General features: G+C 62.5%; 444 protein-coding genes, 4 tRNA genes, 1 other RNA gene, 1 pseudogene and 1 riboswitch (2 of these 451 only partly in view). Of the genes and pseudogenes, 197 read left to right on the top strand and 253 right to left on the bottom strand.

The features are described 5' to 3' along the window. Positions 1-521, top strand: the 3' end of a protein-coding gene (locus tag ACSQ2A_RS02500) for a DUF2865 domain-containing protein (RefSeq protein ID WP_295411017.1). It extends 637 nt beyond the left edge of the window; the window shows 521 of its 1,158 coding nt (coding positions 638-1,158); the start codon falls outside the window, past its left edge; its stop codon occupies positions 519-521. Here ACSQ2A_RS02500 and gltX read toward each other — a convergent pair. From gltX to ACSQ2A_RS02485, 3 genes are all read right to left on the bottom strand, one after another. Continuing rightward, on the bottom strand, positions 466-1,791 hold the full coding sequence (gene gltX, locus ACSQ2A_RS02495; protein WP_436070941.1) for a glutamate--tRNA ligase: 1,326 nt from the start codon (positions 1,789-1,791) through the stop codon (positions 466-468). The genes ACSQ2A_RS02500 and gltX overlap by 56 nt on opposite strands. Beyond that, on the bottom strand, positions 1,788-3,455 hold the full coding sequence (locus ACSQ2A_RS02490) for an NAD+ synthase (RefSeq protein ID WP_436070940.1): 1,668 nt from the start codon (positions 3,453-3,455) through the stop codon (positions 1,788-1,790). The genes gltX and ACSQ2A_RS02490 overlap by 4 nt, the downstream gene beginning before the upstream one ends. Positions 3,456-3,560: 105 nt before the next feature. After that, positions 3,561-4,541, bottom strand: a complete 981-nt coding sequence (locus ACSQ2A_RS02485; protein ID WP_436070939.1) for a hypothetical protein — start codon at positions 4,539-4,541, stop codon at positions 3,561-3,563. Between the two features lie 222 nt (positions 4,542-4,763). Between ACSQ2A_RS02485 and ACSQ2A_RS02480 the strand changes: the two genes are divergently transcribed. Next, positions 4,764-5,189, top strand: coding sequence for a response regulator (locus ACSQ2A_RS02480; protein ID WP_295411008.1), 426 nt, complete (start codon positions 4,764-4,766; stop codon positions 5,187-5,189). A gap of 108 nt (positions 5,190-5,297) precedes the next feature. Here ACSQ2A_RS02480 and ACSQ2A_RS02475 read toward each other — a convergent pair whose 3' ends face one another. The 5 genes from ACSQ2A_RS02475 to rpiA form a co-directional block, all read right to left on the bottom strand. Further along, on the bottom strand, positions 5,298-7,151 hold the full coding sequence (locus ACSQ2A_RS02475; protein WP_436070938.1) for a PAS domain-containing protein: 1,854 nt from the start codon (positions 7,149-7,151) through the stop codon (positions 5,298-5,300). A gap of 183 nt (positions 7,152-7,334) precedes the next feature. Continuing rightward, positions 7,335-8,711, bottom strand: a complete 1,377-nt coding sequence (locus tag ACSQ2A_RS02470; RefSeq protein WP_436070937.1) for a class II 3-deoxy-7-phosphoheptulonate synthase — start codon at positions 8,709-8,711, stop codon at positions 7,335-7,337. An 81-nt stretch (positions 8,712-8,792) separates the two neighbouring features. Further along, complete coding sequence (gor, locus tag ACSQ2A_RS02465; RefSeq protein WP_436070936.1) at positions 8,793-10,169, bottom strand: glutathione-disulfide reductase; 1,377 nt, start codon at positions 10,167-10,169, stop codon at positions 8,793-8,795. Between the two features lie 109 nt (positions 10,170-10,278). After that, a complete protein-coding gene (locus ACSQ2A_RS02460) occupies positions 10,279-10,794 on the bottom strand; it encodes a DUF2059 domain-containing protein (RefSeq protein ID WP_295410999.1) in 516 nt (171 codons plus the stop codon). 32 nt (positions 10,795-10,826) lie between these two features. After that, on the bottom strand, positions 10,827-11,525 hold the full coding sequence (rpiA, locus tag ACSQ2A_RS02455; RefSeq protein ID WP_436070935.1) for a ribose-5-phosphate isomerase RpiA: 699 nt from the start codon (positions 11,523-11,525) through the stop codon (positions 10,827-10,829). Positions 11,526-11,775: 250 nt separating this feature from the next. Here rpiA and ACSQ2A_RS02450 point away from each other — a divergent pair, with 250 nt between their 5' ends. The 3 genes from ACSQ2A_RS02450 (at position 11,776) to ACSQ2A_RS02440 (ending at position 14,407) form a co-directional block, all read left to right on the top strand. Then, a complete protein-coding gene (locus tag ACSQ2A_RS02450; protein WP_436070934.1) occupies positions 11,776-12,369 on the top strand; it encodes a L,D-transpeptidase in 594 nt (197 codons plus the stop codon). A gap of 113 nt (positions 12,370-12,482) precedes the next feature. Then, positions 12,483-13,508 (top strand): GTP 3',8-cyclase MoaA, encoded by a 1,026-nt coding sequence (moaA, locus tag ACSQ2A_RS02445; RefSeq protein WP_436070933.1) that lies wholly within the window; start codon positions 12,483-12,485, stop codon positions 13,506-13,508. 47 nt (positions 13,509-13,555) lie between these two features. Further along, a complete protein-coding gene (locus ACSQ2A_RS02440; RefSeq protein ID WP_436070932.1) occupies positions 13,556-14,407 on the top strand; it encodes a phosphotransferase family protein in 852 nt (283 codons plus the stop codon). Here ACSQ2A_RS02440 and ACSQ2A_RS02435 read toward each other — a convergent pair. Together ACSQ2A_RS02435 and ACSQ2A_RS02430 are read right to left on the bottom strand one after the other, a co-directional pair. After that, positions 14,404-14,814: a VOC family protein gene (locus ACSQ2A_RS02435; protein WP_295410992.1), complete on the bottom strand. Its 411-nt coding sequence runs from the start codon at positions 14,812-14,814 to the stop codon at positions 14,404-14,406. The two genes, ACSQ2A_RS02440 and ACSQ2A_RS02435, sit on opposite strands and share 4 nt — an antisense overlap. A gap of 4 nt (positions 14,815-14,818) precedes the next feature. Beyond that, positions 14,819-15,298, bottom strand: coding sequence for an Lrp/AsnC family transcriptional regulator (locus ACSQ2A_RS02430; RefSeq protein ID WP_035086672.1), 480 nt, complete (start codon positions 15,296-15,298; stop codon positions 14,819-14,821). A gap of 285 nt (positions 15,299-15,583) precedes the next feature. Here ACSQ2A_RS02430 and ACSQ2A_RS02425 point away from each other — a divergent pair, with 285 nt between their 5' ends. Beyond that, positions 15,584-17,110, top strand: a complete 1,527-nt coding sequence (locus ACSQ2A_RS02425) for a sensor histidine kinase (protein ID WP_295410989.1) — start codon at positions 15,584-15,586, stop codon at positions 17,108-17,110. A gap of 70 nt (positions 17,111-17,180) precedes the next feature. Beyond that, positions 17,181-17,819 carry a DUF6683 family protein gene (locus tag ACSQ2A_RS02420; protein WP_436070931.1) on the top strand — a complete coding sequence of 213 codons (639 nt, stop codon included), beginning with the start codon at positions 17,181-17,183 and terminating at the stop codon, positions 17,817-17,819. On the opposite strand, the gene cobT is transcribed toward ACSQ2A_RS02420, so the two are convergent. Then, positions 17,800-18,822 (bottom strand): nicotinate-nucleotide--dimethylbenzimidazole phosphoribosyltransferase, encoded by a 1,023-nt coding sequence (gene cobT, locus ACSQ2A_RS02415; protein WP_436070930.1) that lies wholly within the window; start codon positions 18,820-18,822, stop codon positions 17,800-17,802. The genes ACSQ2A_RS02420 and cobT overlap by 20 nt on opposite strands. Positions 18,823-19,006: 184 nt before the next feature. Between cobT and ACSQ2A_RS02410 the strand changes: the two genes are divergently transcribed. From ACSQ2A_RS02410 to ACSQ2A_RS02400, 3 genes are all read left to right on the top strand, one after another. Next, positions 19,007-19,693 (top strand): retropepsin-like aspartic protease family protein, encoded by a 687-nt coding sequence (locus tag ACSQ2A_RS02410; protein WP_295410981.1) that lies wholly within the window; start codon positions 19,007-19,009, stop codon positions 19,691-19,693. Positions 19,694-19,779: 86 nt separating this feature from the next. After that, positions 19,780-20,061 (top strand): type II toxin-antitoxin system RelE/ParE family toxin, encoded by a 282-nt coding sequence (locus ACSQ2A_RS02405; RefSeq protein WP_436070929.1) that lies wholly within the window; start codon positions 19,780-19,782, stop codon positions 20,059-20,061. Between the two features lie 31 nt (positions 20,062-20,092). Further along, positions 20,093-20,389, top strand: a complete 297-nt coding sequence (locus tag ACSQ2A_RS02400) for a HigA family addiction module antitoxin (RefSeq protein ID WP_436070928.1) — start codon at positions 20,093-20,095, stop codon at positions 20,387-20,389. 3 nt (positions 20,390-20,392) lie between these two features. Here ACSQ2A_RS02400 and dusA read toward each other — a convergent pair whose 3' ends face one another. Next, complete coding sequence (dusA, locus tag ACSQ2A_RS02395) at positions 20,393-21,415, bottom strand: tRNA dihydrouridine(20/20a) synthase DusA (protein ID WP_436071621.1); 1,023 nt, start codon at positions 21,413-21,415, stop codon at positions 20,393-20,395. A gap of 165 nt (positions 21,416-21,580) precedes the next feature. Between dusA and ACSQ2A_RS02390 the strand changes: the two genes are divergently transcribed. The 3 genes from ACSQ2A_RS02390 to ACSQ2A_RS02380 all read left to right on the top strand — a co-directional run bounded on the left by ACSQ2A_RS02390 (position 21,581) and on the right by ACSQ2A_RS02380 (position 24,895). Continuing rightward, the gene (locus ACSQ2A_RS02390) at positions 21,581-22,030 is read left to right on the top strand and encodes a universal stress protein (RefSeq protein WP_436070927.1); all 450 of its coding nucleotides are present in this window, start codon (positions 21,581-21,583) and stop codon (positions 22,028-22,030) included. Positions 22,031-22,160: 130 nt separating this feature from the next. Continuing rightward, on the top strand, positions 22,161-23,534 hold the full coding sequence (locus tag ACSQ2A_RS02385) for an FGGY-family carbohydrate kinase (RefSeq protein WP_436070926.1): 1,374 nt from the start codon (positions 22,161-22,163) through the stop codon (positions 23,532-23,534). Between the two features lie 71 nt (positions 23,535-23,605). Then, the gene (locus ACSQ2A_RS02380; RefSeq protein ID WP_436070925.1) at positions 23,606-24,895 is read left to right on the top strand and encodes an NAD(P)/FAD-dependent oxidoreductase; all 1,290 of its coding nucleotides are present in this window, start codon (positions 23,606-23,608) and stop codon (positions 24,893-24,895) included. Here ACSQ2A_RS02380 and ACSQ2A_RS02375 read toward each other — a convergent pair. Together ACSQ2A_RS02375 and ACSQ2A_RS02370 are read right to left on the bottom strand one after the other, a co-directional pair. Continuing rightward, positions 24,892-25,809 (bottom strand): DMT family transporter, encoded by a 918-nt coding sequence (locus ACSQ2A_RS02375; RefSeq protein WP_295410967.1) that lies wholly within the window; start codon positions 25,807-25,809, stop codon positions 24,892-24,894. The two genes, ACSQ2A_RS02380 and ACSQ2A_RS02375, sit on opposite strands and share 4 nt — an antisense overlap. A 149-nt stretch (positions 25,810-25,958) precedes the next feature. Further along, complete coding sequence (locus ACSQ2A_RS02370; protein WP_436070924.1) at positions 25,959-28,433, bottom strand: beta-mannosidase; 2,475 nt, start codon at positions 28,431-28,433, stop codon at positions 25,959-25,961. Between the two features lie 237 nt (positions 28,434-28,670). Between ACSQ2A_RS02370 and ACSQ2A_RS02365 the strand changes: the two genes are divergently transcribed. After that, positions 28,671-30,653, top strand: a complete 1,983-nt coding sequence (locus tag ACSQ2A_RS02365) for a putative bifunctional diguanylate cyclase/phosphodiesterase (RefSeq protein WP_436070923.1) — start codon at positions 28,671-28,673, stop codon at positions 30,651-30,653. Positions 30,654-30,746: 93 nt separating this feature from the next. Beyond that, a complete protein-coding gene (locus tag ACSQ2A_RS02360) occupies positions 30,747-31,118 on the top strand; it encodes a DoxX family protein (RefSeq protein WP_436070922.1) in 372 nt (123 codons plus the stop codon). A 138-nt stretch (positions 31,119-31,256) separates the two neighbouring features. Here ACSQ2A_RS02360 and ACSQ2A_RS02355 read toward each other — a convergent pair whose 3' ends face one another. Continuing rightward, positions 31,257-33,113, bottom strand: a complete 1,857-nt coding sequence (locus ACSQ2A_RS02355) for an ABC transporter ATP-binding protein (protein ID WP_436070921.1) — start codon at positions 33,111-33,113, stop codon at positions 31,257-31,259. Positions 33,114-33,319: 206 nt separating this feature from the next. Next, positions 33,320-35,182 (bottom strand): ABC transporter ATP-binding protein, encoded by a 1,863-nt coding sequence (locus ACSQ2A_RS02350; RefSeq protein WP_436070920.1) that lies wholly within the window; start codon positions 35,180-35,182, stop codon positions 33,320-33,322. A gap of 302 nt (positions 35,183-35,484) precedes the next feature. Between ACSQ2A_RS02350 and pepN the strand changes: the two genes are divergently transcribed. The 3 genes from pepN to ACSQ2A_RS02335 all read left to right on the top strand — a co-directional run bounded on the left by pepN (position 35,485) and on the right by ACSQ2A_RS02335 (position 40,223). Then, positions 35,485-38,121, top strand: coding sequence for an aminopeptidase N (pepN, locus tag ACSQ2A_RS02345; protein ID WP_436070919.1), 2,637 nt, complete (start codon positions 35,485-35,487; stop codon positions 38,119-38,121). A 269-nt stretch (positions 38,122-38,390) separates the two neighbouring features. Beyond that, positions 38,391-40,046: a sensor histidine kinase gene (locus ACSQ2A_RS02340; RefSeq protein ID WP_436070918.1), complete on the top strand. Its 1,656-nt coding sequence runs from the start codon at positions 38,391-38,393 to the stop codon at positions 40,044-40,046. Positions 40,047-40,049: 3 nt separating this feature from the next. Beyond that, entirely contained in the window at positions 40,050-40,223 is a 174-nt protein-coding gene (locus ACSQ2A_RS02335; RefSeq protein ID WP_436070917.1) for a hypothetical protein, read from the top strand. Here ACSQ2A_RS02335 and ACSQ2A_RS02330 read toward each other — a convergent pair. The 5 genes from ACSQ2A_RS02330 to ccmI are packed head-to-tail and all read right to left on the bottom strand — an operon-like array spanning position 40,220 to position 47,140. Next, a complete protein-coding gene (locus ACSQ2A_RS02330; protein ID WP_436070916.1) occupies positions 40,220-43,099 on the bottom strand; it encodes a bifunctional [glutamine synthetase] adenylyltransferase/[glutamine synthetase]-adenylyl-L-tyrosine phosphorylase in 2,880 nt (959 codons plus the stop codon). The genes ACSQ2A_RS02335 and ACSQ2A_RS02330 overlap by 4 nt on opposite strands. Positions 43,100-43,141: 42 nt before the next feature. Then, positions 43,142-43,621 carry a cytochrome c-type biogenesis protein gene (locus ACSQ2A_RS02325; protein ID WP_436070915.1) on the bottom strand — a complete coding sequence of 160 codons (480 nt, stop codon included), beginning with the start codon at positions 43,619-43,621 and terminating at the stop codon, positions 43,142-43,144. Next, positions 43,618-45,591: a heme lyase CcmF/NrfE family subunit gene (locus ACSQ2A_RS02320; protein WP_436070914.1), complete on the bottom strand. Its 1,974-nt coding sequence runs from the start codon at positions 45,589-45,591 to the stop codon at positions 43,618-43,620. The genes ACSQ2A_RS02325 and ACSQ2A_RS02320 overlap by 4 nt, the downstream gene beginning before the upstream one ends. Beyond that, positions 45,588-46,064 carry a cytochrome c maturation protein CcmE gene (gene ccmE, locus ACSQ2A_RS02315; RefSeq protein ID WP_436070913.1) on the bottom strand — a complete coding sequence of 159 codons (477 nt, stop codon included), beginning with the start codon at positions 46,062-46,064 and terminating at the stop codon, positions 45,588-45,590. The genes ACSQ2A_RS02320 and ccmE overlap by 4 nt, the downstream gene beginning before the upstream one ends. Continuing rightward, the gene (gene ccmI / locus ACSQ2A_RS02310; RefSeq protein WP_436071620.1) at positions 46,061-47,140 is read right to left on the bottom strand and encodes a c-type cytochrome biogenesis protein CcmI; all 1,080 of its coding nucleotides are present in this window, start codon (positions 47,138-47,140) and stop codon (positions 46,061-46,063) included. Before ccmI ends, ccmE begins: the two co-directional genes overlap by 4 nt. 137 nt (positions 47,141-47,277) lie before the next feature. Between ccmI and ACSQ2A_RS02305 the strand changes: the two genes are divergently transcribed. Both ACSQ2A_RS02305 and ACSQ2A_RS02300 read left to right on the top strand, forming a co-directional pair. After that, positions 47,278-48,354: a hypothetical protein gene (locus ACSQ2A_RS02305; protein ID WP_436070912.1), complete on the top strand. Its 1,077-nt coding sequence runs from the start codon at positions 47,278-47,280 to the stop codon at positions 48,352-48,354. Continuing rightward, on the top strand, positions 48,351-50,297 hold the full coding sequence (locus ACSQ2A_RS02300; RefSeq protein ID WP_436070911.1) for an FAD-dependent oxidoreductase: 1,947 nt from the start codon (positions 48,351-48,353) through the stop codon (positions 50,295-50,297). The genes ACSQ2A_RS02305 and ACSQ2A_RS02300 overlap by 4 nt, the downstream gene beginning before the upstream one ends. On the opposite strand, the gene ACSQ2A_RS02295 is transcribed toward ACSQ2A_RS02300, so the two are convergent. From ACSQ2A_RS02295 to ACSQ2A_RS02165, 27 genes are all read right to left on the bottom strand, one after another. Then, on the bottom strand, positions 50,294-51,505 hold the full coding sequence (locus ACSQ2A_RS02295) for a hypothetical protein (protein ID WP_436070910.1): 1,212 nt from the start codon (positions 51,503-51,505) through the stop codon (positions 50,294-50,296). The genes ACSQ2A_RS02300 and ACSQ2A_RS02295 overlap by 4 nt on opposite strands. An 83-nt stretch (positions 51,506-51,588) precedes the next feature. Continuing rightward, complete coding sequence (locus tag ACSQ2A_RS02290) at positions 51,589-52,062, bottom strand: hypothetical protein (protein WP_436070909.1); 474 nt, start codon at positions 52,060-52,062, stop codon at positions 51,589-51,591. 59 nt (positions 52,063-52,121) lie between these two features. Continuing rightward, positions 52,122-53,552: an ATP-binding protein gene (locus ACSQ2A_RS02285; RefSeq protein WP_436070908.1), complete on the bottom strand. Its 1,431-nt coding sequence runs from the start codon at positions 53,550-53,552 to the stop codon at positions 52,122-52,124. An 8-nt stretch (positions 53,553-53,560) separates the two neighbouring features. After that, complete coding sequence (locus tag ACSQ2A_RS02280) at positions 53,561-54,217, bottom strand: response regulator transcription factor (RefSeq protein WP_035086590.1); 657 nt, start codon at positions 54,215-54,217, stop codon at positions 53,561-53,563. Between the two features lie 22 nt (positions 54,218-54,239). Continuing rightward, positions 54,240-54,539: a PepSY domain-containing protein gene (locus tag ACSQ2A_RS02275; protein ID WP_436070907.1), complete on the bottom strand. Its 300-nt coding sequence runs from the start codon at positions 54,537-54,539 to the stop codon at positions 54,240-54,242. Between the two features lie 98 nt (positions 54,540-54,637). Next, positions 54,638-55,336 (bottom strand): glycoside hydrolase family 108 protein, encoded by a 699-nt coding sequence (locus tag ACSQ2A_RS02270; RefSeq protein WP_436071619.1) that lies wholly within the window; start codon positions 55,334-55,336, stop codon positions 54,638-54,640. 28 nt (positions 55,337-55,364) lie between these two features. After that, entirely contained in the window at positions 55,365-59,114 is a 3,750-nt protein-coding gene (locus ACSQ2A_RS02265; RefSeq protein WP_436070906.1) for a baseplate multidomain protein megatron, read from the bottom strand. Positions 59,115-59,139: 25 nt separating this feature from the next. Then, on the bottom strand, positions 59,140-59,562 hold the full coding sequence (locus tag ACSQ2A_RS02260) for an NlpC/P60 family protein (protein WP_436070905.1): 423 nt from the start codon (positions 59,560-59,562) through the stop codon (positions 59,140-59,142). Continuing rightward, the gene (locus tag ACSQ2A_RS02255) at positions 59,559-60,449 is read right to left on the bottom strand and encodes a DUF2163 domain-containing protein (protein WP_436070904.1); all 891 of its coding nucleotides are present in this window, start codon (positions 60,447-60,449) and stop codon (positions 59,559-59,561) included. The genes ACSQ2A_RS02260 and ACSQ2A_RS02255 overlap by 4 nt, the downstream gene beginning before the upstream one ends. Next, positions 60,446-61,066 carry a phage distal tail protein, Rcc01695 family gene (locus ACSQ2A_RS02250; RefSeq protein ID WP_436070903.1) on the bottom strand — a complete coding sequence of 207 codons (621 nt, stop codon included), beginning with the start codon at positions 61,064-61,066 and terminating at the stop codon, positions 60,446-60,448. The genes ACSQ2A_RS02255 and ACSQ2A_RS02250 overlap by 4 nt, the downstream gene beginning before the upstream one ends. 1 nt (position 61,067) lies before the next feature. Then, complete coding sequence (locus ACSQ2A_RS02245; protein ID WP_436070902.1) at positions 61,068-61,607, bottom strand: phage tail tape measure protein; 540 nt, start codon at positions 61,605-61,607, stop codon at positions 61,068-61,070. Next, the gene (locus ACSQ2A_RS02240) at positions 61,597-61,788 is read right to left on the bottom strand and encodes a rcc01693 family protein (RefSeq protein WP_436070901.1); all 192 of its coding nucleotides are present in this window, start codon (positions 61,786-61,788) and stop codon (positions 61,597-61,599) included. The genes ACSQ2A_RS02245 and ACSQ2A_RS02240 overlap by 11 nt, the downstream gene beginning before the upstream one ends. Next, positions 61,785-62,099: a gene transfer agent family protein gene (locus ACSQ2A_RS02235; protein WP_436070900.1), complete on the bottom strand. Its 315-nt coding sequence runs from the start codon at positions 62,097-62,099 to the stop codon at positions 61,785-61,787. The genes ACSQ2A_RS02240 and ACSQ2A_RS02235 overlap by 4 nt, the downstream gene beginning before the upstream one ends. A 10-nt stretch (positions 62,100-62,109) precedes the next feature. Continuing rightward, the gene (locus ACSQ2A_RS02230; protein WP_295410909.1) at positions 62,110-62,523 is read right to left on the bottom strand and encodes a phage major tail protein, TP901-1 family; all 414 of its coding nucleotides are present in this window, start codon (positions 62,521-62,523) and stop codon (positions 62,110-62,112) included. A gap of 11 nt (positions 62,524-62,534) precedes the next feature. Continuing rightward, on the bottom strand, positions 62,535-62,930 hold the full coding sequence (locus ACSQ2A_RS02225; protein ID WP_436070899.1) for a DUF3168 domain-containing protein: 396 nt from the start codon (positions 62,928-62,930) through the stop codon (positions 62,535-62,537). Next, positions 62,927-63,268, bottom strand: coding sequence for a phage head closure protein (locus ACSQ2A_RS02220; RefSeq protein WP_436070898.1), 342 nt, complete (start codon positions 63,266-63,268; stop codon positions 62,927-62,929). Before ACSQ2A_RS02220 ends, ACSQ2A_RS02225 begins: the two co-directional genes overlap by 4 nt. Beyond that, entirely contained in the window at positions 63,265-63,831 is a 567-nt protein-coding gene (locus ACSQ2A_RS02215) for a head-tail connector protein (protein ID WP_436070897.1), read from the bottom strand. The genes ACSQ2A_RS02220 and ACSQ2A_RS02215 overlap by 4 nt, the downstream gene beginning before the upstream one ends. A gap of 264 nt (positions 63,832-64,095) precedes the next feature. Further along, entirely contained in the window at positions 64,096-65,316 is a 1,221-nt protein-coding gene (locus ACSQ2A_RS02210; protein WP_436070896.1) for a phage major capsid protein, read from the bottom strand. A gap of 12 nt (positions 65,317-65,328) precedes the next feature. After that, the gene (locus ACSQ2A_RS02205) at positions 65,329-65,805 is read right to left on the bottom strand and encodes an HK97 family phage prohead protease (RefSeq protein WP_436070895.1); all 477 of its coding nucleotides are present in this window, start codon (positions 65,803-65,805) and stop codon (positions 65,329-65,331) included. Further along, the gene (locus ACSQ2A_RS02200) at positions 65,805-65,936 is read right to left on the bottom strand and encodes a hypothetical protein (RefSeq protein WP_436070894.1); all 132 of its coding nucleotides are present in this window, start codon (positions 65,934-65,936) and stop codon (positions 65,805-65,807) included. The genes ACSQ2A_RS02205 and ACSQ2A_RS02200 overlap by 1 nt, the downstream gene beginning before the upstream one ends. Then, a complete protein-coding gene (locus ACSQ2A_RS02195; RefSeq protein WP_436070893.1) occupies positions 65,937-66,128 on the bottom strand; it encodes a hypothetical protein in 192 nt (63 codons plus the stop codon). Between the two features lie 784 nt (positions 66,129-66,912). Then, on the bottom strand, positions 66,913-68,076 hold the full coding sequence (locus tag ACSQ2A_RS02190; protein ID WP_436070892.1) for a phage portal protein: 1,164 nt from the start codon (positions 68,074-68,076) through the stop codon (positions 66,913-66,915). A gap of 26 nt (positions 68,077-68,102) precedes the next feature. Next, entirely contained in the window at positions 68,103-69,344 is a 1,242-nt protein-coding gene (locus ACSQ2A_RS02185; RefSeq protein ID WP_436070891.1) for a DNA-packaging protein, read from the bottom strand. 105 nt (positions 69,345-69,449) lie between these two features. Beyond that, the gene (locus tag ACSQ2A_RS02180; RefSeq protein WP_436070890.1) at positions 69,450-69,854 is read right to left on the bottom strand and encodes a hypothetical protein; all 405 of its coding nucleotides are present in this window, start codon (positions 69,852-69,854) and stop codon (positions 69,450-69,452) included. Positions 69,855-69,961: 107 nt separating this feature from the next. Beyond that, complete coding sequence (locus ACSQ2A_RS02175) at positions 69,962-71,221, bottom strand: Hsp70 family protein (protein ID WP_295410889.1); 1,260 nt, start codon at positions 71,219-71,221, stop codon at positions 69,962-69,964. A 311-nt stretch (positions 71,222-71,532) separates the two neighbouring features. Beyond that, positions 71,533-72,066: a diguanylate cyclase domain-containing protein gene (locus tag ACSQ2A_RS02170; protein WP_436070889.1), complete on the bottom strand. Its 534-nt coding sequence runs from the start codon at positions 72,064-72,066 to the stop codon at positions 71,533-71,535. A gap of 259 nt (positions 72,067-72,325) precedes the next feature. Further along, positions 72,326-72,781 carry a YcgN family cysteine cluster protein gene (locus ACSQ2A_RS02165; RefSeq protein WP_291418428.1) on the bottom strand — a complete coding sequence of 152 codons (456 nt, stop codon included), beginning with the start codon at positions 72,779-72,781 and terminating at the stop codon, positions 72,326-72,328. Positions 72,782-72,915: 134 nt separating this feature from the next. Between ACSQ2A_RS02165 and ACSQ2A_RS02160 the strand changes: the two genes are divergently transcribed. After that, positions 72,916-75,075, top strand: coding sequence for a transglycosylase domain-containing protein (locus ACSQ2A_RS02160; protein WP_436070888.1), 2,160 nt, complete (start codon positions 72,916-72,918; stop codon positions 75,073-75,075). Between the two features lie 155 nt (positions 75,076-75,230). Here ACSQ2A_RS02160 and ACSQ2A_RS02155 read toward each other — a convergent pair whose 3' ends face one another. Then, positions 75,231-76,094, bottom strand: coding sequence for an aminoglycoside phosphotransferase family protein (locus ACSQ2A_RS02155; RefSeq protein ID WP_436070887.1), 864 nt, complete (start codon positions 76,092-76,094; stop codon positions 75,231-75,233). A 174-nt stretch (positions 76,095-76,268) separates the two neighbouring features. Between ACSQ2A_RS02155 and ACSQ2A_RS02150 the strand changes: the two genes are divergently transcribed. From ACSQ2A_RS02150 to ACSQ2A_RS02130, 5 genes are read left to right on the top strand one after another with little or no spacing between them, the layout of a single operon-like run. Continuing rightward, positions 76,269-76,844 carry a DUF1214 domain-containing protein gene (locus ACSQ2A_RS02150; RefSeq protein ID WP_295410880.1) on the top strand — a complete coding sequence of 192 codons (576 nt, stop codon included), beginning with the start codon at positions 76,269-76,271 and terminating at the stop codon, positions 76,842-76,844. Further along, the gene (locus ACSQ2A_RS02145) at positions 76,841-77,386 is read left to right on the top strand and encodes a DUF1254 domain-containing protein (protein WP_436070886.1); all 546 of its coding nucleotides are present in this window, start codon (positions 76,841-76,843) and stop codon (positions 77,384-77,386) included. The genes ACSQ2A_RS02150 and ACSQ2A_RS02145 overlap by 4 nt, the downstream gene beginning before the upstream one ends. 5 nt (positions 77,387-77,391) lie before the next feature. Continuing rightward, positions 77,392-77,721, top strand: coding sequence for a YnfA family protein (locus ACSQ2A_RS02140; RefSeq protein ID WP_295411369.1), 330 nt, complete (start codon positions 77,392-77,394; stop codon positions 77,719-77,721). Position 77,722: 1 nt separating this feature from the next. After that, the gene (locus ACSQ2A_RS02135) at positions 77,723-78,079 is read left to right on the top strand and encodes a VOC family protein (RefSeq protein WP_436070885.1); all 357 of its coding nucleotides are present in this window, start codon (positions 77,723-77,725) and stop codon (positions 78,077-78,079) included. A 3-nt stretch (positions 78,080-78,082) separates the two neighbouring features. Continuing rightward, entirely contained in the window at positions 78,083-78,655 is a 573-nt protein-coding gene (locus tag ACSQ2A_RS02130; RefSeq protein WP_436070884.1) for an NUDIX hydrolase, read from the top strand. Between the two features lie 167 nt (positions 78,656-78,822). On the opposite strand, the gene chrA is transcribed toward ACSQ2A_RS02130, so the two are convergent. Both chrA and ACSQ2A_RS02120 read right to left on the bottom strand, forming a co-directional pair. Next, entirely contained in the window at positions 78,823-80,010 is a 1,188-nt protein-coding gene (chrA, locus tag ACSQ2A_RS02125; RefSeq protein WP_436070883.1) for a chromate efflux transporter, read from the bottom strand. 15 nt (positions 80,011-80,025) lie between these two features. Further along, the gene (locus tag ACSQ2A_RS02120) at positions 80,026-80,835 is read right to left on the bottom strand and encodes a hypothetical protein (RefSeq protein ID WP_436070882.1); all 810 of its coding nucleotides are present in this window, start codon (positions 80,833-80,835) and stop codon (positions 80,026-80,028) included. 355 nt (positions 80,836-81,190) lie between these two features. Between ACSQ2A_RS02120 and ACSQ2A_RS02115 the strand changes: the two genes are divergently transcribed. Continuing rightward, complete coding sequence (locus tag ACSQ2A_RS02115; protein WP_436070881.1) at positions 81,191-82,354, top strand: DUF2336 domain-containing protein; 1,164 nt, start codon at positions 81,191-81,193, stop codon at positions 82,352-82,354. A gap of 117 nt (positions 82,355-82,471) precedes the next feature. Here the strand turns inward: ACSQ2A_RS02115 and ACSQ2A_RS02110 are convergent, their stop codons facing one another. From ACSQ2A_RS02110 to ACSQ2A_RS02100, 3 genes are read right to left on the bottom strand one after another with little or no spacing between them, the layout of a single operon-like run. After that, entirely contained in the window at positions 82,472-82,825 is a 354-nt protein-coding gene (locus ACSQ2A_RS02110) for a DUF1491 family protein (protein WP_436070880.1), read from the bottom strand. Beyond that, on the bottom strand, positions 82,825-84,057 hold the full coding sequence (locus tag ACSQ2A_RS02105; RefSeq protein ID WP_436070879.1) for a peptidoglycan-binding protein: 1,233 nt from the start codon (positions 84,055-84,057) through the stop codon (positions 82,825-82,827). Before ACSQ2A_RS02105 ends, ACSQ2A_RS02110 begins: the two co-directional genes overlap by 1 nt. Then, positions 84,054-85,862: a PAS domain-containing sensor histidine kinase gene (locus tag ACSQ2A_RS02100; RefSeq protein WP_436070878.1), complete on the bottom strand. Its 1,809-nt coding sequence runs from the start codon at positions 85,860-85,862 to the stop codon at positions 84,054-84,056. The genes ACSQ2A_RS02105 and ACSQ2A_RS02100 overlap by 4 nt, the downstream gene beginning before the upstream one ends. A gap of 313 nt (positions 85,863-86,175) precedes the next feature. Here ACSQ2A_RS02100 and ACSQ2A_RS02095 point away from each other — a divergent pair, with 313 nt between their 5' ends. Both ACSQ2A_RS02095 and ACSQ2A_RS02090 read left to right on the top strand, forming a co-directional pair. Continuing rightward, a complete protein-coding gene (locus tag ACSQ2A_RS02095) occupies positions 86,176-86,472 on the top strand; it encodes a hypothetical protein (RefSeq protein WP_295410857.1) in 297 nt (98 codons plus the stop codon). 145 nt (positions 86,473-86,617) lie between these two features. Next, entirely contained in the window at positions 86,618-87,046 is a 429-nt protein-coding gene (locus ACSQ2A_RS02090) for a SufE family protein (RefSeq protein WP_295410856.1), read from the top strand. Here the strand turns inward: ACSQ2A_RS02090 and ACSQ2A_RS02085 are convergent. The 11 genes from ACSQ2A_RS02085 to mbhE form a co-directional block, all read right to left on the bottom strand. Further along, positions 87,043-88,077 carry an acyltransferase family protein gene (locus tag ACSQ2A_RS02085; protein ID WP_436070877.1) on the bottom strand — a complete coding sequence of 345 codons (1,035 nt, stop codon included), beginning with the start codon at positions 88,075-88,077 and terminating at the stop codon, positions 87,043-87,045. The genes ACSQ2A_RS02090 and ACSQ2A_RS02085 overlap by 4 nt on opposite strands. A 74-nt stretch (positions 88,078-88,151) precedes the next feature. Beyond that, on the bottom strand, positions 88,152-88,649 hold the full coding sequence (locus ACSQ2A_RS02080; RefSeq protein WP_436070876.1) for a DUF6456 domain-containing protein: 498 nt from the start codon (positions 88,647-88,649) through the stop codon (positions 88,152-88,154). Continuing rightward, positions 88,642-89,001, bottom strand: a complete 360-nt coding sequence (locus ACSQ2A_RS02075) for a helix-turn-helix domain-containing protein (RefSeq protein ID WP_436070875.1) — start codon at positions 88,999-89,001, stop codon at positions 88,642-88,644. The genes ACSQ2A_RS02080 and ACSQ2A_RS02075 overlap by 8 nt, the downstream gene beginning before the upstream one ends. 268 nt (positions 89,002-89,269) lie before the next feature. Then, positions 89,270-89,692 (bottom strand): MucR family transcriptional regulator, encoded by a 423-nt coding sequence (locus ACSQ2A_RS02070; protein ID WP_035086627.1) that lies wholly within the window; start codon positions 89,690-89,692, stop codon positions 89,270-89,272. 128 nt (positions 89,693-89,820) lie between these two features. Next, positions 89,821-90,174: a monovalent cation/H(+) antiporter subunit G gene (gene mnhG, locus ACSQ2A_RS02065; protein WP_295410847.1), complete on the bottom strand. Its 354-nt coding sequence runs from the start codon at positions 90,172-90,174 to the stop codon at positions 89,821-89,823. Continuing rightward, the gene (locus tag ACSQ2A_RS02060; protein WP_436070874.1) at positions 90,171-90,482 is read right to left on the bottom strand and encodes a cation:proton antiporter; all 312 of its coding nucleotides are present in this window, start codon (positions 90,480-90,482) and stop codon (positions 90,171-90,173) included. The genes mnhG and ACSQ2A_RS02060 overlap by 4 nt, the downstream gene beginning before the upstream one ends. Beyond that, positions 90,479-90,958, bottom strand: coding sequence for a Na+/H+ antiporter subunit E (locus tag ACSQ2A_RS02055; protein ID WP_436070873.1), 480 nt, complete (start codon positions 90,956-90,958; stop codon positions 90,479-90,481). The genes ACSQ2A_RS02060 and ACSQ2A_RS02055 overlap by 4 nt, the downstream gene beginning before the upstream one ends. Further along, positions 90,955-92,532, bottom strand: coding sequence for a proton-conducting transporter transmembrane domain-containing protein (locus tag ACSQ2A_RS02050; RefSeq protein ID WP_436070872.1), 1,578 nt, complete (start codon positions 92,530-92,532; stop codon positions 90,955-90,957). Before ACSQ2A_RS02050 ends, ACSQ2A_RS02055 begins: the two co-directional genes overlap by 4 nt. A 2-nt stretch (positions 92,533-92,534) precedes the next feature. Further along, complete coding sequence (locus ACSQ2A_RS02045; protein WP_436070871.1) at positions 92,535-92,912, bottom strand: Na+/H+ antiporter subunit C; 378 nt, start codon at positions 92,910-92,912, stop codon at positions 92,535-92,537. Then, positions 92,912-93,337, bottom strand: coding sequence for an MnhB domain-containing protein (locus ACSQ2A_RS02040; protein WP_436070870.1), 426 nt, complete (start codon positions 93,335-93,337; stop codon positions 92,912-92,914). The genes ACSQ2A_RS02045 and ACSQ2A_RS02040 overlap by 1 nt, the downstream gene beginning before the upstream one ends. Further along, the gene (mbhE, locus tag ACSQ2A_RS02035) at positions 93,334-95,694 is read right to left on the bottom strand and encodes a hydrogen gas-evolving membrane-bound hydrogenase subunit E (protein ID WP_436070869.1); all 2,361 of its coding nucleotides are present in this window, start codon (positions 95,692-95,694) and stop codon (positions 93,334-93,336) included. The genes ACSQ2A_RS02040 and mbhE overlap by 4 nt, the downstream gene beginning before the upstream one ends. A 229-nt stretch (positions 95,695-95,923) precedes the next feature. Between mbhE and ACSQ2A_RS02030 the strand changes: the two genes are divergently transcribed. From ACSQ2A_RS02030 to ACSQ2A_RS02020, 3 genes are all read left to right on the top strand, one after another. Then, positions 95,924-98,005 carry a S9 family peptidase gene (locus ACSQ2A_RS02030; protein ID WP_436070868.1) on the top strand — a complete coding sequence of 694 codons (2,082 nt, stop codon included), beginning with the start codon at positions 95,924-95,926 and terminating at the stop codon, positions 98,003-98,005. A 100-nt stretch (positions 98,006-98,105) separates the two neighbouring features. Further along, positions 98,106-98,714, top strand: coding sequence for a superoxide dismutase (locus ACSQ2A_RS02025; RefSeq protein ID WP_436070867.1), 609 nt, complete (start codon positions 98,106-98,108; stop codon positions 98,712-98,714). A gap of 173 nt (positions 98,715-98,887) precedes the next feature. Then, a complete protein-coding gene (locus ACSQ2A_RS02020) occupies positions 98,888-99,442 on the top strand; it encodes a response regulator (protein ID WP_295410831.1) in 555 nt (184 codons plus the stop codon). A 144-nt stretch (positions 99,443-99,586) separates the two neighbouring features. Here ACSQ2A_RS02020 and ACSQ2A_RS02015 read toward each other — a convergent pair whose 3' ends face one another. Together ACSQ2A_RS02015 and ACSQ2A_RS02010 are read right to left on the bottom strand one after the other, a co-directional pair. Continuing rightward, positions 99,587-100,129, bottom strand: coding sequence for a hypothetical protein (locus ACSQ2A_RS02015; RefSeq protein WP_436070866.1), 543 nt, complete (start codon positions 100,127-100,129; stop codon positions 99,587-99,589). After that, positions 100,126-101,622: a helicase HerA-like domain-containing protein gene (locus tag ACSQ2A_RS02010; RefSeq protein WP_436070865.1), complete on the bottom strand. Its 1,497-nt coding sequence runs from the start codon at positions 101,620-101,622 to the stop codon at positions 100,126-100,128. Before ACSQ2A_RS02010 ends, ACSQ2A_RS02015 begins: the two co-directional genes overlap by 4 nt. A 107-nt stretch (positions 101,623-101,729) precedes the next feature. Here ACSQ2A_RS02010 and ACSQ2A_RS02005 point away from each other — a divergent pair, with 107 nt between their 5' ends. Further along, entirely contained in the window at positions 101,730-103,013 is a 1,284-nt protein-coding gene (locus ACSQ2A_RS02005; RefSeq protein WP_436070864.1) for a TIGR03808 family TAT-translocated repetitive protein, read from the top strand. Between the two features lie 140 nt (positions 103,014-103,153). On the opposite strand, the gene ACSQ2A_RS02000 is transcribed toward ACSQ2A_RS02005, so the two are convergent. The 4 genes from ACSQ2A_RS02000 to ACSQ2A_RS01985 form a co-directional block, all read right to left on the bottom strand. After that, the gene (locus ACSQ2A_RS02000) at positions 103,154-104,152 is read right to left on the bottom strand and encodes an asparaginase (protein WP_436070863.1); all 999 of its coding nucleotides are present in this window, start codon (positions 104,150-104,152) and stop codon (positions 103,154-103,156) included. 119 nt (positions 104,153-104,271) lie between these two features. Continuing rightward, positions 104,272-104,610 carry an SH3 domain-containing protein gene (locus tag ACSQ2A_RS01995; protein ID WP_295410821.1) on the bottom strand — a complete coding sequence of 113 codons (339 nt, stop codon included), beginning with the start codon at positions 104,608-104,610 and terminating at the stop codon, positions 104,272-104,274. A gap of 105 nt (positions 104,611-104,715) precedes the next feature. Further along, on the bottom strand, positions 104,716-105,141 hold the full coding sequence (locus ACSQ2A_RS01990) for a hypothetical protein (RefSeq protein ID WP_436070862.1): 426 nt from the start codon (positions 105,139-105,141) through the stop codon (positions 104,716-104,718). Positions 105,142-105,271: 130 nt separating this feature from the next. Then, on the bottom strand, positions 105,272-105,706 hold the full coding sequence (locus ACSQ2A_RS01985; RefSeq protein WP_295410817.1) for a hypothetical protein: 435 nt from the start codon (positions 105,704-105,706) through the stop codon (positions 105,272-105,274). Between the two features lie 235 nt (positions 105,707-105,941). Here ACSQ2A_RS01985 and ACSQ2A_RS01980 point away from each other — a divergent pair, with 235 nt between their 5' ends. Next, a complete protein-coding gene (locus ACSQ2A_RS01980) occupies positions 105,942-106,805 on the top strand; it encodes an NAD-dependent epimerase/dehydratase family protein (protein ID WP_295410815.1) in 864 nt (287 codons plus the stop codon). Positions 106,806-106,898: 93 nt separating this feature from the next. Then, positions 106,899-108,170, top strand: a complete 1,272-nt coding sequence (locus ACSQ2A_RS01975) for a DUF3422 family protein (RefSeq protein WP_436070861.1) — start codon at positions 106,899-106,901, stop codon at positions 108,168-108,170. 32 nt (positions 108,171-108,202) lie between these two features. Here ACSQ2A_RS01975 and rhaM read toward each other — a convergent pair whose 3' ends face one another. From rhaM to ACSQ2A_RS01945, 6 genes are all read right to left on the bottom strand, one after another. Further along, the gene (rhaM, locus tag ACSQ2A_RS01970) at positions 108,203-108,535 is read right to left on the bottom strand and encodes an L-rhamnose mutarotase (RefSeq protein WP_295410811.1); all 333 of its coding nucleotides are present in this window, start codon (positions 108,533-108,535) and stop codon (positions 108,203-108,205) included. Further along, a complete protein-coding gene (locus tag ACSQ2A_RS01965) occupies positions 108,532-109,533 on the bottom strand; it encodes an ABC transporter permease (protein ID WP_436070860.1) in 1,002 nt (333 codons plus the stop codon). The genes rhaM and ACSQ2A_RS01965 overlap by 4 nt, the downstream gene beginning before the upstream one ends. Further along, on the bottom strand, positions 109,530-110,507 hold the full coding sequence (locus tag ACSQ2A_RS01960) for an ABC transporter permease (protein ID WP_436070859.1): 978 nt from the start codon (positions 110,505-110,507) through the stop codon (positions 109,530-109,532). Before ACSQ2A_RS01960 ends, ACSQ2A_RS01965 begins: the two co-directional genes overlap by 4 nt. Continuing rightward, positions 110,504-112,009 (bottom strand): sugar ABC transporter ATP-binding protein, encoded by a 1,506-nt coding sequence (locus tag ACSQ2A_RS01955; RefSeq protein WP_436070858.1) that lies wholly within the window; start codon positions 112,007-112,009, stop codon positions 110,504-110,506. Before ACSQ2A_RS01955 ends, ACSQ2A_RS01960 begins: the two co-directional genes overlap by 4 nt. A 166-nt stretch (positions 112,010-112,175) precedes the next feature. Further along, on the bottom strand, positions 112,176-113,162 hold the full coding sequence (rhaS, locus tag ACSQ2A_RS01950) for a rhamnose ABC transporter substrate-binding protein (protein WP_295409630.1): 987 nt from the start codon (positions 113,160-113,162) through the stop codon (positions 112,176-112,178). Positions 113,163-113,198: 36 nt separating this feature from the next. After that, positions 113,199-114,005, bottom strand: a complete 807-nt coding sequence (locus ACSQ2A_RS01945) for a DeoR/GlpR family DNA-binding transcription regulator (protein ID WP_436070857.1) — start codon at positions 114,003-114,005, stop codon at positions 113,199-113,201. A 185-nt stretch (positions 114,006-114,190) separates the two neighbouring features. Between ACSQ2A_RS01945 and ACSQ2A_RS01940 the strand changes: the two genes are divergently transcribed. Beyond that, positions 114,191-116,287 carry a bifunctional rhamnulose-1-phosphate aldolase/short-chain dehydrogenase gene (locus ACSQ2A_RS01940; protein WP_436070856.1) on the top strand — a complete coding sequence of 699 codons (2,097 nt, stop codon included), beginning with the start codon at positions 114,191-114,193 and terminating at the stop codon, positions 116,285-116,287. A 65-nt stretch (positions 116,288-116,352) separates the two neighbouring features. Beyond that, a complete protein-coding gene (rhaI, locus tag ACSQ2A_RS01935) occupies positions 116,353-117,642 on the top strand; it encodes an L-rhamnose catabolism isomerase (RefSeq protein WP_436070855.1) in 1,290 nt (429 codons plus the stop codon). Positions 117,643-117,927: 285 nt separating this feature from the next. Here rhaI and ACSQ2A_RS01930 read toward each other — a convergent pair whose 3' ends face one another. Both ACSQ2A_RS01930 and ACSQ2A_RS01925 read right to left on the bottom strand, forming a co-directional pair. Then, the gene (locus ACSQ2A_RS01930) at positions 117,928-118,389 is read right to left on the bottom strand and encodes a DUF5680 domain-containing protein (RefSeq protein WP_436070854.1); all 462 of its coding nucleotides are present in this window, start codon (positions 118,387-118,389) and stop codon (positions 117,928-117,930) included. Between the two features lie 53 nt (positions 118,390-118,442). After that, on the bottom strand, positions 118,443-119,339 hold the full coding sequence (locus tag ACSQ2A_RS01925; protein ID WP_436070853.1) for a LysR substrate-binding domain-containing protein: 897 nt from the start codon (positions 119,337-119,339) through the stop codon (positions 118,443-118,445). A 122-nt stretch (positions 119,340-119,461) separates the two neighbouring features. Here ACSQ2A_RS01925 and ACSQ2A_RS01920 point away from each other — a divergent pair, with 122 nt between their 5' ends. Both ACSQ2A_RS01920 and ybaK read left to right on the top strand, forming a co-directional pair. Next, a complete protein-coding gene (locus ACSQ2A_RS01920) occupies positions 119,462-119,668 on the top strand; it encodes a hypothetical protein (protein ID WP_436070852.1) in 207 nt (68 codons plus the stop codon). Positions 119,669-119,705: 37 nt separating this feature from the next. Beyond that, complete coding sequence (ybaK, locus tag ACSQ2A_RS01915) at positions 119,706-120,179, top strand: Cys-tRNA(Pro) deacylase (protein WP_436070851.1); 474 nt, start codon at positions 119,706-119,708, stop codon at positions 120,177-120,179. A gap of 241 nt (positions 120,180-120,420) precedes the next feature. Here the strand turns inward: ybaK and ACSQ2A_RS01910 are convergent, their stop codons facing one another. The 4 genes from ACSQ2A_RS01910 to ACSQ2A_RS01895 all read right to left on the bottom strand — a co-directional run bounded on the left by ACSQ2A_RS01910 (position 120,421) and on the right by ACSQ2A_RS01895 (position 123,714). Beyond that, the gene (locus ACSQ2A_RS01910; protein WP_295409653.1) at positions 120,421-120,567 is read right to left on the bottom strand and encodes a DUF1127 domain-containing protein; all 147 of its coding nucleotides are present in this window, start codon (positions 120,565-120,567) and stop codon (positions 120,421-120,423) included. Between the two features lie 261 nt (positions 120,568-120,828). Further along, positions 120,829-120,960: a cytochrome bd-I oxidase subunit CydX gene (gene cydX / locus ACSQ2A_RS01905; RefSeq protein ID WP_295409657.1), complete on the bottom strand. Its 132-nt coding sequence runs from the start codon at positions 120,958-120,960 to the stop codon at positions 120,829-120,831. Between the two features lie 10 nt (positions 120,961-120,970). Then, positions 120,971-122,119: a cytochrome d ubiquinol oxidase subunit II gene (gene cydB / locus ACSQ2A_RS01900; protein ID WP_295409660.1), complete on the bottom strand. Its 1,149-nt coding sequence runs from the start codon at positions 122,117-122,119 to the stop codon at positions 120,971-120,973. Then, on the bottom strand, positions 122,116-123,714 hold the full coding sequence (locus tag ACSQ2A_RS01895) for a cytochrome ubiquinol oxidase subunit I (protein WP_436071618.1): 1,599 nt from the start codon (positions 123,712-123,714) through the stop codon (positions 122,116-122,118). Before ACSQ2A_RS01895 ends, cydB begins: the two co-directional genes overlap by 4 nt. A 178-nt stretch (positions 123,715-123,892) precedes the next feature. Here ACSQ2A_RS01895 and cydD point away from each other — a divergent pair, with 178 nt between their 5' ends. Next, the gene (gene cydD / locus ACSQ2A_RS01890; protein WP_436070850.1) at positions 123,893-125,614 is read left to right on the top strand and encodes a thiol reductant ABC exporter subunit CydD; all 1,722 of its coding nucleotides are present in this window, start codon (positions 123,893-123,895) and stop codon (positions 125,612-125,614) included. After that, a complete protein-coding gene (cydC, locus tag ACSQ2A_RS01885; protein WP_436070849.1) occupies positions 125,611-127,266 on the top strand; it encodes a thiol reductant ABC exporter subunit CydC in 1,656 nt (551 codons plus the stop codon). Before cydD ends, cydC begins: the two co-directional genes overlap by 4 nt. Positions 127,267-127,388: 122 nt before the next feature. On the opposite strand, the gene ACSQ2A_RS01880 is transcribed toward cydC, so the two are convergent. After that, positions 127,389-128,111, bottom strand: coding sequence for a Crp/Fnr family transcriptional regulator (locus ACSQ2A_RS01880; protein ID WP_295409669.1), 723 nt, complete (start codon positions 128,109-128,111; stop codon positions 127,389-127,391). A gap of 237 nt (positions 128,112-128,348) precedes the next feature. Between ACSQ2A_RS01880 and ACSQ2A_RS01875 the strand changes: the two genes are divergently transcribed. From ACSQ2A_RS01875 to ACSQ2A_RS01865, 3 genes are read left to right on the top strand one after another with little or no spacing between them, the layout of a single operon-like run. Next, positions 128,349-130,613 (top strand): heavy metal translocating P-type ATPase, encoded by a 2,265-nt coding sequence (locus ACSQ2A_RS01875; RefSeq protein ID WP_436070848.1) that lies wholly within the window; start codon positions 128,349-128,351, stop codon positions 130,611-130,613. Then, entirely contained in the window at positions 130,610-131,020 is a 411-nt protein-coding gene (gene cueR / locus ACSQ2A_RS01870) for a Cu(I)-responsive transcriptional regulator (RefSeq protein ID WP_295409674.1), read from the top strand. Before ACSQ2A_RS01875 ends, cueR begins: the two co-directional genes overlap by 4 nt. Position 131,021: 1 nt before the next feature. Further along, positions 131,022-131,222, top strand: coding sequence for a heavy-metal-associated domain-containing protein (locus ACSQ2A_RS01865; RefSeq protein WP_436070847.1), 201 nt, complete (start codon positions 131,022-131,024; stop codon positions 131,220-131,222). A gap of 110 nt (positions 131,223-131,332) precedes the next feature. Here ACSQ2A_RS01865 and ACSQ2A_RS01860 read toward each other — a convergent pair whose 3' ends face one another. Next, positions 131,333-131,809: an SRPBCC family protein gene (locus tag ACSQ2A_RS01860; protein ID WP_436070846.1), complete on the bottom strand. Its 477-nt coding sequence runs from the start codon at positions 131,807-131,809 to the stop codon at positions 131,333-131,335. Further along, the gene (locus tag ACSQ2A_RS01855) at positions 131,806-132,150 is read right to left on the bottom strand and encodes an ArsR/SmtB family transcription factor (RefSeq protein WP_291420091.1); all 345 of its coding nucleotides are present in this window, start codon (positions 132,148-132,150) and stop codon (positions 131,806-131,808) included. The genes ACSQ2A_RS01860 and ACSQ2A_RS01855 overlap by 4 nt, the downstream gene beginning before the upstream one ends. A 100-nt stretch (positions 132,151-132,250) precedes the next feature. On the opposite strand from ACSQ2A_RS01855, the gene copM reads away from it, so the two are divergent. Next, a complete protein-coding gene (copM, locus tag ACSQ2A_RS01850; protein ID WP_436070845.1) occupies positions 132,251-132,601 on the top strand; it encodes a CopM family metallochaperone in 351 nt (116 codons plus the stop codon). A 166-nt stretch (positions 132,602-132,767) separates the two neighbouring features. On the opposite strand, the gene ACSQ2A_RS01845 is transcribed toward copM, so the two are convergent. After that, positions 132,768-133,787, bottom strand: a complete 1,020-nt coding sequence (locus tag ACSQ2A_RS01845; protein WP_436070844.1) for a LacI family DNA-binding transcriptional regulator — start codon at positions 133,785-133,787, stop codon at positions 132,768-132,770. A gap of 197 nt (positions 133,788-133,984) precedes the next feature. Here ACSQ2A_RS01845 and ACSQ2A_RS01840 point away from each other — a divergent pair, with 197 nt between their 5' ends. The 3 genes from ACSQ2A_RS01840 to ACSQ2A_RS01830 all read left to right on the top strand — a co-directional run bounded on the left by ACSQ2A_RS01840 (position 133,985) and on the right by ACSQ2A_RS01830 (position 137,556). After that, positions 133,985-135,523, top strand: coding sequence for a sugar ABC transporter ATP-binding protein (locus tag ACSQ2A_RS01840; RefSeq protein ID WP_436070843.1), 1,539 nt, complete (start codon positions 133,985-133,987; stop codon positions 135,521-135,523). Then, positions 135,504-136,505: an ABC transporter permease gene (locus ACSQ2A_RS01835; protein ID WP_295409694.1), complete on the top strand. Its 1,002-nt coding sequence runs from the start codon at positions 135,504-135,506 to the stop codon at positions 136,503-136,505. Before ACSQ2A_RS01840 ends, ACSQ2A_RS01835 begins: the two co-directional genes overlap by 20 nt. A gap of 100 nt (positions 136,506-136,605) precedes the next feature. Next, the gene (locus tag ACSQ2A_RS01830) at positions 136,606-137,556 is read left to right on the top strand and encodes a substrate-binding domain-containing protein (protein ID WP_295409696.1); all 951 of its coding nucleotides are present in this window, start codon (positions 136,606-136,608) and stop codon (positions 137,554-137,556) included. 140 nt (positions 137,557-137,696) lie between these two features. On the opposite strand, the gene ACSQ2A_RS01825 is transcribed toward ACSQ2A_RS01830, so the two are convergent. The 7 genes from ACSQ2A_RS01825 to ACSQ2A_RS01795 form a co-directional block, all read right to left on the bottom strand. After that, positions 137,697-140,141, bottom strand: coding sequence for a bifunctional diguanylate cyclase/phosphodiesterase (locus ACSQ2A_RS01825; protein WP_436070842.1), 2,445 nt, complete (start codon positions 140,139-140,141; stop codon positions 137,697-137,699). Positions 140,142-140,249: 108 nt separating this feature from the next. Continuing rightward, a complete protein-coding gene (locus ACSQ2A_RS01820) occupies positions 140,250-141,026 on the bottom strand; it encodes an ABC transporter ATP-binding protein (protein WP_436070841.1) in 777 nt (258 codons plus the stop codon). Beyond that, on the bottom strand, positions 141,026-142,027 hold the full coding sequence (locus ACSQ2A_RS01815; RefSeq protein ID WP_436070840.1) for a putative F420-0 ABC transporter permease subunit: 1,002 nt from the start codon (positions 142,025-142,027) through the stop codon (positions 141,026-141,028). Before ACSQ2A_RS01815 ends, ACSQ2A_RS01820 begins: the two co-directional genes overlap by 1 nt. Before the next feature lie 166 nt (positions 142,028-142,193). Beyond that, positions 142,194-143,132: a putative F420-0 ABC transporter substrate-binding protein gene (locus ACSQ2A_RS01810; RefSeq protein WP_436070839.1), complete on the bottom strand. Its 939-nt coding sequence runs from the start codon at positions 143,130-143,132 to the stop codon at positions 142,194-142,196. Between the two features lie 3 nt (positions 143,133-143,135). Further along, positions 143,136-143,963, bottom strand: a complete 828-nt coding sequence (gene cofE / locus ACSQ2A_RS01805; protein WP_436070838.1) for a coenzyme F420-0:L-glutamate ligase — start codon at positions 143,961-143,963, stop codon at positions 143,136-143,138. A 12-nt stretch (positions 143,964-143,975) separates the two neighbouring features. Further along, positions 143,976-144,974, bottom strand: coding sequence for a glucose-6-phosphate dehydrogenase (coenzyme-F420) (gene fgd / locus ACSQ2A_RS01800; protein ID WP_436070837.1), 999 nt, complete (start codon positions 144,972-144,974; stop codon positions 143,976-143,978). A gap of 142 nt (positions 144,975-145,116) precedes the next feature. Beyond that, the gene (locus tag ACSQ2A_RS01795; protein ID WP_436070836.1) at positions 145,117-146,118 is read right to left on the bottom strand and encodes a TIGR03842 family LLM class F420-dependent oxidoreductase; all 1,002 of its coding nucleotides are present in this window, start codon (positions 146,116-146,118) and stop codon (positions 145,117-145,119) included. Between the two features lie 189 nt (positions 146,119-146,307). Here ACSQ2A_RS01795 and ACSQ2A_RS01790 point away from each other — a divergent pair, with 189 nt between their 5' ends. Beyond that, complete coding sequence (locus ACSQ2A_RS01790; RefSeq protein ID WP_436070835.1) at positions 146,308-146,907, top strand: NADPH-dependent F420 reductase; 600 nt, start codon at positions 146,308-146,310, stop codon at positions 146,905-146,907. Between the two features lie 100 nt (positions 146,908-147,007). Continuing rightward, a complete protein-coding gene (locus ACSQ2A_RS01785; protein ID WP_436070834.1) occupies positions 147,008-148,318 on the top strand; it encodes an MFS transporter in 1,311 nt (436 codons plus the stop codon). 10 nt (positions 148,319-148,328) lie between these two features. On the opposite strand, the gene ACSQ2A_RS01780 is transcribed toward ACSQ2A_RS01785, so the two are convergent. Continuing rightward, positions 148,329-149,774: a hypothetical protein gene (locus tag ACSQ2A_RS01780; protein ID WP_436070833.1), complete on the bottom strand. Its 1,446-nt coding sequence runs from the start codon at positions 149,772-149,774 to the stop codon at positions 148,329-148,331. 246 nt (positions 149,775-150,020) lie between these two features. Here ACSQ2A_RS01780 and ACSQ2A_RS01775 point away from each other — a divergent pair. Beyond that, positions 150,021-150,097: transfer RNA gene (locus ACSQ2A_RS01775), tRNA-Pro, on the top strand. 118 nt (positions 150,098-150,215) lie between these two features. Here the strand turns inward: ACSQ2A_RS01775 and ACSQ2A_RS01770 are convergent. Next, positions 150,216-150,830: a biotin transporter BioY gene (locus tag ACSQ2A_RS01770; protein WP_295409722.1), complete on the bottom strand. Its 615-nt coding sequence runs from the start codon at positions 150,828-150,830 to the stop codon at positions 150,216-150,218. Positions 150,831-150,919: 89 nt separating this feature from the next. Here ACSQ2A_RS01770 and ACSQ2A_RS01765 point away from each other — a divergent pair, with 89 nt between their 5' ends. Beyond that, a complete protein-coding gene (locus ACSQ2A_RS01765) occupies positions 150,920-151,834 on the top strand; it encodes an MBL fold metallo-hydrolase (RefSeq protein ID WP_436070832.1) in 915 nt (304 codons plus the stop codon). A 30-nt stretch (positions 151,835-151,864) separates the two neighbouring features. Here ACSQ2A_RS01765 and aroC read toward each other — a convergent pair whose 3' ends face one another. Both aroC and ACSQ2A_RS01755 read right to left on the bottom strand, forming a co-directional pair. After that, positions 151,865-152,980 (bottom strand): chorismate synthase, encoded by a 1,116-nt coding sequence (gene aroC, locus ACSQ2A_RS01760; protein WP_436070831.1) that lies wholly within the window; start codon positions 152,978-152,980, stop codon positions 151,865-151,867. Between the two features lie 48 nt (positions 152,981-153,028). Beyond that, positions 153,029-153,676, bottom strand: a complete 648-nt coding sequence (locus ACSQ2A_RS01755) for a histidine phosphatase family protein (RefSeq protein ID WP_436070830.1) — start codon at positions 153,674-153,676, stop codon at positions 153,029-153,031. Positions 153,677-153,851: 175 nt separating this feature from the next. Here ACSQ2A_RS01755 and ACSQ2A_RS01750 point away from each other — a divergent pair, with 175 nt between their 5' ends. Further along, complete coding sequence (locus tag ACSQ2A_RS01750) at positions 153,852-155,267, top strand: FAD-binding oxidoreductase (protein WP_436070829.1); 1,416 nt, start codon at positions 153,852-153,854, stop codon at positions 155,265-155,267. Between the two features lie 120 nt (positions 155,268-155,387). Then, on the top strand, positions 155,388-155,990 hold the full coding sequence (locus tag ACSQ2A_RS01745) for a hemerythrin domain-containing protein (RefSeq protein ID WP_436070828.1): 603 nt from the start codon (positions 155,388-155,390) through the stop codon (positions 155,988-155,990). A 123-nt stretch (positions 155,991-156,113) separates the two neighbouring features. On the opposite strand, the gene ACSQ2A_RS01740 is transcribed toward ACSQ2A_RS01745, so the two are convergent. Then, positions 156,114-156,860 (bottom strand): SOS response-associated peptidase, encoded by a 747-nt coding sequence (locus ACSQ2A_RS01740; protein ID WP_436070827.1) that lies wholly within the window; start codon positions 156,858-156,860, stop codon positions 156,114-156,116. A 116-nt stretch (positions 156,861-156,976) separates the two neighbouring features. Between ACSQ2A_RS01740 and ACSQ2A_RS01735 the strand changes: the two genes are divergently transcribed. The 4 genes from ACSQ2A_RS01735 (at position 156,977) to ACSQ2A_RS01720 (ending at position 158,731) form a co-directional block, all read left to right on the top strand. Then, on the top strand, positions 156,977-157,378 hold the full coding sequence (locus ACSQ2A_RS01735; protein ID WP_436070826.1) for an NUDIX hydrolase: 402 nt from the start codon (positions 156,977-156,979) through the stop codon (positions 157,376-157,378). A gap of 8 nt (positions 157,379-157,386) precedes the next feature. Next, a complete protein-coding gene (locus ACSQ2A_RS01730; protein WP_436070825.1) occupies positions 157,387-157,758 on the top strand; it encodes a TIGR02301 family protein in 372 nt (123 codons plus the stop codon). A gap of 95 nt (positions 157,759-157,853) precedes the next feature. Next, entirely contained in the window at positions 157,854-158,132 is a 279-nt protein-coding gene (locus ACSQ2A_RS01725; protein WP_295409742.1) for a hypothetical protein, read from the top strand. A gap of 56 nt (positions 158,133-158,188) precedes the next feature. Then, positions 158,189-158,731, top strand: coding sequence for a hypothetical protein (locus ACSQ2A_RS01720; protein ID WP_436070824.1), 543 nt, complete (start codon positions 158,189-158,191; stop codon positions 158,729-158,731). A gap of 356 nt (positions 158,732-159,087) precedes the next feature. Here the strand turns inward: ACSQ2A_RS01720 and ACSQ2A_RS01715 are convergent, their stop codons facing one another. Next, the gene (locus tag ACSQ2A_RS01715; protein ID WP_436070823.1) at positions 159,088-160,419 is read right to left on the bottom strand and encodes a dihydroorotase; all 1,332 of its coding nucleotides are present in this window, start codon (positions 160,417-160,419) and stop codon (positions 159,088-159,090) included. A 69-nt stretch (positions 160,420-160,488) separates the two neighbouring features. On the opposite strand from ACSQ2A_RS01715, the gene ygfZ reads away from it, so the two are divergent. The 3 genes from ygfZ (at position 160,489) to ACSQ2A_RS01700 (ending at position 162,713) form a co-directional block, all read left to right on the top strand. Next, entirely contained in the window at positions 160,489-161,319 is an 831-nt protein-coding gene (gene ygfZ / locus ACSQ2A_RS01710; RefSeq protein WP_436070822.1) for a CAF17-like 4Fe-4S cluster assembly/insertion protein YgfZ, read from the top strand. A gap of 202 nt (positions 161,320-161,521) precedes the next feature. Continuing rightward, positions 161,522-162,139, top strand: a complete 618-nt coding sequence (locus tag ACSQ2A_RS01705) for an HD family hydrolase (protein WP_295409750.1) — start codon at positions 161,522-161,524, stop codon at positions 162,137-162,139. A 112-nt stretch (positions 162,140-162,251) separates the two neighbouring features. Continuing rightward, complete coding sequence (locus tag ACSQ2A_RS01700; RefSeq protein ID WP_436070821.1) at positions 162,252-162,713, top strand: hypothetical protein; 462 nt, start codon at positions 162,252-162,254, stop codon at positions 162,711-162,713. Here the strand turns inward: ACSQ2A_RS01700 and ACSQ2A_RS01695 are convergent. From ACSQ2A_RS01695 to ACSQ2A_RS01685, 3 genes are all read right to left on the bottom strand, one after another. Then, complete coding sequence (locus tag ACSQ2A_RS01695; protein WP_295409755.1) at positions 162,710-163,678, bottom strand: cell wall hydrolase; 969 nt, start codon at positions 163,676-163,678, stop codon at positions 162,710-162,712. The genes ACSQ2A_RS01700 and ACSQ2A_RS01695 overlap by 4 nt on opposite strands. A 262-nt stretch (positions 163,679-163,940) precedes the next feature. After that, the gene (locus tag ACSQ2A_RS01690; protein ID WP_295409757.1) at positions 163,941-164,501 is read right to left on the bottom strand and encodes a hypothetical protein; all 561 of its coding nucleotides are present in this window, start codon (positions 164,499-164,501) and stop codon (positions 163,941-163,943) included. A 93-nt stretch (positions 164,502-164,594) separates the two neighbouring features. Beyond that, a complete protein-coding gene (locus ACSQ2A_RS01685; RefSeq protein ID WP_436070820.1) occupies positions 164,595-166,865 on the bottom strand; it encodes a putative PEP-binding protein in 2,271 nt (756 codons plus the stop codon). A 122-nt stretch (positions 166,866-166,987) separates the two neighbouring features. On the opposite strand from ACSQ2A_RS01685, the gene ispH reads away from it, so the two are divergent. From ispH to rnhA (ACSQ2A_RS01670), 3 genes are read left to right on the top strand one after another with little or no spacing between them, the layout of a single operon-like run. Continuing rightward, complete coding sequence (gene ispH, locus ACSQ2A_RS01680; RefSeq protein WP_436070819.1) at positions 166,988-167,959, top strand: 4-hydroxy-3-methylbut-2-enyl diphosphate reductase; 972 nt, start codon at positions 166,988-166,990, stop codon at positions 167,957-167,959. Then, positions 167,956-168,474: a GNAT family N-acetyltransferase gene (locus ACSQ2A_RS01675; RefSeq protein ID WP_436070818.1), complete on the top strand. Its 519-nt coding sequence runs from the start codon at positions 167,956-167,958 to the stop codon at positions 168,472-168,474. The genes ispH and ACSQ2A_RS01675 overlap by 4 nt, the downstream gene beginning before the upstream one ends. Then, a complete protein-coding gene (gene rnhA / locus ACSQ2A_RS01670) occupies positions 168,471-168,944 on the top strand; it encodes a ribonuclease HI (RefSeq protein ID WP_295409764.1) in 474 nt (157 codons plus the stop codon). Before ACSQ2A_RS01675 ends, rnhA (ACSQ2A_RS01670) begins: the two co-directional genes overlap by 4 nt. Before the next feature lie 165 nt (positions 168,945-169,109). Here rnhA (ACSQ2A_RS01670) and ACSQ2A_RS01665 read toward each other — a convergent pair whose 3' ends face one another. The 4 genes from ACSQ2A_RS01665 to ACSQ2A_RS01650 form a co-directional block, all read right to left on the bottom strand. Continuing rightward, positions 169,110-170,090: a DUF808 domain-containing protein gene (locus ACSQ2A_RS01665; protein ID WP_295409766.1), complete on the bottom strand. Its 981-nt coding sequence runs from the start codon at positions 170,088-170,090 to the stop codon at positions 169,110-169,112. A gap of 11 nt (positions 170,091-170,101) precedes the next feature. Then, on the bottom strand, positions 170,102-172,126 hold the full coding sequence (glyS, locus tag ACSQ2A_RS01660; RefSeq protein WP_436070817.1) for a glycine--tRNA ligase subunit beta: 2,025 nt from the start codon (positions 172,124-172,126) through the stop codon (positions 170,102-170,104). A 93-nt stretch (positions 172,127-172,219) separates the two neighbouring features. Next, on the bottom strand, positions 172,220-174,112 hold the full coding sequence (locus ACSQ2A_RS01655) for a DUF2207 domain-containing protein (protein WP_436070816.1): 1,893 nt from the start codon (positions 174,110-174,112) through the stop codon (positions 172,220-172,222). A 5-nt stretch (positions 174,113-174,117) separates the two neighbouring features. After that, positions 174,118-174,672, bottom strand: a complete 555-nt coding sequence (locus ACSQ2A_RS01650) for a LemA family protein (RefSeq protein WP_295409772.1) — start codon at positions 174,670-174,672, stop codon at positions 174,118-174,120. 298 nt (positions 174,673-174,970) lie between these two features. Here ACSQ2A_RS01650 and rnk point away from each other — a divergent pair, with 298 nt between their 5' ends. Then, positions 174,971-175,378, top strand: a complete 408-nt coding sequence (gene rnk, locus ACSQ2A_RS01645; RefSeq protein WP_436070815.1) for a nucleoside diphosphate kinase regulator — start codon at positions 174,971-174,973, stop codon at positions 175,376-175,378. Between the two features lie 136 nt (positions 175,379-175,514). On the opposite strand, the gene ACSQ2A_RS01640 is transcribed toward rnk, so the two are convergent. From ACSQ2A_RS01640 to ACSQ2A_RS01615, 6 genes are all read right to left on the bottom strand, one after another. Further along, positions 175,515-176,438 (bottom strand): glycine--tRNA ligase subunit alpha, encoded by a 924-nt coding sequence (locus ACSQ2A_RS01640; protein ID WP_436070814.1) that lies wholly within the window; start codon positions 176,436-176,438, stop codon positions 175,515-175,517. A 72-nt stretch (positions 176,439-176,510) separates the two neighbouring features. Further along, on the bottom strand, positions 176,511-176,735 hold the full coding sequence (locus ACSQ2A_RS01635) for a hypothetical protein (RefSeq protein WP_436070813.1): 225 nt from the start codon (positions 176,733-176,735) through the stop codon (positions 176,511-176,513). 100 nt (positions 176,736-176,835) lie between these two features. After that, positions 176,836-177,807: a helix-turn-helix transcriptional regulator gene (locus tag ACSQ2A_RS01630; protein ID WP_436070812.1), complete on the bottom strand. Its 972-nt coding sequence runs from the start codon at positions 177,805-177,807 to the stop codon at positions 176,836-176,838. A gap of 63 nt (positions 177,808-177,870) precedes the next feature. After that, on the bottom strand, positions 177,871-178,101 hold the full coding sequence (locus tag ACSQ2A_RS01625; protein ID WP_295409781.1) for a hypothetical protein: 231 nt from the start codon (positions 178,099-178,101) through the stop codon (positions 177,871-177,873). A 7-nt stretch (positions 178,102-178,108) separates the two neighbouring features. Beyond that, positions 178,109-178,951 (bottom strand): S49 family peptidase, encoded by an 843-nt coding sequence (locus tag ACSQ2A_RS01620; protein WP_295409783.1) that lies wholly within the window; start codon positions 178,949-178,951, stop codon positions 178,109-178,111. A 45-nt stretch (positions 178,952-178,996) separates the two neighbouring features. Continuing rightward, entirely contained in the window at positions 178,997-179,722 is a 726-nt protein-coding gene (locus tag ACSQ2A_RS01615) for a tRNA1(Val) (adenine(37)-N6)-methyltransferase (RefSeq protein ID WP_436070811.1), read from the bottom strand. A 149-nt stretch (positions 179,723-179,871) separates the two neighbouring features. On the opposite strand from ACSQ2A_RS01615, the gene ACSQ2A_RS01610 reads away from it, so the two are divergent. Beyond that, on the top strand, positions 179,872-180,891 hold the full coding sequence (locus tag ACSQ2A_RS01610) for a polyprenyl synthetase family protein (RefSeq protein ID WP_295409787.1): 1,020 nt from the start codon (positions 179,872-179,874) through the stop codon (positions 180,889-180,891). Here ACSQ2A_RS01610 and ACSQ2A_RS01605 read toward each other — a convergent pair whose 3' ends face one another. The 3 genes from ACSQ2A_RS01605 to ACSQ2A_RS01595 form a co-directional block, all read right to left on the bottom strand. Continuing rightward, on the bottom strand, positions 180,892-181,767 hold the full coding sequence (locus tag ACSQ2A_RS01605; protein WP_295409789.1) for a 4-(cytidine 5'-diphospho)-2-C-methyl-D-erythritol kinase: 876 nt from the start codon (positions 181,765-181,767) through the stop codon (positions 180,892-180,894). Positions 181,768-181,776: 9 nt separating this feature from the next. Further along, positions 181,777-183,495: a tetratricopeptide repeat protein gene (locus ACSQ2A_RS01600; RefSeq protein ID WP_436070810.1), complete on the bottom strand. Its 1,719-nt coding sequence runs from the start codon at positions 183,493-183,495 to the stop codon at positions 181,777-181,779. Between the two features lie 95 nt (positions 183,496-183,590). Beyond that, positions 183,591-185,291, bottom strand: coding sequence for an electron transfer flavoprotein-ubiquinone oxidoreductase (locus tag ACSQ2A_RS01595; RefSeq protein ID WP_436070809.1), 1,701 nt, complete (start codon positions 185,289-185,291; stop codon positions 183,591-183,593). A gap of 10 nt (positions 185,292-185,301) precedes the next feature. Here ACSQ2A_RS01595 and ACSQ2A_RS01590 point away from each other — a divergent pair, with 10 nt between their 5' ends. The 6 genes from ACSQ2A_RS01590 to ACSQ2A_RS01565 all read left to right on the top strand — a co-directional run bounded on the left by ACSQ2A_RS01590 (position 185,302) and on the right by ACSQ2A_RS01565 (position 190,741). After that, the gene (locus ACSQ2A_RS01590; RefSeq protein WP_436070808.1) at positions 185,302-186,114 is read left to right on the top strand and encodes a uracil-DNA glycosylase; all 813 of its coding nucleotides are present in this window, start codon (positions 185,302-185,304) and stop codon (positions 186,112-186,114) included. A 305-nt stretch (positions 186,115-186,419) separates the two neighbouring features. After that, the gene (locus ACSQ2A_RS01585; protein ID WP_436070807.1) at positions 186,420-187,745 is read left to right on the top strand and encodes an MFS transporter; all 1,326 of its coding nucleotides are present in this window, start codon (positions 186,420-186,422) and stop codon (positions 187,743-187,745) included. Next, positions 187,723-188,259: a molybdenum cofactor biosynthesis protein B gene (moaB, locus tag ACSQ2A_RS01580; RefSeq protein ID WP_436070806.1), complete on the top strand. Its 537-nt coding sequence runs from the start codon at positions 187,723-187,725 to the stop codon at positions 188,257-188,259. Before ACSQ2A_RS01585 ends, moaB begins: the two co-directional genes overlap by 23 nt. Positions 188,260-188,373: 114 nt before the next feature. Continuing rightward, positions 188,374-189,195, top strand: coding sequence for a VOC family protein (locus ACSQ2A_RS01575; RefSeq protein ID WP_436070805.1), 822 nt, complete (start codon positions 188,374-188,376; stop codon positions 189,193-189,195). A 2-nt stretch (positions 189,196-189,197) separates the two neighbouring features. Then, on the top strand, positions 189,198-190,148 hold the full coding sequence (locus tag ACSQ2A_RS01570) for a glutathione S-transferase family protein (RefSeq protein ID WP_436070804.1): 951 nt from the start codon (positions 189,198-189,200) through the stop codon (positions 190,146-190,148). Then, entirely contained in the window at positions 190,145-190,741 is a 597-nt protein-coding gene (locus tag ACSQ2A_RS01565; RefSeq protein ID WP_436070803.1) for an alpha/beta hydrolase, read from the top strand. The genes ACSQ2A_RS01570 and ACSQ2A_RS01565 overlap by 4 nt, the downstream gene beginning before the upstream one ends. A gap of 51 nt (positions 190,742-190,792) precedes the next feature. Here ACSQ2A_RS01565 and ACSQ2A_RS01560 read toward each other — a convergent pair whose 3' ends face one another. Further along, positions 190,793-192,274 carry an MDR family MFS transporter gene (locus tag ACSQ2A_RS01560; RefSeq protein WP_436070802.1) on the bottom strand — a complete coding sequence of 494 codons (1,482 nt, stop codon included), beginning with the start codon at positions 192,272-192,274 and terminating at the stop codon, positions 190,793-190,795. 375 nt (positions 192,275-192,649) lie between these two features. Here ACSQ2A_RS01560 and ACSQ2A_RS01555 point away from each other — a divergent pair, with 375 nt between their 5' ends. Continuing rightward, a complete protein-coding gene (locus ACSQ2A_RS01555) occupies positions 192,650-193,798 on the top strand; it encodes a PA0069 family radical SAM protein (RefSeq protein WP_436070801.1) in 1,149 nt (382 codons plus the stop codon). Positions 193,799-194,050: 252 nt separating this feature from the next. Here ACSQ2A_RS01555 and ACSQ2A_RS01550 read toward each other — a convergent pair whose 3' ends face one another. Then, complete coding sequence (locus tag ACSQ2A_RS01550) at positions 194,051-194,743, bottom strand: HAD family hydrolase (protein WP_436070800.1); 693 nt, start codon at positions 194,741-194,743, stop codon at positions 194,051-194,053. A gap of 88 nt (positions 194,744-194,831) precedes the next feature. On the opposite strand from ACSQ2A_RS01550, the gene ACSQ2A_RS01545 reads away from it, so the two are divergent. Further along, the gene (locus ACSQ2A_RS01545; protein WP_436070799.1) at positions 194,832-195,695 is read left to right on the top strand and encodes a phosphotransferase family protein; all 864 of its coding nucleotides are present in this window, start codon (positions 194,832-194,834) and stop codon (positions 195,693-195,695) included. Here the strand turns inward: ACSQ2A_RS01545 and ACSQ2A_RS01540 are convergent. Continuing rightward, the gene (locus ACSQ2A_RS01540; protein ID WP_436070798.1) at positions 195,692-196,273 is read right to left on the bottom strand and encodes a hypothetical protein; all 582 of its coding nucleotides are present in this window, start codon (positions 196,271-196,273) and stop codon (positions 195,692-195,694) included. The two genes, ACSQ2A_RS01545 and ACSQ2A_RS01540, sit on opposite strands and share 4 nt — an antisense overlap. 77 nt (positions 196,274-196,350) lie before the next feature. On the opposite strand from ACSQ2A_RS01540, the gene ACSQ2A_RS01535 reads away from it, so the two are divergent. The 4 genes from ACSQ2A_RS01535 to ACSQ2A_RS01520 all read left to right on the top strand — a co-directional run bounded on the left by ACSQ2A_RS01535 (position 196,351) and on the right by ACSQ2A_RS01520 (position 199,481). Then, positions 196,351-196,716 carry a DUF4180 domain-containing protein gene (locus ACSQ2A_RS01535; protein WP_436070797.1) on the top strand — a complete coding sequence of 122 codons (366 nt, stop codon included), beginning with the start codon at positions 196,351-196,353 and terminating at the stop codon, positions 196,714-196,716. Then, positions 196,716-197,411: a ribonuclease HII gene (locus ACSQ2A_RS01530; protein ID WP_436070796.1), complete on the top strand. Its 696-nt coding sequence runs from the start codon at positions 196,716-196,718 to the stop codon at positions 197,409-197,411. The genes ACSQ2A_RS01535 and ACSQ2A_RS01530 overlap by 1 nt, the downstream gene beginning before the upstream one ends. Positions 197,412-197,493: 82 nt before the next feature. Next, a complete protein-coding gene (locus tag ACSQ2A_RS01525; protein WP_436070795.1) occupies positions 197,494-198,627 on the top strand; it encodes a site-specific DNA-methyltransferase in 1,134 nt (377 codons plus the stop codon). A 512-nt stretch (positions 198,628-199,139) separates the two neighbouring features. Next, on the top strand, positions 199,140-199,481 hold the full coding sequence (locus tag ACSQ2A_RS01520; protein ID WP_436070794.1) for a DUF6968 family protein: 342 nt from the start codon (positions 199,140-199,142) through the stop codon (positions 199,479-199,481). A 52-nt stretch (positions 199,482-199,533) separates the two neighbouring features. Here the strand turns inward: ACSQ2A_RS01520 and ACSQ2A_RS01515 are convergent, their stop codons facing one another. The 3 genes from ACSQ2A_RS01515 to mutY all read right to left on the bottom strand — a co-directional run bounded on the left by ACSQ2A_RS01515 (position 199,534) and on the right by mutY (position 201,282). After that, positions 199,534-199,932 (bottom strand): type II toxin-antitoxin system VapC family toxin, encoded by a 399-nt coding sequence (locus tag ACSQ2A_RS01515; RefSeq protein WP_436070793.1) that lies wholly within the window; start codon positions 199,930-199,932, stop codon positions 199,534-199,536. Beyond that, positions 199,929-200,159: an AbrB/MazE/SpoVT family DNA-binding domain-containing protein gene (locus ACSQ2A_RS01510; RefSeq protein WP_436070792.1), complete on the bottom strand. Its 231-nt coding sequence runs from the start codon at positions 200,157-200,159 to the stop codon at positions 199,929-199,931. The genes ACSQ2A_RS01515 and ACSQ2A_RS01510 overlap by 4 nt, the downstream gene beginning before the upstream one ends. Before the next feature lie 70 nt (positions 200,160-200,229). Further along, complete coding sequence (gene mutY, locus ACSQ2A_RS01505; RefSeq protein WP_436070791.1) at positions 200,230-201,282, bottom strand: A/G-specific adenine glycosylase; 1,053 nt, start codon at positions 201,280-201,282, stop codon at positions 200,230-200,232. 162 nt (positions 201,283-201,444) lie between these two features. On the opposite strand from mutY, the gene ACSQ2A_RS01500 reads away from it, so the two are divergent. From ACSQ2A_RS01500 to gcvPB, 12 genes are all read left to right on the top strand, one after another. After that, positions 201,445-202,032, top strand: a complete 588-nt coding sequence (locus ACSQ2A_RS01500) for a DUF721 domain-containing protein (protein ID WP_436070790.1) — start codon at positions 201,445-201,447, stop codon at positions 202,030-202,032. A gap of 90 nt (positions 202,033-202,122) precedes the next feature. After that, entirely contained in the window at positions 202,123-202,890 is a 768-nt protein-coding gene (locus ACSQ2A_RS01495; RefSeq protein ID WP_436070789.1) for a DsbA family protein, read from the top strand. A gap of 99 nt (positions 202,891-202,989) precedes the next feature. Beyond that, positions 202,990-206,445 (top strand): chromosome segregation SMC family protein, encoded by a 3,456-nt coding sequence (locus ACSQ2A_RS01490; RefSeq protein WP_436070788.1) that lies wholly within the window; start codon positions 202,990-202,992, stop codon positions 206,443-206,445. 229 nt (positions 206,446-206,674) lie between these two features. After that, the gene (locus tag ACSQ2A_RS01485; protein WP_295409835.1) at positions 206,675-207,052 is read left to right on the top strand and encodes an AtpZ/AtpI family protein; all 378 of its coding nucleotides are present in this window, start codon (positions 206,675-206,677) and stop codon (positions 207,050-207,052) included. Positions 207,053-207,073: 21 nt separating this feature from the next. Then, a complete protein-coding gene (locus ACSQ2A_RS01480) occupies positions 207,074-207,847 on the top strand; it encodes a F0F1 ATP synthase subunit A (RefSeq protein WP_295409838.1) in 774 nt (257 codons plus the stop codon). A gap of 64 nt (positions 207,848-207,911) precedes the next feature. Further along, positions 207,912-208,139: a F0F1 ATP synthase subunit C gene (locus tag ACSQ2A_RS01475; RefSeq protein WP_035087599.1), complete on the top strand. Its 228-nt coding sequence runs from the start codon at positions 207,912-207,914 to the stop codon at positions 208,137-208,139. Between the two features lie 95 nt (positions 208,140-208,234). Then, the gene (locus ACSQ2A_RS01470; protein WP_436071617.1) at positions 208,235-208,873 is read left to right on the top strand and encodes a F0F1 ATP synthase subunit B; all 639 of its coding nucleotides are present in this window, start codon (positions 208,235-208,237) and stop codon (positions 208,871-208,873) included. 7 nt (positions 208,874-208,880) lie between these two features. Further along, positions 208,881-209,363, top strand: coding sequence for a F0F1 ATP synthase subunit B family protein (locus ACSQ2A_RS01465; RefSeq protein WP_291420166.1), 483 nt, complete (start codon positions 208,881-208,883; stop codon positions 209,361-209,363). A gap of 491 nt (positions 209,364-209,854) precedes the next feature. Next, positions 209,855-209,945, top strand: a riboswitch (glycine riboswitch). Positions 209,946-210,094: 149 nt separating this feature from the next. Further along, positions 210,095-211,252, top strand: coding sequence for a glycine cleavage system aminomethyltransferase GcvT (gene gcvT, locus ACSQ2A_RS01460; RefSeq protein WP_436070787.1), 1,158 nt, complete (start codon positions 210,095-210,097; stop codon positions 211,250-211,252). A 10-nt stretch (positions 211,253-211,262) separates the two neighbouring features. After that, entirely contained in the window at positions 211,263-211,628 is a 366-nt protein-coding gene (gene gcvH / locus ACSQ2A_RS01455; protein ID WP_436070786.1) for a glycine cleavage system protein GcvH, read from the top strand. Between the two features lie 2 nt (positions 211,629-211,630). Beyond that, positions 211,631-212,974 carry an aminomethyl-transferring glycine dehydrogenase subunit GcvPA gene (gene gcvPA, locus ACSQ2A_RS01450; RefSeq protein ID WP_436070785.1) on the top strand — a complete coding sequence of 448 codons (1,344 nt, stop codon included), beginning with the start codon at positions 211,631-211,633 and terminating at the stop codon, positions 212,972-212,974. Then, on the top strand, positions 212,971-214,515 hold the full coding sequence (gcvPB, locus tag ACSQ2A_RS01445) for an aminomethyl-transferring glycine dehydrogenase subunit GcvPB (protein WP_436070784.1): 1,545 nt from the start codon (positions 212,971-212,973) through the stop codon (positions 214,513-214,515). The genes gcvPA and gcvPB overlap by 4 nt, the downstream gene beginning before the upstream one ends. Before the next feature lie 50 nt (positions 214,516-214,565). Here gcvPB and ACSQ2A_RS01440 read toward each other — a convergent pair whose 3' ends face one another. The 3 genes from ACSQ2A_RS01440 to ACSQ2A_RS01430 form a co-directional block, all read right to left on the bottom strand. Beyond that, on the bottom strand, positions 214,566-215,144 hold the full coding sequence (locus ACSQ2A_RS01440; RefSeq protein ID WP_295410780.1) for a hypothetical protein: 579 nt from the start codon (positions 215,142-215,144) through the stop codon (positions 214,566-214,568). A gap of 17 nt (positions 215,145-215,161) precedes the next feature. Further along, positions 215,162-215,656 carry a peroxiredoxin gene (locus tag ACSQ2A_RS01435; protein ID WP_436070783.1) on the bottom strand — a complete coding sequence of 165 codons (495 nt, stop codon included), beginning with the start codon at positions 215,654-215,656 and terminating at the stop codon, positions 215,162-215,164. Between the two features lie 110 nt (positions 215,657-215,766). Then, positions 215,767-216,585, bottom strand: coding sequence for a protein-disulfide reductase DsbD domain-containing protein (locus ACSQ2A_RS01430; RefSeq protein WP_436070782.1), 819 nt, complete (start codon positions 216,583-216,585; stop codon positions 215,767-215,769). 130 nt (positions 216,586-216,715) lie between these two features. Between ACSQ2A_RS01430 and ACSQ2A_RS01425 the strand changes: the two genes are divergently transcribed. Continuing rightward, on the top strand, positions 216,716-217,291 hold the full coding sequence (locus ACSQ2A_RS01425; RefSeq protein ID WP_295410772.1) for a YqgE/AlgH family protein: 576 nt from the start codon (positions 216,716-216,718) through the stop codon (positions 217,289-217,291). Between the two features lie 41 nt (positions 217,292-217,332). On the opposite strand, the gene ACSQ2A_RS01420 is transcribed toward ACSQ2A_RS01425, so the two are convergent. The 12 genes from ACSQ2A_RS01420 to coxB all read right to left on the bottom strand — a co-directional run bounded on the left by ACSQ2A_RS01420 (position 217,333) and on the right by coxB (position 230,210). Continuing rightward, positions 217,333-220,206, bottom strand: coding sequence for an EAL domain-containing protein (locus tag ACSQ2A_RS01420; RefSeq protein WP_436071616.1), 2,874 nt, complete (start codon positions 220,204-220,206; stop codon positions 217,333-217,335). Positions 220,207-220,390: 184 nt separating this feature from the next. Then, positions 220,391-221,005, bottom strand: a complete 615-nt coding sequence (locus tag ACSQ2A_RS01415) for a GNAT family N-acetyltransferase (RefSeq protein ID WP_436070781.1) — start codon at positions 221,003-221,005, stop codon at positions 220,391-220,393. Between the two features lie 3 nt (positions 221,006-221,008). Beyond that, positions 221,009-222,271, bottom strand: a complete 1,263-nt coding sequence (locus ACSQ2A_RS01410) for a M16 family metallopeptidase (RefSeq protein WP_295410766.1) — start codon at positions 222,269-222,271, stop codon at positions 221,009-221,011. 62 nt (positions 222,272-222,333) lie between these two features. Next, entirely contained in the window at positions 222,334-223,728 is a 1,395-nt protein-coding gene (gene thrC, locus ACSQ2A_RS01405) for a threonine synthase (RefSeq protein ID WP_436070780.1), read from the bottom strand. Between the two features lie 79 nt (positions 223,729-223,807). Further along, positions 223,808-224,575: an SURF1 family protein gene (locus tag ACSQ2A_RS01400; protein ID WP_436070779.1), complete on the bottom strand. Its 768-nt coding sequence runs from the start codon at positions 224,573-224,575 to the stop codon at positions 223,808-223,810. After that, positions 224,572-224,925 carry a DUF983 domain-containing protein gene (locus tag ACSQ2A_RS01395; protein WP_295410761.1) on the bottom strand — a complete coding sequence of 118 codons (354 nt, stop codon included), beginning with the start codon at positions 224,923-224,925 and terminating at the stop codon, positions 224,572-224,574. Before ACSQ2A_RS01395 ends, ACSQ2A_RS01400 begins: the two co-directional genes overlap by 4 nt. A gap of 62 nt (positions 224,926-224,987) precedes the next feature. Beyond that, on the bottom strand, positions 224,988-225,824 hold the full coding sequence (locus tag ACSQ2A_RS01390; RefSeq protein WP_295410760.1) for a cytochrome c oxidase subunit 3: 837 nt from the start codon (positions 225,822-225,824) through the stop codon (positions 224,988-224,990). 2 nt (positions 225,825-225,826) lie between these two features. Beyond that, entirely contained in the window at positions 225,827-226,387 is a 561-nt protein-coding gene (locus ACSQ2A_RS01385; protein WP_436070778.1) for a cytochrome c oxidase assembly protein, read from the bottom strand. Then, a complete protein-coding gene (locus tag ACSQ2A_RS01380) occupies positions 226,387-226,569 on the bottom strand; it encodes a hypothetical protein (protein WP_295410758.1) in 183 nt (60 codons plus the stop codon). The genes ACSQ2A_RS01385 and ACSQ2A_RS01380 overlap by 1 nt, the downstream gene beginning before the upstream one ends. Continuing rightward, a complete protein-coding gene (locus ACSQ2A_RS01375; RefSeq protein WP_436071615.1) occupies positions 226,566-227,474 on the bottom strand; it encodes a heme o synthase in 909 nt (302 codons plus the stop codon). Before ACSQ2A_RS01375 ends, ACSQ2A_RS01380 begins: the two co-directional genes overlap by 4 nt. An 88-nt stretch (positions 227,475-227,562) precedes the next feature. Then, a complete protein-coding gene (ctaD, locus tag ACSQ2A_RS01370; protein WP_295410757.1) occupies positions 227,563-229,260 on the bottom strand; it encodes a cytochrome c oxidase subunit I in 1,698 nt (565 codons plus the stop codon). Positions 229,261-229,280: 20 nt separating this feature from the next. Beyond that, positions 229,281-230,210: a cytochrome c oxidase subunit II gene (gene coxB / locus ACSQ2A_RS01365; protein ID WP_436070777.1), complete on the bottom strand. Its 930-nt coding sequence runs from the start codon at positions 230,208-230,210 to the stop codon at positions 229,281-229,283. A 323-nt stretch (positions 230,211-230,533) separates the two neighbouring features. Here coxB and ACSQ2A_RS01360 point away from each other — a divergent pair, with 323 nt between their 5' ends. Continuing rightward, positions 230,534-231,037, top strand: a complete 504-nt coding sequence (locus ACSQ2A_RS01360; RefSeq protein WP_436070776.1) for an invasion associated locus B family protein — start codon at positions 230,534-230,536, stop codon at positions 231,035-231,037. A gap of 13 nt (positions 231,038-231,050) precedes the next feature. Further along, positions 231,051-231,296 (top strand): PilZ domain-containing protein, encoded by a 246-nt coding sequence (locus ACSQ2A_RS01355; RefSeq protein WP_436070775.1) that lies wholly within the window; start codon positions 231,051-231,053, stop codon positions 231,294-231,296. 160 nt (positions 231,297-231,456) lie between these two features. On the opposite strand, the gene ACSQ2A_RS01350 is transcribed toward ACSQ2A_RS01355, so the two are convergent. Then, positions 231,457-231,720: a DUF1127 domain-containing protein gene (locus ACSQ2A_RS01350; protein ID WP_436070774.1), complete on the bottom strand. Its 264-nt coding sequence runs from the start codon at positions 231,718-231,720 to the stop codon at positions 231,457-231,459. 150 nt (positions 231,721-231,870) lie between these two features. On the opposite strand from ACSQ2A_RS01350, the gene ACSQ2A_RS01345 reads away from it, so the two are divergent. From ACSQ2A_RS01345 to ACSQ2A_RS01325, 5 genes are read left to right on the top strand one after another with little or no spacing between them, the layout of a single operon-like run. Next, positions 231,871-232,758 (top strand): LysR family transcriptional regulator, encoded by an 888-nt coding sequence (locus tag ACSQ2A_RS01345; RefSeq protein ID WP_295410753.1) that lies wholly within the window; start codon positions 231,871-231,873, stop codon positions 232,756-232,758. Positions 232,759-232,760: 2 nt separating this feature from the next. Next, the gene (locus ACSQ2A_RS01340; RefSeq protein ID WP_436070773.1) at positions 232,761-233,192 is read left to right on the top strand and encodes a GNAT family N-acetyltransferase; all 432 of its coding nucleotides are present in this window, start codon (positions 232,761-232,763) and stop codon (positions 233,190-233,192) included. A 31-nt stretch (positions 233,193-233,223) separates the two neighbouring features. After that, positions 233,224-234,840, top strand: a complete 1,617-nt coding sequence (gene xseA / locus ACSQ2A_RS01335) for an exodeoxyribonuclease VII large subunit (protein WP_436070772.1) — start codon at positions 233,224-233,226, stop codon at positions 234,838-234,840. Between the two features lie 48 nt (positions 234,841-234,888). After that, entirely contained in the window at positions 234,889-235,110 is a 222-nt protein-coding gene (locus ACSQ2A_RS01330; protein ID WP_295410747.1) for a DUF2093 domain-containing protein, read from the top strand. A 2-nt stretch (positions 235,111-235,112) separates the two neighbouring features. Further along, positions 235,113-236,276, top strand: coding sequence for a hypothetical protein (locus tag ACSQ2A_RS01325; RefSeq protein WP_436070771.1), 1,164 nt, complete (start codon positions 235,113-235,115; stop codon positions 236,274-236,276). Here the strand turns inward: ACSQ2A_RS01325 and ACSQ2A_RS01320 are convergent. After that, entirely contained in the window at positions 236,273-236,518 is a 246-nt protein-coding gene (locus tag ACSQ2A_RS01320; protein WP_295410743.1) for a DUF4170 domain-containing protein, read from the bottom strand. The genes ACSQ2A_RS01325 and ACSQ2A_RS01320 overlap by 4 nt on opposite strands. Next, positions 236,511-237,380: a 3'(2'),5'-bisphosphate nucleotidase CysQ gene (locus tag ACSQ2A_RS01315; protein WP_436070770.1), complete on the bottom strand. Its 870-nt coding sequence runs from the start codon at positions 237,378-237,380 to the stop codon at positions 236,511-236,513. The genes ACSQ2A_RS01320 and ACSQ2A_RS01315 overlap by 8 nt, the downstream gene beginning before the upstream one ends. Positions 237,381-237,653: 273 nt before the next feature. On the opposite strand from ACSQ2A_RS01315, the gene ACSQ2A_RS01310 reads away from it, so the two are divergent. Then, on the top strand, positions 237,654-238,169 hold the full coding sequence (locus ACSQ2A_RS01310) for a DUF6101 family protein (protein WP_295410740.1): 516 nt from the start codon (positions 237,654-237,656) through the stop codon (positions 238,167-238,169). 191 nt (positions 238,170-238,360) lie between these two features. On the opposite strand, the gene ubiA is transcribed toward ACSQ2A_RS01310, so the two are convergent. Next, positions 238,361-239,290: a 4-hydroxybenzoate octaprenyltransferase gene (gene ubiA / locus ACSQ2A_RS01305; RefSeq protein ID WP_436070769.1), complete on the bottom strand. Its 930-nt coding sequence runs from the start codon at positions 239,288-239,290 to the stop codon at positions 238,361-238,363. Between the two features lie 121 nt (positions 239,291-239,411). Here ubiA and ACSQ2A_RS01300 point away from each other — a divergent pair, with 121 nt between their 5' ends. The 4 genes from ACSQ2A_RS01300 (at position 239,412) to ACSQ2A_RS01285 (ending at position 243,980) form a co-directional block, all read left to right on the top strand. Then, the gene (locus ACSQ2A_RS01300; protein ID WP_436070768.1) at positions 239,412-240,161 is read left to right on the top strand and encodes a 16S rRNA (uracil(1498)-N(3))-methyltransferase; all 750 of its coding nucleotides are present in this window, start codon (positions 239,412-239,414) and stop codon (positions 240,159-240,161) included. Between the two features lie 75 nt (positions 240,162-240,236). Beyond that, complete coding sequence (locus tag ACSQ2A_RS01295; RefSeq protein ID WP_436070767.1) at positions 240,237-241,607, top strand: glutamate--cysteine ligase; 1,371 nt, start codon at positions 240,237-240,239, stop codon at positions 241,605-241,607. Between the two features lie 77 nt (positions 241,608-241,684). Next, positions 241,685-242,959 carry a phosphoribosylamine--glycine ligase gene (gene purD / locus ACSQ2A_RS01290; protein ID WP_436070766.1) on the top strand — a complete coding sequence of 425 codons (1,275 nt, stop codon included), beginning with the start codon at positions 241,685-241,687 and terminating at the stop codon, positions 242,957-242,959. Positions 242,960-243,101: 142 nt separating this feature from the next. After that, positions 243,102-243,980: a patatin-like phospholipase family protein gene (locus ACSQ2A_RS01285; RefSeq protein WP_295410729.1), complete on the top strand. Its 879-nt coding sequence runs from the start codon at positions 243,102-243,104 to the stop codon at positions 243,978-243,980. A 1-nt stretch (position 243,981) separates the two neighbouring features. On the opposite strand, the gene ACSQ2A_RS01280 is transcribed toward ACSQ2A_RS01285, so the two are convergent. The 3 genes from ACSQ2A_RS01280 to ACSQ2A_RS01270 are packed head-to-tail and all read right to left on the bottom strand — an operon-like array spanning position 243,982 to position 246,044. Continuing rightward, positions 243,982-244,434 carry a nucleoside deaminase gene (locus tag ACSQ2A_RS01280; RefSeq protein WP_295410727.1) on the bottom strand — a complete coding sequence of 151 codons (453 nt, stop codon included), beginning with the start codon at positions 244,432-244,434 and terminating at the stop codon, positions 243,982-243,984. Positions 244,435-244,473: 39 nt separating this feature from the next. After that, complete coding sequence (locus ACSQ2A_RS01275; RefSeq protein WP_436070765.1) at positions 244,474-245,328, bottom strand: DMT family transporter; 855 nt, start codon at positions 245,326-245,328, stop codon at positions 244,474-244,476. Positions 245,329-245,369: 41 nt separating this feature from the next. Further along, complete coding sequence (locus ACSQ2A_RS01270; protein ID WP_436070764.1) at positions 245,370-246,044, bottom strand: TetR/AcrR family transcriptional regulator; 675 nt, start codon at positions 246,042-246,044, stop codon at positions 245,370-245,372. Positions 246,045-246,233: 189 nt separating this feature from the next. Here ACSQ2A_RS01270 and ACSQ2A_RS01265 point away from each other — a divergent pair, with 189 nt between their 5' ends. The 3 genes from ACSQ2A_RS01265 (at position 246,234) to ACSQ2A_RS01255 (ending at position 250,168) form a co-directional block, all read left to right on the top strand. Beyond that, the gene (locus ACSQ2A_RS01265; protein WP_436070763.1) at positions 246,234-246,716 is read left to right on the top strand and encodes a RidA family protein; all 483 of its coding nucleotides are present in this window, start codon (positions 246,234-246,236) and stop codon (positions 246,714-246,716) included. A gap of 81 nt (positions 246,717-246,797) precedes the next feature. Next, the gene (gene mutL / locus ACSQ2A_RS01260) at positions 246,798-248,612 is read left to right on the top strand and encodes a DNA mismatch repair endonuclease MutL (protein WP_436070762.1); all 1,815 of its coding nucleotides are present in this window, start codon (positions 246,798-246,800) and stop codon (positions 248,610-248,612) included. Continuing rightward, complete coding sequence (locus ACSQ2A_RS01255) at positions 248,609-250,168, top strand: VOC family protein (RefSeq protein WP_436070761.1); 1,560 nt, start codon at positions 248,609-248,611, stop codon at positions 250,166-250,168. Before mutL ends, ACSQ2A_RS01255 begins: the two co-directional genes overlap by 4 nt. On the opposite strand, the gene ACSQ2A_RS01250 is transcribed toward ACSQ2A_RS01255, so the two are convergent. After that, positions 250,144-251,214 carry a citrate synthase/methylcitrate synthase gene (locus ACSQ2A_RS01250; RefSeq protein ID WP_436070760.1) on the bottom strand — a complete coding sequence of 357 codons (1,071 nt, stop codon included), beginning with the start codon at positions 251,212-251,214 and terminating at the stop codon, positions 250,144-250,146. The genes ACSQ2A_RS01255 and ACSQ2A_RS01250 overlap by 25 nt on opposite strands. 84 nt (positions 251,215-251,298) lie before the next feature. Here ACSQ2A_RS01250 and ACSQ2A_RS01245 point away from each other — a divergent pair, with 84 nt between their 5' ends. Then, positions 251,299-252,429 (top strand): citrate synthase, encoded by a 1,131-nt coding sequence (locus ACSQ2A_RS01245; RefSeq protein ID WP_436070759.1) that lies wholly within the window; start codon positions 251,299-251,301, stop codon positions 252,427-252,429. On the opposite strand, the gene edd is transcribed toward ACSQ2A_RS01245, so the two are convergent. From edd to ACSQ2A_RS01225, 4 genes are all read right to left on the bottom strand, one after another. Then, positions 252,422-254,236 (bottom strand): phosphogluconate dehydratase, encoded by a 1,815-nt coding sequence (gene edd, locus ACSQ2A_RS01240; RefSeq protein WP_295410712.1) that lies wholly within the window; start codon positions 254,234-254,236, stop codon positions 252,422-252,424. The genes ACSQ2A_RS01245 and edd overlap by 8 nt on opposite strands. Positions 254,237-254,357: 121 nt before the next feature. Further along, positions 254,358-255,053 carry a 6-phosphogluconolactonase gene (gene pgl / locus ACSQ2A_RS01235; RefSeq protein ID WP_436070758.1) on the bottom strand — a complete coding sequence of 232 codons (696 nt, stop codon included), beginning with the start codon at positions 255,051-255,053 and terminating at the stop codon, positions 254,358-254,360. Continuing rightward, a complete protein-coding gene (gene zwf, locus ACSQ2A_RS01230; protein ID WP_436070757.1) occupies positions 255,050-256,534 on the bottom strand; it encodes a glucose-6-phosphate dehydrogenase in 1,485 nt (494 codons plus the stop codon). The genes pgl and zwf overlap by 4 nt, the downstream gene beginning before the upstream one ends. A 12-nt stretch (positions 256,535-256,546) precedes the next feature. Next, positions 256,547-257,488, bottom strand: a complete 942-nt coding sequence (locus ACSQ2A_RS01225) for a BadF/BadG/BcrA/BcrD ATPase family protein (protein WP_436070756.1) — start codon at positions 257,486-257,488, stop codon at positions 256,547-256,549. A 265-nt stretch (positions 257,489-257,753) separates the two neighbouring features. Here ACSQ2A_RS01225 and cobU point away from each other — a divergent pair, with 265 nt between their 5' ends. From cobU to ACSQ2A_RS01210, 3 genes are all read left to right on the top strand, one after another. Beyond that, on the top strand, positions 257,754-258,278 hold the full coding sequence (gene cobU / locus ACSQ2A_RS01220; RefSeq protein ID WP_436070755.1) for a bifunctional adenosylcobinamide kinase/adenosylcobinamide-phosphate guanylyltransferase: 525 nt from the start codon (positions 257,754-257,756) through the stop codon (positions 258,276-258,278). A gap of 148 nt (positions 258,279-258,426) precedes the next feature. After that, a complete protein-coding gene (locus ACSQ2A_RS01215) occupies positions 258,427-259,323 on the top strand; it encodes a cation diffusion facilitator family transporter (RefSeq protein ID WP_436070754.1) in 897 nt (298 codons plus the stop codon). A gap of 118 nt (positions 259,324-259,441) precedes the next feature. Continuing rightward, complete coding sequence (locus ACSQ2A_RS01210) at positions 259,442-259,921, top strand: hypothetical protein (RefSeq protein ID WP_436070753.1); 480 nt, start codon at positions 259,442-259,444, stop codon at positions 259,919-259,921. On the opposite strand, the gene ACSQ2A_RS01205 is transcribed toward ACSQ2A_RS01210, so the two are convergent. Beyond that, entirely contained in the window at positions 259,888-260,484 is a 597-nt protein-coding gene (locus ACSQ2A_RS01205) for a hypothetical protein (protein ID WP_436070752.1), read from the bottom strand. The genes ACSQ2A_RS01210 and ACSQ2A_RS01205 overlap by 34 nt on opposite strands. 12 nt (positions 260,485-260,496) lie before the next feature. Next, positions 260,497-261,150, bottom strand: a complete 654-nt coding sequence (locus ACSQ2A_RS01200) for a hypothetical protein (RefSeq protein ID WP_436070751.1) — start codon at positions 261,148-261,150, stop codon at positions 260,497-260,499. Between the two features lie 95 nt (positions 261,151-261,245). Between ACSQ2A_RS01200 and ACSQ2A_RS01195 the strand changes: the two genes are divergently transcribed. The 3 genes from ACSQ2A_RS01195 (at position 261,246) to ACSQ2A_RS01185 (ending at position 262,444) form a co-directional block, all read left to right on the top strand. After that, positions 261,246-261,500 (top strand): DUF2164 domain-containing protein, encoded by a 255-nt coding sequence (locus ACSQ2A_RS01195; RefSeq protein ID WP_295410692.1) that lies wholly within the window; start codon positions 261,246-261,248, stop codon positions 261,498-261,500. Between the two features lie 64 nt (positions 261,501-261,564). After that, entirely contained in the window at positions 261,565-262,005 is a 441-nt protein-coding gene (locus ACSQ2A_RS01190) for a CopD family copper resistance protein (protein ID WP_436070750.1), read from the top strand. A gap of 82 nt (positions 262,006-262,087) precedes the next feature. Beyond that, the gene (locus ACSQ2A_RS01185) at positions 262,088-262,444 is read left to right on the top strand and encodes a DMT family protein (protein ID WP_295410689.1); all 357 of its coding nucleotides are present in this window, start codon (positions 262,088-262,090) and stop codon (positions 262,442-262,444) included. Between the two features lie 19 nt (positions 262,445-262,463). On the opposite strand, the gene aztD is transcribed toward ACSQ2A_RS01185, so the two are convergent. Together aztD and ACSQ2A_RS01175 are read right to left on the bottom strand one after the other, a co-directional pair. Next, positions 262,464-263,648, bottom strand: a complete 1,185-nt coding sequence (aztD, locus tag ACSQ2A_RS01180; protein WP_436070749.1) for a zinc metallochaperone AztD — start codon at positions 263,646-263,648, stop codon at positions 262,464-262,466. A 185-nt stretch (positions 263,649-263,833) separates the two neighbouring features. Continuing rightward, positions 263,834-264,790, bottom strand: a complete 957-nt coding sequence (locus ACSQ2A_RS01175; RefSeq protein ID WP_436070748.1) for a zinc ABC transporter substrate-binding protein — start codon at positions 264,788-264,790, stop codon at positions 263,834-263,836. A 114-nt stretch (positions 264,791-264,904) separates the two neighbouring features. Between ACSQ2A_RS01175 and ACSQ2A_RS01170 the strand changes: the two genes are divergently transcribed. From ACSQ2A_RS01170 to ACSQ2A_RS01160, 3 genes are read left to right on the top strand one after another with little or no spacing between them, the layout of a single operon-like run. Further along, positions 264,905-265,726, top strand: a complete 822-nt coding sequence (locus ACSQ2A_RS01170; protein WP_436070747.1) for an ATP-binding cassette domain-containing protein — start codon at positions 264,905-264,907, stop codon at positions 265,724-265,726. Further along, positions 265,716-266,534 carry a metal ABC transporter permease gene (locus ACSQ2A_RS01165; protein WP_436070746.1) on the top strand — a complete coding sequence of 273 codons (819 nt, stop codon included), beginning with the start codon at positions 265,716-265,718 and terminating at the stop codon, positions 266,532-266,534. Before ACSQ2A_RS01170 ends, ACSQ2A_RS01165 begins: the two co-directional genes overlap by 11 nt. Further along, positions 266,524-266,940, top strand: coding sequence for a Fur family transcriptional regulator (locus ACSQ2A_RS01160; protein WP_436070745.1), 417 nt, complete (start codon positions 266,524-266,526; stop codon positions 266,938-266,940). Before ACSQ2A_RS01165 ends, ACSQ2A_RS01160 begins: the two co-directional genes overlap by 11 nt. Before the next feature lies 1 nt (position 266,941). Here ACSQ2A_RS01160 and rsmD read toward each other — a convergent pair whose 3' ends face one another. The 6 genes from rsmD to ACSQ2A_RS01130 form a co-directional block, all read right to left on the bottom strand. Continuing rightward, on the bottom strand, positions 266,942-267,505 hold the full coding sequence (gene rsmD, locus ACSQ2A_RS01155; protein ID WP_295410680.1) for a 16S rRNA (guanine(966)-N(2))-methyltransferase RsmD: 564 nt from the start codon (positions 267,503-267,505) through the stop codon (positions 266,942-266,944). Between the two features lie 3 nt (positions 267,506-267,508). Continuing rightward, positions 267,509-269,425 carry a pseudouridine synthase gene (locus ACSQ2A_RS01150; protein WP_436070744.1) on the bottom strand — a complete coding sequence of 639 codons (1,917 nt, stop codon included), beginning with the start codon at positions 269,423-269,425 and terminating at the stop codon, positions 267,509-267,511. Between the two features lie 110 nt (positions 269,426-269,535). Then, positions 269,536-270,237, bottom strand: coding sequence for a hypothetical protein (locus ACSQ2A_RS01145; protein WP_295410676.1), 702 nt, complete (start codon positions 270,235-270,237; stop codon positions 269,536-269,538). A gap of 85 nt (positions 270,238-270,322) precedes the next feature. Then, positions 270,323-270,889: a signal peptidase II gene (gene lspA / locus ACSQ2A_RS01140; RefSeq protein ID WP_436070743.1), complete on the bottom strand. Its 567-nt coding sequence runs from the start codon at positions 270,887-270,889 to the stop codon at positions 270,323-270,325. A 4-nt stretch (positions 270,890-270,893) separates the two neighbouring features. Next, complete coding sequence (gene ileS, locus ACSQ2A_RS01135) at positions 270,894-273,818, bottom strand: isoleucine--tRNA ligase (RefSeq protein WP_436070742.1); 2,925 nt, start codon at positions 273,816-273,818, stop codon at positions 270,894-270,896. Between the two features lie 126 nt (positions 273,819-273,944). Beyond that, the gene (locus tag ACSQ2A_RS01130) at positions 273,945-275,063 is read right to left on the bottom strand and encodes a hypothetical protein (protein WP_436070741.1); all 1,119 of its coding nucleotides are present in this window, start codon (positions 275,061-275,063) and stop codon (positions 273,945-273,947) included. Positions 275,064-275,320: 257 nt separating this feature from the next. Between ACSQ2A_RS01130 and ACSQ2A_RS01125 the strand changes: the two genes are divergently transcribed. After that, positions 275,321-276,442, top strand: a complete 1,122-nt coding sequence (locus ACSQ2A_RS01125) for a hypothetical protein (protein ID WP_436070740.1) — start codon at positions 275,321-275,323, stop codon at positions 276,440-276,442. A 107-nt stretch (positions 276,443-276,549) separates the two neighbouring features. Here the strand turns inward: ACSQ2A_RS01125 and ACSQ2A_RS01120 are convergent, their stop codons facing one another. From ACSQ2A_RS01120 to ACSQ2A_RS01110, 3 genes are all read right to left on the bottom strand, one after another. Continuing rightward, a complete protein-coding gene (locus ACSQ2A_RS01120; RefSeq protein WP_436070739.1) occupies positions 276,550-277,524 on the bottom strand; it encodes a bifunctional riboflavin kinase/FAD synthetase in 975 nt (324 codons plus the stop codon). Position 277,525: 1 nt separating this feature from the next. Further along, positions 277,526-278,404, bottom strand: a complete 879-nt coding sequence (locus ACSQ2A_RS01115; RefSeq protein WP_436070738.1) for a TIGR01459 family HAD-type hydrolase — start codon at positions 278,402-278,404, stop codon at positions 277,526-277,528. 88 nt (positions 278,405-278,492) lie between these two features. After that, positions 278,493-279,767 (bottom strand): EAL domain-containing protein, encoded by a 1,275-nt coding sequence (locus tag ACSQ2A_RS01110; protein ID WP_436070737.1) that lies wholly within the window; start codon positions 279,765-279,767, stop codon positions 278,493-278,495. 193 nt (positions 279,768-279,960) lie between these two features. Here ACSQ2A_RS01110 and ACSQ2A_RS01105 point away from each other — a divergent pair, with 193 nt between their 5' ends. Beyond that, positions 279,961-281,391 (top strand): sigma-54-dependent transcriptional regulator, encoded by a 1,431-nt coding sequence (locus ACSQ2A_RS01105; protein WP_295410659.1) that lies wholly within the window; start codon positions 279,961-279,963, stop codon positions 281,389-281,391. An 84-nt stretch (positions 281,392-281,475) separates the two neighbouring features. On the opposite strand, the gene ACSQ2A_RS01100 is transcribed toward ACSQ2A_RS01105, so the two are convergent. Beyond that, a complete protein-coding gene (locus tag ACSQ2A_RS01100; protein ID WP_436070736.1) occupies positions 281,476-282,771 on the bottom strand; it encodes a glycoside hydrolase family 125 protein in 1,296 nt (431 codons plus the stop codon). A 159-nt stretch (positions 282,772-282,930) separates the two neighbouring features. On the opposite strand from ACSQ2A_RS01100, the gene ACSQ2A_RS01095 reads away from it, so the two are divergent. Beyond that, entirely contained in the window at positions 282,931-283,467 is a 537-nt protein-coding gene (locus ACSQ2A_RS01095) for a dihydrofolate reductase family protein (RefSeq protein WP_436070735.1), read from the top strand. Positions 283,468-283,595: 128 nt separating this feature from the next. Here ACSQ2A_RS01095 and ACSQ2A_RS01090 read toward each other — a convergent pair whose 3' ends face one another. From ACSQ2A_RS01090 to ACSQ2A_RS01075, 4 genes are all read right to left on the bottom strand, one after another. Next, positions 283,596-283,970, bottom strand: a complete 375-nt coding sequence (locus tag ACSQ2A_RS01090; protein WP_436070734.1) for a hypothetical protein — start codon at positions 283,968-283,970, stop codon at positions 283,596-283,598. A 50-nt stretch (positions 283,971-284,020) separates the two neighbouring features. Further along, positions 284,021-284,986, bottom strand: coding sequence for a DMT family transporter (locus ACSQ2A_RS01085; protein WP_436070733.1), 966 nt, complete (start codon positions 284,984-284,986; stop codon positions 284,021-284,023). A 28-nt stretch (positions 284,987-285,014) separates the two neighbouring features. Next, positions 285,015-285,209: a hypothetical protein gene (locus ACSQ2A_RS01080; RefSeq protein ID WP_295410649.1), complete on the bottom strand. Its 195-nt coding sequence runs from the start codon at positions 285,207-285,209 to the stop codon at positions 285,015-285,017. Positions 285,210-285,325: 116 nt separating this feature from the next. Beyond that, entirely contained in the window at positions 285,326-285,682 is a 357-nt protein-coding gene (locus ACSQ2A_RS01075; protein WP_295410648.1) for a DUF427 domain-containing protein, read from the bottom strand. A 182-nt stretch (positions 285,683-285,864) separates the two neighbouring features. Between ACSQ2A_RS01075 and ACSQ2A_RS01070 the strand changes: the two genes are divergently transcribed. The 3 genes from ACSQ2A_RS01070 (at position 285,865) to ACSQ2A_RS01060 (ending at position 288,888) form a co-directional block, all read left to right on the top strand. After that, positions 285,865-286,155: a co-chaperone GroES gene (locus ACSQ2A_RS01070; protein WP_035083617.1), complete on the top strand. Its 291-nt coding sequence runs from the start codon at positions 285,865-285,867 to the stop codon at positions 286,153-286,155. Between the two features lie 47 nt (positions 286,156-286,202). After that, positions 286,203-287,843, top strand: coding sequence for a chaperonin GroEL (groL, locus tag ACSQ2A_RS01065; RefSeq protein ID WP_436070732.1), 1,641 nt, complete (start codon positions 286,203-286,205; stop codon positions 287,841-287,843). 187 nt (positions 287,844-288,030) lie between these two features. Continuing rightward, positions 288,031-288,888 (top strand): SEL1-like repeat protein, encoded by an 858-nt coding sequence (locus ACSQ2A_RS01060; protein ID WP_295410643.1) that lies wholly within the window; start codon positions 288,031-288,033, stop codon positions 288,886-288,888. Positions 288,889-288,898: 10 nt separating this feature from the next. On the opposite strand, the gene ACSQ2A_RS01055 is transcribed toward ACSQ2A_RS01060, so the two are convergent. The 5 genes from ACSQ2A_RS01055 to ACSQ2A_RS01035 all read right to left on the bottom strand — a co-directional run bounded on the left by ACSQ2A_RS01055 (position 288,899) and on the right by ACSQ2A_RS01035 (position 293,303). Continuing rightward, a complete protein-coding gene (locus tag ACSQ2A_RS01055) occupies positions 288,899-289,636 on the bottom strand; it encodes a TSUP family transporter (protein WP_436070731.1) in 738 nt (245 codons plus the stop codon). Positions 289,637-289,661: 25 nt separating this feature from the next. Then, entirely contained in the window at positions 289,662-290,366 is a 705-nt protein-coding gene (hisG, locus tag ACSQ2A_RS01050; protein ID WP_436070730.1) for an ATP phosphoribosyltransferase, read from the bottom strand. After that, a complete protein-coding gene (locus ACSQ2A_RS01045) occupies positions 290,363-291,427 on the bottom strand; it encodes an ATP phosphoribosyltransferase regulatory subunit (protein ID WP_436070729.1) in 1,065 nt (354 codons plus the stop codon). Before ACSQ2A_RS01045 ends, hisG begins: the two co-directional genes overlap by 4 nt. 25 nt (positions 291,428-291,452) lie before the next feature. Next, positions 291,453-292,871 (bottom strand): histidine--tRNA ligase, encoded by a 1,419-nt coding sequence (gene hisS, locus ACSQ2A_RS01040; RefSeq protein ID WP_436070728.1) that lies wholly within the window; start codon positions 292,869-292,871, stop codon positions 291,453-291,455. A 171-nt stretch (positions 292,872-293,042) separates the two neighbouring features. After that, the gene (locus ACSQ2A_RS01035; RefSeq protein WP_295410633.1) at positions 293,043-293,303 is read right to left on the bottom strand and encodes a hypothetical protein; all 261 of its coding nucleotides are present in this window, start codon (positions 293,301-293,303) and stop codon (positions 293,043-293,045) included. Positions 293,304-293,777: 474 nt separating this feature from the next. Between ACSQ2A_RS01035 and ACSQ2A_RS01030 the strand changes: the two genes are divergently transcribed. Both ACSQ2A_RS01030 and ACSQ2A_RS01025 read left to right on the top strand, forming a co-directional pair. Next, on the top strand, positions 293,778-294,407 hold the full coding sequence (locus ACSQ2A_RS01030) for a L,D-transpeptidase (RefSeq protein ID WP_436071614.1): 630 nt from the start codon (positions 293,778-293,780) through the stop codon (positions 294,405-294,407). 49 nt (positions 294,408-294,456) lie between these two features. Next, positions 294,457-296,283 carry a ubiquitin-activating E1 FCCH domain-containing protein gene (locus tag ACSQ2A_RS01025; protein WP_436070727.1) on the top strand — a complete coding sequence of 609 codons (1,827 nt, stop codon included), beginning with the start codon at positions 294,457-294,459 and terminating at the stop codon, positions 296,281-296,283. A 236-nt stretch (positions 296,284-296,519) separates the two neighbouring features. Here ACSQ2A_RS01025 and ACSQ2A_RS01020 read toward each other — a convergent pair. Further along, positions 296,520-296,596: transfer RNA gene (locus tag ACSQ2A_RS01020), tRNA-His, on the bottom strand. Positions 296,597-296,900: 304 nt separating this feature from the next. Here ACSQ2A_RS01020 and ACSQ2A_RS01015 point away from each other — a divergent pair. From ACSQ2A_RS01015 to ACSQ2A_RS00995, 5 genes are all read left to right on the top strand, one after another. Beyond that, entirely contained in the window at positions 296,901-299,480 is a 2,580-nt protein-coding gene (locus tag ACSQ2A_RS01015; protein WP_436070726.1) for a histidine kinase dimerization/phospho-acceptor domain-containing protein, read from the top strand. Positions 299,481-299,611: 131 nt separating this feature from the next. Then, entirely contained in the window at positions 299,612-301,090 is a 1,479-nt protein-coding gene (locus ACSQ2A_RS01010) for an ABC transporter substrate-binding protein (protein WP_436070725.1), read from the top strand. A 192-nt stretch (positions 301,091-301,282) separates the two neighbouring features. Then, positions 301,283-302,233, top strand: coding sequence for an ABC transporter permease (locus tag ACSQ2A_RS01005; protein ID WP_436071613.1), 951 nt, complete (start codon positions 301,283-301,285; stop codon positions 302,231-302,233). Beyond that, on the top strand, positions 302,230-303,078 hold the full coding sequence (locus ACSQ2A_RS01000; protein ID WP_436070724.1) for an ABC transporter permease: 849 nt from the start codon (positions 302,230-302,232) through the stop codon (positions 303,076-303,078). The genes ACSQ2A_RS01005 and ACSQ2A_RS01000 overlap by 4 nt, the downstream gene beginning before the upstream one ends. After that, positions 303,065-304,621 carry a dipeptide ABC transporter ATP-binding protein gene (locus ACSQ2A_RS00995; protein ID WP_436070723.1) on the top strand — a complete coding sequence of 519 codons (1,557 nt, stop codon included), beginning with the start codon at positions 303,065-303,067 and terminating at the stop codon, positions 304,619-304,621. The genes ACSQ2A_RS01000 and ACSQ2A_RS00995 overlap by 14 nt, the downstream gene beginning before the upstream one ends. On the opposite strand, the gene ACSQ2A_RS00990 is transcribed toward ACSQ2A_RS00995, so the two are convergent. From ACSQ2A_RS00990 to ACSQ2A_RS00960, 7 genes are all read right to left on the bottom strand, one after another. Next, positions 304,618-305,199 carry a UPF0149 family protein gene (locus tag ACSQ2A_RS00990; RefSeq protein ID WP_436070722.1) on the bottom strand — a complete coding sequence of 194 codons (582 nt, stop codon included), beginning with the start codon at positions 305,197-305,199 and terminating at the stop codon, positions 304,618-304,620. The genes ACSQ2A_RS00995 and ACSQ2A_RS00990 overlap by 4 nt on opposite strands. 49 nt (positions 305,200-305,248) lie before the next feature. Continuing rightward, positions 305,249-306,562 carry a GH1 family beta-glucosidase gene (locus ACSQ2A_RS00985; protein ID WP_436070721.1) on the bottom strand — a complete coding sequence of 438 codons (1,314 nt, stop codon included), beginning with the start codon at positions 306,560-306,562 and terminating at the stop codon, positions 305,249-305,251. Between the two features lie 103 nt (positions 306,563-306,665). After that, positions 306,666-307,742 carry a P-loop NTPase gene (locus tag ACSQ2A_RS00980; protein WP_436070720.1) on the bottom strand — a complete coding sequence of 359 codons (1,077 nt, stop codon included), beginning with the start codon at positions 307,740-307,742 and terminating at the stop codon, positions 306,666-306,668. A gap of 111 nt (positions 307,743-307,853) precedes the next feature. Next, positions 307,854-308,507, bottom strand: coding sequence for a fructose-6-phosphate aldolase (gene fsa, locus ACSQ2A_RS00975; RefSeq protein ID WP_295416892.1), 654 nt, complete (start codon positions 308,505-308,507; stop codon positions 307,854-307,856). A 124-nt stretch (positions 308,508-308,631) separates the two neighbouring features. Continuing rightward, the gene (locus ACSQ2A_RS00970) at positions 308,632-309,816 is read right to left on the bottom strand and encodes an aromatic amino acid transaminase (protein WP_436070719.1); all 1,185 of its coding nucleotides are present in this window, start codon (positions 309,814-309,816) and stop codon (positions 308,632-308,634) included. 120 nt (positions 309,817-309,936) lie between these two features. Beyond that, complete coding sequence (locus tag ACSQ2A_RS00965; protein ID WP_436070718.1) at positions 309,937-310,872, bottom strand: electron transfer flavoprotein subunit alpha/FixB family protein; 936 nt, start codon at positions 310,870-310,872, stop codon at positions 309,937-309,939. After that, on the bottom strand, positions 310,872-311,630 hold the full coding sequence (locus ACSQ2A_RS00960) for an electron transfer flavoprotein subunit beta/FixA family protein (RefSeq protein ID WP_436070717.1): 759 nt from the start codon (positions 311,628-311,630) through the stop codon (positions 310,872-310,874). The genes ACSQ2A_RS00965 and ACSQ2A_RS00960 overlap by 1 nt, the downstream gene beginning before the upstream one ends. 315 nt (positions 311,631-311,945) lie before the next feature. Here ACSQ2A_RS00960 and ACSQ2A_RS00955 point away from each other — a divergent pair, with 315 nt between their 5' ends. Continuing rightward, entirely contained in the window at positions 311,946-313,115 is a 1,170-nt protein-coding gene (locus ACSQ2A_RS00955) for a M20 aminoacylase family protein (protein WP_436070716.1), read from the top strand. Between the two features lie 203 nt (positions 313,116-313,318). Here ACSQ2A_RS00955 and ACSQ2A_RS00950 read toward each other — a convergent pair whose 3' ends face one another. Next, a complete protein-coding gene (locus tag ACSQ2A_RS00950; RefSeq protein WP_295416881.1) occupies positions 313,319-314,254 on the bottom strand; it encodes an AEC family transporter in 936 nt (311 codons plus the stop codon). A gap of 289 nt (positions 314,255-314,543) precedes the next feature. On the opposite strand from ACSQ2A_RS00950, the gene glpD reads away from it, so the two are divergent. Both glpD and glpK read left to right on the top strand, forming a co-directional pair. Beyond that, complete coding sequence (gene glpD / locus ACSQ2A_RS00945; protein ID WP_436070715.1) at positions 314,544-316,031, top strand: glycerol-3-phosphate dehydrogenase; 1,488 nt, start codon at positions 314,544-314,546, stop codon at positions 316,029-316,031. A gap of 83 nt (positions 316,032-316,114) precedes the next feature. Next, entirely contained in the window at positions 316,115-317,596 is a 1,482-nt protein-coding gene (gene glpK, locus ACSQ2A_RS00940) for a glycerol kinase GlpK (RefSeq protein ID WP_436070714.1), read from the top strand. Positions 317,597-317,799: 203 nt separating this feature from the next. Here glpK and ACSQ2A_RS00935 read toward each other — a convergent pair whose 3' ends face one another. Together ACSQ2A_RS00935 and pdxH are read right to left on the bottom strand one after the other, a co-directional pair. Further along, positions 317,800-318,627 carry a DUF1499 domain-containing protein gene (locus tag ACSQ2A_RS00935; protein ID WP_436070713.1) on the bottom strand — a complete coding sequence of 276 codons (828 nt, stop codon included), beginning with the start codon at positions 318,625-318,627 and terminating at the stop codon, positions 317,800-317,802. A 91-nt stretch (positions 318,628-318,718) separates the two neighbouring features. Continuing rightward, on the bottom strand, positions 318,719-319,354 hold the full coding sequence (gene pdxH, locus ACSQ2A_RS00930; protein WP_436070712.1) for a pyridoxamine 5'-phosphate oxidase: 636 nt from the start codon (positions 319,352-319,354) through the stop codon (positions 318,719-318,721). A 107-nt stretch (positions 319,355-319,461) separates the two neighbouring features. Here pdxH and ACSQ2A_RS00925 point away from each other — a divergent pair, with 107 nt between their 5' ends. Together ACSQ2A_RS00925 and ACSQ2A_RS00920 are read left to right on the top strand one after the other, a co-directional pair. Then, a complete protein-coding gene (locus ACSQ2A_RS00925; RefSeq protein ID WP_436070711.1) occupies positions 319,462-320,436 on the top strand; it encodes a DnaJ C-terminal domain-containing protein in 975 nt (324 codons plus the stop codon). Between the two features lie 3 nt (positions 320,437-320,439). Next, complete coding sequence (locus tag ACSQ2A_RS00920) at positions 320,440-320,772, top strand: hypothetical protein (RefSeq protein WP_436070710.1); 333 nt, start codon at positions 320,440-320,442, stop codon at positions 320,770-320,772. 199 nt (positions 320,773-320,971) lie between these two features. Here ACSQ2A_RS00920 and ACSQ2A_RS00915 read toward each other — a convergent pair whose 3' ends face one another. After that, positions 320,972-321,913, bottom strand: coding sequence for an L-threonylcarbamoyladenylate synthase (locus ACSQ2A_RS00915; protein WP_436070709.1), 942 nt, complete (start codon positions 321,911-321,913; stop codon positions 320,972-320,974). A 121-nt stretch (positions 321,914-322,034) separates the two neighbouring features. On the opposite strand from ACSQ2A_RS00915, the gene ACSQ2A_RS00910 reads away from it, so the two are divergent. From ACSQ2A_RS00910 to ACSQ2A_RS00895, 4 genes are all read left to right on the top strand, one after another. After that, positions 322,035-322,982, top strand: a complete 948-nt coding sequence (locus ACSQ2A_RS00910; RefSeq protein ID WP_436070708.1) for a histone deacetylase family protein — start codon at positions 322,035-322,037, stop codon at positions 322,980-322,982. A gap of 9 nt (positions 322,983-322,991) precedes the next feature. Continuing rightward, positions 322,992-323,240 carry an exodeoxyribonuclease VII small subunit gene (locus ACSQ2A_RS00905; protein WP_035083659.1) on the top strand — a complete coding sequence of 83 codons (249 nt, stop codon included), beginning with the start codon at positions 322,992-322,994 and terminating at the stop codon, positions 323,238-323,240. Positions 323,241-323,386: 146 nt separating this feature from the next. Then, positions 323,387-323,986: an SCO family protein gene (locus ACSQ2A_RS00900; RefSeq protein WP_436070707.1), complete on the top strand. Its 600-nt coding sequence runs from the start codon at positions 323,387-323,389 to the stop codon at positions 323,984-323,986. After that, a complete protein-coding gene (locus tag ACSQ2A_RS00895; protein ID WP_436070706.1) occupies positions 323,983-324,726 on the top strand; it encodes a TlyA family RNA methyltransferase in 744 nt (247 codons plus the stop codon). The genes ACSQ2A_RS00900 and ACSQ2A_RS00895 overlap by 4 nt, the downstream gene beginning before the upstream one ends. On the opposite strand, the gene ACSQ2A_RS00890 is transcribed toward ACSQ2A_RS00895, so the two are convergent. From ACSQ2A_RS00890 to uxaC, 3 genes are all read right to left on the bottom strand, one after another. Next, positions 324,717-325,226, bottom strand: a complete 510-nt coding sequence (locus ACSQ2A_RS00890) for a CAP domain-containing protein (RefSeq protein WP_436070705.1) — start codon at positions 325,224-325,226, stop codon at positions 324,717-324,719. The genes ACSQ2A_RS00895 and ACSQ2A_RS00890 overlap by 10 nt on opposite strands. A gap of 18 nt (positions 325,227-325,244) precedes the next feature. Beyond that, the gene (locus ACSQ2A_RS00885; protein ID WP_436070704.1) at positions 325,245-326,096 is read right to left on the bottom strand and encodes an aminoglycoside phosphotransferase family protein; all 852 of its coding nucleotides are present in this window, start codon (positions 326,094-326,096) and stop codon (positions 325,245-325,247) included. A gap of 201 nt (positions 326,097-326,297) precedes the next feature. Then, positions 326,298-327,716: a glucuronate isomerase gene (uxaC, locus tag ACSQ2A_RS00880; protein WP_436070703.1), complete on the bottom strand. Its 1,419-nt coding sequence runs from the start codon at positions 327,714-327,716 to the stop codon at positions 326,298-326,300. 219 nt (positions 327,717-327,935) lie between these two features. Here uxaC and ACSQ2A_RS00875 point away from each other — a divergent pair, with 219 nt between their 5' ends. From ACSQ2A_RS00875 to ACSQ2A_RS00840, 8 genes are all read left to right on the top strand, one after another. Next, complete coding sequence (locus ACSQ2A_RS00875; RefSeq protein ID WP_436070702.1) at positions 327,936-328,097, top strand: hypothetical protein; 162 nt, start codon at positions 327,936-327,938, stop codon at positions 328,095-328,097. A gap of 58 nt (positions 328,098-328,155) precedes the next feature. Beyond that, complete coding sequence (locus ACSQ2A_RS00870; RefSeq protein ID WP_353920458.1) at positions 328,156-328,827, top strand: response regulator transcription factor; 672 nt, start codon at positions 328,156-328,158, stop codon at positions 328,825-328,827. A gap of 155 nt (positions 328,828-328,982) precedes the next feature. Continuing rightward, a complete protein-coding gene (locus ACSQ2A_RS00865) occupies positions 328,983-331,433 on the top strand; it encodes an extracellular solute-binding protein (RefSeq protein WP_436070701.1) in 2,451 nt (816 codons plus the stop codon). Between the two features lie 181 nt (positions 331,434-331,614). Then, positions 331,615-332,457 carry a 2,3,4,5-tetrahydropyridine-2,6-dicarboxylate N-succinyltransferase gene (gene dapD, locus ACSQ2A_RS00860; protein ID WP_295416838.1) on the top strand — a complete coding sequence of 281 codons (843 nt, stop codon included), beginning with the start codon at positions 331,615-331,617 and terminating at the stop codon, positions 332,455-332,457. A 195-nt stretch (positions 332,458-332,652) separates the two neighbouring features. Then, positions 332,653-333,132, top strand: coding sequence for a DUF805 domain-containing protein (locus tag ACSQ2A_RS00855; protein ID WP_295416835.1), 480 nt, complete (start codon positions 332,653-332,655; stop codon positions 333,130-333,132). Between the two features lie 18 nt (positions 333,133-333,150). Continuing rightward, the gene (gene dapE, locus ACSQ2A_RS00850) at positions 333,151-334,305 is read left to right on the top strand and encodes a succinyl-diaminopimelate desuccinylase (RefSeq protein WP_436070700.1); all 1,155 of its coding nucleotides are present in this window, start codon (positions 333,151-333,153) and stop codon (positions 334,303-334,305) included. Further along, on the top strand, positions 334,302-334,847 hold the full coding sequence (locus tag ACSQ2A_RS00845; RefSeq protein WP_436070699.1) for a hypothetical protein: 546 nt from the start codon (positions 334,302-334,304) through the stop codon (positions 334,845-334,847). The genes dapE and ACSQ2A_RS00845 overlap by 4 nt, the downstream gene beginning before the upstream one ends. A 16-nt stretch (positions 334,848-334,863) precedes the next feature. Beyond that, positions 334,864-335,427, top strand: a complete 564-nt coding sequence (locus ACSQ2A_RS00840; protein WP_295416829.1) for a hypothetical protein — start codon at positions 334,864-334,866, stop codon at positions 335,425-335,427. Here ACSQ2A_RS00840 and truA read toward each other — a convergent pair. Genes truA through def form a run of 3 tightly spaced genes read right to left on the bottom strand, consistent with a single transcriptional unit; the run spans position 335,424 to position 337,652 of the window. Further along, positions 335,424-336,161, bottom strand: a complete 738-nt coding sequence (truA, locus tag ACSQ2A_RS00835) for a tRNA pseudouridine(38-40) synthase TruA (RefSeq protein WP_436070698.1) — start codon at positions 336,159-336,161, stop codon at positions 335,424-335,426. The genes ACSQ2A_RS00840 and truA overlap by 4 nt on opposite strands. Then, positions 336,161-337,087: a methionyl-tRNA formyltransferase gene (gene fmt, locus ACSQ2A_RS00830; RefSeq protein WP_436070697.1), complete on the bottom strand. Its 927-nt coding sequence runs from the start codon at positions 337,085-337,087 to the stop codon at positions 336,161-336,163. The genes truA and fmt overlap by 1 nt, the downstream gene beginning before the upstream one ends. Before the next feature lie 49 nt (positions 337,088-337,136). Beyond that, a complete protein-coding gene (gene def / locus ACSQ2A_RS00825; protein ID WP_295416822.1) occupies positions 337,137-337,652 on the bottom strand; it encodes a peptide deformylase in 516 nt (171 codons plus the stop codon). 133 nt (positions 337,653-337,785) lie between these two features. Between def and ACSQ2A_RS00820 the strand changes: the two genes are divergently transcribed. From ACSQ2A_RS00820 to ACSQ2A_RS00805, 4 genes are all read left to right on the top strand, one after another. Beyond that, on the top strand, positions 337,786-339,210 hold the full coding sequence (locus ACSQ2A_RS00820; protein ID WP_436070696.1) for a DNA recombination protein RmuC: 1,425 nt from the start codon (positions 337,786-337,788) through the stop codon (positions 339,208-339,210). Between the two features lie 451 nt (positions 339,211-339,661). Then, complete coding sequence (locus ACSQ2A_RS00815; protein ID WP_436070695.1) at positions 339,662-341,188, top strand: Do family serine endopeptidase; 1,527 nt, start codon at positions 339,662-339,664, stop codon at positions 341,186-341,188. Between the two features lie 148 nt (positions 341,189-341,336). Then, positions 341,337-342,008 (top strand): response regulator transcription factor, encoded by a 672-nt coding sequence (locus tag ACSQ2A_RS00810; protein ID WP_295416815.1) that lies wholly within the window; start codon positions 341,337-341,339, stop codon positions 342,006-342,008. A gap of 1 nt (position 342,009) precedes the next feature. Next, entirely contained in the window at positions 342,010-343,422 is a 1,413-nt protein-coding gene (locus ACSQ2A_RS00805; protein WP_436070694.1) for an ATP-binding protein, read from the top strand. A gap of 158 nt (positions 343,423-343,580) precedes the next feature. Here ACSQ2A_RS00805 and ACSQ2A_RS00800 read toward each other — a convergent pair whose 3' ends face one another. Further along, positions 343,581-344,444, bottom strand: coding sequence for an LOG family protein (locus ACSQ2A_RS00800; protein WP_295416809.1), 864 nt, complete (start codon positions 344,442-344,444; stop codon positions 343,581-343,583). 120 nt (positions 344,445-344,564) lie between these two features. On the opposite strand from ACSQ2A_RS00800, the gene ACSQ2A_RS00795 reads away from it, so the two are divergent. The 7 genes from ACSQ2A_RS00795 to recR all read left to right on the top strand — a co-directional run bounded on the left by ACSQ2A_RS00795 (position 344,565) and on the right by recR (position 349,070). Continuing rightward, positions 344,565-345,404 carry a DUF817 domain-containing protein gene (locus tag ACSQ2A_RS00795; RefSeq protein ID WP_436070693.1) on the top strand — a complete coding sequence of 280 codons (840 nt, stop codon included), beginning with the start codon at positions 344,565-344,567 and terminating at the stop codon, positions 345,402-345,404. Positions 345,405-345,445: 41 nt separating this feature from the next. Next, positions 345,446-345,703, top strand: coding sequence for an AbrB/MazE/SpoVT family DNA-binding domain-containing protein (locus ACSQ2A_RS00790; protein ID WP_436070692.1), 258 nt, complete (start codon positions 345,446-345,448; stop codon positions 345,701-345,703). Next, positions 345,691-346,017 (top strand): type II toxin-antitoxin system PemK/MazF family toxin, encoded by a 327-nt coding sequence (locus ACSQ2A_RS00785; protein WP_436070691.1) that lies wholly within the window; start codon positions 345,691-345,693, stop codon positions 346,015-346,017. The genes ACSQ2A_RS00790 and ACSQ2A_RS00785 overlap by 13 nt, the downstream gene beginning before the upstream one ends. A gap of 40 nt (positions 346,018-346,057) precedes the next feature. Next, positions 346,058-346,153, top strand: an RNA gene (ffs, locus tag ACSQ2A_RS00780) — signal recognition particle sRNA small type. Between the two features lie 82 nt (positions 346,154-346,235). After that, positions 346,236-348,053: a DNA polymerase III subunit gamma/tau gene (locus ACSQ2A_RS00775; RefSeq protein WP_436070690.1), complete on the top strand. Its 1,818-nt coding sequence runs from the start codon at positions 346,236-346,238 to the stop codon at positions 348,051-348,053. Next, positions 348,050-348,373: a YbaB/EbfC family nucleoid-associated protein gene (locus ACSQ2A_RS00770; RefSeq protein WP_295416804.1), complete on the top strand. Its 324-nt coding sequence runs from the start codon at positions 348,050-348,052 to the stop codon at positions 348,371-348,373. Before ACSQ2A_RS00775 ends, ACSQ2A_RS00770 begins: the two co-directional genes overlap by 4 nt. Before the next feature lie 103 nt (positions 348,374-348,476). After that, positions 348,477-349,070 carry a recombination mediator RecR gene (gene recR, locus ACSQ2A_RS00765; protein WP_436070689.1) on the top strand — a complete coding sequence of 198 codons (594 nt, stop codon included), beginning with the start codon at positions 348,477-348,479 and terminating at the stop codon, positions 349,068-349,070. Between the two features lie 169 nt (positions 349,071-349,239). Here recR and ACSQ2A_RS00760 read toward each other — a convergent pair whose 3' ends face one another. Continuing rightward, entirely contained in the window at positions 349,240-349,875 is a 636-nt protein-coding gene (locus tag ACSQ2A_RS00760; protein ID WP_436070688.1) for a response regulator transcription factor, read from the bottom strand. A gap of 259 nt (positions 349,876-350,134) precedes the next feature. Then, the gene (mscL, locus tag ACSQ2A_RS00755) at positions 350,135-350,527 is read right to left on the bottom strand and encodes a large-conductance mechanosensitive channel protein MscL (protein WP_295416795.1); all 393 of its coding nucleotides are present in this window, start codon (positions 350,525-350,527) and stop codon (positions 350,135-350,137) included. Between the two features lie 169 nt (positions 350,528-350,696). Between mscL and ACSQ2A_RS00750 the strand changes: the two genes are divergently transcribed. Then, a complete protein-coding gene (locus ACSQ2A_RS00750; RefSeq protein ID WP_295416793.1) occupies positions 350,697-352,316 on the top strand; it encodes an ATP-binding response regulator in 1,620 nt (539 codons plus the stop codon). 248 nt (positions 352,317-352,564) lie between these two features. On the opposite strand, the gene ACSQ2A_RS00745 is transcribed toward ACSQ2A_RS00750, so the two are convergent. Together ACSQ2A_RS00745 and ACSQ2A_RS00740 are read right to left on the bottom strand one after the other, a co-directional pair. Next, on the bottom strand, positions 352,565-352,954 hold the full coding sequence (locus ACSQ2A_RS00745) for a PRC-barrel domain-containing protein (protein ID WP_295416791.1): 390 nt from the start codon (positions 352,952-352,954) through the stop codon (positions 352,565-352,567). 78 nt (positions 352,955-353,032) lie between these two features. Then, a complete protein-coding gene (locus ACSQ2A_RS00740) occupies positions 353,033-354,643 on the bottom strand; it encodes an EAL domain-containing protein (protein ID WP_436070687.1) in 1,611 nt (536 codons plus the stop codon). A 149-nt stretch (positions 354,644-354,792) separates the two neighbouring features. On the opposite strand from ACSQ2A_RS00740, the gene ACSQ2A_RS00735 reads away from it, so the two are divergent. Continuing rightward, positions 354,793-355,050, top strand: a complete 258-nt coding sequence (locus ACSQ2A_RS00735) for a hypothetical protein (protein ID WP_436070686.1) — start codon at positions 354,793-354,795, stop codon at positions 355,048-355,050. Next, positions 355,050-355,343 (top strand): hypothetical protein, encoded by a 294-nt coding sequence (locus ACSQ2A_RS00730; protein ID WP_295416785.1) that lies wholly within the window; start codon positions 355,050-355,052, stop codon positions 355,341-355,343. The genes ACSQ2A_RS00735 and ACSQ2A_RS00730 overlap by 1 nt, the downstream gene beginning before the upstream one ends. Before the next feature lie 45 nt (positions 355,344-355,388). Here ACSQ2A_RS00730 and ACSQ2A_RS00725 read toward each other — a convergent pair whose 3' ends face one another. The 4 genes from ACSQ2A_RS00725 to ACSQ2A_RS00710 all read right to left on the bottom strand — a co-directional run bounded on the left by ACSQ2A_RS00725 (position 355,389) and on the right by ACSQ2A_RS00710 (position 359,668). Continuing rightward, on the bottom strand, positions 355,389-356,054 hold the full coding sequence (locus ACSQ2A_RS00725; protein WP_295416782.1) for an OmpA family protein: 666 nt from the start codon (positions 356,052-356,054) through the stop codon (positions 355,389-355,391). Positions 356,055-356,184: 130 nt separating this feature from the next. Continuing rightward, positions 356,185-357,255, bottom strand: a complete 1,071-nt coding sequence (locus ACSQ2A_RS00720) for a DUF4037 domain-containing protein (protein ID WP_436070685.1) — start codon at positions 357,253-357,255, stop codon at positions 356,185-356,187. A gap of 9 nt (positions 357,256-357,264) precedes the next feature. After that, entirely contained in the window at positions 357,265-358,590 is a 1,326-nt protein-coding gene (locus ACSQ2A_RS00715) for a hypothetical protein (RefSeq protein ID WP_436070684.1), read from the bottom strand. A 115-nt stretch (positions 358,591-358,705) separates the two neighbouring features. Beyond that, positions 358,706-359,668 carry an alpha/beta hydrolase gene (locus ACSQ2A_RS00710; protein WP_436070683.1) on the bottom strand — a complete coding sequence of 321 codons (963 nt, stop codon included), beginning with the start codon at positions 359,666-359,668 and terminating at the stop codon, positions 358,706-358,708. A 301-nt stretch (positions 359,669-359,969) separates the two neighbouring features. Here ACSQ2A_RS00710 and hemA point away from each other — a divergent pair, with 301 nt between their 5' ends. From hemA to ACSQ2A_RS00695, 3 genes are all read left to right on the top strand, one after another. Then, positions 359,970-361,250: a 5-aminolevulinate synthase gene (gene hemA / locus ACSQ2A_RS00705; protein ID WP_295416772.1), complete on the top strand. Its 1,281-nt coding sequence runs from the start codon at positions 359,970-359,972 to the stop codon at positions 361,248-361,250. A 537-nt stretch (positions 361,251-361,787) separates the two neighbouring features. Further along, positions 361,788-362,306: a GNAT family N-acetyltransferase gene (locus ACSQ2A_RS00700; protein WP_436070682.1), complete on the top strand. Its 519-nt coding sequence runs from the start codon at positions 361,788-361,790 to the stop codon at positions 362,304-362,306. A 71-nt stretch (positions 362,307-362,377) separates the two neighbouring features. Then, complete coding sequence (locus ACSQ2A_RS00695; RefSeq protein ID WP_169745526.1) at positions 362,378-362,548, top strand: hypothetical protein; 171 nt, start codon at positions 362,378-362,380, stop codon at positions 362,546-362,548. Positions 362,549-362,827: 279 nt separating this feature from the next. On the opposite strand, the gene ACSQ2A_RS00690 is transcribed toward ACSQ2A_RS00695, so the two are convergent. From ACSQ2A_RS00690 to ACSQ2A_RS00675, 4 genes are all read right to left on the bottom strand, one after another. After that, positions 362,828-364,375 carry a tripartite tricarboxylate transporter permease gene (locus ACSQ2A_RS00690; protein ID WP_295416763.1) on the bottom strand — a complete coding sequence of 516 codons (1,548 nt, stop codon included), beginning with the start codon at positions 364,373-364,375 and terminating at the stop codon, positions 362,828-362,830. A gap of 1 nt (position 364,376) precedes the next feature. Further along, a complete protein-coding gene (locus ACSQ2A_RS00685) occupies positions 364,377-364,874 on the bottom strand; it encodes a tripartite tricarboxylate transporter TctB family protein (RefSeq protein ID WP_295416760.1) in 498 nt (165 codons plus the stop codon). After that, positions 364,871-365,770: a Bug family tripartite tricarboxylate transporter substrate binding protein gene (locus tag ACSQ2A_RS00680; protein WP_295416916.1), complete on the bottom strand. Its 900-nt coding sequence runs from the start codon at positions 365,768-365,770 to the stop codon at positions 364,871-364,873. Before ACSQ2A_RS00680 ends, ACSQ2A_RS00685 begins: the two co-directional genes overlap by 4 nt. A 156-nt stretch (positions 365,771-365,926) precedes the next feature. Further along, positions 365,927-367,774, bottom strand: coding sequence for a putative bifunctional diguanylate cyclase/phosphodiesterase (locus ACSQ2A_RS00675; RefSeq protein WP_436070681.1), 1,848 nt, complete (start codon positions 367,772-367,774; stop codon positions 365,927-365,929). 184 nt (positions 367,775-367,958) lie between these two features. Here ACSQ2A_RS00675 and ACSQ2A_RS00670 point away from each other — a divergent pair, with 184 nt between their 5' ends. From ACSQ2A_RS00670 to ACSQ2A_RS00650, 5 genes are read left to right on the top strand one after another with little or no spacing between them, the layout of a single operon-like run. Next, positions 367,959-368,282 (top strand): ArsR/SmtB family transcription factor, encoded by a 324-nt coding sequence (locus ACSQ2A_RS00670; RefSeq protein WP_436070680.1) that lies wholly within the window; start codon positions 367,959-367,961, stop codon positions 368,280-368,282. Beyond that, on the top strand, positions 368,279-368,530 hold the full coding sequence (locus ACSQ2A_RS00665) for a hypothetical protein (protein WP_436070679.1): 252 nt from the start codon (positions 368,279-368,281) through the stop codon (positions 368,528-368,530). Before ACSQ2A_RS00670 ends, ACSQ2A_RS00665 begins: the two co-directional genes overlap by 4 nt. Further along, positions 368,530-368,967 carry a DUF1801 domain-containing protein gene (locus ACSQ2A_RS00660; protein ID WP_436070678.1) on the top strand — a complete coding sequence of 146 codons (438 nt, stop codon included), beginning with the start codon at positions 368,530-368,532 and terminating at the stop codon, positions 368,965-368,967. The genes ACSQ2A_RS00665 and ACSQ2A_RS00660 overlap by 1 nt, the downstream gene beginning before the upstream one ends. A 7-nt stretch (positions 368,968-368,974) precedes the next feature. Beyond that, positions 368,975-369,343, top strand: coding sequence for a DUF1801 domain-containing protein (locus tag ACSQ2A_RS00655; protein WP_436070677.1), 369 nt, complete (start codon positions 368,975-368,977; stop codon positions 369,341-369,343). Between the two features lie 8 nt (positions 369,344-369,351). Beyond that, a complete protein-coding gene (locus ACSQ2A_RS00650; RefSeq protein WP_295416746.1) occupies positions 369,352-369,762 on the top strand; it encodes an SRPBCC family protein in 411 nt (136 codons plus the stop codon). Positions 369,763-369,953: 191 nt separating this feature from the next. On the opposite strand, the gene ACSQ2A_RS00645 is transcribed toward ACSQ2A_RS00650, so the two are convergent. From ACSQ2A_RS00645 to ACSQ2A_RS00620, 6 genes are all read right to left on the bottom strand, one after another. Beyond that, on the bottom strand, positions 369,954-372,362 hold the full coding sequence (locus ACSQ2A_RS00645; protein WP_436070676.1) for a membrane-bound PQQ-dependent dehydrogenase, glucose/quinate/shikimate family: 2,409 nt from the start codon (positions 372,360-372,362) through the stop codon (positions 369,954-369,956). A gap of 37 nt (positions 372,363-372,399) precedes the next feature. Continuing rightward, a complete protein-coding gene (locus ACSQ2A_RS00640; protein WP_436070675.1) occupies positions 372,400-372,885 on the bottom strand; it encodes a MarR family winged helix-turn-helix transcriptional regulator in 486 nt (161 codons plus the stop codon). Between the two features lie 133 nt (positions 372,886-373,018). Then, on the bottom strand, positions 373,019-374,125 hold the full coding sequence (locus ACSQ2A_RS00635) for a hypothetical protein (protein WP_436070674.1): 1,107 nt from the start codon (positions 374,123-374,125) through the stop codon (positions 373,019-373,021). A gap of 96 nt (positions 374,126-374,221) precedes the next feature. After that, positions 374,222-375,169 carry a helix-turn-helix transcriptional regulator gene (locus ACSQ2A_RS00630; RefSeq protein ID WP_436070673.1) on the bottom strand — a complete coding sequence of 316 codons (948 nt, stop codon included), beginning with the start codon at positions 375,167-375,169 and terminating at the stop codon, positions 374,222-374,224. A gap of 83 nt (positions 375,170-375,252) precedes the next feature. After that, positions 375,253-375,645, bottom strand: a complete 393-nt coding sequence (locus ACSQ2A_RS00625) for a GFA family protein (protein ID WP_436070672.1) — start codon at positions 375,643-375,645, stop codon at positions 375,253-375,255. A 3-nt stretch (positions 375,646-375,648) separates the two neighbouring features. Further along, a complete protein-coding gene (locus tag ACSQ2A_RS00620; RefSeq protein WP_436070671.1) occupies positions 375,649-376,515 on the bottom strand; it encodes a LysR family transcriptional regulator in 867 nt (288 codons plus the stop codon). A 98-nt stretch (positions 376,516-376,613) separates the two neighbouring features. On the opposite strand from ACSQ2A_RS00620, the gene ACSQ2A_RS00615 reads away from it, so the two are divergent. Continuing rightward, entirely contained in the window at positions 376,614-377,618 is a 1,005-nt protein-coding gene (locus tag ACSQ2A_RS00615) for a YeiH family protein (RefSeq protein WP_436070670.1), read from the top strand. Between the two features lie 231 nt (positions 377,619-377,849). Here ACSQ2A_RS00615 and ACSQ2A_RS00610 read toward each other — a convergent pair whose 3' ends face one another. The 6 genes from ACSQ2A_RS00610 to ACSQ2A_RS00585 form a co-directional block, all read right to left on the bottom strand. Then, positions 377,850-380,975, bottom strand: coding sequence for a type I restriction endonuclease subunit R (locus ACSQ2A_RS00610; protein ID WP_436070669.1), 3,126 nt, complete (start codon positions 380,973-380,975; stop codon positions 377,850-377,852). Then, entirely contained in the window at positions 380,972-382,021 is a 1,050-nt protein-coding gene (locus ACSQ2A_RS00605) for a restriction endonuclease (protein WP_436070668.1), read from the bottom strand. Before ACSQ2A_RS00605 ends, ACSQ2A_RS00610 begins: the two co-directional genes overlap by 4 nt. Then, the gene (locus ACSQ2A_RS00600) at positions 382,018-383,343 is read right to left on the bottom strand and encodes a restriction endonuclease subunit S (RefSeq protein WP_436070667.1); all 1,326 of its coding nucleotides are present in this window, start codon (positions 383,341-383,343) and stop codon (positions 382,018-382,020) included. Before ACSQ2A_RS00600 ends, ACSQ2A_RS00605 begins: the two co-directional genes overlap by 4 nt. Further along, positions 383,340-385,175 (bottom strand): type I restriction-modification system subunit M, encoded by a 1,836-nt coding sequence (locus ACSQ2A_RS00595; RefSeq protein ID WP_436070666.1) that lies wholly within the window; start codon positions 385,173-385,175, stop codon positions 383,340-383,342. Before ACSQ2A_RS00595 ends, ACSQ2A_RS00600 begins: the two co-directional genes overlap by 4 nt. A 50-nt stretch (positions 385,176-385,225) precedes the next feature. Next, positions 385,226-385,777: a hypothetical protein gene (locus ACSQ2A_RS00590; RefSeq protein WP_436070665.1), complete on the bottom strand. Its 552-nt coding sequence runs from the start codon at positions 385,775-385,777 to the stop codon at positions 385,226-385,228. Positions 385,778-385,861: 84 nt separating this feature from the next. After that, positions 385,862-386,464 (bottom strand): recombinase family protein, encoded by a 603-nt coding sequence (locus ACSQ2A_RS00585; protein ID WP_436070664.1) that lies wholly within the window; start codon positions 386,462-386,464, stop codon positions 385,862-385,864. Between the two features lie 153 nt (positions 386,465-386,617). Between ACSQ2A_RS00585 and ACSQ2A_RS00580 the strand changes: the two genes are divergently transcribed. After that, the gene (locus tag ACSQ2A_RS00580; RefSeq protein ID WP_436070663.1) at positions 386,618-387,133 is read left to right on the top strand and encodes a hypothetical protein; all 516 of its coding nucleotides are present in this window, start codon (positions 386,618-386,620) and stop codon (positions 387,131-387,133) included. A gap of 130 nt (positions 387,134-387,263) precedes the next feature. On the opposite strand, the gene ACSQ2A_RS00575 is transcribed toward ACSQ2A_RS00580, so the two are convergent. From ACSQ2A_RS00575 to ACSQ2A_RS00560, 4 genes are all read right to left on the bottom strand, one after another. Further along, a complete protein-coding gene (locus ACSQ2A_RS00575) occupies positions 387,264-388,133 on the bottom strand; it encodes a ParB/RepB/Spo0J family partition protein (RefSeq protein WP_436070662.1) in 870 nt (289 codons plus the stop codon). An 80-nt stretch (positions 388,134-388,213) separates the two neighbouring features. Further along, positions 388,214-388,729: a ribonuclease HI gene (rnhA, locus tag ACSQ2A_RS00570; protein WP_436070661.1), complete on the bottom strand. Its 516-nt coding sequence runs from the start codon at positions 388,727-388,729 to the stop codon at positions 388,214-388,216. Positions 388,730-389,113: 384 nt separating this feature from the next. Next, complete coding sequence (locus tag ACSQ2A_RS00565; RefSeq protein WP_436070660.1) at positions 389,114-390,832, bottom strand: DUF6538 domain-containing protein; 1,719 nt, start codon at positions 390,830-390,832, stop codon at positions 389,114-389,116. Positions 390,833-390,912: 80 nt separating this feature from the next. Continuing rightward, positions 390,913-390,987: transfer RNA gene (locus ACSQ2A_RS00560), tRNA-Thr, on the bottom strand. A gap of 409 nt (positions 390,988-391,396) precedes the next feature. Here ACSQ2A_RS00560 and murA point away from each other — a divergent pair. Beyond that, positions 391,397-392,689 (top strand): UDP-N-acetylglucosamine 1-carboxyvinyltransferase, encoded by a 1,293-nt coding sequence (gene murA, locus ACSQ2A_RS00555; protein WP_436070659.1) that lies wholly within the window; start codon positions 391,397-391,399, stop codon positions 392,687-392,689. 50 nt (positions 392,690-392,739) lie between these two features. On the opposite strand, the gene ACSQ2A_RS00550 is transcribed toward murA, so the two are convergent. From ACSQ2A_RS00550 to ACSQ2A_RS00535, 4 genes are read right to left on the bottom strand one after another with little or no spacing between them, the layout of a single operon-like run. Continuing rightward, a complete protein-coding gene (locus ACSQ2A_RS00550) occupies positions 392,740-393,876 on the bottom strand; it encodes an ABC transporter permease (RefSeq protein WP_436070658.1) in 1,137 nt (378 codons plus the stop codon). After that, complete coding sequence (locus ACSQ2A_RS00545; protein ID WP_436070657.1) at positions 393,873-394,811, bottom strand: ABC transporter ATP-binding protein; 939 nt, start codon at positions 394,809-394,811, stop codon at positions 393,873-393,875. Before ACSQ2A_RS00545 ends, ACSQ2A_RS00550 begins: the two co-directional genes overlap by 4 nt. Beyond that, positions 394,808-395,743, bottom strand: coding sequence for an HlyD family secretion protein (locus ACSQ2A_RS00540; protein WP_436070656.1), 936 nt, complete (start codon positions 395,741-395,743; stop codon positions 394,808-394,810). The genes ACSQ2A_RS00545 and ACSQ2A_RS00540 overlap by 4 nt, the downstream gene beginning before the upstream one ends. Then, complete coding sequence (locus ACSQ2A_RS00535) at positions 395,740-396,384, bottom strand: TetR/AcrR family transcriptional regulator (RefSeq protein WP_436070655.1); 645 nt, start codon at positions 396,382-396,384, stop codon at positions 395,740-395,742. The genes ACSQ2A_RS00540 and ACSQ2A_RS00535 overlap by 4 nt, the downstream gene beginning before the upstream one ends. Before the next feature lie 322 nt (positions 396,385-396,706). On the opposite strand from ACSQ2A_RS00535, the gene ACSQ2A_RS00530 reads away from it, so the two are divergent. The 12 genes and pseudogenes from ACSQ2A_RS00530 to ACSQ2A_RS00475 all read left to right on the top strand — a co-directional run bounded on the left by ACSQ2A_RS00530 (position 396,707) and on the right by ACSQ2A_RS00475 (position 405,987). Next, entirely contained in the window at positions 396,707-397,141 is a 435-nt protein-coding gene (locus ACSQ2A_RS00530; protein WP_436070654.1) for a DUF2948 family protein, read from the top strand. A 243-nt stretch (positions 397,142-397,384) separates the two neighbouring features. Beyond that, the gene (hisD, locus tag ACSQ2A_RS00525) at positions 397,385-398,677 is read left to right on the top strand and encodes a histidinol dehydrogenase (RefSeq protein ID WP_436070653.1); all 1,293 of its coding nucleotides are present in this window, start codon (positions 397,385-397,387) and stop codon (positions 398,675-398,677) included. A gap of 8 nt (positions 398,678-398,685) precedes the next feature. Continuing rightward, positions 398,686-399,159: pseudogene (locus tag ACSQ2A_RS00520) on the top strand (UPF0262 family protein); the annotation flags it as partial. A 6-nt stretch (positions 399,160-399,165) separates the two neighbouring features. Then, positions 399,166-399,645 carry a hypothetical protein gene (locus ACSQ2A_RS00515; RefSeq protein ID WP_295416913.1) on the top strand — a complete coding sequence of 160 codons (480 nt, stop codon included), beginning with the start codon at positions 399,166-399,168 and terminating at the stop codon, positions 399,643-399,645. A gap of 75 nt (positions 399,646-399,720) precedes the next feature. Beyond that, on the top strand, positions 399,721-399,939 hold the full coding sequence (gene infA / locus ACSQ2A_RS00510) for a translation initiation factor IF-1 (RefSeq protein WP_035082742.1): 219 nt from the start codon (positions 399,721-399,723) through the stop codon (positions 399,937-399,939). A gap of 114 nt (positions 399,940-400,053) precedes the next feature. Next, entirely contained in the window at positions 400,054-400,692 is a 639-nt protein-coding gene (locus ACSQ2A_RS00505; protein WP_056314141.1) for a Maf-like protein, read from the top strand. Beyond that, positions 400,692-400,859, top strand: coding sequence for a DNA gyrase inhibitor YacG (gene yacG / locus ACSQ2A_RS00500; protein WP_436070652.1), 168 nt, complete (start codon positions 400,692-400,694; stop codon positions 400,857-400,859). Before ACSQ2A_RS00505 ends, yacG begins: the two co-directional genes overlap by 1 nt. A gap of 137 nt (positions 400,860-400,996) precedes the next feature. Then, a tRNA-Phe gene (locus ACSQ2A_RS00495) sits at positions 400,997-401,072 on the top strand. 101 nt (positions 401,073-401,173) lie between these two features. After that, positions 401,174-401,455, top strand: coding sequence for a YtcA family lipoprotein (locus tag ACSQ2A_RS00490; protein WP_295416698.1), 282 nt, complete (start codon positions 401,174-401,176; stop codon positions 401,453-401,455). After that, on the top strand, positions 401,455-402,498 hold the full coding sequence (gene mdtN, locus ACSQ2A_RS00485; protein ID WP_436070651.1) for a multidrug transporter subunit MdtN: 1,044 nt from the start codon (positions 401,455-401,457) through the stop codon (positions 402,496-402,498). The genes ACSQ2A_RS00490 and mdtN overlap by 1 nt, the downstream gene beginning before the upstream one ends. Continuing rightward, a complete protein-coding gene (locus ACSQ2A_RS00480; RefSeq protein WP_436070650.1) occupies positions 402,479-404,467 on the top strand; it encodes an FUSC family protein in 1,989 nt (662 codons plus the stop codon). Before mdtN ends, ACSQ2A_RS00480 begins: the two co-directional genes overlap by 20 nt. Continuing rightward, complete coding sequence (locus ACSQ2A_RS00475) at positions 404,467-405,987, top strand: TolC family protein (protein WP_436070649.1); 1,521 nt, start codon at positions 404,467-404,469, stop codon at positions 405,985-405,987. Before ACSQ2A_RS00480 ends, ACSQ2A_RS00475 begins: the two co-directional genes overlap by 1 nt. Before the next feature lie 33 nt (positions 405,988-406,020). On the opposite strand, the gene sthA is transcribed toward ACSQ2A_RS00475, so the two are convergent. After that, positions 406,021-407,490 (bottom strand): Si-specific NAD(P)(+) transhydrogenase, encoded by a 1,470-nt coding sequence (sthA, locus tag ACSQ2A_RS00470; protein WP_436070648.1) that lies wholly within the window; start codon positions 407,488-407,490, stop codon positions 406,021-406,023. Between the two features lie 152 nt (positions 407,491-407,642). After that, positions 407,643-408,470, bottom strand: a complete 828-nt coding sequence (locus ACSQ2A_RS00465) for a prephenate dehydratase (RefSeq protein ID WP_436070647.1) — start codon at positions 408,468-408,470, stop codon at positions 407,643-407,645. 257 nt (positions 408,471-408,727) lie between these two features. On the opposite strand from ACSQ2A_RS00465, the gene ACSQ2A_RS00460 reads away from it, so the two are divergent. The 3 genes from ACSQ2A_RS00460 (at position 408,728) to ACSQ2A_RS00450 (ending at position 411,227) form a co-directional block, all read left to right on the top strand. After that, positions 408,728-409,468 (top strand): c-type cytochrome, encoded by a 741-nt coding sequence (locus ACSQ2A_RS00460; protein ID WP_436070646.1) that lies wholly within the window; start codon positions 408,728-408,730, stop codon positions 409,466-409,468. Between the two features lie 75 nt (positions 409,469-409,543). Beyond that, the gene (locus ACSQ2A_RS00455) at positions 409,544-410,482 is read left to right on the top strand and encodes a 2-hydroxyacid dehydrogenase (RefSeq protein WP_436070645.1); all 939 of its coding nucleotides are present in this window, start codon (positions 409,544-409,546) and stop codon (positions 410,480-410,482) included. 73 nt (positions 410,483-410,555) lie between these two features. Continuing rightward, positions 410,556-411,227, top strand: coding sequence for a YqaA family protein (locus ACSQ2A_RS00450; RefSeq protein WP_295416678.1), 672 nt, complete (start codon positions 410,556-410,558; stop codon positions 411,225-411,227). Here the strand turns inward: ACSQ2A_RS00450 and ACSQ2A_RS00445 are convergent. Further along, on the bottom strand, positions 411,224-412,150 hold the full coding sequence (locus tag ACSQ2A_RS00445) for a bifunctional helix-turn-helix transcriptional regulator/GNAT family N-acetyltransferase (RefSeq protein ID WP_436070644.1): 927 nt from the start codon (positions 412,148-412,150) through the stop codon (positions 411,224-411,226). The genes ACSQ2A_RS00450 and ACSQ2A_RS00445 overlap by 4 nt on opposite strands. A 62-nt stretch (positions 412,151-412,212) precedes the next feature. Then, entirely contained in the window at positions 412,213-413,562 is a 1,350-nt protein-coding gene (locus ACSQ2A_RS00440) for a leucyl aminopeptidase family protein (protein WP_436070643.1), read from the bottom strand. 150 nt (positions 413,563-413,712) lie between these two features. On the opposite strand from ACSQ2A_RS00440, the gene ACSQ2A_RS00435 reads away from it, so the two are divergent. Beyond that, the gene (locus ACSQ2A_RS00435) at positions 413,713-414,483 is read left to right on the top strand and encodes a tetratricopeptide repeat protein (RefSeq protein WP_436070642.1); all 771 of its coding nucleotides are present in this window, start codon (positions 413,713-413,715) and stop codon (positions 414,481-414,483) included. Position 414,484: 1 nt separating this feature from the next. Here the strand turns inward: ACSQ2A_RS00435 and ACSQ2A_RS00430 are convergent, their stop codons facing one another. The 10 genes from ACSQ2A_RS00430 to ACSQ2A_RS00385 all read right to left on the bottom strand — a co-directional run bounded on the left by ACSQ2A_RS00430 (position 414,485) and on the right by ACSQ2A_RS00385 (position 423,182). After that, positions 414,485-414,661, bottom strand: a complete 177-nt coding sequence (locus ACSQ2A_RS00430; RefSeq protein WP_436070641.1) for a hypothetical protein — start codon at positions 414,659-414,661, stop codon at positions 414,485-414,487. A gap of 66 nt (positions 414,662-414,727) precedes the next feature. Next, positions 414,728-415,723: a type II secretion system F family protein gene (locus ACSQ2A_RS00425; RefSeq protein WP_436070640.1), complete on the bottom strand. Its 996-nt coding sequence runs from the start codon at positions 415,721-415,723 to the stop codon at positions 414,728-414,730. An 18-nt stretch (positions 415,724-415,741) separates the two neighbouring features. After that, positions 415,742-416,719 carry a type II secretion system F family protein gene (locus ACSQ2A_RS00420; RefSeq protein WP_436070639.1) on the bottom strand — a complete coding sequence of 326 codons (978 nt, stop codon included), beginning with the start codon at positions 416,717-416,719 and terminating at the stop codon, positions 415,742-415,744. Positions 416,720-416,721: 2 nt separating this feature from the next. Continuing rightward, positions 416,722-418,221 (bottom strand): CpaF family protein, encoded by a 1,500-nt coding sequence (locus tag ACSQ2A_RS00415; RefSeq protein WP_436070638.1) that lies wholly within the window; start codon positions 418,219-418,221, stop codon positions 416,722-416,724. A 41-nt stretch (positions 418,222-418,262) separates the two neighbouring features. Continuing rightward, entirely contained in the window at positions 418,263-419,540 is a 1,278-nt protein-coding gene (locus ACSQ2A_RS00410) for an AAA family ATPase (protein ID WP_436070637.1), read from the bottom strand. Between the two features lie 27 nt (positions 419,541-419,567). Beyond that, complete coding sequence (locus ACSQ2A_RS00405) at positions 419,568-420,980, bottom strand: type II and III secretion system protein family protein (RefSeq protein WP_436070636.1); 1,413 nt, start codon at positions 420,978-420,980, stop codon at positions 419,568-419,570. 13 nt (positions 420,981-420,993) lie between these two features. Then, positions 420,994-421,932, bottom strand: a complete 939-nt coding sequence (cpaB, locus tag ACSQ2A_RS00400; protein WP_436070635.1) for a Flp pilus assembly protein CpaB — start codon at positions 421,930-421,932, stop codon at positions 420,994-420,996. A gap of 196 nt (positions 421,933-422,128) precedes the next feature. Next, a complete protein-coding gene (locus ACSQ2A_RS00395; RefSeq protein ID WP_436070634.1) occupies positions 422,129-422,629 on the bottom strand; it encodes an A24 family peptidase in 501 nt (166 codons plus the stop codon). Positions 422,630-422,636: 7 nt separating this feature from the next. Further along, on the bottom strand, positions 422,637-422,849 hold the full coding sequence (locus ACSQ2A_RS00390) for a Flp family type IVb pilin (RefSeq protein WP_436071612.1): 213 nt from the start codon (positions 422,847-422,849) through the stop codon (positions 422,637-422,639). Positions 422,850-422,969: 120 nt separating this feature from the next. Beyond that, on the bottom strand, positions 422,970-423,182 hold the full coding sequence (locus ACSQ2A_RS00385) for a Flp family type IVb pilin (RefSeq protein WP_436070633.1): 213 nt from the start codon (positions 423,180-423,182) through the stop codon (positions 422,970-422,972). A gap of 343 nt (positions 423,183-423,525) precedes the next feature. On the opposite strand from ACSQ2A_RS00385, the gene ACSQ2A_RS00380 reads away from it, so the two are divergent. The 4 genes from ACSQ2A_RS00380 (at position 423,526) to ACSQ2A_RS00365 (ending at position 425,894) form a co-directional block, all read left to right on the top strand. Next, entirely contained in the window at positions 423,526-423,969 is a 444-nt protein-coding gene (locus tag ACSQ2A_RS00380; RefSeq protein ID WP_436070632.1) for a pilus assembly protein N-terminal domain-containing protein, read from the top strand. Positions 423,970-424,091: 122 nt separating this feature from the next. Further along, positions 424,092-424,619 (top strand): TadE/TadG family type IV pilus assembly protein, encoded by a 528-nt coding sequence (locus tag ACSQ2A_RS00375; protein WP_436070631.1) that lies wholly within the window; start codon positions 424,092-424,094, stop codon positions 424,617-424,619. Positions 424,620-424,663: 44 nt separating this feature from the next. Beyond that, complete coding sequence (locus ACSQ2A_RS00370; protein WP_436070630.1) at positions 424,664-425,197, top strand: TadE/TadG family type IV pilus assembly protein; 534 nt, start codon at positions 424,664-424,666, stop codon at positions 425,195-425,197. 76 nt (positions 425,198-425,273) lie between these two features. Further along, positions 425,274-425,894, top strand: coding sequence for an HAD family hydrolase (locus tag ACSQ2A_RS00365; protein ID WP_295416638.1), 621 nt, complete (start codon positions 425,274-425,276; stop codon positions 425,892-425,894). A gap of 51 nt (positions 425,895-425,945) precedes the next feature. Here ACSQ2A_RS00365 and ACSQ2A_RS00360 read toward each other — a convergent pair whose 3' ends face one another. The 15 genes from ACSQ2A_RS00360 to ACSQ2A_RS00290 all read right to left on the bottom strand — a co-directional run bounded on the left by ACSQ2A_RS00360 (position 425,946) and on the right by ACSQ2A_RS00290 (position 440,712). Beyond that, on the bottom strand, positions 425,946-426,341 hold the full coding sequence (locus ACSQ2A_RS00360; protein WP_436070629.1) for a VOC family protein: 396 nt from the start codon (positions 426,339-426,341) through the stop codon (positions 425,946-425,948). A 68-nt stretch (positions 426,342-426,409) separates the two neighbouring features. Further along, positions 426,410-427,042, bottom strand: a complete 633-nt coding sequence (upp, locus tag ACSQ2A_RS00355; protein ID WP_295416907.1) for a uracil phosphoribosyltransferase — start codon at positions 427,040-427,042, stop codon at positions 426,410-426,412. A gap of 83 nt (positions 427,043-427,125) precedes the next feature. Next, positions 427,126-428,343, bottom strand: a complete 1,218-nt coding sequence (locus ACSQ2A_RS00350) for a phosphopentomutase (protein ID WP_436070628.1) — start codon at positions 428,341-428,343, stop codon at positions 427,126-427,128. A 4-nt stretch (positions 428,344-428,347) separates the two neighbouring features. Then, a complete protein-coding gene (deoA, locus tag ACSQ2A_RS00345) occupies positions 428,348-429,670 on the bottom strand; it encodes a thymidine phosphorylase (RefSeq protein WP_436070627.1) in 1,323 nt (440 codons plus the stop codon). Positions 429,671-429,822: 152 nt separating this feature from the next. Beyond that, positions 429,823-432,189 (bottom strand): aldehyde dehydrogenase family protein, encoded by a 2,367-nt coding sequence (locus ACSQ2A_RS00340; protein WP_436071611.1) that lies wholly within the window; start codon positions 432,187-432,189, stop codon positions 429,823-429,825. Beyond that, positions 432,189-432,674 carry a hypothetical protein gene (locus ACSQ2A_RS00335; protein WP_436070626.1) on the bottom strand — a complete coding sequence of 162 codons (486 nt, stop codon included), beginning with the start codon at positions 432,672-432,674 and terminating at the stop codon, positions 432,189-432,191. The genes ACSQ2A_RS00340 and ACSQ2A_RS00335 overlap by 1 nt, the downstream gene beginning before the upstream one ends. A 14-nt stretch (positions 432,675-432,688) precedes the next feature. Next, a complete protein-coding gene (gene deoC, locus ACSQ2A_RS00330; RefSeq protein WP_436070625.1) occupies positions 432,689-433,681 on the bottom strand; it encodes a deoxyribose-phosphate aldolase in 993 nt (330 codons plus the stop codon). Next, positions 433,678-434,472, bottom strand: a complete 795-nt coding sequence (locus tag ACSQ2A_RS00325; protein ID WP_436070624.1) for a purine-nucleoside phosphorylase — start codon at positions 434,470-434,472, stop codon at positions 433,678-433,680. The genes deoC and ACSQ2A_RS00325 overlap by 4 nt, the downstream gene beginning before the upstream one ends. Positions 434,473-434,626: 154 nt before the next feature. Beyond that, complete coding sequence (locus tag ACSQ2A_RS00320) at positions 434,627-435,031, bottom strand: cytidine deaminase (protein WP_436071610.1); 405 nt, start codon at positions 435,029-435,031, stop codon at positions 434,627-434,629. 161 nt (positions 435,032-435,192) lie between these two features. After that, positions 435,193-436,167: an ABC transporter permease gene (locus tag ACSQ2A_RS00315; protein WP_295416619.1), complete on the bottom strand. Its 975-nt coding sequence runs from the start codon at positions 436,165-436,167 to the stop codon at positions 435,193-435,195. Next, positions 436,167-437,255 (bottom strand): ABC transporter permease, encoded by a 1,089-nt coding sequence (locus ACSQ2A_RS00310; RefSeq protein WP_295416617.1) that lies wholly within the window; start codon positions 437,253-437,255, stop codon positions 436,167-436,169. Before ACSQ2A_RS00310 ends, ACSQ2A_RS00315 begins: the two co-directional genes overlap by 1 nt. After that, entirely contained in the window at positions 437,255-438,838 is a 1,584-nt protein-coding gene (locus ACSQ2A_RS00305) for an ABC transporter ATP-binding protein (protein ID WP_436070623.1), read from the bottom strand. Before ACSQ2A_RS00305 ends, ACSQ2A_RS00310 begins: the two co-directional genes overlap by 1 nt. Before the next feature lie 28 nt (positions 438,839-438,866). Continuing rightward, positions 438,867-439,868 carry a BMP family lipoprotein gene (locus tag ACSQ2A_RS00300; RefSeq protein WP_436070622.1) on the bottom strand — a complete coding sequence of 334 codons (1,002 nt, stop codon included), beginning with the start codon at positions 439,866-439,868 and terminating at the stop codon, positions 438,867-438,869. A 162-nt stretch (positions 439,869-440,030) separates the two neighbouring features. Continuing rightward, positions 440,031-440,153 (bottom strand): hypothetical protein, encoded by a 123-nt coding sequence (locus ACSQ2A_RS00295; protein WP_436070621.1) that lies wholly within the window; start codon positions 440,151-440,153, stop codon positions 440,031-440,033. A 103-nt stretch (positions 440,154-440,256) separates the two neighbouring features. Continuing rightward, positions 440,257-440,712 (bottom strand): CoxG family protein, encoded by a 456-nt coding sequence (locus tag ACSQ2A_RS00290; protein ID WP_436070620.1) that lies wholly within the window; start codon positions 440,710-440,712, stop codon positions 440,257-440,259. A 268-nt stretch (positions 440,713-440,980) separates the two neighbouring features. Here ACSQ2A_RS00290 and ACSQ2A_RS00285 point away from each other — a divergent pair, with 268 nt between their 5' ends. From ACSQ2A_RS00285 to ACSQ2A_RS00275, 3 genes are all read left to right on the top strand, one after another. Then, positions 440,981-442,198 carry a cell surface protein gene (locus ACSQ2A_RS00285; RefSeq protein ID WP_436070619.1) on the top strand — a complete coding sequence of 406 codons (1,218 nt, stop codon included), beginning with the start codon at positions 440,981-440,983 and terminating at the stop codon, positions 442,196-442,198. 187 nt (positions 442,199-442,385) lie between these two features. After that, complete coding sequence (locus ACSQ2A_RS00280; protein WP_436070618.1) at positions 442,386-443,324, top strand: DUF6384 family protein; 939 nt, start codon at positions 442,386-442,388, stop codon at positions 443,322-443,324. 4 nt (positions 443,325-443,328) lie between these two features. Next, positions 443,329-444,876, top strand: coding sequence for a hypothetical protein (locus tag ACSQ2A_RS00275; RefSeq protein WP_436070617.1), 1,548 nt, complete (start codon positions 443,329-443,331; stop codon positions 444,874-444,876). 182 nt (positions 444,877-445,058) lie between these two features. Here the strand turns inward: ACSQ2A_RS00275 and ACSQ2A_RS00270 are convergent, their stop codons facing one another. Then, a complete protein-coding gene (locus ACSQ2A_RS00270; protein WP_436070616.1) occupies positions 445,059-448,577 on the bottom strand; it encodes a peptidoglycan-binding protein in 3,519 nt (1,172 codons plus the stop codon). A 175-nt stretch (positions 448,578-448,752) separates the two neighbouring features. Here ACSQ2A_RS00270 and ACSQ2A_RS00265 point away from each other — a divergent pair, with 175 nt between their 5' ends. From ACSQ2A_RS00265 to ACSQ2A_RS00255, 3 genes are all read left to right on the top strand, one after another. Next, positions 448,753-449,424, top strand: coding sequence for a response regulator (locus ACSQ2A_RS00265; RefSeq protein WP_295416599.1), 672 nt, complete (start codon positions 448,753-448,755; stop codon positions 449,422-449,424). 31 nt (positions 449,425-449,455) lie between these two features. Then, the gene (locus ACSQ2A_RS00260; protein ID WP_295416596.1) at positions 449,456-449,854 is read left to right on the top strand and encodes a VOC family protein; all 399 of its coding nucleotides are present in this window, start codon (positions 449,456-449,458) and stop codon (positions 449,852-449,854) included. A gap of 231 nt (positions 449,855-450,085) precedes the next feature. Next, on the top strand, positions 450,086-450,302 hold the 5' end (the start) of the coding sequence (locus ACSQ2A_RS00255) for a sulfite exporter TauE/SafE family protein (protein WP_295416594.1). Its footprint extends 710 nt past the window's final position; the window shows 217 of its 927 coding nt (coding positions 1-217); its start codon is at positions 450,086-450,088; the stop codon falls past the right edge of the window.

Below are 450,302 nucleotides of genomic sequence, written 5' to 3'. Positions count from 1 at the left end.
TGCAGCAGTGTCAGGCCATGTGTCCTAACACGCAGGTCGACCTCTATTACTATGACAATCCCGGCCAGGAGCCGGAGCAGATGCAGAACGTCTATGGCTCGCCCTATACGTCGCTGCCCACCGCCTTTGCCTATCGCAACCAGTTCGACAAGAATGCCAGCTGCAAGGTGGCGCCGAAGACCGACGGCACGGTGACGCTCACCGCATCAGGTGGCGGCGATGCGAAGGCCATGCTCGATATTGCCGGCCTGTCCTTCCCCCTGCCCCGGCGCGATCCGCGCGGCGCGGTGCCGGTGACACCGGTTCAGGCGGCGCCGGTCGAGGCCGTTGCGGCTGTGGCCATGATCGATGTGCCCCTGCCCCGCCCGCGTCCGGCGGGTCCAGGCGAAGTCGCTGTCCGCCCCAGCGCCAGCCAGACGCCGGCCGAGGCGGACCTGCGGATCGTTCACTTCGGTGAAAAGACCGTCAGGGTAGTCGGTCCAGACACGCCTTACGCCCAAGCAGGACGAGCAGGGACTTAAGCTCCGGACCATCATGGCGGCCCGTGAGGGCCATGCGGAGCGGCATGAACAAGGGCTTGCCCTTGCGTCCGGTCGCGCCCTTGAGGGCATTGGTCCAGGTGGACCAGGTGGTTTCGTCCCAGGGTTCGGGCGGCAGCATGGCCTTGGCGAGGTCGAGGAACTCGCGGTCTTCGTCGGCGACAACGGGCTCAATGGGGCCGGTGACGAGCTTCGACCATTCGGCAATATCGGGGAAGCGCACGAGGTTTTCGCGCAGGAGAAGCCAGATGGCTTCGCCTTCGAGGCCCATGGAGGAGAGGCGCGGGAGCGCTTCCTCATAAGACATGGTGTGGAGGAGGCGCGCGTTGAGGCTGTCGAGTTCGGCGGGATCGAACCGGGCGGCGCCGTGTGAAATCATCGAGAGTTCGAGTTTTTCGGCAATGGCGTCGAGGTTTTCGTAGGGCTCGATGGGAAGGCTGGTGCCGGTGAGGGTCGCCATGATGGCAACCGCGAGCGGTTCATAGCCTTCATTGCGGAAATCGGAAATCGACTGAGAACCCAGGCGCTTGGAAAAGCCCTGGCCAGCGGCGTCGGTGAGGAGATTGTGGTGGGCGAAGGTCGGGACCGTGCCGCCGAGGGCCTCGATGATCTCGATCTGGGTGCCGGTATTGGAGACGTGGTCTTCGCCGCGAATGACGTGAGTGATGCCGAGGTCGATGTCATCGACCACGGATGGCAGCGTATAGAGATAGGAGCCGTCGGCGCGGATGAGGACCGGGTCGGACATGGAGGCGGTGTTGACCGTCTGCTGGCCCTTGATAAGGTCCTGGAACTGCACCGGGCGGCCATCGAGCTTGAAGCGCCAATGGGGCTTGCGGCCTTCGGCTTCGTATTTGGCCTTTTCTTCTTCGGTCAGGCTGAGCGCGGCGCGGTCATAGATTGGCGGCTTGCCGAGAAGGCGGGCGCGGGCGCGCTTGCGGTCGAGTTCGTCTTCGGTTTCGTAGGCCGGATAGAGGCGGCCGGCGGCGATCAGCTTGTCGCGGGCGGCGTCATAGAGCGCGGTGCGTTCGGATTGGCGGACGAGAAGATCTGGCGTTACGCCCAGCCAGGCGAGATCGACTTCGATGCCATCGGCGAATTCGCGGGTGGAGCGCGCCAGATCGGTGTCGTCCATGCGCAGGACATAGCGGCCGCCGGTGCGGCGGGCGAAAAACCAGTTGAGCAGCGCCGGGCGGGCATTGCCGAGATGGATGCGGCCCGTGGGAGACGGGGCCCAGCGAACGACGGTCATCCGACGGTCACGTCCTTATAGCCATTGGTGATGGGGTATTTGCGGCCAAGGCCGAAAGCGCGCGGGGTCAGCTTTGGACCCGGAGCGGACTGGCGGCGCTTGTATTCGGCGATGTTGATGAGGCGTTCGATGCGCTTGACCAAAGCGGGATCGTGTCCGCGGGCGACGACATCGCCGAGGCTCATCTCGTCCTCGACAATGGAGCGCAGGATATCGTCCAAGACCGGATAGGGCGGCAGGCTGTCCTGATCGGTCTGGTTGGGGCGCAATTCGGCTGAGGGGGCCTTGTCGATGATCGACTGGGGGATGACTTCGCCCGAGGGCCCAAAACTGTCGCCGGGCATATGCTTGTTGCGCCAATCGGCCAGCGCATAGACTTCCATCTTGAACATGTCTTTCAGCGGGTTGTAGCCGCCGTTCATGTCGCCATAGATGGTGGCGTAGCCGACGCCCATTTCGGACTTGTTGCCGGTGGTGAGGAGCATGGAGCCGAGCTTGTTGGAGACGGCCATGAGCACGACGCCGCGCATGCGCGACTGGATGTTTTCTTCGGCGAGATCGGCGGGGCGATTGTCGAAGATGGGCGCGAGTTCGACGAGCGCATCGTCGACCGGATTGCCGATGGAGACGATGTCGTAGCGCACGCCGAGGCGCTCTGCGCAGTCCCTGGCGTCCTTGAGGCTTTCGTCCGAAGTGTAGCGATAGGGCAGCATGATGCAGTGGACTTTTTCGGGTCCAAAGGCATCGACGGCCATGGCGGCGACGACCGCGCTGTCGATGCCGCCGGAGAGGCCGAGCACGACGTGGCTGAAGCCGTTCTTGAAAACATAATCGCGGAGGCCAAGGACGGCGGCGCGCCAGGGGGCTTCCTCGACCGAGGTCAGCTCTTCGATGCGGCCATTGTCAGAAGTCCAGGTATCGCCTTCGCGGTGCCAGTCGGAAACCAGGAAGTCGGTTTCAAAAGACTTGCCCTGGAGGACCAGCTTGTCGCCGGGGGCGATGGCGAAGGAGGCGCCGTCGAAGACGAGTTCGTCCTGGCCACCGACCTGGTTGAGATAGATCAGGGGGACGTCGTGTTCCACGGCGTGCTTGCGCACCAGTTCCTTGCGGATGTGCTGCTTGTTGGTCCAGTAGGGCGAACCATTGGGACAGAGCAGGATTTCGGCGCCTTCGCGCATGAGGTGTTCGCAGACCCAGGGGTGCCAGATGTCTTCGCAGATCGGGATGCCGACCGAGACGCCCTTGATGGTCACCGGCAGCGGCAGCGGGCCGGCGGCGAAGTAGCGCTTTTCGTAGAAGACGTCGTCATTGGGCAGCTCTCGCTTGAAGCGCAGGGCGAAGATATGGCCTTTTTCGGCGACGAGGACGGCATTGTGGAGGCCGGTCTGGTCCTTCCAGATGGTGGGCAGGACAAGGACCACATCGGTGCCGGCGGTTTCAGCGGCCAGGGTCTGGGCCGCGGCCATGGCGTCGGTGACGAACTGGTGCTTGAAGAGCAGATCGTCCGGGAAATAGCCGGTGAGGAACAGCTCGGACAGCATGAGGATGTCGGCCTTGGCGGCAACCGCGTCGGCAAGGGCCTTCTTGGCCAAAGCGAGATTGCCGGGAAGGTCGCCAACCTTGGGATTGAGCTGGGCAAGCGCAATTCTGAGCTGGTCGGTCACGGAGGAAACCTAAGCAAATGGACGGACCGCCCGGCCTGCGGCCGAACGCGGGCAAGACTTAGCCTCTGGACCGTGGGAGAGCAAGCGCCGGGGAGGCGCCCTGCCCTAGAAGCGGCCGGTGACTTCGAGGAGTGCACCGTAACGCAGCATGGAGAAGGGGTTGTTGTTGGAGATGTAGCGCTGGCGTTGCGCGCCAGATCCCACGACGGCCACTTCTTCCCACGTGGCGTCGTATTGACCCGTCAGGTACGAGGCGCGGCCACCCACGCGAATGGAGAGATTTTCGGTGGGGCGGAAGCCGACCATCAGCTTGCCACTCGCGCCATAGGCGTGGCCATTGATGGCGACAGCAGAACCCTGCGCCAGCGTCGTGCCAATGGGTGGTGGATCTTCAACTTGCAATGCACCGTAAGTGCCAGTGACCCAGGAATAGGGAATTGCCGCAGCCTCACCGAAGATGTCGAAGTTCCCGAAGTCCATCTTGCCGGCAAGACCGAGCTTGGCGCTGTGAATCTCGAAATTGTTGATCTTGCTGTCGCCGCCGCCGGAGAGATTATACACCCCACCGCCCACATTGACGGCGCTGGTCCCCGTCAGGAAGTTGGCGCGACCGGTGTCCGGCGAGTCGTTCATGTACTGATAGCCAGTGACCATACCGAAATTGAAATGATCGCTACCAAGGGGAAGCCAACCGAAATCAAGGCCGGCGTAGCCCAGGCGCGCGGCCGGCAGGCTCACCGACGGGCCGCCATTGGTGGAATAGGTGCCTTCGTGAGCGACGCCATAGCCGCCGAAGGCTTCGAGGAATGAGTTCGTGGAATCATCGTTGATACGGGCATAGGCTTCGCCCGTGTGACTGCGGGTTTCCATGGTTTGGGTAAAGGTGCCGACCGAATGCTCCTGCTTGCCGATCGAATACCAGTAACGCACGCCGACATCGAAGCTCAGCGGATCATCCGCTTCCGGCTGCCACTGATCGGGATAGGAGGGACGCAGGCCGGGGAGCGCGCCATAGTCTGCAGCAAGCACTTGCTGGGTCGCGGCGCTCGAAAGAAGCACAAGGGCGCTCAATGCAAATTGCTTCATCACACACTCCCGATCGGCTTTACCGTCAAACATCGTGGAATGTTTGTGAATGATTAGGGTTAATGTTCCACTAAGCTAGCGGTTGGGGCGATTGGTGCTTTGGTAACTTCCTTGGCCGAAAATACCGTTTGCAGGCCTCCATTGTCTGTGCTGCATGCAACCGAGGCGACGAGTCGGGAGTTTGTCGGGTCAAATGAACGTTTCTCAGAAGCCAGTCTTGTAATGTCGTGCCGTATTCTCATCGTTGAAGACGAAATCTTCGTCGCTTCCGAAATCGAACAGATCGTTGCCGAGATGGGGCACGATCCCGTTGGCATAGCCGCCGACAAGAAGAGCGCCCTGCGCTTTGCAGGCGACACCGAGGTCGCTCTCGTCGACCTCAACCTGCGCGATGGCGCGACGGGTATCGAGATCGGCAAGATCCTGGCGCAGACCCATGGGGCGAGCGTCATCTTCATCACCGCCAACCCGGCCCAGCTTGGTACCGGGGTGCCCGGCACCATTGGCGTCGTCTCCAAGCCCGTGGCCGAGAGAGACCTGCGCGACGTTGTCGACTATGCAGTGGCGCGCCGTGCCGCCGCCGAGGCCAAGCCCCCGCGGCGCCTGCGGCTGTTTGATTGGCCAGATGGAAGCCCGATCGCGACTTAAGCTAAAGCGCGTCGCGATCCCGAGGGATCGCTCTGTGCGCATCAGCTCTTTCACGCATGTCTTTGTCCCGAAACCGGTGACCACTTTCGGGAGACATGCTTTCGCGCTTCAAGCGTCTTCGGCCTTTTCGGCCGGGCGCAAGCGGCTCGAACGGGTCAGTGCAGCAAGCGGCAGGGACACTTCCACCCGCAGCCCGTCCTTTTCCCAGAAACGCTCGATCGAACCACGCAATTGACCGCTCACGGATAGGTCAATGAGCTTTGAGCCGAAGCCTGACAGGTTGCTGGGCTCCTTGATCTCGGGACCACCGTGTTCTTTCCACGTCAGGTGGAATTGCTCCCCTTCGGTGCGGCCGGAAATGCCCGTCCAGCCTTCGGGCCGGCTCAGGGCGCCATATTTGGCGGCGTTGGTCGCCAATTCGTGGAAGAGCAGAGCGAGGGGCGTCGCGGCCGCATCGTCGATGACGGTGTCCTCGCCCGAAAAGCGGACGCGGTTTTCGCCATCTTCGCCTTCATAGGGGCGCATGAGCCGGGTGACGAGCGCCGAGAGCGTGCCCTGCCCTGCCTGGCTGGTTGAGAGATAGTTTTGCGGGCGGACGAAGTCATGGGCTTCACCAAGCGCAAAGATGCGTTGCCGCAACTGCTCGGCGAATGGCTTGACCTCGGGTTGGCCGCGGGCCGAAAGCGAGACGATGCCGGTCAGGACGGCAAAAATGTTCTTGATGCGATGGCTCAGTTCCTGGGCCACCAATTCACGCTCCTCGGCAACGAGGCGCGAGTCGTGGATATCGGTGCAGGTGCCGATCCAGCGCAGGATGTGCCCGTGCTTGTCGCGAACGGGCAGAGCCCGCCCCAGCGTCCAGCGATATTCGCCGCTGTGATGGCGCAGGCGATATTCGATCTGATAGGGCTCGCCGGTTTCCAGCGAATGACGCCACAATCCCCAGGCGCGCTCCTGATCTTCGGGATGGAACATGTTGTTCCAGCCTTCGCCGTCGGTCGAGCCGACGGGCACGCCGGTGAAATCGTACCAGCGCGCATTGTAGTAGTCGTGGAAGCCGTCGGGCCGCGTCGCCCAGACCATTTGCGGCATGGTATCGGCCAAGGTGCGGAATTCGAGTTCGCTCTTGGCCAGGGCCTCTGCGGCACAGTGCTGATCGGTAATGTCGATGGCGACGCCCGGAAAACGGTAGACCTTGCCATTGGCATCCATGCGCGGGCGACCGGACACCATGAGCCAGCGGCGGACACCATCCTCGCTGACCACGCGATATTCGCTGCGGAACTCGGTACCGTCCTTGATGGCCTGCTGCAATTCGGCATTCACGCGCGGCAGATCTTCGTGCTCGATGGCGAGCAGATATTGCTCGAGCGGCGCGCCGAGGCCGGCGATCTGGGAATCGATATTGTAGAGGCGCGCGAACTGATCGTCGGCGGTGACGATATTGTTGACGACGTCCCAATCCCAGGTGCCGACCAGAGCAGAACTGGACAGCGCCAGCGTCAGGCGCTCCTCGCTGCGGGCCAGCGCCTTCTCGGTGAGAATCCGGTCGGTGGTTTCGTGGACAATGCAGAGCGTGCCCATGGAGAGGCCGTTGTCGCCAGTGATGGGGCTGTAGTGAAGGTCCATCCAGCTCGTTTCGAGCTGTCCATGGCGATTGAGCTCCAGTTCCTGGTCGCGCAGCAACCAGGATTCCCCGCTGAGGCCGCGCTCTATATTGAGGCTGTTGAACTCGGCGATCTCGGGCCAGGCCTCTTCGGCGGGCATGCCGAAAATCGCCGGGTGTCGCTGGCCCGCAAAGCGGGCATAGGCATCGTTGTAGATGAGGATGCCTTCTTCGCCCACCATCATGACCATGGGCGTGGAGGCAACGATGACCAGGCGCACGGCGCCCTTGAGACTGTCCGGCCAGTCGGGAATCGGGCCCAGAGGATTCTGGGTCCAATCATAGTCGTTGAGCAACTTGACTGTCGGGTCTCGTTCAAGCGCGGCTCGAGTTTCGGGCGCAGCGTGGGGAAACAGAGATCTCGGCATTACCTACTCACCTTGACGAAGCACCATCCTGTGCCCGGATGCGGGCAAAGAAAAGGCCACGCGCCCAAAATGAACGCGCGGCCCCTATTTGGGTTCACCTTGAAACAGAGACTATTCGCCGGCGACGCGACGCTGGACCGGCGGCTTCTGGGAATGCACTTCCTCGGCGACGAGGAAGGCCAGTTCCAGGGCCTGGCTGGCATTGAGGCGCGGGTCGCAATAGGTGTTGTAGCGATCGGCCAGGGTGGTTTCGGTGACCGCCGAGAGGCCACCGACGCATTCGGTGACGTCGTCGCCGGTCATTTCGATATGCACGCCGCCGGCATAGGTGCCCATTTCGCGGTGCACGTCGAAGAAGTTGCGCACTTCGGTGAGGACACGATCGAAGGGGCGGGTCTTGTAACCGGTGGATGCCTTGATGGTGTTGCCATGCATGGGGTCGCAGCACCAGACAACGGTGCGGCCGGCCTTCTGCACGGTCTCGATAAGGCGCGGCAGGTGCTCGTGCACCTTTTCGGCGCCGAAGCGCGAGATCAGGGTGATGCGGCCGGCTTCGTCGGTCGGGTTGAGCCGATCGAGCAGGCGCAGGAGATCGTCATTGGCAAGGCTTGGGCCGCACTTGATGCCGATCGGGTTGTGGATGCCGGCGAAGTATTCGACGTGAGCGGAATCGGGCTGGCGGGTACGATCGCCGATCCAGAGCATGTGGCCCGAGGTCGCGTACCAGTTGTTGGTGATGGAATCGCGGCGGGTCAGGGCTTCTTCATAGCCGAGAAGCAGGGCTTCGTGGCTGGTGTAGAAGCTGGTCTGCTTCAGGGCCGGGGTGTTTTCCGGGTTGAGGCCGAGGGCCGCCATGAAGGTGATGGCGTCATCGATCTTCTTGGCAACTTCCTCGAAGCGGACGTTCCAGTTGGACCCCTTCATGAAGCCCATGGTCCATTCGTGGATGCGCGTCAGCTCGGCATAGCCGCCCATGGAGAAGGCGCGCAGCAGGTTGAGCGTTGCAGCCGACTGGCGATAGGCCTGCAGCATGCGGTCCGGATCGGGCACGCGGGCGGCTTCGTTGAACTCGATGGCATTGATGATGTCGCCGCGATAGCTCGGCAGCTCGACGCCGTCGATGATTTCCGTATCGGCCGAGCGGGGTTTGGCAAACTGGCCGGCGACGCGGCCGACCTTGACGACGGGCTTCGAGGCGCCGTGGGTCAGGACAACAGCCATCTGCAGGAAGACGCGGAAGAAGTCGCGGATATGGTCCGCGCCATGTTCGGCAAAGCTTTCGGCGCAGTCTCCGCCCTGGAGGAGGAAGGCCTCGCCACGGGCAACGGCGGCAAGGCGAGCCTTGAGTTCGCGCGCTTCGCCGGCAAAGACCAGCGGGGGAAAGGTCGAGAGCTGGCGTTCGGCCTCGGCGAGAGCTGCCGGATCGGGATAGGCAGGAACCTGCTTGATCGGCTTTTCGCGCCAGCTATTGGGGGTCCACGTGGTCATGGTCATCTCGCTCACCCGGGGGCATCCTTGGGTGCGGGCGGTCTACCAAGCCACGCGGGCCCTGCCAAGGCCTAAGCGCGGTCAAGCGGCCTTCTTGCCATCCCGATAAATGTAACTAGGGGCCTTGAAGGTCACGAGTTCCTCCGCGGCGCTCGGGTGGAGCGCGATGGTGCGGTCGAAATCGGCCTTGGTGGCGCCCATGCCGACGGCTATGCCGACAAGCTGGATCATTTCGGCGGCGCTGGGCCCGAGGATATGGACGCCCAGCACTTTGCCTTCGTTCTTCTCGGTGATGAGCTTTAGGACCATGCGCTCGGTCCTGGTGGACAGCGTGTTCTGCATGGGGCGGAAGCGGGCGACGTAGACGTCGATATCGCCATGGGTGGCGGCCTCCTCTTCGTTGAGGCCGACCACGCCGATTTCGGGCTCGCTGAAAACGGCGGTCGGGATGATCGAGTGGTCAACGGCCTGCGGCTTGTTGTTGTAGACCGTCTCGGCAAAGTACCAGCCTTCGCGGATGGCGACCGGGGTGAGTTGGGCGCGACCGGTAACGTCGCCTACGGCGTAGATCGAGGGGGCGGAACTCTGCGAATAGGCGTCGACGGCAACGCTGCCATCGGCGTTGAGTTCTACGCCGGCGGTTTCGAGACCGAGGCCGGTCGTATTGGCGCGGCGGCCGGTGGCGAACATCACCGCATCATAGGGAGCGGTGACGCCATCGCTGAAGGTGGCGTGGACAGCCTCGCCCATCTTGGAGAGCGAGGCGATGGTGGTCTGATAGATCAGCCTGACGCCGCGGGTGGTGAGGCCTGCTTCAAGGCCGATCCGCATGTCTTCGTCGAAGCCGCGCAAGACGCGGTCGCCGCGATAGATCAGGGTCGTATCGACGCCGAGGCCGGCAAAAATGGTGGCGAACTCCACCGCAATATAGCCGCCGCCCTCGATGAGGATGGTTTTGGGCAGGGTCGGCAGGTCGAAGGCTTCGTTGGAGGTAATGCCGAATTCAGCGCCGGGAATATTGGGAATGAAGGGGTGTGAGCCGGTTGCGATCAGCAAGCGCTCGGCGGTCAGCTCGCGACCAGAACCGAGGAGCTTGATGCTGTTGGGGCCGGTGACAACAGCGCGCTCCTTGATGATTTCCACACCGGGCTTTTCGAGATTGGCCGTATAGGCCGATTCAAGCCGGGTGATTTCCTTTTCCTTGGCGGCGACGAGCGTCGGCCAATCGAAACTGGCATCGACCTGCCAGCCGAAGCTGGGGGCGAGGTCGAACTGATCGGCAAAGCGGGAGGCATAGACATAGAGCTTCTTGGGGACGCAGCCGCGGATGACGCAGGTGCCGCCGACGCGGAACTCCTCGATGATGGCCACCTTGGCGCCATAGGTCGCCGACATGCGCGCAGCGCGCACGCCGCCCGAACCGGCACCGATCACCAGAAGATCGTAGTCGTAAGCCATGGAAGTCCCCAAGTCGTTCATCGTCACTTGACGATATATCTAGGCGTCTGTCGCGCACAAAAAAAGACCCCGCACATTGGCGGGGTCAATGGTTGGCAGAACCGATCGATCAGATTTCGATGTTCTGGGCCTTCAGCTCGGCACGAACCTTGGCGAAGAATTCGCGCTTGAGGTTGTTCGAGAAGACCTGCATCACGCGCTGGAGATCGGTGTTGATCTCGGAATTGGCCTGGGCCAGCTTCTGGCCGGTCGGTGTTTCGTAGAACGTCACGATCGCCTGCAGTTCCTCGGCGGTGAAGCGCAGGGCGTAGACGCGGGCGAACTGGTCGAGAAGCTCGCCCTTGCGGCCGCGATATTCCTCGATGACCTTGGTGATCGCCGCATTGGTCTCGTCGATGATCTCGGGATTCTGCGTGACGATCTGCTGCATCGCCTCGACGCCGGTCTCGACGATGGTGACTTCATAGACACCGCCGCGGTCAGTCAGGTCGATATACTTGCGCGCCAGTGCCAGCTGCTCGGGCGGCACTTCCTGCGCAAAGGCGGGGGCTGCGAGGCCAATCATGCTGGCAGTCACCACGGCCGCGAAGATCGCCTTGGCGCCGCGCATAAAATCCCTGTTCATCCGGTTCCCCATCTGTCTGTTGCGGGCTGACGTCATTTGCCCTTGAGAAGTGTTTTTACGCCATCGGGCGCTGCCACATAAGCCTTGCTGCACATATTGAGAAAAAGTCCGTGCTGGACCACTCCCGGAATGTCGAGCAGATCGCGTGAAAGCGCTTCTGGCTGCGAAATGCGGCCAAAAAAAGCATCAAGGATCAGGTGTCCCCCGTCGGTGACGAAGACTTCCTGCTTGTCTTCGCCGCGCAGCTTCAGCCCGCCCTCAGCCCCATGCGCCTTGATCACCGCGTCAACGGCGTGGCGTGTGGCGCCGAGGCCGAAGCGGTTGACTTCGATGGGTAGCGGGAAGCGGCCGAGGGTTTCGACCACCTTGGTGCTGTCGGCAATGACGATCATGGTGTCGGAGGCCGCTGCCACGATCTTTTCGCGCAGGAGAGCGCCACCGCCGCCCTTGATCAGATTGAGATTGGCATCGAGTTCGTCGGCCCCGTCGACCGTAAGGTCGAGCCGGCCGAGACGATCGAGGTCCGAGAGCGGAATGCCGAGGCTTTCGGCCTGGCGGGCAGTAACCTCGGAGGTCGGGACGCAGATCACGTCGAGGCCCTGGGCAACCTTGCTGCCGAGCAGGTCCACGAAATGACGGGCGGTCGAGCCGGTTCCAAGGCCAAGGCGCATGCCGGGGCGAACATCTTCAACGGCTCTCGCCGCTGCTTCGCGCTTGAGATCTTCAGACATGTTCACCTCGCTAATATGCAAGCGTGATGCAGGCTCGCAGACCATGCTGTCAAGCCTTGCTGGCCGGGCTGTTCACGCATTGGTGAATGGCCACTGTAGCGGCGCAGCAACACAATAAGGCAAGGGTGCCACGGATGTGGCTAAAAGGTGACTATTAACCCTTCTCGACTAAAATGCGGAAATGTAAATAGCGGCATTACTTGCGGTGACCGAATCATTGAGCCGCATTCATTCAGAGGCCTGGAAGAGCATGAAGTTTATGAAAGCGGCTATGGCCGTGGTGCTGTCGATCCTGTTGGCGGTAGGCATGGCCGTGCCAAGCCAGGCCGCCCGCGTCTACAATCCCGATACCAATACCTGGGAAGAACCTTCCGTTGTGGCTACGCGTAGCCGCGGCGGCAGCCCGGTCAAAAAGCAGATCGTCGACTACGACAGCAATTATGCAGTCGGCACGATCGTCGTTGAGACCGGCGAACGCCGTCTCTATTTGGTGCTCGAAGGCGGCAAGGCCATGCGCTACGGCATCGGTGTGGGCCGTGATGGCTTCACCTGGTCCGGTAGCCACCGCATCACCCGCAAGGCCGAGTGGCCCGGCTGGACCCCTCCCCCGGCCATGCGCAAGCGCGTTCCCGATCTTCCGGCCTATATGCCGGGCGGCCCGGACAATCCGCTTGGCGCCCGCGCCCTTTATATCGGCTCGACCCTTTATCGCGTGCACGGCACTTCGGAGCCCTGGTCTATCGGCCAGGCGGTGTCTTCGGGCTGCATCCGTCTCACCAATGACGACGTGACCGACCTTTATGAGCGCGTAAAGGTTGGCGCCCGGATCGTCGTCAATCACTAAGATCTGACGACAGGAATTTTGAAGGGGTCGCTTCGGCGGCCCCTTTTGCTTGGGGCAGGTGCGTACCAGCAGCGCAGAGATCGCAATTCCAATTGCGCCGCTAAAGCCTTAGAATGGCATTCATGAACGCGCCTTTCCTCCCGTCCCGTCCCCTGATCGACCGCTATGGCCGGACCATCAGCTATTTGCGGATTTCGGTGACGGATCGCTGCGATTTCCGCTGCGTCTATTGCATGGCGGAAGACATGGTCTTTCTGCCCAAGAAGGACGTGCTGAGCTTTGAGGAAGTCGAGACTATTGCCTCGGCCTTCATCGCACGCGGCACGACCAAGATTCGGCTGACCGGCGGCGAGCCGCTGGTGCGGCGCGATATCATGGATCTGGTGAGGAGCCTTGGCAGCCGCATCGGCTCGGGTCTCGAAGAGCTGACCATTACCACCAATGGCAGCCAGCTCGCCAAGCACGCCGAGGGCCTCTTCGCCGCCGGCGTGCGGCGGATCAACGTTTCGGTCGATACGCTCGACAAAGGCCGCTTTACCGCCATTACCCGCCGTGGACGCCTGCCCGACGTTCTGGCCGGGATCGAGGCGGCGCAGGCGGCGGGTCTCGCGATCAAGATCAACATGGTGGCGATGCGCGGCGTCAATGACGACGAGATCGAGCCGATGATGGCCTGGGCTCACGGCAAGGGCATGGGGCTGACGCTGATCGAAGGCATGCCGCTGGGCGAAGTCGGGATCGATCGCGTCGACAGCTATCTGCCGCTGCGCGAACTGCACGACCGGTTGGCGCGGCGCTATACGCTGACGCGGCTCGACAAGCGTACGGGCGGGCCGGCACGCTATGTGCATGTCGCCGAGACCGGGGGCGTGCTGGGCTTCATCACCCCGATGAGCCACAATTTCTGCGAAAGCTGCAATCGCGTACGCCTGACGGCGACCGGGCAACTTTTCCTGTGTCTTGGCCAGGAAGACCAGGTGAACCTGCGGGACGCGCTGCGGGAGGGCGGGCCGGAAGCGCTCGACGCGGCGCTGGATCAGGCCATGCTGATCAAGCCCAAGGGGCATGATTTCGTGTTGGATCGCGGCAGCACCGGCGCTCCGGCTGTGGCGCGGCATATGAGCGTCACTGGGGGCTAATGGCCGGGAACAAGCCGCCGATTGCAACAGAGGATGCAGTTGCATTCTTGCGCAGTACTGTTGGCGAAATTGAGCATCTGCATTCTCTAAGCGAAGGCGAGGAGTCACGGGCCTTTGGATTTCGCTGGAACGGAGAAGATCTCGTTCTGCGCATAAATGCCTCCCGTCGTGATTTCGACATGGACAGGATGGCTGGAGAACGCTTTAGCGCGGCGGACCTGCCCATTCCGGCAATCAGGCTGATTGCCCCGATGGGCCGCTACTACGCCTGCGTCTCGGAACGCGCGCTCGGGACAACCTTGCAGGATTTGGCCGCGGGCGGCGCCTATGACTATGGCCGTGCCATATGCAGTCTCCTGGACCGGCTAGAGCGGTGCGACATGGCCCGGGGCCAGGGTTATGGGCCAATTTCACCGGACGGGCTGGGTCGCCACAGAAGCTGGTCCGAGTTTCTCCTGTCGATGACGGCGCGGGATTGGACATTCCTTTCCCCTGTCGAGGCTGCGCGCCTGCCTCAATTGTTGGGGCGTATCGAGAGCGAAGCGGAATACAAGACCGAAGTCCGGCGGCTCATCCATGGGGATTTCGGATCGAACAATGTGCTGGTGGCAGATGGCCGAGTAACCGGTCTGATCGACTGGTCCGAGGCGATGGTCGGTGACTCGCTCTACGACCTCGCCAACATCTTCTTCTGGCGGCCCTGGCTCGACTGCATGGAACAGCAATGCCGCTATGTCATCGAAAACGAGCCGCACCGGCTCGACCAGCGGGACCGGCTCGTGACCTACGCCATCCATATTGGCCTTGGTACCGCCTATGAAGCGGCGAAGGCGGGCGACGAGGCACTAGCCGACTGGGCGTTGGACCGGTGCCATGCCCTACTTGAGGACGGACTTTAGCTCGTCCGTCCTGGGGCTCGTTCTATGAGCTCGACAAGGATGCCGTCATAGTCCCTTACGAAGGCGACGCGCTGGATCATTTCCTTGTGGAAGGCGGCGCGCGGCCGTTCCACCACCTCGATGCCCGCGGCCTCCAGCTCGGCGAATTTCTCGTCGACACTGGAAAAGGCGAAGGTGATGTGACGCAGGCCCGCTTCGTGATTGGGCACGTCGCGGAACCGGTCGACAGTCTTGGTGGCGGGGGCAAAGACCTCGAGCATGCCAGTGCCAGTATCAAAGAAGCCCATCTCGCCGCGGTCGACCGGCTTGCGTAGGGCCAGCTTGAGGCCGAGCAGGTCGCAATAGAAGGCGACCGCCCGGTCCATGTCCGAGACGGTCATGCCGACATGTTCGAAGCCAAGCAGCATGGCTTTACTTGTCGTCGTCGACGACGATGGCAAAGTCGAGCGGCAGGGCCGTGGTATATTTGATCTGGCCCATGGCGAAGGCGGAGCTGACATCGGTCAGGTTGATCTTGCTGATCAGGCGCTTGTAGAAAGCGTCATAGGCCTGGATATCGGGCACGACCACGCGCATCAGATAATCGACGTCGCCGCTCATGCGATAGAATTCCACGACTTCGGGGAATTCATCGATGACGCCGGAGAACTTGCGCATCCAGGCTTCGTTGTGCTCGTTGGTCTTGACCGAGACGAAAACCGTCACGCCAACATTGACCTTGTTGGGGTCGAGAACGGCCACGCGCCGCTGGATAACGCCGTCTTCTTCCATCTTCTGGATACGCCGCCAGCAGGGCGTGGTGGACAGCCCAACCTTGCGGCCGATCTCGGCCACCGGCATGGTTGCGTCTTTTTGCAGGAGCGTCAGTATCTTGCGGTCGATCTTGTCCAGTGCCATCAGGCCCTCTCTTTGAAATCAGTTTTTTCTTATTGACGATTTTTGGGGCACGTACGCAGCGGAAACTGCCATATCGGCATGCGGGGCGCAATAAAATTGCGTGAGGCACTCGTATTATGATTGGTAAGGGAGGATTAACCAGGCACTGGCCCGTTTCGCATCATTCGCGCCGCGATTGGAGCCCGAGTTTCACGGGGTGTTAACCACGCCTCGCCTAACTTCGGCACCGAGCGTTGCGATGGCCGTTGCCATTGCGTGAGTTAGTAATGAGTACCGTTCATGCCGTCTCAGCCGGCCAATAACGCGGACGTCCGCGCCCTCATGGGCCATGACGGCAAGCGCGCAGCCCAAAAGACCGTGCTCGAAGCACGCCAGAAGCTGACCTCCAGCTCCGGCACGCGTGCCGAATTCGACTTCCAACTCATGCACGACTATGCCGAGTCGCGGCGCGCTGCGGCGCTGCCCATGGCGGCTATCGTCGTCATTCTGGCCATCGTTTCGAGCTTCTGGGTGCCGGTTATCTTCTCGGCCTTCTGGGCCGGCCTCGTTATTTCGAGCCTTCTCGTCGTGGTGCTGGTGGCAAGCCGGTTCATCGCTCAGGACCCGTCCAAGTTCAACGCCTCGCGCTGGACGACGAGCTTTGTGGCTGCCGAGACGCTTTATGGTCTGGCCCTGTCGCTGCTGGCCCTTTCCACCATCGTTGCCAATCCGCATGACGTCGCGCCGGTGATGTTTGCCATGGTGCTGGTGAGCATCGCGGCCAATGCCATTGCTACCCATACCCTGCCCCCGGCCACGCTGATGAGCACACTGCCGGTGACGATTACCGTCACGATCAGCCTCCTGGCGCTGGGTGGCACGCTGAACTACACGCTGGCAGCAGTGACCGTTTGCGGCGAGATCTTTTTCGTTTTTCTGGCGCGTCAGCTTTATGCCTCCGACCTTGAGACCCTTTCGCACCAGTCGGAAAAGGACTCCCTGATTGCCGAGCTCGAAGAAGCCCGGCACATGTCGGACGAGGCCCGCCGGCATGCCGAGCAGGCCAATATCGCCAAGAGCCAGTTTCTCGCCACGATGAGCCACGAGCTGCGCACGCCGCTCAACGCCATTATCGGCTTTTCCGAAGTGCTGAAGTCCGAATTGCTGGGCGGCCACCAGGTGCCGCAATACAAGGAATATGCAGGCGACATTCATGCCAGCGGCCAGCACCTGCTCAACCTTATCAACGAATTGCTCGATCTCAGCCGTATCGAAGCGGGCAAGTATGAGCTGCACGAAGAAGCGGTCTCGATTGTCGATATTGCCGACGATTGCCAACGCATGATGCAGTTGCGCGCCAAATCCAAGGGCATCGAGCTGCAGTTTAGCTATGGCGACAATCTGCCAAAAATCTGGGGCGATGAGCGTGCCATCCGCCAGGTCGTGCTCAACCTGCTCAGCAATGCCATCAAGTTCACGCCCCAGCAGGGCAAGGTGTCGCTGGTGGTGACGCGCAGCGCCGATGGCGGCCAGCTCATTTCCGTCAAGGACAATGGTCCGGGCATTCCGGAAAACGAAATCGAGACCGTGCTGTCGTCATTCGGTCAGGGCTCGCTTGCCCACAAGACAGCCGAACAGGGCGCGGGCCTTGGCCTGCCGATCGTGCAGCGGATCATGGACCTGCATCAGGGACGGTTCGACCTCTTCTCGAAACTGCGTTTCGGCACGGAAGTGATCGCCACTTTCCCGCGTGCCCGCGTCATGGATGCGCTGGCTCCGGTGACCGAGCGCCGCAACAAGCTCGAAATCTATTCGCAGGCTGGTTGATCGGGCTGGGAGCAGGTCCCAAATTTGCCCTCATCGCCGTCTCTCCTGCTGGCGATCTGGGGTGCACGCTTTGAACCGAATACTTCGACTGATCGCTGCTTTGCTCCTGTTGCCGGGTCTCGCCCTGGCTCAGGACAATACTGCACCTGCCGCCCCTTTCGACACGAGCTATCCAGCCTCGGCTGTGATTTCGGCGCGTATCCAACGCCAGTTTCTCGACAGTGTCCGCTGGAGCGTCAGCGCCGAGGCCAGAAACAACCTTGCGGCGGCTTTTGCCGAGCGTCCGGCGCTCGAAATCTGGCAGGAACTCGTGGCCGCGGACGGGCTCAAGACGGGCAATGTGGCCGATGCCATCACCGCCTATTGGGTGCTGAACTGGGTGACGGCCAATGCCCGCTACAATTTCAAGGTGGACAATCGCCCCATCCAGGCGCAGCTGCAGGCGTCCATGGCGGCGGACGCCAATTTCCGCACGCTGAATGCGCTGCAGAAGCAGGAAATGGCCGAAAGCTATATCCTGCGCTTCCTTGTCGAGCATGCCGCGCTCAACGACGCCGTGGTGCGCAAGGATATCACGGCGCTGGGCAAGTTGGCGCTGGCCTCGGTGACGCGTTTCCGTCAGGAAATGGGGGTGGACCTGCTTGCCCTCGAGCCGGGGCCCGAGGGCTTTGCACCAAAGGCGCGGCCGGTCAATCCAGCCGGCGACTGACCGAAGCGCTGTCGAAGGTCGCCATATTGGTGTGGAGATGCAGGGCCGTCTTGGCCAGGACGACGCCAAGCGCCGCGCCCGTACCCTCGCCGAGATGCATGCCGAGATCGAGCAGCGGTGCCTTGCCCATATGCTCCAGCACGCGAGCGTGAGCGCCTTCGGACGTGACATGGGCAAAGAGGCAGTGGTCGATGGCTTCGGGATTGACCGCATGGGCGATGGCGGCAGCGGCAGTTGCGACATAGCCGTCGATGACCACCGGCACCTTCTGGTGGCGCGCGGCGATCAGCGCGCCGAGCATGGCGGCGACTTCGCGGCCGCCGAGGCGGGCGAGGATCGAGAGCGGATGGCCGAGTGCGTCCTGGTGCAGCGCCAGGGCTTGGTCGATGGCGTTGACCTTGCGGGCATAGCCGGCGTCGTCGACGCCGGTGCCGCGACCAGCCCAATCAGCGCCGGTGCCGCCATAGAGGGCGGCGAAGATGGCGGCGGCGATGGTGGTATTGCCGATGCCCATTTCGCCGAGCCCGATGATGTCGGGCTTTCCGGCCACCGCTTCCATGCCATAGGCGATGGTAGCGGCGCACATCTGGTCGTCGAGCGCGGCTTCCTGGGTGATGTCGCCGGTGGGCAATTCGAGCGCGAGTTCGAAGACGCGCAGGTTGATTTCATGCAGGCCGCAAATCTGCGAAATGGCGGCGCCGCCATTGGTGAAGTTGGCGACCATCTGCGCCGTCACGTCCTGCGGGAAGGCCGAAACGCCCTGATCGGCCACGCCGTGATTGCCGGCAAAAATGGTGACCATTGGATTTTCGAGGCGCGGGGTCTGGCGGTGCTGCCAGCGGGCGAGAAATTCTACGAGCTCTTCGAGGCGTCCGAGCGAGCCGGCCGGCTTGGTCAATTCGGCATCGCGGCGGCGAACTGCGGCGACGGCGGCCTCATCGCCATCGGGTACGGCGGTCAGCAGTTCCACGATATCGGCGAAGGCAGGATTGAGCGCAGGCATTTTGGGAGTCCGAGATGGCCAAGAGGTGCGGACTTGTTGCCCAGAATGGCCCCAATTGCAATTGAGGCGCGGCGCGGCGAAGCTGCGGCACTGTGACTGCGCCATATGGTCGGCGCAAAGTCTTGAAATCGTGACGGTCTGTCCCTTAATCGAAGGGGATTAGAGGTTGAGGGAAAGCAGAGACATGATCTTCATCGGCATTGCCCTGCTTGTAGCGGCCGGAATCGCCCTGATGATCTCGGCCGATGCCGGGAGCATGATCGGTCTCACCCAGACGCAGACAGCGCAACTGGTGCCGCTCGTCGTCATCCTCATCGTCTTTGCCGGTGGTGCCTTTGCGCGCCGCCGCCAGGCCGCGGAGCTGATTGGCGCGCTGGTCCTGTGGGTTGGCATCTTTGCTGTGGTCGGGGTTGGCTATGCCTATCGTGACGAGTTGATGGGCGTGGTCGGCCGGGTCACCGGCGAATTGCGGCCCGGCGTTGCCGTGGTGGACAGTGAGCGTGGCACGGCGGTGTTCCGGCGCGGCTTTGGCGGGCATTTCGAGATTGCGGCCACGGTCAATGGCCATACGACGCCGATGATTTTCGACACCGGAGCCAGCGCCGTGGTGTTGACGCGCGCGGACGCGGAGGCAGCGGGCATCGACCTATCCGAACTGCGCTATGCAATCCCGGTATCGACGGCTAACGGCACCGGCATGGCAGCGCGGACACGACTCAAGACCATCGAGGTCGGCGGCATTTCGCGGCGGAATATTCCGGCCTTCGTGGCGGAGGACGGGGCGCTGGAAACGAGCCTTTTGGGCATGACGTTTCTGGAGACGCTGGGGCGCTACAGCGTGACGCAGAACTCGCTGGAGCTGCAGGATTAGCGGATCAGTCTCGTATCACACTATGATACAAACTCTTGCTATTTGTATCTTCACATGATACATACTCCCAAATATGGGGTTGGGGCGTGATCGTATCTGTCAAAGGACGATTTGCGGAGGACGTGGCGAAAGGCAAGGCTCCGCGGGGCTTTCCGAACGATCTTGTTCGCTCGGCCCAGCGCAAGCTCATCATGATCGACAGCGCTCTCGAACTGCGGGATTTGCTGTCGCCTCCCGGCAATCGACTTGAACAGCTCAAGGGCAATCGCAAGGGGCAGCATTCGATCCGGATCAACGACCAGTGGCGTATTTGCTTTGTCTGGAAAAATGACGGCGCCCACGACGTCGAGATCACCGACTACCACTAGGCCGATTGTGGCCCGAAACGGAGTTCGTCAAATGCCAATTCAGATTGTGCCAGCGATCCATCCGGGTGAAATCCTTCGTGAGGAATATCTTCTGCCGCTCAACATGTCGGCGGGCGCTCTTGCCAAGAAGCTGCGTGTTCCCCGTACGCGCATTGAGCGCCTGATCAAAGAAACCCACCCGATCACTTCGGATACGGCTCTTCGCCTCGCAAAATTCTTCGACACGACACCCCAGTACTGGCTGCAGATGCAAATGACCTACGACCTGGCGCAGGATGGGCCGGCGCTGGCGAGCGAGATCGAACAGATCGAGGTGCTTGCGGCCTGAGCTTCAGCTCGCGACGGCTTCGGCGCGTTCCTCGACCACCGAGAGCGCGTGCAGGAACACTTCCGGGCCGGCCTTGGGCTTGCAGGCGTCGACGCTCAAAATCTGGCGGAACTGGCGGGCGCCGGGGCGGCCGTTGGCGAGGCCGAGCATGTGGCGGGCGATGTTGTTGAGGCGCGTGCCGGTCCGCAATTGGGCTTCGGCGTAGTCGGCCATGGCCTGCATGATTTCGGCAAGGGTAAGCGTTGACGGCGCGTCGCCGAAGAGGCGGTGATCGACTTCGGCCAGCATCATCGGATTGTGATAGGCGGCGCGGCCGAGCATGACGCCGTCCATGTGCTGGAGGTGCTCGTTGATCTCTTCGAATGTTTCGATGCCGCCGTTGATCATCGTCGGCAGGGGCGCGAGGCGCTGGCGCAGGCGACAGACGCGCGGGTAGTTGAGCGGCGGGATGGTGCGGTTTTCCTTGGGACTTAGTCCCTGGAGCCAGGCTTTGCGGGCGTGGACATAGAGCGCGGCGACGCCGGCTTCGGCCATCTTGTCAGCGAAGCGATCTAGGCTCTCCTCGATGTCCTGCTCGTCGATGCCGATGCGGCATTTGACGGTCACGGGCTTATCGGTGGCGGAGCGCATGGCGCGGACGCAGTCGGCCACGAGGTCGGGCTCGGCCATGAGGCAGGCGCCAAATTTGCCAGACTGCACGCGGTCCGAAGGGCAGCCGACATTGAGATTGATCTCGTCGTAGCCGTAGAGGTCGCCCTGGCGAGTGGCGGCGGCGAGGTCAGCCGGGTCGGAGCCGCCCAATTGCAGGGCGACGGGCTGCTCTGCGGGATCGAAGCGCAGGTGGCGGTCGGTATCGCCATGGATGATGGCGCCGGTGGTGATCATTTCCGTGAACAGCAGCCCGCGCTTGGTCAGCAGGCGATGCAGATATCTGCAATGCCTGTCGGTCCAATCAATCATCGGTGCAACGGAAAAGCGGCGGGCGGTCTCTAGCGAGACTTCCTGGCCGCGCCCCACTTTGGTCATCGGCGCTATTTCATCTGATATTCGGAGTGGCGTCCAATACCCTCTTCCGACCTTGCGGGCAATGCCGGGCGTGATCTGGACCATGGCGAGCATGATCTGGATCAATGTGTTGATACCAGCGTTGTTCTATAGTCTTGTCATCGCAGCCAACGGGGGATTATCGCCATGTACTCGAACATCGTTTGCGCCATCGACGGGTCGGACCTTAGCACCAAGGCCTTTACCCATGCCATTGCGCTGGCGGGTAAGCTCGGCGCCAGGCTGACCGCCGTCACCGTTACCGATCCTTCCATCATCATCGCGCCGGGCGCGGAAATGATGATGGTAGACACATCAAGCATCCTGGCCGAACTCGACAAGGCCAAGGAAGAGTCCGCCAAGGGTGTGCTGGAGGATGCAACCAGGCTGGCGAGCGCCGCCGGTATCAGTCTAGCGACCCACCACGTGCCCGATCTGCCGGCGGCTGAAGGCATTATCAGGCAAGCGAAAACTGCGGGCGCCGACCTCATCGTCATGGGCTCTCATGGTCGTCGTGGGCTCGGCCGGCTGCTGCTCGGCTCGCAGGCGGCGGAAGTTCTGGCCCATGCCGAAATTCCGGTTCTGATCATCAAATAGAGTGTCCTTGGCGCTTCGATCTTCGCGGAAACCGGTACCGACTTTTCCGCACGAAGCACTAACATGTCAGCTATGGCGCGGCGCCGGATTTTCCGCTATGGGGCCGGTACCCTAGAGAAAGCGTCGCGCCATGACTCAGTCCCTGCCCCGCCATATCGCCGTGATCGATATCGGCAAGACCAATGCCAAGGTCGTGCTGATCGATGCGGCAAGCGAAGCGCTGCTCGGCTCGCTCAGCCGGCCCAATAGCGTACGCCGCGAAGCGCCCTATCCGCATGCCGACGTCGAGGGGCTGTGGGACTTTATCCTCTCGAGCCTGGGCGAACTTCACCGCGAACACGGGATCGACGGTATTTCAATCACCACCCACGGCGCCACTGCCGCGCTGATGGCAGGCGATCGACTGGCGCTGCCGGTGCTCGACTATGAATATGATGGCACACAGGCCTCGGACGAAGCCTATGATCGCGCCCGGCCGGGGTTTGCCGAGACGTTGTCGCCGCGCCTGCCCAATGGGCTCAATCTTGGGGCGCAGATTTTCTGGCAGTCGCGGGCTTTTCCGGAAGACTTCGCCAAGGTCACCGCGATCCTGACCTATCCGCAATATTGGGCGTGGCGCCTGACCGGCATTCACGCCAGCGAAGTGACCTCGCTCGGCTGCCACACCGATCTCTGGTCGCCGGACAAGGGCGACTTTTCCTCGATGGTCGATGCGCAGGGTTGGCGGGCTTTCTTCCCGCCGATCAAGCCAGCAGCTTCGGTGCTCGGGCCGCTGCTGAACAATCTTGCCGACTATACGGGACTGCCGGCGGATACGCCGGTGACCTGCGGCATCCATGATTCCAATGCCTCGCTGGTGCCGCATCTTGGTCGCCACGAAACGCCCTTCACTATTCTCTCGACCGGCACATGGGCCATTGCGATGACCGTGGGCGGGGATACAGCAAAACTCGACCAGGCGCGGGACAGCCTTGCCAATGTCGATGCTTTTGGCCGGCCCGTGCCGACGGCGCGCTTCATGGGCGGGCGCGAGTTCGACACCATCGTGGGCAAGATGGTTGCGCCGAGCGAAGTCGATATCGCCGCGGTGATCGAGCGCGACGTGCAGGCGCTGCCGACCTTTGCGCCCGGCGTAGGTCCCTTTGCAGATGGGCGGGGGCGCTGGACCGTGGCGCCCGAGGGGTTGACGGACGGCGAGCGTACGGCTGCGGCCTCACTGTATCTGGCGCTAGTGGCGCGCGAATGCCTTGATCTGTGCGGACTGGGCAAGAGCATCACCATCGAAGGGCCGCTGGCGCGCAATGCCGTGTTCGGCGCGGCGCTGGCGACACTGGCTGAGCGGCCGGTGCATGCTTCGGGCGACGGCACGGGCACGAGCCTTGGGGCTAGCCTGCTGTTCGGTGGCAAGCCGGCCCACGAGCAGCATGACAGCCCCATTTCGCCCCTGGTTCATCCCGGATTTGCGGACTATGCGCGGCGCTGGCGGGAACGCGCCAAGGCCTAGGCCTTGGGCCGAGATGCATTGACGGCGGGCCATCGGTACCCCATGTCTGGATCACAGACATGGAGGCCGACATGGCAGAGCCGAAGCACCGCATCGTAATCATTGGCGGCGGCTTTGGCGGTATAGCGGCGGCGCAAGCGCTGGCGCGCGCCGATGTCGAGGTGTTGCTGATCGACCGGCGCAACCACCATCTCTTCCAGCCCCTGCTCTATCAGGTCGCGACCGCGTCGCTGAGCCCATCGGAAATCGCCTGGCCGATCCGCCATATCCTGCGGAGGCAACGCAATACGCGGGTGATCATGGCAACGGTGACCGGGATCGATGTGGCGAACCGGCAGGTGCTGATCGAGGATGGCGCGCCGGAGCGCTATGATAGCCTGATCATCGCGACGGGTGCGCAGCACGCCTATTTCGGCAATGACCAATGGGAAGAGTTTGCGCCCGGGCTCAAGACGCTCGAGGACGCCACCGCGATCCGCCGAAAACTGCTGCTGGCTTTTGAGGCAGCGGAGCGGGAGTTTGATCCGCGCAAGCGCCGGGCGCTGTTGACCTTCGCCATTATCGGGGCCGGGCCGACGGGCGTCGAAATGGCCGGCGCGATCAGTGAGCTCGGACGGGCAAGCCTGGCCGGGCAGTTCCAGACCATCGCACCGGAAGACCTGCGCGTGGTGCTGATCGAAGGCGCGGATCGCGTCCTCCTCAACTTCAAGCCGGAGCTATCGGCCTATGCGCTGAAGTCGCTCGAAGATCTCGGTGTCGAGGTTGAACTCGGCCAGATGGTCAAGGCGATCGATGAAGACGGCGTTTCGTTTGGTGAGAAGCGCCTCGCGACCAAGACGGTGATCTGGGCGGCAGGGGTGGCCGCTTCGCCGGCCGCGAAATGGCTGGGGGTGGAAGCGGATCGATCCGGGCGGGTGAAAGTCGAGCCAGACCTTTCCGTGCCCGGGCACCCCGAAATCTTTGTGGTCGGCGACACGGCCAGCATTGCGCGGCCGGATGGAAAACCGGTGCCAGGCGTCGCTCCTGCGGCAAAGCAGGCGGGCGCGCATGCTGCCCGCGCTGTGTTGAGGCGCGTGGCCGGCGACAAGGCCCAACAACCCTTTGTCTATCGTCATGACGGCGATCTGGCGACCATCGGCAAGCAGGCGGCGGTGATCGATTTCGGCTGGCTGACGCTCAAGGGCTGGTTTGCCTGGTGGGTGTGGGGCATTGCCCACATCTACTTCCTGGTGGACGTGAAGAACCGCATCTTCGTGGCCATGAGCTGGCTGTGGATTTATCTCACCGGCCAGCGCAGCGCCCGGCTGATCACGCATTCGACTGCACCTGTTGCGGAGACGCTGGCAGATGTGGACAGCTAGGCTGGCTCGTTGACCGGGGTAACCTCAGCCTTGGAAAGCTGGCGTTCGCGCAGCCAGATATAGAGGCCGCTCAAGATGATGATGGCGGCGCCCAGGATGAACCACTGGTCGGGTGGCTGGTTGAAAATCAGCCAGCTGGCGATCGAGAGGTAGAGCAGGCTGAGATAGCTGAACGGGGCAAGGATGGCCGGCGCGGCGAAGCGATGGGCCACCGAATTGAGGAAGTGCCCACCAAGGCCCGCTGCGCCCATGATGAAGAAGGCGACCCAGGAGATCGGCTGGGTCGGCCATGCCCAATCCGTAAAGGCGACCGGCGCCAGGAGAATGACGGGCGTTGCGCCGGCAAAGAACTGCTGGGTTGAAGCGCTGTCGACGCCCGCGAGCTTGCGCGTGAGGATAGAAAAGAGCGCCAGGAAGAAGGCGCAGCCGAGGCTCAATAGGGCGGCCGGCTGAAAGGCCTCTGAGCCGGGGCGCACGATGATCAGAATGCCGATGAAACCAACGCCGATGGCAAGCCAGCGGCGCCAGCCGACTGTGTCACCCAGAAGCGGGCCGGACATGGCGCAGATCAGCAGCGGCGAGGTGAACTGGATGGCGCTGGTGACCGTGAGCGGCAGATAACGCATGGCGAGGAAATTGAGGCCGGTGGTCGCCAGCAAGCAGACGCCGCGCAGGATTTCGAGCTTCCAATTGTTGCTCTTCATCACGTTGAAGCCGCTGACCGGCAGGAAGAGCAGCAGCAGGAGCGCCAGGTGCATGCCGTAACGCATGAAGACGATCTGCGTTGTCGCCATGCCTTCGACCGACAGCCATTTGGCCGAAATATCAAGCACGAGAAGAACGAGCTGGGACATCAGCACCAGGCCAATGCCCAGGTTCGCGCGGCTCTCGATGGGCGAAACCGTGGATGCCATCAGACGAGTCCATATCCGGCAGGGAACAAGAACGTGCCGAGAATACGGGGGCGAGACATGGCTGGTCCGGGCAGGAAGAAAAAGGCGGTCCCGCACCGATGCGCGATGGGGACCGCCAAGTCAATGCTCTAGTATGGAAGAGGCGTCGCTCAGAACGTCTCCGCGAGATTGCGCAGCGTCAGCGAGGCGGCGAGATCAGAGGACGTCACCCTGGCGCCGTGGCGCGGAATGAAGGTGAGATCGACCTTCTGGCCCGGCAGGAGCGTGATGGCATTGTCCGAGAAATAGCCTGGGATATCGACTGTCGCGGTGGCGAAGAAGGCGGGCTTGTCGCTTGAGAGCGTCAGCACGGCCTGACCATCCCGATCCGACCACGCGGCAGAGATGGATGGCTGCACCAGCTCGTAGGCCTTGTAGGGCTTCGGGAAATAGTCGTTTTCGCCGAGGATCGTGCCGGTCGCATCCTTCCAGGTGAAGTAGAGGAATTCGTCGGTGGCGAGGTTCGCGGCGGAAATGGTCGTGACGCCAATGGCTGCGTCGGCGCTGATGGCGCTGTTGCCCGAGAAGACAATGCGGCTTTCGCCGGTGACTTTCGCCGCGATGACTTCGAGAGCGATCGAGACCGGGCGGCCGGTGTCGTTGATGCCCTTGAGCGTGATCTCGGAGCCATCGGCATTGGGCACAGCCACCACGTTGACGAGGCGGAAGAAGCGCTTTGCCATGTGGTGCATCAGCTTCCACTGCCCGCCATAGTCGAGGCTCGACCAGCTCGCCACCGGCCAGATGTCGTTGATCTGCCAATAGAGCGTGCCCATGCAGCGCGGCTTGGTGGAGCGCCAGTATTCGATGGCGGTCTTGATGGCGAGGCCCTGCTGAATCTGGGAGAGGAACACCATCTGGTCGAAATCGCGCGGGAAGCGGAAATAGCGCGTCATCGTTTCGATGATGCGGGCATTACCGCCATTGTTGCGCTGGTGGTTTTCCATGACCGGCGAGGACGGATTACGGTCCCTTTCTTCCGAGAAGGTCTCGATGACATTCATCGAGGTGAAGGACTGGAAACCGAACTCGGAGGCAAAGCGCGGATTGACGGTACGATAGGCGTCAAAGCTCTTGGCCGAGTGCCAGACGTCCCAATAGTGGAGGTCGCCGCGGGTATCGGAATGCCAGCCGTCGGAAAAGTCCATGTAGCCGAGCGAGGGCGAGGACGGCCAGAAGCGGCGGGCCGGGTCTTCGTCTTCGACGATCCGGTGCAGCATGGAATTGAGCCGGTCGTAATTGGCGATGTAGCGCTCTTTTTCGGCGCGGGTTTCCGGGTACCAGTTGAGCGAGCCGATGACTTCGTTGTCGCCGCACCAGAGGGCAATGGAGGCGTGGTGGCTAAGGCGGCGCACTTGCTGGGTGATTTCGGTTTCGACCGAGGCGAGGAATTCGCGGTCGGACGGGTAGCTCATGCAGGAGAACATGAAATCGTGCCAGAGCAGGATGCCGAGTTCGTCGCAGAGCTCGTAGAAATAGTCCGGCTCATACTGACCGCCGCCCCAGATGCGGAGCATGTTCATGTTCGCGGCCTTGGCGCTTTCGAGGAGATCGCGGATGACCGTGGGCGTGACGCGCGAGGGAATGGCGTCGGCCGGGATCCAGTTGGCGCCCATCATGGTGATATCGCGGCCATTGATGCGGCACTTGAACGAGTGGTCGATCTCGTCCTTCTCGATGATCCATTCGAGCTTTCGGAGACCAATCTTGCGGGTGGTGACTTCGCCTTCGAGGTTCGTCGTCAGCTCATAAAGCGGCTGGGCGCCCTGCCCCGCCGGCCACCAGATTTTTGGATTGGAAATCGTCACATTGTGGGTGAAGACGTTTTCGCCCTTCTGGACCGCGACCTTGTCGGTGATGGTCTGGCCGTCGATCTTGTGTTCGAGTTCGACTTCGCCATGGGCGAAGGCGAAGACGCGGGTTCTTACTGAGAGTTCGACAGAATTGGCGCCGTGGGTCTGTTCGACCTCGACACTGTCCTGGCGGGCGAGGCGCGATTTGCGCAGGCTCATCGTGCCGTAGACGCCGACGGGCATGGTGCAGATGCCCCAGTCCCAACCCGCATGGCAGGCTGCCTTGCGGATGAAGTTCATGTGGATGCCCTTCAACCCATTGGTCTGGTAATTGTAGGTGAAGGGGATCGGGAAGGGGTGCGCGTCCGAGCGCGCCTTGGCGACATCGGGGGCAACGCCGAACTCGATGCGCAGGATATTTTCGCCCAGATGCACCTTGCCGGTGACGTCGATGTCGTTGCGGACAAAGCTATTGTCGGTGCGGGCGACGACTTCGCCGTTGAGCAGGATGGTGGCGATGCAATCGACTTCGGAGAGGGTCAGCGTCAAGTAGCCGTCGATATCGGCCGCCGAGGCGTCGAAGCGGCGCTCGACATGCCATTCCGTCTCGCCCACCCACATCACGACCTTTTCGTTCTCGCCGAAATAGGGATCGGGGATGAGATCGGCAGCGAGGAGCGCGCCGTGCACGTCGCCCGGCAGAGTGATTGCCGTCGTGATGTTGCGCGCCGGCGCGGTCAGGCCATAGGCGCCGCTGAGATCAAGTGCGGTGTTGAAGCTGGATATCGTCAAGTCGTCCTCCTGCCAGCCGCGGCCGGCACCTCTGGCAGTCGCAAATCAACTACCGAAATCGATTTCGGAGGCGTTTGTAGCGGGAAGCGCGGCGCCTTCCAATGGGCAGAAAAGGGTTTTTTGCTGCCTGTTGCATCGTTGCGAATGCGAAATTTGCTGCCCGAGGAGACCACCGCCGTAGATTTACTGATCTGTTAGGAAATCCAAGCCTAGGCTTGTCATACAAAGGGCAGTGCCATGTCAGTATTCCGGCGCCTGGGCCGCGTCATTTTTGAGTCTCCGGGGTCGGCAGAACTGTCGCTGGCCCAATGGCACGCACTTAAGCGCCAAGTGCCGCTGATGTACGCCATGCTGCTGGCCAATATGATCATCCTGGCCGCAACGCATTTCTCCGGCGCCCCCAGGTTTCTGACGATGCTCATCCCCGCAGTGCTCACCGTGCTCTGCGGCTCGCGCATCCTGCGTTGGGTGCGCAGCGATAGCGCGACAATCACACCGGACCAAGCGCGCCGCGATATCAGGGCCATGGTGGTCCTCGGCCCGCTCATTGCCGTGGGCATCTCGTGCTGGGCGCTCAGTCTTTACCCCTATGGCGGCCCACTGCAGCAGGCGCACATCGCCTTTTTCATGGCCATCACCACCATTGGCTGCATGTTCTGCCTGCTCAATGTCCGCCTGGCGGCCGTGGCGATAACCGCCTGCGTTCTCATCCCCTTTACCGCCTTCTTCGCCCTGACCGGGCAACCCGTATTCATCGCCATTGCCCTGAACATGGTTCTGGTGACAGCAATCCTTGCGACAATCCTGATCGACAATTATCGCGGCTTTACCGGGCTGGTTGCGTCCCGCCAGGAAATGGCGCGTCGGCAGGAGCAGACGCAGCAATTGCTCGATGAAAACCACCGCCTTGCCTGGCTCGACAGCCTGACCGGGGTGCCCAATCGCCGGTCCTTTCAGAAGGAGCTGGCAAGAGCCCTGGAGGACGCCAAGGCAAACGGAAAAACCATCGCAGTGGCGCGGCTCAATCTCGATCGCTTCAAGGCGGTGAACGAGGTTTTCGGTCAAATCATGGGTGACCGGGTTCTGATCGAGGTGGCGCAGCGGATCGACATCACCCGGCCGTTCTCGTCCTTTCTCGCACGCCTCGACAGCGACAATTTTGCTGTGATCCTGACCGAGAATTCGTCGGGGGCCAATCTGGAGCGGCTCGGCCAGCGCCTTTGCGAGGCCATTGCACGGCCGGTCAAACTGCCGCTGGGTACTGCTCATGTCACCGCCTCCATCGGCTTTGCCGCATCGGGGCCGGAGGACACGCCGGAAACGCTGTTCGACCACGCCGACTATGCCGGATGGCTTGCCAAGCGCGACGCGCGGGGCGGCACCATGGTGTTTTCGGCCATCGATGCACATGACCTCAGGCAGATCCGGCGCATGGAGCATCTGCTGCACACGGCCGATCTCGACGAAGAAATCTATGTCCTGCTGCAGCCGCAATTCGACATTGCCATTGGCGAGACGACGGGCTTTGAAGTGCTGGCGCGCTGGCGCAGCCCGATCCTGGGCGAAGTGTCGCCGGCCGAGTTCATTCCCATGGCCGAGCGCATGGGCCAGATCGGAAAAATCACCCAGATCGTGCTGCGCAAGGCGCTGGCGATCAGCGAGCAGTTGCCACGACGCATGCGTCTCTCGGTCAATCTTTCGGCCAATGACATTGGCTCGCCGGCGGCCATTGATGCCGTCATCGCGCAGGTGGAGGCCGCGCCGCGCCCGAGCCGCGTCGATTTCGAGATCACCGAGACGGCCATCATGCGCGATCTCGACCAGGCCAAGGAGGCGCTTTCGCGCCTTCTCAGCCTTGGCGCGCGCATTGCCCTCGACGATTTCGGCACGGGGCATTCCAGCCTCACCCATGTGCAGCGCCTGCCGCTGCATCGCATCAAGATCGATCGCAGTTTCGTCGCCGAAGTGACAAGCGATCCGACCAGCCGCGCCATCGTCAAGACCATGGTCGATCTCTGCCGGAACCTGGGCATGTCCTGCGTTTTCGAAGGGATCGAGACCGAGGCACAACTCGAGGCCCTTGCCGGCCTCGGTGGCACGGTGATGCAGGGCTACCTTTTCGGGCGACCGATGCTGCCGGAGCAGGCTCTCGCTCATGCCGAAAAGAGCGAAGCGGGTTGGCGCCCGGAGCACAACCAGCGCTTTGGCGCGGCGAGCTGATCTGGATAAATCTCTGTCAGCGCCTGTCGAAATCCGCCCTGTCGCTTCGTCGCGGAAACGAGCGGACGATGACGGAACCGCAGGAGGCAAAGAATGATCAGGACTGGTTGGGTATTGAGCGCGCTGGTGACGCTCTTTCTTCTGGGGGCTTCGGCGGCACCCAAACTCATCAATTCACCGCTGGCGCTTGAGCCACTGGAAGTGGTGGGCTGGCCGGCAAAATACCTGCTGCTGATCGGCATTATCGAGGTGGTCTGCGCCGTGCTCTACATCATCCCGCGCACGGCACTGCTCGGTGCGGTGCTGATGACGGCACTGCTTGGCGCTGCGCTGGCGGCAAACCTGCGGGTGGACAATCCGCTCTTCAGCCATACGCTGTTCAGCATCTACCTGGGCACCTTGGCATGGGTGGCGCTGTGGATGCGGGAACCCAGGCTGAAAAACCTCTTTCCAATTGTGCGGTAGCGTCATGTTCGTCGTCACCACCGGGCTTGTCCCGGTGGCCCATGCGGAGGCGCGATGGATTGCCGGGACAGGCCCGGCAATGACGATGGCGGGGGTATCGTAGGCAAAAAAGGCCCGGTCGATTGACCGGGCCTCTTCTTATTGTGCTGCTTCGAGGTCCAGGAAACCGCCGGACTGGCGTTCCCAGAGCATGGCGTAGTGGCCGCCCGAGGCGAGGAGTTGGGCGTGGGAGCCCTCCTCCACGATCTTGCCCTTTTCGAGCACCACGAGCCGGTCCATGGCCGCAATGGTCGACAGGCGATGCGCGATGGCGATCACCGTCTTGCCCTGCATGAGCTGGGTGAGCTGCTCCTGGATCGCCGCTTCAACCTCGGAATCGAGGGCGGAGGTGGCTTCGTCGAGCACGAGGATCGGCGCGTTCTTGAGGAGAACGCGGGCGATGGCGACGCGCTGGCGCTGGCCGCCGGAGAGCTTTACGCCGCGTTCGCCCACATGGGCATCATAGGCCTTGCGGCCCTGGGGGTCGGACAGACCCATGATGACATCGTGGACATTGGCCTGTTCGGCCGCCCGCATCATTTCCTCGTCGGTCGCGTTCTGGCGGCCATATTTGAGGTTTTCGCGGACGGAGCGATGCAGCAGGGACGTATCCTGACTGACAAGGCCGATGGCGGCGCGGAGGCTTTCCTGGGTCACCGAGCGGACATCGCTGCCGTCGATCTTGATCGAACCGTCCTGCACATCGAACATGCGCAGGGCAAGGTTCACCAGCGTCGACTTGCCCGAGCCGGAGCGGCCGACAAGGCCGATCTTTTCGCCCGGCTTCACCGTCAGGCTGAACTCGTCGATGACCGACCCTTCCTTGCCGCGCCAATAGTTGAAGCTGACATTGTCGTAATGCAGCTCGCCCTTGGTGACGGCGAGAGGCTTGGCCTCCGGCGCGTCGAGCATGGTCAGAGGCTGGGCGATGGTGTCCATCGAGTCCCTGGTCGTGCCGATCTGACGGAAGATGTTGGAGCCAATTTCGAGGATCCAACCGCTCATGTTCATGATCTGCAGGGCGAAGGGGATCGCCGTTGCCACCGCTGCGGCAGTGAGCACACCATTGTTCCAGCCGGCGAGGGCCAGCCAGGTGACCGAGACCACGAGGCCCGCATTGAGCAGGAACAGGATCGACCACATGTAGGTGAACACCCGCATGAGTTTGCGGAAGCTCACGGCGTGGTCGAGGACACTGTCGGCGACATATTTGTCTTCATGCTCGCCGGAGGCGAAGGTCTTGAGCGTCTGGATATTGGTGTAGCTGTCGACGATGCGGCCGGTCATCACCGATTTGCTTTCCGAAAGCTCCTCGGAATAGCGGGCGATGAGCGGCATGGTGATGGAAAACAGCACCGCATAGAGCAGCAGCCATACCCCGATCGGCACCAGAAGAACCGGATCGAGCTGGGCCAGGACGACAATGGCGACAACGACGAAAACCAGGGCATACCAGGCCGCGTCAATGGTGAGGTTGACGCCGATTTCGATGGCTTCACCGGCCTGGATGACCTTGTTGGCGATGCGGCCGGCAAAGTCGTTCTGGAAGAAGGTCCAGCTTTGCCGGATGACATGCCAGTGGCTTTGCCATCGGACGATATCGACGAGGTTGGGGACGATGCCGTGGTTGCGCACGAGCGTGTCGAGCACGAAGGTCAGCGGGCGGACGATGACGACGACGAAGACCATCCAGAGGAAGGTCTGGGTGTGCTGGTCGAAAATTTCGCCGGGGTTTGTGGTCGCCAGCATGCCCACCACCATGCCGACAAAGACCGGCATAAGCGCATCGGCGACCGAACCAATGGCCACGAGGCCAATGCGGATCGCGAAGGCGCCTTTGAACTGGGCGACGAAGTAGCGAACGAAGGGAGTGAGGCCCATAGGCGGCTGGCGATTTTTTGCCAGGGCGACGGGCGAATAGAGATTGTCGAAGAAGTCGATGACGCGGTTGAACATTTTCTGCTCATTTTATTGAGCCGCGCCTGACAGAACGTGCTGTTCGTATCAGGTTCGGTGCCGGGAAAGGGGTTTGCATTGGCTCGGGGCGATGGCGTTCGGATTGCCCAGGTGTCGCGTCATGATGAAATCTCCCATTTGGGATCTCCTTTGGTTGGCGCCCTCCACCATGGAGGGCGTGTGAAATCTGTTTGGGACGGCGGCGCCTACTGCGCCGCGTCCTCGACTTGGTCCATCTCCAGGAACCCGCCCGATTGGCGCGCCCAGAGCTGGCTATAGATACCGCCCGAATCCACGAGCTCGGCATGGGTGCCCTGCTCGACGATCTGGCCCTTATCGAGCACCACCAGACGATCCATCATGGCGATGGTCGAAAGGCGGTGGGCGATGGCGATCACGGTCTTGCCGCGCATCAAGAGCTCGAACTGACTCTGGATGGCGGCTTCCACTTCCGAGTCCAGCGCGGATGTTGCCTCATCGAGCACCAGAATCGGGGCATTTTTCAAGAGCACGCGTGCGATAGCGATGCGCTGGCGTTGACCGCCGGAGAGTTTCACACCGCGTTCGCCCACATGGGCATCGTAACCCCTACGGCCCTTGTAGTCCGAAAGGTCGGCGATGAAGTCGTGGGCCTCGGCGAGCTTCGCCGCTTCGATCATCTCCTCTTCGGTCGCGTCAGGGCGGCCGTAGACGATGTTGTCGCGCACGGAGCGATGCAACAAGGACGTGTCTTGAGTAACGACGCCGATATTGGCGCGCAGGCTATCCTGCTGGATCGTCGCGATATCATTGCCATCCACCAGAATGCGCCCGCCCTGCCGGTCGTAGAAACGCAGCAGCAGGTTGACGATGGTCGACTTGCCCGCGCCGGAACGGCCGACAAGGCCGATCTTTTCGCCTGGGCGGATATTGAGGTTGAGCCCCTCGATGACACCAGACGATTTTCCATAGTGGAATGAGACATTGTCGAACTTGATGTCGCCCTCGACCCGGCCGATCGGCTTGGCATTGGGCTGGTCCGACACGACGCGCGGCAGCGAGATGGAATTGATGCCATCCTTGACCGTGCCGATGTTTTCGAACAGCGACGACATTTCCCACATCACCCACTGGCTCATGCCCTGGAAGCGCATGACAAGGCCAAGCGAAACGGCGAGCGCGCCGGGGCTCATGACGCCCTGCATCCAGAGCCAGATGCCGGTAGCGCCGACCGCAAAGAGCAGCAGGGCATTGGACCAGAGGACCAGCATGTTGAGCCAGGTGAAGAGCCGCATCTGGCGATAGACGGTACCCAGAAACTCATCCATGGCCTCGCGGGCATAGGACTCTTCGCGGTTGGAATGGCTGAAGAGTTTTACGGTCGCGATATTGGTGTAGCTGTCGACGATACGGCCCGTCATCATCGAGCGCGCGTCGGCCTGAGCCTGCGAAATCTTGCCCATGCGCGGGATGAAATAGACCATCAGCGCTATATAGGCGGCGAGCCAGACGAGGAAGGGAATGGCCAGGCGCCAATCCGCCGATGCCGCCAGGATGACTGCGCCGGTGAAATAGACGACGACATAGACCAGCATGTCGAGCAGCTTCATGACCACTTCGCGCACGGCGAGCGAGGTCTGCATCAGCTTGGCGCCGATGCGGCCAGCAAACTCGTCCTGGAAGTAGCTCATCGACTGGCGGATCAGGTAGCGATGCGCCATCCAGCGGATACGCTGCGGGAAATTCCCGAGCAGCGTCTGATGCATGGTCAGGGTCGAGAGCAGCGCAAAACCGGGAACGATGAAGACGATCATCGCGCCCATGAGCGCCAGCTTCCAGCCGTCCGTCTGCAGGAACGTCTTGGGATCGGCGGCGGCGAGCCAGTTCACCACATCGCCGATGAAGCTGAAGACGAGGATTTCGCCCATGGCGACCGCGGCCGCAGCAAAAGCCATGACGGCCAGCCATTTCTTGGCGCCGTGGCTATAGTGCAGGCAGAAGGCCAGAAGACCCTTCGGCGGCTCGGTCGGCTCTCCCAGGGGATAAGCGTCCAGCTGTTTTTCGAACCATTTCAGCACTTGCGTCACCATGTATATCGTCCGGAATGGACACCATGGCCGAACGCTAAGTGACGGCTATGACATTGGCCGTCAGCAGGTTCTGGCGATGGGCGATCCATCCAGGGAAATTTCAAAGACCGCGCTCGATACGTTCCGTTGAACGCAGAGGAGCCGCGTGGCGTTTAGCCCAGGCCTCCTCCCTAATGCCCGGAAGCATCAAAGAATTGGGCTATGCAGCCAAGAGCGGCGTAGCATACACAAAAGGCTAGAGTCGGCTGTTGCCACTTGGCCACATTCGAGCGTCAGAAAATAACGTTGCACTGGACCATTTCATGCGCACCGAAACCGAGCACACGATCTTCCTCAAGGACTACGCGCCGACGCCGTATCGGATCGTTGCCGTAGACATGGATTTCAAGATCACCGAGGCGGGAACGCGGGTCCGGACGCAGATGACGATCGAGCCGCGGCCGGAAACGGCGCCCGGCACATCGCTCGTGCTCGACGGTGACGGTTTGACGCTGCAATCAATCGCCATCGATGGACTGCCGCTGATGCTGTCGGGCTATGCGACTGATGACAATGGGCTGACCGTCGTGGAGCCACCCTTCCGTCGCTTCGTGCTCGAAACCGAAGTCAATCTGACCCCCGAGACCAATACTAAGCTGATGGGGCTTTATCGCTCGAGCGGCACCTGGTGCACGCAGTGCGAGCCCGAGGGATTCAGACGCATCACCTATTATCTCGACCGCCCCGATATTCTGGCACCCTTCAAGGTGCGGATCACGGCGCCGCGCGATATCGCGCCGGTCCTGCTCTCCAACGGCAATCTCATCGACAAGGGCGACGCGGGCGACGGCACGCATTTTGCGCTTTGGGAAGATCCGTTCCCCAAGCCCGCTTATCTCTTTGCCCTCGTTGCCGGCGATCTCGGCTCGATCACCGACACCTTTACGACGGGCAGTGGTCGCAAGGTCGACCTTGCCATCTATTGCACCCACGGCAAGGAGGCCGAATGCTTCTACGCCATGGACAGCCTCAAGCGCTCCATGGCCTGGGACGAAAAGCGCTTTGGCCTCGAATATGATCTCGATGTGTTCAACATAGTTGCCGTTAGCGATTTCAACTTCGGCGCGATGGAGAACAAGGGCCTCAACATTTTTAACGACAAGCTGGTCTTCGCCCTGCCCGAGACGGCGAGCGATGCCAACTATGCCAATATCGAACGCGTCATTGCGCACGAATATTTCCACAATTGGACCGGCAATCGCATCACCTGCCGCGACTGGTTCCAGCTTTGCCTCAAGGAAGGCCTGACGGTCTATCGAGACCAGGAATTCTCCTCGGATGAGCGCAGCCGCCCGGTGCAGCGCATCCATGACGTCGAGAACTTGCGCATCACGCAGTTCCCCGAGGATGGCGGCCCTTTGGCACATCCGCCGCGGCCAGATCGCTATCGCGAGATCAACAATTTTTACACGACGACGGTCTATCAGAAGGGCTCGGAAGTCGTGCGCATGCTGGCAACGCTCCTGGGCGAAGCCGGCTTCCGCAAGGGAATGGACCTCTATTTCGAGCGCCACGATGGCGAGGCGACGACCATCGAGGCTTTCCTGAAGGTCTTCGAGGACGCTACCGGCACCGATCTGAGCCAGTTCTCACGCTGGTATCTCAATGCCGGTACGCCGGCGGTAACGGCCAGCGACAGCTATGATGCGGCAAGCCAGACCTATACGCTGACGCTCTCGCAAAAGACCGCGCCGACGCCGAACCAGCCGGACAAGCCGCCCTTCGTCATCCCGGTGAAATTCGGCCTGATTGGCCCCAATGGCAGCCCGATGGGCTGGACTGGGGTGACCGGCGGCACGGTCAAGGACGACCTCATCGTGCTCGATGGCGATAGCGTCACGCTGACCTTTACCGGGGTTGCCAATCGCCCGGTGCCGTCGCTGCTGCGCGGCTTCTCGGCGCCGATAAAACTCTCGACCAATCTGACCCAGCAGGACCTGCTGTTCCTTGCCCGGCACGATAGCGATCCATTCAATCGCTGGGATGCACTGCAGACGGTCGCGACGCAATTGCTGGCGGCCGCCGCTACCGGCAAGGCGCCGGCGTCTGGCGATGTCGACGCGCTGCGCCAGGCCATTATCGACACGCTCAGCGATCCCTCTCTCGACCATGCGTTCAAGGCGCAGGTCATCGCCATGCCCGACGAAACGGTCATTGCCCGCCAGATCGGCAGGGATGTCGATCCGAACGCCGTTGCCGAGGCGCGCCGGGCGTTGATCCGCGCTATCGTCGGGCCCGTGGCCGAGCGCCTCGAAGCGCTTCACGCCGAATTGCAGGTCATTGAGCCCTATAGCCCCGATGCCGCCCAGGCCGGCCGCCGCTCGCTGCGAAATGGCCTCTTGTCGCTGCTGACGGCCGGGTCGGACCGCGGCGCGGCTCTCGCTGAAGTCCAGTATCATGCGGCCAGCAACATGACCGACCGCTATGCGGCCCTCGCCATTTCGGCCCACAACTGGACCAATGCGGCTCCGGCCCTTCTCGGCGATTTCCGCACGCGTTTCTCCGGCGATCCGCTGGTGTTCGACAAATGGCTGGTTGCCTCCTCGCAGGCGCCGGACGATGCAGCGATCGAGCGCCTGCGGGCCATTCTGGCGGCTCCGGATTTCCCGCGCACCAATCCGAACCGTCTGCGCGCCCTGCTCGGCAGTTTCGTGATGAGCAATCCGGCGCAATTCGCGCGGGCCGATGGCCTGGGTTTCCGCTTCATCACGGAAGCTGCGGCGGAGATCGACAAGGTCAACCCACAGGTGGCCGCCCGCATCCTCACCGGCTTCCGCATCCTGCCGCTACTGGAAAGCGGCCGTCGGGAGGCCGGCCGCACCGCTCTCGAAGCGCTTAAGAACCATCACACGCTGAGCCGCAATACCGGCGACATTGTCGACCGAATCCTCGCGGGCTAAACGCCTGATATCGAGCAAAAATGCGATGCCTCCCCACCTCAAAAGGGGGAGGCATCGCTGTTTCTGGTATCCGACCTCACCGCAGCGTTATTCTCAAAGGGCTGTGGAAGGATTTTTCTTTTCGCCTAAGTGATTCAAGAGACTCACGTTTTGGCGCCGCGCCCGTCGGGACGCAAACACCCCTATGGACAAGTCCCCTACGGGTGATTCATTACTTGTTAACGAGCAAATCGCTTCGGGGCTAACCCTTTAAATTTATGGAGAATTTCATGCGGTCGTCGGAGGTATCCGGCGCCGATGCTGATGGATTCGGCATGGGCAATGGGCATAATTTTCGGCGCCTCCGCCGCCAGGGCACGGCTGCACCCCGCGGGTTCAGACACCGTGTCCTGACGCCGATGACGCTGGCAGTCGCCGCCACCGCCTTTGCCGCAGCGACCCTTTTCATCGTCTACGACGTCGTCACCACGCTGGGCGAGATCAAGCGCGAACTCTCGCTCATCGGGGTTGCCGTCGCCGCCCGCGTTGCCAATGAGCCCACGACCGTCGCCGAAACAACCCTTGCGAGCACACCGAGCGATTTTCCAGGCATTACCCGTGCGCGCTTTGTCGAGGCAGAGGCCGATTTCGGCGATTTCTTCTCTCACGCCGTGCCGGCCGGGTCGCATGGCCTACTCAGCGTGCAGGCGGAGCAATCGGGGGCCGTTGGCGGCCTTGCCGGCCGCGGTGCAGCGGCCCTGGCACTTGCCGGCCTTGTTACCGCCTTGACGGTGCGCCGTCGTCGCGACGAGGCCATGCCCGACCCGATGGAGCGCCACACCTATCGCTCCCTCACCTCGGCGATCCCCATGGGCATTGCTTGCTGGACCACCGATGGTCGCATGATCGTCTGTAATGGCGACTATCGCGAGCGCCTGCAGCTTGATAGCGATGCCATCACCTATCCCGAAGCTCTGGGGCGCCTGCTGTCCGGCGGCTATATGAAACTGCTGCGCGAAGAGAGCGGCAACCGCCTGCTGGAGCTGCACCAACAAGACGGCTCCTGCCTGTTGATCGACGAACGCCCCCTGCCCGATGGCGGCTTCATGACCATCCTTTCGGACGAGACCGAACGCCGACGCACCGACGTTTTGCTCTCGACCATTCGCGAAGAACAGCGCCTCTTGGCGCGCCGCTACCACGAAGAAAAGATCAAGGCCGAGGCCGCCAGCCGCGCCAAGACCAATTTCCTCGCCCATCTCAGCCACGACATCCGCACCCCGCTCAACCACATCATCGGCTTTGCCGAGCTGATGGAATGCGAGACCTACGGCAAGATGGGCGATCCGCGTTACGCGGAATATGTGCAGTCGATCAAAACCTCGGGCGAGCACCTGCTCAATTCCTTCGCCGCCATTCTCGATCTCGCCGAACTCGAAAATGGACAAAAGGTGCTGCGCGCCGACGCCGTCCCGCTCGACGAAGTCATCACTGCGACCTGCCGCCGCTTCCGCGGTCAGATCGCGCGGGCCGGTCTTGCCCTCTCGGTCAATTCCGAAACCGGCGCGATGCTCTGCGGCGATCGCCTGGCCTTTGTGCGCATGGTCGGCAATATCGTCGAGAATGCCATTCGCTTTACCCCGGCCGGTGGCAAACTGACCCTCGCGACCTTTGCCGCGGACGATGGCGTCGTCATCGAAGTCACCGATACCGGCATTGGCATGAGCGAGGAACGGCTTTCGAGCCTTAGCCAACCCTTTGCCTTGGGCGATGCCACTTTCACCCGCGAGGGTGTTGGTCCGGGCCTCGGCATTTCCATTTCGCGCGCCATTGCGGAGCTAAGCGGAGGGCGGATGGTCATCGACTCCGCCCCATCCATAGGCACGACGGTCGCCATTTCGCTGCCGCTTGATGTGCGGCACAGCAAAGTGACCGTGGCGGCCTAGATCATGATCAACCGCGAGTGGCACGAAGCGCATCGTCTGGGCCCGAAAGCCAAGCTGGTCGAACGCATTGCGTGGCACATCGAGCACGCCGAGCTTTGCGGCTGCCGGGACATGCCCGAAAGCATCAAGGCCGAGCTCGCCAAGCGCGGCATTCCACAGCCGGAACGGCGGCGCTAGAGCTTTCGCGCCGCCTCGTACCAGGTCGCGGCGGCTGCAGCGACTTCTCCCTGCATCTCCGACACATCAAGCGCCAAACGTCCGAAATCGGGATAGTGGCAAAGCTGGGCCAGCAGGTCCTGGAATGCCGGAGACCAGGCTTCGTCCTTAAACGGGCTGACCAAGGCAGAACTCATCACCTGCAAGACCGTCGCATAGACCGCGTGGATTTCAGCAAGCCGCCGGCCCGTGGGCACCAGTCCAATTTCGCCGAGACGCGTCAGAACCTGAACCGGTGGCGCCTGCGGCAGGTCGATCTGCGCACCAGCAACGAGCTGGGCCGATTGGGCGATGAATTCGAGATCGACGAGGCCGCCGTCGGCGAGTTTCAGGTCGAAGGCGTGACGCGGCTTGCGCTCCTTGGCCATCAGCGCACGCATGCTCAGCACATCGTCGATGATCTTGTTCTTGTCGCGAGGCATAGCCATGACATCGGCGATTTCACGCTCGACCACGGTGGGAAGATCACCCGTACCGGCGACGACGCGGGCGCGGCTAAGCGCCAGGTGTTCCCAGGTCCACGCCTCCCCACGCTGGTAGGAGCGGAACGAGGCAAGGCTCGTCGCCAGCGGCCCGGCATTGCCGGAGGGCCGCAGCCGCATGTCTGTTTCATAGAGCACGCCCTCGCTGGTCGGCGCCGCGAGCGCAGCAACGAGGCGCTGGGTCAGGCGCGCAAAGTAATGCGATGGGGCCAGTGGCCGTTCGCCATCGGATTCCGCATCGGGCGCGTCATAGAGCAGGATGAAATCGAGGTCGGAGGTGAAGGTCATCTCCCGGCTCGCCATCTTGCCGAAAGCGAGAAGCGCCGTGGAAGCACCCTCGATCCGGCCATGGCGGCGTGCAAACTCTTCCTGCACGCTGGCAAAGAGGCGATTGAGCAGGGTTTCCGCGAGAGCCGTGAACTGTTCCCCGGCCACTGCGGCGCTGACGGTGCCCGAAAGCAGGCCGGCGGCGACGAGGAATTTTTGCTCCTGCCCGATGATGCGGGCGCGGTCGATCAGCTCCTCATAGGTGCGGGCGTCGGCGAGGAAGGAATCCACCTTGGCGACCAGCACGTCGCGATGGGTGACGTCATTGGCGAAGGCCGGATCGATGAGGCCATCCACCACATGGGCGCGATGGATGACCGCCTCGGCCATGCGCGGCGCCGAGGCCATGAATTGCACCAGCAGCGAGAGCAATTGCGCATGGTTGCGCAGCAGCGCAAAGAGCTGCACGCCGCCCGGAAGGCGGGAAAGGAAATCGTCCATGCGCGCCAGCCCGAGATCGGCGCTGCCGGCATTGGCGAGGGTCGTCAGCAGGGAGGGCAGCAGTTCCGTCAGGTGCGCCCGCGCGGCGGCGCTGCGCGTGGCGGCATAGCTGCCATAGTGCCATTTTCGAACTGTCTCGATGGCCTTGTGGGCATCGGCAAAACCCATATTGGTCAGGGTTTCGAGCGTGTTGGGATCGTCATCGCTGCCGGTAAAGACGAGATTGCCTTCCACCGTGCCGAGGGACTCTCCTTCGGTGAAAAGCTCGGCGTAGTAGCGCGCGACACGCTCCAGCGCAGCGCGATAGTCGGTCTCGAAGGTTTGCAGGTCGGGCTGGTTCATCAGCCGACCGATGACCGCTACAGCCTCAGGCGTGCCGGGCATGATGTGGGTCTGCTCGTCGCGGAGCATCTGCAGGCGGTTTTCGACAGCGCGGAGATACCAATAGGTTTCGGTCAGCTCGCTCGCCGTGGTCGGACTGATCCAGTTGGCCGCCGCCAAAGCCGCCAGGGCCTGTGAGGTCGGGCGCACGCGCAGGGCTTTGTCGCGACCACCCGCAATTAGCTGCTGGGTCTGGGCAAAAAACTCGATCTCGCGGATACCGCCGCGGCCGAGTTTGACATTGTGACCCTCGACGCGAATGTCGCCGACATTCTTGGACACATTGATCTGGCGCTTCATCGCCTGGATATCGGCAATGGTCGCGAAATCGAGATGCTTGCGCCAGACATAAGGCGCGAGCTCTTTCACGAAGGCCTCGCCTACCTGCTTGTCGCCGGCGCAGGGCCGCGCCTTGATCCAGGCGGCGCGCTCCCAGTTCTGGCCGCGCACTTCATAATAGGCCAGCGCTGCATCGACCGAGAGCGCTACGGGCGTTGAACCGGGATCAGGGCGCAGGCGCAGATCGGTGCGGAAGACATAGCCATGGGCCTGATGGTCCTCCATCAGGCCGACCAGCTTTTGCACCATGCGCGAATAGATCTTCGTGCCTTCGCTCGGGTCGACCAGCGCCGGCTTTTGCGGATCGAAGAAGGCGACGATGTCGATGTCGGAGGAATAATTGAGCTCGCGTCCGCCATGCTTTCCCAAGGCAAAGAGCGCAAGCCCGGAATTTTTCGCGCGCGCCTCTTCGCGGGGCAGCAGCAGTTGTCCCTTGTCGAAGGCCTGAACCATCAGGAAATCGAGCGCGGCCTCAAGAGCGGCATCGGCCAGGTCGGACAGTGCTTCGGTCGCTCGCGCCGTGGTCCAGACGCCACCGGTTTCGGCCACAGCCGCCAGAAGCGCGGTGCGTCCCTTGGCGATGCGCAGCGTCTGACCAAGGCCGGCTTCGTCCGCCGTAATGCCCGCTTCGGCGACCGACACCAAAAGCTCGGCAAAAACTGTATCCGGCCCGCGCTCGAGCGCATCCGCCAGCCAATCGGCATGGGTCCGGGCCAATTCGAGCAGGTAGGGCGCCGATTGCAGCAAGGTGCCGAGGGTGGGTGTCGCCGCCTTGAGGGCGGAAACCGCCGTGGCGGGCAATTCAGCCAGCAGAGCGTCAAAAGCGGGATGCGAAATGGCGGGCAAGGGCGAGAGATGGATGCTCATGAAAGAGGCATATCCCGCCGCCAAGGCGCCAGCAAGCCGCCCTCAACCCTTTGTCGTGTCACTTTCCTCAGCGTTGGAAAGTTCGGCAAGAACGCGCTTTTCGTCGTCGGAAAGAGGTTCAGCCTTGGACGTGGATGACGCTCGCCGCATGGCCCAGAAGAGGCCGAACAGTCCCAGCGCCAACAATACAGGTGCAGCGATCCAGAGGATCAGCGTGTGGTTGTTGAGCCGGGGATTGAGCAGCACATATTCGCCGTAGCGATCGACGAGATACTGTTCCACTTGGGCATTGCTGTCGCCGGCCACCAGCCGCTCGCGCACCAGAATGCGAAGATCGCGCGCAAGGTCCGCATCGCTGTCGTCGATGGACTGGTTCTGGCACACGAGACAACGCAGGCCCGCCGAAATATCGCGGGCGCGTTGCTCCAGTGCCGGATCATCCAGCATCTCGTCGGGCGACACGGCGAGAACGGGCATGACGAGGCAAAGAACCAGCGCGAGCAGAGTTAGCAGGCGCTTCATTCCGCCGGCTCCATGACCTGCTTGGCCGCCCGCTGCGGGGCGCCGACGCGGAGGCGCCGGTCGGTCAGCGAAAGCACACCGGCTCCGGCCATGACCAGGGCGCCGATCCAGATCAGCAGGATATAGGGTTTGTACCAGATACGAACGACATGGGTGTTGTCGAGCGGCTCGCCCAGTTGCAGATAGAATTGCGACAGGCCGTAGGTTTCGATGGCCGCTTCCGTGGTCGGCATACCGCTGGCCACATAGGTGCGGCGCTCGGCCTCCAGCGTCTTGGTGCCGCCGCCCGGAGCGGTGACAGTGAAATGGCCAGTATCAGCCATATAGTTCGGCCCTGGGATTTGCTCAAAACTATCGAAGGCAAGGGTGTAGCCGCTGAGTTCTGCCGTCTCGCCCGGATTGAGCGTCGTCACTAGTTCGGTTTCCCAGGCGGTGACCGAGACGATGCCGAGAACCGTCAGGCCCAGCCCCATATGGCCGAGCGCCGTCGACCAGATGGTGCGCGGCAGACCGAGAAGACGGCGAACGCTCTCGCCGACCGGAATGCGACCGATGCGCCCACGCTCGATCAATTCGGCGAAGGCGCCAAAGGTCACCCAGAAGCCGAGCAGAAGCCCGAGCGGAGCCAGCGAAATCGAAATGCCGCCGAGAGCCGAAACCAGAATGGTGAGGAAAATGGCAAGGCCCGCCGCGCCCACCAATCGCTGCCCGGCAGCGACGAGATCAGCCCGCTTCCAGGGCAACAATGGCCCAAAGGGCAGAACCAGCAGGAGCGGCGCCATCAGCGCGCCGAAAGTGAGATTGAAGAAAGGTGCGCCGACGGAAATCGTCGTGCCCGCCAGCGCATCGAGCAGCAGCGGATAGAGTGTGCCCACAAGCACCGCGCCCACCGCCGTGGCAAGGAACAGGTTGTTGAGAATAAGCGCGCCTTCGCGAGAGATCGGCGCAAAAAGCCCGCCCTGCCGCAGGCTGCTTGCCCGCAGGGCAAAGAGCAGGAACGCGCCGCCAATAAGAACGGCCAGAATGGTCAGGATGACGAGGCCACGCGTCGGGTCGCTGGCAAAGGTATGAACCGATGTCAGAATGCCCGAGCGCACGAGGAAGGTGCCGAGGAGGGACAGCGAGAAGGTGATGATGGAGAGAAAAATCGTCCAGATTTTCAGCGCATTGCGCTTTTCCATCACCAGCGCCGAATGCAGCAGTGCCGTGCCGGCGAGCCATGGCATGAAGCTGGCATTTTCCACCGGGTCCCAGAACCACCAGCCGCCCCAGCCGAGTTCGTAATAGGCCCAGTAGGAACCCATGGCGATGCCAAGGGTGAGAAAAATCCAGCTCAGCATGGTCCAGGGGCGCACCCAGCGCGCCCAGGCCTGATCGATGCGGCCCGAAATCAACGCGGCCATCGCGAAGGAGAAGCAGATCGAAAAGCCGACATAGCCTGCATAGAGAAGCGGGGGATGAATGGCGAGGCCGATATCCTGCAGGATCGGGTTGAGGTCCGAGCCTTCCAGGGGCGGCGGCGACATCCGCGCGAAGGGATTTGAGGTAAAGAGCGTGAAGCCACCGAAAGCCGCCACGAGCAGGCTTTGCGCGCCGAGCACCAGATTGAGCAGATCAGCAGGCAGGCGCCGGCCAAAGGCCGCCACCAGTGCGCCGAAGAGCACGAGGATCAGAATCCAGAGCAGTAGCGATCCCTCGTGATTGCCCCAGACGCCGGAGATCTTGAAGATCAGCGGTTTTAGCGAATGCGAATTGTCGACCGCCAGCTTGAGCGAAAAATCCGACACCACAAAGGCCTGCACCACCGCCAGGAAGGCAACGGCCACCAGCACGAACTGCAGTATGGAGGCCTGCGCCAGCACCTGCGCCAGACGCTGGCCGCTGCGCCACAATAACAGGCCGGCCAGCGCCGACACGGTGGCGATGGCACAGGCCAGGATCAGGGCAAAATGACCAAGCTCGATGCTCACGGCGTTGCAGTCTCCGGCCGCCATTCGCCCTGAGCTTTCAGCGCATCGACGACTTCTCGTGGCAGGTAGTTCTCGTCGTGCTTGGCCAGCACATTGGTGGCGGTAAAGCTGCCATCGGGCCCAATCGCGCCCTCGGCGACAACGCCCTGCCCTTCACGGAAAAGGTCGGGCAGGATGCCGACATAGCGCGCCGCAATCTCAGTCGCGCCATCGGTCACAACGAAGGTATTCGACTGCCCCTCGCGCACCCAGCTGCCGTCCTTGACGAGACCGCCCAGGCGAATGGGATGACCGGGTTCGACGCCGCGCGTCTGAACATCGGTCGGAGAATAAAAGAACACGATCTGGTCGCGTAGCGCCGTCAGCACGAGCGCGGCAGCAATCACCAGAACCACGCCCAGCCCGGCAATGACAGCCAGGCGCTTTTGCTTGCGCGACCATCCTTTGCGGCGAACGGCAGACGGCATGGTCATTGCTCAGCTCCATTGAGTTTCAGGCCGGCGGCCAGCGCCATGCTGTCGAGCTCGCCTCGATCAAAGGCCGCGGGATAGGCAGCTACCGCCCCGTCATAGGCAATCTGCGCATTGGGCAGATCGCCAAGGACGATGTAGGAGCGCACCAGTTGCGACCACTCTTCGACAGTTCCGCCATCAGCATAGAGGCGCGTGGACAAGCCCTCTACCATGCCTCGGATCATCTCTGCTTGATCCAGCGCAGTCGTATCGACACCGTCGTTCTCAGCCACGGCGAGCCCCTGCTGGGCAGCCGGCAGCCAGGGCTCATCGCCCTGCGCCAGATCGATGGCCGCCTGCCAGAAGCGAACGGCGTCGTCATATTGGCCGGTACGCGTCAGTTCGGCGCCAAGGTAAAGGCGCGACTGCACATGGCTCGCGTCCATCTCGGCGGCGGTACGCAAAAGCCCCATGGCCTCTTCAGACCCGGCGCCATCGGCGGCCAGCAACAGCGCCTCCGCCCGATCGGTCAGCAATTGAGCAGTTGGTTCGGAGAGATCAATGATGCGCCCGTAGGCATTTGCGGCCTCGGCGAAGCGGCCAACTTCCAGCAATGCCGGCGCCAGCACGGTCCAGCCGCGCAGATCATCGGGATCGGCCGTCAGCCGTTCCTCAATGCGCGCGATAGCAGCGCCCAGGTCCATGTTCTGGGCGGCCACGTCGGCGCGCCCGGCAAGCGGTTGGCCGGGCAGGTTCGGATTGCCAAGAAAGGCATAGAGACCAAGCGCCAATGCGGCGACGAGACCGAGGCCCGAAAGCAGCGTACCCCGACCGATTTCGTGCGTGGCCTGTGGCCCAGCCTCGGCCTTGGCGCGCAGCATTTCGCGGGCCAGTTCGCCCCTGGCGCCAACGGCTTCCTCGGCGCCGATCTTGCCGGCAGCGAGATCGGCGTCGATCCCAGCCAGCACAAGGCGGAAATGGCTGTTGGCATCAGCGCTTTCGGCGGCGCTCACGTTGACCATGCGACCACGCCCCGCGTACAACAACGCGGCGCAGGCAATGGCGGTGACTGCAATGGCGATCAACCAGAAAATCATGGGCCCCAAACGCTTGCTTTCCTCAACGAGCAAGGTTGGGTTCTCTATAAGCCCATTGCGGCGAAAAACCATCAAAACCCGCGTGTTCGCTGTGGACGCATTGCCACAGCGGCGGCTCGTCGCAGGGGTTTGAGGGCATGACCGAGGCGCAGGTGGACTTTGGTGTTTTCGGATCGAGCCCCTTGGCTGGACTGGTTGCCGGTCTGCTGGCGAGCCGCCACAAGCGTAGGGTTGTCATGGTGGGTGATGCGCAGGCGCGATATCGCCTGCCGCGCACGCTCGATATTTCGGTCGCGCCGGTCACCCGGCCCGAAACCTGGGCGCTGCTGACAGCCGCCTTGCCCGATATTTCCAAGCTCATCACCAGGATCGGCGGGCGACAGGCGCTGCGCCGCGTCGATCCGATCTTCTTTGCCGATGGTCTGGCTGCCCGCGAGGCCCTCGGCCATTTTTCCCATATGGCACGCGCCCACGGCATGATCCTCGAAACTGTGCCGCCGGCAAAGATCGGAGCCGATCGTGCCGCCCTGCGCATCAACGATGCTGTGACCATTCATCGTCCCGGCTTCGAGCCTGCTCTTGAAACCTGGCTCGGTGAACTTGGCGTTCGTCGCTTTGGCCCCGAAGCGGCCACGATGGCGCCCGGCGGCGCTACCGCGATCAAGGCCAACGACGAGGTGCTGGTCGCCCGCCGCGCCATTCTGGTCGATGACTCATCCATTCTCCATTTCCTGCCAGGCTGGCAATGGCCCGCCCAATTGCTGCGCCGTCCCCACGCCACCGTGCTGACCGCATCAAGCCGCCACCTCGCCGGCCCGATCATGGTCCAGCTCGATAGCGGCACCATTCTGGTCCAGCACGAGGAAGGCGGCATGGCGGCCATGGGTCCGGGCAATCTCGGCACATTCTCCGGTCAGCTTGCCGCGCTGCTGGCCGAAGCCGGCCAATTGCAGCAGGTCGGCCAGGTCGGATACGAAGTCCTGTCTCCAAGCGATGGTGCGCCGCTCCTCGGCCCCGTCTCCGCCGATGGGCCGCTCATCCTCACGGGCCTTGGGCCGATCGGGGTCTTCATGGTGCCGGTTCTGGCGCGGTGGCTCTCGGGAGAAGCCAGCAGTGACGAAACCGAATGGTGCGAAGCGCGCCGCGCCGACAAGCGCGGCCTCGGCAGCTCCGTTGCTGAATTCAATTTCCGGATCGAAGAGCAGGCGGCATGAGGCCACAGACCAATCGCCTGCCCGCCGCCACCGGCAAGGGCCTTTCCGGCGCGCATATCGACCGGAACCGCCCGATCAGGTTCATCATCAATGGGCGGGTCACGCCCGGCTTTCAGGGTGACACGGTCCTCAGCGCTTTGCTGGCCGCGGGCGTCGACACGATCGGCACCCATGCGGGTCAGCCGCTCGGCCTTCGTGCCAGCGCGGCCCCCGCCATTGCCTATGCTGCCAAGGCCAACGCGCCCGAACATGCTCTCCCCATGGAGCGCACCCCAGCGCGGGACGGCGCCGAATATCGCATCATCGCCGAAGGTTCTGCGCCCGGCCTTTTCGCGCGCCTCTTTCAACCCGGACGAACGCTGGGGCTTTCGCTCGACACGCCCAACAGTCTCACACGCCCGTGGCGATCCATTCGCGGCCAGGAGGCCGCACCGACCGATCTCATCGTAGTCGGTGGCGGCGTTGCCGGCATGGCCGCAGCGCTTGGCGGCGCCCATGCCGGCCTCAAAGTCACGCTTATCGAAGCAAGCCCGCATCTGGGCGGGCATTCCGGCCTATTCGGCACGCAGGACGGCGAAAGCACGCCCGAGGAAAATGTCGCCGCGCTCGCGACCGAAGTCGCCGCCAATCACACGATCAGGGTTCTCACCCATGCCGAGGTCTTTGCCATAGGCGAGGGCATCGTGCGCGTACACCAACTCGATATCAGCGGCGAGCGCGTCGAAGGCCAGGTCGTCGACTTGCCGGCGCGTCACATTATCCTCGCCACCGGCGCCTTCGAGCGCCTGCCCGTGCTGCCCGGCAATAGGCTGCCGGGGATAGTGGGGGCGCAGGACGCATTCGAACTCGCCTATCGCTACGGCATCTGGCCGGGCCAGTCCTGGCTCCTCGCCACTTCGGGCAATCCCGCCTATCGCCTCGCCACCCTGCTCGCTGAAAGCGGCACGACCCTCGATCGCATCCTTGATGGTCGCGACCATGCCAGCTCGCGCTATATCGAGTTTTGCAAGGCCTACGGCTTCAGGCAGTTTCCGGGCACTGTTCCGCTCGCCGTCACGCCCGGCCCGGCGGGCCGCCTCTCGGTGGAACTCCCGCATGGCGAACCCACCTCCGTCGACCGGCTGGTGCTCTGCGGCGGCTGGCAGCCAGATCTGACGCTTTGGCACCTAGCCGGCGGCCAGAGCCGCTGGAATATTCGGAGGGAGCGCCTCGAACCCATCGGCGAAGTACCGGGCCTGGTGCTTGCCGGCTCCGCCGCTGGGCATTTTACCCGACGCGGCTGCGTCACCAGCGGCATCCATGCCGTCGATCGCCTCCTTGGCCGCGCGGGCCTTGGCGTCGACGATCCCGTCATCGACGCTTTTTATGAAACGCCCGACCGGCAGATGCATGTGGGCGACAGCGAAAACGCGCCCGCTCCGACCTATCTCGATGCCGACAACACATTGATGCTGCGGCCGGCTCCGCCACCGCGCCGCCACTGGACGAGTATTTTCCGTGGCCCCCGTAGCGGGCCCGTCCGCGTTCTCTCCGAAGCCCCGCAACCGCTCTCCATCGGCGCCATCTGTGCCGGCGTGGGCATTGGCCTCATCCCGCCAGAGTCAGCCGGCGTGGTCGCCCAGGAGCGCGTGGCCCTCGTGCCTTTGACACGGGCCGAACCTCCGCGCCCTCCCCTCGCAGAAAACTTGGCTGCAGTCCCAACCTATATCGCCGACCGCTTTGGTCCCGACGCCGCCGTAAAGACGCTGCGCCACGACCCATCGCGCCAACTGGGCAGCGGCGCACTGATTTTCGAAGGGGAAGATGTCACCGATCCGCGTCGCGCCGTCGGTGTCGTGTTGCGCACCCGCGACGGAAAAACCGAAGCGCTCGTTGCCGCTTCGGTCCGCAATGTGGTGGTACGAGATCTTGGCCAAGCAATCCCGGCCGAGGTGATAGCCTAGTTCCGGCGCTCGGCCGCCTGCCGCGCGCGCTTCAGCGTTTCGGCATATTCGGGCGAGAAGCGCACCTGCGCCATCTGGATCACCGCATCGAGGCGCGCAATGGTATTGGCGTCGTCCGGATTTTCCTTGAAGAGTTCCATATTGCGCTGGATATGAATTTCGAGCGCCTGTCCGGACTGGTGCCAGGCCTGTTCATAGACCGTGTTGAGCGCCAGAGAATCGCGGCAATCGCGGACCGTGGCCAGCAGATAGATGCCGCCCACTGCCGCCAGCAGCTTGTCGGTATCGAGCCGATCGGAGTTTTCGCGCCGACGCATGGCCTGGTTGAGGTCGGTCACGACCTCCTTGAGCCGCGGTTCGATGCGATCCGAGACATGCTTGGTGATGGCGGAGAGCACCGCCGTCGCCTGGCTGCCGCGGGAGAATTCGAGATAGCCGGTCAGGGCGCGCACCAGTTTGTGGAAGCGCTCGAGCGCCCGGCAGATCAGGTCGACATCTGCAAAGGGGCCGATGGCCTGGAAGAACCGCAACTGGTTTTGCGCATGCGACACGCAGGCATCGATCAAGGGACCAAGACCCGCACGGCGCACCGATACTTCGGTCGCGGCGCCTGAAACCTTGATCGCGGCGAGAATGAGTTTGGTCGGCTGCGCCACCTGCCCCAGGGCCGCCTGGAAAACCAACGCTGCCAATGCCGGATCCTGCAGCGGCATGGCCTGCATGGCCGTGCCCAGTGCCGTTTCATCGGAAATCGTATTGGTCGCCTTGCCGAAGGCCTGGGCTTTGCCCAGCAGCGCCCTGTTTCGCAAGGCCAGCATCACGGTCGGCAGATGGTGCCGCGCATCCTCGCGACCGAGCTGCGCAGACAGGCGCCGCGCGCCCTCGGCATCGGCCTGCCCCTGAGCCAGCCCGGCCTTCATGCGGCCGAGGATTTCGGGCATGGCCGCTTCCACATCGGCGGCCGTCAGCGTGCCATTGCTCAGCTTTTCCGGCGCAAAGATATCGCTGCAGAGGTCGCGCGTCACCCAGACCCATATGGCCTGGGCCTCGTCGGCATTCACCGATCCGGGGAAATTCTCGATAACCGGTTCCTGCACGAGAACGGCATCGATGAGGCCGCAGAACGGCCCCGAAGCTCTGGTGGCGGCGGCCCCCGAGTTTGTCGGGGCCGACGCACTCACGTCCGCGCGGTTGGCAAGCTGTGTCATCAATACTATCGGTCAGAGGGGTGTTACCGCGAGCCTACCGCCCGCAGGTAAACAATCCTTAACTGCCGAACACGGACTTGTCGTTAAGCGGCGCCCTGGACGACGTTCCAGTTACCGGTCTGCTCGCGGCAGGCGGTGCCCTTCTTCACATAGTCCTGGCCATTGACCTTGACCGTGTGCGTGAAGTCGCGGCAGTCGAGATTGTTGACGCGGACATAGGGGCCCACGGAAACCGAACCGGTCGTGCCCTTGTCACCGGCCCACTGGCGGGGAGCGCCGGGGCGGCCGAACTGCAGGGCATAGAACTGGGCGCTGTTGGCCTCGTTCGAATCCTTGGCGGTCATCACCGCAAGAGCTGCCGGATCAACGAAACCGTTCGAGATATTGGTCGTCAGGCGCGCCTGCTGCACGTTCTGGGCAGAGCTCGCCACCAGCGGCTGGGCGATGACGGGAGCGGTGACAACCGGCGCCTGGGCCACCTGGCTCGTCCCGGTGCTGGAGCAACCGGCAAGAACCAGAGCAAGAACTGGCATGGCAAACAGGGCGAAGCGATTCATCGATATGGACCTTTTCAGCATATGGTCGGTACTTGTTGAGCCAATGCGGCGAAAGTGCGTCAGGCCGCAGGGGATCGAACTAAACCGCCAAGCCGTGCCGTGGGCAGGCGGAGTTCGACCAGAAGCCCGCCAAGCGCGGAACGCTTGAGCTCCAGGCTTCCGCCGTAGACATCAACCAGTTCCTTGACGATATCCAGCCCAAGTCCTGATCCCGGCGTTTTCTCGTCCAGCCTGACACCGCGGCGCAACACTTTGCGCGCATCATCCTCGGAAAGTCCGGGCCCGTTGTCGTCGATGCGAATCAGCAATTGCGTGCCCTTGGCATTGCGCTCGCTCGAAAGCCGCACACCAACCTGTCCCCTGGACCACTTGCAGGCATTGTCGAGGAGGTTCCCCGCCATTTCCTCAAGGTCGGCCTCGTCGCCCCTGAACCAGGGCAGCGATGCATCCGGCCGCTGGAAGGCAATGGTCACATCGGGATGGATTTTTCGCATCACGCGCGTCAGGCGCAGCATGATCATGGTCGAGTCGGCCTTCTTGCCGACGATAGACGTTCGCGCCGCCAGCCGCGCTCGTTCCAGATAGGTCGAGACCATATTGCTCATTTTTTCGGTCTCGGCCTGCACCACATCGGCCAGTGCACCCTTCTTGGCGGCAGCCTCGTTGCGCAGCACGGCAATCGGTGTCTTCAGCCCATGGGCAAGATTGCCCACCTGATTGCGCGCCCGCTCGATGATCTGCGCGTTGGACCGCAGGAGCTCGTTGACCTCTTCGGCCAGCGGCGCGATTTCGGTCGGATATTGCCCGGTAATCTCCGTGCTCTCGCCCTCGCGCACGCTTTCGATGGCCGCGCTGAGCTTGTCGATCGGCCGCAGCGCAAACCGCGCCACGATCACGCTCATGATGGCGAGCATGGCTCCCACCGCGCCGAGCACGACAAAAGTCTGCCCGCGAAAATCTTCCACCAGCCCAAGGATTTCGGTGAGATTGCCCGCCACCTCGATACGATAGGTTTCCCCATCGAGGGTCACGCTGCGCTCGACGACCCGCAGCTGAGTGCCAAAGGCATCCGCCACCACGCCTGTCCGCCGCCCCAGTTCATCGAGCGAGCCCGAAAGCTGCGGCAGATCGATACCCACCACAGACGTCGAGAGATTGACGAGAACGCCGTCGCCGTCACGGATAATCCAGTACCAACCCGACCGCGGCCGGTCGAAGCGCGGATCGGCCAGAGCAATATCGGGATCGCGCGGATCGCCCACTTCGAGCAGAATGCCTGCAAGGCTTTCGACGTGAAAATCGAGAGTCTGGGACAGCGTTGTATCGAGCGCCCGCGAATAGAGGTCGGTGAGCAAAAAACCGGTCGCGAGCAGCGCCACGACCAGCCAGCCCACCGTCAGCCAGAAAAGCGACGCCGCAATAGAACCCTTGCGCAGCCAGTTCTTGGCCGCATTGGGTTGCGGCGCCGGTTTCTCGGCCTCGCTGGACAAGGCCGCTCCTATTCGATGATCTGGTAGCCGAGGCCACGCACGGTCTGGATGCAGTCTTCCGGCAGCTTCTTGCGCAGGCGGCCCACGAACACTTCGATCGTATTGCTGTCGCGATCAAAATCCTGATCGTACAGGTGCTCGGTCAGTTCGGTGCGCGAGACGACCTTGCCCTTATGGTGCATGAGATAGCTCAGAAGCCGCAATTCGTGGCTCGTCAGCTTAATCGCCTGCCCGTCCACAGTGACACGGCCCGAACGCGCATCGAGCCGTACCGGCCCGGCGGTGATTTCATTGCTGGCATGGCCCGCGGCACGGCGCACCAGCGCGCGGAGGCGCGCCAGCACTTCTTCCATATGAAATGGTTTTGCCACGTAGTCATCGGCGCCGGCATCGATGCCCTGCACCTTGTCGCTCCAGCGATCGCGCGCGGTCAGCAGCAGCACCGGCAAGGTCTTGCCCGCCCGCCGCCATTCTTCGAGCACGGAAAGGCCATCCATTTGCGGCAGGCCGATATCGAGCACCACCGCATCATAGGGTTCGGTATCGCCCAGGAAATGTCCCTCTTCCCCGTCGAAGGCTACGTCGACGACATAGCCCGCTTCGGTCAGAGCTTCCTTGAGCTGCCTGTTGAGATTGGTATCGTCTTCGACAACTAGAATACGCATGACTGCCCCCGCCGCTCAGCTGCTATTGCGCGTTCAGAACCAAATTCTGCGCCTGACCGTCGGCCGTCAAGACACCAATGATATAAACAAGTTGTCCGCCCTGGTCGCAAACCTGAACATTCAGGATTTCAGCGCTGGGATCGACCCCGGCCGAAGCCAGAACCGCATCGAGCGACATGATCTGGCCGGAGGTCACCGCCTCCTGAATTTCCTGACGGCCAAGGCAGGACTGCGCCTGGGTCGTGCCGGTGCCCGCAAGGGCAAGCGCGAGAGCCAGCGCAATGGCAGCAGCGGCGGAAGGTTTTGGGGCTTTGGTTTTCATGAAGCTAAACTAGCGGGGCCTTACTGAATGGGACATGAATAAGGCAATTCATGTTTGCGTCCACAGTTCCCATTATGCGCAAGGGCCCCGCGAGCACATTAAGCAGCGTCGCCTTTCAGCCCCTTGCGGAGGAAAATGATGGCCAGCGCCTCCAGAATCAAGCTGCCCGCCGAGCCACCATCAAGCGTCGGCAGCTCAACCCCCAGCACCTGCGCCAGCCCCGCCACAATCATAAAGGCCGCGACGATATAGGTGCGATAACCCGACAACATGGTCATGATCACTCTCCGTTGTGTGGATGAAGAAGTCTTGAGATCCGCAAGGGCGGCAGCCCGGATGTCGGCAACGCGACGAGTCCAGCCCCGGCCAAAAACAGCAAAAGTCGAAAGCCCCTTCAGGAAGGCCAATCGCCGGTCGCAGAAATCATTGACCAGCCGAGCAAGGCCAGCTCCACGCAACGCCGCCAGCGTCACCGGCCCCACCTCGCCATCCGCTGCCACGCCAAGCGCCGTCTGCAGCGTGCGCACGGCACGGTCCGGCCCCGAATTGACCGCAAAATCGAAGAGCGCGAGATCAACCCCGACCGGCATGTCGCCCGCCCTGCTCGGGTTCCAGTAGTTGGCCCGATAGATCAGCGCCGCCTCGTCGCGCTTCAGTGAAGCAACCGAGGATTTCGGCAAGTCGGTCCATGGCGAGATCTTTCGCCACCGCGCCAGCGTCTTGCGGGTGATCCCCATATTCGTCGCCCCACCGGGATCACTGGGATGGTCGACATAACCGCCCTCGTGCCGCAGCACTTCGGTCAAACAACGCTGAAATCTCCCGTCATTCGCCATAGCTCCCCTCCGCCGCATGACCTGCGCCCAGCGCCGCACTCGCCTGCGCCACCGAAAACTCGAAACTTGTGGCAAGGCCGCCGAAATCCGCCGCCTGTTCGGTTGCGCCATAGCTGGCCGTAGACATCGAAACCTCGATGCTCCGCTTGAGCGTCACCCCATCGAAAATGGAAACCCGATAAAGCTCCGGCGCGACCTCCAAAGCCGGCTCCGCCGCGCCCCAGGCATCATCCTCGGCCCGGCTGCGCCGCATCCAGGAAAAGACGATGGCATCCGTAGCGTCCCTTTTTGCCCGTAGATGCATCGGTGCCAGCGGCAGTCCCAGTTCTGTCGTCGTCGAAGCGATCAGCGCTTGTCCATCGAGGTCCGCCGTCCCGGCATAGGCCCGAATGTCCCGCGCCTCCCCCAGCCGCCCAGCCTCGACCGGCACCACGCCTACTTTGCCATCGAGCACGATCACCCGCCGCCCCGGCGACACCGCCCCAATCGCCCAATCGCTCCCCTCAAGTCCGCGCAGCAAGCGCGTCAGCCGGTAAAGCCCCGGCTCGACGAGTTCCGCCTGCGCAAACCCGATCACTTCCCAGGACCCGGCATCAGTCTCCACCGCCAGCCGATTGCTGCCGGCCAGAACAGCCGCTTCCGCCCCGTCGGCGATGTGTCCGCCATAGAGCCGGACGCTAAGGTCGGAACCCCGATCCCAGACCGCCACCGGCCCCGTTCCGATACCTTCAACAACTTCGCCCAGCGCGGCCGCCCGGTTCAGATCGAGCAGCGCCGCGCCCGTCGCCTCATCGACCAATCGCACCGTTCCCGGCCAAGGCTTGGCATAGGCGCCAAACACCAACCGGCTCCGGCTTGGATCACTCGACAAAGGCGGCAAATGCGCTGCAAAAACCACCGGCGCAACCGCCAGACCAACCACCGGCGCCGTCGCCGGCGCGCGGTCACTGCCCGTGGCCGTAGCGGTGCCCGCCGATACCGTCCGCGCCGTCACCTTGCGTACTGCGCCGTCGCGTATTTCGGTAATCTCGTACGGCCCCTCCCCGTCCACAGCGACCCGATCGCCCGGCTCAAGTGCAACGACATTGGGCGGCAGCGAAAACTCCACGGTATCCGCCGAAACCGCCCGATCATCGAGCAGCCGTTCCGCCGCCAGACGCGCCGAAGCCCCGTCGAGCACCATGCTGACGCTTTCGCTGACCAACTGCCCCGCCCCTGGGCGTACCGCCGTTGCGGAAGCCGCGAGATAGTCCCGCCCCTTGTCGAAGTGACCAAGCGCCAGCCGCCCCGGCCGCTCTACGGCTGCCGCCCGACGCTGCGACAGTACCGCGCCCTCGCCCTGCGCCAATTCTTCGCGATCGAATACAGTGACCGAACCGCCCCGCGCCGAAATCGCCGTGAGAACGCCCCCACGCGCCACCAGACGTTGCCCTGTGATCTCGAGCAGTGGTTCCAGCGCATCGCGCGCCGTGCTCGGCCCCGAAAGGATGACACCCTCAACCATGGGATCGGACGCTCCGGCATGGACCACGGCCCCGTGCTCGGCGGCCATGGCAGACGCCATTTCGTCATTGCTCATGGCCCCGAGGCGCCCCGTCAGCCAGTGGCCCGTGGCGTGATTGACGCCGTCGGACCAAACATCGGTCCGCGCCGGAAAGGCCGGAAACGGTCGCGCATCCCACGTCCAGCAATAGATCCGCTCGGGATCAACCATACCCGCCGGATTCTTGGCGGGGCTCCCCCAATGCCGATAATGCGCCCGCAAAAACTGCCGCTGGATCAGCGGGTCCGATTGCCCGTTGGAAAAGTAGGGTCGCCCACCCTCGGAACTTTTCGCGTCGCCGAAAATATTGGGCTGGTTCGCCCCCTTGTCGACCGCGGCACACCCGAGTTCCGTTAGCCAAATTGGCTTCGAGCCCGGCACCCAAGCGGTCGGCGATCCCGCCCGGACGCCGCCCGGCCGGTCATAGTGATGCTGGCTCCAAAAGGCCGAAATGTCCTTGTAGCGCCAGATCCAATGCTCGCCATGTGCCCCGTCGGCAATCGGCGTCCGCACCTGCGCAGCCCGATCCGCATCGCTGGAATAATACCAGTCGAACCCCTCGCCCCCGGCAATATTGCTGCCGAGATAGTCAAGGTCATGCGTACTCCCCGCCGGCGCATCGAGATGCCCCTGGCCATCCCGCCAATCGGCCGCCGGCATATAACAGTCGATCCCGATGGCATCGATGTCAGACGAGGCCCAGAGCGGATCAAGATGAAAGAACTTTTGGCCGCCCCCCGGCTGATAGCCCGAATATTCGCTCCAATCCGCCGCGTAGCTGAGTTTTGTACCGGACCCGACGATCGCCCGCACATCCGCGGCTAGCGTCACCAGCGCCGAAACGAAAGGAAACGAATTCCCCGCCCCGCGCACAGACGTCAGCCCACGCATTTCCGAGCCAATGAGCAGCGTGTCGACGCCCGTCTCCACCGCCATCTGCGCATAATGGAGGATCATGGCCCGATAGCCGGGCAGAAATGCCGCCACCTGGCTTGCCGCCGCCGCCGTCCCATCCGGCGATCCTGCGACACCCGCCGCTGGATGACAGGTAATCCGCCCCCGCCATGGATAGCTCGCCTGCTGGCTACCCCCATAGGGATCTGCCAGACCGTTCCCCACCGGCACATCCATCATGAGCAACGGATAAAGCGTCACCGAAAGCCCACGCGCCCGCAGATCCGCAATCGCCGCCCGCACCGCGCCATCTGATGGCGTACCGCCATAGGCCGGCCCACCGCCATGGCTCGACACCACCGGAACGGCCCCGCGCGAATATCCAGCCACGCTCCAGGAAACGCCCTGCACATCCCGGCTCGCCGCCTCGACCCGCGGCCCGATCTGGCAAGACCCGCAGCGCAGATCATTGCCGAACCAGCTCACCACCAGCGACACATGTTTCAGGTTCGGGCAAAGCTCCTGCAGTTCATTGATGGACACGGTCCAATCGCTGACCCCGGGCTGCACATGCGCATTCTCCGCCGCGCCGGTCCCCATGCCCAGCACACGCAGCCGCGGCACCGGGTCATAGCCAAACTCGGTCGCCCCCGGGATCACCGTCACCGCGCGAATGGAGGTTTCCAGATCCCCCACCGGCCGGCAAAGCTCCGCCGAAATCTGCGGAATGCGATTGCCGAAGCGCGAAATCGGCAGGTTCTCGAACACGATGTAGCAAAGCCCGCGATAGGCCGGCGCATTGCCCGCCCCTTGCGTTGCCTCGATCAGCCCATCCGGCATCTGCCCATTGCTGCCGGCATAAAAGCGATAGTTGATCCCCCTGAGATCGAGCAGCTGCCCATCCGCCCAGACCCGGCCCAGTCGCGTCACCCGCCCCTCGCAAAAACCGATGGCAAAGCTCGCGCCGATCTCGTCTTCCTTTTCCTGCTGCAGCGGTTGCTGGCCCCAACCCTTGGCACCAGCCGTTTCGCCACCCAGCACTTCCAGCTCACGCGCCCAGATGATATTCCCCGAAAGCCGCCCCCAGCCATAAAGCCGCGGAATAGCCGCCCCCTCGACCGACCCGCCTATCCTGACATCAAAGGTCGCCTGCTCGCGCTGCTTGGGTGCCTCGCCAAAGAGCCAGCTATCAATAGCGCTCCCCGCCAACGCCCCAAGCGCCCGCCCCACCGTCGCGCCAATCGGCCCGCCAACAAGCCCCCCGGCGAACTGCCCCGCCAGGGATAAAGCCAAAGTCGCCATTGTTTTGGTCCCTCAGAAAGGAAGTTCAGCGATCCGGAAACCAGAACCGCCCGCTCACCCGCTTCGCCCAGCCATCGGTCAAATACGCTTCCACGACGCCGAGCTTTTCCTGCGCATGAATGAAGCGGTCTTCGGACACCATGATCCCGCAATGCTTCGGCTCTTCGAGCCCCGCCAGCCGAAACAGCACCACCTGCCCCGCCTCGACTGGCCCCTCCGCCAGCAGCAAAAACCGCTCCGACGCCGCGCGTAGCGCCCCGGCATTTTCGGGGTCGCGAATACTCGCGCGATAAGGCGGCGGCGCCATGGGTTCATCCCCGTAAAGTGCCCGCCACACCCCGCGCAGCAGCCCCAGGCAATCGCACCCCGCCCCCAGCGTCGAAGCCCGGTGCCGATAGGGCGTGCCCAGCCATTCCCGCGCCGCCGCAACCACGAGTTCCGCCTTCATGGCACCACCGCCCGGCCATCGAGCGCATCACCCTCGCGCGGATAGCGCAGCACATAGTCGCTGCCCGGCACATGTGGAAAACCGCGAAAATTGACCCCGTTGCCGAACTTGGCCTTGCAGGTCGTAAACCGCCGATCGCACCCCGCCGTCACGGCAAACACATCACCCGCAACGACCCAGTCGCCAACCCGCTGCCCAAAACCCAGGAGATCGCCCGCCGAACCTTTGCGATGCGTCAGCACCGCATCCTTCAAGCCCACCCGCTTGCCGCCCGACCACTGCGCAACACCAAAGGCAAACCAGTCCTCGGCAAAACCCGAAAGCCCGCTAACCAGCACCCGAAACGGATCGACCACCGACACAACCGTCGCGATCCCCGACCGCCCCGGCGCCGCAAGGTTCACGCCGCAACGCGCATCCCCCACCACGGCATCGCATAGCCCCTGATAAAGCCGCCCGCGCACCGAGTTCAGCGCTTCCTGCGCCGAGCGCAGTTCCGCCCGAAACGTGCCGTCCTCGCGCACGATCTCGCCGATCGTGTCCACCCGCAGCAGCAGGTTCTGGCTCGGCTCCGCCCAGTTCACCAGCCAGGTTTCCACGCGCGCGCCATCATAGCGCCCGAGCGCAATATCCTCGTCGTCAATGGCATCGTGGTGCAAAATCCCGAGCACTTCCCCGGTCTCCACCTGCGCCCCCAGCCGCGCCGGCACCTCACCGCCCTCAAGCCCATGCATGGGCCGGCAAGCCGTCCCCGAAACGACCAGCTCGACATCATGGTCGGTAAACCCAAGCACCACGCCATCGCCACGCAACACCCGCCAGCAATGCGCCAGCGTCGTCTCTTTCCCCGCCAGATGCGCCGCCAATCCCGCCCCAACCGTCTTCATGGCAAGATCTCCACCAGCGGAATACTTGGCGCCTCGGCCCCATCGAAACTCGACCACTCGATATCGAGCCGATCCGTATCGAACCGCACCGGCACATCGAACAGAAACCCCGCACTCACCGCCGCTCCGGCAGCCGGCGCAGTAGCAAAGCTCACCACCCCCGTCGTGACGTCCACCGTCCACCCACTCGTCCGCTCGATCCCGCCCACGGCCACGCGCACCGAGCCCGCAACAGGCTTCCTGATCAGCCGAAAATAGGGATCGAACGCCGCCCCATAGCGCTTCAGCAGCTGAAAGCCGGTCTTGACCCCATCACCGGTCCCAATCGCCTGATCCCCCGGCAACGGCGCCGCACCATCCGAAGAATGATCGATCCCATCGCGCCACAAAAACCCATGCAGCCGCCCGCGCCTTTCCTCGAAAAACGCCAGCACCGCCTGCATATCGGCCCGCGATTTCACCCCATAGCCGGCATTGTAGCGTCTCCGCGAATGCGCCCAGCGCCCATTGCGCTGCTCACCCCCGCCCGCCAGCGTGACCACATCGGTCTTGCGCTCCGGCCCACCCCGCGCCCCGAGCGCGATATCGAGCGGAAACCGCACATGATGAAACGCCATCTCAGCTCCCCCGGGTTCCGCGTCTGACAGCTCTGAGCAACATCGCGCTCATCTCCGCCTCGCTCGCCGCAAAGCTGCGCGCATCCGTCGCCGTCACATTGAACGTTACGTGCACTCCGCCCCCGCCACCGGCGACGCCGAGCCGCCCATCAGGCCCGCGCGCCAGCGGCATGATCGCCTCCGGCCCCGCCTCGCCCGCCAACCCCAGATTGTTGCCCAGCGGAAAATAGGTCGGCGTCGCAATCACCCCGCCCTTGGCATGCGGAATGATCGATGGATTGAGACCAGCAAAAAGACCCTCCAGCGCATTGCCGGCCAGCGTCTCCAGCGGCTTGAACGCCGCCTTCAGCGCCATATCGGCAAATGCCCTACCGACACCAACGATCACCGACTCCAGCGATTTGCCGTCCGTCAGCGCGCTGCGAAAGCCCGACGAAATCGATCGCGCCACCCCATCCGCCAGCGAATGGATGCGCTTGATCTCGACTGACACGTCGCTCAGCTCGTCCTTGAAATCTTCGTCAAAGAGATCACCGGCCATCTGGAAACCTCTCCATCAAAGCCTCGAGCCCCTGCCGATCCAGCGGCCCGGCCTTGTCGCCCACCACCGCACCCCAGGCCGCCGCCAGTTCACGCGGGCTCATCCTCCAGAAAGCCTCGGGCGGCAGTTTCAGCACGCCAAGCCCGAATTGCATGGCATCGCGCCAGGGGAAGGGTTTCATGCCGCCTCCCCAAACGTCGCCTGCAACAACCGCACGGCAATATCGGCCACCCCGCGCAATCCACCCTCGACGCTCATCTGTGCCAGCTGATCATCGGAAATGGCATTGCCACCCCCGCGCAGCCCCGCGCCAATGATCGCCGTCAGATCCCGCGCCGAAACCTTGCCGCCCGCAAAGCGCTCGGCCAACCCCGCCAAATCCCCCGCGCCAAGCTGCGCCTCCAACTCCGCCAGCGCGCCCAGCGTCAGGCAAAGCACCCTCGTCTCACCCCCGATTTCGGCGGCGATTTCTCCACGATGAATGTTGGGCATTTTTGTCTCGCTAGATCGCCACAAACGTCACTTCCCCGGCGCTTTCCAGCGCCAGGTCAAACGTCACTTCCCCGGCATGATCAGCCGAAAACTCCAGCGCCACGATCTGGAACGGCCCCTCCACAGTGCCGAAATGCGGCAGGATGAGCTGCCAATTCCGAATGGTCCCGGCAAAGAAAAGGCTCCGGATGAGCCCATCCGAAGCCTGATCCTTGAACACCCCCGAGCCTGAAACCGAAGCCCGCTTAACCCCGCCGCCCGCCAGCAGTTCCCGCCAGCGCCCGGCGCTTTCCTGGTCGGTCGTATCAACGCTCGCCGCATTGAACGCCAGGCTGCGCGTGCGCAGACCCGCGACCGTCAGAAAACTCCCCGACCCCGTCTGATCGAGTTTTAAGAGCATATCCTTGCCACTCTGGGCTGCCATTTTGTCCCTCGCTATTCGGTAAGAAACCGCAGCAAAACCGCCGCCCGCGCCTGGCCCGTGGCAGGGTCGATAACCGTCTCAGTCCGCACGTGCTCGGCCAGCGACACCACGAGCCCCGCCGGCACCAAGCCCGTCCGCGCCGCCGTGACCCGCTCGGCAATTGCCAGCGCCGCCTTGCGGCTGGGCCGATCGGCCCAGCAATGCACCAGCACCCGATGCTCTTGCCCTGGCGTGCCATCGCCATCGACCTGCCTGATGTCGTGCCGGTCGATCACTACATAGGGCGCCGGCCTGTTCTGCGGCGGCGCATGGAAAACCCCTGATGCCCCCACCAGCGCCGTCAGCGCCGCATCCGCCTCCAGCGCCGAAACAAGCGCCGCCTGCAAAGTCACAATCGGATGGGTCATCCCGTCACCTGCGTTTCGCTGCAGGTGCAGGAGAGGTACGCCCGCCGCCCATTCAAATCCGCCGCACTCACCACATCGAGATTGCGCCCGCGATAGACCACCCGATCTCCCGGCCCGAAATCAGGCCGAAACCGCAGCACCACTGCATGCGAAATGGCGACCGCCCGCCCATCGGCATTGGTCCCCTGCCGCCCGGTCAGGCTACGCACCCGCGCCCAGGCATTGCCCAGCGGCACGTAGATCCGCCCATGCCCGCCCTCCGCCTCAGCCACGCTTTCGCGCCGCCTCAACTGCACCCGATCGGTTAGCGTCCCGATGGGCGGTATCTTCTCGCTCACAGCCGCACCCGCTTGTGTGCCGCCACCAGCCGGTCGAACCCCGAAGGCACGACCGAACCGGCGCCCGCCACGATCACCGCATCACGATGCTCATGCCAATGCGCCACCAGTCCCAAGAGCGCCTGCCGCAAATCCGCGGGCACTTCCTGGGGCTCGGTACCAAACCCGGCGACATAATCGATCTCGATCCCCTGCCGCTCCTGCAGGGCCGGCATGCCAACCACCACGCGCGGCACGATCAGCCGATCCGGCTCCGAGCCAAACTGATCTAGTGGAACCTCATGGCTCGCCCCATTGCCATCCGTCGCCGAAATTTCCGTCACCGCAATCAGCGGCGACACCGGCAGTTTCACCACCCGGTTTTCCGGCCAATCGTCGAGCACCACCCGCCAGCTCTGCGCCAACAGCGCCTTGCCCGTAATACCCTCAATATGCAGCCGCGCCGCCGAGATCAGCGTCGTGATCAGCCCGTCTTCCGCCGCATCGTCGACCTTGAGGAAAGCCTTCGCCTCGACAAGCGAAACCGGCTCCTCGGCGGGTCCCGCCAGGAGATAGGAGGTCATGTTTTTGGTCCTTGGATTGATGTTGGAGAGCCCGCACCTCAACACCCACCGGCTGTCACGCCGGCGAAGGCCGGGGCCCATCCCGAGATGTGTGGAGGTGGCGCTATCTCAAGATGGATCCCGGCCTTCGCCGGGATGACATCGAGCGTGTGTTGCAGTCAGCTTTCCCCACAACCACGGCGTCATCCCCGCGAAAGCGGGGATCTCTGTTTCAGCCGCAAAGGGAGATTCCCGCTTGCGCGGGAATGACGTGGTGATTGGCCCTCACGAGGTGCCAAACTTCAGCAACTTGATCGCGTCGTAGTCCGCGACCCCGCCGCCCACGCGCTTGGTCGTATAGAACAGCACATACGGCTTGCTCGAATAAGGATCGCGCAACACGTTCACCCCCTGACGATCGACAATCAGATAGCCCCGGCGGAAATCGCCAAAGGCCACCGACAACGAATTCGCCCCGATATTCGGCATGTCCTCCGCCTCGACCAGCGGAAAGCCCATAAAGCTGGCGCGACCATCGGCCGTCGCCGAAGGCTGCCACAGATAATTGCCGTCGGAGTCCTTCAGCTTTCGCAGGGCCCCCTGCGTTTTGCGGTTCATCACCCAGTTCGCATTCTGTCGATAGCCGGCCTTGAGCGCATAGACGAGATCAATCAGAACATCGCTACCATTGCTCGCCGGCAGCGCGCCGGACGTGCCGGTCGCCACATAGCCCAGGTTCCCCCAGCTCCAGCTACTTTCCGCCACCGTCGTCGAAGCCAAAAAGCCCTTGGGCTTGTTGGTGCCATCGCCATTGACGAAAGCCGTCGTCTCCTGCGCCGCAAAGGCCGCATTGACCTCGTCGGCAATCCACTGGCCGACATCGACAGCCGCATCGTCGAGAAAGGCCGTCGTCGCCGCCGGCATGGCATAGAGTTCGGTCGTCGGATAGCTCAGCTCCGCCAGCGTCTGGCTCGTGGTCGTCGGACGGCTCGCCGCCTCGCCCACCCAGCCGGTCTGCGGCCCCGTCAGCGTGATTGGGCGCTTGTAGACCGAAGCCGAAACCTGGCGCACACCGGCAATGGCGCGAATGGGCGAAATCCCCGTCATCAGGCGGGTGATTTCCGTCTCGACTTCGCTCGGCACCACATAGCCGCCATCAGCACCAACACCGACCTGCAGCGCCTTCTCCTCGCCGCGCTTCACATAGGCCGAAAAGGCCTCCTTATATTCGCCATTGGGCACAAAGCCTTTGCCCTCGAGCGCCGGACGCGCCCGCTCGGCACTGACGCGATCAAGCGCCGCCTTGTGCCCGTCGAGCACGGCATTGAGCCGCTCAAGCTTGCCTTCGATCAGGCCATCGGCCGTACCGCGCTTTTCGATATCCTTCAGACGCTGGTCATTGGTGCGCTTGAATTCCTCGAACGCGGAGGAAAATTCACTGAACAGCGCGGCAACGTCAGTCCCCGCGCCGGCCTTGGTTTCAAGGCCGTCGTCAATCCGATCCATGTCGGCATCCTTCTATCGGTTACGGATAGTCCTAGTAGCAGCCGCAATGGCGGCGCCGGCCGAAACGGGGGCAGCAATCCGCGCCGCCTCCATCATCGGAAAGGTCACGATCGAAATTTCATAGAGATCGATCTCGTGCAGCAGCCGGTTACCGGCCTGCCGGCTGGCTTTCACCGTGCGAAAGCCGATGGAAAGCCCATCAAGCGCTTCAGCCTCGATCAGGCGTTTGAGCGCGTCCGCCCGCGGCACGCCCGGCACCAGTTTCCCACGCGCAAAAAGCCCATGAGAATCCTCGCGCAGCTCCTCCCAAAAGCCCACTGGCTCCTTGGGGTCGTGCTGAAACAAAAGCCGAATGCGCCCCGCGCGACTCCTGAGACTTTTGGCAAACGCCCCCGGCAAAACAATATCGCCGCCGCTATCGAGCCGATTGAACACACTGGCATAGCCGGCAAAGCGCCCATCGGCATCGACGGGAAATGGCCCCGCCATCAGCGCTTGCTCCCCGCCCTGCCCTGCGGCTTGGCCACCGGCCTCCCCTTGTCGGCCAGCGTCCCCGCCAGGTTCCAGGCAAATTGCCGAAACGTCGCTACTGCCGTTTCCCGGCTTTGCTTGTCCGCCATTCAGTCGTCCCCCTTGCGAAACAGCCTGTTCAAAGAGGCAATTTCGGTCACGAAATCATTGAAGCGCTTATTGGCCGAAGCCATTTCCCTAAGGCTCCAGACCAAGAGCGCACTCGCCCCGCTCGCCCACAAAAACAGCGCCAGATGTGCGAGATCCCCGCGCTCAATAATGGTCTTGGTGAGGTCGTCCATCCGGGTCCTCCTGGGCAATAAAAAAGGCCCCCGAAGGAGCCCGAGATAGGCAGCGACATGAAGCTAGGGCGTGCCAGCTCGTCGCGGCCCTGCAATTGAAGGCGTTATGGAGAACAAGGGACCGTGCTTATCGATCAGGTAGTGCTCATCAGCACTCCATTGGAACCGTGGCATGAAGTAAAAACGAGAGCCGTCGGGAAGTTGAGCCAATGCCCAAGAGGCAGTCAGGCCCTCTGAGTAAAGCGGGCCGCACATGTATCCGGGTACAAAACCGGGCACGGTTTTTCCGCTTTCATCTTCGTATTTTGACACCCAGACAAGAGCGAAGACCTCTCCACTACCTGCTACGAAGGTCGATCGCGCACGGCTAAAGTCGGCTGCGGCACGCTCAGTCAAAGAGATGTTCTCAATTATAAGCATGGCGGTACCGCTAGAGTGGGGCGGCCGGATAAGTCGGCCGACAAGAAACCATGGCATTCAATTCTATAGTGCGTTGCCGGCCAAGCATGTCCACATAAATACAATGCCTCACCAAACCTGCATCGCCAGGACCAACGCGTTCCGCGACGAGATTTGCCCGCCAAGGCGGTCCTGATCCGTGTCGTGCCTGGCGCTACCACTGCGTCAATCCACCTTCCACCGTCCGGCGTTCCTTTCGGGGCGCGTGGCTGGTCCGCGCGATATCGTCGCTCCAGCGCGGCAATAAGAACATCGAGCTTTAGCGACAGCGTGGCGAGCCAGATTTCACCTTCGATAGCCTTTAGGGTTCCACCCGCAAGTTCTCTCATCGCTGTCCAACCCCAACCATCTCCCGCTTCTCGGCATCACTGAGAAACTCCGCCCCGCCTACGCGCGCCCACAGCGCCGTGCGATCCTCGGCTAGCGCTTCAACCTCGTCGAAATCCGGCACCACTTCCGCGCCTTCAAACGCCGGTCCCAGCCATTGAGACAATTCCTGGCTCACCCGCACCACCAGCGGCACCAGGGTCTGCCGCCATAGCGCCCGATTGGCCTCTGCCATGTTGGAATAGGTATTGTCGCCGGGAATGCCGAGCAGCATCGGCGGCACGCCGAAGGCCAGCGCAATATCGCGCGCCGCCGCGTGGCGGGCTTCGATGAAATCCATCTCGCGCGGGCTCATGGCGATGGCCTTCCAGTCGATGCCGCCATCGAGCACCATGGGCCGCCCGGCATTGGCGGCGCCGGAGAAATTCTCCTCAAGCTCCTCCTTGAGCCGCCGGAACTGCTCTTCCGTCAGCGTGCCGCCGCCGGCCGAATAGACCAGCGCCCCGCTCGGCCGCGCCGCATTGTCGAGCAGCGCCTTGTTCCACTGCGCCGAGGCATTGTGAATATCGAGGCTCGTCTGCGCCGCCTCGAGCGGCCCCATGCCATAGTGGTCGTCCATGGGGTGAAACAGCGCCATGTGCAGAATGCCCGGCAGCGGCGCAGTCTCCTGCGAAATCCGCACGGTCTTCCCGCCCGCCGTATAGTCATAGGCCACCGGCCAGCCATCGCCCCCGGCCACCACCCGCATACGATCGGGTCGCAACACGAACAGCGCCTTCATGCCCCCGTCGACAATCCCAGCCTGCAAATAGGCGTTCCCCGCAGTCTGGAGATAGGCATAAACCGCCTCCAGCATTTCCGCGCCCGATTGCCGCCCATTGGGCCTTTGCAACAGGGTTTTCAGCGGATGCTCGCTGACCACCTTGCCATCGACCCGCACCGTGAGCGGCACGCGGTTCGCCGTCTCCGCGATCAATCGCACACAGCGATAGACCACCGGATTGCGCATAAACCCCTGGCTAACGAGGCTCGCATAACCCCGCCCGCTCCACTGCGCCGGCCCCAGCGCGTTCAGCGTCATCAGCGTGTGCCCGGCAAAATTCTTGGTTTCGCTGGGCGTGTTCGTCCGTCCGCCGAAAAGGCGGTTCATCCAGTTCGGCATTCTTTTGGTCCTTGTCTATTCGCGGCCTAGATCCAGCGCGCGCGCGGTCCCAGACCCTTCAGCAGCAATTCCGTCAGCGCCCAGACCAGCGCATCCACCCGGTCCGGCGAATGCCCATCGGCCTTACCATCAGGCCCAAAGGCGCAGAGTTCATCCTCCAGTGCCGTCAGCCCCGGCACATGCCCAACAAGCCCACGCCCATAGAGCGCGGCCACCGGCTCCGCCCTGAGCCATTTGCCGCGGTTCGCCCGAACCGGCACCACCGGCACAGACGCATCGACCTGCTCAATCAGGTTCCGCACCAAGTCCCCGCCCTGGTTGACCTCAACCACAATCGCGTCGGCCGCATGCGCCTCAAACGCCGCCACCGCCCGTCGCGCCCAGGTCAGGGGCGCCACGCCCTTGAGCGTCGCGTCCTCCAGCACGACCGCGCCTTCGCCACTCCGCCCGGCCACGACAATCCCGCAGGCATCCGACCGCGCCGTCCCCGTCACCGGCGGGTCAACCGCCACCAGAATCCGCCCTGTCACCGGCCCACCCTCGCGAAACATGCCACGCTGCCAGAGCGCATCGGGCCGGTCCTCGATCAGCTCGCCATCCAGCTCCTGCCGCCCCAACACCGTGCCGCGATAACGCGCCACCACGGCATCGAGAAACTGCGGCGCCAATTGCGCCTTGTTCTCCGCCGTCGTCATCCGCACCGTCACCGTATGCGGATCGGCCAGCAATCGCTTGATCAGCCGTGTCGGCCGCGGCGTCGTCGTCACCAGTTGCCGGGGCCGATCCCCCAGCCGCAGCCCGAACTGCAACTGGTCGAACGCCTCGTCCGCGTGAGGCCATTTGCCGGCCTCGTCACACCACGCTGCCGCAAATTGCGGCCCACGAAACCGCTCAGGGTCCGATGCCGTCATGATCCAGGCCTCGACCCCATTGGGCCAAACCAACCTGTTACCACCGCGCAGGATGGGCCTGTCATCATCGGGATGCACGCCAATGATGCCACTCTCGCCCCGCACCATGATGCTCAGCGCCTCGGTCATGGTTTCCCCCACCAAAGCGATTGGGGTCACCCTGTCACGCGCCAGTTCGCGCACCCATTCCGCCCCGGCCCGCGTCTTGCCCGAGCCGCGCCCGCCCATCAGCAGCCAGGTCGTCCAGTCCCCTTCAGGCGGCAATTGCTTGGGCAGGGCCCATTTGTGCCAGTCGAAAAAGCTCTTTTCGGCCTCTTCATCGGAGAGCGCCGCGACCTCTTCCACCAAGGTTGCCATTCCGATCGAGCCTCCCCAGCCACCACGTCATTCCCGCGAAAGCGGGAATCTCCTCTTGTGTGCCGGGATTCCCGCTTTCGCGGGAATGACGCCCGGGCGCGGCGCTCACCGCGCCTTGAACTGCTCCATGCGCTTGACGAGCTTCGCCCGCAGGTCCGTCATATCCTTGCGGCTCGCCGGCTCGACATTGGGCTTGGCCGCCCCAAGCTCGATCAGCTTGTCGAGCGTCTTCACTTGCGTGGCCAAGACATTGGCCTGTTTGTCGATCGGCTCGTTCACCGCCGCCTCCAGTTTCCTGATCTGCTTGTCGAGCACCTTGAGCATCCGTGCCACGAGGTCGGCCTGTTTCGGCACCCGCGCCCGCGCACTCAGCCAGCCTTCCATTTCGCGGCGATAGCGCAATTGCGCCACGCTGATCCCATGCCGCCGACAGATCACTGTCGGCAGAAACTGGCGGCCCTCATATTCGTCGCGAATGGAGGCCCAATCGGGCACCGCTATCTCGCTCATGCCCGCCTCCTGCTCTGTCGAAACCCAATTGTTCGACTATGCCTGAAGACTAGCAGATCAGCGTGACGCGGGGATTAGTTGGATAAGCTGGATAGTTTTGGGCCCCTTCAGGCGCCGAAAACGCGCCTCGATTCCATGGCCAGGCCCAGCCCAACCGAGCCCAGCACATCGGTGCGCACCACTTCCGCCTCGGGAAACAGCGCCTGCAGCCGCCCGGCCACGGCCGGCACCAGTGTCGAGCCACCGGTCAGGATCAAACTGTCAACCGCCTCTGCGCCAACGCCCGCCCGCCGCAGCGTTTCAACAATGGTCGCCTCAAGCCGCCGGATCGAATCCGCCAGCGCCTGTCCCAGTTCCGCTGCCGTAATCGGGGTCGAAATCTCGCGGTCGCGCACCGGAAACACAAATTGCGTCTCATCCGCATCGGAGAGCGCAATCTTGGCCTCTTCCACCCGCCCGATCAGCCTGTGCCCCAGTCGTTCCTCGACCAGCATCACCATGGTTTCCACCAGATCCGGCTCAGAGGCTTCCCGCACCGTCGAGCGCAAATCGCGCATCGCCTTGGCGTCATAAAGCCGGTTGATCCGGTGCCAGGTCGAGAGATCGACATAAGGCGCGACCGGCAAGTACCGCTTCTTGTCGCGCGTTTCCGTGCCCAGCCCCAATTCCGGCATCACCTTGGCCATGGCCAGCAGCCGATCAAAATCGGTGCCGCCAATATGCACACCGGCCGTCGACAGAATATCGCCGCTGCGATCCGCCAGCCCGCTACGTTCGGGCGAAACCCGCACCACCGAAAAGTCCGAGGTACCGCCGCCAAGGTCGACGATCAACGCCAGCTTTTCGCCCGTCACCTGCCGCTCATAGTCGAGCGCCGCGGCAATCGGTTCGAACTGAAAGGCGATGTCCTTAAAGCCTTGGGCGCGCACGGCCGCCTCAAGCTGCCCCTGCGCCTCGGCATCGGCCACCGGGTCGTCATCGACGAAATGCACCGGCCGGCCCATCACCACCTGGGTCAGTTCACCACCCAGCTCCGCCTCGGCCCGCCGCTTCAATTCGCCGACAAAGCTGCCGATAATCTCGCCAAAGCCCAGCCGCCGCGCTTTCACGCGCGTGGTGTCGCCAAAAAGCGCGGTGCCCAACACGCTCTTGAGCGAACGCATCAACCGCCCATCGGCACCCGAGACATATTCGGCCACCGCGGCACGCCCAAAATAGAGCTGGTCGTCCTCAAAATTGAAAAAGAGCACGCTCGGAATAGTCCGGCTGCCGCCCTCCAGCGCCAGAAGGTCCGGATGCCCATCGGCGCCGACGCGTCCGAGGGTCGAATTCGAAGTGCCGAAATCGAGGCCACAGCCAAGCGCCATTTTGAGCCGTCCATATCTGGGAAAGGCGCGGCAACCGCGCGAGGGACGGCCCCTATAAGGGGTTGGGTAGGACTTGGCAACTTCGAACCGTCCCGCAGGGCAAATCGCTCCAGTGGAGCGATTTGAGGAGAGAAGGCCATGAGAGCTATGTTCGAATGGCGGCGAACCACCACCCCACCCGTTCCGTCGTCATTGCCGGGCTTGTCCCGGCAATCCATCTCGCCTCCGCTGGGGACCACCGGGACACGCCCGGTGGTGACGACCACGGATAAATCTTGGATGAGCTCGACCGCGAGAGGCGTGCCGGCTCCCTAAGCCGCCACTTCCCGCTTCTCGCTGATGCGCATGTCGGCGATCTCAAGCCGCGCCAATCCACGGCGCTGTGCCTTGCGCAGGGCGCTCTTGGCGGTATCGAGCACATCCTTGTCAAAAGGCGGCACAGGATTGACCACGGCCAGGCCCGCACCCAGCGTCACCGCCCCGGCATGGCTTTCCTTGTTGACCAGACCCTCGCGACGCACCGCCTGGTTGATCTTGTTGGCAAGGTCGCGCCCCATCAGCATGGGCATATCGGGCAGAACCAGCAGGAAACCGCTCTGCCCCAGGCGCAGGCAGCAGTCTCCGTCGCGCTTCAGGAGCGAAGCGATCACGCGTTCCAGCGTTTCAAGGCAGTCTTCCGCCGCATCGCGGCCGTAGGCGGCGAGATATTCGCCAAAGCAGTCGATTTCGAGAGCCACGACACAGAGCGAAACATTGCGCTCCGCTGCCAGCATCCAGGCTCTTTGCAGCTCTTCCTCGATCGGACGAGCCGCCGAATGCCGTTTGGGAGAGCCTGCCGACGACATTGGCCGCCGCGCATCCCGCCTCTCCGCGTGACGCCCGAGCAGAGATCTAACCTTCTGCCACAGCCCGTCTTTTTGGAAAGCTTCGGTCATGCTCATTATGCCCGCCCCCGGCGCAGTCTTTTTGCTGCCCGATCTGGTCACACTATAGTTAATGAGAAGTTACCATCATTAATGATTTGGCAAGATGTCGTTTTGCTTGGCGGCAAATCAATTGTCACACGACATCTCTTGTGTGACAAATTCGACTCAACAAGGAGCGCTACAGGTGCTCCGGCGGCTCCCATTCGGGCCATTCCACCGCGTGCTCTTCCCACTCTTCGGGGTCGACTTCGGTCTCAAGGAACGTCCGGCCCGAGACCGAAACCCCGACATCGATCACCGTCTGCGGATCGCCTGAAACGAGCGGATGCCACCAGGCGAGCCCCTTGCCCTCGGCCAGCCGACGATAGGCGCAGGTCGTGGGGATCCATTTGATCTCGGTCACATTCTGCGGCGTCAGCTTGATGCAGTCCGGAACGATCTTCTGGCGGTTGGGATAGTCGGTGCAGCCACACGTCTCCCCGTCGAGCAACTGGCAGCGCACATCCGAAGTGATCAGTGTGCCGGTGTCCTCGTCCTCGAGCTTGATCAGGCAGCAGCGCCCGCAGCCGTCGCAGAGTGCTTCCCACTCCGTCGCGGTCATTTGATCAAGCGTTTTTTCTTCCCAGAAGGACATTGGCAAGGTCGTCTCGTTTATCCTGTTGCCGGTTTGCGCTTGTCTTGGCCCCGGCGCAATCATATTCCAGCGATGCAATTGCATTGCCCGGGGGCGCAAGACACATTCAGGCGCCTAGGGCCCAGGGGTTTCGCGTGCAGGATCCGTTCTATAGCAAGCAAAAGCGGCAAAAGCGCGCCGGCGGCATGCTGGCGGCCGACGCTTGGCTCGACTCCTCGCTCTACGAATTCTGGCAGACGCTCGGCCGTTGGTACACGCGCTACCAGGATTTCATGAGCCGGTTCCACGTCACCGGCATAAAACGCTTCTTCGTCGAAATCCTCTCCGACGCCTTCACCTTCGGCGCCATTGGCGCGGTGATCGTCACCGCCTTTGCCCTTCCCGCCTTCAACATCATCGACCGCGGCGCCTTCAACAAGGCCGAGGACTATTCCGTCGTCTTCCTTGATCGCTTCGGCAATGAAATCGGCCGCCGCGGCATTCGCTCCGACGACAGCGTCGCGCTCGACCAGATGCCCGATTTCCTGATCAAGGCAACGCTCGCCACCGAAGACCGGCGTTTTTACGAACACTTTGGTATCGACATTGTCGGCACCCTGCGCGCCCTCGCATCCAATGCCCAGGGCGACAATTCCACCCAGGGCGGCTCCTCGCTTACCCAGCAGCTGGCGAAAAACCTCTTCCTCTCCTCCGAGCGCACGCTCGAGCGCAAGATCATCGAGGCCTTCCTCGCCGTCTGGCTCGAATGGCACTATTCCAAGGACGAGATCCTCAAACTCTATTTTGACCGCGCCTATATGGGCGGCGGCAATTTTGGCGTTACTGCCGCCGCCGAGTTCTATTTCGGCAAGCGCGTGCAGGACATTAACCTCGCGGAAGCCGCCATGCTCGCCGGCATGTTCAAGGCCCCCACCCGCTACGCGCCACACGTCGACCTCGCCGCCGCCCGCGGCCGCGCCAATCTCGTCCTCACCAACCTCGTCGCCTCGGGCTTTCTCACCGAAGGCCAGGTGACCGCCGCCCGCCGCCACCCCGCAGCGCCCATCGACCGCACTGCCGATATCAATTCGCCGAACTACTTCCTCGATTGGGCCTTCGAAGAGGCAAAACTCAAGATCGAGGAAACCAATGCGCCGGGGAACAATTTCCTCGTACGCACCACCATCGATACGACGCTGCAAAAATACGCCGAAGAGGCCGTCACCTCGGTCGTGCGCGAACAGGGCGAGCAGTACAAGGTCACCCAGGCCGCCATGGTCGTCACCGACACGCAAGGCGCCATCCGCGCCATGGTCGGGGGCATGGACTATGGCAAGAGCCAGTTCAACCGCGCCATCGTCTCCACCCGCCAGCCCGGCTCCGCCTACAAGGTCTTTGTCTATTCCGAAGCCTTCGAACAGCTCGGCCTCACCCCCTCCGACCCGATCACCGATCGTCCGGTCTGCATCGGCGACTGGTGCCCGCAGAACTATGGCCGCAGCTACAAGGGCACGGTGAGCCTCCAAAGCGCCTTCGCCCAGTCGCTCAACACGGTCCCTGTAACCCTCTCGATCAAGACCGGCCGCGAGCCGATCGCCCAGCTCAGCCATCGCATGGGCCTCCGCGCCGAATATCCGGTCACCCGTTCCCTCGCGCTCGGCGTTGCTTCGGTCTCGGTCATCGACATGACCTCGTCTTATGCCGTCTTTGCCAATGACGGCTACAAGACCCCGGCCTTCGGCATTACCCGCATGACGACGCTGGGCGGCGACCTCGTCTGGGAAGCCGATCCCGATGCCCCGCGCGAGCGCGTGCTCTCCGAGCAGACCGTCGCCTATATGAACCAGATGATGTATGCGGTGACCCAGGCCGGCACCGGCACCCGCGCCAAGATCGAAGGCGTGCCGACGCTCGGCAAGACCGGCACCACCACGTCCTATCGCGACGCCTGGTTTGCCGGCTTTACCGGCAACTATGTCGCCGCCGTCTGGTTCGGCAATGACGACTACCGCCCGACCAACAACCTCACCGGCGGCACCCTGCCCACCATCGCGTGGCAAAAATTCATGGCCTATGCCCATACCAATATCGAGATCAAACCGGTCTTCGGCATCGACTTCGTGCCCACCCAGACCGTGGTCGCCGATGCGGGAACCGAAGAACCGGTGGAGGAAGTGGTCCAGCGCCCGCCCAACCTGACGCCGGCCGCCGCCCGCAAGCTTCTCGATCTGGCAGACCGCCTCGATGCCGCAATCGACGTCCTGCAGCCGGTCTCGGACCAGGCAAGCGCCCTCAAGGTCACGACCGGCCTCTAAAGCGCTTCACGCTTTCGTTGAGCCACCATGACTTCACTACCACCGGCTGTCATCCCGGCGAAGGCCGGGACCCATCCTGAGATCTGGGGATGGGCCCCGGCCTTCGCCGGGGTGACATCGGAGAATGGGATGACTTCGATGAAAGGTGAACCGAACTAAAAGCCCGGCAGGCCCAGCGCCCGCTGCACCCAAGGCAGCGCCGTCGACAATTGTTCGCGCTGCACCCGCCGCACCAGCGGCGCGTCGGGAATGATGGGCAGGCCGGCCCGCGAAGCAAAATACCCCGAAACCAGCGCCGCCACCTCCGGCGCCCTGGGCATGACCACATCCGGGGTTGGCCCGCCCTCATAGGTCAGGCTCGGCAGCATAAAGCCAAGATCGACCTCGGCGCTGCCGATCCCACCCTCGGCCCAGTCGATGAATTTCACCGTGCCCTCGTGGATGCAGATATTGTCGCTGCGCAGGTCCAGATGCGTCACCGCCTCGCCGCCCAGTTCACACCGCGCCTCCGCATCGACCAGTACCGGCAAGGCAATTCGCAGCCACTCCTGCGTCACCAGTCCCAGCGACAGGAATGGAGCGGGATCGCGCGCCACGCTCGCCCAGCCCGGCTCCCGCCCACCATCGAGAAAGCCCCACCGCTCGATATTGCCGCTCGTCCCATGCATCCTGTGGATCTGGTCGATCACCAGTGCGGCGGTCTCCGCCGTCCAGGGTGGCGGCCAATAGGCTGTGCTCAGGTCTTCAATGGCCAGCATCGGCGCCACCTCATCCTCATGCCAACCAAGGACCTTGGGCATGAACGGCCCCGAGAGATTCCGATAGTTCGCAATTTCGCGCGTCAGCATGCGCGCCGTCTGCGGCGTCGTCGCCAGCTTGACGAAGGCCGACCTGCTGCCGTTTCGAACCACATAGCGCTTCGCCGGCGTATAGCCGCCATGAACCTCTCGCCACTCGTCCGGCGCAAAGCCGACCATGGCCTCCACCCGCTGCCGAAGCTCCTCCCCCGGAATGGTCATTGTTCCCCCCAAATCACAAGGGCAATCCTGCCTTCCGTTCCTTTTGTCCGCAACATCGGTTGAGCGCTATGGGAACGGGCTTCCGCCCTGCGCGCTGGATTGCTATAGCCTAAACCGTTCGCAGCGCTGCCGGTCCAGCACCCCATGCCTAACCATAGAGGTTGCTGAACCAATATGCGGTTTGTTCTTCTGCTCCTCGTTTCCATCGCCATTGCCCTCGCGACGGGTTTCGGCCTCAGCTACTATGCGCTGACCGATGGGCGCCTGTTTGGCGCCGCGCAAATCGGTCCGTGGGTTTCCTGGCCCGACCTTGGTTCATCCGCCCCCAATCCCTATTCGCGCGGCCATCTCACCCGCGAGGCCGCGCTGCAGCTCGGCCGCGCCGAGGGTCTGAAATTCGTTGCCACCACCGATAGCGAAGGCGAGGCGCTCGATCTTTCCTGCGCCTATACGCTCGAAGGCCATGTGCCCGTCTCGAGCTTCTGGACGCTCGTGGCGGTGAACAACGAGGGCATCAATCTCGCCGCCCCCGGAACCGATCTGGCCCTGCGCTCCAGCGAAATCGCCCGCATCAGCACAGGCAGCATGGTCATCCATGTCGGCCAAACCCTCTCGCCGGGCAATTGGCTCGAACTCACCGGCAGCGGTCCCTTCTCGCTCGAATTGACGCTCTACGACACCACCGCCTTTTCCGGCTTCGGCTCGGACAATGACACCATGCCCAAGATCACGCGGGGGGCCTGCGCATGACCCGCGTCATTCTCTGGCTGCTCGGCGGCGTGCTCCTTGGCGGCATCATCCACATTCTCGTCATCCTCACCCTGCCCATGCTGGCCGACGAGACCACCTGGTCCCGCGTCTCCGCCTTCGAGGCGAAAAACCGCATGCTGATCCTGCCCGCTGTCGAGGCGGGCCAGCCAAATCCCCTGGGGCTCGATCCCGAACTCGTCTACGGCCTCTGCCAGGTCGATCTCGATGAAGGCCCCGCCTATCTCCGCGGCATGCTGCCCGACGCCTTCTGGTCCCTGGCTCTCTTCAACGAAGCAGGCGCCGTGATCTATTCGACCACCAATCGCGATGGCATCGGCCAGACGGTCGATCTCGGCATTTTCAACGCCGCCCAGACCCGCCTCCTCGCCCAGCAGCAGCTCGACATCGACGAAGGCCTGCTGGTCGTCGAAGCTCCCGCCGACAACCTCTTCGTCCTCGTCCGTCTCTCCCCGCCCCACGAAGTCATGCGCGCGCGCTTTGCCGAGCGCCTTGCCGCCATCCAATGCGGACCGCGCCGCTGATGGCCATGCCATTCTCCGCCATCGCCATCTATGCGCTGGCCGCCCTGGCGGAGATCGCCGGTTGCTTTGCCTTCTGGGCCTGGTGGCGCCTCGACAAGTCGCCGCTCTGGCTGGCGCCGGGCCTCCTAGCTCTCATTGCCTTTGCCTGGCTGCTGGCGCTTGCTCCAGCCGACCATGCCGGTCGCGCCTATGCCGCCTATGGTGGCGTCTATATCGTCGCGTCGCTCATCTGGCTTTTCGCCGTCGAGGGCCGTCAGCCCGATCAATGGGATCTGGCCGGGGGTCTCCTCGCCCTTGCCGGTGCGGCGCTCATCCTTTTCGGACCAAGAGGCTGACATGATCCTGCACGTCGAAATTGCCGCGACCGACCTCGACCGCGCCATGGCCTTCTATCGGGAGGTCCTGGACGTCGGCTTTGCCGATCCAATCGACCTGCATGAAAGCCGGATGGCCTATGCCGAAACCCCGCCCGAGGGCGCAAGCTGGGCGCTTTGCGAGGGCGAGGTCTATGTCCCCACCCGCAATGGCGCGATACTCTACTTTGTTGTCGACGACATCGACGCAGTCCTGAGCCGCGCCGAGAACCTTGGCAGCGAAGTGCTCTTTCCCAAGACCGCGCTCGCCGATGGCAGCCACGTCGCCGAAATCGGCGACAGCGAAGGCAATCGGATCGCCCTGCAAACCCGCAGCTGACCCATGACCCCGGAAGCCTTTCCCACCGCCCTCGCCACGGCAGTTTCCCGCTACCGCGCCGAAGTCGCCGCGCCGGCCGAACATCTTTCGCTGCTGCTCTGGCAGATGAGTGAAGGCCACCGCCTCGACCAGCGCGAAACCATGCCGGGGCACCTGACCACCAGCGCCATCGTGCTCTCGCCCGATCACGCCAAAATTCTCGTCATCGATCACGTCACCATCGGCCGCTGGCTGCAACCCGGCGGTCACTACGAGCCCAGCGCCTTCTTCCACCTCTCCGCCCAGCGCGAAGCGGAAGAAGAAACCAGCGTCGTGGGCCTAAGACTCCATCCCTGGCATAAGGGCCAAGACCTGCCCTTCGTCATCGACAGCCACGACGTTCCCGGCAAGCGCTCCCGCAACGAGCCGCCGCATGTGCATCACGACCTGCAGTTTCTGTTTGTTGCCGATCCGAGCCTGCCACTCGTGGCGCAGTTGGATGAGGTTCATGCAGCGCAATGGCGCGAGGTCGAAATGCTGATTGAGTTTGCGCCCAAGGCGGCAGAGCGGCTGAAATCGGTGACCGCGCCCGGCTAGCGTGCTTCCCTTGCCGATGTCACCAATCGTCACTGAAGAGTGGTCCCACCCACCGGCCGTCACCCCGGCGAAGGCCGGGGCCCATCTTGAGATCCCGGGATGGGCCCCGGCCTTCGCCGGGGTGACAATCGGGGATGTGAAAGTGTCAGCTCAAACGAAAAACGCCCTCAGAGCACCCCAATCACCCCACCAATCCCCGCTAGCGCCGCAACCACCCACAGCGGCGGCAATTTCCAGCTCACCAGCGCCACAAGCCCCGCCAGCGCCAGCGCAAAGTCCAGCGGCGACAGAACCGCACTCGTAAACACCGGATCATAAAGCGCCAGCGCCAAAACCCCGACCACCGCCGCATTGGCGCCACGCATCGCCGCCTGCGCGAAGAGATTTCCCCGCAGCCCGTGCCAGAACGGCAGCGCCGCCAAAAGAATAAGAATCCCCGGCAAGAAGATCGCCACCAGCGCAATCGTCGCGCCCAAAAGCCCATTGGGCGGCACCGAGCTTGCGGCCCCGAGATAGGCGGCAAAGGTGAAAAGCGGACCGGGCATCGCCTGCGCCGCGCCATACCCAGCAAGAAAGGTGCTCTCGCTCAACCACCCTTGTCCAACCGTTCCCGCCTCGAGCAGCGGCAACACCACATGGCCGCCGCCAAACACCAGCGCTCCAGCCCGATAGAAGGCGTCGAACAGTGCCAGAGCCGGGTTCACCCCTGCAAGAAGGGGCAGCACCACCAGCAGGCCGACAAACAGCAGCAGCGCGAAAATACCGAAACCACGCGACACCGGCGCTTGGGCTTCTGCCACAGCGCCATTGCCCTTTTCCTGGCACAGCGCCAGCCCGAGTGCCGCGCCCACCACAATTGCGGCGACCTGCCCCAGCACCCCGCCAAAGGCCACCATGGCAAACACAGCCAGCACGGCAATGCCTGCCCGCGCCCTGTCCGGCGTCAGGCTTTTCGCCATACCCAGCACCGCCTGCGCCACAACGGCCACGGCCACCAGCTTCAAGCCATGCAGAATCCCTTGCGCCAGATCGCCATCGAGCGCCGCCGCGCCCAGCGCGACCGCGACCATCAAAATCGCCGATGGCAGGGTGAAGCCGACCCAGGCCGCCGCCGCGCCCAGCGGCCCCGCCCGCATCAGCCCGATGGCAAAGCCGACCTGGCTCGAGGCCGGCCCCGGCAAAAACTGGCAGAGTGCCACGAGGTCGCCATAGGCCTTGTCGTCGAACCAGCCTCGCCTTGTGACGAACTCGTCGCGAAAATATCCCAGATGCGCGATAGGCCCGCCGAAGCTTGTGAGACCAAGTTTGAGAAAGGCTCCAAAAACCTCTCCGGCCGACCCGGTCTTCAAACTCACGCTTTGCTCCGGCAACTACTTGATCTCTATCACTTCCGTGTCCGGGACCATCGTCTGGAAGCGTGACGGTATGGTGACACCGCCATGCCCCGGCCGCGAACCACTGCCCGAGCAGAAATCATGCCGGCTCGCCCGGTCAGCCCAGGCGCGCAATTGGCTCAGTGAATTGTCCACCGCAATCGACTGCTCGTGCGGGGTTTCAACGAGCAGATTGTCGAGCGCATAGGAATAGCTCTCGTAGCGGTAGTTCACCGCCCGCACGAACCACTCGATGTAGTGGGTATTCTCATAGCGCCGCGCCGCGACATCACTGGCCGCCGTCGGCGCCACATTGGTCAGCGAGGCCAACGCAATCTCGCGATTGCGATCAACCTCGATCACCGCGCAGACCGCCTCAAAGGTCGAAGGCAAGGTGTCGAGATCGGCCAGGATATGCCGACCCAGCGTCGCATAGCGTACCCGCGAAGACTGGTAATGCTCGCGCTTGAGCCAGTTGTAATAGCGGTCGGTGGTAAACTTCCAGTCCTTGGCCCGCGTGATCCGCGTGCGCTGCATTTCCGCTTCCGTGTCGAACATCCAGTCCCGCGAATGCGCGGCAACGAGGAAGCGCCAGGTGCGATCGTGCATTTCGCGTTCCTGGTCGGTCTGGTTGAAGTTCGACACAGGTTCGCGCTGCTTGGCCATGAAGGTGCCGACAGCGGGCAGCACATTGTCGTGCAGCACGCTCGGCTTGGCCCGGCCGAAATCACCAACGGGCCGCGACGCGCAAGCGACCAGCAGCCCGGCCAAAAGTGCCGTCCCGAGAAAACCAAAAAAACGCGGCATAAATTCAGCCGCGTTTACGACGACGCCGTGAGGGGTCGAGACGGTCAGTGGGTGGCGGCGTCGGACCGCGTTCATAACGTACCCCGGTGAACATAAAAATCTGTGCGTCGCCGGACAGTGGTTGTCCGGACTTTACGGGGCGATCCCGCTTTTCGAATACCAGCAGCTTTCCCAAGCTGACCTCCATTTGCGCAGCTCCCCCGTCCCTAATGGAGGCAGCCAGTTCAGTGTGATTCTCCCGGCGCGGCGACGCATCCCGCGCTGTCCCCATTAAGAGATCGTCAAGGTTAACAGTCTGCTAACGAATTGCAGGCAAATTGATCGACAGAACGCGCCGGGGGCGCGCAATTAGTCGATGGTCCTGCCCAACATGCTCGGTTTTCAGCCTTACGAAACCTTCCAGCTTCTCATTGAAACCGGCGGTGTGGACCGCACCAACACCCTGCTCATCGCAGCATGCGATGCCTATGCCCGCCGCGGCCGCCCGACCCTTCCCGAAATGGAACAGTTCGAAACTTTGGCGACCCGCCTCTTCCAATCGGCCAGCCCCCAGGCCCGCGCCAAGGCCGCCGCAATTCTCGGCCGCAGCGAATTGCTCTCGCAGACGCTTGAGCAGCTCGTCGTTGAAAACATTGGCGAAGATCTCGTTTCCTTCCTCGCCAGCGCCGAAGAGCTTTCCGATCGCACACTGCTCGACGTGCTCGGCCGCTACGACGTCGCCGCCGCCGCAACCATTGCCGGGCGCAAGAACCTGACCAATGTGGTTCTCGCCAAACTCTTCCAGATGAACTCGCGCAAGGTCTATCGCGCGCTGGCCACGAACATGGACATCACCCCGCGCGGCGCCTATCTCAGCGCCCTCGCCCGCTCGGCGCAGATGGACCACCTCGTCGCCGAAGCCCTTGGCGAACGTCGCGATTTCGACGCGGCGCTCCTCGCCCCGGCCTTCTTCGATCTCTCCGATGCGCAGCGAATCAAGGTCATCCAGGCCTTTGCCAATCGCGAAACCCCCGCCGCGCCGATCTCGCGCACCATCGAGCAGCTTTCGGTCGCGACGCCTGAACTGACCAAAGCGCTGATGAAGCTCTTTTCGGAAAATCGTCGTCCGGAAATCACCAAGCTACTCGCCCAGATCACCGGGCTCGACGAAGTCCGCTGCGGCCAGATCGCCCACGACGTCACCGGCGCCTCGACCTTCGTGGTCCTGCGCGGTTTCGGCGTCTCGGCCTATGACGGGCTGAAAGTTCTGATCCACGCCACCAGCCACGACAGTGAGCGCTCCCGCGCCCTCGCCGATTTCGCTTCGCTCTTTGCCACCGTCTCGGCCGAATCCATGGCTTACCTGATGAGCGCATGGCGCGGCGAAGTGAACCTGCTGGATCTTTCCAAGCCCCAATACCGTCCGGTCAACATGCCAAGCCGCCGCACGCCGCAACAGCCGGCCGCAAGCTCCGGCAATGCCGTGGTGGAGCAGGCCATGGTCGCCCTCTCCCGCATCGGCGCCCGCCGCGCCGGCTAAGCGCCCACGCTTCAGCAACAAGAACCGTGTCATCCCCGCGAAAGCGGGGATCTCCGTTTTGGGCAAAGGTTTCCTGCTTTCGCGGGAATGCCGCCGTGGTTTTGGCGGGTATCGGGCCTACTGCTTGCCCGGATCCTTGATCACATCGATCCCCAGATCGTCGTCCCGCAGGTCGATGCTCAACACCCACAGATCGGGATCGAAATCAGCCTCCCGCGCAATGCGTTGGCGCACCGTCTCGGGCTCGACATGCGAAAATCGCGACTGGAATACCAGCCCCGCCCCTTCGCCCCGGCTGACCACCGGCGCCGGCGTATAGAGCGAACGCGTCCCATCAAGATGGTCGACTTCGATGAAGACCTGTCCGGCAATCGGGTCGCCCTTGCGAGCGACCACACACATGTGGCCGAGATCATTGTGGCGCCGCACAAAGGCCATGCACCACAGATCGCTGCGAATGGAGCCGGCCACTAGATCGTCGCGCCAGCCTTGCGCAGCAGCTCAATGAGGTCGGGCTGCACCTGGCCGGTGATCTTGTAACGATGGAAGTTTTCAAATTCGCGGATGGCGCGGGCCGTCTCCGGCCCCGGATTGCCATCAATCTGGCCGCGGAAGAAGCCGAGGCTGGCGAGGCCGCGCTGAATATCGGCAACGAGTTCGCCATCCGTCGCCGGGCGCGCTGCCCGTGGCTGGGAGGGCGGCGTCGTGGTGGCAACCGTCTGAACAACCGGCTGCACTGCCACCTGAGGCTGCGGCGCAGCGGCCTGAACCGGGGCGGGCATGGCCTGGCTTGGCAGGCTGGCGGTCGGCGTGGGCGGATTGGCAACCGGCGTGCCCGTGCCGCGCGTGCCATCGACGGCCGCGACAATCGAATCAATGGTGCTGGCTGCAGCGACACCCACCGTATCGACGGCCTGCTCGACGGGCGAAAGCGCGGGAAGACGCGCAACAACGCGGTCCTGCTCAACAGGCGCCGCTTGCTGGATCGGCGCCGGAGCTGGCGCAGCGGCCACGACGACCGGCTGGCTCACGACGGGAGCGGGCGCAGGCGCAACGGCAGCCTGGGGCTGCGGAGCCGCCTGAACGACAGGCTGTGGTGCTGGAGCGGGCGTTGCCACGATGCCTGATGCATTGGAGCCAAGGATGGCGTTGACCACATCGGCCGACAGCGCGCCAAGCGGGGCAAAACCGTTGCGCTCTTCAAAAGCACGAATGGCGCGAGCGGTCATCGGGCCGTAGTAGCCGTCGACCTTGCCGTCGAAGAGCTGCAGTTCAGCGAGCTTTTTCTGTACAGCAAAGACTTCCGAATTGCCGACAGGCTGGTCCGGAATGGTCTGGGGCACGGCAGCAACGCTGCCTGTGGTCTGAGGCGAGACAACCGGCGCGGCAACAACAGCCTGCTGCGCATCTTCAGCGGCCTGTTCCCGCATCGCCGCGGGCGCCGGAATAGGCGCAGCTTCTGGGGTCACGGCATAGGGTACGCTGCGGTCGGCGGCAAAGAACGGGGCGGGATGCACGCCGGTCTGGAAATAAAGCGCATTGCTGCCCGCGAGGGCGCTCATGGTCACCAGGGCAAAAATGCCCGTCGAGGCCAGCGGGGCCTGCATATAGCGATTAAATGCCCAATGCGCCCCACGACCGAGTTGGTTCATGAGGACGCTACCGGCCATAAGCGGCAGCTGGGACAGGGTCGATGCTGTCATTGCGCTTTTCTTTTTTCGTTTTGCCATGAATCGATAGGCGCCGCCGCAGGCTCCCGGTGCAAGGGTAGAACTGCGACAGTCTCTTCCAACTTCGTTGCTGGACCGTTTATCGGCAGAAGAACGGTCATGGTTGTCCCCGCTCCGATTTCAGACATGGCGCGGAGCGCACCACCATGCAGCTCGGCCAGACCCTTGACGATCGAAAGGCCGAGGCCCGTGCCTTCATATTGCCGGTTGAGCCCATCCTGCGCCTGGAAGAAGGGCTCACCGATGCGTTCGAGTGCCATGGGCGCCATGCCAATACCCTGGTCGCGCACGGCAAAGCTCAGCGACTGGCCCTGGCGCTTGACCACGAGGGTCACTGTATCACCCACATGGCTGAACTTGATGGCATTGGAGAGCAGGTTGATAAGAATCTGACGGCAGGCGCGCTCATCGGCCAGAATCGTCGGCAGACCCGATTCGATCTGGGCTTCGAGCGTGATCGAGCGAGCCTTTGCCATGGTATCTACCATGGCAAAGCAGGCCGGCACGATTTCGTCGGGCTGGAAGCGCGCCGTGCTGATTTCAAACTTTCCGGCCTCAATGCGCGACATATCGAGCAGCATGCCCACGACGTCGAGCAGATGCTTGCCGCTCTGGTGGATGAGGCCCGCATATTCGCGATGGGTCGGCGACAGCTCGCCGCCAATGCCAGAGGTCATCATTTCCGAGAAACCGACCACGGCATTGAGCGGCGTGCGCAGTTCGTGCCCGATAGTGGCGAGGAAGCGCGACTTGGCCTGCGAAGTCTCCTCGGCCGCACGCCGGGCTTCGGTCATTGCCGCTTCAGAATCCTTGCGCTCGGTAACATCGCGCAGCAGCGCCGTCACTTCATAGCGCGCGCCGACCATCTGGTCCCGAATGGGCGAGAAATGGGCTTCCACCCAGATAAATTGCGGCACGCCGCCAACGGCATGCGGATCGTCGCGGCGCATGCGCACCTCGATCGACCGGCTCTTGCCGCCCTGATTGGCGTCGGCAAAGGCGGTCAGGTAAGCGGGGCGATCCATGACATGGAGCCGCTCGCCAAGCGAACCGGTGGTCAACTGATAGCGCGGGCAGCCGAACAGCGTTTCGGCCGAGCGCGAGGCCGACAGCAATTGCCCATCGGTGGAAAAGCACAGCACCGTGTCCTGCACATGTTCGACCAGATGCCGATAGGCGTTGAGCTGGGCCTTGTCGTGCACGACATAGCCGGCATTGATGTGGTGGGTCGTGTGCGCAACGAGCAGCGCGGCAAGGCAGAAAGCCACCGTGCCGGCCACCATGGCTTCGTTGGCCAGCGCAGCATCGGACGGCAGGCCGACCAGCGACCCCAGCGAGCCCAGGACCAGTGCCGTAACGACGGCCAGCCAGCTCCAGAGCCGAACGGTCGGCCCCATCAGCAGCGCCGCCAGAACCGGGCCCAGTACGGTGACGATAAGGCCCATATCGGCCAGCCGTGGATCGAGCAGGGTGAGAACCAGACCAGAACCCATGACCGCGACGATCTGGGCGAGCGCGGCGTCATCATGGCGCGCACGGTGATAGAGCGAGAGGCTCAGCATGCCGCCGCCGAGGCCGACGCAGGCAATGGCAAAGCCGAGTGCTGCCTGGCTTGCCAGCGCCCACATGGCAAAGGGCATGAAGACGACGGAAATGGCAATCATCAGGCGGGCATTGTTGGCGATGGTCTTGCGGCGCAGCACATCGGGACGCTGGGCGGACGCCGCAGGCGTGCCATCATCCCTTCCGCCGATGCCGAAAATACCAAGGCTACGCATCACTTTACTCATACTCGAGACGCCACTCTTGCCGGCCCCCAAAGCCGTTGGGCATGGCCCGCTTGCGAACCCGCCCGTCTGATTGTGCATCAGATCTTGTATGGGCACACTCGCGCGGCAGGCCCTAAGACAGGTTTAAGTGCTGGTCCTCAAGGGGGGCTTTCGGCGGTTAGCGTAAACAAGGCGTTGCCCAATTCCGAAACTGCGACAACCATTTGTTTCAAATTTTAAGAACTGGACCCAGCTCGCCTTAAGAAGCGACACATAGTGTTTAATGCGAAGAGCGGGAGAGGCCCGTTCGGAAGCTCCGGTTATGATGTTTCTTCTGCGTTCGGCATTCTGGCTCACCGTCGCCTTCGTGGTCATCCGGCCCGAAGTCGATGTGCGCGCATCTGCCGGGTCGGTCGCCAACGAAGCGATGGCCCGCGGCAGTCAGTTCGTTGCCGACCAGATCCAGGCGATCGAGTGCGATAGCCTGCAATGTATTGGGGGCAAGGCAATTGTCGCCGCTGCCCTCCCGCCTATCCCGCCCTCCGGCACACCCATGCATGTCGCGCCGCAGGACAATCCGGTTCCTTACCCCCGACCTCGACCGGATTGGGCGGGCTGAGGGGCGCCTGCCCCGGCGCCCGATGAGAATATCCAGTGGCACGCGTCTCTTGCCCAAGCGACGCAGCTCCAGCGTCCACTGGCTCCTGCCGCAAGCACCTTGCCCCGTGCTTGCGGCTTTTTCTTTCTTTACCTAGATAGAGGGCATGACCCAGCCCCAGCCGTTTCAGGACATTGCCGACAATCTTTCCTTCCTCGACGATTGGGAAGACCGGTATCGCTATCTCATCGAACTCGGCCAGGCCCTGCCGCGCCTCGAGGCGGACGAGCGTGTCGACACCAACAAGGTGAATGGCTGCGTGTCGCAGGTCTGGCTTGTCTCCGAACCCGTGGAAACGGACGGTGCCGTGTCGCTGCACATCCGGGGCGAGAGCGATGCCATGATCGTGCAGGGGCTCGTTGCCATTCTTCTGGCGCTTTACTCAGACCGCCCTGCCCGCGAAATCGCCGAGACCGATGCCGTTGCGATCTTTGATGAACTGGGCCTGCGCGAGCATCTGACGGCCCAGCGCTCCAATGGCCTCGTCGCCATGGTCAACCGCATCCGCAACGAAGCGCGGGCGAAGGTTCACTAGTCGGCTTCTATGCGCTGCAGCTTTCTGAGGAGTGGCTGCTCGACAAAGCGATAGAGCAGCAGCCCCATCCACACCCCGGTTGCGATCGCCAGCACGGTCACGACCGGGACAATGCCGGGCAGGTTGGGGCCGATCAGTTTCAGGCCTACGCCAGCCATCAATGCCACAGCAAAGATGTGCACGAGGTAGATCGAATAGGATGCATTGCCCATCCGTTCGAGCCAGGCAAAGTGCGGCAAGCGCCCCTCGCTGCGCAGCGCCAGGACGACAGCAACACCGGAGAATGTCAGGAAACCGGCAAAGGCCGTGACATCCTCGACAAAGCCGTGATTCCACAGAAAGCCCTCAGCAAGGCCAGCCATGCCGATCACGGCCAAGGCAACCACCACCGACTTCGGGAGCCTTTTGATCCAGCCTTCCATCTGGCCCAGGCCAATCCAGCAGCCGACGACAAACGCCAGCGGCAAAAAACTCGTATAGAATTGCGGAATGGCCGATTGCGGGGCGAGCAGAAAGCCCAGCATCGCGAGAACAGCGTAGGCCAAGGTCAGCCCCACCACCCTGCTCCGCGCCGTAAACATGGCAAGCAGGGCAAAGCAGGCATAGAAGAACATCTCGTAGTTGAGCGTCCAGCCAAGCTTGTAGAGTGGATGCAACCCATGGCTTGCGCCATTGTAGAACGGGATGAAAGCCAGCGAGAGCGCCAGCTGGTTGCCGTCAAAACTCGTGGTCTTGAATAGTTGCGGTGCCAGCAGCGCTAGCGCTGCCGCCAGCAACGTAAAACCCCAATAGAGCGGCACCACGCGCAGGATGCGCCGGCGCATGAATTGCCGCCCGTCGAAGCGACCGGCATCGGTCACGCTGACCATGATGAAGCCGGAAATCACGAAAAACAGAATGACGCCGAGCCAGCCCAACCGTCCGTAGGCGATGTTCTCTCCCACGAGCGGGTAGAGCAAGGCGTGCGACGCCAGCACCAGCAGGGCGGCGATGGCGCGCAGATATTGAACGGAGACGATTTTCCCGGACATGGCACGATGATGATTGCGGCACGCCTCCAATATCACGCGTGCCGCCTCGGAAAACATTACAGAACCTTACATCGTTAAGAAGCCTCTGCCGGCGGAAACATCGGCGCCCGCTCGGGCAGCCAGTGCCGCTGCCTTTGCGCATCGCGCCCCCGCGCTTCCGCTTGGAGTCCATAGTGGTCAGCGAGATGAGAGAGGGCGATGCGCAGCACCAGCTTGCCGCCGCGTCGCGGCCAGTCGCGCTCGAGTTCGACGTCCTGCAAGCCCCGATCGAGCCCGCAGATGTCGAATAGAACGGCCCAGCAATCGGCCGGCATCATCGCCGCAATATCCGCCAATCGTTTTCGTGCATCGGCGGCACTGGCTGAAAGCTCACCCTGAACCGGGCTGCCGCTGCTCCGTCCGCCGGTGCGCGTCGGGTCATAAGACATGGTCACACGCTGGCGCAGGCGGGCGCGCTCGAAGGTATGAGCCAGGCGGCGCGCGGCCTCGACGTGATGGGGCAGCAGAAAAGGGGCACTATCCCGCCGCCCTGCCGCCAGGCGGCCAACGGCCTCCGGCAAGCCCTCACTCATGTTCGCCTCCCGCCACAAGCAGTGTTTCGAGCCGGTCCAGTTCGGCATCGAACTTGGCGTCATCGCGCAGGTCTTCAATCAGGCTGCAGGCATAGGAGACTGTTGTCCTATCTCGCCCGAAGGCCGCGCCAATGGCCGTCAGGCTGATGCCCTTGGAGACATGGGCGAGATACATGGCCAGCTGCCGCGCCCGTGCCGTATCCGCCTGGCAGCGAGAAACGTGCACCAGCAACCGGATAGGGGTGTTTTTCTCTCGCGAGATCAGGGCAAGAACTTGGGCAAGCCCCGCATCCTCGCGCATGCGCAACGGACGTTCGGGGCGCCCATTGCCATGAAGGGTTTCGATTCGCACGGTCGTCCTCCACCAGATATAGGATAATATTCCTACAACCTGACAGAGGTTGTCCACCCCGGGGATAAGTTTGCGAATATTTTGACGAAGGCCCCAGAGGAAGCCCTGAAAACACTGCGGCCGCCCGAAGGCGGCCGCAAAGCAGGGGGACCAGCTTTTTGATGCATCGCAAGGCCCGGCACCAAAGTGCGCTGGTCAATTGCGAGGCAGTATGAGGAAGTTAGAGCGTTCGATCCGGTCCCTCCGAATCGGCCGCCGCTATGCGAGATCAGCCAGCCTTGCGGCCGAGACCGTTGTCCTTGGCGAGCTTGGAGCGCGTCGCCGAGTAGTTCGGGGCAACCATGGGATAGTCTGCAGGCAGACCCCACTTCTCACGATATTCCTCGGGCGAGAGGTTGTAGTGCGTGCGCAGGTGGCGCTTGAGCGACTTGAACTTCTTCCCGTCTTCCAGGCAGATGATGTAGTCGGCAGCAACGGACTTGCGGACCGGCACGGCCGGCTTCAGATCCTCGACCACTGCGGGTACTTCATTGCTTCGCAGCGCGCGCAGGGCACCATGTACATCGGCGATCAGCCGCGTCAGGTCCGAGGGGCTCACGGCGTTGTGGCTTACATATGCTGAGACGATATCGGCACTGAGTTCGACGAGATCAAACTCACCCACATCCGCCGGAGCGGTATTGTCGTTCATGATCTAACCTTCCGTAATTTTTTATTGGGCAGCAACAGGGGCAGTCACGGCCTTGCTGCATTCCTAAGTCTGTTTACTGCCGCAGGCAACTGCCGCTAATCCAATTAATTGGATGCATTACCGATTATTCATGATCCAGAACTTTGTTCCAATCGTGTCTTCAGATCGTCACGCAGCGTACTTTCCCCAGCATGATAACCCGCAATATAACTAGCGCGGGCAAGGAGATGCGCAGACACGGGCGTAGTCAAAAGCACGAAAATCACACCGATAACTGCGCGCAAAACCACTGCAGCATCCATGCTGACCATGGCGACGGCGAGCAGAACCAATCCACCGCCAACAGCGCCTGCCTTGGAGGCGGCATGCATCCGCGTGTAGAGATCAGGCAAGCGGACGACACCGACGGCGGCGAGAAGCGTGAAAATCGCCCCCAGAATCAGCAGCACGCCTCCAAGGCAGAGTGCGATATCGCCGATCATGATTGCGCCTCCATTGCGGTGGCATCGGTCTTGAGGCCCCGCCGCAAAATATAGCGAGCGAGGGCCACGGTCGCGAGAAAGCCCAGCAGCGCCAGGGCAATGGCAATGTCGAGATAGAGCATCAGCCCGGTGCGCACCGCGATGGCGCCGATAAAACCCATGGCGACCACGGTCATCAGGTCCAGCGCCAGCACGCGGTCGGGCAAAGTCGGGCCGATGACGATGCGGATGATGGAAACAAGCAGGGCGCCCCCCAAGAGAATCAGGGCGATCAGGCTCGACAGATCGACAAAGGCAGCTGCACTCACTGGAACACCTCCTTGATCTTTGCTTCAAAGCCATTGGCGATACCGGCGATCAGGGCCGTGTCGCTCTCCATGGCGAGGACGTGGACATAGAGCACCGAACGATCCTCGGCCACGTCCACGGTCAGCGTGCCGGGCGTCAGCGTGATCATATTGGCAAGGAGCGTGATTTCGGCGTCAGACTTGACCGTCAGTGGCACCGCCACAATGGCCGGCTTCAGGGCCGATTTGAGATTGGGGTGCAGCACGATCAGCGCCACATTGATGGCGCTGATCATCAGTTCATAGAGAAAGAGCCCGATCAGCGACAGAACCCTGCCCGCCCTGCCTAACGCACCTTGCTGGCGGATCGAATAGCGCAGGATCAGCAGAGCCCCGCCCCCGACAAGGCCGCCGAAGAGCAGGTTCAGGCCGGAAAAATTGCCGGTTATGCCGGCCCAGCCAAGGGCCAGAATGACCACAAGAAAAGCACCGCTCATGGTTCAACTCCTGCCAGACCAACCGCCTCGACATAGCGACTGGGGTCGACAATATCGGCCGCGGCCCGTTGCCCCACCTCGATCAGCGGATTGGGCCAGAGCCCTATCAGCACCACGCCCAGCACCAGCACGCTGACCGCGCCGAAGGCCAACCGCATGCGTGGCGTCGGCGCGACCAGCGCCATCGGCTCACCCGAAGCCGGTAGGCCCTCGGGCCCATTGCGCCAGAATATATGGGACCAGAGCCGCGTCCCGGCGATCAGGGTCAGGACGGCATTGATCACCAATGCGACGACCATTGCACTACCCACCCAGCCCAATTCGGCATCGACCACGCCCGCTTCGAGCAACAGCAATTTGGGCCAGAAACCGAGGAAGGGCGGCACGCCCGCAACGGCCAGAATAAGCACGAAGAACAGGATCGAAAGCGGCGCACTGGCGGCATAGAGCCCGCCCATCTGCCGCGTGTCGCTGGCTCCAGTCCGTGCCTCAACCAGCCCCACGACCATGTAAAGCGCCGTCATGGCGAGGATGGCGTGGAAAATGTAAATGCCCGCCCCGGCAATGCCGATGACATTGGGCAGCGACAGGCCGGCCAGGATCGCCCCGATGCCACCAATGACGAAAAAGCCCACTGCCCGGCGCAGATGCGTTTCGGCGATAGCGCCAAGCGGCGCGATAACCAGCGTCGCAATCGCCAGCACGGCAAGAACCGGTTCCAGCACATCGCGGCTGTCAGGCAGGATAGCCACGAGCGAGCGCAAGAGAGCGTAGGCGCCAACCTTGGTAAGGAGGCCCGCAAACAGCGCCGAAACCGCCGGCGTCGGCGTGTGATAGGAGGCCGGCAGCCAGGCATTGACCGGAAAAGCCGCCGCCTTCATGCCAAAGGCAAGCAGCAGCAGCGCCGCGATCCCTGTCATGGCGGCCCGATTGGCTTCGGGCGCCACGCGCATGATATCGGCCATGTTGAGCGTGCCAAGCAGGCCATAGGTCAGGCCAAGCGCCAAGAGGAACAGCGTCGTTGCGAGGAAATTGAGGAAACCATATTTCACCGCGCCATCGAGCTGCAGCGGGCTGCCACCCGACACGATCAGCCCAAACGAGGCGATCAGCATGACCTCGAACCAGACGTAGAGATTGAAGAGATCGCCGGTCAGGAACGATCCGGTGACGCCCGCCAAAAGCAGCAGGACCATGGAATGAAAGCCATCCCGGCCGTCATTCCCCTCCCGGTCGATTTCGGCATAGAGCACGACCACCAGCGTCACAACCGACGCCGCCAGTGCAAAGGCCGCGCCGAAGAGATCGGCCGTCAGGCTGATACCGAAAGGCGGCAGCCACTTGCCCATAGTCATGCTGAGCGGCCCTTCGCTCACCACGCGCAGCAGCAGGCTGATCTCGCAGGCAATGATGGCGACAATGACAAGCACAGCGCCCAGCACCGGCAGATTATTGCTGCGCCGCACGACCAGTAGCGCCGCCGCGCCCAAGAGTGCCAGCACGATGGGCAGCACCAGCACCCAGTCGGCAGCGAGAGTTGCAGTTTCGATCATGGCCTGAGGCAATTCGGTCATGGTCAGTAGCTCAACGGCGGCTGGGGCGCATTTTCCGGCTCGGCCAGGCGCATGGTGTCGGTGTTATCAGCATCGAGGCTTTTGTAGGCGCGGAAGGCCAGCACCAACAAGAAGCTGAACATGGAAAAGCCGATGACGATGGCCGTGAGGATCAGTGCCTGCGGCAGCGGATTGGCGATTGGGCCCGCCGGCGTATCGAGCCCCGCCGGCACGATAGGCGCGACTTCGCGCGTCACCCGCCCCGCCGTGAAGATCAGCAGGTTGACGCCATTGCCCAGCACCGTCATGCCGATCAGCATCCGGATCACCGAGCGCGATAGCAGCAGATAGATGCCGAGCGAAACGAAGACCCCCACCAGGGCGGCAAGGACATAATCCATCACAGGTCCTCCTCGTGATCGCTCTCAAGCGCCAGAGCAATGGCCGAGAGCGTGCCGAAGACGACGAAATAGACCCCGATATCAAAGAACATCGGCGTCGAGAGCGGCACCGTGGTGTCGCCCAGCTCCAGGTATAGCCAGATCGAGGTCATGAAGGGCGCGTGGATGAAAAGGCTCAGCAGCCCCGAAAAACCGGCCAGCAACACACCAAAACCAGCAATGGCCAGTGGATCCACCTTCAGCGCCCGCCGCACTGCCGGCACGCCAGAAGCCATGCCGAAAACGGCAATGGAGGCCGCGGCGATCAGCCCGCCAATGAAGCCGCCGCCCGGCTCATTATGGCCGCGCAGGCAAACATAGACGGAAAAGACCAGCATGGTCGCAACGATCAGCGGCGCCGCCGTGCGGAAAATGACGGTGTTCATGGCCCTGCACCCTCCGCTCTCTTCCGGCGCCGCAGCAGCGCCAGAATGGCAATGCCCGCACCCATGACCACCGAGATTTCGCCCAGCGTATCAAAGCCGCGATAGTCGACGAGAATGACGTTGACGATATTGGCGCCATGGGCGATCGGCACGCTGGTCGCGGTAAAGAAATCCGAGAGCCGCGTATCGAGCGTTCCCGTCAGCACCAGCATGAGCAGCAGGCTCACCCCGGCGCCGCAGACCACGGCCAGCGTGCCGTCGCGCGCCCAATCCTCAAACGGCCGGTGATCCCTGGCGTCGAGCCGAAGATTGGTCATGACGATAGTCAGGATCACCACCGAGAGCACTTCCACCATGAGCTGGGTGAAGGCCAGGTCCGGCGCACCGAAGAGCAGGAAGATCAGCGCCAAAGCCGTGCCCTGAATGCCGAGCGAGAGAATGGCGATGAGCCGGCTCTGCGCAATCAGCACCGCCAAAAGCCCCAGCACCGCCAACAGCACCACGCCCCATTCGTAGGGACGGAGTTCGGGCAGAACCAGGCGCTTGGACCAGTCGCCCAGTTCGGCCGTCGGCACGATCCAGTCAAAGCCCCCCAGCGCCAGCATGGGCCAGAACAGCGCCACAGCCAGCGCGACGAAGACCACTACGAGGTAGAATTCCAGCTTGCCGTGATGCAGCGCCCGCGTCACCGTCGCGGCAAAGCGGATAAGGCCGAACATGACGGCATCGAAAACCGTATCCGCGCTCCAGCCCAGACCAGCACTCAGGCGCCGCAAGACGGTGCGGATCGCATGAGCCTGCCGGAACACCACAATGCCGAGCAACCAGGTCAGTGCCGACAGCCAGATCAGGGGACTCGCCAGATCAAGTGCGAGCTTGAGATGCGGCTCGACCGCATGCCCCAGAATGGCCGTCGCGCCCGGCGCCAGCACGTCATGGCCCAGCCAATCGGGCAAAAGACCAGCCACCACCCCCGCGCCGCCCAGGAGGATGGGCCCTGCCAGCATGGCAACCGGGGCTTCATGCGCTGACTTCGGCGTCGGCAGCGCGTCGCCGAGAAACGGCCGTATCATCACGATCAGCGCCACGCCCGCCAGGAGGGCATTGCCGATGACCAGCACAGCCAGCACGACAAGCATCAACCAGTCGCCACCGACCAGCGCCAGGTACATTTCTTCCTTGGCGAAATAGCCCACGGTCAGCGGCAGGCCCACCATGGACAGCGCCGCCAGCGCCGCCCCGATGAAGGTTACCGGCATCTTGTCGGCCAGCCCGCCAAGCGCCGTGATGTCGCGCGTCCCCGCCTCGTGGTCGACCGCGCCGGCCACCATGAAAAGCCCCGCCTTGTAGCAGGCATGCGCCACGAAATAGACCAGCATGGCCGCAATCGCCGCCTCGCTGCCAAGCCCGATCAGCAGCACGAGCAAGCCCAGCGAGGCAATCGTCGTCTGCGCCAGGATCTGCTTGAGATCGGTCTCCTTGAGCGCGCCCAGCGCGCCCCAGATCAGCGTCACGCCGCCAAACGCGACCAGCAGACCAGTCCAGACTGTTGTCCCGCCCAAAACCGGCGTCATGCGCGCCAGAAGATACACACCGGCCTGCACCATGGTCGCCGAGTGCAAGAAGGCCGAAACCGGCGTTGGTGCCTCCATGGCATTGGGCAGCCAGAAATGCAGCGGAAACTGCGCCGACTTGCTGAAGGCTGCACCGATGAACAGCGCCAGCACCAGCCCGTAAAGCACCGAGTCTTTCAGCACGCCCTCAAGCCCGCGCAATTCGCTGAGCAGCCAGGTCCCGGACAGATTCTGGGCAGTGATGGCGCCAACCAGCAGGCACATGCCGCCAATATTGGTGATCACCAGCGCCTGGATCGCGCCACGTCGCGCCGCCTGCCGATTGTGGTCAAAGCCGATCAGCAGGAAGGAGGTGATCGACGTCGCCTCCCAGAACATGAAAAGCGCCAGCATATTGTCGGCCAGCACCAGGCCCAGCATCGAGCCCATGAAGGCCAGGAGATAGGCCAGAAACCGCCCCTGGTGCGGATGCCCCTTCAGATAGGCTCCGGAATAGAGCACGATCAGCGCGCCGATGCTGGCAATGGTCAGCGCAAAGACCAGGCTCAGCCCATCAAGGAAAAACGCCAGCGTCAGCCCATAGGACGGCACCCAGTCGATGGCGGCGGCAATCGTCCCGCCCGCAATGACCGGCTCGGCCAGCCTGATCAGCAGCATGACAATGCCGGCAGGCACGATGGCCAAAATCCACGCGGAATAGCTGCCGGCAAGACGATGAATAAACGGCGCCAGAATTGCCGCAAGGAACGGCGCCAAGGCCACGAGGGCAATACTTGCGTCCAAGGACAGCCCCACTCAGCCCCTCCCCAGTGTGCCAGTCGATCTTCGGTTTCGTGACAGAACCTTAACCATGGCGCCCCCGAGGACAAGCCAAATCGGACCGAGGCTGTCGATAGTTGCGGATATCTGCAAAGGCTTCGGGGGTCTGGCAATCGCGCGCCGCGCGGCCTATGTCCTTGTGACCCATTTTGCGGCCGTAAAACTCCGCACCTTCAGAAACTGCGGAAAGACGATGAGCCAAGCAACTCCTCCCAAAGCCAAGCGCGTGCCCCATAGCCACACCCATCACGGCGTGACCCGTGAAGACCCCTGGGCGTGGCTGCGCGCGGAAAACTGGCAGGAGGTGATGCAGAGCCCGGAAACGCTCGACAACGAAATCCGGGCCTATCTCGACGCGGAAAACACCTATTACGAAGACCAGTTCGGCAAGCCGACTGCCGAGTTGCAGGACAAGATCTACAAGGAAATACGCGGCCGCATCAAAGAGGACGACTCTGGCGTCCCCTCGCCCGATGGTCCCTGGGCCTATAATTCGCGCATGCTCGAGGGCAAGCAGTACCCGCAGGTCGTCCGCACTCCGCGCAAGGGTGGCACCGAAGCCGTACTGCTCGACTGCAATGTGGAAGCGGGCGAGGACTATTTCGGCTTTGCCGGCGCCGATCACGACATGAGCCACCGCTATCTCGCCTGGGCCGCCGACCGCGCCGGCTCGGAATATTACGACATCGTCGTGCGCGATCTCGAAACCGGCGTCGATAGCCCCGAAATCATCAAGGACACGGCCGGTTCCTATGTCTGGTCCAATGACTCCAGCGCCATCTACTACACCGAGTATGACGACAACCACCGCCCCTATCGCGTGCGCCGCCACGATATCGGCACCGAGCAATCCGCCGATCCGATCATCTATGAAGAGAGCGACCCCGGCTTTTTCGTCGGCGTGGGCAAGACGCAGAACGACAAGTTCATCATCATCGACGCGCACGATCACCAGACCTCGGAAGTCTATTTGATCGACGCCGAAAAGGGCGGCGAACCCCGCGTGGTCTCCCCCCGCCTCACCGACCGCGAATACGACGTCGAGGAGCGCGACGGCCTTCTCTATATCCGCACCAATGCCGATGGCGCCGAGGACTACAAGGTCGTCACCGCCCCGCTCGACAATCCCGGTGCCGAAAACTGGACCGACCTCATCCCCCACCGCCCCGGCGTGCTGGTGCTCGATACCATTGTCATCAAGAACCATCTCCTGCGCCTCGAACGCCAGGATGGATTGCCGCGCATCGTCGTTCGCGACCTGAGCACCGGCAAGGAAGACACGGTGCGTTTCGAGGAAGAGGCTTACGCGCTGGGGATGTCGGTCGGCTACGAATTCGACACCACCGTCTTCCGTCTCTCCTATTCCTCGCCGACAACGCCAAACCAGGTTTTCGACGTCGATCTCGCAACCGGCGCTCGCACCCTTCTAAAAACGCAGGAGGTCCCCTCCGGCCACGATCCCGCGCAATACGAAACCCACCGCATCTTCGCCAAGGCCGCCGATGGCGCCGAAGTGCCCGTCACGCTGCTCTACAAGAAGGGCACCAAGCTCGACGGCTCCAACCCGGCCTTGCTCTACGGCTATGGCGCCTATGGCATGTCCATGCCGGCCAGCTTCTCGGTTTCGGTCCTGTCCCTCGTCGATCGCGGCTTCGTCTATGCCATCGCCCATATCCGCGGCGGCATGGACAAGGGCTATGCCTGGTACAAGAACGGCCGTCGCGAATTCAAGACCAACACTTTTTCTGACTTCATCGCCGCCGGTGAGGCGCTGATATCGGGTGGTTACACGCAAAAAGGCAAAATCGTCGCCCAGGGCGGTTCGGCCGGCGGCATGCTGATGGGCGCCATCGCCAATCTTCGCCCCGATCTCTGGGCCGGCGTCATCGCCCAGGTACCCTTCGTCGACGTGCTCAACACCATGCTCGACGACACATTGCCGCTCACCCCGCCCGAGTGGCCCGAATGGGGCAATCCCATCACCTCGGCCGAGGACTATGCCCGCATCGCAGCCTATGCGCCGTATGAAGCGGTGTCGGCGCAAAACTATCCGCCGATCTTCGCCCTTGCCGGTCTCACCGATCCGCGCGTCACCTATTGGGAGCCGGCCAAGTGGGTCGCAAAACTCCGGGCAACCGCGACAGGGGATGCGCCATTGTATCTCAAGACCAATATGGGGGCCGGCCACGGCGGGGCCTCGGGTCGCTTCGATCGCCTCAAGGAAACAGCCCAGTGCTACGCCTTTGCAATAAAGTCAGCAGGATTAGACGGTTAGTTTCTCCTGCGTCATTGTTGCGCCAAGCCAATCTGCCTATACCTTCTCACCAGTTCCGGTTTTGACCGAGCGTCATCCCTTTCCAGAAACGGAGGCTACCATGTCCACCAAGTTTACCCTGCCGCCCCTGCCCTATGCTTACGACGCACTGGGCCCCTACATGTCGAAAGAGACGCTTGAGTTCCACCACGACAAGCACCACCAGGCTTACGTCACCAATGGCGAAAAGCTGCTGGAAGGTTCGGGCCTCGAAATCCTGCCGCTCGAAGACATCGTCAAGGAAAGCTTCGGCAAGAATGCTGGCCTGTTCAACAATGCCGGCCAGCACTACAACCACGTCCACTTCTGGAACTGGATGAAGCCCAATGGCGGCGGCAACAAGCTCCCCGCCAAGCTGCAGGCTGCCGTTGATTCCGACCTCGGTGGTTTTGACAAGCTGCGCGCCGATTTCATCGCTGCCGGCACCACCCAGTTCGGTTCGGGCTGGGCCTGGGTCTCGGTCAAGAACGGCAAGCTCGAAATCTCCAAGACCGCCAATGGCGAATCGCCGCTGGTCTATGGCGGCAAGCCGATCCTCGGCGTCGACGTGTGGGAGCACTCCTATTACATCGACTACCGCAATGCCCGCCCGAAGTACCTCGAAGCCTGGTTCGATAACCTGGTGAACTGGGAACACGTCGAGCTGCTGTTCGAAGAAGCCACCGCGTAATTTTTCGCTGACGCGAAACGCTAGACCAAGCCCGCCGGTGCAAAGCGCCGGCGGGTTTCGTTTTGCCCGGTGGGATTAACTTTTCCCAAGATTATCCGCGACTTGGTGGAATCCCCAGCTTCAAACATCCGCGAACCCATGTTAACGCTCTATTTACCACAAGGGGGGATGCGTTGACGTCACGGCCGAAAACGGTCGCCATTCTGGCGGCCAATCCTGCGCTTACGTCTGTGCTGACCATGGTTTTGGCCGGTGATACGCGCCTGCGCGTGCGCCCCTTTGAGAGCGAAGCCGAGCTCTTCGCCTATATGCGAATCGCTCCTCTCGACATGCTGGTCGTCGATTTCGATCGTGAGGGCCGCCCGGCCTATGAAATGGTCGAAGCCATCCGCCTCGACCCGCGCTTCGTCAGCCGCGAACTGCCCGTCATCGCCCTCACCCGCAGCATCACTCCGCCGATGCGCCATCAGGCGATCAGCGCTGGCATTGATGAAGTGCTGGTAAAACCCATGTCGCCGCGCCACCTGCTGCAGCGCGTGCAAGCCCGCCTGATCAATCGCAGCGTCGTCGGCCTTCTGGGCTCGGGCTATCGCGGCCCCGAACGCCGCGATCGCGTGCCTCTCTCCAAGCCACAACCGCACCCGACGCGCCGCGCCACCGACAATGTCGTGCCGCTCTTCCCCGACCGCCGCAAGCCCATGCACCCGGGGCTGGAACCGCTGGCTTAGGCCACGCCACAGCCTAACATGGTCCTTCTGACTCCATCGTCATTGCCGGGCTTGTCCCGGCAATCCATCTCGCCTCGGCTGGGGACCACCGGGACAAGCCCAGTGGTGACGACCGCGGATGGATTTCGCCTCCGCTGCAGAAACCTACCGCTTCTGCTCCAGCACCCAGCTAACCTTGTTCCAAAGGTCCTCGACCGAATCCGCAAACTGCACATTCCGGTCATAGCCCGCCACCGAATGCGACAGCACGTCACCGGCAAAACCCTTCACCACCTCGAAGGCCCGGTGGCGATTGAGCATGACGACGGGCTTGGCCTGCCCCTGCCTGGACGCCCAGCTCCCGAACAAGGCCGACGTCGAAGCCAACGAACCCGGCAGCGCCACCAGCACCTGCGCCTCCTCGGCAAACAGGGCATGGCGCGCGCCACGATCCTCTACGACACGCACCGGAACACCCGAAAGCGTCGGCGGCAAAGCCGCATCGGCATCGGCCAGAACTGACACGGTTCCGCCCGCCGTCTTTGCCGCGGTCATCAGCGGCAGCGGTCCCGTACCATTTTCCCATAGGCAAAGAAGCTGCGCGCCGCGGCGGGCAAAAAGCGTCCCCGTCTGGCTCATCAGGCTCGCCCGTTCCGGATCACCCGGCCCCTTGTCCGAGGCGAAAATGCCGATAACCGCCATGCTCATCGACCCTTCATGCTGCCCAGGATGCCGCGCACGATGGCATTGCCCAGCTTGTTGGCCACGGTCCGCGCAAAGGAATTCATCGCCGCCTCGGCAGGCGTCTGCCGGGTCGATGTGCGGCGTGGCTGGCTCGCGCGTTCTTCGCGGGCCTGCCGCTCGGCGGCGACGCGGTCTGCCTCGTCATACTTGGCCCGCTCCTCGGCCAATTGCCGATCGCGCGTCCGGCGCTCCAGAATTTCAAAGGCCGATTCACGATCGCTAACGCTGTCATAGAGCCCGCCCACCGGCGAGTTGGCCATGGTCGCATCGCGCTCGGCCGGATTGAGCGGCCCCACTTGTGCGGAAGGCGGCCGGATCAGCGTGCGGCCGACCATGGACGGAATGCCCTTGTCCTCCAGCACCGAAACCAGCGCTTCACCGATCCCCAATTGGGTGATGACCTCTTCGGTCGAAAAATCCGGATTGGGGCGGAAGGTTTCCGCCGCCACTTTGACCGCCTTCTGCTCGCGCGGCGTATAGGCGCGCAAAGCGTGCTGCACGCGGTTGGAAAGCTGCGCCAGCACGGCTTCGGGAATATCGATCGGGTTCTGCGTCACGAAGTAGACGCCGACACCCTTCGAGCGGATCAGCTTTACAACCTGCTCCACCTTGTCGATCAGCGCCTTGGGCGCGTCATCAAACAACAGATGCGCTTCATCGAAGAAGAACACCATTTTCGGTTTGTCGGGATCGCCGACTTCCGGCAGCTGCTCGAAGAGTTCCGAAAGCAGCCAGAGGAGGAAGGTCGAATAGAGCCGCGGCGACTTCATCAGCTGGTCTGCCGCCAGAATCGAGATGAACCCACGACCATCCGTATCGACGCGCATCAGGTCGGCAATTTCCAGCGCCCGTTCGCCAAAGAAGTTGTCTGCGCCCTGCTGTTCCAGCACCAGAAGCGCGCGCTGAATAGCACCAACCGAGGCCGTCGTCACATTGCCATAGCGCGCGGAGACTTCCTTGGAGCGCTCCTGGATGCTGACCAGCATCGAGCGCAGGTCCTTGAGGTCGAGGAGCAGCAGCCCTTCCTCGTCGGCCAGGCGGAAGGCGATGTTGAGCACACCTTCCTGCGTGTCGTTGAGATCGAGGATGCGGCTCAGCAGCACCGGCCCCATTTCGGAAATCGTGGCGCGAACCGGATGGCCCTGCTTGCCGAAAAGATCCCAGAAAACCACCGGGAAGGCGTCATTGATGTAATCGGCAAAGCCGATATCCTCGGCGCGCTTGGTCTGCCATTCCTGGATCGGCTGGCCCTTGGCAACGCCCGAGAGATCGCCCTTGATATCGGCCGCAAAGACCGGCACGCCCGCTGCCGCAAAGCCTTCGGCCAGCGCCTGCAGGGTTACCGTCTTGCCCGTACCCGTGGCGCCAGTCACGAGCCCATGGCGATTGCCATATTTGAGGCTGAGATATTCCGGCCGCGTGCTCGTGCCGAGATAGATCTTGCCGTCCACGAGCATGTAGTCACCTCTTTGGTCTTCTAAAGTCTTGCCCGTTATAGCCAAAGCCGTTCACCACGTCTTTGGGTTTTGCTCGCCCCACGCGCCAAAGCTGGCAGAATGAGACCATGCGCCAGAAAATCCAGATCACCCGTCGTCATGCCCTCGCCGGTCTCGCCGGCCTCGCCGTCGGCCTGCCCGTGGCGGCAAAGGCGCAGACCGCCGACCTCACGCCAGACAGCGATGCCGACCAGAGCGCGGCGCTGCAGGCTGCGCTCGATGGCGCTAGCGGGCGCCTGACCCTGCCCGCCGGCCGCTTTCGCGTCAGCAACATCAATTTCCCGGCCAATCTCGTGGTCGAAGGGGTGCCGGGTGCCACCTGGCTCGTCGCCTCGGGCACCGCCATTGGCGGCTTCCTGCATCAATCCGGCCTCGTCCTCCGCGATATTGGTTTTACCGGCGATAGCGGCAGCGATCCGCTCTTTGGCGTCCAGGCCGCCGAAAATGTCACAATCGAACGCTGCCGTTTTTCCGAAAGCCCCGGCATCGCCCTGTCGCTCTTTGAAAGCAGCGCGACCATTCGCGATTGCGATTTCGAGAACCACGGCGACGCCGCCATCCATTCCCTCGACAGCACCGGTCTCCTCGCCAGCGGCAACACGATCTCCGGCTGCGGCAATGCCGGCATCCGCATCTGGCGCAACGAGGCGGGGCCGGATGGCTCTATCCTCGTCAACAACCGCATCAGCAAGATCGACTGGCGCCAGGGCGGCAATGGCCAGAACGGCAATGGGATCAATGTCTATCTCGCCGACGAAGTCGTCGTCGCCGACAACCACATTTCCGATTGCGCCTTCACCGCCGTGCGCCTCAACACCACGAAAAACTGCCAGGTGACCGGCAACATCTGCCGCACCTGCGGCGAGGTCGCGATCTTCTCCGAGTTCGGCTTTTCCGGCTCGATCATCGCCGACAACGTGGTCGATGGCGCCGCCACCGGCATTTCCATCACCAATCTCGACAGCAACGGGCACCTCGCCGTCTGCTCGGGCAATATCGTGCGGAACATTTCGTCGAAATCTGAAGTGAACCCAGACACAGTCCCCGTCGGCATCTATGTCGAGGCCGAGGTCGCCGTCACCGGCAATGTGGTCGAAAATGTCCCGGGCGTCGCCATCGCCGCCGGTTTCGGCAGTTTTATGCGCTCCGTGGTCATCACCAGCAATGTCGTCTATGCCAGCAATATCGGCATCGGCGTTTCAGTCGCCGAAGGCGCCGGCAAGGTGCTCATCGCCGACAACATGGTGCATGAGCCCAGCGTCGGCGAAATCGTCGGCCTCAAATGGACCGAAGTCGCCGAAACCGACCTCCGCGCCGTCGCCGATCGCTATCCGCACGTCACCATTCGCTAGGGGCAAAGGGTCCCTAGACCCTTCAAAAACACGGTGTCATTCCCGCGAAAGCGGGAATCTCTGTTTCTGTTCAAGGAGATTCCCGCTTTCGCGGGAATGACGCGGTGGAAAGAGAGGCGCAAAGCCGTCCCCTCTCCTACCTACAGCACCGCCCTGACTTCCCCCACCACAGTCTTGCGCACATTCAGCGTCGGCTGCCGCGAGAACTGTTCCAACACCGCGCGCTGCGTCTCATCCGGATCGGCAAATTTCAGCAGCAGCGCCGCGACCATGGCCTGGCTCGCTGCCATATTGCCGTCGTCGCATTTGAGCGCATAGCCCCAGCCCTTGTTGCGAATGGCGCCGCATTGCACGCCTTCCGCCCCACCTTTCTGCATGATGCGGCCGCCAAAGGCCTCCATCACCAGCGTATCAAGATGCCCCGTCCCGGCGACGAGATGCGGATGCTTGGTTGCCGCATCGAACAGCGCCCGCGCGCCGGCCGCATGTCCAGCATCGAGCCCCTGCCCTGTCGCCATGCGCGCAAAACCCTGCGCCCAGGCCCGAATCGGCGCCGCCCAGGTGGGAATGGAACAGCCATCGGTGCCGCAACGATCTTCCGTCAGCCCCTCGCCGATCACCAGCTCCACCGCCGCCCGCACGGCGCGCTGCACGTCGTGCTCGCGTTTCACATAGTCTGTTGTCGGCACGCCCATGGCGAGCGCCACGCTCAACATGCCCGCATGTTTTCCGGAGCAATTGTTATGAAGCGCACTCGGCTCCTCATGCCGCTCCCGCAGCGCCTCGCGCGCCGCCCCATTGGTCGGCTGATGGGCACCACATTCGAGATTGGCCACCGACAGCCCCATGCGGCCAAGAAAGTTGGCAACATTGGTCACGTGGTCGTCCTCACCATGATGGGAGGCACAAGCCAGTGCCAGTTCTTCGCTCGAATGATGAAAGCGCTCGGCCGCATGCCGGTCGAAGATCGCCAGGGCCTGCATGGACTTGACCGCCGAACGCGGAAAAACCGGACGCTCGATGTCGCCCGCTGAAGCGATCACCTGCCCAGTCGCGTCGATCACCACAAAGGCGCCGCGATGGCGGTTTTCCACCCAGTTGCCGCGGACGGCCTCGGCGAGAACGGGATTGGCATCCATGTAAGAAAACTCCGGCCCTGACTGTCCCTGAGGAACAGTGCAGAGCCGGAAAAGTCAACATGCATGGGTAGGAGGTACGCGGTTACTAAAGAGGCGCGCCGGGCAAACGGCGCGAAAGCTCAGATGTCCCAGCCATCGACCAGGGTCAGGTAGCGCGAGTTGACCCAGCCGCGGGTGTTCTGGCGGTCGACAAGGCACCAATCGGCGCTTTTCGGGACGGTGATGCAGCGTTCTACCCAAACCGGAGTGTCGGGTTGGAGAGCGCCGATTTTCTGCGAGTAGCTGGCCGGCCACTTGCGCACGTTCAGTTGGTCCCAATGAGCGACATTGCTGACCCGCGCCAGTTGTTCGACCTGGTAGCCGGCAGCCATGGCAGGCTGCACGGCAAAGCCGGCGGCGGCGGTAACGACAAGGCCACAGAGCGCTGCGACCAGAACCTTTTCCTGTGACTTGTTCATTTCAGTGTCCCTCAGGGCGTTTCATCTTGAAAGCACCTTGCCTGAACCGGCTTGAACTCACCCTGATGGGTGCGTTCAGGCTCGGTTCATCAGCAAGAAATCGGCTCAGCGCGTGTCACGCTGGTAGACATAGAGAATGATGCTGTCATTCCCGCCCTGGCGGAGCGAGACAACGTCGTTCTGGTCGTAGCCCTTGGCCGTCAGGGCGGCCATCAGCGTCGCCGAGTGGGCGATGGGCTGACGCAGGTGATTGACATTGCCTTCGACAAACAACGAGCCGTAGCCATTGCGACCATAGATGGCGAGTTCCTCGCAGACCGGCAGCAGCACGACATCCTGGCCGTGGATAGCGGCGATGTCGGCCTGCTTGACGCTGCGCATATGACCCATCGCAGCAGAGCACTCGGGCGTACTCCCCGAGCTCGTCTCGACGGCCGGGGGGCGCGGCCGCATCACGGCAGCAGTGCTGGGCAGAACGGTGGTTGCAGTGAGGACACCGGCGAGCAGGGTGAGGGTAGCAAATTTCAGCATTTTTGATGATCTCAGGTTTGGGCGGCGGATGCTTGGCATCGGCCGTGACGCTTGGGTTTTGGGTTGGTTTGGATTTGAAAGAGCCGCACCCTCGGGTGCGGCTCGGATACAGTCGGGCAGTCAGGCCCGATCAGTTCATGTCGCGCTGGTGCACGTAAAGGATGATGCTGTCATTGGCGCCGTGACGGAGCGAGACGACATCGTTCTGGTCGTAGCCCTTGGCCGTCAGGGCGGCCATGAGCGTGGCATTGCGGGCAATCGGCACGCGCAGGTGGTTGACGTTGCCGTTGACGAAGAGCGGGCCATAGACGTTCTTGCCGCGCACTGTCAGGTCTTCGCAGACAGGAAGCAGGGCGACACGGTTGCCGTTGATGGCAAGAATGTCGGCCTGCTTGACGCTGCGCATATGACCCATGGCAGCAGAACAATCATATTCCTGGCCGGAACCGGGCTGCGGATAGCGCTGGTTGCTGCCGGGAACGAAAGCAACCTGGGCGAAGCTGGGCAGGACCGAAGCAGCGGTGACGAGGCCGGCGAGAACGGCAAGCGTGGTGATCTTGAGCATTTTGTTTCTCCAGTTTGGTTCGGCATCCGCCCCTCGCGGACCGCCTGATATTTCGATGTCCTTGCATCGAGCGTGGCGGTGTTATGAGCCCTGCCCTTTGAACCCGTGCTGAGAGCCGCATTCATCTCCCGTTAACCGCCGGAAATCGGCCTTCCGCGGTTGGCAGAAGCGTTGTTCGGGCTTAGGCTAGAAGCCGGACAACCACGAAATCAGCGTGGAAAATGAGGAGGTTCGGATGAAAAAGGTGCTGGTGACCGGTGGCAGCGGCAAGCTTGGCCGTGCCGTGCTGCGCGATCTCGTGACCCATGGCTACGATGTGCTCAACATCGACCAGCAGGCGCTTTCCGAACCGATCTGCCGCTCGGTCAGGATCGATCTCACCAATTTCGGCGAGGTCGCATCAGCCATTCTCGGTGGCGTGGATGAGCGCGGCGGCCCCTTCGATGCCGTGGTGCACCTCGCCGCCATTCCCGCGCCGGGCCTTGCCGCCAATGCCAAGACTTTTGCCAACAATGTGACGACGACCTACAACGTCTTCGAGGCTACGCGGCTCGCCAAGATCAAGAACGTCGTCTTCGCCTCGAGCGAAACCGTGCTCGGCCTGCCCTTCGACACGCCCCCGCCCTATGCGCCGGTCGACGAGGAATATTTCCCGCGCCCGGAAAGCGCCTATTCGCTGGGAAAGCTGCTCGACGAAACCATGGCCGCCCAATTCTGCCGCTGGGATCCGGAGCTGCGCATGGTGGCCCTGCGCTTCTCCAACGTCATGTACCCCGAGGACTACGCCGCCTTCCCTAAATTCGACAGCGATCCGCGCAGCCGCAAATGGAATCTTTGGGCCTATATCGACGCCCGCGACGGCGCCCAGGCCGTGCGCCGGTCCATCCAGGCCGATTTCAAGGGTTTTGAAGCCTTCATCATCGCCAATGCCGACTCGGTCATGACCCGGTCCAACATTTCGCTCCTCGCCGAAGTGTTCCCCGACGTGCCGCAGAAGGGCAATATCCCCACCAATGGCACGCTGCTGTCGATCGAGAAGGCAAAGCGCCTCCTCGGCTATTCGCCCCAATACAGCTGGCGCAGCGAGGTGGCCAAGTAGAGCCCTTCGACCAAAGTAGCGTGCGCTAACGTCTCATTGTCAAATCGGGGTGGCGCGCCACCAATGGAGCCAGAAAAGCTCCCAGAGGTACCCATGGCCGCGCCGCTCCCCGTCGACCACCCCTATCGGCAAGCCATCATGGCCGAGGTGCATGCCCGCCCCGTCGAGATCGTGCCCGAAGCCTGCCGCCTGCGCCGCCTTGTCTTCGTCATGCCCGCCATCTCCGGCGCCATGATGCGCGTCTTCCATGCCTTCGAAACGTTCTGCATCGAAGCGGGCCATCCCGTTCCGACGCTTGCCAGCCGCCAATACAGTTTTGAGACGCCGCGCCACCACGTCACCTGGGAATTCCATACCGAATTCGTCACCCTCACCTGGCGCAGCGGCCTCGACGATTGGGAGAACTGGCCCGACGACATCGGCTTTGCCGCGCTCGCCGAGGCTCAACTCATCGGCGCCATGCGGATCGACGTTACGGCCGATGGCACCGTGCCCGACAAGCTGGTGCCCGGCTTCAACCTCCCGAGCCTCTGCCTTGCCGATATCGAGAACGGCAATGGCCAGGTGGCGACCGATTTCGTGCCCGATGCCGACCGCTTCACCCGCTTCGAACTCGCCGCCGGTCGCCTCACCACGCTCCGCCGCTCGATCGTCGTCCGGCGCCTGCTCGAAGTCGAAACCTATCGCACCATGGCCCTTCTCGGCCTGCCGCTGGCGCGCGAAGTCGCGGGCGATCTGCGCAGCATCGAACTCGATCTGACGGCGCTCGTCGAAAGCCTCTCGGCCGCCACGACGCCCGCTGCCGTACAGCAGTCGCTCGGCGCGCTCCACACCATGTCGGTGCGCTCGGGCCAGCTGTCGGAACGCCTCGGCTATCGTTTCGCCGCCGGCCAGGCCTACGGCGAAATCCTGCGCATGCGCCTCGCCAACCTGCGCGAAAACTCGACTGCCCGCGGCTCGACGCTGACGCACTATATCGGCAATCGCGTCGATCCAGGCCTTGCCACCTGCGCCGCGATGGAAAAGCGCCTCGCCGTCGTATCGGACAAGATCGAACGCGCCATTGGCCTCCTCGATGTGCGGATCGGGGTCGACATGCAGGTGCAGAACGCCGCCGTGCTCGACAGCATCGCGCAGACGGCGCGCAGCCAGTTCCTGCTGCAGCGGACGGTGGAGGGTCTCTCAACCATCGCCATCAGCTACTATCTCCTCGGCATCCTGAGCTATCTGCTCGCCGGGCCTTTGGAAGAACTGCATTGGGAAAAGACGATGACGCTGTCGATCGCAGCGCCCTTCGTGGTCCTCGCGGTCTGGCTCATGGCCCGCGCCGTACGCCGGGCGCATACGCCAGCAGGGATGCACTAAAGCGGAAAAGGCCCCTATCGGGGGCCTTTCCTTCACTTCATCCAGAACACCGGCAGCAGGTCCACCGAGATCGGCTCGTTCTTCTCATTGGTCGCCATGATGTCGGCCATATGGGCCCACCAGCGCTTCATGACGTCCGTGTTCGGCAGATCACCCATCGTGTGATCCTTGCGGCGCCAGAGCACGCCGAACAGCGTGTTGGTCTCTTCGTCGAGGTGAATGGAATAGTCCTTCACCCCGGCGTCGTGCAGCAGATCGACTAGCTCGGGAAAAATCTCGTCATGACGCTTCTTGTATTCGGCCGTCATGCCGGGATTGAGATGCATCTTGAAGGCGTGCTTTTCGTAGCCGTCGTCGGTGATCATGCTTTTCTTTGCCTCCACATGCGGAACAGGATCGGCAGCGCGATCACGACGATCAGCAGCGAACCGATGAAGATCGACATCACGATCCCAGGCACGTTGAGCAGGCCCAGCCCGAAGGTCACAAGACCCATTATCAGTGCGGCCAGCACGACGCCTATGATAGTGCCGGAGCCGCCAAGGATCGACACGCCGCCCAGAACCACCATGGTCACCGCTTCAAGCTCAAAGCCCTCGGCGATCGACGGGCGGGTCGAACCCAGACGCGCCGTCAACAGCACCGCGGCGATGCCGCTCATCAACCCGGTCAGGCAGAACAGCACGAACTTGATGCGATCGACGCGCACACCCGAGAAGCGCGCAGCGGTCGCATTATTGCCGATGGCAAAGACGCGGCGACCGAAATTGGTGTGGTGCAGCACGACATAGAAGATCAGCGCGCAGACGAGGAACAGCACCAGTTCGAACGAGATCACCCAGAACACGTAGCCCTGGCCGAACCACGAAAAGCTCGCGGGATAGCCCTTAAAGCTCTGGTCGCCGAGGACGATATAGGCAATGCCGCGGAAGAGGCTCATCGTACCGATGGTGACGACGATCGAGGGCAGTTTTAGCCCTGTGATGAGGAAGCCGTTGAAGGCACCGCAGAGCACACCGACACCGATCCCCACCGCCACAAGCACAGGCGTATCCGCCCCGGCCTGCAATGCCAGACCCATCATCGTCGAAGCCAGTGCAATAATTGACGCCACCGACAGATCGATTTCACCAGTGATGATGACCAGCGCCATTGCCAGTGCGATCAGCGCCTTTTCTGTGAAGTTGAACGTCATATCGCTCAGGCTCCACTCATTGAGGAAGTAGGGCGAGGCGAAGGAATTGGCGATGAAGATGGCCAGGGCCACGAGAACCAGCAGGCTCTCCCAGCTCAGGACGGCGGATTTGACGGGATTGTCGAGCCGATCGGGAAGATGGCGGCCGGTTGCGGTCGTATCGGTCATGCGGCTTCTGCCTTCTTCAAGATAATGCGGCCCTTGGTCCGTTCGCTGCGGCCATTGAGCACCACGGCGATCAGGATGGCGGCGCCGGAGATGGCCATCTGCCAGAAGGGCGAAACGCCGATCACCGGCAGGGCATTGTTGACGACGCCGAGGAACAGCGCGCCGAGCAACGCCCCCGCCACGGTACCGATGCCACCGGCAATCGACACGCCGCCAATGACGCAAGCAGCAACGATGGTCAGTTCATAGCCCCCGGCGACTTCCACCGATGCAATCACATAGCGCGAAATCCAGAGATAGCCGCAGAGCCCGGCAATGGCGCCCGCCAGAACGAAGGCCAGGAACTTTGTGCGGCCCACATTGATGCCGGTATAGACGGCGGCAGTCGGATTGACGCCGATGGCGTAGAACGCGCGGCCAGCTGCGGTGCGCGTCATCAGGAGATAGACGAGCGTTGCAACAACAATGGCGAACCAGCTCAGGATCGGCAGGCCAATGAAGGTGCCGCGCTGAAGCTGGATGAACTCCTGGCTCATCTGCGCCGCATTGACCCATGCGCCGCCCGAAATGACAAAGACCAGCCCACGGAAAATGGTCAGCGTGCCGAGCGTCACGACGATCGGCGGAATATCGAGCTTCCAGACGAGAATGCCATTGAAGGCACCCAGTGCCGAGCCGATCACCACCGAGCCGGCAATCAGCAGCGGGATCGGCACGCCAGGCGCCGCCGCATTGATCATGGCGACGATCATGCCGGTCAGCGCCAGGTTAGACGCCATCGAAAGGTCGATGGAGCGCGTCAGGATGACGGCCATCTGGCCCAGCGCCAGCATCATCAAAATGGACGTGTCGTTGAAAATCGTCAGCAGGTTGACCGGCTGCGAGAAGCGCGGGAAGCGCAGCGTCACCAGCACGATGACGGCCAGAATGCCCAGCGCCAGCCAGAGTTCGCGGGTTTTCAGAAGCCGGTTCATGCCGCCTTCTCCTTGGCAATACCAGCCGCCAGACGCACCAGCGTCTCGGGCTGCAGATTCTTGTTTTCGAGGGTCTCGATGATGTGCCCTTCGCGCATGACGACCACGCGGTCACTCATGCCGAGGATTTCCGGCAGTTCCGACGAGACCATGATGACGCTCAGGCCCTGGGACACGAGCTCGCCCATGAATTCATGCACCGCCGCTTTCGAGCCGATGTCGATGCCCTTGGTCGGCTCATCGAGGATGATGACCTTGGGCAGCGTCGCCAGCCACTTGGCGATGACAACCTTCTGCTGGTTGCCACCCGACAGGGTCGACACGTTCTGGCTGAGCGAAGAAGCGCGCAGATCCAAACGCTCGGTATAGGTCCGCGCCAGCTTGAACTCTTCCGCCATGCGGATAAAGCCCTTGGCGCTGGTCTTGTCGATGCTCGGCAGCGACACGTTCTTGAAGATCGGCTCGCCGGTAATGACACCCTGCTTGCCGCGCTCTTCCGGCACATAGACAATGCCCGCCTCGACGGCATCCGCTGCAGATTTCGGCGTGATCGTCTTGCCATCGAGCACCATCGTGCCCGAAGCAATCTGCGTCATGCCGAACACCGCCTGCATGACCTCGGAGCGCCCGGCGCCAACAAGACCGTAAAAGCCCAGGATCTCGCCCTTGCGGACCTCGAAGGAAATATCCTCGAATTCGGTCGGGTGGCTCAGCCCCGTCACCTTAAGCACGGTCTCGCCAATCGTGGCGGTGCGTGCGGGGAAGATGTGGTCAACGGAACGACCGACCATGAGCTTGACGATCTCGTTCTCCGGGGTCTCCTTGATGAAACCCTTGCCCACCATTTCGCCATCGCGGAACACGGTGAAGCGGTCGCAGATGCGGTAGATTTCGTCGAACTTGTGCGAGATGAAGAGGATAGCCTTGCCCTCTGCCTTGAGGAGCTCGACGAGCACATAAAGCTCCTCGATTTCCTTCTGGCTCAACGCGGCGGTCGGCTCGTCCATGATCACGACCTGCGCATCGACACTCAGCGCCCGGGCCACAGCCACGAGGTGCTTCTTGGCGATGCCCAGTTCCTTGAGCGGCGTGCTGGCGTCGATCCCGGCAGCCATGGAATCGAGCGTCTTCTGCGCCTCGTTCTTCATGGTCTTCCAGTCGATCATGCCGAAGCGATTGCGCGGCGCATGTCCGAGATAGATATTCTCGGCCACCGAAAGCTCGTCGAACAGAACCGTTTCCTGGTGGATGGCGGTGATGCCGGCATGGGTCGCCGAAATCGCCGTCGGCAGGGTCACGACCTGCCCTTTGACGCGAATTTCGCCTTCGTCGGGCTGGTAGATGCCGGTCATGGTTTTGACCAGCGTCGACTTGCCCGCGCCGTTCTCGCCGATCAGCGCCGTAACCTGTCCGGGAAAGAGTTCGAGCGACACATTGTGCAGCGCTCTTACGCCGGGAAAGCTCTTGGATATGCCCGTCAGGGTCAGGATGGGTTCTGTCATTTTTTGGTCCTTCACCGCGGGGACATTCGCGGTCCTTCACCACGTCATTCCCGCGAAAGCGGGAATCTCCCTGGCTCAAGAGAGATTCCCGCTTTCGCGGGAATGACGCCGTGGTTTGGCAATCAGTCCGGCGCTTGTGGCGCCGGACTTTTGAGCTCTCAAGACCTCAGTAGATCTTGGAGAATTCTTCGATGTTGCTCTTGTCGAACTGGAACGGGGCAGCCATGGCAGCCGCGTTGTTGTCGTCGAGGGTCACTTCGCCGACCTTGCCGATCGAGAAGGTCGCGCCCGGGGCAGCTTCCTGGCCGTCAACGAGAGCCTTGGCGAGGTAGACGGCCGAGTAGCCGAGGTCGATCGGGTTCCACAGAGCCACGGCCTGCGAAGCACCATTGTCGATGAACTGCTTGAACTCGGACGGCAGAGCCAGACCCGTGACATTGACCTTGCCGATCAGGTTCTGGTCGGTCACGACCTGGGCCGCAGCAACGACGCCGACGGTGGTCGGAGCGATGATGGCCTTAAGGTTCGGATAGGCAGCGATCAGGCCGCGGGCTTCTTCGGTCGACTTCACCGAGTCGTCGTCACCGTAAACGGTGGCGACAAGGTTGATATTCGGGAACTTTTCCGGAATGACAGCCTTGGCGGCTTCGATCCAGGCGTTCTGGTTGGTCGCGGTGGAAGCGGCCGAGAGAATGGCAACGTCGCCGCCTTCGGGCAGGTAGTCGGCAGCCAGCTTGATGATGGTTTCACCGATCAGGCCGATGTCAGACGGGTTGAGGTGGATCTGGCGGCCTTCGGGAGCAACGCCCGAGTCCCACGAGATCACCTTGATGCCGCGCTGCTGGGCGCGCTGCAGAACCGGCACGAGAGCGTCCGGGTCATTGGCCGAGATGGCGATGGCGTCGACCTGCTGAGCGATCAGCGAGTTGACGACTTCGATCTGGGCTTCGGCGGTTGCCGCGGTCGGGCCGGTATAGATCAGCTCGATGTCGCCGATTTCCTTGGCAGCTTCTTCAGCACCCTTGGCAGCGGCGTCGAAGAAGCCGTTGCCGAGCGATTTCACGACCAGCGCGATGCGGGTCTGAGCATAGGCCGGCACGGCGAGGAGAATGGCGGCAGCAGCCGTCGCGGCCATCAGTTTGAACAGTTTCATAAGAGTCCCTCCCTGGGATGATCTGTCGTTCATGTCTCAAGCCACCGCACTTTGACGGTCGGCCTGAGCAGTCGTGTCCGCCACGATGAGCCGCACACCTGCTGTTTCCAGCATTTGACGATCTTCGTCGCGGATGCCGCTATCGGTAATGACAGCGGCAATTCTATCGAGCCCGCAGAGGATGAGACTGCTGCGGCCCATGAATTTGGAGGAGTCGGCGAGGACGATCAGTTCGTCCGCCTGCCCGATCAGGCCAAGCTCGGACTGCACGACCATGGGGTCGGCCTCCATCAGCCCATGGGCGCCGATGCCCTGGCAGCCGATGAACATGCGCTTGGCATAGAAGTGGCTCGCCACCACCCCGCCAAAGGGCGAGAGGATGACGTTCTGCTCGCGATAGACCGTGCCGCCGGGAATGACGACGGGGTTGCGCGAGTTGTGGATGAGGTACTCCGCGATGGCGAAGCTGTTGGTGAAGACGCTGACCCGCTTTGAGGTCAGGAAGTGCACCATCTGATAGGTCGTCGTGCCGCCATTGATGATGATCGGCTCGCCATCGCTGCACAAATCTGCAGCAGCGCGCGCAATTGCCCGCTTCTGAGCAATATTGATCGTTTCGTTGACGGAGAAAGGTCGGCCGACGAGACCGCCCTGCGCCGGAGGGTTGATCGCCTCGGCGCCGCCACGCACGCGGCGGAGCTTGCCCTGCTCGTCGAGCGAGGCAATGTCCCGGCGGATCGTGGCTTCGGAAGAGCCTGTCACTTCACACAATTCGGCCACCGTCACCACGGGGTGCGATTGTGCAGCGGCTAAAATAACGCGGTGGCGTTCCGTTTCGTGCAAGGCTGATACTCCCTGAACGCAGTGCTTTCACTCTTTCCGCGCAGAGTCAATCAGCAATCGACATGTTTCAGTCAGAAGCGCGCACGGATGATGAATCCTGATCGTTTCTGATTGACAGCGTATATCGTTCTATGGCCATGTCCGGGCCAAATCTCCACTTCGCCTAACCTTCGGGAGGAACTTCCATGTCCACCGCGCCCAAGCGCCTTGAAAACAAGTGGGACGACGCCAAAGCCGCGTCCATGACCGAGCCGGAGCGCCTGGTCTACCGTTCGAACCTGCTCGGTTCGGACAAGCGCGTCACCAACTATGGCGGCGGCAATACCTCCTCCAAGATCATGCAGAAGGACCCGCTCACCGGCGAGATGGTCGAAGTCCTCTGGGTCAAGGGTTCGGGCGGCGACAGCGCCTCGATCAAGCTCGATGGCTTCTCGACGCTCTACATGGACAAGCTGCGCGCCCTGAAGGGCCTCTATCGCGGCGTTGAGTTCGAAGACGAGATGGTGGGCTACCTGCCCCACGCGACGTTCAACCTGAACCCGCGCGCCGCTTCGATCGACACCCCGCTCCATGCCTATGTGAACCACAACTTTGTGGACCACATGCACCCCGACGCAATCATCGCCATTGCGGCCTCGAAGAATTCCAGGGAACTGACCAAGCAGATCTTTGGCGACACCATCGGCTGGCTTCCGTGGAAGAAGCCCGGCTTCGAGCTCGGCCTGTGGCTCGGCAAGTACTGCGAAGAGAACCCGAACTCCAAGGGTCTCATCCTTGAATCGCACGGCCTCTTCACCTGGGGCGACACCCCCAAGGAGTGCTACGAAACCACCATCGGCATCATCAATCAGGCCATCGAATGGTTTGAAAAGGAAACCGCTGGGAAGACCATCTTTGGTGGCGCCGCCACCCAGTCGCTCGATGCCGACGCCCGTCGTGCCGTCGCTGCCAAGCTGATGCCGAAGATCCGTGGCTTCATCTCCGAAGACAGCCACAAGCTCGGCCACTTCGATGACAGCGACGCGGTCCTCGAATTCGTCAATTCCAAAAACCTGCGTCCGCTGGCGGCTCTCGGCACCTCCTGCCCCGACCATTTCCTGCGCACCAAGATCCGCCCGCTGGTCATCGACTTCAACCCGGCCAACCCGGACGTTGATGCCGTGATCGCTGGCCTTGACGCCCAGATCGCCGCCTACCGCGTCGACTACCAGGCCTATTACGATCGCTGCAAACACGACAACTCCCCGGCCGTTCGCGATCCGAACGCCGTCGTTTACCTGATCCCGGGTGTCGGTATGCTGACCTTCGCCAAGGACAAGGCCACCGCCCGTATTTCCGGCGAGTTCTATGTCAACGCCATCAACGTGATGCGCGGCGCCTCGACCGTTTCGGAATATCAGGGCCTGCCCGAGCAGGAAGCCTTCGACATCGAATACTGGCTGCTTGAAGAAGCCAAGCTTGCCCGTATGCCGAAGCCGAAATCTCTCGCTGGCAAGATCGCCCTCGTCACCGGCGGCGCCGGCGGCATCGGCAAGGCAACTGCCGCTCGTCTCCTCCGTGAAGGCGCCTGCGTCGTCATCGCCGATATCGACCAGACCGCGCTCGACAACGCGACCGCCGAACTCTCCGGTGTGTTCGGTGCCGACTTCGTCCGCCCGGTGAACATCAACGTCACCAAGGAAGAGCAGGTCCTGTCCGGCTTCGCCCATGCCGTGGTCGAATTCGGTGGCCTCGACATCCTCGTGTCGAATGCCGGCCTCGCCTCCTCGGCGCCGATCGAAGACACGACGCTCGAACTCTGGAACAAGAACATGGACATCCTGTCCACGGGCTATTTCCTCGTCTCGCGCGAAGCCTTCCGTCTGTTCCGCCAGCAGAAGATCGGCGGCAACGTCGTCTTCGTCGCGTCCAAGAACGGCCTTGCCGCTTCTCCGAACGCTTCGGCCTACTGCACCGCCAAGGCTGCGGAAATTCACCTGGCTCGCTGCCTCGCCCTCGAAGGCGCGGAAGCACAGATCCGCGTCAACGTCGTCAATCCCGACGCCGTGCTGCGTGGCTCGAAGATCTGGGCCGGCGAATGGCTCGAGCAGCGCGCATCGACCTACAAGACCGACAAGGACGGCCTTGAAGAGATGTATCGCCAGCGCTCGATGCTGAAGCGCTCGGTGTTCCCGGAAGACATCGCCGAAGCCATCTACTTCTTCGCTTCGGAAGCCTCGGCCAAGTCTACCGGCAACATCATCAACGTCGACGCCGGCAACGCCCAGTCGTTCCCGCGCTAGGCAATAGCAAAGCCCCCTCGCCGCCAGCCGGCTGAGGGGGCTTTCCGCATTTGCTGGAGGAAAACATGACCGAACACATCATCGACGCATCCATCGTCGAAGCCGACAACACCAAGCGCGAAGCCGATCTTCGTCGCGACTATGAAACCCTGGGCGAACGCCTCGACCGTCGCGGCATTGCCATCGACGCCGTCAAGGCCAAGGTCGCAAAGTTCTCCGTGGCCGTTCCCTCCTGGGGCGTCGGCACCGGCGGCACGCGCTTCGCCAAATTCCCGGGCGCCGGCGAACCGCGCGACATTTTTGACAAGATCGAAGATTGCGCCGTCATCGCCCAGCTGACCCAGGCGACCAAGACCATCTCGCTGCATATTCCGTGGGACAAGGCCGATCCGAACCGCCTGAAGCAGGCCGCCAGCCGCTTCAACCTCGGCTTCGATGCCATGAACTCGAACACCTTCTCGGACGCCAAGGGCCAGATCCAGAGCTACAAGTTCGGCTCGCTCTCGTCCTACGACAAGGGCACCCGCAATCAGGCGATCGAGCACAATCTCGAATGCATCGAGATCGGCAAGACAATCGGCTCCAAGGCCCTGACCATCTGGATCGGCGACGGCTCCAACTTCCCCGGCCAGGTCAATTTCGCCGACCAGTTCGCAAACTACCTCGACTCTGCCAAGGCGATCTACGCCGCCCTGCCGGACGACTGGAACGTCTATACCGAACACAAGATGTACGAGCCGGCCTTCTATTCGACGGTCGTACAGGATTGGGGCACCAATTACATCATCGCCAAGGAACTGGGCGACAAGGCCCTCTGCCTCGTCGATCTCGGCCACCACGCTCCGAACGTGAACATTGAAATGATCGTCTCCCGTCTTGCCCAGTTCGGCAAGCTCGGCGGCTTCCACTTCAACGATTCCAAGTATGGCGACGACGATCTCGACGCCGGCTCGGTCGATCCCTACCGTCTGTTCCTGGTGTTCAACGAACTCGTCGACATCGAGAACCGCGACGCGAGCTTCCACCCGGCCCACATGCTCGACCAGAGCCACAACGTCACCGACCCGATCGAGTCGCTGATGCTCTCGGCTTCGGACGTGCAGCGTTCCTACGCCCAGGCACTCCTCGTCGACCGCGCGACCCTCAAGGCCGCACAGACCGACAATGATGCACTGACGGCCACCCAGCAGTTGCGTCACGCCTTCCGCACCGATGTCGAGCCGATCCTGGCCCTCGCCCGCCTCGAAGCCGGCGGCGCCATCGATCCGCTCGCGGCCTACCGTGCCTCCGGCTACCGCGCCAAGGTCGCCGCAGTCCGTCCCGCCGTCGAAGGCGGCTCGGGCGGCATCGTCTAAAGAATAAAGAGTTCCAACGCTCCTCCCAAGTTGCGACGGAAGGAAAGGCCCGGTGAGCGATCACCGGGCTTTTTTGGTCCTACAGGACGTCACCCTCGGGCCTGACCCGAGGGCTCTGCACTTGCCGCCCCCTCACCCGCCTCGGGCTTCGCCCGATCCACCCTCTCCCCAAGTGGGAGAGGAACAGAGGAGAGCACCGGCCCATTCTTCTCCCCCTCGGGGAGAAGGTGGCGCGAAGCGCCGGATGAGGGGGATGCTTTCGGTGGTACGACGCGGCAGAACTCCCTAAGGCTTCACCAGCCCACCAAAATAATCGAGCGCATAAGCCTCTACCTCACCCACCAAAATCACCTCGCGCCCACGAAACTGCGCCGCGCTGCCTTCGCTCCTATCGCGATAGTGTCCATGCGGCCCCGTCCAATCAAAACCACCCAAAAACCGCCCTTCGCCATACATGGCCGAAAGTGCGCCCTTGATCGTCTCCCCCGCCTTGACCCCGTCAATCAGGTCCGGCCGCAGCACATAGCCATAGTAGTTCATGGCCCAGACCGGCTCCGCGCCGCGCAACAGCACTTCCTGCCCCAGAAAATCCGTGCCACCAAAATAGCTGTCGAGATAGCGCCACTCGCCCTCGGACCAGCCGAGATCATGCGATCCCGGCCGCGAGGCAGTCGCCTTCACCCCGCCCCCCACATAGGTCGCGGCCTTGGCCCGTACGATCACGGCATTGAGTTCGTCTGCAGTCATTCTGTTCCCCTGACTTCTTGGGGAACATTCGCGGTGTCCCGCGCCAAAACCTGTCAGGATTCCGCGCGCATGAAGGCCGTTGCCTCCAGCATCCAGTCGCGGAACATCTTGATCTTGGGCGCATTGCGCCGGCTTTCGGGATAGACGAGGTAATAGGCTCGCCCTGCGGGCGCGAGAAGCGGAAAGGGCTGGATCAGCCGGCCCGAGGCAATCTCGTCGCGAAACAGCGCCGGCGTCAGCATGGTAACCCCGCGGCCCGCCATGGCGGCCGTACCAAGCAGGCTCTGCCAATTGAGCATGCTCATCGGCCGCCCCTCCGCCGAAAAGCCGGGAACCCCCGCAACCTCGAACCAGAGCGCCCACCATTCGTCCTGCGGATCGAGCATGGGCAGCTTTAAGAGGTCCGCCGGCTCCTTAACCCCACCAATGCTCTCGGCCAAAACCGGACTAAGCAGTGGCGTGAAATCCGCCTTCACCAGCATGTGCGAGACCAGCCCCTTTTCCGGCGGCGCTGCCAGCGTGCGGATGCCGATATCGCATTCATCATTGAGCAGGTCGACCATATCGCTGGTGCTATCGACCCGCACCGCGATCTCTGGATGGTCGATCTGGAACAGCCCCAGATTCTGCGCCAGCCATTGGCTCGCAAAGGTCGGCACCGTGGTGATCGAGAGCAATCTGTCCACTTCGCCCCGCGTATCGGCAAAAGCCTCGCGCATGATTTCAAAGGCCTGCTGCACCTGCGGCGCTAGGCTCGCCCCCACTTCGCTCAGCGCGATCTGTCGCGGTTTCCTGAGAAACAGCGGCGCCCCCACGCGCTCCTCCAAGAGCTTGATCTGATAGCTCACCGCCGCCTGCGTCATGCCCAGTTCCTCGCCCGCGCGCGTAAAGCTGAGATGCCGCGTCACGGCCTCAAAAACCCGAATGGCACTGAGCGGCGGCAGCGACATGGATAAACACCCCTTATGCGTCGGCATCGAGCTTTAGTTGGATACTGGCAGCAATCAGGTGCATTTTTCAGCTCATGTCAATCCAATGAGGACGCCGGCCATAAGGCCAGCGAATGCATAAAATGCTCGCTTTGCCCAGCTTTCTTGGCTTTCTCCTGCCCCTCCCCGCCGCTCTCCTGCACCAGCAGGACGCCACGGAACCCAAGCGCCGCCGCGCCATAAGGGCACTTAATCTCTCCCATCACATCCTTCAGGATGTCGGTCTCGACGATCTCGAAAATCCCGCCGACGATCCGCGCTGGGTACAGCGGCCCGATCTCGAGCGCTGAGGCTTGAGCTTTGCCGTCGACGGGCTAAAACAGATGCATGTCCAAGACCACGCCCGCCACGCAGGCCCTCATCAAGGCCGGCATCAGCTTCACCCTCGCCAATTACGACTATGACCCGAACGCCGAGCGCGTCGGGCTGCAGGCCGCCGAGGCCATGGGCGTATCGCCGGGCGAGGTGTTCAAGACGCTGATGGCCGAGCTCGACGGCAAGCCCATCTGCGCCATCGTTCCTTCCGACGAGGAAGTAAACATGAAAAAGCTCGCCGCCGCCCTCGGCGGCAAGTCCGCCCACATGATGAAGCCGGCAGATGCCGAGCGCCTGACCGGCTACAAGGTCGGCGGCATCAGCCCCCTCGGCCAGCGCAAAATAGTCCCCACCGCGCTCGACGAAATGGCCCAGCTTTACGACGAGATTTTTCTCAATGGCGGCCAGCGCGGATTGCAGATCCGCATCAAGCCAGATGACCTCGTCGCAGCGCTCGAATGCGTTGTCGCGGATTTGACGCGGTAAGCGTCACAAGCGCGGCATCCCGCAGGAATTCGGATCTCCGCACCGCAAGCCCCCCAGCGTCATTCCCGCGAAAGCGGGAATCCCTGTTTTTTGGCGCAAGGAGATTCCCGCTTTCGCGGGAATGACGCCGGGGGGATGGAAGAGCTTGGGAGGGGAACGGAGCCACGCTCGACATCACCCCAGAAAAGACAAAAGGCGCCCGGGAGGACGCCTTCATCTTACATACCGATTTGCCTAAAACTTAGGCGGAATAGGTACCGCGAGCAATCGACTTGATGTCGGAGCGGGTGATGCCCAGGTCGTTCAGCTGGCGGCTGTCGAGCGAGTTGAGCTCGCGCAGGGTGCGCTGGTAGCGGGCGAAATCGGCGATCTTCTTGGCAATGTTCATTTTGGTTCCCCTTCGTTTGATGACCTCTATGTAGACCGGAGGGGTCGTGATTAGTAGATGGACCTTCTGCACATCCGTTATGCACTGGGCGCACAGAAATGAGGCATATGGTTCATATTCGGTTTAGGTAGATTTTCCGCCAATTTCGCCGACACCACGGCTGCCATCGACCTAATTCATTGTAATAAAAAACAAAAATCGGATTCCGCAGCCGCAGAACCCGATTTTCTGATTTTTGACCAAATGGTCAGGACCCATGCGCTAGCGGGTGGTCGGCTCCCGCCCTTCCTCGCGAGCTATGCGTCTATCCTCGCGCATTTCGAACCACATGGCATTGAGAATGCCGAAGGTGCAGGCAAGCCCGAGGCCGAGAATCCAGGAAAAATACCACATCGTCTCTCTCCTAGTAGGCGTTGGGGTTCTTGTTGAGACTGGTTGAAGTCACCGGACCGCGCATCACCCGGAAGACATAGCCGGTATAGAGAATGATGATCGGCAGGAAGAACGCGGTCACCAGCAGCATGATGAACAGCGTCATATGGCTCGAAGACGCATCCCAGAGCGTCAGCCCGGCCTGCGGCACCGTCGAGGACGGCAGCAGGAACGGGAACAGCGACAGGCCGGCGGTGGAAATAATGCCGAAAATGCCGGCGCTGGTCGCCAGGAGCGGAATGAGCTTCCAGCGAGCATTGAGCCCCAGCACCGCCAGCGCCAGACCGGCAAAGCCGATCACCGGCGCGGCGATCATCCAGGGATAAGCGCCGTAATTGCTGAGCCACCCACCACGTACCAGTTCGACGGTCTTGGCGAGCGGGTTGATCGGCGCATTGGGATCGACGGTGCTGGTGATGACATGACCATCGATACCGAAGGCCACCCAGACGCCGCCAAGAGCAAAGAGCACGATCGTCCCGAGCCCGGCCCAGATGCCAATCGTCCGGGCCCGCTCGGCCAGCAAGCCGTCTGTGCGCCCCACGATCACCGACGCGCCCTGTGTCACCAACATCCCCAAGCTCACGAGGCCACAGAGCAGGGCAAAGGGCATCAGCAGCATGAAGAAGTTGCCGGTATAGAAGGCACGCATCGTATCGTCGAAGTGGAACGGCGCGCCGAGGATGACATTGCCCACCGCCACGCCGAAGATCAGCGAGGGCACTGCCCCGCCGATGAACAGTGCCCAGTCCCAGGTCGCCCGCCAGCGGGCATCGGCGATCTTGCCGCGGAACTTGAACCCGACTGGCCTGAGGATCAGGGCCAGCAGGATGACAATCATGGCGAGATAGAAGCCCGAAAAGCTCACGGCATAGAGCGGCGGGAAGGCGGCGAAGATGGCGCCGCCGCCCAGCACCAGCCAGACCTGATTGCCCTCCCAGGTGGGGCCAACCACATTGAGCAGTACGCGCCGCTCGTCATCGGTGCGCGCCGCAAAGGGCAGCAGCGCGCCGACGCCGAGATCGCGCCCACCCATGATGGCAAAGCCAATCAGCAACACACCGAGCAATAGCCACCAGATGAGCCGCAAGGTTTCATAGTCGAGTGGAATGGTGCTCACGATCCGAGCTCCTTGGTAGCGGGAGTGGCAGGCAGTGCGGCGACAACAAAATCGTCGGCATCGGGGCTATCGGCGAAGGTGTAGTCCTTCGGTCCGGCTTTGACGATTTTGACCATCAGCATGATCATGATGATGAACAGCACCGTGTAGAGCAGGGTGAAGAAGGTCAGCGAAATCACCAGATCCCAGAAGTTGAGGGTCGAGGCGGCATAGAAGGTTGGAAGCACCCCTTCCACCACCCAGGGCTGGCGGCCGAATTCGGCGATGAACCAGCCCGACTCGATGGCGATCCATGGCGTCGGCAGCAGGAAGAAGCTCAGCCAGAGCAGGTTCTTGTTGCTGTCGAGTTTCCCCGTCGATGCCTTCCAGAACCAGAACGCGAAGAAGGCGATGAAGAAGAAGCCCAGACCCATCATGATGCGGAAGGTCCAGAACAGCGGCCAGACATCGGGCACGGTGTCCTCGGCTGCCATGGCGATTTCCTCGTCCGTGGCATTGCCGACGTCTTCGCGATACTTCTTCAGCAACAGGCCATAGCCGAGATCGGCCCAGTGCTCGTCAAAGACCGCACGCGCCGCCTGATTGGTGCCATCGGCCCGGATTTCTTGCAGCGCATCATAGGCAATCATGCCCGAGCGGATACGCGTCTGGGCATGCAAGGTCAGTTCCTCGATGCCCTCCAGTTCCTCGTCCAGCGATCTCGTGGTGATGAGGCCGCCGACCCATGGGACCTGGATCGAGAAGCTCGGCTCGCCACCATCGGCGCCCGGAATGGCGATGACCGTCCATGGCGCTGGAGCTTCCTCGGTATGATAGCTCGCCTCGAGCGCGGCGATCTTCATCTTCTGGTGCTCGGTCGCGACATAGCCGCTCTCGTCACCCAGCACGACGACCGACAGCGCCCCGGCAAGACCGAAGCTGGCTGCCACCACCATCGAGCGCTTGGCGATCTCCACATGCTTGCCACGCGCGAGGTAGAAAGCCGAAATGGCAAAGATGAACACAGCGCCGCAGACGTAGCCGGCGCTGACCGTGTGCACGAACTTGGCCTGCGCGACCGAGTTGAACAGCACCGCCATGAAGTCGGTGACTTCCATGCGCATGGTGTCGGGATTGAATTTCGCCCCCACCGGGTTCTGCATCCAGCCATTGGCAATGAGGATCCAGAGCGCCGAAAAATTGGTGCCCAGCGCCACAAGCCAGGTGACGATCAGGTGCCCCACCTTGCTCATGCGATCCCAGCCAAAGAAAAAGAGGCCGACAAAGGTCGCTTCGAGGAAGAAGGCCATCAACCCTTCGATCGCCAGCGGCGCGCCGAAGACGTCCCCCACATAGTGGCTATAATAGCTCCAGTTCATGCCGAACTGGAATTCCATGACGATGCCGGTGGCCACGCCCATGGCAAAGTTGACGCCGAAAAGCGTGCCCCAGAAAATCGTGGCCTTGCGCCAGATTTCGCGGCCCGTCATCACGTAGACGCTCTCCATCACAGCCATCAGCATGGATAGCCCGAGCGTCAAGGGAACGAAGATGAAGTGATACATGGCGGTGGCGGCGAATTGCCATCGCGAGAGTTCTACGACAGTCATGTCGATCATGGCAGGTCCTGCCTTGCTGCTGCTAGGGATGGCCGGGAGGAACCACCCCATCTCCCCATGAACCCGGACTGTGCTACCCGCCTTGATGTAGATCAAGGTTCATTGCGCCAGCGCAATTTAGAGTGCAAAACGTGGCCCTCCGGAATCGGCCCCGTTCCGACTAGAAGATCTGCCCGTGACACCCCAGGAAAAAGCTGCCGGCAAGGCTCTGTCAAAACTGCAACGCCATGGCGGCATTGCGCTTTGGCTGGCGATCGGCCTGCCGCTCGTCTCCGGCGGCCTGCTGGTCTGGCAGGCCTCCAGCCTTGCCAATGTGATCGGCCGCGCCGTGCAAGGCGACGAGACGATCGACGCGCTCCTGCCGACAGTCGGGATCATCCTCGCGCTGCTCGTTTTCCGCGCCGGCCTTTCGGCGCTGGGCGACTGGCTCGGCACGCTCGCGTCCGAACACATCAAGCGCGACCTGCGCGAGGCACTCTTTACCTCGCTCCTTGCCCGCTCGCCCCGTCGTCAGGATCAGCCGGCCTCGGGCGCCGCCGTCACCGCCATTGTCGATCAGGTCGAGGCACTCGATGGCTTCTTCGCCCGCTACCTGCCTGCCTCGGGTCAGGCGGCCCTGTTGCCGCTCGTCTTCGGCGCCATCATCCTGCCGCTCGATTGGGTCGCTGGCCTGCTGTTCCTCGTCAGCGCGCCGCTCATCCCCCTCTTCATGGCGCTGGTCGGTTGGGGCGCGCAGGCGGCCACCGACCGCCAGGCCCAGGCTCTCACCCGCTTGTCCGGCCGTTTCGCCGATCGGCTGCGTGGCCTTCTCACCCTCAAGCTTTTCGGCCGCGAAGCCGCCGAAGTGCACGGCATCGTCTCAGCCAGCGAGTCACTGCGCCGCCGCACGCTAAAAGTGCTCGCCATCGCCTTCCTCTCCTCCGCAGTGCTCGAATTTTTTGCTGCCCTCGGCGTTGCCGGCGTCGCCCTCTATCTGGGCCTCACCTTCATCGATTTCCTGCACTTGCGCTCGTCGCCGCTGACACTGGAACTGGCGCTGTTCCTGCTCCTCATGGCGCCCGAGGTCTATAATCCCCTGCGGCTCCTTGCCGCGCACTACCACGACCGCGCCTCCGCCAAGGCCGCCCTTGTCGAAATCGAACGCCAACTCGGCGCCCTCCCTTCAGAGGCAACGCCCCTCGCCGACATCGCCCCCCGCGCCGGCAAAGCCATCGCGCTCGATCTCACTGGCGTCACACTGCGCACGCCCGATCGCCAGCGCGTGGTTCTCGCCGATACCGCGCTCAAGATTGCCGCCGGCCAGCACATCGCCATTCTCGGCCCCAGCGGCCAGGGCAAGTCGACCCTGCTGGAAGCCCTTGTCGGTCTCCGCGCCGCCGAAGGCGAGATCATGCTCGATGGCCGCGCGCTCGATAGCTGGCCCGAGGAAGAGCTGCGCGCCCGCACCTTCCTTCTCACCCAGAAGCCGCGCCTTCTTCACGCCAGCATTGCCGAAAACATCGCCCTCGCCCGCCCCGGTGCGAGCCGCACTGAGATCGAGCTCGCCGCCGAACGCGCTGGCGTCAGCCAGTTTGCCGCCGCCATGCCACAGGGCCTCGACACCATTATCGGCGAAGACGGCATCGGCCTTTCTGGCGGTCAGGCCCAGCGCGTCGCCCTCGCCCGCCTGTTCCTCCGCGATGCCGGCCTCATTCTCCTCGACGAACCGACCGCCCATCTCGATGCCGAACTCGAAGCCGAAATCATGTCGGCCATCATCGACTATGCGAAGGGCCGCACATTGATCGTCGCCACTCACTCGCAAGCGGTCGTTACCCGCCTCGACAAAGCCTGGCGTATTGCCGGCGAAACCCTGCTGCCGGTCGCCCTCCCCGCGCATAAGAAAGGTGTCGCATGACTGTCTTTGCCATGCTCGCCCCGCTCTTCCGTCGCCGCCTTGGCGCGCTCTCCCTGGCGCTGCTGCTCTCTTCCATCGCCCTTGCCGCCGGCATTGCCCTCCTCGGCACTTCCGGCTGGTTCATCACCGCCACTGCGCTGACGACGCTTGGCCTGGGCTTCAATCTCTTCGTGCCGTCCTCGCTGGTCCGCGCCTTTTCCTTCATCCGCATTCTCGCCCGCTATGGCGAACGCTTCGTCGGCCACAACGCTACCCTGCGCCTCCTCTCGGACCTGCGCGGCTGGCTCTTTGCCGCGCTCTTCCCGCGCCTGCCGCTCTCGGATCGTTCCATTCGCCATGGCGACCTCGTCAGCCGCCTGACAGCTGATGTCGACGCGCTCGACGTCGCCTTCCTCGTCGCCATCGGCCCCATGCTCGGCGCCCTCCTCATGGGCATTGCCGTCACTGGTGTACTGATCGTTTTCCTCCCCTCCGCCGCCCTCATTTATGCGCTCGCCGTGGCCGGCGCCGTCTTCGTGGTTCCAGCCGCTCTCGTCATCTCGTCGCGAAAAGTCGGCCGCGAGGTTGTCACCGCCGCCGCCGACACGCGCATATCCGTCTACGACGCCATCAGCGGCCACGCCGATCTCACCATTCTCGGCGTTCTGGGCACCGCCAGGGACCGCTTCTCCGCCCTCGCCCGCCGCCTTTCCGAACGCCGTCTCACCCTCGCCGCCCTGACCGGCGCCGCAGCCATGGCCGTGCAGGTGCTGGCCGCCCTCGCATTGGTCGGCACGCTCTGGGCCGGCCTCGTCGCCCATGAAGCTGGCACTCTCGACCCGGCCGTCTTCGTCGGCCTTGTTCTCGCCGTCCTCGGCAGTTTCGAAGCCACCGCCGTCATCATCCGCAGCGTCGGCAAATCCGCCGCAGCCCTAGCCGCTGCGGAACGCCTGACCGCCCTCGCCAACCTGCCGCCGGCGATCATCGACCCGGCCCAGCCCCTGCCCTTCCCCGAAGGCCAGAAGATCGCCTTTTCCGACGTGCATTTTTCCTACGATAGCGGCGCGCCCGTTCTCAACGGCGTCACCCTGACGATCGCCCCCGGCGAACGCATCGCCATCACCGGCCCCAGTGGCGGCGGCAAATCCAGCCTGCTCCGCCTGCTCCTCCGTCTCAACGAACCGCAATGCGGCGACATTCGCGTCGGCAGCACGGCCCTCCATGACATTGCCGCCGCCCAAGTCCACGCCCATATGGCGCTCCTGAGCCAAGATAGCCCCGTCTTCATCGATACGATCCGCAACAACCTGCGCATCGCCCGCCCCCTCGCCGAGGACGAGGCCATTTGGGCCGCGCTCGAAGCGGCAAAACTCGACAAGTTCGTCGCCACCCTGCCCGACGGCCTCGACACCGTCCTCGGCGAATCCGGCCGCACTCTCTCCGCCGGCCAGATGCGCCGCCTCTGCCTCGCGCGCACGCTCCTCTCGGACGCGCCGATCATCCTTCTCGACGAGCCAACCAATGCGCTCGACCGCGCCAACGAACTAAGCTTCTTCGAAACCCTCGCCGAAGCCACCAAAGGCCGCACGCTGATCATGGTCACCCACGCCGCCATTCCCGACGGCACGGTGGATCGAGTTCTGGAAATGCGGAATGGCAAGCTGTCGGGCTGACTAGGCCGACACTCTCCCGCCCACGATCGTCACCACCGGGCCTGTCCCGGTGGTCCATGCGAAGGCAAGATGGATTGCCGGGACAAGCCCGGCAATGACGACCAAATAGGTCCTGTAGGCCCTTACCCGCAGCGCAGCCGCAGCTGCGTCAGGTCCTTGATGCTGACATGCCGATAGTTGGCAATCTCGATCACCTTCTCGGCCTTGAGCTTGGTCAGTTGCCTGCTCACCGTCTCGATGGTCAGCCCCAGGAAGTCAGCAATATCGGCCCGGCTCAGCGGCAGATCAAAGGTCGCCAGCGCCGTTTCTTCCGTGGGATCGATATGCGTCGCGAGGAGATACAGAAAGCTCGCGACCTTTTCGCTGGCCGTTTTGCGCCCCAGCGTCACCATCCAGTCGCGCGCCTCGTCGAGTTCGCGCAGCGCCTGCATCATGATCCGGTGTTCCACCGGGCCACCCGCTGACATCAACGCCTCGAGCGCGCTTTTGGGGATCATGCAGAGTTCGACGTCCGAGGCCGTTTCCGCCGTCACCCGGCTTTCGCTGGCAAAGGGCCGGCCCAGCAGATCGGGCGCAAATTGCAGGCCCACCACCTGCTGGCGCCCGTCTTCGAGCACCTTGGTCAGCTTGACCACCCCGCGCAGCACATTGGCATAGGACGCAATCGGCATGGCATCGGCCATGATTTCCTGGCCCGGCTCGCGACGCACGCGCCGCGTATGCTTGGAAATGGCGAGCAATTGCTCGGAGGTCATTGCCCCACAAATCCCCTGGTGCCGCGCCTCACAGCTTTGGCACAGGATCGGCAATTCAGAGTTGTGGATGTCTTTGCGAACCGTCTGCATGGATCAAGCTCCTGACAGCGCATGAAATAGGCTGGCGGCGCTTCGAATATAATCAGGAGATTTGTCGCTGTGCCAACAGGTCGCATAGGCGAAACCACATTTGTTTTCCGCGCGTGCACAACTACCGCGCTTTCTTCGTGCATGGGGCAGCAATGCCGATGGCAAAAAGATGCTTCTTCGCCTATTGACCTTACCATGATGGGAAGGTCTATCTACATGAGGACGGAGTAAGAACCCATGACAGAACACGTCCACCACACCCATTCGCCTACCCCCGTTGCCCTCGATATCGAAGGCATGACCTGCGCGTCCTGCGTGTCGCGGGTGGAAAAGGCGCTGCTAAAAGTTCCCGGCGTCGAAGCGGCGTCAGTCAATCTCGCGACCGAACGCGCCACCATAACCGGCGGCGACACCGAAGCCCTCATCAAGGCGGTCGAAAAGGTCGGCTACAAGGGCAGCCTGCGCCAGCCCGCGCATGCCGGCCACGACCACGCCCATCATCACCATGACGAAGACGCGGCGATCCTCCGCCGCGACGTCATCATTGCCGCCATCCCGACCATCCCGCTTTTCGCGGTCGAAATGCTCGGCCACCTCTACATGCCCTTCCACATGTGGCTGATGTCCGTCGTCTCGATGGACGTTCTCTACACAACCTATTTTGTCCTCGCGACCTTCGTGCTCTTCGTGCCGGGCCTGCGCTTCTTCAAGGTCGGTATTCCCGCCCTGCTGCGTGGCGCGCCGGAGATGAATTCGCTCGTCGCCTTGGGCGCGGGCGCCGCCTGGCTCTTTTCCACTGTTGTCACCTTCGCTGCCCAGCTCGTGCCGGCCGAAACGCGCTACGTCTATTTCGAGGCCGCCGCCGTCATCGTCACGCTGATCCTTGTCGGTCGCTGGCTCGAAGCCATCGCCAAGGGCCGCACCGGCGAAGCCATCCAGCGCCTCGTGCGCGAACAGGCCAAGACCGCCCGCGTCGAGCACAATGGCATGGTCCATGAAATGCCCATCGAACAGGTCAAGGTCGGCGACATCATCGTCGTGCGCCCCGGCGAAAAGATCGCCGTCGATGGCGAACTCGTCGATGGCACGAGCCATGTCAACGAATCCATGATCTCCGGCGAACCCCTGCCCGTCTCCAAGAAGCAAGGCGACACAGTCATCGGCGGCACGCTCAACACTTCGGGCAGTTTTCGTTTCCGCGCCACCAAGGTCGGCGGCGATACCATGCTGGCCCAGATCATCCGCATGGTCGAAGAAGCCCAGGGCGGCAAGCTGCCGATCCAGCGCACTGTCGACCTGATCACGGCCTGGTTCGTGCCCGCCGTCATGGCCCTTGCCGCGCTGACCTTTATCGCCTGGCTCATCTGGGGCCCCGACCCCGCGATGACCTTCGGCTTCGTCAATGCCGTTGCCGTGCTGATCATCGCCTGCCCCTGTGCCATGGGTCTCGCCACGCCGACCTCCATCATGGTCGGCACCGGTCGTGCCGCCGAACTCGGCGTGCTCTTCCGCAAGAGTGAAGCCCTGCAGCGCCTGCGCGATGCCGATGTCGTCGCCTTCGACAAGACCGGCACGCTCACCGAGGGCAAGCCCGTCCTCACGGACCTGATCCTCGACGACGACTTCGAGCATGACGAAGTTTTATCACTTGTCGCCGCAGCCGAAAGCCGCTCCGAGCACCCGATTGCCCTGGCCATCGTCGCCGCTGCCGAAAAGGCTGGCCTGAGCCTGCCCGCAGTCGAGCACTTCGATTCCGACCCCGGTCACGGCGTCATCGCCACCATCGGCGGCCGCAAGGTGCAGGTCGGCTCCGCCCGCATGATGCAGGGTCTGGACCTGTCAGACTTTGCCGAAACGCTTCAGCGCCTCGCCGACGAAGGCAAGACCCCGGTCTTTGCCGCCATTGACGGCAAGATCGCCGCCGCCATCGTCGTCGCCGACGTGGTCAAGCCGACCAGCAAGGCCGTCATCGCGCGGCTCCACGCCATGGGTTTTAAGACCGCAATGATCTCGGGCGACAACAAGCGTACCGCCGCCGCCATCGCCGCTCAGCTCGGTATCGACGAAGTGCAGGCCGAAGTGCTTCCCGCCGACAAGGTCGCCGCCATCAAGGCCCTGCGCCAAGGCGGTCGCGTCGTCGCTTATGTCGGTGACGGCATCAACGACGCCCCCGCCCTTGCCGAAGCCGATATCGGTATCGCGGTCGGCACGGGCACCGATGCTGCCATCGAAAGCGCCGACGTTGTCCTCCTCGGCGGCAATCTGCAGGGCGTGCTCAACGCCCTGACGGTAAGCCGCGCCACCATGAAGAACATCTGGGAAAATCTCTTCTGGGCGTTTGGCTACAATGCCCTCCTGATCCCGGTTGCCGCGGGCGTGCTCTATCCCCCCTTCGGCATCCTGCTCTCGCCCATGCTCGGCGCCGGGGCCATGGCCCTGTCCTCGGTCTTCGTCGTCGGCAATGCCCAGCGCCTGCGCGCCATCAAGGGAGAAAAGGCATGAACATCGGCCAGGCCGCCGACGCATCCGGCGTTTCGGCAAAAATGATCCGCTACTATGAGCAGATCGGCCTCATCCGCCCACCCTCACGCACCGGTAGCAATTACCGCGTCTATGGCAGCGATGAAGTGCATGTGCTGCGCTTCATCCGCCGCTCGCGCACCCTGGGCTTTTCCATCGAGGAAACCAGCGCCCTCCTTGCCCTCTGGCAGGACAAGACCCGCGCCAGCGGCGAAGTGCGCGACATCGCCTCCGAGCACATATCGGCGCTCGAAACCAAGATCGCCGAACTCGAATCCATGGTCGGGACGCTAAAACATCTCGTCCATTGCTGCCAGGGCGACAACCGCCCCGATTGCCCCATTCTCGACGATCTCGCCGGGACCCATTCCAAGACCAAAGGACACTGACATGGCCGACACGACCATTTTTACCGTCAACGACATGACCTGCAGCCACTGCGTCGGCACGGTCCGCAAGGCCCTCGAAGAAGCGCTACCGGGTGCAGAAATCAGCGTCGACCTCGACACTCACAAGGTGAGTTTTACGGGTGATCGCGCCAAGGGTGAAGAGGCAATCAAGGAAGCAGGCTATACGCCTGAGCCGGCATAACGCTCAAATCGTCACCCTCGGGCTTGACCCGAGGGCTCTAAACTTGCTGCGCGGCAACCAAGTGAAGCGTCCTCGGGTCAAGCCCGAGGATGACGTTCAACGGTTGGGAGCTACTCCCAATCCCCCTCCACAAACCGCCCGAGATTATCGAGCAACCCATTCGTGCCCTCTTCCCTGAGCCGCCCGCCATCATCGAACCCATCGAGATAGGCGCCCATCTCGGTCAGCTTCAGCACCGTATGATCGCCATCCGCGACCAATTCAAACGTCGCGACCGAGACCGAAATCCGCACATCATCCAGCGTCATGTCATACGAGTAGACAATCCGCTCATTGGGCACGATGTCCTGATAGACCGCGCGAAACGCATGCACCGGTCCGCCTATCGGGCCACCAATGCTCGTCTCCATCCCGCCAATGCGGAAATCCATGGTCTGCTCGTCCTTGCCCCAGGTCTCGGGCGGGGTGAACCACTGCGCCTTGGCCCCCGGTTCAGAGAGGGCGCGATAGACCCGCGCTGCCTTCGCCTTGTAGCGGCGCTCCAGCACAAAGGTCGCATGACTGACGCTGCGTTTCTTCTCGGTCATTTGCCCTCTTCCTCGTCTTCCGTCGCCGCCAGATATTCCCCCAACCGATCGAGCCGCTGCACCCATAAAGTGCGCCGCTCATTGAGCCATTGCTCAGCCTGGCTCAGCGCCTCCGGCTCGATCTGGCAAGTGCGCACCCGCCCCACCTTTTGCGAGGAAACGAGCCCACTCGCCTCCAACGCCTGCAGGTGCTGCACCACTGCCGGCAGCGACATATCGAAGGGTTTTGCGAGCTCACTGACCGAGGCCGGGCCACGGCTGAGGCGATCGATCATCGCCCGGCGCGTCGGATCTGCCAGCGCCTGAAACATCAGGTCGAGCTTGGGATTTTGGTTAAGCATGAGATTAAGTAACAATTCCGCCAGTTGCGTGTCAACGGCGCTTGACCTTGCCATCTGGCAAGCCCGCATTTGTCTTGGGCAAAACCAAAAGGTGGCCCCAATGAAAACCGCTTTCCTCGCTCTCGCCTTCGCCCTCTTCGCCCTTCCGGCCCATGCTCAGGACGCTCATGCCGGCCATGGCGGCACGATGAGCGATTCCCCTGCCACCACGGCTTACACCCAAGCCAACCAGCAGATGCACGCCGACATGGCGATCGAATATTCCGGCGACGCCGATGTCGACTTCATCCGCGGCATGATCCCCCATCACCAGGGCGCCGTCGCCATGGCCAAAATCGTGCTCGAACACGGCCAGGATCCCGAAGTGCGCAAACTCGCCGAAGGCGTCATCGCCGCCCAGGAAGGCGAAATCGCCTGGATGGAAGAGTGGCTGAAAGCCAAGGGCTACTGACCGAGAGGCTGCTTGCGTCCGACACTACCACAAACTCAACTGTCACCCCGGCGAAGGCCGGGGCCCATCCTGAGATCTCAAGATGGATCCCGGCTCAGGGCCGGGATGACAGCCGGTGGAAGGAAGCACATCGAGCAAGAGCCGCCACGCCAGGCGACAATCGCAGCTACCCCACGCGCGTCACCGAGTTTCGTACAATCAGTTCCGCGCGCAGCAGCACCTGCTGCTCATGCGGCTTCTCGCCGGCCAGCAGTTCCAGCAGCAATTCCATCGCCGCCTCGCCGATCCTGTGCCGCGGCTGCTTCATCGTCGTTAGCGACGGCGTCACAAAACTCGAAAACGAAATATCATCAAAGCCCATGATGGAGAACTGTCGCGGCAGATCATAGTGCCGCGCATTGAGCGAGATGATCACGCCCAGCGCCGTCGCGTCGTTGACGCAGAAGAAGGCCGTGGGCAGCACATCGCGCACGAACATCAGTTCCGCCGCCGCGCGCCCGCTCTCGGTCGTGCCATCGCCATCGATGATCATGCGCGGATCAATCGCAATTCCCGCCCCGGCCAGCGCCTTGCGATAGCCCTCTTCGCGCAGCCGATTGACCTCGCGCCCGTACGAACGCCCGACAAAGGCAATGCGCCGATGCCCCTGTGAAATCAGGTGCTCGGTCGCAATGCGCGCGCCCTCAAAATTGTCGACGCCAACGAAGGGCACATCGGCATTGGGCACCGGCTCATTGACCGCCACCATGGGTGGCAAGCGTTGCTCCGTACCGTCCTGTCCAAAGCCATAGGGCAGGTGCCCCGTGAACAGGATCAGCCCATCCGCCTGGTTGGAGCTGATGAACCGCAGATAATCGGTCTCCCGGCTCGCATCGTTCTGCGTATTGCCGATGAGCACGCCATAGCCGCGCTTGCTCGCCTCGGTTTCGAGCCCCACCAGAATATTGGAAAAGTTCGGATCGCCGACATCGGGCGCCAGAATCAGAATCATGTTGGACCGCCGCATGCGCAGCGATCGGGCCATGGCATTGGTGGTGTAACCGGTGCGGGCGATGGCCTCAGTCACCTTGCGGCGCGTTTCGTCGGCGACCTTGGTGGGCTCGTTGATGGCGCGACTGACCGTGGCGATGGACACGCCGGCAAGCGCCGCAACGTCTTCAATCGTAGCCAGTTTCTGGTGCTGCACTCGTTAAGCCCCGCACACCCACTGGCGCCCGTTTCCCTGCCTCTAGCAGAAGCAACGCATAGCGCCAGACCCTCCCCAAAGGCTTACCTTCTTTTGCCTCTATGTAAACCTTTACATCATTCATGAAAACCTTTACATCATCACATCAGGACGAAGAGCCGGGTCAACCGCCGCGTCCATTGGGGAGGGATTTTGCGATGTCATCAGTCGAAGGCACAGTTGCGCCTGCCGTTCTGTCGGCAAATCGCATTTCCAAGTCCTTTGGCGAAATCCCGGTGCTGTTCAGCATCGATTTCGACATCAAGCCCGGCGAAGTGCACGCCATCATTGGCGAAAACGGCGCAGGCAAATCCACCCTCATCAAGATTCTCTCAGGCATCGAGCAGCCGACCTCAGGCTCGATCACCTATGACGGCGAGACCGTCACCCTGCCGCCCGATGGCAAGGCGGAAGCGATGGGCATCGTGCTTATCCACCAGGAACTGAACCTGGCCGAACATCTCACCGCCTCGGAATCCATCTTCCTCGGCCGCGAGATCAAGCGTTTTGGGTTCCTCGACCTCGGCGCGATGCGCAGCAAAGCCGCCGCGCTGATGGACACGCTCCACGTCCGCGTCGATCCCGACGATCGCATCAGCACCCTCTCGGTCGCCGACAAGCAGATGGTCGAAATCGCCAAGGCCATCAGCCGCGATGCGCGTGTCCTGATCATGGACGAGCCGACCGCCGTGCTTTCGGTCGGCGAAACCCAGACCCTGTTCGAACAGATCCGCCGCCTCACCGCCCGCGGCGTCGCCGTCATCTTCATCTCGCACAAGCTCGACGAGATCATGGAACTGGCTGATCGCGTCACTGTCCTCCGCGATGGCCAGTTGATTGCCACTGTCGGTACCGAGGCGCTGACGCCCGACTCTATCGCCCAGATGATGGTCGGCCGCGAGCTTTCCAATCTCTATCCGCCCAAGCACGAGCCCGATGTCGACGCGCCCGTCGTCCTCGGCATCCGCAACCTCGTCGCCAAGGGCGTCAAAGACATCTCCTTCGACCTCAAGCGCGGCGAAATTCTTGGCTTTGCCGGTCTCATCGGCTCGGGCCGCACCGCCGTCGCCGAAGCCATTGTCGGCCTCAGCCACCGCACTGGCGGCGACATCACGCTCGATGGCAAACCGGTCAATTTCACCCAGGTCGTCCAGTCCGTGGACGCGGGCCTTGCCTACATGACCAAAGACCGCAAGGGGAAAGGCCTGCTGCTCAATATGGGTCTCAGGCCAAACCTGACGCTCCTCACGCTCGACAAGCACATCAAGGCCGGTTTCCTCGACAGCTCCAGCGAAGAGCGCGCCCTTGAGCGCGCCGTGCGCCGCTTCGATATCCGGGCCCGCGACGCCTCCGTCGCCGTCGGCCGCCTCTCCGGCGGCAATCAGCAGAAACTCATGCTGGGCAAGACCATGGAGAGCGAGCCGGACATCATCATCATGGATGAGCCGACCCGCGGCATCGATGTCGGCACCAAGCAGCAGATCTATCACATCATCGCGGCCCTGGCCGCCGAGGGTAAGTCGATCATCCTCATCTCCTCGGAAATGCAGGAAGTGATCGGCCTCAGCCACCGCGTGGTGGTGATGCGCGAAGGGCGCCTCACGGGCGTGCTCGAAGGCGCAGAAATTACCGAAGCAGAAATCATGCGGTACGCCGCTGGCATCAAGAGTGGAAACGATGAGCGTATCAGCGCCTGATATTCCGGCAAAAACCAAGCGCGGTTTCCGCCTCGATCTCAAGACCGTGGGGCCGCTCTTGGCGCTCGCCCTCCTGGTCCTGCTCGGCATCTCGCTCAACGAGAATTTCCTGAGCTACAACAACCTGACCAACGTCTTGGCACGGTCGTCCTTCATCGGCATCATCGCCATCGGCGCGACCTTTGTCATCACCGCCGGCGGGCTCGATCTTTCCGTCGGCTCCATGGCCGCGGTCATTGCCGGCGTCATGATCATGGTGATGAACTGGCTGATCCCCTCCATGGGGATCGGCTGGGGCGTGGTTATCGCGGGCATGGCGACGGGCATTCTGCTCGGTGGGGTCGCCGGCGTGTTCAATGGCACCATGATCACCCGAGGGCGCATCGAGGCCTTCATCGTTACCCTCGGCACCATGGGCATTTTCCGCTCGCTCGTGACCTTCCTTGCCGATGGCGGCACGCTGTCGCTCAATTTCCAGGTCGCCGACGTCTATCGCCCGGTCTATTACGCCGGCGTCCTCGGCGTGCCGTGGCCGATCATCGTCTTTGCCCTCGTTGCCATCGGCGGCGAAGTGGTCATGCGCTACACCGCCTTCGGCCGCTATTGCGCCGCCATCGGCTCCAACGAGCAGGTCGCCCGCTACTCTTCGATCAATGTCGATAACGTGCGCCTCCTGACCTACATCCTGCAGGGCATTTTGGTCGGCGTCGCCGTGCTGCTCTATGTGCCGCGCTTGGGCTCTGCCTCCAGCACCACGGGCGTACTCTGGGAGCTCGAAGCCATCGCCGGCGTCATCATCGGCGGCACCACTCTCAAGGGCGGCTATGGCCGCATCTGGGGCACCGTGGTCGGCGTCGTCATCCTCGGCCTCATCGGCAATATCCTCAATCTTCAGAGCCTCATCAGCCCCTATCTGAACGGGGCCTTCCAGGGCGTGATCATCATTCTCGCCGTGCTGCTGCAACGCGGCCGCCGCACATGAGTGGGCACCACTTTTCCGGTTCGAAAGCGCGACCACGACGGACACAGCGAGCCAAGAGTTTACATCGCCCGCAAAGGGCATTTTCGGGAGGACTACAAGAATGAAACTGGTGAAATCCCTCATGGCTTCGGCTGTCATTGCCGGCAGCCTCACGGGCGCAGTCGTCGCCCAGGACAAGGTGACCATCGGCGTCTCCGTGCCGGCGGCCGACCACGGCTGGACCGGTGGCGTCAACTATTTCGCCCAGGAAGCCATCGAGCGTCTGGGCACCACCTATCCCAACGTCGAGTTCGTCTTCGCTTCGGCTCCTGATGCGCCCAAGCAGATCGCCGACATCGAAGACATGGTCTCCACCCGCGGCATCGACGCCCTCGTCATCCTCCCGGGTGACCCGGACGCCATGACCTCGGCCATCAAGCAGGTCAAGGACGCTGGCAAGTTCGTCACCGTCGTTGATCGCCAGCTCTCCATCGACGGCGTCGAAAACCTCTACGTTGCCGGCGACAATCCGGGCCTCGGCGCCAATTCGGCCGAGTACTTCAAGCAGGCGCTGCCTGAAGGCGGCAACATCGTCATCCTGCGCGGCCTGCCGATCCCGATCGACGCACAGCGCTTCGACGCCTTCGTTGCCGGCATCGAAGGCTCAAACATCACCGTTCTCGACGACGAATTCGCCAACTGGAACCGCGATGACGGCTTCAAGGTGATGCAGGACTTCCTGACCCGTTTCCCCGACATCAAGGGTGTGTGGGCACAGGACGACGATATCGCCCTCGGCGCCATCGAAGCCATCAAGCAGGCTGGCCGTGAGAACGACATGTTCATCGTCGGCGGCGCCGGCATGCAGCAGATCCTGCAGGCCGTTGCCGATGGCTCTGCCCTGACCCCGGTCGACGTCTCCTACAGCCCGGCCATGATCGCCACGGCTATCGAGCTGACGACGTCGCACTTCACCGGCGGCATCCAGGTCGCAGGTCGCTACATCCTCGACTCGACCCTGATCACCAAGGACAACGCGGCCGAATATCTCGATCCGAACAGCCCGTTCTGATCTCAAGAACTCCCAACGACGCAAATGCGAAGGGCGCCTCTCGGCGCCCTTTTTCATTTATGCCCCACCGTCGTCACCACCGGGCTTGTCCCGGTGGTCCATGCGATCCGCAGGATGGCACTCCATGACGATGGGGTTGATCACGCGATGGCGGCCAGCTCCACCTCTTCCTCGCCCCAGCCCATGGCTGCCGGCCGGCCGAGCAGATAGCCCTGCGCCTCGTTGCAGCCTTCCATGCGCAGCACATTGAGCTGTTCGAGTGTTTCCACGCCCTCAGCCAGCACCGGCACGGAAAGGCTCCGCCCCAGCGCCAAGATGGCGCGCACGATGGCCTTTGATTCCTCGGAATGCTCCACCTCGTTCATGAACGAGCGGTCGAGCTTGATCTTGTCGAAGGGGAAGCTGCGCAGCGTTGCCAGCGACGAATAGCCGGTGCCGAAGTCGTCGATGGCAATGGACACGCCCAGCTCGCGGATCTGGCGCAAAATGCTCAGCGCCCGCTTCTTGTCGGTGATGATGGCCGTCTCGGTGACTTCCAGTTCCAGCCGCTCAGGCGCCAGCCCCGACTGGAACAGCACCATCTTCACCAGGTCCACCAGTTCCACCTGCGAAAGCTGCAGGCCGGAGACGTTGACGGCGATCTTGTGCGGCTCGGGCCAGGCGGCAGCCTCGATACAGGCCGTGGTCAGCACCCAGGCGCCGATGGCGCCGATGGCCCCACATTCCTCGGCCACCGGAATGAATTCGGCCGGAGGAACCGAGCCATAGCCCGGTCGGTCCCAGCGCAGCAGCACTTCGTAGCCGGTGATCTCACCCGACGAGACCGATTTCTGCACCTGATAGACAAGGTTGAAAGCGTTAGTCTCCAGCGCGTGCCAGAGGTCGACGGACATAGCGCGACGCTGGCGCGCATGCTCGTCCATCTCGCTCTCATAGTAGCAGATGCGCGTGTCGAACTCGGCCTTGGCGCGATAAAGCGCAAGGTCGGCATTGCTCAAAAGCTTGGAGTGCTCCCTGCCGTCCTGCGGATAGATGGCCACGCCGATGCTGCCGCTCGTGGCGACAATCACGTCTTGATACTGCACCGATCCGAACAGCACGCCCTCGATGCGATCGAGAAAGTCGCGCAGGCTTTCGATGACGGAAAACTGCTTGATGGCGACGAATTCGTCACCGCCGAGACGTGCGATGACCTCGCCGGGCTTGAGCAGGCCACTCAGCCGCTCGGAAAGCACGCGCAGCACCTGGTCGCCAGTGGCGTGGCCATAGCTGTCATTAATGTCCTTGAAGTTGTCGAGGTCGATCGCGACGACACCGATCTGGGTCCCCTTGGCCTCGGCATCGGCCAGGGCACCTGCAAAAACTTCGTCGAAGCGCGCCCGGTTCGGCAGGCCCGTCAGCGTATCGTGCTTGGCCAGGTGGGCAATGGCCGCCTCGCTACGCTTGCTGTCGGAAATGTCCTCCATCAGCGTCACCCAGCGACCGTCGCCGATCGGATTGTGCTGCACGCGCAGGAACCGTTCGCCGTCAAAGCTGTGCACAGCCTGCCCACCCTGGGCGGCAAGCAGACGATGCTGTTCGGCAAGGCCCCGCGCGATCTCGTCGCGCTTTGCAAGGTCGATGCTGACCTGGTTGGTGGCCACCACGCACATGTCTTCCAGCGTCCGGCCTTCTATGGCTGCCCCCTTGGGCAGGCCAAGCAGTTCGATCAGCCGTTCATTGTGCAGCATCACCCGGCCGTCGGCCGAAAACAGCGCCAGCCCCTGCCCCATATGGGTCAGCGCCAGCTCAAGCTTCTGGCTCACCGCGGCGATGCGGTCGGCGTCGACCTTCTGGCGCAGGTCTTCGCGCTCGGTGCGGCGGCGGTCGGCCTCATCGAGCACCACGCTGCCAAGAGCGGCGCTCAGGATAAAAAGCGTGATCAGGGCAACAATGATCGACATCACGGCGCCGTCGATTTCCGCGCCGGCATTGACCAAGGGTAGGCAATTGCTGAAATCCGCGGCGCCCATGGCGGTAAAATGCATGGCGCAGATGGCCAGGGTAAGCAGACCCGCGCCGCCAAACAGGCGCGCCCGGCCGACACCCATGGCCGTCACCACGGCCAGGCCCGAGATGACGATACCGGCGAGGATCGAGAGACCGATCAGGCCATTGTGCCAGAGCAATTGTCCATCGAGCAGCAGCGCCGCGATGCCGACATAGTGCATGGAGGAAATGCCGACGCCGATCACCGCGCCGCCCAAAAAGCGGTCTGCCGTCCCGGTCGAGCGGATCGCCATGGCAAGGCCCGCACCGCAAATGCCGATGGCAATCAGCAGGGAAAGACCGGTGAGCAGGATGTCATATTGCAGCGCAAAGCCCGGCCGGAAGGCCAGCATGGCGACAAAATGCGTCGACCAGATGCCCAACCCCACCGAAAGGGCCGAGACCGTCGTCCAGATGCGACGTGCCCGCCCCTGCATTCGCATCGCGTGGCGCAACAGACTGACACAGGCATAGGCCGAAAGCAGGCAAACAAGAGCAGCGAGCGCCACGAAACCGAGGTCATGGCCACGGAAGAAGAAATCGAGAACGGCAAACACGGCACACATCCGGAAAAATACGCATCTGACCCTAGGAGGAGGCCCTTACGGATCGGTTACGCAGCACTCACTTCGATCCGGATGCTGAACGGCTCGTAAAGCCGGATGCTAGACGGTGCCCTCATAGGCAATCACCGGCCCGCTCGGGCCCTCGATCATCCGGGCATGCACGCCATAAACCCGGGCGAGCAGGTCTTCGCCTAAAACCTCCGGCGGCCGCCCCTCGGCCACCACCTGCCCGGCATCGAGGACCACCAGCCAGTCGCAAAAGCGCAGCGCCAGATTGAGATCATGCAGCGCCAAAATCACTGTGCCGCCCGCCCCAGCCAGATCGCCAAGCAGATGCAGCACCTGCAATTGTGCGCGAATATCGAGGTGGCTCGTCGGCTCGTCGAGCACCAGCAGCTTTGGCTGCTGCGCCAGCGCCCGGGCAATATGCACGCGCTGCTGTTCCCCGCCCGAAAGCGTATTGAACTGGCGCGTGGCAAGGCCGGACATGCCAACGCGTTCAAGCGCCCCCGCCACCACGGCCTCGTCGTCCGAGCCAAGGCCCGCGGCCCAGGCCGAAACGTGTGGGATGCGCCCCAGCGCGACGACATCGGCAACGCTGAGCCGCTCTTCCGTGCTGGCGGATTGCTCGACATAGGCGCAGATGCCCGCACGCTCGCGGCGCCCCATGGCCACCAGATCCGCCCCTTCGAAAGTCAGCGCGCCCGCCTCTGGCCGTTCGATCCCGACAATGGCCGAGATCAGGGTCGATTTCCCCGCCCCGTTCGGCCCCACCAGCCCCGTCACCTTCCCCGCCGGTGCCGAAAACCGAGCACCATCGACGATGCTCCTGCCGCCGCGACGAATGGTGATGTCAGCAACTTTCAGCCCCTCCATCACGTCACCCGCCTGAAGCGCATGAGGATCAGGAGGAAAGCCGGCGCCCCAACGAGCGCTGTGACAATCCCCACCGGCAGTTCGCGCGGATCGAACAGGGTTCGCGCCATGGTATCGGCCCAGAGCATGAAAATGGCGCCCACCAGCATGGAAAGCGGCAGGAGTTTTCCATGCCGCGACCCCACCGCCAGCCGCACAGCATGGGGCACCACAAGCCCGACAAAACCAATGGCCCCGCCAATGGCCACCATCACCCCCGTCAACAGCGCCGAAGCGCCGAGCAATGTCCAGCGCAGCCGCGCCACGTCCACCCCGAGGCTCGCCGCCGATTTCTCGCCAAAGGCAAAGGCATCGAGCCCCCGCGCCGAGATCAGCATCACCGGCGCGCAGACGAGGAGGCTCGCCGCCACCAGCCCCGCATCGACCCAGCCCGACCCGCTCAACGAGCCCATGAGCCAGGAGAGGATTTCGCGATAGGAGTCCCCCGTCGCCGACCAGAAGATGATGAAGGAGGTCATCGCCGAGGCCAGCGCCGAAATGGAAATGCCAGCCAGGATCGCCCTTACCGGCGTTGCCCCACCCAGCAACTGGGCAATGAGCAGCGCCAGCCCCAAGGCCGCCAGCGAACCAACAAAGGCCCCCAAGGGCACCAGCAGCGCAAAACCCATCACCACCAGCGTCACCGCCCCCAGGGCAGCCCCCGATGACAGGCCCAGCAAATAGGGATCGGCCAGTGGATTGCGCGTCAGCGCCTGCATCACAGCCCCCGCCAGCGCGAGCCCCGCCCCCACGCCCATTGCCGCAATGACCCGCGGCATGCGCAGGTCCCAGACAATGGCATCACGCAGGCGCGAAACTGGGCTTTCCGGCACGAGCCCGAGATGATGGAGGATCGTGGTCCAGACTTCGGTCGGCGTGATATCGGCCGGCCCGAAAGTGACGGCAATGGTCGCGCTGGCGATGAGCAGCAGCCAGAGGGCGATGTAGGCAGTGGCGCTCAAGGACCGGGTCACACTGAGCCCGGGGCAGTCACCCCCTCCCGTCCTCCCCCATCAAGGGGGAGGTGAAGGGATTGTGGTTTTGGTGAGAAGTCGCCCCAAACTCGATCTGCACCTCCCCCTTGATGGGGGAGGTTGGGAGGGGGTGGCGTGAGCCCCGATGCCAGCATCAAAAACTCAACCCAGCCAACTGCCCCGCCATATCCACCGTCGCCGGCACATTCCTGATCCCCGCCTCGGAAGCCGGGAACGGAATGACGAGATACCGCTGATTGACCACCGCATCCAATTTCGACGTGATCGGATTTTCCGCCAGCAGCTTCTTCTTGGCCTCAGCCGAATTCCACGCCGCATCGACCAGCACGATCACATCGGGATTGGCATCCACAACCGCTTCCCAGCTCGCCGCCGTCCAGCCTTCGTCCACGCTGGCGAAAATGTTCTCCAGCCCCAGCGATTCCATGATCATGGCTGGCGCATTGCCACCCGCCCCCACATAGGGCGCCTTGGTGCCGGAAGAATACCACACCGCCGTCAGCCCGCGCGTATCAGCAACCACGCCAGCCAGCGCCGCCTTCTGTTCGTCAACGAGCGCCGCCGCCCTGTCCTCGACATCAAAAATCGCCCCCAGCTCGGCAATTTCCGCAAACAGCTGATCAAAGCTCAGCTTGACCGGTCTTACCGACCGGCAAGCCGCCGGCGCCACATAGGATGCCACACCAAGCTGCTGCAGCGTCGGCCGTTCGCCGGCCCCATCCGCCGCAAAATTGCTCTCCCAGCCGCCATAGACAAAGTCCGGCTCGACCTCGAGCACCACTTCCTGCGATGGCAGCTTTTCCGACAACACCGGAATGCCCGCCGCCGCTCCCGCCAGGGCCTCGGGCAATGGCCCATCAAGGAAAGCCAGCCCCACCAATTGCCCCTCGAGCCCGAGCGAAAGCAGCAATTCCGCCGCCGTCGACTTGATGGCCACCGCACGCTGCGGCGCCGCCGCGATATCGAGCGCAAAGCCGCAATTCTCGATGCTCAGTGGATAGTCCGTCGCCATTGCTGGCGCGGCAAAAAGACCCGCCGCGATGGCAGCGAGAAGAGAAAAAGAATGACGCATGGTTCAGTCCTGCTTCTGCCCCTTGGGGCGTGCCTTGGAAGTATCTTTGCTGTTCATGTCCGCCATGGCGGCCTCATAGCCGAGCCGGTAGGCCTCGGCCGAACCGAAGCGGAACATATCGTCGTCGCCGGTCCGCACGAGACTCCGCGCCCCCGGCGCATCGAGCCCCTGCACTAGCCGCCCCAATCCACGGACCACCGCCACCGGAATACCTGATGTCTTGCCTTTGACGAGATCGGCCGCCCCGGCCAGCTCGTCCGCAACCACAGCCATGGTCACATGCAGCGGCCGCCCGTTGGCGTCATTTGCCCCGCGCAGATCGTCCGTCAGCTGCAGCCCCGCCGCGCCAATGGCGAGGTCCGTCTGCCCCACGCGCCACGGCCGTCCAACCGTATCGGTGACGACAATCCCGAGCCGAACACCAAACCGTTCCCGCAACCCTTCGCACAGCGCCCGCGCCGACCGATCCGGGTCCTCCGGCAATTTCAGCGCAAAACCCTCCGGCACATTGGACATGTCCAATCCCGCCGCGGCCATGATCATGCCCTGACGCGTCTCAACGATCCGCGTCACCCCTCCAGGATGCACGCGCTCGGCGACAACACGAACCGTATCGTCGGCAATCGCCTTTTCCCGATCCGCCGCCGGCACCTGCCGGCCTTCGGCCTTGGACACGATCTTGCTGGTCACCACCAGAACGTCGCCATCAACCAGCGCATGTTCCGGCCCCATTCCCGCAATCGCGGCCGAGATCAGCGCCACGAGATCATCGCCCTCGGCAATTTCCGGAATGCCGGTCACACCCCAAACGCTGAATGTTGGCACCGACATCTCTTGTTCTCCTCACCCCAGCGCCTTGAGGCGCGGCAGGATTTCCTTGGCATAGAGCGCCAGGAACCGGCTCTGATCCGTCCCCGGCGCATGGAACACCAGATGGTCGAACCCATAGTCGATATAGGTCTTTATCTGAGCCACATGCTCCTCGGGATCGCTCGACACGATCCAGCGTTTTGCGACGCGCTCGATCGGCAATTGCTCGGCGAGCTTTTCCATCTCCTCGGCATCCTGCACCGAGTGTTTTTCCTCGGCCGACAGCGAAAGCGCCGCCCAGTTCCGCGTATCCTCCAGCGCCCGCGCGGCGTCGGTATCAAACGACACCTTCACCTCGATCATCCGCTCGAACGGCTTTCCCGCCCGCGCCGATTCCTGTCGACCAATCGCCACGTTCGGCAGCAATTCATCCACATAGAGCGATGCGCCCTTGCCCGAGGTACAGATGAACCCATCCCCCTCGCGCCCGGCAAATTTCGCATTCAGCGGCCCGCCCGCTGCAATATAGATCGGCACCATTTCCTCGGGCCGATCATAGATCGTGGCGTTGACAGTCTTGTAGTACTGCCCCTCAAAACTGACCCGATCCTCGCTCCAAAGCTGCCGGATCAATTTGATAGCCTCGCGCAACCGCGCCGACCGCTCCTTCAGTTCCGGCCATTCGATACCGGTGGCGGGCACTTCATTGAGCCCCTCGCCCGTCCCGACGCCCAAAATGACGCGCCCCGGAAACATCGCCCCCAGCGTGCCGAACGCATGCGCCACGACCGACGGATGCAGTCGAAACGTTGGCGTCAGCACCGATGTGCCCAGCACGATCCTCTCGGTCTTGGCCAGCACCGCCGCCATCCAGGCCGGCGCAAATGGCGCATGCCCATCCGTATGCTTCCAGGGCTGAAAATGATCGCTGACAAAAACGGAGTCGAACCCGCCCTCTTCCGCCTCCACGGCAAATTGCAGCAGCTTATTCGGCCCAAACTGCTCCGCCGAAGCCTTATACCCGAAGCGCATTCTGCTTATCTCCTCCCGGGACGTCCCAACCATCTCGGTGTCGTCCTTCACCCCACCGCGTCATCCCCGCGAAAGCGGGGATCTCTCTCCCAGTCAGAGATTCCCGCTTTCGCGGGAATGACACCGTGGGAGGGGACGTTTCTCAGCGAAACGCCGGGATCACATGCCGCCCATAGCCGGCAATGATCTCTTCCTCGTCGCCGCTATCGAGATAGATATTGAACTGCGTCACGCCCGCCGCCTCGAGGTCGCGGATTTTCGCGACATGCTCATCCGGCTCGCCCAAGACGCAAAAACTCTCCACCACATCGTCGGTGATGAAATCGAGGAACGGATTATCCGCCTGCCCGTGCTTGGAATAGTCATAACCCCGGCGCTTCTCGATATAGCTCGTCAGGCTCTGTGGAACCTTGCCGCTCTCCGAACCATATTTTTCGACGATATCGGCCACATGGTTGCCCACCATGGCCGGGAACCATTTTACGTGTTCGATGGCCCGCTTCTTGTCGCCAAAATAGGCCGGCGCCGCCGCCATCGAACGATAGTTCGACATGTCCTTGCCCGCCGCCGTGCCGGCCTCGATGCACTGGTCGGTGAACCACTTGCAAAGGCCGGGATCGGCGATCTGCAGCACCACGCCGTCGGCGCTCTCGCCCGCCGTCTTCAGCGCCAGGGGACCATAGGCGGCAATCCAGCTCGGCATTTCGTGGCCTACGGCCCAGGGAAATTTCACCGGCGCGGGGATTTCGCCATAGGAAACTTCCTCGCCACGGACCATGGCCTTGGTCTTGTCGATGAACTCAGCCACCCGCGCCAGCGTCGCCGGCTTCTTGCCCATGACACGCATGGACGAGTCCCCGCGCCCCACCGCAAGGTCAAACCGCCCACCGCTCTGCTTGCTCAGCGAGCCAAAAATGGAAGCCGCCACCGACCAGTCGCGCACATCGGGATTGGTCACCAGCGGCCCGAAGCGCAGCTTGGTCGTGTGCTCCATGCACATGGCAATCGCCGCATAGCAATCGCGCCAGAGAATGTGCGAGTCATAGAACCAGCAATAATCGAAGCCCGCATACTCGGCCGCCCGCACCAGATAGCGCGCCCGCTCCGCTTCGATGAACCCCTTGAAGGTAATGCCGAATTCCATAGTCCCGTCCCCACGTTCCCTTCGGCCAATAAATTTGACCAGACGATCAAATTTTCACCGACCAATGACGATTGTCAACGGCCTTTATCGCGGGGAACGGCGGGCCTGCGGGAGCGTTGCAGCGAGGAGAATTGGCGCCTTGCCTTTGCAGTTTTGCTGCGCAACCATGCGCCCGGGAGGAACCAAAACATGCGCATCGGAGTACTCGGCAGCGGCCAGGTTGGCGGCGGCATTGCCCGCAAGCTCGCTTCGCTCGGCCACGACGTCATGATGGGCTCGCGCAGCGCGGCAAACAAGGCTGCCGACTTCCCGGGTATCCAACTTGGCACTGCCACCGAAGCCGCTTCCCATGGCGAGTGGGTGGTCAATGCCCTGCCCGGCGAAACCTCGCTGCGCGTTCTCGGCCAATGCGATATCGCCGGAAAAATCCTCATCGATATCGGCAATTACGACAGCGCCGTCGACCAGCCGATCGCCATCCCCCTCGGCGAGGCCATCCAGAAAGCCCATCCCGATACCCGCGTGGTCAAGACGCTCAACAGCATCAGCGCCCATCTCATGGTCGACCCCGCCAATCTGCAGCAAAAGCACTCGGTCTTCATCGCCTCAAACGACGAGGCGGCGAAACGCGAGGTTACGACGCTGCTCGAAAACTTTGGTTGGCAGGACATCATCGACCTCGGCGATCTCAGCGCCTGCCGTGCCATGGAACAGCTGATCCCGCTCTGGATGAGCCTTGAGCAAAAACTCGGCGGCCCGCAGTTCAATCTGGCGGTCATCCGCGGCTAGGCGGTCCAATAGGACCAATTGCCGAACCGATATCGGGCACCTTGGGCTGTTCTCGACTCTCGCATGGCTGTACACCGCCCTAAAGGGCGAGAGGATCAGCATGACCTATTCGGTTGATCGAGTTTTGGACGAGGCCGGCGCTGGCCGCTTCCAGCGGCGGCTCCTTGGTATTTTCGGCCTCGTCTGGGCCGCCGATGCCATGCAGGTCCTCGCCGTAGGCTTTACCAGCGCCTCCATTGCCACCAGCTTCGGCATTTCCGTGCCCGAAGCCCTGCAGATTGGCACGGTCTTCTTCCTCGGCATGCTGATCGGCGCCAGTCTCTTCGGTCGCCTCGCCGACCGTTTCGGCCGCCGCCGCGTCCTGCTCATCACCGTCGCCTGCGACGCCGTCTTCGGGCTGCTGTCGGTCTTCGCGCCCAACCTCTTCATGCTCTTCGCGCTGCGCTTCCTCACCGGCGTCGCCGTGGGCGGCACCCTGCCCGTCGACTATGCGATGATGGCCGAGTTCCTCCCCGCCAAGAACCGCGGCCGCTGGCTCGTCATCCTCGAAGGCTTTTGGGCCGTCGGCACCGTGGCCGTCGCTCTCGCCGCCTGGATCGCCAGCCTCTATGTCACGACCGATGCGTGGCGCTGGATTTTCGCCGTCACGGCCCTCCCCGCCCTGATCGGCATCTGGCTGCGCCTCTGGGTCCCCGAATCCCCGCTGTACCTCCAGCGTCGCAATCGCCCGGACGATCTCAAATCCGTGCTCAACACCATTCTTCGCACCAATGGCAAGGCCGAGCTGCCGCCCGATGCGGTCTTCGAAGCCCCCGTCGTCGAACCCATCCAGGGCATTTTCACCCCGGCCCTCCGCCGCCGTACCATTTCCATTCTCCTGGTCTGGTTCCTGGTGTCGATTTCCTACTACGGCATCTTCACCTGGCTCCCGGCGCGCCTTGCCCAGGATGGTTTTGGCTATGTGCGCGGCTATGGCTTCCTTGTCCTCGTCGCCATGGCACAGATCCCCGGCTATGCCCTCGCCGCCTGGGGCGTCGAAGCCATGGGCCGCAAACCTACCCTGATCAGTTTCCTCTTCCTCAGCGCTGCCGGCTGCATTCTCTTCCTTCTCGCCAGCGATGCCTATGTCGTCGGCGCGGCCATTCTCCTGATGAGCTTTGCCCTCCTCGGCACCTGGGGCGCGCTCTACGCCTTCACGCCCGAGCTTTACCCCACCGTGTCACGCGCCACCGGCATGGGCGCGGCCGGCGCCATGGCCCGCCTCGGCGGCCTCTTCGCTCCCTCGGTCATGGCCCTGGTCTTCGTGCAGAATTTTACCCTCGCCATCGGCCTCTTCGCCGGCCTTCTCATCCTCGGCGCTCTGGCGGCCACATTCGTCGACGCCGAGACGCGCCAGAAAGCACTGACCTGAAGAAGCGCCTCTAGGGCCGGATCACCCGCGAACCACGCCAGATTTCGTGGAATTCATAGGTGATCTCGGGCTTGCCAAACTCCTTGTAGAGGCAGCGCGCCTCGACCGAGAGGCCGTAGGCGATCATCGGCTTGTCGGCGATCAATGCCAGGCTCGGCTCCATGCCGTTCCACACCTCGCCGTCACAGGTAAAGGGCAGCGCCGTGGGCCGATCCGCCGCCGCCGTTTCCGACCGTTCGGCAAAATCGCCATGCCAGCTCGCCTTGTCCGGATTTTCGCAATCACCCGTACACACTGCATAACCGAGCTCGAACCCGTCCGTCGTGAAGGCAATATGCGGGATACCGCTTGAATCGATCTCGATATCCGGGCTTTCGCCAACCTTGTCGCCAAGCCCCAGCGGATAGCCCGACCAGTTCTCGCCCTCGGCCCCGGTGCAATCCTGGTCGCAATAGATATAGAGCAGTTGGCTATCGAGCCCTTCGACGTCGACGCCATAGCCGGTGAACAAGGCGACGCGCGGCCTTCCATCCGCCGTCAGGTCCATGCTCCAGGTCGGGTTGGGATGGGATCCGCTCCCCTGCGAAATCACCCGCGTCCGGCTCCAGTTCTCCCGGCGCCCACAGTCCCCATCACATTCGTAATAGTAGAGCCCGTCCTCAAGATCATTGCCCTCCTCATCGAAGGCATAGACCCCGGCGATCACCCTGGCACTGCCATTGGGCCCCAGCGCCAGCACCGGATAGTTGAAGCTCTCGGTATTGTAGCCAACCTGATTGGCAAGATTGGTCTCGGTCCAGCTTGTCGCCGCGGTGCAGTCGCTCTCGCACGCCATATAGAAGCCACCATAGTGGTCGGGCTCCACGAGATAATTGCTGTCCGACACCATAAAACGTGGCCTGCCGCTTTCATCAAGCGCAAAGGTGCGCTCGGGCAGCCGGTTGCGACTGATATTGGACATAATCCCATCGGCGGTGGACACCACCTTGCCGATCCGCCAATTGCCCTCATCGAGGCAATCGAAGTCGCACTCGGCATAGTAGTAGTCCGTGCCATTGCCCCCCTCTGGCGACCACCCTGCCCCCAGAATGCGCGGCGCCCCCTCCGGCGTCAGCGCCAATTGCGCCTTGACCGCCTGCGGCAGTTTCAGGGCCACGCGGCTCCATGCTGCATCCTGGGTACAATCGCCACCCGCACAGAGCCCATAGTAGAGCGTATCGCGATTGCCCTCGCCAAAGCCGACAAAGGCCGCCTGCATGCCCCTTTCGGCGTGGAAGGCCAGCGAGGCGCTCGAAGATTCCTCCTCCGGCGCAAGATAGGCGCCCCCGCTTGGCCCCGACATGTCGACCGGGCTCAGCACGACCGGCTGCGCCGCCCCATTCGTGGCTTTCTCCTTGGCGGCGACGCCATGAATCGCCAAGAGCACAGAGATGAAGACCCCAGCAAAACGCAGCATTCTTTTCCTCAAGGACAGCGCGATGCACGGCAATAGGCGAGGCGGGGAGCACTTTTCCAGTCCCATGTATTATGCGCGCGGGCATAATTGCCCCGGTTTTCCGCCATTTCGCGGGGCTTTACGCTTGCTGTCATCATATCGAAGAAAAGCTTGTGGGAAGCGCTTGAACCCACCGGCATCGCCAGCTATAACCCCGCCACGTCGCGCATCGCACTGGCCCACCAGCGCATCCCGAGCGACACCTGACGGAGTATAGCGCAGCCTGGTAGCGCACCTGCTTCGGGAGCAGGGGGTCGAGTGTTCGAATCACTCTACTCCGACCAATCAAGCCCGGCTTCTTCGGAAGCCGGGCTTTTTGTTTGCTCTTGGCACCACCCCATAGTGACAAAGAAAAAGGGCCGGCCCGAAGGCCAGCCCTAAAATTCGTCTCTGCAAAAAAGCTCAGCTCTTGCGGCCGAGAATGTTCCAGGCGCCGGTCACGGTCAGTGCGGCCAGAGCCATCTTCAGCACGTCCCAGACGAGGAACGGCTGCACGGCCTTGGCCCATGCCGAAGCCACGACATTGGTCTGGTCGATCCACTGTGCCTGGCCCGAGAGCAGCAGCAGCCAGGCAAAGCCCAGCGCCAGCAGCACAGCTTCACCAACCAGCATGGCGCCGAACAGCGTCATCGGCTTGGCCGAAGCGCCACGATCGGCGGCAAAGCCGATGATGCCGGCCATGACGAGGAAGCCGAGGAGGAAGCCGCCGGTCGGGCCCATCAGGTAGGGAAGGCCGCCGCCGGTGGCGAAAACGGGAAGACCCATGGCGCCCTGCGCCAGGTAAAGAGCAACGGTCGCAACGCCGATGCGCGCGCCGAAAGCAGCTGCAAGAGCGGCAATGGCAAGGCTCTGCAAGGTCACCGGAACCGGCCAGACCGGCACGTTGATCTTGGCAGCAATCGTGATCACCAGAGTGCCGAGCACCACAGTCGCGAGATTGGTCGCGAGCTTTGCCGCATCGGACTTGGGCTGGAAGGCGCCGAGCAGCGTATTGGGCGTGGTCAAAGTGACGGCCATTTCATACCTTTCTTGCAGAAGACACGGTTGCGCTGCTGAGCGCGCCGTGTTCGGTCGACATGTTCTAGTCTGTCATTTTTGTTGGCGCAATGGCTCCGCTTTCTTCCCTCACCTTCGATACCGCCTTTCGCCCCGAGATCGGTGCCGCCGTCGCGCTGGCCCCAGGCCTTGCGCGCGTCACCGCGCCAAATGCCTCGCCCTACACCTTCACCGGCACCAACAGTTTTCTCATTGGCAAAGACAAGGTGGCTGTGGTCGATCCCGGCCCCGAGGATGCAGCCCATCTCGAATCGCTCCACCGCGCGATCGATGGCCGCCCCCTGACCGCAATTCTCCTCACCCACACCCACCGCGACCACAGCGCCGCCGCCGCAGATCTCGCCCAGCGCTGTAGCGTCCCCCTGTGGTCCGGGGGGCGACACCGCCTCTCCCGCCCTCTCCGCCGCTTCGAGCGCAATCCAATCAAGCGCTCCTGCGACTGGGGTCTCATTCCCGACCGCATCCTCGTCGATGGCGAAACCATCACCGCCGGCGACATGGCCGTCATGGTCCACACCACTCCCGGCCACTGCGCCAACCACCTCGCCTTCGGCCTTCCCGAGGCCGACATTTTGTTATCTGGCGATCATGTCATGGGCTGGAACTCGACCCTCGTCGCCGTCCCCGACGGCTCCATGGCCGACTATTTCGGCTCGCTCGAAAAAGTCATCGCCCTGCCCTATCGCCAATACCATCCCGCGCATGGCGGCCCCATCGCCAACGGCCCGGCCCATGCGGAAGCGCTTAAAGTCCACAGGCACATGCGCAATGGCCAGCTCCTCGCCGCGGTCGGCAACGGCGCAAAAACGCTCGGCGCTGTGGTGAGGGCGATCTACCCGACCCAGCCGGCAAGAATCCGCCTGGCCGCAAGGATGACCATGGCCGCCCATGTCGAATATCTGGAAGAGCGCGGCTCGCTAACGGTCAGCCGCGGTATTCTTGGGATGCGATTGGCGCCGGCGTGAGCCTCTTCACCTCCCCCATAGGGAGAGGTGTCAGTTCCGCTGGAAACCCACGGCGCCCTCGCGCCCGGTCTGCCCGCGGTGGCGCAGCATATGATCGGCCAGCACCAGCGCCATCATCGCCTCGCCCACCGGCACGGCGCGAATACCCACGCAAGGATCATGACGACCCTTGGTGATGATATCGACGTCTTCATTGCCCGTCGTCACCGTCTGGCGCGGCGTGATGATCGACGACGTCGGCTTCACCGCAAAGCGGCACACAATGGGATCGCCATTGGAAATGCCGCCCAAAATCCCACCGGCATGGTTGGAGAGGAAATAGGGCTGCCCCTCGCCCGCGCGCATCTGGTCGGCGTTCTCAACACCCGTCAGCGCCGCGGCACCAAAGCCATCGCCAATTTCGACCGCCTTCACCGCATTGATGCTCATCATCGCCGAAGCGAGGTCCGCACTCAGCTTGCCATAGACCGGCGCACCCCAGCCCGCCGGCACGCCCTCGGCGACGACCTCGATGACCGCACCCACGGAATTACCATCCTTGCGGATGCCATCGAGGTAATCGGCCCAGAATTCCGCGGCCTTGGGATCGGCGCAGAAGAACGGGTTCTCCCCAACCTGATCCCAGTCGAAATTATTGTAGTCGATCTTGTGCGGCCCAACCTGCACGAGACTTGCGCGAATGGTCACCCCAGCCAGCACCTGCCGCGCCACCGCGCCAGCCGCCACGCGCGCCGCGGTTTCGCGCGCCGAAGTGCGCCCGCCGCCGCGATAGTCGCGAATGCCGTACTTCTGGTCATAGGTGAAATCGGCGTGCCCCGGACGATATTTGTCCCGGATTTCCGAATAGTCCTTCGAGCGCTGGTCGGTATTTTCGATCAACAGCGAAATCGGCGTGCCCGTCGTGCGCGGCCCGTCAGTGCGTTCGTCCTCGAACACGCCCGAGAGGATCTTTACCTCATCGGCCTCGCGGCGCTGCGTCGTATATTTGCTCTGCCCGGGCTTGCGCCGATCAAGATCGCGCTGGATGATTTCCGGCGTCAGCGTGATGCCCGGCGGGCAGCCATCGACCACCACGCCAAGCGCCGGCCCATGGCTTTCGCCCCAGGTGGTGAAACGGAAAAGATGCCCAAACGAATTGAAAGACATGGCGCCGCCCTTTGTTGGCTGCGGTTCTAGGTACCGGAAGGCGTCAGGTCAATCGACCGGCGCGTCCCAAGTGTTCTTCGCCTTGTGCAGCGCCATCTTGCCGCCGACGAAATGGGCAATGACGCCCTGCGGAGGCGGCCAGTTCATCACCTCTTTGCGCGAGGTGCCTTCCACCAGGTGCCAGAGCACCCGCAGCACGCCGCCATGAGCAACGACCACCGCGTGGTGAGTAAGCTCACGCGCGAAATCGAGCAGGCGCACCGCCACGTCGTCATAGTTCTCGCCGTCCTGCGGCCGGAAATGCCAATAGCTCTCGTCCCGCTCGCCCGGCGCAAAAGCGGCCTGTTCGCGCGCAATCTCGGCATGCAGCCGGCCCTCAAAAGCCCCGAAGGAAATTTCAATGAGCCGCTTGTCTTGGATCACCGGCGGCAGTTCCACGTCAAAGGCCGCGCGCATGCGGTCCATGGTCTCCGAAGCCCGGCTCAGCGGCGAGGCGAACCAATTGAGCGACGTGGGATCAACACCCTCGCGCTCCAGCATCTCGCGCAGCAAAATGCCATTGGCGTCCGCCTGCATCTGCCCCTTGCGATTGAGCGGAATATCCTTGCTGCCCTGATAGCGCTGTTCGCGGTTCCAGTCGGTTTCGCCGTGGCGAGCGAAGTAGAAATCCGGCCAATCGTGGGCAGTCATGGGCATAAACGCGCCGACCGGGCGCGACCTTCAGCTAGGAGGAATGGACGCGGCCACCCTAACCATTTTCGCTTGCGATACCAGAGGGCAAAGGCGGAAAGCTGCCATGTCCCAAAGCCTTGATCTGGAACCGTCCCCGCGCTTGTGGCACATGAGTGCCACCTGCCTTTTCGAGGTTCCCATGCCGCTTTCATCAGCCGAAATCGCCTCCGCCCTTGCCGCCATCGTCGGCGCCGATGCCGTCATCAGCGACACGAGCAAAATGGGCGCCTGGCTCAACGAACCCCGCAAACGCTTCCACAAGACCGCCGCCGCCGTCGTCACCCCGCCCAGCGTCGAAGCCCTGCAAGCCATCGTCCGCTGGGCCAATGAAAACCGCATCGGCCTCATTCCCCAGGGCGGCAATACCGGCCTTGTCGGTGCCCAAGTGCCGCTCTTCGGCACCGAAGTCGTCATAAGCCTCGCCCGCCTCGATCGCATCCGTTCCATCGACACCGCCGCCGGCGTCATGACCGCCGAGGCCGGCGTCATCCTCGAAAACGCCCACAAATCAGCCGAAGCCCAAGGCGCCATGTTCCCGCTCTGGCTCGCCTCGCAAGGCTCCGCCCGCATCGGCGGCGTGCTCTCTTCGAACGCCGGTGGCGTCAACGTCCTCGCCTATGGCAATGCCCGCGAACTCACCATGGGCGTCGAAGCCGTCCTGGCCGATGGCAGGCTCTACCAGGGCCTCAACGCGCTCAAAAAAGACAATACTGGCTACGACCTCAAAGACCTGCTCGTCGGCGCCGAAGGCACCCTTGGCATCATCACGGCAGCGACCCTCAAAATCTTCCCGCTCCCCGAGGACCACGAAACCGCCCTCGTCAACGTCGCCTCGCCCGAAGCCGCGCTCGACGTTTTCCAATTGATGCGCCAGCGTCTCGGCAGCCGCCTCAATGCCTTCGAGCTGATCCCCCATATCGGCCTCGATTTCCAGCTCCGCCACGGCATGCTCGACGCCGACCCCACCGCCAGCCCATCCCCCTGGTACGCGCTGATCGAAGTCACCCGCATGGCCGGCACGCCACCCGGCGCTCTCCAATCCGCCCTCGAAGCCACCTTCGAGAAATCCCTCATCTCCGACGCCGTCATCGCCGAATCCCTAGCCGACCGCACCCGCATGTGGGCGTTCCGCGAGCAGATGAGCGAGTGCCAGTCCAAGGAAGGCGCCTCGATCAAGCACGACGTCTCGGTCCCCATCGCCGCCGTGCCGGCCCTGATCGCCGAAGGCTCAGCCGCCGCCGAACGCCTCTCCCCCGGCATCCGCCCCGTCCCCTTCGGCCACATGGGCGACGGCAATATCCACTTCAATTTCTCCCAGCCCGCCGGGGCGGACTCCAAGGCCTTCATGGCCCAATATGATGAAGCCCTGCACGAGGTGATCTACGAGGTCGTGCTGAAGCTCGGAGGCTCCGTCTCAGCCGAACACGGCATCGGCCAGCTGAAGACGGACCTCCTCAAGCAAGTGAAAGACCCGGTGGCGCTGGAAATGATGCGCGCCATCAAGACCGCGCTGGATCCCAATGGGATTCTCAATCCCGGGAAGATGCTCGGGTAGCGCCGTCCCTCTCTCACCGCGTCATCACCGCGAAAGCGGGGATCTCATCTTGTACAGAGGGATTCCCGCTTTCGCGGGAATGACATCGTGCGCGAGTCCCCATGTTACCCAGTACCCCCAATGTGCGTTCTTGCGCCGAGCCTCTCCCTGCCCCATCTCTCCGCCATGCTGCTCGACATAAAATTCCTCGACGACGCCACGCGGCCGCCCGTTCCCGTTCTGGAAAACCTCACCGCGGCCCAGCGCGCGCCCGGCCATCACCTGCGCATGATCCACGATCACCTGCGCGACAACATGGTGACCCTCGGAAAGCTCATCGAGCGCGCCAATGCCCGCCAGGCCAGTCTCGCTGACATCGCCGTCGAAACCGACAACATGGCCATGGTCGCCAACTACCGGCGCTTTGGTAACCTCTGCGGCCAGCACTGCGGCATCGTGAATACCCATCACACGATCGAGGACCACCACCTCTTCCCCGTGCTTGGCCAGCAGGGCCCCGCCTTCAAGGCCATCGCCGACCGGCTTACGGCCGAGCACGTCGTCGTCCACGAACTGCTCGAACGCCTCGTCGCCGCCCTCAACGACCTCGCCGCAGAGCCAAGCGAAACCCGCTTCAACCAGGCGCGAGAGATCTACCACGCGCTCGAACGCGTGCTGCTCTCCCACCTCGGCTGGGAAGAAGAAGCCATGGGCGATGCCTTGGGCTATTTCGAGATAATGTAGCCCACGTCGCGGCGTCTCAAAACACACGGCGTCATTCCCGCGAAAGCGGGAATCTCTGTTTTGCGTGCAAGGAGATTCCCGCTTTCGCGGGAATGACGCCGGTGGGCTAGTCAGCAGGCCGGACTAAAACAAATCCATCTGCCCGCCACCACCGCCAGCAACCTTCTTCGCCTTCACCACCACCGGCTCCGGCTTTTCCTCGGTCACTTCCACGATCAATCCGGGATCATCATCCCGCGCCGAATTGACCCTTGTGGACACCGGATGAAATTTCAGCACCCCATCCTCAAGCGGCAGCGCCATCTGCGCCGCCTCTTCTGCACGAACCTCGCGCACATTGAGCCAATCGTCGATCTGCTGCCGGCCCATCAAAATCGCCGGCATCCGATCATGCACCACGGAAAGCTGCCGATTGGCCGCCACGGTAATGGTCGCAACGCTGTCGACCTCCTCGCCCTCCGGCCCGCTCCAGGTCGCATAAAGCCCCGCCAGCGCCATCGGCTCGCCGTCAGCGCGCGTGATGTAATAGGGGCGCTTTTTCTTGTCTGGCCCGGTGTGCCATTCATAATAACCGCTCGCCGGCACCACGCAGCGCCCGTGCTTCAGCGCATCGCGAAACGCCGGCTTCTCGGCCATGCTCTCGGCCCGAGCATTAATCAGCAGCGGAAATTCGCGCGGGTCCTTTACCCAGCGCGGCACCAGCCCCCAGCGGGCAAAATGCCCCTCACGCCGCCCGCCCTCTTCCCAGATGGCCGCGACCGGCTGGGTTGGCGCCACATTGTAGCGCGGCATCATCGGCAGCGTGTTCAGCAGCTGAAAAAGCTGCGCCATCATTTCGGGCGGCAGGGTCACCGCATAGCGTCCGCACATATTTTTCTCGCTCGATCGCGACCTCCCCCAGCCTTTGTCGGGAATGAAAGGGGGAATTGAAACTCTTTGAGGTACACTTATGGCCTCGAGTGACGAATCGCAAACCAGCTCCGGCCATGACCGACCAACCAAACGCCGCCAGTGTCGGCATCGTACGCCACGGCAAAATCCTGCTCATCAAGCGCGCCTTCGCGCCCTACCAGAATCTCTGGACCTTTCCGGGTGGCCGCATGGAGCCGACTGAAACCGTCGAGCAATGCGCCATTCGCGAGGTGCAGGAAGAGCTCGGCCTCACCGTGCGCAATCCGCGCCACGTCATCACCCAGGAGCTTGGCCGCGACGGCACCTACCGTCTCGCCGTCTTCACCACCACCGACTATGTCGGCACGATCAAGCCCTCCGACGAAATCTCGGACCACAAATGGGTCGATCCGGGCATGCTGATCGCACTCCGCACCACGTCCCGCCTCGATGACGTGATCAAAGAGTGTTTCAAGGTTCTGGGCCAAAACTGGTAAGAGGCCGCATGCGCGCTTTCCTCCGCCCCATCATCAGCCTTGTCATGGTGCTCTGCGCCGTCGTGCCATCCCTCGCCATCGACCCGCCCTATCAGCGGCAGATGGAGCGGCTCGCCGAGGTCATGGGCAGCCTCTACTATCTGCAGCCCCTGTGCAAAACCGGCACCGAGGATTGGCGCGCCCAGATGGCCGAACTGATCTCGCTCGACGAGCCCGACGAAGACCGTCGCCAGCGCCTCGCCGGGGCCTTCAACACCGGCTATACCGGCTTTTCCCGTCTCCATCGTCATTGCACCCCAGCCTCGCGCGAAGCGCTGAGCCGCCTGCTCTTTGAAGCCCAGCAGCTTGCCCGCGCCATCCATACGCGCTTTGCCGAATAGGCGGGGCGGGAAAAAGCTGCAATTGCCTACCTCCCGTTAACCTTCGGCTTACTTCTGCCGCGCCAATGGACGGGGTGCGTGCTACGGGATCATGCATGAGCACCACCAAGTCAATTTTCTCGTCGGCATCTGGCCAGGGCCCGTTCGAACAGGGTCAGGCCGAGCGCCAGATTGCGCTCGAATACCTGGCCGAAGCCTGGAACGAAGCCGAGGAAGACGGGCTCGAAACCGCAGCCCTCGCCCATGCTTCGCTCTTTGCCGCGCTCGCCACTTTCGTGCGCATGCATGGCGATGAAGCCACTGCCGAGCTCATCGCGCAGTTGCCCGACCGTATCCGCACCGGCGAATACAATCTCGAGCGCATTCTCCAGTAGCGAGACCGCTTGCCTAAAATCTCCCGATCCCTCTCAATGGGGCCGAGGAGATTGCCATGCACCGTCTTTTCGTCCTTGCCGCCGTCGCCCTCTTTGCGACGCCCGCTCTCGCCCAGAACGCTGAAGTCTGGCCGGTGCCGGAGATCAGTTCCGATCTCTCCCTGCTTCCCGAACCCGTCCGCGCCAAGCGCGAAGCCCTTATCGCGGCGGCCCGCTCCGGCGATATCGAAGCCCTGCGCCCGATCATGGAAGCCCAGGAGCACCCGCCGACGGTCAGCTATGGCGGCCCCGACGATGCCGTCGCCTATCTCAAGAGCACATCGGACGACGAGGAAGGCCACCAGATCCTCGGCCTCCTGCTCGACCTTCTCGACCAGCCCTATGCCTATTTTCCCGATGGAGAAGGCACGACCTATTATGTCTGGCCCTATCTCGCCGAACTCGACCTGGCGACACTGACGCCCGAGCAAACCGTCGACGCCTATCGCCTGCTCGATGCCGACCAGCTCACCGAACTGCAGGAATTGCAGGCCTGGTACTATTGGCGCGTCTTCATCAGCGACACGGGCGAATGGACGGCTTTTGTCGCGGGGGATTGAGCCGGCCGCAACCAAAAGTCCGGCGCCTCCCCGTCACGAGGAACTGTTCCTTGTGACGCCACTACCCCCACCCTTAGTCCCTCCCCACAAGGGGGAGGAGACGAAAGAGCCGTGTCATTGAGGCAAGCGCCTCCCTCCCCTTGATGGGGAGGGAATGAGGGTGGGGTGAAGGAGAGCCACGAAGCAGCCAAAGTGAACACTTCCCTCCGGGAGGGATGGGAGGGCGGGAATACCCCTCTCCATCAAGCGAAGGGTGTCGCCTCCTGCATGGGGCTGATCCAGTGGAACACGCTATTGCCCAAGCGTGAGCCCGCTCGATCGCCAGCTCGTCCCTGGTCTTGGGCGGCCTGTCCCTGTCACGCTTGGGCCGGCAGCGCCTCAAGTAACCGCATCGGCTGCCCCTTGCTCGGCGTCGTCAGCTCGCCCTGCCACATCACCTTGTGCCCACGCACAATCGTGCCCACCGGCCAACCGGTCACCTCAACCCCATCATAGGGCGTCCAGCCGGCGCGGCTCTTGATCCACTCATTGGTGATGGTCTCGCGCCGCTTCACGTCGACAATGGTCAGATCGGCATCATAGCCCACCGCAATCCGCCCCTTGCCGGCAATGCCAAACAGCCGGTTCGGCCCATGGCTCGTCATATCGACAAACCGCTGCAGGCTGAGCTTCCCCGCATTCACATGGTCCAGCATGGTCGGCACCAGCGTCTGCACCCCGGTCATGCCCGAATGGCTGGCGGGATATGCATGGTCCTTTTCCTCGCGCGTATGCGGCGCGTGATCAGACCCCAGAATATCGGCCACCCCATTCTCGACACCCTTCCAGATGCCTTCCCGATGGATCTTGTCGCGCACCGGCGGGTTCATCTGCGCATAGGTCCCGAGCCGCGTGTAAGCCGTCTCGTCCAGCGTCAGATGGTGCGGCGTCACTTCCACCGAAGCCACGTCCTTGTGGTCGGCGAGATAAACGATCTCTTCCTTGGTCGAGATATGCAGCACATGGATGCGCTTTCCGGTCTTGCGCGCCAGGTTCACCAGCCGCGTCGTGCAGCTCATCGCCACTTCGGGCGAGCGCCAGACCGGATGGCTCGACGGATCGCCCGGCACGCGCAGGTGCTTGCGCTCTTCGAGCATGTATTCGTCTTCCGAGTGGAAAGCGGCGCGGCGCGAAATCGCGCGCAGGATCGCCTCAACCCCGGCATCGTCCTGTACCAGCAACGAGCCCGTCGAAGAGCCCATGAACACTTTTACGCCCGCACAACCCGGCAGCTTTTCGAGCACAGCCAGCTCGCCGACATTCTCGTGCGTGCCGCCGATGTAAAAGGCAAAATCGCAATGCATGCGATTGGTGCCCGCCGCGATCTTGGCTTCAAACGTTTCGCGGGTCGTCGTCAGCGGATTGGTATTGGGCATTTCGAACACGCCAGTCACCCCGCCCATGACCGCGCCGAGCGAACCCGTCTCCAGGTCTTCCTTATGCGTCAGCCCCGGCTCGCGAAAATGCACCTGCGTATCGATCACACCGGGCAGGATATGCAGGCCCTTGCAATCGACAACCTCGGCCGCATCGCCCGCGATCGTGCCGAGCGCAACAATCTTGCCGCCCTTCACCGCAATATCGGCGAGACCTTCGCCATCGTGATTGACCACCGTGGCGTTCTTGAAAATCGTGTCGTACTGCGCCATGTCTGCGGTCTCCGCTGGTTCCGGTTCAGGGCTGGTTTAGCGGAGGAAAACTCCGTGAGGCAAGGCATCATGACCATTCATCTGCGCAACGACCGCGTTGTTTTTCGCTTCTCCGGTCCCGAAGCGCATCGCCTCATCAATGATGTCGTGACCGGCGTCATGCCCACTTCCCCCGAAGAACCGGCCAGCCTTTGGGCTCTCCTCTCCCCACAGGGCAAGATTCTCGCCGAAGGCCTCGCCGGCTGGGCCGAAGACGCGCTCTGGCTCGACGTCCACACCTCGGTCGCCGACGATTTCTTCAAGCGCATGCGCATGTATCGCCTCCGCGCCAAGGTCGAGATCGACGATCTCAGAAAAACCCACCGCATGGGTTTTGCGACCGAAGCCTCCGACCTCTCCCACAAGGACCGCCGCGGCCCCCTCGCCCTCGGTTTTCGCATTATTGCGCCCGTCGAAGCCACGACCGACTGGTCCAGCGACGACACCGCCTATCACACTGCCCGCATTGCCAATGGCATCCTGCATCAGGGCAATGACTTCCCCGCCAACGACACCTTTGCCCATGACATCGGCATGGACATCCTCGATGGCATCGACTTCGTCAAAGGCTGCTATGTCGGCCAGGAAGTCGTCAGCCGGATGAAACACCGCGGCACCGCCCGCCGCCGCCCCGTCATCGTCTCCGGCATCGACGCGCCCGCCGGCACCCCCGTCATCGCCGGCGGCCGCGAAGCCGGCACGATCGGCCAGGTCGTCGACGGCAAAGCCGTCGCCATCCTCCGCCTCGACCGCATCACGGACGTCACTGCCGCCACCGTCGATGGCAACCCCGTCACCCTCGCCCTCCCCGCCTGGGCCACCTACCAGTTCGGCGAAGCCGTCACCGAAGACGCGGAATAACCCCCGCCCTCATTCCCTCCCCACAAGGGGGAGGGAGGCGCTGGGCTCAGCCGTCTCGGTTCCTTCGTCTCCCTCCCCCTTGTGGGGAGGGATCAAGGGTGGGGGTATCGGCAATCACCCCACTCGCCTTTCACCATTCCTTCTCGAATCGGACGCATCTGTTAGTGTCACCGCCAACAGTCTGCTAACGAACTCGACCCCTATGGCCCGCACAAGCTCACGTGCCTGGCAGCGCATGCTGTCGGGTCGCCGCCTCGATATTCTTGACCCCTCGCCCGTCGATGTGGAGCTGTCCGACATCGCCCACGGCCTCGCCCGCGTTGCGCGCTGGAATGGCCAAACCATTGGCGATTATCCCTTTTCCGTCGCGCAGCACTCCGTCCTCGTGCTCGAACTCTTCCGCGCCTCGAACCCCGAGGCCGCGCCCGCGCACCTCCTCCAGACGCTCCTCCACGACGCGCCCGAATATGTCATGGGCGACATCATTTCCCCCTTCAAAACGGCCATGGGCGGGAACTACAAGGACGTCGAGAACCGCCTGCTTTCAGCGATCTACCTGCGCTTCTCGCTGCCCGCGACCCAATCTGTCCCCCTGAAAAAACAGATGAAAAAAGCCGACCAGGAAGCGGCCTATTTCGAGGCCACCAGCCTTGCCGGCTTCGAACCCGCGGAAGCCATAAAATTCTTTGGCGAACCGGGGGTTGCAGCCTTCGAAATCGAGCAGTTCGACCGCCTGATCCAGCCCTGGCCGACGCGTGAAGCGCATGACCGTTTCATCGCCACTTTCGAGGCCATCGCAGAACTTATCCCCGCCCCCTGAACCCGTGTCAGAATTAACCAAGGCTTAAGGAAAGGGTCGCTTCGTCGCGCGTTCATGGTTACTGATCCGTTAATAGTGTGCGCTCGCACTGGATCAGAATGGGACGCCTGCCATGAACCTGCCGACCCTGCCCTCGCTTTTGAGCCTGATCACAGCCGCACTCGTGCTGTCCCTCGCCCCGGCCAGCGCCGATGGCTTCGATCCGAGCAAGCTGCTCATCCTCGACGAGGAGAATGGCGTTCGTTACGAGGATTGGGTGTCCACCGACCCGCTCGACACGCAGATGATCAAGAAGATCGAGGCCGGGCGGGTGAGCTATGTCACCATCAAGCGCACGTCCACCGGCACCTATTCGAGTGACGGGATCGACTCGGCCCATGTGCAGTATCCCGGCGTCATCGAACCCGATAACCCACGGAATAATTTCAGCTTTTCAAGCTGGAACAACGGCCAGTGGACCCGCCTCAAGACCTCTAGCGGCAATTCCTACGTCTCGATTTCCAGCTACAAGACGCATCGCGGCGAGACGCGGACTTGCACCTGCATCTCGACCGCAAGCTATTGGTATTGCTAACCAAATAGCCAACCGCGCTTGAACTTGTAGAAGACGTGCAGCCCGATCTGGGTCACCTTTTCCATGCGCGGGGCCCAGGTGGGGCGCACATAGGTCGCGTGGTAGTGCGTGGCAGTGCCCACTTCGGTCAGATAGAGTTCGCCATTGAGATAGCGGTCGGCAATGTCCTCGGCCTGGACCCAGGGCTCACGCTCGCTGATCACTTCCGGAATACCGTCGCAAGCGAAGGAGAACTGGCAAGCGTTGCGCTTGTTCTGGTTCTGGAACACCACGCCGCAAATGGTATCGGGATAGCGATGATCCTTCACCCGGTTCATCACCACTTGCGCCACGGCAACCTGGCCGCGATAGGCCTCGCCACGGGCCTCAAAATAGATAGCGGTCGCCAGGCACCATTTTTCGCGGTCCGAAACCTCAACCGGTGCCGTCGTCGAATAGGCCCCGGTTACCGGCGCATTGGCGCGGGCATAGGCCAGCTGTTCCGAGGCCATGGCGGGGATCGGATCGGTCGGCGTCAGCGAGGCGGTCTGCGGCGCGATACCGGCAATGGCGTCGAGCGCCGCGGCAGTCGCCGGGTCGATTGACGCCACCGACATGCGCGGGCCCACTTCTTCGGGCGCGTCTTCAAGCTCTGCAATGCGCGACTGGCCGAGCACATTCGGATCGCCCGCCGGATCGCGCAACGAAGCAATGCGGACGCGGGCTTCCTCAAAATTCTTCGAGAAGGCAACGACATCGACGACCGGCTTGTAGCGATCGGTCTTTTCGGACCGATTGGGGCCGGTAAAGCTAATTGAATCAAACAGATGGTCGACAGAACCGGTGATGACCGGATCGGCGCCGGAATAGCTCAGGCTCGCAAGGGCAAGGTTGGGCTTTGCAGTTTGTGTCTGGGGCAGATCAGCGGACGGGCCAAAGGCGCCGCCGGCAAGGCCTGCGTAAGCAAGGGACGCAACAACGCCCAACGCCATCGTCCTGGCGACGGGCAATCCCCGGCGAACCGCTCTAGCCGCGTGCTGACGCACGACCGGCCGGTGTGGATGGGCCATAAACTCTACTCAACGCTACGCAACACGAACAAGACCGGCAAAAGTGACGCTAAAATGCCGACGATCGTGATGATCTCTGATTAAGGTTAGCGCCGAGTAAATAGGTAAACGGGCGCGCAAAGGGTCAAAGCGCGGCCATCAGAGGGCAGAAATGTGATTGGCGGATTTGTCGCAGTACCTATGTACAGGCGGCCCGCACTGGCTCCACCTGTTCAAGCACACCGGCAAGACTGAAGCGCACGGACAAGGACCGGGAATTGACTGGTGTCACCCGCGTCGTCAGGTTCTGCGCCCCTGCCAGCATATCGAGAAAGGCCAGTGTATCGGCGGTCTTGTCAATCACGAGCGCCGTATTGCTGGCATTGACCAGCAGGGTGCGGCTGCGCGGCGATTGCAGATCGACCTGCAGGGTAATCCCCGCATCTCGCCCCAGCGCAGACATGGTGTTTCCCGCATAGGCAAAGGCCACGCTGAGGTTCCCCGCCTCGCAGGCAATGGTCATCGTCGCAGGTTGCCGCCCGCTCGGCCGGGCCGGGATAAGCTGTTCGGATTCAAAGCTCACGCTCAGCGCCTCGGTCGCCCCGGCGCCATCGCGAAAGATCGCGTCATAGCAGGCAAGACGCTCGCTATCGCCGCCGATGGCAGCGCATTGCGCCCCGGACTGAGCAAAGGCCGGGGCCGCAAACATGGCGCCAAGCATAGTCAGCGTCGCGAAACCCCTGATCCCAATCACCAGCATTATCCCCCCATTAGTCTCGCTAGTCTTTTGTCACGTTCTTATATCGTGACCAATGCCCGCGATTAAAATGGCTTCATGGAAAAGTGTGGCGCGTCAGGTTGCCGCTTGCGCCAGCGTCAGCCGCGCCACCGGCACGCGGTAGGGCGCACAGCTGACATAGTCGACCCCAAGCCCCGAGAAGAATTTCAGCGACACCGGATCGCCTGCATGCTCCCCGCAAATGCCGATCTTGAGCCGCGGATTGGCCGCCCTGCCCCGCTGGATGGCAATGGAAATCATCTCGCCCACGCCCTTCTCGTCAATGGTGACGAAAGGGTCGCGCTCATAAATGCCCTTGCGCTGATAGACCGTGAGGAAGGTCGGCGCATCGTCGCGCGAAATCCCAAAGGTCGTCTGCGTCAGATCGTTCGTCCCGAAAGAAATGAAATCGACCATGCCGGCAATATCGCCTGCCCTGAGACAGGCACGCGGCAGTTCGATCATCGTCCCGAACGAGAATTTCACCTTTTCCGATTTCAGCAGGCCCGAATTGGCGACGATGGCCATGGTGCGTTCGCGCACCCAGGCGACCTCGCTGGCGGTCGAGACGAAGGGAACCATCACTTCCACCGGGATCGGCTTATTCAGCCGCTCACTGGCCTCCCGCGCCCCGGCGATGACAGCCTGCATCTGCATCTGCAGAATTTCGGGATAGGTGATGGCCAAGCGAACCCCGCGATGCCCAAGCATCGGGTTCACCTCGGCAATGCGCTCAAGCCGCAGGCGCAGCGCCCGCACCGCCACGCCAAGCGACGCCGCCGTTTCCTCGATCTCTTCATCGTTACGCGGCAAAAATTCATGCAGCGGCGGATCAAAGAGCCGCACCGTCACCGGCAACCCGCCCATCACCGAGAACAGCGCCGAATAGTCGCCCGTCTGGAAATCGACGAGACCGTTTACAGCAAGGCTGCGCGCCTCTTCGTCCTCGGACAGGATCATGCGCCGCAGCGCCACGAGGCGCTCGGGCGAGAAGAACATGTGCTCGGATCGCGCGAGGCCAATGCCCTCCGCACCAAAGCTCAGCGCCGTCGCAGCCGACTCAACCGTTTCCACATTGGTGCGCACGGCAATGGACCGGCTGGCATCGGACCAGCCGAGCAGCGTGCCGATATTGCCGCCGATATGGGGCTGGGCCAATGGCAGCGTGCCAAGATAGACCGAGCCATCGCTGCCATCGATGGTGAGCCGATCACCCGGCCGCAATTCGCGCGAACCGATGCGGCAAACCATCTCCACAGTATCAACCGACAGCGTGCGCACCCCGGCCACACAGGGTTTTCCCGTGATACGCGCAATCACACCGGCATGGCTGGTCATGCCGCCGCGGGCGGTAAGAATGCCCGTCGCCGCCTTCATGCCCTCGATGTCGGCCGGCCCGGTCTCGTTGACCACCAGAATGCAGTGCTTGCCGCGAGCGCGCAGGCGCGCCGCATCCTCGGCAGAGAAGGTAATAATGCCGCTCGCCGCGCCGGGCGAAACCCCAAGACCCGTAGCGATCGGGGTGACATCCTCGGTCGACTTGATGCGCGGATGCAGCAATTGCGGCAGGCGATTGGGATCGACGCGACTGACCGCGTGGTGCGGCGACCAGATCTTGTTCTGCACGCGATCGACAGCCGCCTCGAGCTCCGCCGCAGCCGAAGCCTGCACCGGCCGGGCCGAAAGGAACTGCACCTTGCCGCGATGGATGGCGACGAGGCAGGCCATGTGCCGCCCAGCCTTGGCATCGAGCAGCGAAATCAGCGAGCCGATGGATTCGGGCAGGCGCGGCAAAGCAGCACCGTTGAGCGGCGCCGGCCCCAGCGCGCCCGTCGCCGCATTGCGGGTGAGAAACTGTTCAAGCTCGCCCTCGGCCGTCGCCTGAATCAGCACGATCTGCCGGGCGCGATCATCTTCGCCGCGGAAATTGGCCCAGCCACCCTGCGAAAACCCATAACTTTCAAAGGCCTGCTTGATGGCCTTGGCCAGCGGCCTTGTCGGGTCGACGGAATCCTCGGGCGCCGTCGGCGCGGCTATGCCGGTGCGCGCCGGCTGCAACCCGCTATTGTGGCTGGCGGCCGAGGTGCGCACGACGAGCATGGGCGCCTTGCCATCCTTGGCCACGAGCTTGAAGAGGCAAGCGATCCAATGGGTGCGCAGTCGCGTATCGAGCCGGGTCCGTTCGGCCTGCAGGGCCTCCCAGGCGGCACGCGTGATCGCAATGGTCGGAACCGTTGGAAAACCGGCCTCGCCGACGCGGAAAATCCAGCGGGCCTTGCCGGCCAGCAGCTTCAATTGGGCGGCGGTGAGGTTTGCCTTCCCCTCGGCAGGGGCAATCGCAAACATTTCCTGCGCAAGACTCACCGTAAAACCGTCCCTGACATCATTGTGACCTCATACTGCCTCAGGCTCCGGTGCGGCTGCAACAGCACTTGACTTGGCCCGAAGCGGAAAGCATCTGATCTCTCATGGAAAAACGGCCACACCTCGACATTCTGTTATGCGCGCCGCGCGGATTCTGCGCAGGCGTCGATCGCGCCATCCAGATCGTGGAGCTGGCACTGCAGAAATACGGCGCTCCCGTCTATGTGCGTCATGCCATCGTGCATAATAAATATGTGGTGGAAGGGCTTAAGGCCAAGGGCGCGGTCTTTGTCGAAGAGCTCGACGAGATCCCCGAGACCGAAGCCCCGGTGGTGTTTTCGGCCCATGGCGTGCCCAAAAGCGTGCCGGCCGATGCCAAATCGCGAAATATGTTCTTCCTCGATGCCACCTGCCCGCTCGTGAGCAAGGTGCATGTGGAAGCCTCGCGCCACTTCGAGGAAGGCCACGAAATCGTTCTTATTGGTCATGCCGGTCACCCCGAAGTGATCGGCACGATGGGCCAATTGCCCGAAGGCGCGGTCACCCTCATCGAGACCGTGGCCGACGCCAATGTCTTCACCCCGAAGAATCCGGACACCCTGGCCTTCGTGACGCAGACAACGCTCAGTGTCGACGACACGCGCGAAATCGTCGCGGCGCTGCGTGCGCGCTTCCCGTCCATCAACGGACCGCACAAGGAAGACATCTGCTACGCGACCACCAATCGCCAGGAATCCATCAAGGCCGTGGCGCCGCTGGTTGATGCCATGATCGTGGTCGGTTCGCCGCATTCGTCCAACTCGCAGCGCCTTGTCGAAGTGGCCCTCCGCAGCGGCTGCAAGATCGCGACCCTGGTTGATCGCGCCAGCGAAATCGACTGGTCGCTCTATGGCGACATCAAGTCGCTCGGCGTCAGCGCCGGTGCCTCGGCGCCGGAGAGCCTCGTCGAAGAAGTGATCGACGCCTTTGCCGCGCGCTATGAGGTTGCGGTCGAGACCAAGACCACGGCCGAAGAAAACATCGCCTTCAACATCCCCAAAGTGCTGCGCAATCTCGAAGTGGCCTCGGGGCGATGATCCCACTCCACGCGCTGGAGACTGACCGGCTGCGGCTCGTGCCCTGGCGCGACGACCTTGTCGATCCGCTCTGGGCCATGCACGCCAATCCGGAGGTCGCGCGCTATCTCGATGCGCAGGGCCGCGTCTACGACCGAGCCAAGGCCATCGAGCGGATCGCCGGCTGGCGCCTCGAATATGCCGATCACGGCATCGGCAAGTTTGCCATCGAGCGCAAAAGCGACGGCGCCTTTATCGGCCGTGCCGGTTTTTCTCCCTTCGAGGGCGAGCCGGAAATCGGCTATTCGTTGGCCCCAGAGCACTGGAACCAGGGCTATGCCAGCGAGATCGCGCTGGGCCTCCGCAACTGGTTCTTCGCCAACCGCCCCGAAAACCATTTCATCGGTTTTGCCCATATGCAGAACGCTGCCTCACGGCGCGTGCTTGAAAAGATCGGCATGATCGAGACACATCAGGGAAACGTGGCCGACATGCCGCATCAGTTCTACATCCTGCGCCGGGGGCCAAGCGCATGAGCACTTCCGTCATCATCCACACCGACGGCGCCTGTTCGGGCAATCCCGGCCCCGGCGGCTGGGGCGCCATCCTGCAGTTCGGCCAGCACCGCAAGGAGCTCAAGGGCGGCGAAGCGCTGACCACCAATAACAAGATGGAGCTGACCGCCGCCATTGAGGCGCTCAACGCCCTCTCCCGCCCCTGCGCGGTCGAACTTCACACCGACAGCCAATATGTGAAGAACGGCGTCCAGAGCTGGATTCACGGCTGGAAAAAGAACGGCTGGAAGACCGCCGACAAGAAGCCGGTGAAAAACGTCGAACTCTGGCAGGCCCTCGACGAAGCCACCAAACGCCACCAGATTTCCTGGCACTGGGTCAAGGGCCACGCTGGCGACGAACTCAACGAGCGCGCCGACGAACTGGCCAGGGAAGGCATGGCGCCTTTCAAGCAGAAGAAGGCCCCCGAGAGCTTTGCGCCGCCGTTCTAAGTTTTGGGCACCCTCTTCACCTCTCCCTCTGGGGGAGAGGTCGACGCGAAGCGGCGGGTGAGGGGGCCTTCCGGCAAACATGTACCCTCACAAAGGCCCCCTCACCCGGCTTGCTACGCAAGCCGACCTCTCCCCCAAAGGGAGAGGTGAAGAAAGGGCCAAGCCTTAAGCCCGCTTCGGCAGCAAACCCTTGATCGCCTTCAAACTCGGCGCAATGACATAGCCCGCCACTGGGATCAGCAGCGCGCCGAGGATCAGGCCAATAAAGAAATCGACGAATGCCGTGGCGAACCAGCCGGCAAACCCGGCAATGGCCGGGAAAGTGTGCTCAGCCCAATGGGCGGCAGTTTCGATGACGATTTCCGGTCCGGTAAAGCCGAACTCATAAAGCCCATGCGCCACGATGGAGCCACCAACCCAGGTCATCGCCGCGGTGCCGACAATGCTCAAGACCTGCATGAAATAGGGCATGCCGACTACAAGTCCGCGGCCAAAGCCACGACCAACCGGCGTCCGGCCATTGCGGGCCATGAACACCCCAAAATCGTCGCCTTTGACGATCAACGCCACGGCCCCATAGACGATGACCGTGATACCGACACCGGCCACCGCCAAAATAGCGGCGCGGGTCCAGAAATCGGGCACTTCAATGGCTGCGAGAATGATAGTCATGATCTCGGCCGAGAGAATAAAATCGGTCTGGATCGCGCCGGCGACCTTCTTGTCCTCAAGGCTCTGCGGGTTGAGCGCAGCCGGCTCCAATGAGGCTTCATGATGCTCGGCCTCGTGCGGAGCGAGCATGTGGAAGATCTTTTCCGCGCCCTCGTAGCAGAGATAGGCACCGCCAATCATCAAGAGCGGCGTGATCAGCCAGGGCGCAAAAAAGCTCAGCAGCAGCGCCGCCGGCAGCAGGAACAGCAGCTTGTTCTTGACCGAGCCCCAGGCAATCTTGCCCACGATGGGCAATTCGCGGTCGGCGGTAAAACCCTGCACATAGTTCGGGGTTACCGCCGCATCGTCGATGACCGCACCCGCCGCCTTGACGCCGGCTTTGGCGGCCTGTCCGGCCACGTCATCCAGCGACGCGGCCGCGACCTTCACGAGGCCGGCCACATCATCAAGCAGAGCAAGAAGGCCGACACTCATTTTCTACTTCCTTAGCCCGCGACTTTGCCGAAATCGGCTACGAGATGCATGGTGTCGCGCAGCCGCGCGAGCAGGTTCAGGCGATTGGTGCGCACGGCCGGATCGGCATCGTTGACGAGCACGGCGGTGAAGAAGGCGTCCACAGGCGCGCGCAGCGTTGCGAGTTCCGCCATGGCTCCCTTGTAGTCATCCCTGCCAACATGGCTCGCGACAGCCGCGTGGACAGCATCAACGGCAAAGGCCAAAGCCTCTTCTTCCGGCAGTTTCAGCGCCGCCTGATCGACCGCACCGGCATAGGACTTTCCGTCCTTCTTCTCTTCGGCCGCCAGAATATTGGCAGCACGGCGATAGCCGGCGAGAAGGTTCTTGCCATCGTCGCTGGAGAGCAGGCTCGAAAGCGCCTCAGCGCGCTGGGTGATCTGCAGGATGTCATTGCTGTCAGCGGAGATAACCGCATCGACCAGATCATGCCGCGCACCAGCATCGCGCAGCGACACCTTCAGGCGATCATGGAAGAAAGCCAGGAGATCAGCATCGACCTTGAGCGGGAATTTCAGCCCGTTCTCGGTGACGATACGGATGACACCCAAAGCCGCGCGACGCAGCGCGAACGGGTCACGCGAGCCGGTCGGCTTTTCGTCGATCGACCAGAAACTCGACAGCACGTTGAGCTTGTCGGCCAGCGCCACGGCGATGGAAACGGGCTCGGTCGGCACGCGGTCCGAGGGACCAACGGGCTTGTAGTGCATTTCGAGCGCATTGGCGATTTCAGCCGGCTCGCCCTGCGCGGTCGCATAGTAGCGCCCCATCAGGCCCTGCAATTCCGGGAATTCGCCGACCATGCCGGTGACGAGATCGGCCTTGGCGAGCATGGCGGCGCGCTTGGTCTTTTCGACATCGGCGCCCACGAGCGGCGCGATTTCGGCTGCAAGCTTGACCAGCCGTTCGACCATGGCGAACTGCGTGCCGAGCTTGGCGTGGAACACCATGTCTTCCAGCTTGGGCAGGCCATGCTCAAGCGGAATGGCGAGGTCGCCCTGATAGAAGAAGGCGGCGTCCGACAGGCGCGCACGAATGACACGCTCATTGCCGGCCACAACCACCGCGCCGCCATCAGACGGAATGGTGTTGGCCGTGATGATGAAATTGGGCGCCAGTTTCCCCGAGGCATCGCGCAGACAGAAACACTTCTGGTTGGCGCGAATGGTGGCAATGATGACTTCTTCCGGAAGCTTCAGGAATTCAGGATCGAACGACCCCATCATCACATTGGGCCACTCGACAAGACCAGCCACCTCTTCCAGCAGACCCTCGTCATGAATGACGGTGAGCCCCTGCGCAAAAGCCAGCTGATCGGCATCGCCGCGGATGATGTCCTTGCGGCGATCGATATCGAGCACGACCTTGGCTCGCTCAAGCGCAGTCACATAGTCGTCGAAGCGCTTTACGCGGATGGCAGCGGGCGCCAGGAAGCGATGGCCGAACGTCGTCTGGCCCGCTTCGATCTGGTTGGACGCGAAGGGGATGACGACCGGCTCGTCATTTTCGGTGCCAAAGGTCGCGGTGATGGCGCGCAGCGGGCGCACCCAGTTGAAATTGCCCGAACCCCAGCGCATCGACTTGGCCCAGGGGAAATCCGTCAGAATTTTCGGCAGGATGGCCGAAAGCAGTTCCACCGCATCGGCACCCGGCTTGTTGATCACGGCGACGTAGAAATCGCCCTTCTTGGCATCGCTCTCGACCTTGGCCTCTTCGAGCGAAGAAAGCCCCGCCGAACGCAGGAAGCCATCGATGGCCGGTTGCGGTGCACCAACCTTGGGGCCCTTCTTTTCCTCGCGCGTATCGGGCGAGCGCACCGGCAGGCCCGATACGGTCAGCGCCAGGCGGCGCGGCGTCGCAAAGGCGCGCGCACCCTCATAGACGAGACCCGCATCGACCAGCGCATTGGTCACGGCTTTCTTGAGGTCTTCGGCAGCGCGCCGCTGGAAGCGGGCGGGAATTTCCTCGGAGAAGAGTTCGAGCAGGAGTTCGGGCATGAGGGGCAACCGGATTTCGAAGGCGTAGGGGTGATTAGCGTGGCGCGGCGGGCCTGTCCACATGGACGAGGCGGAGGAGCGGAAGTTTCGGCACTACCAGCCGCCGCCACCGCCCCCGCCGCCGCCACCGCCCGATGAGCCGCCGCCCGACGAGCCCGAGGAACTGGCCTGCACTGGCTGGGCTGCCACCATGGCCGCGGCCATGCCGGAACTGGCGGCGGCCACGGCCGAAGTCAGCGAACCAGACGAAAAACTGCGGCCCGAATACCAGTTGGGACGATAGTCACTGCCGACATCGCTGACGGCATTGCGCGCCAGCTCACCCTCAAAGTGCTCGGTCCAGGGCTTTTCCACGCCCATGGCAATGGCATAGGGCAGAATGCGCTCAAAGCGCTCCACCGTCATCGGCGGTTCGCCCGACATGTTGAGCCGGTTCTTCTCCGCCGTTTCGAGATAGAGCTTGAACCCTTCGATCTCGTCCATGACCTTCCGGCCCTGAATGGTCGGCGCCCGCATCAGCGCGGCAAAGATCAGGCTGATCAGGATCAGCGAACCCGCTGCGACGGCGGCGGAGTTGATGGTGATCGAGGAAAAGCTCTCGATCAGCCCGCCGCCCATGTTGAAGGCGATGATGCCGCCCCACAATATCACCAGGAAAAGCCGCATGCCGCCCTGGTTCAGGAAGCTGAAGACCACCGAACCGATGATGCCGACGACGATGCCCCCAATGAAGGCGCCAAAAAGCCAGACCGGCTCGAGCACGTCGAAAAACACCATGGCGCCCATCATGGCAAAGGCCAGGAAAAAGCTCAGGATCACATAGCCCGCATTGTGGTTGAACCAGACCTTTCGGTTCTCCCGCTCGATAGCCGAGGTGAATTCGCCACGCTTGGTCGCCAGCGTCGGCCCGGTCGACTTGTTGACCGTTACCCTGCCCTTCTCTGCGAAATAACGATAAAGCACTTCCTCGCCGACCGGCAGCTTTTCCTCGACCGGCTTGCCCGTCACGCTCACAGCCAGCGTATCGGCAATATTGCTGATCTTGACGAGGCCACGCACCCCCAGATTGAAGATCGCGGCGGTAAAGGCCTGCCAGCCGGATTGGGAAAAACCCCAGTTCTGCACATAGTGCGTCAGACCCGGCGAAAAATCCTTGGGCGGGTGGAAGAGCGGAATGATCGTACCCTTGGGCGGGTCGCGCCCCACACGCCACCAGGCCGAGAGATTGTAGGCAAGCAGCAGCAGCACCGAGAGAACCGGCAGCCAGACCTCGCGCAGGTCCGACGCCGACTGCATCAGCGCATCAAACCCGGCGGGATAGGCGATGAGGCCCTTCTGGAACGAGACCGCAAAGGTCATGCCCTCCCCGGCCCCCAGCGCGCGCTGCGTCCTGAAGGTCGCTTCGGTGTCGGAATTGCGCGTGATGGTCACCGCCTGTTCGGTGGAACCGGCGACACCGGTATAGGCGGAAAGATCAGAGATCACCGCGCCGTCGGGCAAGGTCACCCGCGCCACCGATTTCAGGATCGGAAAGTCCCAATAATTGCCGGTGGCATTCCAATAGAGCTCGTCATGATCGGCAAAGCTGCGCGCCATGCGTTCCATCACATAGGTGATCACATAGCGATGCTCGCCCACGGCAATGAGCCGCTCGGAATTGCCGATCCAGATGCGCTGGAAATTGCCCATGCGCTCGACGCGAAAATCCTCGGCCGCCCCCTGCCGCGTCACCGACTCGACCTCGAGCCCCACCCTGATCTTGTTGCCCGAAGGCCCCAGCATGACGATGGGAATGTCGCGGTAAATCCCGCGCCGGATCTGGTTGCCCTCGGCACGAATATCCACGGTTTCGATCACCCGCACCGAGCCGTCCGTGCGCAGCGTCACGTCCGAAGCAAAGGCACGAATTTCCTCACGCGCCAGCGCTGGCAAGGCCAGGGCGAGCACGCAGGCAAGGGCGAGAAGCAGTCTGCCGAGAGCCTTCATGGCTTTTAGAACTTTACGTTCGGAACCTGCCGGTCGGCCTCGTTCTCAAGCTCGAAGTACTGCGCCTTGATGAACTTGAAGGCATTGGCGATGAAGTTCGAGGGGAAGGATTCGACCTGGATATTGAGGTTCCGCACCGCGCCATTGTAGTAGCGGCGCGACATCTGGATTTCGTCTTCCACCGTCTGCAGCGCTTCCTGAAACTCAAGAAACGTCGTGTTCGCCTTGAGGTCGGGATAGGCCTCGGCCGTCGCGATCAGGCGACCGAGTGCGGACGACAGCTGGCCCTCGGCCGCGGCGCGCTGCTCTGGCGTACCATTGGCAGCGGCGGTCGCCGCAGCGCGGGCGTTGGTGACGGCCTCGAGCGTCTCGCGCTCGTGGGTCATATAGCCCTTAACGGTCTCGAGCATATTGGGGATAAGGTCGGTGCGGCGCTTCAATTGCACGTCGATGCCCGACCAACCCTCTTCCACCATCTGCCGGTTCTTCACCAGCCCGTTATAGATAGCGATGGCATAGCCGGCGGCACCAACCACCAGCGCAAGAATGACCCATTCCATAGGCGCGTCCCTCAAAGCGTTCCGGCCGGACACTGGCAGTTTGCTCAAAGCCTTGCAATGGGCGCGGACAAGCCGGGCTTGACTTCCCCGGCGCAATCCCTAGCTTTGTGTTATGAGTAAATCGCGCCACATCCATAGCTGCACTATCCTTCTCGCAGAATAGACACCCTAGGCATGCGCGCGCCGGAGCCTGCTTAGGGTTCAGGCACTTTCGCCACCCGGCTCCCTCTTCTCCACATTGAACAGCGCTTCGGCTGCCGCGTCTTCACGCCGGCCGGAGCCCATCAGGACACTTACTATGAACGATATTCGCAGAGATCTTGCGCCCGCCATTACCCTTGGCCAGGCCGATCATGCCAAACTCAACGCGCTTGCCATGGCCGGCCTCGAGCGCATGCCCGATCTTGCCGACCGCCTGCTCGAAGAGCTTGAACGCGCCAAGGTAATTGCCGACGAAAAACTGCCCGAAGGCGTCGTCCGCATGGGCTCGTCGATCACCTATGTCACCAATGCCGACAAGGAACAGACGGTCACACTGGTTTACCCAGCCGACGCCGACATCGAAGCCGGCCGCATTTCGGTGATGACGCCGATTGGCACCGCATTGATCGGCCTCAAGGCCGGCCAGTCCATCACCTGGCGCGACCGCGCCGACAAGCGTCACAAGCTGACGGTGATTTCCGTGCTGGCGCCGCAGCCGGCATAGGCCAGGGCACGCCATCCCTATATTCCCACCGCGTCATTCCCGCGAAAGCGGGAATCTCCTTGCGCAGAAACGGAGATTCCCACTTTCGCGGGAATGGCATCGTGTGTTTTGAAGCGACCTGGAAGTCCGAACTGACCTATTCCGCGCCGCCGCCTGCGGTCTGAAGCCAGGCTTCGCCGCAGGCCTTGGCCAGCTCGCGAATGCGCAGGATATAGCTCTGGCGCTCGGTGACCGAGATCACACCGCGCGCATCGAGCATGTTGAAATTGTGCGAGGCCTTGACGACCTGCTCATAGGCCGGAATGGCCATGGTCTGGCGATTGCCTTCTGCACCCTTGGCGAGGATCGCGCGGCATTCCTTTTCCGCGTCCTCGAAGTGCCGGAACAGGATCTCGGTGTCCGAAGCCTCGAAATTGTACTTCGACTGCTCCTGCTCGTTCTGCAGGAACACATCGCCATAGGTGACCTTCTCGTCGCCGTCACGGCCGTTGAAATTGAGGTCGTAGACGTTCTCGACGCCCTGCACATACATGGCGAGGCGTTCGAGCCCATAGGTGATTTCGCCCGGCACCGGCGAGCATTCAAAGCCGGCCACCTGCTGGAAATAGGTGAACTGGGAAACTTCCATGCCGTCGCACCAGCATTCCCAGCCCAGACCCCAGGCGCCCAGCGTCGGGCTCTCCCAATCGTCTTCGACGAAGCGAATGTCGTGCAGCGAGGCATCGAGCCCGATCGCGGCCAGCGAGTCCAAATAGAGCTGCTGGATATTGTCCGGCGAGGGCTTCAGGATGACCTGGAACTGATAATAGTGCTGCAGGCGGTTGGGGTTCTCGCCATAGCGCCCATCCTTGGGGCGGCGCGAAGGCTGCACATAGGCGGCCTTCCAGGGTTTTGGCCCAAGCGCGCGCAAAGTCGTCGCGGTATGGAAGGTACCGGCTCCCATCTGCATGTCATAGGGCTGGAGAATGACACAACCCTGCTCGGCCCAGAAATTCTGGAGCGTCAGGATCAGACCCTGGAAGGAATTCTTCGGGTCCATGTGAGCGGGGCGAGAGGTCATGTCAGCGGTCCTGCAAATCTGCGGGACAAACCTCTAGTTTGACCTCTCTGCACGGTCAATGGCGCTTGGCACTCAGCGCATACGGTAGCCGCGCATCAACTCGTCCAGCCAGCGATAGTTTTTGCCCTCTGGCCGGCCGATATCGGTCCGCTGCCGAGCATCGAGACCGCTTAGCTGCCATTCACGCCTGACGCCCATTCGCCAGAGGCGATAGTGCGCGATGAGGCGCTTTTGCCAGCGTGGGCGAACACTGGGATGGTGAGTGGGGATGGATACGAAGAGCGTTTCAACGGCCATGATAGCCTCCCGACAAATCGAACGCCGGGATGCTATGTCCATGGCCGGAAAAAGGCTGTGCCCGGATCGTGCGACACGGCGCTGTCGCCCGATCGGGTGACTAGCCGGGAATGCCGACGGACAGCAGAACCCGCATCAGCGCGGGCTGGGTGTGCACGCCCGTCTTGTCGTAGATGCGCTGCAGGTGCGTTTTTGCCGTGTTGGCGGAAATATCCATCTCCCGGGCGGCGTCGGGCAACGTCTGACCATCGGCAATGAGTCCAGCCAGACGCCGCTGGCCCGCAGACAGCCCATAGATGGCAGCTGCCAGATCAAGACGGGTTTCGGTGAGTCCCTGGCCTTCCATCAGGAAATAGATGGTGCCACCCTGGACCTGCACCCACCAGACCCGGGTCGGCAGGCCCTCGCCGGTCTCATGCACGATCGGCAAGCTGCCCCGGCCAGAATTGTAGCCGCTATCGACATTGCTGGCCCAGGAAAGCGCCGCCGTCAGGCGGCGCTGACAGGCCGTGTCCCGCACCCGGAGCCGGCCATTGCGGATGACCAGATCGTCGTCCTCCTCGAGCCGTCGCACAGCCTCTGCGCTGGCCCAATGGACCGTGCCTTCGGCATTCAATTCAAGGATGGCCGCGCCATCGTGGAAGCCGTCATTGCCCATATGCCCGAGGACAGCGATCTTCCACCGCCCCTCGTGGCGCTCGAAGACGCGGAGTTCATGGGTCAAGCCTGAGCCCCTGAAGCCCGGATGGCCGCTCGGTGGATATTGCTGGTCGAACGCCGCCCAGGCCATATCGCCATAGATGCGCAGGGTCAGGTTCTCGACCGTGGTCTTGTGGGCAAAGTCTGCGTCATAGGGCATCTCGTCGCCGGAGAATACCGACACGGCGCGACGCGCCAACTCCTCCCAGGAGCGGCGCACAAATGGTCCGCCCTGAACGTTGTAGCCCCAGCGCGTGATATAGGGGGCATGAACGAAACAGGATGACCAGAGGTCGTAATTCTTGGTCCAGATGCCGATGCGATTGGCGTGGATCAGCGCCAATATCTCGGCACGGTCGTCCTCCTCGCTCACAGCGAGACCCTCCCAAGACCGCCGTCTTAAGAAGGATAGAGCGCAGCCGTAGCCCACGCAATCTCAATTGCTGCGGCCGTTATCCCTGTCGTTTGGCCGAAAAGTGCCGTCGTCACCGCGCTTGAGATCGATCACATCGGGTCGCTTGCGCTCTGCCAGGTCGCGCTCGTGGCGGAGGCGTTTTTCCTCTTTGGCGTCATTGTCGAATTTTTGCGACCAATCCTTCCAAATGCGGCGGATGCCGAAATAGACCATCAGGGCCAAGACGGTGAATATCAGGATACGCAAAAGCATGGCGGTCTCAGAGGCCCAGGCGCGCCCAGAGCGCGCGATCATCAATAGTGGTCGTCACATCATCTACCACGCCCGCCGCTGAAAAGCCGAGACGCGGCAGCGCAAAGAAGGGGCGCTTGGGTGCAATGGGTTTGAGCACGATGTCGCGCCCATAGCGTTCGCGCAGGGTCGAATGCAGTTCGCCAATGCTGTCCACCAGCCCCAGTTCGACGCCGCGCATGCCCGGCCACCATTCGCCGGTAAAGAGCACGTCGTCCTCAGCCTTGAGCCTGCCGGTACGATGGCGCTTCACGTGGTCGATAAACACCTGATGGATATCGAGCTCAAAACGCTTGATGCGCTCCACGTCCTCGGCCTTTTCCGGCAGGAAAGGATCGAGCGTCGACTTGTTCCGGCCGGCCGTGTGCACGCGCCGCTCGACGCCGAGCTTTTCGAGTGCACCGACAAAGCCGAACGTCGCCATGATCACGCCGATGGAGCCGACAATGGACGAGGGATCGACGATGATTTCGTCGCCGGCCACGGCAATGAAATAGCCGCCCGAAGCCGCCGCATCTTCCACGAAGACCAGCACGGGCTTGCCCGTTTCGTCGGCCAGTTGCCTTATGCGGTTGGAAATCAGCCGGCTCTGCACCGGCGAGCCGCCGGGCGAATTGACGACGATGGCCACAACCGGAGCCGAGCGCATGTCAAAGGCACGTTTGAGCAGCGGCTCGACGGATTCGATGTTGAGCCGGCCCGGACGCAGCTCGGCGGCGATCACGCCGTGGAGGCGTACGACCGGAATGATGGTAGGACGGCGAATGAGACGGACGAACCAGTTCGGCTTGCGGGCAGGTGTTCCAGCCATGTCCCCTCCATGATTTTTCAGTGATTTAGGCATGGCCGCTCCGGATTACCAGTCGAGCGCCGCTTCCCCGCGAAAAATGGCGTCGAATTCCGGCGCAAAACCGCGCCCGCTTTCACCATGCAGCGCCCTGCCGGCAAGCAGGGTTAGCGGCGCGCGCGAGCCCTTGGTGCCGCGCACCAGAATGCGCGTTGCCGGCTGCCCTGCCCGCGGCGAGATCGGCAATAGCGCAATGGCGCCGAATCGCGGAGTCAGTGCCGCCAGCAGCGAAGTCAGTCCCTGCGCAGGATAGACGATGATCACTTCGCCGCCCCCGGCAGCGCAGCCGGCAGCACACCGGACCCAGGCCTCAAGCCCGCCCTGCGCCATATGACGCGCATCGGCCCGGCTTGCCTCCGGCGCCAGCGTCCCCTGCCCAGCCTCGAAAAAAGGCGGGTTGGCGATCACAGTCTCGAAATGATTGGCCTTGAGCCCGGTAGCATTTCGCACCGAGCCCGGCGCCAGGATGTCGAGCGCCAGCACTTCGGCGCGTTCGGCAAAGCCATTGGCCACGACATTTTCGCGCGCCAGGGCCAGGGTCTCAGCGTGCCGCTCCACCAAAACGGCATGCTGCGCGCGCTCCAGCGCCAGCGCCACCAGCCCCGCCGTGCCCACGCCCGCGCCAAGGTCGAGCAGGTCTGCCGTACCCGCCCGCACGGCAGCCCCCAGGAGCACGCTGTCGAACCCGGCACGAAACCCGTTGCTGGGTTGCGACAGAGTGATCCGGCCTGCCAAAAAGGCATCGCGCGTTGTGGTTTGGTGTTTTACAAAGTCAGTCGGCTGGTCTAGGGACATCGCACCCTGAAAGCTGGTTCTGCGCGAGTTTACATGCGCTGATATGGCGGGCTCAACCGATTTGCCGCCGGCGGCAAACGAGGACGGTAATGGCGGTCTCAGTTCTGACCCAGAAGAAAAACGTGCCGACAGGCAATCCGGTCGACAAACTGCTTGTGGCGACCGCCGATGAGATGGCCAAGGTCAATACATTGATCCTGAGCCGTGCGGAATCGCATGTCGACATGGTCCCCGAACTTGCCCGCTATCTCATCGAGAGCGGCGGCAAACGCCTGCGTCCGATGCTGACCGTCGCCGCCGCCCTGCTGTTCGGCAAGGGCAAAGGCAACGAAGTCAATTTCGCCGCCGCCGTCGAATTCATGCACAACGCCACCCTGCTCCACGACGATGTCGTCGACGAGAGCGACATGCGCCGCGGCAAGCCGGCCGCCCGCATGGTCTGGGGCAACAAGGCATCCATCCTCGTCGGCGATTTCCTCCTCGGCCAGGCTTTTATGATGATGGTCGAAACCGGCGATATCGGTTCGCTCGGCGTCCTTTCGGCCGCCTCTGCCGTGATGGCCGAAGGCGAAGTGTTCCAGCTCGCCAAGACCGGCGATCTGACGACGACTGAAGCCGACTATGCCGAAGTGATCCGCGCCAAGACCGCCGTGCTTTTCAAGGCCGCCTGCGAAGTCGGCGCGATTTCGGGCGGCGCCGATGAAGCCGGCCGCGCGGCTCTCGCGCAATATGGCCTGGAATTGGGCAATGCCTTCCAGCTCGTCGACGATGCGCTCGATTATGGTGGGCAGTCCGGCGCCTTGGGCAAGAATGTCGGCGACGACCTTCGCGAGGGTAAGATGACCCTGCCGGTCATCCTGGCGCTCGCCGAAGGCAGCGAAGCCGAACGCGCCATCATCGCCGGCGCCCTCGGCAAGGCCGATGCTTCGGAACTCGAAGTCAGCCAGGTCGTCGCGATCTTCAATCGCCACAACACACTGGCCCGCACGCTCGAAAAGGCCCGCGCCCATGCTGCGGCCGCGGTGGAAGCACTCGCCGACCTGCCCGAAAGCGAGATGAAGACGCTCCTCGGCGAAGTCGTCCTGCACAGCGTCAGCCGCGCGTCCTGATCACGGAACGATCAGCGGCGCTGCGGCGACCCAGTGATCGGGATTGCGCTCGCGCATCACCTGTGCGGCCTGATGCGCCTGCCCTTCGGACCCAAAAAGCCCAAAGACCGTCGCGCCCGACCCCGACATGCGCGACAGGATGCAGCCCTGCGTCTGCGCCAGATCATCGACGATAAAACCGATCTCCGGCACCAGCTTTACCGCCGGCGGCTGCAAGTCGTTTCGCGTTTCCGCGAGCCACAGGCCGAGCTGGGCCGGCCGCGTCAGCGGCTCGGGCAAGGCGGGCAGCGGATAATTGTCGTGGGCGCGCAGGCGCCTGAACACATCCGCCGTCGCCACCGGCACCAGCGGATTGACCAGCACGATATGCGTGGTGGGAAAGGCGGACAGGGGCGAAAGGATCTCACCAACGCCCCGCGCTACCAGCGGCCGGCTCAGCAGGCACGCCGGGACATCGGCGCCGAGTGTCGCGGCAAGATCCGCCAGATCGGCAAGCGGCACCGGTTCGCGCGCCATGCGCACCAGAATACGCAGCGCCGCCGCGGCGTCAGCCGAACCGCCGCCAATGCCCGCCGCAACCGGGAGGTGCTTTACGAGGTGCATAGCAAGGCCGTCGGGTACGATCCCCGGCCAGCGCTGCCGAAAGGCGCCAAGCGCCCGCATGACAAGATTGGTGCCGCCCGTACCGAGCGCCGCCGCAAACGGCCCCGAGATTGCTAGGCTATCCGCCGCCGCCTCAACCGCCTCCAGCTCGTCCGCTACATCAGCAAAGACGATCAGGCTTTCGAGGTCGTGATAGCCGTCCTCGCGCCGACGCGTGACATGCAGCGCCAGATTGATCTTGGCCGGCGCTGCTTCAACAAAGGTTTCCGTCATGCTGGCGGACTATTCCGTCGCGGTCGCCGGGGTCAGGCCATCCTCAAGCTTCGGCCCGACGCGCTCGGCAACATTGCCGACCTCGTCCACCGACTTGGCGACCTTCCACTGGAACTGGGCTTCAAGACGCCGCCCGGCTTTCCAATAGGCATCGCCCAGATGGTCGTTGATCTCAGCATCATTGGGCCGCAGCATCACGGCGCGTTCCAGCGTCTCGACGGCCTCATCGATACGACCAAGCTTGTAAAAAGCCCAGCCGAGCGAATCAACGACATAGCCATCCTGGGGCTGCGCCTCGACGGCCTTCTCGATCATGCCCAGAGCCTCATCGAGGTTCATGTCCATGTCGATCCAGGAATAGCCGAGATAGTTGAGCACCGATGGCTGATCGGGATTGAGCTCCAGCGCCTTGAGGAAATCGGCTTCCGCCTGCGGCCAGTGCTTGGCGCGTTCGTTGGCAATGCCGCGCACATAGTAGAAGCGCCAATCAGCCGGCGCTTCGCCCCCGGTGATTTCCAGGGCCCTGGTATAGGCCTCCGCCGCGTCCTCATATTGCTCGTCATAGCGCAGGAGATCGCCGAGCACGGAAACCGCATCGAGATCGCCGGGGCGGGTCGCAACGATATTGCGCAGACGCCGCAGCGCTTCGGCGCGATCGCCCATGGCATCGAGGTTTTGTGCGATGCGCACAACAGCCGTCGGCTTCATCGGCGAAGACGAGCCCACCGCGTCATAAATCTCATTGGCCGCGTCGTGCTGGCCTTCGGAGTCGAGCAACAGGCCGGCGGCAAGGCCGATCACGTCAGCATTGGGATCGAGATAGTGGCCGAGGCGCAGGAAGACCAGCGCCAGGTCCTTGCTGCCATCGCGCGACAGCGCAACGCCAATGCCATGGAACATTTCGGCGGCGCCGAGTTGCACATTGGTGGCAAAAACGCCAGGCCGCCGCTTGGCGTCCACCGCTTCCTTGACCACGGTCACCAGAGGATGGGTCAGCCCCTGGTCCTCAAAGGTCGCGATCACCTCGGCCGCCTCATCGAAGCGACCTTCATTGGCGAGCATACGCGAATAGACCTCCACCATGCGCGCGACATAGGGCTCGTTCTCGAACGCCTGAGCCGCAAGCTCCAGCGCCTTGGCCTTCTCGCCGGCAACTTCCGCCATCAGGGCGCGGTGGAAAACCAGAAAATCTTCCAGCCCGGTATCGCCAAGCTTGGCGAGGATCGCGTCGGCCTCGTCATAGCGCTTTTCGCCAACCAGGGCCCAGGCACGCAAAATCCCCGCCGTGATCCCGGTAAAAGTGTCCTGCGAAATTGTCTCCAGCGCATTGCCGGCCGCGCCATAGCGGCGCTCCTTCAACGCCTCGGTGGCGATAACCAGTTCGGCAAGCTCGTTCTGGCCGACGAGTTCCTTCAGGCGCTTGGCGACCTGGGCCGATTGCCCGATCTGTCCATTGGCGGCAAAGGCGATGAAAGAGCGCTCGACCAGCACCGGATTGTCCCAGTCGCTCTGCGCTGCTTCGTTGAAATAGCGAGCGGCTTCACTGGTGCGCAATTCTTCGAGCGCCTGGCGGCCGGCAAGATAAGAGCCGGTGGCGCTGGGGCGGAACAGCTGCAGCATGTCGAGCAGGTTCGAAGAACTGCTCTGGGCCGAGGCCGCAGGCACCAGCGCCAGCGCGAGGATCGTCGCCAGAATGGGCCGGGCCAGTCGGTTCGAAAGCAAGGTCACGTGCAGAATTCTCCATATGCCGCCAAGGGCACGCTTTGGCCGTAAAGATTGTCCGTTTTGCGACTGCGCCGCAAGGCCGCGCGGCTTATGCGCGGTCACATTCCGCTGTAGTTGGGCCCGCTACCGCCCTCTGGCGGCACCCAGGTGATGTTCTGGGCCGGGTCCTTGATATCGCAGGTCTTGCAATGGACGCAGTTGGCCGCGTGGATGCGGAACACCGGCTCGCCGTTCTCGCTGGCCATTTCATAGACACCGGCGGGGCAGTAAAGCGGCGCCGGCTCGCCATAAAGCGGCAGGTTTTCGCGCACCGGGATGGTCGGATCTTTCAGCCTGAGATGAACCGGCTGGTCCTCATCATGCGCCAGATTGGCGAGGAAAACCGAGGAAGCGCGATCAAAGGTCAGCTTGCCATCCGGGCGCGCATAGTTGCGCCCCTGGACCGCGGCCCGCTTCTTCAACTTTGCGAAATCCGGCGCCCCATGTGAACGCAGATTGAGCAGCGACCGTCCGAAAATGGCCGAAAACCAGAGATCGGCACCAATGGCCAGCGAGCCGACAATCGTACCAAGCCGCGACCACAGCGGCTTGGCATTGGCGACACCCTTCAATTCCTTCTCGATGCCCGTGCGCAGCACGCTCTGGGCAAAGTCTTCCACGAGGTCATGCTGCCGCCCGGCGACAACCGCCGCTCCCACCGCATCGGCCGCGCCAATGCCGGAGAGAATGGCATTGTGGATAGCTTTCAGCCGCGGCGCATTCATGAAGCCCGCCGAACAGCCGATCAGCCCCCCACCGGGGAACGTGAGGCTAGGCACCGACTGCCAGCCCCCCGCCGTCACCGCGCGCGCGCCATAGCTCACGCGCGTACCGCCTTCGAGTATTTTGGCCACTGAGGGATGCGACTTGAAGCGCTGGAATTCGTCAAAGGGCGACAGCGTCGGATCGGCATAGTCGAGATAGGTGACAAGCCCGACGTAAAGCTTCCTGTCCTCGGCGTGATAGACAAAGCCACCGCCCGCCGTCGAATTGTCGAGCGGAAAACCGAGATAGTGATCCACCCGCCCTGCATGATGCTTTTCGGCCGGAATCTCCCAGACTTCCTTGATCCCAAGCCCATATTTCTGCGGCTCGCGACCGAGGTCGAAGTCGCCGATGATCTGCTTGGCCAGCGACCCGCGCGCGCCTTCAGCGATCAGCGTATATTTCGCTTCGAGTGCAATGCCCTCGGCAAAGCCCGATTTCGGATTGCCCTCGGCATCGCGGCCGAGATCACCCGTGATGACCCCGCGTACCGGCCCATCACCCGAGCGCAGCACATCCACCGCCGCCGTCATCGGGAAAATATCGACGCCCAGTTCAGCAGCCTGCTCGCCCAGCCACTGCACCAGTCGTCCGAGGCTGACGATCACCGCGCCTGGCGTCTTGAGCTGCGGCGGCACTAGAATATCGGGCAAAGCGAAGTCGCCCTTGGCCGTCAGATAGTGAAATGTGTCATGGGTGACATCGGGCCCGACCGGCGCGCCCTTGAGGCGCCAGTCCGGCAACAGGGCATCGAGCCCGATCGGGTCCATCACCGCGCCCGAAAGAATGTGTCCGCCGATCTCTGCCGACTTTTCCACCACTGTCACGCTCAGTTCGGGATGTCGCTGTTTCAGCCGAATGGCCGCCGCAAGGCCCGAAGGACCGGCACCGACGATCAGAATGTCGGTTGAAATTGTCTCTCGATTGCCAGCTTCGGCCATAGTCCAACCCTCAACGTCGGCAGGCGACTGGTCGCCTCGAATGCGGTGTGACATAACGGGCCCCATGTCTCAAGGTCGAGAACTCAACAAGGCCGAACTGCTTGCCGTGCTGGACTGGTATCGTGCCGCCGGCGTGGATCTTGCCGTCGGCGAGGACCCGGTCGACCGCTTCGCCCAGCCAGCCCCCGCGCCCTCCCCGGCCCAGGCCTTGCGCCAGGCCGCTGCTGCACCCGCCCAGCCTCCGCCGCCGGCCACCGCGGCCATAACCGGCGACCCATCCGAAGCGCGAAAACTCGCAGCATCGGCCGGTACGCTCGACGAGTTGCAAAAGATTCTCGAAGCCTATGACGGCTGCAGCCTGAAATTCCGCGCCACGCAACTCGTCTTTGCCGACGGCAATCCCGAAGCCAAGATCATGCTGATCGGCGAAGCACCGGGCGCCGAAGAGGATCGCCAAGGTAAGCCATTCGTCGGCCGCTCGGGCCAATTGCTCGACCGCATGCTCGGCGCCATCGGGCTCGACCGGACCAAGGTTTTCATCGTCAACACTGTCCCCTGGCGCCCGCCCGGCAATCGCACGCCGACGCCCGAAGAGATGGAATTGTGCCTGCCCTTCCTCAACCGCCAGGTTGAGCTGGTGGCGCCAAAGCTGGTCCTGACGCTGGGCGGCCCGGCCATGCAGACCGTATTCAAGACATCAGCCGGCATCATCAAGATGCGCGGCCGCTGGCAGGATGTTGCGATTGGCAACCATCAGGTCGACGCGCTGCCAACGCTCCACCCGGCCTATCTCCTGCGCAACCCTGCGGCCAAGCAGCAGGCCTGGGCGGATCTCTTGAGCCTCAAGATGAAGATCGACAGTCTGGGGCTGGGTTAAGTCCACGGTGTCATTCCCGCGAAAGCGGGAACCCCTGTTTTGAAACGGAGGTCCCCGCTTTCGCGGGGATGACTCGGTGGGTTGGGCGGGATCGCGTCCCGAACTCGATCTGACACCTCCCCCTTGATGGGGGAGGCTGGGAGGGGGTGGAGCGGCAAGCACCATTGCCCCGACCTATACCCTCAGCCTCCCACCCCAACTTTTTCCCCCGCCTCCCCATTTCCGCCCTATCGCTCATTCTATGTCGCGCTATGGTCACCTTTCGGTGATTTGCAACGTTTCGCAGCCTTTATTCTCAGAGCGCCATGGCTTCCGTCATCAAAATCTATGCCCTGTTCCTCGGCTCGGCCCTGTTGATGTTCGGAGGTGGCCTGCAAGGCCTCCTGCTCTCGGTGCGTGGCGCCGAGGAAGAGTTTTCCCTCCTCGCGCTCGGCTTGATCGGCACCGGCTGGTCCGTCGGCTTCGTCGCCGGCTCCATCATGGTCCCCATGATCGTGCGAAAAGTCGGCCATATCCGCGCCTATTCGGTCATGGCCGCCATCGGCACTATCACGATCCTGCTCAACCTATTGTGGATCAACGACATCGGCTGGATCGTGCTGCGTGCCCTCTCCGGGTTCTGCTTTGCCGGCGCCGCCATGATCGTCGAAAGCTGGCTCAATGAGGTCGCCGACAACAAGAGCCGCGGCACCATCTTTTCGATCTATGTGACCATCAATCTCGCGGCCTCGACGGTCGGCCAGATTGCCATGTCGATCACCGGCACTGCCGGCTACCTGCCCTTCGTCATCGGCGCCATCAGCTTCATTTGCGCGCTGCTGCCCACGGCCCTCACCTCGAGCCCGCAGCCGCGCCCCCTGGCTTCGGCCAAACTCGACCTGCCGCTTCTGATCAAGACCTCCCCCGTCGCCGCCGTCGCCGCCTTCTGCTGCGGCATGGCCAATGGCTCCTTCGGCACGCTGGCCCCGGTCTATGGCTATGAACAAGGCCTCGACGCCTCCGGCATTGCGCTCCTGTTCTCCATCGCCGCCATCGCCGGCGCGGTCGCGCAGATCCCCTTCGGCCGCCTGTCCGACCGTATCGACCGTCGCCAGGTGATGATCGGTCTTGGCGCAGGCTCCGCCGTCGTTGGCCTCCTCATCGTCGTCATCAATCCCAGCGCCGGCTGGCTGATGTATGTGCTCTTCGGCCTTTATGGCCTTGCCGCCAACCCGCTCTATCCAATCGCGGTGGCCCATGCGAACGACTTCGCCAAGGACGGCGACTTCGCCAAGATCGCCGGCGGCATGCTGCTCATTCTCGGCGTTGGCCTCGCCATCGGCCCAGCCATTGCCTCTGTGCTGATGAGTTCCATCGCGCCCATGGCGCTCTTCATCATCACCGCCATTTTCCATGCCGCCGTCGCCGGCTTCGCCTTCCTCCGCATGCGCGTCCGCAAGAGCGTTGATGCCGCTGACCGCGCGCCGTTCCAGCCCATGGACCGGCAGGTGACGCCGGAATCTATTGTGCTCGATCCGCGGGCTGATAGTGATGCCGAGGACGAGGTGATCGTGCGGCACGAGCCGGCGGTCCCCGAAGAGCTGATCGAAACCACGGAGCCCAAGCGCGATGTTCAAGACGGAACGGTTTGAGGATCGGGCATTTAGGCCTCTCTCCATCGCAGTCATCGCCGTTTCCGATACGCGGACGCTCGAAACCGATACCGGCGGTGCGCTCCTGAAGTCGTTGCTCGAAGCCGATGGCCACACCTGCTTCGAGCGCCAGGTCGTTCGCGACGACATCCAGCTCATCCGCGCCGCCGTTCAGGCCTATGTCGCCAATCCCAAGGTCGACGTTGTTCTCACCACCGGTGGCACCGGCTTTTCCGGCCGCGACGTGACACCCGAAGCCGTCGAACCGCTCTTCGACAAGCGCATGGAAGGCTTTTCCGTCCTCTTCCATCAATATTCGGGCACGACGGTCGGCACGAGTTCGATGCAGTCACGTGCGACGGCCGGCCTCATCGGCACCACCTTCGTCTTTTCCCTCCCCGGTTCGCGCGGCGCCTGCCGCGATGCCTGGGAGGGCATCCTGACCCAGCAGCTCGATTACCGGCACAAGCCGTGCAATCTGGTGGAACTGATGCCGCGCCTAGACGAGCGCTGATCTTACCGTTTTCCCGAACAACACGTTCGGCATCGTTCGCTTTACGGAACCGATCGTAAAGCGCATTTGAATGGGCAGAGAGCGCGGACAGTCCGCGCCAAGGAATCTTTGCCCATGTCCGCTACGGCCCCCATGCAGATCGGCCTGGTGACGCTCAATGTGCGCCAGGTAGACACGGTCTCCGACTATTATCGCCACCTCCTCGGTCTCGAAGTGATCGACCGGGACGGCTCCACCCTCCGCCTCGGCGTGGGCAAGACCCCGCAGCTCGAACTGCGCGGCAACACTGATTTCGTGCAGCGCAACCCGCGCTCGGCCGGTCTTTTCCACACCGCTTTCCTGATGCCGAGCCGCACCGACCTCGCCGCCTGGCTGCGCTATGTCGCCAAGGAACGCATCGGCGTCGGCGGCGCCTCGGACCACCTCGTCAGCGAGGCCTTCTATCTCAACGACCCCGAAGGCAATGGCATCGAGGTCTATGGCGATCGCCCGCGCGCCGATTGGCCGAACGACAATGGCCTCATCCAGATGGCGTCCGATCCACTCGACATTGCCGATCTCCTGCATTTCGACGAGACCACCACCTGGTCCGGCGCGCCTGCCGACATGATCGTCGGCCACATGCATCTGCAGGTGGGTGATCTGCCGATGGCTGAGCCCTTTTATTCCGGCGTCCTCGGCACCGACATCACCTGCCACTATCCCGGCGCCACCTTCTACGGCGCGGGCGGCTATCACCATCAGCTCGCGACCAATACCTGGTCGAGCCGCGGCGCTGGTCCGACTGATCCGAAAACCACCGGCCTCGTCGGCTTCGAACTCATCCTCGATACCGCTGCCCAGCGCGACGCCATCACCGCCCGCGCCGCCAACACCACCAACACGCTCACCGACCCGTGGGGCCTCGCCCTCACGCTCAGCACCAAGGAGGCCTGAACATGCTCGTCAACGGAAAGTGGACTGCAAACTGGCAGCCGGTGCAGGGCGTCGACGCCAAGGGCGGCTTCGTGCGCCAGACCTCGTCCTTCCGCAACTGGGTCACACCCGACGGCAGCGCCGGCCCGACCGGTGAGGCCGGCTTCAAGGCCGAAGCCGGCCGCTACCATCTCTATGTCGCGCTGATCTGCCCCTGGGCCTCGCGCACCATCATCGGCCGCAGCCTAAAAGGTCTCGACGAGGTCATATCCATGTCCGTCGTCGAACCCGAACTGACCGACGAAGGCTGGCGCTTTGAAACGCCCGACGCGATCAGCGGCGCCACCTACATGCACGAGATCTATAGCAAGGCCGATGCCACAGTCAGCGGCCGCGCCACCGTGCCTGTGCTGTGGGACAAAAAGCAAAACACCATCGTCAACAATGAGAGCGCCGACATCCTGCGCATGCTCAATTCCGGCTTTGGCGACCTCGCCTCGGACGAATACGACCTCTACCCTGACGCCCTCCGCGCCGAGATCGATGCGCTCAACGACTACATCTATCCACGGCTCAACAACGGCGTCTATCGCGCCGGTTTCGCCACGACCCAGCTCGCCTATGACGAAGCCTATGCCGACATTTTCGCGGCCCTCGACACGCTCGAAGCCCGCCTCGAAGGGAAGCGCTTCCTCTTCGGCGACACGCTGACCGAAACCGATATCCGCGCCTTTGTGACCCTCGTCCGGTTCGACGCCGCCTATCACGGCCTCTTCAAGACCAATTATAGGCGTATCGCCGACTACGCGAACCTGCAGGCTTATATGCTCCGCGTGCTCGACCTCCCAGGCATCCGTGAGACGGTCAACATCGACCACATCAAGCGCGGCTACTATTCCATCAAGTCGCTCAACCCCAATGGCATCGTGCCCCGCGGCCCGAACATTCCAGGCCTTCATGAGGTGACATTATGAGCGACAGTCTCGTCATTCTCCTCCACGGCGTCGGCAGCTCTGGTGCCGATATCGGTGGCCTCGCTCCGGCCCTCGCCCCGGCCCTACCGAACACAAAATTCGTCAGCCCCGACGGCCCGGGCCGGTTCAATGCCGGCCACCAGTGGTTTTGCGTCACCGGCGTCACCACCGAAAACCGCCCCGCCCGCGTCGCCGCCGCGCGACCGTCCTTCGATGCCATCCTCTCCGATATCATCGGCCGAGAAGGCTTTGCCGGACGCCTCGACCGCGTCGCGCTGGTCGGCTTCTCGCAGGGTTCGATCATGGCCCTCGACGCCATAGCGTCTGGTCGCTGGCCGGTCGCCGGCGTCGTCGCCTTCTCCGGCCGCCTCGCCTCGCCCGAGCCGCTGGAGCCGATAAAAGGCTCAAAACTGCTGCTGGTTCACGGCACCGAAGATCACATGATGCCGGTGGCCGAAGTCGCCAATGCCGAGGCCAAACTGTCGCCGCTCGGCGTAGCCACCAGCCGCTTCATCCAGCCGGGCCTCGGCCATTCAGTCTCCGCCGAAGGCGTTGCCGAAGCCGCGAAGTTTTTGGGCAAGCTGTTCGCCTGATAGGTCCCCAAACAAAAAGGCCGGGCAATCGCCCGGCCTTTTCTCATGTCATCAGTGACCCATCGCCGGGCCGCCGTGACCGCCTTCCGGCCGCTTCACGAAGAAGGCCGCAACGATCATCAGCAACGACACGATGGCGCCGCAGAGGAACCCGCCGCGAATACCCGCCGCCAGGGCATCGACCGCGTCGAGCCCAGCCGCTGCGCCCGCCGCCGTCTGCAGGCTCATCACCGCCACAAAGAGCGCGATACCCGCCGCACCGGCGACCTGCTGCACAGAGCCCAGAATGGCGCTGGCATGCGAGTAGAACTTTGGCGGCACCGAGCTCATCGACGAGGTGAAGAGCGGGGTGAAGGTGAAGGCGAGGCCAACGCTGAGCACGATGTGGCCGGCAACCACGGCCCAGACCGGGGTATGCTGGCTAACGAGGGTCAACGCCCACATCACGGCCGAAACCGCAATGACACCCGGCACCAGCAGCGGCTTGGGACCAAAACGGTCATAGAGACGACCAACCACCGGACCAAGCACGCCCATCAGCAGACCACCCGGCAGCAGCAGCATGCCGGTCTGCAAGGTATCAAGGCCGAGCACCTTCTGGGTATAGATCGGCAAGAGGATCGAGCTACCCAGCAGCGCCACCATGGCCACGGCCATGGTGATCAGGGCAAAGGTATAGTTCTTGTGCTGCAGCGTACGCAGGTCGAGCAGCGCCTTGTCTTCGTTCTGGAGGCCAAACTGGCGCCAGACGAAAGCGGCCATGGAAACGAGACCCACGGCAATCGGCGCCCAGGCCGGAATGGCCGAACCATGCTCCGCGCCTTCACCCAGGCTCGACAGACCATAGACGAGACCGCCGAAGGCAAAGGCCGAAAGAATGACCGAGAGCACATCGAGCGGCGCATAACGCGGCGTCGAGACATTGCGGATGCGGCTAGCACCGATGACCAGCGCCAGGATGGCAATGGGCAGGGTGAAATAGAACATGAAGCGCCAATCGAAATGGGCAAGGATAAACCCGCCGATCGTCGGGCCGATGGCCGGAGCCACGGACATGACGATGGAAATGTTGCCCATGACCTTGCCCCGCCCTTCCGGCGGCACCAGCGACATCACCGTGGTCATCAGCAGCGGCATCATGATGGCCGTGCCAACGGCCTGCACCACGCGGCCGACAATAAGAAGTTCAATTCCGGGCGAAACGGCGCAGATCAGCGTGCCGGCCGTAAAGACCGACATGGCGATCATGTAGATCGGCCGCGTATTGAGGCGCTGCAACAGGAAGCCGGTGATCGGGATCACCACGGCCATGGTCAGAAGAAAGGCGGTGGTCAGCCACTGCGCCAGGCTCGCTGTGACGCCGAGATCGGTCATCAGGTGCGGGATAGCCACGCTCATGATGGTTTCGTTGAGGAACACCACAAAGGTGGACACGAGCAGAAGCCCGATGACCAACCGGTTGCGCGCCGCATTGTCAGGATGATGGGGAGCGCTTTGTTCAAGCGCGTCGAATGTTGCTGTGTCTGTCGTCATGTCCATACCCTCACTAAAGCGCGTGACACCCTCGCGACGCATGGCATCGCCGGAGTTCGACAGCGCTTTCCAATTTTCCTGCGACAAGGCCTGTCAGCAGCCATCAGTTTAGACCGCGCTTAACTAATCCCCAGAGGGATTGGCGGTCAATGCTAAATTCTAGACTTAACTAATGCGCCCCATTTTCGGGGGCGCCTTCACTACTCCCGCGGGGTTGTTCCGTCCAGCCCAAATTCGCGCAGGGCTGCATTGCGGCGCGAAAAATTGAGAACAAAAACTAAACATCGTTCTTGTTGTGTTCTCATTCGATTGCTAGATTTGGAACGCGCCGACGAGGTCGATTCCAACCTCGGCGGAAGCAGCAGGAGATATGCCATGGCCCTTTATCAGGCCCCAAGCTTCGAAGCGCTCGAACGTCTCAGCCAGAGCCGCGACGCCGACCTGGCGCGGCGTGAGCTGCTCAATTCCGACCGCATCCGCGGTCGCGGCGCCCAGTCGAACCATACCGGCCGCTTCGAAACGCATTCGCGCGAAAATTTCGATGATGGCTGGGGTGTCGTTGAAGCCCTGCCCATGACCGAGACGGTAGAACATGCCGAGCGCGCCAAGAGCATCATCACCACCAATGACAGCCCTGATATCGGCTTCGAGCGCTCGATCAATGCCTATCGCGGCTGCGAGCATGGCTGCTCCTATTGCTATGCCCGCCCCACCCACGCCTATCTCGGCCATTCGGCCGGCGTCGATTTCGAGCGCGAGATCTACGTCAAGACCAATGCCGTCGAGGCTCTGCGCAACGAACTCGGCGCAAAATCCTATCGCCCAAAGCCCATTGCCATGGGCACCAATACCGACCCCTACCAGCCCTCCGAGCGCAAGCACCAGCTGACCCGCGGCATTCTCGAAGTCATGCTCGAAACCCGCCACCCGGTGATGATCACCACCAAGTCGGCGCTGATCCTTAGGGATCTCGACCTGCTCACCGAACTGGCAAAGCTCGGCCTCGCCAAGGTCGCCATTTCAGTGACCTCCATGGATCACAAACTGAGCCGCAAGATGGAGCCCCGCGCCTCCTCGCCCGCAAGGCGCCTCGAAGCCATCCGCGCCCTCAGCGAAGCCGGCGTCCCCACCGCCATCTTCGCTTCGCCGATGATCCCGGCCATCAACGACATGGAACTCGAACGCATCCTCGACGCCGGCAAGGCCCAGGGAGCCCTCGCCGCCTCGATGATCCTCCTCCGCCTCCCCGGCGAAGTCCGCGACGTGTTTCGCGAATGGCTCCTCCGCCACTTCCCCGACCGCGTCCGCCACGTCCTAGCCCTCGTCCGCGACACCCGCGGGGGCAAAGACTACGACTCGCGCTTCGGCACCAGAATGACCGGCGAGGGCCCCTACGCCACCCTCCTCCGCCAGCGTTTCGACAAAGCCCGCGAACGCTACGGCCTCGACACGAAACTACCGGGTCTCCGCACCGACCTCTTCGTCCCGCCGACGCTGGAGAGCAAGCAGATGAGTTTGTTCTGAAGCTCCCCCTCATCCGGCGCTACGCGCCACCTTCTCCCCGAGGGGGAGAAGAACAGGACGGTTCCCATAGATGTATCGGTGACCCCTTCTATTCCTCTCCCCCTCGGGGAGAGGGTGGATCGCGCATAGCGCGAGACGGGTGAGGGTGCTTGCCTAGGAGTACAACCTCCCATCCTGCGTCCCCACCGGGCTTGTCCCGGTGGTCCATGCCTCCGCGAGAGACTTCCGGACCAGGCCCGGCAATGAAACCAACTATGCGCTCAGCGCCTCGCTCGCCCCAACGCGCTCGGCGATAAACCGCAGCATCTGCCGATCGGTGTAATCCCGCGCCGCCAGTGTCGCGCCCGCTTCCAGCAACTGCGCCAGTTCCAGCCCCGTCGCCATCCCAACCGTCGCAATCCCCGCCGACGTCGCCGACTTCAACCCGGTCCGCGAATCCTCGAAAGCCACGCAGTTCTTGGCATCGGCCCCGAGTATCTTCAGCCCCTCCAGATAAGGCAGCGGATGCGGCTTCCCAAACTCCAGTTCATCCCCAATCACCAGCCCCTTGAACCGGTGCCGCGCCCCGATGCTATCCAGCAATTGCTCGGCATTGTCCCGCGGCGCATTGGTCACCGCCACCGCCGGCAGGCCAATGGCGTCGGCCCAATCCAGCAGCGCAAAAAGCCCATGCACCGGCTCGACGCCCTCAGCCGCCAGCGAGCGGAACAGGGCTTCCTTTTCCATCATGATTTCCCACCGCCGCTCCGGCGTCTCATGCGGCAGAAACTGCGAGCCGATCGCCTCATTGGCGAGGCCCTGCAGTTCGCGCCCAAAGCGTTCGCGGTCGAAATGGTGCCCATAAGGCGCAAAGGCCCGATTAAAAGCTTCGAGATGCAGCGGATCGCTCTCGACCAGCGTTCCATCGATGTCGAAAAGTAGTCCGGCGCCGGGCTTGAGAGTCATGGTCATTCCGTCGATAAATCGGGGGTGAGACCGCCACGAAATTTCTGCATCGTCAACGAGGCAAATTGTGCCAGAAATTCCCGCCCACATGTCTCTCGAACGCCTGCGCGAACTGACCGTCGCCGGCCATCCCCAATTTGCCGGCGCCCGTTTCACGATTCTCGCCGATGGCTGGGATAGCGTCGCCCTCGATATCGACGATCGCTACATCATAAAATTCCCGCGACACGAGGTGGCCGAACAGTCCCTTCGCCGCGAAGTGCTGCTGCTCTCGGTCATCGGCCCGCGCGTCCTGATGCCCGTGCCGCGCATGGATCTCCACGACATCCCCGTCACTCACACGATCCACGCCAAACTGCCCGGCCGCGCCCTCGACCCCGCCGCGTATGACAAGGTGCCCGAAAGCATGCGCGCCGAAATCGGCGAACGCCTCGGCCAGTTTTATGCACACCTGCACGCCATCAATCCGGACCTGCTGGCCAATGCCGGCGCCGGCCCGGTGCAGGAGTGGCTCGATGCAGAAACCATCCGCCACCGCATTGCGCCCCATCTGCCCCCCGCCCTAGCGCCCTGGGCCGAAGAGGCACTGGAAAAACTGGAAAATCTCGGCCCCGACCCCCACGGCATCACCTATGGGCTCTTTGACGGCCATGGCTGGAATATGGCCCATGACATCGCGCAAAACCGCTTCGGCGGCATCTTCGACTTCGGCGATTCCGGCTTTGGGCCGCTGCATCAGGAATTCATCTATTCCAACCTGACCTCGCCCGACCTCACCCGCCGTATCATCGACAGCTACGAGCGCCACAGCGGTCGCACGCTCGACCGCGACCGCATCACCCTCCTCACCGATATCCATCGCCTCTGGGAACTTGCAGAGGAATATGAAAATGCCGAAGGCACGGCCGAAAAGATCGAAGCCGCCCACACCTGGGTCAGCATGCGCCCCTAGTACTGTTCCACTTTCCGCGCGTAAGTGGACATGAAATCGAGCGAGGCCATGACGCCCTGCAGCGACAGCCAGATATCAGCCGGCTGCTCCGCGCCCGTCATCGGCACGATGAGCTTGAGCGAAGCCCGCTCCTTCATCCGCTCGATCAACTGCGCCTCAAGATCGGCATCGGCCACAAAATACTGATTGGTGACGTTGAACCGCGTCTCCAGTTCCTCGCCCATGGCCAGCATCACCGGCCCATCCCCGGCAAACAGCAGCCGCATCGGCCGGCTCTCATCATAAGAGCCCTCATCCGCCGCCACGGTGATTGCAAGATCAAGCTCGCCATCAAGCCGATTGCGGATCAGCGTCAGCTTATAGGCCGGCAGGCTGGCGCTGTTCTGCATCTGGCTGCCGGTGCTGGCAAAGCACGAATAGCCATAATAATCGGCTGAATCTTCCACGATGGCGTCGGGGCAAGCCGCCAGCCAATCGCGAAAATATTCGCGCCACTCGCCATAAGAATGATGAAAAGGTTCGGCTACTGCGGGCACGGTGAGCAGCAGCAGGGCGGCAAGGCGTGCACAAGCGCGCATCAAAACACTCTCGTCTTTGCCCCCCGGCCAGACTCTTATATCAGTGACCCCAGAAAAATGACCAGAGGACGACAGGCGTGGCCATCGAGAAGATAAACGGCCTCAATGTGATGCTGCTCGACGAGACCGGGCCGCTGCTCGCCTCCGAGCAGGACGCGCTCGACGTCATCGGCGCCACCTATGGGCTCGAAGTCGACGCCGTCGCCATTCCCGTGTCGCGCCTTGACCCCGACTTTTTCGTCCTCAGCAACAAACTGGCCGGCCACTTCATCCAAAAGCTGCAGAACTATTCCATGCGCCTCGTCATCCTCGGCGACATCTCTGCTGCCATGTCGGACAGCAAGGCCCTCACCGATTTCGTCGGCGAAACCAACCGCATCGGCCATCATTTCTTCGCCGCGGATCGTGCAGCCATGGAGGCCGGCTTCGGCCGGGCCCGCTGATGCCGCGCAAAGTCACCGCCACGATCGAATCCACCGCCGAACTCTTCGCACCGGAAGCCGACTTCCCCGATTTCAGCCATGAGCAAATGGCCTATGACCGCGGCGCCCGTTGCGTCGTCGGCGTCGATGAAGCCGGTCGCGGCCCGCTCGCCGGCCCCGTCGTCGTCTCCGCCGTCCGCCTCGATCCCAATCACATCCCTGCAGGCCTCAACGATTCCAAAAAGCTGACCGCCGAGCGCCGCGCCGAACTCTTCGACGAAATTTCGGCCGTCGCCGATGTCGCCATCGTCAGCGCCCCGCCTTCGGACATTCTCAATCTCAACATCCGCGGCGCCACCCTCGCCGCCATGGCCCGCGCCGTCCGCGCCTTGCCCTGCACCGCCGATTGCGTGCTGGTCGATGGCCGGGACGTGCCCCCCGGCCTCCCCTGCCCCGGCATTGCGCTGATTGGTGGCGATGGCCGCAGCGTCTCCATCGCCGCCGCCTCCATCGTCGCCAAAGTCATGCGCGACCGCATGTGCGCCATCATGGATTGCGACGCGCCCGATTTCGGCTTTGCCGGCCACAAGGGCTATGGCACGGCAGCACACTTGAAGGCCCTGAACCTCCACGGCCCCAGCCGCCACCACCGCTCGGCCTTCGCCCCGGTGGCAGCACTTCTCATGCAAAAGACCACCGTCACAATCGAGGGTTAACCCCTCGCTAACCCCTTACAAACGCTCCATTAACCCTGACGAAGTACAAAGGCATGGTTAGTACTGCGTTAGGGATAGTTGCATGTTGCGTACCGCGCGTACGGCCCAGTCGGCCGATGCGGAGGAGGCTTCCCGCCTTCCGATCGACACCATTCTCGTGGGCGATTGCATCGACCACATGAATGCCTTGCCGGCCGGCTCCGTCGATCTCATCTTCGCCGATCCGCCCTATAACCTGCAGCTGGAACAAGGCCTTACCCGCCCCGACCAGTCGAAGGTCGATGCGGTCGACGACGATTGGGACAAGTTTGACTCGTTTGCCCACTATGACGCGTTCACCCGCGGCTGGCTGAAAGCTGCCCGGCGCATTCTGAAGCCCGATGGCGCCATCTGGGTCATCGGCTCCTATCACAATATTTTCCGCGTCGGCACGGCGCTCCAGGATCTCGATTTCTGGATGCTCAACGACGTCATCTGGCGCAAGGCCAACCCGATGCCGAATTTCCGTGGCACGCGGTTCACCAATGCGCACGAAACCCTGATCTGGGCCTCCAAAAGCCAGAAGAGCCGCGTGACCTTCAATTATGAGGCCATGAAGCTCGCCAACGACGACACGCAGATGCGGAGCGATTGGCTCTTCCCCATCTGCACCGGCGCCGAACGCCTGAAAAACGAAGACGACGACAAGGTCCATCCGACCCAAAAGCCGGAAGCACTGCTGTTCCGCATTCTCAATGCCACGACCAAGCCGGGCGATATCGTGCTCGACCCCTTCTTCGGCACCGGCACCACCGGCGCCGTCGCCCGAAAGCTCGGCCGCCATTTCATCGGCATCGAGCGCGAAGAAACCTATGTCGAAGCCGCCCGCACCCGCATCGCCTCGATCCGCCCCGCAGTGTTCGATGCCCTGCAGTCGGTCACGCCCAAGCGCAAGGAAACACGCATTCCCTTCGGGTCGCTCGTCGAACAGGGGCTGATCGAACCGGGCGCGCAACTTTTCGACTTAACGAAACGTTACTCCGCCATGGTTCGTGCAGACGGCTCGCTCGTCTCGGGTCCGCACCAGGGGTCGATCCACAAGGTCGGCGCCTTGGTTCAGGGTGCCGAGGCATGCAACGGGTGGACCTTCTGGCACCACGACTATCTCGGCGTCGCCGAGCCCATTGACGTCCTTCGGGCCAGCGTTCGCCAAAAACTTGATTTGCTTTCTGCCTGATCCTGACCTCCAATCATTATTCAGGCTCTATAACTGGCCGCCGGTTTGCCCCGGCGGCCTTTTTGTTTTGAGAAAGTTATCCCCGCTCCATTGGCGTCGATCAAAATCGGCAAAGTAAACCATTAGGAGCGACTGTCTTGGTTTCTGCCAAAGATACCCGACTAGCAATATTGAACGCTCGCATCACGGTTGCGATGATGAGAGCAGACCTCTTGCTCAAACGCTTTAACCCAAACCAGCCGAGGGTCCCGGCCGGCACCGCCACGGGCGGTCAGTGGGTCCAAGTTACCGGATCAGTTGGCAAATGGGTCCAGGACACCGAACCAAGTGACCAACGAATCCGACTTGCGGGAGTGAGGCGATTGACTGAGGACGAGTGCGAAGAACTGTATAAGAGGGATACGTTCCATTGTAACATGGTTGGTCTCGCGTCCTGCCATCAACAAGCGATGTTTCGGTACAGCGACTGCCTCTCGGGCAAGACAATCCGCCCACTAAGTTATTGAAACCTGATGATCATAGCAGAACGTATACTCAGATTGGTATCAGGCGAGCATGCCGGAACGACGGTGCCGGTTCGCATTCATTTGCCCGAGAAGATGGCAGACCATTGGGCCTGCTCCTATGAAATAGGCTGGCCTGAGGGAACGCGGATCAGTTCGGGCTTCGGTGTAGACGGCGTCCAGGCACTAAGCTTGGCCATGCAAAAAGTTGGAACCGAGCTCTACATGAACCAGCACCATCGCGACCAATCGCTGGCCTTTGAAGGCCCAGGAAGAGGTTACGGCTTCCCGGTCCCCAAGCCGCTGCGGGACATCCTGATCGGCGATGACGCGACGGCCGATGGTATCTGAGAAATGACTGCACAGAGGCCGCCACATAGCCGGCGGCCTTACTTGCTTTGAACTAAGGCGAAATCAGCTCAACCGTCGGAAAATAGGTCCGATACCGCCCCTCGTCGCGCGTCAGCAGCGGAAGCCTAGCGACCGCCGCGTGAGCACCAATGAAGAAATCCGGCAGGACACCGCTCCGGGTCCCGCCGACCCTGCGATATTGCGCAAAAGCCTTGCCGGCGAGGAACAATGCCGGTCGTGGCAAGTCAACAATTTCCAGTCCTGCCCTGCCGATGAACTCATCCAGCAATTCAATCCGCTCGTAACGGACGCTGAGTTCGGCATAGACGACGTCATTGATAAAAAGTGGACCACGCAGGCTCGCCGCCTCAAGCGAAGCGATCGACCAATCTGCCCATTTCGGGTCCGCGGTTACAAGATCGAGCAGGACATTGGTATCGACCAATGTCACGGCTCGCCCCGCGTTAGCGCCATGATGTCTTCGGTCGCCATGCCTTCTCCCGCATGCCCCTTAAGCTGGGAGAAGCGGCTGCTTGGCTTTGCCTCCGCGGGTTCGATCACGATCTGACCATCGGCAGTGCGGCGAAAATCGACCCGGCTACCGGGCACGATCCCCAAATGGTCCCTTACGGATTTTGGAATGGTCACCTGACCCTTGATGGTCACGGTCGCGCTCATGGCACACCTCGGTAATACCTGCTGCAAAATAGGTATTACACGACCCCACAAAATTCAATGGGAGTGGTCCCTATTCCAGCCCCGCCTGTGCCAGCACTTTTCTGAACAGCGTCGGCAGCGCCTCGCCCTTCAGCGCCGATGGAGGGCTCCACCAGCCATGTTCGAGACTCTCTGGTGGCACCAGCGAGGACCACACTTCCAGCTCCAGTCGGAAATGGGTGAAGACATGCACCACCTGCCCGCGATGGCGCCACTGGCCGGCGACCGGATAGGCAACCTCCGACAGGTCTGAAACCCAATCGGAGGTCGGTACTTCTGTCATGCCGCCCAGCAGCCCCTTGCCCGGCCGCGATTGCAGGTAAACATCGCCACCGGCATCTGTCATGACAAAGGCATGGCCGCGCCGCACCGGACGCTCGGCTTTCACCGGCTTGATGGGATAAATCGTCGGCTCGCCCTCCCGCGTCGCGCGGCAATCGGGCTGTAGCGGACAGATGAGGCAAGAGGCAGCCCTTGGCGCGCAGATCGTCGCGCCAAGATCCATCATCGCCTGCGCAAAATCGCCTGATCGCTCCGGCACATTTTGCTGCAAAGCAGCCCGCAATTCGTCCTTGGCCTCGCGCACCGGCACATCAAGCGCATAGTAGCGCGCGAGGACGCGGTCGAGATTGCCGTCGAGCACCGCAATCCGCTCATCAAAACAGATCGCCGCAATAGCCGCACTGGTATAGGCGCCGATCCCCGGCAAGGTCTGCAAGCCTTCCGAGGTTTTTGGAAAGACGCCGCCATGCTCGTCCACCACCGCCTTGGCGCAAGCATAGAGGTTTCGCGCCCGCGCATAATAGCCAAGCCCCGCCCATTCACGCAGCACCGCGTCGAGCGGCGCTTCGGCAAGGTCAAACACCGTCGGCCAGAGATGGGTAAAGCGCAGAAAGTACTTTTGGACCGCCGCCACCGTCGTCTGCTGCAGCATCACCTCGCTGAGCCAGACCCGATAGGGATCGGCGTGCACACCCCTAGCCCGATCGCCCGGCGAAACACGCCATGGCAGATCGCGGGCATGGCGATCATACCAGGCGAGCACGGCTTCGGCGTCGATTGCGTGGGGGGCAATGAGGGGCATGGCGGATGGATATAAGTTTCGAGGGTTATGAAGCAAGTGCCCCGGCCCGCCTCGATCTTTCCTATTTCCACCGTGTCATCCCCGCGAAAGCGGGGATCTCCGTTTCGAAACAGGGATTCCCGCTTTCGCGGGAATGACACCGTAGAAAGGACGGGAGGCACGGTGACAGAAGCGGGATTGCAGCAAGAGATCGTCCTTGCCCCCGCTCCCGCCCAGCGCTACTCCCACCCCATGGCCGAAAAAGAACCGCCCGAACCCAAGCGCAGGAACAAGACACTCAGTGTTGCTGACGTGCTCTCGGGCGCGCTCGATCCGGTGCTGAAAAAGCGCGGCTTTGCGACCAAGGACATCATCACCCATTGGCGCGTCATCGCCCCGACGCCCTATGACCAGACCACCATTCCCGACAAACTGATCTGGCCGCGCAGCGCCGCCCAAAGCCACGAAGGCGCGGTGCTTTATCTGCGCTGCGGCCCCGGCCAGGCCCTCTTCGTGCAACACGCCGCGCCCGATATCGCCATGGCGGTAAACCGCTACTTTGGCTACCTCCTCGTCAACGAGGTCCGCCTCTCCGCCGAGCTATTCACCCCCGGTTCAGGCGCCAAGGCGCAAAAGAACAGGCAACCGAGCCAGAGCGAAATCGCAAAGGTCGGCGCCACGGTCGAAAAGATCGAGGATACGGATCTGCGGGAAGCGTTGCGGGCATTGGGCCTGGCGCTCTCCGGCAGATCGGAGCCAAAGGGCAGATAGTCCGTTCACCCCCAAGTGATAATCATGCCCACTTGCCGACACCAAGCCCATGTGTAGTGTCGCGCAGAACAATAATCAGGAGCCTGACACGTGAAGTTCAACCGTCGCGAGACCCTCATCCTTGCCGCCTCTGCGTCGGCGCTCAGCCTTTGCGGCCTCGGCGCGGCCCAGGCCGCCGAAGGCGACGTTGTCGACCAGGCCAAGCTTCTCGCCCCCGCCGGCAATATCCCCGACAAGATCCAGGGCAATGCCGACGCTCCGGTCACGGTCATCGAATATGCGTCGCCGACCTGCCCGCACTGCGCCACCTTCCACAACACGGTCTATGAGCCGTTCAAGGCCGAATATGTCGATACCGGCAAGGTAAAGTTCATCCTGCGCCCCTTCGTGCGCAACGTGCTCGACGCCGCCATTTTCATGCTGGCCGAGGCCGCTGGCGAGACCAATTACCACAACGTCATCTCGACCTATTTCAAGACCCAGGGCGAATGGGGCGTTTCCGAAACCCCGCGCGATGCGATCTACACGATCGCGACCCAGCTCGGTTTTACCAAGGAAAGCTTCGATGCTGCCTTGACGAATCAGGACCTGTTCACTGGCATGGAAGCCATGCGCGAACAGGCGCTGAACGAATTCGGGCTCCAGGGCACGCCGACCTTCTATGTCAATGGCAAGACGCTTTCCGGTGACAAGACGCTCGAGCAGCTCGCTGCCGAGATCGATCCCCTTGTGCCCGCCGATTTCGTCGCTCCTGCCGCCGGCGCTGCTGCAGCACCCGCCGCTGAAACGCCCGCTCCTGCCGCTGATGCGATGGCCCCGGCTGCTGACGCAATGGCTCCGGCCGCTCCTGCGCAATAAGCCCAGCACACTCGATCGGCACCTCCCCCGTGACGGGGGAGGTTGGGAGGGGGTGTTGGCAAGCTCAACACCCCATTTCCTTTTCACGCGGGGCGGCAGATGAAATTCTCCCGCCTCAAACTCCACGGCTTCAAAAGCTTCTCCGACGAGACCACCCTCGTCATGGAACCGGGCCTGACCGGCATTGTCGGCCCCAATGGCTGCGGCAAGTCCAACCTTGTCGAAGCCATGCGCTGGGTCATGGGTGAAAACTCATACAAGGCCATGCGCGCCTCCGGCATGGACGACGTCATCTTTTCCGGCTCCGGCAATCGACCCGGCCGCAATTCGGCCGAGGTGACGCTGGTCCTCGACAATGCCGACCGCACCGCCCCCGCCGCCCTCAACACCGCTGATATCCTTGAAGTCACCCGCCGCATCGAGCGCGAGGCCGGCTCGGTCTATCGCGTCAACGGCAAGGAAGTGCGCGCCCGCGACGTGCAACTGCTCTTTGCCGATGCGTCCACGGGCGCCCATTCCCCCGCCATGGTCCGCCAGGGCCAGATCGGCGAACTCATCGCCGCCAAACCCACGGCCCGCCGCGCCCTTCTCGAAGAAGCCGCCGGCATTTCCGGCCTCCATTCCCGCCGCCACGAGGCCGAACTGCGCCTCCGTGCTGCCGAGAGCAATCTCGAGCGCGTCGACGACATCATCGGCCAGATCAGCAGCCAGCTCGAAACGCTGAAGCGCCAGGCCCGCCTAGCCATCCGTTATCGTGGCCTCTCGGGCGACATCCGCCGCGCCGAAGCCACCCTTTTCCACATCCGCTGGGTCACCACCCGCGCCGCGGAGAAAGAAGGCGAAGCCGCGCAGGCCGTCCTCATCCGCAAGCTCGCCGATGCCACCCATGCCGAACGCGTGGCGCAGAAAAACGTCGAAGAAGCCGAAGCCGCCCTCGCGCCCCTCCGCGAACGCGAGGCCGTCACCTCGGCGATCCTCCAGCGCTACAAAATCCTCTTCGAGCAATTGAGCGAAGAATCGCGCCGCCTGCAGCAGCGCCGCACCGAACTCGAAGAACGCCTCCGCCAGATTTCTCAGGACGGCAGCCGCGAACGCGAACTGGTCAGCGAAAGCGAAGCAAGCCTTGCCGCCTATGCCGAAGAGCAGGAACGCATCGAGGCCGAAGAAGAAGAGGCCATAGAAGGCCTCGAAGCCGCCCGCCGCGAGGCCGAAGAAGCCCGCGCCGCCGCCGCAACAGCCGAAACCGAATCCCGCCTCCTCAGCGATCGCCTCGCCCAGATGCGCGTGCGCCGCGGCCAGGCCCAGCGCGCAGTCGCCGATGCCGACCTCCGCCTCGAACGCCTGACCCGTGAAATCGCCGGTGTCGAAGCCGATATGGCGAAAATCGCCGAAACCATTGCCGGCGACGAAACCCTGATGCGCCATCAGGACGCGCTCGAAACCGCACACGAAGAAGCCGAGATCGCCGAAAGCGCCGCCCTCAGCGCCGAAGAAGAGGCCGCCGCCGCCCAGCAAAAACTCGACGAAATGCGTCCCCGCCTCGCCGAACTCGACGCACTGGTGACGGGCCTCGAAGCCGAAGCCTCCACTTTGGGCAAAATGCTCAATGTCGGCTCCAGCCTCTGGCCCGCCATCGTCGACGAATTGAAGGTCGAACCCGGCTACGAAACCGCCCTCGGCGCTGCCCTCGGCGACGATCTCGATGCCTCGTCCGACGCCGGCGCCCCACTCCATTGGTCCATCGCCATCGAAGGCTATGACGATCCGCCGCTGCCGCAGGGCGCCGAGCCGCTTTCGCGCTATGTCACCGGCACGCCGCTCCTCAAGCGCCGCCTCGACCAGATCGGCCTTGTCAGCGATGTGGTCGGCCCCGGCCTCATGCCCGCCCTCTGGCCCGGCCAGCGGTTGGTCACTCTCGAAGGCGCCATGTGGCGCTGGGACGGGTTCGTCGCCGCCGCCGACGCCCCGACCGCCGCTGCCCTCCGCCTCTCGCAGCGCAATCGCCTCGCCGAACTCGACGAGGAAGTCATGCGCGCCAAGGCCGAGCGCAACGCCTTCCGCCGCGATATCGACAACCAGACCGCCACTCTCGACCTCGCCCGCCAGGCCGAACGCGCCCGCCGCGAAGACTGGCGCAAGGCCCAGCACGCCATCAGCCTCGCCCAGACCGAACTCGATCGTGCCCTCCGCGCTCAGGGCGAGCTGGCCTCCCGCCGCTCCGCTCTCGAAGAGGCCCACACCCGCCTCCAGGCGAATCTCAGCGAGGCCGAAGCCGTCCGCGAAGAAGCCGCCATCATTCTCGAAGTATCAGGCGAAGAAGACGACCTGGTTGAACGCCTCGAAGAAGAGCACGAGCGCCTCGCCGCCCTCCGCGAACGCGCCGATCAGGCCCGCCTCAAACTCGGCAGCTTTGAAAGCGCCGCCCACATGCGCGCGTCTCGGCTCGACCAACTCGCCCGCGACCGCGCCTCCTGGCAGCGCCGCTTCGATGGCGCCGCCGCTCAGCTCGCCACACTCGACCAGCGCACAGAGGCCGTCAAAGCCCAGCTCGACGAACTCGACGCCGCCCCCGAAGGTTTTGCGGATCGCCGCGCCCAGCTCGAAGACCAGATCGAAGACGCCAATCTCGACCACCAGGAAGCCAGCGACCGTTTCAATGCCGCCCAGACTGCCTGGCGCGATCACGAAAAATCCCTGCGCGCCGCCGCCGAAGCGCTGTCCGAAGTCCGCATCGACCTCACCCGCATCGAAGAGCGCCTGAAAGGCTCGATGGCCCAGCGCCAGCAGATCGAGCGCCAGGTCGAAGAAAGCCTCGGCATTCCCGCCAGCCGCACCCTCGAAGTTTCAGGCATTCGCCCCGAAGAGGCCCTGCCCCCGGAAACCGCAACCGAGCAAAAGCTCGAACGCCTCAAATCCGAGCGCGAGCGCCTCGGCGGGGTCAATCTCTCGGCCGAAAAGGAAGCCGAAGAGGTTCAGGAAAAACTCGACACCATGGTCGCCGACCGCGACGACCTGATCGAAGCCATCGCCAAGCTGCGCGGCGGCATTGCCGCGCTCAACCGCGAAGGCCGCGCCCGCCTCTCCGAAGCCTTCGGCAAGGTGAACGCCTATTTCCAGGAGCTCTTCACCACCCTTTTCGGCGGCGGCACCGCGGAACTGACCTTCGTCGAAAGTGACGACCCGCTCGAAGCTGGCCTGGAAATCATCGCCCGCCCACCGGGCAAGAAGCCGCAGACCATGACCCTGCTCTCAGGCGGCGAACAGGCGCTCACCGCCATGAGCCTGATCTTTGCTGTTTTCCTCACCAATCCCGCGCCCATCTGCGTCCTCGACGAAGTCGACGCCCCGCTCGACGACGCCAATGTCGAACGCTTCTGCAATCTCCTCGACTCCATGCGCCAGCGCACCAATACCCGCTTCATGGTCATCACCCACAATCCGATCACCATGAGCCGCGTCGACCGCCTCTTCGGCGTCACCATGGCCGAACGCGGCGTGTCGCAGCTCGTCTCCGTCGACCTGCAAACGGCCGAAAGCTTCCGCGAAGTCGTCTGACCCGCCCCAGAAGCGCCCAGGGAATCTCCTTCCCAGCCACGACTCCACCACAATTGAGCTGTGGACAGCATGCCGCACCCTTGGATTTCGTAAAAATCACGCGGCAAATCAAAGACTTACCAGATCGTTACGCGCCTTGACACTATTTGGGGCCACCACTATGTTGCGCCCGACCTGAATAGGCACCCGGACCAATCCGGGAAAAGGCAGGCCAAGGGGGAGTAAGCGGATGGAAAAACCGCCCAAAATCCAGGGCCAGTCTGAAAATGCCAACGAGGCGACGCGTGATCTTGCATCGCGTATTGCTTCAGCCAAGCAGGAACGGCACCTTGAGGACAATAGATCCGCGGGGACCGATCCTGGGCAGATGAGCGGGATGGCGCGCGGCATGCGCATCGGTACCGAGTTCATCGCCGCGATTCTGGTGGGGACCGGCTTCGGCTACCTCATCGATCTTGGCCTGGGAACCAGCCCCTGGGGCTTGCTCATCATGTTCTTGGTGGGCTTTGCCGCTGGAATACTCAATGTCACCCGTGTGGTGGCGCAAATGAACGCCGCTTCGCCTCTCCCGCCCGCACAGGCCGGGAAAGACGAAACAGAAAAATGATGACGTTTAGAGGGCTCTATCTTGGCCGGTACTGATCCGATCCACCAGTTCGTCATCCAGGACATGTTCCCCATTCACCTTGGTGGTGATGGCACTGCAGGCAGTGGCCTGAATTTCTCCTTTACCAACTCTTCGCTGTTCATGGTGGCGACGGTCGCGGTTATTTCGCTGTACCTGATCCTGACCACTTCGGCGAAAAGTGTCATTCCGGGCCGCGCCCAGCTCGTCAGCGAGCTGCTTTATGGGTTCGTGGCCAATATGGTGAAAAGTGCCGCGGGCACTGCGGGCATGAAGTTCTTCCCGCTGGTGTTCTCGCTCTTCACCTTCATCTTCGTGGCCAACATGTTCGGCATGGTGCCGTACTTCTTCACCGTCACCAGCCACATCATCGTCACCTTCGCCCTCTCGATGCTGGTCTTCCTGACCGTCGTCATCTACGGCTTCGTCAAGAACGGTCCGAAGTTCCTGAAACTCTTCGTTCCCTCGGGCGTGCCGGGCTATATCCTTCCCATCGTGGCGCCGATCGAGTTCATCTCCTTCATGAGCCGCCCGATTTCGCTCTCTGTGCGTCTGTTCGGCAATATCCTGGCCGGTCACATCACGCTCAAAGTCTTCACCGGCTTCATCGTCACCATGAGCTCGCTGGGTTTCCTCGGCATTCTCGGTTCGGCGCTGCCGCTGATCATGGCCATTGCTCTTACTGGCCTCGAATTTCTCGTCGGTGCAGTCCAGGCGTATGTCTTCGCCGTCCTGACCTGCATGTATCTCAACGACGCGATCCACCCGTCTCACTAACTACCAGTCACGGCGGGCTGTTCCGCCAGAACCCCCGCTAAAGTCGCTTGAAAGGACTACAAAAATGGAAGCTGAAGCCGCAAAGTTCATCGGTGCCGGCATTGCTTGTTTCGGTATGGCTGGCGCCGCCATCGGCGTGGCCAACATCTTCGGCAACTTCCTGTCGGGCGCCCTGCGCAACCCGTCTGCTGCCCCGAGCCAGTTCTCGAACCTGATCTTCGGCTTCGCCGTGACCGAAGCTCTGGGCATCTTCTCGTTCCTGGTTGCCCTGATCCTGCTGTTCGTCGCCTAATTCTGGCGCGACCGAATTATACGCAGCCGGGGCTATTCCCGGCTGCGCGTTCTTGTCCGGCCACGGCCGGTTGACCGGATTTTACGGGACCTCACCTGATGGTAACGCAAGTTTACGCCCAGGAAGCGGCTGCACCGGCCGAAGAGCATGTGGAAGACGCCGCGCACGGCGCGACCGATACCCATGCCGATCCGACCGCTGACACCCATGCCACCACCGAAGCTCATGGTGGCGAGCACGATTCAGGCGTTTTCCCGCCCTTCGACCCCGCGACCTTCCCCAGCCAGCTGCTCTGGCTCGCCATCACCTTTGGCGCGCTCTATGTGCTGATGAGCAAGGTTGCCCTGCCGCGCATCGGCAACATTCTTGAAAATCGCAAGAGCATTGTCGACGCAGACCTCGCTGCCGCCGATGCTTCCCGCCAGAAGACCGACGCTGCCATCGCCGCCTACGAAACGGCCCTGGCTGACGCGCGCTCCAAGGCCCAGGGTATTGCCAACGAAACCCGCGAAAAGATCCAGTCCGACCTCGCTTCCAAGCGCAGCGCTGTCGAAACCGATCTGACCGCCAAGGTTACCGAAGCCGAGACCCGTATCGCCGCTACCAAGCGCGATGCCCTGACCCATGTCGACGAGATCGCCACCGAAACGGCCCAGACCGTCGTTGGCCAGATCATCGGCGATGTGTCGGCCGACAGCGTCCGCGCTGCCGTCGCCAAGGCCAGCAAGGAGTAAGCGACAAATGGAACTCGACAACTCGTTCTACGCCCTTGTCGCCCTCGTCATCTTCATCGCGATGGCGCTGTATTTCGGCATCCCCCGCATCGTGGGCAAGATGCTCGACGGCCAGATCCAGAAGATCGCCGACGAACTGGCCCAGGCCAAGAAGCTGCGCGAAGAAGCTGCCGCTCTGCTCGTTGAATACGAACAGAAGCGCGTCGCTGCCGAAGCCGAAGCCCAGGGCATCATCGCTGCTGCCCAGGACGAAGCCACCCGCCTTGCTTCCGAAGCCCAGGCATCGCTTGCCGATCTCGTGACCCGCCGCACCAAGGCTGTGGAAGACAAGATCGCCCAGGCCGAAGCCCAGGCCGTCGCCGAAGTTCGCGCCCGCTCGGCCGATCTGGCCGTGGAAGCTGCCCGTCTCGTCCTCACCGACGAAATGAACAAGAAGGGCAACCAGGTCGTCGACAAGGCCATCGCCGACGTAGCCGGTCGCCTGAACTAAGTTTTTGTAATTTTGCAGAATTGAAAGGCGGGTCCTCGGGCCCGCCCTTTTTTGTCTTGTGAACGATTGGCAGGGCGTCGCACCGCCCCTTCCCTCCCGTCGTCATTGCCGGGCTTGTCCCGGCAATCCATCTCGCCTCCGGGCCGCCATCCTGCGGATGGCTTGGGACCACCGGGACAAGCCCGGTGGTGACGACCAAGGAGAAAGCTAGGCCAACCCAAACGCCCCAGTAGACCTCATCCTGAGGTGCGGAGCGAAGCGAAGCCTCTAAGGGTTCTGACTGGCCGCAATCGCTCCGGTGGAGCGATTGCAAGGAAGAACGCCCAGAGCGCTATGCGCGTCGGGCTATGGGCGTGCCCCGAACCCTCCTGGTTCGAGGCTTTGCTGTGCAAAGCACCTCACCATGAGGGTTACTGCACGGCTCGGCCGTCCTCCTCCCGTGAACATCCCCACACTCCGCGTTGACGCCACCACAATTTTTCCCCATGGTGCGCTCGACTGCGGGAGAGACTGGCTGAAAACGCCAGCGCCGAAGGAGCAACCGCCCCGGAAACTCTCAGGCAAAAGGACCGCAGTCAGGTCACAACTCTGGAAAGCAGGCTGCTTGCAGCCTCCCCGAAGGTAGCAACCGGCGCTCAGCCGGGAAATCTCTCAGGGCAAGGACAGAGGGGGCACGCATTCCCGCCACATAGGCGGAGCCTTGTCGTGTCGCCTTGAACCAGAGAGTGCCCATGGCCGAAGCGCCCACAGAAGACCTCAAGCACACCCCGCTCTATGAGCGCCACGTCACTGCCGGCGGCCGTATCGTCCCGTTCGGCGGCTATGCCCTGCCCGTGCAGTATCCCACCGGCATCATGACCGAGCACAAGTGGACGCGCGAAAATGCCGGCCTCTTCGACGTCAGCCATATGGGCCCCAGCTTCCTGGTCCTCAATGCGCCTTCCGGTGATGCCGAAGCCGATCACGCCGCCATCGCGGCTATCATTGAACCGCTCATCTGCGGTGATATTCTGAACCTGAAAACCGGCCAGATCCGCTACACCCTGCTCCTCAATGACCAGGGCGGCACCATAGACGACCTGATGGTCGCCCGTTCGACCACGCCGGGCACGCTCTTCATCGTCGTCAATGCCGGCACCAAGGAAGGCGATTTTGCCCGCATCGCCGCCGCAGCCGGCGACAAGGCCACTTTGAAGCGCGCCGACGATGGCGCCCTCCTCGCCCTTCAGGGCCCGGAAGCCGTCAACGTCATGGCCGCGCTCATCCCGCAAGCCGCCGATCTCGGCTTCATGCAATTCGGTGAATTCGACTGGAACGGCGTCCCCGTCACCGTCTCCCGCTCCGGCTATACCGGCGAAGACGGTTTTGAAATTCTCGCCCCCGCCCCTATGTCCGTCGCCCTGTGGGACGAACTGCTGGTCGATCCGCGCGTAAAACCCATGGGCCTCGGCGCCCGCGACAGCCTCCGCCTCGAAGCCGGCCTGCCGCTCTATGGGCACGACCTCGACGAAACCGTCTCCCCCATCGAAGCCGATCTCGGCTTTGCCGTCTCAAAACGCCGCCGCGAGGCTGCCGACTTCCCCGGCGCCCAGCGCATCCTCGCCGAGCGCGACGGCAAGCTGACCCGCAAGCGCGTCGGCCTCCTCGTCGAAGGCGCCCCGGCCCGTGAAGGCGCCGAGATTCTCGATGCATCCGGCACTCCCATCGGCGTCGTCACGAGCGGCGGCTTCGCCCCCTCGCTCGGCAAGGCCATCGCCCTCGGCTTCGTGTCGCCCGAGCACACCGCCATTGGCACAAAGCTCCAGGTTTCGGTTCGCGGCCGCTCACAGCCGGCCGAAGTCGTGCCGACACCCTTCGTTCCCCATCGCTATTTCCGCAAATCAGTCTGAGGCCCCAGCCATGACCACGAAATTCACGCCCGACCACGAATATATCCGCGTCGAGGGTTCGACCGGCATTGTCGGCATCACGCCCTATGCGCAGGAGCAGCTCGGCGACATCGTCTTCGTTGAACTCCCCGCCGTCGGCAAGGCACTCAGGAAGGGCGACGAAGCCGCCGTCGTCGAATCGGTGAAGGCCGCTTCCGAGATCTACGCGCCGGTCACCGGAACCATCGTCGAAGTTAACAGTCTGCTAACCAATGAGCCCGGGTTGGTGAACTCGGATTCCGAGGGCGCCGGCTGGATGTTCAAGATCGCCATCTCCGATGCGAGCGAACTCGACACCCTCCTCGATGCCGACGGCTATGCGGAACTGACCCTCTGACCATGCGCTATCTTCCCCATTCTGCCCATGAACGCGCCGACATGCTCGGCGTCATCGGCGCCGCCGATATCGACGCGCTGTTCTCTGCCGTTCCCAAATCGGCCCTCAAATCGTTCGACCTCGGCCTTCCCGCGCATCAGCCGGAATTCCTCGTCGAAGCGCATATGCGCGCCCTCGCCAACAAGAACCATGCGGCCGGCGACGGCCCGTTCTTCGTCGGCGCCGGCGCCTATCGGCATCACGTGCCGGCGACGGTCGATCATTTGATCCAGCGTTCCGAATGGCTTACGGCCTATACGCCCTATCAGCCGGAAATCTCGCAGGGCACCCTGCAGATGCTGTTCGAATTCCAGACCCAGGTCGCCAAGATCATGGGCATGGACGTCGCCAATGCCAGCCTTTATGACGGCTCCACCGGCACCGCCGAAGCCGTCCTGATGGCCCGCCGCCTGACGCGAAAAAACAAGATCGTGCTCTCGGGCGGCCTCCACCCGCACTATCGCGACGTCGTCAAAGCCTATCTCAAGGACGATCCGGATCTCGTCTGTCTCTCCCCCTCCCCCGAGGGCCAGGGCGACATTCTCCAGCAGATCGACGCCAACACCGCCGCCATCGTCATCCAGACCCCCGATTTCTACGGCCACCTGCGCGATCTCAAATCCGCAGCCGAAGCCGCCCACGCCCAGGGCGCACTGCTAGTCGTCGTGGTCACGGAGGTCGTCTCCCTCGGCCTCCTCGAGGCTCCTGGCGCCCTTGGCGCCGATATCGTCGTGGCCGAGGGCCAGTCGATCGGCAATGCGCTCAATTTCGGCGGCCCCTATCTTGGCCTCATGGCGACGCGGAAGGAATTCATCCGCCAGATGCCGGGCCGGCTCTGCGGCGAAACCGTCGATGCCGACGGCAACCGCGGCTTCGTGCTGACGCTCTCGACCCGCGAGCAGCATATCCGCCGCGAAAAGGCGACGAGCAATATCTGCACCAATTCCGGCCTCTGCGCCCTCGCCTTCTCGATCCATATGGGTCTGCTTGGTGAAGCCGGCTTTGTCCGCCTCGCCCGTCTCAACCACTTCAACGCCATCAAGCTGGCCGATGCCCTTGCCGGGGTGCCGGGCGTCGAAGTGCTCAACAAGACCTTCTTCAACGAGATGACCATTCGCACGACCCAGCCGGCTGCAAGCCTCGTCGAACGTCTCGCACGTCGCGGCATCCTCGCCGGTGTGCCGGTGAGCCGCCTGCTGCCCAATGACCGAAGCGTCGACAATCTCATCATCCTCGCGGCGACGGAATTGACGACCGACGCCGATATCGCCGCCCTCGCGGGCGCCCTGACGGAGGAACTGGCATGAGCATGAATACGCAAGGCCGCCCCACCGGCGTGGGCACTGTCGGCACCGGCGCTTCGGGCTCGGCGCTCATCCCCGATGAACCGCTGCTGTTCGAAATCGGCGACACCGAGCATTCCGGCGTCGACCTGCCCGACGTAACGTTCAGCAATGACCGCCTCGGCGGTTTCGGTCGCAAGACCAAGCTCGACCTCGCCGGCCTCACCGAGCCCGAAGCCATGCGCCACTATGTGCGCCTCAGCCGCATGAACCACTCCATCGACAGCGGCATGTATCCGCTCGGTTCATGCACGATGAAGCACAATCCGCGCCTCAACGAAAAGATCGCCCGCCTGCCGGGCTTCTCGGACATCCACCCGCTCCAGCCGGTCTCGACCGTGCAGGGCGCGCTGGAAATGATGAACCAGCTCAGCCACTGGCTGCTTACCCTCACCAATACCGCCGCCGTGGCCCTGTCGCCAAAGGCCGGCGCCCATGGCGAACTGCTGGGCATGATGGCCATCAAGGCCGCGCAGGAAGCCAAGGGCGAAGCGCACCGCACGGTCGTGCTCGTGCCCGAAAGCGCCCATGGCACCAACCCGGCAACCGCCGCCTTCCTCGGCTACACGGTGAAACCCGTGCCCGCCAAGGACGACGGCACCGTCGACGTCGAAGCAGTCAAGGCCGCCCTGTCGCCCGAAGTCGCCGCGATCATGCTGACCAATCCCAATACCTGCGGCCTCTTCGAGCCTCAGGTCATCGAGATTGCTCGGGCTGTGCACGATGCCGGCGCGTTCTTTTACTGCGATGGCGCCAATTTCAACGCCATCATGGGCGTCGTCCGCCCGGGCGATCTCGGCATCGACGCCATGCACATCAACCTGCATAAGACCTTCTCGACGCCGCATGGCGGCGGCGGTCCGGGTGCGGGTCCGGTTGTGCTCTCCGAAGCGCTGGCGCCCTTCGCGCCCGTTCCCTTCGTGCGCAAGGGCGCCAATGGCCTTGAACTGGTCGAGCACATCGAGGACGCCGCTCTCGGCCGCGTCACGGCCTTCCACGGCCAGATGGGCATGTATGTCCGCGCGCTGACCTATATGCTCAGCCATGGCGGCGATGGCCTCGCCCAGGCAGCACAGGATGCGGTGCTCAACGCGAACTACATCAAGGCTCGCCTGCAGCACATTTTCTCTGTGCCCTTCCCCGACTATCCGACCATGCATGAAGCACTCTTCGACGACAGCTTCCTTAAGGATTCAGGCGTCTCGACGCTCGACTTCGCCAAGGCACTGATCGACGAGGGCTTCCATCCCATGACCATGTACTTCCCGCTGGTCGTGCATGGCGCCATGCTGATCGAACCCACCGAAAGCGAAAGCAAGCAGACGCTCGACCGCTTCTGCGACGTCATGGCCGAACTCGCCAATGACGCGCTTGCGGGCAACAAGGAGCGCTTCACCTCCGCTCCGACCAAGGCGCCCCGCCGTCGTCTCGACGAGACCCGCGCGGCCCGCCAGCCGGTGCTGAAGTGGGAAAAGCCCGCGGACCTGCCCCAGGCAGCCGAATAAAGAAAGGGCGGCCGAGAGGCCGCCCTTTTCAATTCCAGAACCGCAAGGCTTTAGCCGCGGGTATCGAAACCAACCCAGATAGTGATGCTCTCGCCGCCCAGATACGGGATGGCGACATTCTCAACCACTTTGACGAACTCGGCCGACTGCGCCGGTGCGGCGATCGCCACGGGAATGGTGTACTTTTCCGAGAATACGGCCTGGCCATCGCGCTCGACGGCAAAGCGGATCGGGGCATTGACCGAAGACTGGTTGCCGGCTGGTCCGAGCAATACGCGGCCGGAAGCGCCCATATTGACGGTGATGAGGCCGTTCGAAACGACGCAGTTGCGCGTCACTTCATCAATGACACCCTGATACTGCAGGGCCTTGGCGTCGCCGGTGCGGCCGCCGCCATAATAATACATGGCCTCGCCGCCGACGCGCACCTTGATCGGCGGGCATTCGGTGGCAATAGCCGGCAGGGCATTGGTCTGTGCCTGCGCCACGGCCTGAGGCGTCGCGGTCGCGTTCTGGAGGTTAGCATTGCTGCTGGTGCCGCCGCCGAACATGCTGCCCATGGAGCAGCCGGCAAGGGCGACAGAAAGGCCGGCCATTGCGACAAGTCGGGTAAAGGTCGGCTTGGTCATGGTTTTCTCCCGGCTCATCATGCTTGGGCCGTTTCTAGCGCCATCAGGATGGCAGGGGCACCGCTGGCGTTGACGCCGGGGGCGTCCTCCACAAAAATATCGCTTACCGCGCCGTTCCGCACAATCATGGCGGCGCGCGCATAACGCGTACCCATGCCACTGGCGGAAAAATCCTTGGCGAGGCCGAGAGCCTTGGCAAGGTCGGCATTGCCATCGGCGATGAATTCCACCTGGCCCAGCGCATCGGAGGCTTCGGCCCAGGCCTTCATGACATGGGCATCATTGGCTGCGGCGCAGATGATGCGATCAACACCCTTGGCCTTGAGCTTGCCAGCATTGGCCAGAAAGCCCGGCAGATGGTTGACGTGACAGGTGGGCGTAAAGGCCCCCGGCACAGAGAAAAGCACCACAGTGCCCGAGCCAAGGACGGCATCGCTGGTGGTTTCGGCTACGCCGGACGCATTCACCAGCTTGATCCCAACCGAAGGGATCGCATTGCCACGCTCAATCATAAGAGGATTTGCCCCATGCCCATTGGCGACTTGCGATCGCCATACTCCAAAACGCTATCCCGCGATAGGCGGCTTGGCCGCACGTTACAAGCCCAAAGGCCTGTTGGGGATTAATTGCTCGTCGGACCAGCACTAATGGTTCGCGAAAGCTCGAACGCTCCCATACCGGTCATGAACGACACCTGAACGTCCTCGCCTTCGAGGTCACTATTGTCAGTTTTCGTCAGAATGGGAAGCAGGACTAGGCCGTCTTGCGGGCTTTTTTGCGGCACGCCGAAGAGCGGCGTACCCGTTTCGGTGGCAACGATCAGCGTCGAGATATCGACCGTATCGTCGTTGAGCCAAACGGCCAGGGCCTTGTCCTCGGCGCGATATTCGATCTTGCCGATGGGCTCCTCACCCTCGTTCCAGGGAATGGGCGCTTCGGACAGCGCCTGCTTGATCCTGAGCGCATTCGGCCGGTCGGGCTCGGCGTCGGTCAGCGGCAGGGTGAAATTGGCCTGGGCCGGCAGGCAGATGTCGGAACAGATGCCGAGCATGGCCGAAACCATGACATTGCCGGTGGGATCGCCGGCCTTCACGGCGATGGGCAGCATGGTGTCGCCAAAATAGGCGAAATCGACATAGCCGGAACTGGTATCGAGCTGAGGATGCGGCCAGACGATTTCTGCCGACTTGACCCCGTCCGAGCCGGCAAAATCGAGTTCGGCCGGAAAGCCGGTCTCCCCGGGCACACGCCAATAGGTTTTGGTGTTTTCCGGCATTTCGATTTCGAGGCCGAACAGAGTGGCCCCGTCGGCCCTGACCTGGCCCGAACTCACGAGCCGCAGTTTTACGCCGGGCACAACCTCCTGCCATTCCGTTTCGCCTGCGAGGGGCGCGGAAACAAGGGCCAAGGAGACGATGGTGGCGAGGGCAAGATTACGCATGAGCAAGCCATTAGCGCAGGAGAGGATGAAGGAATAGCTGACGCCAGTTCAGGCCTTCGTGAAGGCTGCGTGCCGCCTCTCGCCCTGCAAGTGCTTGGCAGGTTGGCGCTATGAGCCTAAAATCACTGGCATGAACACTCTTGAAGGACAGTTTCTGGTGGCCATGCCGGGCATGGAGGACGAGCGCTTCGCCGAAAGCGTCATCCTGCTCGTGGGCCATGGCGACGAAGGCGCCATGGGTCTCGTGGTCAATCAGGAGCTCGCCAATCTCACCTTTGCCGACATTCTCGACGAACTCGACCTCGGCGATCCCGACGCCGTCATCCGCCTGCCTGACCGCATCCGCGACCGCTCGGTGCTGCGCGGGGGGCCAGTGGAAAAGAGCCGCGGCTTCGTCCTCCACACGGCGGATTACAGTAGCGGTAATACCTACAAGGTAACCGAAGAGATCGGGCTGACGGCAACGCTGGATGTGCTCAAGGCCATGGCCTTTGGCCCGGCGCCCAAGGCATCGCTCTTCGCGCTCGGGTGTTGCGGCTGGAGCCCTGGCCAACTTGAGCGGGAGATCGCCGAAAACGGCTGGCTCACCGTGCCATTCGACCGCGCGCTCCTGTTCGATGTGCCGGTGGAACAGCGCTATGAGAAGGCTCTCGAGAGCCTTCACATCACTCGCGCAACGCTGAGTTCCGACGCCGGACACGCCTGAGGGCCACTTCACCTGTCCCTCAAGGGAGAGGTGAAGAGCGCCTACCGCCCCAACTGCGCCAGCAGCTTCTTCGCCATTTCCTGCCCAGTCATAGCCGAGCCGAAAGCAAAGCCCTGGGCGAAGCGGCAATTGAGCTGACGCAGCCGTTCGATCTCGTCGAGCGTTTCGACACCCTCCGCCACGACCATCAGATCCAGATCTTCCGCAAGCCCGACAATGGCGCGGAGAATCGGCGTCTGCGTGTGCGGAATGCCGGTCTCGGTCCCCATCTTCACGAAAGCTGCAGGAATCTTGATCGTGTCGAAGGGGAAGCGGTGCAGGTAGCTCAGCGACGAACTGCCCGTGCCGAAATCATCGAGCGCTAGGCCAAGGCCGAGACTACGCAGGGCCTCGAGCATATAGGCGGAATGCTCGGGATTGCTCATCACCTGGCCCTCGGTGATTTCGAGCTTCAAATGCCCCGCCAGCGTCTTGTCCTGCGAAACGAGATTGCGCATGTCGTTGAGCAGGGTTTCGGTCGCCAATTGGGTGGGCGAGAGATTGACCGAGATGAAGAAGTCCTCGGGCAGGCCGATGGTCGTCATCCAATCCTTTGCCTGCGCCGCCGCTTGTTCGAAGGCGAGGCGACCAAGCTTTTCGATCTGGCCGGATCGTTCGGCCAGCGGCACGAATTCGTCGGGATTGACCACGCCACGCGTCGGGTGGTTCCAGCGCATCAGCGCTTCGGCGCCGATGATCTGGCCCGAGGTGATGTTCATCACCGGCTGATACTGCACATGCAGTTCGCCCTGGCGCATGCCGCGCTCGAGGTCTTCCTCGCTGGCGCGGTTGTAATTGGCGATGGAGCGGGCCGATGCGCGATAGGCCTCAATCCGGTCGCCGCCAAGACGCTTGGCGTAATACATGGCCAGTTCCGCGTCGCGCAGCACGTCGGCGGCTTCCGCCGGGTTGCCATCATAGATGGTGACGCCGATAGAGGCGGAAATGGTAAGGTCGCGGTCGCCGAAATTGAACGGCGCCTTCAGCGCCTTGCGGATCTGTTCGGCATTCTCGGCAATCTTGCCGGCCGTCTGTTCGGAGGCAAGGATCACCGCGAACTGATCGCCTGAAATGCGCGCCACGGTATCGAGCGGACGCATGACGCGGGCGATGCGGCGCGAAATGGCGAGCAACACCGAATCCGCCGCCGAATGACCGATGCGCTCTTCAAGCTCCATGAACCGGTCGATATCGATGAGGAACACAGCCGGCTTGACGCCACCTGGCTGGCGGGCGCGCACCAAGGCGCGGCTCAACCGGTCGAGCAGCAGCTGACGATTCGGCAGGCCGGTGAGGCTGTCGTGCACGGCATCGTGCAGCAGGCGTTCGCGAGCAGCGCGGTCCTCGGTGACGTCCTGCAGGGTACCGACGATGCGGTTGACCTGGCCATCGCCGCCCAGCACGGGTTTCACGCGCATGCGGAAGGTGCGGTAATTGCCGTCATGCCCGGCAATGCGCATGTCGGCCGAAACCTTGCCGCGGCGCAGTTCCACCAGCGTATCAAAGGCGGTGCGGAAACGGTCGCGATCATCGGGATGCACGCGATCCAGCCAGCGCTTGATGGCGCCACGCAGGGCCCCGCGCTTTTCCCCGAGACGGGTCGACAGTTCATCGCCAACGCTGACGCGGTCGCGATCGATGTTCCAGTCGAAGACGAAGTCGCCCGAGCCGGTCAGCGCCAGCGCGCGTCGTTCCACTTCGCTGAGGGTACCGATGGTCACCTGCCCCTCGGAGAAGGCGTGTTGCACCGCGGTGAAGCCGAGCAGCATGACGACGAGCACGAGGCCACCACCAACAGCAGGCTGCGCCACGTCATTACTGACCTGACCCGAAATCACCAGCCAGGAATAGAACAGCCAGGCAATGAAGATGATCCAGGTCGGCACCAGCAGCACGGCACGGTCATAACCGCGCAGGGCCAGCAGCAGGATCAGGAAGAAGCCGGAAAGCCCCAGCAGCGCCAGCACGAGGCGCGAAATGGTCGCGGCGATCTCGGGCTGGAAGAAGGCAAAGCCAAAGAGCGCGAGGAACAGTGCCGAAAGCCCCAGTGCCAGATGGATAAAGCGCAGGTGCCAGCGATGCAGGTTCAAATAGATGAACAGGAAGCCGGCAAGGGTCGTGGCTATGCCCGCCTCCGCGGCAGCGCGAAGAGGTTGCAGGCCACCGGCCGAAAGACCGAACAGGCGCCCCAGAATGCCGAAATCGATGAGCAGGTAGGCCAGCACCGCCCAGGCAAACGCAGCCGTCGCTGGAAAAACCCCGCGCCCCTTCACCACGAACATGATGGTCAGGAAAACGGCGGCCAGCGAAGCGACGCCCAGCACCACGCCGCGGAAGAGCGTGAAGGAGTTGACGTAGTCGCGATAGGCATTGGGCTGCCAAAGATAGAGCTCGGGCAGAGCACCGGACGAGAGTTCGGCAATCAGCGTCACCGTCGAGCCCGGGTCCAGCGTCACCTCGAAAACGTCGGCTTCCGGGTCGGTCAGCTTGACCGGGCGAATACCGGCGCTGGGCGTCACCGCTGTGATACGCGCATCGCCAAGATCGGGCTGGAACACGCCGGAGGCCGGCAGGCGGTAAAAGGGCGCGACGAGCAGGCGCTCGATCTGCTGGTCGGAATCGTTGCGCAGGGCAAAGAGCGCGAAGGAGGGATTGGTCCCCTGCTCGCTCGCCAGCACTTCGATGCGGCGAATGATGCCGTCAGCGTCGGGCGCGGTCGAGAGCTGCACGCGGCCCTCGGTGCCGGGCACGATCTCGATGACATCGGATAGATTGACGGCATTCACGTCCTCGGGGACGGAAATGACTTCGAACGCCTGGGCGGGCTGCAAAAAAGCGAGCGCAAGCAAGATTGCGAGAGCAAAAAAGGGACGCATCAAGAGCAGCTAATTCCCACACAAGGCTTCATTGTGGCGGCAGTCAGCCTGTTCAAAAGCCAGGCGGACAAGCCAATCGTCGTTGGCAACCTCCGAAGGGGCGCACTCTTGGTAAGGGAGATTGACGCTTGCGGCAAGCCGGGCGGTGCAGTGCGATGTATAATCGTGCCGGCCGCAGGGCCAATCAGGCGACCCGATTGTGGCGGGTAAGGCGAAAACTCTCCCAGCGTTCGCGCGTCAGCCCCATGAGCACATGGTCTTCCCAACGCCCGTCGATCTGCAGATAGCGTTCGGCAAAACCTTCTTCGATAAAGCCGTTCTTCTCGAGCACGCGGCGCGAGGCCGTGTTGTGCGGCAAGAAGGCGGCGTGGGCGCGATGCAGGTCCAGCGTTTCGAAAATGAAGCGCAGGGCCATCTCAACGGCCTCGGTCATCAGCCCCTGCCCGGCATAGGGCTGGCCCATCCAATAGCCGAGATTGACGAATTGCGCGGCCCGCCGCCGGATGTTTGACAGCGTGATGCCACCCACCAGCGTTTCCGTGCCGTCATTGAGGAAGACGAAAAACGTATAGTCCGTGCCCTGCTCGGCCTCCTGCCGAGCGCGGCGCACCCGCATGGAAAAGACGCGGCGACCAAGATCGGCCTCGGTCCAGCGCGGCTCAAAGGGCTTTAGGAACTCATGGCTCTGGCGGCGCAGCTGATACCAGGCCGGGTAGTCGCGCATCTGCGGCAGGCGCAGGGAAATGCGGCGCCCCCGCAGATGGATCAACTGTTCTGGCGACGACCAGGGCCAGAGCATGGTTTAACGCTGCAGCGTCTCGCCGATGCTTTCGACATCGGCCAGCCGGCTGATCGGGCCGATACCGGCCAGGGTCGGCTTGGAATTGGTAAAAATCTGCTCGGCCACATCGCGCACGCGCTGGGCGGTGATGCGGTTGATGCGCTCCACCGTCTCGGCCATGGGGATGGGGCGGCCCCAGAGGATCTGCTGGCGCGCCAGCTGGCCAGCGCGGGCAGATGGGCTTTCGAGCGACATGAGGAGACCGGCGCGGATCTGGTTGCGCACGCGGGTCACTTCTTCGTCAGTGACGGTTTCTGCAGCACGCAGAAGCTCATCGAGCACCACGGGCACCAGTTCGGACACCTCGTCCTCGCCGGTCGCCGCCGCGACGCCGAACACGCCGCTATCGGCAAAGGCCCAGTGGAAGGCATAGACCGAATAGCAGAGGCCGCGCTTCTCGCGCACTTCCTGGAACAGCCGCGAGCTCATGCCGCCGCCGAGAACCGAAGCCAGCACCTGCGCGGCGTAAAAGCCGTCGGAATTGTAAGCACGGCCCTCGAAGCCGAGGACGATATGGGCCTGCTCGTGATCAGAAACCAGCCGCTCCTGCCCGCCCTGATATTCGGCGCGCTGCGGCGCCGGGGCGCCGCTCGGGGCGAGATCGGCAAAGCGTTCCCGTGCAACCTGCACCAGGCCATCGTGATCGACATTGCCCGCTGCGGCCATGACCATGTGGTCGCCCACATAGTTGCGGCGCATATATTTGCCGACCATTTCCGGCGAGAAAGCGCGGACCGAATCGACGGTGCCCAGAATGGTGCGGCCGATGGGTTGGGTCGGATAGGCGGCCTGCTGGAAAAGATCGAAGACGTGGTCGTCGGGATTGTCCCGCGCCGCGCCGATCTCCTGCACGATGACCTGCTTTTCGCGCGTCATCTCGCCTTCGTCGAAGGTCGAGTTCTGCAAAATGTCGGAGAGAATATCGGCTGCGAGAACCACGTCGTCCTTGAGCACGCGGGCAAAGTAGCCGGTATGCTCGATGGAGGTCGCCGCGTTGAGATCGCCGCCGACATTTTCGATGGCTTCGGCGATTTCAAGCGCGGTGCGCGTCTTGGTGCCCTTGAAGGCCATGTGTTCGAGAAGGTGAGAAATGCCGTGCTCGGCCTTGCGCTCGGAACGCGCGCCGGCCTTTACCCAGACACCGATGGAGGCACTCTCCAGATGCGGCATGTCATCGGTCAGCACCACCATGCCGTTCTCAAGAGTCGTCGTTTGTACCGTCACACTCGTCCTCCTGAACCGAGGGCGGGGTTTGTTCACCCCTTCCGCCCAGGCCCGTTTCGTCTTCAGGCCGCGCGGCTGCGCGACCCGATGAAGTTTTCCAGGACGCGCTGGTCATTGGCCAACACGTCGACCCGTTCGGGCCGCTGATAAAGATCTTCGAGCCAGCTCGGCAGAGCCGGTTCGATGCCCGATGCCGCCTTCACGGCCGCCGGGAATTTGGCTGGATGCGCCGTCGCCAATGTAATCATCGGCTCGGAACCGCGCGAGAGATTGCGCGCCACGCTGACGCCGACCGCCGTATGCGGATCGAGCAGATAGGCCGACTTGGCCCAGGTTTGCGCAATGGTGGAACTCGTCGCCTCTTCGCCCGAGGTGCCGGCGGCAAATTCGGCGCGAATGGCAGCAATTGATTTTTCCGGCAGGTCGAAGCCGCGGGACTGCTTCAGCGCGGCCATCATGCGGGAAACGGCAGCCGCGTCGCGTCCGGCGCTTTCGAACAGCAGGCGTTCGAAATTGGAGGAAATCTGGATATCCATCGACGGGCTGATGGTCGGCGCCACGCCGGACATTTCGTAGCGGCCCGTATCGAGCGTGCGCCGCAGAATGTCGTTGGCATTGGTGGCGATCACCAGCTTCTCGATCGGTAGGCCCATGCGCTTGGCGCAGTAGCCGGCAAAAATATCGCCAAAATTGCCAGTGGGGACCGTGAAGCTCACCTTGCGATGCGGGGCGCCGAGCGAGACCGCGGCTACGAAATAATAGACGATCTGGGCGACGATACGGCCCCAGTTGATCGAATTGACGCCGGACAGGCGCACGGAATCGCGGAAGGCATGATTGTTGAACATGGCCTTCACCGCGTCCTGACAATCGTCGAACGTGCCTTCGAGCGCGATGTTGTGGACATTGGCGTCGAGCACGGTCGTCATCTGCCGGCGCTGCACTTCCGAGGTGCGCCCGAGCGGATGCAGGATGAAGATGTCCGTGGTGTCGCGACCGCGGAAGGCTTCGATAGCGGCCGACCCCGTATCGCCCGAGGTCGCGCCGACAATGGTCGCACGCAGACCGCGTTCCGTAAGAATGTGGTCCATGGTGCGGCTCAGGAACTGCATCGCCACATCCTTGAAGGCGAGCGTCGGGCCATGGAAAAGTTCGAGCACGAAATGGTTGGTTTCGATCTCGACGAGCGGGGTCACCGAGGGGTGACGGAAACTCTGATAGGCGCCATCGATGATGGCGCGCAGCTTGGCCGCCGGGATTTCGTCGCCGGTAAAGCGCGAAATGATCTCATAGGCGACATGGGCATAAGGTTTGCCGGCAAGGGCGGCGATCTCATCGTGGCTGAGCTGCGGCCAGACCTGCGGAACATAGAGGCCACCATCGGAGGCCAGGCCCGCGAGGACCGCATCGGAGAAGCCAAGCGCCGGCGCCTGGCCGCGCGTCGAAACAAACTGCATCGGAGGGGAAGGCCCTTCTAGAATTGTTGCAACCTAGTGAATGCGGCGGCTGACCGCAAGGTTTTGCCGCGGCCCGCCGTCAGGGGCCGGTGGCCGGTCGCCGAGCATGTCGGGTGAGCCAGAAGCCGAGCATGACCACGGCGACAATGGCAAAGCCGTACCAGGTCAGGGCATAGCCGAAATGATTGTTGGGGAAGCTGACCACCGTCTCCCCGGCCTGCGGCAGTTCACCGGCAGGGCCGGCGGGCAGGTCGACGTAGAATGGCGCGATCGGCGCCAATGCCGGATCGGCCATCTTCGCGAGCCGGAGGGGATCGCGCACCCACTCGATCCGATTGGACATATCGGCTTCGGGGGTCATGAAACCCGCAGCTTCGGGTGTGCGCAACACGCCCGAAATGGTCACTACGCCCGGGTCTTCGCCATGGAGATCACCGAGCGCTGCCGTCTCCTGATATTGCTGTGGCACGAAACCGCGATTGACGAAAACCGTGCCGCCGCCCTGCAGTTCAAAGGGGGTCATGACCCAATAGCCGGGGCCGGAATACTGTCCCTTGGGATCGGAGAGGCTGGTGAAGACGGTCGCGGTCTGGGTGTAGCGATAAGCCCCGGTCAGTTCGACAGGCTGGTAGACCATGTCCTCGACATTGAGCGTGCCCCAGCTTTCCGGCGCAGGAACGGGGATGGGTGCGGCGTTGAGCCGGGCATCGACAGCGGCGACCAGCGCGTCCTTTTCGGCGAGGCGCTGCATCTGCCAGGAGCCGAGAAAGACGCAAACCGCGGCCAGCGCCAGCATGAGAGCGGCAAAAATCCAGTCGCTGAGGCGCAGCCTCGCAAAGGGGTTCATTGATGCCCCTCATGAGCGTCATGACGATATTGGAGATTGACCAGGACGCCCTTGAAGGGCGGCAAGAGGGCCAGGGACAGCAGCAGCGTTGTCGGAATCCAGAGAACCAGATGCATCCACGGCGCAATCGGCACCAGGGCCCCGGTGACCAGGGCAAGAATGACGACGACTGGCGCCACGAGAAAGATCACGAAAACTGCCGGACCATCGCCGCTATCGGCAAATTTGAGATCGAGCCCGCACTTGTCGCAGCGCTGCGCAAGCTTGAGATAGCCGGAAAACAGCTTGCCCTCGCCGCAACGCGGGCAGCGGCAGAAAAGACCGGCAAGAACAGGATTTGGCTGGCTCATAAGATCCCGAGAAGCAAAAAGGGGCGCAGCCATGCCGCGCCCCATATTCACTATGCCTGTGCCTAGTGGCTCAGAGATACGCCCCAGCTGCCCCAGACATAGATCGAGGCAAAGAGGAAGAGCCAGACCACGTCCACGAAGTGCCAGTACCAGGCGGCGAATTCGAAGCCCAGGTGACGCTGCGGGGTGAAATCACCACGTTCGGCGCGGATCAGGCAGACGGCGAGGAAAATGGTGCCGATGATGACGTGGAAACCATGGAAGCCGGTCGCCATGAAGAAGGTGGCGCCATAGAGGTTGCCCGAGAACGAGAAGCCGGCATGGGTGTATTCGAGGAACTGCACATAGGAGAACAGCACGCCGAGCGCCACTGTGAGGGCGAGGCCCCAACGCAGGCCCTGGCGATCGTTTTCGAGCAGCGCATGGTGCGCCCAGGTCACGGTCGTGCCCGAGGTGAGCAGGATCAGCGTGTTAAAGAGCGGCAGGTGGAACGGGTCGAAGAGCTCGATGCCGGCCGGGGGCCAGTGACCGCCGGTGAAGGCCACGCGGGCATATTGCTCGACGTCGTCGAAGCGGAAGAAGCCATCGAAATAGGCCCAGAACCAGGCGACGAAGAACATCACTTCCGAGGCGATGAACAGGATCATGCCATAGCGGTGGTGCATCTGCACGACCGGGGTGTGGCTGACGCCGTCATTGGCTTCCTTCACCACATCCGCCCACCAGGCGTAGAACGAGTAGATCACCGCGGCGAGGCCGATGAAGAACAGCCAGGGGGTCCACTGCTTCATGAAGAAGACGGCGCCCACCATCATGACCAGCACCGCGGCCGACATCACGAATGGCCAAGGTGACGGCTCTACCATGTGGTAGTCATGGTTCTTTTCAATGGCGGCCATGTTCAGCTTCCCTCATTGTCTGAAGCGTAGAAGGTATAAGAGAGCGTAATCTCTTTGATTGTTTTCAGTTCGTGGTTCTCGTCGATATCGGGATCGACAAAGAAGACGATCGGCATTTCCACCGTTTCGCCCGGCGCAAGGGTCTGCTCGGTGAAGCAGAAGCATTCGATCTTGTTGAAATAGACGCCGGCCTTTTCGGGCACGACGTTGAAGATCGCCTGCCCGGTGAGCGGCTTGTCGGAATTGTTGGTCGCGATGTAGTTGACCGTATCGACGCGACCGATCTGGTCGGTGATCGAAGCGGCAGGCTTCACGGTCCAGTTGAGGGCGTGATCGACATTGACGTCGAAACGCACCTTCATCTCGCGGGCGATGACGCCCTTCGGATTGGCCTCGGCCACCTGCGTGGTGCCGCCAAAGCCGGTCACCTGGCAGAAAAGCTGGTAGAGCGGCACGGACCCGAAAGCCAGACCCACCATGCCGGCAGCAACACCGAGCAGCGTCAGGCCGAGGCGGCGATTGCGCTTTCCGGCATTGGCATTGGTCTCGACCGCGAGCGTCATCAGAGCCCCCGGTCGAACAGCGCCGGGCCCATCTTGACGATGGTCAGCACGTAAAAGGTCAGCGCAAAGAGCGCGAGGGCGCCGGCCAGCGCAATGGAGCGGCGGCGGCGAACGCGCTTCAGCGTTTCGGCGGCCTTGTCTTCGGCGGTCATGGTTTCAAGCGCCTGGTTTTTCGCGGTCATGACCAGAACCCTCCCAGACGCGCAATGAAGCTGTCGGTGAGAAGGCCAAGGAACAGCACGAAGAGATAGCTCAGCGAATAGGTGAAGAGGCGACGCGCGGCCTTGCGCATGTCGACATTGGTCGGCGCACGCAGCAGGCGCACCGCCAGATAAACAAAGCTGATGCCGGTGATGGCAGCGACCGCGCCATAAATCCAGCCGCCGGTGCCGAGATAGACCGGCAGGAAGGCGGAAACGGCGAGAATGACCGAATAGACGAAGATCTGACGCTTGGTGGAGGCTTCGCCAGCCACGTTGGGCATCATCGGAATGCCGGCCGCGGCATAGTCGCCCTGCTTATAGAGCGCCAGCGCCCAGAAATGCGGCGGGGTCCAGAGGAAGACGATGAGGAAGAGCGCGAGGCTTTCCCAGGTGATCGTACCGGTCACAGCGGCCCAGCCGATCATGGTGGGGAAAGCGCCGGCCGCGCCACCGATGACGATGTTCTGCGGCGTCGAGCGCTTCAGCCAGATCGTGTAGATCACGGCGTAGAAGAAGATCGTAAAGGCCAGGAGTCCGCCGGCGACCCAATTGGTCGCAAGACCGAGCAGGGCCACCGAGAAACCGGAGAGGATCAGGCCAAAGCTCAGTGCCTCACCGGACGAAATCCGACCCGCCGGGATGGGCCGGTTCTGCGTGCGGCTCATGATGGCGTCGATGTCGGCATCGTACCACATATTGAGCGCACCCGAGGCGCCGCCGCCGATGGCGATGCAGACGATGGCAATGAGACCAATGACCGGATTGATGCCACCCGGCGCAACCAGCATGCCGACAAGCGCGGTGAACACCACCAGCGACATGACACGGGGTTTCAAGAGCGCGAGGTAGTCTTCCACCCGCGCTTCGCCCGCCATGGCGGGCATCCCCTTGCTGTCGTCGATATAGGTCACTGGATTTTTCCTTCTTGCGCGGACCGCACCTAGCGCGATCCGCCTGCTTTGTCGCCGCGACTTAGTGCGCGTTGGTCGAGTCGATCTTGGGCAGCGTCGAGAACTGGTGGAACGGCGGCGGGGAGCTCAGCGTCCATTCCAGCGTCGTTGCACCATCGCCCCACGGATTGTCACCGGCCGGGCGCTTCTTGCGGCTGGCTTCCCAGGTTGCATAGAAGAAGATGATCATTGCAACGAAGGTCACGTAGTAGCCGACAGACGAGACGCGGTTCCACAGCGTGAAGGCATCCGGATAGTCGATGTAACGACGCGGCATGCCGGCGAGGCCAAGGAAGTGCTGCGGGAAGAAGATCAGGTTCACGCCGACGAACATGGTCCAGAAGTGCAGCTTGCCCAGGAACTCGTTGTACATGTAGCCGAACATCTTGGGGTACCAGTAGTACCAGCCAGCGAAGATCGAGAACACGGCGCCGAGCGAGAGCACGTAGTGGAAGTGCGCCACGACATAATAGGTGTCGTGCAGGGCACGGTCCGCACCGGCATTGGCGAGCACCACACCGGTCACACCGCCAACGGTGAACAGGAAGATGAAGCCAATGGCCCAGAGCATGGGCAGGCGGAAGGTGATGGAACCGCCCCACATGGTGGCGATCCACGAGAAGATCTTCACACCGGTCGGCACGGCGATGACCATGGTCGCAGCAACGAAGTAGCGCTGCACGTCAAGGCTCATGCCGGTGGTGTACATGTGGTGGGCCCACACGACGAAGCCGACAAAGCCGATGGCGACCATTGCATAGGCCATGGCCATGTAGCCGAAGATCGGCTTGCGGCTGAAGGTCGAGACGATGTGCGACACGATGCCGAAGCCCGGCAGGATCATGATGTACACTTCGGGGTGACCGAAGAACCAGAACAGGTGCTGGAACAGAACCGGGTCACCGCCGCCTTCAGGCGCGAAGAAGGTGGTGCCGAAATTGCGGTCCGTGAGCAGCATGGTGATGGCGCCGGCCAGAACCGGCAGGGCCAGCAGCAGCAGGAAGCCCGTCACAAGCACCGACCAGGCAAAGAGCGGCATCTTGTGGATGGTCATGCCCGGGGCGCGCATGTTCAGGATCGTGGTGATCAGGTTGATCGCGCCCAGGATCGAGCTCACGCCGGCAACGTGCAGCGAGAGAATGGCGAAATCCATGGCGGGACCAGGGTGGCCTGCGGTCGAGAGCGGCGGATAGACGGTCCAGCCGCCACCAAAACCGGTCGAGCCCGAAGCGCCTTCAAAGAAAAGGCTCATCAGCAGGAGGATGAACGCCACCGGCAGCAGCCAGAAGGCGATATTGTTGATGCGCGGGAAAGCGGTATCCGGCGCACCCACCATCAGCGGGGCGAAATAGTTGGCAAAGCCACCCATGGTCGCCGGCATGACCATGAAGAACACCATGATCAGGGCGTGGGCGGTGGTGAAGACGTTGAACATCTGCTTGCCGGCGTCGATCGAGCCGGAGGGGTCGGAGATGCCATAGACCATGGAGGCAAGGCCATGGAAAATCTGGATGCCCGGCTCCTGCAGCTCCATGCGCATGAAGCCCGAGAGCAGGCCGCCGACGATACCGGCGACGATCGAGAACACGAGATACATGATCCCGATGTCCTTGTGATTGGTCGACAGGACCCAACGACGCCAACCCGTGGGTGTGTGGTGGTCGTGCGCGGCGTGGTCATGCCCGGTGGCATGGGCCTCGAGGTGTGCTGCTTCTGACATTGTGGTCTCCCCTGACCCTATTACTGAATAGCCGGCAGCACGGCGACGGCGCTGGCATAGTCACGGCTTTCCTTGAAGGCCGTGATAAAGGCTTGATATTCTTCGGCGGTGACGACGCGCACGGCGATCGGCATGAAGGCGTGGTCCTTGCCGCACAGTTCCGAGCACTGACCATAGAAAATGCCGGTTTCGCGCGAGTTGAACCAGGTTTCATTGAGACGGCCCGGCACGGCGTCGATCTTGATACCGAAGGACGGGACGGCAAAGGCGTGGATCACGCCCGAGGGGCTCGCCGTCACCTGCATGCGCACGGTGGTATCGACCGGCACGATGAGTTCATTGTCCACAGCCAGGAGGCGCGGCTGGTTCGGCTTGACCGTCTGGACATAGCCGTCAACGGCAGCGCCAAGGATATTGGAGTCGAAGGCAACGCCGTCGTCGACATATTCGTAGTTCCAGTACCACTGCTCACCCGAGGCCTTGATGGTGAGAGATGCGGCCGGAACCTCGACTTCGCCGAACGAGAAGATGTTGGCGCCAAGGAATTTGCGCTCGCCATCGGGCACGGTGAGCTGGTCGGACAGCACGCCGAAGGACGGGATGGCGATGATGATCAGAACGACGATCGGCAAGACCGTCCAGATCACTTCGATCAGCGTATTGTGCGTGAAACGCGCCGGCACTGGATTGGCCTTGGCGTTGAAGCGCAGCACGATGACAATAAGCAGTGCAAGCACGAAGAGCACGATAAGCGTAATCGTCCACATCAGCGGACCGTCGTGGAATGCCACGATCGAATCCATGATCGGCGTAACCGATTGCTGCAGGTGGAACTGGCCCGGCTCCGGATGGCCCTTACCGATTTCCTGGGCGGAAGCGAAAGCGGGCATTAGCGCCAGCATGGCCGTCGCGGCGGCACCCAACTTCCTCACGAACTGACCGGTCACCATAAACCCCCTGTTAACCAATTCTGGTGGCGTGCACCGAGAAAGAGAGAGGAAAACAGCGGCATAGCTCACGCCGCCCCGACTCAACCTCGGAGCGTAAAACTCTGGTTCGACCTAAATCACATTGCTCGGACCGAGTCTATCGGGGCATCGCACACTTCCGACTGTTTAAAACTGGACAAAATCGGACGCCTTTGCCTCAAGCGTGCCGCAGTTTCGCTGCCAGATCGCTTCAAACACGCCTTTGGTTGACAGGCCTTTGCGGATAACCCAAACAGGTCCCAAACGCCCCGCGCCCGCAAATCGGCAGGAGACGAACAAGAGTGATGGAATTTTCGAAGCGGCTGATGGGCCTGGCTCTGGCGCTAACCGCATTTGCAGGCGCCGCGCCGGCCATGGCGCAGGGCACTGTCCGTGGCGAATATGGCGACTGGCAGATGAGCTGCGATACCCCGCCCGGCGCCAGCTCCGAACAATGCGCCATCATTCAGAATGTCATGGCCGAAGACCAGCCCAATGTCGGCCTCTCGGTCATCGTGCTGCGCACGGCCGATCGTGAAGCCCGACTCCTGCGCGTCCTCGCGCCGCTCGGCGTGCTGCTGCCCAATGGTCTTGGCCTTAATGTCGATGGCACCGATATGGGTCGCGTCGCCTTCGTGCGGTGCCTCCCCAATGGCTGCGTTGCCGAAGTCGAGCTCGATGACGGCCTGATCGACGTACTGTCCAAGGGCACGAGCGCCATTTTCGTCGTCTTCAAGACGCCCGAAGAAGGCGTCGGCATTCCGGTGTCGCTCGAAGGATTTTCCGAAGGCTTTGCCGCCCTGCCCTGACCCAGGACAGAGTATGGAAGACGATCGCCGCAAATCGCATCGCAGTCGCACGCTCAAGGGCGGGCGAATCGTGACCAATGACGGGCACTCGACCTTCGATTGCACGGTGCGAAATCTTTCCGAAGAGGGCGCCAAGCTGGTCGTGACCAGCATTGTCGGCCTGCCGCACCGGTTTCGGCTATCCATGATCGATGGCCGCAATTTCGATTGCGAAACGATCTGGCATACCGAAACCGAACTCGGCGTGCGGTTTCTCTAGTCCGCCACCCAAAATAAAAAAAGCCGGGCGAGTGCAAGCACAAGCCCGGTTAAGTTTTCAGGAAACGGGACCAGCGGCAAAACTGGCCCGGGAGATGGAACGAGCACATCGTGATCGGTCCAAGGGATACGTCCACGCCCGAAGAGCGTAGACGAATAGTTTAGCGCAGAGCCTGGCGGGCTCGGGCTGTGTTAAGCACCATGGTGGAGGCACGCGCAGACTGCGCTGACATGGCGTTGTGAATATCGGCATGGGAGAGGCCAAGATCGCGCAGGCGATCCGAGTCGAGATCGAGCAGGCTTTTCAGCACGGTCCGGCGTTGACGATCAGCATTCACCTTCGCGACAAAAGCAAAAAAAGCGCGCAAGGGGGTAGTCGGCATGGCGGCCGAAACTGACCGCTCGCCGGGCAGCGAGAGAGCCATCTCAAATCTCCAAAATGTTGTTGTGCCGAAGGGAGGTCGGCGGGAGGGACGCCTTTTCGGGCGATGATGATGTGATAACCCGCTGGACTTCCATTCGTCCAACAAATAGATTTCATCCATTCAATCAAAATGAGTGATGGGAGATCCGCCATGGCCGCTCCACTCGATCTCGACCAATTGCAGAGTTTTTGCGCCATTGCCGATTGCGGCAGTTTTACCGAGGCCGCCCGCCGCGTGAACAAGACGCAGTCCGCCGTCTCGATGCAGATCAAGCGCCTCGAAGAGCGGTTGGGCCACGCCCTGCTCTCGCGCGATGGCCGCACCGTCACCCTCACCCACCACGGCGAAGTGCTTTATGAGCGCGCGCGAAAAATGCTGCGCACCAATGCCGAAATCCTCGATCATTTTTCAGATGGCGATCTCGCCGGCTCGATCCGCTTCGGCGTGCCGGACGATTATGCCGTGCGTCTCTTGCCGGTAATCCTGTCGAGCTTCCAGCGCACCCATCCCAAAATCGTCGTCGACGTGTCCTGCATGGCCTCGGAGCATCTGCTCGAAGGCATGCGTTCGGGCCGCTACGATCTCATCGTCTTCACGCAGGGCACCGAGCAGAATTTTGGCGAGCTGTTCCGCACCGAAAAGATGTTCTGGGTGGCGAGCCATGGCGGGCGCGCGCTCGCCAGCGAACCGGTCGCCATTGCCTGCGGGCCGCAATATTGCATCTGGCGCAAGGACGCCATGGATGCGCTCGACCGCACTGGCACCGATTATCGCATCGCCTATACGTCTTCCAATGCCACGGCCATATCCTCGGCCGTGCTCTCCGATCTCGCCATCGGCTTCCTGCCCGAAAGCGCCCTGCAGCCGGGCATGCGCGTCGTCTCCGACGAACACGGCCTGCCCCATCTCCCCGACGCGCAAATGGCACTGATGCGCGCCAGCCACGCCTATGGCGGCATCTATGATGCGCTCGCCAACCACATCGTGCAGTCCATGGGCAATCTGGAACATCCGCATCAGGCGGAGGCTGCGGAGTAGATTTGCTGCACCTGAAGCCGCTAGATGCAAGCGATCTACCGCTCGTCGAGCCCTGGTTCGACGACGCGGAAACGCAGCGCTGGCTGGGCGGGCGCGAGTGGCCCGCGCTGGGTTTTGGTTTACAGGGCCCAGATCGCCAACTTTATCTCGCTCTCGATGAAACCACCCCGGTTGGCCTTCTCGACTGCGAGACCTATCCCGACAACAGCGCCAGTTTCGCTGTGGTCACCGCATCGGGCTTGCGCAACCGCGGCATCGGGCGTGCCATTCTATCCGCCTTCATGGCAGAGCCGGCCTACTCTCACATCACCCGCTTCTTCGCCGGCATCGAGCGCGGCAATGTCGCCAGTGCCGCATTGATGTTGCGCTGCGGCTTTGTGGAAGGTGAGGAAGACGAAGACGGCTTCACCGACTTCGAGTACCGCCGGTCTTGACCCGGCGCGGCATTTCCCGCACCAAGTCACCATGCCAGAAGTCCTGACCAACGCTGCCGAATTTACCGTTTCCGAAATCGCCCAGGCGGTGAAGCGAACGGTCGAAGATGAGTTCGGCCACGTCCGCGTGCGCGGCGAAATCTCCGGTTTTCGCGGCCAGCATTCCTCCGGCCACGCCTATTTCACCCTCAAGGATGACGCTGCTTCCATAGACGCCGTCATCTGGAAGGGCAGCTACGGCCGCCTCGCTTTCAAGCCCGCGGAAGGTCTCGAAGTCATTGCCACCGGGCGGCTGACGACCTTCCCGCGCTCGTCAAAATACCAGATCGTCATCGAGCAGATCGAACCGGCCGGCGCCGGCGCACTCATGGCGCTCCTTGAAGAGCGTCGCAAGAAGCTCCTCGCCGAGGGCCTGTTCGCCCGCGAACGCAAGCGCCCTCTGCCCTATCTGCCCAGGGTCATCGGCGTCATCACCTCGCCCACCGGCGCCGTCATCCGCGACATTCTCCATCGCCTCGATGATCGTTTCCCGAGCCACGTCCTCGTCTGGCCGGTGCGCGTGCAGGGCGAAACCTGCGCCCCCGAAGTCGTCAACGCCATCGAAGGCTTTAATGCCTTTCTTCCCAATGGTCCGATTCCGCGCCCCGACATTCTCATTGTCGCCCGAGGCGGCGGCTCCATCGAAGATCTTTGGGGTTTTAACGAAGAGGCCGTGGTGCGCGCCGTCGCCGCCTCCGGCATTCCCGTCATCTCCGCCGTCGGCCACGAAACCGATACGACGCTGATCGACTATGCCTCGGACATGCGCGCTCCAACCCCGACTGCCGCCGCCGAAGCCGCCGTCCCCGTCCGCGCCGAACTTATCGCCTATGTCGATGATCAGGGAAGCCGCCAGCGCCAGGCCGCCCGCCGCAGTCTTCTCAGCCTCAAGGATCGCCTGCGCGCCGCCAGTGCCGGCCTGCCGCGCCCTGCCGATCTCATCGCCACGCAGCGTCAAAGCCTCGATATGGCGGGAACCCGCCTCTCCGGTGGCCTTCGTCATTTCGTGCAAGATCGGCGTCTCGCCTTTTCGCGCCTTGCCGGTGCCATCCAGCCGCGCCTCGTACGCCAGCGCCACGCGGAACTCCTGAGCCGCATCGACAATCTCGACCACCGGGCCCTCGCCGGTCTCCATAAGACCACCGAGCGCGCCCGCCTCACGTTCGATCCGCGAGCTGCGCGTCTCACGGGCTCGGTCGGCCAGGCGCTCGAACGCAAACGCACCCAGTTCGTCCGGCTGGCCCCGCGCCTCTCGCCGCAACCGCTGCGCGCCGAACTGCGTCAGTTGCAGGGCCAACTTGGCCCACTCACGCAGCGTCTCGCCCAAACGCCAGACCGCATCACTGTCGAGCGCCGGCAAAAGCTGGGACAGCTGGAAAAACTGCTGCAAACCCTGAGCTATCGCAGCGTTCTGGCCCGCGGCTATGCCTTGGTGCAGGACGAAACAGGCGACGTGATCAGCAGCGCCTCGGGCCTCAAACCCGGCGATCCGATCAAGCTGACCTTCGCCGATGGCGAAGTCGGCGCCAATGTTGCCGGCGCTCCGGCGCAAAAGCGCAAGGCACCGCGTTCACCATCGGACGACGGGTCGCAGGAAAGTCTCTTTTGATTGTCCGCTTTCCGCTCTATATCGGAATAATTCGGAAGGACACGGACGATGAATATCTTCGACAAGGGGTTTTCACCCTCCGAAGCGACGGTGCGCTACCTTGATGGGGACTATGTCGTCCTCAAGCAGGGGACGTTCGTGCGTTGTGCCATCAGCGGCAAGCCAATTCCCCTCGATGAACTCTTCTATTGGAGCGTCGACCGGCAGGAGGCCTATGCCGATGCATCGACCGCCCACGAGGCCTTTGTCCGCTACGGCCGAGGCAACTGAGCGTGATGGAGGCAGCGACGCGTCAACGCTACCTCGTCATTTCCAATGGTCATGGAGAAGATGCCATCGGCGCGGCCCTGGTCCGGCGCCTTACCGGACAAGCTCACGTCGAAGCCTATCCCATGATCGGCAGCGGCAAGTCCTATGAGGGCGCCTGCCGCATTGTCGGCCCCCGTGCCACGCTCGCCTCGGAAGGTTGGCGCAACGTAAAGGGCTCGCTGCGCCGCGATGTCGTCAGCGGCGGCCTTCTTACTGTCCCGCCGGCGCTGAAATTCCTGCGCTCGGTGCGCGGGCACTATGACAAGATCATCGTCATCGGCGACATGGTCGGCATTCTCGCCGCGTTGCCGACGGGCCTGCGCGATCTCATCTATCTCGACGTCTACAAGACCGGCGCCGCCCGTCTCTATTCCTCTGCCGAAGTCTGGGCCATCAAGCAGACCTGCCGCACCGTGTTCTGCCGCAGCGACCGCCTCAGCGAAAAGCTCCGCGCCGCTGGCGTCGACGCGCGCTGCGTGGGCAATATCATGATGGATGCCATTCCCCACGGCGACTATGACGCCAGGGCCCGCCGCCGCGCTCCGCTCGCCGTCACCCTCCTCCCCGGCAGCCGCGCCCTGACGGCCGAAAGTTTTGCCCTGCAGATCGGCGCCCTGCGCCTGATCCCGGAAGAAGAACGTCCCGACGTTTTTCTTGCTGTCGCCGGCAGCGTTAATGTCGAGGAACTGGCCAAGGCCGCAAGCCTGCGCCGAACCTCGCTGCTCAGCACAGAATCCGATGATCTCGGTGAATTGAGCGACGGCAATCTCACCGTCCACATGGCCCGCGGCGTTGCCATGGGCAATCTCGTCGAAGCCTCGGACGTGGTCCTCAGCCAGGCCGGCACCGCGACCATCCAGTCGCTCGGCCTCGGCCGCCCTGCCATCACGTTCATCAATCCGCGCGATAGACGCTCGCGCTTCAATGACGAGCAGAACCTTTTTGGGGAAGCGCGCATCGTCACCGAAGCCAAGGCCATCGATGTGTCAGCGGCCGTCTATGGCCTTCTGACCAATATGTCCGAGCGCATGCGCCTTGCCGAAATCGGCCGGTCTCGCATTGGCGGACCCGGCGCGATGGAGGCGATCGTGGCCGAGATCACAACCCCGGCCACGGTAGAAAATTAGACGCCGGTTGCTTCCGGATCGAGCAGGCGGTGCAGGTGAACGATGAAATAGCGCGTCTGCGCGCTGTCCACGGTCAGCTGCGCCTTCTGCCGCCAGGCCACCAGTGCCGAAGCATAATTGGGATAAAGGCCGACGATATCGACCTTGTCGAGATCGGCGAAAGTGACGTGCTCGATGCTCGAAAGTTCGCCGCCGATCACCAGGTGAAGAAGTTGCTTGTCAGTCGCTTTGCTGTCAGCCATCGCTCAAGGGTCCACTGAGTTGGGAGGAGGAGGAAATCTCGGCCTCTGCCAAGGGCTCGGCCGGGCAGCCATAGACCTTGATCAGCGCCGCATGGACGAGAGGTTTTAGGCTCATGTCGGAAAGCGCCGCAAGCGCCCCATGGCGCACATCTCGTCTGTTAAATTGTGGGAAGCCGCTGCACACGTCAGCAAGATCAAGCCCTGCTTCCCTCAGGATCACGGCCGCCGCCGCAATATCCCAATCCTGACTGCCGCGCCGCGCCACGGCCGCGTCGAGTTTTCCCGTCGCCACCTGCAACAGCCGATAGGCAAGCGAGGGGTACATGGGCCCGCGCGTATAATTGAGCCCGCCTTCCTGCAATTCCTGATGCACGGCGCCCGGCGCGGGGATCAGCGGCGGCGCTCCGGCCCGGCGGTTGCGCACCAGCGGCTCGCCGTTGAGCCGTGCACCTCCACCCAGGCACGCCTCATACATTTCATTGCGCGCCGGGGCATAAACGACGCCGGCCACCGGCACGCCCTTTTCGACCACCGCCAGGCACACCGTCCAGCAATCCTCGCCTTGGAGAAAAGCGCGCGTGCCGTCGATGGGATCGACAATAAAGACGCGATCGCAATCAAGGCGGCTGGGATTGTCAGCGGTTTCCTCGCTGAGCCAGCCATAGGCCGGGCGCGCGGTAAGAAGGCTCGCGGCAAGATAGCGGTCGACAATGATATCGGCTTCGCTCACCGGGGAGGCATTGCCCTTGGTCCAGCTCTTTATGTCGCGGCGAAAATAGCCCGAGGCAATGATGCCCGCAGCCACGGCAGTGGCGCGAAGCAGTTCGAGATCGTCCTGATAAGGTGGGGCGAAAGCCGGCATAGGCGGCTTTTATGCCTCGTACGACTTTTGGACAAGGCCCGCACGGCGATGGCCCATTGTCTGATGGAGAAACCCCCAAATATGGCAGGGTAAACAAGACCCAACGCGATTGGGTAAACTGCTCGTTGCACTGTGCAACACCCTGCTAACCACCCTCCCAAGACAAGATAAACTTAACCGAACCCATTAAGGCGCTGGGTAAGGGGACGCGGTAGATTGCCCTCACAAACGGAGCGCAAAAAACAGCTCTCGAAGTTACAGGAAGGCTAGAAAATGGTTCATGGCGTTGCGATGGAAGGATCGTCAGTCGTCCTTGCTTTCGGTAAGCCCGTACTGGCGGAACGCCGCTTCGTTGCGGCAAACGACAATGGGCCCCGCGATCCGGTCAAGACCGTGACAGTGCGCAAGCAGCTCGAACAGAGCGGTGTTGCCATCAAGATCAAGGTGCCGGTTACTGAATTCATCGGCGTGGCCGTAGCCACCCGAATTTCCGAAGAAGGCGTGCTGACAAGCGCGATCGAACTCGTCCATCCCGATGGCGAGCTGACCTACAAGGTTTTCGAAGAAGAAGGGAACCACAACGTCGTGGCCGAATGGCAGAACTGGGGCAAGAAGCTCCGCCTGCCGCTCTTCATCAAGGCCGGCGACGGCTCCTATCTCCCTTATAGCCAGCAGGTCGATGGCGTGATGGTCGGCGAGACCGCACCCCGCCGCAAGCTTGCAGCCGACGCAGCGCGCCGCCCGCGCTTCCTCAATCGCCGGAAGCCCGGCGAGGTCGAGCACAACTAAGAAATCCCCCTCCAAGGGCAACGTCGATGGGATCAGCTGGTGGTGCGGCTGGTCCCTTTGGCGTTTTCTGGGGCAACCACTGAACGTCATCCTCGGGCTTGACCCGAGGACACTTCACTTGACCGCGGTAAGTACAGAGCCCTCGGGGCAAGCCCGAGGGTGGCGATCTTCTGGATGGGTCGCCTGCGCTGCTACCAAGCCCAGTCCGCAAGCAGAGCCAGCGTCAGCGCAATCCCCACATAGTGATTGTTCTTGAACCGCACGAGCGGGTTCTCAACCACGTCGGCGTCAAGCGTATAGACCTGCCAGGCCAGCAGCGCCGCCGGCACCAGCATCAGCGCGACGGCGATAAATCCGCCTCCCGCCGACAGCGCCGCCATCAGCCACAAGATCACCGCCCCGACATAAAGCGCCGAGACCGCCGGCTTCACATTGGCACCGAACAGCCGCGCCGTGGATTTGACGCCAACCAGCGCATCATCCTCGACATCCTGCAGCGCATAGATCGTGTCATAGCCGATCACCCACAGGATGGTGCCAAGATAGAGCAGGATCGGCGGCCAGGAGAGCCCACCGGTTTCGCTGGTCCAGCCGATCAGCGCGCCATAGGAAAAGGCGAGGCCGAGGAAAAACTGCGGCCACCAGGTGATCCGCTTCATGAACGGATAGATCGCCACCAGCACCAGCGAAGCAACGCCCGCCCAGACCGTAAAGCGATTGAACTGGAAGAGAATGATCGCCCCAAGCAGCGCTTGGGCAACCAAAAAAGCCAGTGCCTGTTGCGAAGTCACCTGCCCCGAGGGAATGGGCCGCAGCCGCGTGCGCGCCACCTTCATGTCGATGTCGCGGTCAACGATGTCGTTAAAGGTACACCCCGCGCCCCGCATCAGCACGGCGCCGATGAACATGAGAATGACCGAGACCCAGCCAAAGCCGCGTTCCGGAATTTCCACCGCCGCCAGCGCCAGACCCCAGGCACAGGGCCAGAACAGCAGCCAGAAGCCGATCGGCCGATCCCAGCGCGCCAGTCGCGCATAGGGTTTCAGCCAATCGGGCGCATGGCGATCGACCCAATTGTCCCTTTGGGCGTCAGCAACGGGTGCGGAATGAATATCGGACATGGTGCCATGACCTCGCGGTTCGACTCACCAGAGGTCTACTCCAATCGCTTGAGACAAAGTAGACCTGATGCCAAGCCCATCCAAAGAGGAGGGCGCGGCACGCTGCCGCGTCCCAAGAAAAATGCCTCGTAGCCACGCCAGCCTGCCCCGCCTTTTCGTTGATGCCGATCTCGCCAAGGGCGGCGAAGTCGCACTCAACAAGGACCAATCGCTCTATCTCGCCGCCGTGCTGCGCAAGAGCGTCGGCGATGAAGTGGTGCTCTTCAACGGCCGCGATGGCGCCTGGCTCTGCCGGCTGACCAGCGATTCGAAAAAATCCGTCACGCTCACCGTCGTCGCAGAAGTCGCGCCCCAGACCGAAAAACCCGACCTCTGGTATGGTTTTGCCCCGCTCAAGAACGAACGTCTCGACTATGTGATCCAGAAGGCCGTCGAAATGGGCGCCGGCACGATCCAACCAGTGATGACCCAATATACTCAGGTCCATCGCCTCAAGACCGAGCGCCTCCACGCCAATGCCGTGGAAGCCGCCGAGCAGTGCGAAGTGCTCTCCGTTCCCACGATTGCCGATGAAATCACCCTTGAGCGCCTGCTCTCCGATTGGCCCACGACCCACGAAAACCGAAAGCTGATTTTTGCTGACGAAGGCGAAGCCTCATCTTCGCCGGTCGAAGCGCTCTCCGCCCTCAAAGGCCAAAAAATCGGCCTCCTCATCGGCCCCGAAGGCGGATTTTCCGATGCGGAGCGCGAAAAACTCCGCTCGCTTCCCTTCGTCGTCCCCATCAGCCTCGGCCCGCGTATCCTGCGCGCCGACACCGCCGCGGTTGCTGCAATGGCCGTCATTCAAGCTATCATCGGTGATTGGCGATAAAAGCCGATTGCATTCCGGCTTGCGCTCGTTATGGTGCCGGCCCAATTTAGACCTCACCCTTTAGACGAGGATCACATGGCCGGCGCCGACACTGCTTCGCCTCTGATTGAATCGCGCGCAGACCTGATCGAAGCGATGGAACGCGGTAGCAAACCCGCTTCCGAATGGCGAATCGGCACCGAGCACGAAAAACACGTCTTCCACACCGATCCCCTGCGCCCCGTCGCCTATGAGGGCGAAAACGGCATTCGTGCCCTCCTCAACGGGATCGAGAAGGAAACCGGCTGGCATCCTTTCTACGATGGCGAAAACCCCATCGGCCTTCGCAACAATGAAGTTGCCGGCGGCATTTCGCTCGAACCCGGCGGCCAGTTTGAACTTTCCGGCGCGCCGATGGAAACGCTCCATGGCACGGCCGATGAAATGGCCGAGCACATGCGCGTCGCCAAAAAGGTCGCCGCCCCGCTCGATATTCATTTCCTTGGCCTCGGGGTAACCCCGCTCTGGGCGGTCAATGAAATCGAAGTCATGCCCAAGTCGCGCTATGGCATCATGACGCCCTATATGGACAAGGTCGGCACGCTCGGTACCTCGATGATGTACCGTTCCTGCACCGTCCAGACCAATCTTGATTTCTCCGACGAAGCCGACATGGTCAAGAAACTGCGCGTCAGCCTGGCGCTGCAGCCCATCGCCACCGCGCTCTTTGCCAATTCGCCCTTCGCCGATGGCCGCGACACCGGCTATCTCAGCTTCCGCAGCCATATCTGGCTCAACACCGACAATGCCCGCACCGGCATGCTGCCCTTTGCCTTCGAAGAAGGCTTTGGCTTCGAGCAATATGCCGACCACGCCCTCGACGTGCCGATGTATTTTGTCATTCGCAACGGCCAGTACGTGAACGTCGCCGGCGAAAGCTTCCGCGCCTTTTTGAAGGGTGAGCTTCCCCAACTGCCCGGTGAAAAGCCCACGGTGAAAGATTGGGAGGACCATCTCTCCACCCTGTTCCCTGAAGTGCGCCTAAAACAGTTCCTCGAAATGCGCGGCGCCGATATGGGCGATGAAGCCCATGTCACTGCCCTTTCCGCCTTCTGGACCGGCCTTCTCTATGATGAAGTCTCGCTTGAAGCTGCCTGGGAACTGACGCGCAACTGGACGCAGGAAGATCGCGATTATCTCCGCCGCGAAGTCCCGCGCCTCGGCCTCACGACGCCCTTCGACCGCTCGAGCATCTTTGATGCTGCCGCCCAGGCCGTCGGCATTGCCGAAGCCGGCCTCGTGCGCCGCAATCGCCTTAATGCCAAGGGCCAGGACGAGACCATCCACCTCGCCTGCCTCGAAGAGACGGTGCGCACCGGAAAATCCCAGGCCGGTCGCTGGCTCGACAAATTCCGCAACGAGTGGAACGGCGATGTGACGCCGATCTTCAAAGAAGCCGAGATGTAGGTCTCGCCTACCAGCTTTTTCTTGCCCTTCCCGTCACTCTCGTGCATCACGCCCGCAACACGGCATGGAGGCACGAGATGCGGGTTCTGGTCATCGGTTCGGGTGGGCGCGAGCATGCCCTCGCATGGAAAATCGCCCAGTCGCCGCAGCTGACCAAGCTCTTCGTCATGCCCGGCAATGGCGGCACTGAAGCCATTGCCGAGAACCTGCCGGTCGACATCACCGACCACGCCGCCGTCATCTCTGCCGCCAAGGCCCAAAACATCGACTTCGTCGTCGTCGGCCCCGATGCGCAGGTCGTTGCCGGTCTCGGCGATGATCTCAGAGCTGCCGGATTCACCTGCTTCTGCCCGTCGAAGGCCGCCGGCCAGCTCGAAGGCTCAAAGAGCTTCACCAAGGCCCTCTGCGACGAATTCGATATCCCCACCGCCGGCTACGCGCGCTTCGAGGATGAAGCCTCGGCCCTTGGCTATATCTACACCCAGGGCGCGCCGATCGTGATCAAGGCCGATGGCCTTGCCGCCGGCAAGGGCGTCACCGTCGCCATGAGCGTCGAAGAGGCCGAAGAGGCCATCATCGACTGCTTCTCCGGCGCCTTTGGCGCTTCCGGCGCCGCTGTCGTCATCGAGGAATTCATGGAAGGCGAAGAAGTCAGCCTCTTCGTCCTCTGCGATGGCGAAACCCTGCTTCCCCTCACCACCGCCCAGGACCACAAGCGCGCCTTCGACGGCGATACCGGCCCCAATACCGGCGGCATGGGCGCCTATTCCCCCGCCCCCGTCATGACCCGCGAACAGTACGAGTTCGCGATGCAGTACATCGTCGAACCCACCGCCCGGGGCCTTGCCAAACGCGGCACGCCCTATCAGGGCGTTCTCTATGCCGGCCTCATGCTCACCGAGGATGGTCCAAAACTCGTCGAATACAATGCGCGCTTCGGCGATCCCGAGACGCAGGTGATGATGATGCGCATGGAAAGCGACCTGCTGCCCCTCCTCCATGCCACCGCGACCGGCACCCTTGGGGGTCATGATGTGATCTGGAAAGACGCCTATGCGTTGACGGTTATCATGGCGACCAAGGGTTATCCGGGTGACTATGGCAAAGGCAGCGAGATCAACGGCGCCGACGGCCTCGATACGGATGATTTGACCGTGTTCCACGCCGGAACGAAGCGCGACGGGGGCCGTTTACTCGCCAATGGTGGGCGCGTGCTCAATATCACGGCGCTCGGTAATTCGGTGAGAGAGGCACAGAACCGTGCTTATCGAGGCGTTGACGCAGTGGATTGGCCAGAAGGCTTCTCCCGAAGAGATATCGGCTGGCGTGAAATCGCCAGGGAACAGACCTGAACCTTTCCTCAATCTTGCGGGCCTACACTCCCGTCGGACCGTCTTCGACGAGACGCCGCCGGATCGCAAGCTGACCCCGCTGCAAATGCGAGGCAAGGTGCTGGTGGACCGGCTGCGCTCCAAGGGAAGGGAGCGAAGCGGAATGAGCATTGCATCTGGCCCCAAGATCGGCGTTGCCCTGGGCGGCGGGTCCGCCCGTGGCCTCACCCATATCCCCTATATCGAGGCGATGGACGAGCTCGGCATCAGGCCCTCGGTCATCTCAGGCACGTCCATCGGCGCGCTGATCGGTTCCGGCTGGGCCGCCGGCATGACCGGCAAGGAACTGCGCGAACATTCCTTTGAAGTGCTGGGCACCCTGCGCACCATCGCGACCAAACTCTGGTCGACCCAGATCAAGGGCCTCGGCGGATTGCTGCGCAACGGCATCTCCATGCAGCTCGACGCTACCCATATCGTCGATGCCTTCACGCCGCCGAACTTCCCCAACGACTTCAGCGATCTCAAGATTCCGCTCTATGTCGTGGCAACCGACTTCCAGTCCTGGCACCAGGTCGTCTTCAATTCGGGCCCCCTCCGCCCCGCCATTGCCGGCTCCATCTCTATGCCGAGCATTTTCAAGCCGATCGTCCACAACGGCCACATCCTGGTCGATGGTGCCGTGGTCAATCCGCTGCCCCTTGACCAGGCCGATATCGGCACGGACTTCCTCATCGGCATCGACGTCAATGGCGACCCATCTGTGGGCATCAACAAGACTGACCATCGCCCGCTCGACATCTGGTTCGGCTCGGCGCAGATCATGATGCATTCGCTGATCGCCCATTCCATGGCCGCCTATCCGCCCGATATCTATATCCGGCCCCATGTCGCCAATTTCGGCGCCATGGAATTCTGGCGGGTGCGCGAAATCATCACCCATGTGGAATCGGAAAAAGACCGCTTCAAGCATATGCTGACGCGCAAGATCGAAGACTATATCCAGAACAAGGTCGAGCCGATCCAGAGCAATCAGCGCTAGGCTAGCTTCGCAGCTTGCGGAAGAAGTCCACCAGCATGGCCTCGGCGCGCGAGGCCGAAACCCCGCCGATCACCTCGGGCTTGTGGTGGCAGGTCGGCTGGTCGAACAGCCGGACCCCGTTCTCCACCGCCCCGGCTTTGATATCCTCGGCCGCGAAATAGACCCGGCGCAGGCGGGTATGGGCTATGGCCCCCGCGCACATGGCGCAGGGTTCGAGCGTCACATAGAGATCGCAGCCATCAAGCCGTCCGGTGCCGCGCACTTTCAACGCCTCGCGAATGGCCAGCATTTCCGCATGAGCCGTCGGGTCACCCAGGGCCTGCATCTGATTGCGCGTCGCGGCAAGCACGCGCTCACCCTCCATCACCACCGCGCCAACAGGTGCCTCGCCAAGCGCCGCCGCCTCTTGGGCAAGGCGCAGCGCGAGATCCATGGGGGCGAGGGATTGGGTCATTGCCGTGTCCTAAACGGGCAATGCGTGAGCGGCAAGAGGTCAGGCACTGCGACGCCGTCCGGCCAGAACGATAGCAACAGCAATGCCGCCAAGAATGACCGCCGAGGCGATGAGCAAACGCGGCGTCAGAGCCTCGCCGATAAAGACCACCGCGCCAAAACCGGCAATGACCGGAACGCTCAATTGCACCACCGCGGCGCGGGTCCGGCTCAGGTGCGGCAGGGCCGCGTACCAGATGGCATAGCCGAGGCCGGAAGCGAGGGCGCCCGAGGCCACAGCCAGGATTACCCCCTCAAGGCGCGGCGCCCCGGTCCACACGCCCACAATGATCAACAGCACGGCCAGCGGCAGGCAGCGGATAAAGTTGCCCGCTGTATCGGAGAGCGGCTGGCTCGAACCGCGCCCCAGGAGCGAATAACCGGCCCAGCACAATCCCGCCAGGATCATGAGCGCAGCGCCCAGCGGGTGCGGCGCGGCAAGGCCCGGCGACACCAGATAGACAAAGGCACCCGCTGCCGCCAGTAGGCCGATCCATTCAAGAGGCGCAGGCCGATCGCCGGCCGAGACGGCCCGCGCCACCATGCCGATCTGTACGCTGGCAAACAGGATCAGTGCCCCCATGCTGGCCCCGAGCAGGTTGTAGGCGAAGGAAAAGCAGATGGCGTAGCCAAAGAGCGCAGCCGATTGTGTCCAAGTACCGGTCAACTGCACCAACACTCGCGGCGAGCCATTTCTGAACCAGAGCAGCACGCCAAGAACCATGGCCCCAGATGCCAGCCTCACGCCGGTAAAACCCGCCGCGTCAATGGCCGGCGAGGCGAGCGCCAGGCGCGCCAATACGGAATTGGCCGCAAAGGCCACCAGAGCCAGAACTGTCAGCATGATGATGCGCATGGATATCCTCTACCTCAGGATAGGCGATAAACCGCAACGCCTCATCGCTTCGGCGCGATGCCGTCGAGCAGGAAGTCGAGACCCCTACGGAACGTGCCGTCCCAATCGTCATCGAGCAGTAGACGCGAGTGCTCGATCGAGGGGTAGAGAGCACCCAGTTCCGCCAAACGCTGCTGGGAGGCAGCCCGATCCTCGTCCGAAGGCCCAAAGCCGGCCCGCGTCACCGTCGCCCCCATCACATAGTTCCACAGCGACCAGATGGCGGCATTTACGTCAGCATCCGATACGCCACCAGCCGAGAGGCATTTGCTCAGCCGCTCAAGGCGCACAAGAATGTTCGGACCAAGCGCCCGGCGCGGCAGCAACGATGCCGACCAGGGGTGACGCAGCATGGTGGCGCGCCAGTCCTCCAGCACATGCACGACATCGCCCCGCCAATCCTGCAGCGCCGTCGGACCGCGATATTCGAGCACACTATCGAGCGCCAGGTCGAACACGTCCTCCTTGTTCTGGACGTGCCAGTAAAGACTCATGACGCCTGACCCCAACGCCTCGGCCAGTCCCCGCATGGTCAGGCCATTGAGGCCGTTCGCATCCAGCATGCCCACGGCCGTCGCAGCGATCCGCTCACGCGTCAGCCCCGGTTCATTCCCCTGCGCTTCCGCCCCCTGCCCCTGCGCGCGCTTGCCGCGCCGACCGCTTGCCTTGTCTGCCATCCACGTCCCCGTTTCCGCTCAATTCTGACCACCAGGACAAGCCTTGTCCATTGCCGGCGATTGACTCGTACAACGTACGATGCAATAAATTCGTACACCGTACGAGTCTTGCCTAGAGACATTCGCAGCAAAGTTCAATCGTGTCGGAAACCGGCCGCGCGCCGCGATCCGCAAGGCCACGAGGACATCATGCCAAACGCCATCACGCGTCTCATCATCGGAGGAACCATCATCATGACTGCAGCATTTGCCGCACCGGCCAACGCGGCCGAGAACAAGCTGACCATCGTCAACCCGCCCAATCTCGGCGACCCCTCGCCCAATGGCTACAGCACGGCAGTGATCGTGGCGCCCAATGCCCGCATCGCCTATATTTCCGGCCAGGGCGGCCAGGACAGCACTGGCGGCCTCTCGCCCGATTTCGCCACCCAGGTCAAACAGGCCTATGCCAATCTCGGCGCCGCGCTTGAGGGGATCGGCGCCAGCCCCGATCAGGTCGCCAAGCTCACCGTCTATGTCGTCGACCACGATATGTCCAAGCTCGGCGTGCTGACCCAGAACGTCATGGAAATGTTCGGTGCCAACCTGCCGGCGCAGACCCTGGTGCCCGTGCCGAAACTGGCCATCGACCCCATGCTGTTCGAGGTCGAGGCGGTGGTCGTGCTCGATTAGGTCGACCCGTCTGGGCACAAATGCCATTCCGGGTCGGAAAGCGGCGCGGCCTCCCCTATATTGTGGGCAAGGAGAATCGCCTTGCCCATTCGCCAGCTGCCCGAAGACCTGATCAACCGCATCGCCGCCGGCGAAGTGGTCGAGCGCCCCGCCAGCGTCGTCAAGGAACTGGTCGAGAATTCCATCGATGCCGGCGCCCGTCGCATCACCATCGCCACGGCCAATGGCGGCATGGATCTCATCCGCATCACCGATGACGGCCACGGCATGGACCAGAACGACCTGATGCTTTCGGTCGAGCGCCACGCCACCTCCAAACTCAGCGAAGACGATCTCGACGATATCCGCACCCTCGGCTTCCGCGGCGAAGCCTTGGCCTCCATCGGCTCGGTCTCCCGCCTCTCCGTCGCCTCCCGCCCGGCCGATGCCGAAACCGGCCTTGCCGTCGTCGTCGACAATGGCCGCCGCACCGGCCCCATGCCGCAGGCAATGAACCGCGGCACAACAATCGAGATGCGCGATCTCTTCGCGCAGGTCCCCGCCCGCCGCAAATTCCTCAAAAGCGCCCGCTCGGAAACAGCCGCGATCACCGATGTGGTCAAGCGCCTCGCCATGGCCAATCCCGAAATCCACTTCATCCTCGAAGGCTCGGACCGGATGATGTCGAATTGGCCGGCGATCACGGGCGAAGGCGCGCTCGCTGCCCGCCTCGGCCAGGTCATGGGCGCCGATTTCGTCGATAATGCCGTGCCCCTCGCCATGGCGCGCCACGGCGTCGTCGTCGCCGGCATGGCGGGTCTTCCGACCTATACCCGCGCCAATTCTCTGTCGCAGTTCTACTTCGTCAACGGCCGCTCGGTCCGCGACAAGGTGCTGGTCGGCGCCATCCGCGCAGCCTATGCCGACTATGTCTTCCGCGACCGCTTCCCGGTCGTCGCCCTCTACGTCGCCATCGATCCCGCCGAAGTCGACGTAAACGTGCACCCGGCCAAGGCCGAACTGCGCTTCCAGGACCAGGGCGCCATTCGCGGTGCCGTCATCCGCGCCATTGGCGTCGCCCTCGCCGCCGCCGGCTTCAAGGCCTCCAACAGCGTCGCCGAAGATATCCTCGGCGCCTTCACCGCCCCCGAAATGGCCCCGGCTTCCGAGCCCATCGGCTATACGCCCACTTTGGCCCCGCCGCGCCCGACGAGCTACGGCTACGCGCCAAGCACTGCCCCGCTCAATCTCGACCGCTCTCCCGGCCGGTTCAGCGGCTTCACCGAGCCCAGCGCCCGCGTCGAAGCCGTTCCGGAAACACCCGAGATCGTCGACTATCCCCTCGGCACCGCCCGCGCCCAGATGTTCGACAATTACATCATCGCCCAGAGCGACAAGGGCCTGCTGCTGGTCGATCAGCACGCTGCCCATGAGCGTCTCGTCTATGAGCGCTTCAAGGCCCAGCTCACCTCCGGCCCCGTCGCGAGCCAGGCCCAGCTCATCCCGATCATTGTCGAGCTGCCCGAGGAAGACTGCACGCTCCTCGAAGAAGCGGCGCCGGAACTTGAAAAATTCGGGCTCTATCTCGACCGCTTCGGCCCCCGCGCCATTGCCGTGCGCGAAACCCCGGCGATCCTGGGCAATAGCGACGTGGACAGCCTCATTCGCGATCTCGCCGATGGGCTCGCCGAATGGGAAAGCGCCGCGGCGCTGACCGATCGCATGGAAGCCATTATCGGCCGCATGGCCTGCCACGGCTCCGTCCGCTCCGGCCGACGCCTGCGCGTCGACGAAATGAACGCCCTCCTCCGCGACATGGAAGCGACGCCCCATTCCGGCCAGTGCATCCACGGCCGCCCGACCTATGTCGAACTGAAAAAGGGCGACATCGAGCGCCTCTTCGGGAGAAGCCGATGACCTCCGGCATCCACCACGTCACCCTCATAACCGGTGACGTGCAGGCCAATGTCGATTTCTATGTCGGCTTTCTCGGCCTCCGCCTCGTCAAGCGCACCGGCGGCTATGAAGACGCGCGCCAGCTGCACCTCTTCTACGGCGACTACGCAGCTTCTCCCGGCTCGCTCATCACCTTCCTCGTCTGGCAGGGCGGCTCATCGGGCCAGGCCGGTGCCGGCCAGGTCAGCGAACTCTCCCTCGCCATCCCCCAAGGCTCCATCGGCTATTGGCTAGAACGCGCCCTGACCCATCAGGTCAAGGTCGAGGGCACAGCGCAGGAATTCGGCGAAACCGTCCTCCGCCTCCGCGATCCCGATGGCGTGGTGATAAAACTCGTCAGCGCCAACCTGCCCACGCTGACCATGCCTGAAACCGACATTCCCGCCGAACACGCGATCCGTCGCATTCGCGGCGTCACCCTGCTTTCGGAAGTGCAGGAAGAAACCACCGCCTTCCTCACCCGCAACTTTGGCTTCCGCGCTGGCCCCGTCGAAGGCCCGATCCAGCGCTTGGTTTCCGATGTCGGCGATGTCCTCGACATCCGCGACGCCGCCGGCTTCTGGCCCGGTGTCCCCGGCACCGGCACAGCCGACCACGTCGCCGTCCGCGCCAAGGATGAGGCCGAAGTCGAAGCCGTCGAGCGTGAATTGCGCAAGCTCAATTCGAGCATGACCAATCTCCACGACCGGCAATATTTCACCTCGCTCTATGTGCGCGAGCCCGGCAATGTGTTGATCGAAATGGCCAGCGACGGCCCCGGCTTCACGCTCGACGAGACGCTCGAAAAGCTCGGCCACACGCTGTTCATGCCGCCCGACACGCCCGATCCCGAGGCAGTAAAGGTCATGCTGCCCCAGTTCGGCCTGCCCGGCGAAGAGCGCGTCGTCTATCGCGACCTCATCTACAAGCACCGCTTCTTCACGCCCGAAAGCCCGGACGGCACCACCATTGCCCTCCTCCACGGCACCGGCGGCAATGAAACCGACCTGATGCCGCTTGCCCACCGCGCCGCGCCAAACGCGACGCTGCTCGGCATGCGCGGCCGCAGCACCGAAAGCGGCGTGCAGCGCTGGTTCCGCAGTTTTGGGCCGTCGATCTTCGACCAGAAGGACATCCGTTTCGAATCCGGCGCCCTCGAAGCCTTTTTCGGCGAGATTCGCACCGCCTATCAGCTAGAGCCGGAAAAGCTCGTCGCTCTGGGCTATTCCAACGGCGCCAATCTCCTCGCCGCCGCCTTGCTCCTGCATCCCGGCTTCGTCCGCCGCGCCGTGCTCATCCGCCCGGCCATGGTGCTCGACGAAGTCCCGCAAACCGACCTTTCCGGCACCAGCGTCCTCATCCTCCTCGGCGAAACCGACGCCTTCCGCGGTCAGGGCGAAAAGCTCGCCGAAGCCATGCGCGCCAATGGCGCAACGGTGACTGTCCGCGTGCTCGCTGCCGGCCACGGGCTCGGCGCAGAGGATGCGCCTGCCATTGCCGAATGGCTCCGGGATCAGGCGGCCTTGGGCCCCACATAGCGCGATTGCGGGCGGATCAGCCGCCCGTTCGCCACCTGCTCATGCGCATGGGCCAGCCAGCCGCCGACGCGGCCCGCGGCAAAAACGCCGGTAAAGGCATCGCGCGGAAAGCCCAGCGCTTCCAGCAGCAAGGCGGTGAAGAATTCCACATTGGTATCGAGCGCCCGGTCCGGCTTCTTGAGCCGCAGCAGCGCCAGTGCCTCGCGCTCCACCGCCTCGGCGAGTTTCACCCGCTCCGCATCCATATCGCCTGCCGCGCCCAATCGCGTCAGCGCGCCCTTCAGCGCATCGGCCCGCGGATCGCGCACGCGATAGATGCGGTGGCCAAAGCCCATTAGCCGTTCGCCGCGTGCCAGTTCGCCCGTCAGCCAGGACTGCGCCCGCTCCGGCGTCCCCACAGCATCGAGCATATCGAGCACCGGCCCCGGCGCTCCGCCATGCAGCGGTCCCTTCAGCGCCCCCAGCGCCGCGAGCACGGCCGAAGTATAGCCGGCCCGTGTCGAAGCCACGACCCGCGCGGCAAAGGTGGACGCATTGAGCCCATGATCGCTCACGGTCACGAGATAGGTATCGAGCGCATCGACCTCCGCCTTGCTCACCGCCTTGCCCTTGAGCATGGCCAGCATATCCGCGGCATGACCCAGCGCCGGATCGGGCGCAATCGCCGCCTGCCCCGCCTTGCGCCGTACCAAAGCCGGCACGAACACGGCCGGAGCCGCCACGAGCAACAGCGCTGTATCGGCGTCTTCCCTATCGGGCAGCCGCGCCATCAGCGCCCGCAGCCCCTCGGTGATCGAGAGCGCCAGAATGGCCTCGTCGAGCCAGGCGACCTCGGCAAAGGCACGCAGTCGCGCCATGCCCAGCCGGGTTTTGAGCGCCGCGCCACGCGGCAGCACTTCGCCCGCAAGCAGCGCCAGAACCTCCTCATAGGATTTGGACCCGGCCAGTTCGTCGAGCCTGTATCCGCAGATCACCAGCCGGCCATTGGCGCCATCGACTTCCGACAGCGTGGTTTCAGCGGCAATGACATCATCCAGTCCAGACATGTTGCGTCTCCTTCGTCTTTACCGCTAGATTGGCCACATCAAGATTGACGTCAATCTTGATGCAATTGATCAATGTGAGACGCCATGAGCTGGATATCCGCGGAAGCCGCCCTTGCCCTTCTCGGCACCAAGCCGCAGACGCTCTATGCCAATGTCAGCCGCGGTCGCATTGCCGCCCGTCCCGATCCGGAAGACCCGCGCCGCAGCCTCTATCGGCAGGACGATGTCGAACGCCTCGCCGCCCGCCAGAAGGGCCGCCGCCCGGCGACGACAGTGGCCGCGGAAAGCATCGCCTGGGGTGAACCGGTTCTCTCCACCGCTATTTCTACTGTTGCCAATGGCCACTTTTACATCCGGGGGCAGGACGCGGCGGAGCTTGCCAAGACGGCGACGCTCGAAGACATGGCAAAACTGCTTTGGAGCACATCCGCTCCGGTCGATTTCGGCACCATGACGACAACAGGCGCCGATACCGGCCTCATCGCCGCCTATCGGCAAGTGGCGGAACTCGCTGCCACCCAGATGCCGCCCTCGGGCCGGGCGCGCAGTGTCCTCATCAAGGATTCTACGCTTGTCGTGTCCCTCGTCGCCTCCGCCATTACCGGCGCTCGCACCGGCCCCGTCCACGAACGCTTAGCCGCCCAATGGCAACGCCCCGAAGCTGCCAACGCCCTGCGCTGCGCCCTCGTCCTCTTGGCCGAGCATGAACTGAATGCTTCCACATTTGCAGCCCGCGTCACCGCTTCCACCGGCGCCCCGCTGGCCGCCTCCGTGCTCGCTGGCCTTGCCGCCCTTTCCGGGCCCCTGCACGGCACAGCCAGCCTCAGCATGGGCGCCCTCGTGCGCGACGCAAAGCGCTACGGTGTCGAAACCGCCATCTCCAGCCTATTGCGACAGGGCCGCCCCCTGCCCTGTTTCGGACACCGGCTCTATCCCGACCACGACGTACGCGCGCCGGCCCTGATGGCGACCTTCGCCGTTCCCGCGCTTTTTGCAGAATTGGCCGAAACCGGCGAAAGGCTCAGCGGCGAAAAGCCGAATATCGACTTCGCCCTCTCCGCCCTCGTCGCTGCGCATGACCTGCCCGACGATGCGCCGCTGCAGATTTTTGCCCTGGCGCGCTGCGTCGGCTGGCTCGCCCATGCGCTGGAGCAAATTGAAACGGGCGCGCTGATCAGGCCGCGCGCCCGCTATGTCGGCGACTTGCCTAGTTGAAAACGCTCGCGCCGCGATCAGCGACACCCACCAGGCTCCGGAACCCGGCAAAGAGTTCGCGGCCCATACCATAGTGCGAGGGGCGCAGGTCTTCGCTGGCCGGAGTACGCGAGAAGAATTCCTTCTCGTCGCCAAGGAAGGTCAACGTGCCTTCATTGGCATCGAGCCGGATCATGTCGCCATCGCGGATCTTGCTGATGGGGCCGCCATCGTTGGCTTCCGGCGTCATGTGGATCGCCGCCGGCACCTTTCCGGAAGCACCCGACATGCGGCCATCGGTGAGAAGCGCCACCTTGAAACCGCGATCCTGCATGATGCCGAGCGACGGCGTCAGCTTGTGCAGTTCCGGCATGCCGATGGCCTTGGGACCGGAGAAACGCACCACGGCAATGAAATCGCCGGTCAGTTCACCCGCCTTGAACGCCGCCTGCAACCCATCCTGGCTATGGAAAACGCGCGCCGGCGCTTCCACTACGCGATGCTCAGGCTTCACCGCCGACACTTTGATCACGGAGCGGCCGAGATTGCCGGTGAGCAGCTTTAGCCCGCCCGTCGTCTGGAACGGCGTCTTGGTGCTGGTCAGCACTTTCGGCAGCGCGCTTTCGGCGGGGGCCGGTTCAAACGCCAACTTGTCTTCGATCAGCTTGGCTTCAACCGTGTAATTATGCAGCCCATTGCCCCAGACCGTTTTCACATCATCATGCAGATAACCGTCATCGAGCAGTTCGCGCATCAAAAAGCCCATGCCGCCGGCCGCGTGGAAATGGTTCACGTCGGCTACGCCATTGGGATAGACGCGGGCGAGGAGCGGGGTCGCATCGCTGAGGTCGCTCATGTCGTCCCAGGTCACCTGCAGGCCGGCCGCGGCCGCCATGGCGATCAGGTGCATGGTGTGGTTGGTCGAGCCGCCCGTGGCATGAAGGCCGACGAGACCATTCACAAAGGCCTTCTCGTCCATGATGTGGCCGATGGGCGTATAGTCGTTGCCCTGCGCAGTCAGCGACAGCGCGCGCTTGGTTGCCTCGCGGGTCAGTGCGTCGCGCAGCGGGGTACCGGGATTGACGAAGCTGGCGCCCGGCAGGTGCAGGCCCATGATTTCCATGAGCATCTGGTTCGAATTGGCCGTGCCGTAGAACGTGCACGTACCGGCCGAGTGATAGGACTTGCTTTCGGCTTCGAGGAGTTCGGCGCGACCAACCTTGCCCTCGGCATAGAGCTGGCGGATCTTGCTCTTTTCGTCGTTCGGCAGGCCCGAGGGCATGGGCCCGGCGGGGATGAACACGGCCGGCAGGTGGCCAAAGCTCAGCGCACCGATGACCAGACCAGGCACGATCTTGTCGCAGATACCAAGATAAACGGCCGCATCGAACATGTTGTGCGAGAGCGCAATGGCCGTCGCCATGGCGATCACATCGCGCGAAAACAGGCTCAGGTCCATGCCCGGCATGCCCTGGGTCACGCCATCGCACATGGCCGGAACGCCACCCGCCACCTGTGCCGTCGCGCCGATCTCGCGCGCCGCCTGTTTGATGATGTCAGGATAGAACTGATAGGGCTGATGGGCGCTCAGCATGTCGTTGTAGCTGGTGACGATGCCGAGATTGAGCGTCTTGTTGCCGGCGAGCGCCGCCTTTTCCGAAGGCGTGCAGGCGGCAAAGCCATGGGCGAGATTGCCACAGGAGAGCGTCGATCGATAAACGCCGGCTTCGCGCGCGGCGTCGAGGCGATTGAGATAGTCGCGGCGCGTGTCGCGGCTGCGGGCCGCAATGCGGTCGGTCACGTCCTGGATTGCCTGGCGGACGGTCATGGTTCTACGCTCCTATAGGGCAAGGGCGCGCCAAAGGGGGGCCGCTGGCGCGGTATTCCTTGCAACGATGACTGGTGCGTTCAACGGCCAGGGCGGTCGATTGGGGACCGCCCCAGGGGTTTTACGGACACCAGTAAACAGCTAGCGGCGCATCCGAGCGCAGCACGGCGCGAATGGGCATGTCCTCGACGGGACCATCGCCCAGCGCCTTGTCCAGCACCGCGGCCTTTTCGTCGCCTTCGATGTGGAGATAGAGGCCGTCGGTCTCGATCAGACGCGGCAGCGTAAAGGTAATGCGTGGCTCGCCCGCGCCTGGGGCGCGAATGGCAAGGGTCGGGCCCTGCGATTTCAGCGCCTCATTGAGCGTATCGCCGCCCGGAAAAAAGCTCGCCGTATGCCCGTCATTGCCCATGCCGAGGATCACCGCCGCAAAGGGTTTTGGCAGCGTCGAGACCAGCGCATTGGTCTTGGCCACCTGTTCCGCGGTGGGTTCGTCGCCACCCGAATAGAGCGGGAAGAAGCGGGCCACGGCCGCGGGACCCTGCAGCATCTTCTCGTTGACCAGCAGCGCATTGGAGCGATCGCTGGTCTCGTCGACCCAGCGCTCGTCGACGAGGGTGACAACGACCTTAGTCCAGTCGATATCCCGCATCTTGCCGAGCGCCATGAAGAACTTGCCGGGCGTCGAACCGCCGCTTACCGCAATGGCAGCCTCGCCGCGCTCCGCAATGGCATTGCGGATACGGTCGGCAATGGCCTCGGCCAATTCCTTGGCGAGGGTCGGCTTGTCGGCAAAGCTGCGGCGGTCGATGCTCACGAGAGGGGACCCTCATACCAGGAGCGGCCATCTCGCTCGATCAGGGCCACGGCGCCGCTCGGGCCCCAGGTGCCGGCGGTATAGCTCTGCGGCGGTTCGCTCGAACGGTCCCAGGCTTCACGGATCGGGTCGACCCACATCCAGGCCGCTTCCAGCTCGTCGCGACGCATGAACAGCGTCTGGCTGCCGCGCACCACGTCCATCAGCAGGCGCTCATAGGCTTCCGGCGTACGCTCGTTGAAAGCCTGGGCAAAGGAGAGGTTCAGCGCCACTTCGCGCAGGCGCATGCCGCCCGGACCCGGATCCTTGTTCATCAGCATGAGCTTGACGCCCTCGTCGGGCTGCAGGCGGATGATGAGCTTGTTCGGCCGCGGCGCGCCTTCGGCATGGTCGAAGATCGAGTGCGGAATGGGCTTGAACTGGATGCAGATTTCCGAGACGCGCTCGGCCATGCGCTTGCCCGTACGCAGGTAGAACGGCACGCCGGACCAGCGCCAGTTTTCGATTTCAGCCTTCAGCGCCACAAAGGTTTCGGTGCGGCTGCCCTTCTTTTCCTCGGGCAGTTCGTCCTGATAGCCGGCGACCGACACGGTTTCCGACTTCACGCCGCGATACTGGCCGCGCACCGTGTTTTTGGCCACGTCGCCATTGGTGATGCGGCGCAGAGCACGCAGGACCTTGAGCTTTTCGTCGCGCAGCGCATTGGCGTCGTCGCTGGCGGGCGGCTCCATGGCCACAAGGCACAGCAGCTGCAGCATGTGGTTCTGGATCATGTCGCGCAGAGCGCCGGATTCGTCATAGTAGCCGCGCGTACCGGCGCCGACGCTTTCAGCGACGGTCAGCTGCACGTGGTCGATATGGGCCGAGTTCCAGACTGGCTCGAAGAGCGTATTGGCAAAGCGCAGCGCGAGCAGGTTCTGCACCGTCTCTTTGCCGAGATAGTGGTCGATGCGGTAGACCTGATCTTCCTGGAAAATTTTCGACACGCCATCATTGATCGCGATGGACGATTCAAGATCGTGGCCCAGCGGCTTTTCGATCACGACGCGGGCATCACGGCGATAAAGCTTCTTGGCGTCGAGATATTCGGCGATGGGCTCGAAGAGGTCGGGCGCCACTGCAAGGTAGAAAGCGCGGACAATCGCGGGATCATCGCGCAGCGCTGCGCCCAGATCACCCGATTCCTCAGGCTTGCTGGCATCGACCGGCACATAGGTGAATATCTTGATGAAGCGGTCGATCACCGCCTGATCCTGATATTCCTTCTCGACGAACTGCTGGATGGCCTCGCGCGCCGTCTTCTGGAAATCGGCCTCGGTGAGTTTCGAGCGCGACGCGCCGATGATGCGGCTGTTCTCGTCGAACTGGCCGTCCTTGAAACGGTGGTAGAGCGCCGGAATGAGCTTGCGCTTGGTCAGGTCGCCGGTGGCGCCGAACACCACATAGTCGAAAGCGGGGACAGGAATGATGCGGCTGGACACGAGGCGTAGTCCCTAGTTTGAGGCGAAGTTTTGCTTGGCGAGAATAACAGCGCCATGCAGGGGTTCGAATTGCGGCAGGGCGACAAAATTGCCGTAGCGCTCGGTCAGCCGCGGGAACAGCCGCTGGCCGAGACCGCCGACAATGGCCATCACCTCGGCGCCGTGGCTTTTGAACCAGCGCACATAGGTGTCGATATAGCCCATCTGCACGTCGAGCAGTTTGAGCGCCACCGGGTCGTTCTGCTCGAGATAGTCGAACCAGAGCGGCATCAGCTTGCCATACTCGCCCGGCGCCCGGCCGATCAGCGCGTCGTCGCACCCTTCCGAGCCATCGTCGCTCAAGAGCTTCAGGTCCATGGCCGTCGCAAACGACCAGGTCATGATGCCCTGATTGTCGCCACCGAGCGCATTTGCCACCGCCTTGGTCAGCGGCGAGCCTTCGGCAAGGCCATCTTCGGCCTCGACGGTGTAGCGAGCCAGTTCACGACCGAGGATGGCGCCCGACATCTGGTCGCCGATGTGAAAGCCCCAGCCGCCGGCCTGATAGCGCGTGCCACCAACGATCGACATGGCCGCCGAACCGGTGCCGATGATGACCACACCACCCTCGCCCCCACCCAGGGCACCGGCATGGGCAATGTCGATGTCGTCATAGACTTTTACGCCCGCAAAGGGCCAGGGCCGCGCGGCAAACTCGGCGCGGGCCGTATCCATGCGACCGCCCGCCATGCCGAAGCAGGCATAGGTATTGGCGGTTTCGGCGAAATCGACGCCGGCCGCCTTAAACACATCGCGGGTGCCGTCGCTGATCGCCTTATAGGCGGGATCGCCGGCATCGATCTGCAGATTGGAACGGCCGTTCTTCACTTCGGCCAGCGTCACCAGATTCTCGTCGGCCAAACGCACGCGGCAATTGGTGCCACCGCCGTCGACGCCAAGATAATATCGGGGCACGCAGTCTCTCCATAAGGGGGATGGGCTACGGGAATCGCCGGATTGGACCTTGCCCTACCCGACGCAGAGCCACACCCTAAGGTGTCGTTTCGGCGCGGACCATAATGCGAAAGAAGCTAAGACGAAAGTAGCATATCGGACAAAATCGACCAGCCAAGGCCAGGTTTCGCATGGCAGGTTCACGCAAATGCGCTTGAGGCTGGAACGCCTTGGCCCGCCGATGGGTTTTATCGCCACAGCGACGGCTTTCGGAGGATGAAAATCCATGCGCCACGCACTGGTTCTGGGCGGCGCGCGCTCAGGCAAGACCGCCTTTGGCGAACGGCTCGCCCTCCATTCGGGCAAGAGACCCCTTTATCTGGCCATGACCAAGGCCCTGGACGGGGATATGCGCGAGCGCGTCGAAAGCCACCGCACCGGCCGGACCGGCCGTTTTGCCACCCGTGAAGAGCCGCTTCTGCTCTCCCGCGCGCTTATCGAAGCCGGTCAGGAACACGATGCCGTACTCGTCGATTGCCTGTCGCTCTGGATCACCAACCTCTTGATGGCCAACGAAGACGTCGCCACCGCGGTCGGCGAGCTTTGTGCCACGCTGATGGAATTCCACGAGGCCAAGGTGATCCTCATCAGCCACGAGGTCGGCCTCGGCATCGAGCCCGAAAATGCCATGACCCGCACATTTCGCGATCTTGCCGGCTCCGCCCACCAGCGCCTGGCCGAAGTGTGCGACGACGTCTATTTCGTCGCCGCCGGCCTGCCGCTGACCATGAAGGGCGCGGCGCCGACTTAAGGCACCTGGCGGAAGAGTCTGCGCAATCAAGGGCTTGCCCGGGCGCCGCTCAGATACAAATGCTTCTGAAAATCACTCGCAAATACAACAACTTGCGAGACTCCACCATTACCGCTATGGCGGGTGACAATCCATTCCGGAGCTCCCCATGGCCATCACCGATCGCACACTCGCCATTGCCGTGGCCAGTCTGGGCATAGGCCTTGCCGTGCTGGGCCTGAAATTTCTCGCCTGGTATCTGACCGGTTCGATCGCGCTTTATTCCGATGCGCTCGAATCGATCGTCAATGTGGTGACCTCCATCGCCGCGCTGATCGCCGTGCGGCTGGCGCAGCGCCCTGCCGATGCCGCGCTGCAATATGGCTATCACAAGGCCGAATATTTCTCGGCCGTGCTTGTCGGCGTCATGATCATCGTCGCCGCCATCCTCATCCTGCGCGAAGCCTATTTCGGCTTCATTGCCCCCGAACTGCCCGAGGCCGGCGTCCAGGGTATTGCCGTCAGCGTCGTCGCAACCATCATCAATCTGGTCTGGGCCATTGTCCTGCGGCGCCATGGCCACCGCGTCCGCTCGCCCGCCCTTGAGGCCGACGCCAAGCACCTGATGACCGACGTGGTTTCAACGTTTGGCGTTCTCGTCGGCCTTGCGCTTGTCTACGCCACCGGCCTTGCCATTCTCGACTCGGTGCTCGCGGCGCTCGTCGCGCTCAACATCCTCTGGTCCGGTTGGGCTGTGATCCGCGAGAGCGTCGGCGGCCTGATGGACGTCGCCCTGCCGCCCGAAACGCAAAAAACCATCCGCGAGGTGATTTCACAGAATGCCGACGGCGCCATCGAGGCGCACGACATTCGCACCCGCCAGGCCGGCAAGCTGACCTTTATCGACTTTCACCTCGTCGTTCCTGGCGCCATGACCGTCGAAGCCGCCCACACCATCTGCGATTGCATCGAAGCGAAACTGCGCGAGGCAGTGAAGGACGTGCAGATCACCATCCATGTCGAGCCGGAGAACAAGGCCAAGCATGCCGGGATCGTGGTGGTTTAGCGCCGCTCGCCTTGCTCGGTTTCTAGTCCCGGGTGACAATCGCGTTTTGGGGAAGCGGCGGCAAACGATTGGGTCGTTGCCCCTTGCCGCCCGACCGCGACGCAGTCAGAATCGCGCCATGCGCTTCGTTCTCGCCGCTATCGCCGCCCTTGCCCTCGCCATGCCAGCCATGGCCCAGGCCATCTGGGGCTATTATGAAAACGCACGCTACGCCTATGGCATCGACATCCCGCCCGGTTTCGAAGGCCAGGGCGAAAGCACCAATGGCGATGGCCAGGTTTTTCTCTTCGATGGCCGCGTTGCTCGCCTGACGGTCTGGGGCGGCTATTTCGTCACCGAGCCGGATTTTGAATCCGAGGCCCATGCCCGCCTTGCCGAAGATACCGGCGCCGGCTGGGGCCTCACCGCGCAGTCAACCACACCCACCTGGGCCATCTGGTCGGCGACCAGATCTGGCCGTGTGCTGCACCAGCGCATGATTGCGCTTTGCGATGGCCAGAGCTACGCCGCGCTCCGGCTCGACTATGCTCAGTCAGACCGGCCAAAACTCGATCCTCTGGTCGATCAGCTGACCGCCTCGCTGGTTGCGATCTGCTGAGCACAATGCTCTGCATGGGCGACGATGCGCCGTGCGACTTCCTCCGGCGGCAGGTCGGTGGTTTCAAGATCGATCCGGTGAGGATGGTCTACAGCCAATAGCGGCCGCATCTTGCGCACATGGGCGGCGCCCGCCGCATCGGTCATTTTCAGCCGCTCTTCGCGCTCGGCCGAAGGGATGCGGACGGCATGGGCGGCCGCCGAGGCCGACAGAAACACCGGCACGAAAACACTGCCCCGCCGCGCCGAGGTCGCTACCACCTCGTCATAAATCAGACGATCCAGCGGATCGTCCTCCATCAGGGCATTGGTGAGCACAAAACTCGCATCGGCCGAAGCGATCTCGGCCATTGCCGTCAGCGCCTGGCGCCGGATGGTCATGATCAGGTCCCAGGCGCCGTCAGGAATCTTTGTCCTTCCGTCCTCGCGGATCAGCGAGAAGATGACGTTATTGGCCAGGTGATTGTCGAACAGCCGCGCGCCGGTCGTCGCGGCAATCCGCCTGGCGACCGTGAGCTTGCCCACGCCATAGTGGCCGATGAGATAGATGATCGTGTTGTGCATGCCGTTCCCGCCTCAATAGTCCGGTTGCGGCAGTTCCTCAGGCCATGGATAGCCCAAGTTGATCGATTGCACGCGCACATCGAGCGTTTCCAGCAGCGGCTCTGACGACGGTACTGTCACTTCGCCGGAGACGGGGGTCACATCCACGTCCTCAGAATAGTCGTCCGTCGGCGCAAAGCGGATCCAGAAGCCGCAGCCGGCCTCGGGATTGGCCAGCGCGCCCGTTTCGAACACGGCGCCGCCGCCATAGTCCCACCAGAAGCCGCCAATGGTGAAAGGCTCGCCATTGATGGCCTCCACTTCCTTGACGCTCATGCCGATCTTGATGCCGGTCGGGGTTTCCTGGCTCGGCGCCAATTCGAGAGAACTGAGATATTCGAGCTTTTCCTCGTCCCACCAGCTGAACTGCATTACGCGGTCGGGTTCGTCGGGAAAGACAGTCGTCGCCATGAACTCGATGCCTTCGACACCATAGACCATGCCCGTCTCGACATTGTCTTCGCCAAAGGTTTCCCGCACCAGCGCATCCGAACTCTTCGGCCCAAAAACACCATCGCAGGTCACAGCCACTGGCGCGGCCGGCGCTGTTTTCGCCTTGTCCTTGGCCACGGCGGGCACGGCAACAAGCGCAAGGCTCAGGGCAAGCAGCGAAATGCGGGCGATCATGAAACGTCCTCCTCAAGCTGCGGCATTCTGGCCGAGCTTGCGCGTGCCGACAATTGGCGACTCGCGCTATGAACCGGGGCTGAAGGAGTTTTTCCATGAAACCGATCAAGTTCGACCGTGAAGAGACCAAGGCCATTGTCGGCGAGATTCAGGACTATTTTCGCCTGGAGCTGGATCAGTCCATTGGCGCCATTCCGGCCGAAATGCTGATGCAGTTCTTCGCCGACAAGATGGGCGCCTATTACTACAATCGCGGCCTTTATGACGCGCAGGCGTTGATCCGCAAGCAGGTGGAAAGCCTCTCCGACGAGATCTTTGCGCTGGAGCAACCCACCAAGCATCTGCGCTAGGGGCGTGCTTGACGACGTGGCCGGGCAAACCCTACTCAGATAATCAGCTTATCTGGGGCCGGCCATGCTCTATCCCTATGCCGTCATCATCCACCTTCTATGTGCCACCGCCTTTATCGGCGTGGTGTTCTTCGAGGTATTTATTCTCGAGGGCATGCGCCCCCATCTGGGCCATGCCACAATGGAGGCGGTCGAAACCAGCCTCGTGCGCCGCGCCCGCCAGATCATGCCATGGGTGGTGGGGACGCTGTTCCTCAGCGGCTTCTACCTAGGCTACGAGCAGTTTTCGTCCTCGGGCCTTCACTGGAACAATTCCTTTTCGGTGCTCCTGGCCATCAAGATTGCGCTGGCCCTCAGCGTCCTCGTCCACTTCATCACTGCCATGCGCGCAGCCTCAACCGGCTGCATGACCTCCGAGCGGTTCCGGCTCACCCATATCAGCGTCTTCATCCACATGGTGCTGATCGTGATACTCGCCAAATCCATGTTCTATTTCGCCTGGTAGCTCAGCGAAATTCTTGGGGCTTGGCACGCCGCGGCAATGCTATGAGGAGCCCCGGAATCATCTGCTCTTGCTGGAGGAAGCCTTGGGCTTCAACTTTGCCACGCTGGCACCAATCGGCCTGCTGATCGCGTCCAATGTCTTCATGACCTTTGCCTGGTATGGGCATCTCAAGTTCCCGAGCGCCACGCTCTGGACCGTCGTGCTCATCAGCTGGGGCATTGCCTTCTTCGAATACTGGCTCGCCGTCCCCGCCAATCGCATCGGCTATGGCGTCTATTCGGGCGCCGAGCTCAAGACCATTCAGGAGGTCATTTCCCTCTCGGTCTTCGTGCTCTTTGCCGTCTTCTATTTGGGCGAAAAGTTCACCTGGAACCATGGCATCGGCTTTGCGCTCATCGCACTCGGCGCCTTCTTCATCTTCAAGGGGCCGCTAAAGTAGCGGCCCCTCCTGCCTGGGATCAGTGCTGGCTGCCCGAGCCACCAACGGCGACGATATTGTAGGGTGCGCCATCGACCGCGATTTCACCCGCGAGGGCAAAATCAGCCACGTCCACGATATGCACCACACCCTTCAGCGGATCGGTCACGGCAACCTTGTCGCCCGCCACCGCAATGCGCGGCCGCGGCAGGCTCCATTCGCCATCCATGGAATAAGGCTCGGTCACCTTGACCGACTGCACCAGTTCCCCACTCACCACATCGAGTTGCCGCAAAAAACCGTCCTCGGTGAAAATGTAGGCAAACTTCGGCCGCACGGAATCGGCGACGAAATGCACGCGCCGCGTCGGCAGGTCGACGAGACGATAGGGCGCGGCCTCGGCGGGATCGATGATCACCACCTTGTCGGCTCCATAATTGCCGAGGAAATACTGCATCCCCTTGCCGCCGATGAGCGTCGTGGTCTTGCCCTCCGGCAGACCGGTATAGTCGAGCTTGGTCACCTGCGGTTCGCCAGAGCCTGAAACAATCAGCACGCCATCGCCGCAACCAACGATGAGCAGATTACCCGAGGCAGCCTCGCCATGAAGATCGGGGCAGGCATGGGTCTCGCCCACCAGATTGCCTGCAGCGTCGATCACATTGAGCCCGATACGCGGCTTCTTCTCGTCTTCGGCATTGGCGGTCGAAACCAGCGTGAAATCACCCCACGGCACGGCAAGCCCGTGATGCGGCGTGCCGCTGTTGAGCTGGGTGGCAGTGACCTTGCCCTCATCCGCCCATTCATGCGGGCTGAAGAGATCGACCTTGCCCGAGCCATCAAAGAACAGCGCGACCTTGCCATCATGCTCGACGAAATGCGCCGGCTTTTGGCCTTCGACTATGGCGTCGACCAGGGTCGGTTCGGAGACCTCGATATCGCCGTGATCACCATGATCATCCACGGCAATACCCGAGCGAATGGCCGAAACCTGATTGCCCGCGCCCTGCACGGCAAACACCGCCTCGCCCGATTCACTGGCAACGAGCGAAGCGGGACTTTTCAGGGCAAAGCTGCCCAGAACATCGCCGCTGACGGCATCGAGGGCCGTCACCTTGCCCTGCGCATGATCACTGACGAACAGCCGCCACGCGGTGACATCATCGGCCAGGGCCGGCACGGTCAGCGCCGTGGCAAGAAGAAGAGACGTAAGGATATGACGCATAGTTACTCCGATATGTTAGAACGTTACGTTGAAAGGCGAAAATTCGGGCGAGCAAAGGCACTCCCCGTCAAAGGGCAGCGTCCATTCCGGGTCGCTAAGAGGCCTTCAAACCCACCGCGTCATTCCCGCGAAAGCGGGAATCTCTGTTTTGGCGTTGGGAGCTTCCCGCTTTCGCGGGAACCGTCCTACCCCAGGCAGTCCACCAGCCCCACCGCGATGCCACGCAGCAGATCGCCATAAAGCCCCGGCCCTTCGGTCAGCGCACTTCCCTCGGGATCAAGCACCCCGGCCTTGGCCTCGGTGCCCTCCACGATGGTGCTGACAATAGCAGGCTCGAAATTGGGCTCGGCAAACACGCAGGTGGCGCCCAGTTCGCTCACCTTCTTGCGCAGTTCATCGACCCGCGCCGCGCCCGGCATGGCCTCAGGCGAAACGGTGATCGTCCCCGCCACTTCAAGCCCAAAGCGGCTCTCGAAGTACTGGTAGGCATCGTGGAAGACGATGAAAGGCTTGTCCTTGACCCCGTCCAGCGTCCTCGAAATCTCATTTTCGAGCGCACCCAGCGCTTCGATTTCGACCTCGGCATTGGCCTGATAGGTCGCCTCGTTCTCTGGATCGGCCTTGCTCAACACCTGGGCAATGTTCGCCACCATCAGCTTGGCATTTTCCGGATCGAGCCAGAAATGCATGTCGCCTTCTTCGTGTTCATGCGCGTGGTCGCCACCATGATCATCATGGCTGTGCCCTTCGTGAGCATGGTCCTCATCGCCATGCGAATGCGCCTCGAATGCCCCGCCCTCGCGCATGGGCAGCAGCTCAATCCCCTCCGATTCCGCCAGCTCCACCGTCTGCGCCTTGGTCGACAGCGTCTCCAGCGCATCGGCAAGGAACAGTTCCATGCCATGCCCGGTCCAGAACACGATATCGGCATTTTCGAGCGCCGAGGCATCCGAAGGCCGCAGCGAATAGGTGTGTGGGGAGGCCGCGCCCTTGACGATCAGGCTGGGTTCACCCACCCCGGCCATCACAGCGGCAACCAATGAATGCACAGGCTTTGTCGAGGCCACCACATTGGGCGCCGCCATGGCCGTACCAGTCAGCAAAAGGCCTGCGAGTGTGGCAAAGGGGATCAGCCGGTTCATGTAAGGCACCTCTTGTCTGCTCCATATCGCGAACGATATGTTATGTTATTACGCTTGCGGCAGTGTTATGCTATAACGTAAATGACAGCGTCAAGTGCACTTGTGGAAACATTCATGGACATGCGCATGAAGGGCGAAACGCTCATCACGCTCACCAATGCCGGGGTTCGCAGTGGCGGCCGCGTCCTCGTCGAGGGCGTAGACCTCTCCATCGCGCGCGGCGAAATCGTCACGCTCATCGGCCCCAATGGCTCGGGAAAATCGACCACCGCCAAAATGGCGACGGGTGTCCTGAAGCCCTCGACCGGTACGGTATCGAGAAAACCCGGCCTCAAGATCGGCTATGTGCCGCAAAAGCTCAGCATCGACTGGACGCTCCCGCTAACGGTCGAGCGCCTGATGACCCTGACTGGCCGTTTCTCCCGCCCCGAAATCGAATCTGCCCTCGCCGCCGTCGGCGCCGGCCGCCTGCTGCACGCCGCCGTGCAGGAGCTTTCTGGTGGCGAATTCCAGCGCGTGCTCTTCGCCCGCGCCATGATCCGCAAACCCGATCTCCTCGTCCTCGACGAGCCGGTACAGGGCGTCGATTTCTCCGGCGAAGTGGCGCTTTACGAACTGGTTCGCAGCATCCGCGACACGACCCAGGCCGGCATCTTGATGATCAGCCACGACCTTCACGTTGTCATGGCCGAAACCGACACCGTCATCTGCCTCAACGGCCACGTCTGCTGCCGCGGCACCCCCGCCGCCGTCAAGCGCAGCCCGGAATATCTCGCCCTGTTCGGCGCCCGCGCCGCCGAAACACTGGCGATCTACGAACACCATCACGACCACGAACACCACGACGACGGGTGCGTGGTCGGCCAACATGGCGAGCACGAGCACCCCCACGGGCATGTGCATCACGATCACTCGGAGCACGACCATGCTCGGTGATTTCTTCTCCCGCGCGCTCGTTGCCGGCATCGGCCTTGCCGCCGTCACCGGCCCGCTCGGCTGTTTCGTCGTCTGGCGCCGCATGGCCTATTTTGGCGACACGATGGCCCATTCGGCTCTGCTCGGCGTCGCCATTTCGATTCTGCTCTCGATCAACATGACCCTTGGCGTCTTCGCCGTCGCCGCCCTCGTCGCCGGTGCGCTGCTCCTCCTACAACGCCAGAACACGCTCTCCACCGACGCCCTCCTCGGCATCCTCAGCCACTCCTCCCTCGCCGTCGGCCTCGTGCTTGTGGGCTTTCTCACGCAGGTCCGCATCGACCTCATGGGCTTCCTCTTCGGCGACATCCTCGCCGTCTCGATGGAGGACATTTACATCATCTATGGCGGCGGTATTGCCATCCTGGCCATCCTCGCGCTCAACTGGCGCCCGCTCCTCGCCGCCACGGTCAGCCCCGAACTCGCCGAGGCCGAGGGCCTGAAACCCGAAGTCAGCCGTATCCTCCTCATGCTGCTCATGGCCTCGGTCATCGCCATTGCCATGAAACTCGTCGGCGTCCTCCTGATCACCTCGCTCCTGATCATTCCCGCCGCCACCGCCCGCCGCCTCAGCGCCACGCCTGAAATCATGGCGCTCGTCGCAGCAGTTCTCGGTGCAGCATCGGTTGTCGCCGGCTTGTACGGTTCGCTCACCTGGGATACCGCTTCAGGACCGTCCATTGTCGTCGCGGCGCTGCTGATCTTCCTCGTCTCGCTCACGGTACCGACCGCAAGATTGTTCGGCAGGAGAGAAAGCCATGGCGCATAGTCACGACATTCCGACGGACCTCACCCGCAATCAGGAACTGGTGCTGGGCACGCTGACGGCCTCGATGGGCCCACTCAGCGCCTATGACATTTTGGACAAGCTGCGTGGCGATGGCCTGCGCGCCCCACTGCAGGTCTATCGCGCGCTCGACAAGCTCGTGGACCGGGGCCTCGCCCATCGGCTTGAATCGCTCAACGCCTTCGTCGCCTGCGCCGACATGCATTGCCATCGCAAGGGCCTCATCGCCTTCGCCATCTGCGAAAGCTGCGGCAAGGTCGATGAATTCGCCGATGAAGTGATCGAAGAGCGGCTGGGCACCTGGGCCCGCAATGGCGGCTTCAAGGTGGAACGCACCACCATGGAAATCCGCGGCCGCTGCGCGGATTGCCTCAAAAAGGCGGCCTGAGTTAGGCCGCCTCTCCAAACGTCAGAAACCGCACGGCGGCAGCGCCATATTCGCGCTCGTCATCGAGCGTAAAGCCTTCTGGCACCGTCACCGGCACATCGACGCTCTCTTCCCAGACCAGCGTTGCGCCGGGTTTCAGCCAGCCATTGCCGGCCAGTTCAGCCAGCGCCTTCTCGCCAAGACCCTGCCCATAGGGCGGATCGAGAAAAACAAGATCGAACTGCCCGAACGTGCCCGGCGTCCCCAGCCCCGTCGCATCACGACGCAGCAGCTTGGTAATGCCCGCCACGCCAAAAGCCTGGATGTGATCACGGATCAGCCCGCGCGATTCCGCACCGACATCGACAAAGGTGACATGGGACGCGCCGCGCGACAGGGCTTCGAGCCCCAGCGCCCCGGTGCCGGCAAAAAGGTCAAGCACGCGCTTGCCCTCCAGCACCGGCCCGAGCCGTGACCCCAATATATTGAACATGCTTTCGCGCACGCGGTCTGCCGTCGGGCGAATGGAATCGTCCGACGGCGAATTGAGCTGCTTGCCGCGAAACTTACCGGCGACAATCCGCATGGCTTAGCCGCGCGGCTTGCGCGGGCCGGAAGGACGACCGCCGCCGCTCGGCTTGCCACCAAATGGCTTGCCGCCCTCTGGGCGTCCGCCGGGACGTCCACCCGTCGGGCGCGCACCACCGGGACGTCCGCCTTCGGGCCGACCGCCGGGGCGGCCAGCTTCAGGTCGGCCACCGGGGCGACCGCCCTGCGGGCGGCCCTGACCCGGGCGATCATCGCGGCGCTGTGGCCGGCTATCGTCAAAAGCACGCTGCGGACGATCCGAACGGGGCCCACGCGCGGGCTTGTCACCGAACGGACGCGAGGGACGGTCGCCGCGGTCCGGGCGATCACCGAAGCTACGGCCGGGCTTGTCGCCAAACGAACGTGCCGGGCGCTCGCCGCCACGGGCCGGACGATCGCCGAAGCTGCGGCCCGGCTTGTCGCCAAACGGGCGTGCGGGACGCTCACCACCACCACGAGATGGACGGTCACCAAAACCACGACCGGGCTTGTCGCCGAATGGACGATCACCACCGCGCGCCGGACGATCGCCGAAGCTACGCGCTGGCTTGTCACCAAAGCCGCGCTGCGGGCGCTCGCCACCACCACGACGGTCATCATCGCGACGCGGCGGACGATCGTTAAAGCTGCGGGCTGGACGCTCATCGCCATCCGGACGACGGCTGCGCTGCGGCCGTTCACCGAACGATTTGTCACCATAGGGCTTGCGATCGCCATAGGGCTTCTTGTCGCCAAAAGACGGGCGCTCGCCGTAAGGCTTCTTGTCGCCATACGGCTTCTTGTCCCCGTAGGGCTTCTTGTCACCAAACGATTTGCGGTCACCCGCCGGGCGATCGGCACGATCCGGCCGCGGCGCCCGGATCGGCGGACGGCCATAGTTGCTCGCCGGCTGGTCGTCAGCGTCAACGCGCGCACGCGCCGGACGGCCCGGACCCTTGGGTTCATATTCTTCCGGCGCGCGGCCATCGTCGTCAAAATGAATGCGGCGCGGCCGCACCGGGCGATCATCGTCGCGGAACGAGCGGCGGTCATCGGACCCACCGCGAGAATCAAAGCGCCCGCCACCGGCCGCGGCGCCGCGAGGCGAGCGGCCACGCGGCGATTCGCTGCTGGGCCGTGGGGGCGGGAACAGACCTTCGGGCATATCGCTGTCGAAATCGACATTGGCCGCCTCGGCCAGCTTCTTGCCAAGCTGGTCCTTGAGCATCTTGGCCTTCACCACCTCGATCTGACCTTCCTTGAGGTCGCCGAGCTGGAACGGACCATAGGAAACGCGGATCAGGCGGTTCACTTCAAGACCCAGCGCCCCGAGCACATTCTTGACTTCGCGGTTCTTGCCTTCGCGCAGACCCACAACGATCCAGACATTGTGCCCCTGCTCGCGTTCGAGCGTGGCTTCGATGGGGCCATAATTGATCCCCTCGACGGTGATGCCGTCCTTGAGCGCGTCGAGCTGCGCCTGGGTCACAAAGCCATAGGCACGCACGCGATAGCGGCGCAGCCAGCCGGTGGAGGGCAATTCAAGCACGCGCTTGAGCCCGCCATCATTGGTGAGGAGCAGCAGGCCCTCGGTATTGATATCGAGACGGCCCACGGTAACGACGCGCGGCAGACCCTGCTCTTCGAGAGCTTCAAAGATGGTCGGGCGACCCTCCGGGTCCTTCTCGGTCACCACCAACCCGGCGGGCTTGTGGTAGAGCCAGATGCGGGTGCCCTGGCGCTCGGCCAGCGGCTGTCCGTCTACCGTGATCTTGTCGCGGCTCGTGACGTTGAAGGCCGGGGTAATGACCTTCTTGCCATTGACCATGACGCGGCCGGCGGCAATCCAGCCTTCGGCATCGCGGCGGGAGCAGAGGCCGGCGCGGGCCATGACCTTGGCGAGACGATCAGCGGTTTCGGGTTTTGGTGTGTCGCTCATGCGAACAGGACTTCCATGTCATGCGGGACCCATTTTGGGCGGCGCGGAGAAAGCGAAAGGCGGCCGGATCATCCGGCCGCCAAACAGGGTCAGCTCCAGTAGATCTGGTACTACTGGTTGGTAACTTCGTTCGTGGTCAGCTTGGCGCTGGCGCCACCGCTCAGCATCGTGCTGCTCGGGCCTTGCGCTCGCAGCGCACGGCGCACTTCCTCGGGGCAACGCGCATCGCTGAGCGGAACGAGCTCGCCGCTGGCGGCCCGGCAAACGAGATCAGCACTACCCACGCGGGTAAAATATTCATCTGGTGGCAGATAGAGCGGGCGACCGGCGGTTCCCGTCACCTGCATGCCGGCGGCGCTCATGCGAGCGGTCAGCGCGCGGGCTTCTTCGGGCGTCAAAGGACGGCCAGAGAGCGAACGCAGGTCGACAACCTTGGCATTGCGCAGGCGCTGGATATCGGCCTCGCTAAGATTGGAGGTATCGATCTGCACGGTATTGCTGTCAGCCGGCAGCTGCGCCGCAGCGACCTGCGTGCTCGGTGCCGGCAGATTGTTGCCCGATCGCGGCAGCACCAGCGGCGCGCGTGCTGCGGTCAAATCTTCCTTCGGCGCTTCGCCAGGGATAAGACCGACACCGCGCGCGGTCGTGTTCAACACGTCGCGTTCAAAGGTGCCGAAATCGGTCAGCGCATTGGTGCCTTCGACCGTGGTGCAGGCGCCCAGGGCCAAAGTCGCCGCCAAGGCCAGCCCTGCCAGCACTGCACGCGCCGCGGCCGAAATACGGCCATTGTGGCCGGTCAATCCAATACGCATGAAACGTCCCTTACGATAATGGCGGCGCTTATAGCGCATTTGAGGCCCTAAGGCCAGATTTGGGCAGCACAATGGTGCGCGAGCCTCAATCGGCCGGCTTTGCCTTGCTTTTCCCGAAGCCAACAAGATCGATCAGCAACAGGATCACCCCCAGCGTGATCGCCATATCGGCGATATTGAAGATGTAGAATGACCAGCTTCCCCAATGAAAATGGAAGAAGTCGGCGACTGCGCCAAAAATCAGCCGGTCGAGAGCATTGGAGAGTGCTCCGCCGATGGCAAAGGCCAGACCCAGCCGCACCAGCGGCGCATCGGCTCGCCACCACCAGAGCGAAAGCCCGATGATCGCCACCATCATGATCGCGCCCAAGGTCCACACCGGCAGGCCATCGAGCAGGCCGTACGAAATCCCGGTATTCCAAACGAGCACATAGTCGAAGAACGAGGTCACCGGCACGATTTCGCCACCCCGCCACCCGGTCATCGAAAACGGGACGTAGTTGGTGAAGATCTCGACGCAGTTCGCCTGCCCGATGCCATAGCATTCGGCCGCGATATGATAACCCTTTTGCGCGCGGTCGAGCCCAAAGGCGAGCACGGCCGCGACAAGCGAGGTGTAAATGGCGGGCGAAGCTGCCCTCGTGACGGCCACCGGGTTAGAGCCCGGCCGCCGCACGCTCACGCAGCGCCTGGGCGTCGCGCAAGGTCACGTCAGGATATTCGGGATCGGATCCGACTTCGGGCAGCACCTTCCACGAACGGGCGCAGCGGCTGCCTTCGGCCAGAGCCGGCTCCACGGAAACACCCGGCACATCGTCAAGCTTGAACGCTTCGGCCGGGCCTTCGCCCTGCGACACGGCAATCGCCGAGGTGATGGCGATCTCGGCAAGGTCCTGCCCTTCGAGCGCCTCGATATAGCGCGCGTCCGAGACAAAAACCTTCGGCGCCGCTTCCAGCGACGAGCCGATGCGCTTCTCACGACGCTCGATTTCGAGCGCCCCGGTCACGACGCGCCGCACGCCGCGGATGAGCTGCCACTTGTCGGCGAGATCGTCATCAAGCCACTCCGCCGGAATATCCGGGAAGAGCCGCAGGTGCACAGACTCGTTCTCGCCCGGATGCCGTTCCAGCCAGCACTCTTCCATGGTGAAAACCAGGATCGGCGCCAGCCAGGCGGTCAAGGCGTTGAACAGGTGGTCGAGCACGGTCAGCGCCGAGCGGCGTTTTGCCGACGAGATCGGATCGCAATAGAGCGTGTCCTTGCGGATGTCGAAATAGAACGCCGAAAGCTCGATGTTCATGAAATTCGACAAGAGCGAGACGACCTTGCGGTAGTCATATTCCTTATAGGCCGAGCGCACGCCGGCATCGAGCTGCGCCAGGCGGTGCAGCATCAGGCGTTCCAGCTCAGGCATATCGCGGAAATCTACGACATCGTCAGCCTTGAAGTGGGCAAGATTGCCGAGGAGCCAACGCAGCGTGTTACGCAGCTTGCGATAGGCGTCGACGGTCGTCTGGATGATCTCCTTGCCCAGCCGCAGGTCTTCCGAATAGTCGGACGACGCCACCCACAGGCGCAGGATATCGGCGCCGTACTGCTTGATGATGTCCTGCGGGGCAACGGTATTGCCCAGGGACTTGCTCATCTTCTTGCCTTCGCCATCCATGGTGAAACCATGGGTGAGAACGCTGTCATAGGGCGCATAGCCATTGGTCGCGCAGCTTTCGAGCAGCGACGAATGGAACCAGCCGCGATGCTGATCCGAGCCTTCGAGATACATCGAGGCCGGGAATTTCAGATGCGGCCACTTCTGCTTGTTGCGCAGCACGAAGGCATGGGTCGAGCCGGAATCGAACCAGACGTCGAGAACGTCTGATACCATCTCGTAGTCACCGGCCTTGTAGCCCTCGCCAAGATAGCGCTCGGCAGCACCCGGCTTGTACCAGGCGTCGGCGCCCTCTTCCTCAAAGCTCTGGGCAATGCGGTGATTGACCAGTTCATCGCGAAGGATTTCGCCGCTTTCCTTGTGCACGAAAACCGTGATCGGCACGCCCCAGGCGCGCTGGCGGCTCAACACCCAGTCGGGACGATCAGCGATCATGGCGCGCAACCGGTTCTGCCCGGCAGCAGGGTAGAACTTTGTCGCATCGATCGCGTTGAGCGCCCGGTGACGCAGCGTATCGCCCTCCACACCCTCAATGGCCTTGTCCATATAGACAAACCATTGCGGCGTGTTGCGATAGATCACCGGCTTCTTGGAGCGCCAGGAATGCGGATATTGATGCTTCACGCGGCCGCGAGCGATGATATTGCCGTGCTCGGCCAGCGCCGCGATGACGCGATTGTTCGCATCGCCCTTCTTGCCATTATCGTCGATGACGCGCGCGCCATCAAAACCCGGTGCTTCGGAGGTGTAGAAGCCGTCGTCGCCCACGACATAGGGGATGGACGGATCGATGCCGCGATCCTGCAGCAGGCGCGTCGAATCCATCCAGATCCCAAAGTCATCGAGACCATGGCCCGGCGCGGTATGCACAAAGCCGGTACCGGCATCGTCGGTAACATGTTCACCATCGAGCAGCGGCACATCAAAATTGTAGCCATCGGCAAGACCGCGCAGCGGATGGGCCGCAGTGATGGCGTTGAGGTCATCGGCCGAAACCACGGCGCGCTTTTCAAAGCCGGCAACCTTGGCCTTGGCGAAAACCTCAGCGGCCAGCTTGTCGGCGATGATGTACTTCTCGCCAACCTTGGCCCAGTTCTCAGCCGGCGCGTCAGTCACCTCGTAGACGCCATAGTCGACGCGGTTCGAAAAGCTGATGGCGCGGTTGGCTGGGATCGTCCACGGGGTCGTGGTCCAGATGACCACTGAGGCGCCGAGATGCGGCCCCTTGGTCACCGGGAACTTCACCCAGATCGTGTCGCTCTCATAATCGGCATATTCGATTTCAGCCTCGGCCAGCGCCGTGCGCTCAACCACCGACCACATCACGGGCTTGGACCCACGATAAAGCTGCCCACTCATGGACACCTTCATCAGCTCGCGCGCGATCTGCGCTTCGGCGTCAAAGCTCATGGTGAGATAGGGATTGTCCCATTCACCAAGGATGCCCAGGCGCTTGAATTCCTCGCGCTGGATATCGACCCAGCTTTCGGCAAAGGCGCGGCATTCCTGGCGGAATTCGACCACCGGAACCTCGTTCTTGTCCTTGCCCTTGGCGCGGTACTGCTCTTCGATCTTCCATTCGATGGGCAGGCCGTGACAATCCCAGCCGGGGATATAGGCAGCGTTGTGGCCAAGCATCTGCATGGACCGGGAGACCAGGTCCTTCAGCGTCTTGTTCAGCGCATGGCCGATATGGATATTGCCATTGGCATAGGGCGGGCCGTCATGCAGCGTAAACAGCGGCCGATCCTTGGCCTGCTCGCGCTGACGCTCGTAAATATCCATGTCCTGCCAGCGCTTGAGCCAGATCGGCTCGCGATCGGGCAGGCCCGCGCGCATCGGAAACTCGGTTTCGGGCAGGAAGAGCGTGGCCGAATAGTCTTTTTCGGTCGCGCTTGCAGCGGTATCGGTCATGGAACGGCAATCGGTTTTGGAAGATTGGGCCGCCTTTTAGCAAGTGAGGGCAAAGGGGGCAAAGGTTGATTTTGCCACGCCATCCACGGCGAGGGCCATCGGCAACGCCGCACCGCGCATTGCAGCCTATTGAATGAGCGGCAGGATCCGTCCGCGCGCAATGGCGCCGGCATCGCCGAAAAGGTCCGGACGCAGTTTTTCCGCCGCCGCCGCGTCGCCCCCGCCGATTTCATAGGCTTCCATGATCGTGGCGCTGATTTCGTCCGCGTCCCTCGTTCCGGAATTGACGATCCGCACGGGTGCCAGCTCGGCCGCGCGCCGCGCGTGGAAGAGATGTTCGAGATGCTGGGGAAAGGCGACCTGCCCGATCCCCATGCCCAGCCCCATGCAAAGCGTGCCGTGCTGGCCGGAATGGAGCAGCAGGCGCGACCGCCGGTTGATCTCTGCAAAGGGAACCGGCCGCGTCTCCACGGTCACGCCGGCTTCGACAAAAAGCTCCCTGATATTGGCCGTGGCCCCGGGTATGAAGGCGCGCATGGGCAGGTCGAGGCCGATGAGCGCGTCGACGAGCGCGTGATTTTCGGTCTCGCTGGTCGAGAAGTAAAAGAAGATCTCGTCGCCGCTGCCATCGGGACGGGGCAGCCTTTCATTGAGCGGCGGCAGCAGCGGCGCCTGGCGCCAGTCCCGATAGGGGTCGAGGCCGGCAATGGTGCGCGGCATTGCCGTGCTTTGGGCATAGATGTCGGACAGTCTCGCCAGCGGCCGGCCGCCAAAATAGGCCAGTGCCATGTTGACCGCCCGCAGCAGTTCGTCCTCGGCAAAAACCCGCTCGGAATATTCGGGCAGGAGAATGGGAAAGCTGTCGAGCCCGGCAGGCGGCACCGAATAGCCCGTGCCCACCGCAACAGATGGAATTCCGGCGATCTGCGCCGCCAATTGCGCACAGGGCGCGAAGTCGGCGATGAGCAGCCGGCTCTTTCGCGCCTTGATGGTCTCCAACCACCATTTGATCTGGGCGATCAGGAATTGCGGATTCCAGAAATTGAGATCGCCGAGAAAATCCCCCCAGGTCGCAACATGCGGATTGCCCGCCGCCTCGCGCCGCGCGCGATTGGTCGAAAGCCGGGCGCCCTGAAATACGGTGTCGCAATGGGGCTCCAGCTCCTTTGCATGCTCCATGCGGCAGAGCGCAGCGTCACAGATGGCATCGGCCCCAAGGGCCTCGGCAATGTCCCTGAGGGTCATCACGTGCCCCCGCCCGGCCCCACCTTCCCAGGCCAGAAGAACACGCTGCCGATTGGTCTCAACCGGCATGGCAGGCGTCGCGGAACAGGCCGATCGTCAGGGTCCATCGTCGGCGATGGGACAGGGCAACGAAGCAAACGGGCATACGAAATTCCCCTGATCGGGACAGTGCCAAAGAAAAAGTGATCGAGATGGCACCAACCCTCTGGATTGACCGAGATTTTTTACTGGCTCATGCTGGGGCCAGCATCGAACACATGTTCGATGGGGACACGCGCCCGGTGCGCGATGTGGGCCAGGCGATGGGACGCTTCGAGGATATCCTCGGTACGATCCGGCAGGCGGCAGAGGACGACACGTCCTGGCCGGATATGTTGATGCGCCTCGCCGACTACCTGGGCAGCGTCGAGGCAACCCTTGGCGGCGGCGCCCCCGGTTCGCTCCCACAGATGCTGTCGCCTAGAACCAGCCCCACCGAAATCGAGCGCTATTTCACTACGTTCCACGACCGCAATGCGCTGATGCGCGACATGATGGGGCATGCCCCCGGCGCAATCGTGGTCGACGAGTCCCTGTCCCAGTTTGCCGATTTTCAGCGCGATGCCTTCTACAACGAATGGTGCGTGCCCCAGCGCTACAACCGCGCCTTCGGAGTGCGGCTTGCCACCAGCACCGGCTGGCATGGCGCTCTCATGGTCAATGCGTCGCGCGCCATCGAATCCGACCAGATCGCCCGCTTCGAGGCCATTCTCCCAACGCTGACCCGCGCACTCGAGATCAACAAGCTCGTCGGCCAGTTCAGCGGCATGGCGCGCTCCAGCCTCGATGTGCTCGAACTAGCCGGACAAGGCGCCATTCTGCTCGATGCCCGCGGCATCCTGCTCGACTGCAATGAGAGCGCCAGACAGCTCTTCGAGGACGGCCGGCTGCGCCAGCGCCACGGCCGTATCTCCTGCGACGACCCGGTGACAAACCGGCAACTGGCGCGCCTCATCGCGGTCTGCCTGCAAGCGCCCGACCACACCTCCGGCGGTCGCATGCAGATCGCGACACCCGAGGGCACATTGGGCGTCCATTGCGCGCCCTATCCCGGCGGTCTGCTCTATCCCGCCGGGCGTCGGCCCGCGGTCATCATCATTATTTCCGACCCGCAGAGCCGCCTGCGTCGCCGGTTCGCGCGATTGCAGCAGCGCTACGGACTGACCGCGGCCGAGATGGCACTGGCGCTGGCCCTGGTCGAAACCGGCAGCCGCAAAGCCGCCGCCGACCAGCGCGGCGTCTCCGACGCCACCGCGCGTGCCCAATTGACCAGCATTTTCGACAAAACCGGCGTCCGCAAGCAGACCGACCTCATGCGCCTGCTCCTGGCCGAGGACTAGAGCCCCGCACCCGCTGGCTGTCACCCCGGCGAAGGCCGGGGCCCATCCTGAGATCTCGATAGCTGGCAATCGAGTGGGTGAGTGTGCCGAATGAAGCGCGAAATGCGCTAGCCGAAAAAGCCCAGCTTCTCGTCCAGCGCCCCAATCGGCCGCGCTTCGGCGATCATGGCGCGCGCCTTGCGACTATCGCGATCCATGGCCGCAATGAGATCATCAAGCCCCTTGAACACTTCCTGCCCGCGGATATGGCCGATCAGCGCCACCGAAATGGTCTGCCCATAAATATCCGCGTCGAAATCGAAGAGATGCGTCTCAAAGGGCGGGCGCTGATTGTCGAACATGGGCTTGCCATAGGCAGCCACCCCGTCGAGCAGCTTTCCGCCGACCTTGGCCCGCACGGCATAGACACCCTGCGCGAGCTGAAAGCCCGTCTGGGTCATCGTATTGGCCGTGGGATAGCCCAGTTCGCGCCCGCGCTGATCGCCCTTGACCACGCAGCCTTCAAAAAACCAGTGATAGCCTAGGAGCCGATTTGCCGCCGTCACCGCGCCTTCGGACAGCGCCGCGCGAATACGCGAGGACGAAATGACCTCGTCGCCCTCATCCACCAGATCCAGCGTTTCCACCGCAAAGCCAAGCTCGGCGCCTTTTTCGCGCAGAAAGCTCGGCGTGCCGCGCCGCTGCCGGCCGAAATGGAAATCGGAGCCGATGATAACGCCCTTTACCCCGAGCGCCCCGACGAGGAAATCGGCGACAAACCGTTCCGCCTCGATCTGCGAAAACGCCGTATCAAAAGGCAGGATAATGATCCCATCAAGCCCCAGAGCCTCGGCCATGGTCGCCTTGGCATCGCCCAGCGTCAGACGGAAGATGAAGGGCGTCGGCGCAAAGACGTCGCGCGGATGCGGCTCGAAAGTCAGGACCAGCGCCGGTACGCCCGCGGCATGCGCCCGTTCGCGCAGTTCAGCAATGACGCGCTGGTGGCCCCGATGCATACCGTCGAAATTGCCGATGGCGATATAGGCCCCCCTGAGCGCCGCGGGGAGCTCCGAAAAACCGGAAAGACGCACGAAATCGCTCAATTCAGGACGCCCAGGCAAGACGCGGCAGGAAACCGGCGACATGCGCCCGGCTCGGCGCGATCAGGTCGGCAATCGCCTGCGGATCGGGCTTGCCGAAAGCGTCGAGCTCAGCCGCATGGATCGAACCGGTGATGAACAGAAGATCGATGCCAAACTGCGCTGCGCCCGTCGCATCGGTGCGCACGCTGTCGCCAATGGCGAGCACCCGGCTCTTGTCGAGAGTCTTGCCCGCGGCCAGTTCGCCAAGGCGGAACGCCTCTTCATAGATCGGCTGATAGGGCTTTCCTGCCATCAGCACCATGCCGCCCATGGCGGCATAAAGATCGCCCAGCGCGCCGCCGCAATAAATGATCTGGTCGCCATGCTCGACCACCCGGTCAGGATTGGCGCAAATCATCGGCAGTTTTCGCGAAAGCCAGAACTTGGCGCGTTCGCGATACATTTCGGGGGTGTCGTCGTCGGTGTCGAGATCCGTCACCACCACCACTTCGGCCTCTTCAGGCCCGGTGCGCTTGAGGTCGAACCCGTCGTAAAGCGCATCGTCCTCGGTTGCCGGGCCGACGTGGTGAATAGCTCGTCCCCGATATTTCGAAATCATCGTCCGCGTCGCGTCCCCGGAGGAGACGATGGCATCATAGGCCTCGCGCGGCACGTTGAGCCGATCGAGCATGGCAACGATGGGCGGGGACGGCCGCGGCGCATTGGTAATCAGCACCACCTTGCCACCGGCACGGCGATAGTTCACCAGCGCTTCGACGGCCTCGGGAAAGGCCGAGACGCCATTGTGGATGACGCCCCAGACGTCGCTCAGCACCGCATCATAGCGCCCCGCGAGATCGGCAAGGCCGGAAATGATGGGCAGAGGCGCGGCTGCGGACATGGGTCAGTTCCCGTCTAAAAATGTCTCAGGCTGCTATGTGGCAGTTCGGTCCGGGCGATCAAGCCCGAAACCGATGGAACTGCTGATTTCAGAGCTCGGCGCGACGGCGCGCGGCCTCCGGGCGCTGCGGGGCCGGCGGCGCCACAGTGCGGGTCGGCTCGAGCAGCAGGTCAGGACGCACAGGGCCGGCCGGAGCAACGTGATTGCCCTGCACCAGCGTAATCTCATTGTCCAGGAGCTCGACGATCTGGCGCTCGTCGGTCACCCCGGTGGCGAGCAGGGTGATGTCGAAGCGCCCCACATAGCTGGCAATGTCGGAGAGGTGGAAGTCGGTATAGGTCTCGGACGAATTGATCAGCCGGCCGGCGCCGACCCGGATCGTGCGCACGCCGAGTTCAGACAAATCGGCAAAATTGAGCCGCAGCGAGGAAGTGTCGGAGAGCGAGAAGCCTGCCCCGCGCCGCTGGATCGCCTGCAGCGCCGTGCGCGCCGTCTGCATCAGTTCCTGAAATTCGACTTCGGCAATGGTGAAGATCAGGCCGGTGGCAATGACGCGGTTGGCATCGAGAATGGCCAGCAACTGCTCGACCGCGGCGCTATCGCGCAAAGTCGCACTGGAGAGCGGAATGTAGAGCGAAATCGCCTGACCGCCGGTACGGGCGCGGCGGGCGATAGCCACGGCCTCGTTGAGCGCAGTGCCATCGATCCGCTGCAGCACGTCCTCCCCGCCATGGCGCGGCAGGAAATCGACCGGCTCGGCCAGGTCGCCATCTTCCAGCATCAGGCGCGGAATGAGGTCATAGCCGGCCGGACGACGCTGCGGCAGGCGCGCGACGGGCTGGATATGATAGACAAGGCGCTGGTTGCCCAGCGCCTGACGGACCATTTCGAGGGGGATGATCGGCTCGATCTCGTCTTGCCGCGGCGGCGCAGCAACGGGCCGCGGCGCTTCGCTGACAAATCGATCGCTGGCGGGAACGGCAGCCGGCGCGGCCCCCTTTTCCTCGATTTCAGCAACGGCCTCAGCCACCTGGCGGATCACCGTGCCCAGCACGGAAATATCGGCCTCGATGGTTTCGAGGCGCTGGCCGGGATTGAGTTCGGAGAGGGCATTGATGCGACGGCCGAGCACGGAGCCGGCCTGCGCGTCGGTTGCCAGAAGTCTGGAGAGATCCTCGATACCGCGTTCGAGGCGTTTTTCCGCACGCAGCCGCAAACGGCGTTCGGTAACCAGGGTGGCAATGCAAGCAACGACCAGCGCAACCAGGATCGCTTCGGCAAGCGTGAACGACAAGGCGAAATAGGTCATTGCGCCAATCGCAAAACCAGCAAGCGCGATAAAGAGATAGACCAGAGCCTGCATAGCGTCCCAGGTTCAGATTGTGGCTAGATTCGACATGCAAGTCATATCATTGCCTCTGCTATGGAAAAAGCGCTGAGACGCGATCCTACAGGTAAAGAACGGATTATTTACCCTGTTCGTCAACAATCCCCGCAAACGTCATGGCTGTCCGGCACCGGTCGGACGCATGGCGAAACACTAGGATTTGGGCGTAATGGCAATGATTTCCGGCCTCGACAACGCGCTGAGCGGACGGCTTCTGCTGATCGACAGCGACGCGGAAGCGGCCTCTCAGATTGGCGAATCGTTGAGCCAGGCCCTGCTCTGCACGCCCTCCGTTACCCTCGCAAAGTCCGGCCGTGAGGCCCTCGACATGCTGCGCGCCAACCGATTCGACATCATTCTGGCCGATATGCCGAGCCTGAATGACATTGCCGAGCGCGACGATGAAGGCATGGGCCGCGTCGTGCGCCATGCCGAAGGCGCGCTCGTTGTCGCCATGGCTGGCGGCGCCTCGGTGACGGCCGCCGTTGGCGCCATGCGCGCCGGTGCCCATGATTATGTCACCAAGCCCATTGCCGGCCCGACCCTTGCCACCCGCATCGGCGAACTGGCCCAACGCCATGGCCGCCCGCGCTCGCTCGGCCTCGACACCAGCCTGCCGCAGGCCGTCCCCGATTTTGCCGGCTTTGTCGGTGCGTCGAACGCGATGCAGTTCATCTATGAACAGATCGGGCGCGTCGCGACCTCGTCCGCCCCGGTCTTCATCACCGGCGAGAGCGGCACTGGCAAGGATGTCTGTGCCGAAGCCCTCCATAGCCAGGGCCCGCGTTCGGGCAAGCGGTTCGTCGCCATCAATTGCGCCGCGATTCCGCGCGACCTGATGGAAAGCGAGCTTTTTGGCGTCGCCCGCGGCGCCTTTACCGGCGCGCATGAAGACCGCAAGGGCGCGGCAGAACTGGCCGATGGCGGCACGCTCTTCCTCGACGAAATCGGGGAAATGGATCTTTCCCTGCAGTCAAAACTGCTGCGCTTCCTGCAGACCGGCACGATTTCCCGCGTCGGCGAAGCAAATATGCGAAAAGTCGATGTGCGCGTCATCTGCGCCACCAATCGCAATCCCCTGCAGATGATCACCGAGCGGAAATTTCGCGAGGACCTGTTCTATCGCCTGCACGTCCTGCCGATCCATCTGCCGCCGCTGCGCCAGCGCCCGACTGATATCATGGTCCTGGCCCGCCACTTCCTCGAGCGCTATGCGCGCGAAGAGCACAAGGTCTTTGGCGGCTTCTCCAACGAAGCCTCCCAGCAACTGACCGCCGCCGATTGGCCCGGCAATGTCCGGCAATTGCAGAACCTCGTGCGCCGCATCGTCGTCATGTTCGACGGTGGGGATATCGATATCGGCATGCTCAACGCCGCCGACATCGAATCCCAGGCCTTTGCGCCGGTCGAGGCCCCTGCCCCGCGCGCCGAAACCCGACGCGCCATCCTGCCCATGTGGCAGCAGGAACAAAAAATCATCGAAGACGCCATCGCCGCCTTCGCCGGCAACATTTCCATGGCCGCCGCAGCGCTCGAAATCAGCCCATCCACCATCTACCGCAAGCGCCAAAGCTGGGCGGAGATGCAGAAGGCGGGCTGAGGCCCCCTCCGCATTCTCCACACCCACGGTGTCATTCCCGCGAAAGCGGGAATCTCCGTTTCGGCGCAATGGGCTTCCCGCTACCTAACTGCGGACCGCGGCGCGGCGGTAACTGCGCAAGCCTGCAACATCAAGCGCCAGCTCGCAAAACATGGCATTGGCCCAGGAGAACCATGGCCGGGTGAACCTTGCGGGATCATCGACGTGGAAGGACTCGTGCATGAGCCCGGTTCCACCGTCAGTGGCCAGCAACAGGTCCAGCAAGGCACGCTTTTCGGCGGGATCATCGCTGGTCAGCCCCTGCACTGCCAGGGCAATCGGCCAGACATGGTCCGGCGGCGTGTGTGGACTACCGACACCCGACGCAGCCGTCCCAACGTAGAAATAGGGATTTGCCTTGCTCAGAATGCGCGAACGCGTCGCCTGGTAGATCGGGTCCGCTATCGTGCACCAACCCAGCATAGGCAGCGAAAGAAGGCTCGGCACATTGGCGTCGTCGGCGAACAGGCTGTTGCCAAGCCCATCGACCTCATAGGCGTAGACCGGGTCTTGGCCATCGACATCCAGCAGCCCGAAGCGCTCGATACCCTGTTCGATGTCCTCGCGCAGGCGATCGGCGTCCTCAGCGAGAGCATGGTCGCCAAAAGCCTCGACGGCCAGTTCTGCGATGTATTTTAGCGCCACCGCAGCAAAGGCATTGCCGGGAATGTTGTAGCCATAGACACACGCATCATCGCTGGGCCTGAACCCCGCCCACGTCATGCCGGTATGGCCAGTGATCGGCCCCAGCCCCTCGCGCGTCAGCGTGTCGCTCGGAGGACAGTCGAGACGCCCAAAACGATAAGTCGAATTGCGCTCATGGTCCTGCTCGGCCCGCCATGTTCGGATGACGACCTTGGCCACGTCCACAAAACGTTGCAGATGGTCGGTTCGGCGCGTTGTCGTCCACAGGTCATAGGCCAGCTGGATCGTATAGGCGAGCGAGTCGATCTCGTATTTGCGCTCCCACACCCAGGCCGACTGCGGAAATACGTCCTTATGCCCTGCAGCATTGCCGCTGGCGTTGAAGGCATTGGCATAGGGATCGAGCAGCACATAATCGAGCTGGCGTTTCGATACCGCCGCAATCAGATCGGCCAACCCGGAATCCTGATGCGCAAGGTGCAGGAACGGCGCTAGCTGTGCAGTCGAGTCACGGAGCCACATTGCTGGAATGTCGCCCGTTATGACGAATGCCGTTCCATCGGGCAGATAAGTGACTGTTCTCGTCAGCATATCCATGAGGCAGCGCTCGACGGTCTCGGCGACCTGCGCCCCCAGCTTCTCAGCGACTTGGCTCGAGACTTTCTGAACAATTGGATGACATGTCTCTCCAGTCACCGCCCTCTCCACTTATCGGCACTATTAAGGAAGTCCCTTATTGCATAGCTGCGGATTCGGCGCCTAGGGCCGAACCAACACCACCCCACTTATCCGCCCGCTCCTGCCACCCCCTGACACGTCGCGCCCCTAAGTCTCGTGCATTCACAGGAGCGCCCGATGTCATCAGCCCATGTCTTCATCGCCACCAGTCTCGACGGCTATATCGCTCGCAAGAATGACGACATCGACTGGCTGACCCGCTTTTCCAGCCTTGGCGAAGACCACGGTTACAACACCCATATCGCCAGGATGGACGGCATCATCATGGGCCGCGGCACCTATGAAAAAGTGCTGACCTTCGATCAGTGGTACTATGAAAAACCGGTTCTGGTGCTGAGCCGCAGCCTCGACCCGGCCTCCGTTCCCGACCATCTCAAGGACAAGGTCGAGATACTGGCCGCGACGCCCGCAGAGGCCATGGACCTTGCGGCTTCTCGCGGCTGGCAACGCATCTATGCCGATGGCGGCCAGCTCATCCAATCCTTCCTGCGCGCCGGTTTCATCGAAGACATGATCGTCAGCCGCATCCCCATCCTCCTAGGTGAAGGCATTCCCCTCTTCGGTCCACTGGTAGAGGACATTGCGCTCGAACACATCGAGACCAAGTCCTTCCCCTCCGGCCTCGTCCAGTCGCACTATCGGGTAAAGCGCTAGAGCGGCTCCACGCCCAATCACTTCTCCATCGTCATTGCCGGGCTCGTCCCGGCAATCCATTTCGCCTCAAGCATGGACCACCGGGACAAGCCCGGTGGTGACGACAGTTGGGGGAGTGGGCGGACCTACTACCCCAGCGCCACAATCACCGCAGCCCCACACAGCACCGCCGCCACCGGCGTCATCACCAGCCGCTCAGGCATGCTGCGCGAAATGGCATTCATGACCGTCCCCAGCGCCAGGAACGCTGCAATCCCCCAGGTCGCCGGCCCAAGCCAGTCGCCGCTCACGGCCACGAGCCCGGCCTTCCCCAGCACAATCGCGGCAAAGCCTGCATAGATCAGGATCGAGACCGCGCTGCCTATGCGCAGGCCCAAAGGCAAACGCTGATACTGCCCGCCCCAGGCGAGACGCCCCCAGGGTGCGCCGGCGGCGAGATTGGCCTGAAACAGCGCTAGCCCGATGATCGATCCTGAAAAGATGACGGCTGCCGTTGCTGCCACTAATACCCCCTGCGCCGTGTCGCCCTAAGGTAGGTCTGCGGGTGGCGCGATCAAGGCGTGTTGGCCTCCTTGGACTTGACCCGATCAAGCCCCAGCCGATGTTCGCGCAGGATCACCGCGATGCCCGAACCGATGATGATCAACGCCCCAATAATCATGGTCAGCGTCGGCACATCGGCGAAGATGAAATAGCCCAGCACGATGGTCAGGATCAGCGACACATATTCGAAGGGCGCGATCACCGACATGTCGGCATGGCGATAGGAGGAGGTCATCAGCAATTGCCCGATGCCGCCAAAGAACCCGGCGCCAATCAGCAGAGCGGTCTGCTCGGGCGTCGGCCAGATCCAGCCAAAGGGCAGCGTCAGCAGCGAGAGCACGCTGGCGCTGACAAAGAAATAGGTGACGATCGTTTCGGTGCGCTCGGTATGGACAAGATTGCGCACCGCCATCATCGCAAAGGCGGAGAGCACCGCCGCCAATAGAGCCGCGAGCGCGCCCACCGCCTCGGCATCACCGAGTGCCGCACCGCCCGAAAATACCGTAAGGCGCGGCCAGAGGATGATGACGACACCAACGAGGCCGACAACAACAGCCGTCCAGCGAAAGAAATGCACGCGCTCATTGAGCAGTACGGCCGAGAAGATGACGATCAAAAGCGGGGTGGCATAGGAAATCGCCGTCGCCTCGGGCAGCGGCAGGCGCGTCAGGGCGAAAAACCCCAGGCTCATCGACGCAACGCCAACGAGCCCACGCAGGATATGCCCAAAGGGCCGCTTGGTGGCAAAGGCATTGCCCAGCCGTCCCTTCCAGCCAAGATAGGCCAGAACCGGCAAAAGCGCGAAGAAGGAGCGGAAGAATACCATCTGTCCCGATGGTACCGTCTGGGTCGCCTTGAGCATGGTGGCCATGCCCACGAAGAAAAAGACCGACACCACCTTGAGCATGATGCCGCGCATGGGATTGGTCGCACGCGCGGGCGGAGCTTGGGCAGGAATTTTGTCGGGGGCGGACATGGGACGCTATCCGGGCCGGACGACCGGCCTATTTGGACTGGGTTTTTTCCAGCTTCTCTTTGGCGATCCGCGCCGTGGCGAAGGCCTTGTGCTCGGGGCCCACGGCGCTGCCGGTCTTTACGACCTTGCCGTCGGCATCATGGATTTCCCAGTGCCAGTTGGCATTGGGACCGCTGCCGCCCTTGAGGCGCAGCTTGATCTGGTAGGAAGATTGTTCGCTCATGTCTCGCCTTATGCAGCACCTGTGCCGCGGAAGAAAGCGGAAAGTGGGGCGGAAATGGCGTCCCGTTGCCCTTATCCGCCCCCACGTCAGTCTCGATGCTAACAGTCTGCTAACACCTAGACATCCGAAACACTGACTTTGACGCGCTTGCCACCAAAGGTGATGAGGTCGCGGATCGGCCCATAGGCGCCGTCGGCATAGGGATAATACCAGGCCTCGTCGGGCCCGTCGGCGGTCAGGGTCTTGATCGTATAGTAATGTGCCTCGCCCTTTCCCGGCTCCTTGCGCCGCGTTTCCGAGAGCTCCAGAATCCCGGGATGCACAGCATCGAGCGGCACGAAAATCTGTGGTTTCCGGCCCGGCTCCTCCAAGCGCAAAGCCTTGAGCGTGCTGGCGATTTCGCCATCGTCGAAAAAGATATGCACCCGTCCGGCAATCGGGCTCACAATGGAAGTCGTCTCGTCGGCGGCCACAGCAGCCTCCTTTGCATGAGGTTCATCTGACGGTGTTAACGCATGAGCAAAATCTCCGTTCACCCAACCTTGACTCTCTCGCCGCCGCATCCCTATATCCGGGCACCCTGCTAGCACTCAGCCACTTCGAGTGCTAACAGGCCCGAAATTGCATTCAGAAATGATGCCAAGAGGAAAAAATCATGGGCTTCCGTCCCCTGCATGACCGCGTGGTCGTCCGTCGCGTCGACAGTGAAGAAAAGACCAAGGGCGGGATCATCATCCCCGATACCGCCAAGGAAAAGCCCTCCGAGGGCATCATCGTTTCCGTTGGCCCCGGCGCCCGCGACGAGAATGGCAAGATCAATGCCCTCGACGTCAAGGCCGGTGATCGCGTGCTCTTCGGCAAGTGGAGCGGCACCGAGGTGAAGCTCAACGGCGAAGACCTGATCATCATGAAGGAAAGCGACATCATGGGTATCGTCGAAGCCTAATAGCTTCGCTTCCCCAGTCGTTTAACCCATTCTAAGGAGCGCCTCACATGGCCGCTAAAGAAGTAAAGTTCTCGACCGACGCCCGCGAAAAGATGCTGCGCGGCGTCAATATCCTCGCCAATGCGGTGAAGGTTACCCTCGGCCCCAAGGGTCGTAACGTCGTTATCGAAAAGTCCTTCGGCGCTCCGCGCATCACCAAGGACGGCGTCTCAGTTGCCAAGGAAATCGAACTCGAAGACAAGTTCGAAAACCTCGGCGCACAGCTGCTGCGCTCGGTCGCTTCCAAGACCAACGACATTGCCGGTGACGGCACCACCACTGCGACCGTTCTGGGCCAGGCCATCGTCGTCGAAGGCGTCAAGGCCGTCGCGGCCGGCTTCAACCCGATGGATCTGAAGCGCGGTATCGACCTCGCCGTTGCCGAAGTTGTCGGCTCGCTCAAGGCTTCGGCCAAGAAGATCACCTCTACCTCGGAAATCTCTCAGGTCGGTACGATCTCTGCCAATGGCGAAACTGCCATCGGCGAAATGATCTCCGAAGCCATGCAGAAGGTCGGCAACGAGGGTGTCATCACCGTCGAAGAAGCCAAGACCGCCGAGACCGAACTCGATGTCGTTGAAGGCATGCAGTTCGACCGTGGCTACCTCTCGCCCTATTTCGTCACCAATGCTGAAAAGATGACCGCCGTCCTCGAGGACCCGATCATCCTGCTGCACGAAAAGAAGCTCTCGAACCTGCAGGCCATCCTGCCGATCCTCGAAGCCGTCGTTCAGTCGCAGCGCCCGCTGCTGATCATTGCTGAAGACATCGAAGGCGAAGCTCTCGCCACCCTCGTCGTCAACCGCCTCCGCGGTGGCCTCAAGGTTGCTGCCGTCAAGGCCCCGGGCTTTGGCGACCGCCGCAAGGCCATGCTTGAAGACATCGCCATCCTGACCGGTGGCCAGGTGATCTCCGAAGATCTCGGCATCAAGCTCGAGAACGTGACGCTCGACATGCTCGGCACTGCCAAGCGCGTTGAAATCACCAAGGAAAACACCACGATCGTCGACGGCGCCGGTTCGGCCGACGACATCCAGGGCCGCGTTGGCCAGATCAAGGCACAGATCGAGGAAACCACCTCGGACTACGACCGCGAGAAGCTGCAGGAACGTCTTGCCAAGCTCGCCGGTGGCGTTGCCGTGATCAAGGTCGGTGGTTCGACCGAAGTGGAAGTCAAGGAACGCAAGGACCGCGTCGACGACGCGCTCAACGCAACCCGCGCTGCCGTTGAAGAAGGCATCGTGCCGGGTGGTGGCGTTGCCCTCCTCCGCGCCGCTGCTGCCATCACCGTCAAGGGCGCAAACGCCGACCAGGAAGCCGGTATCGCCATCGTGCGCCGCGCTCTCCAGGAACCGGTCCGCACCATTGCAAACAATGCCGGTGCCGAAGGCTCCGTCGTCGTTGGCAAGATCCTCGAGAACTCCTCGGCTTCGTTCGGCTACAACGCCGCGACCGGCGAATATGGTGACCTCGTTGCCCTGGGCGTCATCGACCCGGTCAAGGTCGTTCGCACCGCTCTCGAAGACGCTGCCTCGGTTGCATCGCTCCTGATCACCACCGAAGCCACCATCGTCGAAGCCCCCAAGGACGCAGCACCGGCAATGCCGGGCGGCGGCGGCATGGGCGGCATGGGCGGCATGGACTTCTAAGAAGTCCGACCCAAGTAGCTTCGAAGCTCGTTTCTTCCCAGTCACGAACTTCGTGGAAAGGCGCGGTGGCAATACCGCGCCTTTTTCTTTTGCCGTCAGGCCGCGAGGCGTATTTTCACCGCCGAGTGGTTTGACAGAAAAGCCCGCGCCGTTTCATTCTCAGGCATCTAGGGCTTGGGAGGTTCCGATGCGTTTTCTGGTCATGGCAATCACACTGCTGGCGCTGGTCTTTGGCGGCAGTTCTGCGGCCCTGGCGCAGAAGACGAAAACCAAGTCCACGACCGAGCAGACCCAGACGACCAATCTCGACCCCAACGATCCCGATGATCTCGCCGAAATCGTCGCCGAGGCGGATGAAGCCTATTTCGCCGACAATGGCGGCGATCCGGACTATGCCTATGCCTTCGAGATGTATTCGCTGGCCGCCAATGCGGGCGATGCCTATTCGATGAACCGGCTGGCGCTGATGTACGACCGCGGCGAGCATGTCGAGCAGGATTTCTTCGAGGCTTTCGATTGGTATATGAAGGCGGCAGAGGCCGGCCTTCCCGCCGCCATGAGCAATGTCGCCAGCATGTACCGGCTCGGCGAAGGCGTCGGCCAGGACTATGACGAGGCCATGAACTGGTTCCGCAAGGCAGCGGACAACGACTATTCCTACGCGCTCTACGCCATTGGCGAGCTTTATCTCGGCGGTCATGGGGTGGCCAAGGATGCGACGGAAGCCGCCGCCTGGTACCAGCGTGCTTCAGACGCCGGCGAGCCCAACGGCCATTGGGCCCTGGCCCTGCGCTATCTCTATGGGGATGGCGTTGCCATGGATTCGCGCAAGGCGGGCGACCTCGCCTATCTGGCGCTCGTCAATGGGCTCGATCTTGCCCTCGATGAACTCAAGGAAATCGGCTCGGCCGAAACCTCGCCCAATTTCCGCCGCCGCATCCAGGAACATCTCAAGAGCGACGGCTTTTACAAGGGCACGATCGACGGCAGTTTCGGGCCACAGACCATGCGTGCAGTAGAAGCTGCCTTCGGCAGCGAGCTCTAGACCGCTGCCCTCAGGGCCAGAAGATCAGCTTGATCGCCATGGCGATGGAAATCACCACGACCAATGGGCGGATCAGCTTGGCGCCGAAGCGAATGCCGGCATGCGCGCCGACATAGCCGCCGATGATCTGCCCGACAGCCATGCACATCACGGCCGGCCAGACGACGTCGCCGCTCGGAATGAAGATGGTCAGGGCCGCGAGATTCGAGGTCAGGTTGAGCAGCTTGGTATTGCCTGCGGCGCGGGTCACACCGAGGCCGAAAAGCAGCACGAAGCCGATGGTGAAGAACGAGCCGGTGCCCGGACCAAAAAGGCCGTCATAAAAGCCGACGGCAAAGCCGAGAAGCGGCACCCATTTGGGAAAATCGAGGCGCGCGGCCCGATCGGCGTCTGAGAGATTGGGCGCAAAGAGGAAGTAGAGCGCGACGCCGATGAGTGCGAAGGGCACGGCCAGGTTGAGCAATGACGTATCGATCTGCTTGACAGTGAGGGCGCCGAGAAAGCTGCCCGCGTAGGTCACGGCAATCGATGGTATCAGAAGCTTGAACGAGACGAAGCCTTTGCGCCAATAGGTGTAGGTCGCCATGGCGGTGCCGATGACCGACTGCATCTTGTTGGTGGCGAGTGCGGCAATGGGCGGCAGGCCAGCCGAGAGCAGGGCCGGAATGGTCAGCATGCCGCCGCCGCCAGCAACGGCATCGACGAAGCCAGCAAGAAGGCCGACGCCCCCAAGGGCGACTAGGGTCAAGGGATCGAGCATCTATCGGGCCGGGCTAGAGCGGATCGGCGGCAAGCTGGGCGAGCAGAGAATTGAGCTTGCGCTTTTTCTCGTCCGGCCAATCAGCGGTGCGCGACACAATGAGATTGGCTTCGCTCTTGAGCATGATGCCATCGTCGAGCACACGCAGGCCATTGGCCGCGAGGGTCGAGCCGGTCGAGGTAATGTCCACGACGATATCGGCCACGCCGGATGCCGGCGCGGCTTCCGTCGCCCCGAGGCTTTCGACGATCCGGTACTCCGCAATACCGGCGCGGGCAAAATGCTGGCGGGTGATGGTGATGTACTTCGTCGCGATCCGCAGCCAGCGCTTGTGGCGGCTGCGGAAGTCCGAAGCGACATCGGCCAGGTCATGCAGATGCGTGACATCGATCCAGGCTTCGGGGACGGCAATGACCACATCGGCATGGCCGAATTCGAGCGAACGCGCAAAGTGCACGCTGTCCGGGCCGGTTTCGCTGGTCTCGTGGATGAGATCGCGGCCAGTGACGCCGATATCGATCGTGCCGCGGATCAGTTCGCGGGCAATTTCCGAAGCGGGGAAGAAGCGCACCGTCACCTCGGGCTCGCCTTCCATGACGCCGAGATAGGAGCGCGCACCGCCGGGACGGGAAATGGTGAGGCCGCGGGCGGCAAACCATTCGCGCGTCAGTTCTTCCAGGCGCCCCTTGGAGGGCACGGCGAGAGTGATGCCGGTCATGCCGAGATCTCCGCTTCGAGGCGATCCACCCAGAGCGCGCAACCCGAGGCGGCGATGGGCGCCGTGGCTCCGAGGCGCTCCAGCAGGCGGTCATATTGTCCGCCGGAAGCCAGGACGTCGCCGTTGCGGCCGGTCATTTCAAAGACGATACCGGTATAGTAGTCGAGCCGCGGCGAGAAACCGGCGTCGAAGTCCACACGCGCCTCGCCGAGCTTGTCGAGGTGACGGCGAATGGCGCGGATGGGAGCGCCGAGCATGAGCTTGTGGCTGTCCGCCAAAGCCTCGACCTGACGCAGGGCCGAGAGTACATCGCCTGATATGGCGAGATAATCACGCAGCAATTTCAGCGTCTTGGCCGGAACATGCGCGGCATCGAGCGCTTGCTGCTCGAGATAGCGATCAGCGATTTCCTCGGGCGTGCGGCCTTCGGAGAGGCTGAGGCCTGATGACACCATGCGTGCGGTGACATCCTCGATCAGCACATCGCGCGAGGGCTGCTCCTGCCGGGGCGCGTCGGGCGCCGCCTCAAGGCGTGCCAGGAGGCGTTCCATGGCTTCGGTGTGGCCAAAACGGTGGCGAATGCGTGGGCGCCAGGCGGCCGGCATATCGGCCTGCACCAGGAGCGCTTCGAAGAGACCAACACCGCCAAGACGAATGCGGGCCGGCAGGCCATAGATGGAGAGGGCAGCACGAGCGAAGGTAAAGACCTGGTCGAGCGCCACTTCGCCATCGGGCTGCGCGAGCAGTTCGATGCCGGCCTGATCGAATTCTGCTGGACCGGTTTCACGCTGGCGGAAAATGGGGCCGAGATAGGTGAAAGCGGCTGGTTGGCGCGTGCCATCGGCGATGTAATCACGCACGATCGGCAGGGTGAATTCAGGCCTCAGACAATGTTCGGCGCCGGTCAGATCGGCGGTGAGCAGCAGGCGGCGGCCGAATTCCTCGCCGGCGAGGTCAAAATAGGGATCGGCCGGCAGCAAGAGTGGCGGGGTGGCGCGGCAGCCACCCTGGGCTTCGACAAGGGCTTCGAGCTGGGCCCGTCGCATCGCGGCGTTAGTCATGGCTCTTGCCCCTGCCGAAAAAGCATCACTGCTCGCTCAAGAGTTTCTGGATGGCCGAAACCAGGTCTTCGCGCTTGACCTCGAACTGGCCGGGGCGCGCGGCTTTCCATTCGGCATTGTCGGTAATGCCCTCGGCGGCCTGTTTGCCGGCAACCAGATCCTTGATCTGCAGGATCCCCTGCTCGCGCTCCTGGCTGCCTTCGATGACGACGGCCGGCGCGTTACGCTTGTCGGCGTAGGAGACCTGCTTGCCGAAGTTTTTGGTCGAGCCGAGGAACATTTCGGCGCGGATGCCGGCTTTTCGCAATTCGGAGACCATGGCCTGGTAACGAGCCGTCTGGTCCTTATCCATGACGAGGACAACAACGGGACCGACCGGCTCCTTCGAGCCAAGATTACCAGTAAGCTTCAGCGCATTGGCAAGACGCGAAACGCCGATGGAAAAGCCGGTCGCCGGAACGGGCTCGCGGCGGAAGCGGGAAACGAGTCCGTCATAACGGCCACCACCACCGACGGAGCCGAAGACAACGTCCTGGCCCTTTTCGTTCTGCACCTTGAAGGTGAGTTCGATCTCGAAGACCGGGCCGGTGTAATATTCAAGGCCGCGAACGACGGAGGGGTCGATCTTGATCTTGTCAGCGCCATAGCCGGCAGCGTCGAACAGCGCCTGCATGGTATTGAGCTCTGCAACGCCGTCATTGTCGGCCGGCGGCTCGCCGGCGACATAGTCGAGCACCACGGCGGACTGGGCATCGGCAAGGCCGGCGCCCTTGGTGAAATCGCCGCTTTCATCCTTGCGGCCCGCGCCGAGGAGCAATTTGACGCCTTCGGGGCCGAATTTGTCGAGCTTGTCGACCGCACGGAGCACGGCCAGCTTCTGCTCGTCCGAGGTGACGCCAGCGGCCTCAAGCACGCCGTCGAGCACTTTGCGATTGTTGACGCGAACAATGTATTTGCCGCCAAGGCCCAGTGCATCCATGACGTCGGCCATCATCATGCACATTTCGGCGTCGGCTTCGGCGCCCGGCGCACCGACCGTGTCGGCGTCGAACTGCATGAACTGGCGGAATCGACCCGGGCCCGGCTTTTCGTTGCGGAACACATAGCCCTGCCGATAGGAGCGGTAGGGCTTTGGCAGCGTCTCGAAATTCTCGGCAAAATAGCGGGCGAGCGGGGCGGTGAGATCGTAGCGCAGGCTCATCCACTGCTCGTCATCGTCCTGCAGCGAAAAGACGCCGGCATTGGGCCGGTCGGTATCAGGCAGGAATTTGCCAAGCGTTTCGGTGAATTCGAAGAGCGGGGTTTCGACGGGGTCGAAGCCATAGCGCTCATACACCTTGCGGATCGTCTCGATCATCTGGCCGACGGCAGCGATATCGCCGGGGGTGCGGTCTTCAAAACCGCGCGGCAGGCGGGGATTTATCAGCTTGGTCTTTTCGGTCATCGGAACAACTCTGGGAGGCGGGCGCAGGCTAAGATTTTGCGCACGCAAAGCGCGCCAAAACCTTTCCCCCTTCGGGACCCCTGCTCTAGCCCATCGGTTTTGGGGAAACAACAGGTTGGGCAGCTATTGGTGCGGGCGGCGGCCGGGGAGGACCCCGGCCGCCAAGGGGCCTCACGTCACCCTCCGGCCTTTGCGATGCGGAATCAGAGAGGCCGTAGGAAGAGTGTGCCACTGGACGGGTTCTGCGACCGGCGGCAGGCCGACATCTTCCCGCAGGTAAGCGGGCAGTTCGGACGGCACGCGGGGCCGGTTCCACCAGGCAGCAAGTGCAGCGGCAAGGACAGGGACGAGACCGCGCTGGTGCACGGCATCGGCGATGGAGAATTCAAGACGCAGCACGACGCTGCGCTCGGAAAGCGCGTTTGAAGACATTTTTTGCTCCGGCAAGGGCAACCCTGCCGGCCTCATTGGTTATGAAGGAAGGAAAAAGCGGAGAGCGGACGCAGTACGAGTCGGTCTACGCTTCAGCAGGAGTTGGACGATCCGCGGGCAAAGAACCCGAAAGACTTACCGAAGGCTTGTTAGCCCTGTACCGGATGTCGGTTGGTACGGGTAAGATGATGCCAATTCCCCGAACGGCGGACAAACATGGCTTTCATGTAAAGTGCCTCCCTCGGTTGGCAGATGCGGACGTTGCGCTTCTAGATCGCGGCTCCGTGATCGGCAAGGGCAAAGTGAGACAGTCTGTCGCAGGCCGCGTTCGTGTTGCTTCGGCGCAACAGGGCGGCTGGCGACTTAACCGCCTGCTAACCCTCACTTCTATCGCTTCCTTTACCATGCCGGTTGACCGGTCCTTGGGGCTTGCGAGGCACAATTGCGCCCGGTGCCAAAGGGGGCTCGATGATCATGGTCAAGACAATGCGGTTGGTTGGTTTGGGCTTTGCGGTGGCTGCAATGGTGCTGTCCCAGGTCGCGCCTGGCTTTGCGGATTCCCGTTTCCAGCCAGGCTGGCGCTTCGCGCCGCCGCCCGGCGTGACCCTCACCAACCAGCGCCCACGCCATGCCCTGGCGCTGCAGGCCAGCGGCCAGGTCCAGCCGGTCTATCTGCGGCAGGTCGTTCCCTACCCGACCGGCGAACGCTCCGGCACGATCGTGGTCGATTCCGGCGCGCATTTTCTCTACTTCGTTCTCGGCGACGGCCGAGCGCTGCGCTACGGCATCGGCGTCGCCCGCAACGGCTTTGAATGGAGCGGTACGCATCGCGTTTCACGAAAGGCCGAATGGCCGGGCTGGACCCCGCCGGCCGAAATGCGCAAGCGCCAGCCGGGCCTGCCCGCCCACATGGAAGGCGGCCCGAACAATCCGCTGGGCGCCCGCGCGCTTTATCTCGGTTCGACCCTTTATCGCATCCACGGCACCAATGAGCCCTGGAGCATTGGCCAGAACGTTTCGTCCGGCTGCATCCGCATGACCAACGAAGACGTGATCGATCTTTACGGTCGTGTGCAATTGAACACAAAAGTGGTGGTTCTTTAGCAAGGATTTGGCGGCAAAACTCCGTGCACCCGTTTGAGGGAGCTGCAGCATGGCGCCAAAACTGACTCTTCGCTCGCCGTTCCGGCGTTTTCTGGCCGATGAGCGCGGCGCCTTCGCCGTCATGTTCGGCGTCATGGCGATCGTACTCGTCGCCTTCGGAGGGGCGGTTGTTGATTTCGTGGAACTGGAGCGTACCCGTTCGCAAGCGCAGGTCGCACTGGACGCGGCCGCGCTGGCGTTGCAGCCAAGCGTCTATGCCGATCCCCTTCCTGATGAAAAAACTCTAAGGCAGCAGGCCGAGGCCCTGGTAAGGCGTCAGGTCAGCGGGTCCGCTACAGTAGACGTGTTGTCTGCCACGCTCGACCTTGCGCGGGGCTCGATTACCTTGACCGCACAGGCCGAGGTGCCGACTATCTTCGTCGCCCTCCTCGGCGTGCATCAACTCGGGGCCGCGATCAATTCCGAGGCAGCACGCGGCAACACCGATATCGAGATCGCCGTGGCGCTCGATGTCACCGGTTCCATGGCAGGCCAGCGGGTGGCCGACCTCAAGGTGGCCGCCAACGAACTCGTGGACATCATTATGGCCGATGTGGAGCCGGGAAGCCGGAGTCGTATCGCGCTGGTGCCCTATTCCGTCGGTGTCAATCTCGGCGCCCAGGCTGTACAGGCGCGTGGGCCGATTGAACCGGCACATCCCATGTCGGCCGCCTATTGGGCGAGCCGTGCAGGGGTGCCGATAACGGGAGCCACGAAGGCCCAGCCCGTGGTGGTAACGGCGCCGGCCCACGGACTGACCAATGGCAGCTCCGTCTATATCAGCGGTGTTGCGGGGATGACGCAGCTTAACGGCAAGGCCTTCACGGTTACGAGCGTCTCAACCAACCGCTTTACCCTGCAAGGCGTAGACGGACGCTCCTATGGTACCTATTCGAGCGGCGGAACCGTCCGCCCCTGCGCGGCCTCGGGATGCGAAGTTGTCGTTACCGCAAGCGGGCACAACTTCACCACAGGCCAAAACGTCTACCTTAAGGACGTTGGCGGCATGAGCCAGATCAGCAACAGGATTTACCAACTCAGTTCCGTAACGGGGGCCAGCTTCGCGCTTTCGGGGACCTTCGGCCCCAACTACAGCAACTATACCTCGGGCGGCGAAGCCTACTGCGTTCTCTCGGGCTGCCGTTACTATTACTTCCGCAATATGCAAGGAAACATGCGCTTTTTCGAGGTAAGCACTTGTGTCAGCGAGCGTACTGCCATGCCTTTCACCGATGCGGCGCCCAGCACGGCCTATCTCGGCCGCAACTATGCTGCTTCCGGCAACCCGTGCTCACTCCAGTCCGTCACGCCGCTTACCGACGACGGCGGGCTGCTGGAGACACGCATCAACGCGCTCGCGGCAGGCGGATCCACAGGCGGCCATCTGGGCGTCGCCTGGACCTGGTACATGCTGTCACCGAATTTCGGTGATATCTGGCCGTCCGCCGACAACCGCCCGGGGTCCTACGGCGACCCGCAGGTGGCCAAGATGGCCATCATCATGACCGATGGCGAATACAACAGCGTGTACTGCGACGGAGTCATCAGCCAGGACTCGACGTCGGGCAGCGGCAATGCCTCCGATCATATCAATTGCAACGCACCCAACGGCAACCCCTATTATCAGGCAAATCAGTATTGCGCGTCGATGAAGGCCGCCGGCATAACCGTCTACACTGTGGGCTTTCAGATCATCGACAGCGCTGCCGCCCGCAACTTCATGTCCAGCTGCGCGACCAGCTCCGAGCATGCCTATCTTGCTGAGAATGGCGCTGCTCTCAGGCAGGCGTTTATTGACATTGCAGAAAGCATCCAGACGCTCCGCCTCACCCTGTAAACGCGTCCTCCCCTGTCAAAATGAGCAGGTCGCCAGACGGGTTGGGAGCCACCGAGACGACCCGCCACCGCAGAAAGCGAAAAATGAACACTGACAGGCGAAGTCGACGTCGATTCAGCCTATGGCACGGCGCCGAGGGGCGCAGCTTATGACGCCCGCCCCAGGTTCTGGCGCGCTGAGTCGGACGCAGACTGTTCCTGGGTCACGTACGAGGTTCAAACTTTTCTGGGGGAAGGTGGTACCGCCTCCCCGGATCGAACGGGGGACCTCTAGATCCACAATCTAGCGCTCTAACCAACTGAGCTAAGGCGGCATACCGCGACGGCGCCAAGGGTGGCTGCCGAAAGCGGGCGGAACATAGGTCGAGATTGTCATAATGACAAGCACCGATTTTGACCCTGTGGACAGACGCCGCGAAGCGCGCCTTCAACCAATTGCAGCTGAGCTTGTGACCATTCCTTAGGACCTCGCATTTAACCATGGCGACGATTGAATGGGCGGGATGTGTGCCGCGGGCTGGATTCGTTTTCAGCGGCACGATAATGAAGAACACTTAAAGAACTTTCCGAAATTTGTGTCGTTCTGGCACAAACACAAATGGCCTCAACACGCTGTCTATGAATGCCGAGTGGACCACATCGCCGAATGCCCGCCGGGTGCTGCAGCACGCGCAAGACGCGCGGCCGGCTTGGCTATGGTCGCAGGATGGGCAAAGGCTGATCTGGTCGAACCCGGCCGCAGACCTGTTTCTGGCCAAGCTCAAGAAAAGCGGATTGAAGCTTGCCCCGCTTGCGGTGCCGCTCAAGGGACAGGTGGCGCGCACCATCCGCCTCGGTTCGCCCGGCCGCACGAGCCTCGCGCGCTTCCAGTTCAATGCTGGTGACAAACCGGCCTCGGCGACCTGCGCGACGACGCCATTGCTGCTCGAAGGCGAGGAAGCCTATCTCCTCATCGTTTCGGTCGATCCCATCGATCCCGAAATTCTTGCCGCCGCCAGCTCGTCGCAGGATAGCGGGGCCCCCGAGTCATCGTCGGCAGACCCAGCCACCCCAGAAGTTGCACCGAATGAGCCTGCACCACCGCAGGATGACGTAGCGGCGGCGATTGATCAGGTCATCGAAGAGCCAAGCGCTCCGGCTCCTGAAGAGACTGCGGCAGTTGATGTGCTTTCCGAGAGCGAAAGCGAGCCCGAAGACGAAATTGCCGGTGCGCCTCAAGCCACCATCGCGCCCGATGACTCGTACAGCCGCGAACTGCACGATTGGCAGGATGCGGATCCCGAAACGGTCTATGCCCCCGCCGCGGAGCCGACCGTGTTCACCGACGAGGTGGACGCTTCGGACCTCGACGAAGAAGACGAGCCCCCCCCTGTGGCGGCGGAGGAGAACGACGAACGCCCGCTCTACCGCAGCCTCAGCGCACTGGTGGATCGTCTCGCGGCCGACGAAGACCTTTATACGCCTCTCAATGAAGCGGATGACGAAGTCCCGCAGTCGGCGGCTGCCGAAGAACCTGCACAGCCGGACGAAATCACGCCGAGGCTTTTCAAGATCACCGGCCGAGGTTTCCGCGCAACCGTGCTGCCCGAAGTGGTCGAAGAGCGTCCGGAGGACGATTCGCTCTTCCAGGCCGGAAGCGAGCCGGAAGTCAGCCACGATCTGGTGGAGCGCGTCTCGCGCTACAATTTCGACGAGCTGTCGCGCATTCTCAACGACCGCGTTGGCCTACAGGGTGCAACTTCGTCCACAATACCGGCCACTGTAGAAGCCAGCCCCGAAAAGGCGGGCGGGTCGCTGGTCAGTCTCGGCGGCGAGACCCTGGTACTCAACCGCCTGCCGCTCGGCATTCTGGTCTTCCGCGACCAGCAGATCCTCTTTGCCAATCGCGCCATTACCGAAATGGTTGGCTATGAGTCCGTGGAATCCCTGCGGCAGGCCGGGCTTACTGCCATTTTCCCGGCCAGCAACGGCGAACAGGATGCTGGCCCGGTCAATCATCTGGTGCAGCGCGATGGTACGCTCGTGCCGGTAACGGCCCGCCTGCAATCGACCTCCTGGCAGGGCCGGCCGGCGCTGATGCTTTCGGCCAGCACGACCGAAGTCCGCACCGGTCACGAAGATGCGGTACGCGCCTTTGCCCAGGCCTTCGCCGAACTGCGTGGCGACGGCTTTGTCGAATTGAGCCGCACCGGGGTGGTCCGGCTGGCCGATTCTTCGGCCTCGGCGGCACTCGGCGGCGGCAACACCATTCTTGGCAAACCGCTCTCGGCACTGATTTCGTCCGAGGATGGTTTTGCGCTTCGCGGCTTCCTCGAACGTCCCGGTCGCTTTGCCGAGACGGAGCGCCCCGCCATCATCCTGCGCTCGCTCGACAACAAGTCCGAGATCGTGCTTTTCGCCCAGGGACAGGCCGGAATCGTCAGCGGTTATTTCGCCATGGTGCGACCGCGCAATCTCGCGCCGCGCCGTGCCCTTGGCGCGCCGGATGCCGACCCGGCGCTACTCGCCCGCATCGGCCGCGGCGTCAGGCGACCGCTCAACACCATTATCGGCTTTGCCGAACTGCTGCGCAGCAAGGCCTTTGGCGAACTGGGCGACGAGCGCTATGAGGCCTATGCCGAGGACATTGCCGCCGCCGGCAATGACATTGCGGCGCTGGTGGACGAGCTCGAAGACTATGCGCGCTTGCGTGAAGGAAAATACCTCGCCGAACGCGCCAGCCTCGACCTGACCGAACTGCTCGAAACCTGCGTGCTGCGCATCCGTAACCAGGCCAATGCCGGGCGGATCATCGTGCGCAATGCCATTTCCGAAACCCTGCCGCGCGTGACGGCTGATCGCGCCTCGCTGGCGCAGGCGGTGCTTAACCTGCTCGCCAGCGCCATCGACCAAAGCCCGGTGGGCAGTACAGTGGTGATTTCGGCGCAGCTGCTCGACGATGGCGGCATCGCCATCCATGTGCGCGACAGCTCCAATCACGCCGTTGATATGGCCGAACGCTTCGTGGTGTTCCGTGATGGTCTGAGCAAGACCGGCCAGGCGCTGGCACCGGTTCGCTCGAGCGTTGGTCTCGCGCTCACTCGCTCGCTGCTGGCGGTCAATGCAGTCTCGCTTTCGGTCGATCCGGCCGGCCAAAATGGTGTGCTCTTCTCGCTCCGAATTCCCGCCGATCTCGTGGACAACCTGCCGACCGACTAGCGGAAGGTCTTTCTTCCCACCGGATAGACGCTTAGGCGAAAAGTTTAGCGCCCAATGCGGGTGCACCAGCGCGCAACTTTGCCTATACCTAGCGAAAGGCGCCGAGCCGCGCCGACCTCTGGGAGACAGATATGAGAGTGACCAAGTCTTTCGCGCTGGCCAGTGCCGGTTTGCTTTTGGCCACCAGCCTTGCGTTCGCGCAATCGACCGAAATCCGCGTCGGCGCACCGCTTGAGCCGCCAGCGCTCGACCCGACGGCCGGCGCTGCCGAGGCCATCGACGTCGTCGTCTATCAAAATGTCTTCGAGGGGTTGACCCGTATCGACCAAACCGGCGCGGTGCAGCCGGGTCTGGCTTCGGCGTGGACCGTCAGCGAGGACGGGCTCACCTATCGCTTCACGCTCAATGACGGCGTCACGTTCCACGATGGCACCGCGTTCGACGCGGAAGACGTGAAATTCACTTTTGAACGCATTCTTGCCGAAGACAGCGTCAATGCGCAGAAGGCGCTCTATGAAGCCATTTCGGCCGTCACCGTTGTCGATCCGCTGACCGTGGAATTCACCCTGTCGCGCCCCGACGGCCTCTTCCTTTTCAATATCGGCCGCGGCGATGCCGTCATCGTGGCGCCGGAAAGCGCAGCCAACAACGCGACCGACCCGATCGGCACCGGCCCCTTCGCCTTCGTGCAGTGGGATCGCGGCAGCCGCGTCATTCTCGAACAGTACGGCCCCTATTGGGGTGAGAAGCCGGCCCTGACCAAGGCGACCTATGTGTTCATCGGCGATACCGCCACGATGACCAATGCGCTGCTCGCCGGCGATGTCGACGGCACCTATAACTTTGCCGCCGAGGCCCTGCCGGTGTTTGACGGCAATCCGCAGTTCAAGGTGCTGGTTGGTTCGACCGAGGGCGAGACGATCCTTTCGACCAACAACGCCAAGTCGCCCTTCGACAAGCTCGAAGTGCGCCAGGCCATGGCGCATGCCCTCAATCGCCAGGAAATCATCGATGGAGCGACCTACGGCTATGGCGTGCCGATCGGCAGCCATTTCGCCCCGCACCACCCCTATTATGTCGACCTGACCAACACCTATCCCTATGACCTCGACAAGGCGCGGGAACTGCTTGCTGAGGCCGGTTATCCCGATGGTTTCTCGGCCACCCTGAAACTGCCACCAGTGAACTATGCTCGCGTTTCCGGCCAGATCATTGCCAGCGAGTTCGCCAAGGTAGGCATCAAGCTCGAGCTGATCAACATGGAGTGGGCGCAATGGCTGGAAGACGTCTTTGCCAACAAGGACTTCGACCTGACCATCATCAGCCATGTCGAACCCTTCGACATTGGCATCTATGCCAATCCCGACTACTATTTTGGCTACAACAATCCTGAAGTGCAGGCCCTCAACGAGACGCTCAATGCCACGACCGACGAGGCCAAGCGCAAGGAGCTGGCACAACAGATGCAGACCATCATCGCCCAGGATGCGGTCAACGGCTTCCTCTTCGAACTCGCCCAGACGGGCGTCTGGAACGCCAAGCTCGAAGGCATGTGGCAAAACGCGCCCGTCGAAGGCGTGGTCCTGCGCGACGTCCATTGGGTTGAATAGAAACTTCGACGCCGAGGGCATACTGGACATTTCCAGCCTGTCAGCACCCCCTCCCAACCTCCCCCGTCAAGGGGGAGGTGCCGCTTCCAGTTTTTGGCACTATCTGATCAAGGCCACCGGCCCGTCACCCTCCCCCTTGCGGGGAGGGCTGGGGAGGGCGGGCGGAGCCACGGCATGCGGGGCTCGCACCCCATGACCCTCTACATCCTCCGCCGCATTTTCGGTTTCCTCGTCACACTGCTGATCGCCGCTGCCGTCATCTTCCTGCTGCTCGATCTCCTTCCCGGCGATCCCGCGCGCTTCGTCCTCGGCATCAATGCCACGCCCGAAGCGGTCGCAGCGCTGCGCCTGCAGATGGGGCTCGATGACCCAGCCTTAGTGCGCTTCGGCAATTGGCTCTTCGGCATGCTGCGCGGCGACTTTGGTCTTTCGCAGACGCAGAAGCTGCCCGTCGCCGGTCTGATCGCCGAGCGTATGTCCGTCACCCTGCCGCTGACGCTCTTCGCCATGGTGATTTCCGTCGCCATCGGCTTGCCGCTCGGCATTCTGGCCGCGCGCCATCGCGGCAAGCTCATCGATACCGCGCTCATGGTGCTCGCGCAGACCGGCGTCGCTATACCCAATTTCTGGTTCGGCATGCTGCTCACACTGCTCTTCGCTGTCACCCTGCGCTGGCTGCCGCCAGGCGGGTTTACGCCATGGAACGAAGACGCCTGGGCCTCGCTGCGCGGCCTCGTGCTGCCCAGCCTCGCGCTCGCCCTGCCCCAGGCTGCCATTCTGGCGCGCGTCATGCGTACGGCACTGGTCGATGTTTCGACGCAGGATTTCATCCGCACTGCCCGCGCCAAGGGCATGACCTTTGGCGAGGCGCTGTGGCGCCATGGCGTGCGCAATGCGCTACTGCCCGTCCTGACCATTCTCGGGCTGCAATTCGCCTTCCTCATCGCCGGTACGATCATCGTCGAAAACGTGTTCTACCTGCCGGGCCTCGGCAGGCTGATCTTCACCGCGATTTCCGAGCGTGATCTCGTGCTGGTGCGCAGCGCCACGATCATTCTCGTGCTCGTCGTCAGCTTCACCATGCTCGTTGTCGACCTCGCCTATGGCCTTGTCGATCCGCGTTTGCGGGAGCGGCGGATATGATCTGGCGCAACATCCTGAAACATCCCGGCCTTGCCATTGGGCTCACCGCCACAGTGCTTTTCGCGCTTCTCGCGCTGCTCTCGCTCGTCTGGACGCCCTACCCTATCGCCGACATCTCTATCGCTCGGCGCTTTGCGACGCCGGGACCGGAGCATTGGCTGGGCACGGACCAACTGGGCCGCGACATGCTTTCGCTGATCATGTCGGGCACACTGACGAGTTTTACCGTCGGCGCCATGGCCGTCCTCATCGGCGCTGGTATCGGCGTGCCGCTGGGGCTCGCTGCCGCCATTTATGGCGGGCCGGTCGAATGGGTGGTGCTGCGCTTCTCCGATCTCGCCTTTGCCTTCCCGGCCGTGGTCATCGCCATTCTCATCGCCACGCTGATGGGACCCGGCGCCAGCAATGCGGTGATTGCCATCGGCATTTTCAATGTGCCGGTTTTTGCGCAGGTGGCGCGCGGCGGCGCATTGGCCATTTCGACGCTCGATTTCGTGGCCGCCGCGCGTCTGGCAGGCCTCAGCAAGCCGATGATCGCCCTGCGGCATCTCCTGCCCAATATTGCCAGCCTCATTATCGTGCAGGGCACGATCCAGCTCTCCCTCGGCATTCTCGCTGAAGCCGGCCTCTCCTATATCGGCCTCGGCACGCAGCCTCCCGCCACGAGTCTGGGGCTGATGTTGCGGGACGCGCAGAGCCTGTTCCTGATCCATCCCTGGCTCAGCCTCGCCCCGGGCCTTGCCATCGTCGTCATCGTGATCGCGCTCAACATTGCTGGCGACGGCCTTCGCGATGCGCTTGACCCGCGCCTACGCAATCGAGGGTTGGCCAATGTCGCTGGTTGAAATCACAGGACTCACGATCAGTTTTGGCGGCAAGCCGGCGGTCTCGGACCTATCCCTGACCATCAACAAGGGCGACCGTTTCGGTGTCATCGGCGAGAGCGGTTCGGGCAAGTCGCTGACGGCCTTGGCCATCACTGGTCTCCTGCCCGAAAACGCCGAGGTTTCCGGCAGCATTCGCTTCGATGGTGCTCCCCTGCCCCAAGACGAAAAGGCCATGGCGCGGCTGCGCGGCCAGCGCATCGGCATGGTTTTCCAGGAACCGATGACGGCGCTCAATCCGCTGATGCGGGTTGGCGACCAGATCGAGGAAGCGCTCAAGCTGACCGGCCATGATGGCGATAGCGCCATCGCCTCACTCCTTGATGAAGTGGGGCTTGAAGCACGCCATGCCGAGCGTTTTCCGCATCAGCTTTCGGGCGGGCAGCGCCAGCGCGTGATGATCGCCATGGCGCTGGCGAGCGCACCAGACCTGATGATTGCCGATGAACCCACCTCGGCCCTCGACGTCATCACACAGCGCATGGTGCTCGATCTCATCAGGGAAATCTGCGACCGGCGGCAGATGACGCTGATCTTCATCAGTCACGATATGCGGGCCGTCGCCGCTCTCTGCGATCGGATTGCCGTGTTGCGCGGTGGCAAGCTTGTCGAAAGCGGTTCGGTAAAAGAGGTGCTGTCACGGCCGGCTGAAGCCTATACGCAAAAACTGGTTGCGGCGACGCGCATGGCGCCGCGCCAGGGCGAACCGCACGTGGCCGACAAGGCCTTGCTGAAGGTCAACCATCTGACGCGGGCCTTCTCGCAAGGCGGCTTTTGGCGCTGGGGGCAGCAGCCCTTGCTGGCGGTGAACAATGTCAGCTTCAGCGTTTCTGCCGGCGAATGCCTCGCGCTGGTTGGCCCATCCGGCTGCGGCAAGACCACGCTCGCCCGCATGATCGTCGGCCTCGACAGCGCCACTTCGGGCCAGATGCGCTTTGAAGGCACGTCCTATCGCGGCAGCGACTTACCGCCGGCTCGCCGCGCCGATCTCTCGCTGGTGTTCCAGGACCCATTCGGCAGTTTCAATCCGCGGTTGAGCATTGCCCAATCGCTTGGCGAGCCCTTGCGACTCGTACCGGGCCTCGACCATGGCGAACACGAACAGCGGCTTGTCGATGCGATAGAATCTGTCGGCCTCGAACGGGGCATGCTCGCCCGCTTCCCACATGAATTTTCCGGCGGCCAGCGGCAGCGCCTCGCCATAGCCCGTGCGCTCGTCACAAGGCCCAGTCTCGTCGTGCTCGATGAGCCGGTTTCGGCGCTCGATGTTTCGGTGCGCGGCGATGTGCTTGATCTCTTGGCGCAGCTGCAGAACCAGTTTGGCCTCACCTACATAATCATCAGCCACGACCTCGACATGGTCGCCGCCATGGCAGATCGTGTGCTGGTGATGGAGGCCGGAAAAATCGTCGAAGAGGGCAAGCCCGCAGCCCTGTTCGCAGCGCCACAGCACCGGCTGACCAGGGCCCTGATGCAGGCTCGCCTGCCGGACGTCGCAGCCTAGTCGGCCTTGTGCAGCTGATGGAGCAGAACGGCTGCCACGGCGAGGTTTTCGGGCATTGCCTCGATTACTTCGTCATACTCGGCCCATTCCTCCTCGCCCGCCGTATCGTCAGGCTTGGTATCGGGCGAAGACAACATCAGGCCTGAAGCGAGCAGCATGGCGGCCTCGCCGCGGGCGTCGTCGCTGGTTTCGCGCAAAAACTCGTCCCAGTAGTCGAAGCGCAGCAGCATGGCTTGCTGGAAGCCCGCCATCCAGACCTGCCAGACGACCTCGTCGGTCTCTTCGTCCACCTCGTAGAGCGGCGCATATTCGCCGGCGCTGAGTTCGCCCTCGATCTCGGCAAGACGTGCCACGATCAATGCTTCCAGCTCCCCGGTGCCGGGCTTGGCGCCATCGCGCTCGTCAGCCAGCCATTCGAACGGCCACCATTCTTCGCGGGCAATCGGCTCAGGGCCGACAGCCAGACAGCACAGGAAACCATCAAGCTCGGAAAGCAGCATGGCCTCATCGCCGGCCTCGGCCAGGAGGTCTTCGAGGCGAACCAGGGATTCCGGCAGGTCGGTGAGTTCAGAGGTCATGGCAGTTTACGGTCCGCATCGCATTGAAGAGATGCGGACCTATACACGTCTAGCGCGTGTTGTGCAGCATGCCCTGGAAAGAACGATAGCTTGCCTTGGGCGTGCGCTGCTGCGTCTCATAATCGACATGCACGAGACCAAAGCGCTTGTTATAGCCTTCGGCCCATTCGTAATTGTCGAGCAGCGACCAGGCGAAATAGCCGCGCACATCGGCACCGGCTTCGCGGGCAGCGAGCACGGCCTTGAGGTGCTCATCGTAGTATTTTACGCGGCGCGGATCGTCGTCGCCCTCGACCTCGGCCATGCCGTTCTCGGTCACGTAGAGCGGGATCTTGGTGTATTCGTTTGAGACGCGCACCAAGAGGTCCGACAGGCCCTTGGGGTAGATTTCCCAGCCGATATCGGTCTGTTCGAGTTGGCCCTTGATCTGGGCGAAGGGACGGCCGGGTTCGGTGGAGGCCTTGTAGAGGCCGCGGGTATAGTAGTTGATCCCCAGCCAATCGAGCGGGCGCGACACGACGGACATGTCGGCCTGATAATTGGCCGGCAGATAGGGCGCGAGCCATTCGGTCAGTTCAGTGGGATACTGACCCTTGAGGACGCCGCCGAGATACCAGCGATTGAACAGCGCATCGCCGATATTGCAGGCGGCCTTGTCTTCTTCGCTGTCGGTTGCCGGCTCGGACTTTTCGAGGTTGAGCACGATGCCGAGATTCTTCGTACCGGTGGCGCGCAGGGCGTCGATGGCGGTGCCGTGGGCAAAGAGCACGTGGTGCATGGCGCGCGCGGCGGCGCGCATGTCGCGATAGCCGGGGGCGTGAATGCCGAGGAAATGGCTAAGGAAGGCGACGCACCAGGGCTCGTTGATAGTTGCCGTGGCGGCAAGGCGGTCGCCGAACTTTTCGCCGACCAGCGTCGCGTAGTCGCCGAACCAGTTGGCGATGTCGCGGTTCATCCAGCCGCCGCGGTCCTGCAGGGCCGAGGGCAGGTCCCAGTGGTAGAGCGTCGCGTATGGCTTGAGGCCCCGCTCGAGCATGCCGTCGATCAGGCGATCGTAGAAGTCGAGGCCGGCCTGGTTGATGGCGCCGGTGCCTTCGGGGATCAGGCGCGGCCAGGAAAGCGAAAAGCGATAGGCGTCAAAGCCGCCATCGCGAATGAGATCGAGGTCCTGCGGCCAGAGTTCGTAGTGATTGCAGGCGTTGAGGCCCGTATCGCCATTGTGGACATTGCCCGGGGTCGCCGAGAACGTGTCCCAGATCGAGGTGCCGCGACCATCGCGCTGACCGCCTTCGATCTGATAGGCGGCCGTAGCGACGCCAAAGGTGAAGTCCGGACCAAAATCCTTACGATCTATCGAAAACATAAGCCCTCCGCCGGGCGCTGCGCCCTTGTTGGACTAGCCGGATAGCCTGTTCGGAAAAGTCATGCAATCGATTTCAGCAATCGATTTCGGTGCGAGAATCCGCCTAGAACTGCGCCTTGCTGACTGGCATGCCAGCAACCAGCCTTTGCGCGATCAGACGATACGCGGAAGCCTCGGCACCGGTTGGGTCCGCCGACACGGGCGGCACGCCGGCGTCGGAGTTTTCGCGGATCGACATAACCAGCGGGATGGCGCCGAGGAAGGGTACCTCCAGACGCGCAGCCGCCTTTTCGGCGCCGCCGGTGCCAAAAATATCGTAACGGTTACCGGTATCTGGGGCGATGAAATAGCTCATGTTTTCAATGAGCCCCAGGATGGGCACAGACATGCGGCGGAGCATGTCGATGGCCTTTTGGGCGTCTATGAGCGCCAGGTCCTGTGGAGTCGAGACGATGACGACGCCATCGACGATGGTCTGCTGGAAAAGGCCGATATGGATGTCGCCGGTGCCGGGCGGCAGGTCGATGACGAGGACGTCGAGATCGCCCCAATCGGTTTCGCGCAGGAGTTGGCGGAGGCCGGAGGTGGCCATGGGACCGCGCCAGACGACGGCCTGGCCGGGGACGAGCATCGAGCCGATCGACATGACCTTCAGGCCAAAGGCCTCGTGCGGCGCAAAAATGCCGTCGTCGCGCAGGGCGGTTCGGCCTTCGATACCCAGCAGTTTGGGAATGGAGGGGCCGTAGAGATCGGCGTCGAGCATGCCGACTTTCAGGCCTTCGGCGGCGAGGGACAGGGCGAGATTGACCGAGGTGGTGGACTTGCCGACGCCGCCCTTGCCCGAGCCGACGGCGATGATGCGGCGGACGCCCTTCACCCGGGTCTTGCCCTGCGGCTGGGGGGAGCCGTGGGAGAATTTAGGGCCGGCCTGCTTTTCCGAGGTGATGGAGACCATCACCTTGCGGGTGCCGGAGAGGGTTTTCACCGCTTCGATGGCGGCTTCGCGAGCGGGGCCGAAGGCGGCTTCCATGCCCTGCGGCACGCCGACGGCAAAGGCGACGGCGCTGGGGGTGACGATGATTTCTGAAAGGCCGGAAAAACTCGCGAGGTCACCGCCGCCGGGGATTTCCACGGCGTTCAGGGCGGCTTTGATGCGGGCTGCGAGTTCGGTATCGGCCATTTGGGTCTCGAAAAAAGAGAAAGACCTCACCCAGGCGCATTACGAGGGCGAGGCCTTCAAAGGCATGGCTTCGAAAATTATCCGAAGCCAATCAATGGATTGCGACGATCCCTAGAGGATCGACTGGCCCGTGGCCTTCCAGTCCTTGAGGAAGCCCTCGATGCCCGCATTGGTCAGCGGGTGGTTCGCGAGCTTCTTGATCACGTCGGGCGGGATGGTGGCGACGTCGGCGCCGGCAAGGGCAACCTGGGTCACGTGGTTGGGCGAACGGATCGAGGCGGCCAGGATCTGGGTCTCGAACTGGTAGTTGTCGTAGATCGTGCGGATGTCTTCGATCAGCTGCACGCCATCGAGGTTGATGTCATCCAGGCGGCCGAGGAAGGGCGAGATATAGGTCGCGCCGGCCTTGGCAGCGAGCAGGGCCTGGTTGGCCGAGAAGCAGAGCGTGACGTTGGTCTTGACGCCCTTGTCCTTGAAATACTTGGTTGCCTTCAAGCCGTTAAGGGTGAGCGGCAGCTTGATGACGACGTTGGACGCGATCTTGGCGAGGTGTTCGCCTTCGGCAACCATGCCGTCGAATTCGAGGCTGGCGACTTCAGCGGAAACCGGGCCGGGAACGATGGCGCAGATTTCGGCAATGACTTCCTTGAAGTCGCGGCCGGACTTTGCGATCAGCGACGGGTTGGTGGTGACGCCGTCGAGGAGACCGGTTTCATAGAGTTCCTTGATGGCGGCGGTGTCTGCAGTATCGACGAAGAACTTCATCGTTCCCTCCTAAAATCTCTGCCAAGTGGCCTTTGGCCAAGGTGTAGCATGGCGGCAGCGTGCCGCAAGCGAAGACAAGTGCAGGGACTTGAAAACCAATGCTGCTTTCCGGTCCCCACCCAATTTATCGGGATGCCCCGAGGAAAGCGGCCGCGAGGTCTCCCACGCGATCTTCCGGAATGCCGGCAACGTTGATGCGGCTATCCCCGGTCATATAGACCCCGTTTTCGGCTTTAAGATGTTCGACGGCGTCGTTGCTGAGGCCGAGCAGCGAGAACATGCCGCGATGGTCGGCGACGAAGTCGAAATCGGTGGAATTGGAGCGTTCGCGGATCGCATCTGCGAGCTTTTTCCGCAATGAAATCATGCGGTTACGCATGATCGCCAGTTCTTCTTCCCACTCGGCGCGAAGCGCTTTGTCCTCGAGAATGGTGCGGATGATCTCGGCACCGTGATCGGGGGGCTGGGAATAGGCGCCGCGGATGATGTTCAAGAGCTGCGAATTTGTAATATCCGCTTCTTTTTCATCGCGAGCGATGAGAATGGCGGCGCCGACGCGCTCACGATAGAGCCCGAAATTCTTCGAGCCGGAGAATGCTACCAGAGCTTCGGGCACCGTGGATAGAATCTTGCGCGTGCCATAGGCGTCGGCTTCGATGCCATCGCCAAAGCCGAGATAGGCGAGATCGACGAAGGGCAGCGCGCCGGTGCAAGCGAGGCTGGCGGCGACCTGGTCCCACTGTTCGTTGGAAAGGTTCGCGCCAGTCGGGTTGTGGCAGCAACCGTGCAACAGCACGACGTCGCCAGCGCCCAATTTATCAAGCGTTGCCAGCATTTCGGCGAACTTTACGCCGCGCGTTTCCGTATCGAAATAGGGGTAAGTCGCGACCTTGAGGCCGGAATTGATGGCGATCGGGTTGTGGTTGGCCCAGGTCGGGTCCGACACATAAACCGTGGCGCCGGGGCGGGCACGGTTGATGAGCTGCATCAAGACCCAGAGCGAGCCAGTGCCGCCCGGCGCCTGCGCGATGCGGACGCGGGAGCGATCGACGCTACCGGCCAGAACCAGGTCGAGCACCGAGGTGCCAAAACCCTTATTGCCGGCGATGCCGAGGTAAGTCTTTGTTTTTTCGTTCGAAAGGATTTTCTCTTCGGCTTTGCGCACCGAGGTCATGACCGGGGTCACGCCCTTTTCGTCTTTGTAGACGCCGACGCCGAGGTCGATCTTGGTGGAACGCTGGTCAGCAGCAAACTCGCCCATGAGCGCAAGAATCTTGTCGCCAGGGGCCTTGGAGAGGGTTTCGAACATTTTTTCGGAAGTCCGGTGAGAAGGCGCCGTCTTTATAGGCGGCTGGGGGATTTTTGCAATCTTTTGGGACCTTGTCGGCGACACGAAACCTCGTGGTTCGACAAGCTCACCATGAGGTTTCTACTGGGGTTTTCGGATGCCCGATTTTTCCAGTTCAGCGATCAATTGCGGAACGATTTCAAAGAGATCGCCAATCAGCGCTACATCGGCGATTTTCACTAGGGGCGCTTCGGGATCGGTATTGATGGCGAAAATCTTCTTGGCACCCTGGATGCCGGCGAGGTGTTGGAGGGCGCCGGAAATGCCGATGGCGATGTAAAGGTCCGGGGCGATGATCTTGCCGGTCTGGCCGATCTGCCAATCATTGGGGGCGTAGCCGGCGTCGACCGCAGCGCGGGTGGCACCGACTGCGGCGCCGAGGGTTTTGCCAAGCTTTTCAATGAGTTGAAAACCTTCGGCGGAGCCGACGGAGACGCCGCCGCCGATGACGATCTGGGCCGTAGCGAGATCGGGCGTGTCGCTTTCAGTACGGTGGGCAGCGAGGAAGCGGGCGGCGGAAGTCACTGTTAGGTCTAGGTTTTCGACCGGGGCAGCGTTGCCCGAGGCGGCTGGGCGGAAAGCCGAGGCGCGGAAAGTGAGGAGGTGCTGGGGCTGTGGGTCGGTGACCGTCTCAAGCGCGTTGCCGGCGTAAATCGGGCGCGTGAAGCGGTTGGTACCGAGGATTTCGACAATGTCGGTGACCGGCTGAATATCAAGCTTGGCGGCGAGGCGCGGGATGACGTCCTTGCCCACCGAGGAGGCACTGGCGCTAACAGACTGGTAGCGTTGAGCGAGGCTTTCGAGGGAATTGGCGATGGATTCGGCCGTTTCGGCCGCCTTCACCACTTGGACTATCCGAACACCGGCGATTTGAGCGGCTGATGCAGCGATGTTGCCGGGGTTTTCGGCGACGACGAGAACGTCGACGGGCCCAAGTTGGCTCGCGGCCGCAACCAAGCGGGCGGTGGCGGGCGAGAGTTCACCCTTGTCGTGATCGGCAAGCAGGAGAACCGACATCAGAGCGCCTCCATCTCGTTGACTTCGGAAGCGATGGCGGCGGCAAGGTCGGAAACCGAGCCTACGGTCTTGCCGGGGACACGTTCGGCGGGCGGGGATATCTTTTCGATCGTGAGGCGCGGGGCGAGATCGACGCCGAAGGTGTCGGCCGGGCGCACGGCGAGCGGCTTCGAGCGTGCCTTCATCACCATCGGAAGGGCGGCGTTGCGCGGGGTGTTGAGGCGGAGGTCGGCGGTGACGACGGCGGGGAGCGGCAGAGCGATGGTTTCGCGGCCGTAGTCGACTTCGCGGGTGACTTCGAGCTCATTGCCTTTCACCACGATTTCCGAGGCGAAGGTGGCCTGGGGGCGATTGGTGAGGGCGGCGAGCATCTGGCCGACGTGGTTGGAATCGTCGTCCACGGCCTGTTTGCCCAAGAGGATCAGGTCGGGTTGTTCTTCCTCGGCCACTTTTGCCAGAAGCTTGGCGATGGTGAGGGTTTCGAGGGCTGCGTCGGTTTCGACGAGAATGCCGCGATGGGCACCCATAGCGAGGGCCGTAAGAATGACGTCATTGCTCTGCTTGGGGCCGACGGAGACGATGACCACTTCGCTCGCCTGACCTTTTTCGGCCAGTTGCACGGCGGCTTCCACCGCGTGCTTGCAGAAGGGATTCATCGACATGCGTACGCCAGTGGTCTCTACGCCGGCTCCATCGGGACGGACGCGGATGCGGACATTGTGGTCGACGACGCGCTTGACGGCGACGAGGATTTTCATGGGCGGCTCCGAATTTGGGGGTTCAATGGCAGGTTGAGCCGGGACGGGCAAGGCGCGGGAGGGGAATTTCGGTTCGGTCGCGAGGGGAATGTTAGAAAGGGGTGCCTGAACTCCAATCCGTCGTCACTACCGGGCTTGTCCCGGTAGTCCATGCAGAGGCGAGATGGATTGCCGGGACAAGCCCGGCAATGACGGTAACTTTGGGGTTGGGGGACAGATGACCCGGTGGCCCTCCGGCCAAAATCTGCGTGCAAGCATTGACGCCACACGTTGGGGCAGAGACACTGTCTCATCCCCATCTGCTTTGGACTTGTTATGCCTATCCTCAACCGCATTGCCGAATTTCATGATGAAATCACCGCCTGGCGACGGGATTTGCATCAGCATCCGGAAGTGCTGTTCGAGGTGCATCGGACGGCCGGGATCGTGGCGGAAAAGCTCAAGGCGTTTGGCGTCGATGAGGTGGTGACCGGGCTCGGGCGCACGGGCGTTGTCGGCATCATCAATGGGCGGACCAATACCAGCGGCAAGACCATTGGCCTGCGCGCCGATATGGATGCGCTGACGGTGACGGAGAAGACCGGGGCCGCCTATGCCTCGACCAATCAGGGCAAGATGCATGCCTGTGGGCACGACGGGCATACGGCGATGCTGCTGGGTGCGGCAAAATATCTGGCCGAGACGCGGAATTTTGATGGGCGCATTGCGCTGATCTTCCAGCCGGCCGAAGAGGGTGGCGGCGGCGGCAAGGTGATGCTTGACGACGGCCTCATCGAAAAATTCGACATTTCCGAATTTTACGGGATGCACAATTGGCCGGGCATGCCAGTGGGGCATTTCGGCATTCGCCATGGTGGGATCATGGCTGCGACGGATCGGTTCTACATCACCATTACCGGCCAGGGTGGGCACGCGGCGCGGCCGCAGCAGACGGTCGACCCGATCATCGTCGCCGCGCAGATGGTGACGGCGCTGCAGACGATCGTCTCGCGCAACCTCGATCCGCTGGAATCGGCGGTGCTGAGCGTGACGATGATCGAGGCGGGTGAAGCCGACAATGTGATTTCGCAGACAGCGAAGATTACCGGCACGGTGCGCACGCTTGATGGCGGTGTGCAGGATTTTATCGAGGCGCGGCTCGGGGAGATCGTGCCGCAGTTTGCGCAGAGTTTTGGCGCGAGCGCGGTGATCCGCTATGCGCGGGGTTATCCGGTGACGGTCAACTCGGCGCGGGAAGCGGACTTTGCGGCGGCTGTGGCGAGCGAAGTTGCCGGCGCGGAGCGGGTGGACCGGAATACGCCGCCGTCCATGGGCGGGGAGGATTTCTCCTTCATGCTCAATGAGCGGCCGGGGGCTTATATTTTCATCGGCAATGGGAATTCGTCGGAGCTGCATACGGATACGTATGATTTCAATGACGAGGCTATTCCGGTGGGGACGAGCTATTGGGTGAGGCTGGCGGAGACGGCGCTGAAGGTTTCGTAACCTCCACTCCCACTGCATGTACCTGATATCTCAAGATGGGCCCCGGCCTTCGCCGGGGTGACAACCGGGGTTGGGATAAGTGCCGGTCCCTGCCGCCGCGTCATTCCCGCGAAAGCGGGAATCTCAACGCACGGAAACAGAGATTCCCGCTTTCGCGGGAATGACGCCGTGTTTTTGGTGGGTTCGGGGTGAGCGCCCCGGTGCTACAAACTCAAGATATACAGCCATCCCGAAATCGTCACGGCTGAGAGCACCGTGGCGATGAGGATGGTGTTTGTCGCGACGCTCACCCCGCGATCGTAGTACGTCGCGAAAACATAGATATTGACGCCCGCCGGCATGGCCGAGAGCAAAATGCCGTAGCGGGCGATTTCGAGTGGGACGTGCAGGACCCAGACCATCAGCACATAGGCGATGGCGGGGTGCAGGATCAGTTTTATGAGGGAGGCGACGAGCGCCTGCTTCCAGTTTTCCGAGAGCTTGAATTCGACCAGGGCGCCGCCGATGCCGAAAAGGGCGGCGGGGACGACGGCCTGGCTCATCATGACGAAGAAGGCTTCGGCCGGTTCGATCAGCTGGATTTCGAGCAGTGAGCCGATGATGCCTGCGGCGATGCCCCAGATCAGCGGATTGGAAACGACGCGGCGGAAGGCGACGACGAGAGTCTTGCCCAGCGGCTGGCCGTCGCGCTTGACCAGTTCCATGGTGACCATGCCGACAGTGAGCAGGATGGCGCCATGGAGGCCGATGATGGAGAGGGTGACCGGGAGGGCGCCATCGCCATAGGCACGGGTGAGGATGGGCAGGCCCACAAGCACGGTATTGGTAAAAGTGCCGGAAAAGCCGGCGGCGACGCTTTCGCCCGGGCGATTGCCGAAGCCGCGGCGCGCAATGAAAATGCCCACGGCGAAACAGACGAAGGCGCCCAGGTAGAAGGGGCCGATGATCGACAGATTGAAGGCCGACCTGAAATCACTCGTCGAAATAGAGTAGAAGAGGAGGCAGGGCGTCGCGAAATTGTTCACGAAAGCGATGAGGCTTTTGACGCCTTCGGCCGGATAGAGCCGCTTGAGCACGGCGACATAGCCCAGGCCCATGAGGGCGAAAATGGGCAGGATGACGAAGATAATGTCGAGCATTGGCCGAGGATCCGGGCCGGGAAGGCAAAGGAGGCCTAGACCCTTGGCGTGGCTTGGTCAACCTTGATCTTGTATGGAAGAATTGCCTCACACACCATGGCATTCCCCCGAAAGCGGGAATCCCTGTTTCGGGGGTGAGATTCCCGCTTTCGCGGGAATGACGCAGTGGTTTTGTAGGAAGGCTTCGTGCTTCGGCCGTGGGCTAGCGTCACGCCACCAAACGAAACAAATCCTGTTCCAAAACGAAAGCAAATGACTTACATACGAACCATTCTTGGAGCGAAGCGATATGAGTGAGTCAGTGCTGGATCTGTTCGTCATCGGCGGCGGCATTAATGGGGCCAGCGTGGCGCGCGATGCGGTGGGGCGCGGGTTTTCGGTTGGCCTTGCCGAGATGAACGATTTTGCTTCGGGCACGAGCTCGGCGGCGACCAAGCTGATCCATGGCGGGTTGCGCTATTTGGAACACTACGAATTCCGGCTGGTGCATGAGGCGCTGGCGGAGCGCGAGATTCTTTGGGCGGCGGCGCCGCATATCATTCGGCCGCTGCGCTTCGTGCTGCCGCATCACAAGGGACTGCGGCCAGCAATGGTGCTGCGCACGGGCCTCGCCATGTATGACTATATGGGCGGACGAAAGCTGCTGCCGCCGACCAAAACGCTTGATCTGACACGGGATGTCACCGGAAAGCCGCTGAAGCCGGGTTTCAGGCTCGGGTTCGAATATTCGGATTGCTGGGTCGATGATGCGCGCTTCGTCGTGCTCAATCTGCGCGATGCGGCCAACAAGGGCGCGAAAATCTATCCGCGGACGAAGGTGACTTCGGCGCGAAAGGAAAACGGCGCCTGGACGATTTCGCTTGAGGGCGAAGGCGGCACGCAGACGGTGCGCGCCAAGATGATCGTCAATGCGGCGGGGCCGTGGGTCGACAATGTTATCAATGGCGTGATGGGCAAGAACGGGGCGCATAATGTGCGACTGGTTCAGGGCAGCCATATCGTGGTGAAAAAGCTCTATGACCACGACCGCTGCTACATTTTCCAGAACGGCGATGGGCGGATCATTTTTGCCATTCCCTACCAGGATGATTTTACGCTGATTGGCACCACGGACCGCGACTACAAGGGCGATCCGAAGGATGTCAAAATTTCTGCCGAGGAGACGGATTACCTGCTGAGTGCGGCGAGCGAGTATTTTGCGAAGCCCGTCACCAGGGACGAGATCGTCTGGGCATATTCGGGCGTAAGGCCGCTGTTTGACGATGGGGCCAGCGCGGCGCAGGAGGCGACGCGGGATTATGTGCTCAAGGTCGAGGGCGACAAGGCGACCGGAGCCGTCGTCAATGTGTTTGGCGGCAAGTTGACGACGTCGCGACGCCTGGCTGAATCGGTGCTTGAGAAGATCGAAGAGGTCTTGGGGAAGAAGCGCCCGGCCTGGACGAAGGTCAGCACCCTGCCCGGCGGCGATTTCGGGCCGCTCAGCTTTGACGCGGAAGTGCGGCGGCTGGGGCTCGACTATCCGGAATTGCCGGGGACGCTGCTGAAGCGGCTGATGCGGCTTTATGGCAGCAAGGCGCGGGTGTTGTTGGGCGATCGGAAGACCGTGGACGCACTGGGGCAGCATTTTGGCGCGGACCTTTATGCGGCCGAGGTCGATTATCAGGTTGAACATGAGTGGGCACGGACGGCACAAGATGTGCTGTGGCGGCGCACGAAATTGGGGCTACGGGTTGGCGCCGAAGATGTGGCGCGGCTTGAGGGGCATTTGGCCGCGTAGGCCCGGCGCGCACCGCGCTGTTCCCTCCCCTTGATGGGGAGGGAGACGAAGGAGCCAAGAGAGCTTCGCGAGAGGAGAATGCGTTGACAAATTTTGTGCTGGCGATCGATCAGGGCACGACGTCGAGCCGGGCGATTGTGTTCGATGGCGACCGGAAAGTGGTCGGGGTCGGGCAGAAGGAATTTTCTCAGATCTTTCCGCAGGATGGCTGGGTGGAGCACGATCCCGAGGAAATCTGGGAGAGTGTCGTCGCGACCATTAGGACCGCTCTGGGTGAGGCCAAGGTTGGTGCGGAGCAGATTGCCGCGATCGGAATTACCAATCAGCGCGAGACGGTTGTTGTCTGGGATCGGGCGACGGGGAAGCCGATCTACAATGCGATTGTCTGGCAGGATCGGCGGACTTCGGCGACTTGCGCGGAGCTGAAGCGCGCGGGGCATGAGGCGCTGTTTACCGAGCGGACGGGACTGCTGCTCGATCCCTATTTTTCGGGCACGAAGGTCAAATGGTTGCTCGACAATGTCGAGGGGGCGCGGGCTCGCGCTGAAGCGGGCGAGCTGGCCTTTGGGACGATTGATACGTTCCTCATCTGGCGGCTGACGGGCGGCAAGGTGCACGCCACGGACGCGACCAATGCGGCGCGGACGTTGATGTTCGATATCGGGCGCAATCAGTGGGACGAGGAGCTGCTGGGTATCCTTGGAGTACCGGCAAAGCTGCTGCCAGTTGTGAAAGATTGCGCGGATGATTTTGGGGTGACCGAATTGTTCGGCGCGCCGATCCCCATTCTTGGGGTGGCTGGCGACCAACATGCGGCGACGATCGGGCAGGCTTGCTTTGCGCCGGGGATGCTGAAATCGACCTATGGCACGGGCTGCTTTGCGGTGCTCAATACCGGACGGGATATGGTGCGCTCGCAGAACCGGCTGCTCACCACCATTGCCTATCGGCTGAATGGCGAGACGACTTATGCGCTTGAAGGTTCGATCTTCATTGCGGGCGCGGCGGTGCAGTGGATTCGTGATGGGCTGAAGCTGGTAAAGCACGCGAGCGAGACCGGGCCGCTGGCGCGGACTGCGGATCCGAGCCAGAACGTATACATGGTGCCGGCCTTTGTGGGGCTGGGGGCGCCGTGGTGGGATGCCGAAGCGCGCGGGGCGATTTTTGGCATTACCCGCAATACCGGCCCGGCGGAAATTGCCCGGGCGGCGCTGGAGGCGGTTTGCTACCAGACGCGGGACCTGCTGGAGGCCATGCACCGGGACTGGGCGCCGAGTGGCGATACGGTGCTGCGCGTCGATGGCGGAATGGTCGCTTCGGACTGGACCATGCAGTTTCTGGCCGACGTGCTCGATGCGCCGGTGGACCGGCCGACGATTCTGGAGACGACGGCGCTTGGGGTGGCGTGGCTCGCGGGCATGAAGGCCGGGGTGTGGCCTGATATGGACGAGTTTGCCGCTGGCTGGGCACGGGATCGGCGGTTTGAGCCGGCGATGGATGCGGATGAGCGCAAGGCGAAGGTCGCGGGCTGGGATGATGCGGTGCGGCGGGTGCTGACGGCTTAGCGCCTGCCGATACCCCCACCCTCATTCCCTCCCCACAAGGGGGAGGGAGGCGCAGGCTGAGAGTCCGCAGTTCCATCGTCTCCCTCCCCCTTGTGGGGAGGGATTAAGGGTGGGGGCGACAGCCACGATTTCCGAGTGTGTGAACACCCCTCCCCTTCCCTCCCCGTCAAGGGGAGGGTGTCAGATCGAGCATGAGGGGGAACCTAGCCTTCCTCGCCCTCAACGGTTGGGGCGGGTTCGTCGTCTTCGGCGGGGCTCGGCTGGTTGACGTTGGGATTGTCGCGCAGAAGCGTCGTCACTTCATTGTCGAGTGTGACCATGAAGCGCTCGATGCGGGTGCCGTTGGAGCCGAAGTCGTGGGGCGCGTTGATCGAGGCCGAGCGCATGTCGACCTTGGCGCCGGTGGGCGTGGGGGCGATGCGGAGGACGGCTTCTTCGCGCCAGCCGGGAATGGTGGCGATGCGGGCATTGATGCGGCCGGGCGTGCCATCAAGGCCGGGGGCGCGGGTCAGGCGGATATCCCAGCCTTCATTCTGCGCGAGCCGCTCGACCACGCCGAAGAGAGACACGACATCGAGCGGATAGGTGCGCGTCGTCGCATTGGGGAAGATGCGCGTCTGCTCGTCTGGGGTGATGAGCTTTGGCGGCGGCATTTTGGCCGTGTCGGGCAGGAAGAGTAGCGGCAGTTCGCCGCGCGGGACGGTGGCGATGTCGGTGACCGGAGGGTAGCGCCAGGCGTAGTAGCCATAATAGGCGAAGGGCGCGAGGCAGATGAGGCCGAGGAAGAGGCCCGAGAGGGCCTTGCCCCAGCCCTGGTCGCCGGAAAACCAGAGCCGGATGAGCGCCAAGAGGCCCACGAGCGCGGCGAGCGCCGAGACGATCAGCGCCAGAATGGCGACGGTGAAGAAGCTGGGCGAGTCGATCAGCCCCAGATGGTGCATGCCGACGGGCAGAATGACGAGCGGAATGGCAATTCTGCCAATCCGGCGGGCCCAGATGGCCGTTTTCGACGTTCTGATCAGTATGCGCACGAAGAGGCTTTTCCCTTGCTGGCGCCTGTTTTACGTCAAAGGTCTTGGGATTGTTTAAACTTGTCGCGATTTCGCCGAGCGAAACGCTGACTTAGGGGTAAAGGCGCGCGTTATGCCAGCCGGCATCGGGCGTTTCACGGGTGAAGCGGACGCGGTCATGGAGGCGGTATTCGCCATCCTTCCAGAATTCCATCATCGTGGGCAGAATCCGGAAGCCGGCCCAGTGGGCGGGGCGCACGACATCGGCAGTACCGATCTCGGCGGTGAGGGCTTCGACGCGGGCGATGAGGGTTTCGCGATTTTCGAGCGGGCGCGACTGCAGCGAGGCAGACGAGGCGATCTGGCTGCCGCGATGGCGTGAGGCGAAATAGGTGTCGGATTCGGTGGTACTGACGACTTCCACCGGGCCACGCAGGCGTACCTGGCGGCGCAGCGACTTCCAGTGGAAGACCGCAGCTGCCTGCGGATTGGCGAGGAGCTGGCGGCCCTTGTCGCTCTCGAAATTGGTGAAGAAGCAGAAGCCTCTCTTGTCGCGGGCATTGAGCAGGACCATGCGGACATCGGGCATGCCGGTCTCGTCGGCGCTGGCAATGGCCATGGCGTTGGGATCGTTGGTCTCGGCTTCCTGCGCGAGGGCAAACCACTCCTCGAATACGGCAAAGGGATCGAGGTCGGAACGGTTCCCGTCATCGAAAAGGCGTTCGGTGAGTGTCTGCAGCATCGTCATATTTCCCGGGCTTTTGGCCCTCTCAAACTGGACAAGCCGAGGGGGCGTGGCCATATAGGACTCGAATTGTGGGCGAAGCAACGCCCGACCCAAACAGATTGGACCAAATGCGCGATCCTTACACCGTGCTCGGGGTGCCGCGGTCCGCAAGCGAGAAGGACATCAAGTCCGCCTATCGCAAGCTGGCCAAGAAGTATCACCCCGATCAGAATCCCGACGACCCTTCGGCACATGGAAAATTTGCCGAGGCAACGCATGCCTATGACCTGCTCAATGACGCGGAAAAGCGCGGCCAGTTCGACCGCGGCGAAATCGACGCCGAGGGCAATCCGCGCTTTGCCGGCTTTGGCAATGGCGGCTTTGGCGGCGGCGCCGGCCGTGGCGCGCGGCCGGGTGCCGGTGGCGGCGCCGGCGGGTTTTCGGCCGAAGATATTTTGAAAGAGTTCATGAGCGGCTTTGGCGGCCAGCCGCGCGGCGGTGCACGCCCGGGTGGCGGCGCCGGTGGCGCGCAGTGGGACCCCTTTGCCGGTGGCGCAACGGGCGGCGCTGGCGCAGGGGCCGGTGCGCGCATGAAGGGCGATGATGTGGTTGTGAATGCGACCGTGTCGCTCGAAGATGCGCATAAGGCAGCTTCCGTGCCGGTGCGCATGCCTTCAGGCAAAATGCTGAATGTGAAACTGCCCGAGAAGGTGGAAGAAGGTCAGCAGATCCGGCTCAAGGGCCAGGGCACGGCCAATGCCTTTGGCGAGCCGGGCGATGCGCTGGTGACGGTGCGCTTTGAAAAATCAAAAGTGTTTCGGCGCGATGGGCATGATGTGCGCACCGATGTTTCGGTGACGCTTTATGAAGCCGTGTTGGGCGCGAAAGTGCGCGTGCCAACGCTCGATGGTTCGGTAGAACTGAACCTGCCGCCGGGTGTGGACACGGGCAAGGCGCTGCGCCTCAAGGGCAAGGGCCTTTATGGCGATGGCGATCTCTATGTGAACATCCGGGTGGTGCTGCCGCCGGGTGGCGATCCCGATCTTGAAGCGCTGGCGCGGTTTATGCGCGACCAGAAGCCGTACAAGGTGCGGGAGAGCTAAGCCTTGCCGGGAAGCGTCGTCGTTGCGCTGATCGTGGCGGCCGTGCTGATGGTGGGCGGGCTGGTGGTGCTCGGCATCCCCGGCGCGATCTATGCTGTGGTGACGGCGCCGGTTGCCGAGCTTTTGCGCGGACTGCCGGCCGGGAGCCTGCTCGGTGGCGATCGGGCCTGGCCGCTGGCGATCGTGATGACGCTGGCGGTGCCACCGGCACTGCCACTGGCGGTGTGGCTCGTGGGGTGGCTGCGGCCGGTCGCCGGGTGGATCGAGGCGGCGGCGTGGGTCGTTGGCGGGGTTTATCTCTGGGCGCTGGCGGTTGTGGTGGGGTTGAGTTTTTAGGGTTTTTGCGGTGGCGCTTGCGCGACACCTTCCCAAATTTCTACCCTTTGCAGATCGTCACCCTCGGGCTTGACCCGATGGCTCTACACTTGCCACACACAAGTTAAGTGAAGTGTCCTCGGGTCAAGCCCGAGGATGACGTGTGGTGGATGGGGGTGCGTCGGCGCAAAACGACGGCGGTAGGGTGCGGACCGCTCACCTACTCCCTTGGCGCCGCGGCTCTCTGCAATCTGTCGTTGATCGCTTCGCCGAGTCCTTCCTGCGGGATGGGCGCTACGGCAATTACTTGCGCTCCCGTCGCGTCCAACTCGTGCAGCATCGAGAAAAGGTTTCGCGCGGCTTCATGGAGGTCGGCTGACGGCGACAAATTCCGAACCCCCCCTGCAAAGCCAGCCTCCGGGCCAAAGGCCAAAAAAGCTTCCCCGGGCTGAGGAGTCGTGTCGAGCCGCATGGACGCGTTGGGGGCGTAGTGGCTCAGGAGCATGCCGGGGGCGGAGATCTTGGCGCCTTTGGCGGCGCGGGAGACCTTGCGGCCAAAGGCTTTTTCGATGTCTTCGCGGGCCAGAGCGCCAGCGCGGAGCTGGATGATGTTTTCGCCATCCACCGCCACGATGGTCGATTCAACGCCGGCCTTGCAGGCGCCGCCATCGAGCACTGGGACCTTGCCACCAAAACCACGGCGGACTTGCTCGGCCGTTGTCGGCGAGAGTTTTCCGGAGGGATTGGCCGAGGGCGCGGAGAGCGGGCGGCCGGTGGCGCGGAGGAGTGCCAGGGCGACCGGGTGGTCGGGCATGCGCAGGGCAACGGTGTCGAGGCCGGCGGTGGCGACATCGGCAAGGCCGTGGCCGGGGCGCAGGGGGACAACGATGCTGAGGGGACCGGGCCAGAATTTTTCGGCGAGGGCCCGCGCGAGCGGCGAAAAGATCGCGAGCTTTTCGGCCATTTCGAGATCGGCCACATGGGCGATCAGCGGATTGAAGCGGGGGCGGCCCTTGGTTTCATAAATCGAGAGCACGGCATCGGGATTGGTCGCATCGGCGCCGAGGCCGTAGACCGTCTCGGTGGGAAAGGCGACGAGATTGCCGGCGCGGAGGGACGCGGCGGCTTCGGCAATGGCCTGATCGTCGGGGAATGTGCTCATGGGCGGTGTTTGACAACAGGCGGGGCGCGCGTCAAGTCGGCGGGGCGCGGGCGAACGTTTGTCGCGTTTTCGCAGCGGAAAAGTGGTATGCCCTTTTCTTGCAAACGCTCCGAAGGCCACTGTGACCACGCTCCTTGTCAGCCAGACCAATTTTGCCGACCACCGGACGCCGCCCGGCCATCCCGAGCGGGCCGATCGCATCATTGCGGTCGAGGAGGCACTGGCGACGGAGGAGTTCAACCGGCTGGTGCGGCGCGAGGCGCCTTATGGCGACATTACGCTGGCCGAACTCGTGCATGACGAGCGCTATATGGCGCGGCTGCGCATGGCGCGGCCGGCCGAGGGCATCGGGCAGCTCGATCCTGATACCTATATTTCGGATCAATCGCTTTCGGCCGCGGCGACCGGCCTCGGTGGGGCCATGGCGGGGCTTGATGCCGTCATCATGGGCGAGGTGAACAATGCCTTTTGCGCCATTCGGCCACCGGGGCATCATGCCGAAATCGACCGGCCGATGGGGTTTTGCCTCATCAATACCGTGGCCATCGTGGCGCGCGAGGCGCAGCGCAAATATGGGGCTGAGCGGGTCGCGATCATTGATTTCGACGTGCATCACGGCAATGGCACGCAGGACATTTTTTATGACGATGCGAGCGTGTTCTACGCTTCGAGCCACCAGATGCCGCTGTTTCCGGGCACGGGGCATCCGAGCGAGCATGGCGTCGGCAATATCGTCAATACGGCGCTGAAGGCGCATACGGATGGCTCGGAGATGCGGGCGGCCTATAATGAGATCATCCTGCCGGCGCTCGATAATTTTGCCCCCGACCTGATCCTGATCTCGGCCGGGTTCGATGCGCATAAGCGCGACCCCCTGGCGCAGCTTGAATGGGAAGACCAGGACTTTGCCTGGGTCACCGGAAAGTTGATGGATGTGGCCGAACGCCGCTGTGGCAATCGGATTGTGTCGCTGCTCGAAGGTGGCTATGACCTCAAGGGCCTTGCCGGAGGCGTGCGCCAGCACGTGGCCATGCTGATGGACGGGGCGACGAGTTCTCTCAACTTTTAGGATGGCGCCATGGCCGAGATTGCCGAGGATGTGAAAACCCTGAGCTTCGAAGCGGCTTTGGAGCAGCTCGAACAGATCGTGCAGAAACTCGAAAGTGGCCGCGCGCCGCTGGCCGAATCCATTGCGATTTATGAGCGCGGCGAAGCGCTGAAGGCGCATTGCGAAATGCTGCTGAAGACGGCGGAAGCGCGGATCGAGAAGATTACGCTGAGCCGCGAAGGCAAGGCGGTCGGCACTGAGCCGCTCGACGCGAATTGAGATTTGCCTGATGTCGGCAGCGTCATTCCCACGAAAGCGGGAATCCCTGACCGGCAGAGTGAGATTCCCGCTTTCGCGGGAATGACGTGGCGGGACGGTAGGCACATTGGTCGACCGATGCCCCTGATGCAGAAAAGCCCAAAAGAATGACGACGAACAAGACGCTGCGCAATTTCCGTATTGTGCTTTGGGTGCTGGTGGCCGTGGCGGCTATTGGGGCGACGTTTCTTTATGTGTTTCGGCCGCCGCAGCGGCCGCTGGGGCTCAATGGACAGAGCTTTGCGCTGAATTCGTCGCAGGGCGGGACGTTCACCGAGAAGGATCTGGTGGGCACGCCGACGCTGCTGTTCTTCGGCTATACGTTCTGCCCCGATGTGTGCCCGACGACGCTGGCCGAAACCATGGCCTGGCGCACGGAACTGGGGCTGACGCCGGACGATCTTCGTATTGTCTTCGTCACCGTCGACCCCGAGCGCGATACGCTCGATATGGTGAAAAGCTATGTCGAAGGATTTGATCCCAGTGTGATCGGGCTGGTAGGGGATCAGGCAGCGACCGACCAGGTGAAGGCCGCGTTTGGCGTGTTTTCGGAAAAGGCGGGCGATGTCGAGAGCGAGTTCTATCTCGTCAATCACACGGCGCTGACGTTCCTGATCGACAAGAACGGCTCATTCCAAGGGACCGTCGCCTATGAAGAGGCGCAGGATACGGCGCTGGCCAAGGTCAAGCGGCTCGTCGGGCAGTGAGCACCCGCATTCGCCTCGATCTGGCGATTGAGCAGCGAAGGCTGCTTCCGAGCCGCGCGCGGGCGCGCGATGCGATCCTGCGCGGGACGGTGAGCGTCAATGGCGAGCCGGCCAGGAAGCCCAACCAGATGGTGGGGGCGGATGATGTCATCGCGCTCGATGATCCGGCCTCGGGCTTTGTATCGCGGGCAGCGCTGAAACTGGTGGCGGGGCTCGATGCGGGCGGGATCAGTGTCGAGGGGAAGGTGTGCCTCGATGTCGGGTCATCGACCGGGGGCTTCACGCAGGTTTTGGTTGAGCGCGGGGCGGCCAAGGTTTTTGCCGTCGACGTGGGGCATGACCAGTTGCATCGGCGGCTCAAGGGGCATCCGCGTGTCGTCAGCATTGAGGGTTTCAATGCGCGCGAGATTTCGCGCGAGGAAATCCCCGAGCCGGTGGACCTGCTGGTGTCGGACCTGAGCTTTGTGTCCGTCACAAAAGTCCTGGAGGCGCCGCTGGGGCTTTGCGCGCCGCGGGCGGACGCGGCGATCCTGTTCAAGCCGCAGTTTGAAGTCGGGCGCGATTTTGTCGGCAAGGGCGGAATTGTTACGGACGCGGAAGCCGTTGCGCGGGCGATGGGCGAGGTGATCGCCTTTGTCGAGGCGCAGGGATTTGCGCACCGGCTAAGCGTGGCCTCGCCGATTGCCGGCGGAGACGGGAATCTCGAGACGGTTTTGGTTTTTGGCCGGGGCTACCCGTAGACGCGCCAGGCGTCAAAGCTGCCGCCGGCGATCATGGCCCAATAGAGTTTGCCGGAATTGGTGCGCGCCACGGCGAGGCCGAATTCGGTGAACTTTGGCGAGAGCAGCGTGTTGCGGTGGCCCTGGCTTTCGAGCCAGCCGCCGATGACGTCGGGCAGGGTCTTGTAGCCCTTGGCGACGTTTTCGCCGACTGCGCCGAGATAGCCGGCCTCGGTGACGCGCTGGCGGAGGGTCACGCCGAGGTCGTGGCTGAGCTTATCCTGGCGGGCCATGAGGCGGGCTTGCGACAGGGCTGCGGTTTCGAGGCGCGGATTGTAGGTCCAGGGCGGGGCGCCGTTGGCTTTTCGCGTCGTATTGATGGCCGAGAGGATTTCGTCGCGCGTCAGGCTTTCGGGCCGGTTCGAAGTGGCGGCAGGCAGCGGCGGGATGGTGGCCGAGCAGGCGGAAAGCAGGCTGGCGGCGCCAAAAACGAGAACGGCGCGGCGGGACAAGTGCGTCATGAGAAAATTCCGGAGCGATCAGGCAAGGTCATAGGCGCTGAGGAGATTGGGCAGGCAGGCGAGTTGCCCGGTGATGGCATTGCCGTCTTCGAGATCCCAACAGGCGGAGAGCGCAGCGTGGGCGGCGGCCCAGCCGAGGATGCGCTTGCGATTGTAGCCGAGGCGCTGGGACAGAATATCGGCGCGGGCGGCGATGCGGCGCGGATCGGAGGCGATCTCTACGCCACGCTCGGGATTGATGAAAACATTGGCGGTTTCGTAGGCGGGGTCGCCGAGAAGGCCCTTGGGATCTACAGCCAGCCAGCCGCGATCGGAGCTCATGATATTGTCATGGTGGAGATCGCCATGGAGCGGCACGATGGCGCTGGGCTTGTCAAAGAGTTTTAGGGCGATGCCGGCGGAGCGGGCGTAGAGATCGCGGGCCGTGCGGGGCCAAGCGCGGACATCGGTATCAAAGAGGGTCTGGAAGCGGTCGCGCAGGGGTTCGAGACCTTCGGGGGCGTCGGGGCGCGGCTTGTGGAGGCTGGCGACAACAGTGGCGATAGCGATGGTGCCTTCGTCGTCTTTGCCGGCGCGGACGGGTTCGCCCAGCGTGCCGCCATCCAGCCATTCCATGAAGATTGTATCGCCATGGGTATCAAAGACCGTGGCAGCGCCGTCGCCTTCGTACCACTGGAGGAGGCGGACGCCCCTGCCCTCTTCCCTGGAGGCTTCAGGTTTGATGATTTTCAGTGCCGCGAAATTGCGGCCGTTCTGCTCGACGCGAAAGAGCCAGCTGCGCGGCGTTTCGGCCACGGGCGTGGATTTCGTCAGGGACCAACGGATCATGGCGCGGCTGAGCGCGGTTTCTGCAGGAGACTGATTCATCATGGCGCCATTAGAGCAGAAGGCGGCGAACGATTCGACTGATGTTGCGCCTTTGGCGTGAGAAGGTGATGAAAGTGTGGTGGAAGCCACCTTCAATCGCGGCGTCATTCCCGCGAAAGCGGGAATCTCGGCGCCTGAAACGGAGATCCCCACTTTCGCGGGGATGACACTGTGGTTGGAAATGAGAGCAGAGCGTAGCGGCGCCTACTTGATCTTGTAGGCGTCCTTGGCGGCCTGATAGCTCAGGTGTTTTGCGATCTCTTCGGCTGACGATTTCGTCAGCCGGTTCTCGCCAACCCAACGTCCCAAGAAGCCGCAGACTTCGCGGCGCCAGACGTCGTGGCGGGCGGGGATCGAGAGGAGCGCGCGGGTGTCGTCGTTGAAGCCGGCGAGATTGTAAAAACCGGCCGTTTCGACGACCTGGTCGAGATAGCGGCGGATGCCCTGCGGGGAATCGTGGAACCACCAGGGCGGGCCAATCATCAGGGCGGGCCAATAGCCGGCCATGGGGGCGAGTTCCCTAGCATAGGTGGTTTCGTCGAGGACGAACATGATGAGCCGCAGGTTGGGCTCGTTGCCGCAGCGCGAGAGGAGCGCGCGGAGGCCGCTGACATAATCGGTGGGGCCGGGAATATCGGCGCCGAGATCGGGGCCGCGTTCTCCAAAGAGCAGCGGATCGGTATTGCGGCGCGAGCCGGCGTGTATCTGCATGACCATGCCGTCTTCGACCGAAAGCAGCGCCATTTCGGTCATCATCTGGGCGCGGAAGAGTTCCGCATCATTGGCGTCGTGCTTGCCGGCGAGGATTTTTTCCAACAGGGCCTGCTTCTCCACCAGGGGGAGATCAGCCGTGTTGGCCGTCGGCACGCCGTGGTCGGTGGCAACGGCCCCAAAACGACGAAAGTATTCGCGGCGCTTGCGGTGGGCGTTGATGAGGCCATCCCACTTGGAAATGTCTTCGCCGGTCAATTCGCCGAATTTCTTGAGATTTTCGACGATGGCGGGGCGGCTTGGATCGGTGACGTCATCGGGGCGATAGGTGGTGCGGACCTGGCCGATGAGGCCCTGCCCTTCCATCGACTGGTGGTGGGTCAGCGGATCAAGCGCAAATTCGGTGGTGGCGATGACTTCCACGTTGAAGCGTTCGAGAATGGCGCGCGGCAGCAGTTCGGGCGCGCCGAGCTTTGCATCGATGGCGTCAAAAATGCTGTCGGCGGTTTTGCCCGAGAGCTCCTCGGTGATGCCGAAGACGGCGTGGAGCGAGTGATCGACCCAGGTTTTCGAGGGCGTGCCGGCGAAGAGATAATAGTTATCCGCAAAGAGGCGCCAAGCCTTGCGGCCGTCGGTTTCGACCGGTTTTCCATCCTTACGGGGAATGCCCAAGGCGTCGTAGCTGATGCCCCGGCTTTTGAGCATGCGCAGCACATAGTGATCGGGCGTCAGAAACAGGGCCGTGGGGCTGGCGAAGCGCCCATTCTGGGCGAACCAGGACGGGTCGGTATGGCCGTGGGGGCTGACGATGGGGAGGTCTTTTACCGCCGGGTAGAGATCCCTAGCAATGGACTGCGCGGGCTCGGAAGCGGGGAAGAGACGATCGGGGTGAAGGTGTGCTGGCTGGGTCATGGCAGACTTGTGCCATGTTCGGGAGAGGCTTTCAACATCTTCCATACAAGACGCGAGTTGTGAAGATTTAAGACAAATTAACTGCGCTCGCAAACTGCAATTCGTCATGAAGCCAAGCGAGGCTATCGTGTTGTGGCGGGTGAGAAACAGCCCTTTCCAAGGCGGCTGCCCAATGTCGACACCTGGCCTCAAAAGGCCGGCGCCACATGAGGGATGAGCATGGCCAATCTCGATTTCGAGTCACAGGGACTAAAGCAGGTGCGGACCGATATGCGGCGCGGAGCGCATGTGCAGCGGGCCCAGCAGATGTTGCTGGCCGCGGGGCTTGCGGCGCTCTGTGTGGTGGGCGTTGCCGGCGCGCTTTTGGCGCAGGTGATGTAAGCCGGTTTCGCGCGGCGCCCGCCTTCGATAATATCCCGCGCGGGGAGACCGACCGCGCATGCGAATTTTGCTTGTCGAAGACAATGAGGACCTGGGCGAGGCCATCGAAAGACGGCTGCGCACGGCTGGTCACTCGGTCGATTGGGTGCGCGACGGCGCCGATGTGGTGTCCGCAGCCAAGGGCGAGGATTTTGACGCGGTCGCGCTCGACCTGATGCTGCCCAATCGCGATGGCATCGGGCTGATTGCCGAGCTGCGGCGGGAAAAGTTCTCGGCGCCTATTCTGGTCATTACCGCCCGCTCGGAAATCGACGACAAGGTGAGCCTGCTCGATCTGGGGGCGGATGATTATCTCGTAAAGCCGTTCGACCTGCGCGAGCTTGAGGCGCGGTTGCGGGCGCTGATCCGGCGGACGGGTGGGAAGACGAGCAGTGTGCTGGCGCTGGGGGATCTGGAGCTGGACCTCGCCGGGCTCAATGCCAGTGTGGGCGGAAAGGCGCTGGAGCTGGGGCGGCGGGAATTTCGGCTGCTCGAGATTTTGCTCACCCATGCGGGCAAGGTGGTGGCCAAGGAGCGGTTGATGAACCAGCTCTTCAATTTCGATGAGACCGTGTCGATCAATGCGCTGGAGCTGCATATTTCGAGATTGAGGAAGAAGCTGGAGCCGGCGCGGGTGGAGATCGGGACCGTGCGAGGGGTTGGTTATGTGGCGCGGGCGGTGGATGGGTAGTTTTTGGACTTTGGATAGCCTGCCCCTCACAAATCCACTGTGTCATTCCCGCGAAAGCGGGAATCTCTGTTTTGAAACGGGGATCCCCGCTTTCGCGGGGATGACACCGGGAGAACAAGGGCAGTCGTGGGTGCCGAAAACAGAGAGGCGTCGGCGTGCCCACTAAATCCTTCTCCATCCGCCGGCGCATCCTGGCACTGGCCACTGTGCTGCTGCTGGCGGCCTCCGTGGTTCTCATTGTCTTCATTCGCGACTATGCGGAGCGGGCGGCGGATCGGGCTTTTGACCGGTTGCTGGCGGCTTCCGCGCTGACCATTGGCGGAGCGGTGCAGGTCGAGGATGAGACGGTCATCGTCGAATTGCCCTTCGCCGCCTTTGCCATGTTTTCGGGACAAGACCGCGTTTTCTATGCAGTCGAAGGGCCGGATGGGCGGACGGTGACGGGCTATGAAGACCTTGCCGCACAGATGGACGAGACCAGTTCGGCCGAGCCGCGCTTTGCCGATATTTTGTACCACGACGAAGTGGTGCGCGTGGCGTCGATCGGGCGGCTGATTTCGACGGCGAGCGATACGGGATGGGTGACCATTCATGTCGCCGAAACGCAGAACCAGCGCGAGGCGCTCTCCAATGAAATTCTCTCCAATGCCATCGTGCCGGTGATTGCGCTGACCCTGCTTGCCGTGGGGCTCGTGTGGTTCGGGATTTCGCGCATGTTTGCGCCATTGACGGAGCTGGAGCACGAACTGGCGGCGCGGCCGCCGGATGATCTGTCGCCGGTGAGCGTGCCGGTGCCGGTGGAAGTCGGGCATCTGGTGGCGGCGCTCAATGGGTTTATGGAGCGGCTGCAAAAGACCATGGAGCGGGTGAGCGGGCTTGTGGCCGAGGCGGCGCATGAGGTGCGGACGCCGCTGGCTTCGCTGCGGGCACAGGCGGAAGTGGCGATGGATGAGCAGGACCTCGAAGCCATGCGGCTACGGGTCGGGCGCATCCATACAGGCGCGGTGCAGGCGAGCCAGTTGGTGAGCCAGCTTCTTATGGACGCAACGATTTCCCATCGCCTTGAGGCCCAGGACAGCGAGATGGTGGCGCTGTGGGGGATCATTGAGGAAGTGTGCCAAAGGCTCGATGGCGAGCAATTGGAACGGGTTTCGCTCGATGCTTCGGACGCGGCGCGGGCGGTGCAGGTGCGTGGGGATCGCGTGGCTTTGCGCGAGATGATGCGCAACCTGATCGACAATGGCCTGGTCTATTCCGAGGGGCCGGTGGAGATCGGGGCGGCGATATCAGCGGACGCGCTTGTCGTGACGGTGAGCGATCGCGGGCCGGGGATGGATGACGAGGAGAAGGCGAGCGTGCTCGAACGGTTCAAGCGCGGCAAGGCGAGCGCGGGCACGGTTGGCTCGGGGCTGGGCCTTTCCATTGTGGCGCGGGTGGCCGAGGCGCATGGCGGAAAGCTGCGGTTTGGCGATCGCGATGGGGGCGGATTGGTTGTGGAAGTGGCGCTGCCGTTGACGCGGGTGTCGCGGCGGGCGGGGCTGGTGGCCATTGCCGGCGTGGCGCTGGCTGCGCTGTTGCTGGTGCCGGGAGAGGCCAAGGCACAATCGACGCTGTATCCGGCCCCGGATGGATCGAGCGGGACGACGCTCACCATTGTGGGGGTGACGGACACAAAAGTGTTCGGGGCTTTCGTCGCGGGCTTTCAGGCGGAACGGCCGGAGGTGACGGTTGTCTACGAGGAAATGGATTCGCTGCCGCTGTTTCGGCAGTTTCTGGATGGCACTTTGCCGGTGGCGCCGGACCTGCTGATTTCGTCGGCTTCGGACCTGCAATTGAAGCTCGCCAATGACGGGCATGCGCTGGCCTATGACAGTCCCTATCTCGGCGCCCTGCCGGATTGGGCGCATTGGCGCAATGAGGTGTTTGGCTTCACCTTCGAGCCGGCGGTGATCATTTATAATCCCGACCGGATTGCGCTTGAGGATGTGCCGCGCACGCACCTGAAACTGGCGGAACTGCTGGAGACGGAAACGGAAAAATTCCGCGGGCAGATTGCGACCTATGACATTGCGCTGTCGGGGGTTGGGTATCTGCTGGCGGCGCAGGACCAGACGATTTCGTCCACGTTCTGGCGGTTGGCGACGGCGTTCGGGCGCGTCGGGGCGCAGTTTTCGGGGTCGAGCCCGGCGATTTTGAATGGCGTGGCCGATGGGTCGCTGGCGCTCGGGTACAATGTGCTGGGCTCCTATGCCTTTGCGCGGCAGGCGGAGGGGGCCAATATCGAGATCGTGGTGCCGGACGACTATGTGCTGGTGCTGACGCGCTCGATGCTCATTCCGCGGGAGGCGAAAGAGGTCGACCTGGCGCGGGCTTTTGTGGATTTTGCGCTTTCGCCTGAGGGGCAGGCGATTGCCGCAGGGGGTACGGCGCTGGGGTCGGTGGTGCCGGGATCGACTGGGGATTGGACGAGCGAAGCGATTGCGGCGCGCGGGCGCGGGGTGATCCAGGCTATTCCGCTGGGGCCGAGCCTGCTGGTGGCGCTCGATACGCTACGGCGGCAGCGGTTTTTGGATACGTGGAAAGAGATCGTGTCGCCAAAACTTTAGCCCTCACGACGTCATTCCCGCGAAAGCGGGAATCTCATCTTCGTGCACAACAGAGATTCCCGCTTTCGCGGGAATGACACGGTGGGGGTGGGGGGAGAGAGAGCGGCTGATCGGCAGAGATTTCGTTGACACTCCGCTTGTCCCCGCTATGGTCCGCGCCAGCATTTCCGTAGGAGCCGTCATGTCGAACGCCCAGCTTTCCACCATCATCGAAACCGCCTTTGAAAACCGGGCCGAGATCAACTTCTCGACCAAAGGCGAAGTGCGCGATGCAGTGGAAACGGCGCTGAACCTGCTCGATAGCGGGCAGGCGCGCGTAGCCGAGAAGGTGAATGGCGACTGGCAGGTCAATCAGTGGCTGAAGAAGGCCGTGCTGCTGTCCTTCCGTCTCAATGACAATGTGCTCATCGAAGGCGCGCCGGGCGGGGCAAACTGGTTCGACAAGGTGCCGAGCAAGTTCCAGGGCTGGAGCGAGAACCAGTATCGCGCTGCCGGTTTCCGTTCGGTGCCGGGCGCTGTGGTGCGCCAGTCGGCGTTTATCGGCAAGGGCGTTATCCTGATGCCGAGCTTTGTGAATCTTGGCGCCTATGTTGATGAAAACACCATGGTCGACACCTGGGCGACCGTTGGTTCGTGTGCCCAGATCGGCAAGAACGTGCACCTTTCGGGTGGCGTCGGCATTGGCGGCGTGCTCGAGCCGCTGCAGGCCAATCCGACCATCATCGAAGACAATTGCTTTGTCGGCGCGCGTTCGGAAGTGGTTGAAGGCGTCATCGTGGGCGAAGGCTCGGTGATTTCGATGGGTGTGTTCATCGGGTCGTCGACGAAAATCATCAACCGCGCTACGGGCGAAGTGCATATGGGCAAGGTGCCGCCCTATTCGGTCGTCGTTTCCGGTTCGCTGCCGGGCAAGCCGCTGCCGGATGGCACGCCGGGCCCGAACCTCTATTGCGCTGTGATCGTGAAAACCGTCGACGCACAGACGCGCTCAAAGACCGGCATCAACGAATTGCTGCGCGACTAAATCCCTCATTCGTCGTCATTGCCGGGCCTGTCCCGGCAATCCATCTCGCCTCCGCATGGACCACCGGGACAAGCCCGGTGGTGACGATGGGATGAGAGGACTATGCCGCATAATAACCGGCGCTGGCTCTCGCCGCGCCGGCATCCTAATCTTCGCTCTGCGCCGGAATGATTCCGGCTCTCTGTGGGGGAAGTCATGGATAAAATCATTGCACTATTGACCACGTCTGAAGGCCGGATCGGCCGCCAGCAATGGTGGATCGGCATCGTGGCACTGATCGTCATATCGCTCGTTGCTACGCTGGTCTTCAGCATCATCAGCTTCGGCAATCCGGTCGTCTTTGGCTGGCTCGCCGTGCTGCTCAATCTGGCGCTGCTCTGGCCGAGCTACAATCTCGGGCTCAAGCGTCGCCATGATCGGGACAATGAGGGCATGGACCTGAAAATCCTGCTCGGGGGCAGCGTGCTGCTCAACCTGCTTACCGCAACCGGCATCGGCCTCACCTGGACCGATATCGGGGGCGGCGTATTGGTGCCGCAGCCGGCGTTCTGGCTGAGCATTCTCAATCTTATCTTCGGCGTTTTCGCCATCTACATGCTCGTGCAGCTCGGTTTTCTCAAGGGCACCACGGGCTCCAACTCCTATGGTTCCGACCCCGTCGGCGCCGCTGCCTGAACTTTTGGGACTATTCCGTTGACCATCGACCCGCAGAACCTGCTCGAACGCCTCATTGCTTGCCCCTCGGTGACGCCGGAGGCGGCCGGGGCGCTGGACCTTTTGGCCAAGGAGCTGGAAGCGATCGGCTTTGCCGTGACGCATCTGCGGTTCGATGGTGACGGGTCCTATCCCGTCGACAATCTCTTTGCGACGCGCGGTACATCAGGCAAGAAACTGCTGTTTGCTGGCCATACGGATGTGGTGCCGCCCGGCGATCGCGCGCAGTGGACGAGCGATCCATTCGTGCCACGGGTTGAAGGCGACAAGCTTTTTGGACGCGGTGCGGCCGATATGAAGTCGGGCGTGGCGGCATTTGTCGCGGCCTGTTCGGCCATCCCGACCGAGGCGGGCACGATCCAGCTGGCCATTACCAATGACGAAGAGGCAGATGCCATCAATGGCACGGGAAAGCTCGTGCGCTGGATGGAGGCCAATGGCCACCAGTTCGACTTTGCCCTGGTGGGCGAGCCGAGTTCGGCCGAGTTTTTGGGCGACAGCATCAAGATCGGGCGGCGCGGGTCGTTTTCGGGCGTGGTGACGGTGAAGGGCGTGCAGGGGCATGTCGCTTATCCGCACAAGGCCAATAATCCGCTGCCGGTGCTGGCGGCTGTTCTGACGGCGCTGAGCACGACGCGGCTCGACGATGGCACGGAGCATTTTCCGGCCAGCAATCTCGAAGTGACGACGGTGGATGTCGGCAATCCGACCAGCAATGTCATTCCCGGCGCCGGGGTGCTGAAATTCAATATCCGCTACAATGACACCTGGACGCCGGACACTTTGGCGGAGTGGGTGAAAGCGCGGATTGCATCGGTTGATGCCCGTGGCACTGAGGTGATTTTCGAGATTGCCGGTGTGCCGTCGCGCTCGTTCCTGTCGCCGCTCAGCGGGGATATCGACACGCTGTCCGATGCCATCGAGGACGTGACGGGGCGGCGGCCTGAATATTCGACCGGCGGCGGCACGTCGGATGCGCGCTTTATCGCGCAGTATGGGCCGGTGGTGGAGTGCGGACTCGTCGGCCCCTCCATGCACAAGGCCGATGAGCATATCGCCATTACCGATCTCGTCGGACTGACGGCGATCTATGAAAGCTTCATGGGCCGGTTCTTCGCGGACGGCGGCGAATGAAGATCTGGGCAGCCCTCAAGGAAGCGCTGGCCGGATGGATCGCCCTGGTTCGCGGCGAGGCTGACTGGATCAGGCACTTTTCGATTTCGGCGGCCGGGCTGACGACGGCGCTGGTGCTGTTTCTGTTTTTTGCGCTGCTCTCGATTGCGTTGGCTTCGGCCAATGTCGGCATGCCGAGCCTGATGGGTCTCATCATCGCCATTCTGGTGCAGAGCCTTTCCATCGTGGCGCTGCTGATTGGTATCCATGTCACCAGAAAAATGGTGCCGGGCGAGGTGCGGGTGATGACCCTGCTTATGCCGGGGATTTATGCGCTGATCGCCTATCTCGTCATGGGCACTGTTCTGTCGTTGATCGCGGGGCCGGTGCTGATCCTGCTCTGGGTTGGCCTTGCCTTTTTACTGTTTCAACTGGGTTGGCGGGCTGGCGGCTGGAATATCGGCGTCAGTGCGGCATTTGCGGTTTTGACCATGGTGCTGCTTGTCGGTATGCCAGTGACGCTCTACATGGTGCTTGGCCCCGTGGCCGCGCCCACACCTTGAGACGAGACCCACGCCCTTGGCCCAGCCTAATTCTCCCTTTTTCGAAGAAGCCGCGAGCGCCATCCGAGGCTGCGTTGCCCTGATCACCGGCAAGCGCGATGCTTCGGCCTATTTCGATTTTTCCCAGCGCGGCCTGGTCGGCAGCCTGATCGCGGCGGTTGTCGCCGTGATGCTGGCCGGCTTCGGGCCGGTGCTGTTCGGCATTAACCTGCCACCGGGCACAGCAACGCAGTCGGTCATCGTCAACGCCGTGCTCTTCGTGGCGCAGGCGGGCATGGCAGCCATCGTGCTGCGGCAAATGGGCCGGCAGGATGGTTTTATTCCCTATCTCGTTGCCAGCAATTGGGTGACGCTGGTTTCGGCGGTGCTGTTGCTGGTCTCGACCCTGTTCGGGGAAGTGGGCATCGTGCTGCTGCTCGGCATTGCCATTGTGGCGCTGCTGACCTTTATCAATATCGGCCGCTTCATCGTGACGCTGGCGCCGCTGCAGATCGGACTCTTGTTCGTATCGCAGGCAGTGGGCGTGTTCCTGGCGCTGGGCATTGTTGCCCTGTTCCTGCCGGCCCCGCCGCTGACCTAATAGTCGACTTTTACGAAGTACAGGCCCGCTGATGGCGCCATGGCGCCGCAACGGCTGCGGTCGGCTGCGTCGAGCGCGGCGCGGAAATCGGCCGGGCTCCATTTGCCTTCGCCGACGAGCTTGAGCGAACCGACCATGGAGCGCACCTGATGGTGCAGGAAGCTTCGGGCGCTGGCGGTGACGATCACATGGTCGAGTTCGCGGCGCACGGCAAAATGGTCGAGGGTGCGGATGGGCGAATTGGCCTGGCACTCGGACGAGCGAAACGTCGTGAAATCGTGGCGGCCGAGAATCTTTTGCGCGGCTACGTGCATCACTTCGGCATCGAGCGGCATGGGGACGTGCCAGACCTGATGGCGTTCCAGTGCGGCCGGGGCGCGACGATTGAGGATGCGATATTCGTAGTGGCGCGCGAGGGCCGAGAAGCGGGCTTCGAAGGTCTCGGGGACGATTTCGCAGTCGATGACCGCGGCGGGGTTCGGGCGCAGGTGGTAGTTGAGCGCCTCGCGCACGCGAAACGGGTCGCGGTCGGTGGAGAGGTCGAAATGGGCGACCTGGCCGAGCGCATGGACGCCGGCATCGGTGCGGCCGGAGGCTTGGGTAGACACCGTCTCGCCCGAGAAGCGGAAGATCGCCTCTTCGAGGGCTTGCTGCACGCTCATCCGATCAGCCTGGCGCTGCCAGCCGCAGAAGGGCGTGCCGTCATATTCGAGGGTGATGCGATAGCGTGGCATCAGCCGACGACGGTGGTGGGCAAGACCCCTGCCCCGCGGAGGAAGGTTGCGGCATCCATGGCGCCCTTGCCTTCGCGCTGCACCTGGGTGAGGCGGACGGCGCCACTCCCACAAGCAATGGTGAGGTCGGGGCCGATCAGCGTGCCGGGGGCGGCGTTGCCGCTGGCGAGCGTCGAGCGGAGGGCCTTGATGCGGGTCGGCTTGCCGGCGAGGTCGAGTTCGAACCAGGCGCCTGGGAAAGGCGAGAGGCCGCGGATGGTGTTGTGGACATCTTCGGCGGATTTAGAGAAATCGAGTTTGGCTTCGGCCTTTTCGATTTTTGCCGCATAGGTGACGCCCTCTTCGGGCTGGGGCGTGAAATCGAGGCTACCGCGTTCGAGGGCGGCAAGGGCGCGGCCCATCAGATCGGCGCCGAGGCGCATCATCTGGTCGTGCAATTCGCCCGCGGTCATGTCGGGGCCGATGGGGATGATTTCCGTTGGGCCCATGGCGCCGGTATCGAGGCCCTCGTCCATGTTCATGACGACGATGCCCGTCTGCTTGTCGCCGGCCATGATGGCACGCTGCATGGGCGCAGCGCCGCGCCAGCGGGGGAGCAGCGAACCGTGAAGATTGAGGCAGCCTTCGGTGGGTGCTTCAAGGATCGGCTTGGGCAGGATCAGGCCATAGGCGACGACCACAGCCACGTCAGCGCCGAGGGAGGCGAACTGAAGCTGTTCGGCTTCGTTGCGCAGGCTTTTGGGCGTGAAGACGGGAATGCCGAAATTTTCGGCCGCTTCATGCACAGGGCTCTTGCGCTCGGCCTGGCCGCGACCGGCCGGTTTTGGCGCGCGGGTATAGACAGCGAGGACTTCGTGGCCGGAGGCGACGATCTCGGTCAGCGTCGGCACGGAAAATTCGGGCGTGCCCATGAAGACGACGCGCATTGGCTTTACTCCTGGGCAGATGCCCCGCGCGGGCGCGGGGCTTGGGCTCTTAGCGCGCAGCCAATTTGGCTTGCTTGTCGAACTTCTTGATAACGCGGTCGCGCTTCAGGCGGCTGAGATAGTCGATGTAGAGCACGCCATCGAGGTGATCCAATTCGTGCTGGATGCAGACGGCGAGCTTGCCGTCGGCATCCTTGGTGACTTCCTGGCCGTCGAGATCGGTGTACTTCACCGTGACCGTGGAAGGGCGCTCGACCTCGTAATAGAGCTCGGGAATCGACAGGCACCCTTCTTCGGTCACCTGGATCTCGTCGCCGAATTTGGTGATTTCGGGATTGATCATGACGAGCGGGGCCGCCGGCTCGTTCTCGCCGGCCAGATCCATGACGACAATGCGCTTCATCACCCCGATCTGGGGCGCAGCAAGGCCAATGCCCGGGGCGTCGTACATGGTGTCGAGCATGTCCTTGGCCAGCGTCTTGATCTCCTCGTCGACCTCGACGATGTGATCGGCAACTGCACGCAGGCGCGCGTCGGGAATGATGAGAATAGGGCGGATGGCCATGGCAAAGGTCCGGCAATATCTGGATTTGCCAGTGATATGGAGTTTTGTCGCCCTGCGGTCAACTGCGGAGCTCGTCTGCGCACTGCGCAGAATAGAACATTTTAAGAACAGAAGAATCGGGTAGAGTGCACCCATGAGTGAACTCGACACTATTCTGTTTGTGATCGGCGACCTGCCGGTGACCCTGGGGCTTGCGCTTGTTGTCGGCATCGTGGTGCTGCTGGCAACAGGCGTTTTTCTACTCGTCGGCTCGGCGCGCGCCAATGCGCAGCGGGCCGACGAGGTCGCGCGGGAAGCCAGCGAAGGTCTCAAGGCGAGCTTTTTCGAACAGATCGCCCAGCGCGACATGCGCATTCGCGACCTCGATCTCGGCCTCTTGCGCGAGCGCGAGCGGGCGGGCGAACTGATCGACAATGAGCGGGAAAAGAACAGCGAGCTGACGGCGGAACTGGCCGCGATGCGGACGCGGCTCGACGAACAGGCGCGGCAGAACGAAGCCAATATGAAGCGTTTTCTTGAAGCGCGGCAGCAGATGACCGACGAGTTCAAGGCCATTGCCGGGGACGTGCTCAAGAGTCACGGCGAGACGTTTTCCAAGCAGAACCGGGAGCAGGTCGACATGCTCCTAAAGCCGCTGCACGAGAAAATCGTCGAGTTTCAGGGCGGCATGTTGCGCGACCGGGCGACGATGGGCGAACAGATCCGGGCGCTGGCGGAAAGCAATCTGACCATTACCACCGAGGCGCAGAACCTGACACGGGCGCTAAAAGGCTCGTCGCAGACGCAGGGCGCCTGGGGCGAGATGATCCTTGCCACTATTCTCGAACGCTCGGGACTGCGCGAGGGAGAACAGTATCTGACGCAGACGAGTCATTCGGGCGAGGACGGGGCGCGGCTCAGGACGGACGTCGAAGTGCTGATGCCCAATGACGATCGGCTGGTGATCGACTCGAAAGTCTCGCTGACGGCGTTTGAGGCCTATACCAATGCCGAGGATGATGTGCGCGAGCAGTTTTTGCAGGCGCATGTGATCTCGATCCGCACCCATGTGAAAACGCTCGGGGACAAGAGCTATCATCGTCATGCGAAGTCGAGCCTGGACTATGTGATGATGTTCGTGCCGATCGAAGGGGCGCTGTCGGCGGCGATCAAGGCCGATCCCAATCTTTTCGAATTCGGCATGAGCCAGGGCGTGATGCTGACGACGCCGACGACGCTGATGACGGTGTTGCGCACGGTGCGGAACGTCTGGGACATCGAGAAGCGCCACCGGAACGCGGAAGAAATCGCCGAGCGGGCGGGTGCGCTCTATGAAAAAGTCGCCGGGTTTTTGGGGACCATGGACAAGGTGGGCAGCAGCCTCGATCGGGCGCAGCAGGATTTTGCCAAGGCCAAGGACCAGCTTTCCACCGGACGCGGCAATGTGGTGCGGCAGGTGGAAATGCTGCGCGAGCTGGGCGCGAAATCGGGGAAGTCTTTGCCACCTGGTTGGGATGGCGGCGTGGATGAGCAGCCGACATTGCGCCTGGTGGGTGAGGACCCGGGGGACCGGAATTAGGGTTCTCACTGTGCGTCATCCTCGGGCTTGACCCTAGGACACTTCACTTAACGATGACGCGACAAGTGCAGGGCCCTCGGGTCAAGCCCGAGGGTGACGCGTTGTGTTGCGGTGCTTTCCCTCTTGTCGTCATTGCCGGGCTTGTCCCGACAATCCATCTCCGGGAGCATGGACCACCGGGACAAGCCCGGTGGTGACGATAGATGTTGGGAACGCGCGCCCAACCTTTCCGAACGGCAACGAGATTGCCGCCTCGTGGGCCGCCGCGCTGCCCCTCGGCGGCTGCAAAATGTCGAATTTTGCTGGGATTGTGGCGGGGAGATAAACGCTGCCGCAATGAAGCCAGCAACATTGCGAAACATTAATGCTGGCGCAACTTCTCAGAAAGGCGGACCGTTCCATATCTAGTGCCACAAGCTGTTGAGAGCTTTTTCGAAGGAGACTATTCCTTATGCGTCCCACTCTTCTTTCGCGTACGCGCCGTTGGCTTGGAGCTTCGGCCCTGGCGCTTCTGGTGGGTATCGGCGGCGTATCCACGGCCTTTGTGCTGACGGGTCAGGCGGCCAATGCTCAGGTGCGCAATGCGGCACAGATCGTCGTGCCGCAGGTGAACCAGCAGCAGGGCTTTGCCGATCTCGTGGATGCCGTAAAGCCGGCAGTCGTTTCCATTCTGGTTGAAGCCGAAGAACCGGCCCGCACGGTGCAGCGCGGTGGCGAGTTCGAATTCAACTTCCCCGACCTTCCCGAAGGCCATCCCTTCCGTGACTTCTTCGACCAGTTCGGCGGCCCTGGTGGCCCGCGCGGACAGGGCGGCGAAGATGCTCGCCCCCGCCAGTTCATGGCGGCCGGTTCGGGCTTCATCATTTCCGAAGACGGCTATGTGGTGACCAATAACCACGTCGTTTCCGACGCCACCAAGGTCACCGTGATCTTCGAAGACGGTTCCGAACAGGTTGCCACAGTCGTCGGCACCGACGAACGCACCGACCTTGCCGTGCTCAAGATCGAAGGCAAGGACCTGCCCTTCGTGAGCTTTGAAGAAACCCCGAGCCGCGTTGGCGACTGGGTGGTTGCCGTTGGCAATCCGTTCGGCCTCGGTGGTACCGTGACCGTGGGTGTCATTTCGGGCGCCGGCCGCAATATCGGCGGCTCGAGCTATGGCGACTTCCTGCAGATCGACGCAGCCGTGAACACCGGTAACTCCGGCGGCCCGGCCTTCAACACCAATGGCGAAGTGGTCGGCGTCAACACCGCCATCTACTCCCCCAATGGCGGCAATGTCGGTATCGCCTTTGCCATCCCAGCCCACACGGTCAAGCAGATCGTCGACCAGCTGATCGATACCGGCTCGGTGACCCGTGGCTATCTCGGCGTCTCCATCCAGGACGTGACCAAGGACATCGCCGATAGCGTTGGCCTTGCCAATGCCCGCGGCGCCATTGTCCGCGAGCCGGCCTCCGATGGCCCTGCAGGTGACGCCGGCGTCAAGTCGGGCGACATCATCACTGCCGTCGATGGCGAGCAGATCGATGACGCGCTTGATCTCAGCCGCACCGTGGCCGGCAAGGCTCCCGGTTCGACCGTCGAGCTGACCATCTGGCGCGATGGCGCGGAAACCAAGCTCAGCGTGACGCTGACCGAGCTGACCGCCGAAGCCGCCCCTGCCCCGGATGCTCCGGTGCCGCCGGCCGACATTCCGGAAAGCACGTCGAGCCTGGGCATGACGCTGGTACCCAATGGTGACGGTTCGGGTGGCCTGCTGGTTCAGGAAGTCGATGCTGACAGCGCCGCTGCCCAGCGCGGTCTTGCCGTGGGTGACGTGCTGCTCGAAGTCGACAACAAGCCGATCACCTCGATCGCTGACTTCGAATCCGCCATCTCGGGCGTGGAGAGCAAGGGCCTTGATACGGCCCTGGTGAAGGTGGCCCGCAATGGCGAAGCCCGCTTCATCGGCCTGCCGCTCGGCGAAGAAGGCTAAGGTTTCACCAGGTGATGAAACCGTGCTCGTTCGCCCATCGCCTGTCATCCCGGCATTAGGCCGGGGTGATGAGGCAGCAGAAGCGAATGAGACCAATCCGGTTCCGGGGAAATTCCCCGGAACCTTTTCAAATATGCGGAGCGTCGGCGTGAAGATTTTGTTGATCGAAGATGACCGGGAAGCCGCGAGCTATCTCATCCAGGCGCTGGATGAAGCGGGGCATGTGACCCACCACGCCAGCGATGGCGAAACCGGCTATGCCATGGCCTCCGGCATGGACTATGACGTGCTGATCGTTGATCGCATGCTGCCGCGCCGCGACGGTCTTTCCATCATCGAAAGCCTGCGCGCCGAGGGCGACAATACGCCCGTGCTCATTCTCTCCGCGCTTGGCGAAGTGGATGACCGCGTGACCGGTCTGCGCGCCGGTGGCGACGATTATTTGACAAAACCCTACGCCTTTACCGAACTCCTGGCGCGCATCGAAGTCCTGGCGCGACGGTCGAGCCCGGCTGAGGCGGCGACCAATTACAGCGTTGGCGGGCTGTCGCTCGATCGGCTCAGCCGCAAGGTCGAGCGCGATGGCGAAGCCATTCTGCTGCAGCCGCGCGAATTTCGCCTGCTCGAATATCTGATGAAGCACGCGGGCAAGGTGGTGACGCGCACCATGCTGCTTGAAAATGTCTGGGACTATCATTTCGACCCCCAGACCAATGTCATCGACGTCCACATGTCGCGCCTGCGCTCGAAGATCGACAAGGGGCACGATACGCCCCTGCTCCATACGGTGCGCGGCGCCGGCTATATGATCCGGGATTAAAGTGAGCCGCTTCGCCCAGGTCTGGCGGACGTCCACGGTCCGCCTCACAGCCACTTTCATCGCCATCTTCGTCGTCTTCGCCATCCTGCTCATGGCCTTTATCGGCTGGCAGTCGAGCGTCACGATCCAGCGCCAGCAATCGGACGATATCGACCGCGAGATCAGGCTGTTTCAGCGCATCGAGGCGACGCAGGGCATTCGTGCGCTGGCCTTTGCGCTCAATCGCCTCTCAGGCCAACCGGGGCCGGGCGTCTATTACCTCGGCGATGCTGCGGGCCAATATCTGCTGGGCAATATGAGCGACGTGCCGCCCGATGTGCTGATCGATCCGGGTGTTTACAGTTTCGACTATGACCGGCCCGACCCCCTGGGCGAAGACGCTGTGGGCATGCCGGACCGGCCGAAACGGTCCGGGGTTGCCGTCGTGCGCTCGATCGAACTGGGCAATGGCATGCGGCTGGTCGTGGGGCGCGACGTCGTCGAGCGGCGCGGCTATTCGGCCATTATCCTGCAAAGTTTTCTCGTCGGCGTCGTCGGCATTATTTTGTTCTCGGTCGTGGCAGGCGGGGTGACGGCGCGGCGCGTGCTCAAACGCATCGACACCATTCGCGATACATCCACCAAGATCATGTCGGGCAACCTGTCCGAGCGCGTGCCGATCACCAAGCGCAATGACGAATTCGACGGGCTGGCGCGCAATCTCAACGCCATGCTCGACCGGATCGAGCAGCTCTTGCAGGGTCTCAAGGAAGTCACCGACAATGTGGCGCATGACCTGAAGACGCCGCTGACCCGGCTGCGCAACCAGGCCGAGGGTGCGCTGCGCGATACGGCGAGCCTGGAAACCAAGGAAAAGGCGCTGGAGACGGTAATCGCCGAGAGCGACAAGCTGATCCAGACTTTCAATGCGCTCTTGATGATTGCCCGCGTCGAAGCCGGCGCGCCTTCAGGGGCGCTGTCGGAGATCGATGTCAGTTCCATCGTTTCGGACGTGGCGGAACTCTATACGCCGGTGGCCGAAGACGAGGGCATCGAGGTGACGACCGATATTGCTGGGGGTGTGACCCTCAGGGCCAATCGCGAGCTGATTGGGCAGGCCATGGTGAACCTGCTCGAAAATGCCATGAAATATGCCAAGCCCGAGGATGGCCGCGCGGGGAAGATTTCGGTGAGCCTCAAGCGCGAGGGCGGCAGCGTCGTGATCGTGGTTGCGGACAATGGCCCGGGCATTGCCGAAGCCGACCGGAGCCGGGTGCTGGAGCGCTTCGTGCGGCTCGAAAAGAGCCGGTCCGAGCCGGGATCGGGCCTGGGGCTCGCGCTGGTCAATGCCGTGGCGCGGCTCCATGGCGGCAGCTTTAGCATCGAGGACAATGGCCCGGGCGTGCGCGCGGTGCTGGCTGTGCCGGGGAGCTAGTTTGCCGCGGGGGTGAGTTTAAGCAACCACACCCTCCATTGTCACCCCGGCGACGGCCGGGGCCCAACCTGAGATCTCAAGATGGATCCCGGCTCAAGGCCGGGATGACAGCCGGTGAATGGCTGATTTTCAGATGCCTTACGTGAGTCTTGAAGGCCTTAGCCCCCGAGCCAGTCTGGCTCATCCGTCTCCGGCAGATCATAAAAATCGCGGACGACGGCCCAGCCTTCCTCGGCGGTGTCGACGATGGAGAACAGCTCCGGATCGGTCGGCGAAATGGTGCCGGCTTCGGCCAGGGCCTGCAGGTTGATGACCTTGTCCCAGAACTCCTTGCCGAAGAGCACGACGGGAATGCGGTCCATGCGGCCGGTCTGGATCAGGGTCAGCGTTTCGAAAAATTCGTCCAGCGTACCGAAACCGCCGGGGAACACCGCCACTGCCTTGGCGCGCAGTAGGAAGTGAATCTTGCGCGTGGCGAAATAGTGGAAGTTGAAGGAGAGGTCGGGCGTCACATAGACATTGGGCGCCTGCTCGTGCGGCAGCACGATGTTGAGTCCAATCGAGGGCGCGCCCATATCGGCGGCGCCGCGATTGCCCGCTTCCATCACGCCCGGCCCGCCGCCGGTTACCACCACATATTCGGTAAAATTGCTGGCGGCCGAGGTCTGGCTCGCCAATTGGGCGAAGCGCCGCGCTTCTTCATAGTAGCGCGAGGCGGCTTCGAGATTGCGCTTCTGCACTTCGTTTTTGGCAGCCCAGGCCGGCTTTCCCGGCTCCGGAATGCGCGCACCGCCGAACAGCACGACGGTCGAGACAATGCCGCGCTCGCGCAGGCGAAACTCGGTCTTGAGATATTCGAGCTGGAAACGGACGCCGCGGGTGTCTTCCGAGGTCATGAAGTCGTCATCGGCAAAGGCGAGCCGATAGGCCGGGTTCTCGGTCTGGGCGGTCTGCGGCGCTTTCTTGGCGGCGGCAACGTCCTGCTTGGACGTGCGCAGCGAGGTCGGGTGGCGTCTGGCCAAATGGCTTCTCCGTTCCGAATCCGGTCTTGACCGGCGCGCCACAATTCGGCGCTTTGCACTGGGCATAACCAGTGCGGTGAGCCGGGGCAAGGGCGGGAGGAATCCATTCACTTCACGAGTGTGGAAGCCAGGATCGATGCGGCGGCGCATCTGGTCCTCGCGCGATTGCCGCGCGGCCGCGTGGCGGACGGTCTTGTCGAGTTCCTGGTGTTCGGCCTCAAGCAGGCCTGGGCCTGCCTTTTCGGCGGACTCATGCTGGGCATGATCATCGTCACGCGCCTCTGGTGGCCCGATATCGGGCTCAACCGCTACGATTTCTGGTTCATTGCTGCGCTGGTCATTCAGGCAGGCATGATCCTCTTTCGCCTGGAAACGCTCGACGAAGCGCGCGTCATCCTGATCTTCCATGTCGTCGGCACCGTCATGGAAGTGTTCAAGACCTCGGTCGGCTCCTGGGTCTATCCCGACGATGCGCTTTTCCGCATTGCCGGCGTGCCGCTGTTTTCAGGCTTCATGTATGCCTGCGTGGGCTCCTATATGGCCCGCATCCAGCGCATTTTCGACATTACCTTTACCCGCTATCCGCCGATCCGGCTGACGGTGCTGCTGGCCTTGGGCATCTATATCAACTTCTTCACCCACCACTACTTCTACGATTTTCGCTGGTGGCTTTTTGGCGGGGTCGTGCTGCTCTATGGCCGCAGCTTCATGCACTATCGCGTCTTCCGTTTCCGCCATTCCATGCCGATGTTGCTCGCTTTCCTGCTCGTTGCGCTCTTCATCTGGATCGCCGAAAACATCGGCACCTGGAGCCGCGCCTGGATCTATCCGAGCCAGGAAAACGGTTGGAACATGGTGAGCCTTGAAAAACTCGGCTCCTGGTATCTGCTGATGCTGATCTCGGTGGTTTTGGTGACCCTGGTGCATCCGCCGCGGCGACACGAGAGCAGTTCGTTATAACTTTGTTGTAACGAAAACAGCTTTGTGCTACGCGTATGCGTATGGAAAGCGCTGTCAAAAAATTCGGAAATTCCGCTGGTGTCGTCATTCCCAAGCCCCTGCTCGCCGAGTTCGGAGCACAGGCGGGGGACAAGATCGATATCCGGATCAAGGATGGTCTGATCGTTATTGAGCGCCTTGCCAAGCACCCGCGCGAAGGTTGGGCTGAAGACGCGGCACGCATTGCCGCTGCTGGCGACGACAAGCTCGTGCTTGGCGATTTTCCAAACGACAATGACGACGTGGATTGGGTTTGGTAGCGCGCGGTGACATCTGGCTCGCGACTCTAGACCCCACCGTGGGGAGCGAGATTCAGAAGACCCGGCCCGTCCTTGTGGTGTCGCCTGACAGCATGAATGACCATCTCCGTACCGTCATCATCGTACCGCTGACATCGGGAAGTCATCCGGCGGGATTCCGTATCCCGATCCACTTTGCGGCTAAAGACGGCCTGCTGCTCCTCGATCAAACGCGAGCTATCGACAAGCGGCAGCTCAAAAAGAAGATGGGCACGGCAACCGATCAGACCTTGCACGATGCGCTTGCGGGGCTTCAGGAACTCTTCGCGCCCTGACCCCTTGCTTTCGACACCATTTGTTCGCATATAGCCAATCGGGAGGTTGGCGCGGACGTGTTCCTCGCCAACCGGGTCAGGTCCGGAAGGAAGCAGCCCCAACGAGATCCTCACGGGTCGATGCCAGCCTCCTACTCAATTCTCTGTTCGTATCTGGCAATTTGAGCCGCAGGCTTTTGCGGGACGAACGTCATTGCCCTATGGTCACTTCATGACCCATGGCAGATTCCCTCAAGACCGAGGCAGGAAAGGGACCGATGGCTGACGCTCAGACCACGCCCTATCTGGTGCTGGCCCGCAAATATCGCCCGCGCGACTTCTCGACGCTTGTCGGGCAGGACGCCATGGTGCAGACGCTGGGCAATGCCTTTGCGCAGAACCGCATCCACCACGCCTTCATCATGACCGGCGTGCGCGGTGTGGGTAAAACCACGACGGCGCGCATTCTGGCCCGTGCCTTCAACTATGAAGACGAAAACGGCCGCCGCCCGACGCTCGATCTCGAAAAAGAAGGCATGCATTGCCGCGCCATCATCGAGGGGCGGCATGTCGACGTCATCGAAATGGACGCCGCGAGCAATACCGGCATCAACGATATCCGCGAGATCATCGACTCGGTGAAGTATGGCCCGGCTTCGGCGCCCTACAAGGTCTATGTCATCGACGAAGTTCACATGCTGTCCACAGCGGCCTTTAATGGCTTGCTGAAGACGCTGGAAGAGCCGCCGCCATACGTAAAATTCATCTTCGCGACGACCGAAATCCGCAAGGTGCCGGTCACCATCCTGTCGCGCTGCCAGCGGTTTGATCTCAGGCGTATCCCCGCTGATATCATGACCGCCTATCTCGAAAAGATCCTGGGCCAGGAAGGTATCGGCTTTGAACCCGATGCCCTGGCGATGATCGTCCGGGCCGGCGAAGGCTCGGCACGCGATAGTCTTTCGCTGCTCGATCAGGCCATTGCCCATGGTGGCGGTTCGGTTTCGGCGGCGACGGTGAAGACCATGCTGGGCCTCGGCGACCGCGCCAGGATTATCGATCTCTTCGAAGATGTGATGGGTGGCCGTGTCGCCGAGGCGCTGACAGCCTTGCGCGAGCTTTATGATCTCGGTGCCGATCCGCAGACACTGCTCGCCGACTTGGCTGAATTCACCCATCTCGTGACGCGCATAAAGGTCGTGCCGGCCGCGGCTGACGATGCGTCGCTGACGCCCGATGAAAAGAGCCGTGGCCGCGATCTGGCGCAACGCCTGCCGATGCGGGCGCTGACGCGGGCCTGGCAGATTCTCTTCAAGGGCAATGAGGAAACGGGCCGCGCCGGCAATGCGTTGCAGGCGGCGGAAATGACGCTGATCCGGCTCGCCTATGCTGCCGATCTGCCGAGCCCGGATGAGGTGATTTCAAAGCTTTCCGGCCAGGTGCTGGCCAATGCGCCGCTGCCCTCGCCTGCCCCGCGCCTGCCGCCCAATGGCGGTGGCGGTGGCGGCAGCGCAACGGCGTTGCGCGTCGAAGCGCCGATGCCTGTCGCGACACAGGCTATCGCCTCAGCGCAGCCACAGGCTGTCGCTGAGCCGGTGTCCGCCACGCGGCCGCAGGCTGTCGTTCAGCCGGCGCTGGCGACCGTGGCGACCTACAAGGACCTCATTGCGCTCGCGACCGCCAAACGTGACGTGTTGGTGAAACTGGCGCTCGAATCGCAGATGCGGCCGATTTCCTTCGAGCAGGGCCGCATCGAAGTGGCACTAGCCGATGGCGCTGATCCCGGCATGATTGCGACGCTTTCGGCGCGGCTGCAGACCTGGACCGGTCAGCGCTGGCTGGTCATGGTTTCGACCAAGCCGCCCGAGGGCCTAACCATCCGGCAGGAGCGCGAGCAGCGCAAGGAAGCGGCGACCGCGGCGGCCCATGAGGACCCGCTGGTCAAAGCCATTCTTGAAACCTTTCCGGGGGCCAAGGTCGTTAACGTCTCCGTTAAGGACGATGAGGCCGCTACACCCGAAATCGCCCCCGCACCAATTGAAGAGGACGACGAATGAAAGACATCATGGGCATGATGAAGGCCGCCAGCGAGATGAAAGGCAAGATGGAGGCCATGCAGGCCGAGCTTGCCGACATGGTCGTTGAAGGCCGTTCCGGTGGCGGTCTCGTCACCGTCGCGCTCTCGGGCAAGGGCGATTTGCGCGGGTTGAAGATCGATCCGACGCTCGCCAACCCGGCCGAAATTGAAGTGCTGGAAGACCTGATCGTCGCCGCGTTCAACGACGCCAAGGGCAAGAGCGAAAGCGAAGTGCAGCGCAAGATGGCGGAAGTGACCGCCGGCCTGCCGATCCCGCCGGGCATGAAGTTCCCGTTCTGATATCTCGGTGTCATTCCCGCGAAAGCGAGAATCCCCTCTCAAACAGAGATCCCCGCTTTCGCGGGGATGACATCGTGGGTGAGAGGGCATAGGGGCCCAAAACATGCCATCCGGCGGACCTGAAATCGAGCAATTGATCCAGCTTCTGGCCCGCCTGCCGGGCCTGGGGCCGCGTTCGGCGCGGCGGGCTGTGCTGCATCTGATCAAGAAGAAGGAGCAGCTGATGCTGCCCCTTTCGGCGGCGCTCGATCGCGCCGTGGTGGCGGTGAAAAGCTGCGAGGTCTGCGGCAATATCGACACCGTCAGCCCCTGCTCGATCTGCTCGGACCCGCGCCGCGGCGATAGCGGCATTCTCATCGTGGTTGAAGATGTGGCCGACCTCTGGGCGCTTGAACGGGCAAGCCCCGGCCAGGTGCGCTATCACGTGCTGGGCGGTGTGCTTTCGCCGCTCGACGGCGTCGGTCCCGATGATCTCAATCTCGACATGCTGATTTCCCGCGCGCCGGATTATTCCGAGATCGTGCTGGCGATGAATGCCACGGTCGATGGGCAAACGACGGCGCATTACATTACCGACCGCCTGGGGCCGGGCACAAAGGTGACGAGGCTCGCCCATGGCGTGCCGATCGGCGGGGAGCTCGATTATCTCGACGAAGGCACGCTGAGCCAGGCGCTGCGGGCGCGGACGCAGATTTAGTTTTTTCGCCACCGCTGTTAGTGCGTTTGCCGCATCTCACCCCAGCCACCCAACGTCATCCTCGGGCCTGACCCGAGGACACTTCAACGAAGTCGCCGCAAGTGTAGAACCCTCGGGTCGAGCCCGAGGGTGACGAGTGGGGATGATCAAGGAATTTTTTCTTATACACTCAGCTCGTCAGCACGATCCGCATGAGGTCGGCCGTGTTCTTGGCGCCGAGCTTTTCCATGACGCGGGCGCGGTGCACTTCGATGGTGCGGGGCGAGATACCCAGTTTTCGGCCCGCTTCCTTGTTGGATTGCCCATTGGTGATGAGCTGGAGCACTTCGCGTTCGCGCGGGGTCAATTGAGAAAAACCCCGCACTTCCACGGGTCGCCGACCACCCTGCATGGCGCCCAGATGCACATCGCGGCGCAGGGCGTCGCGGATGATGCCGAGCAGGTGCTCGCTGTCGATCGGTTTCGGCACCACATCGGTGGCACCGAGTTTCATGGCGGTGACAGCCGCCTCGAGCTGGGGGGAATTGGCCAGCATAACCACCGGCGTGCCGGTATGCAGCGTCTTGACGCGCCGCAGCAGTGGCAGGCCGCTTTCCTGGCCCAGCGTCAGATTGACCACCGCCACATCGACCCGTCGCCGCTCGAGCGAGGCGAGGAAATGCCCGGCCTCGAGCGAAAACATGGTCTGAAAGCCTTCGAGGCGGAACAGCACGCTCAGCCCCTCGCAGATGGCGGGATCGTCGTCCACGATGTGGATCACACGGTCCCGGTTGAGAAATGAATGATAATAGGTGTCGTCGCTCATCGTGCCCAAAGCCCCTTTGGCAAGGTTCGCATTACCTTTGGGCCGGAGCCGCATGGCAGCGAAGCAAACGCTCCGCCACCCTCCGTCCCACTCACCCCGGTAGTTTGCTCTAAGTGGTCATGCCGTCCGATAGAGAGAATGCTTAAGTGTCACTACGCACTTGTTAGGTATATTTGCCTATATCAAAATCGTCAACAGATATTATTCCTAGATCATGGGCACAAAAAAGCCGGCTTCTGCAAGCCGGCTTTTGTTCGAGTCAAACGCGGGGATTGGCGCGCAGGGCGTCGCGGATTTCGGTGAGCAGGACTTCTTCCTTGCTCGGAGCGGGCGTGGTTTCGACCGGTTCCTGGGCCGCTTCGCGCTTGAGGCTGTTGATGGCCTTGACCACGAGGAAGAGCACGAAGGCGATGATGGCGAATTTCACCACGGCATTGATGAAGAGGCCGATATTGACCCGTGCCTCGCCGACGGTCAGCACAATGCCCGAGAAGTCGACGCCGCCGATGATGATGCCGAGCAGCGGCATGAAGATATCGTCGACAATGGAAGAGACGATGGCACCGAAGGCCGCACCGATGATCACGCCGATGGCGAGATCGATCATGTTGCCCTTGACGGCGAAATCACGGAATTCCTTAACAAAGCTCATAGGTTCGACCCTCTTCAAACTGGAAAGCGGCCTCCGGTCAGGACGTTAACGGAGGGATAACCAACATTTCCGACCTCGCGGCAATTTGCAATGGTCCCTCAGTCGAACTTGCGCCCCTGCGCGAGGGGGCAGATAACGGCTCTCAACAATTCGAGTTTGTCTGAAATCCATGGCGCTTTCCTCTGCTGACAGTGCGGCCAGTCTCCGGCTGGCCATCGACTATCTGCCCCAGGGCATCGCGGTCTTCGATGCGGGGCTGCGGCTCGTCGTGTCAAACCGGCGCTACAATCTGCTGCTTGCTCTGCCTGAGGATTTGATCCGCGAAGGGGCAGCCCTGTTCGACATTGCGCTGTTCCTTGCCGAACGCGGCGACCTCGGCCCCGGCGATGCAGCGCGGCTCGCCATCGAGCGCATCAAGCTTCTCACCGAAGCCCCGATAACGGTGACCCAGCGGCTCGGCAATGCCGGGCAATCGCTGGAATTTCATTCCAGCCGCCTTTCCGATGGTGGCCTCGTCATCAGCTTTTCCGACGTAACGGCTCGGGTGAAGGCGGAGCGCGAACTCGAACGCGTCAATTTTTCGCTCGAAGGCCGCGTCGAGGAGCGCACGGCGGACCTGACACGCGTCAATGCCGAGCTTGAGATCGCGCGTGCCAAGGCGGATGCGGCCAATCACGACAAGACGCGCTTTCTCGCCGCGGCCAGCCACGACCTCCTGCAGCCGCTCAATGCGGCGCGGCTCTATACGTCCACATTGATCGAGCGGGCCAAATCCACCGCCTTTGCCGAATTGGCGACCTCCATCGAGGCCTCGCTGACGGCCGTGGAAGAGATCATGTCGGCGCTGCTCGATATTTCCCGCATCGACAGCGGCGCGCTCAAGCCCGCGCCGGCCCCGGTGGCGGCTCAGGACCTGTTGCGAAAGGCCGAGGTGGAATTCGCCCCCCTCGCCCGCGAGCACGATGTGACGCTGCGCATCGTCAAGACGGCCGCCTCGGTGATGGCGGACCGCTCGCTGGTCGGCCGCATCGTGCAGAACCTTGTTTCCAACGCCATCAAATATACCCCTGCGGGCGGCAAGGTGCTGGTGGGGCTGCGGCGCCGCGGCAATCGCCTGCGGCTCGATGTGATCGATACGGGCATCGGGTTCAATCGGGACCAGCACCGGCTGGTCTTTGCCGAATTTTCGCGGCTCGACCGGGCGGCGCGCATGGCGCAGGGGCTGGGGCTCGGGCTGTCCATCGTGCAGCGTCTCGTGACGGCCATGGACCTGACGCTGGAACTCGACAGCAAGGAGGGCCGCGGCTCGCGCTTCTCGCTGTATCTGCCCGTGGTGCGCAATGCGCGGCCTGCGCAGGGCGAAGCCTGGCCAATGGTGGAAAGCAATGTCGGCACGCTGAATTTGAAGGTGCTGTGTGTCGACAATGAGAAGGCCATTCTCGAAGCCATGCAGGGCCTCTTGGAGCATTGGGGCTGCGACGTGCGCGTGGCCCTGTCGCTCAAGCAGATCGACAGGGAGCGCCTGCTCGAGGGCTGGTATCCCGATCTGGTGCTGATGGACTATCACCTCGACCAGACGTCGGGCCTCGATGCCATCGAATGGCTGCGGCATAATCTGGGCGGGCATTTGCCGGCAGCACTGGTGACGGCGGATCGCAGCCCGGCGGTGCGGGCGCTGGCGGAGGATCGCGGCATTCTGGTGGTGACCAAGCCGGTGAAGCCAGCCGCCTTGCGGGCGACGATCAGCGGGCTTGCCAATCAATCGGGACGGGGAAGCCGGGCGGGGTAAAGCTGACCTCCTTCACTGCGTCATTCCCGCGAAAGCGGGAATCCTGCCTCTGTGAGAGGAGATTCCCGCTTTCGCGGGAATGACGCGGTGGATGGGATAGATGTCAGGTAAAAATCCAAAAAACAAAAAAGGCCGGCACCCGAATGGGGCCGACCCGATGCAGCATCACTTGATTGAAAATGTCTGCCTGAAAAGTCGCTGGTGCTGAAAGCCGTTGACGCCCGGGAGTTCCCGAGCGCCGGAAAGGGTCAGATCCAGTAGGGCGTCACGCCATAATAGTCGTAGACGCGGCGACCGTTTTCTTCGGTCCAGTATTCGTCCTCTTCGCGTTCATAACGCGGGGCGCCTTCGAGCTGGGCCTTGGTCACATCGACGCGATAGCCGCCGAGGCTTTCGTCATAGTTCAGCTTCGACCAGGGCAGCGGGTAATGCTCGTGCCCCATGCCGAGGAAGCCGCCAAAGCTCAGCACGGCGTAAGACACCTTGCCGGAGCGCTTTTCGACGAGAATGCGTTCGATCGAGCCGATATGCTCGCCCATGGGATCATAGACCTTGGTGCCTTCGACCTTGTCGGAAGCAATCAGATCGTGAGTTTCCTTGATATTGGCGTCAGCTTTGCTGATGTCATCATAGGCCATGTCGGTCCTCCTGGGTTTATCCATGGCCGACCAACGCAGTGTCACCGGAAGCGGTTGCCCGGCTTGAGGCAAATGTGATCAGGCAACCAATCGCGGCCTTGCGCTGGGGCGGGGACCACGATCGGCGAGGAAACGGGCAAAGGCATCGCGGTCGAGCGGGCGGGAAATATAGTAGCCCTGCGCGAAATGGACCTTGCCGCAGGCCTTGAGCGCGGCAAGGCGCGCAGCCGTCTCGACGCCTTCGACCACGACCCTGCGGCCCGAATCCTGCACCATGTCGATGGCGTGATCGAGCATGCGGGCCATGACCGACTCGTCGGGCGCCATGGCAAAACTGCGGTCGAGCTTGACCCCGTCGACCGAGAGGCCGGCAAGCGTATGCATGGACGAATAACCGGCGCCGAAATCGTCGATATAGATGTGGACGCCCGCATCGCGCAGGCGCTCGATTTCGCCCTGAGCGGTATCCAGTTCGAGCGCGCCGGTCTCGACGATTTCGATGGTGAGATCAAAGCGCGAGGCCGAGCTGAGGAAGGGCGCAAAGATGTCGAGCAGCACGGCAGCATCGAGATCTTGCGGGAAAATATTGAAATTGACCTGCATGCGCTTACCCATGGGCACGAGCGGCAGCAGCTCGGCATGGGCACACGCAACGATGAGGCGGGTGAAGGGCTGGGTCAGGCCGTGTTTTTCGACGATGGGGATGAAGCGATCGGGATAGATCAGCGTGCCATCGACATCGCGCCAGCGCGCCAGGACCTCGCAGCCGGTGACCAGGTCCTTTTCGAGATTGAGCAGGGGCTGATAGGCGCAGGTCACGCCCTGGGACTGGAAGCGGCGCAGGAAACGGGATTCGAAGGACCAGCGGCGCGCCAGCTGCGCGTAGATCTTGCTTGAGAGCCACGCCGCCAGGATGCCGCAGACCACAAGGCTCAAGCCGAAAACTGCCCCGCCCACGACCAGCAATTGGCCGAGCGTGGCGCGGGCGGCAAGGCAATGCAGCCCGGCCACGTCGCACTGGATAGTGGTCAGGGCGCCATTGCGCAGGCCGAAGGGGCCATTGCTTTCGGCCAGTCCCTGCACATAGAGGCCGGACGCGCCGGAGGTGTGCCACCAGCGGCCATCGGGGGCGCGCAGGACCACCTCGAATTCGAGCCATTTGGAAATGCCGGTGGGAATGGGCGTTGCCGGAACCACCATGCCGTGATTGCCGCGCACGGCAAAACTACCCCTCAGACCCGTCAATCCCAGGGCGTCGAGATTGCGATTGACCCAGAGGGTGACTGTGAAGGGATTGGAGGGAACGATATCGGGCTCGCCCAGGTCAATCGGCGTGGGCAGGAGACCGTTATTGGCCGTGCAGATGATCTTGCCGCTTTCAAAGAAGAAAAGCTCGTTCATGCCATCGGGCAGGAAGGCAACGCGGCGCTGCTGGGCGGCATAGTCGGCCGAGCAGGGATCGGCGGTGAGCTGGCGATCCATGATGTCGAGCGTCTCGACCACGGCGCTGCGTACCTTGGTATAGGTTTCGAGCGCACGGGAGACGTCGGTATTCATGCTGGCATTGAGTTCGCGCAGCATGAACCAGGAGCTGGCCGCCAACAGCGCCAGGAAGCAGAGCAGCCAAAGGCCGAATTGCACCTTGTTCTGGTGCTTTGTCGCTATCAGAAACGATACAACTGAATTCATCGGCATCCCCTCGCCGTGCATGAGGATGCGCAGGGACCTCTCAAGGCCGCGTTAATCCGACCCTTTGCCAATTGCGCACAAATGGAACTTGTCGCCCGCGACAAGCATTTTTCCTTGTGGCCTTAAGCGCATGAGACGAGGAGGGAAAAATGGTTTTCGGCAATCTTGAACGAGAGATCATGAGCCGGGATAGCCTGACCCCGATGCAGATTGCCCAGCACAGCCTCTTCACCGCGCGCGAAAAGCTCGACCTGCTGCACCAGCTCCGGGCCGATGCGTCCGGCGCCGAGGCGGAGGGACGGGGATTCGGCTTTACCTCGGGCGAAATCGACGAGGCCATCGCCCATGTGCATCGCGGCGTACAGGACGGGGTGGGGACCAAAACCGTGTTCAAGGGAGATTACTGATGGCCAATAACACTGAAGGGCCGGCGCCCAGCGTCGCCAAGGTGGACTTTCTGATCGACGAAAAGGGCTCGAAGATCGACGTGCCTGATGGCTCGGATCTGCGCCCCACGGGCGATATCGAAGCGGCGATGGGCGGCACAAGTCCCGGCCAGTGGTGGCTCTATGGGGTGGTGGCGATTGCCGTTGTCGCAGCCATCGTCCTCGCCATGCAGATCTTTTCGGGCGCACCGGGCACCGATGTGCAGCCTGGCACGCCCACGGCGGCCCCGGTGACCGAAACCACCACGCAATAAAAAAGCGGCCCGGAGGGCCGCTTTCTGATCAGGCAAAGATCAAGCTTAGCCGCGGATGGGCGAAAGCTGGATTTCGACGCGGCGGTTCTGCGCGCGGCCGGCTTCGGTGGCGTTCGAAGCGATCGGGCTCGAAGCACCCTTGCCTTCGATGAAGAAGCGGCGCTGATCGACGCCCTGATTGGCCAGAATGGTGGCGACCGAAACGGCGCGGCGCTGGCTAAGCTCGAGATTGTGCGCAGCGCTGCCGGTGGAGTCGGTGTGGCCATAGACGTCGACAATGGTCTTGTCGAACTTGCGCAAGACGAGGCCAACCGAGACCAGGGTCTGGTTGAACTGCGGCTGCACAGTCGCGGAATCGGTGGCGAAGGTGATGTTGGAGGGCATATTGAGAATGACCTGGTCGCCGACACGGGTCACCGAAACGCCGGTGCCCTGGAGCTGGGCGCGGAGTTCGGCTTCCTGCTGGTCCATATAGGAACCGATGGCTGCGCCGCTGAGGCCGCCAACACCAGCGCCGATCAGTGCGCCGATGCGCGGGTCGCCGCCCACGGCGGCGCCCACGATGGCACCGGCCAGGGCACCGCCGCCGGCGCCGATCAGGGTACCGCCGGCAGTGTTGGAAACCTGGGACTGGCCGGTAAAGGGATTGGTGGTGGTGCAGGCAGAAAGCGCCAGAGCGGCGGCAAGTGCGACGAGAACCTTGGTCTTCATGTTTTCCCCCGAAGGAATCTGAACAGTGGCCTTTGATTGACCCTTCATTACGGCAGGAGCGTGATGAGGGAAAGATGCTGAACGATGGATGAATATAGACACGAATATTGCGAGAAGGCAGCCAGCTGTCTCACTCGGTGAAGAGCTGGCGAATAATGGCGCGCGTCTTTCCAGGATTGGTCAGAAGCGGGGTCAGGTCGCTGACCTGATCCACGGCCCCAACGACCGGAAGCGCGGCAATGGCCGGATCGACAATCGCAGCCATGGCGCTGGCGACAGCGTCGTCGGTATTGATGGTGGTGAAGGGCCGGTCGAAATAGGGCCCGATAACGGGCTCGAAGGGCGCGATGTCGCGAGCTTTCTGCCATTGCGCCAATGCCAGATAGGCAGCAGCGAGCGCTTCTCCCCGCTCCTGCCACGCCCCGGCGCGCAAGGCGGCTTCGAGATGTGGGGTTAGAACGATGGCGATGGGGAGGCGCGAAAAACCGCTGCCGAACCATTTGGGATAGGGCGCGTAGCGGCGCTCAAGCAGGAACCCCATGCCCATCACGTCCCGGCACAAGCGGGCGGCAATGACGCGGGAGCCGAGATCGTCTCCGGCCTGTCCGGCGCGGCCAACAAAGGCCTGCTCCTCGGCAATGCGGCACCATTGGCAGGCGATCTTGTAGAGCCAGACATCGCGGGGGAAATAGGCAAGGGTTTTGCGCAGGGCTTCGAGCCGGCCGCGATCGTCGCGAAAAACGGCACCGGCAGTGAGGGCGAGGAGGCTTTGCTCGGGCAGGCCCAGCCAATCGAGCGTGGTCAGGTCTTCGAGCGAGCGCAGCCCGGTATGGGCCTGCAAACGCCCCTCAAAAGTGTGAAATTCCAGCCCATGCTCCATGGCGCCAACGGCATCGGGCCCACTGGCCGCCGGATGCGGGCGGCTGCGCCAGCCGGCAGGTTCACCGAGGAAGGTTTCGGGCACGACCTCTCCGAAGTCGGCGAGCAGACGCGATGCATGCGCTTTGAAATCGTCCTCACCGAGATAGATATGGACCCGCGGACCCCAATTGTGGTCCTTCGAGGTCTCATCGTCAAAACCCAGCAGTTCCGAGCCATAGCCGATGAGCGCGGCGGAATGCGGCAGGTCGGGCGCCACGCGGAAAAGCCAGGGCGCGACGATGTCACCGTAGAAGCGGCGCGAGAGGTCTATGCCCTGCATTGCCCGACCTCAGTGCAGACGCTCCACCGAGGGCATCATCTTGTGCGGCGCGACATCGCGGGCTTCCACTTCGTCGAGCAGGCGCAGGATCTTGTCGACATTGGCGATGTGGCGCTGCTCCATGGAGAAATTCAGCGTCACATAGTCTCTTCCGGGGCAGAAGGTGCAGATGTTCACCGCCGCGTGCCAGGCGCCGCAATAGAGCGGCTCGACCATGCCATGGGTCATGGGCCCATAGGTGCGGTGCGGCGGCACAAGCGTAAGAACAATGTGCATGCCGCCATTGAAGCGCCAGAAGCGCTTGTTGGGGAGGCCCGGAAAGACGCGATTGAGAGCGCGCATGGCCCGGAACATGGCCATGATCATCACCTGGAACGAGGTGATGTCCTTCTGCTCGATGCCGGCCACGGTATCGTCGACGGCGCGGACATAGGCGACAAAATCGTCCATGACCTTGAACTTGGCTTCCAGCGCCCGGACGCGGAAGAAGTCGTCATCGGTATTGTTCCGCTTGGTGTCGAGCATGGTATAGGCCGCCCCGATCACCTTCTTGCTCATCAGCTTTTCTGCGCCCTCACCATTGAGCGCATGGGTGACGAGCGCGAACATCAGCGAGCGCTGGCGCACGCCGAGCTTGTTGGCGAGCTGGCGCAGGCGATGCCGCTCGATGGCGAGCGTCTTGAAACCCCAGGGTTGCTCCTTGGGCGCGAAGACATTGGCAAGGGCGAGATAGATCAGCGCGGTCATGCCGCCGCGAAATGCGCTCTTGATCCGATCAAAAAGCGGCAGCTTGTTGCCCTTGTCGGACTGGACGCCATGGCCGGCCGAGGCCGAGCGCGTCAGGAGCGCGGAATCCGAGCCTTCGAGCAAAGCGTGACTCGATCGCACCTGCAGCACGGCGGCGCGACCCTCTGCATCCGGACCACCCCGGCGCACCGCCGCCATCAGGCGAAAGAGCGGCAGGTCCTTGCGCTCAAAAATATCGTCGGACGTGCTCAGCCACTTGTCGGGATAGCCGTCGAACTCGTCGACAATTTCCACCGAGGTGATGGCATCGAGCAGATGTTTTGGGAAAGGCTGGCCCGGCTGCGCGCCGACAAAGCCATGGGTGAGCTGTGGCGCGAGCGCGACCATTTCGGCCACCACATTGCCCAGGCTCTCCTTGTCGTAGCTCTGGGTCGAAAAGGCGGTAAAGAAGACCGTGTCCTGGCCTTGATAAAGGAACCACTGGAAATCGGTGAACAGGGCCTGCGGATCTTGCTTTACAGCCGCGCTGGCCAAGGCCATCGCATCGGCGTGCTGGCCTGCAAAAGAAGACGAAGAAAAACTCTTCACTTGATTACCCCCTCATGCCGTATCCCCCCGGCCCGATAATCTAAGCGTACTCTTTCTTAACCGGCAATGACTTGCGGCCTTGCCGGTTAATGCGCGGCGGCACAAAACACGCAATTTATGCCGGCGTGATATTTTTTCTTCCATTTTCACGGGCGAACCAATCCTCAAGGAGCGCCAGCAATCGTGGTGCGAGCGGCAGCGCATCGATATCGCGCAGATCGAAAAGCGCCGGCGGTCCTTCAGATTCGGACAGATGATGGATCATATTGGGCACGACATGGGACTGCGCCGGTGCCCGGGACAGCCGGGCCAGGCGCCCGGCGCTCTCGGGGGTGCATTGCAAATCCTTTTCCCCCGCGATCAGCAGCATGGGACAGGGCACGGCGCGGTAGAGCGCGTCGATATCGACCGCGATCAGTTCGCGCAGCCAGCGGGCGCTGACCCGCGCCGGCCCGAGCCGAATGGTGCCGCCCTCGAGCGTACGGACATGGAGCAGTTTCCTGCGCATATGCTGATCATAGGGGCCGGTAAAGCGGCGCATGAGGCGCAGCATGGTGCCGAGGAGGCCGGAGAGACCAGGAAGCTCCCGCTCTATGCCTTCGGCCTGATGGATCAACATCGCCTCGGCACTTGTCTCGAACGGACAAAGCTGAATGAGCGCACGGGGGGACGGTGCAAGCCGAGGCGCCAATTGGGCTGATATGGCCGTCCCTTCGCTATGGCCCAGCACATACATGCGGCTGTGATCAACGAAAGGCGTCCCGGCAAGCGCCTCCCAGGTGGCCTGCGCGTCTTCGACAAGATCGTGATAGCCGGTGGCCAGAAAATCGCCGCCGCTGGCGCCGGCACCGCGCTTGTCATAGCGGTAGCTGGCAATGCCAAATTCGGCGAGCGCCCGCGCTAGTTTGGCGTAGATACCGGCGCCGCGTCCGCCCGGATTGCCGTCGCGATCGACCCGGCCACTGCCGCCAAGCAGCAGGACGAGCGGAAATTGGCCTTCCGGAGCCGGCAGACAAAGACTGCCCTTGAGGGTCAATCCGGCGCGCTCAATGTCCCAGTCTCGCTCGAAAAAGGTCATCGACACGCCCCTCGCCCCCTCGTCGGAATTTCCTAGATGTGCACCCGATGCCCGCAGCGAAAGCCACGCGGGAAAAATTTCCGGGGGCAGCAGCGCCGAAATCCAATGATGCGAGGCCACATCGGTAGTTGGCAGAGCGGCGGCGAGACTTTAGAATGGTTCTTGAAAGCGCCGCCGGAAACTCTGCGGCTGCGCGTCGAATTGACATATATCAATGCGGCTCCCGCGCTCATAAGTAGGGTGCGATGCAGCCACATTGGCATTCCTGCCAATGCTTCGGCAGGCGCAAAGGAACGGCCCCATGGACTATCGTGGTATCTTCGAGGATGCAGTGGACACGCTGCGGGCGGAAAAGCGCTATCGCGTATTTGCCGATCTCGAGCGGGTCGCCGGGCGCTTTCCCAAGGCCATCTATCGCGACGACGCGGATAATGCCCGCGAAATCACCATCTGGTGCTCCAACGATTATCTCGGCATGGGCCAGCACGAAAAGGTCGTGACGGCGATGCAGGAAACCGCTGGCGCCATGGGTGTCGGCGCTGGTGGCACGCGCAATATTTCGGGCACCAATCGCCCGCTGGTCGAGCTTGAGCGTTCGCTCGCGGACCTCCATCGCAAGGAAGCCGCTCTCGTCTTCACCTCGGGCTTCGTGTCCAACGAGGCCGCGATCTCGACCATTGCCCGGCTCCTCCCCGATTGCATCATTTTTTCCGACCAGCTCAACCACGCCTCGATGATCCAGGGCGTGCGCCAATCCGGCATGGAAAAGAAGATTTTTAGGCACAATGACGTCGCGCACTTACGCGAACTCCTGAGCCAGGTGGATCGCAAGCGGCCGAAACTGATCGCGTTTGAATCCGTCTATTCGATGGATGGCGATATCGCCCCGATCAAGGAAATCTGCGACCTCGCCGAAGAGTTCGGCGCGCTGACCTATATCGACGAAGTCCATGCCGTGGGCATGTATGGCCCGCGCGGCGGCGGCATTGCCGAGCGCGAAGGCCTCATGGACCGCATCGACGTCATCGAAGGCACGCTCGCCAAGGGTTTTGGCGTCATGGGTGGCTATATCGCCGCCAACAAGGCCATCATCGACGCCGTGCGCTCCTATGCGCCGGAGTTCATTTTCACCACCGCCCTGCCCCCGGCCCTTTGCGCCGCGGCGCGGGCCTCGATCGAGCACCTCAAGGGCAACGGCCAGGAGCGCATGATGCATCAGCGCCAGGCACGCCTCACCAAGGCAATCCTCGCCGATGCCGGCCTGCCAGTGATGGAAACGGCCACCCATATCGTGCCACTGATCGTGGGCGATGCGCGCGCCGTAAAGGCCGCCAGCGACATGCTGCTCGACAAGCACAATATCTATATCCAGCCGATCAATTACCCGACCGTGCCCAAGGGGACGGAGCGGCTGCGGATTACCCCGACCCCGCTCCACACCGACGAAATGGTGTTCGAACTGCGCCATGCGCTGGTCAGCGTCTGGACGAGCCTCGAACTGCCGCGCGAAAAGGCCGATGCGGCGATTACGGCGAGCAAGCTGACCTCGGGCGATCTGACGTTGCCGAGTCTGGGCGGCTGATTTTCGGTCTTTTGACGCATCCACCACCACGGTGTCATCCCCGCGAAAGCGGGGATCTCTGTTTGTGGGCAAGCGCGCCCACACCCACCGGACGTCATCCTCGGGCTTGACCCGAGGACACTTCACTTTTTCCGTTCAAGACGTGCAGAGCCCTCGGGTCAAGCCCGAGGGTGACGATCTGTGAGCGACGCGCTTGCCGTCACCCCCTCCCATCCTCCCCCATCAAGGGGGAGGTGCCTATCGAGTGTTTGGCACTATCTCGCCCAATCCGCCGTCCCTTCACCTCCCCCTTGATGGGGGAGGATGGGAGGGGGGGTGGAGCACCACACACCGCCCCCCTTGACCAAAATCCCGCGGCACGACAATTATTTGTCATGATGCATCCCGCGCCCAAACTCCGACGTTGTGGCTTCCAGTCCCATGTGGACGGGGGCATGGCGCTTGGGCGACGACGAGGCTGAGTTTTATCACGCCGTCATCGACTCAACGCATACCTGCCTCCGCCCGGTTGGCAGGTTTTTTGTTTTCGGATTAGTGATGCCTCCTCAGTTCGTTGCCTTCAGTACGGCCACCGCGGCAGACGTCCCCGCCATTCGTGCCCTCGTACGTACCGCCTATGCCAAGTGGATCCCCATCATCGGGCGCGAGCCGCGCCCCATGCTCACCGACTATGCCGAGGCGATCCATGACTTCCGCTTCGACCTGCTGACGGTCGACGGACAGGTGGCCGGGGTGCTGCAGACCTGCCTTTGCGCCGATCATCTCTGGATCGAGAACGTCGCCGTGCACCCGCACCACCAGCGGCGCGGCCACGGCCAGGCATTGCTCGTCCTTGCCGAACAGCTCGCGCGCCATGCCGGGCTCGGCGCCCTGCGCCTTCTCACCAATGCAGCCTTTGCCAGCAATGTCGCGCTCTACCAGAAGCTCGGCTATGTGGTGGAACAGAGCGAAGCCTTCATGGGGGGCACGACGCTCTACATGACGCGCCAACTCGCGCCTGCCACTCCCATTCGCCCAGCGCATGGCTGGAATAACGAGAGCCGCACTACCGCTTGAGCCAAGGAAGGATCATTTAGGGGTCATGGAAGCGAACCGGGATTGTCCCGGGTCCGACAGTGGAGAAAACCATGAGCACCCCGCGCAAGAACAAGTTCTTTGCGACCCTCGACACCTTCGTCACCGTTTTCGGCAGTGCCGCAGCGGTTTCGGCAGCAGTTGAGGCCGGCCGGGCGCCCAAGGCCAAGCACCTGACGGCCCTCGGGATCGAACCCACCGCCTTCCGCTCGATCGGCCGATAACAGCCGCGCGGGCTGCTGCTCCCTCCCCGGCGTTCTGCCTCCCAAGACGCCAAGCGGCCTGATGCGCTAGAAGCCGACACAAAAGCCCGGATGCCAGTTTCCCTCCCTGGCCTCCGGGCTTTTTCTATTTTTGGGCTTTTGGTCATGCGAGGGCTGCATGGCCGAGTTCCCTCGATCGTCGTCATTGCCGGGCTTGTCCCGGCAATCCACTCTCGGGGAGGCATGGACCACCGGGACAAGCCCGGTGGTGACGGTGGACGGGATGACCAGGCTAAAGCCTCAGTCCTCGTCGCTCGCCAATTGTCCGAGCACGGCGCCCTTGCCGCGCATGCGCATGATAACAGGCAGCACCACCGCAATGATCGCCACGGCATAAAGCACCAGTGAGATCGGCGAGTGGAACAGCACGGCTGGGTCGCCCTGGCTGATCGATAGAGCGCGGCGGAGTTGCTGTTCGGCCATGGGGCCGAGGATCAGCCCCACCACCACCGGCGCGATCGGATAGCCGAAGCGGCGGAGGAGGTAGCCGAGCACGCCAAAAGTCAGCAGCAGCACCAGTTCGAACGAGATACGCACGGAACCAAAGCCCATGGACATGGCCCCATTGGCGCCCAAAGTGCCGAGCGTCGCAAAGGTCAGGATGCCGGCATAGAGCCAGGGTTTTGGAATGGTGAGCAGTTTTACCCAGAGGCCGATCAGCGGCAGGTTGAGCACCAGCAGCATGAAATTGGCGACGAGCAGGCTCGCGATCAGCGACCAGACCAGCGTCGAGTTGTTGGCGAACAACAGGGGGCCCGGCTGCAGGCCAAATTGCTGGAAGCCGGCGAGCATGATGGCGGCGGTCGCCGTGGTCGGCAGGCCGAGGGTGAGCAGCGGCACCAGCGTGCCGGCGGCAGAGGCATTGTTGGCCGCTTCGGGACCCGCAACGCCTTCGATGGCGCCGTGGCCGAATTCCTCGGGCTTCTTGGCAAAGCTCTTTTCGGCGCTGTAGGACAAGAAGCTCGCAATATCGGCGCCGCCGGCCGGCATGGCGCCGATGGGGAAGCCGATAAAGGTGCCGCGCAGCCAGGAGGCCCACGAGCGCTTCCAGTCTTCGATGGTCATCCAGACCGAGCCCTTGATGGCCATGACCGAAGACTCAACCTGTTCACGGTCGGCGGCGGTCTTCAGCGTTTCGCCGATGGCAAAGAGCGCGACGGCCAGCGTCGTGACTTCGATACCGTCGAGCAGATCGAGAATACCAAAGGCCATGCGGGTCTGGCCGGTCTGCTGGTCGATGCCAATGATGCCAAGACCAAGGCCGATGAAGAGCGCGGTGAGGCCGCGCAGCGGGCTATCGCCAAAGGCGGCGGAGACGGTGATGAAGGCCAGGACCATCAGCGCAAAATAGTCGGCGGGGCCGAAAGACAGCGCGAATTTCACCACAAAAGGCGCGACGAAGGCGAGGCCAAGCGTGGCGATCAAGCCGGCGATGAAAGAGCCGATGGCGGCGGTTGCGAGGGCGGGGCCGCCCCTGCCCTGCCGAGCCATCTTGTTGCCTTCAAGCGCGGTGACGATCGAGGCGCTTTCGCCGGGGGTGTTGAGCAGGATCGACGTGGTCGAGCCGCCATACATGCCGCCGTAATAGATGCCGGCGAACATGATGAGCGAACCGGCGGGGTCGAGCTTGTAGGTGACGGGCAGCAACAGCGCCACGGTGAGCGCCGGGCCGATGCCGGGCAGTACGCCGACGGCGGTGCCGAGGGTAACGCCGATCAGCGCGTAAAGCAGGTTCTGCACCTGCAGAGCGGCGACGAGGCCCTGGGCGAGAAGATCAAAAGTGTCCATCTCAGAAGGCTCCCGTCGTCAGAAAGCGTTCGATCGGTCCCTGCGGCAGCGAGAGTTGCAGCCCGCGCGCAAAAATGAACCAGACGATGAAGGAAAAGACGATCCCGATGGGAATGGTCTGCCAGAGCGGACCGCGGCCAAATCCCCTGGCGGTCAGCGCGAAGAGCACACCGGTCGCGATGGAAAAGCCTGCGGTCGAGAGCAGCAGGATCTGCGCCACGAGGCCGCCGACGATCCAGGCGATGGGGCCGTAATCGTCCTTGCTGCGGGCCGGAAAGCCATTGCGCAGGGCGGAGATCAGCGTGCCGATGGCCAAAAGTCCGAGACCGGTCGCGACGATATAGGGGAAGACGGTCGGGCCGACGCGCTGCTGGATGGGCGGCACGCGCATCTGGCTCGTCTGCCAGAAGATGATGATCGAAATGGCGGCGAGAATGACCGCTATGACGAGCGCCGCCCCATCGGGGCGGCGCGTGCTGTTGGATTGACCAGCGCTCATTGAACGAGGCCGATGTCTTTCAGGATGGTTTCGGTCGCGGCGATATCGGCAGCAAGCTGCGTATCGAAGGCTTCGCCGTCGAGATAGGTGTCGACCCAGCCCTTGGTTTCGAGCGCAGCCTTCCACGAGGCCGAAGTTGCCAGGGCCTTCACGTCGGCGGTGATGGCGGCCTTCTGCTCGTCGGTGATGCCGGGAGCGGCAGCAACCATGCGCCAGTTCTGGACGGCCAGATCAACGCCGGCTTCCTTGAGGGTCGGACCATCGACACCCGGCACGCGCTCTTCGGAGGAAACAGCGAGGAGACGCAGTTCGCCGGCCGCGATCTGGGCGGAGAATTCGCTGATGCCGGAAATACCGACAGTCACCTGGCCGCCGAGAATGGCAGCGAGGGCTTCGCCACCGCCGGAATAGGCGATGTAATTGACCTGTGTCGGGTCGACGCCAATGGTCTTGGCGAGAAGGCCAGCCGTGATGTGGTCAACACCACCAGCGGAGCCACCGGCCCAGGAGACGGCGCCGGTGTTTTCCTTGAGTTTTGCCACAAGGTCGTCGAGCGTCTGGATGTCGGAAGCGGCCGGCACGACGATGGCCACGGCCTCACCGGTGAGGCGCGCAATCGGGGTCACGTCGGCGAGGGTCACGGGCGACATATTGGTCAGGATGGCGCCAACCATCACATAGCCGCCGACGATCAGGGAATTGGGGTTGCCGGCATCCTGGGTGGCGAACTGGGCGAGGCCAATGGTGCCACCGGCGCCGGGAACGTTGGTGACCTGCACATTGCCCGAAATGCCTTCGGCGGTGAACGCTTCCTGCATGGTGCGGGCGGTCTGGTCCCAGCCACCGCCGGGCGCAGCGGGCGCCAGAATGGTGTAGTCGGCAGCGAATGCGGGCATGGAGAGGGCGCCGGAAACCAGCGCCGCGAGTAGCAGCTTGTTCAAAAGATCCTCCCAGAACAAAGGCGAACGTCGTTGCGTTCGTGCCCTTACTGTAGGGACGCTCCCTGTCATCGTCCTGTCACGGGACTTTTGGGCTGTTCTGGACCAGAAAACCTAGGCGCTGCGGCGGTTTTCGCCTTCGGCTGCGATCGAGCGGCGTTGCGCATAGGCCTCAAGCAGGCGCGTGCATTGCGCGGCCGAAACGGGCTTGGAATAGAGATAGCCCTGCCCCAAACGGCAACCGAAACGGCGAAGAGCCGTGGCCTGCTCCTCGTATTCCACGCCTTCGGCAACGATGCGCATGCCGAGTTTTTTGACGATATCGACGAGGCCGGACACCACCGTCTCGCTCGGCCCATCGACACCGAGTTTCGTAACGAAAGACCGGTCGATCTTGATGATATCTACCGGGAAGGACAGGAGATGCGTCAGGGACGCAAAGCCGGTGCCGAAATCGTCGAGGGCCACGAGAATGCCGCGGCTGCGCAGCGCTTCGACCGCATGGGGCACGCTTCTGTCGCTGCCGCCGACGAATACGGCTTCATTGACTTCGAGCACGATATGGCTGAGCGGCACATTGGCCCAGCCAAAGATGTCGATGATGCGTTCGGCCAGATCTCCACGCTGGAAATCGCCTGTCGTTACATTGACCCCGACATGCTGGAAATCGATGCCCGCATCAAGCCAGCCGCGCATGTCCTGCGCTACCTGTTCGAGCATTTTGCCGGTCAGTTCACAGGCGAGCCGCGGATCGGTCAGGGCCGCCTGGAACTCCCCCACCGACACCACCTCGCTGCCCATGCGCAGCCGCGCCAGGGCTTCGAGCCCCACGATCTCGTTGGTCTCGAGATTGACGATGGGCTGGTAATAGGGCTCGACGCGGTTTTCGGCGAGGGCCTGATCGAGCTGGCGCACCTGGGCGATGCGATGCGTCATCTCGGTGCGCAGGTCCGCCTGAAAGGCCATATAGCCGCCCCGGCGCGCTTCCTTGGCGTGGTAGAGCGCAAAGTCGGCATTTTGCGACAGCGTATCGGCATCCTTGCCATCCATGCCGAAAACCGCGCCGCCCATGGTCACATGGGCTTCAAAGGATTGGCCGGACATTTCGACCATGCCGGTGGTCGCGTCGCTCACCAAGCTGGCCCAGTGTTCGAGCATGTCATGGCTGGAGCAGCCGCGGGCGATAATGGCGAATTCATCGCCGCCGAGGCGGCAGGGAATGAGGGTGGGATGGACAGCGCTGAGACGCGCTCCGACAGTGGCGATCAACCGATCGCCAGCGGCATGGCCGATCGTGTCATTGACCGATTTCAGATGGTCGATATCGAGCAGGATCAGTCCAAAGGGCTGGTCCATGCCGATATGTTCGCCCAGCAGCTCATTATAGCGCCCGCGATTGGGCAGGCCCGTCAGCACATCGTAATAAGCGAGGCGGAAATTGCGGTCGCGGATGCGTTCGTGCTCAATGGCGAGCGCGCAAAGATGGGCGCAGGTCTCGACGATATTGCGCTCGGTGGCGCTGGGGCCGCGGGTCGAGCGGAAATAGAAAGCAAAGGTCGCGATCACCTGCCCGGCAGGATTTTTGATGGGCGTCGACCAGCAGGCTTTCAGGCCCAGCGGCGCGATCATGGCGCGAAAATCGTCCCAGAGCGGATCACTGGCAATATCGGTGACCACCACCTCTTCCCGGCGATAGGCGGCGGTGCCGCAGGAGCCGGCCTGGGGTCCGATCTTCAAACCATTGATAGCAGCAGAATAGAATTTTGGCAGGCCGGGAGCGGCCAGCGCGCGCACGGAGCCGTATTCGTCGACCAGCAGGATGGAGCAAACGGCCTCGGGCGCGAGCTCTTCGGCGCGCTGGCACAAAAGGCGTCCAATGGCCGGCAAGGCCTCTCCCTGGGCCACGGCTTCCAACACTTCGGTCTGCAACCGCAGAAGCTGCTCTGTCTCGCCGCCGGTCATCACCGTCTCCCCGGGATTCCCGAACAAAATGCGCGAGCCGAGTAAAGGGAGCGTTCTGCGACCCCAAGCAATTGCATAAAATCGTCGGCTTCATGCCAGCGCATTGCCGCTCGCCAAATCGCGCTTGACTCTCAAATAGCCATGGAGCTATGAATTAACTCATAGCCAACGAGGTATTGATCCAATGCAACCGGGACCAGACACGGTATTCAAGGCGCTGGCCGACCCGACACGACGGGCCCTGTTCGAACGCCTTTGCCGCGAAGGCGAGCATACGGTGGCCGCGCTGACCGCTGGCGCCGGCGTGTCCCAGCCGGTGGTCTCTAAGCATCTCGGCGTCTTGAAGGATGCGGGACTGGTGCGCGGACGGATCGATGGACGGCAAACCCACTATAGCGCCCAACTGGCCGCGCTTGGACCTCTGGTCGACTGGACCAAGGAAATGGCGGGGTTTTGGGAGGACCGATTTGATGCCCTGGAAGATCTGTTGAGGAGAATGGACCAATGAGCGAAATCACCACTACACCACCCCGTTCCGCCTGGCCGCGCTGGGTCAGGCAGTCGCATCGCTGGATTTCGGTTGCCTTCGTCCTGAGCGTGATTGCGACGTCGATCGCGCTGGCACAGGCCGAGCCGATCATGTGGATGTCCTATGTGCCGCTCTTTCCGCTGCTGCTGCTGTTTTTGACCGGCACCTATCTCTTCGCCCTGCCCTATTTTGCCAAGTGGCACCGGCGCGGCAAGGACGCAGCCTGATGGCGGAGAGAAAACCGCTCAAGCCCAACAAGGACGGCGTCGTGCTGCTGTCGGGCGACAATCCGCAGATCGCCAAAGGGTTTGGTGATGAACCGGTCGCGGCCTATATCGCCGCCGTGCCGGGCTGGAAGCAGGCGATCTGCCGCGAGGTGGATGCGCTGGTGGTGAAAACCGTGCCAGGGGTGAAAAAGGCGGTCAAATGGAACACGCCGCTTTATGGCCTCGACGGCGAGACGTGGTTTTTGAGCATGCATTGCTTCAAAACCTATGTGCGCCTGACCTTCTTCAAAGGCACGGAACTCAAACCCATGCCGGCCAAAGACTCCAAAGTTGCCGGCGTGCGTTATTATGACGTCACCGAAGAGGCGGGGATCGACGAGAAACAGTTCGTCGCCTGGGTGAAGCAGGCCGTGCTGCTGCCAGGCGAAAAGATGTGAGGGTGAAATGACCGAAAAGAGTGCTGCCGAAAAAATCGATGCCCGCATTGCTGAACTCAGCGGTTGGCGCGGCGAAATGCTGGCGCGTATCCGCAGGCTGATCAAGGAGGCCGATCCCGAGGTCGTCGAAGAGTGGAAATGGGAAAATCCGGTCTGGTCGCATGGTGGCATTATCTGCACCGGCGAGGCCTACAAGGCGGCGATAAAGACCACCTTCCCAAAGGGCGCCGCCCTTGCCGACCCCTCCGGCATCTTCAATTCGAGCCTGACCGGCGGCACACGCCGGGCAATCGATTTCAAGGAAGGCGACGAGATCGACGAAGCAGGTTTCAAGGCGCTGATCCACGCCGCCATTGTCCAAAATCATTCAAAGTAGGTTTGTCCATGGCCGAAGCCACGCCTGAAATCCGCACTGTCGTTATTGAACGCGATTTTTCCCATAGGCCGGAAAAGCTCTGGCGGGCACTGACCCAGCCGCACCTGATCAAGGAATGGCTGATGAGCAGCGACTTTGCGCCTGACCTTGGCCACAAGTTCAAGTTCACCGCCGATTGGGGCGCCATTGACTGTGAGGTCAAGGAGATCGAGCCCAATCGTACGCTGGCCTATTCCTGGGACGCTTATGGGCTTGAAAGCACGGTCACCTGGACGCTGACACCGATCGCCTCGGGCACGCAATTGCGCATGGAGCAGACCGGCTTCCGGCCCGACCAGAACCAAGCCTATCACGGCGCGCGGATGGGCTGGCAGGACTACTTTGGCAAGCTCGAGGATGCGCTTGGGCGGATGGAGTAGGACGCTACTTCCGCAATTTTGGCGGCATCGCTTCCCCCCACCCTTAATCCCTCCCCACAAGGGGGAGGGAGACGAAAGAGCCGTGAGATCGAGGCAAGCGCCTCCCTCTCCCTTGTGGGGAGGGAATGAGGGTGGGGGTACGGGAGCCACAACACCAAGAATAAGGCGGCGCCTGAGCGCCGCCTTTTGCTTTAGTCGGGCAGCTTGAACGCCACGACCTTGGTCGAGAAGCGCGACTGGATGGCGCCCTGACCGCCGGCAACGACGGCGATATATTGCTTGCCATCGAGCGTGTAGCTGATCGGCGCGCCACCGGCGGCCGGCAGTTCGGTCTTCCAGACTTCCTTGCCGCTCGCCAGTTCATAGGCTCGCAGCATGTTGTCCTTGGCGGCGGCGATGAACACCAGACCGCTGGCGGTAATCATCGAGCCGCCATGCGTCGGCGTGCCGAGGGTCAGTTCGAACGGCAGGTTGATGCCGAGTGCACCGCTGCCCTTGGAGGTGCCGAAGGGCTGGGTCCAGAGCATCTTGCCGGTATTGAGATCCACCGCGCTCAGATAGCTATAGGGCGGATCGATGCAGGGCACGTTGAGCGCGGTGAGCCAGAAATAGGGCGCCGCGGCATAGGGCACATTGGCCTGGGCCACGAGCCCACCGACCTCACGGCGATCACCCCATTCGCCCTGCGGCTTGGCGCCACGCGCGTCCGCATCCTCGCGGGAGAGCAGCTGCACGTAGCTGGCAAAACGGTTGGAATTGACCACCATGATGCCGCGCAGGGGATCGACGGAAACGCCGCCCCAGTTCATCGCCCCAAAGGTGCTGGGGGTCTGGATCGAGGGCGTCAGGCCCGGCGGGGTATTGGTGCCTTCGTAGCGCGCTTCCTTGAATTTTACGCGGCAATAGAGCTGGTCGAAGGGCGACACGCCCCACATGTCGGCCTCGGTCAGCGTTGCCATGCGGAAGGACGGCAGGCTGTTCGAGAACGGTTGAGTGGGCGAATTGCGCTCTTCGGGCACGACGCCATCCTGCGGCATCGGCGTTTCGGTGACCGGGAAGATCGGCTCGCCGGTCGTGCGGTCGAGCACGAACACTTCGCCGGCCTTGGTGGGCTGCACCAGTGCCTTGCGCATCGTGCCCGAAGCATCGGGCAGGTCGATGAGCGAAGCGGGGGAAGCGACGTCATGGTCCCAGATGTCGTGGTGCTTGGTCTGGAAGGACCAGCGGAGGCGCCCCGTTTCAGCATCGAGCGCAACGACCGAGGAATTGAACTGGTCGTCGAATTCGCGGCGCTGGCCACCGAAGAAGTCGGGGGTCGCATTGCCCGTGGGCAGATAGACCAGACCCAGTTCTTCGTCGGCCACGGCCGGCGCCCAGCTATTGGGCGTTGCCACGGTGTAGCTTTCGCCATTGGGCGGCAGGCCAGTGCGGTCTTGGCGACCGAGGTCCCAGGCCCAGGACATTTTGCCGGTTACGGCGTCGAAGGCGCGGATGACACCCGAGGCTTCGCCCCAATATTGACCGTCGGTGACCCAGCCACCGACCACGACCTTGCCGCGCACGAAAGTGGGCGCCGAGGTGATCGAATAGTAGCCGCCGATGATCTTGCCTTCATAGTCGTGCATGCCGACGAGGAGGTCGACGCGGCCGCCCTCGCCGAAATCGGCGCAGAGTTCGCCGGTCCGCGCGTCGAGTGCAATGAGCTTGGCAGTGGCCGTGCCATAGAGCACGCGCTCGGCGCAGGCGCCGGTCATGCCCGGAACCTTGTAGTAGCTCACGCCACGGCAGGTGCCGCCATGGCCTTCCGAGCCGTCATACATCCAGCGCTCGGCGCCGGTTGCCGCATCGAGGGCAAAGGCCTGGCTAAAACCGTTGCACATATAGATGCTGTCATCGATCTTGAGCGGGGTCGAATTGTTGGCGGGAATGCGACCCACATCCACCGACCAGGCGACTTCCAGATTTTTGACGTTGTCGAGGGTGATTTCTTCGAGCGGGGTGTACTTTTGGCCGCCCTGGTCACCACCGAAATAGGGCCAGTCGGCACCGGTCTGCCCCAACGCCGCAGCGCCGTTGGCCTCGGCCGGAAATGCGCCAAAACCGGTCTGGAAGCGCGGATCCTGCGGCAGGCTCGGGGCGCTGATGGCATAGAGCCCGGCACCAAGCGCAACCGAAACCACGGCAGCCGAAGTGATCAGACCCGTTGCGCCAAACGGCACGCGCTTCGCAAGATCAAGCGTGCCGGAAAGGGCATGCTGGCTCCAGGGCAGCAGCAGCCAGATGCCGAAGGCCACAGGGATCATCAGGCGCGGCAGAAGCGCCCAGCCATCGAAACCGACTTCCCAGATGGCCCAGATGATGGTGAGCGCCAGCGTGAAGCCAAAGACCCAGGCACCGAGGCGCTGGCCGCGGAACAACAGCACGGCGGCAACGAGGAACAGCAGGCCCGAAACCACGTAGTAAAGCGAACCGCCAAGGATCGCGAGATAGCCGCCGCCGCCCACAAAAATCAGGGCCATCACGCCCAGAACAACGGCGAACAGGCCCATCAGGCCGCGTTCGACGATGTGAGGCGCCCTCGCCCCACCATCACTACTCATAGTCTTTCCTCCAGAGGATTGATCGTATCGTTATTGGTTACGAGGCCGCCTTGACGGGGGCCTTCGGCTCGTAGAGCGCCTCGTTGAGTTCGGCCGAGAGCGCCTCAATGCGGTTGAGAAATTTGGCGATGGCCTTGAGGTCGGTGTCCGAAAATTCGGCCGTCCCGACATGGTATTCGGCACGGATGCGTTCATGCAGCGCTAGCGGCTCGGCTGCGGCCTCGGTATCGAGCACAATAAGAACGCTGCGCCGATCTTCCGGGTGGCGGCTGCGCATGATGTAGCCCGCGCTTTCCAGCCGATCGAGCAACGCCGTGCCCGCTCCGGAGGTCAGGCCGAGATGGCTGATGATGTCGCCGGGGCTGACGGGCTCGCCCTTGAGATAGAGATAACCCAGGCAGCGAAAATCGGTGGGGTGCATCCCCTGCCAGCGCGCCGCCCGCTCCTGCGCTTCTTCGGCCCGGCGGATCATGTGAATAAGCGCCGTACCAACCCGGTCTTCCAGTTCCGTCCGCCCGTCCATCATTATCCCCACGACAAAGAATCTTGATCATAAAGATATTTGTCATCGAAACCGCTGGCAAGCGGGCATGGCAAGCAAAAGGGCGCGGTTTTAGCCGCGCCCTTTTGGGGGATTCCGATGAAAAGCGAGAGCCCTAAATCTGCCCTTCGAGATCCTCGGGCGTCTCGATGGTCCGCATCCATTTGAGCGATTTGATTTCCCAGGCGGGGTCGGATTTTTGCAGATCATCGAGCAGGCCCGGCAGGTGCCCGGCCCCATAGGTGACAAAAATCTTGTCGTCCGTGCTCGTCTCGATGCGTTCGGCCAGCTTTTCGTTGCGGAAATCGAGAATGACGGGATCAAGCGGCGATGGCGCGGTCTTGTTGCCCAGGAGCATGGTCATCCAGCCGCGGCAGGCGAGGCCAAGAATCTTTCGCTGGCCGGGCGTGGCATTGGCGAGCCAATCGAACAATTGCGTCGTCTGGTCGGCCTCGCCGTCCTCCGGCGCCGCCAGTTTCGATTGTCCGGCGGTCGCCGCAAATTCGGGGTCGGTCTCCATCAGCCGCTGATATTCGTTCATCATGTCGGCCGTCGACACGTCGGCTTCGACATGGTGCTCGGGGCGGGCCTTCATATCGGCGGCAAGCAGCTGGAAATATGGCCCCTGGAATTGCAGGCCGCAGGCATCGCCAAAGGTCTGGTAATTGGTGTTGAGATCGCCGCCGCCGGCCAGCGTTTCGGAGAACCATTTGTCGCCCGCCGGGTCGCCGCGCACGCCTTCATAATAGATGGCATAGCCATCGCTCAGCGCCTTTTCGAGGTCATAGACGACGCTCTTGTAAAAGCCTTCCGAACCGATGTGCATCATGCCCTGAAACACCACCGTCTTCTTGCCGTTCGACAGGGTCGCCTGCGGCACGGTGAGCGGGGTCAGCTCGGTGCGGAAGGCGAGATAATAGAGTGGCGCAGCAATCAGCGCCGTGATGGCAAAGACCAGCGCCAGGAACGCCTTGATATAGCTCCAAAGCCGGCGCTGACGACGCTGCCCGGCAAAGATACGCCGCACCAGCCAGGCCGCGGGAAAGGCGAGAAGCAGCGCCAGCACCACCACCGCGACAACTAGCAGGACATGCACATCGAGCAGCACCGGCAGGCCGAGCAGGAAGCCGAGCGCGAGAAGAAACCAGAGAATGGTCGAGACACGCAATTTCAGGCGCTCGCCCCAGGCAAGGTTTTTCGCCGGCGTAGAAGGTATGGCCATGTCGTCCCCCAGACGTACTGCACGCCTCGCAAGCTAACCACCAGCCCGCAGCAAAGCCAGTCCCGGAAAAGCTGAAAGTCGTGGAGTATGAAAGACCTAGTTGGCCTGACGTGCATCGCCCGGCGCCATGCCGTAGACGCTGCGGAAAACGCGATAGAAGGTCGCAAGGCTTTCAAAGCCGCAGGCATAGGCCACCTGCGCCACGGTCAGTTCCGGCTGCCCGACGAGAAGCCTCTGCGCTTCCCTCGCCCGCATGAGCACGAGCGTGCGGCCAAAAGTGTTTTCCGCATCTTCGAACAGCAGGTGCAGATGTCGCACCGACAGACCAAGGCTGCGGGCGACCAGGGCCGGGGTCAGGTCGATCTGGTGATATTGCTCGGCCATGATGTCGAGGGCGAGATAGCGCAGCCCGGCGCGGATGGCGCTGCGCACTTCGGGCAGGTTTTCCGCAAGGCGCCCGCGCGCCGCGAGCCCAAGCCGGGCAATGTGGACGATATCGCGCTCTGCATCTGCCGAGGCGCGCTTGTGCGTGGTCAGCACGTCCAAAAGGGCCCGCAATGGACGCAGCGCCCTCGTCCCCTCCAGGGGCCTTGCCGCAGAGAGATCGGCGATGGAGCGGCCCAGCGTCAGCTCGTCGCTGACCGGGATCTTGAGCATGCGGAAATGAAAGCCGCCATTCGTTCCCGGCGTTGCGCCATAGGGCAGGTCGGAATGGTTGATGATCATATCGCCATTGGCGATCATCTCGCTGCACCCCGAACCGGTATCGAGCCGCCCAGGCCCGCGCACCTGCAGCCCAAGACAAAGACTGTTGCCGGCGACACGCGCAATATCGGCCTCGGTGCGGCGAATGGTGTAGGCGGACGCCGCTATCTCCGAGACAATCGCCGCGCCGAATTTTTCAGCGCGAAACGACCCTGCAAAGGCAGCACGCCGTTCTGCCGGCAATTCGATCGTGACGCCGAAAAGGTCCCTGCTGCGAACCTCGCGCCACTGCTCGAAGCGGTCCCCGGGGGCCACGTCATCGGTCGAAAAACTCAGCATTTCTTTGGCCCCTCCCCTCCATGGCCCGCATGGAACTGGATTTGAGCCAAAAGGTCAACTTTTAGCTATTTTCTCGCACTGGCCTAGTCTTCGGTCCGGCTCGCGCTGGTGCGATCACGCTCAAAATGCCGGTCGAGCGGCAAGGGCGGCAACCAGGCTTCGCGGCGAATGGTCCAGAGTTCATAAGTGGGCCGGAACTGATCGGGCGCATCGAGCGAGCCGAGATTGATTTCCACCTCGTCGCCGCTCAGCGAAAAGACCGACGAACCGCAGCGCGGGCAGAAGCAGCGCCCAAGATAGTCGCCCACCTCTCCCGAAATCGTCACGGCCGCTTCGGGGAAGATGGCCGAGGCATGAAACAGCGCGCCATGGTGCTTGCGGCAATCCATGCAGTGGCAAATGCCGACCCGAAAGGGGCGTCCCGTGGCCACGAACCGCACAGCACCGCAAAGACACCCGCCAGCAACCTCCTCCATGGCCTAGCTCCCTTCAAGACAGAGATCGCGAAACGCCTTCACCGCCGCCGAGGGCCGGCGTTCGCGATGGTAGAGCAGGCTAAAATTGCGCTGTGGCAATTCAAAGGGCAGGATCGACAGGCGCCCCGCGGCAACAAAGGGCGCCACGACCATTTCGGACAGGGCGGCCGCGCAATCGCTGTTGAGAACGGCGTTGAGGACGGCCTCATTGGTCGGCAGCGCCAGGGCGACATCCAGCGTTGCCGGATCGACACCGAGTTTTGCCACGCCCGCCTCGAACTCCGCTCGCGTTCCAGAACCGGGCTCCCGCATGATCCAGCGGTAGTCGGAAAAGCGCGGTCGCGCGAGGGCTACTGACGGCACGGAAACGGCGACCAGCCGATCTCGCCCAATCGGGCGGGTGGCGAGCACGGGCACATCGACATGGCCTTCAACAATGCCCAGTTCGGCCGCGCCCGAAATGACCGCTTCAGCCACGTCATTGGTGTTGGCCGCAGAAAAATTGACCGCGATCCCCGGATAGCTTGATGCAAAGGCAAGGAGGCGCGCGGGCAGCCAATAGTTCGCCACCGTCTGGCTCGCCATGACGTCAAGCGTACCACGCTTGAGGCCACCGAGATCGTTGAGCGCCTGTTCGGCCTGCCGAACACGGGCCAAGGTCTGCCGCGCCTCCTCAAGAAAGGCCATGCCATCGCGGGTCAGCTCGATCCGCCGCCCGACGCGATCAAACAGCCGGACGGCGTGCACGGCTTCAAGCGCCTTGATCGCCGCGCTGGCGGCCGACGGCGTCAACCCGACCGCCGCCGCACCCTGGGTCAGGTGCTGACGCTCCGCCACGGCGATGAAGATGGCCAATTGTTCTATGGTCACGGCTTATACGGAAAAACTGCATGAAACATGCATGATTATGCGATGGATTCTAATGAATGCAAGCTTCATCCTCCACTGCATCCGCATTGGAGCAAATCATGCTACTGCTGCCGCAATTTCGGCAACTCATTCCTGGCCTGACCCTATCCATAGGCATCACCTTGCTTGCCCTTCTGGCAGAGCGCCTTCAACAGCAGGCGCTGGGCTGGGTCGTGCTCGACGGGTTGGTTATCGCCATCATGGCCGGCATCGCCGTGCACAGCCTCTTCGGGCTTGCGACACGCTTTCGTGCTGGCGTTCATTTTGCGGCCAAGACCGTACTCGAAGTGGCCATTGTCCTTCTTGGCGGCACGATCAGCGCCGGGGCCGTGCTGCAGATCGGGCCGATGGTGGTCGCGGCCATCATGCTGGTCGTCGTGCTCGCTTTGGCACTGAGCTATGGCATAGGCCGCGCCCTGGGCCTTGATGCGCGTCTTGCGACGCTCGTTGCCTGCGGCAATTCCATTTGCGGCAATTCCGCCATCATGGCGACGGCCCCCGTCATCAAGGCACCGGCAGACGATGTTGCCGCCGCCATCGCCTTCACCGCAGCGCTCGGCGTGCTGGTCGTCCTGCTGCTGCCGCTCGGCTTTACGCTCCTCGGGGTCAGCGAATGGCAATATGGCGTCATTGCCGGCCTCAGCGTCTATGCCGTGCCACAGGTCCTTGCCGCCACCGTGCCGGTCGGGGTGATGAGCACCCAGGTCGGCACCCTGGTAAAACTGATCCGCGTGCTGATGCTCGGCCCGGTCGTACTCGCCCTCGGCCTGATGCAGAAAAACCGGTCGCACAGCACGCTGCCGCTCTCGACGCTGCTGCCCTGGTTCATCCTGGGCTTCCTCGCCATGATGGGCGCGAGATCGACCGGCGTCCTCCCCGACGCCATCCTGCCCACGCTACACCGCGCCTCGGCCACGTTCACCCTGATCTCGATGGCCGCTCTCGGCCTCTCGGTCGACTTGCGCTCGGTCATCGCCTCAGGCGGCCGCGTGCTGGCCGCGGGAGCTCTTTCCATCGTAGCCCTCATCCTCCTCGCCACCGTAACCGCCCTGATCCTCGCCTAGGAGGTGTGCTTCCAGCACAAGCCAGGACGGCCAGACGGAATAAGGCCGCAAGGCTGGACTTCGATGATTTTTCTGGGAGAACTGGTGCTGCCGGACAGGATTGAATTTCGTCACGGTAGCCAGAAAAGCCCGGTTTTGCTGGGACATGAGAAGGCCGAATTGGCTGCTTGTGTATCACTCCTGAGCAGCAATGAGAAGATGCGGCGAGAGTGGGGCCGCGCCGGTCTCGGGTCACCCTCGCTGCGGTTCATCAACAGGGGCCTGCCGGGCCCGCAACGCCTCATAGAGCTGCCCTGGACCGAGGAGAACATCCCTCAGCCCCTCCCGCACCCGCTTCGACCCCAGCGCCTGCTGGCTCATGGCCTGGTGGGCGTCCATGGCGTCGATCACAGCGTCCACGATGGCCTTGGCGAGGTCCGGCGAGTTGGAGAACTGCTGCTTGGTGTTGTTCGCCGCCTGTTGCGTCAAGGTCTCAGACTGCAGCAGCTTCCCCTTGAGAACGTTGTTGACGTAGATGAGCTGGTCGTCGTCTGTCGTGCCCTGGAAGAGGTCGTTGACCTTGGCGATGATCTCCGCCAGCAGCGCCTTTTCCTTCTCCTGGATGCTGCCTGAGCCTGCCTCGTAGATGGCCTGCAGCTTCTCCCCCATGCCGCCCAGGACCAGCGGCGTCTTACCCAGGCTGGAGAGCTTGTGGTGGGTCAGCACGATCTTGGAGGTATCCACTGTCTCGCGTTGCCGACCAAACTCCAGCAGGGGGATGAGGCGGCGGAAGAAGATCGACCGGGCCTCGATGTCGGTGTTGCCGTAGTCGAAAATCTGGGACAGGAAAGTGTAGAGCCGGACATAGGCCCCCATGTCGGCGCGGAACAGCAGGAGGGCGTCCAGCTCGTCCTGAGCGTCCTTGGCACCCTTCTTGTCTTCGCGTGTCTTGGCATCGGCAAGGCGCTTCTGGGCATCCCGATAGCTTCGCAGCAGGCGGTCTGCCACCGGCATGATGGCAGCCACCAGCTCGCTCTGCTTGGCATTCGGGCTGAGCTCGGCGGTCACCACCCGGTTGACCTCATGTTCGTCGTAGTAGCCCAGGGCATCGAGCTTGGCCCTGAGGTTGAAGACCAGGTTCGGGTCCGTGACGTTCTCCAGCTCGGCGGTCTCGTGGTACGTCTTGAAGGCCGCGAGGATGTCTTCGCCGCTATTGACGAAGTCGAGCACGAAGGTGGTGTCCTTGCCGGGGTGCGCCCGGTTGAGCCGGGAAAGGGTCTGGACGGCCTGGATGCCCGCGAGACGCTTGTCCACGTACATGCCGCAAAGCAACGGCTGGTCGAAGCCGGTCTGGAACTTATTGGCCACCAGCAGGATGTGGTAGTCGGGCAGCTTGAAGGCCTCGCGGATGTCCCGCCCCTTCAGGTCCGGGTTCAGCTCCTTGCTGGCCTCCGAGAATGGCTCCTCTCCGCTCTCGGGGTCGGTAACGTCGCCTGAGAAGGCCACCAGTGTCCCAAGCTTGTAGCCCTGCTCGTCGATGTACTTCTGGATGGCCAGCTGCCAGCGGACGGCCTCGACACGGCTGCCGACCACGACCATTGCCTTAGCCCTTCCGTCGAGCAGCGACTGTACGTTGGCGCGGTAGTGCTCAACGACGACCTGGACCTTCTGGGCAATGTTGTAGGGATGCAGCCGGACCCAGCGCATCAGCGTCTTGACGGCCTCGGAACGCTCAACCTCGGTGTCGTCCAGCTCCACGCCATCATTGGCCAGCTTGAAGGCAAGGCCATAGGGCGTGTAGTTCCGCAGCACATCCAAGATGAAGCCCTCTTCGATGGCCTGTCGCATCGAATAGACGTGGAAGGCCGTGGGCAGGTTCTTGGCGCTGGCGGGCTGGCTTGGGTCTGGTCGCCGCCCGAACAGCTCCAGTGTCTTTCCCTTGGGCGTTGCCGTGAAAGCGACGTAGGTCACCCCGGTGTCGGCAGCACGAGCCGCCATCTGGGCAGCCATGATGTCTTCGGCACCGACCTCGCCACCATCCCCCAGGGTTGCCAGTTCTTCCGGGGAGAGCACTGCCTTGAGCTGGGCTGCGGTGGCGCCGGTCTGGCTGGAGTGCGCCTCGTCTGCGATGACCGCGAAGCGCTTCCCATGGGTTGCTGTGAGGCTGCGGACCTCCTCCAGCGCGAAGGGGAAGGTCTGGATAGTGCAGACCACGATCTTCTTGCCGTCAGCTAGCGCCTGGGCGAGCTGCCCGCTTTTGGCACCCGTATCGCTTTTGATGGTGGCCACCACCCCGGCGTTGCGCTCGAAGCTGAAGATGGCCTCTTGGAGCTGGCTGTCGATGACGTTGCGGTCGGACACGACAAGCACGCTGTCGAAGACCTTGCGGTCCTGGTCGTCATGCAGATCAGCCAGGAAGTGGGCAGACCAGGCGATGGAGTTGGTTTTGCCTGAGCCTGCCGAGTGCTGGATGAGGTACTTGCCCCCAGCGCCTTCTGCGAGCACGGCTGCCCGGAGCTTTCGGGTGGCATCGAGCTGGTGATAGCGCGGGAAGATGTAGCCGCTCAGGGCCTTCTTGGCATCACGCACGCCAACGGTGTAGCGCCCGAGGATTTCCAGCCAGCTATCGCGCTGCCACACCTCTTCCCAGAGGTACGCCGTGGGGTGACCAGCTGGGTTCGGCGGGTTGCCCTTGCCTCCTGCATTGCCCTTGTTGAAGGGCAGGAAGGTGGTGAGTGGACCGATGAGCTTGGTCGTCATCATCACCTCGGCATTGCTCGCGGCGAAGTGTACCAACGCGCCCCCAGGGAAGGCCAGCAGCGGCTCCGGAACCTGCCCCTTGGGGGTTGGGTGCCTGTCGAAGCGATACTGGTCCACGGCGTCCTGAACGGACTGGGTGAAGTCGGTCTTGAGCTCGACCGTGGCCATGGGCAAGCCATTGAGGAACAGGACTAGATCGATGCTGTTCTCGTTGGCCAACGAGTAGCGGACCTGGCGCACCACGCGCAAGCGGTTGGCGCCATAGCGGGCCAGGATGTCGCCGTTCATGCCCAGCGCAGGCTTGAACTGCGCGAGGCTCAGGGGTGCGCGAAGGCCGATCAGCTCGACGCCATGGCGCAGCACATCCAGCGTCCCCCGTTCATCGAGCTGCTTGCGAACCCGGTCGAGCAGCATCATCTCGGCAGCCGTGCCATGGTTCTTGGCGAGCGTTGTCCAGGCCTGCGGCTGGGTTGCCTGCACCCAGGTTGCCAGATCAGCTGGGTAGAGAGCGCGGGCGCGGTCATAGCCTGACGCATCACCCTCGGCATAGAGCCAGCCCTTGGCAGCAAGATGGCTACAGACCTCGGCCTCGAAGCTGATCTCGCGGTGGAGGGTCATACGTCAACCTCGCCATCATCGTCCAGCACCAGCGTCCAGGTCCGGCGCAATGGCAGTTCAGCGCGGATGTCCTCTGGCAGGCGATCGTACACGGTGAGGAGGTTGTCGATCAGCTCCCGTCGTCCCCAAAACCTGATCTGCAGTGACCTCAAGTTGGTCCGGGTCCGTACCGAGCTCTTGAAACCACCCCAGCTAACGATCAGGCCGTGATCTGCCTTCAACTCCGCGACGTTGCCCCGGAGCGACTGTAGCGTGGGGTCGTCAACTACGATGTTGCCGGACTTTACTTGAACCACGACGCTTGGGCTGGCCAGTCCCAACGGACCGCTGCCTGCCACGATGTCGGCACCGCCATCTGCACCGGGCGGGGACACTCGAGATTGATAACCGTGTGCTTCAAGGATGGCTGCGACCAGTCGAGTGAAGTCGTGACCGGTGAAAACCGAAGCAATCCGGCGCTCGATCTGGTCCCGCGCCAGTAGCACCAAATTGATTGGCTGGTCCGCAGCTTCGGTGCTCTCGTCGTTGGCCACGGGGCTCTTCGTTGACGAGGGCATCGCCCCATCCCCGGGGTCTTGTCCGGTCTCCAGCACGGCCTGGATACGACGCAGGGCATCATTGCGGCTGATCTCGCACACGGTCATGAACGCGCCGAAGCTGTAGAGCAGGTCTTGCTTGAAGCTGTCACGGGGCAAATCGGTTTTGAGCCACTGTACTGGTCTTGTCGGCTCGCCGTCCGGTCCTGTCGCATACGGTCCAGAGAGACGACCAATGGCGATGGTGCCGGTGGTCTTGAAGGGCGTCACGACCAAGTCGCCTGTTTCAGCCACATTGATGAACTGGTTGATCTGGGCAGCGAAGTTGCGGTGACGGTTCGGCTTGTCGTTTGGGAAGAGCTCGGCCATTTTCGCGATGAGGGCCTCGCGGTCCTTGAGGTGCGAGATGTCCTCGCTCAATCCAAAGCCGATGCGGAGCATGTTGTCCTGCAGGGTTGCAGCCTCATACTCGCCATTCTTGCCGAGCCGAACGAGCCAGAGCCGTGTCATGCAGCTACCTCACCAAGGTTGACTTGTCGCACGTCGATCTTGCCAGTGACGGCAGCGGATATGAGGGCAGCGCGGCGTTCAGAGAGGAGCGCGGTAGCGGCCGTTGCCTGGTCCAGCAGGCGATCGATCTTGCCAGTTGCGGATTGCAAGAAAGCCACCACTTCGAGTTGTTCGTTCATCGGCGGCAACGGCATCCGAAAGGCGGCTAGGTCCGGCATGTAGATGGTATTGTGGGTTGAGCCCATCATGAGCCGCGAAAACTCCGGGCGCATTGCTCTGAAAGTCCACAATAGGAAATGGTTATTCAGTTTCGGACCGCAGACCCAGTTCGCGAAGTCCTGTGTGGTGGCCATGTCGACCCCCATGATCGCTGCGAAGCCCACAGATGCAGTACGGGAGAGCATTACGGTACCAGCAGGGAGTACTCGGGCCGATGAGTTGGCCAGACCGATCTCGCTCACCTGCTCGCTGGTTTCCGTGATGACTGTTCGCCCCTCTTTCCGGACTTGCCAGATGTCGGCCAGACTGAACCAAGGCACTGTGCAGTCCTCCCACCATTCGGGGCGTGAACGGCTTGGAGTGTGCCCGCTCTCAAGTCTTGCTACCATGCGAATAGGGGTCACCACCCAATGCTCCGGCACATCGCCCAGCCACTCCAAGCCTGATGGCTTCATGCGGGCGTCCGGGTCGAGGCCTTTGATAACCGCGTGGGAGATGACGGCCTGTCGCTTCTCCTTGAGCAGTTCGATCAGCCGCCGCTGCTCCTCCACCAGAGCGTCGATCTTGCCCGTCTCTCGGTCGAGGAAGGCGGCAATGGCGACTTGTTCCGCGAGGGGAGGTTCTGGGACGGTGGTTTCTGCGAGAGGCGCAAGGTTCAACGCCCTAAAGGTCGCGCCACCTACCGAACTCTCCCATTGCGCATACGAGTCAGTGCTACGCAGCACCCAGAAATAGAATCGGGCAGAGTGGCTAGCTTCGATCGCAATGCGTGCCGTTCCCTGCGTTAAGTTAGCCCCAGACAGCTCTTCCGGAACCACCATCACTTTTCCAAAGCTCGGGCCTATCGAGCAAACTAGATCGTTGGTTTGGATTGTAGAGCGACGGTAGGCGGCAGCTATCTCTGTTGAGGTGCGCAGCACGCTGTTGATGTCCGCTACGCCTTTCTCGTCGGTCATGTCCGCTGGCCGAATGTAGGGCACCCCGCCATCAATCATCGGACCTGCCTGGACGATGCCATAAGTCACGGGTCGTGCGCTCTGAACCACCCTCTTGAGCTTAGTGTATTTCCAGCCATAGGGCAGAGAACCTAAGAAGGCGCTCATGCCGACAACTCCTCTATCATGCCGAGGATGCGGCCCGTGACCTGCTTCAACTCCGCGTCGATTTCCTCTAGCGCCCTGGGTGGTTCAAACACATAGAAGTGCCGGTTAAAGGGGATTTCGTACCCCACGTTGGTCTTGTCGTGATCAATCCAGGCATCGGGCGCATGCGGTAGCACCTCACGCTTAAAATGTGCTTCCACCTCCTCCCGTAGCGGTACGTTCTCGGTGTCCCTCAACGCGCTGTCGGCCTGGGGCTTGCCTTTGGCCTTTCCGCGTTCACCCAAGACCACCTTGCCGTTCTCGTCCCGCAAGGGTCGCTCGACGGTGATGGTGCGGTAGCCAAAGGCCTCGTTGGGTAAGATGCGCGACAGCGGCGCCAGCCTGACTTTGCCGCCCTCTGGTGCCGCTGGAGGCTGTTCACCCGCGCGAACGACAACCCGTTCAACACCCTTGCCAGCCTCGTCCAACACAGTGGCGACCTGGGCCTCGGCAAAGTCCCCGAAAAGCCTCGTCACCGTCTCGATATCGGCCTGCCCCATCTCCTTGCGCTTGGAACCTAGGCTCTTGCGCATTTTCTGCCAGAAGCCTGACGCATCGATGAGCTGGACCTTGCCCTTGCGGTGGGTTGGCTTGCGGTTAGTCAGGACCCAGACGTAGGTGGAGATGCCGGTGTTGTAGAACATGTCGGTGGGCAGGGCGATGATCGCCTCCACCAGGTCGTTCTCCAGCACGTAGCGCCTGATTTCGCTCTCCCCGCTACCCGCCCCGCCCGTGAACAGCGGCGAGCCATTGAGCACGATGCCGAAGCGGCTGCCGCCGTCCTTGGCCGGTCGCATCTTCGAGATGAGGTGCATCAGGAACAGCAGCGAGCCATCGGACACCCTGGGCAGCCCCGGCCCGAACCGACCGTTGTAGCCCTGCTGCTCGGCTTCGCGCCGGACCTCTTTCTCGACCTTCTTCCACTCCACACCGAACGGTGGGTTGGACAGCATGTAGTCGAACTTCTTGTCCGCATGCCCATCGTCCGACAGCGTGTTGCCGAAGGTGATGTTGGACACATCCTGCCCCTTGATCAGCATGTCCGCCTTGCAGATGGCGTAACTCTCGGCGTTCAGTTCCTGCCCGTGCATGACCAGCCGCGCCTGGTCGTTGTGATCGATGAGGTACTCACCAGCGACCGACAGCATGCCGCCTGTGCCCGCCGTGGGGTCGTAGATGGAGCGCACCACGCCGGGCTTGGTCAGGACATCGTCGTCTTCCACGAACAGCAGGTTGACCATCAGGCTGATCACCTCACGCGGGGTGAAGTGCTCGCCAGCCGTCTCGTTGCTGAGTTCGGCGAACTTGCGGATGAGCTCCTCGAAGATCAGGCCCATCTGGTGGTTGTCCACCTTCTTAGGGTGGAGGTCGACGCGAGCGAACTTCTCCGTCACTTGGTAGAGCAGCCCGGCCTTGGCCAGCCGGTCCACCTGAGAGGCGAACTCGAACCGCTCGAAGATGTCCCGCACCTCCAGGGAGAAGGCCTGGATGTAGGTGTAGAGGTTCTGGGCAATGTTGTCCTGGTCACCGATCAGCGTGGGCAGGTCGAGCTTGGCGCTGTTGTAGAAGGTCTGCCCGGCCTTGCGCAGCAGAAACGGCTCGACGTTGATGCCCTTGCCGTCCCGCGCCGCGAACTCGTCCAGCACAGCCTGCTTGGTCGGCTCCAGCACACAGTCGAGGCGACGCAGCACGGTGAAGGGCAGGATGACCTTGCCGTAGTCTGACTGCCTGAAATCCCCCCGTAGCAGGTCAGCAACCGACCAAATGAGCGATGATAGTGCCTGCTGGTTCACGCCGTTTTCCCTTTTTGCCCAATGCCCACGCCATTCTATCGCCTACAGGTTTACGAGACCTGTGGCTCCTTGACGGCTTCGATGCTTGACGCAAATCCCTTTTGATCGGTCTTCATGATCAGCGCGCCCGCCTGCTCAAGCTCGAAGTGAACCCTGAGGCGTTCGACCAACTGCTCATAACCTCGCAGCAGTGCGAGGCAGAGCAAGGTCGCCGCATGACCAACACGCTCATCCTTGACGCTGAAAAGTCGAGGCTGCTTGATCCACATCAGCTCGTTGCGGCCGTGAAAACAGTCGGTGAGTAACGCATCCGAGAACTCGGGTGAGAACCCAGGCCGAAGCCAGGAGTGATCAATGGTCGGCTCCCACGCCACTTTCAGGTTCCCGAGTTGGTTTCTCCAAGTGCAAAGGCGGAGCCTTGGCCGCTCCACGAGCCAGTCCTTTTTGTCGAGGATGTAGCCGAGGTTGCGCGACGGACTGATGCAGTTCTCATACACGTTGTGGTGGAGCGTGTAGTACCAGCCGGGTGGCTCTAGCCCCCCGACTACACGGTCTGCAAGTTGCTGAAGTTCTTTTGGGTTTGTGGTCGATGTCTCAATCATATGAATGCTTTAGGTTGGTTACGCCCGCTTGCCAAGATGCAGACCCGAGTTGGTAGATGCCGCAAAAACAACAGACACCCCTCCTCAGGCAGGCGCACTTGTTCGATGTGCGTCGATGCGTTGAACAGCGGAAACCCCGATGCCCAGCGACTTCGCAACCTTGACCACGCCTATCCCCTCGGCACGAAGAGCCCGGACCTTGGCCTCAATCTCACCCGAGAGCGTTGGCCTGCCCAGCTTCTTGCCTTGAGATTTGGCTCGCGAGAGGCCTGCATTGACCCGCTCTTGGATCATCGCCCGCTCGAACTCCGCGAAGACCGCCATCATTCCGAACAGGGCACGACCAGAGGGCGTAGTGGTGTCGAGAGCTTGCTGGTGCAGGTAGAGGTCAGCGCCATGGCCCTTGAGGTCCTCAAGGAAGCTCACCAGGTCCTGCATCGACCTGCCGAGGCGGTCCACTGACCATGCGGCGACCAGGTCCACCTCTCGCCTCGCCACGGCTTTGAGGAGAGCATCATAGGCCGGGCGCTTCTCGCGGCCCTTGGCGCCAGAGACCCCTGCATCCTCGAACACCTGCACCACGTCCCAGCCAGCCCGTTGCGCGACCACTTCAAGCTCGCGGCGCTGGTTCTCAGTGGTCTGCTCCTTGGTGGAGACGCGAAGGTAGATGGCTACCCGCTTGGTCATGGTAAGGCTCCAGTGCTCAAGGGCATACCGAATACAAGTGATTTCGGTATGCTGTCAAGTCGCGAGGATGCCCCCTGCATTTGCTGGCTTTCTGGTGACCATTTCTGGAGGGGTTTTCGGTATAGGTGAACGGACAGCGAGAAAGACGACCCGATGATACCAGAAGCGGCAGGGGCAACCCCCTATGGCATCTTCCTGCTGGCGGATGCCTATCTCGACGCTGCGAGCCTCGCCGCGAACGAACCACGGCTGTACTCACAAGGTCCCACCCGCCTCCTGAGCTACCATGCTGCCGAGCTGTTCCTGAAAACCTACATGCGGTCGGCAGGGGAGACCATCGACAGCCTTCGTGCCCACGGCCATGATCTGCACAGCATGCTCACACGCGCTGGAGAACTCGGCCTTGAGGTGCCGCCGCAGATCATCGCGCAGGCCAACAAGATGAAGCGGAAAAACGACTACGTCCGGGTGCGGTACGTGGTGGTCGAGGAGAAGTCGGACATCTCACCAGCTAGTGTCCTCCGGTTCACCACCACCATCAAGGAATGCGTGTGCGCTGCCCTAAACATGGATGAGCAAGGCGTGCCGAAGGGCAAGCATTGGCTCGGACTGCTACCATCGGACTACCCCCGCAACAATTCGAGGAGGCAGGAGACCGAGGGGGACTGAGGAGGGCCACGGGGGTAAATCCCCCGCAGCCTTGTTGATCCTGCCGCCTCGGATTTTTGCGGCAAAAACATCCCAGGGCCGGTCGGCCTATCCAAAATGGACAGCCTAGTGATTGGACATATGGGCAGGGTCAGAAGTCCACGCCATCCATGTCCTCCATGCCGAAATCATCCTGTTCACCGAAAATGCAGTCCTCCTCGGCAAGGTGCCCTCGCAGCTCCCGATAGACCTCGGGCAGCTTTCGACCGAAGTAGATGGCAAATGCCTGAGCAGCTATCTCGGGGTGCTTTGCGAGCCACATGCCGAACTTGCTCCGCAGACCCTCGGCACCTCGTTCGGCCTGCTGCTGAACCCATAGATCGCGCTCGTCGTCGTTCATCGCCGGGCGGGATGTCCCCTTCCATGCCTTCTGAGCCAGGAACCATGTGGGTTGGTCCATCGCGGCATCCCCCAGCTCACGCACTGCCACACGCATGTTGCCGATTTGGCCGAGAGACACCCCCGATGCCTGAGCGATGTCGCGCTTGGAATAGAGCCGGGTGAGGACCAGTCGCCAGGCGCAGGTCTGCCGTTGCGGACCATCCATCTGGATTGAAGCCTGCGCATTGCACCGGACGGCCTCCAGTAGCGCCTCGGGAGGCGTCCCGGGGAAATACCGAACCGGCACTGGAGGAGCGCCCTTAACCCGCCCGTAGGCTTCAAGCCGGTGGTGCCCGTCAACAACGATGGTCGCGTCCGCGATCTGGATGACCAAGATCGGCTCCAGGTCAAAGCCAGCCTGTAGGGCCTTGCACATGACCCCGACCTGGTACTCGGACCAGTCCTTCCCTCTCGTGTAGAAGACTTCGGGTATCACTTTGATCGAAGCACGGGGCAGGGTCTTTGGCAGATCACCAGCATCGCCTGAGGCTTCATGCTGAATGGTGAGCTGCTGCAGCGCCTCGGCAAGTTCACTCTGCTGTGGGGTGTCGTCGGCGGTGGAAATGATGATGTCGTTCATGGTCGTGTCCTGCGGTTGTTGCATGCGAATGGGCCTCGGGATGAACCCGAAGCCTTCGCTGGTGTCGTCGTGATGGATGGTCAGGCCCGGCTGCCCTTAAGCATCCGGTCGATTGCCTTGTTGGCGAGCTGGTCGGCGGTCTCATTACCTTGGTGGCCTGCATGGCCCCGGACCCACTCCCAGGTCACCGCACGGTCACCCATGGCAGCGATCAGGACTTCCCATAGCTCGCGGTTCTTCACCGGCTTGCCATCGGGCTTGCGCCAGTTCTTGGCCACCCAGCCGTGCCGCCACTCGTTCATGCCGTTGATGACGTATTGGCTGTCCGACTGGACCAATGCGGGCACATCATTCGCCGGAAGACAGGCCAGCGCCTTGATGGCGGCTGTCAGTTCCATCTCATTGTTGGTGGTGTGCGGCTTCGCACCTGACACGGTCTTCGTCCGGGGAAGCCTGTCCACGTCGAAGGACGTGAGGATGGCACCCCAGCCTCCTGGACCAGGATTGCCACGGCAGGCCCCGTCAGTCGCCACCACATAGCGGCGAGCGGGGGCGATGTTGGTGAGGGCGATAGTCGTGTCGATAATTTCGGTCATGATGTTCCTGCGGATGCCGCAATGCAAAAGGCTCCCGGTGGTGTGCCGGAAGCCGTTGCGGTGGGTGGATGATGATTGGAGCCTTCTGCCCTTACTGTGAGGGGTAATCGCCTGCCCTCTACTGTGGGTGGCAATTGAGCCGTTCCGTGGCTCCTATAGTGAGGGGTGATCGGCCAGGCTCTCCTAGGGTGAGGGAAGATCGATCACAGTCTCCTATAGTGGGTGGTGATCGACTAGGTTCTCCTAGGGTGGGTGGTGATTGATGGCTTGGCTTGGCTCAGCTCAGCATGTCGAACCATTCCCAGCCAAGCCGCACCTAACCAACAGCCACCTTGATGAGCCACGCCGGGCACGAGCATGCGACCGCCAATGTGCCCTCTAGGCTCACTTGGCTCTTGGCTTCCGTAGCCGGACAGGTGGACGGGGCGGCAGTGCGCTCTTGAGCGCCTGAGGACGAACCGGTTCGAGGGTTGGCCTCCAGTCACTTGCCTTCACGTCGAAGCGGGGGAGCTTGTTGATCTCTGCGTCCAATACCTCGGGCGACCAGTCGCCGTAGCCCTCTCGGGCATCGGTTTGGGACCGGCTGCCCATCATGTAGTCGCGGGCTTCCTTATCCATCCGGTGGGTACGGCTCAGGGTCGTGAAAGAATGCCGCCAGGCATGGCTAGGTCTGTTCCCTGGGGCAGCTATGCCTACTTCATCCCTGACCCATTCGGCTATCTTGTCGCCCGCGCTCTTTGCCCGGTGGTCAGACAGGGACTTGAGGTCGGTTCCCTCGGGGTACGGCGTGTAGAAGGCTGGCCCATCGCCGATGGCCCGAAACATGTCGAGCAAGCCCAACTCAATGAGATGCGAGTGGATGCCGGTGGTCCAGGCATTCTTGCCCTTGGTGCTGCCGTCGTCAGGCGTGATCAACAAGTAGGGAATGCCGTTCTCTTCACGCAGGTGCCTGCCCTGAAACTGCGTGACCTCGGTCACTCGAAGGCCTGTGTACGCGCAAATCCACGGCACCCAGAAGATGGCTCGTTGGTATGGGATGGCGAGGTCTTTCGAGGAACCACGGAACGTCGCCATCAGGATGGTCTGGGCTTGTTCCGCGCTGTAACCCTTTGAGCCAGACGGCGCAGGGGCATCGCGTTCGTCTCGTATGTTGGCCGCGACGTTCAGCGCGAGATCAAATTCCTTGACGCCGTGGTTCAGCGCGACCTTGAGGCTAGTGAGGTACTGATCGTTGATAGTCTTTTTAGCCAGGCCTCGCCCTATCAGCGCATCACGCCAGCGCCGTGCGTCGTCCTTGGTGATGCGTCTGACGTCCTCGTGCCCAATGAAAGCGATGAAGTCCTTCAGGCAGCCACGGTACTTGTCGAAGGTGTCGTCCTTCTTGGTTTGCGTCCGCTGCTTGTGAGCCAACAGACCGGTAAGGGTATTAGGGTCGTCGCTACTGCTCAGCGCGACCTTGGCTTTCGCTCCCAGAGGTTTCATGACTTCAACTGGAGGGAACCGCTGCTCTACGGTGTCAGGGCCGTAGTCGCCGTTCGCACGGCGCAAAAGAAGCGCGGCAGCTTCCTGCATAGCAATCGCGGTCTGCTCGAGCAGTCTTCTGCGGCTATCATCATCAATCTGGAGGTGATGGTTGGCCAGTGCGAGATCGACAAACGGGCCAAAGCGTTTCTCCATCCCATGCTCGCGACCGATGTAGAGGGTTTTCCCCGCCATCGTCCGAGCGTTTTCCTGGGTGACCTTCGACCAGATGGCAGCGTCGCCCGGTTCGTCCTCTGCCCCCTTGAACATCCCATAGACCTCACCGGCCAATGCCACGACCTGCCGCTGGGTCAGCCGCGTCTGGCCGTCAATCAGACTTTGCCAGATGAGATCGAACTGGAACTGAACGTCTCCGCTCCTGATCTTCGCCTTCGACACCTCTTTGGTGTCGAGCGAGACGGTGAGGTGCGAGCCGATCTTTGGGCGAGAGGTTCTGCCCTCGATCGTCACTGAAACGACTTTTCCTTTCGCTCTGCTGCCGAGCGAACTCGGGACACGCTGGCGATACCAGTAGACGCCGGTCTTGGGGTGCTTGTAGGGACGAGGCATAGAAAGGACCATGAGGACCACCTGTGTGTATCACTGGCGGCTTCTGAAGCCCTAGCAAAACCAGATACTTCTGGCAAATCAACGAGATGGACTGGTGCTGCCGGACAGGATTGAACTGTCGGCCTCTCCCTTACCAAGGGAGTGCTCTACCACTGAGCTACGGCAGCATCGTAAAGGGCGCCTGCAGGTTTCCGCGGCGACGGGCGCTCTACTGCCATAGGGATTCTCTCGACGCAAGCGCAAAAACCGCCTATCAACTCCTCCTGTGAATCACCGATAGCCAGGAAGGCGATGAGTAAGTCGAACGAAGCTACTGCCCGCGAGCAAAGATTAGCCGCAAAGCTTCGCGAGAACCTCAAGCGTCGAAAGGATCAGGCCAGGGCTCGCGCTGCCCGGGATGATGCTCCGGCACCCGAAACGATCGCGGTCAAGAAACCGTAAATCATTTTCGGGCGTATTCAGGAACGTCACATATTCGCATGAGCGCGGCTGGTCTGGCTTACGTGGCAACGAAGACCTCGCCTACCTCCTCCACAGGTAGAAGGCCCAATTGGGCCGGTTCAGAGGAACCATTTCATGGATCGTATTCGTTTGGTCGGCGGCAATCCGCTCAACGGGGATATCGTCATTTCGGGCGCCAAGAATGCCGCCCTGCCCCTGATGATCGCTTCGCTGCTCACCGATGAGCCACTGGTGCTCACCAATGTTCCCCGTCTTGCCGACGTCAAGCAGCTCGAGCGCATTCTCGAGAATCACGGCGTCGATATCGCCGTGCACGGCCGCCGTCGCGGCGAATCGGATGGCGTCGGCCAGCGCATGACCTTTCATGCCGCCGATATCGTCGATACCACCGCGCCCTATGATCTTGTCTCAAAAATGCGCGCCAGCTTCTGGGTCATCGGGCCGCTGCTCGCCCGCTGCCATGAGGCCCGCGTGTCTCTGCCCGGTGGTTGCGCCATCGGCACGCGTCCGGTCGATCTCTTTCTCTTTGGCCTCAAAGAACTCGGCGCCGAGATCGATATCGACGAGGGCTATGTGGTGGCCCGCGCGCCCAAGGGCGGTCTCATTGGCAGTCGTATCGTGTTCCCAAAAGTTTCGGTGGGCGCGACCCACACGTTGCTGATGGCGGCGACCCTCGCCAAGGGCACGACCGTCATTGAGAACGCGGCGCAGGAGCCGGAAATCACCAATGTCGCCGAATGCCTGGTCGCCATGGGCGCCAAGATTTCGGGCATTGGCACCAGGACGCTGACCATTGAAGGCGTCGAAAAGCTGCATGGCGCTAGCGTGGAAGTCATTCCCGACCGCATCGAGACCGGCACCTTTGCCATGGCTGCGGCCATGACCGGCGGCGATGTGCTGCTGCGCGGCGCCCGGGCCGAGCATCTGCAATCGGCGCTCGATATTTTGGCCCGCACTGGCGTTGATCTGACCACGGAAGCCGACGGCATCCGCGTCAAGCGCAATGGCAATGGCATTCAGCCCGTCGATATCGAAACCCATCCGTTCCCGGGCTTCCCGACCGACTTGCAGGCCCAGTTCATGGCGCTGATGACCATGAGCCAGGGCACGAGCCATGTGCGCGAGACCATCTTTGAAAACCGCTACATGCACGTAGCCGAGCTCGCCCGCTTTGGTGCCGACATTGCCGTCGACGGCCAGGTGGCGACGATCCAGGGCAAGTCGCAGCTCAAGGGCGCGCAGGTGATGGCGACGGATCTTCGCGCTTCGGTATCGCTGGTGATTGCCGGCCTTGCCGCCAAGGGCGAAACCATCGTCAACCGCATCTATCACCTCGACCGCGGCTTTGAGCGGCTCGAAGACAAGCTCTCGCGCTGCGGCGCGGAGATTGAGCGGCTGGCTGGTTAATCCAACAAAATGGCAAAAGAGGCCCGGTGCTTGCGCCGGGCCTTTTTGTTTTAGTCGAGTGTCTGCCGATAGCGCAGCATGGCGACAACCGTGATCACCAGCACGATCACGCCGAGCGCGGTCAGCTCAGCGGTCACATCGAATGTCCCGGCGCCCTTCAGCATCACCTTGCGAATGAGCCGGATGAAATGCGTCGCCGGCACGCCGGTGCCGATAGCCTGCGCCCAGCCGGGCATGCCGGCGAAGGGGAACATGAAACCCGAGAGCAGGATCGAGGGCAGGATGGTGAAAAAGCTCAGCTGCATGGCCTGCATCTGGTTTTTCGCCACGGTGGAAATGAGAAATCCCAGCGCCAGATTGCCCAAGACGAAAAGATTGAAGCCGAAGAAGAAGGCCGTGAACGTGCCGGTGAACGGCACCTGGAACACGGCGAAGGCGGCGACGAGGAAGACCGCGGTCTGCACATAGCCAACGAAAACATAGGGCAGGATTTTGCCCAGCATTACCTCCAGCGGCGTCACCGGGGTGGAGATCAGCATTTCCATCGTGCCACGCTCGCGCTCCTTCACGATGGCGACGGCGGTGATCATCACCATGGTCATGGAGAGGATGATGGCGAGCAGACCCGGCACGATATTGGTCGATGTCTTGCCCTCGGGATTGTATTGCCGGTGGACGATCACTTCAAAGGGCAGCGGCGCGCCGGCTGCGGGCGACAGGGGCCCAGTGAGCGTCTGGGCAATGGCGCCATTGACGATGCCGCTCATGGCCGCCGCAGCGCCGCTGACGGCCGAAGGGTCGGAAGCATCGGCGGCGATCAGAAGATTTGGCCGGAGACCGCGCACGACGTCGCGCTCGAAATCGGCTGGGATGACGACGACGAAATTCGCCTCGCCCCGCCGCAGCGCTTCTTCGCCGGCATCGGGCCCGCGCACCTGGCCGATGAAGTCGAAATAGCCCGAGGTATCCATGCCCGCGAGCAGCGCCCGGGTCAGGGGCCCGTCATCATTGACCTCCACCAGCGTCGGCAGGTGTCGGGGGTCGGCATTGATGGCAAAGCCGAAAAGCATAAGCTGGATGATGGGCAGCCCGATCATCATGCCGAAGGTGACGCGGTCGCGCCGCATCTGGATGAACTCTTTCCAGAGCACGGCGACGAAGCGGCTCAATGAGAAGCGCAGGTTCATGCCGCGTCACGCGAGAAATTATCCCGCGCCCCCGCCATGAGATAGATGAAGGCCTCTTCCAGCCCCGCCGGCACCTCGCTCCATCGCTGTCTTTTGTCACTTTGGAATTTTTTCACCGTGGCCGCCAAAGCCGCAGCGTCCGTGCCGGAGACATGCAGCGCCGAGCCGAAGCGGGCTACCTGGTCGACGCCCGGCTGGTCTTTCAACTGCTCTTCCAGCGCCACCAGTTCCGGCCCTTCGGCCCGCCAGGTGGTCAGCCCCACCATGGTCGGGATTTCGGTCGCCCGCCCGTCGATCAGCTTTTTGCCATAGGCGATATAGGTGATAAAATCGCACTGGATGGCCTCGTCCATGTAGTGCGTCGACACCAGCACCGTCACGCCAGCCTTGGACAGCCGCCGGATCTCATCCCAGAAATCGCGCCGTGCCTTGGGATCGACGCCGGCCGTCGGCTCGTCGAGCAGCAGCAGTTTGGGATCGTGGATGAGACAAGCCGCCAGCGCCAGCCGCTGCTTCCAGCCGCCCGAGAGCGTGCCGGCCAATTGCCCTGCCCGGTCGACCAGTCCCAGATCAGCCAATGCGCCATCGACACGGCTCTTCCGGTTCTTCACCCCATACATTCGCGCCACGAAATCGAGGTTCTCGCGGATGGTCAGGTCTTCATAGAGGCTGAATTTCTGGGTCATGTAGCCCACCTCAGCCTTGATCCTCCCCGCCTCGCGCCGAACGTCAAAACCAAGACACTGCCCCTCGCCCTCGTCGGGCAGCAGCAGGCCGCAAAGCATGCGGATGGTCGTGGTCTTGCCCGACCCATTGGGCCCCAAAAACCCATAAATGGCGCCCTTGGGCACGGCGATGTCGAAATGATCGACCACCGTCTTGTCGCCAAAACGCTTGGTCAGCCCGCGCACGTCGATGACGCGTTCTTCGTTCATGGCAGCACGGTGACCGGCTGGCCCGGCTGCAGCTTTGCCGCATCATCAAGCCGCGCTTCGACGAGATAGACGAGCCGGCTGCGCTCCTCGGTCGAATAGATCACCGGTGGCGTCGTCTGCGCCTCGCTCGCGATATGCACCACGGTCGCTGCCATATCGGCGCAGCCATCGCAGGTGACGGTCACTGCCTGCCCGACGGAAAGGCTCGACCGCGCCGTCTCTGGTACGAAGAACCGCGCCTCAAGCGCCTTGTCCGGCAGAATGGAGGCAATCGGGGTCCCCACGGCCGCCACTTCGCCCACGGCATAATAGAGTTTTTCAATGACGCCTGCGGCCGGCGCATGCACTTGCCGTTCGGAGAGATTTATCCGCGCCCCTTGAGCATCGGCCTCTGCCGCGGCGAGATTGGCCTCCGCCGCCACCTGCTGACCCGAGCGCGCCGGCAGTTCGGCCACCGCCAGTTGCGCCTTCAATTGGCTCACCTGCGCCTCGGCCGACGCCACCGCATTGCTGTCCACCTCGACCTTGGCCGCCGAAACCGTGCCCGCTTTTTCAAGCTGCTCGCTGCGCGTGAGATTTGTCCGCGCCAGCCCCAGATCCGCCTCGGCCTTGCTCAGCGAAGCGCGGATGACATCGAGTTCTTCGCTGCGGCTGCCGGTCTCGAGATTTTCGAGCGTCGCCCGCGCCGCCGCCACGCGCGCCTCGGCCGCCGACAGCAGGGCCTGCTGCTGGCTCTGATCGAGCACGAGCAAGAGGTCGCCTGCGCTCACCGACTGGCCTTCGGCCACCGCGATTTCCGTGATCCGTCCCGCGCTCACCGGCGCGACATAGACATAGTCGGCCTCGATATAGCCGGTGAAGCCAGTGGGCCCGGCATCGTGCGCGAAGAAGGCGAGAACGGCCGCCAACAGACCGCCGAAAAAGTCGCTCATGGCGTCTCCTCTCCGCCCGCAGGCGAAATGCCGTGAAACAGGATATCGAGGTGGTTTTCCACCAGCCGGTCGAGCGCCAGCCCTTCTTCCGGCCGCATGCCGAAAACTTCGCTCAGCGCCACATGGGCCACGATGGGCCCGACAATGGAGCGCACGGTCATTTCCGGATCGATTTTTCGCAACTGCCCCGAAGCGACGCCGCGCGCCACCAGCGCCGTCAGCGCCGGGATCACCTTGCCCAGCACCTCGCGGCGATAGAGTTCGGCAATGGCCGGAAAATTCATGATCTCGCGCAGGATCAGCCGCGGCACCGCGAGATTATTGGGATCAGAAAGCAGATTTTGCAGCGTATGCACCAGCATGGCGATGGGCAGGCGCGGATCGCCTTCGAACTGGGCCATATCCGGCACCGCCCGCTCTGCAATCGGGGCCACCGCGCGCCGCACAATGCCTTCCATCAGCGCTTCCTTGGAGGGAAAGTAGAGATAGACCGTACCCTTGGAGACGCCCGCGCGTCGCGCCACCTCGTCCACCTTGGTCGCAGCAAAGCCCTTCTCCGCGAACACAGCCAAAGCCGCATCCAGCATTTCATCCGGCCGCGCCTCGGCCCGCCGGCGGAATTTCTTGTCGGTGGTGTTCATGAGGATGATTATAACTGACTGACTGGTCAGTTATCAAGTAAATTGCACCAATCACCGACTCTTCCCTCGCCCCTTGCGGGAGAGGGACAGATTTTCTGCGTTCAGCAGAAAATCAGGGAGAGGGGTATTCTCTCCTCCGCAGAGGAGCGAGTGCTAAGACCCCGTACCCCTCATCCGCCCTTCGGGCACCTTCTCCCGCAAGGGGAGAAGGAAAGCTGGTGCGTGAGACAAACGCCCACCCCAATTGCCCCCGCCCCCTCAAGCTTGTAGATCAGCCCCTGCATGACCAAATGTGGCAGAACCAATTTCGCGAGCTGACCCTATGACCGATCTCAAGCTACTGGCGCTTGATACTGAAGATCTCGCCGTGCTTTCCGCCCATGTGCAGGATGCCGTCGTGCGCACCGTCGACATGGGCTATGCCCGCGGCGACCGGCGCTTTGCCCTGTTGATGAACCGCTACGACTGGACCGAAGACAAGCCGCGCAGCAAGGGCCTCCGCAAGCGCTCCGGGCTGCATTTCGACCGCGTCGAGAATGTCGCCTATGCCGGCTTCGATCCGGCTTCGCCCGAAGGTGTGCTCAATCTCCTGGCGCTGACCTTCACGCCGGCCCCCGATGGCGTTTCCGGCGTGGTAGAAATCACCTTTGCCGGCGGCGGCACGGTGCGGTTGACGGTTGAGGTGCTTGAGGCACGACTGGCCGATCTTGGGGCAGCCTGGGCCGCGGCGGCAAAGCCGGCACATAAGCTCGATTGATAGCGGCGCTCCGGCGCGCGGGGCCCCACCCCCACCCGTCCTCCCCCATCAAGGGGGAGGTGTTGCATCGAGTTTGAGACTGGCTCTCGTCCCAACCGCCAGACCGCCCCCCCTTGATGGGGGAGGCAGGGAGGGGGTGACGAGAGCCCCGATCTCCCCGACCAAACCCATTCCCCCCTTGCGATCAAACTCCCCATCGGGATAGATCGCATCACTCCACTTCGCCGCTATCCCGGACCGCCAATGCCTCTACGCCTCGACAGCGCCGCTGATGATTTCGAGTCCCGCTTTGTCGAGCTGCTTGCCAGCAAGCGCGAAGCCTCCCAGGAAGTGGGCGATATCGTCGCCGGGATCATTGCCGATGTGCGCGCCCGTGGCGACGAAGCCGTGGCCGAGCTGACCAACAAATTCGACAAGGCCGGCGTTACCCCGCAAACCCTGCGCTTTTCGGCCGAAGAAATCGCCGAAGCCGCTGCCCGCGTCACCCCAGATGTCCGCGAAGCGCTGCAGACCGCGCATGATCGCATCAAGTCGCATCACGAGCGGCAGATGCCCAAGGATGACATCTACACCGACGCCCTCGGCGTCACGCTCGGCTCGCGCTGGACCGCCATCGATGCCGTCGGCATCTATGTCCCAGGCGGCCTCGCCTCCTACCCCTCTTCGGTGCTGATGAACGCCGTGCCGGCCAAAGTCGCCGGCGTTTCGCGCATCGCCATGGTCGTGCCCACGCCCAATGGGCAACTGGCTTCGGCTATTCTCTGCGCCGCTCAGATTGCCGGCGTCACCGAGATTTACCGCGTCGGCGGCGCCCAGGCCGTAGCCGCCCTCGCCTATGGCACCAGTGCCATTGCCCGCGTCGACAAGATCATGGGCCCCGGCAATGCTTTCGTCGCTGCTGCAAAACGCCAGGTGTTCGGCCAGGTCGGCATCGACCTCATCGCCGGCCCCTCCGAAGTCCTCGTCATTGCCGACCACTCGGCCAATCCCGCCTGGGTCGCCGCCGATCTCATCGCCCAGGCCGAACATGGCGGGGGCGCCCAGTCGATCCTCGTCACGACGGATGAAAAACTGGCCGACGCCGTGGAAGCTGAAGTCGACCGGCAGCTAAGCCTCCTCCCCAAGGAATCCATCGCCCGGGAAGGCTGGGACGAATTCGGCGCCATCATCACCGTCGATTCGCTCGAAACGGCGACCAACCTAGCCAATCGCATCGCTTCCGAGCATGTGGAACTCGCCATCGACGATCCGCAATCGCTGGTCCCTGCCATTCGCCATGCCGGCGCGATCTTTCTGGGTCACCACACGCCTGAAGCCATTGGCGATTATGTCGGCGGCTCCAACCACGTCTTGCCCACTGCCCGCTCGGCGCGCTTTGCCTCGGGCCTCGGCGTGCTTGATTTCGTCAAGCGCACCTCGATCCTGGGCTGCACGCCGTCATCGCTCTCGGCCCTTGCCGAAGCGGCGGTCACCATCGCCGAAGTCGAAGCGCTCGATGGCCACGGGCGCTCCATTTCGATTCGGCTCAACCGTTGAGCATTTCGATGGGCACAAGCGAGGCGGCCTCCAGCACCAATCGTCTGGTCACCGTCACGCTCGACCCCAATACGATCACGTCCATAAATCCCGACGAGGTGCATGAATGGCGCATCGCCATTTATGACCTCCTCGAATCCAACAGTTTTCGTCCGGCCCGCGTTGCCGCCGAGGGCCCCTATGCCCTCCACGTCTCGATCATCGGCAATTCCATCGTGCTCGATGTGCGTCACCCCGAAACTTTTCAGCCGATCGCCGCGCACTACATTTCGCTGACCCCGTTCCGCCGGCTGATCCGAGATTATTTCCGCATTCGCGACGCCTATTACGAGGCGATCCGCTCCGCGCAGCCGTTCCAGATCGAAACCGTCGACATGGCGCGGCGCGGCATGCACAACGAGGCAGCCGAGCTGCTGCGCACGCGACTCCACAACAAGATCATCATCGATCTCAATACGGCGCGGCGGCTTTTCACCTTGATTTGCGCCGTGCAGCCCTATGCCAGCCGCATCGACGAGGCGACGAGCGAACTGCCCTCGGTGCTTTTCGTGTGCTCGATGAACTCGGTACGCTCGCCCATCGCCGCGGCGCTCGCCCGCCAATCCTTCCCCGGCCGCATCATCGCGCGCTCGGTTGGCGTCAATGGTGGCAAGGCCGATCAGTTCGTGCATGAGGTCATGGAAGAAATCGGCATTGATATGTCGATCCATACGCCCCATATTCTCGATGAGCTCGTTGCCAACCGCTTCGATCTCGTCATCACCCTGTCCGATGACGCCCCCGATGCAGTGGCCCGCAAGGGTCTCGAGGCCGGCGAAATCGAACAATGGACGGTGCCGGACCCTTCGCTCGTCGAAGGCAGCCGCGAGGTAGTTCTGTCGGCCTATCGCGAACTTCGCGACGGTCTCAGACGCCGCGTTCGCACTCGTTTGGAACCACTGGTTTCCGGTAGTTCACAAAGCCACTGATTTGCAGTAGGTTCCGCCCAAATTTGCGGCCGCCGCCGAGCAGTTTCGCTCGCGGGGGTCTTCCCAGGAGAAAGTATGGCCAAAGAAGAAGTGCTCGAATTCCCGGGCGTGGTCACCGAATTGCTTCCCAACGCGACCTTCCGGGTCAAGCTGGAAAACGAACACGAGATCATCGCTCACACCGCGGGCCGCATGCGCAAGAACCGTATCCGCGTTCTCGCCGGCGACAAGGTGCTGTGTGAAATGACTCCTTACGACCTCACCAAGGGTCGCATCACCTATCGTTTCAAGTAAGGTTTGGCGCGACCACCCGGCGGGTGGTCAAAACGCTTCGGTGGAGCGTTTTGAGCGACGAACGCCCTGAGCCATGCGAAGGGCCGTCCTGTTTCAGCGGAGCTCGACGTCATCATGGCCTCAAGGCCCGAATTAATCCTGGCCTCCGCCTCGCCGCGCCGGCTTGCACTGCTCAACCAGATCGGCATCGAGCCTGAGCATCTGGTTCCGGCCCATGTCGACGAGACGCCCGAAAAAGGCGAATTGCCGCGCAAGCTTGCCGGCCGCCTGGCTGAACTGAAAGCTCTCACCGCCCAGCACAAGGCCCGCGTCGCCGGTTTCGGCTCCGACGCTCTCGTCCTTGCTGCCGATACGGTGGTGGCGGTCGGCCGGCGCATCCTGCCCAAGGCCGAGACCATGGAAGAGGCATCCGATTGCCTCCGCCTGCTCTCGGGCCGCGCGCATCGCGTCTATACCGGCGTCACGCTCCTGACCCCCTCCGGGGCCAAGCGGCAGCGCATCGTTGAAACACGCCTGCGCTTCAAGCGCCTCTCCACCCGCGAAATGGAAGCCTATCTCGCTAGTGCCGAATGGCGCGACAAGGCGGGTGGCTATGCCATTCAGGGCATTGCCGGGTCCTTCGTCGTAAAACTCTCCGGCTCCTATTCCGGCGTCGTCGGCCTGCCGCTCCATGAGGTTACCCAGCTCCTCGCCGGCGAGGGCTACCCGGTGCATTTCAACTGGCTCAATCAGTCGAGCCTGACGGGCGTCTGATGGACCCGCAAAAGAAATGCCCGATCTGCGGCAAGCCAGCAGTCGACAAGTTCAAGCCCTTCTGCTCAAAACGCTGTGCCGATGTCGATCTCAATCGCTGGCTCACCGGCTCCTATGTCATCCCCGCGCGGGATGACGAGCCGCCCATCGAAAACGACGACGAATAGGCACTTTGGCCGGGCTCGCGGGTAACAGTCTGCTAACGAACTAGCCTCTTTATCCACATGACGTTTTCGCGCTTGCGCGCACAAAAACGATCTCCTATAAGGCCCGTGGCTCGCAGCCGATGGCTCGCGAAATAGATGCCCGAGTAGCTCAGTTGGTAGAGCAGCGGATTGAAAATCCGCGTGTCACTGGTTCGATTCCGGTCTCGGGCACCACCTCCCAATCTTCATTGTCTCTCAACGTTCTAGCCCTTCCGCTCTTGCCGGTTGCGTTTTCGCGCGGGTAAATCAGCAGGAACCAACGGGAGGCCACCCCGATGCTGCCACGCGCAATCCGCCCTGCCGCTGCCATCGCGGGCGCCCTGACTCTCGCCGGTTGCAGCGCCGCCGGCGGCCCGCCCTCCATTCCCATCTTCGGCTCCTTCTTTCCCGCCTGGATCATCTGCGCCGTCGGCGGAATTGTCGTGGCCGTGATCATCCGGGCGCTGCTGATCGCCCTCAGGATCGACGAACATTTGCCAGCACCGCCATTGGTTTACCTATGCCTCGCCATCAGCGGCGGCATTGGTTTCTGGATGATCTGGTCGGGAGTGGCGTGATGCGCGCGATCTTGGGAAAAGCCATTGGCTATGCTGTTTTCATCGGCACCGCTGTGATGATCTACCTCGCCTGGAGCGCCGGCCTTGCCAGCCCGCGCTCGGACGTGGCGGAGATCGAAGCGCCGGTCATCCAGATTTCCTCGACCGTGCCAGGCCGGATCATTTCCATCGCTGTCACCAACAATGACGCGGTCAAAGCCGGTGACATTCTTTTCCAGATCGACCCCGAGCCCTATCGCCTGCGGCTCGAACAGGCGCAGGCAGAACTGCGCGCCACCCAGTCGGAACTGGCGCAGGGCGAGCGCAATATCGCCACCGAACAGTCCAATGCCGACGTCGCGCAAAAGCAGATCGAGCGCGCTCAGTTCAATGCCGACCTCGCGCGGCAAACCCTGGAACGGTTGGAGCCGCTGCTCGACCGGGGTTTTGTGACGGCGCAACAGGTGGACCAAGCCCGCACGACCTATAACGACTCCCTCGTCAGCCTCGACCAGGCGCTGCAGCAATCGCAGGGCGCGAGCCAGGTGATCGGTACGCTCGATACGCGACAGGCCCAGGTCGATACCGCGACCGCAACGGTGGCCTTGGCCCAGCGCGATCTCGACAATACCACGGTACGGGCGCCGTTTGACGGCATCGTCACCGGCCTCACCATGCCGGCGGGACAATATGTCATCACCGGGCAGACGGTCTTTGCCATGATCGACACGTCACAATGGGAGGCCGTCGCGTTTTTCCGCGAAACCGAATTGCCCAATATTGCCGTGGGCGATGCGGCCGAAGTCTTCGTCATGGCCAATACGCGCGTGCCGGTGCGGGGCACCGTGTCCGCCATCGGCTGGGGCGTGCGCTCGGCCGATGCCGCCACCATTCTGGGCCTGCCGATCGTTTCGAACTCGCTCAACTGGGTGAAAGTGGCCAAGCGCTTCCCGGTCTATGTGGAACTGCACGAGCCACCGACCGACCTGATGCGCGTGGGTGCCTCCGCAGTCGTTGTGATTCAGGGCGCGGCGGACGCAGATGATGACGGCAACGCGCACTAGATACGGCCTTACCGCGCTGCTCCTTGACGAGCTGCGCCCCTATGAGGGCCGGCTGGGTGCCTCGCTGCGCATGGCACTGTGCTGTGTGCTCGTGGTGGTTCTGGCGATGAGCCAGCAGGTGCCTGAGGCCGCGCTCTCCTGCTATCTCATCTTCTTTGCCAGCCGCGACAATGCGGCGAGCGGCATTCTGATCGCCATTGCCCTGATCATTGCCGCTTCGGTGGGGATACTCCTGGGGCTGGTCTTCCTGCAATTTGCCGCTGACGAGCCGATGCTGCGGCTCGGCCTCATGGCCGCCTTCACTTTTGGCGGCATGTATTTTTCCGTGGCCACTCGCGCCGGTCCGATTGCGGCGACGGTCGGTTTTGTCTTCGCTTTCGTGATGACGCTCTACGATTTCGTGCCCATTCCCGAACTGCTGTCGCGCGGATTGAGCTGGATGTGGGTCGTGGTGTTCTTCCCCATGGCGGTGCTCATTCTGGTCAATGCGCTGATTGGCCCCAATCCTGCAACGCTCGTCAGAAAGTCGATCGGCAAGCGCCTACGTGCGAGCGCGGCGCTGCTCCGGGGTGAGGCTGGCGCTGACGCAGAGGCGCAGGAACTGCTGGAAGAGCCAGCCAGCGAACTCGCCTCCCCGGCGCGTCTCGGTGCGCTCTTCGGCTTTCATTCCAAGGCGGAAGCCCAGCGGCTGGGTGCCATGATGCCCGAGGTGCAGGCACTGCTGGTCGAAGCACTGGCGGCAGGAGAGGATCGGACGCTGGCCCAGGGGCTGGATCGACTTGCCCGGACTATCGAAGAGCGGCGTGATGTCGACCCCGGTTGGCGTCTTTCGGCAGCGTCAGGGGGCACGGCACCCTTGGCGAAGCGGGCCGAAAATCTCGCAGGCCTTTGGTCGGGTCGCGTCCCCCTGCCCCCGCCGGAAAAGGTGGCGGCGGAGCCGGCCGATACATTTACCAACCCGGCCTATATGCAGTTTGCGCTCAAAACCATGCTGGCGGTGTTCATCACCTACGGCATCTATACGGCGCGCAACTGGTTCGAAATCCACACCGCCATGATCACGTGCTTCTATGTAGCGCTCGGAAGCACTGGGGAAACGCTGCACAAGGCGGCCCTGCGCATTGCCGGATGTATCATCGGGGCGGCAATGGGCATTGCCAGCATCGTCTTCCTCATGCCGCACATGACCGATATCGGCCATTTGCTGCTGCTGGTGGCTGCGGGTAGCTTTATCGCGGCCTGGGTCGCGAACGGGTCGAGCCTGGTCCAATATATGGGCTGGCAGATGGCCCTGGCCTTCTTCCTCTGCGTGCTGCAGGGTTTTGGTCCGGCCTTTGATATCGACGTGGCGACCAATCGCATTCTCGGCATTCTGATCGGCAATGTTGTGGTCACCGTGGTTTTCCTCTGGCTCTGGCCGGTCAGCGTCAGCGCCGGAACGGCGCTCCATCTCGGTCGTGCGGTGCGAGGGCTCGCCGATGCGCTGCGCCGGGCCGGCGGCAATCTTGCCAGCATCCTCCCCGAACTCGATGCGGCGCGGCGCCTAGCGCGCCTTTCCGCCTTCGAGGCCTCGCGGCTGCGCGTCCGCTCGCCGCTGCTGCCACATGCAAAAACCATCATGGCTGCGAGTGAGGAAGCAACATCGGGCATAGCCCGGCTACGCCTTCTTCGCGATCGTCCGCGCTACCTTTTTGGCGCGCCGCGCTGTGTGAAAGCAGCAACGCTTGCACAGGAAGCGTCCGCCGCCCGGTTTCTGGACGATGCCGCCTGGGCTATTCTGGCGCCCGAACCTGAGGCAATGACCATGCTCGACCAGTCGCTGTCCCGATCATTCGATACTCTTGCGCGGCTTGAGCGTCAGCTTGCACATGCGCCGCGCCGGGCATCCTGGCGCCGAGATCTCGAAGCGACGGCCCGGTCCTATCGCGACCTCCTCGAAGGATTTTCCCTCACGGTTGGAGCGCTCTGATGCCAGGCGTTCACCTCATGACCCGTCTCGCCGCAGTGCTGCTGGTCATTGTGCTGGCGGCCTGTTCCAGCTCAGCGCTCAATCTGGCCTCAAAAAGTGCAACGACGCCCTATCGGGGCACGGCCGGGCAGCCGGCGGCTGATCCGGGCGTCGCCGACTATGGCGTCACGCCCGACCCAAATATGCCGATCGCGATTGCGGCGCCAAAGCTCGACCCCAATCACAGCTATAGCCTGCCCGAGCTCATCAATATCGCGCAGCTCGCCAATCCGGCCACGCAAGCCGCCTGGCAGCGGGCGCGCGAGGCCGCGGCGGCGACGGGCATAGCCGAAGCCTCCTATCTGCCACTCATCACCGCGGACGTGCTGGCCGGCTACGCCGTAACCTCCAATACAGCGCCCGGGATCGATGGGCTGCTCATCACTGTCCCGAATGGCACGATCACCACATCTGGCGCACAGGCGGTGCCATCGCTGGCGGTCAAATGGCTGCTGTTCGATTTCGGTGCGCGGGACGCGGCTTTGGCTGGCGCCCAACAGCTCTCCTTTGCCGCCAATGTCGGGTTCAACGCGGCGCATCAAAAACTGATCTATGATGTCAGCAGCGCCTTCTTCCAATTTAGCGCCGCACGATCGCAGACGCGGATCGATCGCGAGGCGCTGAACAATGCCAAGGTGGTGTTGGAGGCCGCCGAGGCACGGCTGGGCCAGGGTGTCGCGACCACGATGGAAGTGGCCCAGGCCAAGCAGCAGGTGGCCCAGGCCGAGTTCGACCTGACCGGAGCCAGTGGTCGTGAGCGCAGCACCTATTCGATCCTGCTCGGCGCCATGGGTATTTCGCCCACGACGTCAATCAAGGTGCAGGACCTCGCCGGCAAATCCCTGCCGCGACAGGTACCGACCAATCTCGACCAGTTGATCGTCGCTTCCCTGCAGCGCCGGCCCGATGTGCAGGCCTCGCTGGCACAGATGAAGGCAAGCGAACAAGGGATTGCCGCGGCACAGGCCGAGTTCCTGCCCAAGGTGGCGGTAACAGGCACGGTCAACCGCACTTTTGGCAGCTATTCGATCAGCGACAGCCGGTTCGGCTCGACGGCGACGCTGGATGTCAATCAGCCCAATGCCGCCGTTCTTCTCGGCGTCACCATGCCGATCTTCGACGGTGGCATGCGGGAGGCGCGCATGGATGCTGCCGTGTCGGCGGCGGCGGCCTCGCAGCACGATTTTGCCCGGCTGCAGAGCGTTGCAGCGCAGGAAATCGTTGTCGCCTATGACGTGCTGAGGACGAGCCTGTCGGCCAATGCGGCAGCGGCGGAACTGGTGAACGCAGCGCAGACCAATTACGAAGCGGCGCTCGACTATTACAAGAACGGGCTCGGGACACTGGCCGATATCAGCGTGGCGCAAACCGGGTTGCTGAAGGCCCAATATGCGCAGGCGCAGGCCCGCAGCGACGCTTTTGTCGCCGCGGCGACCCTGGCCTTTGCCACCGGCAGCCTGACAAACGCGAACAGTCTCTAGGGTATTGTTCTGTCGCGCCTTCAGGCGGAGGCCTCAGGCACCCGCTTTGCCGGCCACCTTGCGGGGCGTCACTTCGATTTCGGGCTCTTCCATGGCCTCGGCGATCGGCGTGGTCCGCGGCATGCGGTTCCAGGCGTCGAGCGCGGCGATCTTATAGGCCTCGGCAAGGGTCGGATAGTTGAAGGCATTCTCGACGAAGTAGTCGAGCGTACCGCCCAAGTTCAGCACCGCCTGGCCGATATGGATCAGTTCGGTGGCGCCCTCCCCGACGATATGGACGCCGAGGAGCTTGCGGGTATCGAGCGCGAAGATCATCTTCATCATGCCCGACTGCAGGCCCATAATGTGGCCGCGCGAGGTCTCGCGGAAGCGGGCTATGCCGGCCTCGTACGGGATGTTCTGTGCCCGCACCTGCTGCTCGGTGAGGCCGACCGTGGAAATTTCCGGCACGGCATAAATGCCATAGGGGAAAAATTCCGGCGCCGGCGGCATCGGAGCACCGCAGGCGTGCAGAGCGGCGATGCGCCCCTGTTCCATCGAGGTGGAGGCCAGCGATGGCCAGCCGATGACGTCGCCGGCCGCATAGATGTTGCGCACTTCGGTCTGGAAGGTCACCGGATCGACTTTCAGCCGACCACGATCGACCGGCGTGATACCGGCATTTTCGAGACCCAGATTGGCGGTCGCGCCGGAGCGGCCGGCTGCGTAGAGCAGCATGTCGGTGCGGATGCGGCGGCCGTCGGCGAGGATCGACACCGCCCAACCCTGCTCGTCGATCTCGACCTTTTCGACCTTGGTGCCGAGCCGCAGCGTAACGCCGCGCTGGCGTAGATCGTGGGTGAATTCCTCGATGATTTCGCGATCGATGAAATCGAGAATGGTGTCCTTGGGCTCGACGATAGTGACGGGCACGTCGAGCGCGGAAAAGATCGTGGCATATTCAATGCCGATAACACCGGCACCAACCACCGTCAGGCTCCGCGGTACGCGGGGCTCGGAGACCAAGCTATCGCTGTCGAGCACGGAATGGTCGTTGAACGGGATATTGGCCGGGCGATAGGGCGCGGTGCCCACGGCGATCACGGCATGATCGAAACCGAAACGGGTCTCATCGCCATCCGGAGCCACGACCGCGATGTGGTTCTGATCGATGAAACGGGCCATGCCACCAAACGTGCGCACCCCATTGCGGTTGAACTGGTGTTCGAGAACCTCGATCTCGTGGTTGAGCGTCATCCGCAGGCGGGCGCCGAGATCCTTGCCCTCGATGTCCTTTTTGACGCGATAGGAAAGACCATAGAAGCCGCGTTCACGCCAACCGGAGAGGTTGAGTACGGTCTCGCGCAGGGTCTTTGAAGGAATGGTGCCGGTATGGACGGAGACGCCGCCCAGACGAAGGCGATTCTCCACCACCAATACCGATTTGCCCAGCTTGGCTGCCTGCACGGCGGCGCGGCGGCCGGCCGGCCCCGAACCGATGACGATGAGATCGAAATGTTCCAAAAAAGGCCCCTGGATCCGACGGCAGAGACTAAGCCGCAGAGATGACAACACGAATGCACCGGATCACGCCAGCCCAGGGATGGGCTGGCAGATATGCGCAGGGGGCACACTAGCCCAGATGTGTTACCAATCGTTTCGGAGCCGAGGCTCTATCAGCCCTGTTCGGAAGCCGGATAGACACCCAGGATGCTGAACTGATCGGTGAAGAATTTTAGCTCGTCAAAGGCGTGCTGCACACTGACATCGTCCGGGTGGCCCTCGATGTCGGCATAGAACTGGGTCGCCGTGAAGGCGCCGCCGACCATATAGCTTTCGAGCTTGGTCATGTTGACGCCGTTGGTGGCGAAGCCGCCCATGGCCTTGTAGAGCGCCGCCGGTACGTTGCGCACGCGGAAGATGAAGGTGGTCTTCACCTTGCCCTGCTGTGGCGCGAGCTTTTCCTTGGGCGAGAGCACGAGGAAGCGCGTCGTATTGTGGTCGGCGTCCTCGATATTGCTGGCGAGCACGTTGAGGCCATAGATTTCGCCGGCAAAGCGCGAGGCGATGGCGGCGACCGACTTATCGGCCTTCTGGGCGATCTCGCGGGCGGAGCCGGCAGTATCGACGGCATTGATGGTGCGGAAGCCGTTTTCGGAGATGAAGCGGCGGCACTGGCCGAGAGCTACCGACAGCGACTGAACCGCCTTGATGTCCTCGAGGGTCGCGCCCGGCACGCCGAGCAGGTTCATTTCGACGCGAAGATAGGTCTCGCCGATGATGAACAGGCCGCTTTCGGGCAGCAGATGGTGAATGTCGGTGATGCGCCCATAGAGCGAATTTTCGACCGGAACCACGGCGAAGTCGGCCTTGCCGGACTGCACGGCATTGAGCGTTTCCTCAAAGGTCACGCAGCCCACGAACTCTTCGCCGGGAAACACATTGGCGGCCGCGGCATGGCTGAAGGCGCCGGGTTCACCTTGAAAGGCTATTTTCTTGCTCATGGGATGTCCGTTCATCTGGCCCTGCGGGCTTTAGTCCCGGCGACTATGGGTGTCAATCGGAGGTTGCCAAGGCTAAATTGGCATGACATTGGGGGAATTGTCGCATCTGGGGATTGCCCTGTTGCGCCTCACGAGGCGTAATACTATCTTCCGCGCGCGTCGGACCGGGCTTGTTGAGGCAGGCTTTCTCTTGAAAGCCGGTAGTTGAGTTCGGTTCGTTCAATGTCCACCCGGGGATGGACCGGCAGAGAGACCAAATGGATTCGTTTGAGCTAAACAAGATTATGGGCGCCGTCCTTGGCACACTGATGTTTGTCATGGGCGTGGGCTTCCTGGCTGAGGCCATCTACCACCCAATCGAAGACCGCGGCCCGGGCTATGCCCTGCCGGAGCCGGAAGTGGCCGAAGCCGGCGGCGGCGAAGAAGCTGCGCCCGAAGTGTCCCTCGGGGTGCTCCTCGCCAGCGCCAGCGCCGAACGCGGCGCCGCGGCCGTGCGCAAGTGCCAGTCCTGCCACAATTTTGGTGAAGGCGAGCCCAACAAGCAGGGCCCGAACCTCTACCACATCGTGGGCGCCAGCGAAGCGCATGCCGATGGCTTTGCCTATTCCGACGCTCTGCTTGAGCACAAGGCTGCCGGTGATATCTGGACCTATGAGAACCTCAATGAGTTCCTGACCAATCCCAAGGCCTATGCCCCGGGCACCAAGATGACCTTTGCCGGTGTTCGTTCGCCGGAAGAGCGCGCCGACATCCTGGCCTATCTCCAGACCCTGTCGCCCGAACCCGTGCCCTTCCCGGCTGCCGAGGCCGCCCCGGCCGAATCACCGGCTGAAGGCGAAGCCGCTCCGGCAGCGGAAGGCGCCGAGCCTGCTGCGCCGGCCGCCGCAACCGAGACGCCGACGACCACCGAGACTGAGACCAATGTCGAGGGTACGCCGGCTGCCAGCGGCGAGGCCACCCAGGCTCCTGCCGCTGCGCCCGCGACCACCACGCACTGAGCCTGGTTCCGGTTTCGACCCAAAAGCACAAGCCGCGCCGAAAGCGCGGCTTTTTTCTTGAGAAGGCCCACCACCATGATGCTTCTGCACGTGACCGATGTCGACGAGGCCAGCTGGGCCGAATCCTTCCGCAAGACCTTGGCCCCCTATCCGGTCGTGCGGCGCGGTGACGATTTCGATCCCGCCGATGTGCGCTATATCTTTGTCTGGAAGCCGCAGCCGGATGCCTTTGATGGCCTGACCGGGCTTGAGGTCATCCTGTCGCGCGGCGCCGGTGTCGACGCCCTGATGCAGCATCCGCGACTGCCTGACGTGCCAATCGTGCGCTTTGTCGACGAAAACCTCAGCCAGCGCATGAGCGACTATGTCGTGGCCCATGTCACCATGCATCACCGCCAATATACGCGCTTCCACCGGGACCAGCAGGCGCGCCGCTGGAGCCAGTACTATCCGCCCGCGGCTAGCGAAACCACGGTCGGTATCATGGGCATGGGCGTTTTGGGGCAGGACGCTGCGCGTCGCCTCGTGCCACTGGGGTTTTCGCTGCGCAGCTGGAGCCGTACGCCCAAGCGGGTCGAGGGCGTTGAGTGCTTTGCCGGTGACGAGGGGTTTGAGCCGTTCCTCGCCGGCACCGATATTCTGGTCAACCTGCTGCCGCTGACCCCGGACACGACCGGCATTCTCAACACCGACACCTTTTCCAAACTGCGGCGCGGCAGTTTTGAGGGTGGACCGGTGATCATCAATGCAGCGCGCGGCGGGCACCAGCGCGAGGCCGATATCGTCAAGGCGCTGAACGATGGCACGCTGGGCGCGGCCAGCCTCGATGTTTTCGAGGTCGAACCCCTGCCGCAGAGCAGCCCCCTCTGGGATATTGAGAACTGCTATATCACCCCCCACATCGCCGCCATTTCTGACGAAAGGAGCGGCGTGCGCTACTTTACGAAGGTGGTTGAAGACCATCGGAAAGGCAGGGGCCTCATCAATGTTGTCGACCGGGCGCGCGGTTATTGACGGAAAGTTCACTGGCCCGCGTCGAAAAACACCCTAAACCTTGTCGCGCAAGCGATTTCGTCACGGGGACTGCATGACCGATACTGCACCGGCAGCCAAACTCAGCTTCTATGATCGTCTGAAGCTGGCCACAAAGCATCGCCTGGCCGAACCCATATTGGCACTGCTGTGCTTTCTCGAAGCCATGATCATCCCGGTATTTCCGGAGATCATGCTGGCGCCGATGATCATTGCAGACCGCATGCGGGCCTGGCGCCTTGCTGCGATCTGCACGGTAGCTTCGGTCACCGGGGGCCTAGCCGGTTACGCGATCGGCTACTTCCTCTTCGACAGCATCGGCAAGGGCATCATCGAATTCTATGGCGCCGCGAATGGCTTTGAATCGCTGCGCCAGAGTTTTAATGACAACGGCCCCCTGATGATCCTGATCGGCGCGCTCTCGCCCATTCCCTACAAGGTGATCACCATCACCTCGGGCGTTGCCGGGCTCGATATCTGGACCTTTGTCATTTATGGCATCATCGGGCGTGGCCTACGCTATTTCGTCCCCTGCGGGCTTTTCTACTTCTTCGGGCCGCTGGCCGGCGAATTCATCGAGAAGCACAAGAAATGGGCCGGATGGGGCATGGTGGCCCTGGTCGTCGTCGGCTTCGCCATGGCGCCGCTGCTGTTTCCCAAGGGCGATGCCAGCATGGACCTGACGCCCAATCATGCCGAGATCGAAGACGTCTATCCCGAGGGCTAAAGCTCGAGCACCCAATACTGACCGTTGAGATCGGCACCGAACGAGTGGTGCCGTTCTTCCTTGGCGAGGACAAAACCGGCCTTCTGATAGATCGAGCGGGCCGAGGCGAGACAATCCTGCGTCCAGAGCATGATGCGCTTGTAGCCTGACATTTTGGCGAAGGAGACGGCTTCGGCAACGAGCCGCCCGCCGACGCCGCGTCCGCGGAACATTGGCTCGGCATAGAGCATGCGCAGCTGCGCAGTGCCTTCTTCTCCGTCCTCGGCGGGCAGGACGAAGACCGAGCCAGCCACTTCACCCTCGATTTCTGCCACCCACAGCTGCTTGGCCGGTGTGCTGGGTGCCGCTTCGAAGTCGGCATAGATACGGGTGATGAGTGTTTCGAACTCGCCGTTCCAGCCCTGCTCAAGATGGTAGAGCACAGCCTGGCGATGAATGAGCCAGCCAATCTCGCCGACGCGGGATGAACGGAGAACGAGTGTTGTCTCCTCTGGCTCGGCGAGTAGCGCTGAAATGCGGCGCATGGAGCCGACAAGGTCCCGCTGTTCGAACGGGGTCAGGGGATCGAGCAGGGTTTCTGCCGCCGTGGCGTCGCTCATGGCATTAAAGTGTTTTGCTACTTCGCGGCCCTCACGCGTCAGCGCCAGCGGCACCGAACGCCTGTCGCCAGCACGAGGCAGAACGGCGACGATATCCTGGCTTACCAGCTTGCCGACCAAGCGGCTCAGCTGCGCCCGGTCCATACCGAGCGTCTCGGCCACCATGGCGGACGTGGTCGTGCCGGCCTTGTCGAGCTCATAAATCACCCGCGCTTCCGAGAGGGTGTGCAAGGTCTGATGCATGCCCTCTTCGAGAAGCCCGATGATCCGCGTGTAGAAGCGATTGAAGGCGCGCACTTGCGCAATGTCGGCTGGTTCGGCCATGACGAAACTCCTGAATGCTTGATTCAATCAAGCATTCAGTTGTCAAAGTCAACTATCTCAAACTAGGCGCCGAAACGCTTGCGGATAACCGAGAAAAGAGCGCGAATGCCCTGATCGGTGGCGCCGACCGGACGGCCCGGCCGGGCTTCCGGGGCCCAGGCGAGAATGTCGAGATGCACCCAGGCCTTGGCCTTGCTGACGAAGCGACGCAGGAAGAGCGCGGCGATGACGGAGCCGGCATAACCGCCAGCGCCAGTATTATTCATGTCGGCGATTTTTGAGGACAGCTGCCCGTCATAGGGGGACCAGAGGGGCATGTGCCAGAAGGGATCTTCTACCGAGAGCCCGGCGGCGGTGATTTCGGCGGCCAAGGCATCATCAGTCGAATAAAGCGGCGGCAGTTCGGGGCCCAGCGCCACGCGGGCGGCCCCCGTCAACGTCGCCATGTCGACGATGAGTTCGGGGCTTTCCTCGTCGGCCAGCGCCAGGGCATCGGCGAGGATCAGACGGCCTTCGGCGTCGGTATTGCCGATCTCGACAGTGAGGCCGCGGCGTGAATGGAGCACGTCGCCGGGCCGGAAAGCATTGCCGGAAATGGCGTTTTCGACGACGGGCAGCAGAACGCGCAGGCGCACGGGCAGTTTTGCGGAGACGATAGCGTGAGCAAGCCCCAGGATATTGGCGGCGCCGCCCATATCCTTCTTCATCATCAGCATGCCAGCGGCGGTCTTGATGTCGAGGCCGCCGGTATCGAAGGTGACGCCCTTGCCCACCAAGGTCACCTTGGGATGGTTTTCATCGCCCCAGTTGAGGTCGAGGAGACGCGGCGGCTGCGCGCTGGCGCGACCGACGGCGTGGATCATCGGGAAATTTTCGACAAGGAGATCGTCGCCGACGATGGCCTTGAACGTCATGCCGCGCTCTGAGGCAAAACGTTCGACTTCCTTGTGCAGGTTGTCGGGGCCGAGATCGCTCGACGGCGTATTGACGAGGTCGCGCGCCAGCGTGGCGGCGGCGACGTGCCGATCAACTTCTGCGGCATCGGCCCCCTCTGGCAGGACGAGCGTCGGCACTGCCTTGACTTCGCGGTAGCGATCAAAACGATAGGCGCCGAGGCGGAAGGCGATAGCCGCCAGGGTTGGGTCACCGAGGTCGCCTTCGAGGCGATATTCTGCGGCAGGCAGCGCTGTGGCGGCGAGCCCGGCGACAAATGCCGGACGGCCCTCTGCGGCACCGACGCCAAAGAGATAGCCCGCAAGACCATCGGCTTCGCCAGGCAGGGCCAGCAGCTTGCCCCGCTGGCCGGAAAAGCCATTGGCTTCAGCCCAACCGCGCTGGCGCGCGGTCAGGTGACCACCATCGAGCCCTCCCTCACCGACGAAAATGACGGGGATCGGGGATGGGGTGGTCATGAGGCGGCTCCAGCTTGGCTTTGCCTCATAACTAGACCTCTGGCCGTGCTTCGGCAATCGACCAAAATCCCGACTTTAACCGGCTGTTAGGGTTAATGATTTATTGCTGAAGGCAATGAGGGGCATCTGTCCCAGGCGGGAGTTTAGCCTTTGTTGCGTGTCGTTTCCATGAGCCGATCCCTGCGCTGCCTGCTTCTGGCCGGCGCGGCGGTGCTCAGCCTTTCGGCCTGCGCTTCCAATCGCGGGCAGCTTGGGGCGACCGACTATGCCGCTCTTCCCAATGATCAGCGTCAGCAGACGCTTGCGGAACTGACCGGCCGGTACAAGGCCAATCCGCGCGACCGCAATGTGGTCATTCACTATGCCGCGGCCCTAAGAGCCGCTGGCCAGCCGCAGCAGGCCGCCGCAGCGCTGGAACAGGCGATGGGCGCTTATCCCAATGATGTCGAGCTATCGGTCGCCTATGCCAAGGCGCTTGCCTCGATGGGCAGTTTCGAACAGTCCATCGCCGTGCTCGACCGCGCTATCCGGCCCGACGCGCCCGACTGGAATGCACTTCTCGTCAAGGGCGCCTCCCTCGACCAGATGGGACGGCATGGCGAGGCGCGCGCGCTCTATGGCCAGGCGGCAACCATCGCGCCTGGGGAAGCAGCGATCGAGACCAATCTTGGTCTCTCCTATGCAATGACCAATGAGCTGCCCCTGGCCGAGCAGCACCTGCGGCGCGCCGTACAGATGCGCGGCGCATCGTCCCAGACCCGACAGAACCTGGCGCTCGTCGTTGGGCTTCAGGGGCGCTTTGACGAATCCCGCGCGATCTATGCGGCGGAACTGCCGCCCGAGCAGGCCGAGGCCAACATGGCCTATGTACGCGCCTTGCTCACCCAGCAGAACCGCTGGGACATGATCGACAAGGGCTGACCTACCAACTGGGATCGTCGAGATCGCCGGGTTCAGGCGGCAGCTGATGATGGAACGTCCAGATTGCGGCGCCTAGACCCACAAAATTGCTCAGGACGAAGATAGTTTCGATGCCCCATGCCGGCAGTGCGAAGCCGATGCTGCGTTCGAGCCAAACGCTGCCCGGAAGCAGGACCACAAGTAATCCACCCGTGGTGAATAGCCAGGCCCCGTAAGGCTTGCGCCACGGATACTTTGCCCACACCTAGCCGCCGCCCATCATACCGTTGCTCATCACCTTGAGGATGGCGGGCGCCATGATGACGATGAACAGCACCGGCAGGAAGAACAGGATCAGCGGCACAGTCAGCTTGGGCGGCAGGGCGGCAGCTTTCTTTTCGGCCTCCATCATGCGCGCCTCGCGGCCTTCCTCGGCCATGACGCGCAGCGCCTGACCGACGGACGTACCGTAACGATCGGCCTGGATTAGGGCCGTCATCACCGCCTTGACATTGTCGAGGCCAGTGCGGCGACCGAGATTTTCGTAGGCACGGGTGCGGTCTTCGAGGAAGGACAATTCCGCCGTCGTCAACGTCAGCTCCTCGGCCAGTTCCGCACTTTGCTGGCCGATCTCTTTGCCGACGCGCTTGAGGGCGTGTTCCATGGACATGCCCGATTCCACGCAGAGCAGCAGCAGATCGAGACAATCGGACCAGGAACGGCGAATAGATGCCTGGCGCTTCTGCGTTGCGTTCCTGAGCATCAGGACCGGGAAATAGGAACCGATGAGCCCGGCGCCGAGGGCGTAGACGAGATTGAGAAAGACCGGACGATCGCCCGGAATAAGGAAGACCAAATAGACCGCGGCGATGGCAAAGACGACGAAAGGTGTCGCGAAGCGCTGGAACAGGAATGTGGTCAAATGCCCCTGGCCGCGATAGCCGGCCATGGCCAGCTTTTCGACGGTGCTGTCGTCCTGAAAGGCCTTCTTGAGATCGAAGCGGTCGACCGCCCGCTTCATATAGGTCTTGGTTTCAGTTCCGCGGCGGATCGAACTGCGTCCGTCGGTGGGGGTGCCACCGCGCAGACGCGACATTTCCTCGGCCCGCATACGATCGCGCTCGACCGCGACCCGCTTGATGCGGACGCGCATGTCCTGCTTGACGATCATCGAAGAGCCGAAGGTGAAGACCACGGCTGCCGCAGAAATCGCCGCCAGGAGCGCGATGAGAAATTCGCGCGATGTGAGCATCTCGACCATGTGAAAGGCTCCCCTGGGTTAGATTTCGAACTGAATCATGCGGTTCATGACGAAGGCGCCCATGCACATCATCAGGGCGGCTACACCGAGCCAGATATTGCCGATGGGCGTCGAGATCAGCGGCGAGAGATATTCGGGCGAGATCACCGACACCATGATGGAGACGAAAACAGGCAGAGAGCCGATGATGCCGGCGGAGGCCTTGGCTTCCGAGGACATGGCGGCGACCTTCTGCTTCATCTTCTTGCGATTGCGCAGCACGCGCGCGAGATTGCCGAGGGCCTCGGAAAGATTGCCACCCGCCTGCTGCTGCACCGAAATGACGACGACGAAGAAGTTGACTTCGGGCAGAGGCACGCGGTCGAGCAGGATCTGCACGGACTCGGTCATGGAAAAGCCGAAGGACTGCTGATCGAGCACACGGCCGAATTCGGATTTCACCGGTTCCTTGGTGTCCTTGGCAACGACACGCATGGAATCGTTGAGCGGCAGGCCGGTCTTGACGCCGCGCACGATGGCTTCGACGGCATTGGGCAGCTCGTCGAGGAACTGGTTCTGATACTTCTTGCGCCGTCGCTTGACGTAAAAGCGCGGCAGCAGATAGGCGCCGGCCACAGCGAAGATGGCGGCAAAATAGTAGGGCACCTGGGTGATGAGCAGGACCACGAAGAGACCGGCGCCGAAAATGCAGCTATTGCGGATGAAGGCGCCGGGCGAAATCGTCATGCCCGCCTGAAAGATGAGGTCCGGCAGGGTCACGCGTTTTTTGGCGTTGAGCTCGTCGGTTTGGGCCTTGAGCGCCTGCTGAACGGTCTTGCGGCGCGCGTCGCGTGTCCGGTTGACATCGAGTTCCCGACGGGTCGTGCGGATGTCGCCCTGATAGGCTTTGAGACGCTTATCGGCGCGGCTGCTGCCCAGAGCCGAAGGGACCAGAGCAAAGCCAGCGGCGCCAACGGCGATGATAGCCAGAACTGCGAGCAGGATGGCGATGAGCATGCCTAGCGCCCCATCAGCTCGTGCTGTTCGGTATTGGCCTTTTCCAACGCTTCGACCAGGTTGGCCTCTTCGTTGAAGTAGCGCGCCCGTTCGGTGAAATTGGGTTTGGTGATGCCGGTCGAGCGGTGCTTGCCGAGCAGCATGCCATTGGCATCTTCGCCCATGATGTCATAGACGAAGACATCTTGGGTGACGATGACATCACCCTCCATGCCCAGCACTTCAGAAATGTGGGTGATGCGACGCGAGCCATCGCGCAAGCGCGCGGCCTGCACGATGACGTCGATGGAAGAGACGATCATTTCGCGGATGGTGCGGCTCGGCAGGGAATAGCCGCCCATGGTGATCATGGATTCAAGACGGGACAGGGCTTCGCGCGGACTATTGGCGTGCAGCGTACCCATGGAGCCGTCGTGGCCCGTGTTCATGGCCTGGAGAAGGTCGAAACTCTCCGGGCCGCGGACTTCGCCGACGATGATGCGCTCGGGACGCATACGCAGACAGTTCTTGATGAGATCGCGCATGGTGATCTCGCCTTCGCCTTCAAGGTTCGGCGGGCGGGTTTCAAGACGCACCACATGCGGCTGCTGGAGTTGGAGTTCGGCAGAGTCTTCGCAGGTGATGACGCGCTCGTCCTTCTCGATGAAGGCGGTGAGGCAGTTGAGCAGTGTCGTCTTGCCCGAGCCGGTACCGCCCGAGATCAGCACATTGGCGCGGACGCGGCCGAGAATGCGCAGCACTTCGGCGCCTTCGGGCGAAATGGAACCGTATTTGACCAGCTGCGCGAGGGTCAGCTTGTCCTTCTTGAACTTACGGATGGTGAGCGCAGCGCCATCGATGGCGAGCGGCGGGGCGATGACGTTGACGCGCGAACCGTCGGGAAGGCGGGCGTCGCAGATGGGCGAACCTTCATCGACGCGGCGGCCGACCTGGGACACGATGCGCTGGCAGACGTTCATCAGGTGCGCGTCGTCGCGGAAACGCACATTGGTCAGACGCACCTTGCCGCCAACTTCGATGTAGCACTTCTGGCTGCCGTTCACCATGATATCGGCGATGTCGTCGCGGGCCAGCAGCGGCTCGAGCGGACCATACCCGAGGACGTCGTTGCAGATGTCCTCGAGCAGGTCTTCCTGCTCGGAAATCGACATGACGATCGACTTGAGCGCGATGATTTCCCCGACGATGTCGCGGATTTCCTCGCGCGCCGACTGCTGCTCCATCGTCGCCAACTGGCTGAGATCGATGGAGTCGATCAGGGCGTTAAAAATGGCCGACTTGGTCTGGAAATATTCTTTGTCGCGCTGCGCATCGACGGGATTGCGCACATCGAGCACTTCGTCGGTGGTGCGCTGGCGCGCGGCCATACCGTCACCGTCGGAGGCCCGACGCTGAACCGGTTGCACTTGTGCGGGCTCGGGCCGGGCCGGGCTCGGAATCGGTCGCGCGACTTCGCCCACGCCTGGCGTATTGCCGCCGAATGTCGTCCGCTTACCAAACATGCTCGCCTCGTTCGTCTTCCTTGCTTGCCTCTAGAAGCGGATCACGCCCGCTTCTTGAGGAAGGACGGCAGTTTCATCAGTCCCGCCGATTTGCCTGTGCCATGCGCCGGCTGGCGTCCGGTCACCTGCATGCCGATATTGCGGTAGACCTCGTTGACCTTGTTGTTGGCCGAAACCTCCGCAACCATCTGCCCGTTATTGGCTGCCGTGCCAAAGAGCGCGGCGTCAAAGCCGATCTGGCCGATGAGATTGCACTCCACCGACGAGGCGAATTCGGCCGCGCCGATTTCGGGTCGCCGGGCAATGCCCTGCCGATTGATCACGAGGCTCGGGGCCTTTTCCGTCGGGCGCAGGGCCTTGATCGTGTCCGCCAGGTTCTTGGCATTGCGCAGATTGGCGAGGTCGGGTTCGGCCACGATCACCACCTCATCGATGGTCGAAAGCGTGTGCCGCACCCAGGCATTCCAGGCATGCGGAATGTCGAGGATGATCACCGGCACCGATTTCTGGCAGATCTCGACGATCTGCTCGAATTCGCGCTCTTCAAAATCCCAGGTCCGATCCAGCATGGCTGGAGCCGTGAGGAGATTGATGTGGTTGGCCGCCTTGCTCATCAGGCGATCGAGCATGGTCTGGTCGACCTTCTGATTGGCCAGAAGTGCATCGGCCACGCCGTGCGGCGGGTCCTGATTGAAATTGAGACCAGCCGTACCGAAGGCAAGGTCCATATCGATGATCAGGCAATCCTGGCGCAGAACCGTGGCGATGGCCCAGGCGACATTGTGGGCGACCGTCGAGCCCCCTGCCCCGCCCTTGGCGGAGACAAAACCGATGGTCCGGCCGATGGGCGCGGCGCCTTCGCCGGCAAAAAGCTCGGTAATGGCGGTGACGATGATCTGCGCCGTGGACGGCAGCACGATATATTCGGAAATGCCCGAGCGGATCAGTTCTCGATAGAGCAGCACGTCATTGACGTGGCCGAGCACGATGACGCGTGTCGTCGCGTCGCAAACCTCGGCGAGGCGCTGCAGCGCTCCCGGGATTTCCTCGGGCGGCAGCGCAGTCTCGACGATAATGAGGTTGGGCGTCGGGTTGGTCTTGTAGGTTTCGACCGCGCCATCGATGCCGCCATTATGCGTTGTCAGCGCCACCTTGGACATGCGGCGATCATGGACCGCGCTTTCGACAAGCTGTGCGGTTTGGGAATGCTCGCAAAAGGCCTGGATGGTGACGCGCGGCACGAGGCGCGCGCCGGGCGCAATCTCCGCGGCCGGTTCTTCCTGCTTTGCCGGTTCATCCGAGGTCAGGAAACTCTTCATTGCACTACTCCTTGCACCATCGAACGCTCAGTCGAGCACGAAGCCGACAGACCCGCTGAACCCGCCACGCATGCCGCCGCTGCCGGCCACGCCATATTGGTTTTCGAGCTTGCCGAGAAAGATCGCTTCTGCGTCGCTTGCCGGGGTCGAATAGTCTGTCGGCACGGCGATGCTGCCGGCGGGGACGGGATTGACGAGATAGGGCGTGACGAGAATGACCAGTTCGGTCTCTTCGGTCTGGAAGTCACGCGACCGGAAGAGAGCACCAAGGATCGGAATATCGCCGAGCCCGGGGAACTGGTTGATCTGCTGGGAGGAGCGCTCCTGCAGCAGACCACCGATCGCCAATGTCATACCGCTCGGGACTTCGACCGAGGTGTTGGCCTGGCGCTTGGTGATCGAAAGATCGGCCTGCGGTTCGGACACGGAGGTATCGACCGTCAGGGCGATTGCGCCGTTCGATTTTACGACCGGCGTGAAGGCGAGCTCGACGCCATAGGGCTTGAACAGCACCGTCCGGGTTTTGCTGCCGTCGTCGTCTTCGTCATAGGTATAGTAGGGCAATTCGCCGCCGGCGAGGAACTTGGCCGCTTGGCCCGAGATCGCCGTAAGGGTCGGCTGAGCGAGGACGCGCAGCGCGCCGCGCCCCTCAAGCGCGCGGATGGCGGCGCTCACCTGGTTGCCATTGGCACCGAAAGAAGCATCGATACCGTCTGTGGGGAAGGCGTCGGTAAGCAGGCCATTGGCAAAGCTCAACAGGTTCGTGGTGCCGACATTGACGATGGCGCCAAAATTGATGCCGAACTGCTTGGCAATATCGCGTTTCACTTCCGAGACCGTGACCTGCAGCATGACCTGCTGCGCGCCTGCCACGTCGAGAATGTTGGCGACGTTTTCCGGAGAACCGGCAAATTGAACAGCGACCTGCCCGGCCCGGTCCTTGTCGTCCGAAGACAGAACCGTGCCGGTCAGCACCACACGATTGGTCGAGTCCCCGATCGTGACCGATTCAACCGCAATCCTGGAGCCCGGAATAACGCGTGCCAGCGCTTCTTCAAGAGCATTGCCGACCTGGGAAGGCTCCTTGATAACGCGCAGATCCAACACCTGGATGGTGCGACCGGCGTCGTCGATGAAGAAGATATTGGTATTGCCGCCGCCGATGCCCTGCACGATGGCGCGAGTGCGGGTGCGCATGATGGCCGCGGCGACGCTCGGCTGGGAAACCACGACTTCGGCCACCCCAGCGGGCAAGTCGATGATGATCGACTTGTTGAGCTCGATATCGAGATTGCGCTGAGCGCCATAGGCGGTCGAGGCCACCGTGATCTGTGACTGGGCATAGACTGGCAGGGCCAAACCGAGTGTAGACAACGATAGCGTGCCAGCAAGGGCCAGCAAGCGGAGGGGGTGAAGTGCGGTCTGCATCATTGTTGTCATTCTGCTCTCCCGCCTATTGCGGCATCAGCTGCGGTTCGACCGCTTCGACCTGAATTTCAGTTTCGTCTTCGGAGTAGCCCTCGTCGGAGACAAACTCCCCGACCGGCGAGAACTCGCCGCCGGGTGCAGCTTGGGCCACCGCGCCGGCCATGACGCTTTGCTCCTTACCGAAGCGAATGACGCGAACGGCCTGACTGGTGCTGGCGGGACGCTGCGCATCTGCGCCCTTGCCGAAATCGGTGATGGAACGAAGCGTCAGGCTCAGCTGACCCCGCATCGAAGCGTTGATCAGCGTTTCTGCCTGTCCCGGCGTCAGTTCGAGCGTTGCCACGGTGCTCTTGTCGAAGGTTTCCGGTGTCGGGCTATCGTTTTCTGCTTTTTCGTCGCCGCCGCTGACGCCCATTTCGCCAAGGCGCTTGCCGATGGCGAGGACGCGCACATTGGACAGCACCACTTCGGACTGCTGGCCCGTTGGGGTCGAAGTTGTCAATACGACGTCAACATGGTCGTTAGGCACGACGAAACCGCCGGCACTCGACACGGCGTTAACGCCGACCGCCACACCACGCATGCCGGAGGCCAGCACGGCCGAGAGGTAGCCTTGGTCGGATCGTACCAGCTTTTGTTCGCGGATCGGTTCGCCGGGGAAAAACTCGAAGCGGGCAACAGCGCCTGTGAGTTCGGCAGGCGCGTCGGGCATGGCCGAGACGGTGACATATTCCGGGCGCACGGCGCCTTCGGGCCAATCCTGCCATTCCAGCGTATCGGGCTTGAGCCGTTCGCCCATGCCGATCGGTGCCTTGGCGACCAGAACCTGCGTCTTCTGCTCTTGTACGACCTGCGTAACGACTTCCGTGGACGGCGCCGGCGTCCGCGTACGCACAACCAGAAACGCGGCAAGTCCGCCTGCGACCAAGGCCACTACCACCAGGATTATGCGTGCTGGTCTCATGACCCACTCCGGTTACACCGGGCGCTCGCGCCCAATTCCACGGGTGAACTATGAAAGCAAAGGGTCAAGGTTTGGTTAATCGAGCACTAAGGCTTGCGGTTAACGGATTATGAATACTTGCGATTTGCGATGCGCGGACAAAAAAGAAGGCCCCGGCGACCAACGCCGGAGCCTCGATATTTCGCCGAAAGACGGATCAGGCCGCGAGGCGCTCGAAAATAGCCGAGTTCGAATAGACCGTGATGCCGGCGACGGCCAGAGCAATGCCATAGGGAATGCCGGAACGCTTGTTGTGCAGTCGCGCGACCCAACCGAAGCGGGCAAGGACGGGATTGAGCGGTATGCCGCGTGCGACCAGGATCAGGATGGTCAGCACACCGCCGAACAGAGCCGCATAGGCGAGGTAAGGCAATGTCATGCCAAAGCCCAGCCAAAGCGTCGTCGCCGCAGCGAGCTTGGCGTCGCCGCCGCCGATAAGGCGCAACGCGAACAGGCCAAAGGCGACTGCCAGCACGATAAGCGCGCAGAGCACGTGCATTGCGAATTGCTGCAACGGCAGATTGATCGCTATGGCGACAATGAAGAAGCCGACCGTGAGGAGCAGGACCAACTTGTTGGAAATGCGCATGGTGAAGAGATCCGACGAAGCGGCGATCGCCATGGCAACGGGGAAGAAGAAGAGGGCAATGGTGCTCATGATGGAATCATCCTTCGTCCGGCATGGGGGTGCCTTCCAGCGCAGGCACAATGTAGCTCCGAATTTCCTCGTAAATTTCGGTCATGCTGCCGTTGAGGGCACCAATCGCACCGATAATCACGATGGAAAGCAGGGAGCCGATAAGGGCGTACTCAATTGCCGTTGCCCCACCTTCGTCAGCGGCGAAGCGCTTCAACTTTGTCAGCGCAATTTTCATCATGGCCACCTAGGCTATCCGGGCCAAATATTAGGGAGCAATTGTTAAGCAATAGAAAAAAGAAGGCCCCCATTGGGGGCCTTCCTTATCGTTGTGAGATAGCGGTGCTATCGGCGATCGACCTTACGGGGTCGGGGCCGCCGGCGTATTGGATGCCTCGGCGCAAGCCGTGGCGTCGCCCAAACAGTCACTGATTTCACCGAACACGCTGGTGAGCGAACCACCCAGTGCGGCAACCGCACCGATGATCACGACGGAGATAAGAGCGGCGATAAGGCCGTATTCGATTGCAGTGGCGCCGGATTCGTCCTGCGCGAAACGTGCGAAAATGTTCATGTCCCAGGCTCCTTTTTTACACGTCCTCGAGTGACGCCTCACGGCCAGTCACACAGCGAAGATGGGCTCAGACTAGCCAGCACTGATTGCGAATGCGTTAATCGAAGTATTTCCGACCACCCGATTTCTTCTAAAAAAATCTATGCTTTTCAATGAATTAACGAGATCGATTGCATTCTAACCAACGCCGTCACTCCACACCTCGTCCGGCGTTATTTCGAATTGCCACTCAACAACTTGAGTGCACTTTGCTTTATTCTTATCCACATCAACCCCCCTCGTTTGCCAAGTGTTTACCATTCCGCGCGATCCTTGGATTCGAGTTTCCGTGCGGGTGGGTTCAATGTTTCGCCTTTCTTTCCTTACAGGCCTTGGCCTCGTCCTTCTCGGCGCCGTCACGGCAGTGGCCCAGGACAATGCCCCCATCGATGTGAAGGTAAACATGGCTCGCGTGCTGCGCATCAGCGCCCCCGCTGCCACTGTGATCGTCGGAAATCCGGGCATTGCCGATGTCACCATCCAGGATCCGCAGACCCTGATCCTGACGGGCAAGAGCTATGGCCAGACCAATCTCATCGTGCTCGACAGCCTTGGCGAACCCATTGCCGACACGCTTATCGAGGTCGTTCAGATGCAGGCTGGCGTAACGACGGTCTATCAGGGGCAAATGCGGACCACGCTTGCCTGCGCGCCCGTCTGCCAGCCGACTGTCATGATGGGCGATGACAATGGCTTCACCAGCCAGGCGCTAGCATCGTCGCAACTGGTTCAGTCGGCCACCAATTAAAGCAAGGTTTGCTTAACCAGCCGCTGCATTTGTATCGGCATACTAACGAAGCCTTAGCGTTGAAACGTCAAGTTCCCAGGCCATAAGGAAGGCAACCAGCTTTCCCCGGACAGGAACGAGGCATGTCACGTTGGCGGCTCAAATCCCTGGCGCGCGATACGCGCGGGGCGACGATGATCGAATTTGCCATTCTGGCGCCGATCTTCTTTGCCATTCTGACGGCCATCCTCGAAACCTCCCTGCAGTTTTTTGCCGCCCAGGTGATGGAAAGCAGCGTCTATGACGCCAGCCGCAGCATTCGCGTCGGTCAGGCCCAGCAGGATCGCTGGACAGTTGACACCTACAAGAAAACCGTTTGCGACCGGCTTTATGGCCTGTTCGGCGATTGTGCCGACATGCATGTCACCGTGCGACAGATCGACGATTTCCAATCGGCCGACTATTCCATCCCGCTCGACCTTACCTGCGAAAAAGATTGCGACTGGACGGATCCGGAAGTCTGGACCCCCGGCGGGTCATCGAGTGTGGTCCTTGTGCAGGTTCACTACCGCTACCCTTCCCTCCTGCAGTTCCCCTATACTCCCAACAGGCTTCCGGATGGACGGGCGCTCCTGAGCGCTGCCACCGTTTTCCGAAACGAGCCCTTCTGATGCGCCCGGCTGGAAAAGGTTTCCTCGACACAGTGCGAGCATTTTTGCGACGGGAGACTGGCGTAGCGGCAGTTGAATTCGCGCTGGTGGTGCCACTCATGCTCAGCGTCTATCTCGGCTGTACGGAGGCGGCCGCCCTGCTGACCGCCGATCGCAAGGTGCAATCTGTAGCTGGTGCACTGGGCGACCTCGTCGCCCGCGCCAACAAGACACTTCCTCGGGCCCAGTTGGACGACTATTTCGATGCTGCGGCCAGCATCATGGCGCCCTATGACGCGTCAAAGCTCGTTCAAACGGTAACGGCCGTTTCCGTTTCCGATGAAGGTGAAGCCACGATTGCCTGGTCGGCCCACTTCGAAAACAACGTGCTGTCGATCGAGGTGCCCGACGCTTCCGAAGACGCGCCGTATGCCCTGCCTGAAGAAATGATCGCCATCGCCACTGGTCAGACCGTGATCGCCGCGGAAACGCGCTATAGCTACCGCCCTCTCCTGGGCGTAGTCTTCAAGAACGAGCTCGACCTGCATCGCTCAGCTCTGTTCATGCCGCGCTTTGGCGGCACCATTACGGTGAACTAGCGCACCCCGCCAAAGCTTGCCGCCCTGCCACGGCCGTGCCACAAGCGAAGCTCCTTCCTCCGACCCCATCACGAGCATGAACGACACCATCATCCCTGTCTTCGACCTGGGCGGCGTTTTCGTCGACTGGAACCCGATGTACCTGTTCCGCAAGCTTTTCGAGAGCGAAGAGGACGCGCTCTGGTTCCACCAGAACATTTGCACCGGCGACTGGAACCTCGAATTCGACGCCGGCGAAATCTATGCCGAAGGCGTTGCCAAGCTGATTACGCGCTTCCCGAAGTACTGGCGCGAAATCCAGGCTTTTGACCTACGCTGGAAAGAAACGCTCGGCGATTTCATCCACGGTACGGTGGACATCCACAACGAATTGATCGAGCAGGATATTCCGACCTTTGCCATTACCAACTTCTCCTGGGAGAAGTGGGTGAGCTGCCTCGGCGAATGGCCCTTCCTCGAAAAATTCGATGGCGTCATCGTTTCGGGTCTTGAGGGCCTGGTAAAACCTGATCCGCGCATCTATCGCGTCTTCTGCGAACGCTACGGCTTTGCGCCCGATAGCTGTGTCTTCATCGATGACAACGAGCCCAATATCGTTGCCGCCCGCAAGTTCGGCATGCATGGCATCCACTTCAAGGAGCCGGCACAGCTGCGCGCCGAACTGATTGCCCTCGGCTTGCCGCTCAAGGCAAAATGAAAAAAGAACCCCGGAGCGATCCGGGGTTTTTCATTTGGGACTGCGGAGCGGCTACTGAAAACGGCCGCCCTTCTGGATGACTTCGATCTTGTAGCCATCTGGGTCCGTGGCAAAGAAGAAGCGCGCCACCGGCACATTGCCGTTCTTGAAATCCACGATCTTGCCGACGGTAAAACCCTCGGCGGCGAAGCGGTCATACTCGGCCTGGAGGTTGTCGACGACAACCGCGAGGTGCCCATAGCCATCGCCGAGATTGTAGGGCTCGGTACGGCCATGATTGATGGTCAGTTCAAGCTCGAAGCCATCGAGCTCCTGGGCCAGATAGACCAGCGTAAAGTCGGCAAATTCGATGCGATTGACGATTTCGAGCCCGAAGGCGCGGCGATAGAAGTCAACGGAGCGGTCTTCATCGATGACGCGGATCATCGAATGGGCGAGCTTGGCCATATTTTGATCTCTTGGTTTGTGCTGGGCGAGCAACGAGAGAGCCCCGCGCCTTTCGTGCGCGAGGACTGCTACTTGGTGCCGTACATGCGATCGCCGGCATCGCCGAGACCGGGAATGATGTAGCCCTTCTCGTTGAGATGGCTGTCGATCGATGCGGTGTAGATGGGCACATCGGGATGCGCGGCCGAGAAGTTCTTGATGCCTTCGGGCGCCGCCAGGAGGCACAGGAAGCGGATATTGTTGGCGCCGCGCTCCTTGAGTTTTTCCATCGCTGCCGTCGCCGAATTGCCGGTTGCCAGCATGGGGTCGACCACGATGATCAGGCGGTCTTCGAGATTGGACGGCGCCTTGAAATAGTATTCGACTGGCTCAAGCGTCTCGTGGTCGCGATAGATGCCGATATGGGCGACGCGCGCCGCGGGAACGAGGTCGAGCATGCCATCGAGGAGACCATTGCCGGCGCGCAGGATCGAGGCGAAGACCAGCTTCTTGCCCTTGATCGCCGGCGAGTCCATCGCCGACATCGGCGTCTCGATCGGGATCATTTCCAGTTCCAGATCGCGCGTGACTTCGTAGCACATCAGGTGAGCGATTTCGCGCAAGAGCCGCCGGAAGCCGGCGATGGAGGTCTCCTTGTTGCGCATGATCGTCAGCTTGTGCTGGATCAGCGGGTGATCGATGACCGTGACATTGCCAACCATCTTGCTCATATCGACCACCTTTGTTTTTTTCGCCGCGTTTCCGAACCGCAAAACCGGCTGCCACTTTTGCTGGAAACGCTCAATTACAGGAAAGATTTGCCGTGGCGGCCGGGCGCAAGGCCCAGCCAGGCGGCTATGCTTTCGCCAATATCTGCGAAGGTTGGGCGAATGCCAATCTCCCCCTTGGGCAGGGCTGGGGAAAAGACCAGGATCGGCACCTGTTCGCGGGTATGATCGGTGCCCGGCCAGGTTGGATCATTGCCGTGATCGGCTGTCAGGATGAGAAGATCGTCATGACGCATTTTTGCGATGAGTTCGGGCAGGCGGGAATCGAATAGTTCCAGTGCGGCGGCATAGCCGGGCACGTCGCGGCGATGACCATATTCGGAGTCGAAATCGACGAAATTGGTCATGATGAAGGCGCGGTCGGCAGCCATTTCCATGGCTTCGAGCGTCTTGTCGAAGAGCTGCGGGATGCCCGTGCCTTTCAGCTTATGGGTCACGCCAGAGCCAGCGTAAATGTCCGAAATTTTGCCAATTGCGTAGACCTGATTGCCAGCCGCTTCGTTGCGATCGAGCAGGGTCGGTTCGGGCGGAGAAATTGCAAAATCACGGCGATTGCCGGTGCGCTTGAAGGTTTCTGGGGTTTCGCCGACGAAGGGGCGGGCGATGACGCGGCCGATATTGAGCGGCGCTGTCAGTTCGAAGGCGATCTTGCAGATCTCGTAGAGGCGCTCGAGCCCAAAATGGCTTTCATGCGCGGCGATCTGGAAGACAGAGTCGATGGATGTGTAGCAGATCGGCTTGCCGGTGCGGATGTGCTCTTCGCCCAGTTCGGCGATAACAGTCGTGCCGGAGGCGTGCTTGTCGCCCAAAATGCCCGGCAGATTGGCGCGGCGTATGAACTCTTCGATGAGCTCGGGCGGAAAGGTTGGCTCCGTCTGCGGAAAGTAGCCCCAGTCGAAGGGTACCGGCACACCAGCAATCTCCCAATGGCCCGAGGGCGTATCCTTGCCTTTGGAAACTTCGCGACCAACACCGAAACGGCCGCCCTTGGGCGAGTCGGAAAGGCCGGGTGGCAGAACGCCGGTCGATAGTTTGATGGCAGCCCCAAGGCCCATCGCATCCATATTCGGAACATGGAGCGGACCGGAGCGCAGGCCCGGGCTATCGGCCTTGCCGGCCGCTGCCCATTCGGCGATGTGGCCGGCAGTGTTGGAGCCGACATCGCCATAGGCGGCAGCATCGGGCGCACCGCCGATACCGACGCTGTCGAGAAGGCAGACAATGGCGCGGGGCATGGCGTTACTCCGTGGGGGCGATGCGGTCGGCGATCAGGGGGAAGTTCGGTGCGGTGCCACCAAAGCGATAGGCGGCGCGAACGCGGTTCTCGGCGTCGATTGCCGAAGCCTCGTCACGGGCGTGGATGCGGGCGATTGGTGTCTGGCTGTCTACCTTGGCGCCAAGGCCGAGGAGGCGATCGAAACCGACACGATGATCGATCCTGTCGGTCGGCGTCGCGCGGCCACCGCCAAGCGCGACAACCGCCATGCCGACCCCGCGCGTGTCGATTTCAGCCACGGTCCCCTGCCCCTCTGCAAAGACATCGCGGACGATCGGCGCGGGGCTGAGATAGCCATCCATGCGCTCGGCGAAATCGAAGGGTCCGCCGAGGACCGTTACCATCTTGGAAAATTGTTCGAGCGCCTGGCCGCTATCGAGGGCTTTTTCGACCTTGGTCCGTGCCGCCTCGATATCTCCAGCCATCCCGGTCATCAGGACAATTTCGGCGCAGAGGGCGAGCGTCACTTCCTTGAGGCGGCCATCCTGGTGGGCGCCGGTCAGGAAATCGACGGCATTGCGGATTTCGAGGCCATTGCCGGCCGCGCTGGCGAGGGGCTCGTTCATGTCGGTGATCAGGGCGCCAGTTTTGAGACCGGCACCATTGGCGACGCTGACGAGGCTTTTGGCCAGATCGCGTGACGCCTCAAGCGTCGGCATGAAGGCGCCGGAACCGGTTTTTACGTCGAGGATCAGCGCGCCGAGGCCGGCTGCGAGCTTTTTCGACAGGATCGAGGCGGTGATCAACGAAATGGATTCCACCGTGCCGGTGACGTCCCGGATGGCGTAGAGCGTCTTGTCGGCCGGAGCGAGGTCGGCGGTCTGACCGATAATGGCGCAGCGGGCCTCTCTTACCGCGGCGCGGAACAGCGCATTGTCCGGCTGGGTCTGGTAGCCGGGGATGGAATCGAACTTGTCGAGCGTGCCGCCTGTGTGGCCGAGGCCACGGCCGGAAATCATCGGGACGTAGATGCCGACGGCAGCGAGGATCGGCGCGAGCATAAGGCTGACATTGTCGCCGACGCCGCCGGTTGAATGCTTGTCGGCCACCGGGCCATCGAGATCGGACCAATCGAGCACGGTGCCGCTATCGCGCATGGCGAGGGTGAGCACCACGCGCTCGTCCATGCTCATGTCCTGGAAATAGACCGCCATGGCGAAGGCGGCGGCCTGTGCGTGGGACACGGTGCCTTCGGCAAAGCCGGCGATGAAGCGGGCGATATCTTCCTTGGGAAGCTTTTCGCCATTGCGCTTCCTGAGGATCACTTCCTGGGGGAGAAAGACCATTTTTCCGGCCCTTTGCGATTTGCGCGCTTGTTGCTCCACCCCTCCCCACCGCCTAACGCGGGACAGGTGTTGCTTCGAGTTTCAGCTCGTTTTGTCTACAGGGCTCCGGCCGGCACGCTCGCTATCCGAGACGTACCGGCCGATTGAACGGATTAGGCCCCGTAGGGAATCCAGACGTTCTTCACCTGCGTTGCCTTGCCGAGGAAATAGTCCCCGGCAAAACGTGGATCAGCGAGGTCGTAGTAGAGACCGCGGCTGGTCCAGGTTTGCTTGAGATTGCCGACCGAGGCCTTTTCGACCATGGCGGAGCCGTCGGCGGGACCAGCAAACCAGAGCCCATCGACGCCGTCATGCTCGGCCAAGGTCTTAGCAAGACTGACGCTTTCACCGGTGACGATATTGACGACGCCCGAGGGCATGTCGGAGGTTTCGAGCACTTGGTAGAAATCGGTCATCGAGAGCGGCGAGCGGTCTGAGGGGACCAGCACCACTGTATTGCCCATGGCGAGGGCCGGGGCGATGAGGGCCACGGAGCCGAGCAGCGGGCGCGAGGGCGGCGCGACGACGCCAATGACGCCAAGCGGTTCGACCATGGCGGCGGCGACGGCGCGCATGGGCGGATTGTGGACGGCGCCGTCATATTTGTCGGCCCAGCCGGCAAAGGCGAAGAGGCGTTCGACGGATTGGGCAACTTCCTTTTGGCCGTCTTCGCCGGTCTGCGCCTTGATGCGGGCGGCGAATTCGTCGCGGCGGTAGTCGAGGTTTTCGGCAAGGAAATAAAGCACTTGCGCGCGGGAGTGGGCCGCGCTCGTACCCCAACCGAGCGCGGCGCGGGCGGCTTCGACGGCGTTGCGGATATCCTTGCGGTTGCCGTCGCCGACTTCGCCGATGAGATCGCCCTTGGCGCCATGGACCGGGCGATTGTAGCCGCTATCCGGACGCGCCTGCTTGCCGCCGATATACATCTTGGCGGTCTGGTCGAGATGGCCGGCGTCGAGCGGGTTCGCGGCCTTGGCCGGGACGGATTTGGCTAGGGGAGCGGGCTTAAGTTCCTTTTCCCATTTGGGTTTCAGGTAGGCGCCCATGCCTTCGCGGCCACCTTCGCGACCATAGCCGGATTCCTTATAGCCGCCGAAGCCGACGGCGGCATCGAACTGGTTGGTGCCGTTGATCCAGATGACGCCGGCTTTCAGTTTTGGCGCGATATCGAGGGCGAGGTTGATGTTCTCACTCCAGAGCGTCGCGGCGAGGCCATAGCGGGTGTTGTTGGCAAGGGCCACCGCTTCTTCGGGCGTGCGGAAGCTCATGGCAACCAGAACGGGGCCAAAAATCTCTTCTGCAACAAGGGTGTTAGCGGGAGAGACGTTGGTGACGAGAGCGGGTTTCAGGAAGCAGCCATTGGCGGGAACGGCGCCATCGGGCTCGTAGACTACGGCGCCTTCGGCAACGCCGCGTTTCATCAGGTCGCGGATGCGCTCGACCTGCACCGGAGCGACCAGCGCGCCGATATCGACTGATTTATCAAGGGGATCGCCAACGCGGAGATTGGCCATGCGCTTCTTCACCTTGGCGATGAAGCGCTCTTCGATCGACTCCTGCACGAGGAGGCGCGAGCCGGCGCAGCAGACTTGGCCCTGGTTGAACCAGATGGCTTCCACCAGGCCTTCAACGGCGCTGTCGAGATCGGCGTCTTCGAAGACGATGTAAGGGGACTTGCCGCCCAGTTCGAGCGAGAGACCCTTGCCCGATCCGGCCGTGGCTGCACGGATAATCTTGCCGACTTCGGTCGAGCCGGTGAAAGCGATTTTGTCGACGTCAGAATGGTTTACCAGCGCCGCGCCCGTATCGCCTTCGCCCGTAACGATGTTGACGACGCCCTTGGGGAGGCCGACGCGTTCGCAGATTTCAGCGAAAAGCAGCGCGGTTAGCGAGGTGAACTCGGCGGGTTTCAGGACCACGGTATTGCCGGCGGCGAGAGCCGGGGCGATCTTCCAGGCCAGCATCAACAACGGGAAATTCCAGGGGATGATCTGGCCGCAGACGCCATAGGGGACGTGGTCGGGGAATTCGCGTTCGAGGTGCGTGGCCCAGCCGGCGTGGTGGTAAAAATGCCGTGCTACCAAGGGGATATCGGCGTCGCGGCTTTCGCGGATCGGTTTGCCGTTGTCCATGGTTTCGAGCACAGCGAAGAGACGGCTGTGCTTCTGGATCATGCGGGCGATGGAATAGAGAAATTTCCCGCGTTCATAACCACTTAACCCACTCCAGAGCGGGAAGGCAGCACGCGCGGCTTTGACGGCGGTATCGACGTCGGCGGAGGTGCCGTCGGTGATTTCGGCGAGTTTTTCGCCATTGGCCGGGTTGGTCGAGGCAAAGGTCTTGCCGGGCTCGGTCCAGGCGCCGTTGATGAAGTGGCCGAACTTGCGATTTTGGCTGTCGAGCCAAGCATTTGCCTGGTCCGGCGTTTCGGGAGCCGGGCCGTATTCGAGGGTTTCGAAAATTTGCGCGATCTTGTTCATCATGTCATCTCAATCATCTGGCCCGACCGGTCTATCTTGGTCCAGCCTGCCTCGATTTCTCTGGCGAAGGTCTTAGAATAGCCTCGGGGAAGGACGTGCGTGCGGATGAAATCCCGGTCGCGGAAGGTCGAATTTATCACCGTATCGATCGTCGATTGTGCAGTAGCCTGGTCGATGTAGGCGAGCCGCCCAACCCAACTGTTGAAGGCTATGTTCATCTTCACGAAGTACCAGTACATCTTGCGCGCGTCGGCCTCGCTAAGCTCCCCATGAGGATGCCCCGCAATCTCGATCGATAGTATCTCAGGGTTGGTCAGCGCCAGTTCGTTGGCGTGCTGCCATTCCGTCTGAACCTGGCTCGTTGCCTCAAAAGCCTCGCGCTTTTTTGTATAGGCGTAGACGACATAGGCAAGAACCACGGTGGCTATGGCGCCAACGATCTCCATGACATCGGATATGGTTGAAATCCAACCTGTCTGTTCCAAAACACACCTCCGGGTCACACCATCGGCTGACGGTAGTCTGCAGCGTAGTGGCCGGTTAACCCGTGCTCTAGCTGGCGCTCTATATCGGTTAGCAGACTGCTAGCACCGAAGCGGAACAAATGAGGATTGAGGTAACGCGTGCCCAGCTCCTCCTTCATCAGCGCCATGTACTTTAGCGCGTCGCCCGCCGTGGCGATGCCGCCGGCTGGTTTGTAGCCGATTTCGATGCCGGTCTCTTCGCCGAACCAGCGGATCATGCGGATCATGGTCAGTGAGGTCACGAGATTGGCGTTGACCTTTTCCTTGCCGGTCGAGGTCTTGATGAAATCGGCGCCAGCCAACATGCAGACGAGCGAAGCTTTGGCGATGTTGGTCTGGGTGGCGAGTTCGCCGGTGCCGAGGATGGTCTTGATGTGGGCGTCGCCGCAGGCTTTGCGGAAGGCTCTTACTTGATCGTAAAGCGCTTGCCAGTCGCCGCGAAGGACCATGCCGCGCTCAATGACGATGTCGATTTCCTGGGCGCCGTCTTTTACGGAGGCTTCGATCTCGGCGATCTTGGTTTCGACGGGGGCGAGGCCATGCGGGAAGGCGGTCGAGACGGCAGCGACCGGGATGCCGGTGCCTTCGAGGGCATCAACGGCGGTTTTGACGAAGGTGTGGTAGACGCAGACGGCGCCGGGGAGGATACGGAGGTCCTGCACACCAAGCTTTTCGACGATGTCACTGCGCAGGGGATTGCGGGCCTTGGCGCAGAGGCGTTCGACGCGGCCGACGGTGTCGTCGGCATTGAGGGTGGTCAGGTCGATCAGGGTGATGGCTTTGAGGAGCCAGGCGAGCTGGTAGTCCTTCTTGACCGTGCGGCGGGCGCCGATGGAGCCGGCGCGGCGCTCGAGGGCCGAGCGGTTCATGCGGACGCGTTCGACCCAATCGAGGTCGAGCGGATAGCCGGGATTGCGCTTGTGCGCGGGCTCGTGGCTCTGGGTGCTGTCGACGACTTTGAGACTCATAGCTCCTCCACCAGGGCGGGGATCAGCTTTTGCAGCTTTGCCGCCCCTTGCACCGCCATGGTTTTGGTATGTTCATGGCTGATGTTTTCGCTCGAAAGACCTGCGCCCATATTGGTGATGGACGAGCAGGCCCAAACCTTTAGTCCAAGGAACCGCCCGACGATCACTTCCGGGACGGTAGACATGCCGACGGCGTTGGCGCCGAGGCGAATGGCCATCTGGATTTCGGCCGGCGTTTCGAAACTCGGGCCCGAGTACCAGAAGTATACGCCTTCTCCGAGCGCAATGCCCAGACGCTCCGCAGCGGCCTTCGCCTTGGCGCGGTAGTCGGGGTTGTAGCAGTCGACCATGTTGACAAAACGACGGTCGGTCGGCTCGCCGATCAGAGGATTGAGGCCGTTGTAATTGATGTGGTCCGAGATCAGCATCAGGTCGCCGGGGGCGAAGCGCTGGTCGAGCGAACCGGCCGAATTGGTCAGCAGCAGCGTTTGCGCGCCAAGCTCGGCCATGGTTTCGAGCGCCGGGCGCATGGCGGCGGGATTGCCATGCTCATAATAGTGCTCGCGGCCGGTGAGGATGGCGATGCGCTTGCCGCCCATGATGCCGAGGACGAGATCGCGGCCATGGCCGGAAACGCCCGCACCGGGAAAATCCTTCAGCTCGGAATAGGGAATGGTCACCTTGTCTTCGAGCGTATCGGCGATGGCGGAGAGGCCCGAGCCGAGGACGAGCGCTGCGGCGATGGGTTCCTTGCCGGCGATCTTCTGGATGGTTTTGGCGGCTTTGGTCATGGGGTGATTTCCGAAGCAATCGTGATTGCCGACATCCCCTCCCAGCCTCCCCCATCAAGGGGGAGGTGCAGGGACAGTGGTTGGGACTGGATTGTGCCAGGAACTGGATGCGGCACCTCCCCCCTTGTGGGGGAGGATGGGAGGGGGGTGTCCGTCATTTGCCTAAAAACTCCGGACCGAAACTGTGGGGCAGCAATTGCCCAAGCGTCTGCACCAGCGGCTCGCCATCGACGCCGTGGGAGATGACTTCCACGTCGAGATCGGCGAATTCGCGGATGCGCTGGCGGCAGCCGCCGCAGGGGGTGACGGGAGAGAGGCCAGGACCGGTGACGTAGATGCGCTTGATGCGTTTGGCGCCGCCGGCGATCATCGCGGCGATGGCCGAGGTTTCGGCGCAGTTGCCCTGCGGGTAGGCGGCGTTTTCGATATTGCAGCCGGAATAGATCTTTCCGTCATCGGCGAGGATGGCGGCGCCGACGTGGAATTTGGAATAGGGCGCATAGGCTTTTGCGCGAATGGCTTCGGCGGCCGCGAACAGCGCCTCGTCGGTGTCTGTGATTGCCATAACTCTTACGTCCGATAGACCTTCATACAAAACCACCTGATGTCATCCCGGCCCTGAGCCGGGATCCATCTTGAGATCTCAGGATGGGCCCCGGCCTTCGCCGGGGTGACAATCGTGGGTGGGGCGGGTGAAGTGCCCCATATGGTGCGAAGGAACTAGCGCTCCTTCGTGTACGGAATGCCCGAGGCCTTTGGCGCCACGGCGCGGCCGATGAAGCCGGCGAGCAGGATGACCGTCAGGATATAGGGCAGAGCCTGGATGGCCTGGACCGGGACTTCGCCGATGATGGGGAAGACCTGGCCCTGGATACGGAACTGGACCGCATCGAGGAAGCCGAACATCAGACAGACCAGCAAAGCCGGACCCGGGCGCCACTTGGCAAAGATCAGCGCGGCTAGCGCGATATAGCCACGGCCGGCGGACATGTTGTTGTTGAAGCCAGCCGACTGGGCGATCGACAGATAGGCGCCGCCGATGCCGACGAGGACGGCGGTGATGATCAGGGCCTGATAGCGCAGGCGCGTCACCGAAATGCCGGCGGTGTCGATGGCCTTGGGATTTTCGCCGACGGCGCGCAGGCGGAGGCCGAAGCGGGTGCGGAACAGGACCCAGGCCGTCACCGGCACGGCGATGAAGGCGACATAGGTGATGATATTGTGGCCCGAAATCAGCTCGTAATAGATCTGGCCGAGGATCGGGACTTCGCGCAGCTGCTCGGCAAAGGGCAGCGTGATGGGGTTGAAACGCTGGTCGCCGGAAAGCTGGGGCGTGTAGCCGCCGCGCTTGAACCAGGACTGGCCGAGGAAGGTCGTCAGGCCAGCGGCGAGGAAGTTGAGCGCCACGCCGGAAATGGTCTGATTGCCTTTGAAATTTATCGAGGCAAGGCCATGAATGCCCGAGAACATCAGGGCTGCGCCGATGCCGGCGAGTAGGCCGAGCCAGGCTGAACCGGTGACGGCGGAAGTGGCGGCGGCGGCAAAGGCGCCAGCCAAGAGCTTGCCTTCAAGACCGATATCGACGATGCCGGCGCGCTCGGAATAGAGACCAGCGAGACAGGCAAGGATCAGCGGCACCGCCAGGCGGACGGTGGAGTCGAGGATCAGGGTGATGTCGACGAAATACTGTTCCATCACTTGGCTCCCGTCGGCGCGTCAGACCGGACAAGCAACCGCGCCAAGGGCGCGCGCAGCATGTCGCCCATGGCGCCGGTAAAGAGGATGACGAGGGCCTGAATGGTGACGATCATTTCGCGGGTAATGCCCGGCATCTGGAAGGCCAGTTCCTGCCCGCCTTGGTAAAGGATGCCGAAGAGCAAGGCCGAGAGGCCGACGCCGACCGGGTGGCCACGACCCATGAAGGCCACGGCGATACCGACGAAACCAGCACCATTGACGAAGTTGAGAATGAGACGGCCCTGGACGCCGCCGACATTGTTGACCGCGACCATGGCGGCGAGGACGCCGGACATGGCCATGACGATCATGATCATCTTCTGGTTGGAAATGCCGGCATAATTGGCGGCCACCGGATTCTTACCCAGGGCGCGCACGGCATAGCCAAACTTGGTGCGCCAGATCAGCCAGTAGATGAAAACCAGCGCGGCAATTGCCAGGAAGAACGTCAGGTTGACCGGCGAATTCTTGAAGAGCTCGATGAAGGTGCGAAGCTGCGGCACGCGGGTAATGGCTTCGAGCGGGGCGCTTTCGTCGGAATTGACGCCTTCGGGTTTCAGGACGCGCGAGATGAGAAAGCCCATCATCGAGGCGGCGATGAAATTGAAGAGAATGGTGGTGATGACGACGTGACTGCCGCGCTTGGCTTGCAGATAGCCGGGAACGAAGGCCCAGAGCGCGCCGAAAGCGCCGCCGCAGATGATCATCAGCGGGAAGACGATGGCCCAATGCGTGCCATTGAGCGCCAGGCCAATGAGGATGACGCCGAGACCGCCGACATAGGCCTGGCCCTCGGGGCCGATATTGAAGAGGCCCGCGTGATAGGCCAGCGACACGGCAAGCCCGGCAAAGATGAAGTCGGTCGTATAGTAGAGCGTGTAACCGAAGCCCGAACCATAGCCGAAGGCACCATAGAGCATGATGCCCACGGCCTGCAGCGGGTTCTGGCCGACGGCGAGAACGATGAGGCCGCCGACGATGAAGGCCAGCACGACATTGAGCAGTGGCAGGAGGACGACGTCGGCCCAGCGAGGCAATGCGGTCATCAGTTGGTTTCCTTGCCCGAAGAAGCGTGCGAGCCGGTCATGAGCAGCCCAAGTTCGGTTTCGTCTGCCGTCGCCGGGTCGGCTTCGCCCACGATGTGGCCGTCGAAAATCACGAGGATACGATCGGCGAGCGAGCGGATTTCATCCAGTTCCACCGAGACGAGCAGGATGGCCTTGCCGGCATCGCGCATCTTGATGATCTGGTTGTGGATGAATTCGATGGCGCCGATATCGACGCCGCGCGTCGGCTGGCCGACGATGAGCACGTCGGGATTGCGCTCCATTTCGCGCGCCAAGACGATCTTTTGCTGATTGCCGCCGGAGAAATTGGCTGTCTTCAGGTCCAGATTGGGCGGGCGGATGTCGAATTTCTTGATGTATTCCTCGGCGGTCGCGCGGGCCTTGGCGATATCGAGGCCGGGGCCGGTGCCGTAGGAATGCTGATAGCCGAGGATGGAGTTTTCCCACTCGGAGAAGGTGGTCACCAAACCCATGCGGAGGCGGTCTTCGGGCACGTGGGCGAGACCGGCGGCGCGGGCGCGGGCGGCGCCATCATCGCCTTCAAGGCTCAGCACTTCGCCATTGAGGCGGATGGTGCCCAGGAGCTGGTCGCGCATGCCGGCGATGGATTCGAGGAGTTCGGATTGGCCATTGCCGGCCACGCCGGCAATGCCGACGATTTCGCCGGCGCGGACCTGGAAGCTCACACCCTTGACGCGGGGCACCTTGAAATCGTCGGTGACGACGAGGTTTTCGACATCGAGCAGCACCTTGCCGGGGCTGGCGGGGCCTTTTTCGACGCGCAGGAGCACGCGGCGGCCGACCATGAGTTCGGCCAATGCGCCGGGCGAAGTGTCCTTGGTGGTCAGGGTTTTCACCATGGCACCCTGGCGCATGACCGAGACTTCATCGGTGATGGCCATGATTTCACGCAGCTTGTGCGTGATCAGGATGATGGTTTTGCCTTCGTCGCGCAGTTTGCCAAGGATGCGGAAGAGGTGATCTGCCTCGTCGGGCGTCAAGACGCCGGTGGGCTCGTCGAGAATGAGGGTTTCGGCGCCGCGATAGAGCGCTTTCAGAATTTCGACGCGCTGCTGCTGGCCGACTGAGAGGTTCTCGATGATGGCGTCGGGATCGACTTCGAGGCCGTAATCTCGCGCAAGAGCCTTGAGCTGAGTGCGCGCCTTGGAGAGCGTGGGGGCAAGCAGGGCAGAATCCTCTGCGCCGAGCACCACGTTTTCAAGCACGGTGAAATTATCGACCAGCATGAAGTGCTGGTGGACCATGCCGATGCCGAGGGCGAGGGCGTGGCGGGAATCGGTGATGTGCTGCACCGCGCCATTGACGCGGATTTCGCCGCTGTCGGCGGTGTAGAAGCCGTAAAGGATCGACATCAGGGTCGATTTGCCGGCGCCGTTTTCGCCGACAATGCCATGCACCGTGCCGCGGCGCACCGCGAGGTGGATGTCACGATTGGCGTGGACCGGGCCGAAATGCTTGTTGATGCCGACAAGCTCGATAGCGAGCGGGGCAGCAGCGGTCCCTTCGGACCGCTGCGCATTTGCCGGGTGAAGACTTGTCATGGGCTAAGTCCTCCCCTTCTTCGTTCGTTTAGAGAGACGGGCACGCCTTGTCGGTGCGGAAATCGTGCACGGTCACAGCGCCCGAGATGATGTCGGCAGTGGCCTTTTCGACCGCGGCCTTCATGTCTGCAGTGATGAGCGAAGCATTGTTGTCGTCGAAGGCAGCGCCAACGCCATCTTCAGCCAGACCCAGAACGATCACGCCGGGAGCCCAGGTGCCATCGGCAACGCCCTTCATGGCGTTGTAGGTGGCAACGTCAACGCGCTTGAGCATCGAGGTCAGGACCGAGCCGGGGTGCAGGTGGTTCTGGTTGCTATCAACGCCGATCGAGAACTTGCCGGCGTCAGCGGCAGCCTGGAGCACACCGGCGCCGGCGCCACCGGCAACCTGGAACACCACGTCGACGCCCTGATCGAGCTGCGACTTGGCGACTTCAGTGGCCTTGCCGGGGTCGTTGAAGGCTTCAAAGCCGGTGCCGACATAGGTTTCGAGCACTTCGATATCCGGGTTTACGGACTTGGCGCCCTGGGCATAGCCGCAGGCAAAGGCTTCGAGGAGGTCGAAGTTGAAGGCCGGAACGACGCCGATCTTGCCCGACTGCGATTGCATGGCAGCCAGGATACCGACGAGGTAGGAGCCCTCGTGTTCCTTGAAGACGACGGACTGGACGTTGGGCAGGTCAACGACGGTGTCGATGATGGTGAACTTGGTATCGGGGAATTCCGGAGCCACGACCTTCAGAGCGGTTTCCCACGAGAAGCCGGGCAGCACGATCGGGTTGTTGCCGCGCGAAGCGAACTGGCGGATGGCCTGCTCGCGCATGGCGTCGCCCGAGATTTCGAGATCCTGATAGGCGCCGCCTTCGGACTTGAAGAGCTCGGCGCCGGTATAGGCGGCTTCGTTGAAGGATTTGTCGAATTTGCCACCGCCGTCATAGACGAGAGCGGCGTCAGCGAAGGCTGCACCAGCCATCAGTGCGCTCAGAGCAACGCCGCCGGCAATAGCCTTGGTGAGGATCGAGAATTTCATTGATTAGTCTCCCTGTCTCGCAGCGGACGCAAGAAATGCACCCTCGTTTATCCGCATGCGCTGAAGGGCGATAAAATCGTGCAATCACGCCCTTCGCAAGGGGGACGATGTCAAATTTTTCCGATTGGTCAAAAATTGGCGTTAATTTGCTCGCCCGCCCGCTTACCAGCGGGCGAGAATGGCCGCGAACAGGGCGCCCAGATCGACATCGGCATAGAGCACGGCAAGGATGGCGGCGAAGGCGATGAGGTAGAGGGCGAGACTGTCGCGGGATGAGCTGGACATGTGCGATTTGAGACAAATTGTAATGAAGGACAACCTGTCTCTACATCGGATGCAGCGGCGGGATTAAGGCCGGTTCGGGGCGGATTGGGATAGGGTTAACCGATTATGAAGGCTGCAGGTTTTCGCGCGGCAAGGGCACGACCTCGACGCCCGCGGCACTGCCGAAGCGCTCGAAAAAACCGTCGATGATGCGCTGGGCGGAATTGCCGATAATGGCCTTGCCCATTTTCATGATCTGGCCCGAGGCACCGCCATTGGCGGTGAAGGTGAGGATGGTATCGGAGCCTTCATCAGCGAGCGATACGTCGGCGCTGCCTTCGGCGAGACCGAGCAAGCCACCCTTGCCGCGACCGGAGAGGGTGTAGCTGACGGCCGGGACGATATTGGAGAGGATCAGCTCGCCTTTGAAGGTGGGCTGCATGACGCCGAGATTGACCTTGATCTCGAGATCGAGCGTCTCAGCGCCGGACCAGGCGATGAGATGGCAGCCGGGAATGGCGGCTTTCAGCATTTCGGGATCGTTGAGCGCGTCCCAGATGCGGGCCCGCGGGGCACTCATTTTGTAGCGACCGCCGAACTCCATCAGATCTGCTCGGCGATGTCGCAGGACGACACGCTGGCGATGTCGCAAAGGCGGCATAATGCGCGGGCAAGACTGTTCTTATCCATGGTGACGAACCCTACTCTTTACGTGCGGCTTTTTCGCACCAATATGGACTAAATAGTTGCTGGGATGGGGGGATGCAATTGTCAGCGGAGCCCTCACGCGCAATCTAGGGCTAAGGCACAAGCCGGCCCGCGAGCCAAACTATGCCAGGGAGCAGATGATGACCGACCAAGTGACGACCGCCCCGCAGACCAGCGCGCCGGCCATTGCCGAAAAGCCGCTGCAGTACCTGGACAAGGCGGTCAACGCCATCCGCGACCTCGGCATCTGGCCCGAACAGCAGGGCGAGCAGCCGATCACTGGGCTTTTGAGCCAGATCACCGAATTGGACGAAACCCGCGTCATCCTGATCGGCCGCACGCTGAGCCAGGCGAGCGCCTTCAACGAAGTGGTGCGCGAGCAGGTTGCCGCCATGAAAATCGGCGAACGCTACGAAGACATCACCAAGGGCTTTGACTCGATCCGCGACGATGCCAAGGGCATGGTCGACCAACTCCAGGACAACAAGCTCGACATGATCGAGCGCGTTTCCAATGTGTGGATGAAGGTGAGCCGCGGCGATATCGCCACGCGCTTCAACAAGATCCGCGACACGTATCTGGAAGTGACCAAGGACACCAAGGACCAGATCGACCGCGAGCAGACGATTCTGGAAGCCTATCGCGATTTCCGCGGCGCGCTGAAGCAGTCCGAAGTGATGGCGCTTGAAGTGCTGCAGACGGCGGAAAAGCGCCTTGGCGACCAGAAGAACATCCTGCAGAAGGCAGCCGATGAACTGGCCGCCTATGCTGGCGATGTGCCGGCCGATCGCGCCCGTCTCGAAATGGCGCGCGACGAAAAGCTGCGCGACATGCAAAACGAGGAAAAGCGCTACCAGATCGCCAAGGACCTCTCGGACAACCTGACCATTTCCTACAATACCTCGGAAGTGGTGATGGCACGCCTGATGCAGACGACCAATGCCAAGGAACGCGTCTATCAGCAGTCGATCTCGTTCTTCTCGACCAATGAAACCGTTCTTACGGCCCTCTCAGCGTCCTTCACCGGCATGTTTGGCCTGCATGAATCGACCCAGACGCTGAATGCGATGAAGGAAGGCATGTCCAAGAGCCTGGAAACGCTCTCGGAGATCGGCGACAAGGTGCAGGAAGAGGCCGTCAAGGCCGGCTATGGCCCGACCGTGCGCGCCGATGCCGTCAAGAAGCTCGTCGACTCTGTCGTCAACTTCCAGGAAAAGAGCCGCACCATCATCAACGAGATGCGGGTTGCCTCGACCAAGAACTCGGCCGAAATCCGCGACGCGGTGGAAGACGGCAAGCGGCGCCTGGCGACACTCGCTGCCGAGGGCAATGCCCTGCTGCTCGAAACCAAGAACTGAACCTCTTCTCTTGCCCTCGTTTGGCAACGCTCTCCGACTGTCATCCCGGCGAAGGCCGGGATCCATCCTGAGATCTCAAGATGGGCCCCGGCCTTCGCCGGGGTGACAATCGAGAGTGGAACGAGACCTGCAAGAACATGGAATGCTCTGAATTTATGCATAGCGGCGACGGGATTAAAAAAAGAGGATGAGCGACGCGACAGCCAAACCGGCTGCCCCACTCGATGAAGTCATGCTGGCCATGGATGTGGTGGATACACTCCGCCACCGCCAGGACCTGGTGACGCGCGAACTCGATGGCACGGCGCGCGAGGGCCAGCTGATCGAGCGGTTGCGCGAGATTTACCGACAGCAGGGTATCGAGGTCCCCGACCATATTCTCAAGGAAGGCGTCGAAGCGCTGGCCGAGAGCCGTTTTGCTTATGACCCGCCGGCACCGGGCCTCAATACGAGCCTGGCGCGCCTCTATGTAAGTCGCAAGACCTGGGGCCGCCCGGTGCTGCTGGCGCTCGGGGCCCTGTTGGTCGTGGGCGTGGGTTATTTTGGCATCTACCAGCCCTTCCAGGCTGGACAGGCGCATCAGCAGCAGATCGAGCTGACCGAGGGTCTGCCGGCGCAGATGGATGCGCTCTACACCACCATTTTCGAAGAGACCAAGGTGCAGCAGGCCGTGGTGCAGGCCGACGCCCTGGTCAGCCGGGGCAAGGCCTTTGCCGCGGAAGGCAACCGGCCCGGCGCCGAGGGTATTGTCGAAGACCTGACCGGGCTGCGCGACAAGCTGCGGCAGGAATATGTGGTGCGCGTCGTCAACCGCGCCGACGAGCAGTCCGGCTTCTGGACTTTTCCCGAGATCAATACCGATGCCACGAACTATTATCTCGTGGTCGAGGCGATCGATCCGGACGGCCGGGCTTTGAGCCTGCCTATCCTCAACGAGGAAACCGGCGAGACCAAAGTCGTGTCGCAATGGGGCCAGCGCGTGCCGGAATCGGTCTACAACGCCGTGGCCAATGACAAGCGCGACGATGGCATCATCCAGGCCAATGAAGTGGGCCGCAAATCGGACGGCTTCCTCGATGTCGAATTTCAGATGCCGGTGCTGAACGGCGCCGTGACCGAATGGTGATGGCATGAGCATAGGCGGTCCACAGGCCCTCGCCTCCCTCGAAGAAGCAATGAGCGATATCCGCCGCGAGGAAGACGAAATCTCCCGCCGGCTGGCGCGCTCGACCGAAATTGTCGCCAAGATCAAGGAAAGCGAAGCGGAGCTGTTTCGCCAACTGGCGCAGCTGCGTCTCGACCCGGCCATTCAATCCGAACTCGACGGGCGTATCTCCAGCGCCGAGAGCAAGGCGCGTGAATCGCTGAAGTCGCATGGCAAGGCCGTCGACAAGGCGCAAAAGACCATAGAGGAACTGGAAGCGGCCCGGGCCTCGCTGGTCGAGCGGCGGCGCAATGCCGTTGCGGACCTCGCAGAAAAGCAGAAGGCGCTCGACGCGCTGCTCAAGCAGGTTTCGACCCAGCTTGAGACCGACCCGACCTATGCCGAAAAGCGGGCTGCGGCGCAGGCGCTTGACGAAGTGGCCGACCAGTCGATGGAAAAGACCCGGCTCGCCGAAACGGACCGGGAAGAGAAGGGCAAGCCTTATCGCGACGACCCGCTCTTCATGTATCTGTGGGACAGCGGCTACGGCACATCGGCCTACAAGGCCAACAACCTCATCCGCTATCTCGATGGGCTCGTGGCAGGTCTCGTCGGCTTCCTCAAGGCCCGGCCCAACTATGCCATGCTCAACGATATTCCGCTGCGCCTGCGCGAACATGCCGAGCGGCAGGAAGCCAATGCGCAGGCCGCAGAAGCCGGGCTTGCAACGCTCGCCAACACGGCTGCGGATGCTGCGGGCGGTAAGCCGCTGCGCGATGCCAAGGCCAAGGCCGAAGCCGATGTGCAGGCCATCGATGCCGCCATCGTCGAGGCCGAGGACAAGCGCAACGAGGCAGGCGAAGCCCTGCAATCGCTGACGAGCGGAAGCGATCCGGCTTTGGCTTCGGCAGCTGCTGCACTTGCCGCGGCCTTGGGCCAGGAGGATATCCAGACCCTTCTCGCTGAGGCGCGCCGCACCCGTACCGGGCAGGACGATACGATCGTCGCCCAGATCGATGAATCGCGCACTCGCATGCGCGAGGAAGAAGAGGAAAGCCGGGACCTGCGCGAGCGCAGCAAGACGCTGGCCGCGCGACGGCGGGAACTCGAAGACATCCAGTGGGAATTCAAGAAGCAGCGCTTTGACGATCCGCGCTCGAGCTTCAGGGAAGAAAAGCTCGTCGGGGACCTGCTCAACGATTTCCTGCGCGGCGGCATTTCGGCGGCGAGCTATTGGGACCAGTGGCGGAAAAGCCAGAACTGGGCACCGGGCAATGAATGGGGCGCGGGAAGCGCACCACCGCGCCGCAATAGCGGCGGCCAATCCTCGCCCTGGGGTGATCAGGGCGGGTTCCACTGGCCGGACAATAGCTTTGGCGGATCATCGAGCGGCGGGAAATCCAAGCCGTCGAGTGGTGGATTTGGTGGCGCCTGGGGTGGCGGCGGCAATAGCGGTGGCGGATTTTCGCGGCCGCGGACGGGCGATGCCGGTACGCGGAAGCATACGGGGTTCAAGACGGGCGGCGGGTTTTAGGTTTTTTGGGCCTCGCTGTTGCGGGGACACCCCCACCCTCGTTCCCTCCCCACAAGGGGGAGGGAGGCGCTGACCGATGAGCCGTTTGCAATTTTCACCGTGGAGCGAGGGGCCCTTCATAAGTGAAGTGTCCTCGGGTCAAGCCCGAGGATGACGTTCGGGGGTAGAGGCGGACGAGCGCCTTAGACCGGCTGGCTGCCAAGCACGGCGAGCAGGCGCGGATTGATCTTGCCGCTTTCGCTCATGCCCGTGCCGCGCTCAAAAGTGCGGATGGCCTCGGCCGTTTTGGGGCCGGCGACGCCGTCGGGTGTGCCGACGTCAAAGCCGAGACGGTTGAGCGCCTGCTGTACGCGGGAAACGACTTCCTTGTTGGCGATCGCTTCGCCGGGGTCGAAATCAGCCGCCCAGGTGCCGATCGGGGCAAAATTCACGTCGAGGGCAATGGGTTCGCTGGCCCAGGTCTCAACTTCGCCGCCAATGCGGCTGACGGCGTCAGCCGAGAGGGATTTGGCGATATCGTCGCGGGCCTTGCCCGCGTCCGCATCCCCTGACTTGGCGGCAAGCGAGAACCACTTGTAGGACTGCTCGAAATCCTGTTCGACGCCGAGGCCGCGGGCGTAGAGCATGCCAAGGTTGAACTGGCTATCGACCATGCCGAGGGTGGCTGCCTGGGTGAACCACTGGGCCGCTTCTTCGAACTGCTGCTCACCCAATTGGCCGCTGGCATAGAGCGCGGCAAGGTTATGCATGCCCATGCGATTGCCCGCTTCAGCGGCGCGCTGGTACCACAGGCGGGCCATTTCGAGGTCTTTTTCGACACCCGTGCCGGCCTCGTAGAGATTGCCGAGGCGGTATTGTGCCGGCACAAAGCCCTGGGCGGCCGAGCGCTCGTACCACTTGGCAGCCTCTTCGGGGCTGGCTTCGACGGCGCGGCCTTCGGTGTAGATCGCAGCGATTTCGAACTGGGCCTTGGCGTCGCCATCGGCAGCGGCCTGGCGCAGCGGCAGGGGGCCGAGAGTTTCGGGCGGCAGTTCGAACTGTTCGGGCGCGGCAGCGGCGATGGAACCAGTCGTGGGGACGGCTTCATCGGTCAATGTTTCGATGGCGGCCCTGGCGGGGCCGGTGCTGGCCACGAGGGCCGGTGGCATCGGCGTTTCGGTGGCGCGGGCAAAGCTCATGCGCTCGCCCGGATTGATCGAGCCGACCGATGTTGCATCGAGCATGTCGATGACGCGCGGCGCCACCAGTTCGGACACTTCGGCGGCCGGGGTCGGATCGACGGGAATGGCGCTCGGCGCAATCGAGGAGGTTTGCGCGGGGGCAGCGGCGGGGGCCGTGCGCATGCGCTGCATGACGAGATTGAGCGTCAGCATGGACACCGCGACCACTGCGGCGGCAAGCAGCAGCGTGCGGCGGTTGCGCACGAGGAAGTTCGGACGGGCCTCGGCGGCCTCCTCGCCATCGACGAGGACAGGGGCCTCCGGCGCCGGCTTGCGGGGACGGCGCTTTTCCGCCTTGGGCTCGGGCGTGGCGACCGGCGCGGTCTCTTCGAGCGCAGCCTTGGGCTGTGGGCGAACGCGCGCCAGAGCACGGCCGATCAGCGAATTGCCGCTGGCGGGCTCAGAAACCTGCTGCTCCTGCCGGGCGCGCTGGGCGCGGCGTGCGGCGGCAACGAAGGTGCTGGTATTGGAGATAGGGGCTTCGACGGGGGGCGCAGAGGCTTCGGCGCGCGCGGCCGGGAAGGGCTCGCGGTCGAACTGGGCAAAGCTCGACTGCGGGCGCGGCGGACGATCGACCTTTTCAGGATCGAAGGCGGGCTGCACTTCGGCCTGTGCCGGGCGGGCCGGCTGAGGCGTGGGCGCGGCGGGACGCGGCGCGGGGGCAGCGGCGACAGTCTGCGGTTGCGCTGCGGCGCGCGGCACATCGGCAAAGCCGCGATCGACCAGCGGCGCCTCATCAGCCGGATTGGACGGCATGGTGTCGGCGCGCTTCTTGCCGTTGAGGCTCGACAGGATGGAATCGAGGCGCGCCGTGCTCGGCTCTTCGACGGCGGCGTCGAATTCGGAGGCGCGGCTCTGGGGTTTTGGCGGTTGGGGCGCCGGTGCCGGGGGCTCGGCGCGCGTGGGAGCAGCGGCAGAAGCTGGCGCGGGGGTGCGCGCGGAAAGCGCAGCTTCGAGCCGGGCCAAGCGTTCGGCGGTGTCCTTACCGGCGGTGTTGAAGACGGCGGTCATGCGCTTTTCGAGCGCATCAAAACCTTCGGGATTGAGCACGGGGACCGAGCCGCCGGACTTGGCGAAGGCGGCCGAGGTCTTTTCGGCAACGAGGCTGGCGATGGTTTCGGCGTCGGCGCCCGCGCCCTTGCTGACCGAGCGCACGAGGCTCGAAATGCGATCCTCTATGGTCTTCAGGCTTTCCGGGCCGAACATGGCGACGGGGGCCGGAGCCTTGCGACTCATGGCATCGCTGGTGCGCTCGGCGACGAGGGTCGCGAGGGATTCGAAATCGGGCTTGTCGCCGGCATCGTGATAGAGGCGGGCAAGGCCATCGAGCTGGGCGCCGGCTTCGTCCATGCGGGTCATCAGGCGCTTGAGATGGCCTTCGACGGCAGATGTATCGACCGGGGCAACCTTGCTCGACAGAGCCTCGATCTGGCTTTCGAGGCGTAGGAAGCGTGGCTCCATGCTTTTGAGCACGGACTGCTGCAGGGCGGCGATGTCGTCCTTGAGCGCCAGAACGTCGTCGCTGCCGCCATCGACCGATTGCAGGCGCTGGACCAGCACTTCGACACGGGAAGCGAGGATTTCGGGATTGCCGGCACTGTCGCGCAGGGCCTGGGTGACCTCGGCCATTTCGCTCGTCAGGCGTTCGAAATCGCCCGAGGAAATGCTCATGTTGCGCTCGATGGCGTCGATGCGGTCATAGACGCTGCGCACATTGGCTTCGATGGAAGCCATGGCCGGCTCAAAATTGCCCTTGGGGGCGAATTCGGCGCGCTCCTCGCGGATGATCTCGCGTTCCATCTGCTGCGCCTGGAGTTCGGCGAGTTTTGCGACCGTGGCCGAGACATCGTCTAGGCGCGAATTGACGGCGGAGAGATCGACTTTGGGTGCTTGGCTCATCATGGAGGCGAGCGCGGCGATCTGGGTTTCCAGGCGCTTGACCTGGCCGGTTTCACCGACGGCGCCGGCGAGGAGTTCGACGACCTGGGTCAGCTGCTCGACCTGGGAGGCGACTTCGAGGACGTCAGAAGAGCTGTTGCGGGCGGTGCGGAGCTGGCCTTCCAGGCGCCCGAGGCGATCGCCCATGCCCGAGACGAGGCTCGACAGCTCGCGAAATTCGGGCATGTCGGAGGGACGGCGGTCGATGGCGGAAATGACCGATGCACCCTGGCGGCTGCGGATTTCGGCAATGGCGGCGTTGAGGTCGCCCGCTTCATCGTCCTGGGGATTGAAGCGATCGACGGCGCGCTTGACGCTGCGCAGGGCCTCGCTGCGGCGGCGGCTGGCAGGATCGGGTGTGTTGACCTGATCGCGCAGGTGCCGGACGCGATTGGAAACCCCTGCCCCATCGGACACGGCGCCAAAACGGCTTTCAACCTGATCGAGGAGAGCGACCAATTCGCCGCGCAGGGCCTGCCAATCCCCGGCGCCGGGGTCGAAAGCGGTATCGGCGTAGTCCGATTGCGGATAAGCGCGGGCCATGGTCAGTCCCTGTCAAAGCGAGCGCGTGCCAAGCCGAAGCAGCACGAAGGTCTAACGGTCACTTTTGGGAAAACATGGTAAAGAAGCCGTTAAGGATTGCTGCAATATGCAAATGCCCCGGCGGGAAAAGAGTGGTTTTCTGGTTTCGCCCCCTGATTTGGAGTAGTTTTGGCCCATGACTCGTCGCCGCATCATCATCGTGGATGACCATCCCCTGTTCCGGGCGGCGCTGCGCCAGACGCTGGCGGGAGGCGATGCCACGGTCAGCGTGGAAGAGGCAGGCGATCTCGCCAATCTCAGCAAATCGCTCGATGCCGATCGCGATTGCGATCTGGTGCTGCTCGATCTCAATATGCCGGGCGTACGCGGGTTTTCCGGGCTGCTGCTGGTGCGGGCGCAATATCCGGAAATTCCGGTGATGATCATTTCGGCCGTCGAAGACGCAACCGTGGTGCGGCGCGCTTTTGAACTGGGCGCTTCGGGATATCTGCATAAATCCGAGGGGCCGACGGAAATTCGGCGAGCCATCGAGACGGTGCTGGCGGGCGAAGTGTTCGTGCCCAAGGGGACGACGATCACCGGAGACGATGAGCAATCGGCGCTGATGAAGCGGCTGGCGAGCCTGACGCCGCAGCAGGTGCGCGTGCTGATGATGCTCAGCGACGGGCTGATGAACAAGCAGATCGCCTATGAGCTATCCATTTCGGAAGCGACGGTGAAGGCGCATGTTTCCGCCATTTTGCAGAAGCTCGATGTCGATAGCCGCACGCAAGCGGTGATTGCTGCTGCGCGCATCGAGGAGGGCCAGTTCGAGGCTCTGTTTGCGACTGGGGCAGAAAAAGCCTAGACACCTCCTCAACATAGAGAAGGACGAGGCGATGAAGCCCAAGATCAATATCATCACCATCGGCGTCGATGAGCTCGAACGCGCCTTTGTGTTCTATCGCGCGCTATTCGAGATCGAGGACGACAAGATCGGCGCGGGCGAGGATCATGTCGCCTTCTTCTTCGACGAGGATTTTTCCTTCGTGCTGTTTCCGCGCGAGCAGATTGCGCAGACGGCGGGAAAACCCGAGACGCTGGAAGGTACGCCGGGCTTTGTGCTGAGTCACCGCGCCGATAGTGCGGAAGAGGTGGATGAGATCCTTGAGCGCGTGCTGATTGCCGGGGGCTCGATCATCACGCCGGGCACAGAGTCGGAATGGGGCTATTCGGCCTATTTCGAGGACACCGAGGGCAATGTCTGGGAATTGATGGCGACGCCGACGGCGAATTAGGTCTGCCTCCGCGGTCACTCCCGCGAAAGCGGGAATCCCGTGCGCGAAACAGAGATTCCCGCTTTCGCGAGAATGACACTGTGGGAGGACGACGCCTGGCTGGCCTCCCGCACAAAAATTCCAACCATTCGATACAATTTTGTCCTGTTTTTCTGGAACCTTGACCACTTGTTGACGGTCTAGCCGTTAGCCTCTGGCTCAACAGCCAACCGCAAAACGGGACCCAGGGTCTTGCAGATCTATCTGCCGATCGCCGAGCTTTCCGTGAACCTCTTCTTTCTCGTGGGGATCGGAGGGGCGGTCGGCTTTTTGTCGGGTCTGTTCGGCGTGGGCGGCGGGTTCCTTCTTACTCCGCTCCTGATCTTTTCCGGCGTGCCGACTTCGGTGGCCGTTTCCTCGGTGACGGGCCAGGTGGTGGCGGCGTCGACCTCGGGTGCGCTCAGCCATT

Source organism: Devosia sp. LjRoot3 (assembly GCF_964252865.1).
In the GTDB taxonomy this organism is placed as follows: domain Bacteria; phylum Pseudomonadota; class Alphaproteobacteria; order Rhizobiales; family Devosiaceae; genus Devosia.
This window is presented reverse-complemented; position numbering and strand designations above follow the sequence as displayed.

Coding starts and splice junctions, on each gene's coding strand:
- ACSQ2A_RS02435 (WP_295410992.1), bottom strand. CDS start 14,814: ATGCTGCTTGGCTTCGAACATGTCGGCATGACCGTCTCGGACATGGAC.
- ACSQ2A_RS00870 (WP_353920458.1), top strand. CDS start 328,156: ATGCGAATTTTGCTTGTCGAAGACAATGAGGACCTGGGCGAGGCCATC.
- ACSQ2A_RS01160 (WP_436070745.1), top strand. CDS start 266,524: ATGGCGCATAGTCACGACATTCCGACGGACCTCACCCGCAATCAGGAA.
- ACSQ2A_RS00600 (WP_436070667.1), bottom strand. CDS start 383,343: ATGAGCGCCTTCTTAGGTTCTCTGCCCTATGGCTGGAAATACACTAAG.
- ACSQ2A_RS00615 (WP_436070670.1), top strand. CDS start 376,614: ATGCTACTGCTGCCGCAATTTCGGCAACTCATTCCTGGCCTGACCCTA.
- ACSQ2A_RS00585 (WP_436070664.1), bottom strand. CDS start 386,464: ATGACCAAGCGGGTAGCCATCTACCTTCGCGTCTCCACCAAGGAGCAG.
- ACSQ2A_RS00915 (WP_436070709.1), bottom strand. CDS start 321,913: ATGAGCACATTCCCCGACGATCAGGCCATTGCCGAAGCCGCCGCGTCC.
- ACSQ2A_RS00645 (WP_436070676.1), bottom strand. CDS start 372,362: ATGAGTAGTGATGGTGGGGCGAGGGCGCCTCACATCGTCGAACGCGGC.
- ACSQ2A_RS01245 (WP_436070759.1), top strand. CDS start 251,299: ATGAGCTGGATATCCGCGGAAGCCGCCCTTGCCCTTCTCGGCACCAAG.
- ACSQ2A_RS01585 (WP_436070807.1), top strand. CDS start 186,420: ATGGCTTCCGTCATCAAAATCTATGCCCTGTTCCTCGGCTCGGCCCTG.
- cpaB (WP_436070635.1), bottom strand. CDS start 421,932: ATGAGACCAGCACGCATAATCCTGGTGGTAGTGGCCTTGGTCGCAGGC.
- ACSQ2A_RS00380 (WP_436070632.1), top strand. CDS start 423,526: ATGTTTCGCCTTTCTTTCCTTACAGGCCTTGGCCTCGTCCTTCTCGGC.
- ACSQ2A_RS02000 (WP_436070863.1), bottom strand. CDS start 104,152: ATGGATGCCAATCCCGTTCTCGCCGAGGCCGTCCGCGGCAACTGGGTG.
- ACSQ2A_RS01415 (WP_436070781.1), bottom strand. CDS start 221,005: ATGCTCTGGCCCTGGTCGTCGCCAGAACAGTTGATCCATCTGCGGGGG.
- ACSQ2A_RS00790 (WP_436070692.1), top strand. CDS start 345,446: ATGGAAAGCGCTGTCAAAAAATTCGGAAATTCCGCTGGTGTCGTCATT.
- ACSQ2A_RS01165 (WP_436070746.1), top strand. CDS start 265,716: ATGCTCGGTGATTTCTTCTCCCGCGCGCTCGTTGCCGGCATCGGCCTT.
- ACSQ2A_RS00580 (WP_436070663.1), top strand. CDS start 386,618: ATGATACCAGAAGCGGCAGGGGCAACCCCCTATGGCATCTTCCTGCTG.
- ACSQ2A_RS00650 (WP_295416746.1), top strand. CDS start 369,352: ATGGCCGAAGCCACGCCTGAAATCCGCACTGTCGTTATTGAACGCGAT.
- ACSQ2A_RS02175 (WP_295410889.1), bottom strand. CDS start 71,221: ATGGCGCTTGGCTGTGGCCTCGATTTCGGCACTTCGAATTCGACCCTC.
- recR (WP_436070689.1), top strand. CDS start 348,477: ATGCCATCCGGCGGACCTGAAATCGAGCAATTGATCCAGCTTCTGGCC.
- ACSQ2A_RS01475 (WP_035087599.1), top strand. CDS start 207,912: ATGGAAGCTGAAGCCGCAAAGTTCATCGGTGCCGGCATTGCTTGTTTC.
- ACSQ2A_RS01420 (WP_436071616.1), bottom strand. CDS start 220,206: ATGCGTCCCTTTTTTGCTCTCGCAATCTTGCTTGCGCTCGCTTTTTTG.
- ACSQ2A_RS00405 (WP_436070636.1), bottom strand. CDS start 420,980: ATGACAACAATGATGCAGACCGCACTTCACCCCCTCCGCTTGCTGGCC.
- ACSQ2A_RS01190 (WP_436070750.1), top strand. CDS start 261,565: ATGCTCTATCCCTATGCCGTCATCATCCACCTTCTATGTGCCACCGCC.
- ACSQ2A_RS02240 (WP_436070901.1), bottom strand. CDS start 61,788: ATGAAACCCTTCCCCTGGCGCGATGCCATGCAATTCGGGCTTGGCGTG.
- ACSQ2A_RS01095 (WP_436070735.1), top strand. CDS start 282,931: ATGTCATCAGCCCATGTCTTCATCGCCACCAGTCTCGACGGCTATATC.
- ACSQ2A_RS01730 (WP_436070825.1), top strand. CDS start 157,387: ATGCGCGCTTTCCTCCGCCCCATCATCAGCCTTGTCATGGTGCTCTGC.
- ACSQ2A_RS02010 (WP_436070865.1), bottom strand. CDS start 101,622: ATGCTCGTGGACGGCAAGATCTATCTCGGCACGAGCACGCGGCCGGAA.
- ACSQ2A_RS01725 (WP_295409742.1), top strand. CDS start 157,854: ATGAGCACCACCAAGTCAATTTTCTCGTCGGCATCTGGCCAGGGCCCG.
- ACSQ2A_RS02450 (WP_436070934.1), top strand. CDS start 11,776: ATGAAGTTTATGAAAGCGGCTATGGCCGTGGTGCTGTCGATCCTGTTG.
- upp (WP_295416907.1), bottom strand. CDS start 427,042: ATGGTTGGCAATGTCACGGTCATCGATCACCCGCTGATCCAGCACAAG.
- ispH (WP_436070819.1), top strand. CDS start 166,988: ATGGAAAAACGGCCACACCTCGACATTCTGTTATGCGCGCCGCGCGGA.
- ACSQ2A_RS00950 (WP_295416881.1), bottom strand. CDS start 314,254: ATGCTCGACATTATCTTCGTCATCCTGCCCATTTTCGCCCTCATGGGC.
- edd (WP_295410712.1), bottom strand. CDS start 254,236: ATGACCGTCCGCCAGGCAATCCAGGACGTGACCGACCGCATTGCGGCC.
- ACSQ2A_RS02425 (WP_295410989.1), top strand. CDS start 15,584: ATGCCGTCTCAGCCGGCCAATAACGCGGACGTCCGCGCCCTCATGGGC.
- ACSQ2A_RS01035 (WP_295410633.1), bottom strand. CDS start 293,303: ATGTCTTCAAACGCGCTTTCCGAGCGCAGCGTCGTGCTGCGTCTTGAA.
- ACSQ2A_RS02460 (WP_295410999.1), bottom strand. CDS start 10,794: ATGAACAGGGATTTTATGCGCGGCGCCAAGGCGATCTTCGCGGCCGTG.
- ACSQ2A_RS01350 (WP_436070774.1), bottom strand. CDS start 231,720: ATGGCTCTCTCGCTGCCCGGCGAGCGGTCAGTTTCGGCCGCCATGCCG.
- ACSQ2A_RS01840 (WP_436070843.1), top strand. CDS start 133,985: ATGTCATCAGTCGAAGGCACAGTTGCGCCTGCCGTTCTGTCGGCAAAT.
- ACSQ2A_RS01425 (WP_295410772.1), top strand. CDS start 216,716: ATGAACACTCTTGAAGGACAGTTTCTGGTGGCCATGCCGGGCATGGAG.
- coxB (WP_436070777.1), bottom strand. CDS start 230,210: ATGGTGACCGGTCAGTTCGTGAGGAAGTTGGGTGCCGCCGCGACGGCC.
- ACSQ2A_RS01755 (WP_436070830.1), bottom strand. CDS start 153,676: ATGCCCATGACTGCCCACGATTGGCCGGATTTCTACTTCGCTCGCCAC.
- ACSQ2A_RS00820 (WP_436070696.1), top strand. CDS start 337,786: ATGAGTGAACTCGACACTATTCTGTTTGTGATCGGCGACCTGCCGGTG.
- ACSQ2A_RS00305 (WP_436070623.1), bottom strand. CDS start 438,838: ATGACAAGTCTTCACCCGGCAAATGCGCAGCGGTCCGAAGGGACCGCT.
- ACSQ2A_RS00310 (WP_295416617.1), bottom strand. CDS start 437,255: ATGACCGCATTGCCTCGCTGGGCCGACGTCGTCCTCCTGCCACTGCTC.
- ACSQ2A_RS02170 (WP_436070889.1), bottom strand. CDS start 72,066: ATGTCGTCGGCAGGCTCTCCCAAACGGCATTCGGCGGCTCGTCCGATC.
- ACSQ2A_RS00750 (WP_295416793.1), top strand. CDS start 350,697: ATGGCGCTTTCCTCTGCTGACAGTGCGGCCAGTCTCCGGCTGGCCATC.
- copM (WP_436070845.1), top strand. CDS start 132,251: ATGAAAACCGCTTTCCTCGCTCTCGCCTTCGCCCTCTTCGCCCTTCCG.
- hisS (WP_436070728.1), bottom strand. CDS start 292,871: ATGACCGAAAAGACCAAGCTGATAAATCCCCGCCTGCCGCGCGGTTTT.
- fsa (WP_295416892.1), bottom strand. CDS start 308,507: ATGAAGTTCTTCGTCGATACTGCAGACACCGCCGCCATCAAGGAACTC.
- ACSQ2A_RS02260 (WP_436070905.1), bottom strand. CDS start 59,562: ATGAAGGCGGAACTCGTGGTTGCGGCGGCGCGGGAATGGCTGGGCACG.
- ACSQ2A_RS01435 (WP_436070783.1), bottom strand. CDS start 215,656: ATGATTGAGCGTGGCAATGCGATCCCTTCGGTTGGGATCAAGCTGGTG.
- ACSQ2A_RS02485 (WP_436070939.1), bottom strand. CDS start 4,541: ATGAAGCAATTTGCATTGAGCGCCCTTGTGCTTCTTTCGAGCGCCGCG.
- ACSQ2A_RS01665 (WP_295409766.1), bottom strand. CDS start 170,090: ATGAGTGTCGGCCTTCTTGCTCTGCTTGATGATGTGGCCGGCCTCGTG.
- ACSQ2A_RS01150 (WP_436070744.1), bottom strand. CDS start 269,425: ATGAGCGACACACCAAAACCCGAAACCGCTGATCGTCTCGCCAAGGTC.
- ACSQ2A_RS00955 (WP_436070716.1), top strand. CDS start 311,946: ATGCCTATCCTCAACCGCATTGCCGAATTTCATGATGAAATCACCGCC.
- ACSQ2A_RS01215 (WP_436070754.1), top strand. CDS start 258,427: ATGGCCATCACCGATCGCACACTCGCCATTGCCGTGGCCAGTCTGGGC.
- ACSQ2A_RS01765 (WP_436070832.1), top strand. CDS start 150,920: ATGGCTCCGCTTTCTTCCCTCACCTTCGATACCGCCTTTCGCCCCGAG.
- ACSQ2A_RS01995 (WP_295410821.1), bottom strand. CDS start 104,610: ATGAACAAGTCACAGGAAAAGGTTCTGGTCGCAGCGCTCTGTGGCCTT.
- ccmE (WP_436070913.1), bottom strand. CDS start 46,064: ATGACCATGCCGTCTGCCGTTCGCCGCAAAGGATGGTCGCGCAAGCAA.
- ACSQ2A_RS00475 (WP_436070649.1), top strand. CDS start 404,467: ATGCCAGGCGTTCACCTCATGACCCGTCTCGCCGCAGTGCTGCTGGTC.
- ACSQ2A_RS02145 (WP_436070886.1), top strand. CDS start 76,841: ATGACCCGCGTCATTCTCTGGCTGCTCGGCGGCGTGCTCCTTGGCGGC.
- ACSQ2A_RS00575 (WP_436070662.1), bottom strand. CDS start 388,133: ATGAACGACATCATCATTTCCACCGCCGACGACACCCCACAGCAGAGT.
- ACSQ2A_RS02150 (WP_295410880.1), top strand. CDS start 76,269: ATGCGGTTTGTTCTTCTGCTCCTCGTTTCCATCGCCATTGCCCTCGCG.
- ccmI (WP_436071620.1), bottom strand. CDS start 47,140: ATGATTTTCTGGTTGATCGCCATTGCAGTCACCGCCATTGCCTGCGCC.
- ACSQ2A_RS00635 (WP_436070674.1), bottom strand. CDS start 374,125: ATGGCCATACCTTCTACGCCGGCGAAAAACCTTGCCTGGGGCGAGCGC.
- rsmD (WP_295410680.1), bottom strand. CDS start 267,505: ATGCGGATTGTCGCCGGTAAGTTTCGCGGCAAGCAGCTCAATTCGCCG.
- ACSQ2A_RS00395 (WP_436070634.1), bottom strand. CDS start 422,629: ATGAGCACCATTGCCCTCTTCTTCTTCCCCGTTGCCATGGCGATCGCC.
- ACSQ2A_RS00605 (WP_436070668.1), bottom strand. CDS start 382,021: ATGACACGGCTCTGGCTCGTTCGGCTCGGCAAGAATGGCGAGTATGAG.
- ACSQ2A_RS00390 (WP_436071612.1), bottom strand. CDS start 422,849: ATGATGAAAATTGCGCTGACAAAGTTGAAGCGCTTCGCCGCTGACGAA.
- ubiA (WP_436070769.1), bottom strand. CDS start 239,290: ATGTCCGATATTCATTCCGCACCCGTTGCTGACGCCCAAAGGGACAAT.
- ACSQ2A_RS00875 (WP_436070702.1), top strand. CDS start 327,936: ATGGCCAATCTCGATTTCGAGTCACAGGGACTAAAGCAGGTGCGGACC.
- ACSQ2A_RS01360 (WP_436070776.1), top strand. CDS start 230,534: ATGGAATTTTCGAAGCGGCTGATGGGCCTGGCTCTGGCGCTAACCGCA.
- rnhA (WP_295409764.1), top strand. CDS start 168,471: ATGAGCACTTCCGTCATCATCCACACCGACGGCGCCTGTTCGGGCAAT.
- ACSQ2A_RS02400 (WP_436070928.1), top strand. CDS start 20,093: ATGCCAATTCAGATTGTGCCAGCGATCCATCCGGGTGAAATCCTTCGT.
- ACSQ2A_RS00670 (WP_436070680.1), top strand. CDS start 367,959: ATGCAACCGGGACCAGACACGGTATTCAAGGCGCTGGCCGACCCGACA.
- ACSQ2A_RS02235 (WP_436070900.1), bottom strand. CDS start 62,099: ATGCCCAACATTCATCGTGGAGAAATCGCCGCCGAAATCGGGGGTGAG.
- aztD (WP_436070749.1), bottom strand. CDS start 263,648: ATGCGTCATATCCTTACGTCTCTTCTTCTTGCCACGGCGCTGACCGTG.
- ACSQ2A_RS01940 (WP_436070856.1), top strand. CDS start 114,191: ATGTCCACCGCGCCCAAGCGCCTTGAAAACAAGTGGGACGACGCCAAA.
- ACSQ2A_RS01525 (WP_436070795.1), top strand. CDS start 197,494: ATGTTGCGTACCGCGCGTACGGCCCAGTCGGCCGATGCGGAGGAGGCT.
- ACSQ2A_RS00640 (WP_436070675.1), bottom strand. CDS start 372,885: ATGGACGGGCGGACGGAACTGGAAGACCGGGTTGGTACGGCGCTTATT.
- ACSQ2A_RS02005 (WP_436070864.1), top strand. CDS start 101,730: ATGCGCCAGAAAATCCAGATCACCCGTCGTCATGCCCTCGCCGGTCTC.
- ACSQ2A_RS01605 (WP_295409789.1), bottom strand. CDS start 181,767: ATGACGGAAACCTTTGTTGAAGCAGCGCCGGCCAAGATCAATCTGGCG.
- ACSQ2A_RS01320 (WP_295410743.1), bottom strand. CDS start 236,518: ATGGCTGACAGCAAAGCGACTGACAAGCAACTTCTTCACCTGGTGATC.
- uxaC (WP_436070703.1), bottom strand. CDS start 327,716: ATGACCCAGCCAGCACACCTTCACCCCGATCGTCTCTTCCCCGCTTCC.
- rnhA (WP_436070661.1), bottom strand. CDS start 388,729: ATGACCGAAATTATCGACACGACTATCGCCCTCACCAACATCGCCCCC.
- ACSQ2A_RS00680 (WP_295416916.1), bottom strand. CDS start 365,770: ATGCCCGCATTCGCTGCCGACTACACCATTCTGGCGCCCGCTGCGCCC.
- ACSQ2A_RS02365 (WP_436070923.1), top strand. CDS start 28,671: ATGTCAGTATTCCGGCGCCTGGGCCGCGTCATTTTTGAGTCTCCGGGG.
- ACSQ2A_RS01720 (WP_436070824.1), top strand. CDS start 158,189: ATGCACCGTCTTTTCGTCCTTGCCGCCGTCGCCCTCTTTGCGACGCCC.
- ACSQ2A_RS02470 (WP_436070937.1), bottom strand. CDS start 8,711: ATGACCACGTGGACCCCCAATAGCTGGCGCGAAAAGCCGATCAAGCAG.
- ACSQ2A_RS00625 (WP_436070672.1), bottom strand. CDS start 375,645: ATGGAGGAGGTTGCTGGCGGGTGTCTTTGCGGTGCTGTGCGGTTCGTG.
- ACSQ2A_RS01955 (WP_436070858.1), bottom strand. CDS start 112,009: ATGACAGAACCCATCCTGACCCTGACGGGCATATCCAAGAGCTTTCCC.
- ACSQ2A_RS02105 (WP_436070879.1), bottom strand. CDS start 84,057: ATGACAGCATCGACCCTGTCCCAGCTGCCGCTTATGGCCGGTAGCGTC.
- ACSQ2A_RS02140 (WP_295411369.1), top strand. CDS start 77,392: ATGCCATTCTCCGCCATCGCCATCTATGCGCTGGCCGCCCTGGCGGAG.
- mdtN (WP_436070651.1), top strand. CDS start 401,455: ATGCGCGCGATCTTGGGAAAAGCCATTGGCTATGCTGTTTTCATCGGC.
- ACSQ2A_RS00855 (WP_295416835.1), top strand. CDS start 332,653: ATGGATAAAATCATTGCACTATTGACCACGTCTGAAGGCCGGATCGGC.
- gcvPB (WP_436070784.1), top strand. CDS start 212,971: ATGAGCATGAATACGCAAGGCCGCCCCACCGGCGTGGGCACTGTCGGC.
- ACSQ2A_RS01795 (WP_436070836.1), bottom strand. CDS start 146,118: ATGGAATTCGGCATTACCTTCAAGGGGTTCATCGAAGCGGAGCGGGCG.
- ACSQ2A_RS01380 (WP_295410758.1), bottom strand. CDS start 226,569: ATGACCGCGAAAAACCAGGCGCTTGAAACCATGACCGCCGAAGACAAG.
- ACSQ2A_RS00450 (WP_295416678.1), top strand. CDS start 410,556: ATGACCGATACTGCACCGGCAGCCAAACTCAGCTTCTATGATCGTCTG.
- ACSQ2A_RS01735 (WP_436070826.1), top strand. CDS start 156,977: ATGACCGACCAACCAAACGCCGCCAGTGTCGGCATCGTACGCCACGGC.
- ACSQ2A_RS02215 (WP_436070897.1), bottom strand. CDS start 63,831: ATGACCTCCTATCTCCTGGCGGGACCCGCCGAGGAGCCGGTTTCGCTT.
- gcvT (WP_436070787.1), top strand. CDS start 210,095: ATGGCCGAAGCGCCCACAGAAGACCTCAAGCACACCCCGCTCTATGAG.
- ACSQ2A_RS01375 (WP_436071615.1), bottom strand. CDS start 227,474: ATGCCCGCCATGGCGGGCGAAGCGCGGGTGGAAGACTACCTCGCGCTC.
- ACSQ2A_RS01620 (WP_295409783.1), bottom strand. CDS start 178,951: ATGGCTGGAACACCTGCCCGCAAGCCGAACTGGTTCGTCCGTCTCATT.
- ACSQ2A_RS00690 (WP_295416763.1), bottom strand. CDS start 364,375: ATGGACACTTTTGATCTTCTCGCCCAGGGCCTCGTCGCCGCTCTGCAG.
- ACSQ2A_RS01655 (WP_436070816.1), bottom strand. CDS start 174,112: ATGAAGGCTCTCGGCAGACTGCTTCTCGCCCTTGCCTGCGTGCTCGCC.
- dusA (WP_436071621.1), bottom strand. CDS start 21,415: ATGACCAAAGTGGGGCGCGGCCAGGAAGTCTCGCTAGAGACCGCCCGC.
- ACSQ2A_RS02350 (WP_436070920.1), bottom strand. CDS start 35,182: ATGGTGACGCAAGTGCTGAAATGGTTCGAAAAACAGCTGGACGCTTAT.
- ACSQ2A_RS00290 (WP_436070620.1), bottom strand. CDS start 440,712: ATGAGTGCCCCGCGGGCCCGCATCTGGGACGCGCTCAACGATCCCGAA.
- ACSQ2A_RS00350 (WP_436070628.1), bottom strand. CDS start 428,343: ATGCCCCGCGCCATTGTCTGCCTTCTCGACAGCGTCGGTATCGGCGGT.
- mutY (WP_436070791.1), bottom strand. CDS start 201,282: ATGCCCCTCATTGCCCCCCACGCAATCGACGCCGAAGCCGTGCTCGCC.
- gor (WP_436070936.1), bottom strand. CDS start 10,169: ATGGCTTACGACTACGATCTTCTGGTGATCGGTGCCGGTTCGGGCGGC.
- cueR (WP_295409674.1), top strand. CDS start 130,610: ATGAACATCGGCCAGGCCGCCGACGCATCCGGCGTTTCGGCAAAAATG.
- ACSQ2A_RS02390 (WP_436070927.1), top strand. CDS start 21,581: ATGTACTCGAACATCGTTTGCGCCATCGACGGGTCGGACCTTAGCACC.
- ACSQ2A_RS01740 (WP_436070827.1), bottom strand. CDS start 156,860: ATGTGCGGACGCTATGCGGTGACCCTGCCGCCCGAAATGATGGCGCAG.
- ACSQ2A_RS01485 (WP_295409835.1), top strand. CDS start 206,675: ATGGAAAAACCGCCCAAAATCCAGGGCCAGTCTGAAAATGCCAACGAG.
- ACSQ2A_RS02030 (WP_436070868.1), top strand. CDS start 95,924: ATGAGCCAAGCAACTCCTCCCAAAGCCAAGCGCGTGCCCCATAGCCAC.
- gltX (WP_436070941.1), bottom strand. CDS start 1,791: ATGACCGTCGTTCGCTGGGCCCCGTCTCCCACGGGCCGCATCCATCTC.
- ACSQ2A_RS01145 (WP_295410676.1), bottom strand. CDS start 270,237: ATGCGTATTGGATTGACCGGCCACAATGGCCGTATTTCGGCCGCGGCG.
- ACSQ2A_RS00565 (WP_436070660.1), bottom strand. CDS start 390,832: ATGGTCCTTTCTATGCCTCGTCCCTACAAGCACCCCAAGACCGGCGTC.
- ACSQ2A_RS02055 (WP_436070873.1), bottom strand. CDS start 90,958: ATGAGCGGTGCTTTTCTTGTGGTCATTCTGGCCCTTGGCTGGGCCGGC.
- ACSQ2A_RS01920 (WP_436070852.1), top strand. CDS start 119,462: ATGCTCGCTTTGCCCAGCTTTCTTGGCTTTCTCCTGCCCCTCCCCGCC.
- ACSQ2A_RS01880 (WP_295409669.1), bottom strand. CDS start 128,111: ATGCAGACGGTTCGCAAAGACATCCACAACTCTGAATTGCCGATCCTG.
- ACSQ2A_RS01510 (WP_436070792.1), bottom strand. CDS start 200,159: ATGAGCGCGACCGTGACCATCAAGGGTCAGGTGACCATTCCAAAATCC.
- ACSQ2A_RS00695 (WP_169745526.1), top strand. CDS start 362,378: ATGAGCACCCCGCGCAAGAACAAGTTCTTTGCGACCCTCGACACCTTC.
- murA (WP_436070659.1), top strand. CDS start 391,397: ATGGATCGTATTCGTTTGGTCGGCGGCAATCCGCTCAACGGGGATATC.
- ACSQ2A_RS01790 (WP_436070835.1), top strand. CDS start 146,308: ATGCGCATCGGAGTACTCGGCAGCGGCCAGGTTGGCGGCGGCATTGCC.
- ACSQ2A_RS01590 (WP_436070808.1), top strand. CDS start 185,302: ATGTCTCAAGGTCGAGAACTCAACAAGGCCGAACTGCTTGCCGTGCTG.
- ACSQ2A_RS02050 (WP_436070872.1), bottom strand. CDS start 92,532: ATGACCGAATTGCCTCAGGCCATGATCGAAACTGCAACTCTCGCTGCC.
- ACSQ2A_RS01200 (WP_436070751.1), bottom strand. CDS start 261,150: ATGATCGCCCGCATTTCGCTGCTTGCCCTGAGCCTTGCGCTTGTTGCC.
- ACSQ2A_RS01965 (WP_436070860.1), bottom strand. CDS start 109,533: ATGACCGATACGACCGCAACCGGCCGCCATCTTCCCGATCGGCTCGAC.
- ACSQ2A_RS01400 (WP_436070779.1), bottom strand. CDS start 224,575: ATGAACCCCTTTGCGAGGCTGCGCCTCAGCGACTGGATTTTTGCCGCT.
- ACSQ2A_RS01975 (WP_436070861.1), top strand. CDS start 106,899: ATGGCCGCGCCGCTCCCCGTCGACCACCCCTATCGGCAAGCCATCATG.
- ACSQ2A_RS02375 (WP_295410967.1), bottom strand. CDS start 25,809: ATGGCATCCACGGTTTCGCCCATCGAGAGCCGCGCGAACCTGGGCATT.
- rhaM (WP_295410811.1), bottom strand. CDS start 108,535: ATGATCACCGACGACGGCTACGAAAAGCACGCCTTCAAGATGCATCTC.
- ACSQ2A_RS01560 (WP_436070802.1), bottom strand. CDS start 192,274: ATGACGACAGACACAGCAACATTCGACGCGCTTGAACAAAGCGCTCCC.
- ACSQ2A_RS01205 (WP_436070752.1), bottom strand. CDS start 260,484: ATGCACAACACGATCATCTATCTCATCGGCCACTATGGCGTGGGCAAG.
- ACSQ2A_RS01530 (WP_436070796.1), top strand. CDS start 196,716: ATGCCGCGCAAAGTCACCGCCACGATCGAATCCACCGCCGAACTCTTC.
- cydC (WP_436070849.1), top strand. CDS start 125,611: ATGACTGTCTTTGCCATGCTCGCCCCGCTCTTCCGTCGCCGCCTTGGC.
- ACSQ2A_RS01395 (WP_295410761.1), bottom strand. CDS start 224,925: ATGAGCCAGCCAAATCCTGTTCTTGCCGGTCTTTTCTGCCGCTGCCCG.
- rpiA (WP_436070935.1), bottom strand. CDS start 11,525: ATGTCTGAAGATCTCAAGCGCGAAGCAGCGGCGAGAGCCGTTGAAGAT.
- ACSQ2A_RS01385 (WP_436070778.1), bottom strand. CDS start 226,387: ATGACGCTCGCGGTCGAGACCAATGCCAATGCCGGAAAGCGCAATCGC.
- ACSQ2A_RS00300 (WP_436070622.1), bottom strand. CDS start 439,868: ATGAAATTCTCGATCCTCACCAAGGCTATTGCCGGCGGCGTTGCTCTG.
- ybaK (WP_436070851.1), top strand. CDS start 119,706: ATGTCCAAGACCACGCCCGCCACGCAGGCCCTCATCAAGGCCGGCATC.
- ACSQ2A_RS00710 (WP_436070683.1), bottom strand. CDS start 359,668: ATGACCTTTTTCGAGCGAGACTGGGACATTGAGCGCGCCGGATTGACC.
- gcvH (WP_436070786.1), top strand. CDS start 211,263: ATGACCACGAAATTCACGCCCGACCACGAATATATCCGCGTCGAGGGT.
- ACSQ2A_RS02295 (WP_436070910.1), bottom strand. CDS start 51,505: ATGACACAGCTTGCCAACCGCGCGGACGTGAGTGCGTCGGCCCCGACA.
- ACSQ2A_RS01195 (WP_295410692.1), top strand. CDS start 261,246: ATGAAACCGATCAAGTTCGACCGTGAAGAGACCAAGGCCATTGTCGGC.
- ACSQ2A_RS00925 (WP_436070711.1), top strand. CDS start 319,462: ATGCGCGATCCTTACACCGTGCTCGGGGTGCCGCGGTCCGCAAGCGAG.
- ACSQ2A_RS02380 (WP_436070925.1), top strand. CDS start 23,606: ATGGCAGAGCCGAAGCACCGCATCGTAATCATTGGCGGCGGCTTTGGC.
- ACSQ2A_RS02290 (WP_436070909.1), bottom strand. CDS start 52,062: ATGAATCGCTTCGCCCTGTTTGCCATGCCAGTTCTTGCTCTGGTTCTT.
- ctaD (WP_295410757.1), bottom strand. CDS start 229,260: ATGTCAGAAGCAGCACACCTCGAGGCCCATGCCACCGGGCATGACCAC.
- ACSQ2A_RS02095 (WP_295410857.1), top strand. CDS start 86,176: ATGATGTTTCTTCTGCGTTCGGCATTCTGGCTCACCGTCGCCTTCGTG.
- ACSQ2A_RS01835 (WP_295409694.1), top strand. CDS start 135,504: ATGAGCGTATCAGCGCCTGATATTCCGGCAAAAACCAAGCGCGGTTTC.
- mscL (WP_295416795.1), bottom strand. CDS start 350,527: ATGAGCTTTGTTAAGGAATTCCGTGATTTCGCCGTCAAGGGCAACATG.
- ACSQ2A_RS01300 (WP_436070768.1), top strand. CDS start 239,412: ATGCCTCGTAGCCACGCCAGCCTGCCCCGCCTTTTCGTTGATGCCGAT.
- ACSQ2A_RS00505 (WP_056314141.1), top strand. CDS start 400,054: ATGGCCTCAAGGCCCGAATTAATCCTGGCCTCCGCCTCGCCGCGCCGG.
- ACSQ2A_RS01595 (WP_436070809.1), bottom strand. CDS start 185,291: ATGTCACACCGCATTCGAGGCGACCAGTCGCCTGCCGACGTTGAGGGT.
- ACSQ2A_RS02015 (WP_436070866.1), bottom strand. CDS start 100,129: ATGAGCATGGCGGTTATCGGCATTTTCGCCTCGGACAAGGGGCCGGGT.
- ACSQ2A_RS00815 (WP_436070695.1), top strand. CDS start 339,662: ATGCGTCCCACTCTTCTTTCGCGTACGCGCCGTTGGCTTGGAGCTTCG.
- ACSQ2A_RS00490 (WP_295416698.1), top strand. CDS start 401,174: ATGCTGCCACGCGCAATCCGCCCTGCCGCTGCCATCGCGGGCGCCCTG.
- ACSQ2A_RS00630 (WP_436070673.1), bottom strand. CDS start 375,169: ATGCTGAGTTTTTCGACCGATGACGTGGCCCCCGGGGACCGCTTCGAG.
- ACSQ2A_RS00550 (WP_436070658.1), bottom strand. CDS start 393,876: ATGAACCTGCGCTTCTCATTGAGCCGCTTCGTCGCCGTGCTCTGGAAA.
- ACSQ2A_RS00770 (WP_295416804.1), top strand. CDS start 348,050: ATGAAAGACATCATGGGCATGATGAAGGCCGCCAGCGAGATGAAAGGC.
- ACSQ2A_RS01015 (WP_436070726.1), top strand. CDS start 296,901: ATGAATGCCGAGTGGACCACATCGCCGAATGCCCGCCGGGTGCTGCAG.
- ACSQ2A_RS01910 (WP_295409653.1), bottom strand. CDS start 120,567: ATGAACATTGCCAAGAAGATCGCCGATTTCGCCCGCTACCAGCGCACC.
- aroC (WP_436070831.1), bottom strand. CDS start 152,980: ATGTCTTTCAATTCGTTTGGGCATCTTTTCCGTTTCACCACCTGGGGC.
- ACSQ2A_RS00990 (WP_436070722.1), bottom strand. CDS start 305,199: ATGACCTCTGAACTCACCGACCTGCCGGAATCCCTGGTTCGCCTCGAA.
- dapD (WP_295416838.1), top strand. CDS start 331,615: ATGTCGAACGCCCAGCTTTCCACCATCATCGAAACCGCCTTTGAAAAC.
- ACSQ2A_RS01635 (WP_436070813.1), bottom strand. CDS start 176,735: ATGGCCGTTGAAACGCTCTTCGTATCCATCCCCACTCACCATCCCAGT.
- ACSQ2A_RS02115 (WP_436070881.1), top strand. CDS start 81,191: ATGGTCCTGCCCAACATGCTCGGTTTTCAGCCTTACGAAACCTTCCAG.
- truA (WP_436070698.1), bottom strand. CDS start 336,161: ATGCCACGCTATCGCATCACCCTCGAATATGACGGCACGCCCTTCTGC.
- ACSQ2A_RS01650 (WP_295409772.1), bottom strand. CDS start 174,672: ATGGAATGGGTCATTCTTGCGCTGGTGGTTGGTGCCGCCGGCTATGCC.
- ACSQ2A_RS01105 (WP_295410659.1), top strand. CDS start 279,961: ATGGCAATGATTTCCGGCCTCGACAACGCGCTGAGCGGACGGCTTCTG.
- ACSQ2A_RS01000 (WP_436070724.1), top strand. CDS start 302,230: ATGATCTGGCGCAACATCCTGAAACATCCCGGCCTTGCCATTGGGCTC.
- ACSQ2A_RS02120 (WP_436070882.1), bottom strand. CDS start 80,835: ATGCCGCGTTTTTTTGGTTTTCTCGGGACGGCACTTTTGGCCGGGCTG.
- ACSQ2A_RS01490 (WP_436070788.1), top strand. CDS start 202,990: ATGAAATTCTCCCGCCTCAAACTCCACGGCTTCAAAAGCTTCTCCGAC.
- ACSQ2A_RS02210 (WP_436070896.1), bottom strand. CDS start 65,316: ATGGATCGGATTGACGACGGCCTTGAAACCAAGGCCGGCGCGGGGACT.
- ACSQ2A_RS01030 (WP_436071614.1), top strand. CDS start 293,778: ATGGTCAAGACAATGCGGTTGGTTGGTTTGGGCTTTGCGGTGGCTGCA.
- ACSQ2A_RS02100 (WP_436070878.1), bottom strand. CDS start 85,862: ATGCGTAGCCTTGGTATTTTCGGCATCGGCGGAAGGGATGATGGCACG.
- pdxH (WP_436070712.1), bottom strand. CDS start 319,354: ATGACGATGCTGCAGACACTCACCGAACGCCTTTTCGATGACGGGAAC.
- ACSQ2A_RS00385 (WP_436070633.1), bottom strand. CDS start 423,182: ATGAACATTTTCGCACGTTTCGCGCAGGACGAATCCGGCGCCACTGCA.
- ACSQ2A_RS01700 (WP_436070821.1), top strand. CDS start 162,252: ATGAACCTGCCGACCCTGCCCTCGCTTTTGAGCCTGATCACAGCCGCA.
- deoC (WP_436070625.1), bottom strand. CDS start 433,681: ATGAGTCTCAAAGTCGTCGACAGCACCCAGAGCCACGAGCCCGCGCAC.
- ACSQ2A_RS01275 (WP_436070765.1), bottom strand. CDS start 245,328: ATGCGCATCATCATGCTGACAGTTCTGGCTCTGGTGGCCTTTGCGGCC.
- gcvPA (WP_436070785.1), top strand. CDS start 211,631: ATGCGCTATCTTCCCCATTCTGCCCATGAACGCGCCGACATGCTCGGC.
- ACSQ2A_RS02335 (WP_436070917.1), top strand. CDS start 40,050: ATGATCAACCGCGAGTGGCACGAAGCGCATCGTCTGGGCCCGAAAGCC.
- fmt (WP_436070697.1), bottom strand. CDS start 337,087: ATGCGCGTCGTCTTCATGGGCACGCCCGAATTTTCCGTGCCGACGCTG.
- ACSQ2A_RS01345 (WP_295410753.1), top strand. CDS start 231,871: ATGGCCGCTCCACTCGATCTCGACCAATTGCAGAGTTTTTGCGCCATT.
- ACSQ2A_RS00275 (WP_436070617.1), top strand. CDS start 443,329: ATGAGCATAGGCGGTCCACAGGCCCTCGCCTCCCTCGAAGAAGCAATG.
- rnk (WP_436070815.1), top strand. CDS start 174,971: ATGAACGATATTCGCAGAGATCTTGCGCCCGCCATTACCCTTGGCCAG.
- ACSQ2A_RS01045 (WP_436070729.1), bottom strand. CDS start 291,427: ATGACTAACGCCGCGATGCGACGGGCCCAGCTCGAAGCCCTTGTCGAA.
- hemA (WP_295416772.1), top strand. CDS start 359,970: ATGGACTATCGTGGTATCTTCGAGGATGCAGTGGACACGCTGCGGGCG.
- pepN (WP_436070919.1), top strand. CDS start 35,485: ATGCGCACCGAAACCGAGCACACGATCTTCCTCAAGGACTACGCGCCG.
- ACSQ2A_RS02090 (WP_295410856.1), top strand. CDS start 86,618: ATGACCCAGCCCCAGCCGTTTCAGGACATTGCCGACAATCTTTCCTTC.
- infA (WP_035082742.1), top strand. CDS start 399,721: ATGGCCAAAGAAGAAGTGCTCGAATTCCCGGGCGTGGTCACCGAATTG.
- ACSQ2A_RS02480 (WP_295411008.1), top strand. CDS start 4,764: ATGTCGTGCCGTATTCTCATCGTTGAAGACGAAATCTTCGTCGCTTCC.
- ACSQ2A_RS02330 (WP_436070916.1), bottom strand. CDS start 43,099: ATGAGCATCCATCTCTCGCCCTTGCCCGCCATTTCGCATCCCGCTTTT.
- ACSQ2A_RS00460 (WP_436070646.1), top strand. CDS start 408,728: ATGGATTCGTTTGAGCTAAACAAGATTATGGGCGCCGTCCTTGGCACA.
- xseA (WP_436070772.1), top strand. CDS start 233,224: ATGCCAGAAGTCCTGACCAACGCTGCCGAATTTACCGTTTCCGAAATC.
- moaB (WP_436070806.1), top strand. CDS start 187,723: ATGTTCAAGACGGAACGGTTTGAGGATCGGGCATTTAGGCCTCTCTCC.
- ACSQ2A_RS00980 (WP_436070720.1), bottom strand. CDS start 307,742: ATGGCCGATACCGAACTCGCAGCCCGCATCAAAGCCGCCCTGAACGCC.
- ACSQ2A_RS02195 (WP_436070893.1), bottom strand. CDS start 66,128: ATGGACGACCTCACCAAGACCATTATTGAGCGCGGGGATCTCGCACAT.
- ACSQ2A_RS02165 (WP_291418428.1), bottom strand. CDS start 72,781: ATGTCCTTCTGGGAAGAAAAAACGCTTGATCAAATGACCGCGACGGAG.
- ACSQ2A_RS00325 (WP_436070624.1), bottom strand. CDS start 434,472: ATGACCAAAGCCGCCAAAACCATCCAGAAGATCGCCGGCAAGGAACCC.
- ACSQ2A_RS01575 (WP_436070805.1), top strand. CDS start 188,374: ATGTCCGCTACGGCCCCCATGCAGATCGGCCTGGTGACGCTCAATGTG.
- groL (WP_436070732.1), top strand. CDS start 286,203: ATGGCCGCTAAAGAAGTAAAGTTCTCGACCGACGCCCGCGAAAAGATG.
- ACSQ2A_RS00265 (WP_295416599.1), top strand. CDS start 448,753: ATGACTCGTCGCCGCATCATCATCGTGGATGACCATCCCCTGTTCCGG.
- ACSQ2A_RS01545 (WP_436070799.1), top strand. CDS start 194,832: ATGTCTCTCGAACGCCTGCGCGAACTGACCGTCGCCGGCCATCCCCAA.
- ACSQ2A_RS00675 (WP_436070681.1), bottom strand. CDS start 367,774: ATGACCGGCGGCGAGACAGAGCAGCTTCTGCGGTTGCAGACCGAAGTG.
- ACSQ2A_RS01085 (WP_436070733.1), bottom strand. CDS start 284,986: ATGTCCGCCCCCGACAAAATTCCTGCCCAAGCTCCGCCCGCGCGTGCG.
- ACSQ2A_RS02135 (WP_436070885.1), top strand. CDS start 77,723: ATGATCCTGCACGTCGAAATTGCCGCGACCGACCTCGACCGCGCCATG.
- ACSQ2A_RS01520 (WP_436070794.1), top strand. CDS start 199,140: ATGATCATAGCAGAACGTATACTCAGATTGGTATCAGGCGAGCATGCC.
- ACSQ2A_RS00665 (WP_436070679.1), top strand. CDS start 368,279: ATGAGCGAAATCACCACTACACCACCCCGTTCCGCCTGGCCGCGCTGG.
- ACSQ2A_RS00845 (WP_436070699.1), top strand. CDS start 334,302: ATGAAGATCTGGGCAGCCCTCAAGGAAGCGCTGGCCGGATGGATCGCC.
- ACSQ2A_RS00885 (WP_436070704.1), bottom strand. CDS start 326,096: ATGATGAATCAGTCTCCTGCAGAAACCGCGCTCAGCCGCGCCATGATC.
- ACSQ2A_RS00540 (WP_436070656.1), bottom strand. CDS start 395,743: ATGAGCGACTTTTTCGGCGGTCTGTTGGCGGCCGTTCTCGCCTTCTTC.
- ACSQ2A_RS01675 (WP_436070818.1), top strand. CDS start 167,956: ATGATCCCACTCCACGCGCTGGAGACTGACCGGCTGCGGCTCGTGCCC.
- ACSQ2A_RS01780 (WP_436070833.1), bottom strand. CDS start 149,774: ATGCTGCGTTTTGCTGGGGTCTTCATCTCTGTGCTCTTGGCGATTCAT.
- rhaS (WP_295409630.1), bottom strand. CDS start 113,162: ATGAAACTGTTCAAACTGATGGCCGCGACGGCTGCTGCCGCCATTCTC.
- ACSQ2A_RS01315 (WP_436070770.1), bottom strand. CDS start 237,380: ATGCCGGCTTTCGCCCCACCTTATCAGGACGATCTCGAACTGCTTCGC.
- ACSQ2A_RS00440 (WP_436070643.1), bottom strand. CDS start 413,562: ATGACCACCCCATCCCCGATCCCCGTCATTTTCGTCGGTGAGGGAGGG.
- moaA (WP_436070933.1), top strand. CDS start 12,483: ATGGCATTCATGAACGCGCCTTTCCTCCCGTCCCGTCCCCTGATCGAC.
- ACSQ2A_RS01990 (WP_436070862.1), bottom strand. CDS start 105,141: ATGCTGAAATTTGCTACCCTCACCCTGCTCGCCGGTGTCCTCACTGCA.
- ACSQ2A_RS01010 (WP_436070725.1), top strand. CDS start 299,612: ATGAGAGTGACCAAGTCTTTCGCGCTGGCCAGTGCCGGTTTGCTTTTG.
- ACSQ2A_RS00365 (WP_295416638.1), top strand. CDS start 425,274: ATGAACGACACCATCATCCCTGTCTTCGACCTGGGCGGCGTTTTCGTC.
- ACSQ2A_RS01285 (WP_295410729.1), top strand. CDS start 243,102: ATGAGCATTGCATCTGGCCCCAAGATCGGCGTTGCCCTGGGCGGCGGG.
- ACSQ2A_RS01080 (WP_295410649.1), bottom strand. CDS start 285,209: ATGAGCGAACAATCTTCCTACCAGATCAAGCTGCGCCTCAAGGGCGGC.
- ACSQ2A_RS02185 (WP_436070891.1), bottom strand. CDS start 69,344: ATGGCAACCTTGGTGGAAGAGGTCGCGGCGCTCTCCGATGAAGAGGCC.
- ACSQ2A_RS02385 (WP_436070926.1), top strand. CDS start 22,161: ATGACTCAGTCCCTGCCCCGCCATATCGCCGTGATCGATATCGGCAAG.
- ACSQ2A_RS01540 (WP_436070798.1), bottom strand. CDS start 196,273: ATGCGCGCTTGTGCACGCCTTGCCGCCCTGCTGCTGCTCACCGTGCCC.
- ACSQ2A_RS01685 (WP_436070820.1), bottom strand. CDS start 166,865: ATGTTTGCGATTGCCCCTGCCGAGGGGAAGGCAAACCTCACCGCCGCC.
- ileS (WP_436070742.1), bottom strand. CDS start 273,818: ATGACCGATACCGCTGCAAGCGCGACCGAAAAAGACTATTCGGCCACG.
- ACSQ2A_RS00535 (WP_436070655.1), bottom strand. CDS start 396,384: ATGAACACCACCGACAAGAAATTCCGCCGGCGGGCCGAGGCGCGGCCG.
- ACSQ2A_RS01610 (WP_295409787.1), top strand. CDS start 179,872: ATGGCGGTCTCAGTTCTGACCCAGAAGAAAAACGTGCCGACAGGCAAT.
- ACSQ2A_RS01355 (WP_436070775.1), top strand. CDS start 231,051: ATGGAAGACGATCGCCGCAAATCGCATCGCAGTCGCACGCTCAAGGGC.
- ACSQ2A_RS01025 (WP_436070727.1), top strand. CDS start 294,457: ATGGCGCCAAAACTGACTCTTCGCTCGCCGTTCCGGCGTTTTCTGGCC.
- ACSQ2A_RS00685 (WP_295416760.1), bottom strand. CDS start 364,874: ATGAGCGCTGGTCAATCCAACAGCACGCGCCGCCCCGATGGGGCGGCG.
- ACSQ2A_RS00655 (WP_436070677.1), top strand. CDS start 368,975: ATGACCGAAAAGAGTGCTGCCGAAAAAATCGATGCCCGCATTGCTGAA.
- glyS (WP_436070817.1), bottom strand. CDS start 172,126: ATGCCCGAACTCCTGCTCGAACTCTTCTCCGAGGAAATTCCCGCCCGC.
- ACSQ2A_RS00315 (WP_295416619.1), bottom strand. CDS start 436,167: ATGGAACAGTATTTCGTCGACATCACCCTGATCCTCGACTCCACCGTC.
- ACSQ2A_RS01625 (WP_295409781.1), bottom strand. CDS start 178,101: ATGCTTTTGCGTATCCTGATATTCACCGTCTTGGCCCTGATGGTCTAT.
- ACSQ2A_RS00735 (WP_436070686.1), top strand. CDS start 354,793: ATGGTTTTCGGCAATCTTGAACGAGAGATCATGAGCCGGGATAGCCTG.
- ACSQ2A_RS00660 (WP_436070678.1), top strand. CDS start 368,530: ATGGCGGAGAGAAAACCGCTCAAGCCCAACAAGGACGGCGTCGTGCTG.
- ACSQ2A_RS02155 (WP_436070887.1), bottom strand. CDS start 76,094: ATGACCATTCCGGGGGAGGAGCTTCGGCAGCGGGTGGAGGCCATGGTC.
- ACSQ2A_RS02045 (WP_436070871.1), bottom strand. CDS start 92,912: ATGGATTATGTCCTTGCCGCCCTGGTGGGGGTCTTCGTTTCGCTCGGC.
- ACSQ2A_RS00590 (WP_436070665.1), bottom strand. CDS start 385,777: ATGATTGAGACATCGACCACAAACCCAAAAGAACTTCAGCAACTTGCA.
- ACSQ2A_RS00445 (WP_436070644.1), bottom strand. CDS start 412,150: ATGGCCGAACCAGCCGACATTGCGCAAGTGCGCGCCTTCAATCGCTTC.
- ACSQ2A_RS02355 (WP_436070921.1), bottom strand. CDS start 33,113: ATGTTCAACCGCGTCATCGACTTCTTCGACAATCTCTATTCGCCCGTC.
- ACSQ2A_RS01130 (WP_436070741.1), bottom strand. CDS start 275,063: ATGACCCTCAGGGACATTGCCGAGGCCCTTGGGGCCGATGCCATCTGT.
- ACSQ2A_RS01465 (WP_291420166.1), top strand. CDS start 208,881: ATGGAACTCGACAACTCGTTCTACGCCCTTGTCGCCCTCGTCATCTTC.
- ACSQ2A_RS01005 (WP_436071613.1), top strand. CDS start 301,283: ATGACCCTCTACATCCTCCGCCGCATTTTCGGTTTCCTCGTCACACTG.
- ACSQ2A_RS00985 (WP_436070721.1), bottom strand. CDS start 306,562: ATGTTTTCGATAGATCGTAAGGATTTTGGTCCGGACTTCACCTTTGGC.
- ACSQ2A_RS02085 (WP_436070877.1), bottom strand. CDS start 88,077: ATGTCCGGGAAAATCGTCTCCGTTCAATATCTGCGCGCCATCGCCGCC.
- ACSQ2A_RS01745 (WP_436070828.1), top strand. CDS start 155,388: ATGTGCGTTCTTGCGCCGAGCCTCTCCCTGCCCCATCTCTCCGCCATG.
- ACSQ2A_RS02205 (WP_436070895.1), bottom strand. CDS start 65,805: ATGGCGGGGCCATTTCCCGTCGATGCCGATGGGCGCTTTGCCGGCTAT.
- ACSQ2A_RS02040 (WP_436070870.1), bottom strand. CDS start 93,337: ATGAACACCGTCATTTTCCGCACGGCGGCGCCGCTGATCGTTGCGACC.
- ACSQ2A_RS01875 (WP_436070848.1), top strand. CDS start 128,349: ATGACAGAACACGTCCACCACACCCATTCGCCTACCCCCGTTGCCCTC.
- ACSQ2A_RS02080 (WP_436070876.1), bottom strand. CDS start 88,649: ATGAGTGAGGGCTTGCCGGAGGCCGTTGGCCGCCTGGCGGCAGGGCGG.
- ACSQ2A_RS02250 (WP_436070903.1), bottom strand. CDS start 61,066: ATGGCGTTTCATCATGTGCGGTTTCCGCTCGATATCGCGCTCGGGGCG.
- ACSQ2A_RS00340 (WP_436071611.1), bottom strand. CDS start 432,189: ATGAACAAGATCGCGCAAATTTTCGAAACCCTCGAATACGGCCCGGCT.
- ACSQ2A_RS00530 (WP_436070654.1), top strand. CDS start 396,707: ATGACCGATCTCAAGCTACTGGCGCTTGATACTGAAGATCTCGCCGTG.
- ACSQ2A_RS01690 (WP_295409757.1), bottom strand. CDS start 164,501: ATGCTGGTGATTGGGATCAGGGGTTTCGCGACGCTGACTATGCTTGGC.
- ACSQ2A_RS02275 (WP_436070907.1), bottom strand. CDS start 54,539: ATGAAAACCAAAGCCCCAAAACCTTCCGCCGCTGCTGCCATTGCGCTG.
- ACSQ2A_RS01295 (WP_436070767.1), top strand. CDS start 240,237: ATGGCCGGCGCCGACACTGCTTCGCCTCTGATTGAATCGCGCGCAGAC.
- ACSQ2A_RS01980 (WP_295410815.1), top strand. CDS start 105,942: ATGAAAAAGGTGCTGGTGACCGGTGGCAGCGGCAAGCTTGGCCGTGCC.
- ACSQ2A_RS02025 (WP_436070867.1), top strand. CDS start 98,106: ATGTCCACCAAGTTTACCCTGCCGCCCCTGCCCTATGCTTACGACGCA.
- hisG (WP_436070730.1), bottom strand. CDS start 290,366: ATGACCGGCATCACTCTCGCCGTGCCCTCCAAGGGGCGCCTGGAAGAA.
- ACSQ2A_RS01270 (WP_436070764.1), bottom strand. CDS start 246,044: ATGGCAGACAAGGCAAGCGGTCGGCGCGGCAAGCGCGCGCAGGGGCAG.
- ACSQ2A_RS01060 (WP_295410643.1), top strand. CDS start 288,031: ATGCGTTTTCTGGTCATGGCAATCACACTGCTGGCGCTGGTCTTTGGC.
- yacG (WP_436070652.1), top strand. CDS start 400,692: ATGGACCCGCAAAAGAAATGCCCGATCTGCGGCAAGCCAGCAGTCGAC.
- ACSQ2A_RS00420 (WP_436070639.1), bottom strand. CDS start 416,719: ATGCTCATCGCCATCCTGCTCGCAGTTCTGGCTATCATCGCCGTTGGC.
- ACSQ2A_RS01265 (WP_436070763.1), top strand. CDS start 246,234: ATGCCAAACGCCATCACGCGTCTCATCATCGGAGGAACCATCATCATG.
- ACSQ2A_RS00415 (WP_436070638.1), bottom strand. CDS start 418,221: ATGTTTGGTAAGCGGACGACATTCGGCGGCAATACGCCAGGCGTGGGC.
- ACSQ2A_RS01810 (WP_436070839.1), bottom strand. CDS start 143,132: ATGCGTCATTCTTTTTCTCTTCTCGCTGCCATCGCGGCGGGTCTTTTT.
- ACSQ2A_RS02280 (WP_035086590.1), bottom strand. CDS start 54,217: ATGCGTATTCTAGTTGTCGAAGACGATACCAATCTCAACAGGCAGCTC.
- ACSQ2A_RS00890 (WP_436070705.1), bottom strand. CDS start 325,226: ATGACGCACTTGTCCCGCCGCGCCGTTCTCGTTTTTGGCGCCGCCAGC.
- ACSQ2A_RS00700 (WP_436070682.1), top strand. CDS start 361,788: ATGCCTCCTCAGTTCGTTGCCTTCAGTACGGCCACCGCGGCAGACGTC.
- ACSQ2A_RS02305 (WP_436070912.1), top strand. CDS start 47,278: ATGACCGAGGCGCAGGTGGACTTTGGTGTTTTCGGATCGAGCCCCTTG.
- ACSQ2A_RS00760 (WP_436070688.1), bottom strand. CDS start 349,875: ATGAGCGACGACACCTATTATCATTCATTTCTCAACCGGGACCGTGTG.
- ACSQ2A_RS00740 (WP_436070687.1), bottom strand. CDS start 354,643: ATGAATTCAGTTGTATCGTTTCTGATAGCGACAAAGCACCAGAACAAG.
- ACSQ2A_RS02300 (WP_436070911.1), top strand. CDS start 48,351: ATGAGGCCACAGACCAATCGCCTGCCCGCCGCCACCGGCAAGGGCCTT.
- ACSQ2A_RS00995 (WP_436070723.1), top strand. CDS start 303,065: ATGTCGCTGGTTGAAATCACAGGACTCACGATCAGTTTTGGCGGCAAG.
- ACSQ2A_RS00725 (WP_295416782.1), bottom strand. CDS start 356,054: ATGAAGACCAAGGTTCTCGTCGCACTTGCCGCCGCTCTGGCGCTTTCT.
- ACSQ2A_RS00730 (WP_295416785.1), top strand. CDS start 355,050: ATGGCCAATAACACTGAAGGGCCGGCGCCCAGCGTCGCCAAGGTGGAC.
- cobT (WP_436070930.1), bottom strand. CDS start 18,822: ATGCCTGCGCTCAATCCTGCCTTCGCCGATATCGTGGAACTGCTGACC.
- ACSQ2A_RS00745 (WP_295416791.1), bottom strand. CDS start 352,954: ATGGCCTATGATGACATCAGCAAAGCTGACGCCAATATCAAGGAAACT.
- ACSQ2A_RS00545 (WP_436070657.1), bottom strand. CDS start 394,811: ATGAACGAAGAACGCGTCATCGACGTGCGCGGGCTGACCAAGCGTTTT.
- ACSQ2A_RS01555 (WP_436070801.1), top strand. CDS start 192,650: ATGGCCCTTTATCAGGCCCCAAGCTTCGAAGCGCTCGAACGTCTCAGC.
- ACSQ2A_RS01715 (WP_436070823.1), bottom strand. CDS start 160,419: ATGGCGCAGTACGACACGATTTTCAAGAACGCCACGGTGGTCAATCAC.
- ACSQ2A_RS01115 (WP_436070738.1), bottom strand. CDS start 278,404: ATGTCCGCAGCCGCGCCTCTGCCCATCATTTCCGGCCTTGCCGATCTC.
- ACSQ2A_RS01985 (WP_295410817.1), bottom strand. CDS start 105,706: ATGCTCAAGATCACCACGCTTGCCGTTCTCGCCGGCCTCGTCACCGCT.
- ACSQ2A_RS02180 (WP_436070890.1), bottom strand. CDS start 69,854: ATGAGCGAGATAGCGGTGCCCGATTGGGCCTCCATTCGCGACGAATAT.
- ACSQ2A_RS01110 (WP_436070737.1), bottom strand. CDS start 279,767: ATGCAGGCTCTGGTCTATCTCTTTATCGCGCTTGCTGGTTTTGCGATT.
- cobU (WP_436070755.1), top strand. CDS start 257,754: ATGCGCCACGCACTGGTTCTGGGCGGCGCGCGCTCAGGCAAGACCGCC.
- ACSQ2A_RS01570 (WP_436070804.1), top strand. CDS start 189,198: ATGCTCGTCAACGGAAAGTGGACTGCAAACTGGCAGCCGGTGCAGGGC.
- ACSQ2A_RS02410 (WP_295410981.1), top strand. CDS start 19,007: ATGATCTTCATCGGCATTGCCCTGCTTGTAGCGGCCGGAATCGCCCTG.
- ACSQ2A_RS01830 (WP_295409696.1), top strand. CDS start 136,606: ATGAAACTGGTGAAATCCCTCATGGCTTCGGCTGTCATTGCCGGCAGC.
- ACSQ2A_RS02255 (WP_436070904.1), bottom strand. CDS start 60,449: ATGAAGACGGTTGGGGCGGGATTGGCGGCGCATCTGGCGGGGAAAGAG.
- ACSQ2A_RS02230 (WP_295410909.1), bottom strand. CDS start 62,523: ATGGCAGCCCAGAGTGGCAAGGATATGCTCTTAAAACTCGATCAGACG.
- ACSQ2A_RS02245 (WP_436070902.1), bottom strand. CDS start 61,607: ATGGCCGGTGATCTCTTTGACGAAGATTTCAAGGACGAGCTGAGCGAC.
- mnhG (WP_295410847.1), bottom strand. CDS start 90,174: ATGATCGGCGATATCGCACTCTGCCTTGGAGGCGTGCTGCTGATTCTG.
- ACSQ2A_RS01250 (WP_436070760.1), bottom strand. CDS start 251,214: ATGTCTGGACTGGATGATGTCATTGCCGCTGAAACCACGCTGTCGGAA.
- ACSQ2A_RS01785 (WP_436070834.1), top strand. CDS start 147,008: ATGACCTATTCGGTTGATCGAGTTTTGGACGAGGCCGGCGCTGGCCGC.
- ACSQ2A_RS00455 (WP_436070645.1), top strand. CDS start 409,544: ATGATGCTTCTGCACGTGACCGATGTCGACGAGGCCAGCTGGGCCGAA.
- ACSQ2A_RS01565 (WP_436070803.1), top strand. CDS start 190,145: ATGAGCGACAGTCTCGTCATTCTCCTCCACGGCGTCGGCAGCTCTGGT.
- ACSQ2A_RS01255 (WP_436070761.1), top strand. CDS start 248,609: ATGACCTCCGGCATCCACCACGTCACCCTCATAACCGGTGACGTGCAG.
- ACSQ2A_RS00905 (WP_035083659.1), top strand. CDS start 322,992: ATGGCCGAGATTGCCGAGGATGTGAAAACCCTGAGCTTCGAAGCGGCT.
- ygfZ (WP_436070822.1), top strand. CDS start 160,489: ATGACCATTCATCTGCGCAACGACCGCGTTGTTTTTCGCTTCTCCGGT.
- ACSQ2A_RS02130 (WP_436070884.1), top strand. CDS start 78,083: ATGACCCCGGAAGCCTTTCCCACCGCCCTCGCCACGGCAGTTTCCCGC.
- ACSQ2A_RS02325 (WP_436070915.1), bottom strand. CDS start 43,621: ATGAAGCGCCTGCTAACTCTGCTCGCGCTGGTTCTTTGCCTCGTCATG.
- ACSQ2A_RS00410 (WP_436070637.1), bottom strand. CDS start 419,540: ATGAAGAGTTTCCTGACCTCGGATGAACCGGCAAAGCAGGAAGAACCG.
- ACSQ2A_RS02265 (WP_436070906.1), bottom strand. CDS start 59,114: ATGGCGACTTTGGCTTTATCCCTGGCGGGGCAGTTCGCCGGGGGGCTT.
- cofE (WP_436070838.1), bottom strand. CDS start 143,963: ATGTCGGTGCCAACATTCAGCGTTTGGGGTGTGACCGGCATTCCGGAA.
- ACSQ2A_RS00970 (WP_436070719.1), bottom strand. CDS start 309,816: ATGTTCGAAACCCTCTCCAAGGCCCCTGGCGACAAGATTCTTGCGCTC.
- ACSQ2A_RS01770 (WP_295409722.1), bottom strand. CDS start 150,830: ATGGCCGTCACTTTGACCACGCCCAATACGCTGCTCGGCGCCTTCCAG.
- ACSQ2A_RS02225 (WP_436070899.1), bottom strand. CDS start 62,930: ATGACCCATCCGATTGTGACTTTGCAGGCGGCGCTTGTTTCGGCGCTG.
- ACSQ2A_RS01960 (WP_436070859.1), bottom strand. CDS start 110,507: ATGAACCGGCTTCTGAAAACCCGCGAACTCTGGCTGGCGCTGGGCATT.
- ACSQ2A_RS01125 (WP_436070740.1), top strand. CDS start 275,321: ATGTTCGATGGGGACACGCGCCCGGTGCGCGATGTGGGCCAGGCGATG.
- hisD (WP_436070653.1), top strand. CDS start 397,385: ATGCCTCTACGCCTCGACAGCGCCGCTGATGATTTCGAGTCCCGCTTT.
- ACSQ2A_RS00375 (WP_436070631.1), top strand. CDS start 424,092: ATGTCACGTTGGCGGCTCAAATCCCTGGCGCGCGATACGCGCGGGGCG.
- ACSQ2A_RS01390 (WP_295410760.1), bottom strand. CDS start 225,824: ATGGCCGCCATTGAAAAGAACCATGACTACCACATGGTAGAGCCGTCA.
- ACSQ2A_RS00295 (WP_436070621.1), bottom strand. CDS start 440,153: ATGTCCAGCTCATCCCGCGACAGTCTCGCCCTCTACCTCATCGCCTTC.
- cydX (WP_295409657.1), bottom strand. CDS start 120,960: ATGTGGTATTTTTCCTGGATTCTCGGCCTCGGGCTTGCCTGCACCTTC.
- ACSQ2A_RS01820 (WP_436070841.1), bottom strand. CDS start 141,026: ATGGAGGGGCTGAAAGTTGCTGACATCACCATTCGTCGCGGCGGCAGG.
- ACSQ2A_RS01280 (WP_295410727.1), bottom strand. CDS start 244,434: ATGACCCAATCCCTCGCCCCCATGGATCTCGCGCTGCGCCTTGCCCAA.
- ACSQ2A_RS01210 (WP_436070753.1), top strand. CDS start 259,442: ATGCGCTTCGTTCTCGCCGCTATCGCCGCCCTTGCCCTCGCCATGCCA.
- ACSQ2A_RS01865 (WP_436070847.1), top strand. CDS start 131,022: ATGGCCGACACGACCATTTTTACCGTCAACGACATGACCTGCAGCCAC.
- ACSQ2A_RS01705 (WP_295409750.1), top strand. CDS start 161,522: ATGGCCCGCACAAGCTCACGTGCCTGGCAGCGCATGCTGTCGGGTCGC.
- ACSQ2A_RS02340 (WP_436070918.1), top strand. CDS start 38,391: ATGCGGTCGTCGGAGGTATCCGGCGCCGATGCTGATGGATTCGGCATG.
- ACSQ2A_RS00480 (WP_436070650.1), top strand. CDS start 402,479: ATGACGGCAACGCGCACTAGATACGGCCTTACCGCGCTGCTCCTTGAC.
- ACSQ2A_RS01750 (WP_436070829.1), top strand. CDS start 153,852: ATGCCGCTTTCATCAGCCGAAATCGCCTCCGCCCTTGCCGCCATCGTC.
- ACSQ2A_RS01550 (WP_436070800.1), bottom strand. CDS start 194,743: ATGACTCTCAAGCCCGGCGCCGGACTACTTTTCGACATCGATGGAACG.
- ACSQ2A_RS01855 (WP_291420091.1), bottom strand. CDS start 132,150: ATGCTTAACCAAAATCCCAAGCTCGACCTGATGTTTCAGGCGCTGGCA.
- ACSQ2A_RS00285 (WP_436070619.1), top strand. CDS start 440,981: ATGACCGACCAAGTGACGACCGCCCCGCAGACCAGCGCGCCGGCCATT.
- deoA (WP_436070627.1), bottom strand. CDS start 429,670: ATGGTCTTTCTCCCCCAGGAAGTGATCCTCAGGAAGCGCAATGGCGAA.
- ACSQ2A_RS01640 (WP_436070814.1), bottom strand. CDS start 176,438: ATGACCTCTCGCCCCGCTCACATGGACCCGAAGAATTCCTTCCAGGGT.
- ACSQ2A_RS01170 (WP_436070747.1), top strand. CDS start 264,905: ATGGACATGCGCATGAAGGGCGAAACGCTCATCACGCTCACCAATGCC.
- ACSQ2A_RS00775 (WP_436070690.1), top strand. CDS start 346,236: ATGGCAGATTCCCTCAAGACCGAGGCAGGAAAGGGACCGATGGCTGAC.
- ACSQ2A_RS00610 (WP_436070669.1), bottom strand. CDS start 380,975: ATGACCCTCCACCGCGAGATCAGCTTCGAGGCCGAGGTCTGTAGCCAT.
- ACSQ2A_RS01430 (WP_436070782.1), bottom strand. CDS start 216,585: ATGCGTAATCTTGCCCTCGCCACCATCGTCTCCTTGGCCCTTGTTTCC.
- glpD (WP_436070715.1), top strand. CDS start 314,544: ATGAGTGAGTCAGTGCTGGATCTGTTCGTCATCGGCGGCGGCATTAAT.
- ACSQ2A_RS01175 (WP_436070748.1), bottom strand. CDS start 264,790: ATGAACCGGCTGATCCCCTTTGCCACACTCGCAGGCCTTTTGCTGACT.
- ACSQ2A_RS00720 (WP_436070685.1), bottom strand. CDS start 357,255: ATGCAGGGCATAGACCTCTCGCGCCGCTTCTACGGTGACATCGTCGCG.
- ACSQ2A_RS01440 (WP_295410780.1), bottom strand. CDS start 215,144: ATGACCAAGCCGACCTTTACCCGACTTGTCGCAATGGCCGGCCTTTCT.
- ACSQ2A_RS00270 (WP_436070616.1), bottom strand. CDS start 448,577: ATGGCCCGCGCTTATCCGCAATCGGACTACGCCGATACCGCTTTCGAC.
- def (WP_295416822.1), bottom strand. CDS start 337,652: ATGGCCATCCGCCCTATTCTCATCATTCCCGACGCGCGCCTGCGTGCA.
- ACSQ2A_RS00360 (WP_436070629.1), bottom strand. CDS start 426,341: ATGGCCAAGCTCGCCCATTCGATGATCCGCGTCATCGATGAAGACCGC.
- ACSQ2A_RS00960 (WP_436070717.1), bottom strand. CDS start 311,630: ATGAAAATCCTCGTCGCCGTCAAGCGCGTCGTCGACCACAATGTCCGC.
- ACSQ2A_RS00900 (WP_436070707.1), top strand. CDS start 323,387: ATGACGACGAACAAGACGCTGCGCAATTTCCGTATTGTGCTTTGGGTG.
- purD (WP_436070766.1), top strand. CDS start 241,685: ATGCGGGTTCTGGTCATCGGTTCGGGTGGGCGCGAGCATGCCCTCGCA.
- ACSQ2A_RS00280 (WP_436070618.1), top strand. CDS start 442,386: ATGAGCGACGCGACAGCCAAACCGGCTGCCCCACTCGATGAAGTCATG.
- ACSQ2A_RS02070 (WP_035086627.1), bottom strand. CDS start 89,692: ATGAACGACAATACCGCTCCGGCGGATGTGGGTGAGTTTGATCTCGTC.
- ACSQ2A_RS02190 (WP_436070892.1), bottom strand. CDS start 68,076: ATGCCGAACTGGATGAACCGCCTTTTCGGCGGACGGACGAACACGCCC.
- ACSQ2A_RS02360 (WP_436070922.1), top strand. CDS start 30,747: ATGATCAGGACTGGTTGGGTATTGAGCGCGCTGGTGACGCTCTTTCTT.
- ACSQ2A_RS01070 (WP_035083617.1), top strand. CDS start 285,865: ATGGGCTTCCGTCCCCTGCATGACCGCGTGGTCGTCCGTCGCGTCGAC.
- thrC (WP_436070780.1), bottom strand. CDS start 223,728: ATGCAGTTTGTTTCGACGCGCGGCCAGGCGCCGGCGCTTGGCTTCTCC.
- ACSQ2A_RS01925 (WP_436070853.1), bottom strand. CDS start 119,339: ATGTCGCTGCCGCCGCTCAGTGCCATTCGGGTTTTTGAGGCCGTGACG.
- ACSQ2A_RS01330 (WP_295410747.1), top strand. CDS start 234,889: ATGAATATCTTCGACAAGGGGTTTTCACCCTCCGAAGCGACGGTGCGC.
- ACSQ2A_RS00965 (WP_436070718.1), bottom strand. CDS start 310,872: ATGTCGGTTCTCCTGCTTGCCGATCACGACAAGGGTGAACTCTCGCCC.
- ACSQ2A_RS00260 (WP_295416596.1), top strand. CDS start 449,456: ATGAAGCCCAAGATCAATATCATCACCATCGGCGTCGATGAGCTCGAA.
- ACSQ2A_RS01930 (WP_436070854.1), bottom strand. CDS start 118,389: ATGACTGCAGACGAACTCAATGCCGTGATCGTACGGGCCAAGGCCGCG.
- fgd (WP_436070837.1), bottom strand. CDS start 144,974: ATGCGCTTCGGGTATAAGGCTTCGGCGGAGCAGTTTGGGCCGAATAAG.
- ACSQ2A_RS01860 (WP_436070846.1), bottom strand. CDS start 131,809: ATGACCGAGAAGAAACGCAGCGTCAGTCATGCGACCTTTGTGCTGGAG.
- ACSQ2A_RS00425 (WP_436070640.1), bottom strand. CDS start 415,723: ATGGTCGAGATGCTCACATCGCGCGAATTTCTCATCGCGCTCCTGGCG.
- rhaI (WP_436070855.1), top strand. CDS start 116,353: ATGACCGAACACATCATCGACGCATCCATCGTCGAAGCCGACAACACC.
- ACSQ2A_RS01310 (WP_295410740.1), top strand. CDS start 237,654: ATGGTTCATGGCGTTGCGATGGAAGGATCGTCAGTCGTCCTTGCTTTC.
- ACSQ2A_RS00465 (WP_436070647.1), bottom strand. CDS start 408,470: ATGAGCAAGAAAATAGCCTTTCAAGGTGAACCCGGCGCCTTCAGCCAT.
- ACSQ2A_RS02200 (WP_436070894.1), bottom strand. CDS start 65,936: ATGGCGGACAAGCAAAGCCGGGAAACGGCAGTAGCGACGTTTCGGCAA.